This window comes from Halobacillus sp. ABR2_026 (assembly GCF_056158545.1).
Genome location: NZ_JBSWTM010000001.1, coordinates 1350330 through 1811702 on the forward strand (window position 1 = coordinate 1350330; position 461373 = coordinate 1811702).

481 protein-coding genes, 6 pseudogenes and 3 riboswitches (2 of these 490 running past the window's edge) are annotated in these 461373 nt (G+C 44.1%); of the genes and pseudogenes, 390 read left to right on the top strand and 97 right to left on the bottom strand.

Going from position 1 to position 461373, the window contains the following annotated elements:
• Together brnQ and ACXADE_RS06960 are read right to left on the bottom strand one after the other, a co-directional pair.
• On the bottom strand, positions 1 to 1055 hold the 5' portion of the coding sequence (brnQ, locus tag ACXADE_RS06955; RefSeq protein ID WP_474979754.1) for a branched-chain amino acid transport system II carrier protein. It extends 328 nt beyond the left edge of the window; 1055 of the gene's 1383 nt are visible here — the first part of the coding sequence; the start codon lies at positions 1053 to 1055; its stop codon lies beyond the left edge, outside the window.
• A gap of 212 nt (positions 1056 to 1267) precedes the next feature.
• Positions 1268 to 1447: a hypothetical protein gene (locus tag ACXADE_RS06960; protein WP_474979755.1), complete on the bottom strand. Its 180-nt coding sequence runs from the start codon at positions 1445 to 1447 to the stop codon at positions 1268 to 1270.
• Between the two features lie 606 nt (positions 1448 to 2053).
• Between ACXADE_RS06960 and ACXADE_RS06965 the strand changes: the two genes are divergently transcribed.
• The gene (locus tag ACXADE_RS06965; RefSeq protein WP_474979756.1) at positions 2054 to 2713 is read left to right on the top strand and encodes a hypothetical protein; all 660 of its coding nucleotides are present in this window, start codon (positions 2054 to 2056) and stop codon (positions 2711 to 2713) included.
• A gap of 142 nt (positions 2714 to 2855) precedes the next feature.
• Positions 2856 to 3233: a VOC family protein gene (locus ACXADE_RS06970; protein WP_474979757.1), complete on the top strand. Its 378-nt coding sequence runs from the start codon at positions 2856 to 2858 to the stop codon at positions 3231 to 3233.
• 419 nt (positions 3234 to 3652) lie between these two features.
• On the opposite strand, the gene ACXADE_RS06975 is transcribed toward ACXADE_RS06970, so the two are convergent.
• The gene (locus ACXADE_RS06975; protein ID WP_474979758.1) at positions 3653 to 4087 is read right to left on the bottom strand and encodes a hypothetical protein; all 435 of its coding nucleotides are present in this window, start codon (positions 4085 to 4087) and stop codon (positions 3653 to 3655) included.
• Positions 4088 to 4090: 3 nt separating this feature from the next.
• A complete protein-coding gene (locus ACXADE_RS06980; protein WP_474979759.1) occupies positions 4091 to 4285 on the bottom strand; it encodes a helix-turn-helix transcriptional regulator in 195 nt (64 codons plus the stop codon).
• A 466-nt stretch (positions 4286 to 4751) separates the two neighbouring features.
• Between ACXADE_RS06980 and ACXADE_RS06985 the strand changes: the two genes are divergently transcribed.
• From ACXADE_RS06985 to ACXADE_RS07035, 11 genes and pseudogenes are all read left to right on the top strand, one after another.
• Positions 4752 to 5102, top strand: a complete 351-nt coding sequence (locus ACXADE_RS06985; RefSeq protein WP_474979760.1) for a hypothetical protein — start codon at positions 4752 to 4754, stop codon at positions 5100 to 5102.
• A 73-nt stretch (positions 5103 to 5175) separates the two neighbouring features.
• Positions 5176 to 5445, top strand: coding sequence for a 30S ribosomal protein S14 (rpsN, locus tag ACXADE_RS06990; protein ID WP_224808511.1), 270 nt, complete (start codon positions 5176 to 5178; stop codon positions 5443 to 5445).
• A gap of 15 nt (positions 5446 to 5460) precedes the next feature.
• Positions 5461 to 6612, top strand: coding sequence for an FAD/NAD(P)-binding protein (locus tag ACXADE_RS06995; RefSeq protein WP_474979761.1), 1152 nt, complete (start codon positions 5461 to 5463; stop codon positions 6610 to 6612).
• 373 nt (positions 6613 to 6985) lie between these two features.
• Positions 6986 to 7477, top strand: coding sequence for a hypothetical protein (locus ACXADE_RS07000; protein WP_474979762.1), 492 nt, complete (start codon positions 6986 to 6988; stop codon positions 7475 to 7477).
• Positions 7478 to 7491: 14 nt separating this feature from the next.
• Entirely contained in the window at positions 7492 to 8079 is a 588-nt protein-coding gene (locus tag ACXADE_RS07005) for a hypothetical protein (RefSeq protein WP_474979763.1), read from the top strand.
• 19 nt (positions 8080 to 8098) lie between these two features.
• Complete coding sequence (locus tag ACXADE_RS07010) at positions 8099 to 8566, top strand: GNAT family N-acetyltransferase (protein ID WP_474979764.1); 468 nt, start codon at positions 8099 to 8101, stop codon at positions 8564 to 8566.
• Positions 8566 to 8940, top strand: a pseudogene (locus tag ACXADE_RS07015) (hotdog family protein). The gene ACXADE_RS07010 and the pseudogene ACXADE_RS07015 overlap by 1 nt, the downstream one beginning before the upstream one ends.
• Before the next feature lie 98 nt (positions 8941 to 9038).
• Positions 9039 to 9980: a lipase/acyltransferase domain-containing protein gene (locus tag ACXADE_RS07020; RefSeq protein WP_474979765.1), complete on the top strand. Its 942-nt coding sequence runs from the start codon at positions 9039 to 9041 to the stop codon at positions 9978 to 9980.
• 130 nt (positions 9981 to 10110) lie between these two features.
• The gene (locus ACXADE_RS07025; RefSeq protein WP_474979766.1) at positions 10111 to 10941 is read left to right on the top strand and encodes a DUF4037 domain-containing protein; all 831 of its coding nucleotides are present in this window, start codon (positions 10111 to 10113) and stop codon (positions 10939 to 10941) included.
• 119 nt (positions 10942 to 11060) lie between these two features.
• Positions 11061 to 14237, top strand: coding sequence for a hypothetical protein (locus ACXADE_RS07030; protein ID WP_474979767.1), 3177 nt, complete (start codon positions 11061 to 11063; stop codon positions 14235 to 14237).
• 950 nt (positions 14238 to 15187) lie between these two features.
• On the top strand, positions 15188 to 16129 hold the full coding sequence (locus ACXADE_RS07035; RefSeq protein ID WP_474979768.1) for an alpha/beta hydrolase: 942 nt from the start codon (positions 15188 to 15190) through the stop codon (positions 16127 to 16129).
• 60 nt (positions 16130 to 16189) lie between these two features.
• On the opposite strand, the gene ACXADE_RS07040 is transcribed toward ACXADE_RS07035, so the two are convergent.
• The 4 genes from ACXADE_RS07040 to ACXADE_RS07055 all read right to left on the bottom strand — a co-directional run bounded on the left by ACXADE_RS07040 (position 16190) and on the right by ACXADE_RS07055 (position 19911).
• A complete protein-coding gene (locus tag ACXADE_RS07040) occupies positions 16190 to 16762 on the bottom strand; it encodes a TetR/AcrR family transcriptional regulator (protein ID WP_474979769.1) in 573 nt (190 codons plus the stop codon).
• Between the two features lie 3 nt (positions 16763 to 16765).
• On the bottom strand, positions 16766 to 17677 hold the full coding sequence (locus ACXADE_RS07045; protein ID WP_474979770.1) for a DMT family transporter: 912 nt from the start codon (positions 17675 to 17677) through the stop codon (positions 16766 to 16768).
• Positions 17678 to 17875: 198 nt separating this feature from the next.
• Positions 17876 to 18880 (bottom strand): FecCD family ABC transporter permease, encoded by a 1005-nt coding sequence (locus tag ACXADE_RS07050; RefSeq protein WP_474979771.1) that lies wholly within the window; start codon positions 18878 to 18880, stop codon positions 17876 to 17878.
• Positions 18877 to 19911: a FecCD family ABC transporter permease gene (locus ACXADE_RS07055; protein ID WP_474979772.1), complete on the bottom strand. Its 1035-nt coding sequence runs from the start codon at positions 19909 to 19911 to the stop codon at positions 18877 to 18879. The genes ACXADE_RS07050 and ACXADE_RS07055 overlap by 4 nt, the downstream gene beginning before the upstream one ends.
• A 203-nt stretch (positions 19912 to 20114) precedes the next feature.
• On the opposite strand from ACXADE_RS07055, the gene ACXADE_RS07060 reads away from it, so the two are divergent.
• The gene (locus ACXADE_RS07060) at positions 20115 to 21104 is read left to right on the top strand and encodes an ABC transporter substrate-binding protein (protein WP_474979773.1); all 990 of its coding nucleotides are present in this window, start codon (positions 20115 to 20117) and stop codon (positions 21102 to 21104) included.
• Between the two features lie 1680 nt (positions 21105 to 22784).
• The gene (locus ACXADE_RS07065) at positions 22785 to 23069 is read left to right on the top strand and encodes a hypothetical protein (RefSeq protein WP_474979774.1); all 285 of its coding nucleotides are present in this window, start codon (positions 22785 to 22787) and stop codon (positions 23067 to 23069) included.
• Between the two features lie 1512 nt (positions 23070 to 24581).
• On the opposite strand, the gene ACXADE_RS07070 is transcribed toward ACXADE_RS07065, so the two are convergent.
• Complete coding sequence (locus ACXADE_RS07070) at positions 24582 to 25781, bottom strand: IS110 family RNA-guided transposase (protein WP_474979775.1); 1200 nt, start codon at positions 25779 to 25781, stop codon at positions 24582 to 24584.
• 443 nt (positions 25782 to 26224) lie between these two features.
• Between ACXADE_RS07070 and ACXADE_RS07075 the strand changes: the two genes are divergently transcribed.
• The 18 genes from ACXADE_RS07075 to ACXADE_RS07160 all read left to right on the top strand — a co-directional run bounded on the left by ACXADE_RS07075 (position 26225) and on the right by ACXADE_RS07160 (position 40175).
• Positions 26225 to 26698, top strand: a complete 474-nt coding sequence (locus ACXADE_RS07075; protein ID WP_474979776.1) for a hypothetical protein — start codon at positions 26225 to 26227, stop codon at positions 26696 to 26698.
• Positions 26699 to 26992: 294 nt separating this feature from the next.
• Entirely contained in the window at positions 26993 to 27097 is a 105-nt protein-coding gene (gene sinI / locus ACXADE_RS07080) for a DNA-binding anti-repressor SinI (RefSeq protein ID WP_474982208.1), read from the top strand.
• A 668-nt stretch (positions 27098 to 27765) separates the two neighbouring features.
• Positions 27766 to 28218, top strand: coding sequence for a YoqH family protein (locus ACXADE_RS07085; RefSeq protein WP_474979777.1), 453 nt, complete (start codon positions 27766 to 27768; stop codon positions 28216 to 28218).
• 912 nt (positions 28219 to 29130) lie between these two features.
• Positions 29131 to 29310 carry a hypothetical protein gene (locus ACXADE_RS07090; RefSeq protein ID WP_474979778.1) on the top strand — a complete coding sequence of 60 codons (180 nt, stop codon included), beginning with the start codon at positions 29131 to 29133 and terminating at the stop codon, positions 29308 to 29310.
• 233 nt (positions 29311 to 29543) lie between these two features.
• The gene (locus ACXADE_RS07095) at positions 29544 to 29867 is read left to right on the top strand and encodes a PadR family transcriptional regulator (RefSeq protein WP_474979779.1); all 324 of its coding nucleotides are present in this window, start codon (positions 29544 to 29546) and stop codon (positions 29865 to 29867) included.
• Positions 29864 to 30985 carry a DUF2812 domain-containing protein gene (locus tag ACXADE_RS07100; RefSeq protein WP_474979780.1) on the top strand — a complete coding sequence of 374 codons (1122 nt, stop codon included), beginning with the start codon at positions 29864 to 29866 and terminating at the stop codon, positions 30983 to 30985. The genes ACXADE_RS07095 and ACXADE_RS07100 overlap by 4 nt, the downstream gene beginning before the upstream one ends.
• A gap of 214 nt (positions 30986 to 31199) precedes the next feature.
• Complete coding sequence (locus ACXADE_RS07105) at positions 31200 to 31547, top strand: hypothetical protein (protein ID WP_474979781.1); 348 nt, start codon at positions 31200 to 31202, stop codon at positions 31545 to 31547.
• A 269-nt stretch (positions 31548 to 31816) separates the two neighbouring features.
• Entirely contained in the window at positions 31817 to 32737 is a 921-nt protein-coding gene (locus ACXADE_RS07110) for a helix-turn-helix domain-containing protein (RefSeq protein WP_474982209.1), read from the top strand.
• A gap of 388 nt (positions 32738 to 33125) precedes the next feature.
• Complete coding sequence (locus ACXADE_RS07115) at positions 33126 to 33344, top strand: hypothetical protein (RefSeq protein WP_474979782.1); 219 nt, start codon at positions 33126 to 33128, stop codon at positions 33342 to 33344.
• Positions 33345 to 34127: 783 nt separating this feature from the next.
• Positions 34128 to 34355: a DUF3953 domain-containing protein gene (locus ACXADE_RS07120; protein WP_474979783.1), complete on the top strand. Its 228-nt coding sequence runs from the start codon at positions 34128 to 34130 to the stop codon at positions 34353 to 34355.
• A gap of 416 nt (positions 34356 to 34771) precedes the next feature.
• Positions 34772 to 35257 (top strand): hypothetical protein, encoded by a 486-nt coding sequence (locus tag ACXADE_RS07125; RefSeq protein WP_474979784.1) that lies wholly within the window; start codon positions 34772 to 34774, stop codon positions 35255 to 35257.
• A 12-nt stretch (positions 35258 to 35269) separates the two neighbouring features.
• Entirely contained in the window at positions 35270 to 35710 is a 441-nt protein-coding gene (locus ACXADE_RS07130) for a hypothetical protein (protein WP_474979785.1), read from the top strand.
• 206 nt (positions 35711 to 35916) lie between these two features.
• Positions 35917 to 36135 (top strand): hypothetical protein, encoded by a 219-nt coding sequence (locus ACXADE_RS07135; protein WP_326316581.1) that lies wholly within the window; start codon positions 35917 to 35919, stop codon positions 36133 to 36135.
• A gap of 227 nt (positions 36136 to 36362) precedes the next feature.
• Positions 36363 to 37010: a LysE family translocator gene (locus tag ACXADE_RS07140; protein WP_474979786.1), complete on the top strand. Its 648-nt coding sequence runs from the start codon at positions 36363 to 36365 to the stop codon at positions 37008 to 37010.
• Positions 37011 to 37533: 523 nt separating this feature from the next.
• Positions 37534 to 37884, top strand: coding sequence for a VOC family protein (locus ACXADE_RS07145; RefSeq protein WP_474979787.1), 351 nt, complete (start codon positions 37534 to 37536; stop codon positions 37882 to 37884).
• Between the two features lie 168 nt (positions 37885 to 38052).
• Entirely contained in the window at positions 38053 to 38889 is an 837-nt protein-coding gene (locus ACXADE_RS07150) for an alpha/beta fold hydrolase (protein ID WP_474979788.1), read from the top strand.
• A 95-nt stretch (positions 38890 to 38984) separates the two neighbouring features.
• The gene (locus ACXADE_RS07155; protein ID WP_474979789.1) at positions 38985 to 39725 is read left to right on the top strand and encodes a GNAT family N-acetyltransferase; all 741 of its coding nucleotides are present in this window, start codon (positions 38985 to 38987) and stop codon (positions 39723 to 39725) included.
• A 138-nt stretch (positions 39726 to 39863) separates the two neighbouring features.
• On the top strand, positions 39864 to 40175 hold the full coding sequence (locus ACXADE_RS07160; RefSeq protein WP_474979790.1) for a hypothetical protein: 312 nt from the start codon (positions 39864 to 39866) through the stop codon (positions 40173 to 40175).
• Positions 40176 to 40280: 105 nt separating this feature from the next.
• On the opposite strand, the gene ACXADE_RS07165 is transcribed toward ACXADE_RS07160, so the two are convergent.
• Positions 40281 to 40472, bottom strand: coding sequence for a hypothetical protein (locus tag ACXADE_RS07165; RefSeq protein WP_474979791.1), 192 nt, complete (start codon positions 40470 to 40472; stop codon positions 40281 to 40283).
• A 323-nt stretch (positions 40473 to 40795) separates the two neighbouring features.
• Here ACXADE_RS07165 and ACXADE_RS07170 point away from each other — a divergent pair, with 323 nt between their 5' ends.
• From ACXADE_RS07170 to ACXADE_RS07310, 29 genes are all read left to right on the top strand, one after another.
• A complete protein-coding gene (locus tag ACXADE_RS07170) occupies positions 40796 to 42166 on the top strand; it encodes a hypothetical protein (RefSeq protein WP_474979792.1) in 1371 nt (456 codons plus the stop codon).
• A 186-nt stretch (positions 42167 to 42352) separates the two neighbouring features.
• Entirely contained in the window at positions 42353 to 42586 is a 234-nt protein-coding gene (locus ACXADE_RS07175) for a hypothetical protein (protein WP_474979793.1), read from the top strand.
• Positions 42587 to 42787: 201 nt separating this feature from the next.
• On the top strand, positions 42788 to 43084 hold the full coding sequence (locus ACXADE_RS07180) for a hypothetical protein (protein WP_474979794.1): 297 nt from the start codon (positions 42788 to 42790) through the stop codon (positions 43082 to 43084).
• A 355-nt stretch (positions 43085 to 43439) separates the two neighbouring features.
• Entirely contained in the window at positions 43440 to 43685 is a 246-nt protein-coding gene (locus ACXADE_RS07185; protein WP_474979795.1) for a hypothetical protein, read from the top strand.
• Between the two features lie 1346 nt (positions 43686 to 45031).
• Positions 45032 to 46285: an aminopeptidase gene (locus ACXADE_RS07190; RefSeq protein WP_474979796.1), complete on the top strand. Its 1254-nt coding sequence runs from the start codon at positions 45032 to 45034 to the stop codon at positions 46283 to 46285.
• Positions 46286 to 46367: 82 nt separating this feature from the next.
• Positions 46368 to 46613 (top strand): hypothetical protein, encoded by a 246-nt coding sequence (locus tag ACXADE_RS07195; RefSeq protein WP_474979797.1) that lies wholly within the window; start codon positions 46368 to 46370, stop codon positions 46611 to 46613.
• Between the two features lie 796 nt (positions 46614 to 47409).
• Positions 47410 to 47541 carry a hypothetical protein gene (locus ACXADE_RS07200; RefSeq protein WP_474979798.1) on the top strand — a complete coding sequence of 44 codons (132 nt, stop codon included), beginning with the start codon at positions 47410 to 47412 and terminating at the stop codon, positions 47539 to 47541.
• A 218-nt stretch (positions 47542 to 47759) separates the two neighbouring features.
• Entirely contained in the window at positions 47760 to 48083 is a 324-nt protein-coding gene (locus tag ACXADE_RS07205) for a PadR family transcriptional regulator (protein WP_474979799.1), read from the top strand.
• Positions 48083 to 48727: a permease prefix domain 1-containing protein gene (locus tag ACXADE_RS07210; RefSeq protein ID WP_474979800.1), complete on the top strand. Its 645-nt coding sequence runs from the start codon at positions 48083 to 48085 to the stop codon at positions 48725 to 48727. The genes ACXADE_RS07205 and ACXADE_RS07210 overlap by 1 nt, the downstream gene beginning before the upstream one ends.
• Before the next feature lie 238 nt (positions 48728 to 48965).
• Positions 48966 to 49271 (top strand): inner-membrane translocator, encoded by a 306-nt coding sequence (locus ACXADE_RS07215; RefSeq protein WP_474979801.1) that lies wholly within the window; start codon positions 48966 to 48968, stop codon positions 49269 to 49271.
• 361 nt (positions 49272 to 49632) lie between these two features.
• Entirely contained in the window at positions 49633 to 49815 is a 183-nt protein-coding gene (locus ACXADE_RS07220) for a hypothetical protein (RefSeq protein WP_474979802.1), read from the top strand.
• Positions 49816 to 50014: 199 nt separating this feature from the next.
• The gene (locus ACXADE_RS07225; protein WP_474979803.1) at positions 50015 to 50605 is read left to right on the top strand and encodes a putative immunity protein; all 591 of its coding nucleotides are present in this window, start codon (positions 50015 to 50017) and stop codon (positions 50603 to 50605) included.
• Positions 50606 to 50874: 269 nt separating this feature from the next.
• Complete coding sequence (locus tag ACXADE_RS07230; protein ID WP_474979804.1) at positions 50875 to 51630, top strand: metallophosphoesterase family protein; 756 nt, start codon at positions 50875 to 50877, stop codon at positions 51628 to 51630.
• A gap of 152 nt (positions 51631 to 51782) precedes the next feature.
• Positions 51783 to 52295 carry a GNAT family N-acetyltransferase gene (locus ACXADE_RS07235; protein WP_474979805.1) on the top strand — a complete coding sequence of 171 codons (513 nt, stop codon included), beginning with the start codon at positions 51783 to 51785 and terminating at the stop codon, positions 52293 to 52295.
• A gap of 126 nt (positions 52296 to 52421) precedes the next feature.
• Positions 52422 to 52889 (top strand): GNAT family N-acetyltransferase, encoded by a 468-nt coding sequence (locus ACXADE_RS07240; protein ID WP_474979806.1) that lies wholly within the window; start codon positions 52422 to 52424, stop codon positions 52887 to 52889.
• Positions 52890 to 53169: 280 nt separating this feature from the next.
• Positions 53170 to 53400 carry a PF20097 family protein gene (locus tag ACXADE_RS07245; RefSeq protein ID WP_474979807.1) on the top strand — a complete coding sequence of 77 codons (231 nt, stop codon included), beginning with the start codon at positions 53170 to 53172 and terminating at the stop codon, positions 53398 to 53400.
• Positions 53401 to 54558: 1158 nt separating this feature from the next.
• Positions 54559 to 54843, top strand: coding sequence for a hypothetical protein (locus tag ACXADE_RS07250; RefSeq protein WP_474979808.1), 285 nt, complete (start codon positions 54559 to 54561; stop codon positions 54841 to 54843).
• A 159-nt stretch (positions 54844 to 55002) separates the two neighbouring features.
• Entirely contained in the window at positions 55003 to 55413 is a 411-nt protein-coding gene (locus ACXADE_RS07255) for a VOC family protein (RefSeq protein WP_474979809.1), read from the top strand.
• An 18-nt stretch (positions 55414 to 55431) separates the two neighbouring features.
• Positions 55432 to 55974: an N-acetyltransferase family protein gene (locus ACXADE_RS07260; RefSeq protein ID WP_474979810.1), complete on the top strand. Its 543-nt coding sequence runs from the start codon at positions 55432 to 55434 to the stop codon at positions 55972 to 55974.
• A gap of 600 nt (positions 55975 to 56574) precedes the next feature.
• On the top strand, positions 56575 to 57114 hold the full coding sequence (locus ACXADE_RS07265) for a sigma-70 family RNA polymerase sigma factor (protein ID WP_474979811.1): 540 nt from the start codon (positions 56575 to 56577) through the stop codon (positions 57112 to 57114).
• Positions 57114 to 57527, top strand: a complete 414-nt coding sequence (locus tag ACXADE_RS07270; RefSeq protein ID WP_474979812.1) for a PadR family transcriptional regulator — start codon at positions 57114 to 57116, stop codon at positions 57525 to 57527. The genes ACXADE_RS07265 and ACXADE_RS07270 overlap by 1 nt, the downstream gene beginning before the upstream one ends.
• Positions 57524 to 58798: an FtsW/RodA/SpoVE family cell cycle protein gene (locus tag ACXADE_RS07275; RefSeq protein ID WP_474979813.1), complete on the top strand. Its 1275-nt coding sequence runs from the start codon at positions 57524 to 57526 to the stop codon at positions 58796 to 58798. The genes ACXADE_RS07270 and ACXADE_RS07275 overlap by 4 nt, the downstream gene beginning before the upstream one ends.
• 348 nt (positions 58799 to 59146) lie before the next feature.
• Positions 59147 to 61144 carry an ABC transporter permease subunit gene (locus ACXADE_RS07280; RefSeq protein ID WP_474979814.1) on the top strand — a complete coding sequence of 666 codons (1998 nt, stop codon included), beginning with the start codon at positions 59147 to 59149 and terminating at the stop codon, positions 61142 to 61144.
• A gap of 806 nt (positions 61145 to 61950) precedes the next feature.
• The gene (locus tag ACXADE_RS07285; RefSeq protein ID WP_474982210.1) at positions 61951 to 62133 is read left to right on the top strand and encodes a DUF6199 family natural product biosynthesis protein; all 183 of its coding nucleotides are present in this window, start codon (positions 61951 to 61953) and stop codon (positions 62131 to 62133) included.
• 417 nt (positions 62134 to 62550) lie between these two features.
• Positions 62551 to 64266, top strand: coding sequence for a M14 family metallopeptidase (locus tag ACXADE_RS07290; RefSeq protein WP_474979815.1), 1716 nt, complete (start codon positions 62551 to 62553; stop codon positions 64264 to 64266).
• 285 nt (positions 64267 to 64551) lie between these two features.
• Positions 64552 to 64869, top strand: a complete 318-nt coding sequence (locus tag ACXADE_RS07295) for an ArsR/SmtB family transcription factor (RefSeq protein ID WP_474979816.1) — start codon at positions 64552 to 64554, stop codon at positions 64867 to 64869.
• Between the two features lie 57 nt (positions 64870 to 64926).
• Entirely contained in the window at positions 64927 to 66192 is a 1266-nt protein-coding gene (locus tag ACXADE_RS07300; RefSeq protein WP_474979817.1) for an NAD(P)-binding domain-containing protein, read from the top strand.
• Between the two features lie 349 nt (positions 66193 to 66541).
• The gene (locus ACXADE_RS07305) at positions 66542 to 67000 is read left to right on the top strand and encodes a hypothetical protein (RefSeq protein WP_474979818.1); all 459 of its coding nucleotides are present in this window, start codon (positions 66542 to 66544) and stop codon (positions 66998 to 67000) included.
• A 142-nt stretch (positions 67001 to 67142) separates the two neighbouring features.
• Entirely contained in the window at positions 67143 to 67391 is a 249-nt protein-coding gene (locus tag ACXADE_RS07310) for a hypothetical protein (protein WP_474979819.1), read from the top strand.
• 151 nt (positions 67392 to 67542) lie between these two features.
• Here the strand turns inward: ACXADE_RS07310 and ACXADE_RS07315 are convergent, their stop codons facing one another.
• A complete protein-coding gene (locus ACXADE_RS07315) occupies positions 67543 to 67785 on the bottom strand; it encodes a hypothetical protein (RefSeq protein ID WP_474979820.1) in 243 nt (80 codons plus the stop codon).
• A gap of 86 nt (positions 67786 to 67871) precedes the next feature.
• Complete coding sequence (locus tag ACXADE_RS07320; RefSeq protein ID WP_474979821.1) at positions 67872 to 68504, bottom strand: HNH endonuclease family protein; 633 nt, start codon at positions 68502 to 68504, stop codon at positions 67872 to 67874.
• 552 nt (positions 68505 to 69056) lie between these two features.
• Here ACXADE_RS07320 and ACXADE_RS07325 point away from each other — a divergent pair.
• The 22 genes from ACXADE_RS07325 to ACXADE_RS07430 all read left to right on the top strand — a co-directional run bounded on the left by ACXADE_RS07325 (position 69057) and on the right by ACXADE_RS07430 (position 87765).
• On the top strand, positions 69057 to 69257 hold the full coding sequence (locus tag ACXADE_RS07325) for a hypothetical protein (protein ID WP_474979822.1): 201 nt from the start codon (positions 69057 to 69059) through the stop codon (positions 69255 to 69257).
• Positions 69258 to 69637: 380 nt separating this feature from the next.
• A complete protein-coding gene (locus ACXADE_RS07330; protein ID WP_474979823.1) occupies positions 69638 to 70237 on the top strand; it encodes a hypothetical protein in 600 nt (199 codons plus the stop codon).
• 1341 nt (positions 70238 to 71578) lie between these two features.
• Positions 71579 to 72373, top strand: a complete 795-nt coding sequence (locus tag ACXADE_RS07335; protein ID WP_474979824.1) for an SDR family oxidoreductase — start codon at positions 71579 to 71581, stop codon at positions 72371 to 72373.
• Between the two features lie 36 nt (positions 72374 to 72409).
• Positions 72410 to 73897 carry an FAD-binding oxidoreductase gene (locus ACXADE_RS07340; protein WP_474979825.1) on the top strand — a complete coding sequence of 496 codons (1488 nt, stop codon included), beginning with the start codon at positions 72410 to 72412 and terminating at the stop codon, positions 73895 to 73897.
• Positions 73898 to 74035: 138 nt separating this feature from the next.
• Positions 74036 to 75469: an FGGY-family carbohydrate kinase gene (locus tag ACXADE_RS07345; protein ID WP_474979826.1), complete on the top strand. Its 1434-nt coding sequence runs from the start codon at positions 74036 to 74038 to the stop codon at positions 75467 to 75469.
• Between the two features lie 127 nt (positions 75470 to 75596).
• Positions 75597 to 76316, top strand: coding sequence for a MurR/RpiR family transcriptional regulator (locus ACXADE_RS07350; RefSeq protein ID WP_474979827.1), 720 nt, complete (start codon positions 75597 to 75599; stop codon positions 76314 to 76316).
• Between the two features lie 239 nt (positions 76317 to 76555).
• Entirely contained in the window at positions 76556 to 76750 is a 195-nt protein-coding gene (locus tag ACXADE_RS07355; protein WP_474979828.1) for a hypothetical protein, read from the top strand.
• A 342-nt stretch (positions 76751 to 77092) separates the two neighbouring features.
• Positions 77093 to 77443 carry a PadR family transcriptional regulator gene (locus tag ACXADE_RS07360; protein ID WP_474979829.1) on the top strand — a complete coding sequence of 117 codons (351 nt, stop codon included), beginning with the start codon at positions 77093 to 77095 and terminating at the stop codon, positions 77441 to 77443.
• On the top strand, positions 77436 to 78056 hold the full coding sequence (locus ACXADE_RS07365; RefSeq protein ID WP_474979830.1) for a DUF1700 domain-containing protein: 621 nt from the start codon (positions 77436 to 77438) through the stop codon (positions 78054 to 78056). The genes ACXADE_RS07360 and ACXADE_RS07365 overlap by 8 nt, the downstream gene beginning before the upstream one ends.
• 286 nt (positions 78057 to 78342) lie before the next feature.
• Positions 78343 to 79113 carry a phosphotransferase gene (locus tag ACXADE_RS07370; protein WP_474982211.1) on the top strand — a complete coding sequence of 257 codons (771 nt, stop codon included), beginning with the start codon at positions 78343 to 78345 and terminating at the stop codon, positions 79111 to 79113.
• A gap of 41 nt (positions 79114 to 79154) precedes the next feature.
• On the top strand, positions 79155 to 79493 hold the full coding sequence (locus tag ACXADE_RS07375) for a hypothetical protein (RefSeq protein ID WP_474979831.1): 339 nt from the start codon (positions 79155 to 79157) through the stop codon (positions 79491 to 79493).
• A 151-nt stretch (positions 79494 to 79644) separates the two neighbouring features.
• Positions 79645 to 79950: a DUF5316 family protein gene (locus tag ACXADE_RS07380; RefSeq protein WP_474979832.1), complete on the top strand. Its 306-nt coding sequence runs from the start codon at positions 79645 to 79647 to the stop codon at positions 79948 to 79950.
• A gap of 56 nt (positions 79951 to 80006) precedes the next feature.
• On the top strand, positions 80007 to 80195 hold the full coding sequence (locus ACXADE_RS07385; RefSeq protein ID WP_474979833.1) for a hypothetical protein: 189 nt from the start codon (positions 80007 to 80009) through the stop codon (positions 80193 to 80195).
• A gap of 77 nt (positions 80196 to 80272) precedes the next feature.
• Positions 80273 to 80482, top strand: coding sequence for a hypothetical protein (locus ACXADE_RS07390; protein ID WP_474979834.1), 210 nt, complete (start codon positions 80273 to 80275; stop codon positions 80480 to 80482).
• Positions 80483 to 81452: 970 nt separating this feature from the next.
• Entirely contained in the window at positions 81453 to 81659 is a 207-nt protein-coding gene (locus tag ACXADE_RS07395) for a hypothetical protein (protein WP_474979835.1), read from the top strand.
• Positions 81660 to 81736: 77 nt separating this feature from the next.
• A complete protein-coding gene (locus ACXADE_RS07400) occupies positions 81737 to 82351 on the top strand; it encodes a hypothetical protein (RefSeq protein ID WP_474979836.1) in 615 nt (204 codons plus the stop codon).
• Positions 82352 to 82413: 62 nt separating this feature from the next.
• Positions 82414 to 82911: a tetratricopeptide repeat protein gene (locus tag ACXADE_RS07405; RefSeq protein WP_474979837.1), complete on the top strand. Its 498-nt coding sequence runs from the start codon at positions 82414 to 82416 to the stop codon at positions 82909 to 82911.
• Positions 82912 to 82939: 28 nt separating this feature from the next.
• Positions 82940 to 83839 carry a S66 peptidase family protein gene (locus ACXADE_RS07410; protein WP_474979838.1) on the top strand — a complete coding sequence of 300 codons (900 nt, stop codon included), beginning with the start codon at positions 82940 to 82942 and terminating at the stop codon, positions 83837 to 83839.
• Positions 83840 to 84969: 1130 nt separating this feature from the next.
• Positions 84970 to 85161: a hypothetical protein gene (locus tag ACXADE_RS07415; RefSeq protein WP_474979839.1), complete on the top strand. Its 192-nt coding sequence runs from the start codon at positions 84970 to 84972 to the stop codon at positions 85159 to 85161.
• A 677-nt stretch (positions 85162 to 85838) separates the two neighbouring features.
• Positions 85839 to 86474 (top strand): hypothetical protein, encoded by a 636-nt coding sequence (locus ACXADE_RS07420; protein WP_474979840.1) that lies wholly within the window; start codon positions 85839 to 85841, stop codon positions 86472 to 86474.
• A 145-nt stretch (positions 86475 to 86619) separates the two neighbouring features.
• Positions 86620 to 86823: a hypothetical protein gene (locus ACXADE_RS07425; protein ID WP_474979841.1), complete on the top strand. Its 204-nt coding sequence runs from the start codon at positions 86620 to 86622 to the stop codon at positions 86821 to 86823.
• Between the two features lie 51 nt (positions 86824 to 86874).
• Positions 86875 to 87765 carry an alpha/beta hydrolase family protein gene (locus tag ACXADE_RS07430; RefSeq protein ID WP_474979842.1) on the top strand — a complete coding sequence of 297 codons (891 nt, stop codon included), beginning with the start codon at positions 86875 to 86877 and terminating at the stop codon, positions 87763 to 87765.
• A gap of 158 nt (positions 87766 to 87923) precedes the next feature.
• Here ACXADE_RS07430 and arr read toward each other — a convergent pair whose 3' ends face one another.
• Positions 87924 to 88340 (bottom strand): NAD(+)--rifampin ADP-ribosyltransferase, encoded by a 417-nt coding sequence (gene arr, locus ACXADE_RS07435; RefSeq protein WP_474979843.1) that lies wholly within the window; start codon positions 88338 to 88340, stop codon positions 87924 to 87926.
• 326 nt (positions 88341 to 88666) lie between these two features.
• On the opposite strand from arr, the gene ACXADE_RS07440 reads away from it, so the two are divergent.
• The 5 genes from ACXADE_RS07440 (at position 88667) to ACXADE_RS07460 (ending at position 92489) form a co-directional block, all read left to right on the top strand.
• A complete protein-coding gene (locus ACXADE_RS07440; RefSeq protein ID WP_474979844.1) occupies positions 88667 to 89896 on the top strand; it encodes an S-layer homology domain-containing protein in 1230 nt (409 codons plus the stop codon).
• A 241-nt stretch (positions 89897 to 90137) separates the two neighbouring features.
• The gene (locus ACXADE_RS07445) at positions 90138 to 90470 is read left to right on the top strand and encodes a PadR family transcriptional regulator (protein WP_474979845.1); all 333 of its coding nucleotides are present in this window, start codon (positions 90138 to 90140) and stop codon (positions 90468 to 90470) included.
• Positions 90470 to 90808: a DUF1048 domain-containing protein gene (locus ACXADE_RS07450; RefSeq protein WP_474979846.1), complete on the top strand. Its 339-nt coding sequence runs from the start codon at positions 90470 to 90472 to the stop codon at positions 90806 to 90808. The genes ACXADE_RS07445 and ACXADE_RS07450 overlap by 1 nt, the downstream gene beginning before the upstream one ends.
• 182 nt (positions 90809 to 90990) lie before the next feature.
• The gene (locus ACXADE_RS07455; protein WP_474979847.1) at positions 90991 to 91899 is read left to right on the top strand and encodes a hypothetical protein; all 909 of its coding nucleotides are present in this window, start codon (positions 90991 to 90993) and stop codon (positions 91897 to 91899) included.
• Positions 91900 to 91964: 65 nt separating this feature from the next.
• Positions 91965 to 92489: a DinB family protein gene (locus ACXADE_RS07460; RefSeq protein WP_474979848.1), complete on the top strand. Its 525-nt coding sequence runs from the start codon at positions 91965 to 91967 to the stop codon at positions 92487 to 92489.
• Positions 92490 to 92628: 139 nt separating this feature from the next.
• On the opposite strand, the gene trxA is transcribed toward ACXADE_RS07460, so the two are convergent.
• Positions 92629 to 92943, bottom strand: a complete 315-nt coding sequence (trxA, locus tag ACXADE_RS07465) for a thioredoxin (protein ID WP_474979849.1) — start codon at positions 92941 to 92943, stop codon at positions 92629 to 92631.
• A gap of 109 nt (positions 92944 to 93052) precedes the next feature.
• Between trxA and ACXADE_RS07470 the strand changes: the two genes are divergently transcribed.
• Positions 93053 to 93613 carry a CGNR zinc finger domain-containing protein gene (locus ACXADE_RS07470; protein WP_474979850.1) on the top strand — a complete coding sequence of 187 codons (561 nt, stop codon included), beginning with the start codon at positions 93053 to 93055 and terminating at the stop codon, positions 93611 to 93613.
• A 79-nt stretch (positions 93614 to 93692) separates the two neighbouring features.
• Here ACXADE_RS07470 and ACXADE_RS07475 read toward each other — a convergent pair whose 3' ends face one another.
• The 3 genes from ACXADE_RS07475 to ACXADE_RS07485 all read right to left on the bottom strand — a co-directional run bounded on the left by ACXADE_RS07475 (position 93693) and on the right by ACXADE_RS07485 (position 96252).
• On the bottom strand, positions 93693 to 94160 hold the full coding sequence (locus tag ACXADE_RS07475; protein ID WP_474979851.1) for a FixH family protein: 468 nt from the start codon (positions 94158 to 94160) through the stop codon (positions 93693 to 93695).
• A gap of 151 nt (positions 94161 to 94311) precedes the next feature.
• Positions 94312 to 95664, bottom strand: a complete 1353-nt coding sequence (locus tag ACXADE_RS07480; RefSeq protein WP_474979852.1) for a PepSY-associated TM helix domain-containing protein — start codon at positions 95662 to 95664, stop codon at positions 94312 to 94314.
• Positions 95665 to 95676: 12 nt separating this feature from the next.
• On the bottom strand, positions 95677 to 96252 hold the full coding sequence (locus tag ACXADE_RS07485; protein ID WP_474979853.1) for a DeoR family transcriptional regulator: 576 nt from the start codon (positions 96250 to 96252) through the stop codon (positions 95677 to 95679).
• A 276-nt stretch (positions 96253 to 96528) separates the two neighbouring features.
• Between ACXADE_RS07485 and ACXADE_RS07490 the strand changes: the two genes are divergently transcribed.
• The 11 genes from ACXADE_RS07490 (at position 96529) to ACXADE_RS07540 (ending at position 101780) form a co-directional block, all read left to right on the top strand.
• The gene (locus ACXADE_RS07490) at positions 96529 to 96927 is read left to right on the top strand and encodes a VOC family protein (RefSeq protein WP_474979854.1); all 399 of its coding nucleotides are present in this window, start codon (positions 96529 to 96531) and stop codon (positions 96925 to 96927) included.
• Between the two features lie 186 nt (positions 96928 to 97113).
• Positions 97114 to 97389: a hypothetical protein gene (locus tag ACXADE_RS07495; protein ID WP_474979855.1), complete on the top strand. Its 276-nt coding sequence runs from the start codon at positions 97114 to 97116 to the stop codon at positions 97387 to 97389.
• A 37-nt stretch (positions 97390 to 97426) separates the two neighbouring features.
• Positions 97427 to 97876 (top strand): hypothetical protein, encoded by a 450-nt coding sequence (locus ACXADE_RS07500; RefSeq protein ID WP_474979856.1) that lies wholly within the window; start codon positions 97427 to 97429, stop codon positions 97874 to 97876.
• Between the two features lie 28 nt (positions 97877 to 97904).
• Positions 97905 to 98339: a GNAT family N-acetyltransferase gene (locus ACXADE_RS07505; protein ID WP_474979857.1), complete on the top strand. Its 435-nt coding sequence runs from the start codon at positions 97905 to 97907 to the stop codon at positions 98337 to 98339.
• A 19-nt stretch (positions 98340 to 98358) separates the two neighbouring features.
• The gene (locus tag ACXADE_RS07510) at positions 98359 to 99153 is read left to right on the top strand and encodes an SMI1/KNR4 family protein (RefSeq protein WP_474979858.1); all 795 of its coding nucleotides are present in this window, start codon (positions 98359 to 98361) and stop codon (positions 99151 to 99153) included.
• 130 nt (positions 99154 to 99283) lie between these two features.
• A complete protein-coding gene (locus ACXADE_RS07515; protein ID WP_474979859.1) occupies positions 99284 to 99583 on the top strand; it encodes a hypothetical protein in 300 nt (99 codons plus the stop codon).
• A gap of 25 nt (positions 99584 to 99608) precedes the next feature.
• Positions 99609 to 99968 carry a nuclear transport factor 2 family protein gene (locus tag ACXADE_RS07520; protein WP_474979860.1) on the top strand — a complete coding sequence of 120 codons (360 nt, stop codon included), beginning with the start codon at positions 99609 to 99611 and terminating at the stop codon, positions 99966 to 99968.
• Positions 99969 to 100067: 99 nt separating this feature from the next.
• Entirely contained in the window at positions 100068 to 100256 is a 189-nt protein-coding gene (locus tag ACXADE_RS07525) for a helix-turn-helix transcriptional regulator (protein ID WP_474979861.1), read from the top strand.
• A gap of 18 nt (positions 100257 to 100274) precedes the next feature.
• Complete coding sequence (locus tag ACXADE_RS07530) at positions 100275 to 100592, top strand: hypothetical protein (RefSeq protein WP_474979862.1); 318 nt, start codon at positions 100275 to 100277, stop codon at positions 100590 to 100592.
• Between the two features lie 33 nt (positions 100593 to 100625).
• A complete protein-coding gene (locus ACXADE_RS07535) occupies positions 100626 to 101612 on the top strand; it encodes a phosphotransferase family protein (protein ID WP_474979863.1) in 987 nt (328 codons plus the stop codon).
• 39 nt (positions 101613 to 101651) lie between these two features.
• Positions 101652 to 101780, top strand: a complete 129-nt coding sequence (locus ACXADE_RS07540) for a hypothetical protein (protein WP_474979864.1) — start codon at positions 101652 to 101654, stop codon at positions 101778 to 101780.
• A gap of 22 nt (positions 101781 to 101802) precedes the next feature.
• Here the strand turns inward: ACXADE_RS07540 and ACXADE_RS07545 are convergent, their stop codons facing one another.
• Complete coding sequence (locus ACXADE_RS07545; RefSeq protein WP_474979865.1) at positions 101803 to 102672, bottom strand: DMT family transporter; 870 nt, start codon at positions 102670 to 102672, stop codon at positions 101803 to 101805.
• A gap of 216 nt (positions 102673 to 102888) precedes the next feature.
• Here ACXADE_RS07545 and fosB point away from each other — a divergent pair, with 216 nt between their 5' ends.
• Positions 102889 to 103311 (top strand): metallothiol transferase FosB, encoded by a 423-nt coding sequence (gene fosB / locus ACXADE_RS07550; protein ID WP_474979866.1) that lies wholly within the window; start codon positions 102889 to 102891, stop codon positions 103309 to 103311.
• Positions 103312 to 103388: 77 nt separating this feature from the next.
• Here fosB and ACXADE_RS07555 read toward each other — a convergent pair whose 3' ends face one another.
• Both ACXADE_RS07555 and ACXADE_RS07560 read right to left on the bottom strand, forming a co-directional pair.
• Complete coding sequence (locus tag ACXADE_RS07555) at positions 103389 to 104102, bottom strand: GntR family transcriptional regulator (protein ID WP_474979867.1); 714 nt, start codon at positions 104100 to 104102, stop codon at positions 103389 to 103391.
• A gap of 85 nt (positions 104103 to 104187) precedes the next feature.
• Complete coding sequence (locus tag ACXADE_RS07560) at positions 104188 to 105282, bottom strand: tartrate dehydrogenase (protein ID WP_474979868.1); 1095 nt, start codon at positions 105280 to 105282, stop codon at positions 104188 to 104190.
• A gap of 195 nt (positions 105283 to 105477) precedes the next feature.
• Between ACXADE_RS07560 and ACXADE_RS07565 the strand changes: the two genes are divergently transcribed.
• On the top strand, positions 105478 to 107109 hold the full coding sequence (locus tag ACXADE_RS07565) for an SLC13 family permease (RefSeq protein WP_474979869.1): 1632 nt from the start codon (positions 105478 to 105480) through the stop codon (positions 107107 to 107109).
• A 312-nt stretch (positions 107110 to 107421) separates the two neighbouring features.
• Here ACXADE_RS07565 and ACXADE_RS07570 read toward each other — a convergent pair whose 3' ends face one another.
• Positions 107422 to 107649: a hypothetical protein gene (locus tag ACXADE_RS07570; RefSeq protein WP_474979870.1), complete on the bottom strand. Its 228-nt coding sequence runs from the start codon at positions 107647 to 107649 to the stop codon at positions 107422 to 107424.
• A gap of 228 nt (positions 107650 to 107877) precedes the next feature.
• On the opposite strand from ACXADE_RS07570, the gene ACXADE_RS07575 reads away from it, so the two are divergent.
• The 6 genes from ACXADE_RS07575 to ACXADE_RS07600 all read left to right on the top strand — a co-directional run bounded on the left by ACXADE_RS07575 (position 107878) and on the right by ACXADE_RS07600 (position 113939).
• Complete coding sequence (locus tag ACXADE_RS07575) at positions 107878 to 109242, top strand: DUF2254 domain-containing protein (protein ID WP_474979871.1); 1365 nt, start codon at positions 107878 to 107880, stop codon at positions 109240 to 109242.
• A gap of 437 nt (positions 109243 to 109679) precedes the next feature.
• Positions 109680 to 110948 carry an MFS transporter gene (locus ACXADE_RS07580; RefSeq protein ID WP_474979872.1) on the top strand — a complete coding sequence of 423 codons (1269 nt, stop codon included), beginning with the start codon at positions 109680 to 109682 and terminating at the stop codon, positions 110946 to 110948.
• A gap of 29 nt (positions 110949 to 110977) precedes the next feature.
• Positions 110978 to 111454 (top strand): VanZ family protein, encoded by a 477-nt coding sequence (locus ACXADE_RS07585; protein ID WP_474979873.1) that lies wholly within the window; start codon positions 110978 to 110980, stop codon positions 111452 to 111454.
• A gap of 1144 nt (positions 111455 to 112598) precedes the next feature.
• The gene (locus ACXADE_RS07590) at positions 112599 to 112781 is read left to right on the top strand and encodes a hypothetical protein (RefSeq protein ID WP_474979874.1); all 183 of its coding nucleotides are present in this window, start codon (positions 112599 to 112601) and stop codon (positions 112779 to 112781) included.
• A gap of 50 nt (positions 112782 to 112831) precedes the next feature.
• A complete protein-coding gene (locus tag ACXADE_RS07595; protein ID WP_474979875.1) occupies positions 112832 to 113020 on the top strand; it encodes a hypothetical protein in 189 nt (62 codons plus the stop codon).
• 376 nt (positions 113021 to 113396) lie between these two features.
• A complete protein-coding gene (locus ACXADE_RS07600; protein WP_474979876.1) occupies positions 113397 to 113939 on the top strand; it encodes a TetR/AcrR family transcriptional regulator in 543 nt (180 codons plus the stop codon).
• A 120-nt stretch (positions 113940 to 114059) separates the two neighbouring features.
• Here the strand turns inward: ACXADE_RS07600 and ACXADE_RS07605 are convergent, their stop codons facing one another.
• Entirely contained in the window at positions 114060 to 114464 is a 405-nt protein-coding gene (locus ACXADE_RS07605; RefSeq protein WP_474982212.1) for a carboxymuconolactone decarboxylase family protein, read from the bottom strand.
• A gap of 12 nt (positions 114465 to 114476) precedes the next feature.
• On the bottom strand, positions 114477 to 116021 hold the full coding sequence (locus tag ACXADE_RS07610; RefSeq protein ID WP_474979877.1) for a BCCT family transporter: 1545 nt from the start codon (positions 116019 to 116021) through the stop codon (positions 114477 to 114479).
• A 349-nt stretch (positions 116022 to 116370) separates the two neighbouring features.
• Here ACXADE_RS07610 and ACXADE_RS07615 point away from each other — a divergent pair, with 349 nt between their 5' ends.
• From ACXADE_RS07615 to ACXADE_RS07670, 12 genes are all read left to right on the top strand, one after another.
• Positions 116371 to 117267: a beta-keto acid cleavage family enzyme gene (locus tag ACXADE_RS07615; protein ID WP_474979878.1), complete on the top strand. Its 897-nt coding sequence runs from the start codon at positions 116371 to 116373 to the stop codon at positions 117265 to 117267.
• Positions 117264 to 118217: a 3-hydroxyacyl-CoA dehydrogenase NAD-binding domain-containing protein gene (locus tag ACXADE_RS07620; RefSeq protein WP_474979879.1), complete on the top strand. Its 954-nt coding sequence runs from the start codon at positions 117264 to 117266 to the stop codon at positions 118215 to 118217. Before ACXADE_RS07615 ends, ACXADE_RS07620 begins: the two co-directional genes overlap by 4 nt.
• Positions 118218 to 118231: 14 nt before the next feature.
• Positions 118232 to 118696 carry a thioesterase family protein gene (locus ACXADE_RS07625; protein ID WP_474979880.1) on the top strand — a complete coding sequence of 155 codons (465 nt, stop codon included), beginning with the start codon at positions 118232 to 118234 and terminating at the stop codon, positions 118694 to 118696.
• A gap of 144 nt (positions 118697 to 118840) precedes the next feature.
• Positions 118841 to 119260 (top strand): hypothetical protein, encoded by a 420-nt coding sequence (locus ACXADE_RS07630; protein ID WP_474979881.1) that lies wholly within the window; start codon positions 118841 to 118843, stop codon positions 119258 to 119260.
• 243 nt (positions 119261 to 119503) lie between these two features.
• Entirely contained in the window at positions 119504 to 120013 is a 510-nt protein-coding gene (locus ACXADE_RS07635) for a DUF4188 domain-containing protein (protein WP_474979882.1), read from the top strand.
• 428 nt (positions 120014 to 120441) lie between these two features.
• Positions 120442 to 120882, top strand: coding sequence for a GyrI-like domain-containing protein (locus ACXADE_RS07640; protein WP_474979883.1), 441 nt, complete (start codon positions 120442 to 120444; stop codon positions 120880 to 120882).
• A 100-nt stretch (positions 120883 to 120982) separates the two neighbouring features.
• Positions 120983 to 122017: a zinc-binding dehydrogenase gene (locus tag ACXADE_RS07645; protein ID WP_474979884.1), complete on the top strand. Its 1035-nt coding sequence runs from the start codon at positions 120983 to 120985 to the stop codon at positions 122015 to 122017.
• Positions 122018 to 122448: 431 nt separating this feature from the next.
• On the top strand, positions 122449 to 123396 hold the full coding sequence (gene qoxA / locus ACXADE_RS07650) for a cytochrome aa3 quinol oxidase subunit II (protein ID WP_474979885.1): 948 nt from the start codon (positions 122449 to 122451) through the stop codon (positions 123394 to 123396).
• 24 nt (positions 123397 to 123420) lie between these two features.
• Positions 123421 to 125364 (top strand): cytochrome aa3 quinol oxidase subunit I, encoded by a 1944-nt coding sequence (gene qoxB / locus ACXADE_RS07655; RefSeq protein WP_474979886.1) that lies wholly within the window; start codon positions 123421 to 123423, stop codon positions 125362 to 125364.
• Position 125365: 1 nt separating this feature from the next.
• On the top strand, positions 125366 to 125971 hold the full coding sequence (qoxC, locus tag ACXADE_RS07660; protein ID WP_474979887.1) for a cytochrome aa3 quinol oxidase subunit III: 606 nt from the start codon (positions 125366 to 125368) through the stop codon (positions 125969 to 125971).
• 1 nt (position 125972) lies between these two features.
• Positions 125973 to 126347 (top strand): cytochrome aa3 quinol oxidase subunit IV, encoded by a 375-nt coding sequence (gene qoxD / locus ACXADE_RS07665; RefSeq protein WP_474979888.1) that lies wholly within the window; start codon positions 125973 to 125975, stop codon positions 126345 to 126347.
• 18 nt (positions 126348 to 126365) lie between these two features.
• Positions 126366 to 126572 (top strand): cytochrome C oxidase subunit IV family protein, encoded by a 207-nt coding sequence (locus ACXADE_RS07670; protein WP_474979889.1) that lies wholly within the window; start codon positions 126366 to 126368, stop codon positions 126570 to 126572.
• Positions 126573 to 126597: 25 nt separating this feature from the next.
• Here ACXADE_RS07670 and ACXADE_RS07675 read toward each other — a convergent pair whose 3' ends face one another.
• On the bottom strand, positions 126598 to 126894 hold the full coding sequence (locus tag ACXADE_RS07675) for a hypothetical protein (protein ID WP_474979890.1): 297 nt from the start codon (positions 126892 to 126894) through the stop codon (positions 126598 to 126600).
• A 265-nt stretch (positions 126895 to 127159) separates the two neighbouring features.
• Here ACXADE_RS07675 and ACXADE_RS07680 point away from each other — a divergent pair, with 265 nt between their 5' ends.
• The 6 genes and pseudogenes from ACXADE_RS07680 (at position 127160) to ACXADE_RS07705 (ending at position 133105) form a co-directional block, all read left to right on the top strand.
• Positions 127160 to 127972 (top strand): helix-turn-helix transcriptional regulator, encoded by an 813-nt coding sequence (locus ACXADE_RS07680; RefSeq protein WP_474979891.1) that lies wholly within the window; start codon positions 127160 to 127162, stop codon positions 127970 to 127972.
• Between the two features lie 171 nt (positions 127973 to 128143).
• Positions 128144 to 129151: an ABC transporter substrate-binding protein gene (locus ACXADE_RS07685; RefSeq protein ID WP_474979892.1), complete on the top strand. Its 1008-nt coding sequence runs from the start codon at positions 128144 to 128146 to the stop codon at positions 129149 to 129151.
• A 14-nt stretch (positions 129152 to 129165) separates the two neighbouring features.
• Positions 129166 to 131189 (top strand): annotated as a pseudogene (locus ACXADE_RS07690) (iron ABC transporter permease).
• 75 nt (positions 131190 to 131264) lie between these two features.
• Positions 131265 to 132233 (top strand): diaminopimelate epimerase, encoded by a 969-nt coding sequence (gene dapF, locus ACXADE_RS07695; protein ID WP_474979893.1) that lies wholly within the window; start codon positions 131265 to 131267, stop codon positions 132231 to 132233.
• 5 nt (positions 132234 to 132238) lie between these two features.
• Positions 132239 to 132634 carry a secondary thiamine-phosphate synthase enzyme YjbQ gene (locus ACXADE_RS07700; RefSeq protein WP_474979894.1) on the top strand — a complete coding sequence of 132 codons (396 nt, stop codon included), beginning with the start codon at positions 132239 to 132241 and terminating at the stop codon, positions 132632 to 132634.
• A 399-nt stretch (positions 132635 to 133033) separates the two neighbouring features.
• Positions 133034 to 133105, top strand: a complete 72-nt coding sequence (locus ACXADE_RS07705; protein ID WP_370551098.1) for a putative holin-like toxin — start codon at positions 133034 to 133036, stop codon at positions 133103 to 133105.
• Between the two features lie 232 nt (positions 133106 to 133337).
• On the opposite strand, the gene ACXADE_RS07710 is transcribed toward ACXADE_RS07705, so the two are convergent.
• Positions 133338 to 134585, bottom strand: a complete 1248-nt coding sequence (locus tag ACXADE_RS07710; protein WP_474979895.1) for a YeeE/YedE family protein — start codon at positions 134583 to 134585, stop codon at positions 133338 to 133340.
• A gap of 578 nt (positions 134586 to 135163) precedes the next feature.
• Here ACXADE_RS07710 and ACXADE_RS07715 point away from each other — a divergent pair.
• Positions 135164 to 135400, top strand: coding sequence for a hypothetical protein (locus tag ACXADE_RS07715; RefSeq protein WP_474979896.1), 237 nt, complete (start codon positions 135164 to 135166; stop codon positions 135398 to 135400).
• A 44-nt stretch (positions 135401 to 135444) separates the two neighbouring features.
• Here ACXADE_RS07715 and ACXADE_RS07720 read toward each other — a convergent pair whose 3' ends face one another.
• Positions 135445 to 135939: a 3D domain-containing protein gene (locus ACXADE_RS07720; RefSeq protein WP_474979897.1), complete on the bottom strand. Its 495-nt coding sequence runs from the start codon at positions 135937 to 135939 to the stop codon at positions 135445 to 135447.
• Between the two features lie 439 nt (positions 135940 to 136378).
• On the opposite strand from ACXADE_RS07720, the gene ACXADE_RS07725 reads away from it, so the two are divergent.
• Positions 136379 to 137530: a zinc ribbon domain-containing protein gene (locus ACXADE_RS07725; protein WP_474979898.1), complete on the top strand. Its 1152-nt coding sequence runs from the start codon at positions 136379 to 136381 to the stop codon at positions 137528 to 137530.
• Positions 137531 to 137540: 10 nt separating this feature from the next.
• Positions 137541 to 138701 (top strand): S1C family serine protease, encoded by a 1161-nt coding sequence (locus ACXADE_RS07730; RefSeq protein ID WP_474979899.1) that lies wholly within the window; start codon positions 137541 to 137543, stop codon positions 138699 to 138701.
• A gap of 161 nt (positions 138702 to 138862) precedes the next feature.
• Here ACXADE_RS07730 and ACXADE_RS07735 read toward each other — a convergent pair whose 3' ends face one another.
• Positions 138863 to 140320 (bottom strand): flavin monoamine oxidase family protein, encoded by a 1458-nt coding sequence (locus ACXADE_RS07735; protein WP_474979900.1) that lies wholly within the window; start codon positions 140318 to 140320, stop codon positions 138863 to 138865.
• A 125-nt stretch (positions 140321 to 140445) separates the two neighbouring features.
• Between ACXADE_RS07735 and ACXADE_RS07740 the strand changes: the two genes are divergently transcribed.
• Together ACXADE_RS07740 and zupT are read left to right on the top strand one after the other, a co-directional pair.
• Positions 140446 to 141111: an SIMPL domain-containing protein gene (locus ACXADE_RS07740; protein ID WP_474979901.1), complete on the top strand. Its 666-nt coding sequence runs from the start codon at positions 140446 to 140448 to the stop codon at positions 141109 to 141111.
• Positions 141112 to 141324: 213 nt separating this feature from the next.
• The gene (gene zupT, locus ACXADE_RS07745) at positions 141325 to 142131 is read left to right on the top strand and encodes a zinc transporter ZupT (RefSeq protein WP_474979902.1); all 807 of its coding nucleotides are present in this window, start codon (positions 141325 to 141327) and stop codon (positions 142129 to 142131) included.
• Between the two features lie 1287 nt (positions 142132 to 143418).
• On the opposite strand, the gene ACXADE_RS07750 is transcribed toward zupT, so the two are convergent.
• Positions 143419 to 144000 carry a YgjP-like metallopeptidase domain-containing protein gene (locus ACXADE_RS07750; protein WP_474979903.1) on the bottom strand — a complete coding sequence of 194 codons (582 nt, stop codon included), beginning with the start codon at positions 143998 to 144000 and terminating at the stop codon, positions 143419 to 143421.
• Between the two features lie 21 nt (positions 144001 to 144021).
• Positions 144022 to 145146: a radical SAM/CxCxxxxC motif protein YfkAB gene (gene yfkAB / locus ACXADE_RS07755; RefSeq protein WP_474979904.1), complete on the bottom strand. Its 1125-nt coding sequence runs from the start codon at positions 145144 to 145146 to the stop codon at positions 144022 to 144024.
• Positions 145147 to 145353: 207 nt separating this feature from the next.
• Here yfkAB and ACXADE_RS07760 point away from each other — a divergent pair, with 207 nt between their 5' ends.
• From ACXADE_RS07760 to ACXADE_RS07775, 4 genes are all read left to right on the top strand, one after another.
• Complete coding sequence (locus tag ACXADE_RS07760; protein ID WP_474979905.1) at positions 145354 to 146259, top strand: SDR family oxidoreductase; 906 nt, start codon at positions 145354 to 145356, stop codon at positions 146257 to 146259.
• A complete protein-coding gene (locus ACXADE_RS07765; RefSeq protein WP_474979906.1) occupies positions 146210 to 146950 on the top strand; it encodes an alpha/beta hydrolase in 741 nt (246 codons plus the stop codon). Before ACXADE_RS07760 ends, ACXADE_RS07765 begins: the two co-directional genes overlap by 50 nt.
• A gap of 81 nt (positions 146951 to 147031) precedes the next feature.
• Positions 147032 to 147132, top strand: a riboswitch (TPP riboswitch).
• A gap of 89 nt (positions 147133 to 147221) precedes the next feature.
• A complete protein-coding gene (gene thiT, locus ACXADE_RS07770) occupies positions 147222 to 147788 on the top strand; it encodes an energy-coupled thiamine transporter ThiT (RefSeq protein ID WP_474979907.1) in 567 nt (188 codons plus the stop codon).
• Positions 147789 to 148034: 246 nt separating this feature from the next.
• The gene (locus ACXADE_RS07775; RefSeq protein WP_474979908.1) at positions 148035 to 149483 is read left to right on the top strand and encodes a phospholipase D family protein; all 1449 of its coding nucleotides are present in this window, start codon (positions 148035 to 148037) and stop codon (positions 149481 to 149483) included.
• A gap of 47 nt (positions 149484 to 149530) precedes the next feature.
• Here the strand turns inward: ACXADE_RS07775 and ACXADE_RS07780 are convergent, their stop codons facing one another.
• Complete coding sequence (locus ACXADE_RS07780; RefSeq protein WP_474979909.1) at positions 149531 to 149878, bottom strand: YflT domain-containing protein; 348 nt, start codon at positions 149876 to 149878, stop codon at positions 149531 to 149533.
• A gap of 168 nt (positions 149879 to 150046) precedes the next feature.
• Here ACXADE_RS07780 and ACXADE_RS07785 point away from each other — a divergent pair, with 168 nt between their 5' ends.
• From ACXADE_RS07785 to paiA, 13 genes are all read left to right on the top strand, one after another.
• The gene (locus ACXADE_RS07785) at positions 150047 to 150907 is read left to right on the top strand and encodes a DUF1028 domain-containing protein (protein ID WP_474979910.1); all 861 of its coding nucleotides are present in this window, start codon (positions 150047 to 150049) and stop codon (positions 150905 to 150907) included.
• Between the two features lie 140 nt (positions 150908 to 151047).
• Entirely contained in the window at positions 151048 to 151764 is a 717-nt protein-coding gene (locus ACXADE_RS07790; RefSeq protein ID WP_474979911.1) for a (Fe-S)-binding protein, read from the top strand.
• A 15-nt stretch (positions 151765 to 151779) separates the two neighbouring features.
• The gene (locus tag ACXADE_RS07795; protein WP_474979912.1) at positions 151780 to 153207 is read left to right on the top strand and encodes a LutB/LldF family L-lactate oxidation iron-sulfur protein; all 1428 of its coding nucleotides are present in this window, start codon (positions 151780 to 151782) and stop codon (positions 153205 to 153207) included.
• The gene (locus ACXADE_RS07800; protein WP_474979913.1) at positions 153204 to 153908 is read left to right on the top strand and encodes a LutC/YkgG family protein; all 705 of its coding nucleotides are present in this window, start codon (positions 153204 to 153206) and stop codon (positions 153906 to 153908) included. The genes ACXADE_RS07795 and ACXADE_RS07800 overlap by 4 nt, the downstream gene beginning before the upstream one ends.
• 188 nt (positions 153909 to 154096) lie before the next feature.
• Positions 154097 to 154687 (top strand): DUF2087 domain-containing protein, encoded by a 591-nt coding sequence (locus ACXADE_RS07805; RefSeq protein WP_474979914.1) that lies wholly within the window; start codon positions 154097 to 154099, stop codon positions 154685 to 154687.
• 60 nt (positions 154688 to 154747) lie between these two features.
• Positions 154748 to 155989, top strand: coding sequence for an MFS transporter (locus ACXADE_RS07810; protein ID WP_474979915.1), 1242 nt, complete (start codon positions 154748 to 154750; stop codon positions 155987 to 155989).
• A gap of 248 nt (positions 155990 to 156237) precedes the next feature.
• Entirely contained in the window at positions 156238 to 157041 is an 804-nt protein-coding gene (gene fdhD / locus ACXADE_RS07815) for a formate dehydrogenase accessory sulfurtransferase FdhD (RefSeq protein WP_474979916.1), read from the top strand.
• Positions 157034 to 159973, top strand: a complete 2940-nt coding sequence (gene fdhF, locus ACXADE_RS07820) for a formate dehydrogenase subunit alpha (RefSeq protein WP_474979917.1) — start codon at positions 157034 to 157036, stop codon at positions 159971 to 159973. The genes fdhD and fdhF overlap by 8 nt, the downstream gene beginning before the upstream one ends.
• A complete protein-coding gene (locus ACXADE_RS07825; protein ID WP_474979918.1) occupies positions 159973 to 160437 on the top strand; it encodes a helical membrane plugin domain-containing protein in 465 nt (154 codons plus the stop codon). The genes fdhF and ACXADE_RS07825 overlap by 1 nt, the downstream gene beginning before the upstream one ends.
• A 269-nt stretch (positions 160438 to 160706) precedes the next feature.
• A complete protein-coding gene (locus tag ACXADE_RS07830) occupies positions 160707 to 161420 on the top strand; it encodes an alpha/beta fold hydrolase (RefSeq protein WP_474979919.1) in 714 nt (237 codons plus the stop codon).
• A gap of 138 nt (positions 161421 to 161558) precedes the next feature.
• Positions 161559 to 162026 carry a DUF4367 domain-containing protein gene (locus ACXADE_RS07835; RefSeq protein WP_474979920.1) on the top strand — a complete coding sequence of 156 codons (468 nt, stop codon included), beginning with the start codon at positions 161559 to 161561 and terminating at the stop codon, positions 162024 to 162026.
• 216 nt (positions 162027 to 162242) lie between these two features.
• Positions 162243 to 162695, top strand: a complete 453-nt coding sequence (locus tag ACXADE_RS07840) for a MarR family winged helix-turn-helix transcriptional regulator (protein WP_474982213.1) — start codon at positions 162243 to 162245, stop codon at positions 162693 to 162695.
• A gap of 25 nt (positions 162696 to 162720) precedes the next feature.
• Entirely contained in the window at positions 162721 to 163242 is a 522-nt protein-coding gene (paiA, locus tag ACXADE_RS07845) for a spermidine/spermine N(1)-acetyltransferase (protein WP_474979921.1), read from the top strand.
• A 398-nt stretch (positions 163243 to 163640) separates the two neighbouring features.
• Here paiA and ACXADE_RS07850 read toward each other — a convergent pair whose 3' ends face one another.
• Together ACXADE_RS07850 and ACXADE_RS07855 are read right to left on the bottom strand one after the other, a co-directional pair.
• Positions 163641 to 164117, bottom strand: a complete 477-nt coding sequence (locus ACXADE_RS07850) for a DUF456 domain-containing protein (protein WP_474979922.1) — start codon at positions 164115 to 164117, stop codon at positions 163641 to 163643.
• Positions 164118 to 164264: 147 nt separating this feature from the next.
• Positions 164265 to 165269 carry an aldo/keto reductase gene (locus ACXADE_RS07855; RefSeq protein WP_474979923.1) on the bottom strand — a complete coding sequence of 335 codons (1005 nt, stop codon included), beginning with the start codon at positions 165267 to 165269 and terminating at the stop codon, positions 164265 to 164267.
• Positions 165270 to 165378: 109 nt separating this feature from the next.
• On the opposite strand from ACXADE_RS07855, the gene ACXADE_RS07860 reads away from it, so the two are divergent.
• The gene (locus tag ACXADE_RS07860) at positions 165379 to 167739 is read left to right on the top strand and encodes a penicillin acylase family protein (protein ID WP_474979924.1); all 2361 of its coding nucleotides are present in this window, start codon (positions 165379 to 165381) and stop codon (positions 167737 to 167739) included.
• A gap of 17 nt (positions 167740 to 167756) precedes the next feature.
• Here ACXADE_RS07860 and ACXADE_RS07865 read toward each other — a convergent pair whose 3' ends face one another.
• Positions 167757 to 168224, bottom strand: a complete 468-nt coding sequence (locus ACXADE_RS07865; RefSeq protein ID WP_474979925.1) for an SRPBCC family protein — start codon at positions 168222 to 168224, stop codon at positions 167757 to 167759.
• A 118-nt stretch (positions 168225 to 168342) separates the two neighbouring features.
• On the opposite strand from ACXADE_RS07865, the gene ACXADE_RS07870 reads away from it, so the two are divergent.
• From ACXADE_RS07870 to ACXADE_RS07885, 4 genes are all read left to right on the top strand, one after another.
• Entirely contained in the window at positions 168343 to 168561 is a 219-nt protein-coding gene (locus ACXADE_RS07870) for a hypothetical protein (protein WP_474979926.1), read from the top strand.
• 241 nt (positions 168562 to 168802) lie between these two features.
• Complete coding sequence (locus tag ACXADE_RS07875) at positions 168803 to 169840, top strand: DUF2332 domain-containing protein (protein ID WP_474979927.1); 1038 nt, start codon at positions 168803 to 168805, stop codon at positions 169838 to 169840.
• 25 nt (positions 169841 to 169865) lie between these two features.
• Positions 169866 to 170138: a hypothetical protein gene (locus ACXADE_RS07880; protein WP_474979928.1), complete on the top strand. Its 273-nt coding sequence runs from the start codon at positions 169866 to 169868 to the stop codon at positions 170136 to 170138.
• 198 nt (positions 170139 to 170336) lie between these two features.
• Positions 170337 to 170903, top strand: a complete 567-nt coding sequence (locus tag ACXADE_RS07885) for a DUF4256 domain-containing protein (protein ID WP_474979929.1) — start codon at positions 170337 to 170339, stop codon at positions 170901 to 170903.
• A 43-nt stretch (positions 170904 to 170946) separates the two neighbouring features.
• Here ACXADE_RS07885 and ACXADE_RS07890 read toward each other — a convergent pair whose 3' ends face one another.
• Positions 170947 to 171819 carry a VanW family protein gene (locus ACXADE_RS07890; protein WP_474979930.1) on the bottom strand — a complete coding sequence of 291 codons (873 nt, stop codon included), beginning with the start codon at positions 171817 to 171819 and terminating at the stop codon, positions 170947 to 170949.
• Positions 171820 to 171985: 166 nt separating this feature from the next.
• Between ACXADE_RS07890 and ACXADE_RS07895 the strand changes: the two genes are divergently transcribed.
• The 5 genes from ACXADE_RS07895 (at position 171986) to ACXADE_RS07915 (ending at position 175694) form a co-directional block, all read left to right on the top strand.
• Positions 171986 to 172582: a hypothetical protein gene (locus ACXADE_RS07895; protein ID WP_474979931.1), complete on the top strand. Its 597-nt coding sequence runs from the start codon at positions 171986 to 171988 to the stop codon at positions 172580 to 172582.
• Between the two features lie 109 nt (positions 172583 to 172691).
• Positions 172692 to 173381, top strand: a complete 690-nt coding sequence (locus ACXADE_RS07900) for a response regulator transcription factor (protein ID WP_474979932.1) — start codon at positions 172692 to 172694, stop codon at positions 173379 to 173381.
• Positions 173359 to 174768 (top strand): HAMP domain-containing sensor histidine kinase, encoded by a 1410-nt coding sequence (locus tag ACXADE_RS07905; protein ID WP_474979933.1) that lies wholly within the window; start codon positions 173359 to 173361, stop codon positions 174766 to 174768. The genes ACXADE_RS07900 and ACXADE_RS07905 overlap by 23 nt, the downstream gene beginning before the upstream one ends.
• A gap of 29 nt (positions 174769 to 174797) precedes the next feature.
• Entirely contained in the window at positions 174798 to 175076 is a 279-nt protein-coding gene (locus ACXADE_RS07910; protein ID WP_474979934.1) for an RNA polymerase alpha subunit C-terminal domain-containing protein, read from the top strand.
• A 165-nt stretch (positions 175077 to 175241) separates the two neighbouring features.
• Positions 175242 to 175694 (top strand): hypothetical protein, encoded by a 453-nt coding sequence (locus ACXADE_RS07915; RefSeq protein ID WP_474979935.1) that lies wholly within the window; start codon positions 175242 to 175244, stop codon positions 175692 to 175694.
• A gap of 804 nt (positions 175695 to 176498) precedes the next feature.
• On the opposite strand, the gene ACXADE_RS07920 is transcribed toward ACXADE_RS07915, so the two are convergent.
• Positions 176499 to 177218 carry a poly-gamma-glutamate hydrolase family protein gene (locus tag ACXADE_RS07920; protein WP_474982214.1) on the bottom strand — a complete coding sequence of 240 codons (720 nt, stop codon included), beginning with the start codon at positions 177216 to 177218 and terminating at the stop codon, positions 176499 to 176501.
• 185 nt (positions 177219 to 177403) lie between these two features.
• Between ACXADE_RS07920 and dacB the strand changes: the two are divergent.
• Together dacB and ACXADE_RS07930 are read left to right on the top strand one after the other, a co-directional pair.
• Positions 177404 to 178860 (top strand): annotated as a pseudogene (dacB, locus tag ACXADE_RS07925) (D-alanyl-D-alanine carboxypeptidase/D-alanyl-D-alanine endopeptidase).
• 87 nt (positions 178861 to 178947) lie between these two features.
• The gene (locus ACXADE_RS07930) at positions 178948 to 180159 is read left to right on the top strand and encodes a cation:proton antiporter (protein ID WP_474979936.1); all 1212 of its coding nucleotides are present in this window, start codon (positions 178948 to 178950) and stop codon (positions 180157 to 180159) included.
• Between the two features lie 71 nt (positions 180160 to 180230).
• Here ACXADE_RS07930 and ACXADE_RS07935 read toward each other — a convergent pair whose 3' ends face one another.
• The 3 genes from ACXADE_RS07935 to ACXADE_RS07945 are packed head-to-tail and all read right to left on the bottom strand — an operon-like array spanning position 180231 to position 182398.
• A complete protein-coding gene (locus tag ACXADE_RS07935; RefSeq protein WP_474979937.1) occupies positions 180231 to 180956 on the bottom strand; it encodes an NAD-dependent protein deacylase in 726 nt (241 codons plus the stop codon).
• Between the two features lie 14 nt (positions 180957 to 180970).
• Entirely contained in the window at positions 180971 to 181711 is a 741-nt protein-coding gene (nfsA, locus tag ACXADE_RS07940; protein ID WP_474979938.1) for an oxygen-insensitive NADPH nitroreductase, read from the bottom strand.
• A 12-nt stretch (positions 181712 to 181723) separates the two neighbouring features.
• Positions 181724 to 182398 carry a hypothetical protein gene (locus tag ACXADE_RS07945; protein ID WP_474979939.1) on the bottom strand — a complete coding sequence of 225 codons (675 nt, stop codon included), beginning with the start codon at positions 182396 to 182398 and terminating at the stop codon, positions 181724 to 181726.
• A gap of 160 nt (positions 182399 to 182558) precedes the next feature.
• Between ACXADE_RS07945 and ACXADE_RS07950 the strand changes: the two genes are divergently transcribed.
• Positions 182559 to 182909, top strand: a complete 351-nt coding sequence (locus ACXADE_RS07950) for a hypothetical protein (RefSeq protein ID WP_474979940.1) — start codon at positions 182559 to 182561, stop codon at positions 182907 to 182909.
• Positions 182910 to 182917: 8 nt separating this feature from the next.
• Here the strand turns inward: ACXADE_RS07950 and ACXADE_RS07955 are convergent, their stop codons facing one another.
• On the bottom strand, positions 182918 to 183169 hold the full coding sequence (locus tag ACXADE_RS07955; RefSeq protein WP_474979941.1) for a hypothetical protein: 252 nt from the start codon (positions 183167 to 183169) through the stop codon (positions 182918 to 182920).
• A 266-nt stretch (positions 183170 to 183435) separates the two neighbouring features.
• Between ACXADE_RS07955 and ACXADE_RS07960 the strand changes: the two genes are divergently transcribed.
• The 5 genes from ACXADE_RS07960 (at position 183436) to ACXADE_RS07980 (ending at position 188728) form a co-directional block, all read left to right on the top strand.
• On the top strand, positions 183436 to 184389 hold the full coding sequence (locus ACXADE_RS07960; RefSeq protein ID WP_474979942.1) for an ATP-binding cassette domain-containing protein: 954 nt from the start codon (positions 183436 to 183438) through the stop codon (positions 184387 to 184389).
• Between the two features lie 3 nt (positions 184390 to 184392).
• Positions 184393 to 185172 carry an ABC transporter permease gene (locus ACXADE_RS07965; protein WP_474979943.1) on the top strand — a complete coding sequence of 260 codons (780 nt, stop codon included), beginning with the start codon at positions 184393 to 184395 and terminating at the stop codon, positions 185170 to 185172.
• A 155-nt stretch (positions 185173 to 185327) separates the two neighbouring features.
• Positions 185328 to 186353 carry a ribosome small subunit-dependent GTPase A gene (gene rsgA, locus ACXADE_RS07970; protein ID WP_474979944.1) on the top strand — a complete coding sequence of 342 codons (1026 nt, stop codon included), beginning with the start codon at positions 185328 to 185330 and terminating at the stop codon, positions 186351 to 186353.
• Between the two features lie 63 nt (positions 186354 to 186416).
• Positions 186417 to 186935, top strand: a complete 519-nt coding sequence (locus tag ACXADE_RS07975) for an RDD family protein (protein WP_474979945.1) — start codon at positions 186417 to 186419, stop codon at positions 186933 to 186935.
• 17 nt (positions 186936 to 186952) lie between these two features.
• A complete protein-coding gene (locus ACXADE_RS07980; protein WP_474979946.1) occupies positions 186953 to 188728 on the top strand; it encodes a beta/alpha barrel domain-containing protein in 1776 nt (591 codons plus the stop codon).
• Positions 188729 to 189792: 1064 nt separating this feature from the next.
• Here ACXADE_RS07980 and ACXADE_RS07985 read toward each other — a convergent pair.
• Complete coding sequence (locus tag ACXADE_RS07985) at positions 189793 to 191103, bottom strand: glutamine synthetase family protein (protein WP_474979947.1); 1311 nt, start codon at positions 191101 to 191103, stop codon at positions 189793 to 189795.
• A 220-nt stretch (positions 191104 to 191323) separates the two neighbouring features.
• Between ACXADE_RS07985 and ACXADE_RS07990 the strand changes: the two genes are divergently transcribed.
• Together ACXADE_RS07990 and ACXADE_RS07995 are read left to right on the top strand one after the other, a co-directional pair.
• Positions 191324 to 191716, top strand: a complete 393-nt coding sequence (locus tag ACXADE_RS07990) for a hypothetical protein (protein WP_474979948.1) — start codon at positions 191324 to 191326, stop codon at positions 191714 to 191716.
• 115 nt (positions 191717 to 191831) lie between these two features.
• A complete protein-coding gene (locus ACXADE_RS07995; RefSeq protein WP_474979949.1) occupies positions 191832 to 192758 on the top strand; it encodes a manganese-dependent inorganic pyrophosphatase in 927 nt (308 codons plus the stop codon).
• 47 nt (positions 192759 to 192805) lie between these two features.
• Here the strand turns inward: ACXADE_RS07995 and ACXADE_RS08000 are convergent, their stop codons facing one another.
• Entirely contained in the window at positions 192806 to 193333 is a 528-nt protein-coding gene (locus ACXADE_RS08000; RefSeq protein WP_474979950.1) for a hypothetical protein, read from the bottom strand.
• Positions 193334 to 193535: 202 nt separating this feature from the next.
• Here ACXADE_RS08000 and ACXADE_RS08005 point away from each other — a divergent pair, with 202 nt between their 5' ends.
• The 3 genes from ACXADE_RS08005 to ACXADE_RS08015 all read left to right on the top strand — a co-directional run bounded on the left by ACXADE_RS08005 (position 193536) and on the right by ACXADE_RS08015 (position 195581).
• The gene (locus tag ACXADE_RS08005) at positions 193536 to 194081 is read left to right on the top strand and encodes a copper resistance CopC family protein (RefSeq protein WP_474979951.1); all 546 of its coding nucleotides are present in this window, start codon (positions 193536 to 193538) and stop codon (positions 194079 to 194081) included.
• A complete protein-coding gene (locus ACXADE_RS08010; RefSeq protein WP_474979952.1) occupies positions 194081 to 195160 on the top strand; it encodes a copper resistance D family protein in 1080 nt (359 codons plus the stop codon). The genes ACXADE_RS08005 and ACXADE_RS08010 overlap by 1 nt, the downstream gene beginning before the upstream one ends.
• 100 nt (positions 195161 to 195260) lie before the next feature.
• On the top strand, positions 195261 to 195581 hold the full coding sequence (locus tag ACXADE_RS08015) for a hypothetical protein (protein ID WP_474979953.1): 321 nt from the start codon (positions 195261 to 195263) through the stop codon (positions 195579 to 195581).
• A 128-nt stretch (positions 195582 to 195709) separates the two neighbouring features.
• On the opposite strand, the gene ACXADE_RS08020 is transcribed toward ACXADE_RS08015, so the two are convergent.
• Positions 195710 to 196291 carry a GNAT family N-acetyltransferase gene (locus tag ACXADE_RS08020; protein ID WP_474979954.1) on the bottom strand — a complete coding sequence of 194 codons (582 nt, stop codon included), beginning with the start codon at positions 196289 to 196291 and terminating at the stop codon, positions 195710 to 195712.
• 113 nt (positions 196292 to 196404) lie between these two features.
• Here ACXADE_RS08020 and corA point away from each other — a divergent pair, with 113 nt between their 5' ends.
• Positions 196405 to 197355 carry a magnesium/cobalt transporter CorA gene (gene corA / locus ACXADE_RS08025; RefSeq protein ID WP_474979955.1) on the top strand — a complete coding sequence of 317 codons (951 nt, stop codon included), beginning with the start codon at positions 196405 to 196407 and terminating at the stop codon, positions 197353 to 197355.
• 644 nt (positions 197356 to 197999) lie between these two features.
• Here the strand turns inward: corA and ACXADE_RS08030 are convergent.
• Positions 198000 to 198392: an SET domain-containing protein gene (locus ACXADE_RS08030; protein ID WP_474979956.1), complete on the bottom strand. Its 393-nt coding sequence runs from the start codon at positions 198390 to 198392 to the stop codon at positions 198000 to 198002.
• 268 nt (positions 198393 to 198660) lie between these two features.
• On the opposite strand from ACXADE_RS08030, the gene ACXADE_RS08035 reads away from it, so the two are divergent.
• Positions 198661 to 200184 (top strand): glycine betaine uptake BCCT transporter, encoded by a 1524-nt coding sequence (locus tag ACXADE_RS08035; RefSeq protein ID WP_474979957.1) that lies wholly within the window; start codon positions 198661 to 198663, stop codon positions 200182 to 200184.
• Positions 200185 to 200232: 48 nt separating this feature from the next.
• Here the strand turns inward: ACXADE_RS08035 and ACXADE_RS08040 are convergent, their stop codons facing one another.
• Positions 200233 to 200796 carry an FAD-dependent oxidoreductase gene (locus ACXADE_RS08040; protein ID WP_474979958.1) on the bottom strand — a complete coding sequence of 188 codons (564 nt, stop codon included), beginning with the start codon at positions 200794 to 200796 and terminating at the stop codon, positions 200233 to 200235.
• 722 nt (positions 200797 to 201518) lie between these two features.
• On the opposite strand from ACXADE_RS08040, the gene ACXADE_RS08045 reads away from it, so the two are divergent.
• Together ACXADE_RS08045 and ACXADE_RS08050 are read left to right on the top strand one after the other, a co-directional pair.
• Positions 201519 to 202709 carry an IS110 family RNA-guided transposase gene (locus tag ACXADE_RS08045; RefSeq protein ID WP_474979959.1) on the top strand — a complete coding sequence of 397 codons (1191 nt, stop codon included), beginning with the start codon at positions 201519 to 201521 and terminating at the stop codon, positions 202707 to 202709.
• A gap of 930 nt (positions 202710 to 203639) precedes the next feature.
• Positions 203640 to 205025: an MFS transporter gene (locus tag ACXADE_RS08050; RefSeq protein ID WP_474979960.1), complete on the top strand. Its 1386-nt coding sequence runs from the start codon at positions 203640 to 203642 to the stop codon at positions 205023 to 205025.
• Positions 205026 to 205061: 36 nt separating this feature from the next.
• On the opposite strand, the gene ACXADE_RS08055 is transcribed toward ACXADE_RS08050, so the two are convergent.
• Together ACXADE_RS08055 and ACXADE_RS08060 are read right to left on the bottom strand one after the other, a co-directional pair.
• On the bottom strand, positions 205062 to 205394 hold the full coding sequence (locus ACXADE_RS08055; RefSeq protein ID WP_474979961.1) for a hypothetical protein: 333 nt from the start codon (positions 205392 to 205394) through the stop codon (positions 205062 to 205064).
• A gap of 73 nt (positions 205395 to 205467) precedes the next feature.
• Positions 205468 to 206097 (bottom strand): SDR family oxidoreductase, encoded by a 630-nt coding sequence (locus ACXADE_RS08060; RefSeq protein ID WP_474979962.1) that lies wholly within the window; start codon positions 206095 to 206097, stop codon positions 205468 to 205470.
• Positions 206098 to 206313: 216 nt separating this feature from the next.
• On the opposite strand from ACXADE_RS08060, the gene ACXADE_RS08065 reads away from it, so the two are divergent.
• The 9 genes from ACXADE_RS08065 to ACXADE_RS08105 all read left to right on the top strand — a co-directional run bounded on the left by ACXADE_RS08065 (position 206314) and on the right by ACXADE_RS08105 (position 214353).
• Positions 206314 to 206847 (top strand): HD domain-containing protein, encoded by a 534-nt coding sequence (locus ACXADE_RS08065; RefSeq protein ID WP_474979963.1) that lies wholly within the window; start codon positions 206314 to 206316, stop codon positions 206845 to 206847.
• A gap of 433 nt (positions 206848 to 207280) precedes the next feature.
• Positions 207281 to 207418, top strand: a complete 138-nt coding sequence (locus tag ACXADE_RS08070; protein ID WP_474979964.1) for a hypothetical protein — start codon at positions 207281 to 207283, stop codon at positions 207416 to 207418.
• A gap of 120 nt (positions 207419 to 207538) precedes the next feature.
• The gene (locus ACXADE_RS08075) at positions 207539 to 207673 is read left to right on the top strand and encodes a hypothetical protein (RefSeq protein WP_474979965.1); all 135 of its coding nucleotides are present in this window, start codon (positions 207539 to 207541) and stop codon (positions 207671 to 207673) included.
• A gap of 68 nt (positions 207674 to 207741) precedes the next feature.
• Positions 207742 to 207870 (top strand): hypothetical protein, encoded by a 129-nt coding sequence (locus ACXADE_RS08080; protein WP_474979966.1) that lies wholly within the window; start codon positions 207742 to 207744, stop codon positions 207868 to 207870.
• 177 nt (positions 207871 to 208047) lie between these two features.
• Positions 208048 to 209319 (top strand): molybdopterin molybdotransferase MoeA, encoded by a 1272-nt coding sequence (locus tag ACXADE_RS08085; protein ID WP_474979967.1) that lies wholly within the window; start codon positions 208048 to 208050, stop codon positions 209317 to 209319.
• Positions 209291 to 210337, top strand: coding sequence for a GTP 3',8-cyclase MoaA (gene moaA, locus ACXADE_RS08090; protein WP_474979968.1), 1047 nt, complete (start codon positions 209291 to 209293; stop codon positions 210335 to 210337). Before ACXADE_RS08085 ends, moaA begins: the two co-directional genes overlap by 29 nt.
• A gap of 81 nt (positions 210338 to 210418) precedes the next feature.
• Positions 210419 to 210844 (top strand): YwpF-like family protein, encoded by a 426-nt coding sequence (locus tag ACXADE_RS08095; RefSeq protein WP_474979969.1) that lies wholly within the window; start codon positions 210419 to 210421, stop codon positions 210842 to 210844.
• A gap of 165 nt (positions 210845 to 211009) precedes the next feature.
• The gene (locus ACXADE_RS08100; RefSeq protein WP_474979970.1) at positions 211010 to 212371 is read left to right on the top strand and encodes a TrkH family potassium uptake protein; all 1362 of its coding nucleotides are present in this window, start codon (positions 211010 to 211012) and stop codon (positions 212369 to 212371) included.
• Between the two features lie 26 nt (positions 212372 to 212397).
• Positions 212398 to 214353 (top strand): EAL domain-containing protein, encoded by a 1956-nt coding sequence (locus tag ACXADE_RS08105; protein WP_474979971.1) that lies wholly within the window; start codon positions 212398 to 212400, stop codon positions 214351 to 214353.
• An 84-nt stretch (positions 214354 to 214437) separates the two neighbouring features.
• On the opposite strand, the gene ACXADE_RS08110 is transcribed toward ACXADE_RS08105, so the two are convergent.
• Together ACXADE_RS08110 and ACXADE_RS08115 are read right to left on the bottom strand one after the other, a co-directional pair.
• Entirely contained in the window at positions 214438 to 214566 is a 129-nt protein-coding gene (locus ACXADE_RS08110) for a YjcZ family sporulation protein (RefSeq protein ID WP_474979972.1), read from the bottom strand.
• Positions 214567 to 214641: 75 nt separating this feature from the next.
• Positions 214642 to 214845 (bottom strand): hypothetical protein, encoded by a 204-nt coding sequence (locus tag ACXADE_RS08115; RefSeq protein WP_474979973.1) that lies wholly within the window; start codon positions 214843 to 214845, stop codon positions 214642 to 214644.
• A 661-nt stretch (positions 214846 to 215506) separates the two neighbouring features.
• Between ACXADE_RS08115 and ACXADE_RS08120 the strand changes: the two genes are divergently transcribed.
• The 4 genes from ACXADE_RS08120 (at position 215507) to ACXADE_RS08135 (ending at position 219539) form a co-directional block, all read left to right on the top strand.
• Positions 215507 to 216991: a phytoene desaturase family protein gene (locus ACXADE_RS08120; RefSeq protein WP_474979974.1), complete on the top strand. Its 1485-nt coding sequence runs from the start codon at positions 215507 to 215509 to the stop codon at positions 216989 to 216991.
• Positions 216988 to 218463, top strand: coding sequence for a phytoene desaturase family protein (locus ACXADE_RS08125; protein WP_474979975.1), 1476 nt, complete (start codon positions 216988 to 216990; stop codon positions 218461 to 218463). The genes ACXADE_RS08120 and ACXADE_RS08125 overlap by 4 nt, the downstream gene beginning before the upstream one ends.
• A gap of 2 nt (positions 218464 to 218465) precedes the next feature.
• Positions 218466 to 219302: a phytoene/squalene synthase family protein gene (locus ACXADE_RS08130; RefSeq protein WP_474979976.1), complete on the top strand. Its 837-nt coding sequence runs from the start codon at positions 218466 to 218468 to the stop codon at positions 219300 to 219302.
• A gap of 90 nt (positions 219303 to 219392) precedes the next feature.
• Entirely contained in the window at positions 219393 to 219539 is a 147-nt protein-coding gene (locus tag ACXADE_RS08135) for a hypothetical protein (protein WP_474979977.1), read from the top strand.
• Positions 219540 to 219724: 185 nt separating this feature from the next.
• Here ACXADE_RS08135 and ACXADE_RS08140 read toward each other — a convergent pair whose 3' ends face one another.
• The 7 genes from ACXADE_RS08140 to ACXADE_RS08170 all read right to left on the bottom strand — a co-directional run bounded on the left by ACXADE_RS08140 (position 219725) and on the right by ACXADE_RS08170 (position 224543).
• Positions 219725 to 219880 carry a DUF4021 domain-containing protein gene (locus ACXADE_RS08140; protein ID WP_474979978.1) on the bottom strand — a complete coding sequence of 52 codons (156 nt, stop codon included), beginning with the start codon at positions 219878 to 219880 and terminating at the stop codon, positions 219725 to 219727.
• A gap of 51 nt (positions 219881 to 219931) precedes the next feature.
• On the bottom strand, positions 219932 to 221404 hold the full coding sequence (locus ACXADE_RS08145; protein ID WP_474979979.1) for a phytoene desaturase family protein: 1473 nt from the start codon (positions 221402 to 221404) through the stop codon (positions 219932 to 219934).
• Entirely contained in the window at positions 221401 to 221841 is a 441-nt protein-coding gene (locus ACXADE_RS08150; protein WP_474979980.1) for a glycosyltransferase family 2 protein, read from the bottom strand. Before ACXADE_RS08150 ends, ACXADE_RS08145 begins: the two co-directional genes overlap by 4 nt.
• Entirely contained in the window at positions 221808 to 222509 is a 702-nt protein-coding gene (locus ACXADE_RS08155) for a glycosyltransferase family 2 protein (RefSeq protein ID WP_474979981.1), read from the bottom strand. The genes ACXADE_RS08150 and ACXADE_RS08155 overlap by 34 nt, the downstream gene beginning before the upstream one ends.
• The gene (locus tag ACXADE_RS08160) at positions 222506 to 223189 is read right to left on the bottom strand and encodes a lysophospholipid acyltransferase family protein (RefSeq protein WP_474979982.1); all 684 of its coding nucleotides are present in this window, start codon (positions 223187 to 223189) and stop codon (positions 222506 to 222508) included. Before ACXADE_RS08160 ends, ACXADE_RS08155 begins: the two co-directional genes overlap by 4 nt.
• Positions 223170 to 223943, bottom strand: coding sequence for a carotenoid biosynthesis protein (locus ACXADE_RS08165; RefSeq protein WP_474979983.1), 774 nt, complete (start codon positions 223941 to 223943; stop codon positions 223170 to 223172). The genes ACXADE_RS08160 and ACXADE_RS08165 overlap by 20 nt, the downstream gene beginning before the upstream one ends.
• A gap of 96 nt (positions 223944 to 224039) precedes the next feature.
• Positions 224040 to 224543, bottom strand: a complete 504-nt coding sequence (locus ACXADE_RS08170; RefSeq protein ID WP_474979984.1) for a DoxX family membrane protein — start codon at positions 224541 to 224543, stop codon at positions 224040 to 224042.
• Positions 224544 to 225131: 588 nt separating this feature from the next.
• Between ACXADE_RS08170 and ACXADE_RS08175 the strand changes: the two genes are divergently transcribed.
• The 3 genes from ACXADE_RS08175 (at position 225132) to ACXADE_RS08185 (ending at position 225810) form a co-directional block, all read left to right on the top strand.
• On the top strand, positions 225132 to 225356 hold the full coding sequence (locus tag ACXADE_RS08175; protein ID WP_474979985.1) for a DUF1659 domain-containing protein: 225 nt from the start codon (positions 225132 to 225134) through the stop codon (positions 225354 to 225356).
• A gap of 24 nt (positions 225357 to 225380) precedes the next feature.
• The gene (locus ACXADE_RS08180) at positions 225381 to 225593 is read left to right on the top strand and encodes a DUF2922 domain-containing protein (RefSeq protein WP_474979986.1); all 213 of its coding nucleotides are present in this window, start codon (positions 225381 to 225383) and stop codon (positions 225591 to 225593) included.
• A gap of 73 nt (positions 225594 to 225666) precedes the next feature.
• Positions 225667 to 225810, top strand: coding sequence for a YvrJ family protein (locus tag ACXADE_RS08185; RefSeq protein ID WP_474982215.1), 144 nt, complete (start codon positions 225667 to 225669; stop codon positions 225808 to 225810).
• A gap of 149 nt (positions 225811 to 225959) precedes the next feature.
• On the opposite strand, the gene lepB (ACXADE_RS08190) is transcribed toward ACXADE_RS08185, so the two are convergent.
• Complete coding sequence (gene lepB / locus ACXADE_RS08190) at positions 225960 to 226481, bottom strand: signal peptidase I (RefSeq protein WP_474979987.1); 522 nt, start codon at positions 226479 to 226481, stop codon at positions 225960 to 225962.
• A gap of 402 nt (positions 226482 to 226883) precedes the next feature.
• Between lepB (ACXADE_RS08190) and ACXADE_RS08195 the strand changes: the two genes are divergently transcribed.
• Positions 226884 to 227048, top strand: a complete 165-nt coding sequence (locus ACXADE_RS08195; protein ID WP_474979988.1) for a Spo0E family sporulation regulatory protein-aspartic acid phosphatase — start codon at positions 226884 to 226886, stop codon at positions 227046 to 227048.
• Positions 227049 to 228058: 1010 nt separating this feature from the next.
• Here ACXADE_RS08195 and ACXADE_RS08200 read toward each other — a convergent pair.
• The gene (locus ACXADE_RS08200; RefSeq protein ID WP_474979989.1) at positions 228059 to 229240 is read right to left on the bottom strand and encodes an aminotransferase A; all 1182 of its coding nucleotides are present in this window, start codon (positions 229238 to 229240) and stop codon (positions 228059 to 228061) included.
• 99 nt (positions 229241 to 229339) lie between these two features.
• On the opposite strand from ACXADE_RS08200, the gene ACXADE_RS08205 reads away from it, so the two are divergent.
• The 6 genes from ACXADE_RS08205 to ACXADE_RS08230 all read left to right on the top strand — a co-directional run bounded on the left by ACXADE_RS08205 (position 229340) and on the right by ACXADE_RS08230 (position 233042).
• The gene (locus tag ACXADE_RS08205; RefSeq protein ID WP_474979990.1) at positions 229340 to 229489 is read left to right on the top strand and encodes an FbpB family small basic protein; all 150 of its coding nucleotides are present in this window, start codon (positions 229340 to 229342) and stop codon (positions 229487 to 229489) included.
• Positions 229490 to 229605: 116 nt separating this feature from the next.
• A complete protein-coding gene (locus ACXADE_RS08210; protein WP_474979991.1) occupies positions 229606 to 230463 on the top strand; it encodes a patatin-like phospholipase family protein in 858 nt (285 codons plus the stop codon).
• A 50-nt stretch (positions 230464 to 230513) separates the two neighbouring features.
• The gene (locus tag ACXADE_RS08215; protein WP_474979992.1) at positions 230514 to 231218 is read left to right on the top strand and encodes a DNA alkylation repair protein; all 705 of its coding nucleotides are present in this window, start codon (positions 230514 to 230516) and stop codon (positions 231216 to 231218) included.
• A gap of 60 nt (positions 231219 to 231278) precedes the next feature.
• Positions 231279 to 231686 carry a hypothetical protein gene (locus ACXADE_RS08220; RefSeq protein WP_474979993.1) on the top strand — a complete coding sequence of 136 codons (408 nt, stop codon included), beginning with the start codon at positions 231279 to 231281 and terminating at the stop codon, positions 231684 to 231686.
• A gap of 62 nt (positions 231687 to 231748) precedes the next feature.
• Entirely contained in the window at positions 231749 to 231949 is a 201-nt protein-coding gene (locus ACXADE_RS08225; RefSeq protein WP_474979994.1) for a PLDc N-terminal domain-containing protein, read from the top strand.
• A 187-nt stretch (positions 231950 to 232136) separates the two neighbouring features.
• Entirely contained in the window at positions 232137 to 233042 is a 906-nt protein-coding gene (locus ACXADE_RS08230) for a chemotaxis protein (protein ID WP_474979995.1), read from the top strand.
• An 890-nt stretch (positions 233043 to 233932) separates the two neighbouring features.
• Here ACXADE_RS08230 and ACXADE_RS08235 read toward each other — a convergent pair.
• The 4 genes from ACXADE_RS08235 to ACXADE_RS08250 all read right to left on the bottom strand — a co-directional run bounded on the left by ACXADE_RS08235 (position 233933) and on the right by ACXADE_RS08250 (position 236256).
• On the bottom strand, positions 233933 to 234145 hold the full coding sequence (locus ACXADE_RS08235) for a hypothetical protein (RefSeq protein WP_474979996.1): 213 nt from the start codon (positions 234143 to 234145) through the stop codon (positions 233933 to 233935).
• Between the two features lie 62 nt (positions 234146 to 234207).
• A complete protein-coding gene (locus tag ACXADE_RS08240; protein ID WP_474979997.1) occupies positions 234208 to 234678 on the bottom strand; it encodes a YkyB family protein in 471 nt (156 codons plus the stop codon).
• Positions 234679 to 234743: 65 nt separating this feature from the next.
• A complete protein-coding gene (locus tag ACXADE_RS08245) occupies positions 234744 to 235301 on the bottom strand; it encodes an SCO family protein (RefSeq protein ID WP_474979998.1) in 558 nt (185 codons plus the stop codon).
• A gap of 100 nt (positions 235302 to 235401) precedes the next feature.
• Positions 235402 to 236256: a metallophosphoesterase gene (locus ACXADE_RS08250; protein WP_474979999.1), complete on the bottom strand. Its 855-nt coding sequence runs from the start codon at positions 236254 to 236256 to the stop codon at positions 235402 to 235404.
• Between the two features lie 147 nt (positions 236257 to 236403).
• Here ACXADE_RS08250 and fadH point away from each other — a divergent pair, with 147 nt between their 5' ends.
• Entirely contained in the window at positions 236404 to 237171 is a 768-nt protein-coding gene (gene fadH, locus ACXADE_RS08255) for a 2,4-dienoyl-CoA reductase (protein ID WP_474980000.1), read from the top strand.
• A gap of 508 nt (positions 237172 to 237679) precedes the next feature.
• Here fadH and ACXADE_RS08260 read toward each other — a convergent pair.
• Together ACXADE_RS08260 and ACXADE_RS08265 are read right to left on the bottom strand one after the other, a co-directional pair.
• Entirely contained in the window at positions 237680 to 239143 is a 1464-nt protein-coding gene (locus ACXADE_RS08260; protein WP_474980001.1) for a flavin monoamine oxidase family protein, read from the bottom strand.
• Between the two features lie 142 nt (positions 239144 to 239285).
• Positions 239286 to 239942, bottom strand: coding sequence for a DUF4396 domain-containing protein (locus tag ACXADE_RS08265; protein ID WP_474980002.1), 657 nt, complete (start codon positions 239940 to 239942; stop codon positions 239286 to 239288).
• A 150-nt stretch (positions 239943 to 240092) separates the two neighbouring features.
• Here ACXADE_RS08265 and ACXADE_RS08270 point away from each other — a divergent pair, with 150 nt between their 5' ends.
• Genes ACXADE_RS08270 through ACXADE_RS08280 form a run of 3 tightly spaced genes read left to right on the top strand, consistent with a single transcriptional unit; the run spans position 240093 to position 243081 of the window.
• Positions 240093 to 240410 (top strand): metal-sensing transcriptional repressor, encoded by a 318-nt coding sequence (locus ACXADE_RS08270; RefSeq protein WP_474980003.1) that lies wholly within the window; start codon positions 240093 to 240095, stop codon positions 240408 to 240410.
• A gap of 12 nt (positions 240411 to 240422) precedes the next feature.
• Positions 240423 to 242825: a heavy metal translocating P-type ATPase gene (locus ACXADE_RS08275; RefSeq protein WP_474980004.1), complete on the top strand. Its 2403-nt coding sequence runs from the start codon at positions 240423 to 240425 to the stop codon at positions 242823 to 242825.
• A gap of 55 nt (positions 242826 to 242880) precedes the next feature.
• Positions 242881 to 243081 carry a copper ion binding protein gene (locus ACXADE_RS08280; RefSeq protein ID WP_474980005.1) on the top strand — a complete coding sequence of 67 codons (201 nt, stop codon included), beginning with the start codon at positions 242881 to 242883 and terminating at the stop codon, positions 243079 to 243081.
• A 134-nt stretch (positions 243082 to 243215) separates the two neighbouring features.
• On the opposite strand, the gene trhA is transcribed toward ACXADE_RS08280, so the two are convergent.
• Positions 243216 to 243854: a PAQR family membrane homeostasis protein TrhA gene (gene trhA / locus ACXADE_RS08285; RefSeq protein ID WP_474980006.1), complete on the bottom strand. Its 639-nt coding sequence runs from the start codon at positions 243852 to 243854 to the stop codon at positions 243216 to 243218.
• A gap of 252 nt (positions 243855 to 244106) precedes the next feature.
• On the opposite strand from trhA, the gene cbpB reads away from it, so the two are divergent.
• The 5 genes from cbpB to ACXADE_RS08310 all read left to right on the top strand — a co-directional run bounded on the left by cbpB (position 244107) and on the right by ACXADE_RS08310 (position 249518).
• The gene (gene cbpB, locus ACXADE_RS08290) at positions 244107 to 244574 is read left to right on the top strand and encodes a cyclic-di-AMP-binding protein CbpB (protein ID WP_474980007.1); all 468 of its coding nucleotides are present in this window, start codon (positions 244107 to 244109) and stop codon (positions 244572 to 244574) included.
• Positions 244575 to 244642: 68 nt separating this feature from the next.
• Positions 244643 to 246115 (top strand): MDR family MFS transporter, encoded by a 1473-nt coding sequence (locus tag ACXADE_RS08295; protein ID WP_474980008.1) that lies wholly within the window; start codon positions 244643 to 244645, stop codon positions 246113 to 246115.
• Between the two features lie 60 nt (positions 246116 to 246175).
• Entirely contained in the window at positions 246176 to 246895 is a 720-nt protein-coding gene (gene dapD, locus ACXADE_RS08300; RefSeq protein WP_474980009.1) for a 2,3,4,5-tetrahydropyridine-2,6-dicarboxylate N-acetyltransferase, read from the top strand.
• Between the two features lie 121 nt (positions 246896 to 247016).
• Positions 247017 to 248132 carry an N-acetyldiaminopimelate deacetylase gene (locus tag ACXADE_RS08305; RefSeq protein WP_474980010.1) on the top strand — a complete coding sequence of 372 codons (1116 nt, stop codon included), beginning with the start codon at positions 247017 to 247019 and terminating at the stop codon, positions 248130 to 248132.
• A gap of 93 nt (positions 248133 to 248225) precedes the next feature.
• Positions 248226 to 249518, top strand: coding sequence for a hemolysin family protein (locus ACXADE_RS08310; RefSeq protein ID WP_474980011.1), 1293 nt, complete (start codon positions 248226 to 248228; stop codon positions 249516 to 249518).
• 31 nt (positions 249519 to 249549) lie between these two features.
• Here ACXADE_RS08310 and ACXADE_RS08315 read toward each other — a convergent pair whose 3' ends face one another.
• The gene (locus ACXADE_RS08315) at positions 249550 to 250389 is read right to left on the bottom strand and encodes a mechanosensitive ion channel family protein (RefSeq protein ID WP_474980012.1); all 840 of its coding nucleotides are present in this window, start codon (positions 250387 to 250389) and stop codon (positions 249550 to 249552) included.
• 305 nt (positions 250390 to 250694) lie between these two features.
• Here ACXADE_RS08315 and ACXADE_RS08320 point away from each other — a divergent pair, with 305 nt between their 5' ends.
• Complete coding sequence (locus ACXADE_RS08320) at positions 250695 to 252452, top strand: ABC transporter ATP-binding protein (RefSeq protein ID WP_474980013.1); 1758 nt, start codon at positions 250695 to 250697, stop codon at positions 252450 to 252452.
• A gap of 14 nt (positions 252453 to 252466) precedes the next feature.
• Positions 252467 to 254299 carry an ABC transporter ATP-binding protein gene (locus ACXADE_RS08325; RefSeq protein WP_474980014.1) on the top strand — a complete coding sequence of 611 codons (1833 nt, stop codon included), beginning with the start codon at positions 252467 to 252469 and terminating at the stop codon, positions 254297 to 254299.
• A gap of 88 nt (positions 254300 to 254387) precedes the next feature.
• Here the strand turns inward: ACXADE_RS08325 and ACXADE_RS08330 are convergent, their stop codons facing one another.
• From ACXADE_RS08330 to ACXADE_RS08345, 4 genes are all read right to left on the bottom strand, one after another.
• Positions 254388 to 255257, bottom strand: a complete 870-nt coding sequence (locus tag ACXADE_RS08330; RefSeq protein ID WP_474980015.1) for a BMQ_0737 family morphogenetic spore coat protein — start codon at positions 255255 to 255257, stop codon at positions 254388 to 254390.
• A 34-nt stretch (positions 255258 to 255291) separates the two neighbouring features.
• Complete coding sequence (locus ACXADE_RS08335) at positions 255292 to 256368, bottom strand: choice-of-anchor L domain-containing protein (RefSeq protein WP_474980016.1); 1077 nt, start codon at positions 256366 to 256368, stop codon at positions 255292 to 255294.
• Positions 256369 to 256473: 105 nt separating this feature from the next.
• Complete coding sequence (locus tag ACXADE_RS08340) at positions 256474 to 256686, bottom strand: S-Ena type endospore appendage (protein WP_474980017.1); 213 nt, start codon at positions 256684 to 256686, stop codon at positions 256474 to 256476.
• Positions 256629 to 256850 carry an S-Ena type endospore appendage gene (locus ACXADE_RS08345; protein ID WP_474980018.1) on the bottom strand — a complete coding sequence of 74 codons (222 nt, stop codon included), beginning with the start codon at positions 256848 to 256850 and terminating at the stop codon, positions 256629 to 256631. Before ACXADE_RS08345 ends, ACXADE_RS08340 begins: the two co-directional genes overlap by 58 nt.
• Positions 256851 to 257244: 394 nt before the next feature.
• Between ACXADE_RS08345 and ACXADE_RS08350 the strand changes: the two genes are divergently transcribed.
• From ACXADE_RS08350 to ACXADE_RS08360, 3 genes are all read left to right on the top strand, one after another.
• Positions 257245 to 258606, top strand: a complete 1362-nt coding sequence (locus tag ACXADE_RS08350; RefSeq protein ID WP_474980019.1) for a cytochrome ubiquinol oxidase subunit I — start codon at positions 257245 to 257247, stop codon at positions 258604 to 258606.
• The gene (locus ACXADE_RS08355) at positions 258603 to 259616 is read left to right on the top strand and encodes a cytochrome d ubiquinol oxidase subunit II (protein WP_474980020.1); all 1014 of its coding nucleotides are present in this window, start codon (positions 258603 to 258605) and stop codon (positions 259614 to 259616) included. The genes ACXADE_RS08350 and ACXADE_RS08355 overlap by 4 nt, the downstream gene beginning before the upstream one ends.
• A 643-nt stretch (positions 259617 to 260259) precedes the next feature.
• Positions 260260 to 260925 (top strand): potassium channel family protein, encoded by a 666-nt coding sequence (locus tag ACXADE_RS08360; RefSeq protein ID WP_474980021.1) that lies wholly within the window; start codon positions 260260 to 260262, stop codon positions 260923 to 260925.
• Positions 260926 to 261366: 441 nt separating this feature from the next.
• Here ACXADE_RS08360 and ACXADE_RS08365 read toward each other — a convergent pair whose 3' ends face one another.
• On the bottom strand, positions 261367 to 261762 hold the full coding sequence (locus ACXADE_RS08365) for a M67 family metallopeptidase (protein WP_474980022.1): 396 nt from the start codon (positions 261760 to 261762) through the stop codon (positions 261367 to 261369).
• 2 nt (positions 261763 to 261764) lie between these two features.
• Positions 261765 to 262802, bottom strand: a complete 1038-nt coding sequence (locus ACXADE_RS08370; RefSeq protein WP_474980023.1) for a hypothetical protein — start codon at positions 262800 to 262802, stop codon at positions 261765 to 261767.
• A gap of 310 nt (positions 262803 to 263112) precedes the next feature.
• On the opposite strand from ACXADE_RS08370, the gene ACXADE_RS08375 reads away from it, so the two are divergent.
• The 5 genes from ACXADE_RS08375 to ACXADE_RS08395 all read left to right on the top strand — a co-directional run bounded on the left by ACXADE_RS08375 (position 263113) and on the right by ACXADE_RS08395 (position 267936).
• The gene (locus tag ACXADE_RS08375; protein WP_474980024.1) at positions 263113 to 263796 is read left to right on the top strand and encodes a BMQ_0737 family morphogenetic spore coat protein; all 684 of its coding nucleotides are present in this window, start codon (positions 263113 to 263115) and stop codon (positions 263794 to 263796) included.
• A gap of 119 nt (positions 263797 to 263915) precedes the next feature.
• Positions 263916 to 264473, top strand: a complete 558-nt coding sequence (locus ACXADE_RS08380) for a hypothetical protein (protein ID WP_474980025.1) — start codon at positions 263916 to 263918, stop codon at positions 264471 to 264473.
• A complete protein-coding gene (locus ACXADE_RS08385) occupies positions 264466 to 264738 on the top strand; it encodes a hypothetical protein (RefSeq protein ID WP_474980026.1) in 273 nt (90 codons plus the stop codon). The genes ACXADE_RS08380 and ACXADE_RS08385 overlap by 8 nt, the downstream gene beginning before the upstream one ends.
• A 20-nt stretch (positions 264739 to 264758) precedes the next feature.
• The gene (locus ACXADE_RS08390) at positions 264759 to 266078 is read left to right on the top strand and encodes a hypothetical protein (RefSeq protein ID WP_474980027.1); all 1320 of its coding nucleotides are present in this window, start codon (positions 264759 to 264761) and stop codon (positions 266076 to 266078) included.
• A gap of 136 nt (positions 266079 to 266214) precedes the next feature.
• On the top strand, positions 266215 to 267936 hold the full coding sequence (locus tag ACXADE_RS08395) for a pyruvate oxidase (protein WP_474980028.1): 1722 nt from the start codon (positions 266215 to 266217) through the stop codon (positions 267934 to 267936).
• 42 nt (positions 267937 to 267978) lie between these two features.
• On the opposite strand, the gene rnjA is transcribed toward ACXADE_RS08395, so the two are convergent.
• Together rnjA and ACXADE_RS08405 are read right to left on the bottom strand one after the other, a co-directional pair.
• Entirely contained in the window at positions 267979 to 269649 is a 1671-nt protein-coding gene (rnjA, locus tag ACXADE_RS08400) for a ribonuclease J1 (protein WP_474980029.1), read from the bottom strand.
• A 3-nt stretch (positions 269650 to 269652) separates the two neighbouring features.
• Positions 269653 to 269862 carry a DNA-dependent RNA polymerase subunit epsilon gene (locus ACXADE_RS08405; protein ID WP_474980030.1) on the bottom strand — a complete coding sequence of 70 codons (210 nt, stop codon included), beginning with the start codon at positions 269860 to 269862 and terminating at the stop codon, positions 269653 to 269655.
• Between the two features lie 437 nt (positions 269863 to 270299).
• Here ACXADE_RS08405 and ACXADE_RS08410 point away from each other — a divergent pair, with 437 nt between their 5' ends.
• Complete coding sequence (locus ACXADE_RS08410; protein ID WP_474980031.1) at positions 270300 to 271076, top strand: Cof-type HAD-IIB family hydrolase; 777 nt, start codon at positions 270300 to 270302, stop codon at positions 271074 to 271076.
• 1191 nt (positions 271077 to 272267) lie between these two features.
• Here the strand turns inward: ACXADE_RS08410 and def are convergent.
• Complete coding sequence (gene def / locus ACXADE_RS08415; RefSeq protein ID WP_474980032.1) at positions 272268 to 272822, bottom strand: peptide deformylase; 555 nt, start codon at positions 272820 to 272822, stop codon at positions 272268 to 272270.
• Between the two features lie 226 nt (positions 272823 to 273048).
• Between def and ACXADE_RS08420 the strand changes: the two genes are divergently transcribed.
• From ACXADE_RS08420 to lpdA, 5 genes are all read left to right on the top strand, one after another.
• Complete coding sequence (locus ACXADE_RS08420; RefSeq protein WP_474980033.1) at positions 273049 to 273735, top strand: YkyA family protein; 687 nt, start codon at positions 273049 to 273051, stop codon at positions 273733 to 273735.
• Between the two features lie 478 nt (positions 273736 to 274213).
• Positions 274214 to 275296, top strand: coding sequence for a pyruvate dehydrogenase (acetyl-transferring) E1 component subunit alpha (pdhA, locus tag ACXADE_RS08425; RefSeq protein ID WP_474982216.1), 1083 nt, complete (start codon positions 274214 to 274216; stop codon positions 275294 to 275296).
• 3 nt (positions 275297 to 275299) lie between these two features.
• Positions 275300 to 276277, top strand: a complete 978-nt coding sequence (locus ACXADE_RS08430) for an alpha-ketoacid dehydrogenase subunit beta (protein WP_474980034.1) — start codon at positions 275300 to 275302, stop codon at positions 276275 to 276277.
• Between the two features lie 28 nt (positions 276278 to 276305).
• Positions 276306 to 277604 carry a dihydrolipoamide acetyltransferase family protein gene (locus ACXADE_RS08435; protein ID WP_474980035.1) on the top strand — a complete coding sequence of 433 codons (1299 nt, stop codon included), beginning with the start codon at positions 276306 to 276308 and terminating at the stop codon, positions 277602 to 277604.
• 3 nt (positions 277605 to 277607) lie between these two features.
• Complete coding sequence (gene lpdA, locus ACXADE_RS08440; RefSeq protein ID WP_474980036.1) at positions 277608 to 279017, top strand: dihydrolipoyl dehydrogenase; 1410 nt, start codon at positions 277608 to 277610, stop codon at positions 279015 to 279017.
• A 137-nt stretch (positions 279018 to 279154) separates the two neighbouring features.
• Here lpdA and ACXADE_RS08445 read toward each other — a convergent pair whose 3' ends face one another.
• The 4 genes from ACXADE_RS08445 to ACXADE_RS08460 all read right to left on the bottom strand — a co-directional run bounded on the left by ACXADE_RS08445 (position 279155) and on the right by ACXADE_RS08460 (position 283687).
• A complete protein-coding gene (locus ACXADE_RS08445) occupies positions 279155 to 279529 on the bottom strand; it encodes a hypothetical protein (protein ID WP_474980037.1) in 375 nt (124 codons plus the stop codon).
• A 244-nt stretch (positions 279530 to 279773) separates the two neighbouring features.
• Positions 279774 to 280933 (bottom strand): IS3 family transposase gene (locus ACXADE_RS08450; RefSeq protein ID WP_474980038.1). Its coding sequence is split into 2 segments (ribosomal slippage): positions 279774 to 280654 and positions 280654 to 280933, totalling 1161 coding nucleotides; the frame shifts between segments, so codons are not numbered across the junction.
• A gap of 104 nt (positions 280934 to 281037) precedes the next feature.
• Positions 281038 to 282573, bottom strand: coding sequence for a glycine betaine uptake BCCT transporter (locus ACXADE_RS08455; protein WP_474980039.1), 1536 nt, complete (start codon positions 282571 to 282573; stop codon positions 281038 to 281040).
• A 37-nt stretch (positions 282574 to 282610) separates the two neighbouring features.
• The gene (locus ACXADE_RS08460) at positions 282611 to 283687 is read right to left on the bottom strand and encodes an FUSC family protein (RefSeq protein WP_474980040.1); all 1077 of its coding nucleotides are present in this window, start codon (positions 283685 to 283687) and stop codon (positions 282611 to 282613) included.
• 137 nt (positions 283688 to 283824) lie between these two features.
• Between ACXADE_RS08460 and ACXADE_RS08465 the strand changes: the two genes are divergently transcribed.
• A complete protein-coding gene (locus tag ACXADE_RS08465; protein ID WP_474980041.1) occupies positions 283825 to 284676 on the top strand; it encodes a polysaccharide deacetylase family protein in 852 nt (283 codons plus the stop codon).
• A 193-nt stretch (positions 284677 to 284869) separates the two neighbouring features.
• The gene (locus ACXADE_RS08470; protein WP_474980042.1) at positions 284870 to 284983 is read left to right on the top strand and encodes a GapA-binding peptide SR1P; all 114 of its coding nucleotides are present in this window, start codon (positions 284870 to 284872) and stop codon (positions 284981 to 284983) included.
• 173 nt (positions 284984 to 285156) lie between these two features.
• On the opposite strand, the gene ACXADE_RS08475 is transcribed toward ACXADE_RS08470, so the two are convergent.
• Positions 285157 to 286626 (bottom strand): aminotransferase class I/II-fold pyridoxal phosphate-dependent enzyme, encoded by a 1470-nt coding sequence (locus ACXADE_RS08475; RefSeq protein ID WP_474980043.1) that lies wholly within the window; start codon positions 286624 to 286626, stop codon positions 285157 to 285159.
• 124 nt (positions 286627 to 286750) lie between these two features.
• On the opposite strand from ACXADE_RS08475, the gene ACXADE_RS08480 reads away from it, so the two are divergent.
• On the top strand, positions 286751 to 287710 hold the full coding sequence (locus ACXADE_RS08480) for an NAD(P)H-dependent flavin oxidoreductase (protein ID WP_474980044.1): 960 nt from the start codon (positions 286751 to 286753) through the stop codon (positions 287708 to 287710).
• A 12-nt stretch (positions 287711 to 287722) separates the two neighbouring features.
• The gene (locus ACXADE_RS08485; RefSeq protein ID WP_474980045.1) at positions 287723 to 287995 is read left to right on the top strand and encodes a UPF0223 family protein; all 273 of its coding nucleotides are present in this window, start codon (positions 287723 to 287725) and stop codon (positions 287993 to 287995) included.
• 50 nt (positions 287996 to 288045) lie between these two features.
• Here ACXADE_RS08485 and ACXADE_RS08490 read toward each other — a convergent pair whose 3' ends face one another.
• On the bottom strand, positions 288046 to 288681 hold the full coding sequence (locus tag ACXADE_RS08490; protein ID WP_474980046.1) for a YktB family protein: 636 nt from the start codon (positions 288679 to 288681) through the stop codon (positions 288046 to 288048).
• Between the two features lie 180 nt (positions 288682 to 288861).
• Here ACXADE_RS08490 and ACXADE_RS08495 point away from each other — a divergent pair, with 180 nt between their 5' ends.
• On the top strand, positions 288862 to 289050 hold the full coding sequence (locus ACXADE_RS08495) for a hypothetical protein (protein WP_474980047.1): 189 nt from the start codon (positions 288862 to 288864) through the stop codon (positions 289048 to 289050).
• Between the two features lie 424 nt (positions 289051 to 289474).
• Complete coding sequence (locus tag ACXADE_RS08500; RefSeq protein ID WP_474980048.1) at positions 289475 to 290284, top strand: inositol monophosphatase family protein; 810 nt, start codon at positions 289475 to 289477, stop codon at positions 290282 to 290284.
• Positions 290285 to 290330: 46 nt separating this feature from the next.
• On the opposite strand, the gene ACXADE_RS08505 is transcribed toward ACXADE_RS08500, so the two are convergent.
• Positions 290331 to 290510: a DUF5325 family protein gene (locus tag ACXADE_RS08505; RefSeq protein WP_474980049.1), complete on the bottom strand. Its 180-nt coding sequence runs from the start codon at positions 290508 to 290510 to the stop codon at positions 290331 to 290333.
• A gap of 131 nt (positions 290511 to 290641) precedes the next feature.
• Between ACXADE_RS08505 and ACXADE_RS08510 the strand changes: the two genes are divergently transcribed.
• The 3 genes from ACXADE_RS08510 to ACXADE_RS08520 all read left to right on the top strand — a co-directional run bounded on the left by ACXADE_RS08510 (position 290642) and on the right by ACXADE_RS08520 (position 292825).
• The gene (locus ACXADE_RS08510; protein WP_474980050.1) at positions 290642 to 291022 is read left to right on the top strand and encodes a YlaH-like family protein; all 381 of its coding nucleotides are present in this window, start codon (positions 290642 to 290644) and stop codon (positions 291020 to 291022) included.
• A gap of 228 nt (positions 291023 to 291250) precedes the next feature.
• On the top strand, positions 291251 to 292480 hold the full coding sequence (locus ACXADE_RS08515) for a hypothetical protein (protein WP_474980051.1): 1230 nt from the start codon (positions 291251 to 291253) through the stop codon (positions 292478 to 292480).
• A 21-nt stretch (positions 292481 to 292501) separates the two neighbouring features.
• Complete coding sequence (locus ACXADE_RS08520) at positions 292502 to 292825, top strand: hypothetical protein (protein WP_474980052.1); 324 nt, start codon at positions 292502 to 292504, stop codon at positions 292823 to 292825.
• A gap of 111 nt (positions 292826 to 292936) precedes the next feature.
• Here the strand turns inward: ACXADE_RS08520 and ACXADE_RS08525 are convergent, their stop codons facing one another.
• Positions 292937 to 293140, bottom strand: a complete 204-nt coding sequence (locus tag ACXADE_RS08525; protein WP_474980053.1) for a YlaI family protein — start codon at positions 293138 to 293140, stop codon at positions 292937 to 292939.
• 136 nt (positions 293141 to 293276) lie between these two features.
• Between ACXADE_RS08525 and ACXADE_RS08530 the strand changes: the two genes are divergently transcribed.
• Complete coding sequence (locus ACXADE_RS08530; protein ID WP_474980054.1) at positions 293277 to 293561, top strand: hypothetical protein; 285 nt, start codon at positions 293277 to 293279, stop codon at positions 293559 to 293561.
• A gap of 33 nt (positions 293562 to 293594) precedes the next feature.
• On the opposite strand, the gene ACXADE_RS08535 is transcribed toward ACXADE_RS08530, so the two are convergent.
• A complete protein-coding gene (locus ACXADE_RS08535) occupies positions 293595 to 294173 on the bottom strand; it encodes a YhcN/YlaJ family sporulation lipoprotein (RefSeq protein ID WP_474980055.1) in 579 nt (192 codons plus the stop codon).
• An 85-nt stretch (positions 294174 to 294258) separates the two neighbouring features.
• On the bottom strand, positions 294259 to 294753 hold the full coding sequence (locus tag ACXADE_RS08540; protein WP_474980056.1) for a hypothetical protein: 495 nt from the start codon (positions 294751 to 294753) through the stop codon (positions 294259 to 294261).
• Positions 294754 to 294843: 90 nt separating this feature from the next.
• On the opposite strand from ACXADE_RS08540, the gene glsA reads away from it, so the two are divergent.
• The 11 genes and pseudogenes from glsA (at position 294844) to ACXADE_RS08595 (ending at position 307452) form a co-directional block, all read left to right on the top strand.
• On the top strand, positions 294844 to 295773 hold the full coding sequence (gene glsA, locus ACXADE_RS08545; RefSeq protein ID WP_474980057.1) for a glutaminase A: 930 nt from the start codon (positions 294844 to 294846) through the stop codon (positions 295771 to 295773).
• An 82-nt stretch (positions 295774 to 295855) separates the two neighbouring features.
• Positions 295856 to 296137, top strand: a complete 282-nt coding sequence (locus tag ACXADE_RS08550; protein WP_474980058.1) for an Fpa/YlaN family protein — start codon at positions 295856 to 295858, stop codon at positions 296135 to 296137.
• A gap of 204 nt (positions 296138 to 296341) precedes the next feature.
• Positions 296342 to 299785, top strand: a complete 3444-nt coding sequence (pyc, locus tag ACXADE_RS08555; protein WP_474980059.1) for a pyruvate carboxylase — start codon at positions 296342 to 296344, stop codon at positions 299783 to 299785.
• 511 nt (positions 299786 to 300296) lie between these two features.
• On the top strand, positions 300297 to 301232 hold the full coding sequence (gene cyoE / locus ACXADE_RS08560; RefSeq protein ID WP_474980060.1) for a heme o synthase: 936 nt from the start codon (positions 300297 to 300299) through the stop codon (positions 301230 to 301232).
• 72 nt (positions 301233 to 301304) lie between these two features.
• Entirely contained in the window at positions 301305 to 302369 is a 1065-nt protein-coding gene (gene coxB / locus ACXADE_RS08565) for a cytochrome c oxidase subunit II (protein WP_474980061.1), read from the top strand.
• Between the two features lie 38 nt (positions 302370 to 302407).
• A pseudogene (gene ctaD, locus ACXADE_RS08570) lies at positions 302408 to 304281 on the top strand (cytochrome c oxidase subunit I).
• Entirely contained in the window at positions 304278 to 304901 is a 624-nt protein-coding gene (locus tag ACXADE_RS08575; protein ID WP_474980062.1) for a cytochrome (ubi)quinol oxidase subunit III, read from the top strand. The pseudogene ctaD and the gene ACXADE_RS08575 overlap by 4 nt, the downstream one beginning before the upstream one ends.
• Before the next feature lie 3 nt (positions 304902 to 304904).
• On the top strand, positions 304905 to 305231 hold the full coding sequence (gene ctaF, locus ACXADE_RS08580; protein ID WP_474980063.1) for a cytochrome c oxidase subunit IVB: 327 nt from the start codon (positions 304905 to 304907) through the stop codon (positions 305229 to 305231).
• A 176-nt stretch (positions 305232 to 305407) separates the two neighbouring features.
• The gene (gene ctaG, locus ACXADE_RS08585; RefSeq protein ID WP_474980064.1) at positions 305408 to 306307 is read left to right on the top strand and encodes a cytochrome c oxidase assembly factor CtaG; all 900 of its coding nucleotides are present in this window, start codon (positions 305408 to 305410) and stop codon (positions 306305 to 306307) included.
• A gap of 31 nt (positions 306308 to 306338) precedes the next feature.
• A complete protein-coding gene (locus tag ACXADE_RS08590) occupies positions 306339 to 306794 on the top strand; it encodes a DUF420 domain-containing protein (protein WP_474980066.1) in 456 nt (151 codons plus the stop codon).
• Between the two features lie 118 nt (positions 306795 to 306912).
• A complete protein-coding gene (locus ACXADE_RS08595) occupies positions 306913 to 307452 on the top strand; it encodes a GNAT family N-acetyltransferase (protein WP_474980067.1) in 540 nt (179 codons plus the stop codon).
• 91 nt (positions 307453 to 307543) lie between these two features.
• On the opposite strand, the gene ytvI is transcribed toward ACXADE_RS08595, so the two are convergent.
• Positions 307544 to 308602 (bottom strand): sporulation integral membrane protein YtvI, encoded by a 1059-nt coding sequence (gene ytvI / locus ACXADE_RS08600; protein WP_474980068.1) that lies wholly within the window; start codon positions 308600 to 308602, stop codon positions 307544 to 307546.
• 131 nt (positions 308603 to 308733) lie between these two features.
• Positions 308734 to 309207, bottom strand: a complete 474-nt coding sequence (locus ACXADE_RS08605; protein ID WP_474980069.1) for a YugN family protein — start codon at positions 309205 to 309207, stop codon at positions 308734 to 308736.
• A 208-nt stretch (positions 309208 to 309415) separates the two neighbouring features.
• Between ACXADE_RS08605 and ACXADE_RS08610 the strand changes: the two genes are divergently transcribed.
• The 4 genes from ACXADE_RS08610 to ACXADE_RS08625 all read left to right on the top strand — a co-directional run bounded on the left by ACXADE_RS08610 (position 309416) and on the right by ACXADE_RS08625 (position 311940).
• Positions 309416 to 309844, top strand: a complete 429-nt coding sequence (locus tag ACXADE_RS08610; protein ID WP_474980070.1) for a CBS domain-containing protein — start codon at positions 309416 to 309418, stop codon at positions 309842 to 309844.
• Positions 309845 to 309973: 129 nt separating this feature from the next.
• Positions 309974 to 310990: a CAP domain-containing protein gene (locus tag ACXADE_RS08615; protein WP_474980071.1), complete on the top strand. Its 1017-nt coding sequence runs from the start codon at positions 309974 to 309976 to the stop codon at positions 310988 to 310990.
• A 58-nt stretch (positions 310991 to 311048) separates the two neighbouring features.
• Positions 311049 to 311414 carry a spore coat protein YlbD gene (ylbD, locus tag ACXADE_RS08620; protein ID WP_474980072.1) on the top strand — a complete coding sequence of 122 codons (366 nt, stop codon included), beginning with the start codon at positions 311049 to 311051 and terminating at the stop codon, positions 311412 to 311414.
• Between the two features lie 82 nt (positions 311415 to 311496).
• Positions 311497 to 311940, top strand: coding sequence for a YlbF/YmcA family competence regulator (locus ACXADE_RS08625; protein ID WP_474980073.1), 444 nt, complete (start codon positions 311497 to 311499; stop codon positions 311938 to 311940).
• Here ACXADE_RS08625 and ACXADE_RS08630 read toward each other — a convergent pair.
• Positions 311937 to 312266 (bottom strand): hypothetical protein, encoded by a 330-nt coding sequence (locus tag ACXADE_RS08630; protein ID WP_474980074.1) that lies wholly within the window; start codon positions 312264 to 312266, stop codon positions 311937 to 311939. The genes ACXADE_RS08625 and ACXADE_RS08630 overlap by 4 nt on opposite strands.
• 87 nt (positions 312267 to 312353) lie before the next feature.
• Here ACXADE_RS08630 and ACXADE_RS08635 point away from each other — a divergent pair, with 87 nt between their 5' ends.
• Positions 312354 to 312632 (top strand): YlbG family protein, encoded by a 279-nt coding sequence (locus ACXADE_RS08635; RefSeq protein WP_474980075.1) that lies wholly within the window; start codon positions 312354 to 312356, stop codon positions 312630 to 312632.
• Positions 312633 to 312685: 53 nt separating this feature from the next.
• On the opposite strand, the gene ACXADE_RS08640 is transcribed toward ACXADE_RS08635, so the two are convergent.
• Positions 312686 to 313075, bottom strand: coding sequence for a DUF7147 family protein (locus ACXADE_RS08640; protein ID WP_474980076.1), 390 nt, complete (start codon positions 313073 to 313075; stop codon positions 312686 to 312688).
• A gap of 85 nt (positions 313076 to 313160) precedes the next feature.
• On the opposite strand from ACXADE_RS08640, the gene ACXADE_RS08645 reads away from it, so the two are divergent.
• The 3 genes from ACXADE_RS08645 to coaD all read left to right on the top strand — a co-directional run bounded on the left by ACXADE_RS08645 (position 313161) and on the right by coaD (position 316047).
• Positions 313161 to 314510 (top strand): hypothetical protein, encoded by a 1350-nt coding sequence (locus tag ACXADE_RS08645; RefSeq protein WP_474980077.1) that lies wholly within the window; start codon positions 313161 to 313163, stop codon positions 314508 to 314510.
• A 475-nt stretch (positions 314511 to 314985) separates the two neighbouring features.
• Positions 314986 to 315558: a 16S rRNA (guanine(966)-N(2))-methyltransferase RsmD gene (rsmD, locus tag ACXADE_RS08650; RefSeq protein ID WP_474980078.1), complete on the top strand. Its 573-nt coding sequence runs from the start codon at positions 314986 to 314988 to the stop codon at positions 315556 to 315558.
• A 12-nt stretch (positions 315559 to 315570) separates the two neighbouring features.
• A complete protein-coding gene (coaD, locus tag ACXADE_RS08655; RefSeq protein ID WP_160913009.1) occupies positions 315571 to 316047 on the top strand; it encodes a pantetheine-phosphate adenylyltransferase in 477 nt (158 codons plus the stop codon).
• Between the two features lie 84 nt (positions 316048 to 316131).
• Here the strand turns inward: coaD and ylbJ are convergent, their stop codons facing one another.
• Positions 316132 to 317334: a sporulation integral membrane protein YlbJ gene (ylbJ, locus tag ACXADE_RS08660; protein ID WP_474980079.1), complete on the bottom strand. Its 1203-nt coding sequence runs from the start codon at positions 317332 to 317334 to the stop codon at positions 316132 to 316134.
• Positions 317335 to 317498: 164 nt separating this feature from the next.
• Between ylbJ and ACXADE_RS08665 the strand changes: the two genes are divergently transcribed.
• Both ACXADE_RS08665 and ACXADE_RS08670 read left to right on the top strand, forming a co-directional pair.
• Positions 317499 to 318296: a patatin-like phospholipase family protein gene (locus ACXADE_RS08665; RefSeq protein WP_474980080.1), complete on the top strand. Its 798-nt coding sequence runs from the start codon at positions 317499 to 317501 to the stop codon at positions 318294 to 318296.
• On the top strand, positions 318293 to 319324 hold the full coding sequence (locus tag ACXADE_RS08670; protein ID WP_474980081.1) for a SepM family pheromone-processing serine protease: 1032 nt from the start codon (positions 318293 to 318295) through the stop codon (positions 319322 to 319324). Before ACXADE_RS08665 ends, ACXADE_RS08670 begins: the two co-directional genes overlap by 4 nt.
• 34 nt (positions 319325 to 319358) lie before the next feature.
• On the opposite strand, the gene ACXADE_RS08675 is transcribed toward ACXADE_RS08670, so the two are convergent.
• Positions 319359 to 320573: a nucleotidyltransferase gene (locus ACXADE_RS08675; protein WP_474980082.1), complete on the bottom strand. Its 1215-nt coding sequence runs from the start codon at positions 320571 to 320573 to the stop codon at positions 319359 to 319361.
• Between the two features lie 194 nt (positions 320574 to 320767).
• Between ACXADE_RS08675 and ACXADE_RS08680 the strand changes: the two genes are divergently transcribed.
• The 4 genes from ACXADE_RS08680 to ACXADE_RS08695 all read left to right on the top strand — a co-directional run bounded on the left by ACXADE_RS08680 (position 320768) and on the right by ACXADE_RS08695 (position 323477).
• Positions 320768 to 321268, top strand: coding sequence for a YceD family protein (locus ACXADE_RS08680; RefSeq protein ID WP_474980083.1), 501 nt, complete (start codon positions 320768 to 320770; stop codon positions 321266 to 321268).
• A 66-nt stretch (positions 321269 to 321334) separates the two neighbouring features.
• Positions 321335 to 321508 carry a 50S ribosomal protein L32 gene (gene rpmF, locus ACXADE_RS08685; RefSeq protein WP_035505553.1) on the top strand — a complete coding sequence of 58 codons (174 nt, stop codon included), beginning with the start codon at positions 321335 to 321337 and terminating at the stop codon, positions 321506 to 321508.
• Positions 321509 to 322174: 666 nt separating this feature from the next.
• Positions 322175 to 322930 (top strand): enoyl-CoA hydratase/isomerase family protein, encoded by a 756-nt coding sequence (locus tag ACXADE_RS08690; RefSeq protein WP_474980084.1) that lies wholly within the window; start codon positions 322175 to 322177, stop codon positions 322928 to 322930.
• A gap of 64 nt (positions 322931 to 322994) precedes the next feature.
• A complete protein-coding gene (locus ACXADE_RS08695) occupies positions 322995 to 323477 on the top strand; it encodes an RsfA family transcriptional regulator (protein ID WP_474980085.1) in 483 nt (160 codons plus the stop codon).
• An 82-nt stretch (positions 323478 to 323559) separates the two neighbouring features.
• Here ACXADE_RS08695 and ACXADE_RS08700 read toward each other — a convergent pair whose 3' ends face one another.
• Positions 323560 to 324045, bottom strand: coding sequence for an N-acetyltransferase (locus ACXADE_RS08700; RefSeq protein WP_474980086.1), 486 nt, complete (start codon positions 324043 to 324045; stop codon positions 323560 to 323562).
• 160 nt (positions 324046 to 324205) lie between these two features.
• Between ACXADE_RS08700 and ACXADE_RS08705 the strand changes: the two genes are divergently transcribed.
• The 42 genes and pseudogenes from ACXADE_RS08705 to ACXADE_RS08910 all read left to right on the top strand — a co-directional run bounded on the left by ACXADE_RS08705 (position 324206) and on the right by ACXADE_RS08910 (position 369715).
• Complete coding sequence (locus tag ACXADE_RS08705; protein WP_474980087.1) at positions 324206 to 325090, top strand: 2-dehydropantoate 2-reductase; 885 nt, start codon at positions 324206 to 324208, stop codon at positions 325088 to 325090.
• Positions 325083 to 325466 carry a DUF3397 domain-containing protein gene (locus tag ACXADE_RS08710; protein ID WP_474980088.1) on the top strand — a complete coding sequence of 128 codons (384 nt, stop codon included), beginning with the start codon at positions 325083 to 325085 and terminating at the stop codon, positions 325464 to 325466. Before ACXADE_RS08705 ends, ACXADE_RS08710 begins: the two co-directional genes overlap by 8 nt.
• Before the next feature lie 192 nt (positions 325467 to 325658).
• Positions 325659 to 327350, top strand: coding sequence for a bacillithiol biosynthesis cysteine-adding enzyme BshC (gene bshC, locus ACXADE_RS08715; RefSeq protein ID WP_474980089.1), 1692 nt, complete (start codon positions 325659 to 325661; stop codon positions 327348 to 327350).
• Between the two features lie 162 nt (positions 327351 to 327512).
• On the top strand, positions 327513 to 327944 hold the full coding sequence (mraZ, locus tag ACXADE_RS08720; protein ID WP_474980090.1) for a division/cell wall cluster transcriptional repressor MraZ: 432 nt from the start codon (positions 327513 to 327515) through the stop codon (positions 327942 to 327944).
• A gap of 21 nt (positions 327945 to 327965) precedes the next feature.
• Positions 327966 to 328946: a 16S rRNA (cytosine(1402)-N(4))-methyltransferase RsmH gene (gene rsmH, locus ACXADE_RS08725; RefSeq protein ID WP_474980091.1), complete on the top strand. Its 981-nt coding sequence runs from the start codon at positions 327966 to 327968 to the stop codon at positions 328944 to 328946.
• Positions 328943 to 329311: a cell division protein FtsL gene (gene ftsL, locus ACXADE_RS08730; RefSeq protein WP_474980092.1), complete on the top strand. Its 369-nt coding sequence runs from the start codon at positions 328943 to 328945 to the stop codon at positions 329309 to 329311. Before rsmH ends, ftsL begins: the two co-directional genes overlap by 4 nt.
• A gap of 17 nt (positions 329312 to 329328) precedes the next feature.
• Positions 329329 to 331464: a penicillin-binding protein gene (locus tag ACXADE_RS08735; RefSeq protein WP_474980093.1), complete on the top strand. Its 2136-nt coding sequence runs from the start codon at positions 329329 to 329331 to the stop codon at positions 331462 to 331464.
• An 87-nt stretch (positions 331465 to 331551) separates the two neighbouring features.
• Entirely contained in the window at positions 331552 to 333474 is a 1923-nt protein-coding gene (locus tag ACXADE_RS08740; RefSeq protein ID WP_474980094.1) for a stage V sporulation protein D, read from the top strand.
• Positions 333475 to 333521: 47 nt separating this feature from the next.
• Positions 333522 to 334997: a UDP-N-acetylmuramoyl-L-alanyl-D-glutamate--2,6-diaminopimelate ligase gene (locus tag ACXADE_RS08745; RefSeq protein ID WP_474980095.1), complete on the top strand. Its 1476-nt coding sequence runs from the start codon at positions 333522 to 333524 to the stop codon at positions 334995 to 334997.
• Entirely contained in the window at positions 334994 to 336352 is a 1359-nt protein-coding gene (locus tag ACXADE_RS08750) for a UDP-N-acetylmuramoyl-tripeptide--D-alanyl-D-alanine ligase (protein ID WP_474980096.1), read from the top strand. Before ACXADE_RS08745 ends, ACXADE_RS08750 begins: the two co-directional genes overlap by 4 nt.
• A 39-nt stretch (positions 336353 to 336391) precedes the next feature.
• Entirely contained in the window at positions 336392 to 337378 is a 987-nt protein-coding gene (gene mraY / locus ACXADE_RS08755) for a phospho-N-acetylmuramoyl-pentapeptide-transferase (RefSeq protein WP_474980097.1), read from the top strand.
• The gene (gene murD, locus ACXADE_RS08760; RefSeq protein ID WP_474980098.1) at positions 337375 to 338718 is read left to right on the top strand and encodes a UDP-N-acetylmuramoyl-L-alanine--D-glutamate ligase; all 1344 of its coding nucleotides are present in this window, start codon (positions 337375 to 337377) and stop codon (positions 338716 to 338718) included. Before mraY ends, murD begins: the two co-directional genes overlap by 4 nt.
• A 63-nt stretch (positions 338719 to 338781) precedes the next feature.
• Positions 338782 to 339876 (top strand): stage V sporulation protein E, encoded by a 1095-nt coding sequence (gene spoVE, locus ACXADE_RS08765; protein ID WP_474980099.1) that lies wholly within the window; start codon positions 338782 to 338784, stop codon positions 339874 to 339876.
• A gap of 339 nt (positions 339877 to 340215) precedes the next feature.
• On the top strand, positions 340216 to 341046 hold the full coding sequence (locus ACXADE_RS08770) for a cell division protein FtsQ/DivIB (RefSeq protein ID WP_474980100.1): 831 nt from the start codon (positions 340216 to 340218) through the stop codon (positions 341044 to 341046).
• Positions 341033 to 341737 carry a DUF881 domain-containing protein gene (locus ACXADE_RS08775; protein WP_474980101.1) on the top strand — a complete coding sequence of 235 codons (705 nt, stop codon included), beginning with the start codon at positions 341033 to 341035 and terminating at the stop codon, positions 341735 to 341737. Before ACXADE_RS08770 ends, ACXADE_RS08775 begins: the two co-directional genes overlap by 14 nt.
• Positions 341738 to 341742: 5 nt before the next feature.
• Positions 341743 to 342447, top strand: a complete 705-nt coding sequence (locus ACXADE_RS08780) for a DUF881 domain-containing protein (RefSeq protein ID WP_474980102.1) — start codon at positions 341743 to 341745, stop codon at positions 342445 to 342447.
• A gap of 1 nt (position 342448) precedes the next feature.
• Positions 342449 to 342805 carry a small basic family protein gene (locus tag ACXADE_RS08785; RefSeq protein ID WP_474980103.1) on the top strand — a complete coding sequence of 119 codons (357 nt, stop codon included), beginning with the start codon at positions 342449 to 342451 and terminating at the stop codon, positions 342803 to 342805.
• 198 nt (positions 342806 to 343003) lie between these two features.
• The gene (gene ftsA, locus ACXADE_RS08790; protein ID WP_474980104.1) at positions 343004 to 344299 is read left to right on the top strand and encodes a cell division protein FtsA; all 1296 of its coding nucleotides are present in this window, start codon (positions 343004 to 343006) and stop codon (positions 344297 to 344299) included.
• Between the two features lie 75 nt (positions 344300 to 344374).
• A complete protein-coding gene (gene ftsZ, locus ACXADE_RS08795; RefSeq protein ID WP_474980105.1) occupies positions 344375 to 345538 on the top strand; it encodes a cell division protein FtsZ in 1164 nt (387 codons plus the stop codon).
• A gap of 780 nt (positions 345539 to 346318) precedes the next feature.
• On the top strand, positions 346319 to 347356 hold the full coding sequence (spoIIGA, locus tag ACXADE_RS08800; protein WP_474980106.1) for a sigma-E processing peptidase SpoIIGA: 1038 nt from the start codon (positions 346319 to 346321) through the stop codon (positions 347354 to 347356).
• Between the two features lie 17 nt (positions 347357 to 347373).
• Positions 347374 to 348093 carry an RNA polymerase sporulation sigma factor SigE gene (gene sigE, locus ACXADE_RS08805; RefSeq protein ID WP_089652821.1) on the top strand — a complete coding sequence of 240 codons (720 nt, stop codon included), beginning with the start codon at positions 347374 to 347376 and terminating at the stop codon, positions 348091 to 348093.
• An 82-nt stretch (positions 348094 to 348175) separates the two neighbouring features.
• The gene (gene sigG, locus ACXADE_RS08810; RefSeq protein ID WP_474980107.1) at positions 348176 to 348955 is read left to right on the top strand and encodes an RNA polymerase sporulation sigma factor SigG; all 780 of its coding nucleotides are present in this window, start codon (positions 348176 to 348178) and stop codon (positions 348953 to 348955) included.
• 213 nt (positions 348956 to 349168) lie between these two features.
• Positions 349169 to 349444 carry a YlmC/YmxH family sporulation protein gene (locus ACXADE_RS08815; RefSeq protein WP_474980108.1) on the top strand — a complete coding sequence of 92 codons (276 nt, stop codon included), beginning with the start codon at positions 349169 to 349171 and terminating at the stop codon, positions 349442 to 349444.
• Between the two features lie 57 nt (positions 349445 to 349501).
• Entirely contained in the window at positions 349502 to 350299 is a 798-nt protein-coding gene (pgeF, locus tag ACXADE_RS08820; protein ID WP_474980109.1) for a peptidoglycan editing factor PgeF, read from the top strand.
• A 21-nt stretch (positions 350300 to 350320) separates the two neighbouring features.
• On the top strand, positions 350321 to 350992 hold the full coding sequence (locus tag ACXADE_RS08825; RefSeq protein ID WP_474980110.1) for a YggS family pyridoxal phosphate-dependent enzyme: 672 nt from the start codon (positions 350321 to 350323) through the stop codon (positions 350990 to 350992).
• A gap of 22 nt (positions 350993 to 351014) precedes the next feature.
• On the top strand, positions 351015 to 351464 hold the full coding sequence (locus ACXADE_RS08830) for a cell division protein SepF (RefSeq protein WP_474980111.1): 450 nt from the start codon (positions 351015 to 351017) through the stop codon (positions 351462 to 351464).
• Positions 351465 to 351467: 3 nt separating this feature from the next.
• Positions 351468 to 351737, top strand: coding sequence for a YggT family protein (locus ACXADE_RS08835; RefSeq protein ID WP_474980112.1), 270 nt, complete (start codon positions 351468 to 351470; stop codon positions 351735 to 351737).
• A gap of 70 nt (positions 351738 to 351807) precedes the next feature.
• A complete protein-coding gene (locus ACXADE_RS08840; protein ID WP_474980113.1) occupies positions 351808 to 352581 on the top strand; it encodes a YlmH family RNA-binding protein in 774 nt (257 codons plus the stop codon).
• Between the two features lie 76 nt (positions 352582 to 352657).
• Entirely contained in the window at positions 352658 to 353182 is a 525-nt protein-coding gene (locus ACXADE_RS08845; protein ID WP_474980114.1) for a DivIVA domain-containing protein, read from the top strand.
• 433 nt (positions 353183 to 353615) lie between these two features.
• Entirely contained in the window at positions 353616 to 354089 is a 474-nt protein-coding gene (gene lspA / locus ACXADE_RS08850; RefSeq protein ID WP_474980115.1) for a signal peptidase II, read from the top strand.
• On the top strand, positions 354086 to 354997 hold the full coding sequence (locus ACXADE_RS08855; RefSeq protein ID WP_474980116.1) for an RluA family pseudouridine synthase: 912 nt from the start codon (positions 354086 to 354088) through the stop codon (positions 354995 to 354997). Before lspA ends, ACXADE_RS08855 begins: the two co-directional genes overlap by 4 nt.
• A gap of 184 nt (positions 354998 to 355181) precedes the next feature.
• Positions 355182 to 355723: pseudogene (pyrR, locus tag ACXADE_RS08860) on the top strand (bifunctional pyr operon transcriptional regulator/uracil phosphoribosyltransferase PyrR).
• 160 nt (positions 355724 to 355883) lie between these two features.
• Positions 355884 to 357272, top strand: coding sequence for a solute carrier family 23 protein (locus tag ACXADE_RS08865; RefSeq protein WP_474980117.1), 1389 nt, complete (start codon positions 355884 to 355886; stop codon positions 357270 to 357272).
• A 158-nt stretch (positions 357273 to 357430) separates the two neighbouring features.
• Positions 357431 to 358327 (top strand): aspartate carbamoyltransferase catalytic subunit, encoded by an 897-nt coding sequence (locus tag ACXADE_RS08870; protein WP_474980118.1) that lies wholly within the window; start codon positions 357431 to 357433, stop codon positions 358325 to 358327.
• Entirely contained in the window at positions 358328 to 359617 is a 1290-nt protein-coding gene (locus tag ACXADE_RS08875; protein WP_474980119.1) for a dihydroorotase, read from the top strand.
• Complete coding sequence (locus ACXADE_RS08880; protein WP_474980120.1) at positions 359598 to 360707, top strand: carbamoyl phosphate synthase small subunit; 1110 nt, start codon at positions 359598 to 359600, stop codon at positions 360705 to 360707. The genes ACXADE_RS08875 and ACXADE_RS08880 overlap by 20 nt, the downstream gene beginning before the upstream one ends.
• Positions 360686 to 363889 carry a carbamoyl-phosphate synthase large subunit gene (carB, locus tag ACXADE_RS08885; protein ID WP_474980121.1) on the top strand — a complete coding sequence of 1068 codons (3204 nt, stop codon included), beginning with the start codon at positions 360686 to 360688 and terminating at the stop codon, positions 363887 to 363889. The genes ACXADE_RS08880 and carB overlap by 22 nt, the downstream gene beginning before the upstream one ends.
• Positions 363886 to 364644, top strand: coding sequence for a dihydroorotate dehydrogenase electron transfer subunit (locus ACXADE_RS08890; RefSeq protein ID WP_474980122.1), 759 nt, complete (start codon positions 363886 to 363888; stop codon positions 364642 to 364644). The genes carB and ACXADE_RS08890 overlap by 4 nt, the downstream gene beginning before the upstream one ends.
• Positions 364641 to 365573 carry a dihydroorotate dehydrogenase gene (locus ACXADE_RS08895; RefSeq protein WP_474980123.1) on the top strand — a complete coding sequence of 311 codons (933 nt, stop codon included), beginning with the start codon at positions 364641 to 364643 and terminating at the stop codon, positions 365571 to 365573. The genes ACXADE_RS08890 and ACXADE_RS08895 overlap by 4 nt, the downstream gene beginning before the upstream one ends.
• Complete coding sequence (pyrF, locus tag ACXADE_RS08900; RefSeq protein WP_474980124.1) at positions 365539 to 366261, top strand: orotidine-5'-phosphate decarboxylase; 723 nt, start codon at positions 365539 to 365541, stop codon at positions 366259 to 366261. The genes ACXADE_RS08895 and pyrF overlap by 35 nt, the downstream gene beginning before the upstream one ends.
• Positions 366236 to 366862 carry an orotate phosphoribosyltransferase gene (pyrE, locus tag ACXADE_RS08905; protein WP_474980125.1) on the top strand — a complete coding sequence of 209 codons (627 nt, stop codon included), beginning with the start codon at positions 366236 to 366238 and terminating at the stop codon, positions 366860 to 366862. The genes pyrF and pyrE overlap by 26 nt, the downstream gene beginning before the upstream one ends.
• A gap of 678 nt (positions 366863 to 367540) precedes the next feature.
• The gene (locus ACXADE_RS08910; RefSeq protein WP_474980126.1) at positions 367541 to 369715 is read left to right on the top strand and encodes an FUSC family protein; all 2175 of its coding nucleotides are present in this window, start codon (positions 367541 to 367543) and stop codon (positions 369713 to 369715) included.
• Between the two features lie 36 nt (positions 369716 to 369751).
• Here ACXADE_RS08910 and ACXADE_RS08915 read toward each other — a convergent pair whose 3' ends face one another.
• Both ACXADE_RS08915 and ACXADE_RS08920 read right to left on the bottom strand, forming a co-directional pair.
• A complete protein-coding gene (locus ACXADE_RS08915; protein ID WP_474980127.1) occupies positions 369752 to 369877 on the bottom strand; it encodes a hypothetical protein in 126 nt (41 codons plus the stop codon).
• Positions 369878 to 369982: 105 nt separating this feature from the next.
• Positions 369983 to 371698 (bottom strand): Rqc2 family fibronectin-binding protein, encoded by a 1716-nt coding sequence (locus tag ACXADE_RS08920; RefSeq protein WP_474980128.1) that lies wholly within the window; start codon positions 371696 to 371698, stop codon positions 369983 to 369985.
• Between the two features lie 149 nt (positions 371699 to 371847).
• Here ACXADE_RS08920 and ACXADE_RS08925 point away from each other — a divergent pair, with 149 nt between their 5' ends.
• The 15 genes from ACXADE_RS08925 to spoVM all read left to right on the top strand — a co-directional run bounded on the left by ACXADE_RS08925 (position 371848) and on the right by spoVM (position 386597).
• Positions 371848 to 372729, top strand: a complete 882-nt coding sequence (locus ACXADE_RS08925; RefSeq protein ID WP_474980129.1) for a YicC/YloC family endoribonuclease — start codon at positions 371848 to 371850, stop codon at positions 372727 to 372729.
• Positions 372730 to 372814: 85 nt separating this feature from the next.
• On the top strand, positions 372815 to 373078 hold the full coding sequence (gene remA, locus ACXADE_RS08930) for an extracellular matrix/biofilm regulator RemA (protein ID WP_027954142.1): 264 nt from the start codon (positions 372815 to 372817) through the stop codon (positions 373076 to 373078).
• 14 nt (positions 373079 to 373092) lie between these two features.
• On the top strand, positions 373093 to 373707 hold the full coding sequence (gene gmk, locus ACXADE_RS08935; protein WP_474980130.1) for a guanylate kinase: 615 nt from the start codon (positions 373093 to 373095) through the stop codon (positions 373705 to 373707).
• A 2-nt stretch (positions 373708 to 373709) separates the two neighbouring features.
• Positions 373710 to 373937, top strand: a complete 228-nt coding sequence (rpoZ, locus tag ACXADE_RS08940; protein WP_474980131.1) for a DNA-directed RNA polymerase subunit omega — start codon at positions 373710 to 373712, stop codon at positions 373935 to 373937.
• A gap of 103 nt (positions 373938 to 374040) precedes the next feature.
• Positions 374041 to 375246 carry a bifunctional phosphopantothenoylcysteine decarboxylase/phosphopantothenate--cysteine ligase CoaBC gene (gene coaBC / locus ACXADE_RS08945; RefSeq protein ID WP_474980132.1) on the top strand — a complete coding sequence of 402 codons (1206 nt, stop codon included), beginning with the start codon at positions 374041 to 374043 and terminating at the stop codon, positions 375244 to 375246.
• Positions 375243 to 377651 carry a primosomal protein N' gene (gene priA, locus ACXADE_RS08950; protein WP_474980133.1) on the top strand — a complete coding sequence of 803 codons (2409 nt, stop codon included), beginning with the start codon at positions 375243 to 375245 and terminating at the stop codon, positions 377649 to 377651. The genes coaBC and priA overlap by 4 nt, the downstream gene beginning before the upstream one ends.
• Positions 377652 to 377673: 22 nt before the next feature.
• Positions 377674 to 378621, top strand: a complete 948-nt coding sequence (gene fmt, locus ACXADE_RS08955) for a methionyl-tRNA formyltransferase (protein WP_474980134.1) — start codon at positions 377674 to 377676, stop codon at positions 378619 to 378621.
• Positions 378614 to 379960 (top strand): 16S rRNA (cytosine(967)-C(5))-methyltransferase RsmB, encoded by a 1347-nt coding sequence (rsmB, locus tag ACXADE_RS08960; RefSeq protein WP_474980135.1) that lies wholly within the window; start codon positions 378614 to 378616, stop codon positions 379958 to 379960. The genes fmt and rsmB overlap by 8 nt, the downstream gene beginning before the upstream one ends.
• Positions 379961 to 380078: 118 nt before the next feature.
• Entirely contained in the window at positions 380079 to 380840 is a 762-nt protein-coding gene (locus ACXADE_RS08965; RefSeq protein WP_474980136.1) for a Stp1/IreP family PP2C-type Ser/Thr phosphatase, read from the top strand.
• A complete protein-coding gene (gene pknB / locus ACXADE_RS08970; RefSeq protein ID WP_474980137.1) occupies positions 380840 to 382867 on the top strand; it encodes a Stk1 family PASTA domain-containing Ser/Thr kinase in 2028 nt (675 codons plus the stop codon). Before ACXADE_RS08965 ends, pknB begins: the two co-directional genes overlap by 1 nt.
• 11 nt (positions 382868 to 382878) lie before the next feature.
• Entirely contained in the window at positions 382879 to 383760 is an 882-nt protein-coding gene (rsgA, locus tag ACXADE_RS08975) for a ribosome small subunit-dependent GTPase A (RefSeq protein ID WP_474980138.1), read from the top strand.
• A 2-nt stretch (positions 383761 to 383762) separates the two neighbouring features.
• Positions 383763 to 384416, top strand: a complete 654-nt coding sequence (rpe, locus tag ACXADE_RS08980; RefSeq protein WP_474980139.1) for a ribulose-phosphate 3-epimerase — start codon at positions 383763 to 383765, stop codon at positions 384414 to 384416.
• 100 nt (positions 384417 to 384516) lie between these two features.
• Positions 384517 to 385676 (top strand): IS3 family transposase gene (locus ACXADE_RS08985; RefSeq protein ID WP_474980140.1). Its coding sequence is split into 2 segments (ribosomal slippage): positions 384517 to 384796 and positions 384796 to 385676, totalling 1161 coding nucleotides; the frame shifts between segments, so codons are not numbered across the junction.
• Between the two features lie 141 nt (positions 385677 to 385817).
• The gene (locus tag ACXADE_RS08990) at positions 385818 to 386474 is read left to right on the top strand and encodes a thiamine diphosphokinase (protein WP_474980141.1); all 657 of its coding nucleotides are present in this window, start codon (positions 385818 to 385820) and stop codon (positions 386472 to 386474) included.
• Positions 386475 to 386516: 42 nt separating this feature from the next.
• The gene (gene spoVM, locus ACXADE_RS08995) at positions 386517 to 386597 is read left to right on the top strand and encodes a stage V sporulation protein SpoVM (RefSeq protein ID WP_035505439.1); all 81 of its coding nucleotides are present in this window, start codon (positions 386517 to 386519) and stop codon (positions 386595 to 386597) included.
• A gap of 158 nt (positions 386598 to 386755) precedes the next feature.
• Here spoVM and rpmB read toward each other — a convergent pair whose 3' ends face one another.
• Positions 386756 to 386944, bottom strand: a complete 189-nt coding sequence (gene rpmB / locus ACXADE_RS09000) for a 50S ribosomal protein L28 (protein WP_035505437.1) — start codon at positions 386942 to 386944, stop codon at positions 386756 to 386758.
• A 242-nt stretch (positions 386945 to 387186) separates the two neighbouring features.
• On the opposite strand from rpmB, the gene ACXADE_RS09005 reads away from it, so the two are divergent.
• Positions 387187 to 387549, top strand: a complete 363-nt coding sequence (locus ACXADE_RS09005; protein WP_474980142.1) for an Asp23/Gls24 family envelope stress response protein — start codon at positions 387187 to 387189, stop codon at positions 387547 to 387549.
• 31 nt (positions 387550 to 387580) lie between these two features.
• A complete protein-coding gene (locus tag ACXADE_RS09010) occupies positions 387581 to 389248 on the top strand; it encodes a DAK2 domain-containing protein (RefSeq protein WP_474980143.1) in 1668 nt (555 codons plus the stop codon).
• A gap of 41 nt (positions 389249 to 389289) precedes the next feature.
• Here the strand turns inward: ACXADE_RS09010 and ACXADE_RS09015 are convergent, their stop codons facing one another.
• A complete protein-coding gene (locus ACXADE_RS09015) occupies positions 389290 to 390174 on the bottom strand; it encodes a sulfite exporter TauE/SafE family protein (RefSeq protein WP_474980144.1) in 885 nt (294 codons plus the stop codon).
• A gap of 123 nt (positions 390175 to 390297) precedes the next feature.
• A riboswitch (SAM riboswitch) is annotated at positions 390298 to 390394 on the bottom strand.
• A 172-nt stretch (positions 390395 to 390566) separates the two neighbouring features.
• A riboswitch (SAM riboswitch) is annotated at positions 390567 to 390682 on the top strand.
• An 84-nt stretch (positions 390683 to 390766) separates the two neighbouring features.
• Here ACXADE_RS09015 and ACXADE_RS09020 point away from each other — a divergent pair.
• The 11 genes from ACXADE_RS09020 (at position 390767) to ACXADE_RS09070 (ending at position 400870) form a co-directional block, all read left to right on the top strand.
• On the top strand, positions 390767 to 391504 hold the full coding sequence (locus tag ACXADE_RS09020) for a phosphoadenylyl-sulfate reductase (protein WP_474980145.1): 738 nt from the start codon (positions 390767 to 390769) through the stop codon (positions 391502 to 391504).
• A gap of 14 nt (positions 391505 to 391518) precedes the next feature.
• The gene (gene sat / locus ACXADE_RS09025; protein WP_474980146.1) at positions 391519 to 392664 is read left to right on the top strand and encodes a sulfate adenylyltransferase; all 1146 of its coding nucleotides are present in this window, start codon (positions 391519 to 391521) and stop codon (positions 392662 to 392664) included.
• A gap of 5 nt (positions 392665 to 392669) precedes the next feature.
• Complete coding sequence (gene cysC / locus ACXADE_RS09030) at positions 392670 to 393272, top strand: adenylyl-sulfate kinase (RefSeq protein ID WP_474980147.1); 603 nt, start codon at positions 392670 to 392672, stop codon at positions 393270 to 393272.
• Positions 393273 to 393274: 2 nt separating this feature from the next.
• Complete coding sequence (cobA, locus tag ACXADE_RS09035; protein WP_474980148.1) at positions 393275 to 394051, top strand: uroporphyrinogen-III C-methyltransferase; 777 nt, start codon at positions 393275 to 393277, stop codon at positions 394049 to 394051.
• Between the two features lie 13 nt (positions 394052 to 394064).
• Complete coding sequence (locus ACXADE_RS09040; RefSeq protein ID WP_474980149.1) at positions 394065 to 394808, top strand: sirohydrochlorin chelatase; 744 nt, start codon at positions 394065 to 394067, stop codon at positions 394806 to 394808.
• A complete protein-coding gene (locus tag ACXADE_RS09045) occupies positions 394805 to 395458 on the top strand; it encodes an NAD(P)-binding protein (RefSeq protein WP_474980150.1) in 654 nt (217 codons plus the stop codon). The genes ACXADE_RS09040 and ACXADE_RS09045 overlap by 4 nt, the downstream gene beginning before the upstream one ends.
• On the top strand, positions 395418 to 396251 hold the full coding sequence (locus ACXADE_RS09050) for a uroporphyrinogen-III synthase (protein WP_474980151.1): 834 nt from the start codon (positions 395418 to 395420) through the stop codon (positions 396249 to 396251). Before ACXADE_RS09045 ends, ACXADE_RS09050 begins: the two co-directional genes overlap by 41 nt.
• The gene (locus ACXADE_RS09055) at positions 396241 to 398025 is read left to right on the top strand and encodes an assimilatory sulfite reductase (NADPH) flavoprotein subunit (protein ID WP_474980152.1); all 1785 of its coding nucleotides are present in this window, start codon (positions 396241 to 396243) and stop codon (positions 398023 to 398025) included. Before ACXADE_RS09050 ends, ACXADE_RS09055 begins: the two co-directional genes overlap by 11 nt.
• Positions 398026 to 398046: 21 nt before the next feature.
• Positions 398047 to 399759 (top strand): assimilatory sulfite reductase (NADPH) hemoprotein subunit, encoded by a 1713-nt coding sequence (cysI, locus tag ACXADE_RS09060; RefSeq protein ID WP_474980153.1) that lies wholly within the window; start codon positions 398047 to 398049, stop codon positions 399757 to 399759.
• 68 nt (positions 399760 to 399827) lie between these two features.
• A complete protein-coding gene (locus tag ACXADE_RS09065) occupies positions 399828 to 400277 on the top strand; it encodes an Hsp20/alpha crystallin family protein (protein WP_474980154.1) in 450 nt (149 codons plus the stop codon).
• 188 nt (positions 400278 to 400465) lie between these two features.
• Positions 400466 to 400870, top strand: coding sequence for a YuzC family spore coat inner layer protein (locus tag ACXADE_RS09070; RefSeq protein WP_474980155.1), 405 nt, complete (start codon positions 400466 to 400468; stop codon positions 400868 to 400870).
• Between the two features lie 62 nt (positions 400871 to 400932).
• Here ACXADE_RS09070 and ACXADE_RS09075 read toward each other — a convergent pair whose 3' ends face one another.
• Positions 400933 to 402201, bottom strand: a complete 1269-nt coding sequence (locus ACXADE_RS09075; protein ID WP_474980156.1) for an NCS2 family permease — start codon at positions 402199 to 402201, stop codon at positions 400933 to 400935.
• A 221-nt stretch (positions 402202 to 402422) separates the two neighbouring features.
• On the opposite strand from ACXADE_RS09075, the gene sdaAB reads away from it, so the two are divergent.
• The 9 genes from sdaAB to rnc all read left to right on the top strand — a co-directional run bounded on the left by sdaAB (position 402423) and on the right by rnc (position 410732).
• Entirely contained in the window at positions 402423 to 403085 is a 663-nt protein-coding gene (gene sdaAB / locus ACXADE_RS09080; protein WP_474980157.1) for an L-serine ammonia-lyase, iron-sulfur-dependent subunit beta, read from the top strand.
• Positions 403086 to 403103: 18 nt separating this feature from the next.
• On the top strand, positions 403104 to 403988 hold the full coding sequence (sdaAA, locus tag ACXADE_RS09085; protein WP_474980158.1) for an L-serine ammonia-lyase, iron-sulfur-dependent, subunit alpha: 885 nt from the start codon (positions 403104 to 403106) through the stop codon (positions 403986 to 403988).
• 5 nt (positions 403989 to 403993) lie between these two features.
• Complete coding sequence (gene recG, locus ACXADE_RS09090; protein ID WP_474980159.1) at positions 403994 to 406030, top strand: ATP-dependent DNA helicase RecG; 2037 nt, start codon at positions 403994 to 403996, stop codon at positions 406028 to 406030.
• Positions 406031 to 406315: 285 nt separating this feature from the next.
• Positions 406316 to 406897 carry a transcription factor FapR gene (gene fapR / locus ACXADE_RS09095; RefSeq protein ID WP_474980160.1) on the top strand — a complete coding sequence of 194 codons (582 nt, stop codon included), beginning with the start codon at positions 406316 to 406318 and terminating at the stop codon, positions 406895 to 406897.
• Positions 406894 to 407898, top strand: a complete 1005-nt coding sequence (plsX, locus tag ACXADE_RS09100) for a phosphate acyltransferase PlsX (RefSeq protein ID WP_474980161.1) — start codon at positions 406894 to 406896, stop codon at positions 407896 to 407898. The genes fapR and plsX overlap by 4 nt, the downstream gene beginning before the upstream one ends.
• The gene (gene fabD, locus ACXADE_RS09105; RefSeq protein ID WP_474980162.1) at positions 407895 to 408836 is read left to right on the top strand and encodes an ACP S-malonyltransferase; all 942 of its coding nucleotides are present in this window, start codon (positions 407895 to 407897) and stop codon (positions 408834 to 408836) included. The genes plsX and fabD overlap by 4 nt, the downstream gene beginning before the upstream one ends.
• Entirely contained in the window at positions 408836 to 409576 is a 741-nt protein-coding gene (gene fabG, locus ACXADE_RS09110; protein ID WP_474980163.1) for a 3-oxoacyl-[acyl-carrier-protein] reductase, read from the top strand. The genes fabD and fabG overlap by 1 nt, the downstream gene beginning before the upstream one ends.
• A gap of 152 nt (positions 409577 to 409728) precedes the next feature.
• Complete coding sequence (gene acpP / locus ACXADE_RS09115; RefSeq protein WP_474962615.1) at positions 409729 to 409962, top strand: acyl carrier protein; 234 nt, start codon at positions 409729 to 409731, stop codon at positions 409960 to 409962.
• 77 nt (positions 409963 to 410039) lie between these two features.
• Positions 410040 to 410732 (top strand): ribonuclease III, encoded by a 693-nt coding sequence (gene rnc / locus ACXADE_RS09120; RefSeq protein WP_474980164.1) that lies wholly within the window; start codon positions 410040 to 410042, stop codon positions 410730 to 410732.
• Positions 410733 to 410808: 76 nt separating this feature from the next.
• Here the strand turns inward: rnc and ACXADE_RS09125 are convergent, their stop codons facing one another.
• Entirely contained in the window at positions 410809 to 411030 is a 222-nt protein-coding gene (locus ACXADE_RS09125; RefSeq protein ID WP_474980165.1) for a DUF1128 domain-containing protein, read from the bottom strand.
• Positions 411031 to 411743: 713 nt separating this feature from the next.
• Between ACXADE_RS09125 and smc the strand changes: the two genes are divergently transcribed.
• The 52 genes and pseudogenes from smc to ACXADE_RS09385 form a co-directional block, all read left to right on the top strand.
• Entirely contained in the window at positions 411744 to 415304 is a 3561-nt protein-coding gene (smc, locus tag ACXADE_RS09130) for a chromosome segregation protein SMC (RefSeq protein ID WP_474980166.1), read from the top strand.
• A 13-nt stretch (positions 415305 to 415317) separates the two neighbouring features.
• The gene (gene ftsY, locus ACXADE_RS09135; RefSeq protein ID WP_474980167.1) at positions 415318 to 416595 is read left to right on the top strand and encodes a signal recognition particle-docking protein FtsY; all 1278 of its coding nucleotides are present in this window, start codon (positions 415318 to 415320) and stop codon (positions 416593 to 416595) included.
• Between the two features lie 75 nt (positions 416596 to 416670).
• Positions 416671 to 417000 (top strand): putative DNA-binding protein, encoded by a 330-nt coding sequence (locus ACXADE_RS09140; protein WP_474980168.1) that lies wholly within the window; start codon positions 416671 to 416673, stop codon positions 416998 to 417000.
• 13 nt (positions 417001 to 417013) lie between these two features.
• A complete protein-coding gene (ffh, locus tag ACXADE_RS09145) occupies positions 417014 to 418354 on the top strand; it encodes a signal recognition particle protein (protein WP_474980169.1) in 1341 nt (446 codons plus the stop codon).
• 84 nt (positions 418355 to 418438) lie between these two features.
• The gene (gene rpsP, locus ACXADE_RS09150; protein ID WP_474980170.1) at positions 418439 to 418708 is read left to right on the top strand and encodes a 30S ribosomal protein S16; all 270 of its coding nucleotides are present in this window, start codon (positions 418439 to 418441) and stop codon (positions 418706 to 418708) included.
• Between the two features lie 22 nt (positions 418709 to 418730).
• Positions 418731 to 418958, top strand: coding sequence for a KH domain-containing protein (locus ACXADE_RS09155; protein WP_474980171.1), 228 nt, complete (start codon positions 418731 to 418733; stop codon positions 418956 to 418958).
• A gap of 92 nt (positions 418959 to 419050) precedes the next feature.
• Positions 419051 to 419437 carry a YlqD family protein gene (locus tag ACXADE_RS09160; RefSeq protein WP_474980172.1) on the top strand — a complete coding sequence of 129 codons (387 nt, stop codon included), beginning with the start codon at positions 419051 to 419053 and terminating at the stop codon, positions 419435 to 419437.
• Between the two features lie 8 nt (positions 419438 to 419445).
• Positions 419446 to 419961, top strand: coding sequence for a ribosome maturation factor RimM (gene rimM, locus ACXADE_RS09165; protein ID WP_474980173.1), 516 nt, complete (start codon positions 419446 to 419448; stop codon positions 419959 to 419961).
• Positions 419961 to 420692, top strand: a complete 732-nt coding sequence (gene trmD, locus ACXADE_RS09170; protein WP_474980174.1) for a tRNA (guanosine(37)-N1)-methyltransferase TrmD — start codon at positions 419961 to 419963, stop codon at positions 420690 to 420692. Before rimM ends, trmD begins: the two co-directional genes overlap by 1 nt.
• Before the next feature lie 129 nt (positions 420693 to 420821).
• Positions 420822 to 421166: a 50S ribosomal protein L19 gene (gene rplS, locus ACXADE_RS09175; RefSeq protein WP_160912444.1), complete on the top strand. Its 345-nt coding sequence runs from the start codon at positions 420822 to 420824 to the stop codon at positions 421164 to 421166.
• A 433-nt stretch (positions 421167 to 421599) separates the two neighbouring features.
• The gene (gene lepB, locus ACXADE_RS09180; RefSeq protein WP_474980175.1) at positions 421600 to 422148 is read left to right on the top strand and encodes a signal peptidase I; all 549 of its coding nucleotides are present in this window, start codon (positions 421600 to 421602) and stop codon (positions 422146 to 422148) included.
• Positions 422149 to 422158: 10 nt separating this feature from the next.
• A complete protein-coding gene (gene ylqF / locus ACXADE_RS09185; RefSeq protein WP_474980176.1) occupies positions 422159 to 423004 on the top strand; it encodes a ribosome biogenesis GTPase YlqF in 846 nt (281 codons plus the stop codon).
• A gap of 154 nt (positions 423005 to 423158) precedes the next feature.
• Complete coding sequence (locus ACXADE_RS09190; RefSeq protein ID WP_474980177.1) at positions 423159 to 423923, top strand: ribonuclease HII; 765 nt, start codon at positions 423159 to 423161, stop codon at positions 423921 to 423923.
• Positions 423924 to 423942: 19 nt separating this feature from the next.
• Positions 423943 to 425793, top strand: coding sequence for a hypothetical protein (locus ACXADE_RS09195; RefSeq protein WP_474980178.1), 1851 nt, complete (start codon positions 423943 to 423945; stop codon positions 425791 to 425793).
• Positions 425790 to 426062 (top strand): EscU/YscU/HrcU family type III secretion system export apparatus switch protein, encoded by a 273-nt coding sequence (locus tag ACXADE_RS09200; protein WP_474980179.1) that lies wholly within the window; start codon positions 425790 to 425792, stop codon positions 426060 to 426062. The genes ACXADE_RS09195 and ACXADE_RS09200 overlap by 4 nt, the downstream gene beginning before the upstream one ends.
• 292 nt (positions 426063 to 426354) lie before the next feature.
• On the top strand, positions 426355 to 427515 hold the full coding sequence (gene sucC, locus ACXADE_RS09205; RefSeq protein WP_474980180.1) for an ADP-forming succinate--CoA ligase subunit beta: 1161 nt from the start codon (positions 426355 to 426357) through the stop codon (positions 427513 to 427515).
• Positions 427516 to 427532: 17 nt separating this feature from the next.
• Complete coding sequence (sucD, locus tag ACXADE_RS09210; protein ID WP_474980181.1) at positions 427533 to 428435, top strand: succinate--CoA ligase subunit alpha; 903 nt, start codon at positions 427533 to 427535, stop codon at positions 428433 to 428435.
• Positions 428436 to 428698: 263 nt separating this feature from the next.
• Entirely contained in the window at positions 428699 to 429382 is a 684-nt protein-coding gene (gene dprA, locus ACXADE_RS09215; RefSeq protein ID WP_474980182.1) for a DNA-processing protein DprA, read from the top strand.
• A gap of 295 nt (positions 429383 to 429677) precedes the next feature.
• Positions 429678 to 431753 (top strand): type I DNA topoisomerase, encoded by a 2076-nt coding sequence (topA, locus tag ACXADE_RS09220; protein WP_474980183.1) that lies wholly within the window; start codon positions 429678 to 429680, stop codon positions 431751 to 431753.
• 1522 nt (positions 431754 to 433275) lie between these two features.
• Complete coding sequence (gene xerC / locus ACXADE_RS09225; RefSeq protein ID WP_474980184.1) at positions 433276 to 434175, top strand: tyrosine recombinase XerC; 900 nt, start codon at positions 433276 to 433278, stop codon at positions 434173 to 434175.
• Between the two features lie 6 nt (positions 434176 to 434181).
• Positions 434182 to 434727 carry an ATP-dependent protease subunit HslV gene (gene hslV / locus ACXADE_RS09230; RefSeq protein ID WP_474980185.1) on the top strand — a complete coding sequence of 182 codons (546 nt, stop codon included), beginning with the start codon at positions 434182 to 434184 and terminating at the stop codon, positions 434725 to 434727.
• A gap of 12 nt (positions 434728 to 434739) precedes the next feature.
• Positions 434740 to 436137 (top strand): HslU--HslV peptidase ATPase subunit, encoded by a 1398-nt coding sequence (gene hslU / locus ACXADE_RS09235; protein ID WP_474980186.1) that lies wholly within the window; start codon positions 434740 to 434742, stop codon positions 436135 to 436137.
• Between the two features lie 25 nt (positions 436138 to 436162).
• Positions 436163 to 436942: a GTP-sensing pleiotropic transcriptional regulator CodY gene (gene codY, locus ACXADE_RS09240; protein WP_474980187.1), complete on the top strand. Its 780-nt coding sequence runs from the start codon at positions 436163 to 436165 to the stop codon at positions 436940 to 436942.
• 811 nt (positions 436943 to 437753) lie between these two features.
• A complete protein-coding gene (gene flgB / locus ACXADE_RS09245) occupies positions 437754 to 438146 on the top strand; it encodes a flagellar basal body rod protein FlgB (protein ID WP_474980188.1) in 393 nt (130 codons plus the stop codon).
• A 3-nt stretch (positions 438147 to 438149) separates the two neighbouring features.
• Complete coding sequence (gene flgC, locus ACXADE_RS09250; protein WP_474980189.1) at positions 438150 to 438602, top strand: flagellar basal body rod protein FlgC; 453 nt, start codon at positions 438150 to 438152, stop codon at positions 438600 to 438602.
• A gap of 17 nt (positions 438603 to 438619) precedes the next feature.
• Positions 438620 to 438925: a flagellar hook-basal body complex protein FliE gene (fliE, locus tag ACXADE_RS09255; RefSeq protein ID WP_474980190.1), complete on the top strand. Its 306-nt coding sequence runs from the start codon at positions 438620 to 438622 to the stop codon at positions 438923 to 438925.
• Between the two features lie 62 nt (positions 438926 to 438987).
• A complete protein-coding gene (gene fliF / locus ACXADE_RS09260; RefSeq protein WP_474980191.1) occupies positions 438988 to 440592 on the top strand; it encodes a flagellar basal-body MS-ring/collar protein FliF in 1605 nt (534 codons plus the stop codon).
• A 12-nt stretch (positions 440593 to 440604) separates the two neighbouring features.
• Positions 440605 to 441618: a flagellar motor switch protein FliG gene (gene fliG / locus ACXADE_RS09265; RefSeq protein ID WP_474980192.1), complete on the top strand. Its 1014-nt coding sequence runs from the start codon at positions 440605 to 440607 to the stop codon at positions 441616 to 441618.
• Positions 441611 to 442363 carry a flagellar assembly protein FliH gene (fliH, locus tag ACXADE_RS09270; protein ID WP_474980193.1) on the top strand — a complete coding sequence of 251 codons (753 nt, stop codon included), beginning with the start codon at positions 441611 to 441613 and terminating at the stop codon, positions 442361 to 442363. Before fliG ends, fliH begins: the two co-directional genes overlap by 8 nt.
• Positions 442356 to 443660, top strand: a complete 1305-nt coding sequence (fliI, locus tag ACXADE_RS09275) for a flagellar protein export ATPase FliI (RefSeq protein ID WP_474980194.1) — start codon at positions 442356 to 442358, stop codon at positions 443658 to 443660. Before fliH ends, fliI begins: the two co-directional genes overlap by 8 nt.
• 14 nt (positions 443661 to 443674) lie before the next feature.
• Positions 443675 to 444124: a flagellar export protein FliJ gene (fliJ, locus tag ACXADE_RS09280; RefSeq protein ID WP_474980195.1), complete on the top strand. Its 450-nt coding sequence runs from the start codon at positions 443675 to 443677 to the stop codon at positions 444122 to 444124.
• Positions 444125 to 444128: 4 nt separating this feature from the next.
• The gene (locus ACXADE_RS09285; protein WP_474980196.1) at positions 444129 to 444704 is read left to right on the top strand and encodes a MotE family protein; all 576 of its coding nucleotides are present in this window, start codon (positions 444129 to 444131) and stop codon (positions 444702 to 444704) included.
• Positions 444705 to 444733: 29 nt separating this feature from the next.
• Entirely contained in the window at positions 444734 to 445045 is a 312-nt protein-coding gene (locus ACXADE_RS09290; protein ID WP_474980197.1) for a hypothetical protein, read from the top strand.
• The gene (locus ACXADE_RS09295) at positions 445042 to 446148 is read left to right on the top strand and encodes a flagellar hook-length control protein FliK (RefSeq protein WP_474980198.1); all 1107 of its coding nucleotides are present in this window, start codon (positions 445042 to 445044) and stop codon (positions 446146 to 446148) included. The genes ACXADE_RS09290 and ACXADE_RS09295 overlap by 4 nt, the downstream gene beginning before the upstream one ends.
• Before the next feature lie 8 nt (positions 446149 to 446156).
• On the top strand, positions 446157 to 446624 hold the full coding sequence (gene flgD, locus ACXADE_RS09300; protein ID WP_474980199.1) for a flagellar hook assembly protein FlgD: 468 nt from the start codon (positions 446157 to 446159) through the stop codon (positions 446622 to 446624).
• 1 nt (position 446625) lies between these two features.
• Positions 446626 to 446991: a TIGR02530 family flagellar biosynthesis protein gene (locus ACXADE_RS09305; RefSeq protein ID WP_474980200.1), complete on the top strand. Its 366-nt coding sequence runs from the start codon at positions 446626 to 446628 to the stop codon at positions 446989 to 446991.
• 79 nt (positions 446992 to 447070) lie between these two features.
• Positions 447071 to 447985, top strand: a complete 915-nt coding sequence (gene flgG / locus ACXADE_RS09310; protein WP_474980201.1) for a flagellar basal body rod protein FlgG — start codon at positions 447071 to 447073, stop codon at positions 447983 to 447985.
• Positions 447986 to 448025: 40 nt separating this feature from the next.
• Positions 448026 to 448241 carry a flagellar FlbD family protein gene (locus tag ACXADE_RS09315; RefSeq protein ID WP_474980202.1) on the top strand — a complete coding sequence of 72 codons (216 nt, stop codon included), beginning with the start codon at positions 448026 to 448028 and terminating at the stop codon, positions 448239 to 448241.
• Positions 448242 to 448255: 14 nt separating this feature from the next.
• Positions 448256 to 448654 (top strand): flagellar basal body-associated protein FliL, encoded by a 399-nt coding sequence (gene fliL / locus ACXADE_RS09320; protein ID WP_474980203.1) that lies wholly within the window; start codon positions 448256 to 448258, stop codon positions 448652 to 448654.
• Between the two features lie 32 nt (positions 448655 to 448686).
• Positions 448687 to 449688: a flagellar motor switch protein FliM gene (gene fliM / locus ACXADE_RS09325; RefSeq protein WP_474980204.1), complete on the top strand. Its 1002-nt coding sequence runs from the start codon at positions 448687 to 448689 to the stop codon at positions 449686 to 449688.
• The gene (gene fliY, locus ACXADE_RS09330) at positions 449681 to 450877 is read left to right on the top strand and encodes a flagellar motor switch phosphatase FliY (protein ID WP_474980205.1); all 1197 of its coding nucleotides are present in this window, start codon (positions 449681 to 449683) and stop codon (positions 450875 to 450877) included. The genes fliM and fliY overlap by 8 nt, the downstream gene beginning before the upstream one ends.
• A 28-nt stretch (positions 450878 to 450905) precedes the next feature.
• Positions 450906 to 451268: a response regulator gene (locus ACXADE_RS09335; protein ID WP_474980206.1), complete on the top strand. Its 363-nt coding sequence runs from the start codon at positions 450906 to 450908 to the stop codon at positions 451266 to 451268.
• Positions 451269 to 451282: 14 nt separating this feature from the next.
• Entirely contained in the window at positions 451283 to 451945 is a 663-nt protein-coding gene (locus ACXADE_RS09340) for a flagellar biosynthetic protein FliO (RefSeq protein ID WP_474980207.1), read from the top strand.
• Positions 451938 to 452602: pseudogene (fliP, locus tag ACXADE_RS09345) on the top strand (flagellar type III secretion system pore protein FliP). Before ACXADE_RS09340 ends, fliP begins: the two are co-directional and overlap by 8 nt.
• A 15-nt stretch (positions 452603 to 452617) precedes the next feature.
• On the top strand, positions 452618 to 452887 hold the full coding sequence (gene fliQ, locus ACXADE_RS09350) for a flagellar biosynthesis protein FliQ (protein WP_474980208.1): 270 nt from the start codon (positions 452618 to 452620) through the stop codon (positions 452885 to 452887).
• Between the two features lies 1 nt (position 452888).
• Positions 452889 to 453665: a flagellar biosynthetic protein FliR gene (gene fliR, locus ACXADE_RS09355; RefSeq protein ID WP_474980209.1), complete on the top strand. Its 777-nt coding sequence runs from the start codon at positions 452889 to 452891 to the stop codon at positions 453663 to 453665.
• A 5-nt stretch (positions 453666 to 453670) separates the two neighbouring features.
• Positions 453671 to 454756 (top strand): flagellar biosynthesis protein FlhB, encoded by a 1086-nt coding sequence (gene flhB / locus ACXADE_RS09360; protein ID WP_474980210.1) that lies wholly within the window; start codon positions 453671 to 453673, stop codon positions 454754 to 454756.
• Between the two features lie 18 nt (positions 454757 to 454774).
• Positions 454775 to 456808: a flagellar biosynthesis protein FlhA gene (flhA, locus tag ACXADE_RS09365; protein WP_474980211.1), complete on the top strand. Its 2034-nt coding sequence runs from the start codon at positions 454775 to 454777 to the stop codon at positions 456806 to 456808.
• The gene (flhF, locus tag ACXADE_RS09370) at positions 456805 to 457905 is read left to right on the top strand and encodes a flagellar biosynthesis protein FlhF (protein WP_474980212.1); all 1101 of its coding nucleotides are present in this window, start codon (positions 456805 to 456807) and stop codon (positions 457903 to 457905) included. Before flhA ends, flhF begins: the two co-directional genes overlap by 4 nt.
• Entirely contained in the window at positions 457898 to 458758 is an 861-nt protein-coding gene (locus ACXADE_RS09375; protein ID WP_474980213.1) for a MinD/ParA family protein, read from the top strand. Before flhF ends, ACXADE_RS09375 begins: the two co-directional genes overlap by 8 nt.
• Positions 458759 to 458762: 4 nt before the next feature.
• Positions 458763 to 459818: a protein-glutamate methylesterase/protein-glutamine glutaminase gene (locus tag ACXADE_RS09380; RefSeq protein WP_474980214.1), complete on the top strand. Its 1056-nt coding sequence runs from the start codon at positions 458763 to 458765 to the stop codon at positions 459816 to 459818.
• A 4-nt stretch (positions 459819 to 459822) separates the two neighbouring features.
• A protein-coding gene (locus ACXADE_RS09385) for a chemotaxis protein CheW (protein WP_474980215.1) crosses the window boundary here: on the top strand, positions 459823 to 461373 show its 5' portion. Its footprint extends 456 nt past the window's final position; the window shows 1551 of its 2007 coding nt (coding positions 1-1551); the start codon lies at positions 459823 to 459825; its stop codon lies beyond the right edge, outside the window.

The following is a 461373-nucleotide window of genomic DNA, read 5'->3' on the forward strand; positions in this document are numbered from 1 at the left end:
TATAAAAACATCAAAACGGGGATGGCATATTGGATGATGTTCGTCAAACCGAAGTTCGCGATGAGGAAAGACAACATGGACAATAGCAACACATACGTTTTGTAAGAGATTTTCGCATAGATCGTATGGAAAAACTCACTGCAGGCAATGATCAACCCGATGCTTGTTTTTAAGCAGGCGAGAATGATGATGACCGCAAGCAGGACGGCCCCGTACGGTCCAAAATAATGTTCAGCAACCGCGGCAAACGTCAGACCGCCATTCTCAAGCTGTCCCACAACAGCCACACTGGAGGCCCCCATGTAGGCGATGAGTCCGTAGATGAGCATCATGAGAAACATGGCGAAAATCCCTGACTTCCATGTCGTCTGGGCGATTGTTTTTGTGTCCGTGATTCCCATACTTCGGATCGCTGTTATGACGACAATTCCAAGAGCCAGTCCGCCGAGCGCATCCATCGTATTATATCCTTCCGTAAATCCGGTCATGAATGGAACGGATGCATAATCACCGCTGGGGGCACTGAATCCGCCCATTGGTTTCATGATCGCCGTGATGATTAATATCGATAAAAACAGTAAGAAGGACGGCGTCAAATACTTTCCGATAATATCCATGATTTTTGCCGAATTCAAAGAAAAATAATAGACAAGGGCAAAAAACACAAAGCTGAAGATGGAGAGCCATACACTACTTTGTTCGGGCTGGAGATAAGGCTCAAAACCGACAACGAACGGTACAGTGGCTGTCCTTGGAATGGCGAAAAAAGGACCGATCGTTAAGTAAAGAAGAATGGAAAAGCTCAGCCCGAACATCGGATGGACGCGGGCAGCCAAGTCGTTCAGTCCTTTACTGCCGGACAAAACAATAGCGAGTATTCCCATAAGGGGCAGAGCGATGGCAGTCACTAGAAATCCGATCAACGCCGGCCAAAAGGATGTCCCAGCTAACTGTCCAAGCTGAATGGGGAAGATTAAATTACCGGCACCGAAGAAGAGACCGAAAAGCATCGTCCCGATGACGGCATACGTAGAGAATGATTGTTTCTGGTTCATAGACTCGTTCCTTTCCTGGTGTGTTGGTTACTCTTTAGAGGAATAAAGACTATCCTATCAAGAATACTAGGAAGGAACAATAGGATTCTGAGAATTCGTACAAACTTTATCCATGACACCGTTATCATTCAAAACATGCATAAAAAAGGACTTCCCAACTGAGGAAGTCCTTGGAAATAACGGCTGGTTTCAACAATGATTGAATCAGCTTTTTAATGGTCTGCGGTCGCCAGCTGGTGGTCATTCGATCCGCATTCCGGGCACTGTGTCCATACGACATAGGCCACTTTATCTTCGAATTCTTTAGGAACCACTTTAATCACGGTGAGATCATGATGGAAACAGCTTGTGCAGCGTTCCTGGATGGATTCTCCGACTTTAATTTCAGACATTTTATCACTCCTGAAAACTTATTCAAATGAGTACCGAAGTCTCAAGAGTTATTCTAGTATAACGTCTGAGAGGTAGAGCGTCAAAATTACTGTTTCCCCATCTTTTGTAATCAAATTGAAAGAACTGTAATGAATGGGAAAACGGATGACGCTTACTCTTTTTTGGTGTTCGTTGCTGTGTTCGGCTTGATCGGTTGGTGGAAACGGCTGGTCATGTATATCAGTGTAATCCTGCATTATATCACTTTATTGTAGAGATTAGTGAGCTTCTTCGGACTACCTACCGCCCTGAGGATTCTCGCTAATTTCTTTCTCCCACCGAAGTCTCGCGTCTTCACAACGCCCCCCATTAATTATAGTAGAGAATTGAAACGATATCTTAGCTCATTCGTATATCTATTCAGAATGCATATTAAAAATTATAGTAAATTATCTTCGAGCTTTGATTGTGTAATTGTTTCTTTTCATGGGCAGGGGTTATTAGTAAGAATATCGAAGTCAATGAACAGAAGGTTTACTTTGTAACTCTCTACAAAATGTATCAATTGATATTATGGTAGTGACTAAAAAATCCATTATTTAATTATGGAGATAGTAGGTGAAGGATTGAGAAAAAATAAAATATACGCACTATTAGCTCTCGTTTCTTTCGTAAGCATTATATTTTTTGGCGTCTCTCAAAAGGTTGAAAACAATAAATATGAAGCATACATCTCTCATGAAATAAAAAACGGGGTTTCGAAATTCGCAACTGGAGTTACAATAAATAAGTCTGAAATTAATGATGTTTTAAAAATGAATGAAATCTCAAAAAGTCAGATAGAAGAACTGGAGCTTTACAACGAGGATATAATGGAAAGTGGTTTCACTGTAATTGAGCTTTCTACAACATGGATGAATAGGTTAGACGTATCCCACTATAATAATAGTCCTTACCCAATTCATATGGTTCTGGAATTTAGTAATTACCTAAATAGACTTAAAAAAGAAGAACTCGTTGAAAAAGACACTTACTTATTAACAGAAAAAGATACAAAGAAACTCACTTTAATGAAAAGTGTCTTTTCAAGTTGGGAGAAAATCTTGGCACAAAACATTTCTGGGATTGATAACACAAATAACAATGAATCTGGGATCATAGTTACGGATCAGTATTCTAATAGTTATGGTAATGATTTAATAAATAAGAAAGATTGGATAGAATTAATTGATGAAATTCAAACAAAGTCACAAACCTTTGAAAAAGAAATCAACCTTAGATTTTAGGGGTATCTTGATTTCATTTCTTAACTATATGAAAAATATTGATCTGTATAGTGCTCGTGTCTAACCCTAATGGTATGAACGAGAAGGTATATGAGAAGAAAAGTAGAAATACTATGTAAGCGAATCATAAGGAGGAGAAGTTATGGAATTAGGAGCATTTTCCGTTAGTTTAAATGTACAAGACATTCATCGATCAAAAGAATTTTATGAGAAACTGGGGTTTGAAGTCACTGGAGGGAATATCGATCAGAATTGGCTGATCATGAAAAATGACGATAAGGTGATCGGGCTGTTTCAGGGGATGTTTGAGAAAAATATTCTGACGTTCAACCCAGGGTGGAATAATAATGCTGAAGAGCTGGAAGGTTTTACAGATATCCGTGATTTGCAAAAAGAACTAAAACAAAAAGGGGTAGAACTAATTCAGGAAACGGATGAATCTAAAGAAGGACCTGCCCATATTACATTAGAAGACCCGGATGGCAACCCGATTTTAATCGATCAACACCGCTCATCATAAGGGCTATGGTAAAGGAAGATTTATGCTAAGAATGGGTAACCCAAAATGGAAAGGTCTTATAGGGTTACATACATATCAATCGAAACAAAAATTTATATTAGCGGCGGATTCTGCTGCCGCATCCTTTTCATTTATAAGGAAGCATCCCTGCTATGTGGAACGTGCAGTCCTAGATTCGTCCCGCTACGGAAGCGACCTGCTTCAACCTTCCTGAGAAAAACTGTAAGGAAATGATTAGATCTGCTAGACGCAAAACTTGAAACTCTAAATACCTCGAATTCGTGTCTTCTCAAAAGGAGGCATTGATGGAAAAGCTAAGGGAACCCATTTTTAATGAGGTTCCCTTTTTATAACTTCCATTCAATTTGTTGAGAAAGAATAACTGGAGACGAAGAGTTTGTAACATTTAGTAAGTCTTTTCACGTTTCTTTCATGATATGGCGAAACATGAATGGAGCGAATAAAGAGAATAGAAGGACAGATAACGTGATCCACCATCCGATGGATTGAAAGGTGTGTTCGGGAATGATGAATGTGCATCCTAAATAGGATAAGAACAAAATCCCTTGAAGTACCTTCAATGTTTTCGCATCAGCTTCATTTTTTTCGGCTACAAGTCTCTCATCCGTCTCGGAAACAATCGTTTTAGGGTTCTTGTTTAGTTTCATAAGTTTAAGGAAGGAAGCTAGTGCTGCACTGAAAGGAATAAGCGATAAGGCTAAGAAGGCTTTGCTGTTAGTGAAAGAAATGTCCATCGTTTCGAAAACAATCCAGGTGGCAAAAAGGGCTAAGCTGGCAAATAACGATACACCTATTGTCCATTTCGTTTCCTTAACTAACTTGTCAGCATTCATTGATCATTCCTCCCAGAATAAATCATCTAAAGTTTTATTTAAAGCTTTACAGATGGCCGTACACAATTTCAGACTCGGGTTATAGTTACCAGCTTCAATTAAATTAATGGTTTGTCTTGTAACACCGACAATGTCTGCTAATTCTTCCTGAGAAACATCTGATTCAGCACGGGCGATCTTCATTTTTTTGTTCTTCAAAAAAATTCCTCTCCTCCTCTTACTATTATATTATTCAGTACATTACAAAATGTCAATTATAATTGACATTTTGTAATGTGGTTTAATGGAAGTTTCAATCGAAATCCCATTTTGGACCTCATTTTGGATACAGAGAATCTGTTGTTTGCATACAAAAAGAATAAAGCATTGGAAAGCGCTTGTTCATGTGTGGCCAGTTGTTTTCGTCTTAAAAGATGAAACATGACCCTTCGGGCGAAGGGGAAGTGATATTCTCCGAATCCACTGAAAAAATGGCCGTAGTACCAGGTGCGGCGGTCCACTGTAAAGTGTGTACTCCCGTCCGACTTCAATGGTCACAGGTATGTCTGCAAAAGTGGAGGTTGCATTTTAATCGAAAGGATGATAAAGTGATTTTCGACTCATTAAAAAGTAATGATTACGATTTAACTGTTGGGAATTGGAAGGGGTCAGGGGGAATGAATATATGTGGGAACATATTACAAGGTGCATCATCCAGTCTTTACCTGAACAAAAGCAGAGGCTCTATAATCATGTTGTGGACGCAGAGGACCTTCTGGCGGATAGGGTCGAGACTGCCGGTGAATTTATGTCCCTTCTGGAAACGGAGCGGACATATCAGAATATTGCCGACCATTTCGGGATGACGTGGTTGGAACTATTGCAATCCTTGAAAGACATCGAAGAGCACATAGCAGATAGCTTAGAACGCATGGTGAATGAGATTAGCTGGGTCGACTGTACCCATTTGATCAATGGAGAGGCCAAACAATTGTTGTACCTGGATTTGCCACGCCTAAATTATCCGACAAGGTAGGAGCCACCAAAGGCTTAAAAATTTTTGAATGATTTAAATCGTAATAAATACGAATTAGAAAGGGGGTTTCAACATGGCGAAGAAATCTAAAGTAGTGAAAGAGAAAAAAAGACAGGAAATGGTGGCGAAGTATGCTGATTTGAGAAGGGAACTGAAGGCGAAAGGGGATTATGAAGCCTTGAGGAAGCTCCCTAGAGATTCCTCACCGACTCGCCTGACGGGGAGGTGTGAAGTGACTGGCCGCCCGAGGGGTTATATGAGGAAGTTCAAGATGTCCCGGATTGCTCTTCGGGAGTATGCCCATAAAGGGCAGGTTCCCGGCGTGAAGAAAGCCAGTTGGTAGGGGAGGAGGTCATTCATGTACGCTTGGGTTGTGATTGGGGGTGGTGTACAAGGTACCTGTACAGCCACCCGATTGCTTGAGAAATTGGTAAAGAGAGAAGAACTGCTCATCATCGACCCTCACGCACAGCCGATGCATGTGTGGCGGTCATTGACAGAAAAAACCGGGATGTCATATTTGAGATCGCCGTCTGTGCATCATTTGGCAGATGACCCTTACAGTTTGAAAAAGTATGCCCGCTCGAATGATTATACATCTCCTTTTAAAGGGGAGTACGGGAGACCGCGTTTGGATATGTTTAATCAGCATACCTTTGATGAAATGACAAGGGCAGGCGTTCAAGATTGTTGGAAGCAGGGAGTAGTGAATGGATTAAGCAAAACGGATAAAGGCTGGAAGGTTGAGGTTTCAGGGGAAATCATCGAGGCGGAGCGTGTAGTTTTGGCTATCGGTGTGAATCATGTTCCTCACCATCCATTATGGTCCAAAGAGGTGTCGGGATATTCTTGCGTCTCGCATCTGTTCGACTTCAATCAATCCCTGCCGGCACAAGGGGAGGTCCTCGTTGTGGGGGGAGGGATGACAGCGGCTCATACCGCCAACACCCTGGCTGCTTTCGACAGGATTGAGCAGGTGACCATCGTGAAACGCCACCCCTTTCGCGTCCACGATTTTGACAGTGATCCCGGGTGGCTCGGCCCTAAATTCCTGAACGGTTATCGGGAAGTGAGCGGGTACATAGAGAGGCGTCGTATCATACAAGAAGCAAGGCATAGAGGCTCTATTACAAGAGAACTCCGAGTCAAACTCCAAAGGCAAGCCAAGAAGGGGAAGTTGAAAATCTGTACAGGAGACATCCTGCGTGCTGACATTGCGGATGACCGCATCCAGATCAGTATGAGCAACCAAACAGCCATAACGGGCGACTCTCTCGTATTGGCCACTGGTGCTGAGCCTAGCCTGCCCGGTATAGATTGGCTCAAATCGACAATTGATACACTCGGTCTGCCATGTGCGGCGTGTGGGTTTCCAATCGTCAAACCAAACCTGGAATGGTCACAAGGGCTTTATGTTGCAGGAGCTCTTGCAGAATTGGAAATTGGGCCAGTTTCCCGGAATATATCCGGTGCTAGAAAAGCAGCTGAACGCATCACAGCATCGGTCTGATCGATCCTCTTTCAATGAAGAGAAAGGAAGAGATTACACCTGGTATAAGAAGGCGTTTCGTAAGTGAATTCGTTAAATAAGAGCCATAGGACAGAGGAACTTCAATAACTTTTGAAGTTCCTTTTTTACTGCAGATGATGATGGATTTGGCATGGCGGGATTATGGACCGCTCTTTTTCAAAAAGGTTATACGAGCATGACATAAACCGTTGTTTCTACAACAGTAAGGAGAGACAGGGTGTTCTTTTATTCAGACAGTTCGGAAATTTGTGTTAAACTATGGAAAGTTCTGTATGTAATGTACTCTCCGGATACTTCAACAGTCTTATACGTGCCGGAAAGATTATCGAGGGTTTGAAAAGGATGTGGACAAGTGGAATTTTTAACAAAGCCTGAGGGTTCTGTTCGGGGGCAGATTAACCGTGCTCTTGAAAACGAAGGGCTTCCCGCACTCTCAAAAAAGGAAGACATTCATTCTTTAGGGGAAGGGTCCTGGCATTATGCCTACTTCATTCAGCAGGAGCAGCTCGTCCTGCGGATTCCAAAAAAGGTGGCATATGAAGAGGAGCTCTCCTTTAATCGGGATTTGCTGATAGCAGAATATCGGGCGACGGAAGCTTTTTACGAAACCGCGAATCGAGCTAAGGAAGGTATGTGCCCGGGATTCTTCCGTTCATTCGTTGAGGAAGATCTCACCTATACGCTCGAAACTTTCATGGCCGTTCTTCTGGGTTGGAAGGACAAACGCTTGAAGATGGAAACAAGCACGGAAGAGAGCTGGGTGAGTTTTTTATCGCACTGGAAGAAATTCAGCCTTCTATTGACGGCATCGGGTACTTGGAACTCGGACCTGAAGGGGAGCTGAGAGGAGGGCTGGACATGGACCTCTTTACCTGTATCAAGGAAGAGCGGGAGGAATATGCAGAAGAGTTTGAGACGCTGCTGCCGCTTCTTCCATCTCGTGTAAGAAGCGAGGTCGCAGCCGCTGGAAAAGCGTGGCTGGCCGATCGTTCAGTCGATCGAGAGAAGAGAATCCTTACCAATCAGGATACTTCTCCAGAGAACTTAATTTTTACTACAGACGGTGTGAAAATGATCGATCCCGTTCCAATTTTGTATACAGGTACGTCCATCGCCGCCAATCATGTTTTCAACTATCAGACGTTTTTCCATAGTGCCTCGGATACGAAAAGGTACGGAAAAGGAAGGTACCAGCAGCACATCCCCGTACTGAATGCCCACGCGTCAGGGTTTGTGGAAGCGTATGTCCAGCATGACCCGCAAAAACATAAAGACTTACAGATCGAGGTGTTTTTGAAGCTCCTCACGATGGCCTATTCTCATTTGGAACTTTTACAGAAAGAATCGCTCTCCAGAAAAGAATTCATCCGGTTCGGCTCCAAAAACCAAATTCAAAAACGTCTGGATCTTTACATCAACGAAATCAGCCAGCTTCATCTAGGCTGATGTTTAAGGAGGAGAGCCCTTGATTCAACTGGAATTTTCCCCGGTACACGAAGGGAATCAGCAGGAAGCCAAAGACTTAATCTTAGAAGGGTTCAAGGAAAGGTTCGGATTTATCGACTCGTCTTTGAATCCGGATTTAAATGATGTGATCAGGACTTATCGTCAGGATGGCTATTTGTTCCTGACTGCTCTTTTCGAGGGGGAGTTAATTGCGACTGGTGCAGTCATCTACGAGGAGGAGGGAGTAGGTAGAATTCAGCGGATGTCCGTAAAGAACACCTGCAGAAGACAGGGAGTGGCAAAAGCGATGCTCGGGAAGCTGGAAGAAGCTGCCCGGCAGTTCGGTTACAAAACGCTCGTTTTAGAGACGAACCATAAATGGAACAATGCGATCCGTTTATACACATCCTACCATTATCAGCTCGTGGCGGATGACGGACAACGATGTCATTTTGAGAAAAAAATAGAAAAGCGAGGGAGCGTATGATGAAAACAGGAGATGTCTATACTCACGAACGGACGTTTAACAAGGAGGAAGTTTTGGAGTTCGGACGGATTTCTGGTGATCAGGGGTGACATCATATGGAGCCGGATGAAGAAGGCCGGTTGATGGTCCAGGGGCTTTTGACAGCGAGCATTGCCACAAAAATCGGGGGCGACCTTCACTATATTGCAAGGAATATGGTCAGCGAGTTTGTTCGTCCGGTGTTCACAGGTGATCTTATTACGTGTGAAGTCATCCTTGAGAAAGTGCAGCAGGATGAAGGGCACAAAAAAGTGGCGATGAGAACGGTATATCGGAATCAACATGACAAAGAAGTATTGGTCGGCTCGAGCTACGGCATCATCAGGGACCACTGAATACGTTGCGCCAGGCGCTTCTCTGTCAGGCTCAAGAATCGTAAATGAGGCCGAGCCTTTCGTTCATATATTGTACAAAAGGGTAGAGGAGGAGGAGAATGGCTGACGATCGCCCGCCTTTAGTCGTTATCCCTGGGTTGTTCGGGTCAATGAGTGACACCATCATTCCTGGCACGGGGGGATGGAGCTTTGGACTTGCCGGGATGGTTTATGAACCGTTCGTCCTGATGCTGGAAGCCATGGGATATAAACGGAAGAAGGACTTGTTTATCTGTTTTTATGATTGGAGCGGAAAGGTTGAACATTCCGCCCATCATTATCTGAAGAAAACGATCGACCATGCCAAACAACAGACCGGTGCCGGCCGGGTGAACCTGGTCAGCCACAGTATGGGGGGATTAGTCGCACGCGCGTATGGGCAGGGATCTAATTATCATAATGATGTGGATCAGTTGATTCAGCTTTGTACCCCAAATGCTGGCTCAGCTCCGAATTACAGCTACTGGGCAGGTGGCGAACTGCCGATAAAGGAAAAAGGGAAGCTTAATTTCGTCCACTTTTATATGAGGTGGTACTTGGATTACCTGCATCATCATTACAAAGGAAACAAACTTGACGTCATTCATAAGCACTTCCCCGGTCTGCACGATATCGTTCCCGGACAGGATTATCAAAACTATTTGATCATGAGCGGCTGTGAGCGCCAGCTTCTCCCTTATGCCCATATGAAGACTGTCAATCCATTTCTTGATTCATTGAATGCTGACCGCAGGATCCTCATGGAGAGGAACATAGATGTGACGGTTATAGCAGGCACAGAGCAAGAATCCATCAAATACCTGGAAGTCATCCCGCCGTCTTCCCCTTATGAATGGGTGGATGGTGAAGTGACAGCTGCCGCCTTTACCAATGAGGGCGATGGAGACGCCATTGAAGAGAGCGTGTTCCTCTTAGAAGGCGATCATTATACAGTCCCAGGCACTCACATAGAAGTCCTCTACAAGGCGAAAGATATTTTGAAACAAAAAATCGGAAAATGAATCAGGTAATAAAGGCCCTGGTTTAAATATCAGGCCTTTATTTTTGCTCTGAGATGAAAAAACAGGGGCATACTCTGTCCGAGGTTTTGTCCTACATAAATAAGAAAGGATACAAAGGAGTGGAAAAAGGATGGATTTAAAACAGACAGCATGGGAAATGGCAGCCCTTTACAATAATAGCAGCAAAGTAGATGCCGTTTTGCTGGCGGGATCCGTGGCCAGGAACCTGCACGATGAGCATTCGGATATCGAACTGCATATATTTTGGTCCAGTCCACCGACGGACCTGGAGCGAATCACACCGATCAAGGAAATCGATGGGAAGATTTTGGCTTATCACCCTTACGAGGATGAAGAATGGTCCGAGTCTTATGTGAATCCGAAAGGGATGAAGTTTGAAATTTCTAGCTTTTTAACAGAAACCATCGAACGTTTCGTTTCTGATGTCGTAGAACGGTGGGAGACGGATGTAGATAAACAGTGTCTGGTCGCTTCTGTAGAAGATGGAACCCCGCTCTTCGGACAGGAAAAGATCAGGCAGATCAAACAAAAAATCCATTATCCCGTTTCATTAAGTGAGCGGATGGTCCGTGAAAACTTGTGGCTCGGCAATCGGTGGCAGAACCGTAAAGCATTATTGGAACGGGAAGACTGGATCATGCTCTCCCGCGTTCTTTCCGACGTGCAAATGAATATGATGGGGGCTTTATTCGGATTGAACCGTCTTTTTGTTCATCATCCACTTTTTAAATGGATGAAAGTGAACATCGAAAAGATGGAGATCAAGCCAGAACAATTACACACGAGGATGGCTTTTATTTCCTCCGCTTGTCCGGAAGAAGGCGTTGAAGCTATGGAAGCACTCCTGACAGAAACCATTGAGCTGATCGCAGAGCACTACCCGGATTTGTCTCTGGAAGGTCAGTTGGAACAGGCAGCATTCATTAAAGGGGTTCGATAAGGAAGAGGGGCGGAAGCCTTAATTCTTCTCAGGACTGGAGGAAAGGATATTCAACCTCCCCATCATCCATTATAATAAACATACATTCTATTAAATGATCGAACATGGAGGGGGATTCTATGAAAAAAAATCTGATGATTGCTGGAGGCATCCTTTTATTGTTGGGACTTCCTTTTCTTATTTGGCTGTTTACACCCTCACACTCGATGAATGTGATTATATTTGACAAAACAGTGCCTGATGAGAGTGCCCGGGAACATAAAAGTCTGACATGGATGTTAAATCATCATAAATATACGAATCAGGATGGAGAAGCTTATGAAGCGATGGACCATTATGGCCTCTATCCGAACATAGATGAACAAACGATGGAAGAAAAGCCTTTACCTGACTCTCTGGACCACACGGACCTTTTTTATGTCGCCGATACATATGGAGTATATGAGGAAGATGTTCCATGGTCAGAAGAGACTCCGGGAGCCGATGCTCCTGAATTGATTCATGGAGGTCTTTCCATGGAGGAGTGGCAGCAGATCAAGCAGCAGGTAGAGTCTAACGGAAAGGATCTCGTTATGGAGTTTAACAGTTTTTCCTCTCCCACGAGTGAAGCCGTCCGTACAGACGTGACCGACTTCTTGAAAGTGGACTGGGACGGCTGGATCGGCCGTTCTTTTAAAGACCTGGGCGATGAGGAAGAAGTGCCCGGCTGGATTCTCACCCGTTACGGGGATGACCAGGAAACGTGGGACTTTTCAGGGGAAGGGCTCGTACTGATCCACGAATTCACTGGAGAGGTCGTCGTATTATCGGAAGAAGAAGGTGAGTTGGAGGATGCCAGCATACTGGCCTCGTTTACGGAAAAAGGGGAAGACCATTTCAACCTACAGAAAAGCACCCCATACCTTTACTGGTTTGATATTCTTAAGCCTGAAGACGGAGCGGATGTGCTTGCGGAATATGAAATCCAGACGAATGAAGAGGGAAAGAAAAAGCTTTCAGATCATGGGATTCCAACTCGGTTTCCTGCTGTCCTGCATCATGAGGAAGCTGGGTCAGACCGGTACTATTTTTCAGGAGATTATGCCGATCTGTCTGATGTCCCTTCCATTTATCAATATGAGGGATTTGCGAAAGTGAGAGAATGGGTCGCCCAATTTCAGCCTCGATCGGAAGAAAGCTTTTTCTGGAGTACGTATCATCCAATGATGAAAACGATCCTCGCTGAAGCTTCTGAAGAAGAGCCTGAGAAGGAAGAGGTTGTCGAGCAGGCGGTAACAGAAGAGGTGAAACATCCGGCTCGGATTCATGAGAACAAGATCGAAACCTATCAAAATAGCGAGTGGCAGTCTATGACTGTGAAAGGTGTCAACATCGGAATGGGCAAGCCTGGCTATTTTCCTGGTGAGGCTGCCATTGAAAAAGAAGAGTATGCCCGTTGGTTTGAACAGATTGGGGAATTGAACGCCAATGCTATCCGTGTCTACACCCTTCACCCTCCTGCTTTTTATGAGGCATTAGCTGAATATAATGAAAAAGCCGATCAGCCTTTGTATGTATTTCATGGCGTTTGGGTTGATGAAGATCGAATGGAAGAGACGGAAGATGCTTTTGATGAAGACATTACCGCTGCCTTCCAGGAGGAAATGAAAAAAATCGTGGACGTCATTCATGGAGATGCGAAAGTTCCTGCTGAAAAGGGACATGCTTCAGGTCTTTACACGCAGGACATTTCCCCTTACGTGGCAGGGTGGATCATCGGGATCGAATGGTATCCATACATGGTCGCTCAAATGGAGGAAGATTATCCGGACCTTGGAGACTATGAGGGTACCTATACGAAAACCGAAGGGGCAAACCCGATGGAACACTGGCTTGCTCAGCAGATGGATGTGCTCACTTCCTATGAAGTGGAGGAGTACGACAGCATGCGTCCATTAAGCTTCACGAACTGGGTGACCACCGATAATCTGGATCAGCCGGCGGAACCTTTGGAACAGGAAGACATGGCCAGCATCGATCCTAATCACATTCAGCCTAAAGGCAAGGCAGAAGCAGCCGGCATGTTCGCTTCCTATCACGTTTACCCTTATTATCCCGACTTTCTGAACCTCGAGGAGTCCTATACGGAATATGAAGATCACCGCGGGGAGAAGAACAATTATGCCGGCTATTTAAAGGATCTTCACGAATCTCATGATCTTCCGATACTAATTGCCGAGTTCGGAATCCCAGCCTCCAGAGGGAAAACTCATGAGAATCCATTCGGCTGGAATCAGGGATTCATCTCGGAAATAGAGCAGGGGGAGATTGTGAAGAGACTCTATGAAGACATCCTCCATGAAGAACTTATGGGAGGACTCGTGTTCAGCTGGCAGGATGAGTGGTTCAAGCGGACGTGGAATACGATGGATTATGACAATCCTGACCGCCGGCCATACTGGTCAAATGCTCAGACGAACGAGCAGCAGTTCGGACTTTTGAGCTTCGATCGTCTCAAAGTGAAAGTCGATGGAAAAGACGATTGGAAAGAGGGAGAAGAGCTTTATAACAAAGAGGATGGTGTATTACAGTCGTTCATGGTGGACCACGATGAACGTTACCTCTACTTGAAAGCAGAGCTTGACGAACTTAACGAAGACTTCTGGAAAGAAAATAAGGTACAGGTTCATATCAGTGTGCGCCCGGACAAAGGGATAAGCAGTGAGGAACAGGATCTGCTGTCTGATTTCCGTGTGACGATCCCCGGGAAAGAAGATGCGCGGATCGAAGTCGCGAAAGGGTATGATGTCTTCCACTATGACTATGTCCAGAAGCTGAAGATGACCGATGATCCATACGCAGGAGAAGACTATCATCCCATCCGTCTGGCTCTTAATAAAGGGCTGGTGCGTCCGGATACCGGAGAAAAAATTCCGTTTGATTCTTATGAAACAGGAACACTTCGGTACGGCGTCGGAAACCCTGAAGCGAAAGACTATGATTCACTGGCCGATTATTACTATTCGGAAGAAACGAATCTGCTGGAAATCCGTCTGCCATGGATGCTGTTGAATGCTAAAGATCCGAGTCAGAAGGAGTTTATCGGAGATTTGCAAGGGGATGGTCTTGACTCTTCCGTCACCATCGAAGGATTGGACATTTCCGCCTCCGTTACGAATAACGGGGGGATTGAGGATGCCTTTGGATATGATTCACCGGCCCAATATACATGGGAGGATTGGGACCTTCCTCTTTATGAAGAACGTCTGAAGAAATCCTACCCGATCATTCAGGATATTTTTTCTGAAGTAGAATAAGACCATAGCAAGGTAGTACTGCAGGAAGAGGCATTAGTAAGCAAAGGAGGGCTATAATGGGGCTAACGATAGATGCATGGTTTTATATCTTTTTAACGGGAATCTTTGGAATCAGCTTTCTTGCATTCTTGCAGGACATTTAGTCAAAAAAACGACCAGATCCACCCCATACAGTTTTTGGATGACATTCGTCCTGAGCGTTGTTTTGCTGTATTTTCTCTTCCGCTGGTTCCAGTCCGCAGCCTTGGAGGTATTCATGGGGACGCTTCCCTGGCTCATGAACCAGGCCTTTGCTCTCCTCATTTATCTCGTGTTTCTGACAGTGTCTCTGGTCATCTTCAAAAAAAGAAGGCTCTGTTAAAGCTTAGTGTTGATATTACTTTTTTTATATTTGGCTTATTCAACGAAAGCTCCCTTTTCTTGAAGACTCAGCTGCGAGATGTTTGTGTGGGAGTTAGGGGCTGCGGGGGATGGGAAGCTGGGAGCCTCCCGTGGGAGAAAGGAGATCGGCGATAAGCCCGAGGAAGCTCGGCACTCCCCCACAGGAAAGCGAGTAGCTTCCCAGCCACCCCTGGCACTCAACACAATAACGAACCCCGAACCCTCTCGAAACGGAGTCTTCAACAATATTCAATGGTTACATCGTGAAAGGAGATCATCTAAAGGTTTCGACACTTGGAAATAAATTCTCTTTTACCATCCTATCATTCATGGTCACTTCCATCCGTTGATGCAAACATCAACACTGAACTTTAACAGAGCCAAAAAGAAAAAGAGCAACTCCATGACTGGAGTTGCTCTTTTAATGTCCATGACTAGTAAATATACCTCTTATATAAGTTCACACTAAAAAGATAGAGTGGATGGGATAATTTTGAAATAAAGAAGGGTTTTCATAACTTCCCTAGAATTAATGAGGGTTAGGAAAGAAGACGTGGAGGGATTGGGTCATGAGTCAAGAGTTTCAAACGTTCGTCAATGTGCAGAAACAAGCGGTCCAACTAGTAGGAGAAGAACAGATCGGAGAGGCTTTGGCCGTACTCGAAGAAGCGAAGGGGAACTTCCCTGGTCGTCTTGATCGTCTTTGTCATTGGAAGGCTGGCATATTCATGCTGGAAGGAAAAAGTGATGGTGCTCTTGCAGAACTGGAGGAAGGATTGTCCCGGGGCTTTTGGTGGAACCCTGAGATTCTGCTGAACGATGAAGAATTGCAGCCACTGAAGGATACACGCCCCTTTCATGAAATCATCGAGTGTTGCAGGGAACAGTATGCGTTGGAAAAAGGGACGTCCACTGCAAAGCTTCTAGTGGAGGGGAACAAGGATGCGGAGACCGCCATTCTTTCCCTGCACTGGAAAGGATCGAATGCGGCGGATTTTGCTTCTCAGTGGAGGGATTCTGGGGTTTTCTCCGATTATCTCATCGGCTTTCCGCAATCTTCTCAACTGTTCAGCTGCAATAGTTATACATGGGACGAGCGGAAAGTTATGGAAGAGGATGTTCAGCATAGCTTCCAAACATTCCAGGATCATTACCTGTCGGAAGAAAAGAATGTGGTCATTTCCGGAGCCTCTCAAGGCGGAAAAGCAGCTGTCGAACTGGCTTTGAAAAATCAAGGGGGTTTTTCCGGATTTATCGCTTTTGTTCCATCGTTCACGGATGTCCGGGAAATGGAAGCCCTTTTAGAAGGCGGTTTCAATAAGAGGGGAAGAGGCTACATCGTTACCGGGAAGGAAGACCCTTTTTATGAGGCGACTGTAAAGATGGTCCATGTGTTGAATGAATCGGGCATACCATGCAAACTAGTCGTCCATGCAGGAATGGGGCACCAGCTGCCGGAGGATTTTGCAGAACAGTTGAGACAGGGCGTTGCATTTATTCAGGACCTATAATGGTTACAGTACAAAAAAAGGTCCGTGGTCAATTTCCTGGCCACGGACTTTTTATGAGGTTTATCCGTTCATCATTTCGGCTGCAGACTGTTTGATCGTAGTGATTCCATGGGTAGCAAGACCCATCGAAAACGTCACCGTATAGCCTTCATGTAACATCAGCAGCTTTTCTCCGATTTCATCCGGTTGGGAGATCTCCATTTTTTCTAAATACCGGATGAATAACTCCTTCAGCCATCTTTTCTCTTCAATGATGACTTCTCTTCCTGGATGCGATTCTTCCGGCAGTTCTGCCAGGGCATTGACGAAAGCGCACCCCCGGCGATTTTTTGTTTCAAGCCAGCTTTCCAAAGCGTCAAAGATGCTCTGAATTTTTTCAAAAGGCTTTTCCTCCGGTACGTTGTCTAAATATCCATCGAGGTGGTTCCGCCATAAACGATCGCGTTCTTTCAAATAAGCAACGATTAATTGATCTTTAGAACCGAAGCGGTCATACAATGTTTTTTTCGTCACTCCCGCTTCGCTGGCAATCGTCTCCACACCGATGGAATGGATGCCTTTCCAATAAAAAAGCTGGGAGGCTGTATCGAGTATTTTGACAGCGGCCGGCGTCCGCTTGGTGTTTTGATCCATTTTCTACACACCCTTTACCCTGCATTCTTCATATTGAGTACTCGTCGGGCCCATGCGTATGACCCCTACACCTACTAAACATATTACCATTCCCACAACCGTTAGAAAACCAATGCTTTCTCCAAACATAAAGTAAGCCCACACCATTGTGACAGGAGGAGTTAAATAAAGCAGACTGCTGACTCTTGTCACACTTCCCCATTTCAAGTTCAGCCAGTAAAAGCCGTAGCCACCGATTGTGGACAGGCCGGCCACCCATGCAACCGCGAACCAGAAGTCTGTCGTTGCAGGAGGAACTGCATGATCGGTGCTCACTCCTATGACCGTGAAGAATAGGGCACTGATGACAGTCTGGATGGGAAGTGTATCAGCAAGGCCGAGGGAGTGCTCCACAGTCTTTTCATAAAGGGTCGCACCGACCAAACTGATCATGGCAAAGAAAGACAGTCCATATGCCCAGATGGGAACGTCAGCACCGGCCCCCAAATCCTCATAGACGACGAACAAGACGCCGATGATCCCAAGCCATAGTCCTGACCATTGTTTGATCGAAGTTTTTTCTTTGAGAAGGGGACCGGCTAAAGCCGCCGCAGCAATCGGCTGAAGGGTTGTAATCAAATTGGAGGTACTGGCTGAAACTCCTTGTTCAACGGATAAAAAGACACAATAGAGATATCCAGCCTGTGCGAATAGGCCTATCAAAGATTGTGAAAGTACGGCCTTTAACGATAATTTTTTTCTCTTTTTCCATAACCACCATCCTCCTAATAAGGCGGCTGCAACGATGAACCGCCACATCAAGACGGTCATGGAGCTTGCTTCTGCCGTCCCAAGTCTTGCACCGATAAAGCCCGAACTCCACATCATCACAAAACCAACAGCAGCTATCAAGTTCCATTGTTTATGAGAAATCATTCCTTATCCCTCCCAAAAAATAAACCGATCGGTATAATTACAAGACTAATGTAACCATACCGGTCGGTATACTGTCAAGTGGAGAAAGGGTAATAAAAAGGGGCGGGTTGAAATGATGGATCAAAGAGGTGGATGCTTACGAAAGCTTTCGATAAAAAAAGCTACCGGTTGATTCCAGCAGCTTCGCAGGTGATTTGGTTATGATTTCATTAACAAGTAAATAAAGTAGGTCCCTCCAACGACGGAGACGACGAGACCGACCGGTATTTCTGAAGGGGCGAGCAGGTTCCTTCCAATCGTATCCGCAAGGAGAAGGAGCAGGGCACCCATCAGCATGGTAATCGGCAACAACGCTCCATGCATAGGTCCGACCAACCTCCTGGCCAGGTGAGGAACGACGAGTCCGATAAAAGCGATTCCTCCGCCTACGGAAACGCTGGCACCGGCAAGCGCGACAGCAATGAAAAGGAGGGTGCGGCGTTCTTTTTCCACATTCGTGCCAAGACCAGCCGCCATAGAATCCCCTAAATGAAGGGAATTCAAAGTCCCTGCTTTCATCATGACGATTGGAAGAAGGATCACAAGCCATGGAAGAAGAGCGAGAACGTATGTCCAGTCCGTGCCTGAGATATTTCCTGACAGCCAAACGGTTGCACGCATGAAATCGTTCGGATCCATCTTTAATTGAAAGACGATGATCAAGGCTGAAAAGGCACTGTTTATGCCGATACCGACAAGGACGAGGCGCATCGGTGAAATTCCGTCCCGCCAGGAAATGGTATAAATTAAAATCGCTGCCACTGATGAGCCCACGAGCGAAGCAAGCGGCATGAGAAAGACGGAAAAGTCAGAGACTGCACCAGCACTCCCCTGGAAAAGGAAGATGTACAACACGATAGAAAATCCAGCTCCAGCATTAATTCCAATAATGCCCGGATCAGCGAGGTCATTTTGAGTGACACTCTGAAGGATAGCACCTGAAACGGCCATACCGGCTCCGATCAATAGCGCGATGACCATACGTGGCAGCCGGAAGGAAAACAAGACAAGTTCATTTTGACTGTCTCCATTCCCTAGGAGCGTGCGGATGACTTCCCCGGGAGAGATATTCATGACGCCTAAGTTCAAACTGGTGACCAAGGTTGAAAGGATGGCGAGCAGGAGAATTCCTGCTAACATCCAATTTTTCTTGTACGTATTCATAGTCCACTCCTCCCATCATGTCTAGCCAGATAAAGGAAAAATGGGACGCCGATCAAGGCGGTCACCGTTCCGACCGGCGTTTCAAAAGGCGGATTGATCATCCGTGATGCGGTGTCGGCTACTACCAGGAGGACGCCACCGAGAATCGCAGAGCAAGGGAGAATGACGCGGTAGTCGGACCCGACGAGAAAACGGGTGATGTGGGGGATGACCAGACCGATGAAGCCGATCGTTCCAGCCACAGATACGGCCGCTCCCGTCAGCATGAGAACGACAAGCGTCCCGATTAATTTTGTGATCCATGTTTTCTGGCCGAGCCCTGTGGCCACATCTTCGCCAAGACTCAAGGTTGAGATCGACCGGCTCAAGATCAAGGCAAGGATGATGCCGATGATCGTGACCGGAGCGAGCAGCTGGACGTGGACCCATTGAATACTTGAAAGTCCACCGGCATACCAGAAACTAATATCCTTTGCGATGTTGAAATGAATCGTGATCGCAGAAGATATAGACGTGAATAGAGCAGTCACGGCTGTACCTGCCAAAGCAAGTTTCACAGGGGTTAGCCCAGTTTTAGAAATCGATCCGATAAAAAAGACGATCAATGTTCCAAGGCCAGCTCCGCCAAAAGCCCACAGCATCATCGTGACATTTGAGGCAGAGGGCATGATGGCAATCGCAATCGCCATCGTAAACATCGCACCTGCAGTCACACCCATAATGGAAGGAGAGGCGAGGGCATTCCTTGTCATCCCCTGCATGATTGCTCCTGATATAGCAAGGCCGGCACCGATCAAGGCGGCCGCCAGAGCTCTTGGAATTCGTAGATTCGCAATGATTTGATGGGAAGAAATGGATCCATCATAGTCGGTTAAACTCTTCCAAATGGTAGGGAGATCGATATTTGCGGCTCCATACATGATGGAAAAGATCATGGTTACGACCAAAACGAGTAGGCCGAAGGTTAAAATACCACCTGCCATCAATGTCCTTTTTTTCATGAGGGACGCTATTGTTGATCCGGGTGCCATCGCAGTCCCCTCCTTTTATTTGTGAAATAGTAGAAACGTAGGTTCATAGCTATAAATGAAAAACATTACCATTGTATTATACATCCGTCTATTCAGCAATGTAGTGGGAATTTCGAATATTTTCAATTGGAATGAAAAAACAGTTGCCATCGATAATGATAATTGTTATCATTTAAATGATAAAAGATCATAGGAGGAGTAGCATGAAAGGATTTAAATGGTTTTACATAGCGATTGCTGTATCAGCTCTATTGTTTACAGCTGCATGCGGCAACAGCGATGAAAATACAGAGGCAGAGAACGAAGATCAAACTGAAGAAACCGAGAATGATAGTTCCAGTGAAGAAAGTGGCGAACGTACGCTGACCGATGCGATGGGAAATGAAGTGACGATTCCGGAAAATCCAGAAAAAGTGATCGCTTCTTATCTAGAAGACTATCTGGTTGCCCTCGATATCGAGCCTGTCGCACAGTGGTCGGTCAGTGACGGAGCATCTGTTCAAGGGTATCTTCAGGACTCATTGAAAGACGTACCGACACTGCCTCACGATCTACCTCTAGAGACGGTGGCAAGCTTTGAGCCGGATTTATTGTTGATGGATTCAGCCGGCATGGTTGAAGGGAACAAATATGAGCAATACTCCAAAATCGCTCCAACCTATGTCGTAGGTGAAGCGGATAATAATGACTGGAGAGAAGAGCTGAAGCGTGTCGGTGAAGTCTTCGGAAAAGAAGAGGAAGCTGCACAAGTGTTGGAAGACTACGAAACAAAAGTGGAAGAAACGAAAGGGCAGGTCCAGGAATCCATCGGTGACGATTCCGTAGCGGCGATCTGGCTGGTAGCGAATACTTTCTACGTAGTGAATGATCAACTGTCTGCAGGAGACGTGCTTTACAACGACTTGGAAATGACCAAACCGAATGTTGTGAAGGAAATCGCCGATGAATCTACGGCTAACTGGTCTGAAATTTCTCTTGAAAAACTGGCAGAACTGGATGCTGATCACATCTTCCTCATTAACAGTGATGGAGAAGGAGCAGAAAAATTACAGGATGATATCTGGCAGAACATCCCTGCTGTCCAGGAAGGGAACATCTATGAATACAAAGCAGATGACACCAGCTGGTTGTACACAGGACCAGTAGCGAACACGAAAATGCTCGAAGATATCAATGAACAGTTGGTAAAGTAAGAGCTATGGGTAATACGTAAAGCATAGAGAAAGGGAATGGCTTCTGCCATTCCCTTTTTTCTATGGAATGATAAAGAGGAAGTTGTGGAATAAAGGAGGAACGAAAACAAACTCTGGAAGCTGCTAAATAGTTTCTAGTGGTGAAATATGAAAGAAAGAACACTAGTGGTGACCTCCCAAGAACCAAAATATATCAATATTTTCATCTTATTATTTACAAATAATATAAAATGGGTGGTGAGTGTGATTATCTCGAAACTGAGTCTTAAAGAAACGGGCAGGTTAGTTGAAGACTCAGTTTCGAGATAATTGCTTCACTTCATTATTGGAAATGGTTGGATTGCCAATGGTATGGTAGTAATATCTACAAAATTAAAGAAGGTAAGTCGGGTGTTTTCATGACTTTATTAAATGAAGTCATTCTATGTTAATGAAATGATAATTAGTGTGGTGAATATGGACAAACGAATAGGAGGATTGTTGATGAGGTCATTTTTCTTAGGGATAGCATTATTAGTCAATCTGTTTTATATTGCAATCACCCTTTTTGGTCTAGACAATTATTTAGGTATAAGGGTAGGCAATTTTAATGCTGCATTTGGAGTTTTGCTATCTATCAGTTTAATTTTTTCTTTGTTTATCTTTTTTAAGGGCAAACGATATCATTTAGATTCTGTTAAAATCTTCTCTTTGATAACGGTTTCTCTTAGTATTGGAACGTTTAGTTGGTTTATCTTTCTGAATATTTTAGGTTTATTTATTAACATGTAACTAATTGAATTATATGTTGTGTTAGTTGATATTGAGTCTTACAGAAATGGGGGCAAATCGTTAACTAGTAGGTTTTCCTATGAGGGTACATGAGGTACCCGAAATCGCTACAAGAGCTCGTAATAAATGACAATCCGAACAAAATATTAAAAAAGATGGTGATCTTAAATCTCACAAAAAATGATGAAAATTCTAATAGGGTTTATCTCTTGGCATTATTATTTTTCTGGATCCTATCAACAATTGACACTTTCTATATAAAAGCAGAATGGTTTGACTACGTATTTTATATCCTAATTTTAGCTGGGGTTACATTATTTGCTCTGGACAATTTCAAGAAGCATAAAGTTATAGTGTCAGTTATTGGATTTCTATTGTTCTTAGCATATGCCTATGAATTAGTCCATTTTCCACTTCCGTAGTTTAAGTTCCAAAGAAGTAAAATTATTTGAAGGAAGGGAATATCTTGGAATCAAGTCTACATGAACTGGGGGTGATTGCTCAATAGAGTACCCGCCTTTACTACATAAGTACAGGAAATCAAGGCGAGGTTTAGCTGTTTAAATTGACTTAGCGTAGTCAAAATATGGAGGGATAAGATGTTACAAAATTATAACTTGTCAGGAATAATTATATTAATCATTGCTATCATTCTTGTCGTTGTTGCCTTAAGGAGATTATTTAGAAAGAAGTTAAATAGGTGAAGTAACAAGAGCTTTAGTAGAGATATGCTTCAATTATCTCGAAATCAAGTCTTATAAAAACGTGGGCAATTGTTCAATAGAGCATTAGCCCTTTAATACATAAGCATAAGTAATATCAGTTGATAACCTATTTAACTGAAGGAGCAGTATACTTTAGTAAGTGAAATGGGTAATCATTTAAATATCAATATGTGGGGGTGTAGAAATGTGGTTAATATGTGGTGTTATTGCCATAGTAGTAACTGTAATAAATCTTTTTTTGTATGCAGCAGGAAAGGATTATAAGCTTGCTATGGCGATGGCATTATCATTTACAGCATTAACTAATAGTGCAAATTACAGTAATCTAACTCGGTGGGTGAAAGTGGAAGATTGGGCAGCTATAATAGATGTAGTACCTGGTATGGCAAAGGTATTTTGGTTTTTGACAATTGTTTCTATCTTACTAAATATATCACCTATATTCTTAGAACGAATACGTAAGAAATAATGACTAAATATCACATCATTTATTTCATATTCAACTACTGTGAAAGTTTTAATGTATAACTAAAGGGGTTTAAAGTAGAACTGTGAGAGATATCTCGAATTCAAGTCTTACATAAACGGGGGCAATCCTGCAGTAATACAATTGCCCTCTTCTTAATGTTTTGTACAGGATTGTGAAAGGCACAGTTTCGATGTAATAGGAGAAAATTGAAACATTTGTAAGGAATAATCGTACATATAGATAACCATATTGCAGTCTTAATAAAATTATTTTTGAAGGGTGATATTATGGATTTTGCTCTTTTGTTCGGTGTCCTGTTAACCTTATTCCCTTTAATTACTATTAACAAGCTTAAGGAAGAATCAACTTTTCAAAGGGTCATTCACATTGGCTGTTTACTTGTGGGGCTAATTTTATTAGTGGGTTTTTCAATTCAATTTAGTACGTTTATTGACAAATACTGATTTTGATCATTACTAAAATCAAGTCAACAAAATAAAAGCGTGTGGGTAGGGGAATTGCTTAAATATCTTGACTTCAAGTCTTCCTGTAACGGGGGCTTTAGTTGAATAAACCCAATATAAAAATGATAAGATTCAATGAAATTGGAAGTTTATTTGAGAGTAATATCAAAACCAGATTCTTTATAGAAGTATCTATGATGACTTACTAAATCCCAGGTAAAGAAATAATGGGAAGAGAAACGCAAGAAAAGAGAAAAGCGCGGAGGGGATAAATGTTTAGATGTAAGCGGAGCTCCTTCAGTTGATTCTGGTGATACAGCCGGGATCCATAGCGCTCCTAAAAAACCTTGGATGAAATTATCTAATACTTATAGCTTTGAAGGCGTTTAATAAAAGAGGTGATTAATATGGATTTATTTGATGTATTTATGCTTGTTATTATTGGTGTAATAGTAGTGAGCATAGGAATGATGATTTACAGTACGATAAAAAAATAATTAAAGGATATAAAAATCTCTAAAGGCGTTTTTAATGCTTTTAGGGATTTTGTATGTAAAAATCCGTGACTCGTGCATACCGTCATATAGAGAAATTCAGTGGGTTTTCACATATATTCGTTACTAAGGGTAAATCTCGAAATCAAGTTTTAAACAAACGGGGGAGATAACAATTAAAGATAAATTAAAGTATATTTCTTATTACATAGTTAGTCTGTATATTATCCAATTAGTTTTAAGTTTATGGACAGAGAAAGAGATAGATTGGGCAACTTTTACTGGATTGAGCATTGGTGGGGGTATTGGGGTAATAACTCTAGAAAAACTCAAGAAAATCTTTGGAAAAGACAAACATTAATATCGTGAAGTGTTTAATCCTGTTATTAAACATATCTCGAAATCAAGTATTCCAGTATACCAGCTAATAGAAGGTCAATAGGTAAGGGTAAAAAAGATGAATCAGACATGGTACAATAAAAATGAACATACTAAATAAACTTCAACAGTATCGATTTGAAGCATTTTCTATATAAGTAATTTATTGGTTTTTTCTAAATCACATAAGCCTTTTTACTTTTTAAGATGGCATAGATCCAATGAATGAGCTTGTTTGCACAAGCAATAATCGCCACTTTATGGGGCTTACCTTCTTCGCGTTTCTTATCGTAATAAGCTCTTAGTTTTGGATTGCGATTCTTGGTTATTCCGCATTGGACTGCGTTATATAGACTCTTGCGAAGGCTAGACGATCCGCGCTTTGTAATTCGGTTAATGGTTGCTTTAAACTGTCCCGATTCATGGACACTTGGGTCAATCCCCGCGTAGGCAACAAGCTTCTTAGGGTGGTTAAACTGATCAATATCCCCAATCTCGGATAGGATTGTTGCCGCAATCTTTCCACCAATACCGGGAATTGATCGGATAATTTTATATTCATCAAATTCTTCAGCCAGGGCATCTATCTCTTTCAGTAGCTTCGATAGGTGCCTTTGGTATTGGAGGAGAAGTTGAATGAACATCGTTAAACTCACCACATGACTCGAGTATAGATTCCGCTTGAAAGGATCTCGTCCTGCTGCCTCTTTGAGTTGGTGAGCTTTATCTAGTGCCCATCCATAAGAGCGTTTAACTCCTTGGTGGAGGATGACTTCAGCGATCTTTTCCTTCGTTTCCTCCCGAACACCTTGAGGTGTTTGATAGTGGAGTAACGTTCGTAAGGAGGTCGGTGAATAAAGAGATCCAAAGACCGTCTTATATTCCGGAAACACTTGATCCAATACCGTTTGGAACTGAAGTTTAATTTGTACATAAGTGCCCGTTAGAGCGTCATGTTGACGGGTTAGATTCCTCAAATTCATGATTTTGACAGCCTTCTTTTTGAAAGGTTGAAGGTCATCATATAGATAATACAATTCCCCTAAACGAAAGGCATCAATGGCGTCCGTCTTTACTTTCCTTAGGCTCATTTTTTTAGCTTCATGAGATAGAACCGGATTCACCAAGTAATAGACAATTTGATGCTCTTCTAAGAACTGTAAAACGGGTTCATGGTAATGACCGGTAGATTCAAAAACGACGACCGGAGGTCGCCCTGTGATTTCTTCCACCTCTAACCAAAAGCGATGAAAATCATGTAACCCTAAAACATTATGCTCGAAAACAAAGCTCTTCTTGTAAGGATCTTTCTTCTGTAAAAAGGCTTGTACTTGGCTTTTTCCCTTCGCAATATCCAGGCCAATGACTGGATCCATGTTTTATCACGTCCTTTTGTTAGATTCACCGGCAGCCCCTAACCTAGCTTGTAGTGTCATAGCTTCGCTTGTTATACGGGATCTAAGTCCCAACCAGCCTCAAACATGTTTCTACAAGTAGGGGGTGGACAGTATACTAGACGGGATCAGAGTCCTACGGGGGCGAACGTCCTACCCGGCTACTTAAAGAATAACCCATAAAAAATAGGTCAACCAGATAAACTGGTTAACCTTATAATACGAAAGGGGGCGATTCTATAAGAGAGAATTGCCTCCTTTTTTTGGTTTGGGTATGATACTTGAAGATTTAGGTTCGCGGTAATAATATTTGAAACTTTAATAATTCTAAATCGTATGTGAAATATGAGACCTTTTGCATGTATATGCTGTAGACTACACTTTTAACATGCAATCAACAACATGTTCTTAGAAGGGGAGATAGTATGAAAAAATTATTACTAATGATAACTTTACCATTGATTTTAGTGGCGTGTAGTTCGACAAGTGCATTACATAAATTCAATAATGATGAGCTGAGCAAGAAAACGGAAGATTTGGCTTTTAACCCCCAACTTCCGACAGAACTTCCATTTGAAGTAGAACGAGCTGACTTTAGTCATCCTCCTAAGGTGCAGCAACCATATAAAACTTTAACTTTTGATTTCTATGGAGAAAATAAGGAGCACCTTAGTTTATTAACTGTAAACGGAGGTGACGTTTCTTCTACTTCTCAAGAAGAATATCAAGATGTACAAGTAGGGGATAAATCTGGAAAATATTTTGTCGATAGTTCAGGAAATAAGACTTTGAGATGGGCAGAAGGAAAGATTCATTATGTTTTAAAATATTTTGCTGAACAGTCGGAAACTAAAGTTGAAAAAAATGATTTAATTGAGGCAGCAGAGTCTTTTCAATAATATCAAGAAGGAAATTATTTTACCTTGGCCTACAAATTATATCTTAAAAAATTAATTCTTGAAGAATTGGGGGCGATTGCTTAATAAGAGCAATCGCTTTTCTACTAGTGGGTAGTTATCTAAAGGGCGAAACACACGTGTTGAATCAATTAATCAATAGTCAATTTAAATTAAGTGATATATTTGACAATAAATAACAGTAATTGCAGAACTTCAATGATATTATGATACAAAATTCCAAATTTATAGAGGGGTATTCTGTTGAGTACTAAATTAAAAATTTATTTGATCACATTGAATACAGAGTGGATAAGATTAATAAAAGAAGCGAGGGACATAGGCTTATCTATTAATGAAGTCCAGTCTTATCTAGACAAAAATGAAGAAGATGAAGTTTGATGGGGAACTGACAATACTAGTTCCTAATGATCCAAGGACAATCAAGCAGGCGGGGAAGGGGGGAGAAGTAAGTTAAATGGAGGCTTTCAGTAGAAAGTAATCATTATGCGTAATAAGATAAGTACCAGTATTTTCGTGTAATCGAATGATGGGTGTAGTGAAAAACCAATGACAATGAGTTGTTCTTCTTGGAATTATAAATCTTAAATCCTTTTTCTAACGCAGCATTTTCCAAGAGGTTAGTTTCTTGGGTCATCATTTTAGATAATTCTTGGTTGTGAATCCTTTCTATTAAGAAAGAATAAAGTTGAAAAATTTGTTTAATATTCCATTCGCAATAAGGATTCATAGTGCACCTCCAAAACAAATTTTTTTACGGATTATCTGGTTTCTATACAAATTTTCTCACATATCATAGTAGTTTTAAATAAATCTGTTTTAACATAACGGAAACGAAGGGGCGGTTCTAGCACTTCTGATATAGGCATAGGAACCACCCCTGGCTTTGATTATCTTGAATTCGAGTCTTACATAAACGGGGGCGATTACTTAATATGAGTGATCGCTCTTTCTTTATTTATGAAATAAACAGTTAAAGTGGGTAAACAAAATAATTAATGACTTTAAAATAGGGGATACTAGCCAAAACAAATTGGTTGAGGTGTTTTATGAAACGATTTATTTTGGTTCCAATGATTATTTTTTTACTTGTTATTTCTCCAAGTCAAGTAAATGCAGTGTCTATGCCCTGCAGTATGGTTTTAGAACCTGTTGATCAAAATTTAATAAATGCAAAGGGAACGGCATTATTATATAAAGTCCAGCTATTCCCGCCAAGTTTTGCTCGCACTAATATCAGCATTCTTGCTGTGTATCTTCCAGAACCCTCAAATTATGGGGATTTTGATAGCTACGAAGGATTTGCCTATATTCCCGACGAAATAAGTTGGAGATTTAGACTATTTCCTACTCCTGAAGAAATTAGTCCAACATGGGCAGGAAGATTTGATTTAATTACAGCGGATATGAAAAACGTAGAGGTACAAGTGAGACTCTCAAATACCAAAACCAAAAAGTTAGGTCCAGTTGTACTTAAAAGTAATATCGATCAGTGCAAATAGGGTAATTAGAGTTATATAACGTTTCAAGAATATCTTGATATCAAGTCTTACGTTAACGGGGGCGATTGTTCAATAAGAGCAATCGCTTTTCTACTAGTGGGAAGGATTTTGTAAGACTCAGCTTCAAAATACTCACTGCCTTGAAACTAAGAAGGCCTAATTACGTATGTAAGATACAAGGCGACATTATTGAGGTATTATTGTGTGCTATATTAACGTTTATTATTATTTAAAGAAAGTTGTGTTTCTGAATGAGGATTTTACAAAAACAGTGGGTAAGAACCTTAGCTTTAGTAGTCGTGCTGTCATTTTTATTAATCTGGGAACAAATGCTTTTATTTATCATAGGGGTGTTAATATTGATTTTACTAGAGGTATTTGTGTATAAGAAAAATAAGAAGAATATTTAGCATGCTAAAGGATCTTACTTAAATTCGATCTTTGATTTGGAGATCAAACCAGGGGATTTATTTGTCTCGAAATCAAGTCTTAAAGACATGGGGGCGATTATTCAATATAATGCTTGCTTTCAACATTAATGATGTTTAATAAAATCGAAGCTAAGATAAAGGGGAATCGTTTTGGAAAGGAAAACTATGAACTTCGTAAAACTTTTATTAGGGGTAGTAGTAGGAATTGCAATTTATGAAGTGGTAAAAGGGTTATTTTTTTAAGTGATATCTATGGTGTGTAGTTAAATAATAGGTGTGTTACTTATAGTGTGTTTCAATTTACCTCGAATTCGTGTCTTACGTTAACGGGGGCGCTTCTCTAACGAGGGACCCCCCTTATAAAGTTGTCAAATTAGTTAATGTAAATAAGCTTTTGAAGATATTATAGCTAAGAAGAATAAATTCATTGTCCACGCTATTTTAATAATTTTAAACGAAACTAGTGAATTGGAGGGAGATTATGAATAAATATCAAAAGCTCGCAGTCGTTTTTGCTATGCTTGGGGCTGCTTTTATTGCAGGTGGTTTAGGTTTTAAGCAATATTTTGAGTACTCAATACTAGTTGGATGGATGTGTGGACTTGTATCCCAACTGTTTGCCTTAGGTTTTGCTTTAAGATGGCAGAAAGATAAAAGATAACGATCGATAAAACCTTTATTTTATCTCGAATTCAAGTCTTCCTGTAACGGGGGCTTTATTTTAATAAACCTATTAAAAGGAGGAACTTCCGCGAAATGGAAGAACCTCTTTTTTTTGAAACTTAGAAGGTTAGATAACTTTTAAGTTTATTTCTAAAATTTTTCGCGCTTTATGTCACAGTGTGATATAGTCGTAGTGTGACATACTTAAAAATGGAAAAAGGGGCTAGATTAATGAAAAAGCCTGAAAAAACATACATACCTATGACCGAAACGGCTTTCTACATCTTGCTAGCATTAACTGAACCCCGCCACGGTTACGGCATCATTAAACACGTTGAGAATCTGACAAAAGGAAGAATAAATTTAGGTTCGGGGACCGTTTATGGCACATTGACGAAGATGCAACGCGATGGTTTGATCGTTAAATACGCGGATGGTGAGCGGAAAAAAGTATATGAAGTTACAGAAGACGGTAAAAGAATTATGAGAATTGAGATAGAAAGATTGAATGAACTTTATAATAATGCGATTCGATATAGGGAGGAGTTTTTATGACCACATCGATTTTTCGACCCTTTTGGAGTTACGACCCGATTAAAACGGAACAATGGCTAGAAAAGAAAGCAAGCGAAGGGCTTTTTTTGACTGGATTCAATCGGTGGTCAAGAAAGTTCCATTTTAAAAGAGAGGATCCTAAAACCTGTGTCTATAGACTTCAATATGAGAAGTTTGACCACTTCCCACAAGCTTTAGTTGAGGCAGGCTGGAAATCGATCACGAAAGAAGGTCGTTGGAGAATGATTCGCCATGAAGGTGCTGCGAACAAGGAGCCTCTAAGGGATAACATGGCCTCAAGAAACAAAGTTCATTTCTATACTTTCATGGCGGTCTTCATTTATATGCTTGTCGTTGCCGGCATAGTTGGAATGTTGACTCTCACAGTACTTTTAGATGGTGGATCGGCGACGTTCGTTCCCAGTCCTTATTGGGCAATAACCATTACTGTAGGACTGACGCTTTGGACTGTAGTTCCTTATTCAACACTGACGTTACATAAAGGATTAAAAAAACTGAAAGTAGATCCATCATTTTCTGCAGAACGGAACTCAAGCCTCATCAAGTTTACGAAATGGCGGTTAGCCTGGGCGTTTGCACCTGACCGTTTAGAAAAATGGTTGGAGTGTATGGAACAAAAAGGATATCGCTTAGAAAAAGTCAGCAGATGGGGACTTAGTTTTTCCTTCAGTGAAGGAGAACCGAGAAAGGTAAGCTATGCGGCCGATTTTCAAAAAACGGTTGAGTCAGACTATTTTTATATGCATAGCGATCGAGGATGGAGTCAATTGTTTCATTCTTCTTCTCTGTTCATGTCTTGGACATTATGGGCGAAAACGTACACTAATGATGAGGAAAAACCTCAGCTGTACAGTGACCCACATCACAAGTTAAAGCATGCCAAACGTGTTACTCTATGGCAGGGGGGCATATTTCTGCCTTTGGTGATTTTATATATATGGTTAATCACAATGAATATCAAAAGTATTGTTCAGGGAGAAATTCTTGATTCTACCTTTTGGGTGGTAGTTGTGCAAACCATCCTCGTCATCGAATTCGGTTATTTTTCTGTTCGTTCCTTGTTGTATTATAGGCGAGTAAGAAAGACGATACGGTGAATGGACAGAATAGCTCTGATCCGCCGCATTAATAAGGCTGGGGTGGCTTGAATACTAGATTGTTATGTTTTATTAAATCTTGATTTATCTTGAATTCAAGTCTTACATAAACGGGGGCGATTCTTCAATAGAGGGAATCGCCTTTGACTCGTAAAAGGCTGGGGAGATATCATTCAATTATATAATGACCGAGAGAGCAAGGGGGGATGATTCTGTGGTAAAAAGCAAGATTTTTTCTATAAACGTAGCTTTAGCCATTCTACTAATAGGTTGCAATTCTTATACAGGAATGGCTGTTGGAGGAGAAATAAAAGAAATCAATGAGGAAAGCGGGGATATGAAAATCGAGACAGCTTATTGGACAACAGTTAACGAACAAGAATCCTCAATAGAGTCATCTGAATTTAAAGAGGAGTTAAAATCAGAAGCGATTATGATACAGGTGTCCAAGCCAGAGAAATATGATGTAGGGCAAGAGGTAGAGGTGAAAGTGATCAAAAATTATGAGGAAGATGTATGGGATATGAATCGATTAGTGTTTGAAGTAACAGAGAAAGATTAAGTGTAGGACCCTATAGGATTGTTTTTAGAATAGGAGTAAGATATTTCGAATTCAAGTCTTCAACTAACGGGGGCTTTTCTGAAGTTAGCTATTATCTTAGAACCATTTCATTTAAGAAATTATATCCTCTGTCTTTAGAAGATGTTCCGCATTCAATCACTACTTGAGTTCGTAGGTACCACTTCTTCAAGAAATAGTTGATAGGGTTAAATCTATCTGCAAGTTACACTATAGATAAATAAACGAAAGAGGTGGTAAGGTTGTTTGATATGAGAAATGTAGGAAAACGAATCGCTAGTGTGAGAAAGGAAAATAATATTACACAGATGGCTCTGGCAGATATTCTAGGGGTGAGTTTCCAAGCGGTTAGTAACTGGGAGCGTGGACATACAATGCCAGATATATCTAAACTGCCGGAACTATCGAAGGAATTCGGTGTCAGTATCGACTACATCTTAGGAGAAAGTAAAGGGACAAGAGTGGTCAATCAATTAATCGAGAACGAGTCTCTGGAAGGAGAAGATTCTATTGAGAAAGAAGAACTTATTCACGCTGCACCTATAATAACTACTACCCAAGCAGAGGTGGTATTTCAAAACATCGATAGTGAATTAACACCAGAAGAAATATCCATAATTTCACCTTATATTAGTCAAGAATTGCTCGATGAATTGGCAAAGAAGGAATTTAATAAGAGCGGGTTAAGAAGGTTGCCTTTATTTGCATCCTATATCAGCCAAGATGTGATGGATGAAATTACAAAAGAGGAATTTGAACGTAATGGACTTGAATCTTTTCCAACTGTAGCCCCATTTATTAGTCAAGACCTTATAGATTATAGTGCTAGAGAAGAGTACCACTTAAATGGACTTGAAGGTTTTTCATCTATGGCTCCTTTTATAAGCAAAGAGGTTGTTGAAGAATGCTTAAATAAAGAGTATGAAAAGAACGGATTAAATGGATTATCGTCAATAGCCCCTTTTGTTAGTGAACAAACATTAAATGCTTGTGTTAAAGATAGCTACAATAAAAAAGGTATTTCTTCCCTTGTCTCCATAGTTCCATTTGTAAAAAAAGAGTTATTAAACGAACTTGCCTTAGATGCTATTTCAAAGGGTGGGATTAGTTCAGTCACTTCTATTCTTCCCTATATTGATAGGAACTTGGTTCAGGATATGATGAACAAGTAATATATGCTCCTTTGTTCTCACAATTACAATTAGCGGCGTTTGTTTGATTTACTTTTACATTTTCAATTGGTTACCAAAACAAATCTTTAATTACTTATTGGTTGGAGTTGCTCTTTTAGGTGCTATAAGAGGACCAATAAACATCATGGTATTAAGATCCACACCTTCAAAGATATTCATAGAATTTTCCTTTCAATGTTTGTTTGGTTAAATTTTACTACTAATCTTTAATTTTCACTAGTCATTTGAAAGTCTCGACGTTTCTCGGTATATATCTCGAATTCGAGTCTTCGCGTAACGGGGGCGATAGCTGCATAGTGGCTTATTGTACTAATGCGCAGTTTAACGAAATAATGTCATTAAATTTCCTAATGGGGGGTATGGGGATATGAGCAAAACGATGGTAAAAGGTACTATAAGTTTAACAATAGGAGCGATAATATTTTTTTGCTTGTTTTTTATAAATGAAACTAAAGACTTTATTGATATGGTGATATGGGGAGTGGTGTCTTCCGTTTTAGGATATATATTTATATCTTCCTTTATAATGTCTGAGAAAGAAACCAAGGATTTTGAAAAGAAGATTGATGACACTATTTTCAAGTAATAAAAGTCCAATCTAAGGGAATATTAGTGAATATTTGCTTCAATATCTCGAAATCAAATTTTCAGTTATCGGGGGCAATCCTGCAGTAATACAATTGCCCTCTTCTTAATGTTTTGGACAGGATTGTGAAAGGCACAGTTTCGATGTAATAGGAGAAAATTGAAACATTTGTAAGGAATAATCGTACATATAGATAACCATATTGCAGTCTTAATACAATTTTTTTTGAAGGGTGATATTATGGATTTTGCTCTTTTGTTCGGTGTCCTGTTAACCTTATTCCCTTTAATTACTATTAACAAGCTTAAGGAAGAATCAACTTTTCAAAGGGTCATTCACATTGGCTGTTTACTTGTGGGGCTAATTTTATTAGTGGGTTTTTCAATTCAATTTAGTACGTTTATTGACAAATACTGATTTTGATCATTCCTAAAATCAAGTCAACAAAATAAAAGCGTGTGGGTAGGGGAATTGCTTAAATATCTTGATTTCAAGTCTTCCTGTAACGGGGGCAATTGTTCAATAGAAACATTGGTTTTTTCACTAATTAGAGAGGGGGGCTATTTTGGGTTATAAATTAAGTAGGGGTATTGGATTGTTGTGTTTAGGTTATTTCTTCATAGTTTTATTCTTTGAAGTAAATATCCAGGGCTGGATTACTGCATTGGTTGGACTGTTATCATGGTCATTGTATTTTTTTGTTACATACATAGATAAAAGCAGAACAAGAAACCATTAGTAACATCTATTATATTAATAGTTATAAGAGGAAGGAGGGTCCTGATGAAAGCAATTAGAATTGTAGCAGCCTTTATAGCTATTTTCTTAATAGTTCTTAGCGTTATAACTGATAACAAACAAATCTTATACTATACTCAGTTTTTTATTGGGGCCATGCTTTTAATTTACAGTATTTCAGAGTTCCAAAATAAACGGAAAGCTCGTGCAGTGTATTTATTGTTTCTAGCTGGAATTATTGTTTTAATTGGGGCATTATCTCTCTCAATTTGATTAGGATGCCTGGTTCGAGTAATGCGAGAAGATAGTAAATCACATAAAATATCTCGAAATCAAGTCTTACGAAAACGGGGGCCGATTGTTCAATAGCAGCAATAGTTTTTTCTACGGGAACGATTGTTAAAGAAATGTTTTATAAACTACACAACTTGAATGGGATATAACTTCTCCTCATTTATAGGAGAGAGAATTTTGTGTGAAAATGAAAATTGGGAATGTTTATTACAAAATTATGATTTAAAGAGCTAATTTAGATCAATATTTCCCAATTGAAAATGTGTTTATATATAATATTACTAGTGGTAAAATATGTATAAACAAGATACTGGAATTTTAGAGGATAAAAATCTAAGGAGGAAAAAGAGGCTATCTTCAGTACCTTGAATAAATTGTTTGGAGGAACAAACATTATGAAAAAGTTGATTTTTCTTGTTCTTTTGCTTTTGTTGGCTTCAACAACTCTCTTTTTTGGTGCTAAAAACGTAAATGCAATGTGTTATGGTGGGTGGAGTATTGATGACCCTGTACTTATGGGTGACATAACCAGGGATAGTAATAGCATGTCAGATGAGCTCTCATCTTTACAGGGAGGACCTATTATAGAATGTGCAGGGGGTTATCCCAAAGGTTGGAGCACTGTAAAATCAGGCAGTACATATAGCCATACAACAAGTAAAGGCACAAAAATATATAATAGATCAGGTGGAGCATCACGAGCAAATAGCGATTTTTGGAATACTGTTTCTCCGGGTGCTAGTTATAAAAAATATGTAAAGTATGATGGTTCTACTACGTTTGTGAAATTCCCGAAAGAAGGTAATGTTAGGTATTACAAGAGTCACAGTGGACAGGAACCTTCATTATGGTTTGGCAAAGAAAAGATTAGATACAAATAGAGAGGGATGTTAATGATTACAAACACTGATATGGAAGTTTGGAACCCTAAGAACTACATACATGGTGCTTATCTAGAAAAAGTAGAATTTAGGGAAACAAACGACGGTCTAGTAATTGTGGTTGAAAACGAGAATTGTATTTTACATTTTAATTATGACAAGTATGAGTTTGGTAACTTTGTCCTGGCCTTTCGTTTTACTGATGAGATGAAGAGTAGCTCATTATTAGAATTAGCTTCTAAAGCACGAACTAATTATTTCGGGAAAGATGATGAGAGTTGGTATTTATATAAGATGACCAATTCTAAATTTCTGGACTGGTATGATAATCAGCCAGGACCTGGTAGAGATCTTTTTGATATTCAACATCATGTTATTTCAACCTCAGAAACTACCTTTGAAATTTTGTGCAAATATGATCCAAGGATCAATATTGTAGAAAAAAATATTTAATTTATTTTGTTATGGGTCCTCACTTCTACTTCGTAGGGTGGGGTTTTATTCTTTCTGGTTTTAAGAGTGAAGTAGGGTAGAAGTGTAAGTTGTCTCGAAATCAAGTCTTATAGAAACGGGGGCGATAGCTGCATAGTGGCTTATTGTACTAATGCGCAGTTTAACGAAATAATGTCATTAAATTTCCTAATGGGGGGTATGGGGATATGAGCAAAACGATGATAAAAGGTACTATAAGTTTAACAATAGGAGCGATAATATTTTTTTGCTTGTTTTTTATAAATGAAACTAAAGACTTTATTGATATGGTGATATGGGGAGTGGTGTCTTCCGTTTTAGGATATATATTTATATCTTCCTTTATAATGTCTGAGAAAGAAACCAAGGATTTTGAAAAGAAGATTGATGACACTATTTTCAAGTAATAAAAGTCCAATCTAAGGGAATATTAGTGAATATTTGCTTCAATATCTCGAAATCAAATTTTCAGTTATCGGGGGCTTTTCTCCAATAAGCTTCCCTGTAATTAATTTTGGAATAAAGGGTAGGAGGAGATTTTATTAAAAGGGAATACATCTATGTATCAACTTTTATATTGCTGCTTACATTGTCTGTAGTTATTCTGAATAATTTAAACCTCGGATTAAACGATATGGTTCTTGGTGTTCAGTGGGCTTCTCTTATACCTGCAGCCTTTCTAATGGCTTCCGTACCTGGTGCGAATCAGATCCTTTCTTTGAGGAACGGACTAAGAAAAGGAGCCAAAATAGCTATAATAGCGGTCACAGGAAGGTTCACGGCTTTTACATTAATGGTTATTGCCGTTTCTTTAGGACTAAATGCCATTCTACAAACGTCCACTCTTGTCTTTAACATTATTAAATGGATTGGCGTCATTTACTTAGGCTGGCTTGGGATAAAAACGATCTTATCAAGTAATAAAGAGTACGAGGATGAGCAATTAAATGGGAGTGAATCACATGGAGATTCTTTAAGTGCATGGCATTATGCGAAGCAAGAGTTTATGGTGGCAGCAGCCAATCCTAAGGCATTATTATTGTTTACTGTCTTCCTTCCTCAATTTATTTCTTCAGGTACAGGTGAGGTTGGGGGACAAATCCTGGTCGTAGGCGCGGTATATATATTAATTGAATTCATTTGTGCCACTGTATATGCAGCAGTTGGAGGACAACTAAAGAGTATTGGATTGAGTGGAAGAGTCAAAAAGAATTTAGATCGTATAACTGGTGGCATAATGATAGCCTTAGCCGCGTGGTTATCTACAGAAAAAAGTAAATAAGGAAATAAACTTATAAATTATCTTGAAATCAAGTCTTAATGTAAAGGGGGCTTATTCGTAATTTCATACTTAGCTTTTCGGGTGAGAAAGCAGAGGTGTGCAAATGTTATTAAAGCTATTTTTTATTTTATCTTCCTTATCTATTCCTGTTTCTATCTTGTTAAACCAAGAAGCTGCTGGAATACTAACGGCATTGCTGTTTATGCTTTTGGGTGCATATTTTAGTAAGCCAAGGTTTAAAAAATCAAAAAAGTTCTAATGAATGAAAGTATCTCGAAACTGAGTCTTACTGTATCGAGGGCAATTCTTTACCAGAAGAATTGTCCCCTTCTTAATGTTTTGGGCAGGTTTGTGGAAGACTCAGTTTCGAAATATTGATCTAATTATTGGATCATTTCCTTGTATCTTTTTTGCTGAATTTTATGAAGGTTTCTAGAGCAGTAATCCTGAAGTTATTCTATATAAGGATAAGTTTGTGGGTTAACTTGAAAACTAAAATTCAAAATACCATGGAGGTGTAGAATTGAGAGTCAAGCGAATTGTTGCAAATATTGAAACGCAGGACACTTCCAAAGCAAAACACTTTTACAAAAAAATACTAGGGCTTGAGCAATTAATGGATCTGGGATTCATTACAACCTATGGCTCTAATGAGAAAATGGCTACTCAAATAAATTTTTTATCTGAGGGAGGATCTGGCACACCAGTACCTGATTTGTCAATTGAAGTTGATGATTTAGAAGAAGTTCTCACACGCATAAAAGATGCTGGAGTTCCATTTGTATATGGACCCACTACAGAACCGTGGGGTGTTCGACGTTTTTATGTTAGAGATCCGTTCGGTAAACTAGTCAATATTTTAACTCATTTATAAATTAATCAGTCATAAAAGCGAGGGACGGTTCCAGCGCTTTCGAATAGAGGCATAAAAGTCATCTCTGGCTTTGATTATCTTGAATTCGAGTTTTATAAAAACGGGGGCTATACTTCAATAAGAATTTATTATGTTTTATGGAAATTGTGGAACATTGGGGGGATGACATTGGAAAGGTACTTTATCAATGATGGAGAAATTAATGTCCATGTAACAGAATGGGGCAAAAAAAGAGGTCCTGTAATTTTTTGCTTACATGGCTTGGGTAGTACCAGTCTAAGTTTTATTGAAATCGCTGAAGTGTTAAAGAGCAAATTTAGAATAATAAGCATAGATGCACCTGGTCATGGGAAGACAGATCCATTTAACAATAGTGAAAAGTACGCTACGCCAGTTTTGGCAAATTGGGTCGACCAAGTAATTGAAATATTGGAAATTAGAGAGTTTTACTTTCTCTCACACTCATGGGGGAGTTTTGTTGCCTTATATTACTTGTTAGATCATTCAGAAAAAGTGATGGATACAATCCTTATCGATGGTGGGTATCAAACGAAGAGAAGAAGGGCTAGCACAGTGGAAGAAGAAGTAAAGTATTATGAGAAAGATTTTGAAGAGCATGTAGAAACCTGGGAAGAATTCCTAGAAGTTGCTGTTTATGGAGATTCCAGAAGAACATCCTTATTAGATCTTGCTGCACAGGATTTAGCACTTGAAAAGAACAATAGATACTATTGGCATGCAAGAGGTGAAACGGCAGGCAATATTATCAAAGGCATGCACAAGTATGAAACCGAGGATATCTATGAAAAACTTCCACATAACCTTAAGATTTTATTACTTAGAGCTACTCTACCAAAATCAGAGGATGATTATAGGGACTTAACTATGAGCATATTTCAGCAAAAAATTGGTGCAGATACAAAGAAAATCCCTAATACTTCTCACATGTTACATTGGGACAATCCAGATGCTGTAGTAAAGGAAATAAAGAGAAGGTGGCAGTAGCTTTACATGGATAATAAGATACTAAACTAAAAATACCTTGAAACTGAGTCTTCAACTAAAGGGGGCTTTTCTGGAAGAATGTCAGGAGGTTACTTATGAATTATAAAACTGTCACCTTAAAGGAACGTCCAGATTTAAAAGAATCCTTGAATGATTTACATAGTAGTGGATGGCCAGATTTTATGAGAGAGGACACCACTGGAGTTAAATATTGGGAGGACCTCGTCTCCTTGTACTCAGAATTTCAATTTTTACTTTTAAACGAATTGGAGGAACCTATTGCCTGTGGTAATTCAATACCATTCTACTGGGGTGGTAGCCGAAAACAATTACCAGCTGGATGGGCTGATGTATTAGAAAGAGGAATACTAGAACATAAAGCTAAAAGTACATTAAATACATTGTCTGCTTTAGCAATAGTCATTCATCCTTCATACAGAGGTAAAAGAATTAGTGAACGGATGGTAAGAGAAATGAAGCAACTGGCAAATAATCTTTCAATGAAGCATTTGATCGCTCCAGTTCGACCATCATTTAAATCTCATTACCCTCTGATTCCAATGAAAGAATATATGTATTGGGAGAGAAGCGATGGAGAACCTTTTGATCCTTGGATAAGAACCCATTGGAAAAGCGGAGCGAGAATAATTAAAGTGGCTAACAAGTCTATGGATATTCGTAGTTCAATTCAGCAATGGGAAGAATGGACAGGATTAAAGTTATTCTCTTCCGGAAGCTATGTTATAAAAGAGGGGATCGTGCCATTAGAAGTAAATAGGGAGCAGGATGAAGGGAAATACATTGAACCGAATGTTTGGATGGAGCACTCGATTTAGTGTAACCGTTCCCTCTAGATATCTCAGTTTCGAGTCTTAATGTAAAGGGGGCGATTGTTCAATAAATCATTAGCCCTTTAATACATAAGCATAAGTAATATCAGTAGTTAAACCTATTTAACTGATGGAGCAGGTTAGTTGAATACTCAGTACTTGCAGGGAGGGATAAAGATTTTATTATTTTTGACAACTCTATTGTTAATAGTCGGATCTTGGATTTGGTTTAATTATAATCTTAAAAAGGGTATTTCGCAGTTTTTATTAGTTATAACTTCAATCGGCGCTCCGTTTTTGTTTTTTTACGGAGGTATTAACTACGCTGCTTATATTAGTAGCCAAGGAGCGGCATTTGGTTCTGCTATCCTTCTGTATGTTTTATTAGCAAATAGTATTATTTTATTGATTTCTATTGCAATTATCGCTATTAGGAAAAATGGAAGAAATGAATAATAAAATTCTGTGATTAATCGAAAGATAGTTTAGGAAACAACATTGAGGTATCTTGAACTCAAGTCTTATAAAAACGGGGGCGATTGCTTAATAAAGGCGATCGTCCTATATCCTTAGAATTAATTGACTTAGTATAAACATTACAAGTAATATGCCAATTCCTAACACGCTATATCCAAGATGTTTACGTTCTGACAAGTACTCCCCTTTAATAGCTTTCCAATCTGGATAGAAAAAGCTAATCACTCGGACAGCTATTATGCCAATCATAACTAAAACGACAGCTAATACTTCCATTAGTATAACTCCTTTTACATATCTAGTATCCTTTTCCTTTCTGTGTAAAACTAAGAGGAGTAAGTTTGTTGTCGTTTATAAATTTATCTTGAAAATGAGTCTTATAAAAACGGGGGCGATTGTTCAGGAGTTTTTACTTTAAAAATTGAATAAGATGGTTTGTTTTACAAATAAATCAATGGGACATGGGAGGGATACAAATTCTAAAACGTATTAGCTTAATGGTGTTGAGTTCGTTATGCTTCATAACAATTTATTTTGTTTTTTCCTTGTGGTTAAGTGCTAAACAAAGTGTGATCGCTTCGTTGGTAATAGGTTTGTTTATGTTGGGCTTTATTACTGGTGGAATTATAAGTCTAATCAAACCAATGAAATACTTGCCCAAAAAACTCTCAACAAATCTAACATTAATCATATTATCTGTCCTCGTTTCTATATCCACAGTGATCATCACCTTATTTAATTATGGGTTTGAAAAGGCAGCTTTAGATCATGAGAGCATAGATTCTTTTAAACCAAGTGATAAAATAAGTTTTTATCAAAAAATGGTACTAGAAACTTCGTCAGCTAAAGAAGATACTGACAGTTTTGACTCTAAACAAGTAGGGACATTCACCTTTTATTATGAGGGACAAGACAAAAAGTGGATGGATTCTTCAGTTAAGGCCATTGAGGAAAAGGAAAAATTGTTTTCCAGTCTCTTTAATTTTAATGAGAATCCTCCTGCAGAGATTATATTGTACAACAATCTTCCAACCCCTGAAGGTGCCCCCATACCTTCTGAAGGTAGTATTGGAGGGTATTACGATGCAAGTGAACAAATCATACATATTCAAATTCCATCGGGAGATAAGGAAGAAAAGGACTTTCAAAGAAGAATTGTTCACGAATACACACATCACTTATTTAACACTTTAATTAAAAAACATGACCTATCATTCGCTGATTTTCCAATGTGGTTTCATGAAGGATTGGCGACGTATGTTGGCAGTATCAATGTTGGAGTAGAAAATCACTACATAAAAAAAGTGGAATATCTGAGCTTTAATCAAATCAAAACTCCTGCTCAAATAAATGACTATATCAGAAGTCCCTATGATCCTTATTTTCAAAGTATGTGGTTTATGAATTACCTTCTAAATGACGTAGGAAATGACCTCATTACCAAAATAATTAAAGAGAAAAAGAACAATGGATTTGACCAGTCCTTTAAAAATGTTACGGGTATGGGCTTAGAAACATATTCGAATGAATTTCTTCAAAGGTTGAGGAATGTTTCTTCAGACTTAATAGCAGCAAGAAAAGAATCCAATTCAAAAATAGCATTAGAAAAAGCCCTGGAAGTAAACGCTATTGTTCCCAATCTGTATCAATCAAATATTCAACTGGAAAAAATCTATATGAAGCTAGGGAACTTTAATAAATCAAAGGAGTATGCTCAAAGGTTGGTAGACCAAAACCCTGAAGAACCATCTCCCTATCATGGATTATCTACTCAAGTTGTAGTGGAAGACTTGGAAAGAGCTATACAGTTATCGAAACTATCTGTTAAGCATGCAAATGAAGATGAATTTAGCTTTTATCAAGGGAAGTTAGAAAATTTGACGTCGGTACAGCAGGAAGTTGAAGAAGGGGGGCCACTTTTGGGGTACCTGAAATATTCAGAAATGATTATGTGCAGTCGGATATTTTAAGAGAACAACTTATAAAAGAATTACTGAATAAGTATCCAAATGTAGAGTCAGGAAGAAAGGAAATGGTTTCTTTATTTGAAAGTTGAAGGGGGAGGGTTCAGTAAATTATAGCGATTATCTCGATACTGAGTCTTCAAGTAACGGGGGCTTTTCTATATTAATTAATGTCCTCGGAGGTGACTATGTATGGAGAGTCAAAGGTTATCAAAAAGGTTATCAAAATTAGATAGATGGCGAGAAAAATATGGAGAATTAGTAATTGCTTTAGCTTGTCTTTATAGTGCAATTAGCAGTTGGGGGCAAAATTGGATTCTTACGGGTGTTTTAGTTTTCGGCACATTTGTCTGTGGAACGTTTGGTTTCTTTGATATAAAGAGAGCTTTTATGGAAAAAAGGTTCAAGGTAATAATTTGTCGCTAATGTGATCAATATCATTCCAATGTAACCCTTATTGTTAAAGAAAGATGGGTTGATATTACTTTGAAATCGAGTCTTACGTAAACGGGGGGCGATTGTTCAATATAGACGATTGCCCTTCTTAACTAACAGAGCAACTTACTTTAATATATGGAGATGGGAAACAATATGAGATGTCTATGTATTCAACAAGAAACAAATGAATTGAAAATTGAGGGAGATGTAGGTGCAGACCCTCTTTGGTGTAATCGCTGTAATTGCAACCTTGACATAGAAGAGATTCCCATTGAACTCGATTTGAAGCTGGAGTTAATGAAATGGATTGGGAAGTATGGTGAATGGATTGATTGGGATAAAGATGGAATAGTTCCTAATGGTGTTGAACTTGAAGCAGAACATAATAAAGAGGGATTGAAAATAACAGAAAAAGTTCAGAAAGAACTTGAAGGTAAATACAAAGTTTCCTTTTCACCATCTACATTTGCAAAGGCATATAAATAGAGTACATTCATCCTTCTCGTCTTAAGGCGTGCGTTAGTTAAAGATTGCTTCAATATCTTGAATTCAAGTCTTCCGAAAAAGGGGGCGTTTGCTTAAAAATTAACCTAGTACGAAGAGGTGAGAGTTTGAGGAATAAACAAGTTATTTTCTGGACTATAATAGCTGTCACGCTAGTATTAATATGGCTCTTTTTAAAATAAAACATATTATATAGAGATTTATAAGTGAAGGAAGATATCTCGAAATCAAATCTTCCTGTAACGGGGGCAATAGCTTAAAGGAAACTTGACCTTATTACATAACGTTTTCGTTCTAAAGGATATGATGGAAGGAAGTCTTTAGGAGGGAGTAAGTATTGAAAGTACTTAAACTAGTGAATTTAATCTTAGCTATCATTGCTATGATGCTGGGGTTTTCTCATCTATTTGTTAGTAATGTTCGAATACTATCTGTTTTATTTATCCCCTTTTTGTTCATCTTCTTTTTACTAATGGGAGTTGAACAGGTAATGGCTAAGCAAAAGAAGAGAGGATATTTATATATTGTTGCAGCTATCTTTTTCATTTTTCCAGTGATAAAAGTATTAACGGCCCATTTATAAACGATCAAATGCATATGTAATTACATAAGTTATTTCGAAGTACATCTTGAATTCGAGTCTTCCGTAAACGGGGGCAATTGCTTAATAGGAATACTCATCTTTTTCGCTAGCGAGCAGAATTGTTGATACTTTCCTATTCGTACAAGAATACAATTAAAAGTCAAAATTTGAATTGGAGGTATGTAAGTTGAAAGTTGAGGTTCTTATATTTGCAATAAGCATACTGTTAATGCCTTATTTTTTGTTCCAACTTATTAATAAGATTAGCGAACAAGCAGGAGTCATATCACTAATCTCACCAATTTTTATGTTGGTATTGTTAATTTTCTCAGCAAGCCTTATTGTCATTCACTGGAAAGAGAAAAAAGAGACGGTAAATTAAACTAAAAGAAAATAAATATTATTAAAATATTGGGTGTGTTAGTTGAAGAACAACTCCATATTATCTCGGATTCGAGTGTTCATGAAACGGGGGATTTAGTTGAATAAACCCAATATAAAAATGATAAGATTCAATGAAATTGGAACTTTATTTGAGAGTAATATCAAAACCAGATTCTTTATAGAAGTATCTATGATGACTTACTAAATCCCAGGTAAAGAAATAATGGGAAGAGAAACGCAAGCAAAGAGAAAAGCGCGGAGGGGATAAATGTTTAGATGTAAGCGGAGCTCCTTCAGTTGATTCTGGTGATACAGCCGGGATCCATAGCGCTCCTAAAAAACCTTGGATGAAATTATCTAATACTTATAGCTTTGAAGGCGTTTAATAAAAGAGGTGATTAATATGGATTTATTTGATGTATTTATGCTTGTTATTATTGGTGTAATAGTAGTGAGCATAGGAATGATGATTTACAGTACGATAAAAAAATAATTAAAGGATATAAAAATCTCTAAAGGCGTTTTTAATGCTTTTAGGGATTTTGTATGTAAAAATCCGTGACTCGTGCATACCGTCATAGAGATGAATTCAGTGGGTTTTCACATATATTCGTTACTAAGGGTAAATCTCGAAATCAAGTTTTAAACAAACGGGGGAGATAACAATTAAAGATAAATTAAAGTATATTTCTTATTACATAGTTAGTCTGTATATTATCCAATTAGTTTTAAGTTTATGGACAGAGAAAGAGATAGATTGGGCAACTTTTACTGGATTGAGCATTGGTGGGGGTATTGGGGTAATAACTCTAGAAAAACTCAAGAAAATCTTTGGAAAAGACAAACATTAATATCGTGAAGTGTTTAATCCTGTTATTAAACATATCTCGAAACCTAGTATTCCAGTAAAGGGGGCAATTCTTGAATAAGCATATACAAGAGCATCACAGAGGTGATATTAAGTGATTAAAGGAATTTATGAATTGATAAGTGAAGCACAGTTAAAAAAGTATGCAGAACTTGCTGTACGGGCTGGCGTAAATCTGCAAAAAAATCAATTATTGATTATTCATAGTGATATACAAAACGCTACGTTCGCACGCCTCATCCAAACGGTAGCCTACGAGGCAGGAGCTTCCAATGTATTTATAGACTGGAAAGATGAACAGTCTACCAAAGAATTTTATTTAAAAGCAGCAGATCGTGTTATCAATCACTTTCCTGATTGGCAAGCTGCCCGTTTTAAGGAGTGGGAAGAAGCTAGTGCTGCTTACATCCATATTATTTCTGAAAACTTAGATGTCTTTAAAGAGGTTTCCCCAGAACGGATCAGTCGCTTTCAAAAGGCCTCCCGCAGTAAGTTGAAAAGTTATTATGCTAAGATTATGTCCCACGAGATACGCTGGTGTCTTCTAGTTGTTCCGGCTTTCGCATGGGCCACGAAAGTATTTCCTCACGTGAGTGAGGAAGAAGCCGTGCAATCGTTATGGCAAGCCATTTTACGTGGAGCGCGAGCAGATGGAACAAATCCGATTAAAGACTGGGAAAATCATGACTCCGCCTTCGAATCCAGGAAAATGTTTCTAAACGATTGGCAGTTTGACACTCTGCATTTTACCAATAATCGAGGAACGGATTTAGTCGTCGGTATGCCTAACAACCACATCTTTATCGGTGGTGGCGTCAGAGATGAAAGTGGAACGCCCTTCTTTCCTAACATTCCGACGGAAGAAATATTTACTGCTCCACATAGAAATAAGGTGAATGGAAAATTGGTAGGTACTAAACCTATTATCTATGGGGGAAGTGTCGTGGATGAATTCTATCTGATTTTTAAAGATGGACGGATTACCGACTATTATGCCGCGAAGGGACAAGAAGCGTTACAAAATATCATTGAAACAGATGAAGGTTCACATTATCTAGGTGAAATTGCCTTGGTCTCTAACAAATCCCCTCTTGCTCAGGAAGATACTCTTTTTTACAATACATTGTTTGATGAAAATACGTCCTGTCATATTGGAATCGGAAATGCATCTCCTTCCAATATTCAAAATGGGAATGGCCAATCTGAAGAAGAGTTGAAGGAATTGGGGCTAAATACTTCCCTTTTATCAGTCAACGTCACCTTTGGTACTGAAGATATGAAAGTACTGGGCATTAAAGAAGATGGAACTGAAGAACTGCTAATGAAGGATGGGGATTTCCAATTCTAAATCGTCTACAACTTAAAAACAGAGAAAACAAATAACAGCTGATATACTTTGAATTCGAGTGTTCCAGTAAAGGGGGCAATGGTTGCAAAGTGGGTATGGCTTACAAATGGCATATCAACAACTTGAGAGGATGGTTCTATTGGATAGAAATTATAAAGACGGCAGATCTTTATTTTTTATTGGTACAATTGCTCTTGCGATTGGGATAACGTTTGAGTTTGTTGAAAATGCCCCTGTGCCTTACTCTTCATTCTCCATACTATTAATGATTACCGGATGGATTTTACTAACTGTATCTAGGTTTTTTAAGTTAAGCAGGAATAAATGATTTTTGTTTTAAAGTTCAATTATAGAGCTTGAATGGATAAAACGCTTTAGATTTTAATATCTCTCGAAATCAAGTCATCAACTAACGGGGGCACAAACTGAAAAAAAAGACAAAAGTCAGCATTGTATGCTGGCTTTTTAATAAGCTTAAGAGTGGTGTTAAAGATGTGAATTGTTAGGCATATGGAATCTTATGTTCAATAATTTATCAAACTGCCCTCTTTGATAGACCTACCGTCGGAGTGAAAAAATATGATAATGTAATTGGTGGTCACAGGGAGGGAGTTTATGGTCAATAATCCATCAGGTCTTATTTTCCTTATTGTAATGTATTTATTAGTATCTGTAGTAGGATTAGTGTCATCCATTATTGTAGAAGACTCTATTATTACGAACAGGAAGAATAAGTATTTGTTTTTTTGTTTCAATTTGATAAATAGTTTCATCTTTCCAACAATTATAATTAGCTCATTTCTTTATTTGGATGTTTCCAGCACATTTTATCGCTTAGGTAATTTATGCTCTCTTGTAGCTTTTATTCAATATCAAATGCTTGTTTACAGGTTTTTAAATACTGTTGAGGAAGAGTAGTTATTGATTATGTGTGAGATGACGGTCACCGTGGGAGTAAAGTTAGTCAGCTTTAATGCTGACTTTGTATTATGCTCAAACGTGTGGGGTGTAAAGCTAATTATTATGGATCCGAAACCTGATACATAACATATCTCGAATTCAAGTTTTCAACTAATGGGGCTTTTCTGAAATAAGATAAAATATTGTACCGGAGGGAAAATCAGTTGGATTGGTTAATATCTTGGTTTGCATTTGCAGTGGCAGTAGGGGCTTATATAGAAGTTTCTGTTAGAAACAAGAAGTTAGAGAAAAGGGTTCGAGTTTTAGAAAAATACTATGAAAAAGAGAATGAGTAAAAGTTATCTTTTCAAAAATAATCTTGATATCGAATTATAAATAAACGGAGGCATTCGATCAATAAAGGGAAAAATCTACTTTGGTTAAAAAGTATTCTATTATTGAGTCCACCTATACAGGGGTAGGGCTCTTTTTTTGGAATAATTTAGGTTAAATTACCTTGTTATACGATGTAAGTAGTTATACAATGTAATTACTACTACTTGGAGGTAACGCAATGGACAAAGAGTTGATGAAGGGGAGCATTGAAATCTTGTTGCTTTCGATCCTGGGGCAAGCAGACTGCTATGGGTACGAAATGACTAAGAAGCTCAGGGCACTGAGTGAGGGTGCTTACCACATGAATGAGGGGACCCTTTACCCGGCTTTGAAGAGGCTTGAGAAAAAGGAATGTGTGACGTCGTATTGGAGTACGGAATCCGCTGGGGGGCGGAGGAAGTATTATTCTATTACCGAAACAGGACGGACTGTATTAGCGAGAAAACTTAAGGATTGGAAGCAGATCAATTCATTAATAGAAAATACTGCGGGGGATTTTTGATGAAGGAGGTTGAGCAGTATGTAGAGGAAATCACCAAGAACCTGCCTGAAGAGGAGAAGGAAGAGTTGAGAGAAGAGATGTTCGGACACCTCCAGGAACATATGAAAGAGCTTCTCATCCAAGGGCATTCAGAAGAGGAAGCTGTGCTTCTGGCAATTGAGTCATTTGGCGATGAGGGCAAGCTGAACCAAGAGTTCAAGAGGTCCTTTTTTCCAACCTATAAGCTGGTTCGTTTCGCGTGGTCTGTCGTGTTGACCGTGGCAGGTCTCCGTTTGATTTCTTACTTTTCTATGGAGTACTATCACCCTGAGTTTGATAATGGGATTGCCTTGTATAGCGTTTGGATGGCAATGTTTTATATTGCCTCTCTCGCTGGGGCTGGTGAAGTGATGCATAGTTCTTTGGAAGGTGAAATCAAGTGGAAGTGGATAGTAAACCCTTGGGTGTTTTTTATGGTCCCGTCGTTGATGATAAGTGGGCTTCAAACATCGATGCTGTTTACCCAGCCTGAACGTTATCAGGATGGGCTATGGTTGGATTTATACGCTGTTGCGATTGGGGCCTTGGTGTATGTTTCGGCAAGGCAGCTATTTAATGGTCTTTTTGTGGGGGATAACAAAGCGAAAAGAAATGTAGTCAAATAAGGATCCTGTGGAATCTATTGAAAAATACGGTGGACTGGATGTTGCTGAATGTGTTAGCTGTTGTGATGGTTGCGGGCAGCTGTTACTGGATGGTCTAAAACATCAAAAAAGGAGAATCGAGTATCCTTCTGTTTTTAGAAATGATTGTTTTGCCTCTTGCCTTCTTTACCATGGGTCTTAGTTATGGTAATTCTGATTAGCTTATATTAGACTTAGAGACATTTTAAGGAGGAATTGTATGGATTTTTTAATGTATTTATTTCTTGGGGCATTGTTAATCCCAGCGAACATATTCATAGTAAAATGGCAAAAGAGTGAACAGTTCCCCCTCTGGTGTTCTGGGATTCTTTTAGCAGTTCTGGGCGTTGGTTTTGGCTTTGCTGTTGGCGCCATTCTGGTGGGTTTCGGTAATGTCGGACAAGGAGGAGCCATAATGTCAGCTTTTGTCGGTCTTGTAATCGTAGCTAATGGATTAATATATGTTTTTATAGGTCTTTTATTAGTAATCGGAAAACTATTTACTAAAAAGAATACTCCAGTATAAGAAAAAACCAAGTCACACAGATGTAACACGAGACTTGGAAGTTAATTTTGAATAAGGGTGAAGTGATGTCAATCACTTACACCACTAAAAGGTCCGTTAGTTAATAATTCCGGCAAAATATCTTGAAATCAAGCCTTCCTTTAACGGGGGTGTTTATTCAATAAGATGAGTGGCTTTTGAAACTTCAATAAGCTCTGAACGTAATAAATATAATAAGGTCTATATACAAGAATATCTAATTCATCAAAACATAACCTACTTTCAGATAATACTCTCTTATACAGATCGATAGTTGAGTTAGATATTATTTGTGTACTGTTATTTACTAGCAGATCAAATTAGGTTTTAGGAGGTCTATGTTATGAAGAGAAAATGCCCGGAATGCGGGGCAGAAGAATTTGAAAAGGGTACTGATCATATGCCCATCAGACCAATGAACAAGAAATTTTCAATGAAGGCGTTACAAAAGGTTTATATTTTTTGCTTGGGGTGTGGTGAGGTAGTTTCTACAAAGGTGGAGAACCCGACTAAACTTCATAATTAAAATCCTTTATCCAAATAGGGGTTTATTATGATTAATGAAAAGGTAATAGCTGGGCTTTCTTAAAATATTTTATCTTCAAGTCTTCCTGTATTGGGGGCTATTCTTTAGGAATTTTTCTATAAGTGCTAAGGATGATGGTGAAGTTACTCGTTTTAAGAAGGGACAAATAAAACCAATTAGTAATAGAGGGGGATACCTTTTGTTTTCAGATGTGAAAATTAAAATGAAGAAAAAGAATAAATTACTGTTTTCTCGCGATAGCCTTTGTTTGCAAGAATTAAAAGAACTTATTCAACTACAAAATCATAGAACCCTTGTCATGTGGGCGTTAGATTGCGCAGCAATACCATTAGAAAAATTTGAAGGAAAATACCCTGAAGAGAAGAGACCCAGAAATTGTCTAGAGCTCTGCGAGGATTGGTCAAGAGGTGAAATTAAAATGCCCGTAGCAAAGAAGGCTATCTTAAATTCACATGCTGTTGCAAAAGAAATTGAAGATATAGAATATGGAACTTTATGCCAAGCTATCGGTCATGCTGGGGCTACTGTACATGTGGAAACACATGCTTTAGGGTTGCCTATTTATGAATTGACGTCAATAGCCAATAAATACGGTAAAGATGACTTCCAAGATCCAGTAACTGAAAAGATAGAATACTACTATAACCGCCTTTTGCATTGGCAAGAAAATATCGATAATCTAGGTCTAAAATGGGCTGATTTTTTAATGGATGATACTAAACCTAATAAAGAAAGATTATTGAGTGAGAAAAGGGATGAAAATCAATAAGTTTCAGTTTTAAGTTACTAGCGGGGGCAATTCCATAACAGACGAATTGCCCCCTCTTAATGTATTGGGCAGGATTATGGAAGGCTCAGTTTCGAGATATCTATGAAAAACACCCTTTATAGTAAAGGAATACTCTGTATTAATGTCGAAACATGGAAAAGTATGGTTAATTTAAAACTCAAAGGATTTATAGTGAGCTTGTCATAAAAAATTTTAGTATATAATCTCTAGATTACCCTTAAAAACAGGTGGAGAAAAGGAGTTTAAAGATGCGTATTGCTTTTATATCAGATATACACGGTAATGCCATAGCTTTTGAAGAGGTAGTTAAAGATCTCAGAGATCAATCTCCAGATGCAATTGTGTGTTTAGGAGATATTGTAATGAAAGGCCCTCAACCAAAGGAATGCATTGATATATTAAATTCATTAGAACCTATTTCGATTATTAGAGGAAATCATGAGCATCTGTACACTAGATATAATGGAGAAAGTAATTCCAGTTCTTTTAAGGAAATTTTGACATATGAATCGATCAATTACGATCAACAATATTTGACTATAAAAGAACAGGAGTGGTTATCTAATCTTCCTGAAAAAGACACTCTTTTGTTTGAGGATAGAAAAGTTGACCTTTTTCATGCTTCACCGAAATCACTAAATGAAGTGATATTCCCTTGGGCTCCTATTGAAGACTTAGACAAATTATTTGTAGACCCTGAATCAGATTTTAGTTTCTATGGGCATGTTCATCATTCATTTGTTAGGAAGTGCACATCTAGAACGATTGTGAATACTGGGAGTATTGGCTTATCTTTCGACAACGATAACAGGGCATCCTATGCTATATTAGATCTTGGAACAAACGGTAGTTCTGTTCAATTAAGAAGAGTTCAGTACAATATTGAGAAGGCTATTAAAATTGCTTATGATCGAAAAATGCCTTTTGCGCATATGTTTGAATATGCATTGAGGAGAGCTAAATATCCCTACATAGAACAATTTTATAGTCCCACTACTAATTAGTAGTGGGACTATAAAGTTCAAAAAATCACATTATATCTTTTATCTTGGTACTGAGTTTTCAGATAAATGGGATATTCCTTATATAAGAGTACCCTCTTCTAAGCTGAGGAATGATAAGTGAGGCATTTAGATGATTGAGACTTGGGAGGAGGGTGCATAGAAAAGTGTTATATGAGACCAGAAGGTTAAAGTTTCGTAAGTACGATGATGAAGATTTCGATTACTTATTCTCTTTACTATCAGATCCAGAAATGGTGAGGTATATAGGTGATGGAAATACAAAAGACGCGAAAAGCACCAATAACTTTTTAAAGTGGATTTATAGTACATATAATATTGGTCCTGATATGGGTTTAATGGTACTAGAAAATAAGGAAGATAATACTCAAATAGGGCATGCAGGTCTAGTACCACAAACAGTTGACGGAGCTGAAGAAATTGAAATAGGCTATTGGGTTTCTCGAAAACATTGGGGAAAAGGTTACGCTACAGAAGCAGCCAAAGCTTTGAAGGAACACGGACTTATTGTTTTAGGTGAATATAGGCTTGTTTCTTTAATTCAACCTACTAATATGGCTTCAAGAAAGGTGGCTAATAAAATAGGGATGAATTTTGATAAGGAAATTGTACTTGGAGATCAAAAAATTCATGTTTATTCAACTTAATCTGAGAATTATCTCGAAATCAAGTCTTACGGAAAAGGGGGCTTATCTTTAAGAAGGAGCTCTTTTATTATTAAGTAAAGAAGAAAATCAGTGAAACAATTTAATATGTATTGAGGTGCAAATAGGATGTCAAACGTAGAATTAAAAATGATTACTTCTGACAATTGGAAAGAAGCTCTTGAATTATCCGTTTACGAAGAACAACAGAAATTTGTTGCTTCAGTTAATCCTCCAGTTGCTATTGCACTTGCTAAAGCATATGTGAGACCTGGTGGAAAAAAGGTTGAGCCATATGGAATTTATGATAATAAAAAGATGGTAGGATTTTTCAATTTGCACTATAGGGCTAGTAGTACAGACGATTATTGGATTTTTCATTTTTTTATAGATAAAAGATTTCAACGAAACGGATTAGGTTCAAAAGCATTTCGAGAATTGATGATACAGATTAAACAAAATCATCCTGCCTGTTGCTGTATACGTTTAACGGTTCATCCAGAAAATGAAGCAGGGAAAAAGTTTTATTTAAAAGTTGGATTTTCGGAAGACAATACTTTGACATTTGACGAGCCTACCTATTCAATATTTATATAACAAATTTCCGGAGAATATTTCTATATTCTTATTAAACTAACGGTGATATCTCGAAATCAAGTTATACAGTATCGGGGCAATTCTATAACAGAAGAATTGCCTTCTTCTTAATGTTTTCGGCAGGTTGGTTGAAGACTTAGTTTTGAGAAAATAGTCAGTGTTGAAACTAAATTGGATTGGTATCGTATGTGTAATAAAAGAAATGAGTTATGGTGCGATTAAGTGGGAATGAGAAAGAAGCTTCTAGAAAGTGGAAAAATAGAAGGTGGTGTAACTAACAATGGACGATGTTGTAAGGTGTCCTGAATGTGGTCACGAGTTGAAGCAAGGATATATTTTCTCTCCTCGAAGAATTTGCTGGTCAGACTCGCCTGATTCCATCTTTGCGGATTTTGGAAGTGAAACATTAATAGGTGATGCATGGTTAAAAGTCAAAAAAGTTCCAGCGTTAAGGTGTGAAGAGTGTAGTATAGTTATTTTCAATCATAAGGAAAACAACGATATAAAATAACAGTAATTTTGAACTTATCTAACAAACGGGTGCTTTAGTGAAATAAGTAAGATAGTGAGACAGCATCTATTGCTGGCTTTTTTATTATTAGTGTGTATTATCTAATTGGTTAATTATGTTAAAATTGCCACAATAATGCGATAGCTCCTAGGGAGTATAGAGGTGGTAAAGTGTTAAGTTATTTTAAGTTCTTCTTATTTTTAGGTGTCGGCCTTTCACTATGGCAGGTACTGTTTTCATCTTTCAACTTTGTAGAGGTAATTGTTTTCTCTTTATTTACTACTTTTTTCAGATGGCTGTATGAGGTTACTTGGGGCAAGAAATGAAGATGATCCCTTTAAACTTGGACTCGAGTCTTCCACTAAAGGTGGCGATTCTTCAATATTAGGGATCGCTTTTACACTAACGAAGCGGGTTTACTAAAGATAAACAAAAAAATTCAAATAAAAAAGGAAGAGGTTTTTTGTTAAACAGAAAAATACTTTCTATAGTTGTTGGAGTTTTTACTACGCTTTTTGTTAGTTTTTGCTTTAATTACGCAAAATGATTATCTATTATTATTACCGTTCATTCAACTTATTTTAGGTCTAGTCATAGCGAAGGTGTTGGTGACTGGAATATCTGCGTTTCATAGAAAAAGTAAAGGGTTAGGATTGTTTATTACTTTCATTACATTATTTTTGCTTAGTATTATAATTTTACATAACACTGTGACAATTGAAGGATTCATTTCAGTTATAACCCTATATATTGTATTTGGAGTTCCGATTGTTATTATTGCGATGTTAGTCCAACGAATAAATACGAGAGAATTGGAACTGTGAGTGAATGATCAAAGAGTATTAGCTATTCGGCTTATTCGAGTAAAGGCTGCTTTAGTCGAATATTAACTCGAAAGTATCTGGGGTTTGAGTTTTACACAAATGGGGGCGATTGTTTGATAGAGCATTAGCCCTTTGTTACATATGCACAAGTAATATCAATGGTTTAACCTATTAAATTGCCGGGTCAGATTTGTTCAATGAGAAATCATAATAGGAAGAACACTTACTGCAAAACAAGATTAGAGTATGAATTTCTGATATAAAAATGCGAAAAATTGAGGCGAAGTACATTAGTATGTTTGCACGGTATAATAAAATATATGGAGGTATAGTTATGTGGGTAATATTTGGGGGGATTGCAATAGTATTAACTGTTATAAATCTTTCTTTGTATGGAGCAAGAAAGGATTACAAGCTTGCGATGGCGCTGGCATTATCATTTACAGCATTAACCATTTGTGCAGATTACAGCTATCTAAATCACTGGGTAAAAGCAGAAGATTGGGCAGCTTTATCGGATGTGATACCTGGTATGGCAAGGGCATTTTGGTTTTTGACAATTGTTTCTATCTTGCTAAATATAGCACCTATATTTTTAGAACGGATAGGTAAGAAATAATGAGTGATGCAATTATTGTGTAAGCCTTCTCTATAACTAACGGGGCGATTGTTCAATAGAGCATTAGTCCTTTATTACATATGTACAAGTAATATCAGTGGTTTAACCTATTTAACTGAAGGAGCAGTTTAATTCATGAATTGGGAGGGGTTTTATAAAGTGAGAGACAAACTATTGAGGGTTGGAACTACTTATATCCCAGTTTCAAATGTAGAGCTTTCATCTGAATGGTATGTCAATAAATTAGGTGCAGAGTTATCTTATAAAGATGAAGACAAAGCGATTTTAAACCTTGCAAACCAAAGCATTTTTCTTGTGAAGGCTAATGAAAGTCAAAGTTCGAATTTTATGGATGTCTATGGGGCAGAACGTTTCTCTTTAACATTTGAAGTAAATGGATTGGATGCTTTGAAGGCACTTCATAAAGATTTTATAGCAAACGAAATAAGAGTTGGAACTATTGTAGACAGAGGGCATTCAGGAAGAAATTTTGTTTTTTACGATTTGGATGGTAATAAATTTGATGTATGGAGTGAACTTAGTCCTATTTTCAAAGAGAAATATATTTAATCGAAGAGGGGGAGTAATATGATAGTAAACTCAAAACAATATAAAGTTCCTAATCTCCATTACAAAGTAAAATATGCACAATTCAAAGACGCGCAAGCTTTATCTGAATTAAGGTTACAGATAGATGGTGAAACTGAAAATTTGGATAGAGTTAAAGGAGAAGCATACATAAACAAAGAAGGATTTAAGGATATTATCAAAAGTGACTCAGAAAGTTTGAACAATATTTTCTTGGTAGCTGAAGTAAATGGAACCCTTGTTGGTTTCTCTAGATGTGAAGGAAATGTATATAAAAGAAGTTCTCATAAGGTAGAGTTTGGTGTAGGAGTATTGAGGGATTATTGGGGATATGGAATAGGAAAGAACTTGTTAAAAGAAAGTATTAGTTGGGCAGATGCAAATAACATAAAGAAAATCACTTTGAATGTCCTGGAAACAAACGAGATTGCAATAGCTCTTTATAAAAATTATGGTTTTAAGATTGAAGGTGTATTACAGAAAGACAAGTTATTATCTGATGATAATTACTACAATACGTTATTGATGGGTAGGTTAAATTAGTTATATTCGTAATTTTCTTGATATCGAGTCTTACAGAAACGGGGGGAGGGGTTAGGTGGAGTTCGTAGTGTTCTTAATCGTATTAATTGCCTTGATGTTTGTGACAGAAAAAATTACAACTAAAATACTTAGAGTTGAAAAGGTAAGTTTATCCGAAACATCCGGTAAAAACCTTGACCGCTGGGGGAGAGGTACAATTCTGTTAGTCTTTATAATCACACTATAGTTTGTAATTGATTTAAACTCAGACGCTTTAATTAAATATTATTTAATGACCTACTTAGCAATAATATTAGGATTTCAGGCGTTTTTGGAATTCACCTTTATTAAGGATTCAAAGCAATATATCAGCACAATGATAATACTTTTAATGAGTCTTATTATTATGTATAACGTCGATAATCTCCCTTTTTTAGAAAAGATGTTGTGACATAGTGTACGAATATTATAGTTGTTGTATTGGTTATTTCTTAATCGAGGATATCTCAGTTTCAATCCTTAAAGGAAAGAGAACGATTATTCAATAAGAATAGTCGTTCTTTTTAATTTCCTAAAACTAATCCACGTTTAGATTCGTTATATAAAGCAGGAGGGTTTAAATTGGAAGAGTCGATTGAGAAGTATATGGAAATGCAAGATAAAGAGCGAGCCATTCAAGAAGTCATGGATACATATGGGCAATCTGTTCTCCAACTGGTGTATTCATATGTGAAGAACCAAGCGATTGCAGAGGATCTAACCCAGGAAATTTTCATGAAGTGTTATAGGAACTTACATAAGTATAATGGCAAGTCAAAAATTAGAACGTGGATATGGAGCATTGCGATAAATCATAGTAAGGATTATCTGAGAAGCTGGTATAACCGTAAAGTGGTGGTTTCTGAAGAAAAGGTAATGCACGCTGAACAAAGACACTTAAGTACAGAGGATGAAGTTATTCAAGATTACGTGGACAAAGAACTGGTGACTACCATTATGGAGTTACCTGCGAAATATCGAGAGGTGATCTACCTGTACTATTACGAAGAAGTGACGACAAAAGAGATGGCTAAGGTCTTGAAAAAGAATGAAAACACCATAAAAACACGGTTGAAAAGGGCGAAAGTAATTTTAAAAGAACAATTAGGAGGGAGTCTGTAATGGAAAAGAGGTTGAAGAAGTTAAAGAATTCCCTAGACAAGCTTGAATTTCACAACCTTCAATTTAACGGAAGGCTCAGGGAAGGAATTGAGAAAAAACTTGAGTATGAGAATGAGGGAGAAGAAGGTGTCCTGTTGGCTATTTTCCAGTTATTGGTGCAGGAGAAAACGGGCTTTACTTTGTCTAAGCATTTGAGATCCAGGGGGGTTGTGAGGTTTGAAGATCATGAGGGGCATTTGTATACAATCCTTCATAGGTTGGAACAGAAAGGATATACCCGTTCAGGATGGGAAGAGGATGGGGGAAAGTATTATGTCCTGACGAAGAAAGGTAAAAAGCTCTTAAATAAATATGAACGAACCCCTGAAAATCTGGCTGCTTTTCGCTCTATAACTGAGGGGCTGGAATTATGAAAATGGATAAAAGTCATTATATTGAGTATGTAAAGAAGTTTATAAAGAATAAAGAAGCGAAACAAGTGGTCTCTGAAGAACTGACCTACCATATCGAACAGGAGAAACTAAGGATGACTAAAGATGGTTCCCAATCTGAGGAAGGTGTGGAGGAAGAAGCAGTCAAACGGATGGGGAACCCCATTGAATTAGGAAAAAGCTTTAATCAGCTGTACCGTGACAAAACAGACTGGTGGATGGTGGTTCTATTATTGATGAGTGTGGGGATTAGTTTTCTCCCGGTCCTTGTTTTCAATCAGGACTTTGGTTATCTCCTGGAAAGTAAATTTGTGTACACTTTTATGGGAATTGGAATAGCTACAGTCCTCTTCTTCTTTGATTATCGAAAGTTACAGAAGTGGGGGTGGATGTTTTATGGGGCAGGACTGTTGGGACTGTTTTACCTCATCTATGGTCCCGTATCATACGTGGTTGGACAACCAGTCGTGGAAGTTGGACCGTTTTCTATCAAAGGGATTTACTTCATCCCCCTTTTCATTCTTGGATTTGCCTCTTTACTTTCTAGTCCTAAAGCAAAGCTATGGAAAGCTTTGATCGTGTTATCCATTCCGCTTTATCTTTATTTAAATACTTCGGATCTTATTTCGACGGGGATTCTTCTCCTCCTGTTTTTTTCCATGGCCTGGTTTATTAACTTAAACCGAAAAGCACTAACAGGAATCGTTTTTGGAAGTAGTAGTGCTATTGCTTTATATTTATGGTTAGCCCCAATTAAAGATTATCAGCTTGTTAGGCTTTTATCTTTCTTAAACCCTGAAGACTATTCTGATTCACAAGGGTATGTCTATCTCCGGGTTCAAGAAATGCTTTCTAATACGCAATGGTTTGGTCGAGGTGGAAACCTTGAAAATCTTCCCTCAGGACATACAGACTTTGTATTGGTTAGTTTAACGTACAACTACGGTTGGATAATATCCTTTATGACTATTCTTGTACTCCTATTATTGATGGTGCGGCTGTTTGTTGTGAATCTGAAGATAATCGATAAGTTTGGGAAAATGCTCATTACTGGGGGACTGGCATTTTATTCGGTTCCTTTTCTCTATCACCTTCTAATGTCCTTTGGGTTGCTGCCATTTATGGCGTTTTCTCTCCCATTCTTAAGTTACGGTTTTCATCCTATGGTTTTACATGCAGTGGTGTTTGGACTGATCTTAAGCGTGTACAGAAAAAAAGCTATCGTTGGAGCGATGTTATCTCACTATTCATAACACCGAGGAGTATGTGCCTTAGCTGTCCTATTAACCAAGCATTTATAATACCGGTACCTGACCTGAACTCTTAAAGGGAAATAGAGGGTTCAAGCACTATAACTGTTAATATTTTTAAATCAATTCTCCAGTATCGGGAGCGGTTGTTCAATAAGAGCAATCGCTTTTTTATTATCGTTCCTAGTAGTTGAAGACTCAGTTTCGGAATAATTTAGGAAGGGGTTGTGAGATCTGCCATATCTCTCTATTCACGTATTAAGGTATACATATCTTAAATGATTTACAAAAAATTGAAACTTTGCCCCTAAATTATCGTATAGAATTTCAAGGTGGAAATGGGGGATTCGTTTGAAGGTCGCTAAATTTTTCATTAACTATTTTTTTGGTGTCATAGGCATAATTTTAATTAGTTGTATATCAGTTATGTTCTCTAATGGATTTAATTGGAAGTTATCTTTTTATTTTCAAAGCGTGGCCCATGTAATAAATCAGATATTAACTCCCTCAGAATGGGTTTTCCAACATCGTCTTAATTATCAATACATAGAAAAGCCTCTCTTCTCTTATATATCAGATAACTACCTGTATTCTATGACCATTTTATTTTCCGCGCTAGCCATTGCCATTGTAGTGGGACTTGTATTAGCTATATCGACCTTTGGGTTACCTGGAAAGATCAGTGGGACCATACATACTGTTTTAAATAGTTTAGAAGCATTGCCAGATATTCTGTTCCTATTCTTATTACAAATGTTCGTGGTGTGGTTTTTTAAGTCGTTTGATCTTTTACTTTTTCGATTTGTCTATTTGGGTGAAGAAAAAATCTACCTTTCTCCTATTTTGTCATTATGTATTTTACCAACTGTGCTATTTTACAGGACTTGTCTTTTACTACTTGAAGAAGAATGGCGAAAAGACTATGTTACATTAGCTAAAAGTAAAGGACTAAGAAACACGACTATTCTTGTAAAGCATTGTTTAAGTAATATGAAAAGAAACCTAATCATACAATCAAAGCCGATTCTGTGGCTTACGCTGTCGAGTTTATTAGTCATCGAGTATTTACATAACTTCTATGGAATTGTGCGGTTAATCTTTTTTGATACAAGACCTTTCATCATGGCGGTATCATTGATTCTAATATTCACTCCATTTTATATCATGTATTCTTTATTGGATTGGCTGATTGGGGAAGAAACGAAAACGGGCACCTTATCTGCGCCTTCTATGCTGAAAAATGCTGAAGTTCTTCACCTCCAAAAATTTTCGCTTAAAGGGTTAATGGAAAGAATGATTTCCGTGTGGAGTGCACTTGTTAAACAACTTTTGCTACTACTTAAAAGTCCAAAGTTTCTTGTGGGTCTAGGGTATATTATTTTGATGCTGGGCATCAGCGTATTGTATAACGCACCCGTTGAAAATGCCGGGTTAGTGGAAGACGCAAAAGGAAACATTCAAGCTCCTCCTCATTCCTGGGGCGAAGATGAGTTGATTTTTGGCTCCAATTTAAATGGATATCCTGTTTTACAAATGTTGATTGTCGGTGCGAAGTACACGATCTTGTTCACCCTCTTGGTTGCTCTTGCCAGAGTAGTTATTGGTTATATGCTCAGCATCCCTTATATTTTCTGGTTAGGATCCCGGTCAAAGAAAGTCATTAATGGATTAGCTGATGGCATGCAGTTTTTGCCTATAACATTAATTGCCTATGTCTTACTTGTGGGCAACGTGATTTTTGAGGAACATCAAAGACAACTTGCTGAATCGCTGATGGTTCCTAATCTAGTATTAGTATTGATTATTTTGATTGTTTTCGCCCTCCCAGTCTTGTTGAATGTGATCGGCCAGGAATCCGATGAAATCCTGAAAAAAGAGTACATTCAAGCTGCTATGCTGCTCGGAGCAAGTAAGGGGAGGATTTTCTTTAAACACATGACTCCTCATTTGGTACCGAGGTTATTTTTATTACTTGGACAACAAATGATTCTAGTTCTACAGGTTCTCCTGCACCTTGGTGTGCTTTCCATATTCTTAGGAGGGACGATACGAGGAAATAGAGAGGGGGCTTCTCAATCTTTGATCTATGAATGGACATCGCTCTTTGAGACGATGAGAATTGGAATAATGACAGAGAGGTATTGGTTAATTATTCCTGTTTTAGTATTATACATTCTTCTTATCTTGTCCATTCAGGCTGTCGTGAAAAGTCTTATTGAGAATCAGCAACGTAAGATAGGGATTCATTCAAAACCAAAAGTGAAGAAATCAATGGAATTTAAGGAAAAGGGTAAATCACATAAAGATAAGGAAATGTTCTCCTTCGTTAAAGAGGGAAAGTATATTTGAGTAATTGATCTCGAATTCGAGTCTTCAACGAACGCGGGCCAATTTTGAAACAGAAGAATTCCTTTTCTTAACGTTTGGGACAGGTTAGTTGAAGGTTTAGGGAGGGTTTTTATGCCTAAATCAGTCTTAGTAAAGTTATGCTTGTTAATGTTGGGCATATTTTTCATCCAGGTTGTATTGTTTGTGAGAATGATGTCTATTAACTTTTTCGGAGCTATGGTTCAATACATTGAATTCACTCCATATACAAGCATAGTTGGCATCATCCTTGGGCTAACGAGTTTAAATAAAGAAAGGGGAAAGAGAATAGTACCTATTATTACACTTATCATCAGTATAATATTTCTTCTCCTATTTCTTCTCTTCTTATTCAATTTTTCCTTTGGTGGGTAATTATTAATCAGGGCTAAACACAAAGGATTATCTTGATTTTGAGTCTTCTGGATTTAATTATATTATGACTATCGCAAATTTATCTTAAATGGTAGCGGAGGGGGGATTTTATGAGCTTTTGGACTTGGTTAGCAATCACGATTGCTTTGATTAGTGGAATCGTATTCTCGAACTCTTCTAAGAAAAAGACGGAAAGAAAACATATAGTTGCACTTATTTGGTTTATAATCGCAGTAATTTTATTTTTTGCTTGGTGGTTTACACGATGAATTCATATAGTTTTATATGGGGGCACCTTGAACCTGAGGCTTCTTTTTACCCGGGCAATTATTAAATAAGAGTGTTCATCTGTAAAGGCTCGGGTAGTTCGTGGAGAAGACAAAAAGAAGAGGTGATCGTTTATATTTATTGCCATTTTCTTCTTATTCATAGGTGTTTGGGGGATTTCTTCACCAAATTCATGGTGGTTAATCGGAGAAAGTTGGAAATCGAAGGGTGCCGATGGACCTTCTACACTTTTTATCTGGTCTACAAGAATCACCGGGGTGTTCTTTATACTCATAGGAATTAGCGGAATTGCAGCTACCCTAATTTAACCTAACTGTTGAATTAAGTAATAGGATTCCTTTGATTTACCTTGCTCTCAAAATAGGTCAATTAGGAAAAATGGTTGATCTTAAAATACGATAGGTGGCGATTGTTCAATTAGAGCAATCGCTTTATTATGTTCTGCTCATTTAGTTGCAATGTCACTAGATCAATAGCATTATTTCTAACTATTTTGGTTGAAAATAGAAAAAATGAGTAAATATGTACATTTTATATTATTTCACCACTTTTAATGACCATTTGACTCTGTGATATAGAGCGTTATTATACGATAAATGACATTATTCAACATTAAAAATACTTTTTTCAAGTAACAAATTTACTATTTATCTAAAAATTTAGAATATTTTACAATATAAAGGATTACATTGTACACTTTGGGAACAAATATTTTAGGGAGGAGAATGATAGTAGTGGAAAAACACAAATTTAGTTTTTGGGGATTAGCGATTCCTTTACTTTTTGTAGTCTCTCTATGGGCTACACCTGTATTGGCTTCTGAAGAATCTCCTTATTATGGAAAAGAGTATAATCAACCTCAACAGGTTTTGGACCTTTACCCCACCCCAGATATTGACTTGGACACCCCAGCATTCACCAAAGAAGGAAAAGCCTTTACCACACAAGAAGAAATGCTCGAGTTTGTCAAAGAACTTGAAAAAGAGAATGAGAACGTTTACTTAAAAGAAATTGGTTCATCTATTGAAGGAAGATCAATCCCAGCCCTGTTCTATGCAGAAAATGGTCATTATGATAATAGAAAGCCAACAGTTTGGCTGCAAGGACAAATCCACGGAAATGAACCTGCAGCCGGAGAAAGTGTTCTTGCTACAGCTCAACGATTAGCGGGTAACTATGGGGACGAAGTGCTTAAAGAAGTAAATGTTATTGTCGTACCTCGCATTAACCCGGACGGATCTTATGCTTTTGATCGTCATGCAGCAAATGGGCTGGACGCTAACCGGGACCATATTAAATTTGATTTACCGGAAGTTCAAGCCATTCATAAGCTCCATAGCAAATATAAACCAGAAGTAACCATTGATGCCCATGAATATAGTGTAGGCAACAAGTTATTTGAAGACTTTGGTCAAGAAGGATACTTAAAGTATCATGACATCACGTTGCTATCTGGTAAAAACCTAAACATACCTGAAGAGATTCGCTCCGTTTCCAATCAATTATTTGTAGAAAATGCTCAAGACGATCTGACAGAAGAAGGTTACTCCAGTAGAGAGTATTATATTGCTTCAAGTGAAGATGAGGAAGCGGTCATTAAAGAAGGCGGTACAGACCCAAGGATTGGTCGGAATGCTTTTGGTTTGACTCCTTCGATCTCTTTTCTTGTAGAATCACGCGGGATTGGGATTGGAAGAGAAAACTTTGAACGACGTGTAGCCTCCCAGGTGGAAACCCATATGAGCTTGATACATAGTACTGCTGACAACGCTGATCGTATTAAGCGTCTGGTTTGGAAAGCACGTAAAGATGTAGTTAAGAAAGGATTCCTTTCGAATGACGATGATCAGATTGTCATAGAGGATAAACGGAAAGAAATCACGGGCCAATCCTTAGAGGTTGTAGATATCGCTGAAGGTTCTACTAAAAACATTCCAGTTCAATACTTCAGTTCTACCGAGTCTATTCCAACCTTAACGAGAGAAAGACCACAAGCTTATTTCATCCAGGAAGGAAATGAAGAAGTCATAGAAAAACTTAGATTCAGTGGTGTTAAAGTTCTTCAGCTTCCTTGGGATATTAGTGTAGATGTGGAGGCATATCAAGTGACTTCTGTAGAAGATGGTGGATTATATGAAGGGTATGATCGTACGAATGTACAAACGAAACTTCTAGAGGAAGAAACAACGTTTGAAAAAGGCACCTATGTGGTCCCTACCGCACAAGTGTCCGCCAATCTGGCAGCCGTTGCTTTAGAGCCTGAGTCAAATGATAGTTTTGTTACTTTCAACTTTATCTCAGCTCAGGAGGGGGAGACACTGCCAGTCTATCGTTATCATAGAAATGGCCTCATCGATAAATCAAGGGAAAACAAATTTAACACTCAACGAAATGGTGAGAAGGAAAACAAACAGTTCTCTAACTGGCTAAAACAACAGTGAGACAGGAACTAAGGTGGAGAAATCCCCGGGATTCTAAATGAATTCCCGGGGATTTTTTAATCCGTGTAGTTTGTTCCGGTTTTCTCGAAAAGCTTAGAGGAGATGAACCAGGAAATTCGCTGTGTAGGGGTAGATTACTGGATCAATAAAATCATTTGAAAGAGCAAGAGAGCTTTAATGTCTTCTTTTAATCAATTATTTTTGATTAATCCATTGACTTGAAAAAGGGGAGGGTTTATCATTTAATTCATCAATGTTTTTTGATGAAATGAGGGGAGGAGAGGTATGGAAAAAGATAGCATCGTACCTGTTGACTACAATGTCAATTATTCAAAATATGTGCAGCAGTTTAAAGCTTTAGGGGATGAGAAACGACTGCAGATCATGAATGTGCTCACCCGTAATGGGAGAACGTGTGTCTGTGACTTGGTGGAAGAATTGAATCTTCCTCAATCCAAACTGTCGTATCATTTGAAGTTGCTTTGGAACGCAGGTTTCCTGCACAAAGAGACAAAAGGTACATGGAGTTATTACTGGATCAATGAAACCGTTGTAAATGCGGTTTTATCAGAGGAACTTTGTTGTTTATTCAGACCGAATTAAGGCGTCTGGTTTAGACTGTTCATCAATTTTTTTTGATATAAAAGGAGGATGACGAATATGAAAAGAAAATTACCGGTGGCTATCATTGGTGGAGGCCCGATCGGTTTGGCCGCTGCGTCTCAGTTAGCTATGAAAAAGGAATCTTTTATTCTATTTGAAGCTGGAGAAAAGGTAGGAACGAATTTTCTTGATTATGGTCACGTCCGTCTCTTCTCGCCATGGAAATACAACATGGATGAAGCTGCTAAGTCGCTTCTTTCTCGTCATCATATGACATTGCCTGAAATGGAGAAGCTCCCCTTTGGTAAGGAAATCGTAGAGGATTACCTTCAGCCATTAGCCAGCCTGCCAGAATTGAAGAATGCGATTCACTTAAAAAGTGACGTCCGTTCTATTTCCCGCAAAGGGTTCGATAAAATGAAAACTCATGGACGGGAAACCGCACCTTTCATTTTGAACATTATCGAAAATGGTGAACCGAAATACTATGAAGCAAGTGCAGTCATTGATGCTTCAGGCACATGGCAGCACCCGAACCCGTTGGGATCGAATGGAATTCACGTTGGCGGTGAGGAGGACTATTCCGAACAGATTCGATATGGTATTCCTGATGTTCTGGGCAAGGAAAAAGAGCGTTATGAAGGGAAGAAGATTTTAGTGGTCGGCAGTGGACATTCGGCGATCAATGCATTGCTTGATTTATCCGATTTGGAGGATACAACACTGCATTGGAGTCTTCGTAAACAAAAGGTTGAGCATACGTATGGAGGGATGGAAGATGACGCCTTACCAGGAAGAGGGGCACTTGGTTCACGGATTAAAGATTTGATTGAAAGTGGTCGTGTTCATGTACATACCCCTTTTCATATTTCGAAACTGATTTCTAAGAATGGAAAGATTGATGTATCAGGCGAGAAAGCAGCGCAGGAAGAAGTGATTGAAGGTATCGATGAGATTATTGCAGTCACAGGTTCTCGTCCGCAGTTCGATTTCCTCAGCGAACTCCGTTATACCTTCGATGCTGCGGTTGAGTCGGTTCCAGCCTTAGCGGAGCTAATCGATCCTAATCTACATAGTTGTGGTACTGTGCGTGCTCATGGTGAAAAAGAGTTAAAACAGCCTGAACCGCATTTCTATATCGTCGGCGCAAAAAGCTATGGACGTGCGCCTACATTCCTTCTGGCGACAGGATATGAGCAAGTGCGTTCTGTAGTTTCTTACTTAACGGGAGATTTTAAAGGCGCGAAAGAAGTTCATTTGAATCTCCCTGAAACAGGCGTCTGCCAGGCAGACCTTAATGGGAAAGAAAGGAGCTGTTGCTAATGATGAAGACCGAAGTGAAGTTTATACTATAATTACCATGAGAAAAGCAGGCATCTGGAAAGAGTGCCTGCTTTTTCATTTTACCTCATCACCTATAGGGGGGATGATATTTCATTTATAGACAAAAATTCAACTATATAAAAGCAATTGAGTTCTTATTTTATTTTTGAAATAATTGGAATGGTAAGGGGTGGAAAGGCTAAGAGTTCAAAAGAGAACGGAAACTGTTATGGTTGATTGTCCTATTCTCACTTATCGTTACGGTCTGGAATGACTTGTCCGTCCACCTAATGACTTCACCATCAACAATTGGTGATTTAACCATAAGCATTTTTCTGGAGGTGATGGGATGAAGCAGGTCGTACATACATGGGTTCCACATGAAGCATGTACCCATTACATTTCGTTAGATACATGCACGCTGCTGCCTTACTGGATAGAATTGACGTTCACTTTGCTTATCCAACATGATGACGGTTGGATTTGTGATTCGGGGAAAAAGGTCACCTTTACGTTCGAATCCCCCGTGGCTGTAAGGTACTCGGAAGAGGCAGAACGAGTAGACTTAATGAATGCAGATTTTGTTGATGAGTATTCTGTAGCTAAAGGGCGCGTGTGGCCTTATTTCAAAGTGGAAAATTCAGAATTTCTACAATGGCAACTTGATCTGGATGCAGCTATTAGGGATCTGGATGAACTGACGTGCTTTGGTTTTACCGAAGAGCAATATTTATTTGAAATTTTGAGTGGTAAGGATCCTGTTGTGAAAGTGGATGGACTCAGGCAATTGGAGAGAGAACAATTATGAAACCAAACAAATAGGATATTTTCGAAATTCTTTTCGGTTTATAGAAAGATATCCCGTTTAGTCAAGGGACTTGTCCGGAGGAACTTTTCTTTTATTGTCTAGCACCCTATCTCTACTACTCGAAATGAATGGAGGAGTCCTAATGCAAAAAGTAGCAAAGTTCATCAGTAATAGTTTGTTCGTATTCGCAGGTCTATTGTTTTTGGTGAGTCTATCTGTAGAAATTGCCTTTTCATCGTTGTACATAATGCTGTTATTAGCTCCATCTCTCATAATCCATGAGCTCCTACAGATGCCTGTAAAGGGGAAAAGAAGAATATATTCTATGATTTACGTCAGTATTGCTATCTTAATGTTTGGAATCGCAGGGTTAGGATTAATCATGAGCTGAATGAAGCAATTAAAAAGAAATAATAAGAGAAGAATGAATAACTATAAAAAATGAGCCGCTTCCAAAAGGAGAGTCGGCTCATTTTTTTCATTCATATAATATTCGTCCATTATTAATTAAGGGATTAGGGTTTTTATTTGATTACACGTTATTAAGGGCGTTTCAACACGGTTGCCAGTAGTCGGTGAACGACGGTGTGGTCCCTTGAATCATGTAAGCGGTAGTCTTCTCCCGGGAGCGTATACCACTCTTCAGCACCAACATAAGTAATGGCTAACTTGAGTGTACCATTGTCATCACAAAGAGTGCGTAGTTCAAGCTCTCCGCTGATGACTCCGACTTCATTGGTCATTACACCGTGGCTTGCTGTGAAAATGGTTGACTTTTCTTCCATTCGAAAGACTCCCTTCTTGTTGGTTGAATGAACGCCATGCACGTTCATTCGATCCATTTTATGTTTTCTGTGTACGCGCTACAAGTTTAGTAGTGACAAGTATTAAGCATGCTTTGGAGCGAATCCTTCTCCGATGATTGCAAGGATAGATCCCAGTTATACTTCGTGTTGATCCACCATTTTGCATACCCGCAGTGGGAACTGTAGCGTGACGGTTGCCATGTCGAAGGATCCTGGTCTCCTTTGGACCTATTGGAGCTGTAGGATACTGCAATGAGCTGGGGGCCGGAGAGGTCATTGGCAAAATCCTCGCGCTTTTGTGTGGTCCATTCGTTGGCTCCTGAACGCCATGCTTCAGCTAGAGGAACGACGTGATCGATGTCCAGGTCGGAAGGGTCATCCACGGTAACACCATCATAGTAACTGTACCATTCACCTGACGTCACAGGGCAGTCTCCGGAATAGTAATCGGCATCCCGTTGGAGTACCAATTGCCGCGTGTCACAATCATTGCCTTTATAATCCCAATGGGGAAACTTATCACGGGAATAGCCGCTCATAGAGTCCTCGGGCATTACAGGCAGCGCATCCAACTGATCTTGTGCTGTAGCCTTTGAAGGTGTGTTCGGCGGAAACGCAGAAACCGTTGGCATGTGGGATGGAAAGCCAGTCAAAAATAGAGCGATAGCAAAAACGAACATCAGTGATCTTTTAAGCATAGAAGTTCCTCCTAATATGTATTTTATATCAATATCTCAGTTCTTTTTTATGCCTGAGATATGAATACCGGGTTAAATTTACAGCCGATTTGGAGAGGCGTTTATTCTGGCGTTTCCATTTGCAATGGTAGCATGGAATTTAAATGAATAGAGTAAATTAAGTGTAAACAATCTATAGATTTCAATGATAGGTAATCGTGAGGGGTACTTTCGACATGATAGTTAAAAGTGAATGATAAATTAGATTTCGAGTTTTAACCTACCCGTTTTAGATTTTGTGTGATTATGAACCAAGGGGTAAAATAGGAAAGAAGAATACAGAAGCCATTTGTTGTTGAACCTCACCTTTATGACCAAGGGTGAGGTTTTCATTTATTGTTATATGTTGAGGGGGAATCTCTCAATATCACTCCTTGAGGAAGGGGGTACTTCCTTGTTTTTGTCTATTTTGAAACGAAAATGAATAGGAATCGTATAGAAAAGAAAAGGAATCTTAATGAAGGAGACCATGGAATAGTATGGAACTTCTTTATTGGAGGTGTTGAATCGCAAATGCATAAAGGAAATCAACATAAGCCATTCAATGATGTTATCGCTCATAAGCAGGAAGTCGAAGGCTATCCAAAGACCCGAGGAGGGAGACTGCCATTGCCGATTAAGTTGATCGGGTACTTTCTTTTCGGAAGCTTCATCCTCATGGTAGTGATTGGTTTGGTAGGGAATTTCCTCTTGAACTCATGTGTTTTTTTATAGTTTGTAATTGAATCCGACTATGAAAGAGTATTAGAGGAGGGAAATCTGTGTATGTTCGGCTTTATATTTCATACAGAAAATGTATATTCTGCTACCAACCACGCGGAGTATTTTAGAATAGCCCAAGCATTCAAAAGTGAGGGATTGAAATTTAAAGTGAAAAAACAATCATCAGGCAGCCCACTAGGACAACCATTTCGTAGTGTTGCGTTTAATCAGCCTGAAATATACGATTTTTTCGTTCATAAAAGGGACCGGCACCTTGCCCGAAAGTTGCTTTCCACCATGAAAAGATTCTAATGGTTTTTGAGTATCAAACGAAAATGTAGGTTATAAACTTTTATTCCTGGTTATCGTCCATCTGATAAGGAGGAAGATCTGTGATACGAAAAATATGGAATTTAAAAACGTTATATATCCTTTTGGCAATCATCGCCATCGGATTTCTGCTAGTCCCGCGAATAATCATGGGCATCCAACTACATTTAGAAGGCATAAGCTATATAGCCAGTAACACAGAACAGTATTATCAGAAGACGTTCCCTGTGGAAGGTACATATACCGTGGAAATTGATATGAGTGATCTGGAAAGTAATGAAGGGAAAGTTCTTTTCGAAGATGGTCAAAATGAAATTTATGTATCGAAAGTAACGCGTACGGATTCAGAATACAAGATCGTTTTCAGGTCAAAAGGTAGTTATGAAACAGGTGGTGCGATGTTAATTTCCGGTTTGGAACATGTACGCAATAACTCTGGTTTATCCAGTGATTTCGTAGCGGAAGCAGTAGCAGAATATAAAGATGAATCCTATCCGTTATCTCCTTCTGGCTCATCGAATTTAAAGTATCCTGATGGTGACCAATTTGGATTTGCTACATCCACTCCAATCGAAGGTCTTGATGTGAAAGAGGCCTCCGAACTAAAAGTAACGATTACTCATTTACAAGTGAACTTATGGGCGGAGAAGCCGGATATGTAATCTAGGATAGTACAACGCACATTATCATTGGCTCTGTTAAAGTTTAATGTTGCTATTACTGCAAAAAAAGGAACTTCCAATTTTATGGAAGTTCCTTTTTTATATTTGCCTTATTCAACGAAAGCTTCCTTTTCTTGAAGACTTTATTTCGAGATGTTCCAGGGATTCATTGCCTGGTTGAGCGTCAGAGGTGGCAGGGAAGCCACTCGCTTTCCTGTGGGGGAGTGGCGAGCTTCCTCGGGCTACTCCTTCCGGGGTCTCACCTGTCCCGCACGTCCCATAGGAGTCTCACCGTTTCTCTCCGCCCCTTTACCATGTAAGTGTCTCGAAACTACTTACGGGACCATCTGATTTATCTACAACACCAAGGTAGGATATTCACTTCCATAATGGCTAATCTAAATACTGAAGTATGGGATAAGGCATTAGTCCTTCAACACAGAGTTAGAGGAAAACACTCTTCCCTCCTAAGAAGGCATCTAGTTTTATGTTCTGGATGTCTGCTTGAGAGGGGGAATAAATATCATCCACTTTCCCTAATCATGCAAGCATTATTCCAGAAGTGATTTCGAAAGTCTCCTATAGCAAGGGGGAGAAGGGGAATGGCGAGACTCCTATCTTAAGTGTGCAGGCGCCTCGTTCAGCGGCGTATGGACTGGACTGAGCTGGAGGAGATAAAGGAAACACGAAGAACGAAGGGATTCGATGTTGACTTATCGTACAGAAGCGAGGGAAGTCTCACTAGCCGCTAGGCGCAGAAACCGGATATCTACGAGGAAGAGAGTGCTTGGGGAGACCCCGCAGGACGTAGTCCGAGGAGGCTCACCGCGCTCCCGCGGAAAGCGAGTCATTCCCCGCAGCCCCTATTCAACACACAGAAGGCTCGAAATCAAGTCTTCAATCATCTAAAGGTTTCGACACTTGGAAATAAATTCCCTTTTACCATCCTATCAATCATTGTCCTTTCCATCCGTTGATGCAAATATCAACACTGAACTTTAACAGAACCTTATCATTAAAAAATGTTTTAACAACCAAAAACATAATGGAAGAAAGAAGTTACAAAGCATGACTCCTTTATATACGGGTCATGCTTTATTTATTTGACATGCGCTGAATTTATAACGAGTGAAAATGGATGAGTCGAAAACTTCGTTGTTGGCAGTACAGGATAAAGAGGGGCAATAGTGCAGGTGAAGAATGCAACAGCGAATCTAATAAAATTTTCCTTTATTATCGGTTTTATGTTATATAAAAGAAAATTTCTCTTAAAATCCTTGTTTTCGTTTATCATTCGTATTACCATAACCATAGGAATTTACATCAAAGGAGTTGAAACCAATGAGCAGTGAGGGGTGCCAGATTACTGATTTCAGTATGGACTTCTTCAGTCTGAGAGGAAAAGTAGCCATGATTACGGGCGGAAACTCCGGGTTAGGCCAAGGATTTGCGCTTGCACTTGCGAAGGCAGGGGCGGATATATTTGTGGTCAGCATGGAAGATGATGGTGGCCAGACGAAAGAATTAATTGAAGCGGAAGGTGTCACGTATCACCTGGAAATTGCGAATATCACGAATGATGGTGTATGTAAGCAGATGGTCAATCAATGTATACATACCTTTGGCAAAATAGATATTCTTCTGAATAATGCCGGAATCGGCATCAATGATCCCGATGTGACCAAGTACACGCGGGTGCAGTGGGATCAAATGGTAGCGGTCAATTTGACGGCTCCTTTTGAGTTGGCCAGTGAAGTAGCCAAACATATGATTCCTCAGGAGAGCGGGAAAATCATTAATACTTGTTCCTTGTTTTCTTTCCTTGGGGGCCAGTGGTCGCCTGCTTATGCAGCGACTAAGCATGGGCTGGCTGGATTCACGAAAGCTTATTGTGATGAATTAGCCCGATACAACATTCAAGTCAATGGAATTGCGCCGGGTTATTTTGCTACAGACGTTACGAAGTCGACGAGAGACAATTCTGAAACCAATCAGCGGGTCCTTGATCATATTCCTGCCAACCGATGGGGGAACATTGTGGACTTGATGGGGACGATTGTCTATTTAGCTTCTGATGCTTCGAATTATGTGAATGGAACATTAGTAACTGTTGATGGAGGTTACCTGGTAAGGTGAAGCGCCATAAATCTTTGATAAAAGGAGAATGTTTGTATGAATAATAAAACCAATGAAACTACGATTGAAGAATTGAAGTCTTTGCTTTCGGAAGAGCAAATTGTGACAGAGACGGAAGAATTATATGATGCCTCGGCGGATCGTTATAAAAAATATGCCAAAGTGAAGAATGTACTGGATGTACCGATGCCGTTGGCCATCCTTTATCCTCATTCAACGGAGGAAGTGAAATCTCTGATTTCTTACTGCCATGACCATGAGATCAATGTGATTCCAAGGAGTGGAAAGACCGCTACTGAAGGCGGTTTGGAAAACTGGAAAGAAAAAACGGTGGTCATCGATGGCTCCAGAATGGATGACATTATTAAAATAGATCCATATAACATGCAGGCTACTGTTCAATCAGGGGTGAAGCTGCAAACGTTGGAAGATGAGCTGCGTAAACAAGGGTATACGACTGGACATTCCCCACAGTCCAAGCCTGTTGCGCAAATGGGCGGTTTAGTGGCGACGAGAAGTATCGGGCAGTTTTCGACGCTATATGGAGCGATTGAAGATATGGTCGTTGGCCTGGAATGTGTCTTTCCGGAAGGACAAGTTTCTAAAATCAAAAATGTTCCCCGCCGTTCCGGCGGTCCGGATATTCGTCACGTAGCCATTGGAAATGAAGGTGCCCTTTGTTATATCACGGAAGTAACGGTGAAAATTTTTAAATTTTATCCTGAAAATAACACGTATTTCGGCTATCTCGTTGAAAATATGGACGAAGGTTTGAAAGTGTTAAGAGAAGTGATGGTTAACGGATTCAAACCATCTGTGGCTCGATTGTATTCGGAAGAGGATGCTAGACAGCATTTCAGTCATTTCTATAAAGATAGATGTGTCCTGATTTTCATGACAGAAGGACCGCAGGGGATCGTGAAAGCGACCAATGACGCAATTGAAGAAGCTGCTGAGAAGTTCAGCTCTCACATCGTCGAGCAGGTAGACTCTTCTCATATTGAAAACTGGTTCCTGAATCTGAACTGGGATCAAAGCCGTATTGAGGACGAAATCAATGATATGAAAGACCATAACTCTCATGATGGGTTTACGACTGAAGTCTCTGCCGATTGGGGGAATGTCATCAAAATATATAACAACGTAATGCATCGCATTCGAAATGAGTTCGACCGGGCGGATGAATTAACGATGCTCGGGGGTCACTCTTCCCATAGTTATTTAAATGGGACAAACATGTACTTCGTCTATAATTACACGATTAATTGTGCGCCGGAAGATGAAATGCAAGTCTATCACCACCCGATCCACCAAATCATTATTGAAGAAACCTTGAAATGCGGAGGGTCCATGTGTCATCACCACGGCATTGGAAAGTATCGTTCAGAATGGACGAGAGAAGAACATGGCTCTGCCTATTACATGCTGGAAAAAATGAAAGAAGCGTTTGATCCTAAAGGGATCATGAATTACGGAACGATTTTCCCGCAGGAAAGTGAAATCAAGAAATACATTCGCTCGTAATGACAAAGCGAGTGTATCATTGAAAATCAGGTCGTCCTAAGAACCCCTCCTTGGTGAAGAACAACCCCTTGCTTCGTGCAACTGGATCCTTCTTGTCTAAGGAGGGGTTCTCATTCCGTTACGAAAGGCATGGTTATGATGAGCACAGATCGATATGTATTGGGCATAGACAATGGTTCACAAAGTACGAAAGTTATTCTGTTTGATGTAGTGGGAAACGAAATTTCCTTTGGATCCTGTGAGTTGAGGGATCCATTGACTCCGGAACCGGGAGTGGTCGTGCACCCGGATGATGACTTGTGGGACAGTGTGTATCATGCGATTCAAGACTGCTTGGATCACTTCACAGGAGACCGCCAGGCTATTGAAGGGATCGGTCTTTGTACAATTCGGAGCTGTCGTGTCCTGCTTAAAGAAGATGGTTCCCTCGCGTATCCTGTCATGAGCTGGATGGATGAACGATTAGCACACCCGTATCAACATGAAGATGATGAAGTGCAATTTGTCACATCCACCTCCGGCCACCTCGGATTTAAACTGACCGGAGAATTCAATGATACGGCCGGAAACTATGAAATGAACTGGCCGATAGATCGTGAAACTCTGGATTGGTCTCGGGATGAGGAGGTAATGAGGGCGAACGGTTTAAACCGGGAGATGCTCTTCAATCTTGTAAAGCCTGGGGAGAAGTTAGGTTCCCTTCGAAAAGATTTAGCAGCAGCGTTTGGTTTAGCTGAGGGGATCCCTGTTGTGGCGACATCCAATGATAAAGCGGTGGAAACGCTTGGGTCTGGTATAAAAGATGACCATTCCATCATGATATCATTAGGAACTTTTATATCTGCCAGGCTGTTGAGAGACAGCGATTATGAAAATGCGGAAAACTTTTTTCCTACGCTGGCCGCGATTCCCTATAAATTTGACTATGAGTCCAATGGGATCCGCCGTGGCATGTGGACCGTCACCTGGTTTAAGAAACTGATTGGAGAAGAGTTAGTCTCAGACGCCTCCAGTCTTGGTTTGACCGAGGAAGAATTTTTAAATCAAAAAGCTGAAGAATTGCCAGCTGGAAGTGATGGACTAATCACAATCCTCGATTGGTTGAGCAGCCCGGCGTATCCTTATCGGAAAGGGTTGATGATTGGGTTTGATGAGCGTCATACCCGGTATCATATTTACCGTTCGATCTTGGAAGCCATTGCGTTTAATATCAAAAACAACATTGATGACATGCTGGCAGAAATCGAATCGGAAATCCATGAAATCGTTGTAACCGGGGGAGGAGCAAAAAGTGATGTCATGATGCAGATAATCTCTGACCTGTTCGGACTGCCAGTCTACCGAAGATCCGGGAAAAGCAGTGCATGTTTAGGTGCTGCCATCAGTACATGCTGTCATTTAGGGGAGTATGAGGATTTCTCCGAAGCGATGGACGAGATGATTACGAATGATCAATCGTTCACTCCGCAAGCGGACAATCATGCACTCTACAATAAAGTGAATGAGACGGTTGTGAAAAACGTACGGACGTATACAGATGAAGTATTAAAGCTTGCGCATTCTATTAAATAGAAGCTCTCTACAGAAGTGTGGCCAAGTCTTTTCGAATGAAATGAACGATCTATGCTCGGGAGAAAAGAGGATGTACTGCTGATCGCTGCACGTTTGATATGAATAATTGATGAGGAGTTCGTGTGACATGTTAAACCTAAGGACAGAAAAATTAACTCCATTAGAGAAAAAGATACACCACACATTGTCAGAGACCGTGACTTCAGACACCACACTGAAAATCGTGGAGGCGGCTGATCTGTGTGAAGTATCTCCCTCAAAAATATCCAAGCTTGTCAGGAAATTAGGGTTCGATAATTTCAAACAATACAAACGTTACTTTAGTGGAGAAGACTCTGCCATTCGAGTAAACAAGAAGTCGAATGAAGTGGAGCGGTTGGTGCAGTTTCTCCAAGATTACGACGGAAAAATTGTGGATGACTTCTTGTCTGTCTTTACACAATTTGATAAGGTGATCCTCTATGGTTTAGGTCCTTCTCATATTTGTGCCGAGTATTTCGCATATAAACTTGGAACATTAACGGAAAAAAAGGTTTTTGTAACCCAGCATGAGGACTATGCTGGACGTTTAGCGGATGAGGATACCCTGCTTATCGTGTTTTCCGTTACGGGAACTTTCTCATCGTTTGAAAACTTGTTTACGTTGATGCGGAATCAAGGAAGCCAGATTATGCTTATCCTGGAGGAGTACATCAATACGCGTGATTTTGATGCGGACTATATATTCCATTTATCAAAGTTTTCTCAGGACGATGAGTTAATGGCCTTTGAGAAAACGAGAACACTCTTTTTTATCTTTATCGAAGAAATTATCTTTAAATTGAGGCAGGAATTGAAAGAGGGGTAGTGTATTTCTAACGGGAGTGGGGCGCGCATTCTGAATCTCCGGAGCATGATTGGAGCCCGTGTGGTGGCGTGAACGGTGAGGAGTCTCATAGTCCATGAGATATAGAACGAACACTAGAAGGATTCGCCCTCCTATCCTTGCGGAGTACATTTATCCCAATTTTGTGGATGGCCCTTGTTTAGCAGATAACTCTATATTAGGATGGGCAAAGAACTTTAGAGGAAGGGGGAAGAGAGCAGATGAAGAAAATATTGATGACACTATTGTTAACAGGACTATTCTTAGTAAGTGCAACCTCTACCGTATCTGCAAATGATTTTAAAACAGGTAAAGCAGGATACGATCTGGGCTGTAATATTTGGAATGAAACACATGAAGAAGATATTTGTGTTGGAGACGACAAGTCCTGGTGGGAAAATATCCTTGGAATTTAAGCGAAGGCTTTTGAAGAGCATATGTATTCACTACGATCTCAGAAGCATTGAACAATGTACATAGCAATGCTGGCCATTTATCAATGTTCGCTCATGACGAAAAATTAATGGTCTTTAAGAAAACAAGAACGCTTTTTCTTATCTTTAGCGAAAAAGTGTTCGTTAAGTTGATGTAGGGATTGGGAGAGTCATAGGCTCTCGATTACAGGAAGAACGTGAAAAATGAACCTTGTAATAAAGTGGAAGTTAATGAAAATCCCTGGACGGAACTGTTGGTCCAGGGATTTTTCAGGTTCTATATGTGTCATTGACACATATGTATCACTGATATACCATAGAGGCATGGATACAAAAAATGACAAATGGCATACGCAGCTAAGAAAAGGGACGTTTGAGTTAGCCATACTTTTACTGCTGAAAAACCGTGCGATGTATGGCTACCAAATCACTAAGAAATTGCAGGAGGGTACTAGTTTTCCGATTGCAGACGGTTCGATTTATCCGATTTTAAGAAGAATGAGTACGAATCAATGGGTTGCTTCTTTTAAAGAGGAACACGAAGGGAGAAGTCGAAAATATTATTATTTAACCGATAACGGAAAGGAAGTATTAGAATCTCGGTGGAATGAGTTTGTGAACATCTATTCATTTTTAAATACCCTGAACGGTGGAGGAGGAGAGGGAAGTGAGTGAAAATCAAACGGTGAAAGATTACATAAGAGAGTTGGAATATCAATTACGCGATCTTCCAGCAGATGAAAGGCGGGGACATTTAGATGAAATTAACGACCACCTCCGGGAGTTAATGGCAGAAGAAGGGAAAACAGAACAACAGATTGTAGAAGCCTTCATTGCTCCGCAGCAACTAAGCAAAGACATTCTTTCTGAATATAAGGCCAGTAAACAAAAAACAGCGTTCGAAATTCCGGATTACTGGTTTGGTGTTACTATCATTTCCGTATTCGCTCCATTCGGGGCGCTGGCTTTACCCCTTATGATGGACACTATAGATATCGGCTTGTATTTACCATTCCTGCTACAGTTTATAGTAGGAACGTGCGTATTGTTTGGTTATTATAAAAACAAGCTGACGAACAAAAGAGCGGATATGCTGCGTAAAGTTGGCAGAGCAATGATTCCTCTCCTGGCGATTCCCTTTGCTTTGTTTTCGATTCGTATGATGCAGACGGGAGAATGGAGTATGTTTAATATGGCTTACCTTTCCTGCTATGTACTTGTTTGGTTGTTTACCTATTTTTCTATACGTCATTTATTTCAACGAAATATTGAAACATCGATCGTTTAAGGTGCTTTCATTTCCGTAGAAGGAATTCGTTGGCGTACGTTATAGGGCTCATAAAAAACGAACTTCCACACGTATGGAAGTTCGTTTTTTAGGGTATCGATATTTCCTGAAGAAGCTTGTTTGCACGAAGAGAGCCCAGGACGAAAATCAAAAAGGTCCCAGCAGTTGAAAGTGAAAACTTAGATCGGTCTACAATAACGGTTTCAGGGAAGGTATTAAACCCATAGAATGCAGGTCATTGGTAGAAGAGGAGGGAGACGAAGTGTCAAGGTGCAAGGATGAAGAGATGCTGACGGGTGGGAATGTATCCAACGTTTATAAAATAAAGGATACGGTTCGCCGATGTCTCAAACCAGATGCTTCCAAAAAACATCAATTGCTACAGCATTTAGAAAGCCGAGGATTCATGAATGCCCCGAAATTTTTAGGGATTGATGAACAAAATCGAGAGGTCCTATCTTTTATTGAGGGAGAAGCGGGAAACTATCCATTGAAAAAGTATATGAGGTCGAATGAGGTATTGAAAGAAATCGCTCACATGCTTCGTTCTTACCATGACGCAGCAAATGATGTTCCATTTCCGGAGGACTGGGCGCCAATGGATAATACTCCTGATTACCCGGAGGTTATTTGTCATAATGATTTTGCCATTTACAATATTATTTTTAACCATGGAAAGCCAGTAGGCATTATCGATTTTGATGTTGCTGCACCTGGTCCGAGACTTTGGGATATTGCTTATACTCTATACACATGTGTTCCTTTGAGTAGAAAGAGTCATACAGAATCAGGCGAGACTGTATATTATGATCCTACAGTCGATGCAAAACGAAGAAAAGAAAGAGTACAGTTGTTTTTTGATTCTTATGGGATGGAAGGAATCGAAAAAGACTATGTAGACATGGTCGTGTTACGCTTAGAAGGTTTATGTTCATATATGAAGAAAAAGGCTGCTGAAGGTGACGCTCCCTTTCAACAGATGATTGACGAAGGACACCTTGAACATTACGAGAAGGATATTACGTTCATCCGTCAGCACGGGAAAGAATGGGAGTAGGTTTAAAGATATGGATTTTATCATTGGAGGCTGGGGAAATCATGAGGTGTGTATGTGAAAGTCAACGAACAAATAAACTCCTAGTAATGGCAGATGTAGGGGCAGACCCCATTTGGTGTCAGCGTTGTATTTGTAACCTTGATTTAGAAATGATCCCATTAGAGACTGATCTGAAGGCAGAGTTGGTCAAGTGGATCGCAGGGTACGGTGTATGGATAAATTGGGAGGAAGGTCGTATAGTTTCTAATGGAGTGGCGCTTGAAGAAGCGCATAATAATATAGGAAAGAAGTTAGCCTGTAAAGTACAGGAAGCTCTTTCAGGGACTTATGAAGTTTCCTTTTCCCCTTCGACTTATGCGAAGGAATATGAAAATCTATAGTAAACAACAAAGGATCAGAATTAAAAAGGCTATACATTTAGAGATCGTCCAAACGGTAACAGAGCTTTTTATTAAGCAAAAAATATAATTATTAATCTCTTCAGGGAACGTATGACGGCCTTACATCGTACAAGGATGAGGAGGGGATGAGGTGAAGCTTAAGAGTTTCGGTTTTGGATCATTGATTCCTTTGGCGATTCTCATTTATGGGTTCTTGAGCAAGGATTGGGAAACATCTGTGAAAGTTATCGCTTTTAGTGGGTTGATTCCAATGATAATTGCTGGCATATTATCAGGTGCTTTCGTTAGTAGAGATGGACATACCACCACTTACAAGACGGGAGTAAAGGAAGAGGAGGCATCTAAAAGCAGGTGGTCTATCGCCTTCCTTATGTTCAGCTTGCCGAATGCTGTTACATTGATCATAATTGTTCTTCTCGCCATGATGACTGGTTGATCTGTAAGAGTGTGGGGCGGAGAAGGACAACGAACTATTTTTAAAGGGGGTTACTTATGAAGAAAAAAGCCCGCATCCTTCAACTTTCATCGGTCGCTTTATTAATCATTGCTTTGATCCTGAATGGGAGCGGTATGAGGGAAACGGCCTACTTTACATGGACAATGATCCTGGCGGTAGGGGTTGCTGTGTATTGGTCGGTTATCAAACTGAAAACCAATAAACGCGATTCGAACAATTCATAGTAAATACATAGAAACATTGGAAGTGCATAACCCATAGAATGGTAGCGTTTCTTACTTGCAAGGAGGATAACTTTCCAATGAATTTGAACCAAATGTTGAGATATGGAAGGATTGCCCTGATCCTATTAGTGGGTTTATCGACGATGTCCCTGTCTATTATTCATTTTGTGTACCCTGATCCTGGGTATGAAGGAACCTTGAGGTTGCTTACTTGGAGCTGTGTTGGAATAGTTACGTATTTCTATATTGAAGGCAGAATCAAAAGCAGGCATAATAACAGAAAGTGAAGTTTTCGTTTTGTTTTATATACGAAAGTAGAGTATTGTTCAGTGGTCCATTACATCATTGGTATTATATGTATATGAAGTTATGAATGATTGAGTAGAAGAGAGGGGACCCTATAGGGCTTTAAATAGCTTTCCGTATTGTCGCTTTAGCAGTCGTCTTGGATTTTTACTGGTTTGATATGGAACAGAAACGCTGGTGATGGATGAAAAATTGGACAAGGTTCCGGATAGGTATATTTTTTTCCGGCTTTGCGATTGTATCGGTAGTGATTTACTTCGGTCTGGGACTTGATTTACTATTATTCTTTCGATGATGGAGCTTATCTTTTCAGAGGGATAAGCTTTTTTTAGGGGGGCGTGGTGTTAGTATTTCTTAAAAGTATTTACAGAATACTTTTTTAACAAAAGGCTCTGTAAAGATTGGTGTTGATATTTGCAGCAACGGATGGAAGTGACAATTTAGAATCTTGTTGGATTATGATTTCGAAACGGAGTCTTTAGCTAAATGACAGGATTGTTGAAGACTTGATTTCGAGACTTCTGTGTGGTGAATAGGGGCTGCGGGGAATGACTCGCTCACCGCCCGCCCCATGGAAAGCGAACCTTTTCCCGGAGCCCCTAGAATCACACAAACATCTCGAAGCTGAGTCTTCAAGAAAAGGGAGCTTTCGTTGAATAAGCCAAATATAAAAATAAAATGGGAAGTTCCTTTTTTGCAGTAATATCAACACTTAACTTTAACAGAGCCTAACAGAAAGAAGGTGGTCTTATCCCTGTCTTTGTCGAACTACTCTCCAGTTTTTGCTTTGTTATCGGCTGGTTCGTCATCCTCATTACCATAGGATACCTCATTCCAGCCTTATTCCTGGGTGGGATGTTTCTCGTTATATCTGTCTTGGCTCTCTTAACTGGGCTTTTTCTTGTGTGGGTTTCGAAACGATGGTAGCAGAAGAGGGGGAGGGGAACAGTTATGAAAGAATGGAAGCAACCGGCTTGGTTTTGGTGGTTGATAGGAATCTTCTGCCTGGCTGAAATCGCCTTGTATCCGTTACTAGTCTTCCTTGGTCAGAGTCCTAAAGAAATTCTTCATGCATCCTTGTGGGTTGGACTTCTAGCATATCCAGTATTTGTCGTTTCCCCTGATTTCATTAGGCAGCTTACTGATTCTATCTTTTAGAAGGTCCAACGCTTCTCTGATTGGGAAGCGGCCTCTATGTGTAACTTGTTTGAGGAGGCTTGAAAGGAGAGAGCAGGATGCATAAAGTTTACTTGTCGGTTATTGGTTTTCTTCTTTTGGTTTTAGTTTTTATTTGGACTTTATCGCCGGGAGTTCCTTCTCCAGGAGTATATGATCAGGGAACTGGACAGGAACAAGCATCCGAACCCTTATCCGTCACTTTTGAAGCGTATTTCAAAGGGGTTACTCCGAAAAAGGGGCTGTTTGAAGGTCGCGAGGGTGCTGTGCTGAACTTGGAAGAAGTTCCTGATGAGGAACGTAAATCCTATGCCGCGGGTTTATTACTGGAAGCGCGAAAGTCTCTTAATGTTGAAAAAGAAATAGGGATACCGGCATTAAATCACATGGATTCATTCTTTACGCCGACAGACTCCCAATTAAAAGCCCTCCATGAAGACGATGGGTCTCAACTGGAGACTCGTATATTAAATAGTTCTCTTCAACTGAAGCAGGCTGGTGACCTTATCAGTCAACAGTTGTTAAGTGAACGTTTAGAACATCTTAGTGAGGAATATATGAGTATTGAACCATATGAACAAGAGTCTCTCTTTGCATTTAGTTTAGCCTTTAACGAGTATCGGAGAGTCGTAGAACAATTGATAACCATTACAGATTCCTCAATTACAGACTGATGCGCATAGATCTAGATTTGTTGGTCTCACATAGGTAGGAAAGACAGGTTGTAAGGAAAAGTTTGGACATAGAAGGAGTGGACCCTAAGAAAGAAATTTTGAAACAAATCGAAGAAAAAGACTTCCAAACAGCACGGGAAATACTGCTCCCTCTGATGGAAGAAGGTATCGATGATGCAGAATTGAACTATTACTGTGCAGTCTGCCACGATGCTCTGGGGATGGAGAGGGGAGCCATTCCTTTTTATGAGTCTGCGCTTCATTATGGGATTCACGGGGAAATACGCGAACGTACATACATACAATTAGGGAGTAGTTTGAGGTCCCTTGGTGAATATCAAGAGAATAAGGAAATATTAGAAGAAGGGACCGCCCAATATCCGGAAAACAGGGCGATGAAAACCTTCTACGCGATGGTCATGTACAACTTGAAAAGGGATGAGGAATCCTTCACCCATTTATTGGAGCTGTTGATTGAAACTTCGCAAGATCCTTGGATCAATAGTTACCAGAAGGCCCTTAAGTTCTATTCAGATAAGCTAGATCAGACGTGGTCATGATGATACAGGAAAGAAAGGAAGGAAATTTATGAATAAGCCACGCGCTTTACAAAAAGGGGATAAGGTAGCGATTGTTGCACCCGCCGGCCCGCCAGATCGGGAGAACCTCTCCCAGGGGGTGGAGGTTTTGGGGAAATTAGGGCTTGAGGTCGTTATAGGAAGACATGTTTTTGAGACACAGGAAGATTTTGTTCAAGAACGTTTGTCGGATTTACATGAGGCGTTTCGTGACTCTGAAGTCCGTGCGGTGTTTTGCGCTAATGGAGGGTATGGCACAGCTAAGCTGGCTCCTGACATTGATTACAAATTGATCCGGGAGCATCCGAAAATATTCTGGGGTTATAGTGATATTACGTTCCTGCTTACGGCCATTCAAAAATCGAGTGATCTTGTGACGTTTCACGGGCCGATGATCGCTTCTGATTATAATGACGTAATAAGAATGAAAGAAACCGTGTCCTCACTAGACCAACTGTTCTCAAAAGAAAGTATGACCTATGATTCGCAATCATCAACTCTTCGTACATTAGTTCACGGGACAGGCGAAGGACATATAACTGGAGGAAACTTAACTCTGCTCACAAGTGGGTTGGGGACCCCTTATCAAGTGGAGGGTAAAGGGGCGATCTTACTTATTGAGGAAGTAGAAGAGCCTGCGTTCCTTGTGGATTTGAAGCTTCATCACCTCAAACAGGCAGGGGTGTTTGAGGAGGTTGAAGGAGTCATCCTTGGTTACTTCCGGGGAGGAGCAGATGAAGGGTGGAAAATAAAAAATGTGCTGCGGGAATTTTTCGCCGACGCTTCTTTCCCTGTCGTTGAGAATTTTCCATTTGGTCATGATCAGCCGAATTATGGTGTACCGTTGGGAGTGAAAGCAACGCTCACGACATCCCCGGCCAGACTCGTCGTGGATTCAGGAGTGGAGTGAAATTTGTCTCTTTTACAATGTCTCTGTTAAAGTTCAGTGTTGATATTTGCATCAACGGATGGAAATGACAATGAATGATAGGATGTTAAAATGGAATTTATTTCCGAGTGTAGAAACCTTTAGATGATCTCCTTTCACGATGTGACCATTAGAATCTTGTTGGATTATGATTTCGAAACGGAGTCTTAAGCTAAATGGCAGGATTCTTGAAGACTTGATTTCGAGATGTTTTTTGAGTGGATGGGGCTGCGCGGAATAGCTCGCTTTCCGCGGGAGCGCGGTGAGCCTCCTCGGACTACGTCCTGCGGGGTCTCACCCTGCACTTTTTTCCTCGTAGATATCCGGTTTCTGCGCCTAGCGGCTAGTGAGACTTCCCTCGCTTCTGTACGATAAGTCAACATCGAATCTCTTCGTTCTTCGTGTTTCCTTTATCTCCTCCAGCTCAGTCCAGTCCATACGCCGCTGAACGAGGCGCCTGCACACTTAAGATAGGAGTCTCGCCATTCCCCTCCGCCCCTTTGCCATATAAGTGTCTCGAAACCACTACTTGAAAAATCAGCTTGTATGGGTAAGAGAAGGGAATGATATCATCTCTACCCCATGAACGTTTAGCAAACGCTTGATACTACGCACGATGTGCCCGCCTAGGGGAGAAGAATGGGAAACTTACGAATCCATAAAGATGTTCGAACCTCAACCATTCAAGTTCACCCTTTTTAAAGTGGCTTCGAGACACATATAAGGGAAAGGGGAGGAGGGAAACGGTGAGACTCCTATGGGACGTGTGGGACAGGTGAGACCCCGGAAGGCGTAGCCTGAGGAGGCTCACCGCCCGCCCCATGGAAAGCGAACCTTTTCCCGGAGCCCCTAGAATCACACAAACATCTCGAAGCTGAGTCTTCAAGCGAAGGGGCTTTCGTTGAATAAGCCAACTATAAAAATGAGGAACTTCCATAAAATTAGAAGTTCCTTTTTTGCAGTAATATCAACACTAAACTTTAACAGAGCCTTTAAAATAGGAGGATCAGGTGGGCGCTCCTCTTGAATTTAACTGGAATAGGAACAAGGATTACCCACCAGGCCTGAATCAACGCTGGAAACATAGTAATTGAAAAGGGGGACTTACGCCAATGAGGAAAATTCTTTTTCTAGTAAATGTAGCCGCTAACTTTGCTTTATTTTACCACTTATTTAAACGGCCGTTTCAACTATTTTTTGAGGGAGGTCTTGGCTCACAACTTTTGTGGATCGGAGTTATGCTGACGGCAACGTTTGGAACTTCAATCTATACGTTTCATTATCTTAAAGAGAAGAATGCCTAAGGAAGCATAAAGCTGTATCGCTTTTGAGGAGAATTGATGAGATGTCTGATTTATTGAAGGACCGGTTCAGAGAGTTTGTGTTTTTTTGGAGAGATGTTTAAAACCAATTCAGGTGGATTGGTTTCTTCGTCGACGTTCCATTTCGTCTCGTTATTTGGGGTGTTACACTATTCCTATGAATATTCTAAGAGGAATTCTTTTAACAGGAGTTATTTGTGTCGTCAGTTATTTCGTTTTGGGCCGCCCGGACAATTTGATCCCTTTATTGATAGAGGCAATTACAGGATTGGGGTTAGTAAAAGGAATGAGAGGAATATGGACATCTAAACAGAGGGATAGCCATTGAATATAGAATAGATATCGAAAAGTTTTGGAGGAAACCATGGGTGTGTTTTTTATAATTGTCTTCATTGTATTAGTCTTGTACTGTATGTTCACTCTCAGCTACATAGAGAAATTGGTGAAAAAGCAGCAGGCGGATCAAGAAGAAATAAAATCATTACTTAAAGTTATCATTAAAGAGAGAAATAGAAGTTGAGCAGGGAGACGGTTTTAAAAAATCGTCTCCTTTCTTTATGGTGAACACCTGCTTAGATTGAATGGACTTTGTTCTCCCTTATTATGGTAAAATTAACATAAACCGAAGCGTACCGGTAGCAAAGGGAGGATGGTCGTCTGTGAATAAAGTTGTGAAATGGATCTTGATCACCTTTGGAAGTGTAGTAGGGATCCTTGGGGTATTGGTTATTGTCTTCATTGTCGAAATGACTCCCAGTGAAAGCAAGGAAGTTGAGACGAAGGAACAAGCCCGTATTTATTTGGACGCTCATTACTCCGGCGAAATGGAAATATACGATACGTTGTACGATAATATGGGGAATTTTGGATTTGATTACGCCGCCAAAGTAAGGAACACGAGAGATGGTGTCGAGTTCCTCGTGTACGAAGAAACGGGAACAGGTGAAATGGTTGATACTTACAAGGTCAACTATTATGAGAAGAAGTTATATGATCGAATCGTAGATGATATAGAAAATCGGTTCAGTGATGCAGAAATGATCATCACCAGTTATACAACAAAAATGGATAAAGTGGAGGCTACAACCGGGGAACTCCCCGATCTAACAGAATTGGATGTAGCCCCTAAAATATCCATCTGGCTGCAGCGAAGCAGGAAAGGTGGAGATGAGGAAAAAGTCACAGAGTTGATCGATATTCTGAAAGATGAAGTGAAGCTCCCTCATGCGAGTATAAAGGTTGAATATGAAAGTAACGAGAAGAAGAAAAGTCAAGTGCTGGTGCGGGATTACTAAGAGATAAAGTATAGACCAATTAAGAATTCGCCACAGACCGGCTTGGAAAGAAAGGAATGTGATTAATGATGCCGGGCTTCGCTACTATTTGGCTGGTGGGAGTCCACAGTCAGTCTGATAGGAAATAGAGAAAGGGGAGAGTGTTTTGAAAGGGTATTCGGGTGTTGGCAGGGTTCTGTATTTACTGGGAACGTTTATGACAGCAACGGGCATAGCCTTCCTGTTAGTGGAGGATGCACCGAAATGGTTCTCTAGGATGTCCGTTCCATTGATTGTTCTTGGAGGGATGGTATTATTAGCTGCCGGGATTTATAGATGGACAAGAAACCGGAACCGGCCTAACGTATAAGAATTACATCCTTAGTTACCAAAGAATACATAACTGAGAAGGTGATTGTTTATGAATAGAAATATAGAACGAGAAACGTTTGCCGGCTATACGAACGTTGAAGTAATGGATGATTTTCTCGGCGTATCATTTCCTATGATCATCATGTATCCTTCTGAAACTCATGAACTTGAAGAAAAATTGGGTCCCTACAGTGTCATGGTTGCAAAAGGGGCAAAACTGAAGAAAGGTGTTTTTCCACTCGTTATCCTTTCTCATGGGACGGGTGGGACGCCGCTTGTTTACCGGACACTTTCCCGGTACTTGGCCCGTCATGGGTTTATCGTAGCAATGCCCGAGCATCCTTATAATAATATTCATGACAATCGTTTGGAACAATCGGTGGCGCTGTTGGAAAGCAGACCGAAAAATATTACACAAGTGATTGACTGGTTTGAACAGGATGAAAGCTTTAAAGACTCTGTTGATTTTGACGAACTATCCATCATCGGCCACTCCATGGGTGGCTACACAGCCATTGCTGCGACAGGAGGAGTACCTACCACTCTTCCATGGGATACGGGGAGTGAAGAGCCCAGAGTGGTTTCTGTAACTCGTGATGAGAGAATCAGAAAAATCGTTTTATTCGCACCAGCTCTTGGATGGTTCAGAGAGGAGGGGGCACTGGATCAGGTGGAGGTGCCCATTTTCATGGTCACTGGTGCTGAGGATGACATTACCCCCTCCTTTCATGCGGACATCTTGAAGAATGGAACAAGCCGACCTGCGAGAATCGAACATAAGGTCATCGAGCATGGTGGGCATTTTTCTTTTCTGAGTCCCTTTCCTGAACGAATGAAAAACCCATCGTTTCCTCCGTCCCAGGACCCTGATGGGTTTGACCGGGAGGCCTTCCATGAAGAGTTGAATGCTGATGTATTACGTTATTTGAGGAGCGAATAAGAGGAAGCATGTCTGTTGTTAGGTAAAAGTTTTTTATACAGAAGGTTAATCAAAATTTAGTGCATGAATCTCTATCATAAATTATTTAACATCAATGCCTATGTTAAATGGAAGGGATAACATAGACATTGATTGGGAGGGCGTTTTAGGATCAAAACTTAATCAAAGATCATATCTCTTCCCTCTTCCCGGAGTTTTTGCAAAGCATCCAGCATTTGCTTGATTTCTTCATCGGTATGCCTCTCCCACTTTCCTAATTCAGCAATGATTTTCAAAGGAGCTTTAGACCTGTAGGAACGGGTCGGGTTGCCGGAAAACTTTTGATCTGTCAAGTTAGGGTCATTCTCAAATTCTCCCATAGGTTCTACGATGTAGATTCTTTCTTTGAGTCCACTTTTAGCTAATTCTGCTCCCCATTTAGCAGCTTCCAATGTCGCCGTGAAATAAATGTAGTTAGATTTTTTGTTTTGATAGTTGGACAAGTGCTGGGCTTCCAATTGTTCACCAAGTTTCAATGCCGCTTTTGTGCCATGGAAAAACGGGCCGCGATCCAGGACTTTGTTATCTTCCTTCATTTCTATGCACCCCTTTGGCAGTTTCGTATGAATAAAGTATAGAGGAGCAAAGGTAGAAAGAGTAGTCTATAAATGTAGCTGCCATCATTGTATAATAAAAGTAGAAAGAGGAAGAGATGCTTTATGAAGAGACAATCTTCTGCTTAGAGGATGGAAAAGACTTATCTTGGTTTAGGTAAGTCTTTTTTTATATGCTTATTAGGTCATTAGTCGTTAGTCTTTAGACTCATTGGCGGCTTCGTTGATATAAATTGGGAATATTTAGACATTTGCTGCTTTTCATATAGTACACTGAAATTGATGATTTTTTAAGGAGGAGTGTGTACATGAAAAGAATCCTATCATTCTCGTTTTCGCTGCTGTTCGTATGTTCTATGTTTGCTACTAGTGTCAGTGCGGCTGACTCTTTCCCGGATCTCGATCAAGTCAGCTGGGCGAAGGATGAAATCAATTATCTTCATAAAGAAGGCATCATTCATGGGATGCCTGATGGCACGTTCGCTCCTAAGGAGGACGTGACAAGGGCTCAGGTCGTGGTTATGCTTGTCAATGACCTTTATCCTGAGGAAGAAGCGGACAGTGAGCCCCCTTTTGATGATTTGACGAAGAGCGCTTATTACTATGATGAAATGGCAGTGGCTTACGACAAAGGCATTATTAAGGGATACGACGGAAAAGTGAGACCTAAAGATTCTGTAAGCCGTGCGGAAGCTGTCGCTCTGGTCGATCGGGCTTATGATGTTGAACGAGACGGAGAGGCAAGAGATTTTCCTGATGTGGAAGAGGATCATTGGGCAGCAGAGAATATAAAGGACCTATCTTCTCAACATATCATTAACGGGATGCCGGATGGGACATTCGCACCTAATCAAAGTATGACGCGCGCGGCCTTCTCGAAAGTACTCGCAGCAACCATCGAACCTTCTTTCAGAAAAGATGCCGATGAGTTAAGCGAGAGTGAAATCAAAGAGGAATCTGAACAGTTGCAAGAGAATATTCATACGACATTGTATGAGGATTTGAAAAAATATGAAGGAAAAGATCAAGCCCGCGATTATGACAGAATTCAAGATGAGGTCAGGAAGTATGCCACGGATTCCTTCAGTGAAGAAGTGAGGGACACTTACTATAATGCGTGCTTGAACTGTGACACGGTCTACTATGATTATCATTTCGCATGGGATATCCATATGAATGTGATGGAGAACAATCATGGGAAAGTCGTCGTAGAGACTGCGCAGCTGGAAGCTTTCACGTATACGGGTTCTTTTGAAACCATCACGCTTAAAAAAGAAGAAGGCGATTGGAAGTTGGACGCGATTGAAGGAGAACCTTTCGATGCTGAGCGTCATCTTAGCCTGTCTACGGAAGAAGCTAAGCAGCGTGTAGAAGAAGTGTTACCAGAACGTGAGGAAATAAGTTACGTAAGAACGGATGAAAAAACGGTGGAAGATAGAAATGGTGTATCTTATGAAACGAATTTCCACGTATTCAATGACAAAGATGGATCAGAAATTGAAGTGGACGCATCTACAGGCGGCGTTCAAAACCCATAACTTAAAAGGGGAAGAGGAATCTGTTGGTGCAGATTCCTCTTTTTTTATGGGACGTATCCATTTGTAGGAGACTTCGTTTCAAAATGAGAAAGATCATAATATCAACAGAGTTTTTTTCGGATAGGGAGGACCTTGACAACAACAGTATTAAGTAATACTATATAGTGGTACTAAGTAATACTTATTACTGTGGTCATAAAAAAACCAAAGGTCACGAATCAGAGGCAAACAGGAGGTACACATGGAAAATTTCAGAGAAATGATGAAGGGAGTGCTCGAGGGTTGTGTGCTTGAAATCATCAGCCGCGGCGAGACGTATGGATATGAGATCACCCAGCAGCTGCGGGAGCTTGGGTTTACCGAGGTGGTGGAAGGTACCGTTTATACAATCACCATGCGACTTGAGAAAAACAAGCTAGTGGATATCGAGAAAAAGCCATCAACCAAAGGTCCGCCAAGGAAATTTTATACGTTGAATGAAGCCGGTGAAGAGCATCTTCGATTGTTTTGGAGAAAATGGGGGTACCTTTCAAGCACCATCCAGGCACTGAAAAGGGAGAGAGGGGATCAATGATGAATATTTTTGAAAGATTAGTGGGAAGTCTTGAAGATAAGCGGGAATGGAGAGCGATGGAAGCCCGTGCCAAAAATCTACCCAAGGATTATCGTACCGCTTACCAGGCGATCCAAAAATATATGTGGACGACGGGAGGACCTTCAGACTGGGCGGGGACCAGCCGCATCTTTAATGGAATCCTCGACCTTTTTGAAGAAGGGGCAGCAGAAGGGAAACATGTGACCGACCTCATTGGAGAAGATGCGGCGGCTTTTTGCGACGATCTTTTGAAAGATGAGAAAACATGGGAGGATAAGTATCGGAAGAAGTTGAACGACACGATCAGCCGAGGCTGAAAATGCTCTATTCTGTTCAACTATCATGGGTGCGATAAATATATACGAATGTCTCATGGCTTATCCTATATAGGATGGGCTTTTTTTATGACGTATTATTGAGAAAGATCGTGTCATTTGAAATAATTGGAATGTTGATGACGATTTAGCGATGAAGCATAAGAATAAAGGCTGGGATTAATATGAAGAAGTGGTTGATTGGCATTGGCATTTTGGTAATAGTTGCTATGATCTCCGCATGTCAGGTGGAAAAACCTTTGACCTCCGAAGGAACCGATGCACTTGAAGAAAAGCCGAAAGTGCTGCTGGAACATGATGGTGAAGGAGATCTCCCGGTAAAATCGGTAAAGGAATGCTGGGAGGAAAATTGTTCAGAAGAAACGGCGAACAGGAATGATGGGTCTATAAAAGAAAAAACGGAAGGATTGAATCCAGTAACGATCCAGAGTGACTCGGAAATCCAAGTCATCGTTGAAGGGAAGCAGCCCGATCGAATGAGTTATCAAAAGCTGGAAGAGAATAGTTCAACAGTGGAAAATGTAACAGGCCCTATTGATATCCATGGCGATGGCAGGCAATACTTTTTATTGACGGCCGAATGGCGTACAGAAGAAGGTGCCTTTCAAGGATCGAAGACGGTTGGTTTCATTCTTGATGTAGAAGGAAAAGAGGAATTGGTGCAGAAGAAGGAATTAAGCGAAACTTCTTTTATCTTTCAAGGGGAAACGTATCCCGCCGATTACCATGTTATCTGTATGAATGAGACGTCATGTGAAGCTTCTCCGACGAACGTAACCGAACCGTTCGAGGAATGGAAAGACGATGTAGAACCTGCTGAAATCGGGGCCAGCATTGGGGACGAAGTGACGATTAACTTCGCTGATTCCCTCTCTCCTCCTGACAGTCTCTACATACGCAAGCAACAGGGGGCGACGGGCACGGCTGAGAGGGTCGAAAATACCTCTATAGAAATCATGGGCGAAGAAGGACCATCAATCAGATATATTATTCACGCGAAATGGGAGGAAGATGGACAAACGGTGGCCCACGTACAATTTGTCTTTTTTGTTCCGAATCCGACGCTTTCATGATTGGAAAAGAGAAGAGAGGTAAAGACGAAGCAAGCCAATGATTTCAAACATGGAGGTTGAATGCTATGAATTTTAAACAGGAGGAAGCACTTGAAATCCTGGAAAGGACACCGGAAACGCTCGGACGATTTCTTACCGGTTTATCAGAAGGATGGCTGAATAGCAGGGAAGGGGAGGACACGTGGAGTCCTGCTCAAGTGGTGGATCATCTCATTGAATGTGAAAGAAGCAACTGGATCCCAAGATTGAAGTCGATCGTAGATGAGGCTGCGGATCATCATTTTCCTCCTTTTGATCGGGAAGCTCATTTGAAAAATCCGGTAGAACCGACCATGCCCGAAAAAATCCATCGGTTCCAAACGCTTCGCTTACAAAATTGCAAGGTCGTTTCAACATTGGTTCAATCAGACGAACAATTGGAATGGACGGGAATTCATCCGGCATTTGGTGAAGTGAAACTTAGAGAATTGCTTTCGACCTGGGTCGTGCATGATTTGACTCACCTTTCACAAATTGTAAGAGTTATGGCGGAAAGATACAGAGATGACGTGGGTCCATGGGAAGAATACTTAGGAGTACTGAAAAATTGAAAGATGACGGAACCTGTCCCTCTCATCTATTTAAGGACAATGAAAAAGACCGTGGGCGTGGAATAAGAACCTCGCACACGGTCTTTTTTTGGGGAAGAACTTATTTGAATGAACGAATGCCTTTTCAGTATTAGTTAAATCAGGCGTGCTGTTTAGCCGTCGAGATGATTTCTTCTTTAGGCTTGACTCCGACAGATTGATCCACGACTTCACCATCTTTGAAGAATAGGAGCGTCGGTACACTCATCACGCCGAATTTCTGAGCCGTTTCCGGGCTTTCATCGACATTCAGTTTGACAATTTTAAGCTCTTCTTTCATTTCACTGTCAATCTCTTCTAATATAGGATCGATGATTTTACAAGGACCACACCAAGGGGCTCCGAGGTCCGCAATAACAAGGCCGTTTTTCGTTTCTTGATCGAATGTTTCATCTGTAACTTTTTGGATCGCCATACGATTGCTCCTTTATAATAAAATATAACCACTAAAAATAAATTTAGTAGTTAGAATAATATCTTATGTTATAATTGGCGTCAACAATTAAGTTTAAGGTAGGTTGAATATGAGTCTAGAAACGAGATATTCCCATTTTTCGGATGTGCTGTTTATCAACTTTCTCAATACGATGAATAACGAAAATAACAAACCGACGGATTTTTTGATGGAAGAGGGGATGGTCGACCGTTTTTTGTCTTTGATGGAAGACAAACACCTCCTCCATCCGCTGCAGGTGAGGCGAATGAAGGAAGAGGAGATCAGCGTTCCTGAACTTCAAACCTTCCGAGAAGAATCCCGTGAATTCTTCCTCAATAATGATGCTTCCCTAACTCCTTTCCTGGAAATGCTTCAAGAGAAAACGGAGCAGGCCCCACTTTCGTTTTTGGCCGCTGAAGGTTCCCTTGTGGCTCTTCCGAAACAGGGTGGGACAGACGGTCTACTTTCTGTGTTTGCCTATACAATGCTTGAAGCATACGAGGGTGGTCTTTTCCAGAAGATGAAAAAATGTGAGAATCCTCATTGCGTTTCGTTGTTCCTTGATAAAAAAGGAAAACGGAAATGGTGTTCCATGAGCCTGTGTGGGAACCGGGCAAAGGCTCGTAAGCATTATCAAAAAACAAAATAAAAAGTTTGTCCGTTCCACCCCCTTGAAAATAGGAAAACCCCGGAGGTTTCAGGCCCCCGGGGTTTTTGTGTTCCAATCCTCAATGGTGGGAATTCTGCATAGGCTGCTGCTTTGGGGCGTGGGCCTTTAAATAGTCCCAATCACTTTCTGTTAATTCTCCAACGACGAACTGCTTTTCAGGAAGAATGGCTGACCCCTCATTTTCTGCATGGAGTCTAGCAAAATACAGGCCTTCTGTTTTGAAAAACGCAGGGATGGTGTAGATGCCTTCTTCATTGATCGTGGATGGTTCAAGCTGTTCTGTATACGTGCCGTCCTGTTTTCTGATGACCAACTGAATTTTTTCTGCTTCCTTGATTCTTTTTCCGTTTTGAGTAAGGATGACTTGAATCACTTCCTGTTGATTCGTTTGATAAGAATCCTGTGTGATCATTTCTGCATGGAGCGGTTCTTCTTTTTTATAGAGGTCGGCTGCGTCCTCCTTTAAGGAGCAGCCCGTCATGACCAGGAGGCTCAACGTAATGACGACCCAAATTTTTGTTTTCATGTCTTTCACCACCTTTGTAGTCGATATGTTTTTCCCACCCAGACGGAGCAATAAATGACAGGTTTGGAATTATTGAAGGTTTCGTTCCTGGATGTTTCAGTTAGGAACAGCAGGAAAAAGGGTCCTTTTCAAGAGGCTCACCGCACTGGATTTAAGCGTTCAAGTATTTTTTTAGCTTCGGTATCCTTTGAATGAGAAGCGTGTCAATGAGCCAGACGATCATCAGGGATGCACCTACCAATGGGAACAGGATTGCAAGCAGGAGGATGACCGTAAGAAAAACTTTTTTATTGATTATAGGTGCTGCTTTTGGTGCACCAGAATTTTGCAGGGGCTTTCGTTTCCACCATAGATAGAAACCAGAAACCGCCGTCAGGATAATTCCTAAACAAATGAGAAGGTTAATAATTTGGTTGATAAAGCCGAATTGGGTGCCTTGGTGCAAGGTGATTCCCCAGGCAACCGCTTTGGCTATCGGGCCGTACTGCTCATATTGATAGTCGGCCAGTACGGCGCCTGAATATTGATCGATATGGACGGTAGCTTCATCCTGAGCTTTCGGTGGGAATGCGGACAGGGTGTAGACGCCTTCTTTGTCGCTGGGAATGTAAATGGTGTAACTCGGATGAACCTCCTGTTTTTCGGCAATATCTACGACATCATTGATCGACAGAGAGTTGTAGCCTTGTAAATCAGACACAGGTACATCCATGTTTTCAGCGGCCCAGGGAACTTCTGCAATATCTTTCGTCTGGACATTTGATGTAGGGGCGCTTCCGGTCCAAATGGAAGGAGGATATCCTTCTCCAGTATTTGTTGCGATGTTCTGAAAATTCGTTCCCCAAAAGCCGGACCATGGAAGGCCGGTCATAATGAGAAAAAGCAAGCCTCCTGTGATCCAGAAAGCGGGGACCGCATGCAAGTCTCGCCTGAGAATCCTTTTCTTCTTTTTCCTTGGATAGAGCACTCCGCCGAGCCCTTGTTTTTTCTTTTTCGGAAACCATAAAAAGACACCTGTCACAATCAGAACGATGGCCCAGCAGGCGGCGAGCTCGACAATCCGGTCACCGGTTGTTCCGATCATCAGTTCCCCGTGGAATTCGAGAATTTTATCCATGATCCTGTCATCACTAGCAAGTGTTCCTGTAGATTCTCCAGTATAAGGGTCAATAAAGATAGTCATGGATCCACTCTCGGTCGAAACACCGAATTCACTGGAACGTGTAGCGCTTTCTCCTGGGCGGTAGGAAGTAATCGAAGCGCCGGGGTACATTTCTTTGACGGTTTCCATCTGCTCAGCAGGTGTGATCTTGTTTCCCTCAGCCGTCACTTCATAATACTCCTCATAGAGGACTTGTTCGATCTGTGGCTTGAACAAATAGATGGAGCCGGTAACCGCCAGAATGATTAGAAAGGGAGCAAAGATGATGCCGGCATAGAAATGCCAGCGCCAGACGGTTGGATAAAGGCCGGCTTTATCTCTTTTCTTTTTGGAAGGTTCCATAATCGTTCTCCTTTATTGGTCACAGGAGCAGCTGCTCCCGTTCATTTCAGTGTGGATTTTATTCATCGCCTCGTTAAAATTGAAAATGTCTCCTTCAAATCCTTTTTGGAAACGTTCGGCATTCTCTTTTGAGGCAAAGACAATGGGCTGAGGTGCGCAGCAGTTTAAGTCGATTTCCGCATCGATTAAATAGGTGGCAACTTTTAAACTGATCGTTGTGTCTGTCAGGAAATCCTGTCCGATCAGTTGAACGACCTCTTCTTTAATATCCTGATATCGAAGCAGGGCACAATGAGCACAGCAGGCGTTTTCCACTTGTTGATCGTTCTTGATGATTTGAACCGAAAGCCGGCCTTTGGCAGGTTTCAGGCAGTAGACACAGCTTCCTGGTGGTGTACGTTCAGCTATATCGCCTTTAGCGATCCCGTTAGCTGTCTTTTTAATTTTATTCTCTGCGAGAAGTGGCTTGATATCACGGTAAACGGTCATTTCTGATACATGGAGCCGTAAGCTGATGGTCGAAACCCGCAGCGATTCTTCTTTTTCAAGCCATGTTAAAATTTGTTTTTGTCTGTCAATCGGTAACATCGGTAACCTCCTTGATGGAATGAGCAGTAGGTGGCGTACATTTTGTAATGCCCTTTTATTAGAGTAATAGAAGGCGGATGTTGGAACAATACAATCTGTGTTGAAAAATGTTGGTATTTGTTAAATTGTAACAAGATAGTCATCGATTCCTCACAAATTGTTCAAAGAAGCGGTGATCTAGTTATGCATAGATTTCGTAAGTGTCTCCTGCCTCATAGAATTCTAAGATATAATTAAATAGAATCCTTGGATTGATTAGGTGAAGGAGGAAGGGTCATGAGTGAAGGTCTACTGCATCATGTTGAACTGTACACAGCTGATCTAAAGAAGAGCCTGTCTTTTTGGGACTGGTTTTTGGAAGAACTGGGGTATAGCTCCTATCAAAAGTGGGAGGGCGGACAAAGTTTCAAAAAAGGAGAGACCTACTTGGTTTTTGTCCAGGCGGAAGGTCGTTTTCTGGATGTCCCTTATCACAGGTGCCGTCCTGGCTTGAACCATCTCGCCTTTCATGCGGCATCCCGCGAGCGTGTGGATGAAATGACAACTATGCTCAAGGATCGAGGCGTTCCTATTTTATATGAAGAACTCCATCCTTTCGCTGGCGGGGAAGATTATTATGCTGTGTATTTTGAGGGTCCTGAGAGGATGAAGGTGGAATTTGTTGCACCTTTGTGACGAAGTTATGATAGAAATGCCCGTACGTAAACCATTCCGTACGGGCATTCGTGTATCGTTGAGCATCCTGGATTGTACCTTCGGGAAAATATTGTTGTCTGGGTTTTCTTATACTGCCAGGAATTGAGTTCTGGGAGGATGTTTGAAATAATTGGAATACTATGAATGTTTTAAGGGGGAGCTATCATGAAAAAAATCCTGCTGATGTCCGCTCTATTTGTCCATGCATTTTATTGGATGGATGTGCTGATCGGGTTCAACCTCAGGCTGCCTTTATATGTTCAGGCAGGGTTGGGAGCCGTCTTCTTAGGGAGTATGATGATGGCGGTCATTTTTTTGAGACGGTCATTCAAAAGTTCTGGGTACCACCCATATCTTTCCGTGACCCTTCTTTCGTTGGGGCTCGCCTCTTTAGGCTGGTTTTTATTTACCGGGTCATTGGCTCTGATTATGGGTGTTTAGCGTGTCATTTTCTGAAATTGAAGGGAGAGATTCATGGATGAACCGCCCCAAATGGGTGCCTGGAATCGGGTTGTTCTTATGTTTGCTTGCGGCAGGGTGTGCAGAGAATACCTGGGAGGAAAGTGAACGGTTCGAATCGGGCGCTTATACGATGATTGGAGAGGTCGATCAATTAGGATTTATCTATGATGGGAGCGATGTCGTCAAGTTTCACCCTGGTCAAACCCAGAAATATATGTGGCATTTCTGGGGGGAGGAAGAAGAACTAGCAGGCGAATTAAAGGTAGTCGCTACCCATGAGAAAGCGAATGAAGTTGTTACTGTCCTTGATGATGTTGATGTGGTGGTTGGCAAACATAACGGGGCGGATGCTTCGACTCCTTCGCAAATGTCTCTTCCTGAAAGTGGAATGTGGAAGCTGGATGCTTTCATTGATGATCGTCTGCATGGATCGGTTTACGTTCAGGTACACGAGAAAGAAACCTGATGGTGAAAAATTTTTTAGGAGGAGTCAGATGGATGTGCAAAGGATTACACCGGAACAGACCTACTCGCTCCGTCACAAAATCTTAAGACCGCACCAACCTTATGAAGCCTGTCAATATGAGACCGACCACAATCGTACGAGCTTTCATTTGGGAGTGGTGGAAAAGGGTGAAATCGTCAGTGTCGCTTCCTTTTATCAGGAGTCATTCTCCGGGCTTTCCTCCCGTAAACCCTACCGTTTACGAGCGATGGCGACGGTTGAGACCTACAGGTATCGAGGAGCAGGAAGAAGAATAGTAGCTGAAGGGGAGCAGGTGATAAAGTCAGAGAGTGGAGACCTTCTCTGGTGTAAAGGGAGAACAACTGTCCTGCGTTATTATGAAAAGCTGGGGTTCGAAACGTTCGGGGAAATCTTTGATTACCCGCCGATCGGTCCTCATATCATCCTTTATAAAGAGTTGTGATCCGGAAGGGGGCATTTGTATGTATGGTGTCTGGTTGAAACACACAGGAGAAGATCCATATCAGTTAAATCAGCTAGATATGGATACGATCAATGATGTTGAAAACAAGCTTAAATGGAAGCTGCCTCAGGCGTATAAAGATTTGATCCTGGAACAGAACGGTGGTCTCATCAACTATCACTCGGTTTATACCGAAGAGTCAGGGAAAGAGGATGTCTTAGGGATCGATCATATCTATGGTATCGGCAGCCCCGGGATACTAGACAGCTCTTATTTCATCAAGGAGTGGGATCTCCCTGCGCATCTTTTGATTTTCAGTGGCGATGGGAATGTATGGTTCGCCCTGGATTATTCCACTCCCACGCCCTCTGTTATTCATATCGAAACTGACGCAGGGAAAGTGACGAAAATAGCATCAAGCTTCGGCGAATTTCTGAACAGCTTGACGGATAAGGAAGTCTCCCTTGAAGCGGAACGTGACGACTGGACGCAGGAAGAAGCGGAAGCCATTTTTTCTGGTGGGAACGATGTGCAGATTGAAGAAGCTTTACTCAGTATGGCGTATACGAATGATGTCGGCTGGTATGTTCAGCAGCTGCACCGTTTTTCTGACCATCGTACCCTCTTCATCAGAGAAGCGGTTGTGAATATCTTACATGATCATGCCCGGTACTGGTTGATGGAGATGGACGAAAGGATACATCCCGCTGTAGAGGAAGGATTGAAGGATCTGCTTGTTACGTTGAGCCGTGATGAGAATGAAGGGATTCGTTCAGAGATTGAGGACATAAAAGCTAACCTGGAGGTGGGATGAAGGAAGAAAACTTCAGAACGGAAGGCGATTTTTGAAGGGTTTTTTCAAAAAGGTTTCTCGTCTATGATTCTCCTTTTTATGAAACCATCAGCTCCTGAAAATCGTATGGGAGGAAAAGGGGGGATAATCGATGTGGCTCTTGATCTTTCTCGCGATGATTATCGTTCCGATGGCTGTTACTGGATACGGGGCTTATAAATCTTCAGGTTATCAAAAGGGAAGTATCGTCCTGCATCTGGATGAATGGTATAAAGATCATTCCAAATATGTAAAAGCGATTGAAGCTGAGCTGCACCAGCAGGGGAGAGACGCTCAACATCACGGAGGGTTTAAGTTCATAATTGATGAAAAACCCTACACCCTTCATCCGCGAATCGTCACCCAAGCACGTGTTCCGATGCAGCGAACGATTTTATTACCGGATGAATAACTGAACCATTGAGAGGAGTGATGCATTGGTTGCTTTAGGAGATCAGATCCAGCATTTAGAACAGACACTGCTTCAAGCAGACGTCAGAAAATCACCGGAAAAGCTTAAGGAGTTGCTGTCCGATGATTTTCTAGAATATGCGAGTACAGGGGAAATTTATGATAAAGACCATGTGTTGAACCGTCTGCCTCAGGAAGAGGATCCGCAAATCGTGATGAAAAACTTCCAATGCCGATCCTTATCAAGGACCTCTGTTTTAACGACCTTCCACATTCACGTGAAGAAGCGTGGAACCTATTCGTTGCGGAGTTCGGTGTGGAAATTGAATGATGGGAAGTGGCAGATGACGTTCCATCAAGGAACGCCCACAAAGATGGAAATATAGTTCAGGGTGTCAAAAGTATTTGACACCCTGTTTTTTTATGATTACTATAAAGGTGTAAAATACTTTTGACAATCATGAAGGGCAAAGGGCGGGGGTATATTGAGGAATAAAATAAAAAGGTTAAGGGAAGAAATCGGGGTCTCCCAAGGGAAGCTGGCCGGCCGTTGTGATGTGAGCCGGCAGACGATCAATGCCATTGAGAACAATAAGTATGACCCCAGCCTTCAGTTGGCTTTTGACATTGCGAAGCATTTGGGAACAACGGTGGATGACGTGTTTAAACCTTAAAGATGAAGGAGTAAAAAAATGAGTGTATTTTTAACAAATATAATCGTGCCGATCATTTGGCTGCTTGTGGTCGGGTGGTTATCCGGAGGACATGGTCTGATCTTCAAACCGAAAGAGGATGAACGAAAAGAATGGATTAAACAGAAAGCGGTCATTCAGAGCTGGTCGACTCTGATTCTATTTATGCTGACCAATCTTCTTTTTGATGTGTTCCACGTGGGTGATCCCCGGCTGGACGGGATTAGGTTACAATATCCAGAGCTGTTTTACTTAGTCATCCTGTTGATCAGTTATTGTGTTTTTTATGTCATGAATGATCGGAAAGTAACGGCATAGCTAGGGCACATGAAATCTGAAAGGAGAGGGACGATGAAAACAGGCTGGGAACGATCCAATGGAGAGTTGCGTCCTGAGTTAAGTACCATACAACGCCTACTAGGAACGTTTTTGGATGGAGATATCGTAACAAGTTATGAGTGGATGAGCGGAGGATTGAATCATTCACATTTCAAAATGACAACATCTTCAAGGGAAGTTTTTGTGCTCCGCATCTACCAGTCGGATCATGAGACGATGGAAAAGGAAAAACAGCTCCTTCAACTTCTGAAAGGCTCAGTCCCCGTGCCGGACGTTTATGATTATGGATCCAGTGATTGTGTGCTCGGTCATCCTTATATCCTCTTAAGTATGATTGACGGCGGGCAGTTATCGGAAGGAATGGTCGGTAAACATGACGGAGAGATCCTTGACATCATCCGTGAGGTTGGGAAGATCCTGGCCCATATCCACCGGATTGAATTTCCCGGTTCAGGACTTTTAAATGAATCTCTACATATTAAAGAAAGGGTGGTATTGAACGGGGAACGGTTTCTTAGTTTTATAGAAGAAAGTCTGAGTGATGGATTCGGGCACCTTCACATAAAAGAAGAACTCTGTGCGAGGGTTTTGATGTTTGCCAGGACCCATGCGCATCTAATGGACGATCTCAGTAAACAGACGTCATTGGTTCACGGAGATTTCAACCCGTTGAATATCCTGGTGAAAGGGAGTTCAGTTGTTGGAATCATAGATTGGGGGTATTCCCTCAGTGGTTCAGGCTTGATGGATATTGGTAATCTGCTCAGGTATGAAGATGTAAGGAATCCGCAGATTCTTGGTCCTTTCATATATAGCTACAGGAAACATGGCGGCCATTTGCCAGATCAATGGCTCGAAAAAGCCAAACTGATTGATTTGATCGCTTTGTGTGATTTGCTGAATCGAAAAGAATGTGGAGAAACGAGGCGAAGAGATTTGGTCCGGTTGATGGAGAAAACGATGGAGGACTGGCCGCTGTTAAAAGAGAAGCAAACGTGATGCGCCGTGTGGCAATTGAAGAGTAGGGAGGTTGGAAAAATGGGTTTGGTGTATATCGGTATCTTTTTTGCGGGGATGGGCGTCTTTTTTGCAGGGACGGCCAGCCTATGGGCCGTTTCTGTGTACGCTAAGAAAAGCAATCAGCTCCAAAAGAAGTCAGAATCATGACTTCCCCGGAGCTGGTTGAGTTTCAGTCTGCTTGTTTAACACTCAGGAAGGTGATCGTGAACAAAATCAGGACCATTCCAAGGACCTGAATGAACGACAACGTATCTCCGAGCACGAGCAGCCCGAACAGGGAGGCTGTCACTGGTTCGATCATGGCGACCATGGAAGCGGTGGAGGGTTTTGTATGACGTATTCCGATTACATAAATGATGAAGGAAACCCCCGCGCCGATCAGTCCGAGAAGTATGAACCAGCCGAGGTCACTGGAAGTCAGCACGCGGATGGCTTCTGATTTGTCCGTGACAAAGAATAGGATCGCGCAGAAAGCGAGAAAGGCGATCGTCAATGTCGTTTGCGGCGTTCCATACGAGGCGGCATTTTTAAAACCAAAAATGAACAGGGCATAGGATATTCCTGCGCCGAGCCCCGCTGCGGCGCCAAGGAAACTGACAGAAACTGATGCAGGATTATAGGCTCCCGTAAGCAGGACGATGCCAAGGAGCACCCCGGCAATGCAGCTCCATTTCAACCAGGACGAACGCTCCATTCCAAAAAGGAACGAAAAGAGCAGGACGAAAATCGGTGCGGTGTACATCAACGTGGCAGCAACGGCCACACTGGAAGCCTCGATTCCGAGGAAATAAAAGGTGAAGTTCCCCGCAACACCGATCCCTGCTAACGCTGCCCACAAATAAACGCGAGACGAATAGCTGTAGCTCTGTTTAAATCGGAGAAGAAACCAAAGGGCAAAGCAGACCAAACCTACCGCACCGCGGTAGAAGGAGATGACGATCGGGTCCCATCCTTTATCCATCAATATGTCCGCAATCCCTCCGCTCAGGCCCCAGCAAATAGCGGCGAGCATGACGAGCCCTACACTTGCATATCTCATGTTGTACCTCCTTCTCGAAACTATTGATCCTGGTATTGAAAAATCGAATACAAAGGTATTGTTCAAAGCATTGTAATCATTTCCCTTTGTTTTCTTTTGCTTAAACCTGAGATTTATGAGGAGGGGCTTGGTGGGAAGTGAGGGCAGTAGGGTGGGGCTTTTTTAAGGATTTTGCAGTCCGTATTATATATATCCCCCGTTGATAGAGGTGATTTTATGAACATTAAAGGCGTAAGCCATTTCCTTTTTTCCGTATCTGATTTGGAAAGAGCCATTGAATTTTATCACCGGGTACTAGAAGCGAAACTTCTTGTGAAAGGAAAGACCACGGCTTATTTCGATCTGAACGGTCTTTGGATTGCCTTGAATGAAGAAAAGAATATCCCGCGTAACGACATTCACCGGTCGTATACGCATATCGCTTTTTTTATAGAGGAAAAGGATTTTGAAAAAGCTTGTCAAAGACTGGAGGATCTCGGTGTGAACATTCTGTCCGGACGGGAGCGGGACAGCCGAGATAAGCGTTCGGTTTATTTTACGGATCCCGACGGACATAAGTTTGAGCTGCACACTGGGACTCTGCAGGACAGGATCGACTATTACAAAGAAACAAAACCTCATATGAATTTTTTCGATTAAGATGCACGTTTCCGATCAAAAAAGCGCCAGAATCACGTCCCATCAGGGGAGGGTCCTGGCGCTTTCATGCACAATCATTATATAGCATGAAGGATTTCATTCTTCGCTCTTTTTCGATGGGATTGCATGGAAAGTTCTGCGGCAAGTCCATCTTTTGCCCGCATGCAGGCAAGGATGGCACGGTGTTCGATGATGGATTGGTACGGAAGGGGCCGTTTGTTGATTGTAATCAGGCGGGCCCGATATAGTTGATCCGCATAAACTTCGATAATGTTCGAGAGTCTTTCATTTTCAGATAGAGCAATGATTTTGAAGTGAAAAAGGTTGTCGAGTTTCGCCCATTCCTCCAAATCCTGTTCATGAATGGCTTTCTCCTGCTGTTCAATGAGACCCTCAAGTCCTGTCAGTTCTTCATCGCTGATTGTATACGTACAAAGCTTTGAAGCGAGTCCTTCGAGGGTTTCAATAACTTCATAGATCTCCTGTAAGTCTTTGGCCTCGATCGGTTCGACTTCAAATCCTTTCCTCGGGATGAGGTTCACAACGCCCTCTGTCTCAAGGCGGATGAGCGCTTCGCGGACAGGCGTCCGGCTCATGCCGAGCACTTCTGCAATTTCCCGCTCGAGAATCGTCTTTCCAGGAAGAAGTTTCAGATTCCTGATGGCGAGCCTTAGGATTTGATAGGCCCGTTGAGGCAGCTTTCTTTCCGTTACGCTTATGACGATCGGTTCGAGTTCCTGCTGGACATGCTGAATATCAATGGATGATCCTTTTGTCTGTTGATCTTTCATAGTTCACCACTTCACCTTTTGTCTTTGTTTCTATTATAACAAGAAGCCAAAATAAAAAAGAGGGGAGGCCCTCTTTTTTAAATCGTTACACGTTCGTATACATTTTTGATATGTGGGAGAGGATTTGATCGGTCACTTCTTTTGTCGAGCTGTTCCCTCCGATGTCAGCCGTCATGACGCCATCTTTAGTTGTGGCCCGGATGGCTTCGTTGATCAATTGCGCTTCTTCCTGCAAACCTAAATGCTCTAACATCAGAGCTGCGCTTCCGATGGTTCCGATTGGGTTGGCAATTCCTTGGCCAGCGATATCTGGTGCGGAACCATGAACAGATTCGAACATGCTTGGGAAACGGCCGTCGAGGTGAAGGTTCGCACTTGGGGCAATACCAAGACTTCCGGCCATCGCACTGCCGAGGTCGGAGAGGATATCCGCATGCAGGTTACTGGCAACGACGACTTCCAATTCTTCCGGATGCAGGACGAACCGTGCCGCCATCGCATCGACAAGCCATTGGTCGGTTTCAACTTCCGGGTATTCCTTGCTCACTCTTTCGAATACTTCATCCCATAATACCATTCCATACTGCTGGGCATTACTTTTCGTTACGCTCGTCACTTTTTTCCTTTTACGAGTAAGGGCAAGGTTGAAAGCGTGGCGGATGACTCGCTCACATCCTTCCTCAGTAAAGACAGAAGATTGGACCGCGACTTCTTTTCCAGGGCCCCGGCCTGTGAAATTGCGTCCACCGACTCCGGAATATTCGCCTTCTGTATTTTCCCGGACGAGTACCCAGTTCAATTCTTCTTTGTTCGGGTGGTTCAACTTCCCTTCAACTCCTGGTAGAAATTCGACGGGGCGGATGTTCGCCCACTGATCGAAGCCTTGACAGATGGCTAGTCGCAGTCCCCAAAGGCTGATGTGATCGGGCACTGTCGGGTATCCGACCGCTCCAAAATAAATCGCATCATGGTCTTTGATCCGCTCTAATCCGTCTTCATCCATCATTTTCCCATGTTCCAGGTAATACTCGCATCCCCACGGGAAGAAATCGCTTTCAAAAGTAAACTTATTGGAAGTTTTTGAAAGATGCTCTATTACGCGTAGTCCTTCACTGATGACTTCTTCACCGATCCCGTCTCCAGGAATGACCGCCAGACGAAAATGCTTTTTATTTTGCATGTAAGATTCCTCCTAAGAAATTGAATATGTTTGACTATTTCAAATATTAAATAATGTATACGTAAATGTCAAGTTTAGTTAGAAAAATACTATTTTTAAATTATTCTGAAGATTATATTGACTTTAATGTATACGTAACGTATGATTCGTGTATGAAAGCGTTAACAAATATCGTTGAAAGGAAGGGATATTCGAATGTATTTTCATTCTGTATGGGAGCAATTATGGCGGTGGGACCATAAACTCAGGAAAGACATTAAGGATGCGGGTAATTTTTTATTCGCAAAATCTTCAGCTAATGCTGCTGTAAGGGAGGAGGTTGACCCTTCGGCGCAGGAGAGTGAAGAAAAGCCTCCAAAGCCAGGGAACTATACGACGGCTCAAAAAATCGGATTGTTCCTGGGTCCGTTACTGTATGCATTGATCACTTTCCTTGTACAACCGGAAGGGATGAGTCCGGAAGCGGTGCAAATGCTTGGACTGATCAGCTGGATCGCTACGTGGTGGGTAACGGAAGCCCTCCCGATTCCAATCACTTCATTACTTCCGCTCCTGTTGTTTCCGATTACGGGCGTGATGGAAACCGGAGAAGTGTCTTCTTCCTACGGCGATCCTCTAATCTTTCTATTCGCAGGAAGCTTCATGATTGCGCTGACGATGGAAAAATGGAACTTGCACAGACGGATCGCTCTTGCGATTATTGCTTTCATTGGCAGCAGTCCGAATATGATCATTTTGGGTTTTATGGTGGCGACCGGATTTTTGTCCATGTGGATATCAAATACAGCGAGTACGATGATGATGGTCCCTATCAGTCTGGCAGTTACGAAGCATGTCGCAGATTCATTGAAAAATAGTGGGGCAGACGTTACGCCAGGTAACTTCCCATTTGGGACGGCGATCATGTTAGGGACAGCATATGCCGCTACTGTCGGGGGATTCGGGACGTTGATTGGAGCTCCTGCGAATACGATTTTGGCAGCTACGGTGAACAATTTGTACGGAATCGACATTTCCTTTGCACGGTGGATGTTATTCGGTGTTCCGATGGTCGTTCTAATTATTCCTCTAGTCTGGTTTTACTTAGTGAAGATCGCTTATCCAATGGATATCAAGCATATTCCAGGTGGAAGGAAGATTATTAAAGCGGAATTGAAGGAACTAGGGAAGATGAGTTATGAAGAAAAAGTCGTCTTAACGGTGTTTTCATTGACAGCGCTTGCATGGATTACAAGAAGTTTGATTCTTGAAACCTTCATCCCTGGCATTGATGATACATTGATCGCCTTATTCGGGGCGTTCGTCCTGTTTTTGATTCCTTCAAAAAATAAAAGTGGCAGCATCCTGGACTGGGATACTGTCCTCAAGCTGCCGTGGGGAATCTTGTGGCTGTTTGGTGGCGGTCTTGCGCTAGCTGCCGGGATCGTCAGTTCAGGTCTGGATACGTGGATCGGAAATCAGCTTGTCAATTTCAGTGATATTCCATTCTTTATTATGGTTGGACTGATCATTGCTGTCATTACAATGCTTACAGAATTCACATCTAATACGGCGACATCCACGATGGTTTATCCAATCGTTGCGGCAGGTGCGGCAGCATTAGGTACGGATCCGATTATTTTGATGGTAGCCGCTTGTATGGGCGCAACGTTCGCCTTCATGTTTCCTGTGGCAGCCCCGCCGAATGCGATCGTTTTTGCTACGGGTTATATTAAAATGAGCCGCATGGCATCGACAGGTGTTTGGCTGAACTTATGCAGCATCGTGTTTTCTGTTCTGATCGTCTACTTTTTCGTCCCTGTCATTTTTGGAGGGTTATTGAATTGAAGACCATTGAATAATAAGGCTCTTATCAATTTCGGAATTCGTAAACTCAGCAAAAGAAGAGGAACGTCCATGTATTTTTGGACGTTCCTCTTCTTTTGCTGAGTTATTCTTGGTTGCTACCGTTTGGGGAGATCATGAATTGAGATGTAGGTGTGTACTTAAAGGCTAGAGGTAATGATTCGCTTCCAAAAGAACGGGTGTACATGAAAAGGGGCAGTCTTATGGGGGTGATTTGCATCTATTGTTTTATAGAGGGGGAGGCTAGGAAGAATCAGTAGGCATGAATCCTCCTAGTGGGTATGGGACATAGGTTCAAGTCAAAAGGAAATAAGTATTCGTTTGCCCTGCATCATAACAGATGAGGTGTGGCCTTATGTCCATAGGGAAATACTTGATTCCTGTCGGCTGCATCTTCATAAAAAGCAAAAGCTCGTCATTGGAAGTGAAATCGGCCAGCTCACCAAACGTGTACTGGTTATGTTCATTGCTGAAACTTATCCTTGTATACCTTTCCTCCATCAGGAATTGAAGCAGTTCCATTTAACATTCCCCCTCACGTTATGCCTTCCCGTCACACATGCAGTCAAACGTCTGTTTGGGTTATTATTTATATATTAAAATAATATCTCATCAAAGGTAATTTTTTCAGAGGGTTGTATTTACTTAGATTTACCCGGTCTAATTCAGGGTAGACATTAGGGTACCTTATACTATGAAGAGAATGGTGATCATATGGGATTCTTCTATTACATACGGAAATATTTTAAAATGTCTCGTCGTCAGCGAAAAAGTGAGCTGAAATCAACGTTATGGTTCATGCCGTTCTGGTATATTCTGGGCGCGGTTGGTCTATCTGCTTTCACTTTTTATTTGGACTATGTCGTGGATATCAGCTTGTATCTGCCGGCGGCCATCGGATTCAGCGGTCAGACGCTGCAAGTGTTGCTGAGTGCGCTTGTCGGAGGGGTGCTGACATTGAGCGCTTTCACGATTAACTCCCTCCTCGTCGCCCTGACGACGTTCAGCGGTCAGTTCTCGTCGAAAATGCTCGTGAATTTCGTCAGCGACAGAGCGACTCAGCATGTGCTTGGGATTTTCAACGGAAGTTTTATTTATGTTCTTTTGAACTTCTTGTATGTAACCCATGAAGAAGAGGAATATATCGCTGCGACTCCGGTATTATCGATCCTTACAGCGATCACAGCAGCGGTAACGTTCATTTATTTCATTAATCATACGACCACTTGGATGCAGGTTCATAATATTAGTTTCAATATGAACGCCAAATCCAAGTCCGTCCATGCTTCTCTTGAAAAAGAACTCGGCCCTTTTCATCTGGATAAAGAAGTAACGCAAGATGAACTCCCCGGTGAAGCAGAAGGAAAAGTCATGACCGCTCGTCAGTCCGGCTATTTACAGGTTGCTGATTTTTCGCGGTTGGTTAAACAAGCGTGTAAGGATGATGTTCTCCTGAGGTTTGACGTCAGGATCGGTGAATTCGTGATTGAAGGGACGCCGCTCCTCACCTATTGGGAAAAAGCACACCCCGTTGATCCGGGTCGTTATTACAAATCGTTGGAAATCGGAGTCAAACAAACCGAAATTCAGGACTTGGAATACGGCCTCATCAAGCTGGCTGAAGTGGCGATCAAGGCACTCGGGCATAATGATCCTTTAACGGTCAGAAATACGCTGCATCAGATTGCCGATTTGCTGAAACGGATTGGAGCGACTACGAATTTTTCCCCTTACCTTTTCGATGAAAATCAGCAGCTGCGTATCATTTTGAACCGGAAGGATTTCCGTTATTACCTGCACCAGGGGTTTGCATCCATCCGGGAATATGCAGATCAGAATTCGAGCGTCATGTCAGAGTTGATCACCATGGTCGCCCTGCTCAGTAAGACGCTCGAGGAGAAGTTTCATGAGGATCTGTGGGAATTCGCTCGCCAGACGATCTTAGGTTTTGATCATAACAGTCTTTATGAAAATGACTGCCTGTATATCCTGGAACAACTTTCTGTGCTTGCGAAGCAAACCGGTCATCAGAAGGATTACCTGTTCCTGCTGGAATATATGCTTCAGCAGGTCAGCTCCAAGAGATGCTGCGCAGGGACTGGCAGGCAACAGTGAAGAATGATCAGCAAAGAGTGAGTCAAGATCGGAAGGGCGAAAAGAGAAGGCTAGAATTGTTCCTTGAGAAAAAATTCCATTCCCTCTTTACAAATGGGATCAGCTATTGCATAGTATAGTGAAATGAAGAACCGGCGATGAAGAGAAGAGTAGATAAGCAGAAGGCTGAACAGAGAGCTCCGTCAGCTGAAAAGGAGTGAGTCTTCCCTTATCCAAGCAAGCCTCTGAGCTTCTCATGGGACCTTTACGTGCGATCATGAGACGGGATCTCCCGTTATAGAGACAGGGTATATGTTGTACCTGATGAGCCTGAGGGTGGTGACGCACTCGGGAAAACTGGGGTGGCACCGCGACTGAAAACCGATCCTCGCCCCCAAGATGAATTCTTGGGGGTGGGGTTTTTTTATTTTTGAAAAAGGTCTCGGGGGAGGGTGCTTATGAAAATGAATAACAAGTGTCAATCAGGGACAGTCCCGGTTCTTCTGCTGTCGGCGATCGGGTTATCGAACATCGGGGACTGGATTTATTTGATTGCCCTGAATTTAATCGTACTTGATGATACAGGATCTCCGTTTGCGGTCGCTATTCTCTATTTATTGAAACCGGCGGCCGCTATCGTGACGAATGGATGGGCGGGGTCTTTTGTCGATCGTCTGAACCAGCGGAATGTAATGATCGGTCTTGATACGGCAAGGGCTTTTCTGCTCTTTGCCCTTCCTTTTGTTCCATCGCTCACGATTATGTATGGTCTTGTACTGTTTATTAACATGGCTGGAGCTGTTTTTGAACCGGCGTCGATGACGTACATGACGAAACTGATTCCAAGCGAAGATCGGAAACAGTTCAATGCTTGGAGAAGTCTGGTGGACTCCGGCGGATTTCTTATCGGGCCCGCGATCGCTGGCCTCCTGTTTATAGTCGGGGCTCCGGAATGGGCGATTTACTTTAATGCCGCTACGTTTTTGATTTCCGGATGGATGACGGCAGGACTGCCGAGTATAAAGGGGGAAGTGGTGGAAGAGCATGAAGAGTGGACGTTTGCTGTTTTGAAAAAAGACTGGTCGATCGTCCACCGGTTTACAAAGGACCATGCGCGGGTGATGATGATCTATTTCTTGTTCGGGACGATGATGGTCATGGCTGCTGCTTTGGATTCTTTGGAAGCCGCTTTTTCAAAAGAAGTGCTCGGGATGTCGGATACGTCCTATGGTTTTCTCGTCAGTATCGCAGGGGCTGGGATCGCTCTTGGGGCTGTTGTTCTCGCATGGATTGGCCGTCATATAACGGTGACGGCTCTTCTTTCCGGAGGCTCCTGCTTTGTAGCCTTGGGTTATTTGATTTATGCCATAGCGGACAGTTTCACGGGTGCGGCGTCCGGCTTTCTTCTGTTGTCGTTCGCGCTCGCTTTTGCTAACACTGGGTTTCACACCTTTTATCAAGAGCACATTCCTGTAAAAGTTATGGGGCGCGTCATGAGTGTTTTTGGTTTGTTGGAAAGTCTGCTCATCATCCTTGCCACGACAGGGATCGCAGCTGTGGCTGAGTGGATAACCATCAGGACGGCCGTCCTAGGTGGAGCGATGCTGATGCTGGTGATCACCTTGGTCCTCGGTTTCTGTACCGTGCACAGGGAGGGAACGAAAGCCCCGAGCAGAAGGCCGGATGATTTTTCCGGTGGGTTTCGTCCTCCAATAGAGAGGGGATAAGAGGATGAAAGAGAAGGTTGGAGGTTCTTATGTCAAAGACTATGAAAAGCTTGCTGTGGATCGGTTTTATCAGTTATGTTATTTTTCTCATCATTTTCATGTTTTTTCGACTTCGCGGTGGGGAATCGATGGATCTCCCTTGGCAGGAATATATGAAAAGTCATACGAATCTCATTCCGTTCAAGACGATCTCTGATTTCATTTCAGGAGTGGAAAACGGATCGATGGGGCGCTGGCCGGCGGTGAAAAATCTGCTCGGAAATATACTCGTCTTTATGCCAATGGGTATTTTCCTACCTTCATTATTTCACAAGCTCACCCGGCTCCGTAGGTTTCTGCTCGTGTTCATTCTTATCATTATGACAGCAGAAGCAGCTCAGCTGTTAACGAAAAGAGGAAGTTTCGATATTGATGATTTCATCTTGAATGTTATGGGTGCCTGGCTAGGGTTCTTGGTCTGGAAGACACAGGTGATCAGAAGACGTCTGGAGGGAGGGGATGACTAGATTCGTAGTGATGACTGAAGGCATGACTCATAGTGGGAAGTCCACATTTGCACGGCACTCCTCGCTTTTTTTAAAGGCTTTGTAAAAGTTGCTATTACTGCATAAAAAGGAAATTCCAATTTTATGGAAATTCCTTTTTTGTATTTGGCTTATTCAACGAAAGCTCCCGTTTGTGGAAGACTCAGTTTCGAGATGTTTGTGTGATTCTAGGGGCTCCGGGAAAAGGTTCGCTTTCCATGGGGCGGGCGGTGAGCCTCCTCAGGCTACGCCTTCCGGGGTCTCACCTGTCCCACACGTCCCATAGGAGTCTCACCGTTTCCCTCCGCCCCTTTCCCTTATAAGTGTCTCGAAGCCACTTTAAAAAGGGTGAGCTTGAATGGTTGAGGTTCGAACATCTTTATGGATTCGTAAGTTTCCCATTCTTCTCCCCCAGGCGGGCACATCGTGCGTAGTATCAAGTATTTGCGTATGCTAAACGTTCATGGGGTAGAGATGATATCATTCCCTTCTCTTACTCATACAAGCTGATTTGTTAAGTAGTGGTTTCGAGACACTTATATGGCAAAGGGGCGGAGGGGAATGGCGAGACTCCTATCTTAAGTGTGGAGGCGCCTCGTTCAGCGGCGTATGGACTGGACTGAGCTGGAGGAGATAAAGGAAACACGAAGAACGAAGAGATTCGATGTTGACTTATCGTACAGAAGCGAGGGAAGTCTCACTAGCCGCTAGGCGCAGAAACCGGATATCTACGAGGAAAAAAGTGCTTGGTGAGACCCCGCAGGACGTAGTCCGAGGAGGCTCATCGCGCTCCCGCGGAAAGCGAGTCATTCCCCGCAGCCCTATCCACAACACAGAAGTCTCGAAATCAAGTCTTCAACAATCCTGCCATTTAGCTAAAAACTCCGTTCCGAAATCATAATCAACAAGACTCAATGGTTACATCGTGAAAGGAGATCATCTAAAGGTTTCGATACTTGGAATGAATTCTCTTTTACCATCCTATCATTTATGGTCACTACCATCCGTTGATGCAAATATCAACATTGAACTTTAACAGAGCCTATTCAAAAAGAGCGGCTTTTCTACGATTCTTGTAAGCTTTGACCTTCCAAAAGCCTTATCGCTATCAGGAGTAGCGAGAAGAGTGAAGGATCCGTCGGTCTTAAGGTCCGCCTCTTCTTTTGAAGAAGTGCTGAAGCGCCAGATGGAAAAGGATATTCATGATCAATCTCCTTTTGGAAAGGAAGCGGATCATTTGTTCAAAGTGGAAGGAGAAAAGGAAGTGGATGAGGTAACAACGGCGATTCTTCAGGTTTTTTCCTCTTAGTATAAGAATCTAAGATTCTGGCTATGCTGATCATAGAAAGGGTGATGAGCATGCATTACATGGAAAAGACGAATCAGGTAATGGCTGATCTGGCTACAGGTAAACGCCGTAGTTTCGGCAATTATTCCTATCATCAACAAACGTTTTCCGATGGTGTGCAGGAGGTTCCGGAATGGGAAGTCCGTCAGTTTGTGCTCAATTATTTCATGGCTTTGGAAAATGTGAAAAGTCACGCGTGAATCAATCTGGGAGAGGGTGGGCCATTGTGTCTGCCTTTTTTTGTTGATCAATATTACCTGGGTACGGATTCTTTTGTCAGGGCATGTGATGATTGACGGATACAATGGAGAAGTTTGTGAAACGGAGGGGCTTCGGGCAATGACTCCCTTAACGCTGCGGGTCTTACCGGCTTGCCCATGGAAAGCAATCTCCTCCTATACAACCTATATGCATGCAAATCTCGCTGTTAAGTCCTTTTCTGGAAAGTTCACCAGCAAACGTTAATAATGCCTGTGATAGAAGGGTAGATTCCGGGAGCGGGAGGCTGCCGACAAATTGAAAACCCTTTAGAATACTGATATTATGAAAGCAAATGAACGTAAATGAGGGAAGTACATGCCAAGAGTATCCAAACGGCAAAAGATTTTAGAAGCCGCCGCACTCATCGTCCAGGAGCGGGGAAGCGATGCCCTGACGCTTGACGCTGTAGCGAAACGGGCGGAAGTGAGCAAAGGTGGATTGTTGTATCATTTCTCAACGAAAGAAGCGCTCGTTGAAGGTCTCGTACAACATATGAATGATGTCTACCGTGAGAATGTGGAAGAACTGGTCGAGAATGATGAAGTAGAAACCGGCAAATGGGCCCGATCATTCATCAACGTCATGCATGACAAAAGTACGGAAAACCGTTCGCTCAGTTCGGGGATGCTGGCCGCACAGGGAATCAACCCGGCATTGATGAAGCCGCTTCAGAATACATATGCTGACTGGCAGAATCATATAGAACATGATGGTCTCGATCCGGTCGATGCAACGATTACGCGTCTCGCGATCGACGGGTTATGGTTGTCAGAAATTTTCGGTCTGGGAACCCTTCCCCCAACGCTTAGGAAACAGGTGTTGGAGCGACTGAATGAACTCACGTATAAATCAAAGTGAAAAACCAGCTCATGAGAGCTGGTTTTTTTAATGGATTTCGGGATGGTGTGTTTTTTGAGTCCAAAATAAAGAAGAGGAACTTCCAAACAGGTGAAGTTCCTCTTCTTTTACTTGAAAGGATTAGGCATACGCATGTTCCGTTCGTTCCTGAAACACCTTGCGTGCTTGTGTGAGCGCGTTGATGACGGATGGAAATCCGACATACGGAATGAGCTGCATCATCGCTTCGATGATCTCTTTTTCTGAAAGTCCGGCATTCAGCGCGGTATTAATATGCAGTTCAAGCTGAGGCAGGCTGCCGGCCCCCTGCGTAATTAAGCAGGAAAGGACGGTCAGTGCCCGGGATGATTTATCCAGATGATCGCGATTGTAGATATCGCCATAAGCGAATTCGATGATGTATGTTCCAAGATCCGGTGCAATATCTTCCAGTGCTTTCATCAGTTCAAAATGATTGGTTCCTTTTTCTTCGTTTGTATAGGAGCGAAGAATCTCCAGTCCTTTTTCATAGCGTGTACTCATGATGAGTCTCCTTTCTTACGATGCTTTTCGGTCTTCTTGTTCCTCTTCCTTCTTGTCTTCATTGACCATCCGAATGAACGACCAACCTAGAATTGGAAGGATGATGAGCAGTGGAAAGCCCCCTACGATGCTGATCGTTTGAAGGGTCGTCAGTCCACCCATGTTCATGAAAATCATAGGCAGAATGGATAGAGCCAGAGCCCAGAATAGGCGGTTCCATTTCAGGGGCTCTCCTTCCACGTGTTTTTGTACAACTGATGCGATGACATACGAACCAGAATCATAGGTGGTCGATAGGAAGATCGTCGCAAGCAGGATGAATACGATGATAGCCAGGGTTGCGAGCGGAAGTTCCGTCAATGTTCCGATAATGGCAGCCGGCGCTCCTTGCTGGTTCAATGTTTCAATGACCGGATACTGGCCGCTCAACTCCAAGTACATGGAGTAGTTGCCTAAAATCCCGAAGAAAAGGATGGTGCCGAGACTTCCGAAAAGAACCGTACCGAAAACGACTTGACGTATCGTCCGTCCTTTGGAAATCCGTGCGATGAATAAACCGACGAATGGAGCATAGACAATCCACCATGCCCAGTAAAAGACGGTCCAGCCTTCAGGAAAACCGGTCCGTGTGAAGGTGGCCAGGTCGTTGAAAGGCTCGGACCAGAGACTCATTAGGAAAAAGTTATCCATCATCCGCCCCAGGGCTGAAGTTGTTGACTCTGTAATGAAAGTCGTTGGACCGACCGTAAAGATGAAAATCAGCAGGATGAAAGCGAGCCACAAATTAATGTCACTTAACACACGGATTCCTTTCTGCAGCCCGGAATAAGCACTGAGGCCGAAAATAAGGGTGCAGAAGAGCAAGATGATCGATTTTGTCGTCATCGTATCCGGCAGGCCGACAAGGTTATTCAGACCAGCAGAGATGATGGGAGCTGAAAGCGCGAGTCCTGTCCCACCACCGCCTAATAGGCCGAACATGAACAGGATGTCGATTAAACGTCCGATCCATCCGTCTGTATACTTTCCAAGAACGGGCCGGCAGGCTTCACTAATTTTGAAAACGTCTGTCTTTTTGACAAAAAACATATAGCCGATCGGAAGAGCAGGGATGGCGAACATTGCCCATGCGATCGGACCCCAGTGGAAGAATCCATAGGTAGAGGCCCACTGAATCGCTTCACTCGACCCTGGTTCTACACCGAACGGAGGTCCTTCATAATAGTACGCCCATTCAATGACGCCCCAATAGAGGATTCCTGTACCGATTCCGCTTGTAAAAAGCATGGCAGCCCAGGAACTCGTTTTGAACTCCGCTTTCGTGTCCGCGTCTCCAAGCTTGATATCTCCATACCGGCTTACCCCGACAAATAGAAGAAAAAGGAGCATGATGAGTCCGACGGATAAAAATAGAAATCCTAACCGTTGAGTGACGACTTCGTTTGCCGCCAATACAACTTCTTTTCCTTGTTCAGGGAAAATGAGCAGAGGCAAGGATACAAAAAGCAATAAAGCCAAGGCGCCTCCGAACGTTTTCCAATCCATGAGATGTTTCTGCATGGGTATTCCTCCTTTATTAAAATGCGTTGTTCGTTTTTGACGTTTTAAACTGTACAATCTGGACGGTTTTGTTTCAAAGAACAGACAAGGGAGCAAATGGAAGCATATCGAGGATTATTGGAGCAGTAGAGGGTTTTTTTCTTAAATGTGACCAATTATGCATAACTGTGTATGCAAGGAGGAGGAAGGTTGCTTATTATTTTTTTCAAAGCACCAAAAGGCCTTTATATAAGGGGAGCGAGTAGCTGTCCCATAAAAAAGTTAAAAAATACATTTGAAACTAAACAGTCTGGATGGTATAGTTTTAGCTGGTTGATCAAACAAACAAATTCAAAGGAGGACCTTTGGAATGAAAAATAAAGTATTGCTGACATCTGCCGTGACAGGAGCGGGAGATACCATTAAGAAAAATCCTCATGTACCTGTGACACCTAAAGAGATTGCGGATTCTGCCATCGAATCGGCAAAAGCGGGAGCGACTGTCGCTCACGTCCACGCCCGTGATCCTAAAACAGGCGGAATCAGTCATGATGTGGAGCATTATCGGGAAATCGTCGATCGCATCCGTGAATCTGAAACCGATGTGATTATCAACATAACCTCAGGAGGAGGCGGAGATTTCATCCCTAGTCTGAATACGCCTGCTGCTGGAGGGGACGGAACAGATATCCAAACGCCGGCGGAGCGTCATGAGCCGGTAGGAGAATTGCTTCCTGAAATGTGTACACTTGATTGTGGAAGCACAAACTTCGGCAACATGATTTACATGAGCCCGACGGACTGGCTCCGTGATCAGGCAAAATTGATTCAGGAAAGTGGTGTGAAGCCTGAGCTGGAATGCTTTGACACGGGTCACATCCGTTTTGCCAATCAATTGGTGAAGGAAGGATTGATTGACGGCGATCCTATGTATCAGTTCTGTCTCGGTATTCCATGGGGCGCAGCTGCTGATGCGGAGACGATGCTTTATATGAAAAATCGCATCCCCGAACAGGCACACTGGTCGGCTTTCGGAATCGGCCGTATGCAAATGCCGATGGCGTCCCAGACCGCGATGCTCGGTGGAAACGTCCGCGTCGGTCTGGAAGATAATATTTATTTATCTAAAGGCGTTATGGCGAAAAATGAGCAGCTTGTCGATAAAGCCGTTGGTATGCTGAAAGGGTTGGATTTGGAACCTATGACTCCGCAGGAAGCGCGTGAATACTTCAATCTTAGAAATCCGTACGGAGGGAAATCATCATGAATATACAAAAAGCAGCCGTTGTCGGCACAGGAGTCATTGGAAATGGCTGGATCATCCGTATGTTGGCCCGGGGCTACGATGTAGTCGCGACAGATCCAGCAGAAGGGGCAGAGGAGCGTATGCGCCGGGCGGTCGATCAAGCATGGCCGTATGTCGAAGCTCTTGGGCTTGCGGAAGGGGCTTCTAAAGAACGTCTGACGTTTGAAACTGAACTGGCTGATGCTGTAAGAGATGCGGATTTCATTCAGGAAAATGTACCGGAAATAGAAGAGTTGAAGCAGTCTGTTTTAAAGAACATTGACCAACATGCTAAACCGGACGCATTAATCGGCTCCAGCACATCCGGCATCATGCCTTCAGAGCTGCAGGCGGATCTTAAGAACCCCGAACGCTTCGTCGTTGCTCACCCGTTCCACCCGGTGTATATTCTCCCACTAGTAGAAGTGGTGGCAGGAATACAGACAACCATGGAGAACATTGAAAAGGCGAAAGGTTTTTATGAAAACTTGAATATGAGTGTTCTGCTTGTGCGTCATGAAATCGAAGGTCATATTGCTGATCGCCTGATTGAAGCCATTTGGAGAGAATCTCTTCATATCGTAAATGAAGGCATAGCTACAACCGAGGAAGTGGACAAAGCGTTCACTCACGGTGCAGGTCTCCGGTATGCACAATATGGCCCGTTTCTGACGTTCCATCTGGCCGGGGGAGAAGGCGGTATGCGCCATATGCTTAAACAATTCGGCCCGGCATTGAAGAAACCATGGACGAAACTTGAAGCTCCGGAACTGACGGATGAACTGTATGACAAGGTCGTATCCGGATGTGAAGCGCAGTCCAATGGAATGAGTATGTCAGAACTTGATCAGAATCGTAACGAATTTTTGATCCGTCTGTTTGATCTCGTCCAGGAGTACTGGCCGCAGGAGACGGAAAAACAATCCGTGTAAGGAGGGTCTAAGGAATGTCCTTTTCCTATAAGCAAACTGTTCAGAGTGAATGGGTCGATTACAACGGGCACATGAACGATGCTGAATACAACCGGGCGTTCAGCCTGGCGACAGATGCGTTCATCGACCATATCGGGCTGGATGAAAAAGGCCGTGAGCAGTTTCAGTACACAATTTTTACATTGGAGACGCATACGTGTTACTTGAAAGAGATGCATGCAGGTGACTCCTTGGATGTGACTGCCCGCATACTGGATTATGACGCGAAGCGCATTCATTTGTTTTTGGAAATGCACAATGTCGATGGGGAAGTCGTCGCAACCCTTGAAGAGATGCTGATGGGCATGGACCAGAACGAAGGACGTCCTGCACCATTTCCTGATAAAGTAGCTGGGATAGTGTTAGCAGAGCACAATAAGACATCTGGTCAAGAACCACCCAAGCAAGTCGGCCGTACGATCGGCATTCGTAAGAAGTAAATTGGTATATGGTACAATTTGTAAGACCTGGTCACCCAAGAATTGGGTGACCAGGTCTTACTTTTATTGGAAATGAAGTGCCGATGGTTCACATCTTTTGATATAATTGGTCATGATTTTTGGATGAGAGGTAGGCTTTTATTTATGATACGAAGTATGTTTACGAGTGTTTTATTAGTCTTATGTTTCTTTGTCGCAGCAGTCGCTATCTTATATCAATGGTTGATCACTTCAGATATTCCTGTGTCATTTACTGCTGCAGAAGCTTTGACCACCCATGTGATCTTCGCCTTATCCACTGTTTTGATCCTGATCGCCTCCGTGGTGTTTAACGAAAGAAAGGGTAATCTCCTGTTAGGGTTCATATTCTCCGCGATTTTCATCGCCAATATGGCCATCTTTAGGCATCATATAGGAGCAGAATATTACAATCCTTCTTTTGCTCAGCTGCAGGGAGTCAGCGTGTTGTGCTCTGGTATTGTGATGGTATTCAATTTATCTTTAGTTGCGTTAAAATTCAGGGGCAAAACGCAATCTTCTCAGCGTGTAAAAGTTAGTGAGTAGAAAATGGCTATCTACCATCCCGAATGGAAGGTTGGTCATTTTGATGATGGGATAATGTGTAGGACCAGGTCACCTAAATTTTGGGTGACCTGGTCTTACTTTTTCTTCCATGCAATACCACTTCAGAAATCATGCTATAATAAAGGGAATATTTAGAATTCTGTGACTTCGGTAGGGTGTGGGGAGTTGATAGAGGTTATTTTTCCATGATGCTGAGGACATGTTACATAAAAGGAAGAACTCATGGCAGCTTCAGTATTCCCGGGTCGTTATACAGCAGAAGCTGAGGATGATGTGATTGTGTTTTTAATTGGTATGAGAGTGAACAAGTGGCTGGCCATCCATAAATGGCTTCCGGTTTTCCTTGCGATGCCCTCCCCCCCGATGGTCCAGGAACTCTATACACAGAAAGGCAATGGTTTCTTCTCGATGGAAAATTTCTTCAATTTCCATACGACATTGATGATTCAATATTGGCGTTCAGAGCAAGAACTGTATGCTTATATCAGAGCTCCGAAGCATTTGAAGGCGTGGAGAAACTTCAGCCGAAAAGTGAAGGATAACCCGGCCGTAGGGATTTCCCATGAGACATACAAAGTGAAGGATGGAGAGCATGAAGTCATTTACGGGAATATGCCCTTATTTGGTCTTGCAAAAGTCTACCAGCATACTCCCGTCCTATCAAGCATGTATTCAGCGAAACAAAGATTAAGGAAAAAGGAAGAGGAGCAGGTTGTGGCTTCCCGTAAATAAAGAAGTAAAGACTTTTACTCTTGGAACATTCGCAGAAAGCATATTATTATGGAAGAAAATCGCCAAAAGTGAATCAGAGGATGGAGAAATGGTGGAACTAAATATATCGAGCCAACATCAGAGGGATAAAAGATCCAAACTAGAACAAACAATTGTACGAATCTTACTTGAAGCCTTTTCCCGAACACGTGGGAGGTCGGTAGTAGGAAGTCCGGTTTACGTAAACGGAAGCAGAATGAATCGCAAGAAGAAGGGAGTGCGATTTTATCAAAGTTGACACCCTAGTTTTCGGGGGTTGGTTTTTACAACAATCATGGGTATCACGAGTATGGCTGCTAGATCATGTCGGAGGGGCTTTTACGCACCACTATATAAAGAAGGAGCTCTAGGCGACTGCAAACGGCTTCTTCAGAACGGAGAGTTTGACTATGCAAACAATCACTCATACCTTTCGCATTGTCGGCATCAAGGGTCATGGTGCTTTTGAAAATTTTGCAACCGAAGTTCCTGAATTTGCAAGACAGCTTCTGCATCGGACAAGAGAAATCGAACATCATACCAATGTAGAAATCGCTCTTTTTGAGCCGAAGATGGGAGAAGGTCACGTCAAAGGTCACTATTATGTAGGGGTCCTGGTTAAAGATAAGCCAAGCTATGTACCTAAAGGGATGGAGTATCTGGAAGTTTTCGGCACATATGTTTCAGCAAGAGGGCCCATCGATCGCGTTGACCTCCTTTATAAAGAAGCATGCCAATGGAAAGCTGACTTGAAACTCACGCGGGACTGGCTCTCCTATATTGTAGAAACCTATCACCCAACAGAAAATGGAGAAGATGTCGAGGTGTTTCTGCCCATCACTAGTTCCTGAATAGATCCTGTGAGCCGATTACTTGATTGATGCAATGTATAGCCTTATGATGTATTTCGCATATTAGTTGAGAAAAGCGAATCGGAAAGAGGTGCGTCTTATGAAAGCAGTTCAAGTAACAGGTTATGGAGATGTCGATCAGTTGAAGCTGACGGACGTCCCGACGCCTGAACCAAAAGGAAATGAAGTGCTTGTTCAGGTGAAGGCCTGTGCAATCAATAATACAGAGATCTGGATGCGTGAGGGAGCTTACGGTCAGGGAGGGAAGTCCGGCTGGCGTCCTGAAGGCGTCCAATTTCCACGTACGCCAGGGTCGGACATTACCGGAAAAGTTGTGAAAATCGGTGGTGAAGTGGATGCATCGATGATGGACAAAGATGTGGTTCTTTTCCCATTCACATCAAGTGGACCTGAAGGACAGGAGCATATTTCTGAAGACATGTCGTTCATTGGTTCGGAGTATGATGGCGGTTATGCAGAGTATGTCGTGTGGCCGGCAGAGCTTTGCTTCGATATGCCGCTTGAGGATTATACAGATAGCTGTGTATTCTCTGTCAGTGGCATGACGGCCTGGCATATGGTTGAACAAGTGCAGCCGAAACCAGGTGAAACGGTCATGGTGACCGGGGCTAATGGAGGCGTGGGATCACTGAACGTGCAGATTGCTTCCCAAGTGTTCGGGGCAGACGTCATTGCCCTCGTCGGTGATCTTAGCATGGAACAGCAGATGAAGGATCTTGGCGCGACCCACGTCCTGTCCTACAAATCGGACAGCCTTGCCGAAGACATCCTGGAGGCGAACGGTGGTCCGATTGATACCGTTCTGGATGTAGTTGGGGATGCATTGTTCCAGACAGCCCTCACCGTTCTTAAAAAAGGCGGGAAATTTTGCACGTCCGGTTCATCGGGCGGGCAGAAAACAGAACTTGACTTCCGCACACTATATTTGAAACACATCACGATGTTCGGATCGGTATTAGGCACACGAGAAGAATTCAGAAGGATGTTACAAGCCATTTCTGAACAGAAAATAAAACCTGTGATCGACCGTACATTTTCGCTGGAGGAAGCGAAAGAAGCGCAGCAATATTTCAAAGAATCTGGAAAAAAAGGAAAAATCGTCCTAATTCCATAAAACTGTTTCATCAAAAAAGAAGCACCTGTTTCACTTTCATAGTGAAACAGGTGCTTCTTTTTATTTTACCCAGCCGGGAATTTGAACAGCCTTTATATCTGTTGAAAGGGGTTTTACACCGGTGGGGAAGAGGGAAAGAAACAGGGTGCCGGCTCCTGAATGTTTTCTTCGTAAAATCCCTTGATTGCTTATATTCTCTTTTCGCAGTTTTCATTCTAATTTTTTATCAAATTGTTAGTAATTTCCTTGAAAGCGTCCATCATGTGGCGGATTTATTAAAAGTTCGTGAACGATGTATGACAAAGTTGTGAACTTGTGCTTCAAATTCCGCAAAATCTGATATAATCAGTCAAGCCCTGATACGTATAACAGCTCTATGTTACCGAGTTTTATACTTATAAAATTACAGATTGATAGGAGGGGTAAGATTCATGAAACCTAAACGTCTCCGAAATAGATGGTTTGGTTTACTGCCGCTCGGCTTGATTCTTTTCTTAAGCGGGTGCGGACAGTTGGAAATGACTGTGCTCGATCCAAAAGGGCCGGTCGCTGAAAGTCAATATGACCTGATTGTTTACTCTCTATGGTTCATGCTTGGAATCATTGTTGTCGTGTTCGCACTGTTTGCTTACATGCTCATCAAGTATCGTGAAAACCGCCCGGGACGTAAAGAAAGTGACTATGACCCGAATTTGCATGGGAATACGACGATTGAAGTCATTTGGACGGTCATTCCGTTCATCATTGTCATTCTTTTATCCATCCCAACGGTTACGACGCTGTTCGACCTGGAGAAAGCTCCTGAACCTGACGCTGGGGAAGAGGAGAAGGAACCATTGGTCGTATACGCAACAACGGCGGACTGGAAATGGTTCTTCAGTTATCCAGAACAGGATATTGAAACGGTGAACTACTTACACATCCCGACCGACCGTCCGATTGAATTTAGATTGTCATCCGCAGATTCCATGTCAGCTTTATGGATCCCGGCCCTTGGCGGTCAAAAGTATAACATGGCCGGTATGATGACGACATTGTATCTGGAAGCAGATGAAGAAGGGGTTTACGATGGACGGAACTCGAACTTCAATGGAGAAGGATTCGCTGCTCAAACGTTCAAGGTCTATGCCGAGAGCGAAGAAGAATTCAATACATGGGCAGATGAAATCAAAAATGAAGCACCAGAGCTGACAGCAGAACGTTATGATGAGCTGCTGGCCCCTGGAATGACCGACGTACAGTCCTATTCCAACACTCACTTGGATTATGTGAAGCACCATACGAAAGAAGGTATGGGCTACGTCGTTGAAAAGTACCGTGAACAATTCAAAGAGAAGCTTCATTTATATGAAATTGACAAACAAGAAAGCTTCCAATAGAACGTAAAGAAAGCAGGTGAAGACATGCACATTACAGATATTCTCGTCACCGGTGAACCGATCATCTATGGTGCCATGGTATCGATGGCCTTAGTTGGAATCGCCCTCCTTTTCATTTTGACGTATTTCAAAAAATGGAAATGGCTTTGGAGCGAATGGTTGACGACCGTTGACCACAAGAAAATCGGTGTCATGTATATTTTAAGTGCCCTTCTCATGTTATTCCGTGGTGGCGTGGACGCCATGATGATGAGGGTGCAGCTGGCATTTCCTGATTTGGGATTCTTAAACTCCCAGCACTATAACGAAATTTTCACAACGCACGGAACGATTATGATCATTTTCATGGCGATGCCGTTCTTGATCGGACTCATGAACATCATCGTTCCATTGCAAATCGGAGCGCGTGACTTCGCGTTTCCATATTTGAACGCCTTAAGTTTCTGGTCTTTCTTCTTCGGAATGGCGCTCTTCAACATTTCCTTCGTTATCGGAGGATCTCCGGATGCCGGGTGGACAAGTTATACCCCGCTTTCCGGTGCGGCGATGAGCCCGGGACCTGGACAAAACTTCTACCTTATGGGACTGCAGCTATCAGGAATTGGTACTCTTGCTACAGGGATCAACTTGATGGTCACGATTTTGAAAATGCGTGCCCCTGGCATGAAGCTTTTCCATATGCCGATCTTCACATGGTCGACATTGGTGACCTGCTTCATCATCGTATTCGCGTTCCCGATTTTGACGGTTGCTCTTGCACTACTTACTATTGACCGTGTATTCGGTGCCCAATTCTTTACTTTGACAGGGGAAGGCCTGCCGATGATGTGGGCGAACCTGTTCTGGATGTGGGGACACCCGGAAGTGTACATCGTTATTCTTCCTGCCTTCGGTATCTTCTCTGAAGTCATCGCCACATTCGCGAAAAAACGTCTGTTCGGCTACAATGTGATGGTCTGGTCGATGATCGTCATTGCATTGCTTAGTTTCTTAGTATGGGTCCACCACTTCTTCACGATGGGTGCAGGCGCATTCGTCAACTCCGTCTTCTCTGTATCGACGATGTTGATCGCCGTACCGACAGGTGTGAAGATCTTCAACTGGCTTGCGACCTTGTATAAATCGAAAATCGAGTTCACTGTGCCGATGCTTTGGTCCCTGGCCTTCATTCCAAGTTTCATTCTTGGTGGTGTCACAGGTGTCATGCTTGGTATGGCAGCAGCGGACTATCAGTTCCACAACTCGTACTTCCTGATCGCACACTTCCACTATGTGCTGATCGCAGGTACTGTATTTGCCTGCTTCGCAGGTCTTGTGTTCTGGTATCCGAAAATGTTCGGTCACAAGATGAACGAGCGTTTGGGTAAATGGGCATTCTGGTTGTTCTTCTTCGGCTTCCATGTGTGCTTCTTCCCGCAATACTTCCTAGGCCTTGACGGCATGCCGCGTCGATTGTTCATCACGAACGTTGCCGAGTGGCTTCCATTGAACGTCATTTCAACCGTCGGTGCTTTCGGAATGGGACTTGGTTTCATCGTATTCGTTTACAACGTATACTACAGCTTCCGTTACAGTGAGCGCGAAACAACAGGCGACTCCTGGAATGGAAACGGTCGTACGCTTGAATGGGCGACCACGACACCAGTGCCTTACTACAACTTTGCAACAGTTCCATATGTGGATGAAATCGATCCATATATTCGTATGAAAGAAGAAGGCAAGACAACGTTTGAAGAAGACAAAGTGAAGCCGATCCACATGCCGAGTTACACAGGGCAGCCGTTCATCATGATGGCGCTCCTTGGACTTGCCAGTTTCGGTCTCGTTTTCGAGTGGATGTATGTCGCGGTCTTCGGATTAATCGGTGCCGTGTTCATGATGATCCGCCGCTCGTTCGATTACGATGACGGATATTATGTACCGGTAGAAGAGATTAAGGAAACAGAGAAAAAACGGAGGGGGTTATGATATGGCTGCGGAAGAACTGAAAACGGGTCCTTTAGAATATCGCACCCAAGAAGGTCAGATGGGCATCATGGGCTTTTGGATTTTCCTCGGTGCCGAAGTTGTCCTTTTCGCAACACTGTTCGCAACGTATGCAGTATTGTTCGGGCGTACGGCTGATGCTCCGCATCCGGGCGAATTGTTCGAGCCGGGCATCGTCCTTATCATGACCTTCCTGCTTCTGACGAGTAGTTTTACTTGTGGTCTCGCCATTCACGAAATGAGAAGAGGATCGGTCAAAGGGCTGATTCTCTGGATGGTCATCACGCTGGCTCTTGGTCTTGGCTTCCTGGGCTTTGAGATTTTTGAATTTGTTCACTACACGCACGAAGGAGCGACGATCCAGTCCAGTGCTTTCTGGTCAGCGTTCTTTATCCTTGCCGGAACGCACGGGCTGCACGTCACGCTGGGGATCGGCTGGGCGATTCTGCTCCTGATTCAAATCAAGCAGCGGGGACTGACGAATGTTACCAGCCGTAAGTTCTTTATTATCAGCTTGTACTGGCACTTCCTTGACGTCATTTGGATCTTCATCTTCACGAGTGTTTATTTGATTGGGATGGTGGTTTAATATGGCAGATTCTAAAAAACGCGTACCAATGAATCACGTGATTGGGTTTGTCCTATCCCTTGTCATGACGCTAGTCGCTGCATGGGCGGCGATTCAATCCGACCTGCCTGTCACATGGGTTATTATCGGTATCATGATCTTGGCGCTTCTTCAGGCCGGTGTGCAGTTGTTCATGTTTATGCACGTTACAGAGGCCTCAAGTGGGAATGGCCACGTGCCATGGAACATGATGTTCCACGGATTCGCCTTAGCTGGAATACTTGTCGCGGGTTCTCTTTTCGTTATGTCCTTTGGGCATGACCATGGAGATCACGGGGATATGGGTGACCAAGAGCAGCACGAAATGGAAGAACAGCAAGACCACAGCGGTCATTAATTACTGGAGGTTATCAGGATGGAACAAAAACGCAACATGCCGATAGAGGCTGGATGGCCATGGAAAGATTTAGTAGGCTTCATGCTTTGTATTTTGCTGACGGCTTTTTCTTTAGGCGGAGCGCTTTATTCCTCCTATGACCCGAAATTTATATTATATATCCTCACCGGTTTCAGTTTTGTACAGGCGATGATTCAGTTGTACAAACTGCAGCCAAAGGGATAAAAAAGAAACGCTTCTTTCCTGAAGATCAGGAAAGGAGCGTTTCTTTATCTTTCGTTAAGCTTTCTTGATATGCGGGACTTGTTTTAACCGTCGCTACGATGAACGTGACCCAAGCGACGTGCGCGCCGATCAATCCGAGGTAGAACATGGACCATGTGATGGAGAATACGCCGGGATCAGTGTACATCGTCACCTGGAAGAAATACAGCCACATACCGATCAGCAATATGGATTGTGCGACGGCGAAGGCCATCTTTTTCGCTTGTAAGAAAAGAAATGGAGCTACTGTAGCCAGGATTAAAAACATTACGATTGCACCCATGAAAATCATCTCCTTATTGGTGGTTCCTTGTTGAAAACGTTTTCTATAATCCTATTGTAACAAAATATTCTCACTTTGGACACAAAATGTTCATAAATTAGGCGTGCCTTTTTATCATTCACTGTTTTTCCTGATTTTAAACCGATGATTCCGGCTCCGACGGACAAATAAAACAGATAAAAATTTTTTGGACTTTCATTTTTTAGACACCTGCCACTCCTTTCCTTCGATTATAGAGTGAGACCTTTTATGGGAGTGGTAGTCAATGGATTGGAAAATGATCAGGGAACACCAGCATTTCAAAAATAAGCAAGAATTGGATCGCCATGTACGCAGTTTTCTATATAAACTAAAACCCGCCTTATCTGAAGGCACTCTCAACGTATTGACGTTCATCTGGAGACATGCCGTCAAATTCCCGGGGGTTGCCTTTCCGAAACGGGAAACGATTGTAAAAGGAACTGGATGGAGTGAAAGTACGGTCGTCCGCGCATTAAGACGCCTTGAGGACGAAAAGCTGATTGAAAAAGTTGCAACGACAAAACCAAATGGCCGGCAAGGGGGAAACCTCCTCGTCTTCCTTCCTCAGGAAGACCTTTATTTACCCTCAGATGACACCCTTCGTGACACCCCTCATGAATCCCCTCAAAAACAGGAAACACCTCGTCAGGAAAGCATTCAACAAGCAAAATCCACAGGTGAAACAGAGGAAAAACAGCGAATAGCTTCTTTTAGTAAACTTGTACCATTTGATAAGACATTTCTTCCTTCTTTCATCCCCTCTTCATTCATTGAAACCTCTCAGTCCTTCGTCGGTGTCGATCATGTACTTTCCGCTTGGAGGACTGTAGAAAGTGCATATAAACAATGGAAGATGAAAGAAACGGTCGAGTATTATATAGACGAAATTAATGGGACGTTCAAACAGGCAGTCTATGCGTATAAAAAGGGGATGGTCCGCACCGAACTGCTTCGGTATTTCTATGGCGGTTTAATGGAGATGTTCCGGCAGAAAGTGCGAAAGGAAGGGTTTGAGGCTGGAGACCGTCTTGTTTTCTATGATTGGTTGAATGGATAACGTATAGGCGTCTCCATTTTCGTTGACAGGGATTTGAGTCTGAGGTAGGATGAAGAATGTAATGATAATGAGAATCTTTATCAGTCATTGGACATTTCTATATGAGGGTATAAAGGTGAACACACTGATGAAGGATTCTACATAAATGAAACGCGTGAAAGGATGTATCGGATGAAGAAGGTTTGGTTGTTTGCGCTTATGTTTGGCCTTATCATTCTCGCTGCCTGTGGCGGTGGATCTGATGAGAGTTCAGAAGGAGAAGACTCAGAAAATCAAGAAGGCACGACTGAAGAAGAAACGCGAACTGTAACGATTGAAGATGCCAACGGAGAACAGACCATTGAAGGCACACCTGAACGAGTCGTCGTTCTTGAATGGACATATGCAGAAAACCTTCAGGCTCTGGATATGGAACCTGTCGGTGTGGCGGGACTTGATCAATACGGAGACTGGGTGAACGTCGGCATTCCATTCAGTGAAGACGTGGAAGATATAGGTACGCGTCAGGAACCGAACTTAGAAGCGATTTCCCGACTGGAACCTGATTTGATCATCGGAGTCGATTTCCGTCACAATGCGATCAAAGAAGATTTAGAAAGCATAGCTCCAACCGTCATGTTTGCCCCTTATTCAGAAGAAGCGGCTCAGGATCAGTTCCAGAACATGAAAGATGAGTTCAATACGATGGCTGAAATTGTGGATAAAAAGGACAAGGCTGAACAGGTTCTTTCCGATATGGAGGATACATTCTCTGAGCAGCAGACCCGCCTGGAAGAGGCCGGTCAAGATGGTATGAATTACGTGATCACTCAGGCATTCACCATGCAGGATACACCAACGCTCCGTTTGTTCACGGATAATTCCATGGTCGCTCAGATTATGAACAGCATGGGAATGAAAAATGATTATGAATCGGAGCAGCTGGAAATCTACGGCTATACGGAAACCACCGTTGAAGCTCTTCAAAACTACCAGGACTCCAACTTCTTCTATATCGTCCAGGAAGAAGACAACATTTTTGAAAACCAGCTGGCTGATAACCCGGTATGGGAAAACCTTGCGTTCGTAAAAGAAGGCCGGACTTATCAAATGCCGGGAGATGCCTGGACCTTCGGTGGCCCGCTTTCGGCAGAGGTTCTCGCTGAACAGGTTGTCAACGCAGCGCTTGAAGAAAAATAAAGCGAGTGGATGTTATGAATTCGACACTTAAGACCACAATGATAGCGGTTCTCACCTTTGGAGGTGGGACCGCGTTGTTGTGTCTTTTAACCTTTATACATATCAACCAGGGGAACGTACAAATCCCGCTCGGGGTCGTGGTTGAATCCATCGTGAACCCTCAGGATACCCTGCAGCATCATACGGTACGTACCTTACGTCTTCCGAGGGCTGTGATGGGAATCATCGCCGGAGGGGCCTTAGCCGTTTCAGGGGTGATTCTGCAGACAGTCACGAAGAACCCGTTATCGTCAGCAAGTACACTCGGGATTCATTCGGGCACCTATTTTGCTGTCGTTGTCACGACGATTTTCCTCCCGGCTGCTATGGTGGGGAATGGAATCCTGACCGCTTTTCTAGGGGGATCCTGACGTTCCTGTTCGTTTACGTCTTATCTGGAGGATCTGATGCAACCCCCGTACGGATGGTGCTTGCCGGTATGATCGTCACGTTCCTGTTCTCTGCCTTAACGTCCGTCCTGCAGATTTTTTATGAAAATGAAACCCAAGGGCTGTTTCTCTGGGGATCAGGAACGCTCATTCAAAACGATTGGGGGGGCGTAAACTTTTCGTTCCCTGTGATTGTCGCTGGTGTAGCAGCGGCTCTCATCTATTCGAGTAAGCTCGACACTCTCACTCTTGGGGATGATGTCGCGACTGCGCTCGGTCAAAATGTCCGTAGTGTGAAAGTGGTGACGATTATCGCTGCGGTCCTTTTGACGAGTGTGACGGTAAGTATCGTCGGTCCGATCGGATTCGTCGGCCTTGTCGCGCCCCACTTGATCAAACTGATCGGTTTTCGTTCACATCTGCCACTCATTCTCGGCTCTTTTTTATGGGGGGGTAATGTCCTGCTATTTGCCGATGTGCTTGCCCGTATCATTGATCCGTCCTTTAATGAACTGCCGGTGGGTGCAATTACAGCTCTTGTCGGTGCACCATGGCTGATCTGGCTGGTCATGCGTATGAAGCGGACAGGAAGTCAGGACAGTGGAGCCATCATGGCCGGGAAGAATTCGGCTACTCTCTCTATGAAAAAACTGCTGCCTGTATTGTTGACGCTCATCACCGTGACGATGCTCGTCAGCCTTGCTTCGGGTAACTATGGCTTTGAACCATTGATCACTTTCCAGGCTTTCTTTGGGGAAGCGAACGTCTTTCTGCAAGGGTTGATTTTGGACTTGAGGCTGCCGCGTGCCCTTGTCGCGTTGTTCAGCGGTGCCATTTTAGCCGTCAGTGGCCTTATCTTCCAAGGGGTCTTGCGGAATCCGCTGGCTGATCCTTCTGTGATCGGTATTACCTCAGGGGCCGGTGTGGGTGCCTTGATGACCATGTACTGGTTCAGCGTCTCTGCCGTCTGGATCCCGGTGGGTGCCATGGCAGGTGCGTTGCTTTTCTTCTTCGTCGTGATGATTCTTGGAGCGAAAGCGGAATTCCAGCCGACCGTGCTCGCGTTACTGGGAATCGGAATGTCGGCCTTCGGATCGGCCTTGATTCAGATCATGGTCGTCCAGGCCGATATCGGAGTAGCTTCTGCCTTGACGTGGCTCTCCGGTACGACCTATGCGAAAGGGTGGAGTGAATTACTCCAGTACTTGGTATGGCCGGTTCTCTTGTTCATTCCGCTCCTTGCCTTTTACATCAAGACATTGGACGTCCTGTCCCTCGGTGATGATACAGCCAAAGGGCTCGGACTGAGTGTTGTGAACGTGCGGTTCCAAATGGCTTTGATCGCCACCTTGCTTGCTGCATGCAGTGTGGCTGCTGTAGGTTCGATTGGTTTTGTCGGACTCATCGCCCCGCACCTTGCCCGTCTTCTCGTCGGAAGTGTCAACCAGAAGCTGCTGCCGGTCACGATGCTCATCGGTGGAGCGCTCCTTGTAGTCGCTGATTTGTTCAGCCGGACGCTCCTTGCACCGAATGAAATTCCATCAGGGATCCTTGTCGCTCTAATCGGGGCCCCTTACTTTTTATGGTTAATGAAAAAGCGTGCGGCTTAACAGTCACACGCTTCTTTTTTTACGCGTATGTATGCTATGATAATGAAAAAATGAACGCCAGGGGAGAGTTTTACTATGAGGATTCCATACATTAAATGCCACGGATCGGGAAATGATTTCATCCTGATTGACGAGATCGAACATGACTTCAAATTTTCAGAAAAAGAGCGTGAAGAGCTTTCCTTATTACTATGTGACCGTGACAAGGGCATCGGTTCAGATGGTATTTTGTTCGTAATGCCTAGTGAAAAAGCAGAAGGTCGCATGCGGATGTTCAACTCAGACGGCACGGAAGCGGAGATGTGCGGCAACGGCCTGCGCTGTGTCGCTCGCCATATGATTGAAAAATTAGGCTCAGAGGAGATTGCGATTGAAACAGAAGAAGCGGTTCTTCCAGTCTCTAAAGTCGCGGAAATCTTCCCTGAAATCGATACGTTTTCAGTCATGATCGAGCCTGTAAGTTTTGACGTAGATTCTTTGCCCATGGTCTTTAGCGGAAAAGAAGCTCTCGACGTCAAGATTCCGGAATTGTCAGCATCACGTACGTTCACAGCATTGAGTGTACCAAATCCACACATCGTTTCCATCGTCAATTCCGTGGACGAGGAGGAGCTCTTCATTATTGGGGAAAAGGCAAACGCGCTGCCGGAAGTTTTTCCGAACGGTGTGAATGTAAGCTACGTCCAGGTGCTTGAGAAAAATAAAATCTTCGTGCGCACCTATGAACGCGGGGTTGGTTTGACAAATGCCTGTGGGACAGCGATGAGCGCTTCTTCTTTAGTATCAACGATTTTAGGACCTAATGAATGGAAGACACCGATTGTTGTTATGAACAAAGGCGGGCTCGTCAACTGCGTCGTGGAGAAAGAGGAAGGACGTTTCTCCATTCAGCTGCGCGGGAATGGGACCAATGTCTATCAATCGTCCGTAAACGTCGATTGGGAAACACATACATTCGAGTCATCGGAAAAGTACTATTTCAAAGAAGAGAATGCCAGATACGAAAAACTCGAAGCGTTTGCCGCTTCAGAAATCGGAGGATGATTTCCATGTTGAAAACATTCCATGTGAAAACGAATCATCATGATCAAATGATTGATGTGACCAGCGAGGTCCAGGACTGGGTCCGTGAAGAAGGGGTGCGGGACGGTGTCATCGTCGTCCAGTCGATGCATACGACTGCAGGGCTGACAGTGAATGAGAACGCCGATCCTGATGTGAAGACCGATATGCTCCGCCGTTTCCGGGAAGTGTATCCGTGGGATCACCCGGAGGATCGTCATGCCGAAGGAAACACCGCCGCTCACATGAAAACGAGTACGGTCGGACATGCTCAGACTTTGATTGTGGAAGATGGAAAGCTGGTTCTGGGAACATGGCAGGGGCTTTATTTCTGTGAATTCGATGGACCACGTAACCGTAAGTTTGTTGCGAAGTTATTATAAGTAAAGCTCTGTTAAAGGTTATAGTTAATAGTTATAAACCGGATTCAGAGCCTTTCACATGAGGACATCATTTACAAAAGAAGCTGTGTCGAACGATTTCATATAAAGGGTGAGGTAAAAGTTGAGCCCCGTTAGGCGTAGCCTGAGGCGGATCAGCGCCTGTCTCATGGGAAGCAATCCTCTCCCCCGAGCCTCCACCTATCGGAACAACGGAAGGAAATGGTTTACAATCAGCCAGCGATTGTGGAAAGGGGATAGTCCAAAAAGACTGTCTGTAAACATGGCAGGACATGCTATAATTGGAAGTGGATGATGCGTTCGAGCCAATTGAATAGGGTGTCGGCTAACCCCACAGCAAAGGGGGTGATGCCTCTGAGTATGTATGAATCGTTGATGGTGATGATCGCGTTCAGTTCGTTCATCGTATCCGTTCTCGGCTTAGTAGTCGCGATTTTACGCATAAAAAAATAGACTCCCTATTCTGACATGAATGCGGGTGAGTCTATTTTAACAGGCTGCGCCCTTTGACTCGAGCGCTGATATCCGGGAGGACCGCAGTGCCAGCTGTGGTCCTTTTCTTATATTTATCCTTTATCTGCTTTTATCATACCACATTTTCAAAAAATAAACAGCGGACGAATGTCTATTTTCCACATTCAATCCGGAAAAAAAGCCCTCCAGCTGCATGCTGGAGGGCTTTCATTCAACAGATGGAGTCTTTAGGGTCCGGGTTTTTCATACCGAACATCGGGCGAAGAAATAAAGCGAGATAGGTCCCTGCCAGCGCCATGATCATCCACACCCAGCCATGTAGGCTGAAGGAGGCGATGCCCCCGAAATAGGCACCAATGTTACAGCCGAATGCGAGACGGGCCCCATATCCCATCAGGACACCGCCGATGATGGAAGCGGCACCGATGCCTGGTTTGATTTTTCCAGGTTTGAAGTTCCCTTGGAAACTTGCCGCTATAAAGGCACCGAGAATGATGCCAAAGTTCATGACACTCGTGGAGTCGGCAAGCACGGTTTGATGAAGCGGGGCTGGATCGTTGGACCAATACGTCCAACCTGCAACATCGACACCGAACATTTGAATGAATTTGGATCCCCATAAGGCAAAGGCGGATGTGATGCCCCAAGGGTTTCCGCGTACCGCTAGCGTAATGGCATTCAATACCCCGAGGATAACAGCTGCAAGAAGAAGCGGCCACGCTCCGCGCCACAGCTTTTTCAAGCCTGTGGTCGTCTTTAAAGGAGCCATTTTTGGTGGATTCTTTTTCTTAGCCACTTTTACGGTAATCCCGTAAATGCCGAGGAAGATCGCAAGTTGCAGGAGCCATCCTCCGAAATAGCCGAATCCTGTAGATTCTGCTAATGAGATCGCAGGGAGGGTTGGTGTTTCACGCCAGAAACCGATGTGATAAGCACCAAGAACAGAGCCGCCGATAAAACCAAGTAATGTGAGAATCATCGATGACTTACCTCCGCCTACGGTGTAAAGGGTACCTGATGCGCACCCGGAGCCGAGCTGCATGCCCATTCCGAAGATAAAGGAACCGAAAACGACACTGATTCCGACTGGGAAAACGTACCCTTGAGGAGCATTCCCTGTGAAACTGAATCCTGTGGCTAAAATGATAGCAAACAAGGTCGTCGCAACAGCGAGCATCAGCATGTGAGCCTGCAGCCCCTGCACGTTCCCGACGGACAAAAGCCGTCTAAATGCTGAAGTGAATCCAAAGCGGGCGTGCAGAAGCACAAGCCCGAAGGCAAGGCCGATCAAAAAAAGGACGCCTTGAGTAATCGTTGTAACAGATACAATGGTTATAAATAAAAGCAGAGAAGCGATCGCACCGATCCATACGAAAGGTTTCTGAACCGGATCCAACGGAGCAAGGACCGTCGAACGGTTGGTTTCCGCGGTCGGCTGCTGAACGGTTTGTTGCTGCATTCTTTCATTCCTCCTAAATCCGATTTGTTTACTTTGTATTTTGAACTTTTGCTATTGTACAAGAGACTCTTCTATTTGTAAATCTTTCTGCATACAATGGTTGTACAAAGAGAATAACGCTCAGTCTTTACGTAGAATTAACACGATTCAACGTGGACAAGTGGTAAAATAGCAGTGTAGACAGGACAATCTATAAAATTTATTGGAGGGATGTCTTATACCTGTCGTTCGCTCATATGTCACTCGCTGGTTTTTCTTTGTTTGTGGGAAAGCAAATCGAAGAACTTCTTGGCGTACATCTGGCGCACCTCCCCCTACATAAAGACTGATCGAAAGCGACGCTTATGCGTGGCTTTTTTGTTGGTGTTCTGAGAGAATCCGACCGATGAATGTCCGGTTTACAACTTTAATGGACAGGATTAATAAACCAATGGCATGAACCAATCGATTTCTTAAAACCTTCCTTTACATCCCAAGTTGGAACGTAAAGTCTATGTATGAGTTCTGATTTTGTGATTAAACTAAAAAGCAGCGGGGTAAGGTATAGTAACTTACATAAGGAAAAGGAGTGGATCGGAATGACGAAGAAGAAAGAATGGCATGTGATTTTCCTGCTGGACAGCAAAAGGGTCGTCACCCATGATCTCGAGTTGAGTGAAGAGATGGATGAGCGTGAAACATCTGAATTCATTATCAAACAGCTCGACAGAGGAACATGGTGGTTCCTGGAAGACGGTGTGGCTCTCCATACAAGTGGTGTGGAAAGTTTTTATTTGGATAAGTGTGCGAAAAAGACACGCTTCAGCAGAGATTAAAAAAAGCGCCGTTTCCTGGTAAGGAAACGGCGCTTTTATAGGCTTTAATTTAAAATTTCAACTTCTATTTGACGACGTCCATAATCGAAAGCATCCTTTTCCTGTGCCATAAATAAATCGATACGGTTTCCTTCGATGTCCCCACCGATATCTCCGGCAACAGCTGTACCATATCCAGGTACACGGACGGTAGAACCGAGCGGGATGATGTCAGGATCGACAGCAATCACTTTTTTATTCGGGTTGGCACGCAGGTCGATGCCTGTATACGTTGTGCCGCTGCATCCGTCACAAAAAGCGGTATAAGCAGTCGCTTCAACGGAAACGGTGCGTTTGACATCACTTTTTGCTGTAGAAGCCTGTACGGCTTCTTTTTCTTCTTCTGGAAAACGGTCGTGCTCTTTCTTCTTCTTATCGAGTGCTACAGATTTCGTTTCAATATTTTGAGCGGGCTTGTCCATTTCATCAGCAGCTGCTGGGAAGGTAAGTCCGAAGATGATCATAGGCAGTAGGAACAGGGAAAAAAGACGTTTTTTCATTAGGCATATCCCCTTTCAATCATTCACTTCGCCCATTGTAACAACCACCTTCCTGACATACAAAGACAATATACCTACAAAATGATTACATTCCTGTGACAAACGTCACCTTGTTGAAAAGAGCCGCATACTACTGGCGGCTCCTCCTATTTTTAACGTGACGTTCCTTTACGTTTGCGTCCGCAGCACGGTTTTGAGGGTTTTCTGTTCGGCTTGCTTTGTTCGGGTCTGTTCGACATAGGGACCCTCCTCTCGGGTTAAAGATATAACATTTTATGCGGACAAATGGGAACGGGCCGTGCGCTTATCCTGAGTGGCGGGAAATTTTTATGAAAACGGGACCTATAGGGTTTTATTAACCCTTCTTAGACATGCTATAATAGATGAGGATTCTAAGAGATTCCAGAATTATGAAGTGATAGAAAAGGGGGACGGGAACATGACCGAATGTCCTCATTGTAAACATATGGTGGATGATGGTGCCCGTTACTGCTCACAATGTGGCAGGAGCTTAGGTCGGACACTCGAAAATAATAGCACGGCTGTACGATCGTGGTTGCCGGTCATTACGCCTTTCGTCATGTTGGCCGTAATGGGGGTAGCCCTTTATTTTGTTTATGATTATCAAAAAGATGTGAACACGGAAGTTTTGGCCATGAAAGAAGAAGCGGAGAAAGTAGCACTCGACGGAGATTACCGGGAAGCAGAGCAATTGCTGGTTGGAGCGATCGACAGACGGCCGGAAGAGGAAGCTCTCCAAGAAGAACTCAGCTCTGTCCAGGAAGCCTTGTCCTGGCAGAAGGAGCTCGATACGGTGGGCGAGTGGATCGAAGAAGGATCATTAAAAAAAGCAGATGAAAAGTTGACGGCGATTCAGGAGTCCCTAAGGAAAGAGAACAGCCGCCTCCTTATCACGCTTTTTCCGATAATGAATGAAATGGATTCCAAACTGAAATTGAAAGAAGTCAATCAGGAACTTTCCAAAATTACCGATGTGGATGAGCTCGCCTCTAAGCTGAATACATTATCCGGGCTCAACCTTGAGGAAGCATCCAAAGTTCGGGACAAAATTTTTGAAAAAATTGTCAACCAGTCGACGAAGAAGGCAGAAACGGCCGCTGGTGAAAAACGTTATGCTGATGCCATTGCCCTCATTGATCAAGGATTGCAGTATGTTTCCAATGATGATCAGTTGATACAGTTGAAAGAGCGGATTCAAGAAGAGAAAACCGCCTTTGAACAAGCGGAGCAGCAACGGTTGGAAAATGCGATGCAGCAAGCAGCCAAAGATGAACTGCGCAATCAGACACAGGCACTTGAAGTCGAGGATTTGTCCATTACGAAAGATGAATTTGGTGATTATAAAGTGACAGGGTCACTGAAAAGTGTAGCGACACAAATCATTAGTACGGTGACTGTGAAGTACGAAATTCTCGATGATAATGGAGAAGCCGTCCGTACAGAATCAGTGAAAGTGTTTCCGAACTATATGAACCCCGGGGATCAGGGGACCTTTGAAAAAGTACATTATGAATTAGAAGAAGGAAATTACTCCGTCGAAATGACTGAGATGGAGTGGCTGGTAGAATAGGGGGATACAGATGAGACGTTCTTGGATCGTCAGTCTTCTCGCCACTCTTCTCATTCTCGGAGGGGGAACGGCAGGTTTGTTTTATATGATTGATGAAGTCGAAAGTGATTTCACGGTCTCTGCTGTTCTAGACGAGCCGCCTGATGAGAATGAAGATGAAGGAGAAGTGCCGAAAGAAACACAGGAAATCATATATGAATCCCAGAAACTGGTCGTCCAGATCGAGCTGGACGACGGCTCAGTGGGTTCCGGCTTTTTGTATAATGATCAAGGGGATATCATAACGAATGCTCATGTGGTGGCGAATACAGAGAGTGTCAACGTCATCACCTCTGATGGTAAAAAACTGCCGGGTGATGTGATCGGCGTCAGCAGGGATATCGATGTAGCCGTCGTTCGGGTGCCTGGATTGAAAGGAAAGGATCCACTTCCGATACGTGAAGAAGATTCAGCCGAACTTCTGGATGAAGTGCTTGCCCTTGGGAGCCCTCTCGGCCTGCAGAACACCGTGACCCGCGGTGAAATCAGCGGCTTGGAACGAACGCTCGACATCGAACCGTTCCATTATAAAAACTTGTATCAAATATCAGCCCCCATTTCCCCGGGCAACAGCGGAGGGCCGCTCCTGGACAGAGAAACAGGGGAAGTGATCGGTATCAATTCCGCTAAGATGGATGATGAGTCGATCGGCTTCAGCATCCCGGTTGCAGATGTCCTCCCGATGGTCCGCCGGTGGAGTGAGTCACCAATGCGGTCATTGCCGGAGTTCCCGGAGCTTACAGGTGAAGTTTATTCCCCGGTGACAGGGACGGATGCAGAGCAGGCAAGCTACATGGTGCAGTATTTCTATGACAGCATCAACCAGGGAGACTTCGTTACCGCCTATTCCCTGTTGAGCAGCAGCTGGCAGGAGGACATTTCCTTTGAAAAGTTCCGGTCTGGCTATAATAATACGCTCAGCGTGAAAGTCGATAACCTTGTAGCAGACCCTCAAGGAGATCATGTTGAAGTGACGGCTTTCCTTACGGCCGAAGAAACGGTGGACGGGGAAGTGCAGATGAAGAAATACAAAGTCGTCTATCCGATCAAGAAAGAGAATCAGTCCGTTAAGATTTGGAGCGGATCCGGTGAAGAACTTAGCACCGAACAGGAAGACGAAGCGCAAGAATGAGAAACCCCTATCTACGACGCTCACGTAGATAGGGGTTTTTCGTAGAGGTATTGTGAGATGGATCACAGCAAACCTGGTCCATGGACTGCTCCTTTTGGTACCAGGTACCGACAGTCGATTTCCGGTACCTGGTACCTAATGCCATGGACAAACCTTCCTATTTACCGATCATTCAGCTCTACAGCAGCCCGGATTCCGGATTCTACGGCACCTTCGATCCAGCCGTGATAGGACGAAGTCTGTTCGCCGGCAAAGTGGATCCGCCCTTCCGGCAGCGGCATGACCTCTTCAAGGTCACGGCTCTGGCCAGGGGTGAAGAGCGTGAAACAACCCGCGGAGTATGGATTCTGACTCCAGTTGAAAACGACACTCTGTTTGTATTGTTCATAGACGATGTTTCCATAGACAAGGGCGAGGTCTTCCAGGACTTGTTTGGTTGCTTCCTGATCATCCAGACTATTGAATAACAGGGCGTTCTGCCCCCATGTATAGCTTGCAAGCAGTACACCAGGTCCCTCGGTGCCTTTGTGGTGGCTTTCCTGATAAGCAAAACGGATGGGGAAATCGGTCACGATGTTGACGACCCGGTATTTTTCCCAAAAACGTGTCTTGAATTCGATTCCGATTTTTACAGCGGGAACGTTGATCACTTCCCGGATGGCCTGCCATTTTCGTGGAGAAATGCAGCCGTATGGATAGACGTGAATGAACTGAAAAGCACTGAAGGGGATGGTGGTGAGAATGTAATCCCCACTCCATTCAGAAATTTTGTTAAAACGCTGGTCTTCTGTATAAACGGTCATCCGGTCATGGTTGTGAACGATTTTTATGACTTTCTGATCGAAGTACAGGTTATCGATCAACTCCGGGAGGAAAGCTTGAGGCAGCCGGTCATTGCCCCCCTGGATTTCCACGAATTCAGTGTCCCCGTTGAAAATGGGAAATGTAATATCAGTCAGAATATCGAGAAAGGAGAATTCAGGGAAACCCTCGATTCCCAGGACGACTTTGATCATCCGGACCGCATTGTTGGACATTGATGGTCCATAGGGATTGTTTCGGAGGTACTCTCCCATCGAATAGTTGGAAAAGCGTTCCTTCAATTCTTTCTTTTCCTGCTTGTTACTATTATTGTATAAGTCAAGAAACGGTTGGACAGCGTCCAGGAACAATTGCTTGGCTGTTTTTCCTCTTTCTTCTGGAAGGAGGTTGAATCCTAACAGATCAGGATCTTTTTCGTATTGGGCACGAAATATTTTCTGGCCATTGATCATTAACAGATCATCCGGGGTCGAGTTGATGAAACGATTGGTGGACAAGCCGAATTTTCGAATGTACGTCTGGACATATTCATGGTTTTTGGGGATTCTCATTGCGCCCACGTCTATGTAATTCTCGTTTGAAAAAGGCTCTCGGATGGTGTGGACCCTTCCTCCGATGCGGTCATTTCCTTCCAGAATAATGACTTCATGCCCCGCCTCTTTCAAAAGGGAACCAGCTACAAGGCCGGCCATCCCCGCGCCCAGGATAAGAATCTTCTTCTTCGGTCCTTTTTTTGGCAAGCCATGCTCAATGTAGGATTGGTAGTCTTTCAAATATTCTTCATAGGATCGATACACATCCGTCACCCCCTCTTAGTATGTATTCAATAAATGGAAAAAAAAGTATGAGTCCTTCTCCTTATCCTGAGGGAGGACATATTTCAGATTTCTATCTCATTAAATAAAAAAGGAGGGGATGTGTGATGTACTACCCGTACCAAAGGCAGCAGGGCCGCGAAGGGGAGAGTAGACTTCTGAAAGTGAATGGTGTGGGGAAAGTCCAGGTGCGGCCGGATGTTGCCAATGTGAGCATCGGCGTTGTCACCCAGGACGAGAATTTGGAAAAGGCGCAGCAGGAAAATGCCCGCATCATGGAGGACGTCCGAAATCAACTGATGGCAGCCGGCATCCCGGAGGAAAAGATGCAGACGTCGGATTATTTCATTTACCCTGAGTATGATTATGTAGACGGAAAACAGGAGTTTCGCGGCTATCAGGTCACCCATACGCTGACAGTGATCATCGATGATATTGCAAAGACCGGTTATATCATGGATACAGCTGTTGCAAATGGAGCGAATAGAATATCGAACATATCATTCAGTGACAGTGATCCGTATCAGCAGTATCAGGAAGCTTTGAAAATAGCTCTGGCACAGGCTTCGGCAAATGCCCGGACGATAGCAGACGCTATGGGGCTCGCCCTTGATGAGAAACCGGTTCGCATCATGGAGCTTGGGACGACACCTTCAGTTCCTGTCCAAAGCTATCAGAAAGCTGAGGTGTTAGGAGCAGCATCAACGCCTGTTGAACCGGGCATGCTTGAGACGACGGCGAGAATCGAAGCACACTTTCAATATCTTCCGTAAACCGCCACTTTCCGTTCAGGAAGGTGGTTTTTTTATGGGCAAAAAAGGATAGATTATGCACGGGAGCCCATAAAAATGAATATATCATTGGTGAAGGTGTCGGCCGTATTTTATGGGCTCATAAAACATAACTGAAACTAAAAAAGTTGCTCCAAGGAAAAACCTCCGTTACAATGTGCTTAGAGAATTTGTTCGAATTGAAGGAGAGGTACAATGGAAAACTTGTTATTGGCTTTCGGCCTGACTTTATTAGCTGGATTAGCCACCGGTGTCGGAAGTTTGATCGCATTTTTTGCAAAAACAACCAATACGAAGTTTTTATCCCTTGCATTGGGATTCTCAGCGGGTGTGATGATTTATGTATCCATGATTGAAATCTTCTTTAAAGCACAAGAATCCTTAGTGGATGCCATGGGGAACGAAGCTGGGCATTGGGCGACGGTCGGTGCTTTTTTCGGCGGGATGCTCGTCATTGCTCTCATTGATAAGTTCATACCGAAATCAGGAAATCCTCATGAAGTGAAAAAAGTAGAGGATATGTCAAAGCGGCAGACGGCCGTGCAAGATCCCGACCTTTTGAAAATGGGAACGTTCACAGCGCTTGCCATCGCGATTCACAATTTCCCGGAAGGAATCGCCACATTCACGGCGGCGCTGAATGATCCCGGGCTCGGAATCGCGATAGCAGCAGCCATCGCGATCCATAACATCCCGGAAGGAATCGCGGTTTCTGTTCCAGTGTATTATGCAACGGGGGATAAGAAGAAGGCGTTCAAGCTTTCTTTCCTAAGCGGTTTATCCGAGCCTGTGGGAGCGATCCTGGCCTATCTGTTATTGATGCCGTTTCTGAATGATATGATGTTCGGAATCTTATTTGCAGGGGTGGCAGGGATTATGGTTTTCATCTCCTTAGATGAATTGCTGCCTGCCTCCAGGCGCTATGGAGAAGCACACTTGTCCATTTACGGGGTCGTTGCCGGAATGGCGGTTATGGCTTTGAGTCTATTATTATTCATATGAGAAAATCCCGGCAGGAGTGGTTCCTGCCGGGATTTTTTTGAAGGCTCTGTTAAAGTTCAGTGTTGATATTTGCATCAACGGAAATGGCAGGATTGTTGAAGACTTGATTTCGAGAGGGTTCAGGGTTCGTTATTGTGTTGAGTGCCAGGGGTGGCTGGGAAGCTGCTCGCTTTCCTGTGGGGGAGTGCCGAGCTTCCTCGGGCTTATCGCCCTGCGGGATCTCGCCGATCTCCTTTCTCCCACGGGAGTCTCGCAGCTTCCCAACCACCCCATTCGATCATGCGAGAAACGAACCCCTTAACCAACGTTGGATGGTCTTCCATTACCCCGGTTGTAGTAAGCATAAAACGCTATGTATCAAGCTTTCCGGGTTCGAGCCCCTCGGTTTGGGCGTATGATCCTTATCCTCTCACCCACTAGAATAGCTGATGATTCATGATGGGGGTTTCGAGACCCTGATCTAGCCAAGGGGCTGCGGGGGATGACTCGCTTTCCGCGGGAGCGCGGTGAGCCTCCTCGGACTATGTCCTGCGGGGTCTCACCAAGCACTCTCTTCCTCGTAGATATCCGGTTTCTGCGCCTAGCGGCTAGTGAGACTTCCCTCGCTTCTGTACGATAAGTCAACATCGAATCCCTTCGTTCTTCGTGTTTCCTTTATCTCCTCCAGCTCAGTCCAGTCCATACGCCGCTGAACGAGGCGCCCGCACACTTAAGATAGGAGTCTCGCCATTCCCCTCCGCCCCTTTGCCATATAAGTGTCTCGAAACCACTACTTAAAAAATCAGCTTGTATGGTTAAGAGAAGGGAATGATATCATCTCTACCCCATGAACGTTTAGCATACGCAAATGCTTGATACTACGTATGATCTGCCCGCCTAGGAGAGAAGAATTGGAAACTTACGAATCCATACAGATGTTCGAACCTCAACCATTCAAGCTCACCCTTTTTAAAGTGGCTTCGAGACACTTATAAGGGAAGGGGGCGGAGGGAAACGGTGAGACTCCTATGGGACGTGTGGGACAGGTGAGACCCCGGAAGGCGTAGCCTGAGGAGGCTCACCGCCCGCCCCATGGAAAGCGAACCTTTTCCCGGAGCCCCCTAGAATCACACAAACATCTCGAAGCTGAGTCTTCCACAAACGGGAGCTTTAGTAGAAGAAGCCAAATATAAAAAAGGAACTTCCATAAAATTGGAGGTTCCTTATTTGCAGTAATAGCAACACTAAATTTTAACAGAGCCTTTTTGAAAATGGAGAGTTTATAAATGACGTGCGAGACCCTCCTGTTTAAAAGGTGTACTCCAAATGAAGATGTTCAAGGGTCTCTTTTAATTTTGCTTTCGGTCTTTGAATGAGCCTCCAATTGAGTTGGATGGCCTCTGCTTCCTTGAATCCGAGGCGGCAATTGTCTTCTTCGACCTTAACCGTTCCTTCTGATAGGGTAGGGAACTTCTCGCGCGCTTTGTTATAGAGCCAACGAGCGGCTTCCTTTCGTAGCACTTCTGCCGTTTCCTCTTCCGTCCAATCACTGGGGAAGCTGAAGCGGAAGGTCCCTTGTTGAAAGGCGAAAGAAGGCGCATCAGCCTTTTCAACTTTCAAACGATAGGAACGTCCAAGGTACGTAATTTTCTCTTGCTTTGATGGTGAAAGGTGGTCGATTCCATATAAATCATCATGGGTCGCTTGCCATCGTTCAAAAATCCAATCTGCCTTTTTTTCAACGAACGCATGGACTTTCGCTGCTTCCTTTTGAGGGGAAGCGGTCACGACGATTCCATTTAAATCATCGATATAGATTTTGATGAAAGCGACGTCCTGATGGATCACCTTGTAGATGATCGTTCCATCTGAATGGTTTACAGTCGGCATTGCAACGGCATCCTTTCTGACTTACAACGTAATGTTCGTTTTTCGTTCCTGAAAATCCACACCCTCGTAGTACGTGTTCTTCACGAGTACGTTAGGGCCAAGGCATTTGACGGCCGGACAGTGACAGTTCAAACTTTTAGCCGTATCCGTAGCCATCCAGTTCTTATAGGCATCTTCCAAGTTCGTGTTCTGGATATTGCCGAGCCCTGGTTCGTCGCCGAAGTCAGTGACGATGATATCTCCAGAGAAAATGTTGACGTTCAAACGGGAACGTCCGTCCGGGTCGTTTCTTACCGTCACATTTTTTTCACGATAGAGACGCTCCAGCATGTTAAGGTCGTCCTGTGAGGAACTGCAAGGATAGTACGGCAGGGTACCGAACAGCATCCACATATCCTCATCCCGATGATCGAGCAGACGGTTGATTCCATCACGCATTTGTTCCAGGCTGAGGGTTTCCAGACTGCTGGCAAAATCCACGGGGTACATCGGGTGAATCTCATGTCGGGCACATTTCATTTCTTTGACGTGATCATGGATCGATTCAAGGTATGGGAACGTCCGTCTATTCAACATTGTCTCTGCCGATACCATCACACCCTCATCGGACAACCGCTGAGAGTTCTCCACCATCCGGTCGAAGAATTTTTTCCGGTTTTCCTCTGAAGGTTTGCGTTCCATACGCGCAAAACCGGTATGGATGAATTCCTCGATCGTTCCCCAGTTGTGGGAAATATGTAAGACATCCAAATAAGGAATGATCGGAATGTACCGCTCGTATGGAAGCGTCAAATTCGAGTTGATTTGGGTACGGACCCCACGTTCATGGGCATATTTCAATAAAGGCAGGACATAGTTTTCCACCGATTTTTTAGACATCATGGGCTCTCCACCTGTAATGCTGAGCGTCCGCAAGTGGGGAATCTCGTCCAACCGCTTTCTGATCAGGTCCATGGGGAGAGCTTCCGGGTCCTTGGCTCCTAAGGTATAGCCGACAGCACAATGTTCACATCGCATATTGCAAAGTGTCGTCGTCGTAAATTCAATATTGGATAACGTCATTTTTCCGTGTTCTTCCACATCCATATACGCTTCCCAAGGGTCATAGGACGGGGTAAGCGCCTGAAGCTTCATGTTCGTACTCATAAAATATGAAACTTCCTTTCTATAAAAAATTTGTTTCGGTCGATAACCTTTACCATTCTAACATTAATATGACAAAAACCATACATTATGTATCTTCATCAAAGGGGGGAAGGGACACGGATGCTGTCCGAAAGCAAGGATGGAGGATAATGCGGGTGTCATATCGAATGATATGGGGTAACGAATAGCACAAGGGGGATTCAAAACATGGAACAAACGGTACTTATAACAGGAGCATCAAGCGGTTTTGGCTTTCATACCGCTTTGAAGTGTGCAGAGAAAGGTTTTCATGTCATTGCAACGATGAGAAATGTGAATAAAGCTGTTGCTTTTGACAACCTGGAAGAGACTGTACGCGGCAGGATCGATGTCTGGCAGTTGGATGTGACTGATTCTGAGTCATTAACAAGTTTTTCGGAAAAGGTGAATGAACTCGAACGCTTGGATGTGCTTGTCAACAATGCAGGGTACGCCGTCGGAGGGTTCCTGGAACAAGTGCCTCTTGACACGTATCGCCATCAATTTGAGACGAATGTGTTCGGCGTCATTGCTGTTACGCAGGCCGTGCTCCCGGTGATGCGCAAACAAAGGAGCGGAAAGATCATGAATGTAAGCAGCGTCAGCGGTCTGATCGGTTTCCCTGGGCTGTCAGCCTATGTAGCCTCGAAGCATGCCTTGGAAGGATTATCAGAAAGTCTCCGTTTCGAAGTGAAGCCATTCGGCATCGACGTTGTCTTGATTGAACCCGGCTCCTATCAGACGAATATCTGGTCGACTGGACTCGAGATCCCGGAAACATTACATGACCCCGGATCTCCATACGCTGCTTACATAAAAGGGTTGTGGGATGCTCTAAACAAAGAAACACCCGGTGATCCTCAGGATGTATCCGATTTGATGGCAGGATTAATGGATAAAGAAGAACTGGTCAAACTGCGTTATCCAATCGGACCAGGGGTACGCACCAATGTATGGTTTAAACGTTTAGTGCCATGGAAGTGGCTGGAGAAGACCGTCTTGCAGAAAATTCTTGGGAAATCAGAAGCGAAAGGGGAGCGGTACAATGGTACAAGTGATGGATGGAGCAGAGGAGATGCGCTTCGAGGGGAATGAGGTAGGAATTCTTGTATGTCATGGTTTTACTGGCACGACACAGAGCATGAAACCTCTGGCAGAGACGTATGCGAGGGCTGGCTATACTGTCCATTGTCCCCGCCTTAAAGGCCACGGGACAACAGCGGAGGATATGGAATCGACCACCCATGATGACTGGGTCCAGTCGGTCGAAGCAGGATATGACTGGTTGAAGGAAAGGTGTTCGAAAATATTCGTCGTCGGTCTTTCTATGGGAGGAACCCTTGCTTTATATATGGCGAGTGAATACCGTGATGTAGCGGGAGTCATCCCGATCAACGCTGCCATCGATATTCCAGCACTGGAAAGCAGTTCAGAGTCAGAAGAGCGGTTTATCGAAGCGATCGGGTCAGATATCAAAGACCCTGAAACGGTGGAACTGGCTTATGAGCGGACACCTGTTCAGTCAATCGGTGAACTTGTTCAATTGATGGAAAAGGTGAAACCGCGATTGGATGAAGTCCATTGTCCGATCATGATTTTCGTATCTGACGAAGACCATGTCGTACCGCCTAACAACTCAGAAGTCATTTTTGAATCGGTCTTTTCTGAACACAAGGAAATCATCCATCTTGAAAACAGCTACCATGTCGCTACCCTCGATCATGATAAAGACATGATTCTGGAACGGACGATGGAGTTCTTTCAAATGTACACCAATACGAAATGATTGCCCGGGAAATAGAAAAGACTTTGTAATCTTATAGAAAATTTATTATAATAGATACAAATCAGGAAAAGTAAACGGTTTAAAGCCTTCAAGGGGAGCCTTCCGGCTGAGAGTGAATGTCATGTTCAGACCCTTCGAACCTGTCAGTTAATACTGGCGTAGGGATGGCGGCTTTTTTGATGGTGCAATGCGAAATTGGGACTCCTCCATCAGGAAGCTTCCCTCTTTGGCGTTGCTTTTTTTGTGTCTTTTTATAAGGAGGAATGTTGAAATGAGAAATCGCCGGGTATTGTTCCTCGTCGAGGTCGCGATCTTTTCAGCACTCGCGTTATTGTTGGATATTATTCCATTTTTATCATTCAAACTATGGGCGCAGGGAGGTTCTGTTTCCTTCGCAATGGTCCCCGTGTTCATCATGGCTTTCCGCTGGGGATTAAAAGGCGGTGTTACGACCGGATTGCTGCTGGGCCTTTATCAACTATTGACAGGCGCCTACATCATGACACCCGTCCAGGCTTTTCTTGACTATGTGGTAGCTTTTGCTGTCATCGGGACAGCTGGATTAGTGGCTGCACCATTATGGAAGGCGATTCAATCGAAAGAGTCCCGTCGGTTGGTCGGATGGATCGTCGTTGGATGTCTGATCGGAAGTGTTCTGCGCTTTTTCGGACACTTCTTCGCAGGAATCGTCTTCTACGGAGAATTTGCTCCGGAAGGTCAGCCCGTCTGGTTGTATTCCCTCGTTTACAACGGCGGGTATATGCTGCCAGCGTTCATCCTTAGCAGCATCATCGTAAGTCTTCTTTTTGTAAAGCGTCCCAAACTAATCACCCATTAATGATGAACAACCCCTGTCCGATCCTCGCGATCGCATAGGGGATTTTTTTATTCTGGGGGGGTTGTAGGAGTGAAGGTTCGATAGGAAAAGGGAGACGGACGAAATTGGTTATACAGGGATATGTTCAATATCGACCCTCGCATTTGATTAAATGGTGGAATCCTAATCATGTTTTTGTCGAATCGGGGTTTGAAACCTGCCATAGAAGTGAAAATAAGAGGAGCACTCTAGTTTAGGAGGCCTCTTATGAAGCGTTTAAAACGATTAGGTAAACGAAAGTGGTTTTGGATCGTTGTCTTTATTCTTATTGTTCTTAGTCTAACGATTGCCTACCACACCTCATGGAAGACCCTGCCTGATGGGATTGCCTATGAAGGCGAAGAGCACCAGATGGAAGATATTGAATTTTATCGGGATCTTACTTATGAAAATGAAGCCGGTGAAACGGTCCATGATCTTCAAATATTTGAAGAGATCAACCAGACGATTGCAGAAGCAGATGAATTCATCGTTGCGGACATGTTTTTATTTAATGGATATACCAATGGAAAAGTGGAGTTTCCTCCGATTTCAAGTGAATTGGTGGATGCTGTGTTAGAGAGGAAAGAAGAGGTCCCTGATTTGAAGGTCGTTTTCATAACCGATCAGATCAATACGGTTTACGGATCATATGAGTCGGAAACCATTAAACGTCTGGAAGAAGGCGGTGTGGAAGTTGTGTTGACGGATTTGAACCGGTTGAGAGATTCAAATCCCTTGTATTCAAGCGTATGGCGGTTGTTGTTTTCCTGGATGGGAACAGGTGATGACGGCTGGATTAGCAACCCTCTTGCAAAAGAAGCACCAAAAGTGACCCTTCGTTCCTACATGAAATTGTTGAATATTAAAGCGAACCACCGGAAATTGTTGGCCACAGAAAAAGCGGCTATCGTTTCGACGGCAAATCCTCATGATGCAAGCGGTTATCACGAGAATGTGGCCTTCAAGATGACGGGGCCGATCATCAAAGATATCCTGGAAGCGGAGGAAGCCGTCGTCCGCTATTCCGGAGGAGATGAATTCCCAGATTATGAAGATATCGAATGGGAAGAGAAGGAAGGGCCATTATCCACCCGGTTCGTCACGGAAGGAAAGATCTATCAGTCGATACTTGATGGACTATCTGACGCAGGAGAGGACGATAGGGTCTGGCTCGGCATGTATTACCTGGCTGACAAGAAAATTATGAACAGCATAGACGAAGCCGCTAACCGGGGGGCTACGGTGAATATCATCATGGATCCGAACAAGACAGCATTCGGTCATGAGAAAACCGGTATTCCGAATTTGCCTGTGGCTGCCGAATTACAGAGACTTGGAAATGAGAACATCAACTTGCGCTGGTACGATACGGATATGGAGCAGTACCATACGAAAATGCTATACATCGATCACCCGGAAGACGATCTCATAATCGCCGGTTCCGCCAATTATACACGACGAAATCTGGCCAACTTGAACCTGGAAGCGGATGTGGTCATTAAAGGAAACGGGGAAGAAGAGGTGTTCCAAGAAGTGGATGACTATTTCCAGCGGATCTGGAACAACGAAGATGGACATTATACTGCAGAGTACAACAAGTATCAGGACAATTTAACATTTATTCGTTATGCCACGTATTATCTGCAGAAATGGACATGGTTTACGACTTATTGATATGAAAAAAGGAGCACACCGTCCGGTGTGCTCCTTTTTTGTTTCTCTTATAATAATGTTTCTGCTTTCGATGGGTTCGTGACAATCAGCAGGACTTTCCCTTCATCCATATCTTCTTCGTATTCTTCAGCTTCATCTTCAGAAAGCCCAATTTCCTGAAGTTTAGTACGTAGTTCATCGCCCTGTTTACTGAAAATATTGCTGATGACATTTTTTAAATCCTGTTCGGAAAGTCCGATTGTATTCGCATTAACGTTCTTAGCGATTCGGTCGGTACGGTCATCGTCATGGGACAGGATATAGATTTCTTTGTGGTCGATACCTTCGTCCTTCAATCGTTTAACGTCTTCCATAAGCTTTTCGTCATTGGTGTATTCACGGACAGTCGGTTTCATCTAATCTCTCTCCCTTTCTCTTTATTTAATAGCTGCTACGGTATGAAATTTACCCGGACAGGCAAAGTTTAAACTATAAATTGTTCGTCTATAGAGCATCGATCGTCCAGTGGGGTGAAGGATATTGTCTCTTTTTCCCGAAATCTATGTAGACAGGGAGGGAATGAAATGAAGTCAAAAACCATTGCGACATTTTCTATTTGTGCTCATGATCCTGAAACAGGAGAATGGGGGGTCGCCGTCCAGTCGAAGTTCTTAGGTGTGGGGGCGATCGTTCCATGGGCGAAAGCGGGAGTCGGTGCCATTGCTACACAGGCCATGGGGAATCCTCAGTATGGTCCCGAGGGTTTGCGATTGCTTGAGGAAGGTTTTTCAGCAGATGAGGTGATCCGTCTGTTGACGAAAGACGATCCCCAAAAAGAAGATCGGCAAGTCGGCATCGTCGATCATCAAGGAAAAGGTGCAACGTTCACTGGAACGGACTGTTATCAGTGGGCGGGCGGTGAGGCAGGAATGTCTTACGCAGTCCAAGGCAACATTTTAGTAAATGAAGAAACTGTCACTGATATGAGGAATGCGTATGAAACAGCAGATGGCCCTCTGGCTGATCGTTTGTTGGAAGCCATAAAAGCTGCTCAGCGTGCAGGTGGCGACAGTCGTGGGAAACAATCGGCCGCCCTGCTAGTCGTCAAAGACAAAGCGGGTTACGGAGGCCTCAGTGATGTAGCGGTCGATCTCCGTGTGGATGACCACCCTGAGCCGATTGAAGAGCTCGAACGTATCTACCACCTGCATCAATTGTATTTCGCCGCATCCCATCCAGGTCAGGTCGTGAAATTGGAAGGAAAAGTGAAGCAAGAGGTGGCCACCCACTTGCTGCGCCTGGGGTATGTGCAATCGGAGGATGTGTCTGATGATGTATTTTATGAAGCTTTTACAACGTATCTCCATACAGAGAATTTTGAAAACCGGGAGCAGTCACACGGTCTTATCGATTTGGCCGTTCTTGAGTACATGAAGAATCAATGAGAACAGAGCCGGATAAACGGCACGATCTTTGTTTGACTTACGAAGATTGCGGTGAACGTTTTTTAAAAGAATTGGAGAGATCGGGTTTCTAAAACACCCGGTCTTTTTTAAGTAATTCAATAAGGAGGACAGACACAATCATGAAAGTTTCCTTATTTATCACTTGCCTGTGTGATACGTTCACCCCGGACGTCGGGAAAGATGCGGTCCAACTGCTCGAGCGTTTCGGGTGTGACGTGGATTTTCCTGAAAATCAAACCTGCTGCGGGCAACCGGCTTTCAATAGCGGGTATAAACAAGAATCCATCCGAGCCATGAAACAAATGATTAAAACCTTTGAAGCCTCCGCTTATGTTGTCGGTCCTTCCGGGTCCTGTGTGCAAATGATCAAAGAGTATCCTCATGCACTGAAAGACGAACCCGAGTGGAGAGAACGGGCAGAGACTGTGGCTGGAAAGACGTATGAACTGACCCAGTTTTTAGTAGACGTTCTACATGTGGAAGATGTGAAATCAACGTTTCAAGGGACGGCTACCTATCATCCGTCCTGTCATATGACACGTTTGTTAGGAGTGAAAGATGCCCCGAGAATTTTGCTGGAAAATGTGGAAGGTCTGGAGCTGATTGAGCTGCCGCTGAAAGAGGACTGCTGTGGATTCGGAGGAACGTTCGCGGTGAAAAATGCCGCCGTGAGTGGACAGATGGTAAAAGAAAAAGCGGAGCATGTCGAAGAGACCGGGGCGGATTACCTGATCGGCGGAGACATGGGCTGCCTGATGAACATGGGAGGCTGTATGCGCCGCAACAAACAAGACGTAACAGTGCTTCATATTGCTCAAGTGTTGAACAGCCAATAAGGAAGGGGAGGTCACATGGGAATTAAGATTGGCGATAAGCCGTATGCTGATAGGATTCAGGCCGGAATCGAAAACAATTTTATGAGGCAAGCCGTATCTTCAGCGCAGGGGCGCTTTCGAAGTGGGCGTCTGAAAGCGGCCGAAGAACTCGGGGACTGGGAAGATTGGCGGACGCTCGGGGAAGAAATCCGCCATCACACCTTGGAGAATCTGGACTATTATTTGCACCAGCTCAGCGTACAAGTCGAAAAACGCGGGGGAACCGTATTTTTTGCGGAAACGGCTGAGGAAGCGAACGCTTACGTTCAGCAAGTCGCCAAAAAAAAGCAGGCGCGCAAAGTGGTGAAATCGAAGTCAATGGTCACGGAAGAGATCGGCTTGAATGAAGCATTGGAAAAAAGCGGGTGTGAAGTCGTAGAGTCGGACTTAGGGGAGTGGATTCTGCAGCTTGATGAGGATCCCCCGTCCCATATCGTCACCCCCGCTCTTCATAAAAATAAAGAACAGATTCGGGAAACATTCGCCAATAAAAAAGGGTATACGAAAACGGATCAGCCCGAGGAGCTAGCTGCCTTTGCCCGTGAACAGCTTCGGAAAGATTTTCTGGAAGCGGATGTCGGGGTCACAGGCTGTAATTTCGCGGTCGCTGAATCCGGTGCCGTCACGCTTGTAACGAATGAAGGAAACGCCCGCATGGTAACCGCTCTTCCTGAGACCCATATTGCTGTCATGGGGATGGAGCGTGTCGTTCCTACGTGGGAAGAGCTGGAAGTTATGGTGAGTTTACTTACGAGAGCCGCTGTTGGACAGAAATTGACGAGCTACATCACGGCGCTCACAGGAACTCGTTTAGAGGGCGAAACGGATGGGCCGGAGGATTTCCATCTCGTCATTGTCGATAACGGTCGTTCAAAAATATTGGGCACAGAATTTCAGTCGACGCTGCATTGTATCCGTTGTGCCGCCTGTATCAATGCCTGCCCTGTGTATCGTCACGTCGGAGGCCACTCTTATGGTTCCATTTATCCAGGTCCGATTGGAGCCGTCTTGACCCCGCTCCTGGATGGGTATGAAGACCATAAAGATCTTCCTTACGCATCTTCCTTGTGTGCGGCGTGTACAGAGGCATGTCCTGTGAAAATTCCGCTCCATGAACACTTGATCAGACACCGTGAAATCATCGTTGAGCAGGAACAAATGGGGGCGAAGTCAGAAGAATGGATGATGAGAGGGTTTGCCCAATGGGCGTCGACGCCTGCTGCCTACAAGATGAGTACAAAAATGGCCAGGACTGCAATGAAACCGTGGACGAAAGGTGAACAGATCGAAAGGGGTCCAGGTCCGTTGAAAGGGTGGACCGACAGCAGGGATTTTCCTGCCCCCGCACGCAAGAACTTCCGGGAATGGTACAAACAGCGGGAAAAAAGGAGAGAAGAAGGATGACGATTTATAACCGGACATCCTTTTTGGATCGGGTCGCCGAAAACCTCGGCCGGGAAAGGCGTACAACCGTGGAGGCCGCTACGTATTCCGTTCAACCGCAGGACCGTGTTTTTCAAGGAGCGAGTCAGGAAGAGCTCATCGAAAAGTTGGAAGCCCAATGTGATGTGATCCATACTCACGTTGAACGGACAACAAAAGCAGATCTTGGAACCGCCTTACAAAACGTACTCGAATCCTTTAATGGTTCCAGGAAAGTCATCAGCTCCGGTGGACCCCGGTTGAAAGAATATGATTTACTCAACAATTATAAGGAACTGGGGAAGCAAGGCTATGAAATTCGTATTTGGAATGAACAGGAGGGGGATGTCAACTTTGCCGAGGAGGCCGGCGTCGGGGTCGTTTTCAGTGATATCACTCTGGCGGAATCTGGAACTGTGACCCTTTTCAATGACAAACAGAACGGAAGATCGATCAGCCTTCTTCCGGAAACCTTTATCGCCATCGTTCCGAAAAGTACGCTTGTGCCAAGAATGACACAGGTGGCGCGCGTTATTCATGAACAGGAACAGTCAGGGAATCCTGTCTCATCATGCGTAAGCTTCATTACAGGACCGAGCAATAGTGCGGATATTGAAATGAATTTGGTTGTCGGTGTACATGGGCCGGTGAATGCGACTTATATTGTAGTGGAAGATGCATAGATTGGGAAAGTAAAACAGGACTCTCACGAAAGGGGAGTCCTGTTTTCAATTTATACAAGTCTACGATATCAAATCGAGCAAATTAGACCTCCACCTTGTGATGGAATGCCGAAAAAAACACCGTTGACAACTTCATATAATTAGATTAATATTTAATTAGATAATCATTTAATTAGAGAGGTGAATGTATGCAATTAGAAAAAATGGTAGCTTTCCATAAAGCAGTCGGAGATCCGACGAGGCTTAGAATTATCGCTCTCCTTCGTCAAGGCCCTCTGCATGGGCAGGCAATTGCAGGGAAATTAGGGTTGCGTCCTCCAACGATCACCCATCATTTGAAGAAGTTGAAGGATACAGGGGCGGTCTATTCCAGAAGAGATAAAAATACGATTTACTTTTATTTGAATGAGCAGAAGTTGGAATTCATGACAACAGCTATATTACGGATAGGAGATGATGAACGAGTGGTTGCCGAAGAGTTGAAAGTTGATAGCAGAGAGCAGGCCAAAATCATTAAAAATTTCGTTACAGTTGAAGGAAAACTGAAACAGATGCCGAGCCAATTGAAAAAGAAAAATGTCATCCTTTCTTATTTTGTCCAATGGTTTGAACATGGAAAAACTTATGAGGAGAAAGAAGTCAATGAATATATCCAAACCTTCTTTGATGATTTTGCGACGGTTCGGAGGGAATGGATCATGCAGCAGTTCATGTACAGGGAAAATAACCAATATGAGCTTAACCCCGTGGAAATGTGGCCGGTTGTCGTCCGAAGGTGACGACATGGCCCTTTATTTTGCTCAGCTAATTAGATGCATATCTAATGTTAGGCGGTCGGTATGAAGATCCACAACTCCTACCGATTTCTTTTTTACTCAGGCATCGTGAATGGCATCGGGGATCGGTTCAGTCAAGTAGCGGTGCTTACCCTGCTGCTCGAATTAACCGGTTCTGGAATGGCTGTTGGAGCTGTCCTTGGGATCAGAATTATTCCCTATCTTGTTTTGTCCCCGCTTGGGGGAAGGCTTGCTGATTATTCTTCCAAAAAGGGACTTCTCATTCTGACAGATCTTTTGAGAATACCTTTTGCATGGAGTTTTCTGTTCGTGGATGCTGAAGAAGACGTTTGGATCATCTTCTTATCCATGTTTATCCTCGCTTGTGGAGAGGCTTTCTATCAGCCCGTCCGCAAGAGCTATATCGGGACCGTGACAAAACCTGAACACCTTATGAAAGTGAACGGTCTGGAACAGCTTATGACGGGAGTTGTTTTGATTGGTGGATCGATTACAGGAGGGATTGTTGCCTATGTCGCTGGACCTTCGTTTGCTTTTTGGTTGAATGGTTTTTCTTTCTTAACAGCAGCTTTTCTTCTTTTGCCTTTGCCATCGTCGCGAGACAAAGAAGTTGTGGAAAAGAAAGAGCATCGAAACCCGATGAAATGGCCGGGGTGGGTTTTCTTCATCTTGGTGATCCAGCTTGCAGGAGCAGGAATGGACGGCGTATTCAATGTTCTGATCAGCGTATACGGGGTGGAAACTTTCGCTTTGAATGAACTGGGGGTCGGATTTTTGTACGGGGCATTAGGGAGCGGGCTTGTAACAAGCTTCTTCTTTTCCAGCAAGATTAAAAATGGTTCGCTATCACTGGTCCTGATTTTGCTCATGGTGGAAGGTATTCTCCACATCATGGCCAGCCATATGCCTTCTTTTCCAGGCCTGGTAGCGACCTTTGTATGCATTGCTTTGCTCAGTGGTGTATGGGGAGCATTGCTGGACACCTTTTTAATGAGACATCTGCCAAAAAGTGATCAGGGGCGGGTGTTCGGCTGGATGGAGTCGCTTGCCAATGTTCACCTCGGAATAGTGATGTTCGGATCTGGTTGGTTATTAGACACCTTCTCCCCGCGCACGCTTGGATTGTGGGGCGGCTTGTCCGGGGTAGTGGGCGGTCTCGGATTATTTATCGGTCTGCTGGCTTATAGAAATCGGCTTTTACAGTCACTGGAACAAGGAAGAAACGAGAGAGCCGGCACCGGCAAACAGTCCGAAGAGAAGGATGAAAATAAAGACGACCCATAAAATGAACCCGCGTATTTTCTTAATGATATGAATAATGGTATTGAAAACATCCATGGCTTTGCCTCCTTTTTATTTACATTTCCTGTAAAACAATTAAGGGAACATCCTCATTAAAAAAATACCAGAGTAACCCTGAAATTCTCATATTATTTCACCCAAACACCTCCTTCATTATTCCTATGAGGGGGTGTTTGTTATGTCGAAAGAACGGGAATACCATAGGGAAGGAATGGTAAGGGGGTAAAAAATTGGGGACGAGGTCGTGGCAAATTCATAGATATCGAGAACATGAGTGGGCCTCCGTAGAAGACGAAGTAGCTGTCGAGTATCCATTGACGGTGACAGTCAACGGGGAAGAATTCGCGACAATGGTCTGTACTCCCACAGATAAAGAAGAAATGATTCTTGGTTTCCTCGCATCGGAAGGGCTCATTCGTAGTAGGAAGGAAATCAAAGATTTGACGCTGGATGATGATCGTGGGTTCGCCTATGTGGAAACGGCCGTGAGTCTTCCAAAGATGGAGAGCGGTCAAAAAAGGTGGCTCGGGTCGTGCTGTGGGAAGAGCCGGGCGTTTTATTTTCAAAGCGATGCGGCAACCGCTCGTACAGCTCTGGATGAAACGACTTTCCAACCGGAAGCCTGTTTCAGACTGATGGAGGAATTCCAGGCTCAGGCGGGTTTGTTCCAACGGACGGGCGGCGTGCACCAGGCAGCGATTGCTACTGAGAATGGAATAGTGAAAGCATATGCGGATATCGGCCGTCATAACGCCCTTGATAAATTATATGGGTTTTTGCTGAAAGAGAACGTGAGCAGAAAAGGGAAAATCGTTTTATTTACAGGCAGGATATCTTCGGAAGTCCTTCTGAAAATATCGAAGATGGGATTCGGTATCCTGTTGTCCAAGTCGGCGCCGACAGATTTAGCCCTGCAGCTTGCGGATGATTTGAACATAACGGCTGTTGGTTTCTTACGGGGGGAGCGGATGAATGTGTATACTCATCCGAGACGTATCACTGCAGCTAGTGGAGGAGGAGTAACGATTGAATGAACATACAGTAGTGACGATCAATGGAAAGGAATTTCTGGCGGAACCGGGTCAGAATTTATTGCAGCTGATGAACGAAGCGGAGGAACAGGTACCGCAAATCTGCTATAACGAATCACTTGGTCCGATCCAGACGTGTGATACGTGTATCGTACAGGTTGATGGTGAATTGACGCGGGCATGTGGGACAAGTGTGAAAGCAGGAATGAAAGTCCAAACGAAACTTCCTCATGTACATAAAGCGCAGAAGGAGTCGTTGGACCGTATCTTGGAAAAACATGAACTGTACTGTACGGTTTGTGATTACAATAATGGTTCTTGTGAAATTCACAATACGATGGCAGAATTCGGTTTGGAGCATCAGTCCCGCCCTTTTCAGCCGACGAGTTATGAGAAGGATGATTCCGGCTCTTTTTACCGCTATGATCCGGATCAGTGTATCCTCTGCGGCCGCTGTGTCGAAGTCTGTCAGGATGTTCAGGTAAATGAAACACTGACCATCGATTGGGATCGCAAAGAACCGCGTGTCATTTGGGACAATGATGTCCCAATCGACGAATCCTCCTGTGTCAATTGCGGGCAGTGTTCTACGGTCTGCCCATGTAATGCGATGATGGAAAAGGGAATGGAAGGGGACGCCGGCTTTTTGACCGATACGGAGCCAGGCCTTTTGAAGTCGATGATCAATTTGACGAAGAAAGTGGAGACAGGGTATGGTCCGCTCTTCGCTGTTTCTGATACGGAAGCGGCCATGCGCGAAGAAGTCATTCAAAAAGAAAAAACCGTCTGCACGTATTGCGGAGTCGGCTGTTCGTTCGATGTGTGGACAAAAGGAAGAGAAATCCTGAAAGTTGAACCGAGTGCGGAATCTCCGGCAAACGGCATTTCTACATGTGTGAAAGGAAAATTCGGCTGGGATTACGTTAATAGTGATGAACGTCTCCAAAAGCCGCTCGTACGTCGTGGTGAACATTTCGAGGAAGTCGACTGGGACGAGGCGATCTCATATGTTGCTGAACGTATGACCCAGATCAAGGCTGAAAAAGGGGCCGATCATCTGGCATTCATCTCTTCTTCCAAAGCCACGAATGAAGAATCCTATGTCATGCAGAAGCTGGCCCGCCAGGTCATCGGGACGAACAATATCGACAACTGCTCGCGTTACTGTCAGGCCCCAGCGACAAAAGGATTGTTCCGTACGGTCGGTTATGGAGGTGACTCCGGTTCGATTGACGATATCGCAGCGAGCAAGCTCGTTCTGACGATTGGATCAAATACAGCGGAATCCCACCCTGTGCTTGCCTCACGCGTAAAACGGTCGCAGAAGTTGTTCGGACAAAAACTGTTCGTTTTCGATTTGAGAAAACATGAGATGGCAAAACGTGCCGACCGTTTTTATCAACCGAAGTCAGGAACCGATCTCGTTTGGCTCTCAGCAGTTGCGAAGTACATTCTCGACCAGGGGTGGGAGGATCAGAACTTCCTGAAAGACTGGGTCAATGGTTTTGATGAATATCGTGAGAGTCTTGAACCATTCACGATGGAATATGCCTCTGAATTGACGGGGATACCTGAACAGGAATTGAAGGATGTGGCTAAAGAAGTCGCTTCTTCTGAATCTGTCGCCGTATGCTGGGCGATGGGCGTGACGCAGCATATGCTCGGAAGTGATACAAGTACGGCCATCAGTAACCTGCTGTTGATTACAGGGAACTACGGAAAGCCTGGAACCGGTGCTTATCCGCTCCGTGGTCACAACAACGTCCAAGGCTGCAGTGATTTCGGCAGCATGCCGAATTTCTTCCCGGGATATGAAGAAACATCCGATGATGAAGTGCGCGCCCGTTATGAAAAAGCATGGGAGGCTACGATTCCGAAAGAACAGGGAATGGACAACCATGAAATGATTGAAGCAATCCATAATGATGAACTATCGATGATGTATGTGATGGGGGAAGATACAGGAATCGTTGATGCCAACATCAATTATGTGACGGCAGCGCTTGAAAAACTCGACTTTTTCATTGTTCAGGACTTGTTCTTAACGAAGACCGCAGAATACGCGGACGTCGTTCTGCCGGCATCACCGAGCCTTGAAAAAGAAGGGACGTTTACGAATACGGAGCGTCGCATCCAGCGCCTCTATCAAAGTTTTGATCCGCTGGAAGGTACAAAACCGGATTGGGAAATCATCCAACTGATTGCTAAAGAACTTGGACGCGACTGGAATTATCAGCATCCGTCTGAAATCATGCATGAAGCTGCAGGTCTGGCACCGTTGTTTGCAGGTGTCCATTACGATCGTTTAGAAGGATACAAATCTCTGCAGTGGCCGGTCGCAGAAGATGGGACGGATCAGCCGCTCTTATTTACAGACGGGTTCCCTTTTGAAGATAAAAAGGCGAAGCTGTATCCACTGAGTTACGAACTGATGTATGATACGGATGAAGAATACGACCTCCACGTCAACAATGGCCGGTTACTTGAGCATTTCCATGAAGGAAATATGACGTATAAATCGGAAGGGATCCGACGGAAAACGCCGAATGCCTTTATAGAAGTTTCCCACGACCTGGCGAAGGAACGCGGGATCGAGGAAGGTGCCGAAGTGAAGCTGATCTCTGAATCAGGAGAAGCTACGGGTGTCGTCACGGTCACGGACCGGGTCAGCGGCAACGAAATCTTCCTGCCTCTGAACGATAACGGCAAGTCTGCGATCAACTTCCTGACGGATAACCGCGTGGATAAAGATACGGATACACCCGCTTATAAAGAAATTGCAGTAAAAATGAAAGTATTGAAGAAAAAAGGGAAATCGCCGATTCCCCATAACAACCACCGCCGAGGAAACCCTGTTCCACAGAAAGGTGTTAAAGTACAGGAAAAATGGAAGCGTGAGGACTATGTATTCCCAGGCAGTCAGGGGGGACGATAATGGCAAAAGCGATTACGAATATCAAACGATACAAAATTCCCCGTGAAGAGCAAATCGACCGGGACGTCCGGGAAGTCAAGGAAGCGGTCGCCGACAACAAGGAATCCATCCTCAAAGGCCTGGATTTGTTGAAAGCTCTCGATGAAGGCGAAACGCTTGATTCAGTGACCGCATTCGTCAAAGCAAAGGATGAAGCCTTGGCGAACGTCGTAAAGGAAATCGATAAGGATCAGTATGAGCCGCTGCTTCGTAATCTCCCGGAACTCGTATTTCTTTTGGGAGAAATCAATGTTTCCGGCATCCGTGAATTAAGTTCACGCTTGAATCACGGATTAGAAGCTATGGAAGGGGAAGGGACGACTGACAAGACGTCGTTCCTGGACCTTGCCAAAGCACTGAAAGATCCGGAAATCAATCGCAGCATCACGATGCTCCTCCACTTTTTGAAAGGGATGGGCCGTTAAATATACAAGGAGCAAGGAACCTGCCTGGTTCCTTGCTCCTTGTTTTCTATTGAATTGCCGTTGTTATCGTATGGTTTTGACATGTGTGATCTCGAAGCTGAGTCTTGAAGAATAGGGCAAGTTAGTGGAAGATACAGTTCCGAGATCATTGAAAAAATGGAGGATTATGAAACTTTAAAGTGGGCTGTTCGTAATATGTAAAGTAAGTTGGATAGTGAAAGAAGTGAAATGAATCCTTTGCAAAAATTAAATCAGAGAGAAGGGATTAAATGATTTTACATACTGAAGTTCTTGGGGATGGAGAACCCATTGTATTTCTTCATACTGGATTACAAACTGGTTTAACTGATTTTGAAAATCAGAGAGAATACTTCAAAGATAAATTTAAAGTTATTCTGCCTGATTTACGTGGGCATGGAAAATCAGTAGCCGATGACCTTACGAATTTCTTTGAAGATTCAGTAGAGGATTTACAAGAAACGCTTAATGATTTAGAAGTTGATTCTGCTCATATTGTTGGATGTTCTTTAGGGGCTTTAGTGGGATTGTCATTTGCAAAAAAATATAATGAAAAAATGAAGAGTCTGACTATATCTGGTGTGATGTCCGAAAAACCAAAGGATTGGTTAGAACTACACAAGCAGTCTATGGAACATCAAGAGCAGTTAATGATGAATGATGAAATTGTTGGTTACTTTGATCATTTACATAAATCAGATTGGAAGCAATCCCTTGAGATTGCAAAGGATGAAGAGTGGTATCCATTCGAAATTACAAAAGACTTGGAAGGCATTTCTTCACCTATTCTATATATGGTTGGCGAGGGGAATGAATCTGAAACCAAAGGTGCATTATATTACCCTTCAATAAAAGATAATGTTCACGTTTCTATCATTCCTTTCGCCTCACACTTAGTTCATGCTGAACAATCAGATATATATACGATATTATTAGAAAAGTTCATTAGCAGGTGTGATAGGTAAAATCTGTTGTTGAACAAAAAAGGGGGGGTAGTTCAAGGTAAACTCGAAGGTATCTCCCCTTGAAGACTTCAATTGAAGGGGGCTTTAGATGAATAAATCATTATTACATCGTTTACCTAAAAAGATAGGAGTATTTTCTTGAAGAAGCATGTTTTATCCCTCATTACAATAATCCTGATGTTGAGTGGATGCAGTAATGACTTGAAAAGCGGATTAGTTGAATATGAAAAAACAAAATTGAATACCGCCTTGGTGGAGGTGTCTTTCAACCCGGAGATTCCAGAGAGGCTTCCTTATAAACCCACAAAAATAAATGTGGATACAGCAAGTATAGCTGGTGAGCAGAAAAACCTTTTGTTTGTTACTTTTGTTATTCAAAATAAAGGCAAGATAACTCTTAGCGCTAAGAATAGGGAAAATGCATTTAATTCTACAGAAGAAACAGTGAAGATCAATGACAACTCTGAAGGCAGCTATGGTCAGGAGGAAGATTCCAAGATACTAATTTGGAAGAAAGGCAAGATTCATTACGAACTAGTTACAGATATAAAGGCTATTTCCAAAGAAGAATTAATCCAAGTGGCTGATAGTTTTAATGGTAAATAATGCATTCATGAAGGGGTTTCGAGACCCTGATCTAGTCAAGGGGCGGAGGGGATGGATGACGAGGGTTAATAGTAAGATTGCTATTATGAAACGGAAAAGGTTTACCTGAATTCACCTCTTCATTAACTTATTTATGTTGCAAATACAACAAAAATAAGTTAGGGTAAGTTTACAGTGATAAATGTTGCACTTGCAACAAAAACAATGGAGGTCAATATGAAGGAAATCCTACGTGAAATTGGAATGATCGCGAGGGCATTAGATTCAATAAGTAATATAGAATTCAAAGAATATGACCTCACGAGGGGACAGTATCTATATCTTGTGAGAATTTGTGAGAGTCCGGGCATTATTCAAGAGAAAGTAGCTGAGCTGATAAAAGTAGATCGTACCACGGCAGCTCGCTCAATAAAGAAGCTTGAAATGAATGGCTTTATAGTGAAAAAAGAAGACGATTATAACAAAAAGATTAAAAAGCTTTATCCAACTGATAAAGGAAGGAGGATTTTTCCTTTTATAAAAAGAGAAAATGATCATTCCAACACCGTTGCTTTGGAAGGGTTATCCGAAGAAGAAATAGAAAACCTTTTCGACCTTCTTCAAATAGTGAGGAGAAATATAGAAAAAGACTGGGAATTTGTTAAAAAGGGAAACAAGAGAAGCTATTGAATGGAGAGAGGGGTGACAGGTTTAAATGAATATTAAAATGACCAGATGTACAGTGGGCGATTCACGAATTCTTCAGGAAATCGGCTGCGAAACCTTTAAGGAGACGTTTGAGGATCAAAATTCTCCAGAAAATATGAAGGCTTATTTGGAAGCAGCTTTTAACTTACAAAAAATAGAAGAGGAGGTATCTAATCCTTTATCGCATTTCTATATTGTTTCTATTCATGATGAAGTTGCTGGATATTTAAAGGTGAATACAGGGAAGGCCCAGTCTGAAGAAATGGATGATGACTCCCTGGAAATCGAACGGATTTATATTATTCATAAATTTCAAAAGCTTGGACTTGGTAAATACCTGTTCAATAAAGCTATGGATGTTGCTATGGAACAGAATAAAAAGAAAATCTGGCTGGGCGTTTGGGAAAAAAATGAAAATGACATTTCTTTCTATAAGAAATTGGGTTTTGTTCAAACGGGAGCGCACTCTTTTTATATGGGGGACGAAGAACAAACGGACTTCATAATGGTTAAACGACTTCAATACTAATAGAAGTGAATGACCATGTATATTCCAAAGCCTATGAAAGTGACAGACCTCGTTGAAATCGAAGACTTCATTCAGAGAAAGTCTTTTGGAGCATATAAATGGACGGCTTGCTAATTCCATGTAAGACTCATACCACGGCGATGAAAGAGGAGCATGAGAACCTTGATCCATCATAAGAACAGGCTCATCGCCGAAAGTTTTCCACTGTGGATACGCATTAGCAAAATACGAAGTGATTTATTCTATATATTCTTTATAAAAGGTATTTTCATCTTGAATTCAAATCTTAAATAAACAGGGGTTTTCTGCAATAAAATTGTGTGCTTCTTTAAACAGGCTAAAACTACGTTGATCAAACAAAAACCTCAAGGTTTATACCCTGAGGTTTTATATCTGCTTTATATGTCAAAGAAAAACCAGATGATAAGGATTGCTTGAATAATGATCTTGGCGACGGTTCCACTTAGAAATCCGAACAAAGAGCCGATCGCTGCTTTGAACGCCTCTTCTGACGAGCGTTTCTGCACAAGTTCCACGACGATGACAAGAATAAAGGGCACGAGGAGGATGCCAAGCGGCGGGATAATGAATGAACCGATGATGACTCCTATGGCTGCTGAACGTTCCCCCCATTTACTCCCTCCATATTTTTTTACGAAGTAACTGTTCGCGATAATATCCGAGACGACAAGAAGAACGGTGAGCACAACAGCCCCGATCCAGAAAAACACCGACAACCCGCTGCCATCGATAAAGAAGGCGTAGGCGAGAAAACCGATCCATAGTACGAGTGGTGCGGGGATGAGTGGGAAAATGATACTGGCGAAACTGGCGATGAAGCAGGCGATGATGATGGCCCATATGAGAATATCCATGTAATGTGTACCTCCTGATTGACGGTTTATTTCTTTAATACGATTGACGAGAATAAAAGTTTCTAAACTTTTTAGGCTTTTGTAGGGGGATAATGATCCAGACATAAGAAAAGCGGACCCTGAAAGGATCGGGTCCGCCTGTGTTTTTTATTTTAGTCCCAGTTCCTGGCGATCAGGTGGGGCCATGAATTCAGGACCTACAGGATCATTGACGTGCTTCAACAAGATTTCATCAATATCTTTCATCGTTTCTTCATCAATGGTGAAGCTGTCGACTTCATCGACCGGGTTCAGCTGGTCGGGGCGGCGTCCTCCCATCAGAGCGATGCCGGATCCCGGCTGGTCCAGCACCCAGCGGATGGCAAGCTGCAGAACATTTTTTCCGAATCGGTCTTCCGCAAGCTTTTCCAGCTCGTTGACGGCGTTCAAGTACTGCTTGAATCGCGGCTGCTGGAATTTCGGGTCGTTGTTCCGGAGGTCGTCTCCTTCAAATTCACGGTTGGTGGACATTTTGCCGGAAAGCAGTCCACGACAGAGAGATCCGTAAGAAATGGTCGTGAGGTTATGGTCCTCAACATATGGCAGCGTTTTCGATTCGATGTCCCTCTCGAATAAGTTATAAGGGGGCTGCAATGTATGCAGGGGTGCGGCCTCCCGGAACGTATCCATTTGTTCAGGGGAGAAGTTGCTGACCCCGATCGCACGAATTTTCCCTTGTTTATAAAGATAGGACAGAGCTTCTGCTGTTTCATGAATCGGAGTGACCGGATCCGGCCAGTGCACTTGGTAGATATCAATGTAATCGGTTTTTAATCGCTTCAAAGAATCTTCGACTTCTTTATGGATGCGTTCCTTACTGGCGTTACGAAAAACAGCGTCATCGTTCCAGTCGATGCCGACTTTGGTCGCGAGTACCAGATCCTCGCGCCGTCCGTACTGTTCGACTGCCTTCCCGATGATTTCCTCTGATCGTCCGAATCCATAGGCGGGAGCAGTGTCGATCAGATTAATGCCTTTGTCCAGAGCCGAGTGGATGGTTTTGATGGACTGCTGTTCATCTGTACCTCCCCACATCCAGCCGCCGATCGCCCATGTTCCAAGGCCGATACGGCTCGCTTCCATAGTGGTATCGCTTATTTTGATTTTTTCCACTTTAACACCTCCAAAATCAAGCACATTCCATCCATACCCGTTTCAAAAATTTCTTAATCTATTTTCTCGAAAATGAGATATAATAGAGAAAAGTTCTGGAGGTGGGGGAATGGAGACAGCTAGGAAGCTGGATTCAGATAAAAAGACGAGGCCCCGGTGGAAGAAAGCCGCCTGGCTGACGCTAGGCAGTGTAGTATTATTCATCCTTGTGGTTGTTATTTTTGTAAACGCTTACACGTTGAGGAGTCTTCCCGACACAGAAGGGGAAAACGTCCTTTCCGGTTTGGAAGCATCCGTGACGGTTACCAGAGACGCAGAAGGTGTGCCGCACATCAAAGCAGAGAGTGAAATGGATGTGTTCCGGGCCCAAGGCTACGTACAGGCCCAGGACCGCTTATTTCAAATGGAACTTGCCCGCAGGCAGGCGTCCGGCCGGTTGAGTGCAGTCGTTGGACAGGCGACGGTCGATCAGGATCGTTACTTCCGGACACTCGGTCTGCGGAGAGCCGCTGAGAAATCTTTAGCCGTGTACTCAGAGGAAGCAGTCCAGCGGTTAGAGGCGTTTGCCGATGGTGTCAATGCGTTTATGGATCATGAGGCGTTACCACCTGAATTCACGATGATGAACATCGATCCTGAACCTTGGACGCCTGTGGATTCGTTGACGATCGGGAAATATATGGCCTTTGACCTCGGAGGACATTGGGAGCGTCAAGCCTTCAATTACTATCTTCTGCAAAACTTTTCAGAGGAAGAAGCCTATGAGCTTTTTCCGACGTATCCCGAAGAGGCCCCGACGGTTCTTGCTGAAGCTGGAGAAATCGATATCGATATGGAACAAAGCTTTTCCAATGTTTACATCCCCAATGAATTCAATGGGAGCAACAACTGGGTGGTAAGTGGAGAACGGACGGCATCCGGATCACCGATGCTCGCTGATGATCCCCATCTTGGGATGGCGACTCCGTCCATCTGGTATCAAATGCATTTGGAAGCGCCCGATTACAACGTATCGGGGGTGATCTTCGCAGGCATCCCGGGAATTATTCTCGGACATAACGACGACATCGCCTGGGGCGTCACGAATGTAGGTCCTGATGTCCAGCAGCTGTACTTGGAAAAACGGAACCCGGAGGATCCTCATCAATTTCTTTACGAAGATGAATGGGAAGAAGCGGATGTCTTTACGGAAACCATTGATGTAAAAGACGGGGATCCTGTAGATCTCGAGGTTGTCGAGACCCGGCACGGGCCGGTGATCAGTGAATATGCGGGCGACTCTGGAAAAGATGCCCTGCTTTCGTTACGATGGACAGCTTTAGATGCCACAACTGAACTGGAAGCGGTTCTGGAGATGAACAGGGCCAATGATTGGGAATCGTTTGAACGTGGCCTGGAAAAATTTCTCGCGCCTGCGCAAAATTTCGTGTTTGCAAGCAAGGATGGAACAATCGCGTATAAAGCGAATGGCCAGGTGCCCATCTACAACCAACCGGAGGATGCTCTGCTTCCGATGCGTGGATGGGAAGCAGAAGACGAATGGCAGGGGTTCATCCCGTTCGATGAACTTCCATCAGTGGTCAATCCGGAAGAAGGTTTCATTGCGACCGCCAACAACAAAATCACATCGGAGGATTATCCATACCATATCAGCCACAATTGGGCACAGCCCTATCGGTATGCAAGGATCAGCGAAATGCTGGCAGGGGAAAAAGAATTGATCCCCGACGATTTTAAAGCGATGCAGATGGATGTGAAGAATTTGCAGGCGGAAGAATTTCTTCCCCTCATGATGGAAAAGGTGGAAGCGGGGACAGCAGAGGAGAAGGAAAGGCTCGCTTTGTTGGACGAATGGAACAGGGAAGATGACCGTGAGTTAGCCCAACCGCTCATTTTTCACCGTTGGATGGCGAATATTGAAGATGAATTATACAATGTAGACCTTTCTTCTGCTATACAAAAGTTCTTTGAAGGATCAGGACAGACGACGGATGAATTATTGCGAATGGGAGACGAATCCCGGTGGGTCCAGAAAGCAGGGGGAATGGATACGATGATCACCCGTGCCTTTCAAGCAACAATGAATGAGCTTGAAGATGAGTTCGGTGAGGATGCATCCGAGTGGAAGTGGGGAGACGGCCATGCAGTTGAATTCACCCATCCCCTATCAAGTATCGGATTTTTAGAGCGATTCCTGAACCCGGGAGATCCCCATCCTGTCAGCGGGAGCCGTGTCACGGTTCGAGCGGCTGGATTCAACGGGGAAGGAATCGTCAATCACGGGGCTTCATGGCGGTTTGTGATCGATATGGAAGACCCGACGGAAGCGTATCATGTGGTCGGACCAGGCCAATCCGGGCATTTCAGAAGTGATTGGTATCATAACCAATTGGATGATTGGGTGGAGGGGGAGTATCACCTGACGTCCACGGATGAAGCCGAGGGAGATATTTTGACCCTTACCCCTTAAATGTGAACGGCCGGAAGTCAACTTCCGGCTGTTTCTCTGTTTTCTGCGAGCTTTTTCAGTTCTTCCGCACGATGCTCAATGAAGCGGCGCATGTACTTTTCCAGGAATAAACGATCCGCCACTGTGCCGAGTGGACCGAGGGGGGAGCGGTAATCAAATGTATCGACCATAACAGTTCCTTTTTGTTTTTCAAAAAATTCGTGGGTATGTGTGAACGAGTGGAAAGCTCCATCGATCATGACATCTACGAAACGGAACGGTTTGTCCATTTCCGTGATTTTCGCAGTCAGATGCTGACGGATACCTAAATGCTTCGCTTCCCATGTCACGATATCGCCTTCTTCCATACATCCGGTCTTTACACCAGCAACGGCCTTTTCCTTCGTTTTCTCCGTGGTCATCGTGTGGACGTCAACATTCCTTGCAAGATCGAAGCATACGGATGCAGGAGCCTGGATGAATGTGTGGTGAATAATCTTAGGCATATCCACTTCTCCTTTCCTGATTCATCATATCAGAAGGAATCTTCCTGTGCTTTTCAAACGAGAGCATGAGAATACAAACAGGTTTTTCGTGCCACCCTATAGCAAAGGAGTGGGTGTGATGACGGAAGATCAAATGAGAGAGGTTTTTGCAGATTTCGGGTATGACAAGATGTTTACACGGTTCCAAACGCCCCTGTATGTTTCAGGTCTGCTTGATGAAGTGGACGAAAATGTATTGGAAGATTTCTTTGCCAATATCGAGTTGAATCCTGACTTGTTCTTTGATGAATTCCGTTTCTGGTTTCAGTACTTTTCTGTCTCCCAACAGCACCCTTAGAACGAGCGTAAAAAGTCCTCCTCTGAGGGCTTTTTTTTTGGACTCGGCAAGGGGGGGCATTCGGAGATGTTTTGTAGGGACGAGGATGCTGGGAAATACCGGTATAAAGTTCGCTATTCGATCGATCCATGTCTTCTCCTCTCATCAAAGCTATCCCTTTCAAGAGGGGGGAGGTTGTGTTACGTTAGTTTCACATGGAATTTCCATAAAAAGGATGGGGAATGTGAAGGGGGAAAAGAGAGTGGAGTATAAAGAGTTGTCTTCGCAATTCAAGGGTTTTGCAGAAAGGGAATGTTCAGGATCTAGTGAACTATATGAGAGGTTGGCACGGAAGGTCGCTGAAGATGAGGAAATTTTGCAGTTGTGTCTTTCGGCAAAAACAGGACAGCCTGTGCCGAACCTGCTTTTTGCTTCGGTTCACTCCCTTCTCCTGGAAGGGTCTGATCACGAACTGGCACACTTCTACCCAAGCGTCACTAACAATCCGGAAAAGGGAGGGGACCCTTTTCCGGCGTTTCAAGATTTCGTTAACGAATATAAACCGATCATCACTAAACTTTTACAGACGAAACGTGTGCAGACGAATGAAGTTCGGCGGTGTGCTTATCTTTATCCTGTTTTTACTCTCATTCATCAACATACGCATAAGCCTCTTTCTCTGATTGAAATCGGAACGAGTGCAGGATTGCAGCTTCTGTTTGATCAGTACAGCTATTCTTATGGAGGGAAAGTATATGGGAATCCCGATTCCCATCTTCGTCTTGAGTCTTACGTAAGGAATGGGGAAGTTCCCGAGGGTATTCTGACTGTAAATCCCCCAGTCAAAAGCAGAATCGGCCTTGATTTACATATTAGTGATTTATCAAATGAAGCGGATGTCCAATGGCTGAAAGCCCTTTTATGGCCGGAGCATGAAGAGCGTAGAAAACACTTCGATGCCGCTGTCGAGCAATGGAGGCATCACCCGCCGTTATTAATAGAAGGGGATGGCGTCCACCTTTTACCAGAAGTTTCTAAAGATACCCCTCAGGATACGACGTTGTGTATCTTCCATACACATGTAGCGAATCAAATGCCTGAGAATTTGAAAGCAGATCTGCTGGAGAAGGTGGAGGAAATCGGTCAGGAGCGCGACGTTTTTCATGTTTACAACAATATGAAGGATGGAAAGTTGCATATCGATTCTTATAAGGAGGGAGCTTTCAATACGAAGGTCATTGGTCAAACGGACGGACACGGGCGCTGGTTCGATTGGGAAATCGGGAATTCTGTGCGTTGATTTTAGAACAGTGGAGTCTGACCATTTGGAAAGTAGACAGGAAAGGCGGGAAATTGCCATGCATAAAACCATGAATGTTATTGGAGTCAGTGTCATGGCAGCATCAGCAGTTGGTTTTATCCTCGACTTCTTCATTGACCAAAGCCTTCTCCTTTATTGGGGGACGGGTTTGCTGATCTATCAATTCACAGCAGGATACAGGGATTATTTTGTGGAAAACCGAAAAGTTTCAGGTGGCTTGATGATGGGAATGATCGTCATTGCTTTTCTGGTCATTGCTTTACTTCGAATCGGTTGAACGGTCAGGAAAGGTTGGTTTATAGAAGAGTGCCTGTGTTGATCCACCACGCTTATCTAAAGACCTTATGATTTTCCCAAGGTTGTGAACAAGGGCAAGCTTGAAAAATAGGGGTGGAGATTTTATTTGAGGCAGGAAAGCACCATCGAATTATAGTAGACTAAGGAATAGTGGAGAATTAAAAGAGGAGGTTGAGAGATGTCGGCAAACCAAAAGGAACTGACTGCACAGGAAAAAGAAGAGCTCATATCCCTGTTGGAGGATCGCTTCGAGAAGAACAGTCACCGCCATGAAGGGTTGACTTGGGCGGACGTCGTGTCGAAGCTTGAGAAATCTCCGGAAAAACTTTGGTCGCTTTATGAAATGGAGCGGACGGGCGGGGAACCGGATGTCGTTGGCTATGAGAAGGATCGTGATGCGTTCGTCTTTTATGATTGTTGTAAGGAAAGTCCAAAAGGGCGGAGGAGTGTCTGCTACGACAAGGCGGCTTTGGAATCACGGAAAAAATATAAGCCTGAGACGAGTGCTGCTGATCTGGCTTTATCCATGGGTGTGGACATGCTTGATGAGCACCAGTACCGTAGGCTTCAGGAGATTGAACCGGTGGACCAAAAGACGTCGAGCTGGGTGCGTACTCCGGAAGATATCCGTTCTTTAGGCGGCGCCTTATTTTGTGATCGCCGTTTCGGACACGTCTTCCTGTATCATAACGGTGCGGAATCGTATTACGCTGCCCGCGGATTCAGAAGCTTTTTGAAAGTTTAATGAGAATTATAAAAAGGCCTGGTAGAAACCAGGCCTTTTTGTTTTAGCTGTCTTTTTCTTCTTGAGGGTGTTTGATGATGTCTGAAGAATAGATGCTAACCTTCATTTGTCCCCCATATACTCTTGATCGAATCAAAAGAGGTTGTTGATAAGGGTTTTTGAACGTGAAATCAGGCCCGTACCAGCTGACCGTTGCATCCCGTCCTTCAGGGACATAAGGAACGCGTTTACTGTGCGAATACCGTTGCAGGATTTCTACACCGGCCTTGTCTACAGAATTAAACAAGGTCGAGGACACTTGGCAGATGCCTCCCCCGATTCCTTCTGACACTTCCCCTTTTACAATCACGGGGGCTTTCTTATACCCCTTTTCAACCGTCCGTTTTCCGACAACCTGATTAAAAGAAAACACCTCTCCTGGAAAGACGACGTGGCTGTCCAGGGCTTCTGAAGCCAAACGTATATTGTGTGTACGTTCAGCATTGTTCTTGTTGAAGTAGGTGATGTACTGGCCGATCTGCTTCGTGCGGATCGTTGTCAACAGTTCGCTGTCGACCTTTGAATGGACAGGAAGTTCAGGTAATTGTATGGTAGCCTCTCCTGTGCCATGGAGGTAGCGGTGAAACTGCTCGGTGAAGGTATGACGGTCAAGTTTAGCTCCGGGCTCTCCCGGGATGATTTGTTCGTTCTCTCCGATTTTAGCCGGGATGGGTTTTTCATTGATGCTTGATTCCAAGGTGATCATGAGCTGTTCAGTCTTTTCATTATCAATAAACGGACGCCCGAAAAACTCAGCTTTGTAATCATTTCGATTTACAGTGAGAAGTTTCTCTCCATCATGAGTAATCAAGAGGTCATCCTGTTGGATCAAAGGGCCGGCGACTAGGAGACATAGCGACATCAGTACTATTTTCATTCCGATTTCCTCCTGTGGTTAGTATGGGTCGGAGGCAGACGAATCATGTGAGTCACTTTTTAGCAGGGACCCTGCCTAGAAATTTTTTGCTTTGACATTTTCCTGACTTATTTCTTCTTTAGGATATAGTTGTACCACAAAAAAACACCCACAGGAGGGTCTATTCATGAAAAATGTACTATCTAAAAAAGCAATAGCAGGAGCGATGGCGCTGGCTATAGCCATTCCAGGGATCTCCTATGCCTCAAGTACCACCGACACAGAAGGGGAGACCGTAGCGAAGCAGGAAATGGTGGAATCCAAAGAGACAGAAATCCGCAGTCTCCTGCAGTCTTATAAAAATGGCGAGCTGACCGAAGATGAAGTGATGGAGAAGCTGAGAGAGGAGAGAGGTTCTTTCTCACGACATGGCGGACATCCTTTCAAGGAAATCGATGAAGAGACGAAGCAGCAGCTTGATGAAATCAAAGAACAAGTAGAAGCTGGGGAATTGACGAAGGAAGAAGCTCGTGACCAAATGGAAGAACTAGGCCTTCCCCCGCACCCTGGCAAAGGGTTCAAAAACAAGAGGATGGATGACTTGACAGATGAACAAAAAGCCGCACTTGAAGATATTCATGAACAAGTGGAAAACGGAGAATTGTCGAGAGAAGAAGCGAAAGATCAAATGGAAGAGCTGGGTTTGGATTTCTTCAAAGGACCTCGTCATGAAGGGGCAGAAGACTCCTCCGATGACGTAGAATCGGAAGATACGGCTGTATAACGAGTAAACAGAAGGGGGGCTTTTCCTTGGGAGAAGCCTTCTTTTTTCATGATTCTTTTTCTTTTGCCTCTTCAAACCTTTATAATGAAATTCAAAGGAGACGGACGTTATGAACCGAATATTAATTGTTGAGGACGAACCGACGATTTCACGAGTCCTTAAAGCATATTTAGAAAAAAATGACTGTCAGGTGGACCAGGTATTCTCAGGAGGGGAGGCGTTGGAAGCTTTCACGAAAACCCGACCGGATCTTGTACTGCTTGATGTCATGCTTCCAGACGTGGACGGCTGGTCGATCCTGGAGGATATCCGGAAGAAAAGCTCCTGTCCTGTGATCATGTTGACCGCCCTCGGTGAAATCGACCATCGATTAAAGGGCTTTGACGGGGGAGCAGATGATTACATAACGAAACCGTTTGTAGGCGAAGAAGTGGTCGCCCGGGTCAAAGCAGTGCTCCGCCGGCCGGTTCCAACCGTTGAGGATCGCACGATGCAATTGGGGGCTTTACGGATTGATCCGGCCGCACATACGGTGGCAAAAGAGGGCAGAGAGGTGGAGATGTCGCCCAAAGACCGCTCCCTTTTTCTATTTCTCGTCCAACATCCGAACCAGACGTTCTCAAGGGATCAGCTGCTTGATCAAATTTGGGGATTCGATTATGACGGCAGTGACCGGGCGGTGGACTTATCAATCAAAAGGATCCGCAAAGCGCTGAAGCTTTCCAAAAACGATCCATTTGAAATCAAAACTCTCCGGGGAGTGGGGTATCAGTGGCGTGTACAATCCAAAGAACCGTAAAACGATCTTCTATTACTGGTCAAGAAGGTATTTGACAACCCTTTTGGTCGGCCTCGTGATCATCGCCATCCTATCCGTCGTATGGATTCGGCAGACGACAGTGGACAACCGCCTCAATTTGATGCACATTGTCGCCCAGGAAATTGCCGACCGAGTCGTCAGTACAAATGGGCGAATCCTGGCCGGACCACTGTTTGAGGAAATCCTTGCGAAACGATCAGGGGAGCTTCAAGTCGACGAGCCGCCTACAGGAATCGTCGTATCGGCAGAAGGCGAAATCCTGCTTACGAATACCCGTGGCGGGACATTCAACAACCGTGGCGACTTTTTATCCGAATCGCTATACACTGAGAGGCAGTCGACCATCACTTTGCAAGGGAACGAAGAGGCTTATGTGGTCAGTGAACCAATCGAGAACGAATCTGAAACCTTGGGTTATATCGTTCTTGTGAACAAGAAATCGGTGCTCGGCAGTCTCAATCAGGAATATCGGCTGCTCGCTGCGATGCTTGGGGGGTTGGGTATTCTTGGCTGGGTGGTCATCTACTATTTGACGAAAAAAGTATCCAAGCCTCTCATAGAGACAGCTGCAGCTGCTAAACAGGTCAGTGAAGGGGACTACAGGGTACGATTATCCGGCCTGCCAAAAGAAAAAGAGTTGGCCGATCTCGTGGATTCCTTTTCGGATATGGCCGAAAAGCTGGAAAAGCTTGAACGGATGAGGAATGAGTTATTAGCAGGCGTGACCCATGATTTGAAAACACCCGTAACATCGATCAGCGGCCTGATCCAGGCAGTGAGGGATGATATCGTAGAAGGGGAAGAAGCGGACGAGTATTTGGATTTATCCTTAAAAGAAATTGAACGTCTGCAAATGATGATCCAGGATCTTCTCCGTTTCAACCGGTACGCCTCCGGGTCATTCTCCATCCATAAAGAAGAACAAAGTTTGACCGCTGTTCTTAACGAATTTAAAAAACAATGGGACTCGCATCCATCCCATACACAGCTTCAAATGAAGCCATTGGAAAAAGACGTACGGTTCCATTTCGATGCCCACCGCCTGAAGCAGATTCTCATGAACATCGTACAAAATGCAGATCATGCGGTGACATCCTCCCGGGGGACGGTCGCTCTGGCTGTTTTTGAAGAAGGGGACCGGATCGTCATCGATATTTCTGATACTGGGACGGGAATTCCGGTCGAAGAGCAAACCCTCATTTTTGAACGGTTTTACAGGGGGGAAGCGAAGAAATTGAAAGAACGCGGGCTCGGCCTGGGGCTCCCGCTCAGCCGGATGCTTGCCAGAGCACATGGAGGCGACCTCCATCTCCATCACAGTTCCAGGGAGGGAACGACATTCCGATTATTCCTGCCAGTCGAGTAAACGTTAGTAAAGTATAGAGGAGGGGACTCATGAGCTTGAGAACATGCGATCAAGGTCATTCATTCCATAAGACAAGTGATTGTCCGACCTGCCCGGTTTGCGAACAAAAGCGAAAGCCGAAAAGCGGGTTTCTTTCCACTCTTGCAGCGCCCGCAAGGAGGGCGTTAGAGAACGAAGGTATCCATTCATTAGAAATCCTTTCTACTTATAATGAAGAAGAGATTTTGAAGCTGCACGGAATTGGGAAAACATCTCTGCCCAAACTTAGGAAAGCGCTTGATCATGCAGGGCTTACATTCAAGAAATAAAAGTAGGGATAACGCTCCATCACTAATCCTTCTTTTCTATATGAAAAGGGGGATTTTTTTGTCATCGAAAAGGATGTATGAAACAAATCCGACTCTCTTTCGTATGGAAAGGCAGTACGTCCATAGTAAACCATATCTTAAAGAATAAGGCTTAGGAGGACAATCATGAGTGAAGAAAAGCTGAAAAAATTGAGAAAAGGTCTTTTATATATAGCCTTTGTATTAACAGCATTTCTTTTGTCGTATATTCTTGCATATCTTCTCGGGTATTCACCGCTGGGATATGAGGTTAAAAAGACAGACGGCCAAACGGTTTACGTTCAATCCTACAATTCATGGGGGATGACGGAAGAATCTATTCTCTACGAACCTCCGGAAGACGAGCCATGGCAGGCAGAGGCGCTCGTGGATAAAACAGATAGACTACCCATGGAATATCACCTTTTTTTTGCATCTATTATGGTGGCTGTGTTCTGGGTGGCTGTCAATAAACGGAAAGGGATTCCGTTAAGACGGGCCCTGGTCACAGGGAGTGTCATGGTTTTTTTCGCCGGGTTATCTCTCAGCGAGCAGTTAAGCGATATTCAGGAGATTTTAGAAGGTACCTATTTGATGTGAGACGATCCCATAAGCAAGAGCTTTTCTATTTTGAATGGTGATTTTATCTTTTTTCTTAGCTCTGTTAAAGTTCAGTGTTGATATTTGCAGCAACGGATGGAAGGGATAATGAATGATAGGATGGTAAAAGGGGATTTATTCCAAGTGTCGAAACCTTTAGATCATCTCCTTTCACGATGTGACCATTGAATCTTGTTGGATTATGATTTCGAAACGGAGCCTTTCGCAAAAGAGCAGGATTGTTGAAGACTTAATTTCGAGAGGGTTCGGGGTTCGTTATCGTGTTGAGGGTCAGGGGTGGCTGGGAAGCTGCTCGCTTTCCTGTGGGGGAGTGCCGAGCTTCCTCGGGCTACGCCCTGCGGGATCTCGCCGATCTCCTTTCTCCCACGGGAGTCTCCCAGCTTCCCAACCCCCCCATTCCAAGAGGGGGTAAACGAACCCCTTTACCAACGTTGGATAGTCTTACACTATCCTGGTTGTGTAGGCATAAAACGCTATGTATCAAGATTTCCGGGTTCAAGCACCTTGGCTTGGGCGTATGATCTGTCTCATTCTTTCTTTTTTCTGAGCTCCCGGTCGTACCCACTTGGCGATTCCTCCAAAAGCTGTGCCTCCAAGACCTTGTGAAGCGCCGGGGGAGAAAAGGAGCGGAGCACGATAGGCGCAAGTTTCAGGTACAAAGGTTAAAATCATCACGGTGACAGCTGTGGTTATCTTATGGGAGAGAAAGACACCAAGAAGAGTGGGGACATTTTTGCACATGCTACCATTTCAAGCAAGATCGAAAACCCTCGTCCTTGTTCGCTATCTTTCCGCTCGTTCGTGCTTTTCCATGGCTGTCTTTATGGCCTGGATATACTTACTGAACGCAGTTGTCTGATTCGCAGGGTCTTTCCGTGATGAATAACTTATATCCCCACCTTTATAAAAAGCTTTCCGCTGGCCACGGGTGATTTCCAGTTGAACACCCTCCCCTGAAATTGTCCGGTTTGTAAAGTTATCAGGATGATCCCCGTCCAGATGCTCCGGAGCCTTCTCTACGGTAAATCCTTGCCGCTCCAATTCATGTATTATCTTTTCTCCAAGCGCCTGGTCCCTGCCGCCAATCAGTGTTTTCTGTTTGTCTCCAGCTGCTCCATGAATGGCGATATGATTGTGTGCTTTCTCAACCATTTGGAGCGCATTTGGTTCATCGAAATGTGTAGAAGTAATGTGCAGGTTTCGGAAATTGTCAGAAGCCAGCCGTCCTTTGAAGGTGTAGAACGGATAAGACGTTCCGGCTATCGCCTCCACAAGGTTTGAGGTCGTTTCTTCGATCCCACCTCCATGAATCGCGCTCACAAGCCAACGATCGTCCCCTTTTTCACTTGTGACCACTTCCCAGTCTTCCCCTTCCTGATATACTTCCTTCAGTTCCTGAAAGGAACAAAAGCGATCGTCGGAGCAGCCTTCCGTTTTTTCGTCCTGTTGACTCCATAACAAAAACAGTCCCCCTGTAACGATTAATAAAATGAGTACGATCATTTTTCCCACGCAGCAACACCTCTTTCCTCTGTACTTTACCAGGGATGAAAGATTCTCTCTACGAAAACGTTTGAAAGTCTTTGAAATGATTGGAAACATGCAACCTTGGATGAAGGCTCGCCTGCTAGGGAACCAATAATAGGAAAGTAGTGCAGAGGAGGGCTTGTTTAATGAAGACAAAGCGAATGCTGGTGTGTCTGGCTTCCTTGATCGTCCTGTTCGGGGCATTTGTCTTACATAAGGAGGGGCGGGCGACAAACACGGCCACGTTCCAAGAAAAGATAGAGCAGGTGCTGAGGGATGAACGTCTGAAAGGTGCGATTACCGGCATCAGTATTCGGCATGGGGACTCAGGGGAAGTGGTGTATGAAAAAAATGCCGACCTTCGTCTTGTTCCCGCATCCAATACAAAATTGTTTACGGGTGCCGCTGCTCTCGGTGTTCTGGGGCCTGAGTATACATTTGCCACCGAGGTGTGGGTGGACGGAAACTTGAATCAGGGGCGTTTGAACGGCCACCTATATTTGAAGGGAAAAGGAGATCCTACATTACGGACAGAGGACCTCGATGAAATCGCCTGGAAGCTTAAAAAAGCTGGCGTTCATGATGTGAGCGGTGGCTTGAAGGTGGATGATACGTGGTACGATGATGTCCGTTTGTCCGAAGGCGTTCAATGGGCGGATGAATCTGCTTATTACGGTGCCCAAATCTCTGCCCTTACATTATCTCCAGATAAAGATTTCGATGCAGGAACTGTTATCGTCAAAGTATCTCCTGGCAAAGAAGTTGGTGCGTCTCCTCATATCACGATGATCCCGGAAAACACTTATGTTCAAATCACCAATGAAGCGACTTCCACATCGGGAAGCGAAGGAACGGATCTCCATATCGAGCGGAAGCACGGGACGAACGAAGTGGTCGTAAAGGGGGGATCGCTGTGGATGATCCTTTTGATCATACGTGGGTCGCGATTTCAGAGCCGGCGGGACTCGTGGCCGAACTTTTTCAACAATCTCTGGAAAAGTATGGCATTCACATGAAGCAGGAGGGGTATGCAAGGAAGGGAACACCTGAAAAGGCCGAACGGCTCGTCGTCCACCATTCGATGACGCTTGATGATCTTTTTCAACCCTTCATGAAGTTCAGCAACAACGGACATGCTGAGGTACTCGTCAAGGAGATGGGAAGAATCGTTCACGGAGAGGGAAGCTGGGAGCAAGGACTTCAAGTGGTAGAGGATGAACTGCTAAACCTGGACATAAAGGTAGATGCGATGCAGATGAGAGATGGATCAGGTCTTTCGCGGTCCAATTTAATCCCCCCTCATCAATTGACGCAGTTGATGTACAGGGTGCAGGAGGAGGAATGGTTTCCGGAATTCTTCCAATCCCTGCCGACAGCGGGCCATACCGACCGGATGACTGGCGGGACGCTCCGGTCAAGGATGAAGGGGACGGCAGCGGAAGGCAAGGTCCATGCCAAAACCGGTACGCTTGCCGATGTATCTTCATTGACGGGCTATGTAACGACAGCTGATGAAAAAACGTTGATCTTTTCCATTGTGATCAACCACGCCCTTGCTGACGATGTCAAAGAAATTGAGGACAGGATCGCCGTGCTGCTGTCCGAGCATCGATTTTAAACCCATGACTTCTTCTAAGAATGAAGGGTAGACGGACGGATTTAAGGGTAAAACTAACAAGAAGTTTCCATTTCAGGGAGGGTTTTCATGCACGGATTTCATGAAGTATTCATCCAAATATTATTGCTGCTTGCTATATCAGTTACCGTGATCGCGATTGCTAAATTATTGAAGGAACCCGATTCTGTGGCACTCGTCCTTGTGGGACTCGTTCTCGGACTGACTCAGCTGCCTTTTATCGAAGAAGCGGAGAGTTATATTACTCAATCAGAAGTTTTCCAGGCCACCGTCATATCACTGTTCCTTCCAATTCTGCTCGGGGACGCAACTTTGAAATTACCGTTCCATCATCTTTTCTCACAAAAGAGGACCGTTATGGGACTCGCTTTTTTAGGGACATTCCTATCGTCCCTCAGTATCGGCGCAGCTACCTATTTTTTACTGGATCTGCCGCTCGCTGTCGCTTTCACATTCGCCGCACTCATGAGTGCGACGGATCCCATCAGCGTCCTGTCCATTTTCAAGTCGCTCGGGGTGAAACAGAAAATGTCGACGGTCATGGAAGGGGAATCGCTTTTCAATGACGGGATCGCGGTCGTGCTTTTCAAGATTGCGAGTATCTATCTGCTGACCTATATTGAGATGGGATGGGCCGGTCTTGGCAGCGGAATTTTCATGTTCCTGAAATTCGCTGTCGGCGGAGCTTTGATCGGATTGCTGCTCGGGTACATTTTTTCACAAGTGATTCGAATTTACGACGATTATCCATTGGAAGTCGCGTTCAGTGCCTTATTATTTTTCGGCAGCTACTTCATTGCTGAACATTTTCACACATCCGGGGTCATTGCAGTTGTCGTCGGTGGATTCGTCTTTGGTGATTATGGGGCGAAGGTCGGGATGTCCAAACAGACAAAGACCAACATCAATACATTTTGGGACAGTATCACATTGATCGCCAATGCCCTGATCTTTCTTATGGTCGGTCTTGAAATCCGCAACATCGATTTTTCCGGCAACTGGGGCTATATTATCGGTGCGATTGCCATTGTGCTCATCGGACGGACGATTGCCGTTTATATCGGTACCGGCTGGGTGAAGGAAATCTCATCGAAAGAAAGAATCCTGATCAACTGGGGTGGTTTAAGAGGGAGCCTTTCCATCGCGCTTGCCTTAAGTCTGCCGATGGAATTCGAAGGAAGGGAACAAGTGCTTTTGCTCACTTTCTCCGTCGTTCTCTTTTCCCTGATCGTTCAAGGCCTCACCCTGAAACCACTCATCAAAAAACTCGGGCTTGCATAATTTCCAGTTACTGGTGTACCAGGTCATACAGAAAATGGAAAAACGCCTCCTTCACGAAAGGAGGCGTTTTTTTATAGGTTTTCTTTTAGTTTAGTCAGGAACGTCGTCAAGTCTTCGTGAACCACATAGTCGAAGAGATGATCTTTTTCGGTCGCTTCATTATTGATCATAATCGATGTCGTGTTCTCCTGCTCAAAGGCAAGATACGGCAGCAAGTTGAAAGGGGTCACAAAAAGGGAGGTCCCCATTACAATCACAAGGTCGGACTCCTGAATTATCTTTTCTGCTTCCTCATGTGCCGTAATCATGTCACCGAACAACAGGACATCCGGCTTGAGCACGGACCCACAGTCATCACAAATCGGTACGGGCACTTTCATAACATCATCCAGAGAATAGGATGTGCCGCATTGTGGGCAGCTGGAACGGTTCAAGGTCCCGTGGTATTCAAGAACATTTGAACTTCCAGCCAGGGAATGGAGCCCATCGACGTTCTGGGTGATGATGGATACGTCCCGGTCCTCTGTTTCCAAATCCTTGATGAATTGGTGAACCGGATTCGGCTGATAATCTTTCAACAGTTTCATCCGGAAGATCGCTTTGTACTTTTTCCAGAAATCCTCAGGATTGTAGAAGAAATAATCGGTGGACATGTAAAACTCACGGTCATGGTCTTCCGTCCACAGGCCTTCACTGGAACGGAAATCCGGAATGCCGCTAGCCGTCGATACACCAGCGCCGGTCAACACTGTAATCCGGCGGGCGCTTTTAATATGAAGGGCGATCGTTTCATGCATATAGAGTCCCTCGCTTACTGTTTATTGAAGCCTTTTTTCTTCACGACACTCGTCACATCCATCCGCATCGGATTGGTGAAGCGCCGAAGCATCTGGTCCGTCCATGAATCGTTTCTTGTGTTGGTCTTGCGCGCTTTGTAGTAGGCGGCGATTTTTTCATCGAACGCTTCCAGTTCCTGTTTGTGTTCTCGGTTGTATTCATTTTCGAAATAAACCGCCGGCTTCGGAAGCCTTGGTTTGCGTTCCGGCTCATGATCGGGCTCACCAAGTACCATGCCGAAAAGGGGGAGGACGTGCTTCGGAAGTCCGAGTATTTCATCCACTTTGTCCAGCTGGTTGCGGATACTTCCGATGTAGCAGATGCCAAGCCCCATTGACTCCGCAGCAATGGCAGCATTTTGAGCAGCAAGTGCCGCATCGATAGCCGAGACGAGAAAGTGTTCACTGTTTTCCAAATTGGCGAGCATTTTTTCATAATCTTCGGAGGAAGCATGGAGCGTATGACGGTGCAGGTCGGCACAGAAAATTAACAAGTGGCCATTATCTTTCACATAAGCCTGACCTGAGATCTCAGATAGCTGTGCTTTCTTTTGTTCATCGGTGACGCCGATAATCGTATAAGCCATCATATAGCTTGAGGTTGAAGCCTGCTGCGCGGCAGAAAGGATCGTGTCCAGCTGCTCCTCGGTAATGGGTTTGTTTTTGAATTTACGGATCGAACGATGGTTCAATATCGTTTCTATCGTCTCGTTCATGAATCGGCCCTCCTATTTATAGATCCATTGTGTACGGACAAGCTCTTTGCTTTCGATGTCCGTTGGATCGTCACTGGTGATTTGAATTCGTTCTCCATCCATAAAAGTAACAGAATGAATGCCATATTGATATTGATTCGGTTTTGCAAGCAGGTGTTCTCCGCCTGGTTCAAGCTCTGCCGGTTCTAGTGTATCAAGGTTCATGACTACGAGCTGATGTTTGGAAGCTCCTTCATAGTTCCGCTCGAAAAGGAAGGCGGTGTACTGCCGGTCGGGAGACATCTGTTGCCCCACGAGTTCACTAAGATCGCTCATGAGGAACGAATGTTTTTGTTCGAAATCAATCATCAAGTGGGAACATCTTTTTTTATGGCAGGCGAACTCCACCAAGTATTGGTGTTCGTTTATTTTTGAAAAAGGAAGAGCATTCAACAGCTTCTCCGGTTGTTGATCACTTTGTATGTAACGGGAGAGGATCGGGTAATCCTTGGTTGTAAACGGGTAGGAGGCGCCGGTAAGCGTCAGCTGCATATCGTCCGTTTGTTTCTCTTCTTTATCCCCTTTCGTGAACAGCCCGGCTTCCTCCACAACGTCCGCCTCGGCAGTATCTTCAGCGCCAGCTTGGGAGCTGCACCCTGCAGCAGCCAGCAGCAGAAGGATCATCCACCTATTGGTTATCTTCATCATGTCGTTATCTCTCCCTTGATCTCCTCTTTTCTAAAGGATACCATAACAGTTTCCTATCTATGAGCATAAAAAAGTTTTACAAAGTTTATCCTTGTTTTTGAAGGATTAACGATTCCGTGAAAAGAAATATAAATTTATAGAAAAAAGTGAGGTGGGGGTAATGGGAGAAGTCTACAGCTTCAAAGGTTTTCAAGAAAAGAAAACGAATGGGAAAAATAAAGAGGACGCCCAAAGGACCGTAGCGATCTACCGCAGCGTTGTTTATTATGTCCATCACTTTATGGAAGGGACGTATGACCATCCAATGGAGCATTTAACGACCAATTGTGAATTGGCTGTTGTGTTTGAAGGGAACCGGACGAAATTCCTGGAAGCATATGCGGCTCTCCTTCAGCATTGGGGAATTGCGGATACGTCGGATCAGGAATGGGTGAGACACAGGGAACTGGAGAAATTCACGACGTTGGGAGATTTGTGTATGTATATTGAAAAAAGGGTGAAGAGCCTGTAAGACAATGATCACTCATGTCTCACGGCTTTCACCCTTTTCATGTTAACGATTCCTACATATAGTTGGGTTAACCCGAGTCCGAACAATAGAGGAGCAACACTTGTTACAAGCATCGTACTGATACATGTCTGTACGATTCCGATAGCCATTAACATCAAATACTTTTCTGTTTTGAAGCTTACATAAGAGCCGATAAGTGTGCCGATACTGATGATCAGAAGGGCAGGCATCAACCAGGGATACAACTGCGTAAGTTCCATGGGATTCACCTCCTGTTTATATTCTGAAAATTCTTATTTTAATGATCTTATCATGCTGGGAAAGCATGAATCAACCGTGAAAACCGTCTAGTTTTGACTGGTTTTCTGTGGGGGCAAAGTGAAAGATACCCCGTGTGTAATACTTTGAAACCTTTCTGCCAAAGAAATTAGGATTAGAAATTTTGTTCGCCTGATTGCTTTTCCCATGACCTCGTGAGATGAAGAGGGTCAGGATATAGTAAAGGTATGAGACTGGAGGAATGTTCATGAATGGAAAAATTGTGGTGGATCAACTATCCAAAACGTTTAAAAAAGGGCATGTCGAAGCTGTGAAGAATGTTTCATTCCAAGTAGAGGAAGGAGAGTTCTTCGCTTTTCTCGGACCGAACGGTGCTGGGAAATCGACGACTGTGCAAATTCTGACCACTCTCATAAATGCGACAGGTGGGAAGGCGGAAGTAGCCGGTCATGACGTTTGCAAAAATCCTGAAAAAGTCAGACGTCACATAGGGGTGGCTCTCCAGGAAACAGGAGTTGATCCTGACCTTACGGGAAGAGAGATGCTTGAACTGCAAGCTTTCATTTTTGGCTTTCGAAAGGAAGAAGGCAAAAAACGTGCGCAGCAGCTTTTGGAGATTGTCCAGCTGACCGAAGCAGCAGGTCGCCGCATTGGCAATTATTCAGGAGGGATGCGCAGACGTCTCGATCTAGCATTGACACTCGTCAATGAACCGAAAATTCTTTTCCTGGATGAACCGACGACAGGACTCGACCCTTCTAACCGGATGGCCATTTGGGAAGAGCTGCGGCGACTGAATGAAGAAGTGGGGACAACGATTTTCTTGACGACTCAGTATTTGGAGGAAGCAGATGCCCTCGCGCATCGAATCAGCATCATCAATGATGGAGAAATCGTAGCGACCGGGACCCCGAAAGAATTGAAAGCACAAATCGGCAGTGACTTGATCACCCTGACCTTGAAAGAATCTGACAGACTGGACGAAGCTTTGGGTCTATTGCGTTCGACCATGAATGACGTCGATGTGATCAGCCGTCAGGAGAAAGTGCTCATCTACGTGGAAGAAGGAACAAAGCAGCTGCTTGAAGTCATCCGTCTTTTCGATCAGGAAGCTATTGGAATTGAGGATATCCAACTCTCATCCCCGACATTGGATGATATATTCCTTAAAATAACGAGTGAAAAGAAAGGAGGGGAATGAACGATGGGAAACCCTCTATGGAAAGATACGTGGATTATGACGGTAAGAAACATTAAAACAACTGTAAGGAACCCCTTTTCGTTCATCCCCAATTTGATTATATCGGCTTTCTTTCTCCTCGTTTATGAAGGTGGGTTAAGCGGAATTTCCCAGCTTCCGACTTTTGAAGGTGCGAATTACCTGGCTTTCATCCTGCCGGTTTCCATCGTATCTGCAGCGATCGGCGGGGCCGGTGGAGCGGGACAGAGTATCGTCAAGGATATTGAAAATGGCTTTTTCTCACGACTGCTGCTGACGCCGGCTTCGAGGCTCGCGATCGTACTCGGACCGATTATTGCCGGCATGCTGCAGCTGGTCGTGCAGACGCTTTTGATCATTGGCATAGCCTTTTTACTCGGTCTGGAAGTGGTGACCGGGGTTGGTGGTCTCTTGTTTGTGCTGCTCATTGCTGTCGGATGGGGACTTGCATTCGCCGGTTACTCGGCAGGCGTCGCGCTCCGAACAGGCAATGCCCAGGCCGCTCAGGCGGGGACGTTCATCTTTTTTCCGCTCATTTTTCTCAGTACGACGTTCGTGCCGTATGAGCTGATCGATGCGCAGTGGTTGAAGATCGCAGCTACTATCAATCCTACGACCTATATTTTTGAAAGTATGCGGACAGCTCTCATCGATGGCTGGTTATTCTGGGATTTGATGCAAGGGGTATTCGCCATCCTCATCGTATGTACCATTACTATAACTTTTGCTGCCGTTTCTGCGAAAAAAGCGGTTTCCCGCGGATAAATATGAGTCAAAAGTGGGGTTTTCTGATATAATAGGTACCATCAAAAAGTTAGGAGTGATGTTTTATGGCAAATGTAACGAACCAATCTTACAAGCAACCCATCAATCACGGAGGACATCACTCGTAACGTCCTCCCAAAATCAGGAGGAATTTAATGAAACGGAACGATTTATCAGATTTTTTCAAACAGCAGTTGAATGAAGAAGAACAGGTCGGGAGAGTGACACGTCTGACCCACGGACTTTATACTGTCGTCGGTGACGATCAGGAGCGGAACGGAGAAGTTTCGGGCAAATTTCACCACCACGTTCAGCGAGACGCAGACTATCCGGCCGTCGGGGACTGGGTCGTATTTGAACCTTATGATGCAGGTGAGCGTGCGAAAATCCATCGCGTGCTCAATCGGCGGACAGCTCTGTCCCGAAAAAAAGCGGGAGGGAGTCACCAGGAGCAGATCATTGCGGCGAACGTCGATCGCGTGTTTATCGTCACCGCCTTGACCCAGGAATTCAATGTGCGACGAATCGAGCGGTATGTACAACAGATTTATGAGAGCGGGGCAAGTCCTGTCGTTGTATTAACCAAAAGGGACTTGTGCGAAACGGTGGATGAACAAACAGCTGAAGTTGAAAGTGTTGCCCCAGGTGTTCCCATTTATGCTGTCGATAGTTTGACAGGCGCAGGTATTGATGAACTTTCAACTGAACTCCGAGTGGACGAGACGATCTCCCTCGTCGGCTCTTCAGGTGTCGGAAAGTCAACACTCATCAATCATCTCCTGGGTATGGAGAAACAATCCACCCAAGGCGTACGCGAAGAAGACCAGCGCGGACGCCATACGACGACACATAGAGAACTGTTTGAACTGCCGAACGGAACATATATGATTGACACGCCAGGCATGCGTGAATTGCAGCTTTGGGGTGGCGCTCTAGAAGAAGTCGACCAGACGTTTGCGGATATCGACAGGTTGAGTGCTTCCTGTAAGTTCAGAGACTGCAAGCATGAGCAAGAGCCGGGATGTGCGGTGAAGCAAGCCATCGAAGAAGGCGGGCTCGAGGACGGTCGGCTGAAAAGCTACAATAAGTTGAAACGGGAGCTGAAGCGTCTTGAGTTGAAAGACCGGTACGGGACGCATCGCACAAACCGGATGCTGCACGGACCGAATGCGATCAAGTAGGAAAAAGAGGGGCCGGTTTCGGTTCCTCTTTTTTTTCTATATTCTCTCAATGGGGGGGATGGCATGTTGTATGCACCTTTTACACGGCGGATGTATGCTTTTCTTTTGGATTACCTTCTCATCCTTGCCTATGGCGTGTTCGGCGTAGGTACTCTTGCCTTCGTTTTTCAACCTTATGTTTTTCCACTGTTTACGAGTCATCCATTCATCGCTGAATCCACAGGTTTTTTAATGATGACCCTACCTGTATCCCTCTATTTTATTCTCTGTGAACAATCTAAATGGCAGGGAACTTGGGGAAAGAAGAAAGCGGGACTACTTGTAGTGGACGATCGCGGGAATCCCATAAGCATCTTTCGTTCCACCTGCCGTACAGGAATGAAGTTTCTTCCTTGGGAGGTGGCTCATTTTTCCATATGGCAGGTGAGGATGCCTGGCTACGTATCAGAGGTGGTTCTATATGTGCTGTTCATCCTTGTTAATCTAACCATTTTAATTTTTTTAACGTATCCATTTCTAAACACTGAGAAGAAAAATGTGTATGACCGCTTGGCAGGTACAGGCGTAGTCCGAAGATTATAGAAGCAAAGGAAGATTGTATGCCAGATTGGTCTTATCATGTTATGTTCAAGCCTTGGCTTTCAAAAATATCCCCTGTAACTTCAAGGGAATTTATCCATAAAACTATGAACCGGATCGCTACTTTTCCGGGGGGAAGTAAACTCATTCATCTTCTGGGAAGGGAAGAGTTTTCGGAAAAACTCGTAACTTCTATAGGCGGCGAGTCTTTCCCCGGTCCCGTCGGATTGTCCGGGAAAATTGATCCAAGGTTAACCGGTACAAAAGCATTCAGTAATCTGGGCTTCAGCATGATTGAAGTGGGACCTGTAACAATGGAACCACAGCATACAGCTGTTCCTGAAAGGAAAGAAGGGTGTCTTTTTATTCCTGACCACGGAGAAGCGATCGGTCTCGAGGCAACGGTTCGCCGTCTGAAAAAGATGGATGCATCCATCCCTTATCTCTTTCATTTGCATGGATCCGGTGAGGAAATCATAAAAATGGCACAGACTCTTCAGCCTTTTCATGGGATGTTCAGTGTTTCCTATCATGATTGGGACATTCAGCTCGTAGATTCCCTTTCTAAATGGAAACCGGTTTTTATTAGAGTGCCCAGTAGCCACGTCTCTGAAATCGAACATGTTCAAGGGGCTGCAGGAATTGTATTAGAAGAATCCGGGAAGGGCCGAGATCAGGATCTGCATCTCCATAAAGAGGCATTGAACCTGCTGCAGGACGATGATGTCATCACAGTCGGTGGAGTGGAGGAACCTGACGATGCGCTTGCTTTGTACGAGTCGGGAGCAAAGATGGTGCTGCTATCTTCTGGTTACGTGGAAGCAGGGCCGGGCTTGCCGAAACGGATCCACGAAGCCCTGCTTGATGAAGGGTCCGAAGAACACGAAGGAGAAACAGGATGGATGTGGTATTTCCTGTTCGGGCTCGCGGTTTTTCTGGGAGGTTTCCTTGCTTTGCTGTTCAGCTTGACCTCAGTGATTCTCCCTTACGATGAAGCCTTTCTCGGTATATCCAGGCAGGAGTTGCTGCTGTTCAATGAACGTATTCTCTGGTTTATGGCCCACGATCGCATGACCTTGGCGGGGACCATGATTTCCGGCGGACTGCTTTACATGTGGCTGGCTAGGTTTGCTGTTTCAAAGGGAGAGAGATGGGGGAAGCAGGCCATTGATTTTGCCGCCATCGCAGGATTTTTAGGCATTCTCTTTTTTATCGGATACGGCTATTTCGACTGGCTGCATCTGTTATTCTGGATCATCCTACTGCCTCTTTATATCACAGGGTGGGTCAAATCCCGTGGCTTGTCTGGAAAGCCCTCATCGACTAACCGGAAAAATGATCGTACATGGCTTCTCGGCGTCTATGGCCAATTTTGTTTCGTTGCCCTTGGTTTTTCCTTCGTGCTTGGCGGTATAATCATATCCTATATTGGAGTCACAGGGGTCTTTATTCCGACGGATGTCGAGTATTTGTGCATGCCGCCTGAATTGATTGAACGCTTCAATGACCGATTGATTCCTGTCATCGCTCACGATCGCGCTGGGTTCGGAAGCGCCCTATTCAGTGTCGGTTCGCTGGTCCTAATGAGCGCGTTGTGGGGATATCATCAGGGAAAGCGCTGGTTTTGGTGGATGTTTCTCATTGGTGGAATCCCCGCCTTCGCCGCTGGGATTTTTGTTCATATCATGATCGGCTATACAACATTCATTCACCTGCTGCCCGCTTATATTGCCCTGTTCTTTTATATCGCAGGCTTGATTCTTTCCTATCGTTATCTTATGAGAAGGCTCAGTTAAAGTTTAGTGTTGATATTACTGAAAAAAAGGAACTTCCAATTTTATGGAACTTCCTCGTTTTATAGTTGGCTTATTCAACTAAAGCTCCCTTTTCTTGAAGACTCAGCTTCGAGATGTTTGTGTGGGAGTTAGGGGGCTGCGGGGGATGACTCGCTTTCCGCGGGAGCGCGGTGAGCCTCCTCAGGCTTACGCCTTGCGGGGTCTGACCCAGCACTCTTTTCCTTATAGATATCCGGTTTCTGCGCCTAGCGGCTAGTGAGACTTCCCTCGCTTCTGTACGATAAGTCAACATCGAATCCCTTCGTTCTTCGTGTTTCCTTTATCTCCTCCAGCTCAGTCCATACGCCGCTGAACGAGGCGCCTGGACACTTAAGATAGGAGTCTCGCCATCCCCCTCCGCCCCTTGGCTAGATCAGGGTCTCGAAACCCTTTCATGAATCATCAGCTATTCTATTTGGTGAGATACTAAGGATCATACGCCCAAGCCAAGGTGCTTGAACCCGGAAATCTTGATACATAGCGTTTTATGCCTACAAACCAGGATAGTGTAAGACTATCCAACGTTGGTAAAGGGCTTCGTTTCTCGCATGATCGAATGGGGTGGGTGGGAAGCTGCGAGACTCCCGTGGGAGAAAGGAGATCGGCGAGATCCCGCAGGGCGTAGCCCGAGGAAGCTCGGCACTCCCCCACCGGAAAGCGAGTAGCTTCCCAGCCGCCCCTGGCACTCAACACGATAACGAACCCCGAACCCTCTCGAAACGGAGTCTTCAACAATCCTGCCATTTAGCGAAAGGCTCCGTTTCGAAATAATAATCCAACAAGAGGAGAGTATCTAAAGGTTTCAACGCTTGGAAATGAATTCCTTTTTATTATCCTATCATTCATTGTCACTTCCATCCGTTGCTGCAAATATTAACACTGAACTTTAACAGAGCCTATGAAAAAATAAAAAAGGTCGTCCTCATGCAGGGTGACCTTTTGGGTGGAAAAGAGAGACTCGCGCCAGAACGACAGACGCACAAAAAAGCAGCGCCCCTTAATGGAGCGCTGCTTTTTTTTCATTCTTACTTGTTCATATATTTATCGATTTCCCACTTGCTGACTTGCAAGGAGTACTGAGTCCACTCATCTTCTTTGTCTTCGATATACGCATTGGCTGTGTGGTCGCCAAGTGCATTCAGAAGAACTTCGTCTTTCTTAAGAGCAGAAAGAGCTTCTTTCAGGTTTGTAGGAAGTGTTGGTACACTGTCGTCCTCAACTTCGTACAAGTTACGGCTCTCAGCTTCACCAGCATCATAGCCGTTACGGATACCTTCAAGACCAGCCTGGATCAATACCGCAAGTGTCAGGTAAGGGTTCGCTGTCGGGTCCGGGTTACGGACTTCGAAACGAGTACCTTGACCACGTGTTGTTGGTACACGGACCATACAGCTACGGTTGGAGTGAGACCATGCGATACTTACAGGTGCTTCATAACCAGGAACGAGGCGCTTATAAGAGTTCACGTTCGGGTTCGTGATCGCTGCAATCGCGCGAGCGTGGTGAAGGATTCCTGCGATGAACTGTTTCATTGTTTTAGAAACGCCATCTGCGGCATCTTCATCGTAGAATGCACTGTCGCCATCTTTGAATAAAGAAAGGTGCGCGTGCATGCCGGATCCGTTTTCGCCTGCGATCGGTTTCGGCATGAATGTTGCATGGTAGTCATGGTTGGTTGCAATATCCTTCACGACATTTTTGAATGTTTGGATATTATCTGCTGTTTTCAGCATGTTATCGAAACGGAAGTTGATTTCGTGCTGCCCCATTGCAACTTCGTGGTGGGAAGCTTCCATTTCGAATCCGAATTTTTTCAGTGTACGTACGATGTCACGACGTACTTTATCACCTTTGTCCTTAGGTGAAGCGTCGAAGTATCCGCCGCGGTCGTTCATTTCGCGAATCGGGTACCCATCTTTGTCCAGTTTAAATAGGAAGAATTCTGGTTCTGGACCTACGTTTACGGTATAGCCCATGTCTTCTGCTTCTTTCATTGCACGTTTCAGGATGTAACGAGGGTCTCCTTCGAATGGAGTGCCATCCGGCTTGTAGATATCACAAATGAAGCGCGCGCTGCGATCTTCATCGACCAAAGAAGGAAGTAGTAGGAATGTATCTAAGTCTGGGAAGAGATACATATCACTTTCTTGGATATCAGAGAAACCGGAGATGGAAGAACTGTCGAACATCGCCTCATTTTCAAGGACCATATCCAATTCTTCAGCCGGTAGTTCTACATTTTTCGTATCTCCATACATATCAGTGAATTCTAGTAGTAGGAATTCTACATTATTTTGTTCAACTTCCTGCTTAATTTGCTCTTTTGTGTAAGTCATACATTACCCTCTCTTTAACTATTTTTTATGAGATTTGTATCCGGAATCTTGCTTGGATATGTACCTCACTTTTTCTTATGTAAGGAATTCTAACACATAGTGTAGACAAATCTCAAATGTCTTTTAAATAATTTCCCTGATTTTTAATACGTAAACCTCCAATTCTGCAAAAATATCAGTTTCCTTACATAAGGTAGAAGAGAGGGGAGGCGTTCGCTTAATGTTTGAGAAAAAACTAGCATTCATGCAGGCTGGAGCCATATTCGGCTATTTGATACTTCTATCATTTGTTACCGTCAAGGTGCAGGCAAATCTCTATGTGACGGAAAATTTTTATTTTTATATTATTTTCTCACAATTCGCTTATGTTCCAGTTGGATTGTGTCTTTCGTTTCCAGGCTTCTTCAGTAATCGGCGTAATGAAGGGACCTGGAAGTGGAAGAAGCGGTATTTCTTCTTATTCCTGATTCCTTCTTTCTATATCCTTTCGGTGCCTTACCTTATCCCATTGGGGTCGCTGTTTCCTTATCCGATGATTACCAATCCATCCGTAAGTGCGGTCCTCCAGGTGATCTTTGGATACTACTTGTTAAAAGGGTTTGAAAAAGGATAATTTCTTTTCCATATGAAGGGAATGGCAGGAGAAGATGGACTCTGACTGCAATCTATTTTATAATCGAGACGGATAAGAGATCCTACATACCCTTGATAAAGAAAGGAAGATTTTTGTGAGCAAAACATTGATTTTCGGGCACAAGAACCCGGATACGGATACGATTACTTCTGCTCTTGTTTATGCAGACTTGAAGAAGGCCCTCGGTGAGGAAGTAGAGGCTGTCCGCCTTGGAGAGGTGAATGGGGAAACGCAATTTGCATTGGATCATTTTAATGTCGATGCCCCTCGCCTAGTGGAACGCGTATCGGATGAAGTGGAACAAGTCATCCTCGTCGACCATAACGAACGCCAGCAGAGTGCGGAAGATATTGATGAGGTACAAGTGCTAGAGGTCATCGACCACCACCGCATTGCCAACTTCGAAACGAAGGGACCTCTTTACTACCGTGCGGAGCCGGTAGGATGTACAGCTACGATCTTAAATAAATTGTATAAGGAAAAAGGACAGAGCATTTCCAAGCCGATGGCGGGGTTGATGCTGTCCGCAATCATTTCTGATTCCTTGTTGTTCAAATCCCCGACATGCACGGATGAAGATCGTCAAGCAGCAGAAGAGTTGGCTGAAATTGCAGGGATAGACGCTCAAGAGTATGGATTGAACATGTTGAAGGCTGGCGCTGACATTAGTGACAAGACGGCAGAAGAATTGATTACGCTTGATGCGAAAGGCTTTAATATGGGAGATAAGAAAGTAGAGATCGCTCAGGTGAACACGGTCGATACGGATGATGTACTTTCCCGCAAGGCTGAGCTTGAATCTGCGATTGAAAAAACGGTGGCTGAAAAAGATTTGGATTTGTTCCTTCTTGTCGTTACAGACATTCTGGAAAGTGACTCCACTGTTGTTGCGGTAGGTAACGATACAGCAGCGGTTGCGGAAGCCTTTGAAACAGACCTTGATGGGAATCAGGCTGTTCTAAAGGGTGTTGTTTCCCGTAAGAAACAAATCGTCCCGCCATTGAACACGTATTTTGCATAAAAGAAAAGCGAACCCTCATGAGGGTTCGCTTTTTTATGTGTTCAATTTTAGGAAAGGTATTTCTTGTTGAAGTTGGAGAGGGCCTTTGTCAAAGCACGCATCTTTTGTTGGTCAGCGACTGAAAAAGACTCGTGATCTACAATGGATCGTACGTTTGCCTTTAATTTTTTCAATTCAGCAGCCATTTCCTCCGGCGGGACCGGTCCTTCGTTCTCAAAAGAAGTCTCTGTCAAAATCGAGCGGAGTGTGAACAATTCGTTCGTGTAATCACGGAACCAGCCTTTTTCCAGTTCACTAGATCGTTCAGCTGCGTGCAGCAGACGCTGATTGCCCGTCAACTGTTGAAGACTGCGTGTGAGAAGGCGCGGGGTGTATTTGTTCTCAGCTTCTGATTCTATATGGAAGGATTCGAAAGACAGGGTCACATCTTCGAGGCGAAAGGGAAGTTCAGCTACAGCAGAGGTGGCGGCTTTCGTCGTGAATGTGTCAATCTCCGTTGTCCTGGAAGCTTCATACCAAAGGGAAGCGAAGAAAAGGCTGGTCAGAAGTAGGACGCTTGTCAATATTTTGTACATGGCGAGATCTCCTTTTCTACATATCTTTGAAAATATCGTAACAGATGGATCAAGAAGAAGGACAGGAGTTTTCCGGTCGTTCACTGAATTGTCCTCTTTACCGTCTGGCATTCACCCGCGGCCTCTGCTATAAATGAAAGGGGGAGTGAACCATTACTCCTTTGCATTCGTAAACATAGTAAATAGGAAAAGGAGTCGAGCAATGAAATATATAAGCATGTTCTGTTTGCTAATCGTACTGGGGCTGCCATTTTCGGTAGAGGCCCACACCCATCTTGAGGGTTCACAACCGGAAGCAGGTAGTGAATTGACATCCGAAAATCCTGAAGTCACGCTTACGTTTGATTCAAACGTGCAGGAGCCTACTGCACTAACGGTAACAGGCGAAAATGGTGAAGAATTTTCCGTCGAAGAATATACCCATTCTCCTGAAAATGTTATAGCGTTCAGTATCCCTGAAGCAGTGGAAAGCGGTCGTATTGAAGTCTTTTACAGCATCATCGGTGAAGATGGTCACATGATGGAAAATGAATGGACATACGACTATCAAGTCATGGGAAAAGCAGAGGACACCCCGGAAGAAACGGAAACAAATTCAGATCAAAACGAGAACAACGATGAACCAGAAAAAGAAAAAACGGCAGATACGAAGAATTCAACATCAAGTGTCTGGATTGTCCCAGTTCTTGGCTTCGGAATTTTAGTAACAGCAGGGCTTGTGTTTATGGGGATTAGGAAAAAATCATGATGGATGCTGTGACGAATGGAGGGCTCTATGCTTGTCTCTCTATTCTAATCGGAGCAAACCTGTTAGGGTTTATTAATAAAAGACAACCTGAAAAGCTTGGTCCGCGTAAAGGAACAGGGGTGCTGATCACCCTTTGCATCCCTGCTTTAGCGCTCGTTCCCATCCTGGAACTGGTACAAATGCTCCAGCCTTACCGAGAAGGAGGCTTTTTATCGACGTTCCTTCATGTACTGACCCGCTTAAATGGGGGACAGGCTTGGTCGCTCTTGTTTTTGCTGGCGGTGCTTCATACCGTAATTGTACGCATGACGAAGAAAACCAAAGCCATGTACGCCGTTCGCTTCCTTTTGGTCGTCGGGATGATTTTAACGCAAAGCCTGACCGGGCATTCTGCAGGAGCAGAATCGTTTGAAGGCGCCCTGTTTCACACCATCCACTTTCTAGCGGTCGGGGTATGGTCAGGGGTTCTCCTGGTCGTGAGCTTTTCATCGATCTATGAGCAGCGATGGGACACATTTGTCTCCTGGTTTACAAAATTAGCGATCGGCTGTATGGTTTGGATCACGATCACCGGAGTGGCTATGAGTCTTACTCTGACGGAACGACTGGTAGACTCCTGGATGCTTCCTTATGGCCAGGCTCTTCTCGTCAAACATCTTCTGTTCATTTTGCTGCTCTTATTCGCTTTCGTCAATGGTTTCCTCGTGAAGCGTCTCGTTGCAGAAAATGCCAGTTTCTCTCCTCGACGATGGTGGAGAGCCGAGAGTCTCTTGGTTCTTTTCATCTATACAATTACAGGTTATATGACCGAACAGGAAACCCCTCAGAATATCAGCCGGACGCTTGAGGAACAGGAGCCTGCTGCGCTGTTTCGTATATTTACAACGGTGGATGGAATTGGTCCGCTATCTCTTGCGCCAAACGTCATCAGTTTTACTTCTTTCGCGCTGGCACTCGTCTTTTTATTATTCGCTGGAATGATGATCGCTCGTAACTCTCTCTCCGGTGCATTTTTCATCAGTATTTTAGTAGTCTGGAGTTTGTATTTGGGACTTATGAGCAGTGTCGCTATCAGCTGATGTGTTTAGGGATTATAAAAGTCATCGGGTTTTAAAAGCTTCCCGTTTGGTGTATTATTACACCAAACGGGAAGCTTTTTATTGTGAATGGGGGGGTTGTATGGAATGGATATCCATGCCGCCTTGGTTTTGGGTGGGCTATTATTTGTTTTTATTAATGACGCTTGGGCTTTCGGTATCTAATCTGCGAAAAAACGACTATATGGGGATGAGTTTGATAGCGATAGGAATGTCATTCGTCGTTCCGTTCTGTCATTTCATAAATAGTATGGGAAGATCTGTGGGTGTGAATGAATTTGAACATTTGTTTTTGGAATGTCAGCAAGGCGCCCTTTGGGCTGTTTTTGCTAGTTTAGGTTATCTGTTTTTAGTCGTTTGGTGGGTTTTCTTCCTATACAAAAGGAGAAGGGGCAACGAGTGACTTTCTTCAAATACAAGCCGTATTAGGGCGGCTACATTAATTTTGCATGTCTCCATAGAAAAACGCACAGCTATTCGTAGGATGCTGTGCGTTTTTCTATGGAGATCGCCCTCGATGCGATGGTCATATCAGGCACGTTTCATCCATTCCTCCCGGAGCACGCCCATCCTGATGGAATCGTAGTACTGTCCTTCATAGATGCGGCATTTTCTCAATCTGCCCTCGATCTTCATGCCCAGTTTATGGCCCACTCGCATCATTCGCTCATTTTTGGACCAGGTCGTCAAACCGACTCTTGCGAGAGGGAGAGTCCGGAACAGATAATCCACCCATATCTCTAACGCTTCTGATCCGTAGCCACCATTCCAATAGGAAGGATCGTAAATGCCGATGCCGACTTCGAGCCAGAGAGAGGCTTTATGTTCCCAGTAGTACGTCACCGTCCCGATAATACGGCCATCAACCTCAATGATAAGCCTTGAGTCGGGTTCGTTGGGCCCGAGTCTATCTCTTCGAGCCGTTTCATGGCTGTGATAGCTTTCAAGTGTATGGGGCTCGAGTGTGTAATAAGGGGCATCCCATTTCTTCCATTCCGGATCATTTCCATTGTAGATCAATCGGTATAAAACGGGAATGTCCTCGTCGGTGATGACTCTCAAAATCACTCGTTGTCCTTTCAGCTGTTGGTCATTCTTTAGTCGCTGCAGCATCTGCCTGCCCCCGATCCCTCTTTTCTTTCATCGTACCATAAGATAGAATGGTTGTTTGAATAAATTCTATTAAGGTTATAAAAGAATAAGACATACATAGGCAGGTGATATGAATGATTGAAGTTTTGGCTTACAGTAAAGAAACCGGTCTCCAGGAGAATCTGTCGATCGATGAACTTTCCAGCGGTCAATGGGACTGGTACTGGGTCGATTTCAACGAACCGTCGGAAGGGGAAGTGACCCTTTTGGAAAAGACGTTCGAATTCCACCCGCTCGCAGTTGAAGACTGTCTGCACGGTCTCCAGCGTCCAAAGCTCGACTATTATGATGATCACAGTTTCATTGTTGTTCATTCTGTGAATCCAGACACGTTGGAGCGGGAGGAGATCAACGTTTTCCTCGGAGAGTGTTCGATCGTCACTTTTCATAAACAAAGGAATGAACCGTTGGAACAGGCGAAAAAAATCGTCAAGCATAATAAAAAGCACACCGATGTAGATGAGTATTATGTATTCCATCAGATTTTGGATAAAGTGGTCGATCATTATTTTCCGATTATTTATAAAATTGAGGACCACATCAATGACATAGAAGATAACACGAGGGACTTGTCGATGGAAAAGCTGCTGGAGGAATTGTTTGACCGGCGGAGTGAGCTTCTGACATTGAGGCAGACGGTCCACCCGATGAGGGATCTGTTGTATCGGATTTTGAATACGAGGCACTTGGATGGCGTGTTCGAACGGAAGGAGTACTTTGCTGATATTCATGACCACTTGATCAAGGTGGCGGATATGGTTGCTTCGAACCGGGAGATGACCCAGGATATCCGGGACAGCTACCTTTCCTTGAACTCGCATGAAACGAACCGGACGATGCAGGTGCTGACGGTAATTAGCGTTATCTTCATGCCATTGACATTCATTGTCGGCGTCTACGGCATGAACTTCGCGAACATGCCGGAATTGCAGACGGAACATGGCTACTTCGTGGTTTGGGCGGTCATGATTGCAGTTGCTGTCGCTATGTTTATCTGGTTCAAAAATAAAGGTTGGTTCGATTGATGAACGAAAAGGAGGACGGAAGCTGGCCGTGTGGTCGACTTCCGTCTTTTTTCAGTCCCGGGGAGGAGGCAGGGTCACTCTTTGGGACGTTAGAAAGAGAATGGAGGCGGTATATACTTGAGGTATCCATAGAGCAAAGGAGATGATCGTAATGGTCAACATCTTTGAACTTTCTATCGATATCCAGGATCGCCGTACAAAATGAAGGAAAAATAATCAGTGCTCGTGACTTCGGTCACGGGCGTTTTTTTGGAAGCAAGGAAATCAGAGTATAAGGTTAAGCATGTTCAGCCGTTTATTAGCGAATTTAATACTTTTATTAGCGACTATTGATCGTATATGTGCAGCTTTTGCAATTATATTCGCACTTTTCCTTATTAAATTAGCATTTTGCCCTCCTGCTGATGAGATGAAACAGAAGAGGAGGGAGGTGGCGCCTCCGTCTTTTATCAGTCTCAGGGAGGATAGGAAATCACTTCGTCGGCCGTTAGAAAGAAAAGGAGAGCGCTCTATACTTAAGATAACAACGAAACGAAGGAGATGATCGGAATGATCAACATCTTGGAAATTTCCATCGATATCCTCGATCGCCGACCGCGCTAAATAAAAACGCTCGTGACATTAGTCACGAGCGTTTTTGATCGTTATTTAGATTCCTCTTCCTCCTGGTCGAACCAAAGAAGTTCCTGCTCATCAACAAAACCATTGTAGTTGATGTACACTTCCTCATCCGCCTTGATGTCTCTGTAGGCGTAAAAGTCAAAGGTATGGGTTTCGAAATTGATCACATAGTTGGCATTAGGCTCGTAGGAATGGTTGAACATCATGCCATACCCAAGGACAAAAGCCGTGTGATTTTCCCCGTATTCAAAGGCATAGTCAGCCAGCCGGGTTTTTTCAATATGAACATGCTCTGCATTCGGATATGGAATCACAGGTGCCTGGTGAATCAGTTCGTTTTTGGCGATATCCCGTTGAGCAAAAATGCCTCGGTTTAATTCTTCATTTTCAAGTGTAGACGTGCGTACTTCAATCATGTCGTCACCTCCGTATTTTTATCAGCTTTGGAAAAGTTTGATAGGAATGATGGTACTTTATAGGATCGTTTCCAATGGAGTCAGCTTTTAAATTTTCATAAAGAACAGAGTCTTTGTGCGGTTCTTTAGTCACTTAACCTATTCAAGTCTGACAGGTATAAGGAAGGAAAGCAACTTTCTTACTTTTCAGTTTTTCTCATAAAGAATAGGAAAATGGGTTGGAAAGATACTATTCCTACTACTCATTTTGGGAAGGGATCATGTACTGATGAAGAAATTCAACACCGTATTCAAAATGTCTGCTGGAATAATGCTTGTTCTCGTCCTGATCGGTGTCATCTGGCCGGATGGGTTGGAGCAGGTGACGACCAACGTCAAAAATTTCATCGCCAATAAACTTGGCTGGTATTATCTGATTGTCGTTACGCTTTTTACACTCGTCTGCCTCACATTTCTGTTCACACCGCTCGGCAGGATCAAGTTGGGGAAAAGAGGCGAGAAACCTGAATTTTCCCGTCCGACATGGATTGCTATGCTCTTTAGTGCCGGGATGGGGATCGGACTTGTATTCTGGGGGACTGCTGAACCGATCGGTCATTATGCCCTCAGCTCACCGACAGGAGAAACAGGTACAGATCAAGCGATCAAAGATGCCATGCGCTACACGTTTTTCCACTGGGGCATCCATGCCTGGGCGATCTATGGCATCGTGGCCCTCGTTCTCGCTTATTTTAATTTTCGTCACGGCCAGGCAGGGTTGATCAGTGCTACGTTGAAACCGTTAATCGGAGAAAAGGCAGCAGAAGGATCAATTGGAAAAGTCATCGATATTCTTGCTGTGATCGCAACGGTCATCGGGGTCGCGACCACATTAGGCTTTGGCGCCGTCCAAATCAATGGCGGGCTTTCGTACCTATTCGATATTCCGACCGGTATCGTCGTCCAATTTATCATCGTCGCGGTCGTCACGGTTTTATTCATGATATCTGCCTGGTCCGGATTAGGGAAAGGGATCAAAATTTTAAGTAATGTCAATATGGCACTTGCTGCCTTTCTTTTTCTGCTCGCATTCATCGTTGGACCGACGATGTTCATTCTCAACTTATTCACGAGTTCGATCGGTGCTTATTTGCAGTATTTGCCTACCATGAGCTTCCGGATTGCACCATTTGATCAGGACACAAGGGACTGGATTAATGCTTGGACCATCTTTTACTGGGCATGGTGGATTGCCTGGTCTCCGTTTGTCGGTGTTTTTATTGCCCGTGTATCCAGAGGGAGGAGCATTCGTGAATTTGTGTTCACGGTGCTTGTCGTTCCTTCCATTATCGGATTTCTATGGTTTTCTGTTTTTGGCGGAACGGCGATTCACCTCGAGCGTAATGCCATTGATGCCATTTCTTCGCTCGCTACTGAGGAATCGTTATTCGGCGTATTCTCAAATGTTCCTCTCGGATGGATCGCCTCCATTACTGCGATGACGCTGATTGCCACGTTTTTCATCACTTCTGCGGACTCAGGTACCTTTGTGCTTGGGATGATGACGACCGGCGGTTCGGAAACCCCAGGGTCATTTATAAAATTGACGTGGGGAGGCCTGCTTGCTGCAACGGCTTTGGCCCTTCTTTACACGGGAGGGCTGCAGGCCCTGCAAAATACGATGATCATTGCGGCTCTGCCGTTTTCCATCATCATGTTGATGATGGTGATCAGTTTTGTGAAGGCGATTTATAAAGAGGGGAAAGAGCTTGGCATAGGGAAAATTCAGCCGCCAAAAGAGGATAAATCATAAAACAATCCCCCGGTCCATTAGACCGGGGGATTGTTGTGGGGAGCGGAGTTATTTCCCCAGGACATCGTGATCGACATATCGTTTCCCGTCCAATTCACTAATTACATTAATCGCAACTTTCGCACCGTCACCGGAAGTGACGATCGTATGGACGCTGACTCCGGCTACCGTACCTGCTGCCCACACTTTCGGCTTCGACGTACGGCCATGTGGGTCGGTTTGGATGATTTTTGCTACTCTTGGCTCGGTACCCTCGGTAGTCTCCAAACCGAAAACTTCAGCAGCTTTTACAGACATCCCGGTAGCGAAAATGATGTGGGAGGCTTCAAAAAGTCCATCAGCCGTCTGAATGACGTATAGCCCGCCTTTTTCTTCAAAAGATACGACTTCGTCTTTGACGATTTCAGCACCGAAACTCTCTGCCTGTTTCTGACCTTGTTCAAGCAGCTTTGGACCTTCAATGGGGTCAACACCGTAGTGGTTTTCGACCCAGGCTTTTGAGGTGATGCTTTTTCCGCTATCAAAGATTACTGTCTTTTTCCCGGCTTTAGCAGTGAAAAGTCCTGCGCTTGCACCGGCTGGTCCTGCTCCGATAATGGCAACATCGTACATCCAATCACTCCTTTTGAAGTTTCACTTTTATTATATCTGAATTTTCTGTCCGTTTAAAATTTGGTGGCTACCTCGGAAGTTTCCTGGAAATCCTTGAAGCTTCAGAAAGTGGAGGGGCTGTTATGAGAGTTCCAATCATTCGACTTCTAAAATGAATGAAGCGGGGACAGAAATAGGAAGCTCAAGCAAAGGTTTTTATTTTAGGCTTTGTTAAGTTCAGTGTTGATATTTGCACCAACGGATGGAAGGGACTATAAATGATAGGGTGGTAAAAGAGGATTTATTTCCAAGTGTCGAAACCTTTAGATGATCTTCTTTCACGATGTAACCATTGAATCTTGTCGGATTATGATTTCGAAACGGAGCCTTTCGCTAAATGGCAGGATTGTTGAAGACTCCGTTTCGAGAGGGTTCGGGGTTCGTTATCGTATTGAGTGCCAGGGATGGCTGGGAAACTACTCGCTCGTATAATATAGTTACCAGATCATTTTTGGTGGACCTCACTACCTTCTTCCGAGGTATAATGAGGGCAATCAGATGGAGGTGTCGACGCCTCGCTTGAAGCCATGTCTTCGTAGGAAAGAATGACACCTCCCTCTTTACAGGATAATCCGTATAAGCTGGATGACACGTCGTTGTCGTATATCTAACGAGCCTGGATACTTGTAAAGATTCGGAGGAACCCTCCCATCTGGTAATTATTACAGGGCAGGTGGATTTTTTTGTATTATCTCGGCATTGATATTGGGAAACAGAACCATGAGGCTGGTTTAATTGATGAACATGGCCAACCGATAGGTAAAACCGTACGTTTCTCTAATTCCAAATCAGGGAGCGACAAACTTCTAAATTTTTTAAATCAACACGAGATTACACCAGATAATTGCGCATGTGGACTTGAGGCCACAGGTCATTACTGGCTATCCGTCTTTTCATTTCTACATAAGCTTGGATTTAAAGTAACCTCGTTCAATCCTCTACAATCCGATGCCTTACGGAATTTTTATATTCGTAAGACGAAAACAGATGAACGAGATGCGTACCTCATCGCTCAGGTTATCCGGATTGATAACCCGGAGGCTACCCCATTTATTGAAGATGACCTCCTTCAGTTAAAGAACTTGGAGCGACTTCGCTATTCTTTAGTGGACCAAAGTTCAGATATCAAACGAAAGATTATTTCTCTTCTCGATCAAGTGTTTCCGGAATATGAACGTTTGTTTTCCGATACTTTTGGTGTATCTTCTACCGAAGTTCTCCTTCATTATCCTTTGCCTGAAGACCTTCTATCTATTGATACAAAAAAACTGGCTGAGCTCCTAAATCAAGCTAGTAAAGGGAGATACGGCGAGCGGCGTGCTCAGGAAAAGGCAGATCAATTGAAAGAAAAAGCACAGGAAAGCTTCGGCATATCCATAGGAGGAGAAGCATTTCGGGTGCAGATTCACATTCTCCTTGAACAACTATCCCTCTTGGACCGACAAATTAGCGAGATAGAAGCATCGCTCATAGAGCTTTCAAATCGCCAGGAGCACTACTTAACTACAATTATCGGTATTAGCGATGTTCTTGCGGCAGCCATATTAGGGGAGATCGGTTCCATCGACCGTTTTGAACGTCCTGAACAACTCGTTGCCTTCGCAGGATTAGATGCTTCTGTACACCAATCAGGCAACTTCCAAGGAAACAGGATGAAGATGTCGAAGAGAGGGTCTCCTTACCTCCGTCGTGCCATATGGCAAGCCGCTTTTGTCGCTAGCTTTCAAGATCCAGCTTTGTCTCAGCACTATAAAAAGCTAAGAAAACGAGGGAAAGCCCACGGAACAGCCGTGGGAGCTGTAGCCCGTAAGCTGACCCACATTACCTTTGCGATATTAAGGGATAAGAAGCCTTACGAGTCTCGCCCGAAATAAAGTCATAACAGAATTAAGCTAAAAGCTTTTAAATGCCTCTTCCAAGAGGTTTATTTGGCATGGAGACAAAAATGCTTCATAAAGGATAATGAAATTTCACTTTACAACCTTGACTTTTTATAGCTGGTCTTTCCTGTGGGGGAGTGCCGAGCTTCCTCGGGCTTATCGCCCTGCGGGATCTCACCGATCTCCTTTCTCCCACGGGAGACTCGCAGCTTCCCAGCCACCCCATTCGATCATGCGAGAAACGAACCCCTTTACCAACGTTGGATGGTCTTCCATTACCCCGGTTGTTGTAAGCATAAAACGCTAGGTATCAAGCTTTCCGGGTTCGAGCATCTCGGTTTGGGAATATGATCCTTATCCTCTCACCAACTAGAATAGCTGATGATTCATGAAGGGGGTTCGAGACCCTGATCTAGCCAAGGGGCGGAGGGGGATGGCGAGACTCCTATCTTAAGTGTGCAGGCGCCTCGTTCAGCGGCGTATGGACTGGACTGAGCTGGAGGAGATAAAGGAAACACGAAGAACGAAGGGATTCGATGTTGACTTATCGTACAGAAGCGAGGGAAGTCTCACTAGCCGCTAGGCGCAGAAACCGGATATCTACGAGGAAAAGAGTGCTGGGTGAGACCCCGCAAGGCGTAAGCCTGAGGAGGCTCACCGCGCTCCCGCGGAAAGCGAGTCATCCCCCGCAGCCCCTAACTCCCACACAAACATCTCGAAGCTGAGTCTTCCACAAACGGGAGCTTTCGTTTAATAATCCTAAGATAAAAATGAGGAACTTCCATGAAATTGGAAGTTCCTCATTTGCAGTCATATCAACACTAAACTTTAACAGAGCCTTATTTTAAGATTTGATCGTTGCTTTATTCGTAGAGGTCATGTAGAATCATTTCGGGTAACGAAATATTAAAGGGGAGATTCTGCATGAATGAAGAACAGCAAGTCCGTAACCCTAAGGGATTATTAATCTCCCTTTGTGCCGTTATGATGATGTCAGTGATGAATGGAACGATGTTCAACATCGCTGTCCCTGATATAGCAAAAACATATGATTTAATGCCTTCAGAAGTGAGCTGGGTCATGACCGGTTATATAATGGTCTACGCTATAGGAGCCCTCACTTATGGAAAGCTTGCAGATTATTATCCGTACCGAACCTTAATCACCTTCGGGCTGACCATTTTCAGTATCGGTTCATTGTTCGGATTTTTCGCGCAAAACTATGGGATGGTTCTCCTTGCCCGGGTCATCCAGGCCGTCGGAGGAGCGATGATTCCAGCCTTGGTCTTTTTAGCTCCGATCCGTTATTTTCCCAATGAACGAGGGAAAGTTCTTGGTATCGTTTCCTCAGTCATGGCGTTCGCCTCCGGGATTGGACCGATTGCCGGAGGATTCATCGCAGGCTTTTTGGATTGGCGCTATTTGTTTTTAACCTCTGCCTTGATCATTATCACCCTTCCATTTTTACGTAAAAACTTACCGCAGGAAGCGGCGAAGAAGGGTTACATTGATTATGTAGGGGCGGCTCTTATAGCTGGGGTGATTGCTACACTTATGCTCGGCATCACGTTAGGCGTGACATGGCTGTTCATTTTGACCGTTCTGTTTTTCGGCCTCAATCTGTGGCGGATGAAGACGGTCGATGAACCGTTTATTCCGTCCCATCTATTCAAAGATCATCAGTACAGAGCGACGATAATTACCAGTTTTCTCGGAGTTGTCTGTTTGTTCGGAATGATGTTCATGCTTCCGATCATGTTCCGCGATGCTTATGGTCTTGGAACCATGATGATCGGCCTCGTCCTATTCCCGGGCGCGCTGAGTGCAGCCTTGATGGGGCAGAAAGGCGGGACCCTCGTCGATTCCAGGGGGAACACGTTCGTGCTCAATTTGGCGCTTGTCCTGCTTGGGTCCGGTTTCATTGTCCTTTCCACTCTCGTAGGCGCGCATCCGTACGTCGTCAGTGCAGCCATCATCCTTGCTTATATGAGTTTTCCTCTTGTCCAGGCGTCATCGGCTGACATTCTTGCGAATATTCTGCACAAAAATGAGACGGGTGTCGGGATGGGTGTGTTCAATCTGCTCAATTTTGTCTCAGGCGCACTAAGTGGGGCGTTCATCGGTAAAGCCTTGGATGTTTTCGACCCGGACCAGCCGCTCAATTGGTTTGGAGTGCAAGGATCGACAGCTGTATACAGCAACATCTTCCTCGCATTCGCCTTGATCATCGCTTTAGGGTTTGTTCAGTTCCGGATCAATTTCTATAAAAAAGACGAGGCTTATGCACGAAAAAAACCCGCTTCCTTGTAGTAGGAGCGGGTTTTCTCGTACGTATGGATACAAAACTTATACCGATATGGAGGTTTCACTCTCCACCATGGCTTCGCTGTATTTTCTGCGACAGGCACTCTCTGCAATCTGCTCGTTCCATTCGCCCTCAATTTCCTGATAGACATCATCTACACATTCTCCGTCGAGGATCATGACAAACGGTTGGTCCATATCCATGAAAAGAAAGAAAGATAATAATTTCGGAAGATGACCGGCATCGGCAATCAGTTGGTTTTGATGTAAGTATAAATCGCACTCATTTTTCGCTATCGCTTTGTACACCTTCATAATCTGGTTCGTTTTTAACGGGCGGTCTAGTGTAATCTGGTAAGAAGACAGCTCATTCACTGTCGTCACCTCCGTAATGATTTGTTGCTATATCCCTACCCGTACAAAACTTTCACTAAACATTTCTACATGTTTAATGCTCATAAATCATCTTTCGACTCATTCCCCCATCGATGACGAGATTTTCTCCATTAACAAAAGTATTCGCCTCATCCGTCAGATAAAAACATGCGTTAGCAACATCATGGACGCTTCCGACCCGATTGGATAGATGTTGGCGATGGTCGATGGGCCTTAATTTTTCCGGGTGGCCTGTATGGATCCACCCGGGGCTAATACTGTTCACTCGGATGTTGAAGGGTGACAAAGAAGCCGCCATCGCATGCGTAAGAGCGACGATGCCGCCTTTACTGGCCGCGTAAGCTTCGGAATCAGGCTCAGACATAAAAGCTCTTGTCGAAGCTAAATGGACGATGCGTCCAGCCGTTTTTTCATGTTTCCACCTTTCAGCTGCGTATTTGGAAAAAAGGAAGCAGCTTCTTAAGTTGGTGTTGATGATGTCATCCCATTCCTCCACTTCCATTTCAAACATGGACTTGAAGCGGCTGACACCGGCATTATTGATCAGGATGGAGAACATTGTATCGAGGCCCTCGAATAATTCGCGGATCTCACCTGGCTTTTTCACATCACAAGGGATGAAGCGGCCGTTGATCTCTTCCATTACCTTCCGTCCTTTTTCTTGAACATCACACCCGATCACTTCGTACCCTCTCTCGGCATATGCTGTCCGATACCTTCTGCTATACCGGTGATCAACACGGTCTCTTTTTTTCGTTCCATGATCGTTCCTCCTTCTTTCGTTTCCACTCTTTATTATAGCGGATTGTTCGGATGCCAAGCACGAGTACGACTAGGTGTAGATTGTCCGTAGATGTTAAACATGGTATGATTTGTTTTAAAAATCGGAGGTGATCGTATGAATAGAGTGACACTCGTTGATGTATTCAAACATAGAATTACTCAGAAATACTTACAGCGTTCAGGCATCCACCACGCGGTCACCGTTGCTGGATATGCATATGAAATGGCGTTGAAGTGGGGCGTGGATCCGGATCTCGCCACCAAATCAGCGCTGCTTCATGATATGGGCCATTATGAATGGTATCGCGATGGGAAGTGGGACTATGATGAATATCGGAAGTCGGATATCCATGCCATCAAAGGAGCGGAGCGTGCCCATAAGCTTTTGATCCGCCTTGGAGAGGAGCGTCTTGTCGCGAAGGAAGTATCTGTGGCCGTCCTCCTCCACACAGATAGTTATCTTCCGTTCGGTCTTGAAGAGAAAAGAACGCCGCTTCAACATGTGGTCGCTAAAGCCGATGAAAAGGATGAGCAGCCAATGGGACTCCATCATTATAAACAGATGGATCGCAGTGAAGCGTTGAAGCTGCTGCATGCGCTGGATTTGAAAATCGAAAAATATTTAGAAGAAGATGATGAACTCGCATAAAGGCATGTTTAAGAACATACAATGATTCATTAGCAGGGGCGTCTCAAACCTGGGGTGGGAAATCGAATTTCCTGCCCTTTTGGAAAAAGTCAAGAATATTTTGAATTCGGGGTTTACTTTCCGTGAAACGTTCTATATAATTTCCAGTGTAAGAAAAAATTCTCAGAAAGCGAGGTCGAAAAAATGAAAACAATGTGGACTCTAAAACTAAACAACTTCATACGTTCGACCTGCGCAGAACGAAGATTCTGAGACTCCCGACTATTTTAAACAAAAGCACTCATATGAGCCGCAGGTGATGCATATTGTATTCCTGTGGCTTTTTTAATGGATTTTTCTAAGCCGCAGTTCATCTCCTGCGGCTTTTTCTTGTGTTATCAAAGGGTATTATTACTCTTTAGATATAAAATTACATGATAAGGAGGTGGTATTCATGACCATTCAATTCTTCATTTTTACAATCACCGTATCTAAAAAACCTGCGAACCGCTGCCAGCCGTTACCCGGTTACCGTCCAACCGCTGAAGATCAGTGGCTTGACCGGAAGTCTGCATTCAGTCGATTTATGTAAGGTTCTAAAAAATTCGAAGGAGGAGAGGACAATGGAAAAACTCGTAAGGATGGCATTCATGGATTGGTTGAACGTGGAGAAAGATACAGCTTAGCTAAAATGTGAAAAGGAGGTATTCCAATGAGAATCCATATGATTCTTTTCACCATCTTGATTGTACGGCCGGACGTTGTGGAGATTGAAAAATCGAAACGCCGCAGCCGGCAGATCCAAGAAAAAATCAAGGATGGGAAAAGCAGATATTCATTCCTATAACCTTGAGGGCATCTGTGTTATAAAACCTTTCTTCTACGGGATAATAAGAAGGAGGGGAGGGAATACACATGGCCTCAGGCAATAAGAAAATTACAAAACGTAATGAAAAGAAACAGGCACGTAGAGATAAGAAGCGTGGCAGCAAGCAGGAGGAAACCGCCCTCAACCATGTCGTCAACGTTTACGACCCTATTTAATGGAATCCAGATCCCGGAGCTCTAACTCCGGGATTTTTTATGTCTTCCCGACATATTTCGTGTTTATTTTCTGTCATAATCGGGAATATGGAACTATTACCCAATAGACAATCTTTGAAATGATTCGACGATTCCTATATGTTCAAAAGGAAGACGATTGCAGAAGGAAGGATGACCATGAACTTACATAGAAAACCGATCCCTGTCACAGAGGCAATGGACAGGGTCATGAACGATACAAAAAAGGGAAGGATCGAGAAGGTACCCCTGGAATCATGTGATGGACGAAGTCTGGCGGAAGACCTTCTGGCTACCCACCCTGTGCCTCCTTTTCATAAATCCCCCTACGATGGTTTTGCTCTGAGGTCCGAAGATACGAAGGAGCTCTCGAGCGAAAAACCGGGGCGGTTCCGGGTGACTGAAACGATCGGTGCTGGGCAGCTGGCGTCGAAACCATTGGAAAAAGGGGAAGCTGTCAGAATTATGACAGGCGCTGAAATTCCCGCAGGTGCAGACTGTGTGGCCATGTTTGAGATTTGCCAGACCTTTGAGGCAGAAGGTGTTTCTTACATGACCTTAAAACGAAGGATGAACAGGGATCAGAATATTATCCAAATGGGATCCGAGACTGCTGAAGGAACGGTGCTCGTCCAGGCAGGGACCAGGATCAATCCGGGGATTAAAGCTCTTCTTGCTACGTTTGGTTATCCGAAAGTTTCTGTCTACGAAAAACCTAGAATCGGTGTCTTTGCTACAGGGACAGAGCTCCTGGAAGTTGATGAACCATTGCAACCCGGCAAAATCCGCAATTCCAATGCTCCGATGATTCTCTCTCAAATACAACGAGCGGGGGCAGAAGGTCATTGGCTCGGTAAACTTGACGATGATTTTGACGCCTGCTATCACGCCATATCCACAGCTTTGGAAGAGTTCGATCTTCTGATTACGACGGGAGGCGTATCTGTCGGGGATTTCGATTTAATGCCGGATATTTATGAAAAACTTGACGCCTCCGTGCTTTTCAATAAAGTCGCGATGAGACCGGGGAGTGTCACGACTGTGGCAGAACGATCCGGCCAAATGCTTTATGGGTTGAGTGGGAACCCTTCGGCCTGCTATGTAGGTTTTGAATTGTTCGTCTTTCCGGTCATCCAGGAACTGCTCGGCAATCCCTTGCCCTTCCATAAGCGGATTCAGGCCAGCCTTGGTGAAGATTTCGGAAAGCCGAATCCTTTTACGCGCTTCGTACGGGGGAAGATTCTTTATGAAGAAGGGTACGTGCGCGTGTCCCCGGCAGGGATGGATAAGTCCAATGTTGTAACCTCACTTGCCGGCACGGATGCATTCATTATACTCCCTGGGGGCACCAGAGGGTATGAGCAAGGGGATACGGTCGAAGCGATTCTTTTAGAATCTAATGATGGACAACACTATTTTGAGAAGGGGTGATCTTATCGACTCACACATCAAGGATCAACTGGGTCGTCCCATCAAAGACTTAAGAATATCAGTGATTGATCAGTGTAATTTTCGTTGTACGTACTGTATGCCAGCCGAAATATTCGGTCCGGATTACGCGTTTCTTCCGAAAGAGGAATTGTTGAGCTTTGAGGAGATCATCAGACTGACGAAGATTTTCGCACAATTCGGAGTGGAGAAGATACGTTTGACTGGTGGAGAACCGCTTTTACGCAAAGATTTAGCAGAACTCGTCCGTCATTTGAAGGAAATTGAGGGCATCAAAGATATAGCTGTAACGACGAATGCGGTGTTTCTCGTCCGTCAGGCGCAGAAACTGAAGGACGCAGGTCTGGATCGGGTGAACATCAGTCTGGACGCGATTGAAGATCACGTATTTCAGGAAACGAACGGCCGGGGGATTAAAACCAAACCTGTACTCAAAGGAATTGAAGCTGCCCGAAAAGCAGGCTTGAAAATCAAAATCAACATGGTCGTCAAAAAAGGGATGAATGAAGATCAGATTCTGCCGATGGCCCGTTACTTCAAAGAAACGGGGGACACCTTAAGGTTTATCGAATTTATGGAAGTCGGAAACCATAATGGCTGGAATATGGATGCTGTCGTTTCAAAGAAATGGATCATTGAACAGATCAATAAAGAGATGCCGCTTGTACCGGTGGAACCGAATTATTATGGAGAGGTTGCCTCCCGCTACGGCTATGAGGATGGGGCAGGAGAAATCGGTGTTATTTCATCGGTAACGGAAGCCTTTTGCTCCAGTTGTACGAGAGCACGCTTATCAGCGGATGGGAGCTTGTTCACCTGTCTGTTCGCTTCCTCGGGTTACGATTTAAAAACAAAGCTCCGTAGTGGCCAAACGGATGCTGAACTTACGGATTATCTGCTCGCCGTCTGGACGGGAAGAACGGACCAATATTCTGTAGACCGGGCGCAAGGAAAGCCGATGAAAGAGAATAAAATTGAAATGTCGTACATCGGTGGATAAAAAAAGGTCGAAATCAGTCTTTGCTCGAGTCCTATCTGTGTTCTATAATGGAGATAATTATCATTCCCGGAGGTCATTCGAATGAAAACCTTTAAATTGATTTCATTGGATATCGTAGAGGAGAAACACGATGATATCACACAGAGACGGATTAAGCTCGAAGATGGTTTGATCATCAACAGGGAAGACGACCACGGCCGTTGGGTGATTGAAGCCTATGTTGATGAAAGCTATCGGGACTTTTTTGAAACGATGAAAGAGAACGAAGACGAAATCATTATTCAAGTTAAGATTACGAAGAAAAGCAACCGTCCGGCTACATTCCTTGTTCAGCCGATTGATGTCAATATGATCGGTGACCGGATGAATGTCATTTTTATGGGTACGATTATTGACCGTCAGCAGGAACAAGTGGAGCGGGTATTGAAACAATTGATGGATGAAGGTTTTCAAGGGGAAGACCTTTTGGAAGAATTTAAAAAACGTGGCCAGGAATCAAAAGCATAAAAAAGGCTAATGGAGGCGTCTGATATTCAGACGCCTCCGACGTGTGTATTAGTTCAAATGTCTTATATTTTTTCAAAATAACAAGTAAATTGTCGATAATCCTGCTATACTATTAGTGGTGATAGACATCGATTCTACCTGGATACATCAAAGGAGTTTTACTATATGTGGGTGAGAAGAAAGAGCCTGCGATGGCTGAATGACTTATCGCCATTCCAACTTATCGCACTATACTATATGGTTGCCGTAACCATATCATCAATACTGATTGCATTACCTGTCGCTCATCGGGAAGGAACAGATCTTGCATTCATCGATATTCTATTTACCGCGGTCAGTGCGGTCAGCGTCACAGGTTTGACGACTTTACCTACGGCTGAAACTTTCAGTACGACAGGGTATTTTATCCTGGCCATTGTCCTTCAATTCGGAGGGATTGGAGTCATGACCCTGGGGACACTGGTCTGGTTGATGCTCGGTAAGAAAATCGGGCTTAAAGAACGCCGGTTGATTATGACGGACCAAAACCAGACATCGTTCTCCGGTATGGTCCGGTTGGTCAAACAAATTGTCCTCGTGGTATTAATGATCGAATTGATCGGTTTTCTTGTGCTTGGCACCTATTTTTTACAGTATTACGAACCGGGAGAAGCTTATCTCCAAGGGTTCTTTGGGACGATCAGTGCCATGACCAACGGTGGATTCGATATCACCGGGCAGTCTCTGATTCCTTTTCGCGATGATTATTTTGTGCAGTTCATCAATATCATCCTGATCATTGCTGGAGCGATCGGGTTTCCGGTGCTCATCGAGGTTAAGCAGTATTTGATGCAGAATCAGGAAGAGAAGACGATCCGTTTTTCTCTTTTCGCCAAATTGACGACCTTCACATTCTTTGCTCTTGTCGTACTTGGCACCATTATGATTATCATCCTTGAGAGTGGTCACTTCTTTTCGGATAAATCCTGGCATGAGATTTTCTTCTATGCTCTATTTCAATCCGTTACAACGAGAAGCGGCGGTTTATCAACGATGGATATCAATCAGTTTACCGAACAAACGCAGTTGTTCATGTCTTCGCTTATGTTCATTGGTGCCTCTCCAAGTAGTGTAGGAGGAGGAATCCGAACCACGACATTCGCTCTTGTGGTCATCTTCGTACTGACATTCGCAAGGGGTGGGAACAACATCCGCCTTTTCCGCAGAGAAGTACACCCTGAGGATTTAAACAAAGCGGTTGTTGTCACAATCGTCGCTCTTTTCGTCTGTTTCAGTGCCGTTGTGACTCTTACTGTCACGGAGCCATTTACCATGAACGAAATTGTATTTGAAGTCTGTTCAGCGTTCGGAACCGTTGGTTTGTCGCTCGGGATCACGCCGGGGCTGTCTTCTTTCGGTAAAGTCGTACTCATGCTTCTCATGTTTTTAGGTCGAATCGGCCTGTTGACGTTTCTATTCTCTTTCAAGAAGCATGATAAAGCTCAAGGTAAGTTCCATTATCCTAGAGAGAGAATCATTATTGGTTAGAACTTTGCTGTGCAGGGGGTACTCATATGTCGGATTCGTTGCGGGAGATTGCCATACCTTTGGATCATTGGTTTCTGGAACAGATGAGCGATGCACTTCTTATTTTGGACGCTGATGAGAATCTGCTTACATTCACTCCAAGAGTGGAGGAACTGTTCGGTCCAGATGTCCAATCTCTGGTCTCTTTCCTTGATTTTAACCAGTTGAAAAAAATAGACTCAGCGACCCTTGTGGATCTTCCTCCCGGGGAAGGGCGCCTGTATAAAGTCCGGTGCCGCCCTCTGGATACACACGAGGGCGTTTACGCTGTTTTTCTTTATCCGGTCTCGATGATCGATCAAACGACTGTTGTGGAGCAGAAGATGAATCAGCTGCTCGCCGTTCCATCTGAAGGGATGGTCATCCATGAAGATGGGAATTTTATTGAATGTAACGACACACTCGCAGCCATGTTCGGCTATGAGAAAGAGGAGATCCTGAAACAGGATGCTTTTCAACTTACGGAAGAAGAAGAACATGACAAGCTGAAACGATTGTTCCTGGCTTATCCGGAACAGCCCTATGTATTGAAAGCCCTCAAAAAGGATGGCAGCCTTTTTTATATTGAAGTCCTCGCTCACCCTTACCCACGGGAAGGTCGTATTCTAAGGGTGGCGATTGTTCGGGATATTACCGATCAAATACATAACGAGAAGAAAATTGAATTTATGTCCTATTATGATGAAATGACGGATTTGCCCAACCGTTATTACTTCATGAATATGGTGAAAGAAGCTGCAAAGGAAGAGGAAGGACTTGCCGTCCATTTTCTGGACCTTGATTATTTCAAGCAGATCAATGATACACTCGGCTATTCTTTCGGAGACGAACTCTTGAAGGCGTGTGCCGACCGGTTGAAATCATTTCAGAATCCGGATACGTTCATTGCTAGAATGGGAGGCGATGAGTTCCTTGTGCTTCAGAGACATGTCCATCAAAAGGAAGAGGCCGAACGTCTTGCGAAACGAATGATTGAGGCTTTTCGGAAACCTGTGGTCATCGATGGGTATGAACTTTATACTTCAGTGAGTATCGGAATCAGCCTCTATCCGGAACACGGAAAAACCGCCGGCGATTTGATCAAGCAGGCAGACAGCGCCATGTATACGGTTAAAGAAAAGCAACGCAACGACTATCTTTGTTATAACCGATCCATCAGTGCTGAATTTGAAAAGATGCTTTCCTTAGATTCAGAATTACGGAAAGCTTTGAAATTAAATCAATTGGAACTCCATTATCAACCACAGAAAAGTATGGGGACCGGGAAGATTGTTGGGTTGGAAGCTTTGATTCGCTGGAACCATCCAGAGAAAGGCAGCATATCACCTGCGACTTTTATCCCGATTGCAGAGAAGAACGGCTTGATCTTTGAAATCGGAGACTGGGTCATAAAAGAAGCCTGCCGCCAAAATAAACAATGGCAAGAGGAAGGGTACCCACCAGTGATCGTCGGCGTCAACTTGTCCGCCCTTCAATTTTTGCAAAAAGACCTGGTTCAGCGTGTGAAACAGATCCTAGAGGAAACAGGACTGGATCCGATGTATTTGGAGCTTGAGATTACAGAATCAATGGCGATGACGAATGAAGAATACATCATCCAAATGTTGAATGATTTGAGGGATCTTGGCGTCCATGTCTCCATTGATGATTTCGGAACCGGCTATTCTTCGTTGAAGTATTTAAGCCGCTTCCCGGTCAGTAAACTGAAAATCGATAAAGTATTTATCAGTGAGAATCAGGAACAGAATAAAAAAATCGTCAAATCCATCATCCATATGTCTCACTCGCTGAATATGAAAGTCATTGCTGAAGGCGTAGAAACTGCTGAACAATGGGATTTTCTGAAGAATGAAAAATGTGATGAAATCCAAGGATATTACTATAGCAAACCCCTCCCGCCCGAGCAATTGAATCAAATATTCGGAAGTAAATGGGTCCATTAAAAGACACAGCCTGATCAGGCTGTGTCTTTTTGGATAAAGGTATCAAGATGAGTCTGCCGGAGCGCGACTCTTCTTATTTCATAATCAGCAGTAGAATGTAGCACCAACGATGATCAATAGGATGAACAATACGACGATCAAGGCGAAGTTGTTTCCATAACCGCGTCGTGGTCGGTAGCACTGTCTACCTCCGTAAGGATAGCCTCCGTACATAAGCTCACCTCCTGTTATTACATTCGTAGCCTATGCACGAAGGTACAGCTCTGTATAGTCATACACCCAGCTCCATTAATTCATGAATGTTGGGGGCTGGAGTTTCGAGATTTTGCTTTTTTGGTGCATATTGTCCGCCTGCTGTTCTTGATGATGGTCACACTGATCCAGCTCTTCACACCAATGGTTCAACTGTTCGTTGCTATATTGGTTGTGGGGGGGATGCTGGGTTGAATGGGAAGGGTAATAAGGTCCGGAAATCCGTTGGTTTGAATACATATCCATGCCTCCTTCGCCCATATTATCCCCTCATCTGCCTGAATTATCCTTTCCATCTGCCGCGAAAAAAAGGCTCTGTTAAAGTTTAGTGTTGATATTACTGCAAAAAAGGAACTTCCAATTTTATGGAAGTTCCTTTTTTATATTTGGCTTATTCAACTAAATCTCCCTTTTCTTAAAGACTCAGCTTCGAGATGTTTGTGTGATTCTAGGGGCTCCGGGAAAAGGTTCGCTTTCCATGGGGCGGGCGGTGAGCCTCCTCAGGCTACGCCTTCCGGGGTCTCACCGCGCTCACGTGGAAAGCGAGTCATTCCCCGCAGCCCCATCCACTCAACAAAAGTCTCGAAATCAAGCATTCAACAATCTTGCCCTTTAGCTAAAGACTCCGTTTCAAAATATTAATCCAACAAGATTCAATGGTTGGATCGTGAAAGTAAACCATTTAAAGGAGCCAAAAAATAAAAGGAGAATAATAAGTGGGGGGCGAAATGGTTCCTTTAGAATGGTAAAGGGTTATAACATTCACCAGAAGGGTACATCATGAGTATAAAGGAATAGAGAAGAAGTCAGAGCACATTGATGAATACCCATGAATGGCTGGCTTTGTACATATTTTGTATAATGATTGCACAAGAGTAGTTTGGAGAGTAGGTGGATGGTTATGAAAAAAATAGCGATTATCGGAGCAGGGCCAGGAGGCTTGGCATCCGCGATGATTCTTGCGTCCAAAGGTTTTGATGTCCATGTGTATGAAAAACAATCCTATGTAGGTGGAAGAAATGGTCATTTTAAACTGGGAGATTATACATTCGATATCGGTCCCACATTTTTGAGCATGCCTCAAATCATGGAAGAGATCTTTGAAATGTCTGGCAGGAATGTCCATGATTACATGGATATGAAGGAGCTTTCTCCCATGTATGAGCTTCAGTTTGATGGGAAGAGAGTGCCTATGTACCGTGAACGGGAGCGAATGCTTGATGTGATCTCCGAGCATTTCCCGGGTAATGAAAGAGGCTACGATGGCTTTATGAAAGATACACGCGAAAAAATGCGGGCCCTTATGCCTCTTTTACAAACGAGACATAACAAGCTGAGCGATTATATGAGCAAACGTGCATTAAAAGCCCTGCCTAAACTTTCCCTCGGGAAATCCGTGTATGATGTCCTATCCGATTACTTTACGGACGAACGTTTGAAAATAGCTTTCACGTTCCAGGCGAAATATTTAGGAATGTCCCCATGGGAATGCCCAGGCGCATTCTCCATCCTTTCCTATATGGAGCACGAATGGGGAGTGTTCCATCCCATCGGTGGAGTCAATCAGTTGTCAAAAGCGATGGCGAAAGTGACAGAAGAGCACGGAGGCGCGATTCATTTAAATCAGGGGATCCAAAAAATCAATGTGTCAGGCACTGAGGTGACCGGCCTTGTTCTGGACTCCGGAGAAACGGTGACAGCGGATGAATATATTATCAACGCGGACTTTGCTGAAGCGATGACGCGACTCGTTGACGATGGTGTATTGCGCCGTCATTCTAAAGAAAAGCTTGAGAAGAAAAAATTCTCCTGCTCAACGTTTATGATTTATGTAGGTCTGGATAAAATTTATGATATGCCTCATCACACCATCCTCTTTGCCGACGATTATAAGAAGAACGTTGAGGAGATGACGAAGGACCTCGTGTTATCTGAAGAGCCGTCCATTTATATCCATAATGCCAGTGTGACCGATCCGACGCTTGCCCCTGAAGGTCATTCCGCTGTATACATTCTGGCACCCGTCCCAAATAATTATTCTGAGGTCGATTGGGATGACAAACAGTCCTCATTCAAATCCTTGATCTATGATGAAATCGAGAAGAAGACAGGTTTTACAGATATCAGACAGCACGTTGTGGAAGAGAAGGTCCTTACACCGAAACAGTGGCAGACCGATCATTTTGTTCATCAGGGGGCTACGTTTAGCCTTGGTCATCAACTCTCGCAAATGATGTACTTCCGGCCCCATAACCGTTTCCAGGAACTTGATCGCTGCTGGCTCGTCGGGGGAGGCACACATCCAGGGAGTGGCCTGCCGACGATCCTTGAATCGGCGAGAATTACAACTGGATGGATCTTGGAAGAGGAGGTGCAGCCGATATGAAAAAGACTGCCATTGTCGGTGGGGGGATCGGCGGGCTTGTTACAGCCCTCCTCCTGTCGAGAGACCCGGAACAAAACGTCACCATCTATGAAAAGAAGAACAGCCTTGGCGGGCGGCTTACTTACGAACGTCACGGCGAGTTTAAAATCGATCAGGGTCCGACCATTGTGCTTCTTCCGGATATGCTCCTCAGTATTTTGGAAGAAGGCGGCCTTTCAAAAGAACGTATCCCGTTAATTCCCTGTGATCCCCTTTACACCATCCATTTTCCGGATGGGAAGAGTTTCAGCAAGTACTCTGACACCGATCAACAGAAAAAGGAGCTGGAAAAGAAGTTTCCGGGTAATGAAAAGCATTTTGACCGGTTCCTGAAAGATATGCGCACCCGGTTTTTACAAGGGAAAGCGCAATTTCTTGAAAAATCGTTCGTTGAGAAGCGCACGTTCTTTTCGCGGAAAAATCTAAAGACGCTCATGCATTTGAAAGCTTATCAAAATGTCAAAAAGATGATGCGGAGTTATTTCGATGATGAACGGCTGGTCGAGGCATATACTCTACAAACATTGTACATCGGTGGTCATCCCGAGCAGTCCCCGGCTATGTACTCTCTCGTGTCCTACAGTGAGCATGAACACGGGATTTGGTATTTGCAAGGAGGATATGCTCATCTTGTCGAAATCATCGAAGAGGAACTAAGAAACCGAGGGGTTGAGATTTATACAGGGACCCCTGTCGATCACGTTCGAACCAAAGCGGGGCGGGCAACCTCTATGGTAGCCGGGGGAGAGTCGGTTGTTTTTGATGATCTGGTGCTGAACGGTGATTTTCCCCTTATGGATAAAATCATGCCCGAAGATCACAAACTGAAGCGGAAATATACGCCATCATCAGGTTGCCTTCTTCTTTACATGGGGCTTGACCGCAAATATGACAACGATGCTATCCATCAGTTTTTTATGTCACGGGATTTTGACCGTCATATGAGACAGGTGTTTGCAGAAAAACAGCTGCCTGAGGATCCATCATTTTACACCTTCCACCCTTCTCTTGTTGATGAATCGCTCGCCCCTGAAGGGAAAAGTGTCCTTTATACACTGATTCCAGTCCCGGCTGGAGAAGACGTGGATTGGAGTGGAAAAGATCATTTGGTGTCATCCGTCATGGATGAAATGGAAGCTCGTGGATTCCCTGACTTGCGAAAGCACATTGAATGGATGCATGTACGGACTCCGGAAGATGCTGCTCAGGAAGGATTGTATGCAGGGGGTAGCTTTGGAATCGCCCCGACGCTTTTCCAGTCCGGTGTCTTCCGACCACAGCTTCAGCCTTATTCAATAGAGAATGTGTATGCAGTCGGTGCTTCTATCCATCCCGGAGGCGGAGTTCCAATCGTCATGCAGGGAGCGAAACTCTTGGCCGATTATTTGCAATTTGATACGAAAGCAAGGCATAATTACAAGCGAGGTGTTTAGTGATGACGGACTTGAACCAAGCATACGATCATTGTCGCAAAATAATCGAGCAACATTCGAAAACGTTCTCTAAAGCATTCGCTATGCTTCCCAAACAACAGAAACGGGCGGTTTGGGCCATTTATGCTTTTTGCCGGCGTGTCGATGATATCGTAGATGAAGGAATGAACCCAAAAGCAGAATTGGAAATTTTCTCACATGATTTCGACCGGTTCATGGAAGGGAAGCTTGAACTCGAAGACCCCTGCTGGGTCGCGCTTGATGATGTATTCAGGAATTTTTCCATCGATTCAACACCTTACTATGACATGATTAAAGGTCAGCGAATGGACCTTTACCCGACAATCATTCGAACGAAAGAAGATTTACTGGATTATTGCTATCATGTAGCAAGTACCGTTGGGCTGATGCTGCTGCCTGTCATCGCACCTGGCAAAGTTGGCGCTCTCAGGCAAGGGGCGATTGAACTCGGATATGCTATGCAGCTTACGAACATTCTGAGGGATGTTGGAGAAGATATGGAGATCGATCGTATTTACTTACCACAGGAAGTGATGGTGGACCACAGCTATTCATATTCAGATCTGAAAGAGAAGCGGGTCAATCAGGCGTTCATTGAGATGTGGGAGGATCTGGCTGCCGATGCCGAGCGTTATTATGACCGTGCGATGGCAACGCTGCCGGATTATCCTTTGTATTCGCGTTTGCCCGTAGGAGGTGCTGCAAAAATGTACCGCGCCATCCTTCCTGCTGTCAGGAAGAATCAATACCAGGTGTTCACTCATCGAAATTATGTAACCGACCAGGAAAAGAAGCAGATCATTGCAGAGATGCAGTGAGGCTGCTTTTTTTCCGTGTAAGAGTCGTGTATATTCTTATGAAAATACGTAGATACTTGTACATATCAATGAAAAGAGAGGTCCAGAAGAATGGCGGAAAAATATTTAATATACTATCAGGCCAAGTCAGGTGTGGTGAAACAAGTGCCTGTCTATGCTTCTCACAAAGAAAAGGCCAGAGAAAGTCATCTGAAAGATAACCCGCAGGCGAAAATCACCCATATACGACTCTTGTGAGAGGATTCCTATCCAAACCAAAGGCAGCGACCATCCGGTCGCTGCCTTTTCATGATCCTGTCTCTCGTTTCGTAAGGAGGGATGAACTCTTTTTATAAACGGAAAACGCAGAGACTGAGAAAATCTCTGCCTGGAAAGAAACCAGAAGAGGAAAGCATAGAGACGACTATGCTTTCCTCTTCTTATTACCGGTCGTGAAGTCGGTCTTCCTCTTCTGTTTCCAGCATGCCGTAATCACCGTTCATCGCCTGTTCGTCCTGGTCCACACCGAGATCAGGGGCTTCAACCAACGTTGGGCGCTGCTGTCCTTTGCGTGGAACAGGTCGTTTTTTCTTATCCATTCTGAACACCTCCATGTTTAGCTTGGCTGAATAATGGAGGTGTATACAGATTCATTCGATATGGACGATTCTCCCGAGTATTTCGTTAGCTACGTTTTGACCGCTCAGGACGACGAGGGGGGAGCCTCCGCCAGGATGCGTGCTTCCTCCGCAGAACCAGAGGCCGGCTAGGTCCTGTGATTTATTGAATGGCCTCATGAATGCTTGAGCACGGCTGTTTGAAGAAGGACCATACAAAGACCCCCGGTAAGCTCCGAACTCATCTTCAATGTCCTCAGGGTCCCAGACGCGCTCGAACTGAATGTGTTCTCTGATTGGAATACCTGCTTCCTGAAGCCGGTCGTAAATATGAGCTTTATATGCAAGTTTATTATAGGAGCCCTTTCCATGGAGGGGAGGGGCATTGACGAGGATGAAACAATTATCCCCGTGCATGGAAACAGATGGATCCGATTTGGAGGACGTACAAATGTAGATCGTCGGATCATCGGCATATTTTCCATTCTTTAAGGCGTTGAATTCTTTTTTATAGTCCTTCGAGAAAAATAAATGATGATGCTTAAGCCGGTTGATTTTTGTATCAAGTCCCGCCGTAATGACAAAAGCAGAAATGGATGGATCATAGCCTGCGATTTTTTTATTGGAAAGAGAGGGCCTCGCCTCAGGCTCAATCAAATCCGGAACTGCTTGGAGCAGGTCTCCGTTCACGATAATATGGTCCGCTTCAAAATGGTCCCCTTCATCTGTTTCAACACCGGTCACCTGTTGATTTTGATGCGTGATTTTTGTTACTTTCGTTCCGCTGTACAACCTTACACCTACATTCTCGGCCGCTTTTACGAAACGGTCGGCGATTGTTGTATTGCCGCCCCTTACGAAATAAACTCCATCGTTCCATTCGAGGTGGGCGATCATACTGAATGTCGCCGGAGCGCGGTATGGATCGGACCCGATATACGTGGAATAACGGCTTAATGCCTGAAGAATGTTCGGGTTGGAAAAATATTTACGGAAAAAATGATCCATGGATTCCAAGGGACGGACTTGGACGATGTTTTTGCCCAATGAGGGAGATAGATAATCTCTCCAGCTTTTAAACGTCCTATGTAAAAAATGTTTGTGGGATAAACGGTAGAGCCGTTCAATTTCCATCAGGAAATCCCGGTACATGACGTGCCCTTTAGGATCGAGCTTCCCGAGCTGCTGCTTCATTTTTTCCTGATCGGTAGAAAAATCAAACGTCGTTCCATCTTTGAATTCGTTTCTCGTATGAGTGGTAATTTTTGCAAATGGCAGTTCTTCACGGGGATTGAGCCCACCCTGCCTGATGACATCCTGGAAGACTTCAGGCATCGTGATCGTATTCGGGCCAAAATCAAAATGGAAACCTGCTTCATCGACGCTCATCATTTTACCGCCGAAATGATTGTTTTTTTCAAAAAGCCGGACATCGGCTCCGTGCTTCGCAAGGGTAATAGCCGCTGATAAACCACCAAGCCCTCCGCCGATTATCGCAATCTTCATTGATAGGACCTTCCTTTCCATTGATATTTTTCTCCTCGTTTATGGACGGACCGGGAAGCCCATAAAATGGCGATCAGACATAGCACAGAAACGGGCAGAAGGAAGGACAGCCAGAGGGGATGACCGGTCCTTGTGTCTACATACATTTTGAAAGCGACTGTCAACAGGTAGGGAAGGAACAGCGCATAACTACCTGAAAATAACCCGGCGACTGCGTATCCTGCTGGAACGACAAACAAGAGTATGTAAAAAAGCGTCAGGAACACGACCATACCCGTAGAACGGCCGATGCCTGTATAGGTATTCTTTTTAAAGCCTTCCCACGTTTCTCTGCTGCTGTTATACATGTAGGAAACAACAGATTCCGTAATGTTTGCGAGAATCATTCGGTAGCCATGTTTCTTCACTTCCCTGGCAAGGTGAACGTCTTCCACCAATATTCTTGAACAGCTGCGTGACCGCCTATTTTCTCGTAGACATTTTTTTCAATCATGATGAAAATCCCACAAGCTGCCGTGAACATCGGTTTTGTGGTCCGGTTCGCAATGAATAAAGGCAAGTGGAGAAGGACAACCATATGCTGCAGAGGCACGAGCATATGACTGAGAAAGTTTGAATTCGGATAGTTCGGAAATCCACTGAGCATGTCGGCCTTTTTTTGCTGCATCGTTCCCAAGGTTTGCTGGACGATTCCGGGAGCGACACGGGCGTCAGCATCCAGAAACAGGAGATACTCTCCGCTTGCTTCCTGCGAAAGTTGATGGCAGGCGTGGACTTTTCCGTTCCAGCCTTCAGGCAGTTCTTTTCCTCGCAGCATAGTGAAACGGCCGTCGTCAGCCGTCTCCGTCAAAAGCCTGTCCCACGTGTAATCTTCTGAATGATCATCCAGCAAGATTACCTCAAGTTCAGGGTATGTAAGGGCGCGCAGGGAAGTAACCAATTCTTTAACATTTCCCTGCTCGTTCCTTAAAGGCACGAGCAGGGAAACAGAGGGGGGATCTTCCTGATGGCTCTTCCTTGTCAATGGGTAGAGGAATAGACTGTTGAACATGGTCCATCCATTCAAAAAAATAACCATGATCAGAAGGATGAAGAACATCATCATAACCGCTCTCCCTTTCGCTTTAAATTCTTAAACTCTTGATGGTTCTCATCGATGACATCCCTGCGTAATTGATCAAGCTGCAGGGTGGCTTCCTGTTCAAAGTACCGGGTCATTTCCTTCCGGTTAAAGGAACGGTAATGGTGAGGTGGAAGTGGTGAGCCGATTTTTATGTAGGCGTTGGGCTTTTTTTTATGCTCCAATGCATAATACAAAGACACTGGTACCACATGGGCATCCGGGCACTGTTCAGCAAGATAACCGATGCCGGAAAAGAATCCGAGCGGACGCTTTTCCAGGGGTTGTTCATCACCTTGAGGGAAAATCCATACGGTATTCCCTTCATGAAGCAGATCTCTGCTGTAGTGTAAGGACTGGATCAAATGCCGCCGGTCATGCTTGTTCACGGAAAAGGCACCGATCCTACGGAAAAAAGGAAACCGGCGGATTCCGTCTTCATGCATCATCCCATAACCGTCTGAACCTACTACCTGATCATTGATGTAAAAGATTAGGAGCGGATCCCACCATGTGGAATGATTGATAAGGAATAAAGTCTTTCCAGCAGGCAGCTCCTCAGGCAGTTGAATCATGATGTTATGAAAATGGTGGTGCAAAAAGGATCGGTTGAAGCGGGTGAATCCCCATTCGATCCACGAAGTTTTACGTGCGGGCAGAAACATAGGATCTCCTCCAAAAATATAAGCCATACCATAAAATGGTCAAGGCACTGACGAATAAAACCGCTCCATACAACTTGCCGGTGAATGCGATGCAAAGAAATAAAAAGATGATCAAACCGAACATGAGGGCCATCCGGTTCGGCCATGGGTGAAGACCTTTTCTCGTTCTTTGAGGTTCCATCAATAGGAAAATCAAATGGAAAAGCGCAGCAAGGACGAACCATCCGAAAAAGTTTGAAAAGGGAATATCGTAATAAAAGCCACTGTCTTCCCAAATCCAATATTCTTTTACCTTATAGGAGACGGGATCGAGGATGAGGTCCATCGTAACAGCAGCCCATGCACCTGTCAGGATAAATAAAATGTTCTTCGTCCATTTCTTTAAACCATGGGTCAACACACGGGCCAGTTCATGGGAACAGCCGATGACCAGCAGCCACGCAAAACCGATCGTAATTGGAGTGTCTGCTATTTTAAGACCGAAGTTTTCGGTATAATGATACGCTCCGAATAAAAAGTTATGGCTGACGCCCAAGTGTTCCACATAAATACTCACCACGATAATAATGAGACTGTAGCCGATCCCACGTGCCCATCCGTACATCTTGATGAAATATACACCGGCCACTCCTCCGGCCGTCAGGAGAAAGACGCTGTTCGCCCACTCCAGCCATGGCGGCAGTAGATCGAAGGTGACTAAAACCACGCCGCATATGTACCAGAAAATAAAAAATCTGTAAAAATAAGTGGACATAAAGCACCTCAAATAATATTGTATAAAATCATCATACCTCATCAGGAAGTAAAATAAACGAAAAAAGCCCTATGCGATAACATAGGGCTGAACGGGTTAGGGATGTACGAGCTTTCCGATCGGGCGTTTGTTTACCTGCTTTCTGAGAAGTGGCAGCACCCATCGATCCAGTCCGTATCGTCCGGCATTTGCGCCTGCAACAAGGATGAAGAAGGTGAGCAGAACCATCTGTGGATTCGTGCTGGTGGTGCCGCTGAACAAAAAGGCGAAGTTCATGAGAATGGCTCCCCATGCCGCTACATGAGTGAATAATCCTAATAGAAGAGCAAGCCCGGCAAAAACTTCCCCCCACATCACAAGAAAGGCGAACCATCCATGGTTCGGGAGGGCGACTTGTTCAAGGAAGACCGCCCACCACGTTTGGACCGCCGGGTGCGCTCCTTCCGCTTTAGCAATCGCCCCGTTCAGAAAACCGCTGACATCAAAGCCCCCGGTGATTTTTCCGAAACCTGCGCTCAACCACGCATATCCTAAGTATACTCGGAAAACAGTCAAGATCACAGCCGCCGTTTTGTTGTTACGTAACGTTTCAAATAACATGGTATTTCCTCCTTTTTTATTGTTCAGTATTTCACAAGATGGATTAATCCTTTCTTTCAATTCAAGTATAGCCGGGGAGTTCACAAAAAAATATTGTTTGTGCATTAATTCACAAAGTAGCCATACCTGTATGGCAGAATTGTGAAAAATATCGATTGGGAGTTTCTTTTTCAGGGAAGGATAAAAATAGTAAAGAATTTGGAAAGGCAAAGCGGAAGTTTCGAATTTTTGCTATGATAGAAGGGAAAGAGGGGTGGAACAAAGATGGAGATGGTCATGTTTTTTATCAGCATCATCGTCATGCTGGGACTTATAGGGTTAACAATATTTGATAATGGTTGATACTTACTTAACGTAAGCGTCCGGGAAAGGTGCCTCATCAGCACCTTTCCCGGACGCTTTTTTTCTATCAGCTTTTGCTCTTACCCTTTATCGTTTGGATTATGTTCGATTTCTTACATAATAAACGTTGCCTTAAAAGAGAAGGCAGACCGATCTTTTCACTGTTTCCATAAAATTAAAAAAACGACCGGTGTGACACTTTTTCTGCTGATCCTTCGATTATAGAAGGGAGAGGAGGTGAAGCCAATGGCCGTGAACACATTGAAAGTAGACAGTCGTTTGCAGCTTGTCTTTTCAACAGGGACCGATGAGGATGGGGATATGATTCTGAAACGTAAATCATTCAATTCCATCAAAACCGATGCAACAGACGAACAGCTCCATGAAGTTTCCGTTGCGTTATCTCCATTGCAACAGCATATCCTGATCGATATCGCCCGTGACGATCGTTCTGTATTGACTGAATCTTAATAAATGAAAAAGGAGGAGAATGAATTGAAAAAGTTAGAACTTAAGTTCCTGAATGAAGAAGGGAAAACAGTAACGCTCAGTCTGGATGACCCTGTAGAGCCAGTCGATCCGGTCCAAGTGGATGCAGCTATGGATGCGATTCTTACTCAAGGATGTTTCTATTCCACAGGCGGTGACCTTGTGGAGAAGAAGGAAGCAAGAATCGTCGAGCGCAATATTTATGATATTGAGTTTTAATTGAAAGAAGGGCCGCTAGCCATGGTTAGCGGCCTTTTTTTAGAACAGAAAAGAAAGAGGTGAAAGAATGGGGATGGAGGCATGGATTTCAATTTTAGCGGATGTTGGATTCCCGGTGGCGGTGACGTTTTATTTGCTTCATCGTGTCGAGGGGAAACTTGATCAACTGATTGAAACTCTTCATGAGCTGCCCGATAAGGTTTCCACCACAAAATAATGGACGGGAAAAGAGCAACAGAGGTTTAAGAAATGTGCTGGAGGACCCAACACTCTTCGAGGGAAGTTGTTCAGATTTAATTGAAACTTGGTCCCCCTTGAAAGAGATCATGAAAAACGACCCGTTTGTCGACGGGTCGTTTTTCATGGCTATTTTGTCAGGCCCCACTCGTTGAAGGGGTAGATGATTAATTCGGTCCGTCCGATGATTTCTTCTTCTTTAACGAAGCCGAGGCCGTTACGGCTGTCTTTACTTATAGAGCGGTTATCGCCCATGACGAAGTATTTGCCTTCAGGAACTTCAACAGGACCGAAATCTCTTGTGGCAGAGGCTGCCTCTTCTGTCAGATATTCTTGAGTTTGCTGTTCGCCGTTCACGTACAGCTCATGATCCCGGATTTCAATCGTATCTCCGGGTTGACCGATGACTCGTTTTACGTAGCTTTTTACTGGCCTTTCGATGATGACGATATCTCCCCGGTCCGGTTCATCGACATAATATATAATCTTATTAAACATGACTCTTTCCCCGTTTTTAAGCGTCGGGTCCATGCTGGCCCCTTCGACGATGGAAGTGGCAAAGAAAAAGGTTCGTAATATAAATGCGAGGGTAATAGCTACGGCAATGGCTTTCAACCATTCCAGCCATTCTTTTTTGGATTGCTCAGACAATCTCATCTTCCTTTCTAGATGAACATATAATCTTTCACCCTTGATTTTACCATATCAGACCGGAAAGAAAAGACAGGCCGGTCGAGTTTTACGAAATTGTAAACTGTGAGGCTCCAATTCGGGCGAGGATGTCGAAATATTAGAACCTTTACCGATTTCCTTTACAAAGGTATAGAAAATTGAGATAATTTTTCTCGTGCAAGACCGGTATACGAACACACATTCTTTCAAGATGAATGAACATGTGTTTCCACCTTAACTAAATCCGCCCTCGACATCCAGGTTTCAGGAAAAGAGGAGAGGAATCAGTCCTAAGGTTTTTTATAACTCTGATTCACACAGAGTCTTACAATATATCGGGCCATGAATAGAAAGATGATCAAGTCAGGAGGTAGTCGATCCATGCAAGTAGCCGGCAGAGATCCTCGCATCGCAGAAGTGGAATCGTTACGTAATAAGATGACGAAAGTAGCCCTTGAGAAAGGACTGTCCAGCAAAGAATGTGTAGAAATCAGTCAGCAGCTCGATGCGCTATTGAATGAAGTACAAAAGAATAAAAGCAATTAAAAGAACTCATGGACATTGAACCATGAGTTCTTTTTGTTTCTTGTTATTTTTCTTTTTGGATCTGTTGAAGTTTAGTGTTGATATGACTGCAAAAAGGAAATTCCAATTTTATATTTGGCTTATTCAACTTAAGCTCCCTTTTCTTGAAGACTCAGCTTCGAGATGTTTGTGTGATTCTAGGGGCTCCGGGAAAAGGTTCGCTTTCCATGGGGCGGGCGGTGAGCCTCCTCAGGCTACGCCTTCCGGGGTCTCACCTGTCCCACACGTCCCATAGGAGTCTCACCGTTTCCCTCCGCCCCCTTTCCCTTATAAGTGTCTCGAAGCCACTTTAAAAAGGGTGAGCTTGAATGGTTGAGGTTCGAACATCTGTATGGATTCGTAAGTTTCCAATTCTTCTCCCCTAGACGGGCAGATCATACGTAGTATCAAGCATTTGCGTATGCAAACGTTCATGGGGTAGAGATGATATCATTCCCTTCTCTTACCCATACAAGCTGATTTTTCAAGTAGTGGTTCCGAGACACTTATATGGCAAAGGGGCGGAGGGGAATGGCGAGACTCCAATCTTAAGTGTGCAGGCGCCTCGTTCAGCGGCGTATGGATTGGACTGAGCTGGAGGAGACAAAGGAAACACGAAGAACGAAGGGATTCGATGTTGACTTATCGTACAGAAGCGAGGGAAGTCTCACTAGCCGCTAGGCGCAGAAACCGGATATCTATGAGGAAGAGAGTGCTTGGTGAGACCCCGCAGGACGTAGTCCGAGGAGTCTCACCGCGCTCCCGCGGAAAGCGAGCTATTCCCCATAGCCCCCATCCACTCAACAAAAGTCTCGAAATCAAGTCTTCTACAATCCTGCCGTTTAGCGGAAGACTCCGTTTCGAGATAATAATCTAACAAGATTCAATGGTTACATCGTGAAAGAAGATCATCTAAAGGTTTCGACACTTGGAAATTAATTCTCGTTTACCATCCTGTCATTCATTGTCCCTTCCATCCGTTGCTGCCAATATCAACCCTGACCTTTAACAGAGCTTTTTTTTTCAGCGGAGAGGAAATTTTCCAGACGGTCCAGTCCTTTTTTCAGTGTCTCCATGCTGTAGGCATAGGAAAGACGCATATAGCCTTCCCCATGGGTCGAAAAGGCATCCCCTGGAACGAGAGCGACACCTGCTTCGTCTACAAGTTGAACAGCGCGGTCAAACGTTGTACGGCCATTCAAAGGGAACTTTATGAATACGTAAAAGGCTCCATCAGGTTCTGCGAAGGAAAGCCCTATGTCTCTAAGACGGCGTACCACGAACGTTCTTCTCTCTTTATAAGCTTCCCGCATCTTCAATGCAGCCTCTCTCTCATGAGTCAGTGCCTGTTGGGCGGCATGCTGACTGATCGATGTTGCACACGATACATTATATTGATGCACTTTTAGTAAGTGCCGGCATAACCAGGCCGGGGCTAGAAGGTATCCGATTCTCCAGCCGGTCATGCTGTGGGATTTTGAAACCCCGTTGATGACGATCACCTGATTACGGACGTCAGGGAAGCTCGCAATCGATGTATGTGGGCGGTCATAAACCAATTCACTGTAAATTTCATCAGCCACAAGGAACAACTTGTGTTTTTTTATAACTTTTGCAAGTTCACTTAGCTCTTCTTCTGACAACGATACACCGGTCGGATTGGACGGGTAGGGAAGGATGACGGACTTCGTTTTTGAAGTCACTTTGTCTTCGATTAAGTCACCCGTCAATTTGAATCCATGGTGCCTCGTATCGATGAACACCGGGGTGGCCCCGGCCAGGCGGATCAATGGTTCATAACCAGGATAGACCGGGCCCGGGAGAAGCACTTCATCTCCAGGCTGTAGTATTGTACGTAATGTAATATCCAGCGCCTGCGAGGCACCGACCGTAACGATGATTTCGTCCTCTGCTTCATAATGGAGGCCGTATGTATGGGCGGCATGCTGCTGGATGGCTTTTCTTACGGAAAGCATCCCTGCATTATGGGTGTAGTTGGTCTGGTCGTTTCGGATGGCCTGTATCCCTGCTTCCTTCACCCGGGGAGGAGTGGGGAAATCAGGCTGGCCGATCGTCAAAGAGACAACATCTTCATAGTGGGAAACCATATTGAAAAATCGACGGATCCCTGAGATTTCTATTTGCTTTACGAGGGGGTTAATGTTTTGTTCCAATGGACCTTCACCTTCTTTTCATAAAGTTAACAAAATGTTCAAACAATTATCGTGCGAATTTTGTTATCATTCAGATAAGCCTGAGAAAGGAGTTGTAAAATGAGAAGTCAAAAACGAATTTCCTTTGAAGACTTAGTCGATCGTAACAAGCAGCAGCTGTTGAACGATCAGGAAGCAATCGAAAAAATAGAACGTCAAATAGATGAAAAACACACAGGTAAAAATGATTCCGATGCTTATGTAAGCTGATGATATCACACCAAAAAGCAACCGCATAGAAGGGGTTGCTTTTTTTACTTTTTCCACAGAACATGGCAGTATAGAAATAGAGAAACCATTTGGGAAAAGGAAGGTGTTCCGGACTTATGGATGATGTCGGTTTGGTTCTGGAAGGTGGAGGAATGAGAGGAGCCTATACGGCCGGTGTCCTGGATTTCTTCCTTGATGAGGAAATTCATATCCCTTATGTCGTCGGTGCTTCAGCAGGAGCATGCAATGGCAGTTCATATGTAGCCAGACAGCGGGGAAGGAATTATGAAGTGATCGTCGAATATGGGGCTCACCCTGAATACATATCGTACAAACGGATGATCACAAAACGGCAGTTGTTCGGAATGGATTTCATTTTCGATAAACTCCCGAATCAGCTTGTTCCCTTTGATTATGAAGCGTTCCGAAGACAGAAGACTCGTTTCGTCGTAGGAACGACAGACATGAACACAGGAAATCCTGTCTTTTATGATCGATTTCCGGACAGGGAAAGCCTTTTGAAGGTCATCCGTGCTTCAAGTTCCCTTCCAATGGTAGCTCCAAGCATCCGTTATGATGGCAGGGAATTGATGGATGGAGGGATTGCTGATCCTATTCCGCTGGCTGCCTCGGAAAAGGACGGAAACCGTAAACATATCGTCGTCCTTACACGGAATGATGGGTATATCAAAGGCAGGATGAAAGGCGGCTGGTATTTCAATAGGAAGTACAAGCAGTTCCCTTTATTTGCTAAAGCTCTGCTTGAGAGGCACTTGCGTTATAACGAGCAGCTTCAGAAGGTGAAAGCGGCGGAAGACAGAGGCGAAGCGTTCGTCATTCGCCCATTAAGACCTTTGAAGGTAAGTCGGATTGAGCGAAACCGGGACCGCCTGCACAATTTGTATGCCCAAGGTTACGAAGAAGCGGAAGCACACGCCGGGCGTATGGAAAAGTTTCTTCAACAGAATGGGTGATAGAGGGCTTGCCCTGCATCCCCCTTTCTCTAAGTAAAGGAGGAATAGTCATGAGCCGGGCTATGGAAATATGTGAAGAAGTGACGGCTGCTTTAGAATCCCATCGAAATGATGAACAGCGGGTAGCCATGGAAAATTATATGAAAAATCATTTCCCTTTTTTCGGGATCAAAAGTCCTGAACGGAAACGGATTCTTGCTCCATTGATGAAAACGTACAAGTCGATTTCTGAGGATGTGCGTTTGGAAGCAGCGGTTCTCCTGTTCGATCAGCCTGAGAGAGAGTGCCATTATGCAGGGCTTGCCCTGCTTGAAAAAGGAATGAAAAAAGCACCCCGCGACAGTATCCGTACATACAAACAACTATTAATGACAAAATCATGGTGGGATACGGTCGATATGATCGCTTCTCAGCTTTGCGGTCGTTATCTCCTCCGCTTCGAAGAAGAGCTGCGGCCGATTACAGAAAACTGGCGGGAGTCCGACAACTTGTGGGTCCGGCGGTCGAGTGTCCTTCATCAACTGAAGTACAAAGAAAAAACGGACGCCCCTTTGCTCTTCGATACGGTCGATGTTTTGAAACACGAAAAAGAGTTTTTTATTGAAAAAGCGATTGGCTGGGCGCTTCGAGAATATAGTAAAACCGATCCAGACGCTGTGATCTCATACCTTGAGCGTGGGCAAGTGCGTCCATTGAGTTACAGGGAAGGGTTGAAGTGGTTAAAAAACAAGCATCCTGAATGGATAAAAGCGTAAAGTTTATCTTCCCCTTTCCTTGCCCATAATGGAAGAAAAGGGGAAGAGGAGCGGTAGAAGATGAATATTTTTCAATGGTTCGATCCTGCATTCTTAGAAGAGACGATCCAATGGCTGGATGATGATTTACTTGAAGTATTCGGTCTCAAGTCCGAATACGTACAATTCGGGCTCGTTTTTCTGTTTATGACAGCTCTTATGTGGGTAGTAAGACCAGTGATCGAATGGATGATTTTGAACGATTGGAAGACCTTGTCAAGCTATGTGACCAGCGCACTTCTTGCTATTGTGTTTTTACAGCTGGTCGACAGGTATGCGATGTCAGATGAAGCTTCTACGCTGCCTGCCTCCTACTGGTCGATGTGTTTGCTCGCGATCAGCAGTTATGGGCTTGCTTATGTGACGGTCCTATGGATGAAGAAGCTGTTAAACAAAATATCGAAGCGGAGCAAAAGAAAAGCTGCCTGATCTGAAACCTTCTTCCTTTCTTATCCGTAAAACGAGTAGAGAGAAGAAAAAGGGGGAAGTTCATGGAAGTCGGCATTTTTTTTCTAACCCTCCTGTTTTTCGGGGTGGGGTTGCTGGTTTTGAATATTGTTACGAGTGTTTGGGCCTACAGAGATTCCATCCGCAAAGGGAAAAGCTCCGCTTATAGTCTCATCGTTCTGATCGGGACGCTGTTTTTTCCGCTGGTTGGACTGATAGTCTATTTCATTATAAGAAACGATTGAAAGAGCGATTGATTTCGCTCTTTTTTTGATGGATAAAACAATAAGATATCCTATTTCATCATCATTAAATTCTGTGACTTTATCTGGTCCAGCATATTTCTTCTCCCTATCATCGTTCCAACCTTCACATTCCTGTGTGGACAGACGATATAAAGAGTGGATTCTATCATAGGAAGGACGATGCTTCATGAAGCAAGATCAAGGCATATTACTGGAAAGTGGAACAAACGAACTGGAAATCGTGGAATTCGGAATCGGAATCAACCGTTTCGGCATCAATGTCATCAAAGTGAAGGAGATTCTGAACCCTCACCCTGTTACGAAAATTCCTCATTCCCATCCATCAGTGGAGGGCATCATTGAAATTCGCGGGGAAGTCGTTCCAGTGGTGGATGTCGCTCATGCTCTTGGGTTTTCACCATCAGAAAATCCGAAGCAGGATAAATTCATTCTGTCGGAATTCAATCAAACGAAAATTGTGTTCCATGTACATACCGTTACACAGATCCACAGGATATCCTGGGAACAGATTGAAAAGCCGAATAAGATGTACCAGGGCCTGGAGACGCAGATCACAGGAGTTATAAAAATGGAAGAAGAGATGCTCCTGCTTCTTGATTTTGAAAAAGTCGTCGCAGATATTAATCCTGAATCGAGCATCCACTCAGAACAGCTTCGGGAGCTTGGAGAAAGGGATCGTTCTCAAAAGAAAATCCTGATTGCCGAAGATTCCGGAATGCTCCGCGCGATGCTACAGGAAACGCTGAGTGAAGCAGGCTATGAAAATACGGTCAGCTTTGAAGATGGTAAAGAAGCCTATGAGCATTTGGAGGAATTGTTAACGGAAGGCAAAGTGATCGAAGAAGAATATCAGCTGGTCATAACAGATATCGAAATGCCACGTATGGATGGTCATCATTTCACACGGTTATTGAAAGAGCATAATGATTTGAATCAGCTGCCTGTCGTCATTTTCTCATCTCTCATTACGGATGACCTTCGTCATAAAGGAGAAATGGTAGGAGCGGACGCCCAGGTATCCAAGCCGGAGATCGTCGAGCTTGTGAAAATCATCGATCATCATATTCTATAGTTAGGCTCTGTTAAAGCTCAGGGTTGATATTTGCATCAACGGATGGAAGGGACAATGAATGATAGGATGGCAAAAGGGGATTTATTCCAAATGCCGAAACCTTTAGATAATCTACTTTCACGATCCAACCATTGAATCTTGTTGGATTATGATTTCGAAACGGAGCCTTAAGCTAAATGGCAGGATTGTTGAAGACTTGATTTCGAGACTTCTGTGTAGTGGATAGGGGCGGAGGGGAATGACTCGCTTTCCGCGGGAGCGCGGTGAGCCTCCTCAGGCTAACGCCTTGCGGGGTCTCACCCTGCACTTTTTTCCCGCAGGAGTCTCGCCATTCCCCTCCGCCCCTTTGCCATGGCAGATTCTCTAAATCACTACTGGAACAAACAGCTTGAATGACTGAGGAAAGTAGATCATATAACCTCTCCACAGCAGGCATTCAAAATTTATAAGCTTGATACAGAGCACTTTATGCCTGCCTAAATATGGGGATGAGGGAACAATTCCTCTAGGTATAGGGGGCGTTTCTCCTTACTATGAAAGGGGTGGTTGGGAAGCTGCGAGACTCCCGCGGGAATGGATGGGCTGGCGAGACCCCACAGGACGAAGTCCGAGGAGGCTTGCCGCCATCCCCGCAGGAAAGCGAGTGGCTTCCCAGCCGCCCCTAACGCTCAACCAGGCAATGAACCCCCCGGAACATCTCGAAGCTGAGTCTTCAAGAAAAGGGAGCTTTCGTTGAATAAGCTAAATATAAAAAAAGGAACTTTCGTAAAATGGAAGTTCCTTTTTTGCAGTCATATCAACACTAAACTTTAACAGAGCCTATAGTTAAAGCCGCGCGCCCACAAGAAGAAGTGCAGGCAGTAAAAAAATCCGCCCTTGAGCGGATTTTTTTATATTTCATCCTTTAATCGTTCAAATAATTCATCATGCCACTCGTAGGCATGTTTGGATAACGTCTCAGGACCTTGTTTCGTTGGTGATGCATCTAACACAATTTTCTTATGGTGTTCGGAAAGGTGTTCATAACTTGCGCGCATTTCAGTGGTGTATTCCATGTGCTTTTTCAAATGATACAAAAAGTCTTGAACTTCACTCGCTGGCATTCTATCATCCTCCTCTAAGGTTCCATTCCTTAATTGAACAAGTATGAAACCTCAAAAAAGGTTTACGGACGCTTTCGTCTGCGTTGGTTCCACGGAGTGCCCGTTGGCTGACCGAGCATGCTCGGCTGTGAAGTGGTTTGAAAGGAATAGGCAGGCTTTTTCGGCTGCTTCCAATTCAAATAGTGGTATAACGTTCGTTTGGCTCTCGACAGGGACAATTTGGGTTTGGGGTTCCGGTAGGTCTGGTCGACTTTTCCTAAATGCTCCAACTTTTGAAAGTCCTGCTTCGTTGCTGGAACGTGGAAATAGTAACCACCAATTTCAATGAGGAGGGTCGAGTGCTGCTGGCTGAATTTCGGATGGTCGGAAAAATGGAGTCCGACCTTTTTGGCGCGGTTTTCATTCAGAAGTTTGTCGATCGTATGCTTTTTAAGATCATAAAGGTGTCTCGGCTCAGGTGCAGTTTTTGCATGCCGGTTGACGATGAATAAGGATTCGGCTAGTTCACGATTGGATATTTGATTGTCTTTCATCTATGATCTCCTTTCCATCCAAGTATAGCTCTCTTTCTATTATTTTACAACATTTTACAATCCGATCATCCGTTTCTATATTCTTTTAAATCCTGGATGATGTTTTGGACGGATTCTGCTTTCGTCCCACTGTATTTTTCGACAATATTCCCATTAGGATCAACAAGGTAAAAACTTGTGCCATGAGCCATTTGATCGGAACCTTCCATTTTTTTGACCGGGGACTGGAAGGACTTGATTGACCATTCTTTCACTTCCTGGAATGAGTAACCGGTAAGGAAATCCCAATGCTCATAGTCTGGTTGATAGTTCTCTGAGAAGGAGAGCAGCTTCTCCTTTGTATCATTTTCAGGATCGACACTGACTGAGACGAGTTGAAGATCGATTTCTTCGTTCTGCAATTGCTGCTGCAGCCTGGACATGTTCCCGGTCATCGGTGGGCACACCGTTTCGCAGTTGGTAAAGATGAAATCCGCAATCCAATAATCACCGGAATAGGCTTCAGGAACGGATATTTCTTCACCATGCTGATTCACAGCAGATAACTCATTCACGTCTTTAGAACTACAGGCTACTGTAAAGGTCAGGATTAATAGGATGCTGAACAAATTTCTTAACTTCATGAGATCCTCCAACTTTCTAAATTATCTTTAGTGTACCACTACGAGAGTGAACGAGTAGACGTATCCATCATCTGTCACAAAAATGTAAGAGAGTAAACCATCAATTCGACTTCATTGTGAAGACGGAAAACTCCGGACGGCAGAGGAAGCGGTAAGGCAGCCGTGTGGTGCCAAGGCCCCGGCTGACAAACAGTTGGCTTTCGTTCTCCAGCAGATAATGACCTTCGATGAAATGTTCAGCGAATGGTGGTGTGACCATGGGACCGAACAATGGCAGCTGGATCTGGCCCCCATGGCTGTGTCCGGATAGCTGGACATCAATCGGATGGTATTGGTACTCAAGGGCCACATCTGGTTCATGGACCATCACTAAAGTAAAAACCTCTTCAGGGATGTTTGCAAGCGTACGATCGATGTCCGGTTTTCCGAGCATCACATCATCGACACCAGCAAGTGCGAAGGAGGCAGAGCCGTTTTTAACCAACGTATGTTCATTCTGCAACAGTTGGAAGCCGCTCCTGTCCATCACTTTCCGGATTTTTTCAGTCCCATACCCCCCATGGTCGTGATTGCCATAAATCCAATACTTTCCGAGTGGAGCTTCTAATTGTTTGAGCAAATCTATCAGACGATCAGGGAAGGAGTAAAGGTGTGGCTCGTCCACTAAATCTCCTGTGAACAACAGCAGGTCGGCTTTTTCATCATTGATTCTTTCCACGAGCTCCTCCAGGTCTTCCATATCATAATGGAAACCGATGTGAGTGTCGGAAAACTGAAGCACTTTGAAGTTGTGGAACTGTCGCGGAATCTTACGGTTTGCTATATCGTAACGCCGTACATCGAGCATGTAGGGTTCTATGAAACGGGCATACGAATACCCGAACACATGGAGTCCGGCCAGGGCGGCTGCACTTATTAATGTTCGTTTGATGAACGTTCTCCTCGTCATTTTCATAGCGTCTCTCCTCTGAATTCTTTCGCCATTATAACATGGGTCGATCGAAGATCTCGTCGAAATTTTATACTATATTTAAAAATGAACAGGTATTCAGTCCATGCTTGTTGAAATAGAAACATAGATAGGAAGAGGAGGGTATGATTTATGAAAAATGAAGTTGTGATTGTAACAGGTGGTTCCAGTGGAATGGGACTGCACATGGCCGAAAGATTTGTGAAGGAAGGGGCGCAGGTAGCTATCACCGGACGTAATGAAGAACGTCTGGAGGAAGCGAAGAAACAGATTGCCGGGGGCAGAGAAGAACAAGTGCTCACGATCCAAATGGATGTCCGTAAAGTAGAGGATGCGAAACGTATGGTCGAGGAAACTGTCGAGGCTTTCGGAAAGGTCGACCACCTCGTGAATAATGCAGCTGGTAATTTCATCGCCCCTGCCGAAGAGCTTTCTCCGAATGGGTGGAACTCTGTCATTGATATCGTTTTGAATGGAACATTCTATTGCAGTCAGGCCGTCGGTAAGTATTGGATTGAAAATGGCATCAAAGGATCCATATTAAATATTGTAGCCACCTATGCTTGGAATGCGGGAGCAGGAGTGATCCATTCCGCATCTGCTAAGTCAGGCGTACTTACGATGACTCGGACGCTTGCTGTGGAATGGGGGACGAAATATGGCATTCGTGCAAACGCCATCGCTCCGGGACCGATCGAACGTACGGGAGGGGCGGAAAAATTGTTCCAATCTGAAAAAGCGGCACAGCGGACACTCGCCTCTGTGCCTCTGGGTCGTCTCGGTACTCCGGAGGAGATTGCAGGTCTTGCCCGTTTCATTCTTTCAGAAGACGGGGCTTATATGAATGGGGAAGTCGTTACTCTGGATGGCGGGCAATGGCTGAACAAGTTTCCTTTCTAAGAGAGGAGGGATTGAGATGAAGAAAGCTTGTTTTTTTTGTAAAAAATTTTACACCTTAGACCGCTCGGATCCTCAATACATGAAAATCTCAAAAAATCCGCAAGCCTCTTATGTCTGTTCGTCCTGTAACCGGTCCATGCAAAAAGACGCCCAGACGAGTACGGGGCTCCATCCCGATATGATCGATGGGCATGAGAAGTTCCTCCGGTAGAAAGGTAATCGTATACGTCCATCAATAGGGATTGCTAAAGCCATTTGCTAACATGTTCTTCACTGGGGGCGTTCGTTTGTTATAGGAGAAAAAGGGTGGGGGATGGCGCGAATCCTGTGAATCCAGGTCCATTGTGAGGCGCCGGAAGCAGATCTAATGGAGACACACGGTTCCCCAAGGAAAGCGTGGGATTCCCCACCCGCCTTATACAAAATGGTGATGATAGCCATAGAAGATTAACAAGCCAAACTGTAAAAACCTGCCCAGTCAATAAGTATTCTAGGGGACTGGGAAGAGTTATGATTTTTTGTTTACTTCATTTGCTGCCCGGACGGCAGACTCGATAGCACCTTCTACCCAGCCATGGAAAGTGGAGGTGTGTTCGCCTGCGAAGTGGATGCGGCCTTCCGGTAAATAAAGCCGGTCTGAAAAGTCACTCGCCTGGTTCGGGGCAAACAAAGTGAAGCATCCAGCGGAAAACTCATTTTGACTCCAGCTATAAGAAGCCCCCGTTGTGAATTCCTCGTACACTTTCCTTCCAAATATCTTCGACAACCCATAAAGCGCTTCATTGATCCGCTCATTCTCCGGAAGACTGTTCCATAAATTCGCGTTTGATCCCCAGCTGTAACTTCCCAGCATTACCTTACGTCCAGGACTTGGAGTATACGTATAGCGCAGAGGAATGTCCGTCAAAACGTTACCAATTTTGAACTCTTCCCAGAAACGGGATTTGAATTCAAGTCCGATTTTCACAGAAGATACATAGGTCAGCTCTTTGATGGCTTTCCATTTTTCAAAGGAGACAGAATTGTAGGGGAAAATATCAACAAACTGCATGACAGAGTAGGGAATCGTCATGATGACATAATCGCCCTTGAACGTTTCATATTCGTAAGTCTCGCGGTTGATGGCGACGACTCTTACTCCATCGTCATCCTGAAAGACTTGCTGGACTTTTCTTTTAAACAGTATGTTCGACTCCAATTGAGGCAGAAAGGAAAGAGGAAGTTGGTCATTTCCCCCCTTAATTTCATAAAACTTTAAATCTGGATTGAAAACAGTTCGGACGATATCGAGAAGAATATCGACAAAAGACAGTTCCGGGAATCCCTCTATGCCGAGAAGGACCTTCACCGCTCGGATCGCTCCTTCGGATAAGGAAACCCCCAGAGGGTTATAACGGAGAAAACCTTCAAAAGAATAACGGTCGAATTTCCTCCTAAGCCGCTCCTGCTCTTCAGGTGAGGCATTTTCATATAAGTCCAGATAAGGCTGGACAGCAAGGGAGAGCAGTTGTTTAGCTGTCTTCCCTTCTTCTTCAGGGCGCAGAGGGAAATTCAAAACGTTAGGGTTTTCTGTATATTGAGAATAGGTGGTTTGGACACCATTTACGAAATACACATCATTCGTATTATTGAACAGGTTGAGCGGTAAATCGAATTTGCGGAGGTAGGCAAACGTTAACTTATGGATATTCGGAAACCGCATCGCTCCGACATCCAAGTATTGCCCTTCTGAAAAGGGCTCTCTTAATGTATACACTCTTCCTCCGACCCGGTCACTCCCCTCTATGATTTTTACAGAGTGGCCAGCATTCTTCAGTAAGGAAGCTGATACCAGCCCGGCCATCCCCGCTCCGATGATGATCACATTTTTAGATGGGCCATTCAAAACAGGTAATCCGTTCTTTACGATGGAAAGCATGTCTGTCGGATAACTCAACTCTCCGTAACTATGAAGATCGACTCGAAGACTCATCAAACCTCCCCCTTATCGTAATAACATACGAAACTTTATCCAATTCAATGCCAATAGAACGGATTCCGACGAGGAGGATAAGAAAAAGGGTACAAACGGATGAGACATGAAACATGCATCCGTTTGTACCCTTTTTTGTTTCTCACATTTCCTCTTTAATCCCTTTTCTCACCAATAACCAGTTCGCAGGATAACTGGTGAGAAAACCAAGGAACATGGCAATCTGCATCATGAACCAATAGACTGGGTCGGCAGGCTTCGGTGGTTCCTGGAAGAGGATAAAATGAACGATAGCCATCCAACCGAACATACCAACTTCAAATGCGATTAGTGATAGAGAGTCTGCTTTAATGGCGGCCCAGACCGCCTTTTTTTTGCCAAGTTCCTGGTTCATCGGATAAATGGCATAATACTGGAAGAGGATCCCGAAAGCATACGCCAAAAGGAATTCCACGATATAGTGAGTGAATAATACGGATCCTGCAATCGTCACCCCTGTGAATGCTACGATGGGGACCCCGACAGCATCACCTACTGTACATCCTGCAGAGCAGTGACTTGTGGAAACGAAAACCTTCGCAGGTCTTCCGCGTTTGTCTTCTTTTTCATTATCCATGCTTTTTAAACGGCCCCATTTGAAATAGGTCCATAAAGCGAGAGGCCCCATGAACCAGCCGTTGATCGGCCATACGATGTTCATGATTTTCATCATTTGCGGATGCCTTATTACGTCTAAAGTAATAATAAGAGAACTTATCAGCCCACCCCCAAGGGCAAAGATTGAAACGGTTGCCAGCATCTTTAACACCTCTTTAATTATTTCGTTATTTTCCTTTATACCCTAGGGTGGTAAAAATATAAACAACTAAAAATATGTTGATTTACAGTTTTATAATTTGACTATTATACCTATACCGGGTATATAATGAAAGAAAAGGAGGCGGTTGGTATGTCGGAATGCCATCTTCCGGAGAATAGCGGGAAAGAACCGGTGAAACCGAGGTCTGATGAAGAAAAAGCAGCGGTTTTGAATCGTTTGAAGCGGATTGAAGGACAAGTGAGGGGCATCCAGAAAATGGTGGAAGCCGATCGATACTGCGTGGACATCCTTGTCCAAATTTCAGCGATCAACAACGCATTGAATAAAGTCGGCTACAATTTGCTCGAGCGTCACACTCATCATTGTGTGACAGACGCGATCCAAAACGGAAATGGTGAGGAAGCGATCGATGAATTGATGAAAGTCGTCCAGCAGTTCTCCAAATAAGGAGGGTAACGTATGACTGAGAAAAAGCAAATGAACGTAGGCATAACCGGGATGACGTGTTCGGCCTGCTCCTCCAGGATTGAAAAAGTCCTGAACAAAATGGATGGGGTTGACGCGAACGTCAACCTTGCGATGGAAAGTGCAAGGATTACTTATGACGGGAATCAGGCCCAACCCGAGGATATCCAGGCGAAAATCGAAAAACTTGGATACGGAGTGAAAAAAGACCGTGTAGAACTTGATATTCAGGGAATGACATGCTCGGCCTGTTCATCACGAATACAAAAAGTGTTATCAAAAACGGATGGAGTTAGTGATGCGAACATCAATTTAGCTACGGAAGCGGGAGTTGTTGAATATGACCCAGGGGTGATGAGTGTTGAAGATATCATTACCCGCATAGAAAAGCTTGGGTACCATGCCGTTACGAAGCAGAGCCGGGAACACCAGAGAGAACAGAAGGAAGAGGAAATCCGTGAAAAGAAACGGAAACTGTGGATCTCTGCTTTGCTATCTTTTCCTCTTCTTTATACGATGGTTGGTCATTTGCCATGGGACATGGGTCTGCCGGTGCCAGGGTGGCTGATGAACCCGTGGTTCCAATTCCTACTCGCAACACCTGTTCAGTTTTTCATTGGAGCGTCGTTTTATAAAGGAGCTTACCGTGCTCTATCGAACAAGAGCGCAAATATGGATGTTCTTGTCGCCCTGGGGACATCAGCCGCCTATTTTTACAGCCTTTTCGAAGCGGTGCGATGGCAACTAAATACTGACATCACCCCCGAACTATATTTTGAAACGAGTGCTGTTCTGATCACCCTCATCCTCGTAGGGAAGCTTATTGAAGCGTTAGCGAAGGGCCGGACGACCCAGGCTTTAACCAAGCTGTTGAACCTGCAGGCAAAAGAAGCAACGGTCCTTCACGGAGAGAAAGAAGAGAAAGTACCGGTCGATGAAGTGACGGTCGGGGATGAACTCCTTGTGAAACCAGGAGAAAAAATACCCGTGGACGGAACGGTTCTAAGTGGATTCACTTCTGTGGATGAATCCATGATTACGGGTGAATCGATTCCTGTAGATAAACAAGCGGGGGAACCAGTGATTGGTTCGACGATCAATAACAATGGCACCATTCGTATGAAAGCAGAAAAAGTGGGACGGGATACAGCCTTAGCTGGAATCGTTAAAATTGTGGAAGAGGCCCAAGGGTCGAAGGCACCGATTCAAAGAACGGCAGATCGGATTTCCGGAATTTTCGTACCGATTGTCGTAGGTATTGCTTTAGTAACATTTCTTGTCTGGTTTATTTTTGTAGTACCCGGAGAGTGGCCGCCTGCTTTGGAAGCATCCATAGCGGTACTCGTCATCGCCTGTCCTTGTGCACTCGGTCTTGCCACTCCGACATCCATCATGGTCGGTACAGGGAAAGGAGCCGAGCAGGGCATCCTTTTCAAAGGTGGGGAGTACTTGGAGAGTACGCAGCACTTAACGACTCTTCTGTTGGATAAAACAGGTACAGTTACGAAAGGGAAGCCTGAAGTGACGGATTTTGTACGGGTTGACAATGAAGAGGAGCTTCTTTCACTCGTGGTCGCTGCTGAAAAAGCTTCTGAACATCCCCTGGCAGAAGCCGTTGTTCGTTATGGGAAAGCGGAAGGGGTACAGCCGTCAGCTGCCGAGCAATTTTCAGCGATACCGGGGCATGGGATCCATGCGAGTGTCGCTGGGAAGGACGTCTCCATCGGTACAAGGAAATTGATGGAGCGTGACAATATTTCCTATACGTCTTATGAAAAAGAGTTGACCGTTTTGGAAGCACAGGGAAAAACCGCCATGTTCATAGCGGTCGAAGGAGAGTTGAAAGGGTATATGGCGGTCGCTGATACCGTCAAAGAATCTTCCAAACAAGCCATTGCCGATTTGACTGCCATGGGACTACAAGTCCATATGGTTACTGGCGATAATGAAAGAACGGCGCTTGCAATCGCTGAAGAGGTCGGGATTCAGGAAGTTTATGCAGAAGTACTGCCGGAAGAAAAAGCAGACATAGTCAAAGAACTGCAGCAGCAGGGAGAAAGAGTCGGTATGGTGGGAGATGGAATCAACGATGCGCCATCTCTTGCGACTGCTGATATCGGCATCGCAATTGGAACAGGGTCCGATGTAGCAATTGAAACAGCTGACATTACGCTGGTCGGTGGAGATCTCACCCATTTAAGCCAGGCGATCCGGTTGAGTGGGAAAACGATGCGAAATATCCGTCAAAACCTGTTTTGGGCGCTCGCCTATAATTCCGCAGGTATCCCGGTTGCAGCCATAGGTCTGCTCGCTCCCTGGGTAGCAGGGGCTGCCATGGCGTTCAGTTCAGTAAGCGTCGTGACGAATGCCTTGCGTTTGAAACGCATTAACTTGTAGTCAATGCAGCAAGGATCCACCATTTGTTATACTCATATTGGAAAGGATGATGACGATGATCACAACATTAAATGTAGAAGGTATGACATGCGCGCACTGTAAAAAAGCAGTAGAAGGTGCCCTTCAGGAAGTCAACGGTGTACAACATGTTGACGTCGATCTGGATACAGGGAAAGTGAAAGTAACCCACACCGAAGAAGCTGCAAAGTCTCAAATGAACGAAGCGGTTGAAGACCAAGGGTACGACATCGTCTAACCCAAAAACTCCCCAGGGAATCTTCTTCAGGGTGATTTATTGGCTGAATGATAGCTCTATGGCTTCCTAGGTTACAAATCTATTATGGTTAGAATGAACTAAACCCCGCAGCGAACAGCTGCGGGGTGATTTGTTTAACCGATAATATAAAAGAAAATCGAGAAAAAGTGGAGGATGGACCCACCGAGAACGAACAAATGCCAGACCATATGGTGGTATTTGAAACTCCGCCAGACGTAAAAGATCGATCCGATCGAATACATGACGCCTCCGACAACAAGGTAAGTGATCCCTGCAGCAGGTACTTCAGCCGTGAGTGGCCCCCAGGCAAGGACAATCAGCCATCCCATCAATACGTAGAAAATCGTGGACAGGACGACGAATCTTTTTACAAAAAACACTTTGAAAATGACACCGAGCACAGCCATTCCCCAGACGATTCCGAACAATGTCCATCCAAGAGTGCTTCTTAACGGAACGAGCATAATCGGCGTGTAGGTGCCGGCGATGAACAGATAGATAGCGGAATGGTCAAAGATTTCAAAAAGATCTTTAGCTTTGCCGGGCGGAAAACTGTGAACGAGTGTCGATGAGACATATAACAGGAGCATGGTAATTCCATAAATCGTCACACTCGTAATGTGCCAGGCATTTCCTCCAAAGCTTGCGAACACAATCAATAGGACGAGCATCGCGATACTTAAAATAACACCGATGCCGTGTGTGATGGCATTGGCAATCTCTTCACGTTTCGTAAAAGTATGGGTGACCACATGTTTCAACTCCAATATAATGTACTGTCTTCATTATACGCACGATTCCCCGATTAATAAAGAATGGAGTATTTTACAGGTTTAACCATCTTAAAAAAAGGGGTAAATGGTAGTCGGAGATAAGCAAGAGAGAGAGAATGTCGGAAATTGCGTTCGTGATTAGGAAGAAACTGTGTTAGAATATGTAGTGGTCTTAAGAGCGTCTCTTTCTGCTCCTTCAATGTTCATGAGAAAAGAGGAGTGAATAAGAACATGGTAAGTTTAGAAAAAGAAGCATTGAGAATCCCGCTCGTTTCAGAACTTATGATTTCTTCTGAGAAAGTAGCCCATGTACAAATCGGGAACCCGTTAGAGCATGCCCTGCTTGTGTTAGTGAAATCAGGTTATTCGGCAGTTCCTGTACTGGATCCTACCTATAAGTTTCAAGGAGTTATCAGTAAAACGAAAATTTTAGAAGAAACGCTGGGGATTGAAGAATTTGAATTGAACCACCTGTCTGAAATGATGGTCAGTGAAGTGATGGATGATGAAGTCCCTTGTCTTGAGCTCGATGACAACATGATCGACGCCCTGCATAAACTCATCGATTATCCTTTTGTCTGTGTCACCAATAAAGAAGGGGAATTTGACGGGATTGTCACACGAAGGACGATTCTTAAGCAGTTCAGCAAGCATTATCATGAAACGTTTAAACATACAATGATAGAAGCAAGTGAATAAAGAGATTATGATAGAATAGATGGCATCGATGATGTCATCTATTTTTTGTATTGAAGGTGAAATTACATATGAAGAAAATGCAGCAAAAACGGGGGCTTGTGCTGGCTTCCATCATGCTTGCCATGTTTTTGGCAGCTATTGAAGCGACAATTGTGTCTACGGCAATGCCGAGCATCGTCGCAGACCTCGGAGGTTTCAGCTTGTACAGCTGGGTGTTCTCAGCTTATCTCCTGACCAATGCAGCGACGGTTCTTCTCTTTGGACGGTTGTCTGATGTGTTCGGAAGGAAACCGATCTTCATGTTCGGCATCAGCTTTTTCTTGATCGGTGCGATCCTATGCGCTCTGGCACCGTCGATGAACGTCTTGATCGGTGCGAGACTGGTGCAGGGACTTGGTGCCGGTGCTCTGATGCCGATTGCAACGACGATTGTCGGGGATATTTATACAAAAGAAGAGCGGGCTAAAATTCAAGGGTACTTGGCCAGCGTCTGGGGAATTTCTGCGGTTACCGGTCCTGCGCTGGGTGGTTTTTTCGTTGATCTTCTTTCCTGGCCGTATGTGTTCTGGATGAATGTACCTCTTGGTCTGCTTGCTCTGCTCGGCATCCTTTTATTCTTCAATGAGGATGTATCCAAGGAAGAAAGGAAAGTGGACGTAGCAGGATCCGTCTGGGTCGTCCTTACGATCACTACGGTGATGATTATTCTTGTGGAAGGCGGGGTGGGAATAGCATGGAAATCCTGGCCGATGGCAGTCATGATCGGATTTGCGTTGAGCAGCGGAGCGGCTTTTTTCTTTCATGAACGACAAACGGCCGAGCCGATGATGCCGATGGATTTATGGCACATCCGTTCCATTCGCTATGCAAATCTAACTTCGCTCACCACGGGGATGATCCTTATTGGCGTAAGCAGTTATCTGCCCGCTTTCGTTCAGGGGGTCATGGAGCAATCGGCAACGGTCGCCGGGTTTACCTTGACGACGATGTCAATCGGGTGGCCGATAGCTTCGACGGCAGCAGGGCGCCTGATTCTCAAAATCGGTTTCCGACCGACGTCCATGTTAGGCGGTTTATCGCTCATGGTGGGAGGCATCCTCTTCTTTATGTTAAGTCCTGACAAAGGTCCATGGTTTGCAGCGATGGGCTCATTATTTATTGGAATCGGGATGGGGTTATCTTCGACTTCCTTCATCGTATCGATTCAAAACAGTGTGAATTGGCAGAAGCGGGGCATAGCCACTGCGACCAATATGTTCATGCGCACGATCGGGAGCGCTATAGGAGCCGCTCTGCTCGGGGGGATTTTGAACAGCAGGGTGGCCGCAGCCATTGAGCGTTCGGATCTCCCAGCTTCCTTTACCGTTGATTCTGCAAACGCTCTGCTCAGGAAAGAAACGAGGGAGGGGTTAAGTCCAGCGTCTCTCACTGTCCTGCAAGATGGATTGACCTCTGGTTTGCACCTTGTGTATTTAGGATTATTGATTCTCGCAGTCGTCAGTTTTCTACTAATTCTGCGAATTCCAAAAAAAGAAGATTGAAAAAGTTATGGTCACTTTGATAAAGTAAAGGATGAAAGATACATAAAGGAGGACGTTGCAATGAAACAAATGGACGCAAATGAAATCATTTCATTTATATCAAATAGTGAAAAATCCACTCCTGTGAAGGTTTACTTGAAAGGTGAGAATTTAGAAACCATCGACTTCGGGGAGCGGGTACAGGATTTTATCACCGGCAGCACTGGAGTCATCTTCGGGGAATGGAAAGTCATCCAGCCCCTTCTTCAGAAGCATGAACAGGATATCGAGGATTATGTGCTGGAGAACGACCGCCGCAACTCTGCGATCCCTCTTCTTGATTTGAAAAAAGTGAACGCACGCATCGAGCCAGGCGCTGTCATCCGCGATCAGGTGGAAATCGGTGATGGTGCCGTCATCATGCTTGGCGCCATGATCAATATCGGTTCTGTCGTCGGTGAAGGCACGATGATCGATATGAATGTCGTCCTCGGTGGCCGTGCGACAGTCGGGAAGAACTGCCACATCGGAGCAGGAGCCGTTCTTGCTGGAGTCATCGAGCCTCCATCTGCAAAACCGGTGGTCATTGAAGATGGTGTTGTCATCGGTGCCAACGCCGTTGTCCTTGAAGGTGTAACGGTAGGAGAAGGAGCTGTCGTAGCAGCGGGCGCCATTGTAACCGAAGACGTACCAGCGAATACACTGGTTGCAGGTACACCAGCAAAAGTGATAAAAAACATTGATGACCAGACAAAATCCAAAACTGAGATCATGCAGGCACTTCGTAAGCTGGACAATTAATCATTCCATTTCCGGTTGGATCAAGCAACCCGGAAATGCGAGTGAGCATAAACATCGCGTATTCAATTATGGAAAGGCCTTGCTGGAAAAGCAGGGCCTTTCGTGCAGGGAGGAACCTTACGTGGAACTAGAACAACTCATTCATATAAGAAGAGATCTTCATCAAATCCCTGAACTTGGTTTCCAGGAGTTTAAAACACAGCAGTATTTATTGGATTATATTCAGACGCTCCCTCAGCAGTCATTGACGGTGGAAACGTGGCGAACGGGTCTCATCGTCCGTGTCAGAGGGACGGAGGGTAAGAAAGCCATCGGCTACCGTGCCGACATCGATGGCCTGCCATTACCAGAAGAAACAGACTATGACTTCCGGTCAATACATGAAGAACGAATGCATGCCTGCGGCCATGATTTTCATATGACGATTGCGCTTGGGGCTCTGACAAGACTTGCCCACAAGCCTTCTGCGGAAGATGCCGTTTTCATTTTCCAGCCGGCAGAAGAAGGACCGGGGGGAGCTGAGCCTATGCTGCAGTCGGAGGTCATGCAGAAACACAGGCCCGATATGATTTTTGGACTGCACGTGGCTCCTGAGCTTCCGGTAGGAACCGTCGCTTCGAAACCTGGTTTGTTGTTTGCCAACACGAGCGAATTATTTATCGATTTCCAAGGTGTCGGCGGACATGCCGCTTTTCCTCATTTGACCCATGACATGGTCGTCGCAGCAAGTGGCTTTGTCGGACATCTGCAGCAGATCGTTGCCCGCAGGGTGGATCCACTGGACAGTGCCGTAATTACCATCGGAAAAATAAATGCTGGCACCGTGCAGAATATAATCGCTCAAGCAGCTCGGCTGGAAGGGACGATCCGAACATTATCACCGGAGGCTATGGACAAAGTGAAAGCCGAAATCGAGAAGGTCGCCCGGGGATATGAAATAGCCAATGACTGCACCATCCAGATCGATTACGGGTCCAATTATCATCAAGTGTATAATGATGCTGAACAGGTCCAACGGTTTGAACAGATCGTGAAAAAGACGGACGTTACGTATCAGGAAGCAAAAATGGCGATGACGGGCGAAGATTTCGGGTATATGATAAAAGAGATCCCAGGATTTATGTTCTGGTTGGGTGTTGACTCTGACGCAGGTCTTCACCAGTCGACCTTGAAGCCGAAGGAAGAGGCGCTGTCTGTAGGCGTCGATCTCGTGGAACAGACGCTGCGCGAATGGTGATTAGCGCATAGGTTGCCAACGGCAGGTAAACAATAGAAGGTAGTGAAGAGAAGGAGGTGACCCCCTCCTTCTCTTTTTAAAAGGAGGGCCTTGATGGAAGCAACGATTAAATTGACAGCTGTAGCGGTATTGATCTTACTTACAGCTTTTTTTGTCGCGAGTGAATTTTCCATAGTGAAGGTTAGAAAAACAAGGTTGGAATCAAAAGCAGCCGAAGGAGATAAAAAAGCGGAGAACGCATTGCGTGTGGTTCAGGATCTTGATTATTACCTCAGCGCCTGTCAATTAGGGATTACGATTACCGCACTCGGACTTGGCTGGCTGGGGGAACCGACGCTTGAAATTTTGTTGAGGCCGCTTTTCGACCAAATCGCCCTTCCAGAAGGGGTGACCCATACGCTTTCGTTTGCTATCGCTTTTTTTGTAATCACCTTCTTACATGTCGTTCTCGGAGAGCTTGCTCCAAAGACAATGGCGATCCAAAAAGCGGAAAGTATCACATTGTGGCTTTCCCGGCCACTCATTTTGTACAGTAAACTTATGTATCCGCTCATTTGGCTTCTGAACGGTTCTGCAAATGTCATCGTGCGAATGCTTGGATTTCATACAGCAGGGGAATCGGACGAAGTGCATTCAGAGGAAGAACTGCGGCATATTTTGACGAAAAGCTATCAAAAAGGGGAAATCAACCGATCGGAATATACGTACGTGGACCGGATCTTTGAATTCGATAACCGGACGGCAAAAGAAATCATGATTCCGAGAACAGAAATGGCGGTTCTTGATGTCCGCCAGTCCGTGAAAAACGCAGTCCGGGAAGTGAAACATAACCGGTATACCCGTTACCCGGTCATTGAGGGAAACAAAGATGAAGTAATCGGGATTATTCATATGAAGGAACTCCTCTATGATGACGCGGAAAACCAGACGACTCTCCGTCCGTTCCTTCGTCCAGTCATGAAAGTGTTTGAAAATATACCGATCCATGATCTGCTCGTGAAAATGCAGAAAGACCATACACACATGGCCGTGCTTATCGATGAGTACGGAGGAACGGCAGGAATTGTGACGGTCGAAGATATTCTCGAAGAAATCGTCGGGGAAATCCGTGATGAATTTGATGCCGAGGAAGAGCGGGATATCAAAAGGTTGAAAAACGGCCACTTTTTACTAGAGGGCAAGACTGCTATCCAGGATATCAACGATTTCTTTGACATCCAGCTGGACCACAGGGATGTGGACACCATCTCCGGTTGGATATACACGGAAGACTTTGAAGCAAAAGAAGGAACGATCGTAGAAGGGGAAGGCTATCGATTTAAAATTGTGGATTTAGTGAAAGGGCAGATCAAAAAAGTGGAAATGTGGAAAGAAGATACAAAATAACCCGGCCTGGAGCAGGCCGGGTTGTTTTTCATTACGCTTCTTTTTGAACGTATACTTGGTGAGGGAATGGAATTTCGATATCCGCTGCATCCAAGGCTTCTTTCATAGCTTTTCTCAAGTCGCGTTCAACGCCCCATTGTTCCATGTTCGCTGTCTTCCCTAGGATGCGGATGACGACATCTGAAGAACCTAGGCTTTGGACGCCAAGGACATTCGGTCCATCAACAAAACGCTCGTCCTCCTGGAACTGATCAGCGACTTTCTGCAGGACAGCCATCGCTTCATCGATGTTCTCATCATAACCGATGCCGATATCCACAAGCGCACGCATGTTACCGCGGGAGTGATTGGCGACGCCTACGATATTCCGGTTTGGAACAAAGTTCAAGGTTCCGTCAAAGCTGCGAATTTTTGTTGTGCGGATACCCACTTCTTCAACGATTCCGTCATATCCACCGGCGGTTACATAATCATCGACTTCAATTTGACGCTCAATCAATAAGAAGAATCCGGTAACGATATCAGAAACAAGACCCTGAGCTCCAAATCCGATGGCAAGACCAATGATACCTGCACCTGCAAGCAACGGCCCGATCTGGATGTTAACAGCACTCAATAGCATCATAATGAGGACAAATAGCAAAACATAGGAAAACAAATTCACAGAAACTTTCTGCAACGTTTGGTTTCTTCCTTCAGAAATGTTTCGCTGCTGGCTCATACGATTGATGGAAGATTCAATCGCTTTCGTACCTAAAGGTTTGATGATCGCAAAGGCGATCAAAATGACAACTATTTTCAGTCCTCCGGTAATCATCCATTCAAGAAGGACATCAAAGTTGAAACTTAATCCATCTTCAAATAAATTCATCAAGAAACTCCTTTCCATCTTACGTTCTCCTTTATTAGAATAGCGGAATTCGACAGGAAAATTCAATGTTTAGACTCAAAAGAATGAATTTTTTGGATGAAGGGTACCTAAAGGCCCATCGTTTTTACAATCAAGATCCTTAAAAATAGGACAGCCATCGTATCCAATTTCATCTACAACTTTTGGATGAGAGTCGTTCGTTCTCTAGATCGAAAATTTGAAAAATTATAGCAAATGGGTAGATATTTATTTCGATACCCGATATATTTAGTATTACGTTAAAAAGTTAGAAGGAGGGGAATCAATTGGAGACGTTTAAAAAATTGAAGCAGTTTTACTGGCCATTTCGCAAGTTTTTTTATTGGTCTATTCTATCCTTATTATTCGTGACGCTCATTACGGTCGTCTATCCCATCGTACTGAAAGTGACGATCGATGATGTCGTCTTAGCTGAGCAATACAATCTTATTCCTTATTTATGTACCGGATTTATCGGGCTTATGATCCTTAAGGGCTTCGCTACATATTTTCACCAGTATTTAGGGGACTTCTTCGGGATCCGCTCTGTTTATACGCTGCGTGACGCTTTGTATAAGAAGCTGCAGCGGCTGCCATTCCGCTATTACGATAACGCCAAAACGGGAGATTTGATGTCAAGACTGACAGCGGATGTTGAAGGCTTCCGTTTTTTCCTTTCCGTCGGATTTTCGGAACTGATCCGGATCGTGCTGCTGATTGTCATCAGCTTGAGCGTTATGTTTTATTTTTCTGTGCCTCTAGCGCTTGTCACCATGGCTGCTATGCCGTTTCTTGGCCTCGTCGTCTACCGGTTCGACCGTAAAGTCCACCCTGCCTTCCGTAAAATCCGTAAATCCTTCGGTAAGCTGAATACACGGGTTCAGGAGAACATCAGCGGGATGAATACAGTTAAGTCCCTTTCCAGGGAAAACTTCGAAATCGGACGTTTTTCTGACAGGAGCGATGATTACAGGACAAAGTTCATTACAACCTCCAATATTTGGTCCAAATATTTTCCGCTGATGGAGTTTATCGGCAACGTATCTGTGGTTGCTCTCTTAGCCTACGGCGGGTATATGGTCGTAAATGGCGGGATGCAGCTTGGGGAATTGGTCGCCTTTTTCAGCCTTGTCTGGTACATTCTCGGGCCGTTGATGAACCTCGGCTTCGTCATTAACCTTTTCTCCCAGGCGAAAGCTTCTGGAGAGCGACTGCTCGAAATCTTAGAAGCGCCCGAAGAAATCACGGAAGAAGAAGGGGCTGTCCATCCGGATCGTCTGAAAGGACATGTGACGTTTAACGATGTCACTCTCACATACGTGGAAGATGACGACTCGGCTCTTAAAAACATAAGTTTCGACGCACCTCCAGGCAAGACCATCGGACTGATTGGTGCGACTGGGTCCGGAAAGACGAGTATCACACAATTAATCACCCGTTTTTATGAGCCTGAAAAAGGGGAGGTGCTTGTGGATGGACGTCCCGTTCAGGCCTACGGTTTGAAGAGCCTGCGGAAGAATATTGGCTTTGTTTTACAAGAATCGTTTCTATTTTCGACGACCATTAAAGAAAATATTGCTTATGGAAATCCGGATGCATCCCTTGAAGATGTAATCGCTGCCGCCAAACGCGCCCAGGCCCATGATTTTATCGTGGATATGCCGGATGGTTACGACACCCTACTAGGAGAGCGTGGGATGGGGCTGTCCGGTGGTCAGAAACAGCGGATTGCCATTGCCCGTTCCATTCTCATCGATCCAGCCATTCTCGTGTTGGATGATGCCACGTCTGCGGTGGATATGGAAACGGAATTCAAGATCCAAAAAGCGCTGCAGGAAGTAATGAAAGGAAGAACCACGTTCATTATCGCCCATCGAATTTCTTCATTGAAACATGCGGATGAAATCATCGTGCTCGAAGATGGTGCTGTCAAAGAGCGTGGTGTGCATGAAGAGCTCCTTACGAACGGCGGCCCTTATCAACGAATTTATGATATTCAATATCAGGATAAAGAAAAAATAGTAAAAGCATCTGGAATTTCATAAAAAGGAGGGAGAACATGGCACCTAAACCTAAACATACATCGGAAACCAGTACGCATTTAAACCGTTTCAAATATTCTCAGGACCAGGCGATTGAAAAGCCGTTCAACTGGGCACAAATGTGGCGGCTCCTTAAGTATTTGAAGCCTTATGCCAAAACATTACTTCCTGTAGCGATCATCGCTATGCTCGTTTCTACCATTGTCAGGCTCGTCGTACCGATTCTGATTGGTAAAGTGGCGATCAATGTGGCCATTGCTGACGGAGATACCAATCTCTTGACCCAACTTGTCGTCGGAATCGCAATAATGTATCTGCTCAGTTATATCGGGAACGCCCTCCGGATCAAATATGTCAACATCCTTGGACAGAATGTGATTTATGATTTACGACAACATTTGTTTTCACACGTCCAAAGGCTTTCACATAAGTTTTTTGACTCGCGGTCGGCTGGATCCATCCTGGTTAGGATCATGAATGATATCAACTCGCTTCAGGAACTGTTTACGAACGGAATCATCAATTTGTTGATGGATGTCGTCATGTTGACAGGTATCGTGGTCATTCTGCTGGTCTTCAGCCCGAAATTAGCACTCGCGATCCTTGTGATCATGCCCCTTATGTTCTACATTTCAACGAAGCTCAGACGCAACATCCGCCGTTCGTGGCAGGATGTCCGCATCCAGCAGTCCAAATTGAACTCCCACTTAAATGAGAGTCTTCAAGGTATACGGATCACACAATCTTTTTCACAAGAGAAAGAAAACACGGAATACTTTGATGGTGTAAATACGGATAACTTCCAAGCGTGGAACAAAGCTTCAAGAAAAAGTGCGATGTTCCGTCCTTTTGTAGAGATGAGCAATGCTGGTGGTACGGTCATCCTTATCGCGTATGGTTCGTTTCTGATTTTGAACGGAAGTATCGAAATTGGGGACTTTGTTACATTTGCTTTCTTCCTCGGTATGTTCTGGGAACCGATTTCCCGTCTTGGAATGATGTATAACCAACTTCTGATGGCCATGGCAGCTTCTGAGAGAATCTTTGAATTTCTCGATGAGGAACCGAATGTGGAAGAGAAGGATGATGCCGTGGAACTTACCGATATGCGTGGGCATATCGCCTTTGAAAATGTTCAATTTGCGTACGATTCCAAAAGAATCGCGCTGCATAATATTAACCTCGAAATGAAAGAAGGGGAAACCGTCGCGCTTGTCGGTCATACCGGATCAGGAAAATCGACGATCGCAAACTTAATCAGCCGCTTCTACGATCCGACCGAGGGCTCTGTCAAAATCGATGGGGTGGACCTTCAGGAGGCAACGATCGACAGCGTCCGTCAGCAAATCAGTGTCGTCCTTCAGGATACGTTCATCTTTTCAGGGACAATCATGGAAAATATCCGCTTTGGACGCCCGGATGCCAATGATGAAGAAGTCATCGAAGCTGCAAAGGTCGTCGGGGCCGATGATTTTATCCAGCGGTTGAACAACGGCTACGAAACGGAAGTGGAGGAACGGGGAAATATTCTTTCTGCAGGGGAACGCCAGCTGCTATCATTTGCTCGTGCTCTACTTGCTAATCCAAGAATCCTCATCTTAGATGAAGCGACAGCAAGTATTGATACAGAGACGGAATTGAAGATTCAAAAGGCACTACAGACGCTTCTGAAAGGGCGTACAGCGATCATGATCGCTCACAGGCTGTCTACAATCCGTGAGGCTGACAACATATTCGTTCTCGAACATGGACGAATCCTTGAACAAGGATCACATGATGAGTTGATGGATCAGGAGGGCGAGTACTACGACCTCGTTAAAGCCCAGTTCCAGATGCTCGATGCGATATAAACAAAGCGAAAGACACCGGATGCTGGTGTCTTTTTTATTGAAACTTTTAATGGAACGTCATACTTACGATTTCGAGTTGAAAATACCTTTAAAGTTTATCAACACTCTCTACTTGACAGGTAGTCATTTCGATGGGTACCCGTGGATGACATTCCTCACCATCTATGGATACGGTCACTTTATAAATCGACTGGATGTTCTGGCAGATCGTAAGGTCAAACTTCAAACACCAGCAATTCTCGAATTGTTGAATGGAACAAAATCTGCAGTCGAAATCCTGGGCTGAACATGTAATTGAAGTCCCTGGAGGAGCACATAGTAAAACCTTTTCAATTTTTTTGAAAGCGATCACGCAGATACACTTCCGGCCTTTTAACTGAATACCCAGGAACCCTTTTTTTAAGATCGTCAGTTGATAGAGGTCAATCCAGTTCCCATCGGGGAGCTGAACAGGCACTAGCCTCCGTTCACCTGCTTCTTCACAAATCAACGACTCCAAAGGGACTTCATTACCGTAACAGTCGGATAAAAAACATCTTTCTACTTCAGGTTTTTCCACTTCCTGTTTGCGCATGTAATTCAACGTTAAACAAAATCTCCCTTTCAGCGTTGATGGACCTGAAAGGCTCCGTATCTCCAATGAGTAGAGTTCATCAAATGTACCTGTGTATGTTTTACGATCCGTTCCTATATTGATGGGGGCGCCATTCACTGCAATTTCCAAGTCATCAAGTGAACCTTCTGTCATGCAGACAGTGACCGTGCCTTTTAGATTTACAGATAGCCGGGATTGCCAGAGTTTATCAAAAGTGCTGGTCGGGTTTGAGAAGCAACCGCATACTTCTTCACGAACAGGCCGGCTTTCTATCGGAATGGAAGCAGCTACGGAAAAAGTTTGACCGAAGGAGATCCAATCGTAAACTTTATCCGTCTTAATACAATAAGGGGGGGATGGCATAGTCTGGCATCTCCTTTCTTTTCAGGATATCCGTTTATACATTGTAATGAAAAACTAGTGAATAAACACCCTGGCATACGTCTGCTCCTGGTCCGGGGCATTCAACGGACAACTCTACGATATCTGTAATAGTCAAGTTATAGCTGTTGCCTGGATTGATATTGATGGTTTCCGTCACACCACTAGAGTCCTCAAGGTTCAGGGTCAGGAAAGCAGAGCACCCGGTTTCATAATAGATTCCGAACGTTCCATCTACCGGTAAGGACGATTCATAGAGGACGAAAGTGTCCCCGCAATCCACTGTGAAACTTTCAAGAGCATCATCATTCGCCAATAACGTTTCATCTTTCCCACAGCAAAAATTTTTCGGAGTCGCATGGCTGGAACTGGATTGACTGGTTTGTTCACAACCGGTGATCCGGAGGTTGTCGAGAAACGCTGCACTGTTATAAAAGCGGTCGAATACATCGGCCACTCTGATTTGTAAGGTCACAATTTCACAACCGAGACAGGAGAGATCATATTCAGCCGTATAAATTTCAGTCGTTACAGCATTATATGTCACATCGTTCGGAGTGGGATACGGAGGTAAAGGGGCGATGGAAGTTCCTAAAGGTGCATTGGAAAAAGGAGCGGCATTCGCAACAGTTACAGGAGTTCCATCCGGGAGGAGCGCAATGTTTTCAGAGCCCTGAGATGTGATAATGTCTGCACGGAAATAATCGGCGACCTGCAGGATGAACTCAGGATTTTCTTCTGTTCCGAATTTCCAGTCAAAAGTTAATATGCCAGGGTTCTTTGGTAACAGGAAATCCAATTGGACGGTCACCACATCAAACGAGGCATCCCCATCCGGAGAACCGAAAGGATCTCCGGCTGGTAGAGTGGGACCTGCTGTATCATTGGATACGAAAGTCGGAGCAACCCCTGGAGTGAGGGAAGCATCTCCATTACTCAATACGACATAATCTGGACCTGCTGTAGGGAATCCTTGCAGGGGAGTCGATAAAATTTCACTCTGCACACCTGGTCCCGTCATAACAGCATCTACTAAACATAATTTTGTCAACGGGGTTACCAGAGCATCTACAACCTCATCAATCGTCGCCATTCACCATTCTCCTTTCTTTAATAAGAGTTTTCGTTTGTGAATCACCACCTTGGTTTCCATGCGTTATGTAAATAAAGAATGGAAAATCCATTCTTTATCCACCACTTACAAGAAGTAATTTGCAGAAATACAATATTTTCCTCTACAAGTTCCTGTTCCTTCTCCAGTACAGTTGATGACAACTGTATCGAAGTTCTGAACAGTAATAGATCGTGTATTCCCGTTTGGTCCACTTGTAGCAAGGGGTACATCAAATGAATCTACCAATGTACCTCCAGCACCTCCAGTGAAAATAGAAACTGTAAGGGAATCGCACACCCCGTATCGTAGAATACACTGATCGTTCCAGCATCGATTGTAAAGTTTGATTCCCAGACTGTTGCATCCGTACCAGGGTCTGCAGCACAGTCAATTGTAAAATTCCCGCAGAACTCATCACTTACAAAGCTTGCCGACGAATCAGGACAACAGCAATTTGCCATACCATTTCCTCCTATTTGTTTATTACATTACATCCTATGTATGAGAAGAAGATTGGACTAGGTCTATGTCCAACTTCCGCATAGATTTATAGTAATTGGGCAGGACGTATACTTTCTGACGGCCGTAGTTTTTTCAATGAAAGTATATAAATGGGTGGAAAGAACCGTGGGAAAAAAGAGTATAAAGTATAGGTAGCGACGATTTCTCAGTTATTGTTGCTCTAAAATAGGGAATAAGGTAGATCAGCACTCACATTCGTTTCTCTTATTATTTAGAAGAAAGTTGAATTTGTGAAGGATGTCACAAAATCGTCAACAACCATCTGACCATGAACGGTTTATACGTTTTATACTAGCGATAGATAGGTTACAGATTAGTTAGGGGGAACTTGAGATGTTCGGATTTGAAACTGTTGAAGTGAGCCGGGCCCTGACAGCTATGACGCTGCTCTTCCATGCGATCTTTGCGACGCTTGGTGTAGGTGTGCCCGTCCTTGTTTCGACCGCCGAGTTCATCGGTATTAAGAAAAAAGATCCACACTATACACTGCTTGCCCGCCGCTGGACGCGGGGGTACACCATTACGGTTGCTGTAGGCGTTGTGACTGGTACGGCGATCGGCCTGCAGTTGTCATTGATTTGGCCAAGCTTCATGCAGCTTGCCGGAAATGTCATTGCCCTGCCACTCTTTATGGAAACGTTCGCGTTTTTCTTTGAAGCGATTTTTCTGGGTATTTATTTATATACATGGGACCGGTTCAAGAAGCCGATTTACCACTGGCTTTTATCCATACCGGTCGTTATCGGAGGCACGCTATCAGCCTTCTTTATTACAACCGTCAACTCATTTATGAACACACCTCAGGGATTTGAGATGGAAGAGGGACGCTTCACAGCTGTCGATCCGCTGGCAGCGATGTTCAACCCTGCTACACCGACAAAAGTTTTTCACGTCATTTCCTCATCGTATTTGACGGCTGCCGCTGTACTGGCTGGAATCGCCGCCTTTATCATTCTAATGAAGAAAGGGTCGCTTTATCATAAGAAGGCCTTGAAATTGACCGTGGTGATGACGTTCCTTTTTGCAATCTTAACTGCTCTTGCCGGGGATTTATCAGCTAAGTTTCTTGCTGAACATCAGCCAGAAAAACTAGCAGCTGGGGAATGGCATTTTGAAACAGAAGAGGGAGCGGACCTCGTCGTCTTTGGAAGTTTAAATGAAAACAATGAAGTGGAAAACGCCATCCGTATCCCAAACGCGCTGAGTTTTCTTGCTCACGGCGACTTTAATGCAGAAGTGGAAGGGTTGGAAGAAACACCGGAGGATGAACGTCCCCCGTTATGGATCCACTATATGTTCGATCTCATGGTCAGCATCGGTTTCTATACGTTGGGTATCTCCCTCTTATTTATGGTTTTCTGGAAAATGAAAAAATGGAACGAATTTCATCCGCTTCTATTGTGGGGGATAGCGGCTTCTGGACCATTGACGATGCTTGCTATCGAATTTGGCTGGATTTATGCCGAGGTCGGCCGTCAGCCATGGATTCTGCGTGGATTTATGACAGTCGCCGAAGGTTCCACAACATCCCCTTATGTATTTTCAATGTTCATCCTGTTCGCAGCGGTGTATCTCGTACTTGGCATTGGCTGTCTCCTTACCTTAAGGAAAATCTTCAAAGGAAAGCCGGCCGAGCTGGAACTGGAACATCTTTATCCGCACACAGCCGCTGCAAGTAAGGAGGGGGACGCATGAGTTATGAATACATCGGGATTTCCGTACTGTGGATTTTTCTATATGGCTACTTGATCGTCGCCAGCGTAGACTTCGGGGCTGGTTTTTTCGCCTATTACGCCAGGATGACAAAAAAGGATCATCTGATCAATCAACTGATTTCGCGGTATCTATCACCCGTATGGGAAGTCACGAACGTATTTTTCGTTTTCTTCTTCGTAGGACTTGTAGGATTCTTCCCGGATATGGCTTACTATTTCGGACAAACCCTGCTTATTCCAGGAAGCATAGCCATTGTTTTGATTGCGATCAGGGGGTCTTTCTATGCGTTTGAGAATTATGGATCGAAAGACAATTCCCTGTATATGTTCTTATATGGAGCAACCGGTCTTTTGATTCCGGCATCGCTATCAACGGCTTTGACGATCTCAGAAGGAGGATATATTGAAGAAACGGCTGATGGAGTCCAGTTGTTATACGGAAAATTACTTTCAAGTCCGTACTCCTGGAGTGTCGTGTTCCTGGCGATCGTCAGCGTGCTTTATATCAGTGCTATGTTCCTTACGTATTATGCGCACAGGGCGGGGGACCAGCCGGCTCTTGAGATTGTCAGGAAATACGCCTTGTTTTGGAGCTCACCGACAATCATCGCAAGCTTGACGACATTCATCGCGCTCAGCCAACAGAACCTGGCTCACTATGAGAGAGCGATTGACCTCTGGTGGGTCTTTGGTATTTCGGTCGGGTTCTTTATGATCGCTGTCTTCCTTGTCTATCAAGGTAAGTATTACGGCTGGGCTTTCATAGCGGTCATGATCCAGTTTTTCATTGCCTTTTTCGGTTATGGGGCTTCCCATCTGCCGTACCTGCTCCACCCTTATGTGACAATTACAAGCGGTGTGACCAATGAATCGATGGCGATCGCGCTCGTGATCGTTTTCATCGCAGGTCTTCTGCTGTTGATCCCGTCGCTTATTCTATTGATGCGTCTCTTCTTATTTGACGCAGATTATGTGAAAGGCAAAAAATAAAGGTACAACAGGAAGCATAGGGTCCCAGGCTCTATGCTTCCTTTTCCTTTTCCGTCCCTGTTCTCCCTATAATCTAGCTCTGTTAAATTTCAATGTTGATATTTGCATCAACGGATGGAAGTGACAATGTGAATGATAGAACGGTAAAAAGGAATTCATTCCCAAGCGTCTAACCCTTTAGATGATCTACTTTCACGATTCAACCATTGAACCTTGTTGGATTATTATTTCGAAACGGAGTCTTTAACTAAATGGCAGGATTGTTGAAGACTTGATTTCGAGACTTCTGTGTTGTGAATAGGGGCTTCGGGGAATGACTCGCTTTCCGCGGGAGCGCGGTGAGCCTCCTCGGACTACGTCCTGCGGGGTCTCACCAAGCACTCTCTTCCCGCAGGAGTCTTGCCATTCCCCGGAGCCCCTAGAATCACACAAACATCTCGAAGCTGAGTCTTCAAGAAAAGGGAGCTTTCGTTGAATAAGCCAAATATAATAATGAGTAACTTTTATAAAATTGGAAGTTCCTTTTTGCAGTAATATCAACACTAGACTTTAACAGAGCCATAATCTGAGAATACAATAGGTAATGAAGGGTGTTCTATGATAGAATAAGCATAGATTTTTCGAGACACATGGGGGTAGACGTATGAAAAAAGAATTCGCAGTCATCGGTCTCGGCCGTTTCGGTGGCAGTATCTGCCGTGAATTGAGCCGTGAGGGGATGGAGGTACTCGCTCTGGACCTTGATGAGGACAAAGTAAATGAATACAGGGATATTGCCTCACATGCCGTCATCGCTGATTCGACGGATGAAAATGTGCTGAAAGAGCTCGGCTTCCGGAACATCGATCATGTCATCGTTGCGATTGGTGACAATATCCAGGCAAGTATGCTGACGACCTTGATTCTGAAAGAAATGGGCATCAAGATGATTACCGTCAAAGCTCAAAATGATTATCACGAAAAGATTTTAAACAAAATCGGAGCGGACCAGGTTGTCCACCCTGAACGTGACATGGGAAAGCGGATTGCTCACAACATCATTTCGAACAACATCCTGGACTATATCGAACTATCGGATGACCATAGTGTCGTAGAAGTGAAGGCCGGCAGTAAAATGGGCGGTCAGACGCTTGTCGATCTTGATATCCGTGCAGAATATGGGTGTAACGTTGTCGCCATTAAACGCGAAAAAGATGTCATCGTTTCTCCGATGGCTACAGAAGAAATCAGAGAAAGTGATGTATTGATCGTCATTGGAGCGGATAAAGACATTAGCCGGTTTGAGAAAAATCTCGTCCTGGAGGATTAAAAGAATCCACGGTCACTTACATTCATGATCACGATAAAAAGGAAGAAGACTCCTGCGCGCCGGAGTCTTCTTCTTTTTTATTATTTCTATCTGTTATATATGAAGAAAGGTCAACAGACCATTTTGTTATTGAACATATGATCGAATCAAGGGTAGTAAAAAAAGAGTCGTTTCAGATGAAAACCATAGACGATAAGAACGCACATTTCTCTCATTCGGAGGTGAGTGAATCAGGTTCTCTTTTTACCACAACAGCCGCCCCGTCTGACTGGACGTGGACTGTTACTTGACGTTGTGTTGATGACGATGGGCTGGCTGGAAGGCTTGAAATTCTGTTGGTATTGAACTTGTCTTTTCACATTTCTAGCTTTCACTTTTACCTCTCCTTATCCTTGATATTGTATTATAGTCAGAATTCCAGAAAAGGACAGGGCACATGCATTATTCTATGAAAAAAGGGTGTTCGTCATAAGTATGCGAAGAAACGGTATAACATTTAACAGATGGAGGGGTTGATTTGAAGGAAATGATGATCATCTTGACCTCATCGTCCGCATGATTAGCGAGATCATAAGAAGAAGGGATCGGTGCTGTGGTTGGGTGAGAGTGATAGATACCCAGCACCTTGTGATCCATGAGAGAAATATTTTTTAATGCCTCGGAGACTACCTTTTTGCTGACGAAAAACTTTCGGGGGGATTGCCATTCATTCTTTAATGGCCATAGGCGCTGAATGGAATGGTTATCGCTCCCAGTGACAAATCCACAAGCCTCATAGGGAAGTGCCTCAGCTGCAAACCGAACGAGTTGCTCATAAAGAGCTCTTGTTATTTTCATGTTCAGCTGTACCACCTTTGAAACATAGAAAGGAGGGAACGATCTTTTTTATCTCTCATCTCTTTATTATGATCAGCTTGTGGAAGTGAAGCATTCGTAACCTGCTCCGATTGATGGGGAGCTTTCGAATCTGATGGTCTCTTTTTATGCTTTATTTCTTTCTCTGCGTGTTGAACGGATAACTCGCCGGATTCGGGTCTCTTCAACTGAAAACGAGGGCCTTTCTCGGCTGTGTTTTCCTTATTTTTCATATTCTCTTGGGCGGTTTTTTCAACGTTTTTTTTTGAATTCTGGTGAACAGTCGCTTGCTGGTTGAAATCGAATTGAGGATTTACATACGTTTTCGATCTTCCAGCTTTTGCTCTTGCTGTTTTAGGCATCGGATGTTGAGGTAGAGACGGATAACCTTGCATTTGTTGTTCAGGATAATAATGTTGGTACGCGGAGTACGGTTGCTGTTGCCCCATTGGTGGAAGTTGATCATTTCGTTGTGGTGTAATCCTTGTCGATTGTAGCATGTTTTGAAGTTTGCGGTATTCAGAAGTGCGGACCTTATTCTGCGTAGGTGATGATTCAGCAGGTGTTTCTGCTATTGGTTGCTGTGTTTGCTTCATTTCCTGTCTTAATTGTTGAATTTCTTGATTCAAACGGTCGACTTCGTTTTTCTTATCCAATTTCTCCGTACTATGTTGCTGATCCATGAATCTATTCATTTTTTCCATCAGTTCATGGACCTGTATCCGATCCATCTTCTCTTTGATAGCCTCCATATCTCGCTTCAGTCCGTTAACGGTTTCCGTCACGGATTGTAATTGAGCAGCAAGCTGGTGAGCTCTTTGCTCGGCACTGTAATGATATTCTTCCATTTTTTTCATAACTCCTTCAGTCTTTTTCTTTGAATCATGTGATTCTTGTTTTAAAAGAAGGTAGTCATCGGTGACATTTGTTTGTTTCATGGAATGAAGTAAAATTTTGTAAAATGTTAACTTTTCGATTTTGGATTCAAGTTCTGCTGAGGCATTCGAACGTTTTTGATCCATCACTCATCACCCTTTTCAAGCACAGTAATATACTATTTTTGTGTTGCCAATACGTGACATATGTTCCGATTATTTCAAGGGAATCGACCTTCTATTCTTATATTACTCATTGTATGCCTTGGAAATTGAATTATTTAGAGATTTTATCGCAGGAATTCATTCACACATGCGGCTGTCCCTGAATGTACTATAGGTGTTCGCACAAAATGCCAAATCGGACGAAATCTCAGCTATTGTACTAGACCCAACGGTACATCTGTTCATATGCTACGAATGAAAGAAAAATCTTATTCGGAGGTGTTTGCAGATTATGCAAGCAAAAAATCTAACTGGGGGCCAGGAGCTCCTATGTATCAACACGGAAAAAGTTTATGACTGGATTCTGAATGAAGGGACGTTCAATCTTGGCGTGGATGGACTTGAACTGCCACTTGGGCCGGATGGAACTCAATTGTCATGTGACGATATTGTTCTAGATACCGTAACATGTGCAGTAGAACCAATTGATGTTGAGGTTTTGGGAAGAGTAGATCAAGAGCTAGTAGTAGATGGAACTTTGTTGACGCTTCAACTAGTGAATATCCGTAAAATTTTTGGTGTAAGGGTGTTTGTTGACCTTTCTCCAGAATTGGGCGGAGGGACCATTGAAGTTGGCGATCCAACGAGCCCTGTAGAATTCACTCGATGTGAGCAGTTCCTTCTCTGTGCCCCAGAAGGTACAGATATTGAAGTCGATTATAATGACTTGAACTGTTTCGTATGTACAGCATCATGTGTAGAAAATGGTACAGAAGTCGATGAACTTGATGTAGATGTAACTGTCCGTTTATGTCAGAGCATTCAATCCACATATGACGTAACTCTTGAGATTATTGCTGAATTTTGTCAACCGCGTGATATTATTTCTATCCCGCCTTGCCCGACACCAACTTTACCTCCACAATGCCCTGTTCTATTCCCGAATGTAGCCGATGACAACGGTGATGATGCTTAAGAAGTCCGCATATATTGTAAGAGAGGATATTTACTCCTCTCTTTTTGTTTTGGTTTGATTTTGAAATGAAGGAGAGATGAATGTAGGCGGTGGAACTTGAGTTGTAGGAGGTGATGGAAATGAATGAGGAAATGGTTGCATGGAAGAAAAAATATGAACAGTATACCCAGGAAATAAAAAGTAAAATCGAGAAAATGATGCAGTTTAAGACCTCCAATGTTTATAGCTATTTTACATACTCCATGCATTTCTCTCACAATCCAGCAATGGAAAGCATGATTATTGGAAATTATCATTTGGAAAACATGGGAAAGGAACCATTCCATAATCCCTATATCTGTTTAAAAATGAAGGGAAATTCGATTCTTCACTTTTCTGGAAAGTACCTCTACAAGGACCCATCAAGAAAAATCAATAGACCCGGCGCCTGGGAAAGGTTGAATGAAAGTACGGTAAAGGATGAATTTTGGCTGAGACCAGTAGGAACAACGGTCCTGGAGCCAGGGCAATCGATGTCTTTTTCGAATTTTCAATTAAAGTGGTCGCCGCAAAAGGATTATGCAGAGACGTTCAAGGGGTTCACCTATGGCGATGGTTTTGAAACAGGCATCCCTTCCTTAAATCAGATCAGTTTTAGCGGAATGAATATAGCCGGGGAGGAGGACCAAGGTGGCTGATCAAGAACTTCAAATCCTAATGAAAAAGTATATCAAACAATGGATGGAGCGGCAGTTGGCAGGGACGAAAGCAGGGAAAGACACTCAAAGTTTCGTATGTTTAGAAGGGGACACTTTGCAAATGTTACTGATGATCCTGCTCATGCATAAAGATGAATCTGGAAGATCGGCAGCAGATGTTCAAACGGATGATGAAGACTGGAAAGCTTTAATGGAGGACCATGAAAGAGAGATGAAGGAAATCCTTGATTTGCTGGGGAACTAGAACAGATGGGAGGAATGAATATGGAGAAAGATACAATTGTTCTTCAACAAAAAATCATTCATTTTAAGTCTGAACTTGCTAAGTATAAAGAGAAGGTAAAGGACTATCAGGAGAATTACCACTATGCCTTACTCACTAAATTAAAAAAAGAGAACGCCGAGCTTTTAGAAGAAAAAGAGGAATTGATGAAAGGGAAAGGAGCAGCGACAGAAGAAGCCCACCGAAGGGTCCAGGGGTTGGAAACACAGCTGACGAGCAGCCGGAAGCGTCAGGAAGCTCTTCAGGAAGAAGCCGCGGTGTGGAAGGAGAAAGCCGAACGCTATCAAATGAATGTGAGTGATCTGACTCAGCATCTTGCTTCCGCAAAAAAAGAAGGGGCGAATGCTGAATACCGGCTTCAGAAAAAGGAGAAGGAATGCAATGACTTGAAGATCCAGTTTAATTCTTCTGTCCAGGATTACGAGGAAAAGGCCTCAGCGAATGCTGCCCGTATTGCAGATTTATCCAACCAAAATGATGTACTCATAAAGGAAAGACAACAAATGAGAAGTGAGAGGGACGATTGGAAACGGAAATTTGAGGAAGCCGATGCCTTGCGGTCGAAAAAAGAAAAGGAATGCGGGACTTATATAGAGTCGTTGGAACAAGCTGAACAAACATGCCGGGAGTTAAAGAGTCAGCAAGAGGATGGGGAACAAAAAGTCCGCGCCCTGGAGCAGCTTTTAAATGAAAAAGAAAGAGAAGAAAATAAACTTCGTTCTAAAAATGAATCCCAGGCTTCTCGTTTAAAGAACTCGCTTGGGGAAAAAGCTCAGCTGCAAAAAGAAATGAAATGTATGAAGGAAGAGTTGGAAAAACGAACAGCCACAAGCGTTGAAATGGGAGAAAAATTGCCGGTTCTCCAGGAAACCGTCCAAAAATTGCAGGCTGAGAAAAGCAGACTGGTCGAGCAGGAAAAAGCAAACGTGCAGATGCTTACCCGATTGAAAGCTGAAAAAGAACAGGTCCTTGCAAACATTAAGGCTTATGAACAGGAACACGAACGATGGCAGACCCTAAAGACCGATTGGGAAGAACAAAAGAAGAAGTTGGAGAGTGAAAAAGCAGCTTTGGTGAAGCAAAATGCGAAGTACAAGGAAGCATTTTCTGAAGAGTCAGAAGGTTCCTCCCGCGACATGTCAGTCCTTCTCGATGAACAAATGAAGAACATCCTTGGCCAGACGTTTGAATATGAAGAGGAGCTCGATTCAAAGATTGTTTTCATGAAATCCCTTGAACAGAAAATAGAACAATTAGGTAACGAAATCCTCGACTTGGAAGCTAAACAAGAGGATGAATGATACAGAAAGCCTTTCGATATTCCGTCGGAGGGCTTTTTCTGTTTTTCTTCCTTTGATGGGTTGTTTAAGAAAAGCCTTAAAAGGAAATAAGAAAGGTTATAGACGATCATTTAAGCAGCACGAAAGGATGAGGAAGATGTTCAGTAAACGAACAGGAGAGGTTATGACACAACAATTGATTCAATGGGGTGTCGATCACATATACGGAATGCCGGGAGATTCAATCAACGAATTCATTGATGATCTGAGAAAACGGCAGGAAGAGATTGAATTCGTTCAAGTCCGCCATGAGGAAACCGGCGCGCTATCAGCAGCAGCTTACGCGAAATTGACAGGGAAAATCGGTGTAACGACAGCGATTGCCGGGCCGGGAGCCGTGCATTTATTGAACGGATTGTATGATGCGAAAGCAGACAGCGCCCCAGTACTTGCGATTGTAGGACAAGTGCATAGTGAAGAAGTGGGAACGGGGGCTTTCCAGGAAATCAACTTGGAAAGAATGTTCGATGATGTCTCGGTTTTCAACCGGCGGGCAGAGTCTGCAGCGCAGCTTCCTGATCTTCTTGATCAAGCCATCAAAGAGGCGTACGCCCATAAAGGGGTCTCCGTCTTGATCGTACCTGATGATTTATTTGCAACGAAACAGACGGATGACATCCGGCTGACATCAGGAGATTATTACAGGCCGGAAATATTCCCTTCGCAGGATCAATTGAATAAAGCAAGACAGCTGATTGAGAAAGCTGAGAAGCCGATCATTCTTGCCGGACAGGGAACGAGAAATGCCCCGAATGAACTGATCGATTTTGCAGAGGCGATTAAAGCTCCGATCATTTTAAGTCTGCTTGCAAAAGGGGTCATTCCGGATAACCATCCGTATTGCCTTGGACAGCATGGTCAAATCGGAACGAAGCCTGCTTACCATGCGATGAAGGAAACGGATCTATTGATTTTAGTAGGAACCCAGTTTCCATACCGTGATTTCCTACCTGAAGATGTTGTCGCCATTCAAATCGACAATAAACCTGAAAACCTTGGCAAGTATTATCCTATTGAAGTCGGACTGGCTGGGGATAGTAAAGAGACGCTTGCCGCTTTGACGAAGCTCACTGCTCCGGTCGAAAAGCGAGAGTACCTTGAGTATTATCAGGAAAAAATGAATGACTGGAGAATTGCTCTGCAGGAAGAGAAACGATCTGCGGAGAATCCGTTACACGCACCACAAGTGATGTATGAACTTGAAAAACATATGGAGCCAGGAGCCATTATTTCTGGAGATGTGGGGAACGTAACCGTCTGGCTTTCCCGCTTTTTACACCTGGTGAACCAGAAGTTTGTTTTATCCGGGTGGCTTGCAACAATGGGAAGTGGCCTGCCTGGTGCGATTGCAGCGAAAAAAGCATATCCGGATCAACAAGTCATTGGAGTTTCAGGGGACGGTGGATTCTCCATGGTGATGCATGATTTTGTGACCGCCGTCAAAAATGACCTGCCTATCAAGATGATAGTGCTGAACAATAGTAAAATCGGAATGATTAAGTACGAACAAGAACAGATGGGGCATTTGAATTATGCTACGAACTTAGGGGAAGTGGACTTCGCTAAGTTTGCGGAAGCTTGTGGAGGAGAAGGTTATCGTATAGAGTCGTATGAGGAACTCTCTACAAAAATGAAACAGGCCTTTGTTTCTGAAAAACCTGTGTTGATTGATGTCGTCATTGAAGATCAGGCGCCACTCCCTGGGAAAATTGATTATCAGTCTGCTGTGAATTTTTCCAAGTATATCGTGAAAGAATTTTTCGAGTCAGGAAACCTGGACTTACCTGACATGAAAAAAGCATTGAAACGACTGACATAAAAAAGAAATCCCCGCTGGAATTCCAGCGGGGATTATTTATGCTCACACTTCCATAATGATTGGCAAAATCATCGGACGACGTTTTGTCTTTTCAAACAAGAATGGAGCAATGGTATCTGTAATTTCATTTTTGATCTCAGACCATTGAGTTGTTCGACGCTCCATCACTTTTTCAACGTGGGAGCTGACGAGATTTTGAGCTTCTTTGATCAAGTCTTCAGATTCTCTCATATAAACGAAACCGCGGGAGATGATATCTGGACCTGATGCGATTTTGAATTCTTTCATGTTGATGCTTACGACGACGATGACTAGACCTTCTTCGGAAAGAATACGACGATCGCGAAGCACGATGTTTCCGATATCTCCGATTCCACTTCCGTCCACATAGACAGAACCTGAAGGGATTTTGCCGGCAACGCTTGCCTCGTCCTTGCCAAGAGCCAATACGTCGCCATTATCCATGACGAAGCAGTTCTCAGGTTCGACGCCACAATCATGGCTTAGCTTCGTATGCTCTTTCAGCATACGGTATTCCCCGTGAATCGGCATGAAGAATTTCGGCTGGATTAAACGAAGCATCAGCTTCATTTCTTCCTGGCTACCGTGTCCAGATGTGTGGATGTCATTCAATGGGCCGTGGATGACATCGGCACCGGCGCGGTAGAGTTTATTAATGGTACGGCTGACACTGATTGTGTTTCCAGGGATTGGGGAAGAAGAGAACACGACGGTGTCGCCTGGTTGAATTTGGATTTGACGGTGAGTACCGTTGGCAATACGTGACAGGGCAGCCATAGGTTCACCTTGTGATCCCGTACAAAGGATGACGACTTCATTAGCTGGAAGTCGATTGATTTGCTGGGCATCAATGAACGTATCCTTAGGGGCACGGATATATCCAAGTTCCTGACCGATTCGAATGGAAGATTCCATACTGCGGCCGAATACAGCCACTTTACGACCGTTCTTAACAGCAGATTCCACCACTTGTTGAAGCCGGTGAATGTTAGAGGCGAACGTAGCAAAGATCAATCGACCATCATCCATACGCGTGAAGATGTCATCGATGCTTTGTCCTACGACACGTTCTGATTTCGTGAAACCAGGAACTTCCGCATTCGTACTATCAGATAAAAGGGCAAGTACACCTTCTTTACCGATTTCAGCCATTTTAGCAAGATCAGCTGGCTCTCCTACAGGGGTAAAGTCGAATTTGAAGTCCCCTGTATGTACGACATTACCTGGAGGAGTCTTAACGACGACTCCGTAGGAATCAGGGATACTGTGTGTCGTACGGAAGAAGGATACAGATGTTTTACGGAACTTGATTACATCGTCCTCCTGAATCGGGTTCAGTTTCGCATTCCGCAGAAGGCCGTGCTCATCCAACTTGTTACGGATGAGGCCGAGCGCCAATTTACCCGCATAAATCGGAATGTTGATTTCACGCAGCAGGTATGGGATGCCTCCGATGTGGTCTTCGTGGCCGTGCGTAATGAACAGGCCTTTGATTTTGTCTTGATTTTGGACGAGGTACGTATAATCCGGAATAACATAGTCGATACCGAGCAGCTCGTCTTCCGGGAATTTGATACCAGCGTCAATGAGGATGATTTCGTCTTGGAATTGTACTCCGTACGTGTTTTTACCGATTTCACCGAGTCCGCCCAGGGCGAATACGGCTGTCTGGTCATTTTTCACGAATTTCATCGGTTAAAAATTCTCCACGTTGAAATCTTCGGATTGCTTTTCATATTCCAGATGATCCTCATCAAGCACCTGGATATATTCAATGTTGAATCCTTCATTTTTTAATTTTTCACGAACTTGTCGTTCTGTCTCCGCTTCCACGTACATGCTGTCTGTACGTTCACGGACAGGAACTTCACTCGCAAGTTCCTGATAAAGTACTTTAAATATCATTACTCTATCGCTCCTAACTAGATATAATTTCCACATTCTTGTCCTGTCATCATCATAGCACGTTTGTTTCATGTATGGGAATGATAATGGTGGTGCGGGTGCTCGGTACACCCATTAAACAATGGTTTACGCGTATGTTTTTCGTTTCATGAAATCTTTCCAACGTTTTCTAAGCTTCCTTCGTAGACGCTTCATCATGTGCATCTATCCCCTTTCGTACTGATGAAGAAAACATAAAAACGTTAAACCGCCCAATCCCTGTTATCTCTAGTATAATACGGTTTGTGGAAGAATGAAACATTTACATATTAGATTTTGTATATATCGTGTGTTTTTCTTCTCAAACCTATCCACTCATGCTACAGTATAGCCAAAGAATAGGGTAAGATATGATACATAATGAAAATTGGACGATCATGCCGAGGAGGATCAGTACTATGACTAAGAAAATAGCCTTTTTTGATATTGATGGAACACTGTTGGATCACGATAAGAATCTCCCCGAACCAACGAAAGCCGTCATAAAGAAACTTCAGGAGGAAGGTGTCTATTGTGCAATTGCTACGGGACGCGCACCTTTTATGTATAAGAAATTGAGAGAAGAGCTTGGAATCGATTCCTTTGTCAGTTTCAACGGTCAGTATGTTGTTTTTGAAGGAGAGGAGATTTACACGAATCCTTTATCTGAACCGGATTTAGAACGACTACACAAACACGCAGAACAGAATAATCATCCTATGGTTTTCATGAATCATGAAGAAATGAAAGCTTCAGTTCCTGATCATGATCACATCGAGGAAAGCCTCGGCACTCTCTATATCGATCACCCGAGAGCAGATGCCTCCTTTTTCAAGGGAAGGAAAATTTATCAGTCGCTGCTTTTCTGTGAAGGAGATGAAATCGAAGAATATCGGGAAGGTTACGATTCTTTCGATTACATCCGCTGGCACCCGGTTTCATGCGATGTTCTTCCTAAAGGAGGTTCAAAAGCAGAGGGGATCAAGAAATTAATCGAAGCTGCCGGTTTAAAAATGGAAGATACGTATGCGTTTGGTGATGGGTTGAACGATATTGAGATGATTAGGGAAGTAGGCACAGGAGTGGCTATGGGCAATGCTGTTCCTGAAACAAAGGCAGTCAGTGATTTCGTAACCAAAGATGTAGGTGAAGACGGCCTCTCCCATGCGGTTTATGAACTTGGCTTGTTGAAGTAATAGGAAGGATAGTACAATGGTGATTTCAAGTGGTTGCGATGAATGTGTCGGAACTGCTTGAAATGACCTGCTTTCCGTGGGAGCGGGGGGAGCCAGCTCAAACTTACGCCCTCTGAGGTCACGTCACTCGCTGACGTTTTGATCCTTTATCTCTTACGATTTGGCTCTGTTAAAGTTTAGTGTTGATATCACTGCAAATAAGAAACTTCCATTTTAAGGAAGTTTCTTATTTTATAGTTGGCTCATTCAACGAAAACTTCCTTTTCTTGAAGACTCAGCTTCGAGATGTTTGTGTGGGAGTTAGGGGCTGCGGGGGATGACTCGCTTTCCGGGGAGCGCGGTGAGTCTCCTCAGGCTTACGCCTTGCGGGGTCTCACCCAGCACTCTTTTCCTCGTAGATATCCGGTTTCTGCGCCTAGCGGCTAGTGAGACTTCTCTCGCTTCTGTACGATAAGTCAACATCGAATCCCTTCGTTCTTCGTGTTTCCTTTATCTCCTCCAGCTCAGTCCAGTCCATACGCCGCTGAACGAGGCGCCTGCACACTTTAGATAGGAGTCTCGCCATCCCCCTCCGCCCCTTAAGTCTCAAACCCCTTCATGAATCATCAGCTATTCTAGTTGGTGAGATAATAAGGATCATACGCCCAATCCGAGGGGCTTGAACCCGGAAAACTTGATACATAGCGTTTTATGCTTACAACAACCGGGGGAATGGAAGACCATCCAACGTTGGTAAAGGGGTTCGTTTCTCGCATGATCGAATGGGGTGGTTGGGAAGCTGGGAGACTCCCGTGGGAGAAAGGAGATCGGCGAGATCCCGCAGGGCGTAGCCCGAGGAAGCTCGGCACTCCCCCACCGGAAAGCGAGTAGCTTCCCAGCCACCCCTGGCACTCAACACGATAACGAACCCCGAACCATCTCGAAACGGAGCCTTCAACAATCCTGCCATTCAGATTAAGACTCCGTTTCGAAATCATAATCCAACAAGATTCAATGGTTGGATCCTGAAAGTAGATCATTTAAAGGTTTCGACACTTGGAAATAAATTCCCTTTTACCATCCTATCATTCATGGTCCCTTCCATCCGTTGATGCAAATATCAACTCTGAACTTTAACAGAGCCTACGATTTAAAAACTTCGTCTAATTAAAAAAGCTCCACCGTTTGATGACGGTGGAGCTTTTTTGGGTTTTATCGGTCGGCAGGGGTGGCGTTTTCAGGTTCTTTGAAAGGATTCTCCTGGTCGATATGATCATAAAACATGACCCCGTTAAGGTGATCAATTTCATGTTGGAAGACAATAGCCGCATAGTCACGCAGGCGCAGTTTCACCTCATTGCCTTCGAGATCGGTCCCTTTTACTGTTATACGACGATAACGCGGAACATAGCCCGGCACTTCGCGATCTACAGACAGGCAGCCTTCGCCTGTCGTAAGATAAGTCTTTTCTACAGAATGGCTGACGATCCGGGGATTGAACAACCCATAACTGTACAACTTATCCTTCATATCCGTGAAATGTACAGCCAGCATCCGCTTGTTAACGTTGATCTGCGGTGCAGCCAAACCTACGCCCGGACGAAGTCCATAACGATTGCACACCAGTTCATCCTGGCTGTTCTTCAAATACTGCACCATCGCTTCTAAGGTCTCTTTGTCTTCCTTAGAAGGGGGAAGAGAGACTTCCTCTGTCACTTCACGTAAGGCGGGGTGGCCTTCGCGAACAATATCTTCCATTGTAATCATAAAAAACAACATCCTTTCAGACTATACATTTTCAAAATAAGCTCTATTCATTATAGGTTTGTTTTTATAAAAATACGGTAAAAGAGCTCTATCATCCGGGATCTTACCGGCTGTGTTTATGGTAACATATGTGAAAAAGAACCTTTCAATTTGATACCATTTATTATACTATTGTAGATACGTTTAGATTACAATAAGGTTTCAAGGAATTCGAGGGGGAAAAGGTGTGCGAGTACATAAGCTAATAGTGCTCCTGGCCGTCGCAGTATTTTTGTCTGCCTGCACAGGTCAGTCAGCAGAAGAACAGATTTATGATCATCTTGAAAAAGCGGTCACATTAGAAGATGCTTTCCGTGAACAACAGCAGCCGATGGTGGATCTTGAGACAGAGGAACAAAAACTATATGAAGAAATCATCAACTTGAACATGGATCAATTCGATGAAATCAAAGAAAAATCCCAGCAGGCGGCTTCTATTGTAGAAGATCGCAGAGAAAAGCTCGAACTTGAAAAAGAGAGCATTGATGCAGCGAAAGAAGAGTTCGATAAGGTTGAGCCATTAGTAGAAGATCTTGATGAAGAAAATGCGGATGCTGCCGAAAAAGCTGGCCAATTGATCGAGACTATGAACGCTCGTTACGATACGTATCAGAATTTGTACAAAGCTTACGATGAAGCTTTGACGCTCGATGCGGAATTGTATGAAATGATGCAGAACGAGGATTTGACGGAAGAACAACTTCAAGAACAAATTGATCAGATTAATGAAAAATATAATGAAGTGATCGAACATAATGATACGTTCAATAAACATACGGAAGAATACAACGCGTTAAAGAAAGAACTTTACGAGGCGTTGGAACTTGATGTGACTTACGAGGAACAATCAGAATCCTCCACATCAGAAGAATAAAGGAAAAGCCGCGGGCGATGATTACGCCGCGGCTTTTTTATATGAAAACGATGAGGCATGTGTGGACAATGGAAGGTTGTGAAGTCTGTCCAGGTGCAATCCATTCATTTGATTGTTAAGCCGAAAAAACGTAAAATTAATACAGGCTTAATTTTGTAATGATACAGTGTTGGGCTTGCGAATGACAAAATAAGTCATTTTTCGACTGCTGCCAGAAGCCTCTATGACTATGTGTAGATATTATGTAGCGAAGTGATTGACGAATGATGACGATTTGAGCTAAACTACATAATGGATTGACATTGTACCATTGAATCTTGTTTTGAGAATGTAACAGTTTCTATACAAGCCCTTGAATGATTAATCCAGAAGTGTTCAGGGTAAAACGTAAAGAGCAAATCGGTACAGTTTTTTTTCATAATTGGGAAAGCTACTCACAGCATCCATTTTAAAATACGAAAGGAAAGGGTGAATGACTTTGAAACGAACTCTTGAGAACATTGAAAATCAGTTCGAAACGTTTCAAATCCTTAACGAAGAAGGCGAAATCGTAAACGAAGATTTTATGCCTGACCTATCTGATGAAGATCTTAAAGAAATTATGCGCCGTATGGTTTATACGCGTATTCTTGACCAGCGTTCCATCGCGCTTAACCGCCAGGGACGTCTTGGTTTCTACGCTCCAACTGCAGGACAGGAAGCATCTCAGCTTGGAAGCCAATTTGCATTGGAGAAAGCTGACTTTATTCTTCCGGGATACCGTGATGTACCACAGTTGATCTGGCACGGTCTTCCACTTTACCAAGCATTCCTGTTCTCCCGTGGACACCATAAAGGAAACCAAATGCCTGAAGGTGTTAACGCAGTGAGCCCACAAATCATCATCGGTGCGCAGATCACGCAAACAGCCGGTGTTGGTCTTGGATATAAAAAACGCGGTGAAAATGCTGTAGCCATCACATACACTGGTGACGGCGGAGCATCCCAAGGTGACTTCTACGAAGGAATTAACTTTGCTGGTGCATTCGGCGCACAAGCGATTTTCGTTGTACAAAACAACCGTTTTGCGATTTCTGTACCTGTAGAAAAGCAGTCTGCAGCGCAAACCATCGCTCAAAAAGCAGTAGCTGCCGGAATTGAAGGCATCCAGGTTGATGGTATGGACGTTCTAGCTGTTTACGCGGCAACAAAAGATGCACGTGAGCGCGCCGTAAGCGGTGAAGGTCCGACATTGATCGAGACACTTACTTATCGTTATGGCCCACACACAATGGCCGGAGACGATCCGACTCGTTACCGTACGGAAGATGAAGACAACGAGTGGGAGAAAAAAGATCCGATCGTTCGTTTCCGTAAGTTCCTTGAAGCGAAAGGGCTTTGGTCTGAAGAGGAAGAAAACGAATTGATCGAAAAAACAAAAGAAGAAATTAAAGCAGCAGTGAAAGAAGCTGACAATACTCCAAAACAAAGTGTTACTGATCTGATCGGTATCATGCATGAGGAACTTCCTTCTAACTTGAAAGAGCAGATGGAAGAATACAAGGAAAAGGAGTCGAAGTAAATCATGGCACAAATGACAATGATCCAAGCCATCACAGACGCGATGCGCACAGAACTTAAAAATGATGAAAACGTGCTGGTATTTGGTGAAGACGTTGGTCAGAACGGCGGAGTTTTCCGTGCGACTGAAGGTCTTCAAAAAGAATTCGGCGAAGATCGTGTTTTCGATACACCACTAGCTGAATCCGGAATCGGCGGAATGTCCATCGGACTTGCCCTTACAGGATTCCGCCCAGTACCAGAAATCCAGTTCTTCGGTTTCGTATACGAAGTTATGGACGCCATCAGTGGCCAAATGGCTCGTTACCGTTACCGTTCAGGTGGTACCCGTCCGATGCCGATTACTGTTCGTTCTCCATTCGGTGGCGGTGTCCACACACCAGAACTTCACGCGGACAGCCTTGAAGGTCTAATGGCTCAACAGCCTGGTCTTCGTGTCGTCATTCCATCTAACCCATATGATGCGAAAGGTCTATTGATCTCTTCCATCCGTAATAATGATCCTGTTATTTTCCTTGAACACATGAAGCTTTACCGTTCATTCCGTGACGAAGTGCCTGAAGAGGAATATACTGTGGATCTTGATAAAGCAGCTGTTAAGCGTGAAGGTACAGATGTAACCCTAATCGCTTATGGTGCAATGGTACATTCTTCTCTTAAAGCTGCAGAAGAGCTTGAAAAAGACGGAATCAGTGCTGAAGTCATCGACCTTCGTACTGTATCTCCAGTCGATTATGAAACCATTCTTGAATCCGTTAAGAAAACAAACCGTGCGGTCGTAGTCCAGGAAGCTCAAAAGCAGGCTGGGATTGCAGCGAACGTTGTTTCTGAAATTCAAGAAAAAGCCATCCTTCACCTTGAAGCACCAGTATTGCGTGTAAATGCACCTGACACGGTCTATGCATTCACTCAAGCAGAAGAAGTATGGTTGCCAAATCACAACACGATCGTTGAAAAAGTCAACGACGTTATGAACTTTTAATCATCTCTAATACTAGGAGGGAATAACCGTGGCATTCGAATTTAAATTGCCTGATATCGGTGAAGGTATCCACGAAGGTGAAATTGCGAAGTGGTTCGTCAAGCCTGGCGACGAAGTTAAAGAAGACGATGTACTTTGTGAAGTGCAAAACGATAAAGCTGTAGTAGAAATCCCTTCCCAAGTGGATGGAACGGTCAAAGACATCCACGTAGATGAAGGTGAAACGACGACAGTAGGTACCGTCATTATCACCATTGATGATGGATCTGAAGATGCTCCTGCTTCTGAAGAGCCGAAAGAAGAGCCGAAAGAAGAAAAAGAGGAAGCACCTAAAGAAGAAAGTAAAGAAGAAAAAGCTGAACAACCTGCTGCATCTGCAAACGATGGTGACGTTGACGAAGACCGCCGTGTTGTAGCGATGCCTTCTGTGCGTAAATTCGCTCGTGATAACGATGTCGACATCCGTAAAGTTCAAGGATCCGGTAAAAACGGCCGTGTTCTTAAAGAAGATATTGAAAGCTTCATGAACGGCGGACAAGCGGAAGCAGCGACAGAAGCTCCGGCTGAAGAGAAGCAGGAGGAAGCAGCTTCTACACAACAGGCAGCTCCAGCTGCAGGTGAAGCTTACCCAGAAACTCGTGAGAAGATGAGCGGAATCCGTAAAGCGATCTCCAAAGCTATGGTGAACTCCAAACACACAGCTCCTCACGTAACGTTGATGGACGAAGTGGATGTATCTGAACTAGTGGCTCACCGTAAGAAGTTCAAAGCTGTTGCAGCTGAGCAGGACATCAAGTTGACTTACCTTCCATATGTTGTGAAGTCTCTTGTATCTACTCTGAAGAAATATCCTGTTCTTAATACGTCAATTGACGACAATACGGATGAAATTATTCAGAAACACTATTATAATATTGGTATCGCTGCTGATACTGAGAAAGGCCTAATGGTTCCAGTCGTTAAAGACGCAGACCGCAAGTCTGTCTTCTCAATCTCAAGCGAAATCAACGAACTAGCTGTGAAAGCTCGTGACGGTAAACTATCATCTGAAGAAATGAAAGGTGCTTCCACTACAATTACGAATATCGGATCTGCTGGTGGCCAGTGGTTCACACCGGTCATCAACCACCCAGAAGTGGCGATCCTTGGTATCGGACGTATTGCAGATAAGCCAATCGTACGCGATGGTGAAGTTGTAGTAGCTCCAGTTCTAGCGATTTCCCTAAGCTTCGACCACCGTATTATCGACGGTGCAACAGCTCAGCATGCAATGAACAACATCAAGCGTTTACTGAACGATCCACAACTAATCATGATGGAGGCGTAAAGTATGGTAGTAGGAGATTTCCCAATTGAACTAGATACGTTAGTTGTCGGTGCGGGTCCTGGCGGTTATGTTGCCGCCATCCGTGCTGCACAATCCGGTCAAAATGTAACCATTGTCGACAAAGGCAACCTTGGTGGCGTTTGTTTGAACGTCGGCTGTGTTCCTTCCAAAGCATTAATCCAGGCAGGTCACCGTTACGAACACGCTCAAGGCGCTGAAGACATGGGAATCAAGTCAGAAAACACAACCGTCGACTTTTCTAAAGTACAAGAGTGGAAAGGCGGCGTCGTCAACAAACTGACTGGCGGTGTTGAAGGTCTTCTTAAAGGAAACAAAGTAGACATCGTCAAAGGCGAAGTTTACTTCGTAGATAAAAACACAGTCCGTGTCATGGATGAGAAAAACTCTCAAACATACACGTTCAACAACTGTATCATAGCTACAGGTTCCCGTCCGATTGAGATTCCATCCTTCAAATTCTCTGATCGTGTTCTTGACTCCACAGGAGCCCTGAACCTAGAGGAGATTCCTGAAAAAATGGTTGTCATCGGTGGCGGTTACATTGGAACTGAACTTGGTACAGCCTATGCTAACTTCGGAACAGAAGTAACGATTCTTGAAGGAACAAAAGACATTCTTGGCGGCTTTGAGAAGCAAATGTCTTCCATCGTTAAGAAGCGTCTGAAGAAAAAAGGCGTTGAGATCGTAACAGAAGCAATGGCACAAGGTGTTGAAGAGACAGAAAATGGCGTTACCGTTAAGTATGAATCAAAAGGTGAAGAGAAATCCATCGATGCTGATTACGTACTAGTAACGGTTGGTCGTCGTCCGAACACTGACGAACTTGGCCTTGAAGATCTAGGAATCAAGATGACAGATAAAGGAATCATCGAAATTGATAAACAGTGCCGTACAAGCATTGATAACATTTATGCAATCGGTGATATCGTCGAAGGACCTCCACTTGCTCACAAAGCTTCTTATGAAGGTAAAATCGCTGCTGAAGCGATTTCTGGTGAGAAATCTGAGATCGACTATCTAGGAATTCCAGCTGTAGTCTTCTCTGATCCAGAATTAGCCTCTGTCGGTTACACAGAGCAGGAAGCAAAAGATGCTGGTTATGATGTGAAAGCTTCTAAATTCCCGTTTGCAGCAAACGGCCGTGCGCTTTCCCTTAACGAAAACGAAGGCTTCCTGAAACTTGTGACACGTAAAGAAGACGGACTGGTGATTGGTGCCCAGATCGCTGGTGCAAATGCTAGTGACATGATCGCTGAGCTAGGCTTGGCTATCGAGTCCGGCATGACAGCGGAGGACTTGGCGCTTACCATCCACGCTCACCCTACACTTGGTGAGATTACAATGGAAGCAGCTGAAGTTGCTATTGATCAACCTATCCACATTGTTAAGTAAACGAATGAAAAAGCCTGACAGTCTCTTAGAGAGTCTGTCAGGCTTTTTTTATCTTCTATCTATATCATGGGTTCTTTTGTATAAGGGGAGCTTTCAAAAGGCATAAAAACCTCCCGTGATAGGAAAGGGAAATCCTATTATTTTGCCATGGCGATGTTATTTTCAAGGGTTAGCAATATTTTCTCTTGTGGGTTATCTCCTGATATGGTGGTAACTGTTCTTCCTTTTTCCTTTACAACTAGGACGGGGAGTTCTTCCTCAGGAAGATTGAGTTCGCTTATGTCTTTTTCAGTTTGCTCGAATTGCAATTCCGCACCGTCATGGTGGTTTAATTTCCAATCAAGTAATGCACTGAGGTAATCCTGTGCCGATGATTCCTGATCGGCTTCAGAGTATAAGTATAAATCATAATCTGCAGGTGAAGCTGTGAGAACTTGGATGGTTTCACCTTTTTGAATACACCCTGCAAGGAGGATGATGGCGAAGAAAGGTAGGATGTTACGAGTTAACATGATCAGGCCCACTCCCTTGTGTATTTATCCTTTTTCAGTGTATCAGGGAATAGATGACCGTTTGCAGATGTTATCGTTTTGTCATTGAAATGATAGGCTAGTGTTGTATTGTGTTATTTTGTGTAAAACAGCTCAGGGAGAGTGTAAATAGAGGAGAAAGACCAACGTTCCTTAACTTCATACCGTGATAAAAAGCCCCCAGCGTGTTTGGAGTGACACAGTTAAATAAGACTCAATAAAACACCTAGGCTGCCATTACTCTGAATTCAATTGGAGTTTGGCAGTTTAGTTTTTTAAATGGTCGACAATAATTGTAGTAATACATGTACGTTTCTACTTTTTCACGTACTGTATGGTTATCTAACTTCCCTCGATCTAGAGGGTTGAATTCTTCCGATTTTAATATGGAGTGGAAGGATTCGATGACGGCATTATCAAAGCAGTTTCCCCGCCGGGACATGCTTGTGATAATGCCTCTTTTTTTAGTCTCTTCCTGAAATTCATAAGACGTGTACTGTGACCCTTGATCACTATTAAGGATCACTTCATACACATCACGTCCTTCGCAAGCTTTCTTCAACGTATCCAATACTAATGATTTCTCTTGATTGTCACTAATGGAATAAGCGAGAATTTCATTATTGTACAAGTCCATAATCGTTGATAAATATAACATCTTCTCTCCATAAGGAAGGTAGGTAATATCTGTCACCCACTTTTCATTAGGTTTAGTAGCATCAAAATTTCGTTCTAAATAATTGGGTACAACAATCTTGCTTTCCCCGGCAATATAAGACTGTCTCTTCGGTTTCACACGACATTGAACATGATATTTCTGCATAATTCTTTGAACCGTGTTTCGATTCACCTTTATTTGATGTTCTTTACGTAAAAGATCTCGGACCATACGGTGACCTATTCGAAACTTTAAACCTTCACAAGTCTCAATGATCTTTTTCTCTAACACCGTTGGTCCCCATTCCTTTCCCCGCCAACGATAATAGGTGGCTTTAGCTACACCGAAACACTCGCAAATAGCTTTGATCTTGTACTTATGCTTAAAAGCTTCTACGACTTGGATGAATACTTCTGGAACCACTTCCTTTCGATTTCCTGATATTTTCCCAACAATTCCTCTCTCATTTCATAATAAGCAACTTTCTTCTTCAACAACGTAACTTCATTCTCATCTTTCGGACCTAACCCATTCGAATATTGTTTTCCTATAGGTTGAGCGAAACGGTGGTTCTCCCCGTTTCTAAACCATTTCATCCAAGTTTTAATTTGAGACTTATTCTTAATTCCAAACATATCCATCAACTCCTGGTTTGAATGGTTTCCCTCTAACTTTAATTGAACAACTTTCTTCTTAACTTCTTTTGGATAATGAATTTTTTTACCCATAAGAAAAACACCTCCAAGTGTAAGTAGTATTACAACTTTGAAGGTGTTTTATTAAGTCTCATTTTATTAGGTCACTCTAGTTTGCTGGGGGCTTTTAACGTTCATTATTTCGATTTCTTCTTCAAATCAACTTTTTTGGCTTCATCCTGGAAGGTCTTTAACAAGGAGAAGCAGATCAGAATCATGATAAAGGTGAACGGGAAAGCAGCAATAATGGCTGCTGTCTGAAGGGCACCTAAACCACCCTGCCACAATAATACAGCGGCAGCACCGGCTTGGATGATCCCCCATGTGAATTTCACCTGGTTTCTAGGATTCAAGCTGCCGTTTGTCGTCTGCATACCTAGAACGAATGTAGCCGAATCGGCAGATGTTACGAAGAACGTACTGATCAGTAGCAGTCCGATGACAGACATGATCGCACCCATCGGGATGTTTTCCATCATGGAGAACAAGGCTACTTCTGTTCCTAATTCACTGACATCAGAATAAATGTCAACACCGTCGAAATACTCAAGAGATATGGCAGTTCCACCGAACACGGAGAACCATAGGGCACCGAATATAGTCGGCACGAGAAGGACACCGAGAATAAACTCACGGATTGTACGGCCACGGGAGACGCGGGCGATAAATGTCCCTACGAATGGAGCCCAGGAAATCCACCATGCCCAGTAGAAAATCGTCCATCCCTGTACCCAGGAATTGTCTTCAGCAAATGGTGTCAGACGGAAGCTCATGTAAGGAAGATCACGTACATAAGACCCGAATGTCGTTGTGAAATAATCCATGATGAAGTTGGTTGGACCGGCAAACAGCATGAATACCATCAAAACGATCGCAAGAACTACGTTCGTATTACTCAAATATTTGATTCCCTTGTTCAGTCCAGTCATTGCTGAAACCATAAACAACACGGTTACGACCGCAATAATTACTAATTGCAGCGTGAATGTATCTTCCAACCCGTCTATAGTGAAAGCAAGTCCACTAGAGATTTGCAGGGCACCAAGACCAAGGGAAGTGGCAACACCGAAAATCGTTGCAAAGACAGCGATGAAATCGATCAGCGTACCTAGAGGGCCTTTGACCCTTTTCTCACCAAGTACAGGCGTAAGAGCGGCACTGATGACCCCTGGTGCATCTTTTCTGAACTTGAAGTAAGCAAGTGCAAGAGCCAACACAGCGTAGATCGCCCACGGGTGAAGACCCCAGTGGAAGAACGTATACTTCATAGCTGACTGAGCGGCTTCCTCACTCATGGATTCCTGACCTGGAATTGGCGGCGTGTGGAAGTGGGACAATGGTTCTGCTGCGCCCCAGAAGACAAGTCCGATTCCCATACCTGCACTGAAGAGCATAGCAAACCAAGTGATGTAAGGGTACTCCGGTTCGTCATCCGGTTTCCCGAGCTTCAATTTTCCATATTTAGAGAAAACCAAGAAGATAGCAAAAATTAAGAATCCAGTAGCTGACAATAAGTAGAACCATCCGAATTTATCGGTTAGGAAACCTTGAATGGTTGAAGTTACATTAGATAAGTTCCAAGTTGGTAATGTCGATTCAGGGATGATTCCCCATGCAATGAATAAAAGTGCAACGACAACTGAAATGTAGAATACTTTCGTTACTTGTTTCATTACTGACTTCCCTCCTAAGTATGATTTTGTTTTACCGCTAACACTGATCGGGCAAATAGCATTTTTTCACCAGCTGCTCCTGTTTTTTTGACAAATTTTGCAATTCTTCCAACACGTCGTGAAAACATAGCAACTCATAGATCAGGATCGTCTGCGGCGGTAGATGGTGCCTGTAACCGGTCTGCTTAATGACATGGTCCTCTTTCCATTTCCAAAAGGCATCATCCAGTTTATTCACCATCTCAAATTGAGTTTCATTGATGGTATGCGTAGGGTCACTCAATACATTGGAGAATTCCTCTGTTAGGGCCAGCAGAAGCTCTTTTTCCTCATCCGTATAATCTGAGGATTTCGTCTGGACATACTGCAGGTTCCCGAGATGATAGGCGATTTGTTGGAAAGCTGCCAGTTTCCGCTGGGAAAGCTGGAAAGCGACCATCTCTTCCTGCGAGTGGCGATGGTACTTCCACTCTTCCCGTTGATATTGAGAGAGTTGATGCGTTTTTTCAAGATGTGCTGTCAATTGCCGGTAAGACCTCTGAATAGCACGAGTTTTCTCTTTAGAATCTGCCATACCCTCAAGAATTATTCGTTTTAAAAGCAGACCAGCATGATTATACAAACCGTTAATGTTTTTGTAAATCATAGGCGAATAATTCGGTGGCAAAAGGAAAAAATTCACAAAAGTTGAGATGATGATCCCAATGGAGGTTGTACCCAACCTCGTGAGAAATGAAACCACATATTGATCTTGGAAATCTGGAATCATGGCTGTAGCCGTTATGGTAGCGACCAGAATTCCATCATCCAGTTTCAACTTATGACAAACGGCGATCGTCACCATGGCTACGAGTGCAAAGGTCAAAGCTCCTTTGCCCAACAGCCCATAGAACGTTGTAGCAAGCAAAGCCCCGATGGCTGAAGCTGGGAAACGGACGGCTGCTTTTTTTATCGAATCTGCAGCCGTGTGTTCAATCGTAACGATGGCTGTGATGACCGCAAAAATGATGGGTAAATTAAAAAAACCGCAAATCAATGCAGTCAAAAAGACAGAAATCCCCGTTTTTAGAGTCCGGCCACCTAAAAATTTGAATTTTTTCAAAGAATGTAGCATTTTAATCACCCATATGTAGAAAGTCATGAGACCACGATAAAACATTATATAATATTTTACCCGAAAACGATAGATAAAATGTAGAATAATCTTTTATAATGAAGAAAGTGGAAATACATAACAGTGGAGGGGTCATCTTGAAAAAATGGACATTTCTATGGATTATTCTCATTGGTCTGCTTTCAGCTTGCGGAGGAGCAGACAGTGAAGAAGTAGAGAACAATAACGCAGAAGAGGTCGAGAGTGAGCAGACAGACGATGTGAAGGATGAGCAGGACAAAGAAGGAGAGGATGTTGAGGAACAGGAAAAAACAGAGACTGTAACACCTGAAGAATCAGAAGAGGCAGCAAAAAATTTGGATCCTCAATATGAATTAACGGCTAATTGGTCTTTCCAGCCAATTGCAGATGCGAATCCAAAAGTCGCGCTCATTACGATTGACGATGCTCCAGATCAGCATGGAGTGGAAATGGCAAAAACCTTAAAAGAAAAAGAAGCACCAGCCATCTTTTTTGTTAATGCCCATTTTATTGATACGCCGGAGGAACAAGAACGTTTGAAAGAAATTCATGATATGGGCTTTCCCATCGGGAATCATACACAGTCACATGCAGATTTAACAAGTATCAGTGAAGATGAGCAGCGAGAAGAAATCGTAGGATTAAATGATAAGATCGAAGAAATTATTGGTGAACGCCCCGTCTTCTTCCGAGCACCATTCGGACAAAACACCGACTATTCCAGGCAGCTGGCTGAAGAAGAAGGGATGCTCGTTATGAATTGGACTTACGGCTATGATTGGGAAAGTGATTATCAGAATGCTGACGCATTGGCAGATATAATGGTAAACACACCCTTATTAAATAACGGGGCGAACTTACTTATGCATGATCGCGAATGGACCAATGATGCATTGGGTTCGATTGTCGATGGGCTGCGAGATAAAGGGTATGAACTATTGGACCCAGCTTTGATTCAAACGCCCTGACATAAAAAATCACTCCTTAAAGGGGTGATTTTTTTGTACTGAAAAAGAAAAGAAGGTCATACCCTAGTAGGAAGGTAATTTATTAGTATGACATAATTTTAAAAAAGTTATACTTTTGGGCTTGATTTTTGGATTGTGCCATATTAGAATAAAATTACGTTGAAAACGATTACAAAACAGGGAGTGGATGTAGATGGGTACAATCGTATGTCAAGACTGTCAAAAGGTAATTGAGCACTACGAAAATGAGAAGGTTTCTACTCTTTACAGCACGTGTCCTACATGCAATAAACCGAAAGATAAATAAATAGAACGCTCTGTTAAACGGGGGCATCCTTCCTGTGAAGGAAGCATAAAGAAAAAGAACCAGGTCAATGACCTGGTTCTTTTTTTTGGGGTGAGGATTTCCGGTCCGAGGAAATCCTCACGCGCCAATAGAGGAGAGACTCGCAAAAAATGAAGCCCGGACAAGGCTTCTTTTTATTTGAATGCACGTTGTTCACGTATGACTTGAATCGTTTCTAGTGTATCATCTTCCGGGCCCTGAACAGGGAGACCGGCTTCGACGTTATCGTGTATATAATCAATGTTTTCCTGTGTGATGATCTCTCCTGGTATGAAAATAGGGATGCCAGGAGGATATACCATCACGAATTCGGCGCTGATCCTTCCGACCGCTTCATTCAGCATAATCGTTTCTGTCGATGAGTAGAAGGCTTCTCTCGGAGAAAGAGCGAGTACCGGAATATCGGGAACCTTTACTCGAATGTTTGCTTTTTCTTGTCTGTCTGTGTGCTCTTCGGAAAGTTTCTCTAAAGCTGTGATCAGCTTATCGATATCTTCTTCCCGATCGCCAGGGGTGACGATACATAAAATGTTATACAAATCAGATAGTTCCACTTCGATGTTTGCTTGTTCTCTTAACCAAACTTCCACGTCATATCCGGACAAACCCAGTTTTTTAACGGAAATGATCAATTTTGTCGGGTCGAAATCCACAGTGGCATCACTCGTTAAGATTTCGCTTCCGGGGCAGTAGATGCAAGGAACGTCATTCAATCTTCGTCTGGCCTGGTCGGCAAGAAGGAGCGTTCTTTCCATTAATTCTCTACCATGGATGGCCAGATGCCTGCGTGCAGCATCCAGACTAGCTAACAGAAGGTAGGAGGTGGATGTTGTGTGAAGCATAGATAATATTGCCTGAACCCTCTCATGGGAAACGAGACCTTCGCGTAAATTCAGAACGGAGCTTTGGGTCAGGGACCCTCCCAGTTTATGGACACTTGTAGCAGCCAAGTCGGCACCTGCTTCCATCGCGGAGATAGGCAGGCGCTCATGGAAATGGATATGAACTCCATGGGCTTCGTCAACGAGAACAGGAATCTCGTAGCTGTGTGCAATGTCTACGATTTTTTTCAAGTCGGCTGAAACACCAAAATAGGTTGGATTGATGACGAGCAACCCTTTGGCATCGGGATGAGCATCGCAAGCTTTTTGGACGGCATCTGATGTTATGCCGTGGGAAATGCCGAACCGGTCATCCAGCTCCGGATGGATGAACACAGGTTTCGCTCCGGAAAAAATAATCGCTGTCGTAACGGATTTATGGACATTTCTTGGTACGATGATTTTATCTCCTGGATGGCAGACACTCATGATCATCGTCATGATTGCCCCTGAAGTACCCTGTACGGAGAAAAAAGTATAATCAGCCCCAAATGCTTCTGCTGCTAAGTCCTGTGCCTGTTTGATCATCCCTTGTGGATGATGCAGGTCATCCAATGGCTCAATATTGATCAAATCGATGGAAAGGGCCTGCTCACCTATGAAGGAACGAAATTCTTCATCCATCCCTTTCCCGCCTTTATGTCCTGGAATATGGAATTGGGTCGGTTTACGGTTTCTATGTTTTTTTAACCCTGTAAACAGGGGAGTTTCTTGTTGATTCATTATGTGTTTCCACCTCTTTATTTTAGAAAAGCAAATGAATTATAGCAGGTTCACCGCTCGCTTTCTAGTCTTTTGTGTATCCTTTTTCCAATCATGCTAAAATGAAACATAGGGAGGGATTCAAGTGGAATGGAAAACTCGGATTACAGAAGCACTGGATATTACATACCCGATTATTCAAGGAGGACTTGCCCACCTCGCTTATTCAGATTTGGCAGCCGCAGTTTCTGAAGCGGGAGGTCTTGGGCAATTGACGGCCATGAGTATGGAAAACGCCGAGGAATTGAAAGAAGAGATTAGAAAAGTAAGGAGTCGGACCGCCCGCCCGTTTGGTGTGAACTTCGCGATCGGCCAGCACGGCAGACCATTTAGAGATATGGTTCAGGTGGCCGTGAATGAACAAGTCCCTGTAGTATCCGTTACAGGAGGCAACCCCGCTCCAGTCTTGGAACAATTGAAAGGGAGCGGCATTAAAACACTCGTCCTTGTTGCTGCACGGAGGCAGGCAGTGAAAGCGGAACAGCTGGGAGCTGACGCTGTTATGGTCGTTGGTCATGAAGGGGGCGGCCATCTCGGCCGGGATGACGTCGGGACCTTCGTGCTTACTCCTCAGGTCGTTGATGCTGTCAATATTCCTGTCATAGCTTCCGGAGGGATCGGCGACGGTCGAGGTTTGATGGCTGCTCTTGCTTTAGGAGCGGAAGGCGTGGAAATGGGGACACGCTTTATAGCGACGAAAGAGTGTGTCCATGCCCATCCTGCTTATTTACAAGCATTGATTCAGGCAGACGAAACTTCAACGACAGTCATAAAGAGGAGCCTGAAAGCCCCTGCGCGTGCCTTGAAAAACGATTGGACAACGCGTATTTTGGAATTGGAAGAAGCTCAAGTCGGTTATGAAGGGTTGAAAGACTATATTAATGGGCATGCGAATAAAACGTTCATTTATGAAGGACAACAGAAAAGCGGATTCGGGTGGGCTGGTCAAGTCGCATCCAGAATTACAGATGTTCCAACCGTTGACGGATTATTCAAGCGAATGATTTCTGAGGCAGAAGCCATACGCAACCGGTGGAAAGGATAAGGAGGAAAACAAATGAGTTATACGTACCCGATCGATGAAATTTATTGGTCCAAAGAAGAGATCATCGACGTCGTGAATTTTTACAGTCTGGTAGAACAGGCTTATGAAAAAGGGGTCAATCAAGATGAATTAATGCTTGCTTATACTCGATTCAAACAGATTGTGCCTTCTAAGAGTGAAGAGAAGACCCTTTGTGGACAATTTGAAAAAGAATCCGGCTATTCATGCTATCGAACAATTAAACAAGCGAAAAGCCTCAGTAAAGGTGACAAAGTGAAGATGTAAGAGCTTCACTTTCTGACACATAGGAAAGGCGCCTCTAAAGGCGCCTTTTTTTAATCTAACTGTTTAGTGAGACGGTAGAGGGGTTCTAATGTTTGGTAAGTCTCCAAGCACAGGTTCAGGAAGGCTTCGGGATCCTTCAGACGCTTGTCACCACGCTCGATGTTTCTGCCGCACAGGATTTCAGCTTTTTTTACAGTTTTTAGTCTCTCAGTCATACTGAGGAATTTGTCTTCATCGACATCGGACTGAGGAATACTGTCCGGTTTTGTATGATCAACTGACCATACATATTCATCTGGAATCTGTTTGAGAATATCATCTTTGTTCTGTTCAAGCTTATAGGCAAAGTCCTGCTTGATCGGACTTTCATAAATGACAGCGAACCAGATAAACACGTGAGATTCCCACAGACCGATTTGGAAGTGGGGGAGCTTTTTGTACCCTCGTTTATTAGAAGCGAGTGCTGCCCACGTATCGTTCGGTGGATTTGTTTTCCGACGGGCGTGTCTAGCAACGTGTACGAACATCTCATCGCCGGTCATCGCTGTAACGTCTGTTGCCAATTCTGTAGCAATGGCTTCAAGTTTGGGGGAAACCCGTTCTTTCAAAGCTTCCATTCTATTCTCTAATCCAGGAATGGAAAAAACGTCAAAGTCTTCTTGTTTGAATCCATTAAATGTAGTCATTCGATCAACTCCTCCAATTACTCGCCCCTTATTTTACCACAAGCGTTCAACCATACTAAGTGATGTGTTCGGCTGGTTTGAATCCTGTAAAAATGGGTTACATATAAGTAATCTAATTGAAACTTCTGTCGTCAAAGTCACATATATATAAAGTAAGGATTTGAAAGGGAGGGGTTAGCAGTGAAACATGTCATGGAAGCATTGCGTAAAAGAGAAGCTGAAGAGAAGCTCCCGGTAATCCGTATGGAGATTGATTACGAATTGGTGACATTGCATGACGCCATGGTCGCCGGGGATGTCGATCAGATGACTAAAACAAAAAGAAGACTCTCTGAACTTCGTAAGCAATTGATTGAATGGTCCCTATAAGAGCGAGCAACACTAAAGTTGCTCGTCTTTTTTATTTCTTTAAATGATCTAAGCTCTATTGAAGATAATGGCAGGATTGTTGAAGGCTCCGTTTCGAGAAGGTTCGGGGTTCGTTATCGTGTTGAGTGCCAGGGGTGGCTGGGAAGCTACTCACTTTCTTGTGAGGGAGTGCCGAGCTTCCTCGGGCTACGCCCTGCGGGAAAAGAGGGCTTGGTGAGACCACGCAAGGCGTAAGCCTGAGGAGGCTCACCGCGCTCCCGCGGAAAGCGAGTCATCCCCCGCAGCCCCTAACTACCACACAAGCATCTCGAGACTGAATCTTCAGGAAAAGGGAGCTTTAGTTGGACAGGGGGGCAGATTTGATGCAATGTTTGGTTGGATTTGGTACGATAAAGGTTGATACTTATAAAAGGGGTACGATGTTATGGATCAACAGAAAAAGAACGAGATTTTTGAATATGCAAAAGCTTGGGTCTTGGAAGCTGGAGAAAGAATCAGATCTAATATTGATTCACCTCGATCCATTGAAACAAAATCCAACCCAAACGACCTTGTCACAGAGATGGACCAGCAAACGGAACAATTTTTTGCCAGGAAAATCAACGAGACGTATCCAGACCACTATCTTTTGGGAGAAGAAGGGTTCGGGGATGAAATCGAAGACCTCGGGGGGACCGTCTGGATTGTCGATCCTATTGATGGGACGATGAATTTCGTCCACCAAAAGCGGAACTTCGCGATTTCAGTTGGCGTTTACTATGAAGGAGTCGGGGAAATCGGTTTAATTTACAACGTCATGGACGATGTTCTTTATTCAGCGATGCGTAACGAAGGGGCTTTTAAGAATGAGGCCAGGCTTCCTCAACTGAACGATCATCGCCCACTGGATCAATCGATTCTTGCTCTCAATACATCGTGGTTGATTCCAGAGAACCCTCATGTTGAGCACAAAGGGATGGAGGCGCTTGTGAAAAAATTGCGCAGCACCAGATCTTACGGTTCTGCAGCTTTGGAATTCGCATTCGTAGCTGAAGGAATCCTGGATGGCTATTTAACGATGACCCTCATGCCGTGGGATTATGCAGCGGGAAATGTAATTGTAAGAGAAGTGGGTGGAATCGTTACCCGTGCAGACAAAGAGGATCTCGACATGTTGAACAAAACGACAGTTCTTGCCTCCAGACCTAATATCCATGATGAAATATCTTCAGATTTTGTACAATTGAAGAAATAAAAAAAGCGGCCTTGAAAAAGGCCGCTTTCTGCATGAGTAACGAATTTCATGAGGTCTGCTGCTGTTTTCTTTTTCTTCTAAGACCCACACTCATCAATGCGAAACCTGAGAAGAAAAGGAGTCCAGCAAGCCAGAAAATCTCTTGTCCAATAGCAAATCCTACGGCAACGAAGGATAGAATGACAAGGAAGGCTAGCAGTGCTGTGTTCAAATGAAAGTTTTTCAATGGGCTCACCTCTATTCAATGTCTATTATATAGGATTTGCTGACATAATGAAAATGGTTTCACGGGTGGTAAATGCCAGGTCTTTCTAGTATGATAGAGAACAGAATAGGGTTTCCATGAGGAGGAACATCATGAAGGATATGTCCACGCTCCCTGTCCCGACGGATCTTTGGCCTGTAGCCGATTTCTTTTTCAGAGGGTTCGGGAATGAAGTGAACTTAAATGATGAAAGCGAAGTGAGCATGCTCTTTCGTTCTTTCATGCTACTATATTTGACGACGGTCATTCTTGCTATTATTACCTTTAAACTGGGGTTTGCAAGGAAGCTGCCGTTGATGAAGACCATCGTCGTTTATTCCGTACTTATCATCGGGACGTTCATATTAACATTGATCCTTGGTTTGAATTTACCGCTGCCTGAGAGTTTGGTTGTAGCAGCATTAATCTTAGGGATTTACCGGCTCAGGCTTCACCGCGAGCGCGGTTCCCGACAGCAGAATGAATCTTCTTAAAAAAACATCCCCGTCCAAGGGGATGTTTTTTTGTTGCGTTTGATTCTATAGGAGAGCAATAAATATAGACCTACCAGCCCTTTTCTATCAATATAAATAGAATATAGACAAGGACACACTCGCTAAAAGCAAGGAACTAATAGAATATTACATGCTTGATAATAGATGAGCATGGTTTGTAACCACCACTTGTCTATGGACAGGTGAATCAGGAAGGAGGAAATACTTTTGTCATCCTATGGAAAACCATGTGAAGGGTGCAATGAGTACCCTTGTAAGCACTATTCTCCGTTCTTTAAAGAAAAGTGCAGCAAAGCGAAACAAAAAGGGCCTAAGTTTGATCAGGAGTTGGAACAGCATAGTATCCAAGAAGGATCAAAACAAGGAACCGACCAAGAGCAGCTGGCTGTACAAGTGCCAATTTCAGAAGGTCCTGAACTTGACAGCAGTCAGGATCAAAGCGGCAATATCATGGGCCCGGAACAATCGAATGAACAAGAGCAGTTCACCGGTCAAATCCCAATCCAGGATGGATCAGAAATCGATAACGACCAAGAGCAGATCGTTGCTCAGGTTCCGATTCAAGAAGGTTCTACTTTGGATAACTCGCAGAATACGAGTCAAATGCCATCCCAGGAGGGTCCCGATTTATCGCAGACCCAAATGCAGGAGCAGAATCAGGAAGATGATCAGTTTCAGATCATGGGGGATCAATCCCAGGATCAGGGCAGGCAGGAGATTGAAGGCCACACCAATATGTCTCCGCTTGATAATAATCAGATGATTGATACGTCCGTAAGTGGCGTTACGGTCAATAATACGACGAATGTTAAATGCGGGTGCTCCATTGATAAGGACAAACATCATGACCGTCATAAAGGAAGATGCAATGAAGACTGCTGTGTAAAAGACATGGCGTCTCTTCTGAATAAAGTTCGTATCGCACAAAGTGGCATTGAAGATCCAACAGATCAGGGAGTAGAGATCTATCACGATGGGAACCTTCCGTTACCGAACCCGATACCAGGTCAAGTAATTACAGTAGTCAGCGATTGCGACACTGTAACTTTCCGCCCGGCGGATCCGCCAACTTCCCCAACTACTACCCTTCGCATAGAAAATATAACAGGAATCGGAGCGACGGATGACCCAGATACTGAAGAGGACATCTTTGACTTTTTACTAACCCTTGGTACTACTTGTTCTCTAGATGATGCTGATTGTAAGAAGAAGCTTTGTTGTGAAGGGGATATTTTGAATAACCTTAGAGCAGCTCAAACGTTTGGATTGGAAATTGATCTGTTTGTATCTGGTCTGGATACGGAGATCCCTGGTGTGTTCGTGTATAACATTTGTGACTGCATCGGTTATTTCGTCAATGATTTAGTTGAGCCTGGAACGATTTATGCTTTTTCAATCTGTGACATCAGCGGGTACACCTTATCTACGCCAGAATAAATAGGAAAAGGAGGAGGAATGTTGGAAAAACAAAACAATAATCATTCATACACGTACTCTTCGAACGTGTCCAATAATAATTCCGAAAAAAATGTGACCGTTAATAATGAAGAGCTGAATGAAGAAGTATCAGAAGCGGTAAAAGCGTCTATGGATGAATTGAAAGGTCAATTGATCCAGCAAAAAGAAGACTTGAAAGCGTTGTTGAAGCAAAGTATGTTAAACCAGAAAGAAATGATTAAAAAAGCTTCAAAGACGATGAGTGAGTCGATTGAACAAGCGAATATTGAAGTGAATCAGAAAATCGAGGAATCCCGTGAGGAACGGGAAGAAAATCCGGAGTGATATAAATTCCATCAGATTGACATAGAGGGGAGCAGGTGTTTCTGCTTCTTTCTATTTTTTGAAAATCTCTTCTCAAATGAAATGAGAGAGGCGGAACCTCTCTCATGTGAATTAACTCAAATGCTTCTCTTTTTTGCGTTCCCTGTTAAAACGAAAATTGCCTGTATCGAGACGCTTTTTTGTATTTTTTTCTATACGATCGTGGCAGGATTGACACATGTACGTGTGAATCCGGCGATTTCTAAGGCGCTTTGCCTGCAGGCAATAGCTGTCAATCTTTTCAATCTCATCGCAAATGACGCATTGTACACGCATCTTTTTCACCTCTATTTTCCATTCGATTACATATAGTTTAACATAGGATGAATTTTATAAATAGATGAGATTTCCATGTTTGACATCTCCAAACTCTGGGAATTGTAAAATTAGAAGTTGAGGAAAGGATGATTTTGTGAGAAAGCGTTGGATTTTTACAGCAATCGGAGCAACACTTGGAGGGACACTGGCCTATTTTCTGAAAGATGAAGACAAACGCCAGCAGGTCAAAGATAAAGCCAGATCCATTCAGGGTAGCTTAGGAAAAACGGAAGATCTGCCAGTAGAAGAAGCAGGTAAACCGGAAACAGCATCTTTAGATAATGCGGATATGGTAGCAGAAGGATCTCAGTTCGGTGTCCAATACTATAATGAATTGACAGAAAAAGAAAGAGAAATCCTTGAGAAAAGCAACAGCTAAATCCCACGAGGATTTAGCTGTTTTTCTTTGCACCTATTCTTGTTTGGATTGTTCCTTTTCTATTTTATCCAGTTCTTTTTTGTCTTTTTCCGGTACGGAATCCTGATTGGAATTCGACTGTGGTTGATCTTCCACAGACCCACTTGGCATATAGCGTCCGACAATTTGACTCAGTTCATCCGTCACTGCTTCAATGGGGTGTCCTTCCGACATCTTCTGTCCAAGGCCACGCAAACGCTCAACACCATCGGCATCGGCTATTACTGCCGCCTGTTTTCCGTAGGGATCATGCTTTAAAGCTTCAGCTACAGAATACTTTATGACACCTACACGGGAACGATCCAAGTCTTTGTCAACATCGATTCCCACGACTACATAGTTCCCGAGGACAAGGGCGGTGGCATCATGGACATCAGGAACTTGGACAGCTAATTTAGCCAGATGTCTGGCTGCTTCCTGGCTGTTCATATTTTCCTTTTCCACCGGGTCGGAATCGGTGACATATTTCAATTCAGGGTCATTCTGCCGTTCTTGAAGCAGGGACTCTTCGCCTCCGTTCTGCTGACAGGCGGCCAGGGCGATAAGTGCGGTTAACCAGATTAATCTCTTCAAAAGGAATCACCACTTTTTTTATTTATAGCCTGTGTCAGCAAGCAGATAATATACAAAAAGGACAGCTTAGTAGCTGTCCCTGCATTTATTGTAATATGATTTTTTTAATTCCTTTGATTGGTTCCGCACGGTTGGAACCGTCTTGGAAGTAGAGGTGGACAGGTCCTTTTTCTTTCAGCGGCTTACCTTCTTCTGCGAAAAGTAACAGCGAGTCTGCCAAAACATCGGCATCGATGATTTCCTCTCCGTCATCCGTAACGAGAGCCGCCGATTTAACATCAGTGGCTGGTTCGCTCGTATGTAGGAAAGGTTTCAGGGGCATGAGGAAGGTCCCTTTCAAAATCCGCTGCTTTTCATATCGGTTGATGCTTTTATTCACCGGCGGATTGATCTTCTGTTGATAAACTTCCCGGTCAAACCGGGTGGATTGACGTTTAAGTTCGTCTTCTTTTGTAGGTTCTTCAGGCGCTTCTTCGCCTTCGAATACTTCCGGGAACGTTTTTTTACGATCGTCGAAAATCCATACGGTAGGATCTAGTGTAATTGGATATTTAACATTGCCTGCTATTTGAACAATCATGGCTGTGGCCACCTTTCGATTAATAAAAAATCATCCACCCCAAATCATAGCAAAAAATGAATTCGATTTCATTAAAGGAGGCAGGAAACAATGATGAAAGATATTACAGAAAGCGTACTGGAAGACTGGCTGGATAATGTAAGGCCTTATGCATACGATGGGCAGGTCGCGAATTACATCCCGGCTTTATCGAGAAGCAACCCGGAAGACCTGGCTGTGGCGATCCATTTTCTTGATGGCCACGCGGTTGAAGCGGGTGAAACAGAAGTAAGGTTCACCCTGCAGAGTATTTCAAAAGTCATCTCTCTTGCGCTTGCCTTGATGGATAACGGGGAAACATATGTTTTTGACCGTGTGGGCATGGAGCCGACCGGAGACCCTTTCCATTCGATCTACCGGCTGGAGCAGATCCCGTCCAAGCCGCTGAATCCAATGATCAATGCCGGAGCGCTTGCTGTGACCAACATGATTCACGGCGACACCCCTGATGAGAAGGTGGGGCGTTTGTTAAGTTTTATTCACGAGTTGACGGATGATCATTCTATTGGATACAACCAAGAGGTAGCGAGCTCAGAATTTGAGTCTGCCTTTCTAAACAGATCCCTGCTTTTCTACATGAAACAACATCAGATCGTCACGGGAAGTGTGGAGGAGACGCTTGATGCGTATACGAAGCAATGTGCCATAGAAGTGAATGTCTGTCAGCTTGCCCGGATTGGAGCTTTATTTGCAAATGGAGGAAAAGACATTCAATCGGGACGGCGGATCATTCCGAAGCACCTTGCAAGAATCTGTAAAACGTTTATGGTCACATGCGGCATGTATGACGCCTCAGGGTCTTTCGCTATTAAAGTAGGAATTCCGGCGAAAAGTGGGGTTTCCGGTTCTGTAGTGGCCTCACTGAATACCTTCGGCGGGATTGCTGTCTATGGCCCGAGTCTTGATGAAAAGGGGAACAGTGTCGTCGGTTTGAAGCTATTGGAAATTCTGTCCAATCGCTATGATCTCTCCATATTCTAATTCTTCATTCCTATCTTGCAATTTATCCTGTTAAACGATAAGATGATTAGAAGAAAGACATGTACATTGGAGGGGATTTTTGATGTTGTCTGATGTGGCTGTGGATCATCGTGAAAAAGCCTATGCCCTTCTAAAAGCTGACGCTGATAAGATACTAAGGTTGATAAAGGTACAGATGGACAACTTGACGATGCCTCAGTGTCCACTTTACGAAGAGGTTTTAGATACACAGATGTTTGGATTATCCCGCGAAATTCATTTTGCGGTCCGTTTGAATTTGATCACCAATGAAGAAGGTAAAGCCTTACTGGATAACCTTGAGAAACAGCTGAACGTATTGCATGAGGCTGCTCAGAAGTCATAAATAGAAACTCAAATTGCGACAGGAAATGTTGTGATTTGAGTTTTTTTGTTCTCAAATAAGCTCCCTTCCTGCCAGATAATAAGTTGCGCGGGTGTGTTTTCGGACGAAAATTGTCTGATTTGAAGGAATATTCAAACGTTAAGTAGAATGCTAATAGACAGAACGTTCAAATTCCTATAACAAAGACAAACAGGGAGTGGAATCATGGCTAATACGAACAAAATTAATAAGGTTTTAGTCGCAAATCGTGGCGAAATTGCCATTAGGGTTTTTCGTGCATGTACAGAATTAAACATCCGTACGGTGGCCGTTTATTCTCAGGAGGATACAGGGTCCTACCACCGTTACAAGGCTGATGAAGCCTATTTGGTCGGAGAAGGAAAAAAACCGATTGATGCGTATTTGGACATCGAAGGAATTATTGAAATTGCTAAAAGCGTCGATGTTGACGCCATCCACCCGGGGTACGGATTTTTATCAGAAAATATTGAGTTCGCCAGAAGGTGTGAGGAAGAAGGACTCATCTTTATCGGTCCGACAAGTGAACACTTGAATATGTTCGGAGACAAGGTAAAAGCGAGAGATCAGGCGGTTCAAGCAGATATTCCGGTCATCCCCGGGAGTGATGGACCGGTTAGTGGCCTGAGTGAAATCCAGGATTTCGGGGAGAAACATGGCTATCCATTGATGATAAAAGCTGCCATGGGCGGAGGCGGACGCGGCATGCGTGTCGTTAGAAGTGCAGCTACACTTGAGGAATCTTACGATAGAGCACGGTCGGAAGCACGTGCTGCTTTCGGCAGTGATGAAGTTTATGTGGAGAAGCTGATTGAGGAACCGAAGCATATTGAAGTACAGATCATTGGAGATCGTGATGGAAATATCGTTCACCTGTACGAAAGGGATTGTTCCGTGCAAAGGAGGCACCAGAAAGTCGTGGAGATCGCCCCTAGTGTTTCTTTAAAAGAGGGGGTGCGGGAGGCAATCTGTGAAGCAGCGGTCAAGCTCATGGATAATGTGAAATACATCAATGCTGGTACCGTAGAATTTCTGGTGACTGGGGAGGAATTTTATTTCATAGAAGTGAATCCGCGTGTTCAGGTGGAGCACACGATCACCGAAATGATCACAGGCGTGGATATTGTCCAAACGCAGATCCTGGTCGCAGAAGGGTATGGTTTACATAGTGATCGGATTTCCATACCGAAGCAGGAAGACATCCGCACCCATGGCTATGCCATACAATCCCGTGTTACGACAGAAGATCCTTTAAACAACTTTATGCCTGATACAGGAAAAATCATGGCCTATCGATCCGGTGGAGGATTCGGGGTAAGGCTGGATGCTGGTAACGGGTTTCAAGGAGCAGTCATTTCCCCCTATTACGACTCATTGCTTGTGAAATTATCGACCTGGGCCCTCAGTTTTGATCAGGCGGCCCATAAAATGGTCCGAAATTTGAAGGAGTTCCGAATCCGCGGCATTAAAACCAACATTCCGTTTTTAGAAAATGTCGTTCAGCATAAGCAGTTTCTCTCAGGCGAATATGATACGACATTTATTGACCGCTCTCCTGAACTGTTCGTCTTCCCTAAACGAAGAGACCGGGGGACGAAAATGCTCTCCTATATCGCTGACCGGACGATCAACGGTTTTGAAGGGTATGGAAACCGTAAGAAACCCAGCTATTCCAGGCCGAGAGTACCGGTCGTCAAACATTCCTCACCGATGCCGGAGGGAACGAAGCAGATCCTTGACCAGAAGGGCCCGGAGGGTTTGGCAGCATGGCTTATGGAAAGGAAAGAAGTCCTTCTCACAGATACGACGTTCAGGGATGCCCACCAGTCGCTTTTGGCTACACGGGTGCGTACGAGAGACCTTGAAAATATTGCCGAACCTACAGCAAGGCTTCTTCCAGACTTGTTCTCTATGGAAATGTGGGGGGGAGCTACGTTTGATGTTTCCTACCGCTTTTTGAATGAGGACCCATGGGAACGTTTGCTGAAGCTGAGGGCGAAAGCTCCAAATGTCCTTTTCCAAATGCTATTAAGAGCTTCCAACGCTGTCGGTTACAAAAACTATCCAGATAACCTGATCCGGGAATTCGTTGATAAAAGTGCCAGTGCCGGTATAGATGTCTTCCGAATTTTCGACAGTTTGAACTGGGTGGAAGGAATGAAGCTTGCGATCGATTCTGTCCGGGAAAGCGGGAAAGTGGCTGAGGCGGCTATGTGTTATACCGGTGATATTTTGGACAGCAGCCGTCCGAAATATGATCTAGCTTATTATAAAAAGTTAGCCTTGGAACTTCAGGATTCCGGCGCACACATTCTTGGGATTAAAGATATGGCCGGACTTATGAAACCCGAAGCGGCTTATCAATTGATCAGCACTTTAAAAGAAACCCTCGACATTCCGATTCACCTGCATACGCATGATACAAGTGGAAATGGTTTGTTCACCTATGCTAAAGCGATCGAAGCCGGTGTGGATGTTGTGGATGTTGCCACAGGTTCAATGGCAGGGTTGACATCCCAGCCTAGTGCCAACAGCCTTTATTATGCATTAGAAGGCAGTGCACGAAAGCCGAATGTCGATATTACCGCCTATGAGGAATTGGGGCATTTTTGGGAGGATACGAGAAAATACTATCAGGACTTTGAAAGTGGAATGGTGTCCCCACATACAGAAGTATACGAACATGAAATGCCTGGAGGTCAGTACAGTAACCTTAAACAGCAGGCTAAGGCCGTTGGTCTCGGACACCGATGGGATGAAGTCAAAACGATGTACCGCCGGGTGAATGATATGTTCGGGGATATCGTCAAAGTTACACCATCTTCAAAAATTGTCGGGGATATGGCTTTATATATGGTGCAGAATGATTTGAATGAAGACGATGTCTACGAAAAAGGGGAGACGCTCGATTTCCCAGACAGTGTGGTTGAATTTTTCCAAGGCTATTTAGGACAGCCATATGGAGGGTTCCCTGCAGAACTGCAGCGCATTATATTGAAAGGCCGCGAACCGATTACTGTAAGACCGGGAGAATTGTTGGAGCCTGTAGACTTCAATAATCTAAAAGAGACGTTGTACCATTCTCTGGACCGGCAGGTGACAAGCTTCGACATGATAAGTTATGCCCTCTATCCGAAAGTATTCATGGATCACCATAAATTCAGAGAACAATATGGAGATATGTCAGTCCTTGACACCCCGACCTTCTTCTATGGGATGAGACTTGGGGAAGAAATTGAAGTTGATATTGAACAAGGGAAAACCTTGATTGTTAAATTGGTTTCTGTCGGGGAGCCCCAAATTGATGGAACCCGGACGGTGTACTTCGAATTGAATGGCCAGCCACGAGAAGTAGTTGTGAAGGATGAGAACGTGAAGGCAGCTGTTCAACAACGACCGAAAGCAGATAAATCTGATCCGAAACATATCGGTGCCAGTATGCCGGGCACGGTGATAAAAGTATTGTCCAATAAAGGGGAAGAAGTGAAAAAAGGCGACCATTTGATGATTACGGAAGCAATGAAAATGGAGACGACGGTTCAGGCACCTTTTGACGGTGTTATCAAGGATATTTACGTCGATAACAATGAAGCGATTCACGTCGGTGACCTACTTATAGAGTTTGAATAAGAGAGAGCGGGAGCCAATGAGGTTCCCGCTTTTTTTGAGCAGAATGGAAGACCAATGATCCGCACCACAGCATAGGTGATGAAAACTTTTCCCCTTTCATGCTTACATACAATTTTGGGTTTTAGTAGTACATATAGGGAATAACCACTAAACACAATGGTTGTATGGTCAAAAAATGCGAAAAAACTTGCAAAGTTTGACAGGGTTTGCTAGAAATATAAAGGTATGCTTTTTGAAACATTTATGACTTTCACTCGAGGAACCCCGAGGGGTTGCGTTAAAATCTTGAAGAATGGTAGATAATAAGAGGGAGTGCCGTTTCACAAAGTTGTCACAAATAAATAAAATTCTCTTGTTTAAATAGATAGAACTTTAATTACATGATACAATTATTTTGATGTTTCTTGTCATCCTTTAGGATGCAGGACGGGAATTAGCCCTCGTCGAATCTGCCTATGAACAAGGGGAACAAGGTTCGAGCAGAGGTGGGTAGAAGGAGGAAGATAATACGATGGACAATCCAAGAACAGTCGAGTCTGCTTCTACAGAAATGATCCAAACGAAGACCAATGACCAATCTTTGTTAGCTGATATAAAGAGCTTGATCAAAGTCGGTATCATTAACTCAAATTTGATTACTACATTCGCAGGATTTTGGCTGGCTCTCCATTATACAGGAACGTCCTTTTTTGATCAGTGGGGCACTTTCCTGCTGACGATGCTCGGAACCGCTTTCGTTATTGCAGGCGGTTGTATTATTAACAATTGGTATGACAGGGACATTGACCCGATCATGTCGCGGACGAGCAACCGTCCGACCGTGACAGGAACGATGTCTTTATCATTTATAAAAACATTGGGGATCAGCGTATCCATCCTCGGATTCGTCACACTGCTCCTCACCACTTGGCAGGCAGCCCTGTGGGGGGCCTTCGGGTGGTTCGTCTACGTCGTTCTTTACACGATGTGGTCGAAAAGGAAATATACGATCAACACTGTAATCGGAAGCTTCTCAGGAGCCGTTCCGCCGTTGATCGGCTGGGCTGCTATTGATCCAGGTCTTCAGCTTGAAGCGCTGATCCTGTTTCTTATTATGTTTATTTGGCAGACCCCTCACTTCCTGGCCTTAGCCATGAAGAAAAAGGATGAGTACAAAGCGGCTGGAATACCAATGCTGCCTGTTGTGCATGGGTTCCAGATGACAAAGCGTCAAATCGTAGTATATGTCGCTTGTCTGCTCCCATTACCGATTTATTTAGCTTCTCTCGGCACCGTCTTCTTAATTACAGCATACGTGCTCTCGATCGGCTGGCTGGCCCTTGGGATCGCAGGCTTCTTTATGAAAGACGACTATAAGTGGGCGACATGGATGTTCATTTTTTCTTTGAACTATCTGACAGTCATGTTCTTCATGATGGTCATCGTCACGTTGCCATTCCCATTTTAAAGGACTGACCTCCTTTCTGGAGGTCAGTTTCTAAATAAAAAATGCACTATAAGAGAAAGAGAGGTATGACGCATGAGAGGTTGGATGGGAAAATTTCGTTCCCTATTCTTATTTGGTGCTTTGACCATGCTCCTTACCGGCTGCGGTATTGAAAACATCAGTGCACTGAAACCAAAAGGATATGGCTCGGAATTATTATTTGATCTTATGTTGATCAGTATTGCGATAATGATTTTCGTTTTCGTAATCGTTATGGCCATTTATGCTTTTGTCCTTCTCCGTTATCGTGAGAAAAAGGGACAGGAACACATCGTTCCGAAACAAACAGAAGGGAATAAAGCATTGGAAGTGATTTGGACAGTCATTCCGATTATTTTGCTTTTGGTATTAGCCATCCCTACTGTACAGGCGACTTTCGATCTAGCCGACCAATCGACGCAAGGAGATGAAGGCGTTTTAACGATCGATGTCACAGGAAATCAATACTGGTGGCAATTTGACTACGCAGATCAAGAGGTCTCAACGAGTCAAGAAATCTACATCCCTACAAATGAAAGGGTATACTTAAACATGAAATCCAGTGATGTCATCCACTCCTTCTGGGTACCTGCTATTTCAGGTAAGATGGATACCAACCCTGGTGAGAACATGAACACTATGTACTTAGAAGCTTATGAAGAAGGGGTATACGAAGGTTTTTGTGCTGAACTTTGTGGACCTTCCCACTCCTTGATGTACTTCAAAGTAGTCGCTGTAAGCCCTGATAAGTTTGATCAATGGGTGGAAGATATGCAGAACATCGATCCTGAAGCGACTCCTGAGACTGAAACAGCTCAGACAGGACAAGAGTTGTTCAGCGAAAACTGCATGAGTTGTCACGCAATTGGTGGCGCGTCAGCTGGTGTAGGACCGAACCTTGGTAATTTCGGTAACCGTGAGAAGATTGCGGGAATTTTACAGCCGACGAAAGAAAATCTCGTCGATTGGATCGTCCACCCGGATGAAATCAAACCGGGTAACCAGATGCCGGCTGGAATTGTGGAAGAACCTGAAGCTGAGAAGATCGCTGAATATCTTCTACAGTTGCAGCATTCTGATATTGGACAAGATCTTCCGACCCATAGCGTCGAAGAGTAAGCATTACTAGAAAGAGGTTGAAAAAGGGAGGTTAAAGCGTGAGTACTGCAGTAGCACAAAAACGTGGGCTCGGCGCTGTGATCTGGGATTATTTGACAACCGTTGACCATAAGAAGATCGCTCATCTTTATTTGGTCTCCGGCGGGTTGTTTTTCCTGATCGGTGGGCTCGAAGCCATGATAATTCGTATCCAGTTGATGAAGCCTGACAATGATTTCATCTCGGCTGGATTGTACAATGAAATGATTACGATGCACGGTACTACGATGATTTTCTTAGCGGCTATGCCGCTTATCTTCGCCATTATGAACGCCGTTGTCCCCTTACAGATGGGGCAAGGGACGTAGCTTTTCCATTCTTGAACTCCTTAGGTTTCTGGTTGTTCTTGTTTGGAGGACTTATGTTGAACGTATCCTGGTTTACCGGGGGAGCACCGGATGCAGGATGGACGAACTATGCTCCGTTATCGACCACCTCGCCGGGTCATGGAGTGGACTACTATGTAATGGGTCTGCAGATTTCCGGGGCCGGGACATTAATCGGTGGTATTAACTTCCTCGTCACGATCGTGAATATGAGGGCACCTGGTATGACATACATGCGAATGCCTTTGTTTACATGGTCTGTATTCGTTACGAGTACATTGATTTTATTTGCGTTTCCAGCGTTGACTGTAGGACTTTTCCTTATGATGTTTGACCGTATGTTCGGCTCCGCATTCTTTGATGTAGGTCTCGGCGGTAATGCTATCATCTGGGAGCACTTGTTCTGGATTTTCGGTCACCCTGAAGTTTACATACTGATTCTCCCGCTGTTCGGAGCTTTCAGTGATATCTTTTCTACATTCTCCAAGAAACGACTATTCGGTTATTCTGCCATGGTATTTGCAACCGTTTTAATCGGTTTCTTAGGATTTATGGTATGGGCCCACCACATGTTCACGGTTGGTATGGGGCCAATTGCTAACTCGATTTTCGCTGTTGCGACTATGGCGATTGCCGTACCAACAGGGATCAAAATTTTCAACTGGCTGTTCACGATGTGGGGAGGCCAGATCAGAATGACGGCCGCGATGCTTTGGTCGATCGCCTTTATTCCTTCCTTTACCATCGGTGGAATGACAGGGGTCATGCTTGCAGCAGCTGCAGCGGACTACCAGTACCATGATACGTATTTCGTAGTCGGGCACTTCCACTACGTCATTGTCGGCGGGGTAGCTTTTGGATTATTCGCATCCCTTCATTACTGGTGGCCGAAGATGTTCGGTAAAATTCTTAACGAAAAACTTGGTAAATTGGCGTTTTGGCCGTTCTTTATCGGATTCCACTTGACGTTCTTCATCCAGCATTTCCTCGGTCTTATGGGAATGCCGCGTCGTTACTGGGTTTTCATGGAAGGACAAGGACTTGCTACTGGAAACATGATCAGTACAATTGGAGCCTTCTTAATGGCTGTGGGTACGATTATCTTCTTGATTAACGTCGTTTATACGGCTGCCAAAGGGAAGAAAGTAAGTGGAGACGCTTGGGAGAATGGGCGTACACTGGAATGGTCCATTCCTTCTCCGCCGCCACATTACAACTTTGTTCAAACTCCATTAGTACGTGGGCTGGATCCATTGTGGGTAGAAAAAATGGATGGGAAAGAAGGTATGACCCCTGCGGAACCACTGGGTGATATTCACATGCCGAATGCTTCCATTCTTCCTTTCACCATTTCCCTTGGAACGTTCATCGCTGGTTTCGGATTCATCTACCAAAGCGATGACCCGATCTGGCTGATCGCCGTATTTGCGGGTATGGGAATTACACTAGGGTCTATGTTGACTCGATCCTTGAAAGATGATTTGGGTCACCATATTCATAAAGAAGAGTTAGAAGAAGATATTAAGAAGGGGGTTGGCAAATCATGAGTTCAGAAGATGTACTGAATCCGAAGCGAATGCCGCATGATCCGGAAAAAGCCACCCTTGAAGGTAGAAATAAATTTCTAGGCTTCTGGTTTTTCCTTGGCGGAGAAACCGTACTGTTTGCAAGTCTATTTGGTACGTACCTTGCATTGAATGGCTCAACGCAAGGAGAAAACACACCGGAGCACTTGTTCGGTTTGGAGCTTGTCTTCATAATGACGATGCTTCTTCTGACAAGCTCGTTGACGAGTGTATATGCGATGTACCATATGAAGAACCATGATTTCCAAAAAATGCAGAGATGGCTCGCTGTTACCGTAGTGTTAGGGCTGGGTTTCCTGGGAATGGAGCTGTATGAGTTTTACCACTATATCCATGAATATGGATTTACATTCCGTTCCTCTGCATTTGGATCAGCGTTCTATACGCTTGTCGGTTTCCACGGGGGGCACGTATTGTTCGGTCTAAGCTGGATCGTAGCTCTCATGATTCGTAACCAGAAGCGTGGATTGAACTTGTACAACGCTCCGAAGTTTTATATTGCAAGTCTTTACTGGCACTTCATTGACGTTGTATGGGTATTCATCTTTACAGTTGTTTATCTTATGGGAAAGGTGGGTTAATTCATGGCAGATCAATCGCAATCGAAACCCATTCACCACCAGGAATATGAGAAAAAGCAGCACCGTGAAGAAATGAAGCAGCAGGTGCTGACCTTCGCGATGATGATCCTGTTCACCTTGATCGCCTTCGGTATGGTTATTATGGAAGTGAATTCCTACTTTATCATTCCGACGCTGATCATTTTGGCTGTCGTTCAGGTCGCTTTTCAGCTCTATTATTTCATGCACATGAAGAACAAAGGCCATGACATGGTCGCTCTTATGATGTATGGGGGAGCAGCAGTGGCAGGTTTGACGATCATTACGTTTACATCCATCATCTGGTGGTAAGCCTATACGCTTCACTCTTTAGAAAAAGACCGGATCCCCCGGTCTTTTTCTTTATTTCGGAGAGAGATATGACCAAATTATGAACAATCCAAGAATTCCTTATGTCGCCTCGTTTTTTTGGTGATAATTAGGTAAAATGGAGAGGTACAAGTAAAACAATCTGAGGTGAGACACCAATGTGGTTAGAACTTCAAATATTTGGCTTCCGCGCTTTGTGGAGTCCCTATTATTTCTTATTCGTTTTGTTATTATCCGGTCTTTATTTTTACCTGACAGGACCTGGTCGGAAGAAGGGAACCGAACGTCCGAGTGCATCTCAACAGCTCATGTTCTATTCCGGAATGCTGTTATTGTATATCGTCAAAGGTTCTCCAGTAGATTTGCTTGGGCATATTATGTTCACTGCTCACATGACGCAGATGGCGATCTATTATCTTTTATTCCCGATTTTAGTCATCAAGGGTCTTCCGGTATGGATATGGGAAAAAGTTTTTGGAACAAAAGGAGTGAAATCCGTTCTTCATCTTCTCACAAGACCGTTGATCTCCCTGCTGCTTTTCAATGGTTTGTTTTCCATGTACCATATGCCGGTCATCTTCGATTATGCTAAATCGAGTGAGACAGCCCACGCTGTTATTACCACCATCATCTTGTTCGTCGCGTTTTGTATGTGGATATCCGTGTTCCCACCTTTGGAGCGTTTGGACAGGTTAAGCCCAATATTGAAAATCGGCTTTATATTCGCCAACGGTGTTTTGATTACACCAGCCTGTGGTTTGATTATTTTTGCAGGAGCACCGCTTTATGATACTTATTCAGAAGCTGGAGCATGGATGCAGGCGATGAGTCTTTGTGTACCCGCTGATGTCCTGAACGGCCTTGCTTCTAACTTTAACGGCCCGAGTTACTTCACACCGATGCCTTTGATTGAAGATCAGCAGCTGGGCGGCATCATTATGAAAATTACACAGGAAGTTATCTTCGGAGCTATTATCGCTTATATTTTCTTCAGCTGGTTTAACAAGGAAAGGGATACCATTGATCCGATCCCTAACCATATACAGACAGAATCTTAGAAAGTTGCTATAGAGGGGAAGAGGTGGAAGTATGCCGTTACTGCCGACTTTGAGCACATTTTTCATTGTTTTGAGCGCTGTGCTCGTCGCGATCGGTTGGATACTGATTGTTAAGAATAAAAGAGACGCTCATCGCAAAGTTATGATTGCCGCTGCCATCAGCGCGTTAACTTTTTTCATCATTTATTTGAGCCGGACCATATTTGTCGGCAACACGAGTTTCGGAGGCCCGGATGATGTGAAAATCTATTATACCATTTTCCTGATTTTTCACATTTTACTTGCTACAGTCGGAGCCGTTTTTGGGATCGTTACCTTGACGTTTGCTTATAAACGTAAAATTAAGAAACACCGCAAAATTGGGCCGGTTACCAGTATTATTTGGTTTTGTACAGCGATCACGGGCGTAGCTGTCTACATGCTGTTATACATCATTTATGATGGGGGAACGACTACGAGTATGATCAAAGCCATTTTAGGAACATAAAGAAAAACAACGAACCGAACAGGGTTCGTTGTTTTTTTGGTTTAGGGCAGGGTGGTAGAGGGAATGAGTGTACGGATGCATATATTTCCATATACATAAAGGAAAGGGATGACCTAGAATGGAATTGAAGACAGAGAGGCTGCAGCTATTTCCAATCACATTGGATCTTGCTCAGACACTCATGAAGAACTCGCTCGCCTTTTATTACAAATTTCAGCTTCCCTGGAACAAGAATTGGCCGCATGACGGACTGAAAGCTCTACTGCCGATGTATGCGGAACGGCTGGAAAACGATTCGGATGAGCTTGGATTCGGGCCATGGGTGATCATCGACTCTTCTGGTGAGCATGTGATCGGAGATATCGGTTTCAAAGGAAAGCCTGATGATGAAGGTATCATAGAAATTGGGTATCATGTCGTAGCGTCGGAACGAAATTTCGGTTATGCTTCAGAAGCTGTCCAAACGTTGTGTGAATGGGCGTTTACACAAGCGGGGGTCGAGGGAGTCGAAGCCCAGTGTGATAAAGATAACATTCCTTCTCAAAAAGTTTTGATCAACAATGGATTCAATCATACAGATAGAAGTATGGATATTCTCGTCTTTAAAAAAGAGAAGAAAATCCATCAAAGTAAAAATACGATGAATGAGGAATTATAAAAACCTGAAGCGCTGCTTCAGGTTTTTCTCATGGGAAGGGAGAACAAAAGTTCATTCTCCCATTCTCATCAAATGTTTGGTGGTAGCTGACTTATAACTTGTAATTCCAACGGATGATGCCAGCTTCCTTAGCGGAATTGAAGGCAATCACTACGAGCGGGCCAAGGATGAAACCGAGAAGTCCGATCAACTGCAGTCCAAGGTACATAGCAATCAACGTGGCCAGCGGAGACAATCCGATATGGCGTCCCATCACTTTCGGTTCTACGGTTCGGCGGATGGCCAGCAGGACGATTGCAAGGAGGCCGAGTTTCGTTCCCATTGCGATATCACCTATGATCAGCATATAGATGGACCATGGTCCGAGGATGACGATGGAGCCGATGATCGGTACGAAATCGATCGCCCATATAATGAGGGACATGATCAACGCTACGTCTGGAGCGATCCATAATAAACCAATCAGCGACACGACAAAAATGATAATGCTCACAAGAAATTGAGCTTTTAGGAACCCGAAGACGACATAGGATAAGCGGGCATTCATGAACTTCACTTTTTCTGATGTCGCTTCAGTGAATTGATCATGCATCTTATCTCTCAGACGAGGAAGTTCAAGCATGAACAAAAATAAAGCAATCAAATAGACGAGAAAACTGACGAGCAGCTCGGGAATTTTAGCGGCTGCCGCGGCAATGTTGGACAGTTGAAGTTTCTCAGTGATGGCTGTCGTTGTCCGGTCGATGGCGTTCATCATTTCGGATGTGACTTTATCGACGAACTCCTTTGGCATAGTCTGAGAGAAACTAGCCATATGATCTTCCCAGTCCAAAAGGACGTTATTGATTTGGTTGATGTACTGAGGCGCATTATCCGCAAGCTGTACGATTTGAGTGACAGCTCTTGTCACCGCGAAGGTTCCAAGCAGTCCAAGGAATACAAGGAACAGTAAAAAGACGATCGTAACAGACATCTTCCGGTTAATCCGGAACTTGAACTGAATCAGCCTGACAGCGGGATTCAGGAACAAGGCTGTAACGAAAGCCAGGATCAATGGAATAGAGACAGGTAATATGAAATAGCCTGCGATGATGAGTAGAGCGGATATCAATAAAAGGATCCACTGCTTTTTTGTTAGATATCGGAACAATTTATGTAAGAGTCTCCTTTCCTCCCGTAAACCGGACGAGTGTCCAATCTTTACTTCCTTTTAAAAAAGTCGCTCACCATACAATGATGTGCGACTGTGATTCACCCTGACTAAAGGGTGAACGAATATATTCAGCGGTCGGAGTCCGTAGATAATTCTTCGACTTTTCTCAAGACTTCCTCGTTTTCGTTCTCTTCCGCCCATTTTTTCAGTTTGTCCAATACCACATGCTCAGGAACCTGGCTGTGATACTTCTTAGCAGGTGTTTGAACCTTTGAAACCAATGACTTGGCTTTTGAAATGATGCTGTCCGTAAATCCTTCCTGGTGGCCGTATTCCACACCATGAGGATAATAATGACGACCAAGAAGCGGCTTCATCAGACGGACGACGGCATCTCCTTTATCGACATCACCTTCAAGGGCGAATCCTTGGATGCGAATGTAGTACGTGATGTTTTTTTCTGGAGCCGGTAGTTTGTAATCGTAAGTAACACGCTCATAATCCCAGGACCCACCGAGGATGAATCCATTACTTTCCATGATTTCTGTCAATGGTTTGTAGTCAACGACGAGACCTTCAATCCCAGTGCCTTCTAATTTCATTTGTTCCACCTCGCAATAGTTATGTATCTTACCTTATTTTAGTATGAAAAGGTAATGGTTGCAATTTTGGCACGATGTTGTCGTGCCGATACGTTTAATATCTGTGATTCCTATCTCATTATACTATAAAAGGAAAGCGGATGCATGTAATAAATTTGGTGAAAAGGGGACAATAAACAGTGATCTTGATTAATGAGGAGGATCTTTCATGAAAACCGTAAAAGATATCATGACCAGCGATGTCTCCATCTGTCATACCAATGACCAGTTGAGTGACGCAGCTTCTATGATGAAAGAAAAGAACGTCGGAGCTATTCCTGTATGCGATGACCAAGGGAACGTCATGGGTATGGTTACTGACCGTGACCTTGTTATTCGTGGGTATGCAGCGAAGAAGCCGGATACAACACCTATCCAACAAGTGATGAGTGACAGAATGTACAGCTGTACCCCTGATTGCTCACTGGAAGAAGCAAGCAGGATTATGGCCGAACATCAAGTTCGTCGTCTGCCTGTCGTTGAGAGCGGGAAACTTTCCGGCATCCTCTCGTTGGGCGACTTATCCACAGAAGAAATGTCTGATCATGCCGCAGGGGTTGCCTTGCAGGATATTTCTGAACGTCCTGAGCTTCACTAATCACCGAGCCTGCTTTTTGAAGCAGGCTCTTTTCTTTGACCTGTAGACGTTCATCTCTTCCTAATCATAGCCGCCTGTGGTAAAGCTTATACATAGTATAAACGGGTCATTGATGAAGGGATGATCTTTATGAAGAAAACGATGATATTATATACAGTCCTTTTTTGTTGTATAGGTGTTGTCCTGTGGATTGTATATTCTCCTGAAGAACCGATAGTGGATCAAAAATCGTCCTTCCCTGCTATGGAAGCGAGTGGGGAAAAGCAAGAGGAACAGGCGAGAGAATTTTTTTCTTTTCGTGAGATGTCTGCTGCAGAATTGGTGGAGACCCTCGGAGCCCCGGTGAGGAAAGACCCTAGTGAGTACGGATATGAATGGTGGGTCTATGGTTCAGGAGAAGGTGTTGACAAACAGTTCGGAATTATGGATGGGCTGGTGGTCACAGGGGTTTTATTCCAGGAAGAAGAAGGGATGATCCGCATTCATGATTCTTATGATCAGGTAGAAGATGATTTTGCATTTCAATCCTCTTACCGTCTCGATAGTGAAGGAGCTTACACATTGAAACTCAGTGAAAAAGACATCACTGAACGACCGGTCATTTCCATAGATGAAAGATGGTCCGCCCAGCTGTATTTTGATAACGTGGATCAAGAAATTTTCGCTGTCCGAATGTTGAGGAACGACATCCTTCTCAAGCACCAACCCTATAAAGTGATCTACCGTGGTTCGCTCCCTTTAAAAGAAAATTGGAAAGAAACGGCGTGGAGGGAAATTGAAGATGGGATGGAAGCTCAGGTTTTTTCAATAACCAATGAAGTCCGGAAACTACATTTCAAAGGTTCACTTTCGGAACATGAAGGTGCGGCTCTAGTTGCTTATGACCACAGCCGGGACATGGACCAAAACAATTATTTTTCCCACTATTCCCGGAATGGAGACGGGTTAAAAGAGCGTCTGGGTAGCCTTACATATGTAAGAGCTGGTGAAAATATAGCGACACAATATGTTGATGCAACTGCAGCTGTTCACGGGTGGTTGAACAGCCCGGGACATCGAAAAGCTCTTCTGGATCCCCACTATACACATCTTGGAGTCGGTGTATACCACCGGTACTATACCCAGAATTTCCTTACGGTACCATGAACGCCTACCCTCCTTCTGCATAGGCTATATTGTAGTTCTTACAGTGAGGTGTAAAGGTATGAGTACAAATGAATTGCACCCGAGCGTCCAGCAGTTCAAAGCCTTTGTCCAAAAACACCCGAAAGTGAAGGGGCAGTTGAGAAAGAATCATAAGTTGATTCAAAGCTATTACGAGAAATACATGATTCTCGGAGAAGACGATCCTTTTTGGGATTCCCTTCCATCGGTGAAAAAAGACAGTTCGCAAGCGAAGATGGACTGGATCAAGCAACTGGGTGTCATGATGGAGGATATCAACTGGGAAGAAGTTTCAAGGCAGATTGATGAACTGAACGGCGCCATCGGTCAATTTCAACAACTGATCTCAAACGCCAGGAAAGATTCCGGGAAAAATCAAAAGGAAATGGAATACCCTTATTATTAAGGAATGTGGCAGGTGGAAAAGATCCCTCATTTCCATCTGCTTTCCTATTTGATATGATAGAGGTTGGAGGTGGACATGTACTATGCTAGCTACAATGGAAATTGTCGATCTGCTGGACAGTTCTGAGTCAATCGGTCAAATGGTTATGCAGTCCGAGACTATGCGAGATTATCGAGAGGCTAAAGAAGCTCTTGAAAATGATAAAGAGGCGCAAAGACTCATTAAAAGCTTTGCAGATATAAAAGAGCATTATGAAGATGTTCAGAGGTTCGGCCGCTATCACCCGGATTATAATACCATCATGAAGAAAGTCCGCTCCGTAAAAAGAGAGATGGATATGCATGAAACGGTAGCTCAGTTCAAGAAAGCAGAACGGAGCATTCAGAATCTTCTGGATGAGATTAGTGAAAGTGTCGCATTCAGTGTAAGTGAACAAATCAAAGTGCCGAAAAATGGTATGGCCCTCACCGATACGGGGTGCAGTGGCGGTTGCGGCAGTGGAGGAAGCTGTGGTTGTGCTTCTTAAGGTTCAGTAAACCGGATACAGTCGTCGCACAAGTTCCCACAGCAGAACATTTTCCGCTGTGGAACGAGAAAGCGGACACGATAGACATAGATCGCCTGATTCCTGCGGACAAAACTCATCGCAAGGGTCAGGCGTTTTCCTTTCATAGCTTTTGATGCACACCATTTCAATGTATCCTCGACTTCACTTTTCGTCGTTTCTTTTTCAAGATGTAAATAGACAAATGGGATACCGGCGATCTTTTTAAAGTGGACGTGCCGGATCTTATCTGATTTTTGCAGGAGTTCTTCGAATATAAGGTTGGCGCGTTCGTGATCTGTGAACATACAGCCTCAGCCTCCTCATTGCCGTGGACAAAGATCTTTGGTAAACTGACGGTAATCTATAATGTTCGACGGGGAGTAGTGGAAACAATGATGCGAACAAAAAGACAAGGAATGATCGTCTATTTTCAACATATGAAAAATATAAGACAAATTAAAAAGCACGGTCATTTGATTCACGCTTCGAAAAAAATGAAATACGCCTTAGTATATGTCAATGTGGAAGAACTCGAGCATAAAATGGAGAAACTCGAGCGTTTACCTTTCGTTTCCCGTGTCGTCCCCTCTTATAAACCTGAGGTACGGACAGAGTACGAAGGAACGAAGCCTGATAAAGCTAAACAGTATGACTATAAAATGGGAATATAAGTGTACGAAAAAAAGCGTCCGTTTAAAGAGCGGACGCTTTTTTCTGACGTGATTCAGCTTAAGGGGGCAATGAATTTATTCATACGGAGAATGCCGATCAAATGCTGATAAAACAGTTCTGTTTCTGGAAACAGTTGGGAAGGCTTGATTGTGAATTCTGCGACTTCTTTTCCTGCCTGTTCGACCATTTTTTGGAACATATCAAAACGTTGATTCGGTTTTTCGTGCGGGTTCGGTATTCCTTCTCTGCAAATATAGATCGGTTGGAATTTATCATGGTGAGCTGGCTTCATCACTAACGCAAGGGAGGTGACGGGCTCCCCGTTTTTTTCACAATAAAAGGCGATGGCATGCTGGATCCGGTCAGGCATACGGGCCCCAAGATCGACCAGCTCATAAATATCCGCATACCCTTCGCCAAGTTCGATAAATTTTTGTATCATAGTTGTGTACGCCCTTTCTATTAAACAATCATGATAAACGTAGCACGAAACCTCATGCATGTAAATTGGGAAAGGAGGGGGCTTTGTGAGCCGATTATGGATCCCACTCTTTTTGCTTGCCAGTATATCGACGCTGATCCTCCTGTACCAATGGGATCAAGCGGAACAAGCGCAAAAGAACGGAAGTCCGTCTTCCCGGTTGGATGTAACGATGACGGTAAAAGAAGAAGAGTTGAAGTTTGAATATACATATGAAGAATTGAACGCAGGAATATATGTCATAAAAGCCCCAGATCAGGCAGATAATTTTGAATGTACTATAAAGGATCGACCGTGCCGCGTGGTACAAAAAGACACCCCTGAAATGATTTTGGAGCAGGGGGGAGAGGTGCTTGTTGAATATACAATACCTGCTTTACCTGGGGGAGCTAACCTCACCGATTGGATGATGGAACTGAAAAAGGAGGCATGGATCGATCAGACACCTTTCTCCCTAACGATTAAGGATTACGCCACTATGGAAGATCCTTGGTTGGTTCCCACAGCCAAGTCTGATGATATCCGACTGGACAATCTACGTTATTACAAATTCCCATCATTGGAGCGTTCACTTCCACTAGTTCGAAAAGGAGAAAGTTCTATCTGGGCAAAGGGAGAGAGCGTGATCACTTACATGGGAGCAGAAGAGCTCTCCGACGGAGTTAAACAGGCAATCAGTCGTCTTCTAAACGACACTGGTCCTGTCATGATCCGTCTTGATCAGTCCGAAACGTCCGTAAACGGAAAGCTCCTGCAAGCGGAAGGAAGAAATGTTAAAGAACTTCAAGGCGCGTATGTACTGAAGCATTTAAAAAAAGTTACAAAAGAAGAACAGCCTTGGGAGTACCGGATTATAAAAGACATATGGACCGGTCCAGAAACGACGATGGGACAAGAGGTAACGGCCGCTTTAACTGCTGATGAATTGGAGAAGTGGAAGGAATACCTGCTCCAGGCCGATCGTATTGAAGATTTAGGGAGGTTCCTGGATGATAAGCTGGCTTTGGTGTATGGAATGAACACTGTCTATTTTCAAAACCATGAAAAAGCGACCAGCGCTAAGCTTTACTTCCGTGAAGAGAAAACAGTTTCGCTGGAAGACAGGGGCGTAACCGATCACGTCATCTCTTATCAAAGGTCTTCTTATTTATCATTAAAAGACATTAGCCGGATCATGAAGTATGAACTTGAAACGATAGAGGAGGGCGTTTCCTATCGTGTAGGAATCCCTGGAAAAGACTATCGCTTCTATATCAGCGAGCCAACTTTTATCGTTGATCAAGAACAGTTCGGGATCGGGGATGGCTTGTTGATCATGGTCAAAGATACCCCATATATTCGGATCCAGGATTTACGGGACTTATTTGAAGTTTCAATCACCGTGGAAGAAACGTAATGTCATAGCGCTGTCAAATGTAGGTCTTGATATGTCAGCTGACATATCAAGACCTTTCATTTTTTTATGCTGGTATTATCCGACCGATGCTGTAGAGAGATAAAACTTCAGTCCAGGTACGTTTGTAGTGGGGGCAGAAATACAAAGATATCCTAATCGCAAAAGTTTTACACCTGCCCAGCAGCACAAAAAATAGGGCCGTCCATTACGGGCGGCCCCGCTTTTTTGGATCATCCGAGATGAAACAAAAAAGTAAAGGGAGAGGAGAAACCGGAGGAAGAGCTTATGGGGATGTAAGCCTTCTCCGTTTTCAGAAGCAGTATCATCCGCTTCAAATGCTAGTATGGTCTTTGCTCCTCGTGATTATTCACAGATTCAGAAAATATTTAGCCGGAGAACCTCATTTATGATCTAAGGGAGTCACATTTCTCCGATACTTCCCTGACGCGTCTGTTTTATGGTAGGATTATGGGGAATGCTGACAAGTGAGGTGTACACGATGCGAGTGATTGCTGGTGAATATAAGGGACGAGCGTTGAAATCTGTCCCTACACATAAAACCAGACCGACGACAGACAAGGTCAAAGAAGCCGTTTTTCATGGAATTGGTCCTTTCTTCGAAGGAGGAAATGCACTGGATCTTTTCGCTGGAAGCGGGGGTCTCGGAATTGAATCTCTGAGCCGCGGCGTTGATTCTTGTGTCTTCGTTGATCAACAACAAAAAGCGATACAGACTATTCATGAAAATATTAAACTGCTCGAACTTGAAGAACGGACGGAAGTTTTCAAGACGGATGCTCTCCGCGCAATCAAAGCAGCAGGGAAGCGGGGCTTGAAGTTCCACTATATCTTTCTTGATCCTCCCTATAAAAAGTTTTCCTATAATGACTTGATGGAAGCGCTTTTAGAGCATGATTTGGTAGCCGAGAACGCCATCATCGTCTGCGAACATGATGCTTCAGAGAAAATACCTGAAGAGGTCGGGCCATTGAAACGAGTAAAAACCGATCTTTATGGGAGTAATATCGGTGTATCGATTTTTGAGTAAGGAGAGAAGGGTATGACACGTATAGCAATTTGTCCGGGAAGTTTTGATCCGGTTACATATGGTCATCTGGATATCATCCGGAGGGGAGCTAAAGTCTTTGATCATGTGATTGTAGCGGTTTTCAATAATCAAAGCAAAGCTCCTTTGTTCGATGTCAATGAACGTACGAAACTGCTGGAGGAAGTGACGAAAGACATGGACAATGTCTCCGTTGATGCCTGCAGCGGACTACTAATGGATTATGCTGAAGAAAAAGGGGCTCATGCCATCATTCGCGGGTTGAGAGCCGTCAGTGATTTCGAATATGAAATGCAGATCACTTCGATGAACCGTAAGCTGAACGAAGATATTGAAACGTTTTTTGTCATGACGAACAACCAATATTCATTCTTAAGTTCGAGTATTGTCAAAGAAGTAGCAAAATACCGGGCGAATATCAGCGATTTAGTACCACCGCCGGTAGAAAAAGCACTGTCCGAAAAATTTTAACAGATAAAAAAACGATTCCTGGTTATCCAGGAATCGTTTTTTTATGCTTTCTTATGACTTTTAAAGTCTTTGAATGATTACAGGTTATCTAGTCCAGGGGGACTCCGCCTTCGTTCTTTGCCGTTCACTGTTCCACTTAACGGCAATCATCAGCATGATCATGACCAGCGTGATTGGGGGACCGTATACATTGAAAAATTCGAGGATGGGCAAGGTGAAACTTTCATTCGGATTCCAAATCGGCATACTCTGCTGTTGAAAAGGCCGGTAGACGTAATATAGCAGGTACATGAGAGCGGCTGCGATAATCCCATGCGCAATCCTTGCGACTGCATAAGGTTTGAAGCGGATGTCCGTTTCTGCAAGAATACTTGCGATCTGAGCTTGGATCGAGAACCCGTGAAAACCCAAGATGAAGCTGACCACCAGCAATTGGGCAAGCAAAGGCTCGTGGGTTTCGGTAATCGCGCCGATCCCTGTCGTTAATTCCAGCATACCTGCCGTTAAAGGGACGTGGAAGCTGTTTGGTAAGCCTGTATACGATAATATATGCGAAAAGATGTGAATCGCACCCGTTTGTTTCAAAAGCTCAGTGAGTACAGAAAAGAGCATGATGAAGCCTCCAACCATGAGGAGGGTGTCCACAGATTTTGTTACGGCATCACCCATTAGCTTTCCCATCGTGCGGCCGTCCTCCAGGCGTGAATGATGCATTTTTAAGAAGGCATCCTTCCAGGAAGCAGATGCTCTATCCATCGTCGCCTCCTGATCATTCTTTTTATAGTAACGCATCCCGATCCCTACGAGGAAATTCCCGCCATAGTGGGAAATAGCTATAAGGATTCCGAGGCTGGGATCGTGAAAGAACCCTACAGCGATCGCTCCGAAAATGAACAGAGGACTGGAAGCATTCGTAAAAGCCACAAGCCTCTCCGCCTCCACCCTAGTGACTTGTCCTTTTTTTCTTAAATCAGCGGTCCATTTTGCACCAGAAGGATACCCGCTGGCCATTCCCATCATCCATACGAATCCACCGCAGCCGGGAACATTGAACAGTGGTCTCATGAAGCGCTCGCTGAGCGATCCGAGACCATGGACGACGCCGAACCCGATCAAAAATTCAGCCGTAATGAAGAAAGGTAGAAGGGAAGGGAATACAATTTCCCACCATAGATCAAGTCCTCGTAAACTGGCGGATAGAGCATCCCGGGGATAGAGGATCAAGGAAACCGCAAGCGCTGATGCGAGCAGCGTCAATACGGCTGTTTTCAATTTTGAAATGTACAACGCCCCCTTACAAATGGCTGTTTTCTGTACTTCTCATTATGGGAATAGTAGAATAGGGATAGATTTCGACGCGTGCTCAAAGGTTGTCTCTATTCCATGTGTACGCTCATAAGGGAACGGTTTATTCCATAAAATAAACCACATGGATGAAGGAGGGATGACAAGTGGGCAGACCGAAAATCGGGTTGGCATTAGGTTCTGGCGGGGCACGAGGCTTTGCGCACTTGGGGGTTCTGAAGGTCCTTCGCGAACATGATATTCCCGTCGATTTCATTGCTGGAAGCAGTATGGGAGCGCTCGTCGGCGCTTTTTTTGCTGCCGGACAGAGAATCGAAGATATGTATAAACTCGCCTTTACATTCAAGCGTAAATATTATTTGGACTTCACCGTTCCTAAGATGGGGTTTGTACAAGGGAAGAGGATCAAGGAATATATCCGCCTCTTTACGTTTGGAAAAAATATCGAGGACTTTCAAACACCGATGTCCATAGTGGCCACAGATTTATATGCAGGTGAGAAAAAAATCTTCACGTCAGGATCAGCAAGCGAAGCTGTCAGGGCTAGTATCGCTATCCCTGGAATATTCGTTCCTGAGAAAATTGGTGACCGGCTCTACATAGACGGAGGAGTCATTGATCGTGTGCCTGTTTCTGTCGTGAAAGAGATGGGCGCTGCGTTTATCATTGCCGTTGATTGCGCTCATTTCGATTCCGATCCAAACATCAATTCCATTTATGATGTCATTACCCAAAGCATCGACATTATGCAGGATGAACTTGTAACAGCCATCGGTGTCTCCTCCGATACGGACGTGATGATCAAACCTGATGTTTCAAAGTACAGCTCACGTGCATTTACAAACATACAGGAAATTGTAGGGGCGGGGGAGAAAGCAGCGGAAGAAGCAATCCAAGAGATCAAGAGAAAACTCGCTGCGTGGAAGGAGTCAATGGACGAATGAAAGCAAATCGAAGACTGATTATTACTGGAATTATTACCGTACTTATTGTGGCATTTCTGGGGGCATTCCGCCTTCCCTATTATATTTATAAGCCAGGAACAGCTGATGCATTGAATGATATTGTGCAAGTGGATGGTGGGTTTGCAAGTGATGGAGATATGCATCTTGTGACCGTACGTGGAGGACAAGCGACGCCTATTCAATGGCTGCTGGCAAAAATCCGTCCTTTCCATCAGATTTACCCGCTTGAAGATATCCGGCCGGAAGGGGTTACCGAAGAAGAGTATTTCCATGCTCAGCTGCAAATGATGGAATCCTCTCAGGAAGCTTCCAAAGTCGTATCTTATCAAGCGGCAGGCAAGGACATTACGATTAATTATGAAGGGGTCTATGTCATGAATGTAATGGAAGGCATGCCCGCTGAAAAACTATTAAAAACCGGTGATCAAATTGTAAAAGTGGATGGTAAGGAAATTAATGAAACGAGCGATTTGATTGACTATGTAAGTGATAAAAGTGATGGGGAATCCGTAACCCTTACCCTCACCAGGGATGAAGAGACGATTCAAAGGGACGTGGAGCTCGCTCCTTTTCCTGACAATCCTGATAAAGTGGGGGTAGGCATCTCGCTCGTTACAGACCGGACGGTTGATGTAAGTCCGGAAGTGAAGGTGAAAAGCGGTGAGATCGGCGGTCCGAGTGCCGGGCTAATGTTCTCCCTTGAAATTTACGATCAATTAACAGAACCAGATCTTACTAGAGGTTATGATATTGCCGGTACGGGCGAAATCAACTATGAAGGTCAGGTAGGCAGAATCGGTGGTATCGATAAAAAAGTGGTGGCTGCCTCTGACCACGGCGCTGATGTTTTCTTTGCTCCAAATGAAGAAGGAAGGGACGGTTCGAATTACCAGGTGGCAAAAGAGACCGCAGAAGAAATCGAAACGGATATGAAAATCGTTCCGGTCGACACGTTCCAGGATGCGCTCGAATATTTGGAGAACCTTGAACCAAAGCAGGAATCATAATAGAAAAGCCGCTCCTAATGGGAAGCGGCTTTTTTTATGTCAGAATGATCGGTGGGCCGTATTCCCTTTTTAACAACTCTACCCTCTTTTCCGGACTGAGTACACTGTAATAGGCAGCAGCGGCTCTTGCTTCCATGTCCAACATTTCATGTGTCAGCTGCTGGGGCTGTGTGATGAGAGGAATGGCTGCCGTTTTTTTGAGGGATCGCAAATATGTTTTTCCCGCGGCGGACATCCCTAGAATACGGGCATATGGAGGCGGCGTTTCCCTTAGAAGGATGCGAGCTTCCTGTTTATCCGTACCCGCAAGGATGTGCGTAAGTGTCCGCTGAAGCCGTGTCCACGTATATCTCTTCGTTTTTAAGGTTGAAAGGAATTGATGGAAGCTTGTAGCTTTCTTCATGGTCCGTTTTAATCGATATTCCAGTCCTTCATCCACTCCATGAAAACAACGGAGCGTGCTTTCCTCCATCGTCAATATTTTGTACTGGAGCAGATGGAAGTAAGCCTCCCAGTTGTGCCAAAGCCCGATATGGTCTTTATACTTCTCAAGGATTTCGACGGTGGATGAAGGAAGGGAGTCTTTGGATTTTCTGGTCATGTCACCTATATGGAACAATTCCTTGCGGATACTTGTTGCACTGGCGATCGTTCCATTGATCTCTTCATCATGGTAGTGATTATTCTTTCTTAGCACCGTCAGAGGTTCGACATCAGGAGCATAGGTTAGAAGCTGCTTCACATAACTGTACCCAAGGATGTTATTCGGCTGAGTGAGGTCGATGGATCCTGAAGGAAGAGCGACAGATTCGTACCCCAGTCGTGAAGCTTCTGGGAAAGAATATCCCTCGTTCAGATACTTCTTCACCGTCTGGTCATATTCTTCCTGGTGTTTGTTCATATGGTCAAAGGCACGAGTGAATGCCTGGATATCCCCGCTCTCACTACCGAAGCATAGGCTGTCCATGCCGAGTTCAGCTAACGTTTGGACGGCTCCCTGGCTGAAGTAATCGCTATGTTGGACTGCATAGAGGAAGGGAAGCTCTATTACGAGGTCCGCTCCTCCGTGCAGAGCCGCTTCCGTCCTATGCCATTTATCAATGAGAGCAGGTTCCCCACGCTGTAAAAAATTCCCGCTCATAATGGCGATCATGCAATCAGCTTGTGCATGTTTTTTTGATTCCTCCAAATGATAAAGATGTCCATTGTGAAAAGGGTTATATTCCACGACGATCCCACACGATTTCAATTGAAATCCTCCTATCTCATTCTTATCTATTGAACAAGTGTTTGGTTTATTTTATCATGATACTATGGAAAATTCGCTTTCCTTACCACAAATATTATGAACGGCATGAGAATAAGGTTGAGCTGTAAAGAAAAAATATTGACAAATCGGCAAAATCCTTTTACAATAACTCTTGTTGCCATGAGGTGATAACTATGAAATTTCCTCTACAAAAACTCAAACAGACAGGCGATGAGCCGTTCTATTTTGAGGATGACGTAGATATTCGCGAATTAGAACAACTGAACAATGACATTCGCAGGATTTCCCCTGTTCATGTCAAAGGTCAAGCAATGACTCGAGGAAATGATATAACGGTAACTTTTTCGATTGATGGAGAAATGGTGTTGCCTTGTGCCCGAACGTTAGTTGATGTGACTTATCCATTTCACATTGATGCTCTGGAGGCATTTAATCTGTCACCTTACCATACAGAAGAAGATGACTCTGAAGTTCATACCGTGAATGGAGAAGTGCTTGACTTAACGCCTTATATCAAGGAAAATGTACAGTTGGAGATTCCGACTCGCGTTTTTTCCAATGATGATGAGGCTCATGAAGCAGCCCCCCAGGAAGGGAAAGGCTGGCAGGTGGTTACAGAGGAACCAGAGGAAAAGAAAGTGATGCTCGAATGGCTAAACTGCAATCATTATTAAATGAAAAAGAGAACGAGTAAACATTTCGTTATGGTTCTCAGAAATCCCTTAAAGGAGGTGTACAACATGGCAGTACCTAAGCGTAAAACGTCTAAAAAAGTCAAAAACCAACGTCGTACTCACAAGAAACTTCACGCACCAGGAATGGTTCAGTGTGATAACTGTGGCGAGTACTCCAAACCACACCATGTTTGCAAATCTTGTGGACAATATAATGGAAAACAAGTGGTGAACGACTAAGTTCATTAAAGAAAGGCCTGACATCCGTCAGGTCTTTTTTTATGTTCACAAACTCTTCCACTAAAGCTCCCTATACTTGAAGACTCAGTTTCGAGACTTTTGTTGAGTAGATGGGGCTGCGGGGAATAGCTCGCTTTCCGCGGGAGCGCGGTGAGCCTCCTCGGACTTCGTCCTGTGGGGTCTCACCCTGCACTTTTTTCCCGCAGGAGTCTCCCCATTCCCCTCCGCCCTTCGCCATATAAGTATCTCGAAACCACTTATGGAATAAGCTGCTTTTGCACGTTGTCATTCGAACGGAATGGACTTCTAAGGACGCTATCCAGCATACTGTAAGCTTGTGATAGAGCGCTTTATACTAATCACACCAGGATAGTGGGAGACCTTTCAACTTGGTGCAGGGGTTCGTTTCTCACTTACATCGAAAGGGGTGGTAGGGAAGCTGCGAGACTCCCGCGGGAATGGATGGACTGGCAAGACCCCACAGTGCGAAGCACGAGGAGGCTTGCCGTCATCCCCGCAGGAAAGCGAGTAGCTTCCCAGCCCCCCTGGCACTCAACACGATAACGAACCCCGAACCATCTCGAAACTGAGTTTTCAACATCCTGCCATATAGTTGAACAAATTTTATAGATTTCTGGTACATTAATATAGGAAGGGGTGAAGGTAGTGTCACAACTAATTTTAGTAGAGAAAAAAGAAGGGTATGCGGTTTTAACCTTAAACCGGCCGGGAAAGATGAATGCCATTTCTAAACAAATGACGAAAGAATTTTATCAAGCAATTATAGAGTTGAAGAAAGCAAACCTGAAGTTCCTTGTCGTCACGGGTGCTGGTGATCGTGCTTTTTGTGCAGGGGGAGACTTGCATGAACTTCACGGGGAGATGAGTGCAGACCAAGCGTTCGCCAAGCTGCAACCGATGAAAGAAGTTCTGTATGAATTGGCTACTTTTCCTGTCCCGACGATTGCTGTATTAAACGGACAGGCAAGGGGAGGTGGTTGTGAAATTGCTACGGCCTGTGATTTCAGATATGGAACCGAGAACGCTTCCTTTGGGTTCGTCCAGGCGAATTTAGGTATAATCCCGGGCTGGGGAGGAGGCACTCTTTTATATCAGCGGGTAAGAAGTGACGTAGCTGCCCACTGGTTAATGGATGCTGACATGTACACTGCAGACCAAGTCTATCGAATCGGGTGGTTACATAAGATGATTACAGTAAACTGGGGAAAAGAAATTTTCTTATCCTTTCTTAACAAAACTCCTGAACAAATGAAAATTTTTAAGCGGCAGTATTTGGATCACTTGAATCTTGATTCGCTTTCGGAACGCATGGAGCGCGAAGTCAGGCAATGTTCCCTGTTATGGGAATCAAACGAGCATAAAGAGGCAGTTCGAAACTTTGAAGAGTCAAGAAAAAGATAAGAAATACGATTCTATCAATCCTCCCTCCCGCATAACTATAAGCAAACGATAGAGGAGGGATGCTATGGATGCCCCGAGACAAGACGCCTGGAAGGAAGAGGAAGATCTTCTGCTCGCTACAACTGTTTTGAAGCACATCCGTGAAGGGAAAACTCAGTTGGAAGCCTTCCAGGAAGTGGCTGAACAATTGCACAGAACTCCGGCGGCCTGCGGTTTCCGGTGGAACGCGACCGTTCGGAAAGAATACCAGAAAGAGATCCAGGAAGCGAAAAACAGCCGTAAAGCCACACGGACGATATATTCACCCTCTAAGTCTTCTGATGATCCACCGATGTCTTTGGATGCGGCCATCTCGTTTCTTAAAGAAATGAGATCGAAGCAGTTCGAAGAACAGGGGAAAGAATATTTAGAGACCCAGTTAAAAAAACTGAATGAGGATAATGAAAAGTTGAGACAGGAATTGAAGCAATGGGAACAAGCGTGGAACGAGATGGATAAACTGGTCCATTGGGTGAAAGAAAAACGAAAAAGTGAGAGTGGTGTTTGAGCGATCGTTTCCTCTGCCATTCATATCATTTTCCATTATAAAAAAAGGCCCCTACAACTTTGTGTAGCGGCCTCATTCATATTTAAGCGTTTATTTCTCTTTCCTCGACACCTGTTGGCATCCAAATCAATGGGTTTTCCCCAAGATCCCTCGCGACATCGTAGTGGGCTTTCTGAAAGCCCATTTTCTCCCAAAAGCCATGAGAATTGATTCTAGGGTTCGTTTTGATGGGCAGTTCAAAGCTCTTGGCGAATTCCACCAACGCTTTTCCATACCCAAGTCCCCGGTAGTCCGGGAGTACTTCCAGTTTCCACAACTCAAGATAGTCCTGTGCAGGGTCGAAATAGTGATCGTACTTGGCTTTTACCCGGTAAAGGCTCATACGTGCAACTAAAGCGCTTCCATAATACACTCCGTAAAAAGGAGACTCGCTATCGTTTTCAACGATATTGCTTTCCAAATCCTCAAGCATCGTAAGCTCCTGATTTCCGTACTCTTTAAACCTTTTAAACTCCTCGAGCGTCTTATAATTGACCAATAAAGGTTGAACTCTTGTTTTCGTCATCATTAAAAGAATCCCCTTTCAAGTATCTGTCTATATTCTCATTATAATATAAAAATATTCAGAATGAAATGAATAATAATGCATCGGACAAATATCGACTGCAATATTGCAAGTGAATCTGCTACAATAGGGAGGCAGATTAGTACGAAATGAGGAGAGCTTAATGAAAATCGGGATCATCGGGGCAGGGGCTATAGGATTATTGACAGGGGCCTATTTAGGGAGAACCCATGAAGTTCATATGTTTGTGAAAAAAGAAGATCAAAGGAAGGTTCTCTCCGATGAGGGAATCTTTTGCGAACCTCTCGCAGGTCCGGTGGCTGTCCATGCGCATTTAGTGACAGATATGTGCGAAGGGTTTGATTTATGGATCGTGGCGGTTAAGCAGCTGGCTATGGACGCATTTTTAGAAAGGCACCTTCCATCTGACGCTCCTTACCTATTTATCCAGAATGGTATGGGGCACCTGGAGAAAGTAGCGTCGACAGCACTCAATAGCTGTGTAGGTGTGATGGAACACGGGGCCATCGCGAAGGGTGCGAACATAGTGGAACATAGAGGAAAAGGAAATATGCAAATGGCTGCCTTTGAAGGGATTGAAGATGACCGTGTAGAATATCTCTCCAGGGCGTTACATACAACAGATTTTCCGGTCATCTTCCAATCACATTATGAAGCCATGCTAAAGAAAAAACTGATCATCAATGCAGTGATCAATCCTCTCACGGCACTATTCTCTCAGCCGAATCATTCCATCGTAACAAATCCATCCATTAATGAACTTGCCCGAGCTTTATGCAGAGAGGCCTGCTTTGCTTTAGAGCTTGATTTCGAAGAAGAATGGGAGCGAGTGAAGGTCATTGCGGATCGGACGGGTGAAAATCACTCCTCTATGTTGAAGGACCTTTCGGAAGGTAAAAAGACAGAAGTGGACAGCATCAATGGCTACATCCTTAGAAGTTTCCAACAATCGCTTCCCTATCATCACTTCGTAATGAATGCCATTCGCGCACTTGAGTACGAGAGGGGGATTGGAAAAAATGAGTGATGTGATTGTCTACACGGTGGCTTTTCTTATTACCTTGCCTCTCCCTTTTTTAGTGATTTTCTATTTGTTCGCAAGAAAATGGAGCCGTCATAAATTGAAGGCTCTTCATCGGACGGCGAACTATACAGCCCCGGTTTTTATTTTGTCGGTACACGTCCTTTTGATTGTTTTGTTCGAACGCAGTTTCCTGCCGTTTATCATCGTTTTTTTATTGTTCCTGCTCGGTTTATCGATGGTCGCCCAATATAAAATAAACGATGAAGTTCGCCTTTTCCGGGCACTCAAGGGGTTTTGGCGGGTCAGTTTCCTTTTGTTTATTCTATTTTACATGGGACTTAGCACTTATGGACTTGTCGCCCGGGTGTTTTTTATATAAGTATTAGAGGAACTTTACTACGAGGTTTGGCATGATATTTTGACCCTGACATAAGATAATGAAAGACGAGCACAGCCTCACGAAGGCTGTGCTTTTCCATCGAATAAAAGTCATTTATGGCAGGTCCTGCTCCCTTGAGGCAAATGTTTCGTAAATCTTTCAAACAGATAATGTGAACTATGGAGCGGTTTTTTGTACAATACAATAGGATACATACTAAAACATGTAACTTTTGCCTATAAAGGAGTCGTAAAAGATATGCGTATCGATCCGATGGAACTACAACCGAAGCAGACGCTGTTTCGTGATTATAAAAATGATTATAAAAAAATAGCAGACCGGTTTAACTACGCCCCATTCGAAGATTCAACCTGGGAGCGCCGGTTATCAGAATTGAAGAACCATACCTATCAGCGGATAGAACTTTCGAATATCCTCAGCAGGATGAACAGACGGTGGGGAGCACCGGAGGGTACGCTTGATAACATTGAAAGATTGAAAGAGGAAGATAGTGTCGTAGTCATTGCCGGTCAGCAGGCGGGATTGCTTACAGGCCCGCTATATTCTGTCCATAAAATTATTTCCGTCCTGCAGCTTGCGAAAAATAAAGAAAAAGAACTCGGCCGGCCTGTGATTCCGGTCTTCTGGATTGCAGGAGAAGATCATGATTTTGATGAGATCCATCACATCCTGATGAAAAAGGGAAATGGCATGGAAAAACTGACCATCGATCATACTCCTGAAACTAAAGCTTCTGTATCGGATATTACGATCGATCAAAATAAGGCTTCCAATTGGCTGAAGGAAGTATTCAGTGCCGTCAAAGAAACAGAGCATACCCGGGACTTTTATAAGTCGATGGACACCCTCTTGAAAGAGTCCGTGACTTACAGCGACTTTTTTGCGAAAGTCGTTCACCATCTGTTTCCCGAAGAAGGTCTGGTCATGATTGATGCTCATGACCCGGAAGTACGCCGGCTTGAGACTCCGTATTTCAGGACGATGATTGATAAAAACAAGGAAATCGCAAGTGGAGTGTATGCGGTCTTACAGAAAAACCGTCAGGAAGGGTATGAAACCTTACTGGATAGTGAGATAGAGGATGCGCATCTTTTCTATAATATGGGAGGAGAAAGGGTGCTTCTGGTCCGGGATGAAGAAGGAAATTTCAGAGGGAAAAACAATGAGGTGGCTATGTCTGAGGAAGAATTGTTGAGAGTTAGTATGGAGACGCCTGAACGGCTCAGCAATAATGTAGTCACACGCCCTCTTATGCAGGAAGCCCTTTTTCCTGTACTCGGATTTATCGGAGGCCCCGGGGAAATCAATTACTGGTCTGTATTGAAACCTGCATTCGAGGCCGCTGGTCTGGATATGCCTCCTGTGCTGCCGCGCTTATCGTTCACGATGGTCGATCGTAAGACACGCCAGGAACTGAATAAATTCCAAATCACAGCTGAGGATGCTGTCCAGTCCGGTGTGCGCAAGAAAAAGATGAATTGGATCGCCTCTCAAAGTACACCCAAGATCCAGCAATTGGCGCAGCACGTGAAAAAAGAAATCGACAGCGTCCATGCTCCTTTGCGTGAAAAGTCAAGGGAGCTGGGTGCGGACCTCGGGCAACTTGCCGACAAGAACTTGGCCTATATAATGGAAAACATCGACTTTTTAGAAAAGCGTCTTCAACATTCCATAGAAATACGTCATCAACATGAAATGGAACAGTTTGAAAACATGGAATGGACTTTGCATCCTGGTGGTGGATTGCAGGAAAGAATGTGGAGCATCGTCCCATGGATCAATGAGTACGGAACAACAGTCTTTCAGCAGATGAACAGACACCATATGAGCTTTAACAACGATCATTATGTCGTATATTTGTAGGGAAGTTCCTCCACCATCCCCCACCACATAAAATTCAGGAAAAACCCATTAAAATCTTGCCTTCAGGGGCAGGATTTTTTTCTTGGAAAGAGAATGATAAAAAAGTAAGTGGAGAAAAGTGGGGCGATGTGGTAAGGTGAAATTAGAAGGTGGGGGAACTCTATGTTCATGGGTGAATTTCAGCACAACATTGATACAAAAGGACGGATCATCGTACCCTCGAAATTCCGCCCGGACCTCGGGGACACTTTTGTGCTCACGAGAGGTTTAGATCAGTGTCTGTTTGCTTATCCTATGGACGAATGGAAACTCCTTGAAGAGAAACTGAAAAAACTTCCCCTTACTAAGAAAGATGCAAGGGCCTTCACCCGCTTTTTCTTCTCTGGTGCTGTCGAGTGTGAAGTAGACAAGCAGGGAAGGATCAACATTCCGCAGCCGTTGAGAAAATATGCTGCGCTTGAAAAAGAATGTGTCGTCATCGGTGTGTCCAACAGGATTGAGTTTTGGAGTCATGACGAGTGGGAGAACTATTTTGAAGCTTCGGAAGAATCCTTCTCTGAGATTGCAGAAAATATGTTAGATTTTGATATCTGATGGATAGAAACGAGTGAAACCATGTTTGAGCATTACAGCGTATTAAAAAATGAAACCATACAACAATTAGATTTAGACCCGGAAGGTACCTATGTCGACTGTACATTGGGCGGCGGAGGGCATTCGGAAGCGATTGCTAGAGCCCTGAAGGGAAAAGGACGATTGATTTCCTTCGACCAGGATGAGACGGCTCTCCAGGCGGCGAAAGAGCGTCTGAAGGACTATGAGCACCGAATTACTTTCGTTAAGGCGAACTTCCGTCAATTGGAAGAGAAATTGTCAGAGCTTCAGGTAACGGATGTCGATGGTGTGATTTATGATCTGGGTGTATCCAGTCCACAATTAGATGTGGAAGAACGAGGGTTCAGTTATCACCAGGATGCTCCTTTGGATATGCGCATGAACCAGGACGCTGCACTTAGTGCCAAGGAAGTCGTCAATGAATGGCCGTACCAGGATCTTGTACGCATCTTCTTCAAATATGGAGAGGAGAAATTCTCCAAGCAAATTGCCAGGAAAATTGAAGCAGCAAGACAAGAAAAGCCTATTGAAACGACGGGGGAATTAGTAGAGTTGATTAAAGAAGGAATTCCTGCTCCAGCAAGAAGGAAGGGAGGACACCCGGGGAAAAGGGTGTTCCAAGCGATCCGTATAGCTGTCAATGATGAGCTTGGTGCCTTTCAGGACAGTCTGCATCAGGCCGCGCGAGTCGTCGGAATTGGTGGACGTATCGCCGTTATTACTTTCCACTCTCTAGAAGACCGTCTATGTAAGCAGGCGTTCAAAAAGTGGAGCTCCAACCCTCCGTTGCCGAAGAATATCCCGGTCATTCCGGAGGACAAACAGCCACCTTTTCGATTGGTCAGCCGAAAGCCTATTGTAGCCGATGAGTCGGAACTTGAGGAAAATCGCCGTTCACGTTCTGCTAAGTTGAGGATTATCGAGAAAGTCAAACCTTGGAATAAGGAATTTGAATTTAATGAAGGGTGGAAACAAACATGAGTGCTGAACAGATAAGAAAACAGCAGCCTTTACAGCAGCCTGACAGACAGAAACAGGTTAAAGTAAAGGTACATAAAAAGAAATGGATCAGTACAGGGGAGAAGTTCCTCTATTCGTTTGCTACGGCCGCCGTCCTTGCAGCATCTGTGTTTTTAGTACAGACTTCTGCCCAGACGGATGAGATCAACCGCGATATCCGTGGGTTGGAACAGGACATCCTGCAGAAGCAGTCGCAAAATGAAAATCTTGCTTATCAAGTAAAAGAACTCAGCAATCCTGACCGGATTTTGAGTATCGCTAAAGAGAATGGATTGAATATCCAAAATGCACAAGTGAAGCAAGCCGGTAAAATCAATAACGAGTAACGGCTGGTGATTTCATCATGAAAAGTCGAAATAATAAGAGCTCCGCATTTTTGATGATCGCTTTTGCGATTGTATTCTTCATCATTGCGGGGCGTTTCATTTACATTGAGACGGCCGACACGGTCGAAGGGGTCGATTTGAAAGAATGGGCGGAGGATATCCGTACCACCTCTTATGAAATCGATGCAGACAGAGGAAAAATTTATGACAAAAATGGCATGGTCCTTGCCTATGATCGACCAACCTATAGAATTTATGCGATTGTAGACCCTGACTATTCTGCTAATCTTGATCCACCGAGACACGTGGACGAACCAGCTGAAACAGCTCAAAAACTTGCGCCCATTTTGGATATGGAAGCAAGTGAGATCCGTGAAACGATTGAAGAGGGGCAGGAAGATGGGCGTTTTCAAGTAGAATTCGGTTCCAAAGGACGTTCCATTACACAAGAGAAGAGGGACGAAATTGAAAAACTCGAACTGAATGGAATCGAGTTCAAACAGGAATCGAAACGATACTATCCGAACGGAAAGTTCGCCTCTCATGTCATCGGCTTCGCACGCAGCCAGGATGGAAACATCAATGGTGTGACAGGAGTCGAGAAACAGATGGAAGAACATCTTCAGGAGGAAAAAGGGAAAATAAGTTATGAACGGGATAAGTACGGGACAAAACTGCTTGATCCGAATGAAGTCATGACAGAACCGGAGAATGGAAATGATGTACATTTGACCATCGACCAGAAAATACAGACGTTCCTGGAAGACGCCCTCACACAAGTGGATGACCAATACAGCCCTGAGAAAATTATGGCGGCTGTCATGGATCCGGATACTGGGGAAATCCTAGCGATGAGCAATCGTCCCAGTTATAATCCGAACGATATTGGTGATGTTGAGAACTGGTACAATGACATTGTCTCCCATACGTTTGAACCTGGGTCGACTATGAAAATTTTCACATGGGCAGCAGCGATTGAAGAAGGCGTCTATAATGGAAGTGATATGTTCAAATCTGGGACCTATAAAGTTCCGGGCCACACAATTGGAGATCATAACAATGGCCAGGGATGGGGACCGATTTCCTATAATGAAGGGTTTCAGCGTTCTTCGAATGTCGCTTCATCCAAAATTGCCCTTGAAGTTTTAGGACCTTCGAAACTACGGGAATATTTGACCGATTTTCGCTTTGATGAAAAGACAGGGATCGACCTTCCTAATGAAAAGAATGGGCGTTTCGTCTTCAATAAGCCGTCCGAACAGGCGACTACATCATTCGGTCAGGGTTCTACTTTCACGGCCATCCAGTTGATGACAGCGGCGACATCAGTCGCTAACGATGGGAAAATGATGCGTCCATATATGCTTTCGCAAATCACCTCGAGTGAGACAGGAGAAGTGCTAAAGGAAAACAGTCCAGAAGAAATCGGGCAGCCCATCTCGAAAAGCACAGCGGATCAGGTCCGCGAGCTCATGGGGACGGTCATCACTTCCGAGCAGGGGACAGGACAATCCTTCAAATTGGACGATTATACGCTGGCCGGCAAAACTGGAACCGCTCAAATGATTGAGAACGGCAGTTATTTGACGGGACGGAATAACTACGTATTCTCGTTTATGGGGATGGCACCGAAAGAAGATCCGGAACTTCTCATTTATGTAGCCGTCCAGCAGCCAGATCTTGAAGTAACAGAGCTTGGTTCTGAACCTGTTTCCTATATCACACGGACAGTGCTTGAGAACAGTCTGCATTATATGGACGTGCAGCCTGATAAGGAAGTGGATCAGTCCGTTTCTCCAATTACCATTCCGGATGTAGTTGGGAAGCGTACGTCCGAGGCTGAAGAAGAGCTGAAAGAAACGTTTGCTAATGTGGAAGTCCTGGGGAAAGGCGGGAAAGTGACGGCCATCCTTCCGCAACCGGGGGAAGAAGTCGTTAAGAATCAGCGAATCATGGTCGTTACCGATAAACCGACGATGCCGGATCTGACTGGCTATTCCGCTCGTGACGTACACAGGATCGTAAAGCATTTCCAATTGAACCTTGAGACGATGGGGAACGGGTTTGTTGAGAAACAAAGCATCCCCGCAGGATCAGCGATTAAAGAAGATGGCTATTTAGTAGTAGAATTGGCTCCTCCAGCTGAGGAGTAACACCATTCCAGGCAGTGTTCTAATCGTTTCCAGATTGCATATAGTGATACAAGCTGACTCTATTGACTTCAAAAAGGAGTTATTAAGATGAGACGAGTATCACAAGTAATCGTAAAGAAACGGTTAGTCGCTGTCTTTCTTGTTGGAATGGTTATTTTTTTTGTCATTGCAGGCAGGCTCGGGTATGTACAGTTTTTCCTAAGCGATTTCCTCATTGCAAAAGCGGAGGAATCGTGGAGCAGAGACATTACCTTCGAGCCGGAACGTGGGAAGATTCTTGATACGAATGGAGAAATCCTCGTAGGAAACCAATCGGCTCCAACGGTCATGGTTGTACCTAGGCAGGTGAAGGACGCCGAAGGGACGGCTCAAAACCTTGCCAAAATTTTGGATATGAGTGTGGATAAAGCTTACTCTCACGTGACGAAAGTGACCTCCATCGAGCGTATTCACCCGGAAGGGCGTAAGATCAGTGAAGAGCAGGCCGAAGCGATCCAGTCTCTTCAAATGCCAGGGGTTTACATAGCGGAAGATTCTGAAAGGTACTATCCTCATGGATCTTTCCTTTCTCATGTGCTCGGTTTCAGCGGAATCGATAATCAGGGACTGCTCGGTCTGGAAGCCTATTATGATGAAGAATTGAAAGGGGAAAAAGGGGCCTTGTCCTTTTTTTCTGATGCCAAAGGGAAGCGAATGCCGGATATGGCCGATATTTACGATCCACCCGTCGACGGAAAAGATTTGCAATTAACGATTGATTATAAAGTTCAGTCCATTATGGAACGTGAACTTGATATTGCTCAGGCAAAATATAACCCGGATGGAGCCGTGGCTCTTGCCGTTGACCCAGACACTGGAAAAGTGGTTGGAATGGCGACGCGTCCTAATTTCGATCCCGCCAATTATCAAGAAGTAGAACCGGAAGTCTATAACAGGAATTTACCGGTATGGAGTACGTACGAGCCTGGTTCCACGTTCAAAATTATTACGCTCGCAGCGGCACTGGAAGAAGATCTCGTCGATCTGGATGATGAACACTTCCATGACTCGGGTGCAATCAAAGTGGATGGAGCGACCCTCCATTGCTGGAAACGGGGCGGTCATGGGGATCAGACTTTTTTAGAAGTGGTCCAGAATTCCTGCAACCCCGGATTTGTCACTCTCGGACAGAGGCTTGGAAAGGAAAAGCTGTTCGAATATATTGATCGGTTCGGGTTCGGGGAGAAAACGGGGATCGACCTTGAAGGGGAAGGGAAAGGAATTCTATTCAAACCTGAGAACGTAGGGCCGGTCGAACAGGCGACCACTGCTTTCGGCCAGGGGGTTTCGGTAACTCCGATCCAGCAGGTTATGGCAGTTGCCGCAGCAGTGAATGGCGGTTATTATTATGAACCGTATATTCAGGAAGCCTGGCTAGATCCTATCACCGGAGAAACCGTAGAGAAAAATGAACCTAAATTAAAAGAAAGAGTTATATCAGAAGAGACATCTGCGGAAATTCGTCGCGCCCTTGAAAGTGTCGTTGCCAAAGGGACAGGAAGAGGGGCTTATGTGGAAGGGTACCGTGTCGGAGGTAAAACCGGAACGGCTCAAAAAGTCGGCCCTGATGGACGTTACATGGAAAATAACCACATCGTATCCTTTATCGGGTTCGCTCCTGCGGATGACCCTGAACTCGTTGTATACCTTGCTATTGACAATCCGAAGAACACCGTCCAGTTCGGAGGGGTCGTAGCCGCTCCAATCGTAGGAAATATTATGGGGGACAGCCTGAGAGCGTTGGGGGTGGAAGCTCGGAAAGATGGTCTGGAAAAGGAATATTCCTGGCCTGATGAACCCCTTGTCGAAGTCCCGGATGTGACAGGTATGGAGAAAAAGGAATTGAGTCAAATGCTTCTGAATTTAGAAGTTGAAGTCAGTGGAAGCGGGTCCAAAGTGGTGACGCAGGCGCCTGAAGCCGGAGTGAAAGTGCCAAGCGGATCGACCATCCGAGTGTATTTAGGGAACTGACCATCTGTTTGGTATAATAAAACTGTAAACAGGTAAGGGTGACATTAATGAAAATGAAGAAACTCTTGCGGTATATCCCTTTTTATAAAGTGACGTCTTGTGTGTCTGACCTTCAGATCACCGGCCTATCCATGGACTCAAGGACGACAGAGCCAGGGGATGTCTTCGTCTGCATTCGTGGAGTTGATGTGGATGGTCATCGGTTTGCTAAGGCTGCAGTTGAGAAGGGGGCAGCAGCTATCATCGCAGAGGAAAAGGTGGATGTGTCAGTCCCCGTCGTTCTCGTAAATGATACTGCAAGAGCCCTTGCCATGACAGCTGCCGCCTTCTACTACTGTCCTTCAGAATCACTTCATGTTATCGGTGTGACAGGGACCAACGGCAAAACATCCATCACCTATTTACTGGATGAAATTTTTCAACATCACAAAAAAACGACCGGTATCATCGGAACCATCCAAGTCAACATTGCTGGGGAGACGTTCCCGGTGAAAAACACCACGCCTGATGCTTTAACCTTACAGCGCTATTTCCATAAAATGCGCAAAGCGGACATCGATCAGGCCATCATGGAAGTATCATCCCATGCGCTCGATCAAGGTAGAGTTTATGGATGCGATTTCGATATTGCCATCTTTACGAATTTAACGCAGGACCATTTAGATTATCATGAAAATTTTGATGATTATCTTCGTGCAAAGTCCCTATTGTTCGCACAATTAGGGAATGGGTATAATAAAGAACGTGAGAAATTCGCTGTTGTGAATTTGGATTCTCCACTTGCGAAAAAAATCATCCGTTCCACCTCTCAAGGTTTAATGACTTATGGAATCCATGAACATGCCGATGTGAGAGCGGATGAGTATAATCTGTCTGAAACGGGTACGTCATTCCTGATGACCACACCGATTGGAACGATTACCATAACCAGCCCCCTAATGGGTTTATTCAGCATTTATAACATGCTGGCAGCTGCTTGTGCCGCCATCTTAGCGGGAGTGCCCCTGAAGACGATTCAGCACTCTTTTCAACAGACTCGCGGAGTCAAGGGGCGGTTTGAACCTGTAAGGGAAGGGCAGGGATTTGGAGTTGTCGTGGATTATGCCCATACACCTGATTCTTTGAAAAACGTATTAGAGACTCTGCGTGAAATTAGCAAGGGAGCAATCACCCTCGTGGTCGGATGCGGCGGGGATCGGGACCGCAGCAAACGCCCGCTCATGGCAAAAGTCAGTGCCGATTATGCTGACCGTGTGATTTTCACGAATGACAACCCGCGTACGGAAGATCCGAAGCAGATCTTCAGAGACATGACCGCCCATGTGAAAGGGCGTTACCATTTAATCGAAGATCGTAAAGAAGCTATTCGATATGCACTTGAAAAGGCGGAGTCAGGAGATGTCGTCCTGATTGCCGGCAAAGGTCATGAAACCTATCAGGAAATTCAAGGGACCCGTCATCATTTTGATGACTGTGAGGTGGCCCGTACGATATTAAGAGAAATGAAGGAGCATCCATCATGATTTTAGAAGTAAATGAACTTTCGCAAATCTTTCCGAATAAAAAAGGAGCGGCAACGGATCAGATTCGTTTGAAATCTGTCATGACCGACACTCGGAAGACGGCCAAGCAAAGTTTGTTCGTCCCGATTGTTGGGGAGAACTTTAATGCACACGATTTCCTGAGCGAAGCGATCAAGCAGGGGGCAGTCGCTGCTTTGTGGCAGGAAGACCAACCTCTTCCGAAACTCGTACCGACAGATTTTCCTGTCTTTTTCGTGAAAGACACAACGGAAGCCCTCCAACAGCTGGCCGCTTATTATCTTCAAAAAGTCGATCCGATCATTGTCGGGGTTACGGGATCCAATGGTAAGACGACGACTAAAGATTTAACGGCAGCTGTCCTGCAAGTGAAATATAAAACACACAAAACTGCCGGCAATTTTAATAACCACATCGGTCTCCCTCTCACTGTGCTTTCCATGGATCCAGAGACAGAAGCTGTCGTCCTGGAGATGGGAATGGATCGTGCGGGGGAAATTTCCGTTTTATCAAAGCTTGCTAAACCCGACTATGCCATCATTACGAATATCGGAGAATCCCATATCGAAAATTTTGGTTCCAGGGAAGGGATTGCAAACGCAAAGCTTGAAATTACAGAAGGTCTTTCTGGACAGGGGGCGTTGATCCTCGATGGAGACGAATCACTGCTTGAAGATAAAAAGAAAGAGAAGTGGACGGTAAGTTGTGGTTTTGGCAGTGGCCTTGATTATCGCGCTGAAAATCTTCAGTTGACAGATGAAACCAGCCGGTTTACAGTCAGTGGGCGGTCTTTTGAATTGCCTATGGCCGGGAAACATAATGTGAAAAATGCCACATATGTCATCGCACTTGCCGACCTTCTTGAGATCAGCGATGAAGATATCCAAGCAGGCTTTCAGCACATCGAAATGTCAGGTATGCGTTTTGAGAAGCATTCAGGACCGAATGGCTCTCTGATTATCAATGATGCCTACAATGCTTCTCCGACATCAATGAAAGCCATTATTGAAGTTGTCAGTCAATTGACATCAAAAAGCAGGAAAGTGTTAATATTAGGTGATATGTTCGAACTTGGTGATCAATCAGAAGCTCTTCATGCAAGCGTAGCTGAAGTCATTGCTGATAACATCCACGCTGTTTTTACGATCGGAGATCATTCCAGAAACATATCGGACGCCGCAGGAAAATTACATCCACACATGGAAACTATGCATTTTCAAGATAAACAATTGTTAAGTCATCATGTCCGTCAAACATTAACAGCGGACACCGTCGTACTCATTAAAGCTTCCAGAGGTATGAAGTTAGAAAGTATTCTCGATCATCTCATGGATTGATCGGATGGCGATGATGATGGATAAGGAGGAAAACAACACATGAACGACTACATACTACTAATCACTATGGCAGTATCATTTGCAATCACTGTTGCAATCTCGCCCCTGATCATCCCTTTTTTGAGAAGGTTGAAATTCGGCCAGGCGATCAGGGATGAAGGCCCAGAATCCCATCAGAAAAAATCCGGAACTCCCACCATGGGAGGCGTAATGATCATCCTGGCTGTGGTCATCACAACACTCCTCGCATCCTATTGGTTCACACCTGACTCGGGAAATACACAGATGTTCTTAGTACTGTTTGTCCTTATAGGATACGGACTATTAGGTTTTTTGGATGATTATATTAAAGTCGCGTTGAAGAGGAACCTTGGCCTAACATCTAAGCAAAAAATGCTTGGACAAGTCGTCATTGCCCTTGTCGTTTATTTCATTTTAAGAAATTCTGACTTCCCGACGTACATCAGTATTCCTGGGACGTCGTTGGAGTTTGACCTTGGCTGGGGCTATGCGCTCCTCATTCTGTTCATGCTTGTTGGTGCGTCGAATGCCGTTAATTTGACGGATGGATTGGATGGCCTACTTGCTGGTACTGCTGCCATCGCCTTTGGAGCCTTTGCTATTCTAGCCTGGACAGGCCAAATGAATGTGGAAATTACGATCTTTTCTTTAGCCATTGTTGGAGCGCTGCTCGGTTTCCTTGTCTTCAACGCTCATCCGGCTAAAGTTTTCATGGGTGATACCGGCTCACTCGCTCTGGGCGGGGCGATTGCCATTATCGCTATACTGACAAAGCTAGAACTGGTTCTCGTTGTAATCGGTGGGGTATTCGTCCTGGAAACGTTATCTGTTATTATTCAGGTCATTTCTTTTAAAACGACAGGTAAACGGGTGTTCAAGATGAGTCCCCTTCATCACCATTATGAATTGAAAGGCTGGTCCGAATGGCGTGTCGTAACGACTTTTTGGGCTGTAGGACTCATTTTCGCAGTAATCGGCATCTATATTGAGGTGATGTTCGGATGAGAAATTTAATGCATTTTCCATATCAGCACGTATTAGTCCTAGGTCTTGCCAAGAGTGGAACAGCAGCGGCGGAATTGCTGCTCGACAGCGGTGTTCAAGTGAGGATCAATGACCTGAAAGCCGACCAGAAAAATCCATCCGTACAAAAGCTCACGTTAAAAGGGGCGGAGGTCATTACAGGGGGGCACCCATTGTCTGTGCTGGATGATGTAGATTACGTCGTGAAGAATCCAGGCATTCCTTATGAAAACCCTGTGATCTCAGAAGCGGTGAAGCGGAACATTCCAGTGGTTACTGAAGTTGAATTAGCGAGCCTGCTCCATGAAGGACCTCTCGTAGCGGTAACCGGGTCAAACGGGAAGACTACAACGACCACGTTGATTCATGAAATGGTCCGTGCTGATCAACAGAAAGTATCACTTGCTGGAAACATCGGACATGTTTCGTGTGAGGTTGCAAGAAAAACAGATGCTGATGAAACGATGGTTACGGAGCTTTCTTCTTTCCAACTGCTCGGGACGGATGCTTTCCATCCCGAGATTGCTGTTTGGCTTAATCTGTACGAGGCGCACCTGGATTATCATCACACGCTTGAGAACTATCATGAGGCGAAAGCTAAAATCACGGCGAACCAAACGGCTGCTGATACACTGGTCTATAATGCAGATGATCAACAAATAGCTCGCTTTCTACCACGAGTCAAAGCCAAACTTGTCCCTTTTTCCATTAAAGAAAAAGGGAAAGGGGCTTGGGCGGATGATACGTTCATTTATTTCGAAGACGAACCCCTCATGAAGAAAGAAGACATCCTGTTGGTAGGGGAGCAGAACCTGCAGAACATTCTTGCCGCTGTGGCTGCTGTTAAGGTGAATGGCATTCGCAATGAGGCGATCATTCAAGTTCTGACGACTTTTGCAGGGGTGGAACATCGGTTGCAATTTGTAACGAATAAAAACGGACGGCTGTTTTATAATGATTCCAAAGCCACGAACATCCTTGCGACCTCTTATGCCTTGAAGTCATTTGAAAATCCAGTGATTCTTCTTGCGGGGGGACTTGACCGTGGCACAAACTTTGACCCTCTCATCCCTCACATGTCCGGTGTGAAAGCCATGGTCGTATTCGGAGAAACCGCTGATCTCCTTGCTGAAACCGCACATAAAGCCGGGATTGAAGAAGTGATGAAAGTGGAAAAGATGAAGGATGCGGTTGATAAGGCTTATCGTTTATCAGAAGAAGAGGACGTCATACTGCTTTCTCCTGCGTGTGCGAGCTGGGATCAGTATCGTACGTTTGAAGAAAGAGGCAACATGTTTATCCAAGCTGTGCATAAGCTCTAATAAGGGCTTATGGTGACAAGCTTAAGCCCTGGTTTCCACATAGATGGGAGGTAGGGCTTTTTTATGGAAGAAAAAAAGCCGGATTTGTGGTTGGTCGCTGCTATTCTAGGGATTTTAATCATTGGAATCGTCATGGTCTACAGTTCGTCCAGCATCTGGTCAGAGTATAAATTCGATGACCCGTGGTTTTACGCCAAACGGCAGATTCTCTTCGCGACAGCCGGATTGATTGCCATGGTCGTTTTATCAAGAATTCCGTACTATGTATGGCATGCGCATTCAAAGATGATCATGATTATATGCCTTGTTTTTCTTGCCCTTGTATTAGTGCCAGGGGTAGGAATGGTGCGTGGAGGAGCAAGGAGTTGGATTGGGGTAGGGATGTTCAGCATACAGCCATCCGAATTTATGAAACTCGGACTCATTCTATTTTTGGCCAGATTTCTATCCGAACGTCAGAAACGTATGAATTCCTTCCAACAAGGGTTTTTACCTGCCCTTGCTTTAATATTGTTTCCTTTTGCTATCATTATGTTACAGCCTGATTTAGGGACTGGTGTCGTTATGGTCGGGACTTGTCTTGTGATGATGTTCACCGCTGGTGCGAGAATCAGCCATTTTATGTGGATTGCGGGTGCAGGTGCAGCTGGCATGGTGGGACTGATTGCATCCGCGCCTTATCGGATCAAACGAATCACAGCCTTCCTCCACCCATGGGAAGATCCTCTTGGTGCAGGCTTCCAAATTATCCAGTCCTTGTACGCAATCGGACCCGGCGGCCTGATGGGGTTGGGTCTTGGGAACAGTATGCAGAAATTCTTCTATCTGCCGGAACCGCAGACCGATTTCATATTCGCTGTCCTTGCAGAAGAACTTGGTTTCCTTGGAGGACTACTCGTTCTCAGTCTTTTTTTCATTTTGTTATGGCGGGGGATCCGGGCAAGTTTACTTGCCCCTGACTTATTCGGTTCTCTCCTTGCTCTTGGCATCGTTGGGATGATCAGTATCCAGGTGATGATAAATATCAGTGTGGTAACCGGATTGATCCCAGTCACTGGGATCACCCTCCCTCTCGTCAGTTACGGCGGTTCCTCTTTGACCCTTACGCTTGCATCGCTTGGGCTTCTTCTAAGTGTCAGTCGTTTTTCTACCAGATAAAAGGCCGGGATCTTCCCGGTCTTTTTTGTTTTCGCTTCTTTCTTACGTATGGCGGGTGGGGATTTCAGGTAAATTATATGTATAAGTTTAATGGACCTGGAGAATGGGTAAACGATTTTAGCGAAATCACATGAGCCCCCTCGAAATGCGGTTTTTCCTGTAAGAAAATTGATGAGAAACTAGTAAAAGTCTATCAATCTATCCGTCTATATTTGTGGTATAATGGGAAACGTATAGATGCAGAGTACAGCTCGTCATCTTTTAGAGGAACATTATTCTTTCAAACAGCTAGAACGAACAGCGAAAAGGGTGTCTAGCAAGTAAGGAGAAATGCCCGTTATGGAAGAGAGAAAAGTGGTTTCCATAGAAGATCGCATTCCAAAATTGAAACAGACGAGACGCAAAAAAGCGAATCGTCGCTTGATTCTGTATTTGACTATTCTATTTTTGCTGATTGCGACGGTCATCTATCTCCAATCGCCGCTCAGTAATGTTCGTCATATAGTTGTAGAAGGGGAGTACCACGTTTCGGAAGAGGAAATTGTGGAACTTGCCGGAATCACGACATCTACGAATTATTGGAGAGTCGATGAAGAGGAGATGAAGCAACAGATCGAGTCGCATCAAGAAGTCACCTTTGCTTCCATCGACAGGTCCTTCCCGAATAAAGTTCAAATTGAAGTGACGGAAGCGGAACGAATCGGGTACGTCAAGCAGGATGGCGCTTTTCATGCCATCCTTGAAGATGGCTCCCGTCTGGAGGGGCAGACGGCCTTGCCGGGTGGAGACGCCCCGACACTTGTTGGTTTTACGAAGGAAACGTATTTGAAGGAAATTTCCCAAGAGTTGAAAGAGCTTCCGGCAAGTGTAGGAAGCCTTATTTCAGAGATTCATTGGGACCCCAGGGACGGCAATCCGTATCAAATTCTTCTGTACATGAATGACGGGTATCAGGTACAGGCTTCCATCCGAAGCTTCGCCGAAAAGATGCCGGCATACCCTTCCATCGTTGCCCAGCTCGATGAAGGAGCTGAAGGGATTATACATATCGATGTAGGGGCCTATTTTGAGGAATACCCGGAGTCAGAGGCAGAAGGGGAAACAGACGAAGCGGCATCAGAGGAGCCAGGGACTGAAGAGGAAGAGGAGAGTACGGATGAAGAAGCTTAAAGGGAAATCCATCATCCTGTCCCTGGTCCTTCTTGTCTCTGGTTTTCTCGTGAGTTACAGTTATCAATTGACGAAAAGCTCCCCGGAGATGGTTCAACTGAACGATTCCCAGTGGGAGAAAGAATACTTTTATCAGCAACAGCTCCTGGACATGGAGAAAAAGAACAAGAACTTACGCGCCGAGCTGAAAGAAAAACGCCAGAAAGTCCAGGATTTTGAAAATGATATGGCTGATCGTGAACAAATCGTCGCAGACTTCGTGCATAGGAAAAAGAAGCTTCAGATGTTGAATGGAGAAGTTCCAATCAAGGGAGAAGGGGTTCAAGTCGTCCTGCGCGATGCAGAATATATACCGGATGAGGATCAAGTCAATCAGTATATTGTCCATGAAAGTCATGTCCACAGCGTAATTAACGAACTTCTCAGCGCTGGAGCGAAGGCTGTCGCCATCAACGGGCAGCGATTTATGAAAGACAGCTATATCGCTTGTACAGGACCGGTCATTACGGTGGACGGCATCCAACATCCTGCACCATTCGTTATTACGGCAATCGGGGATTCTGAAGTGCTTTATTCGAGCCTTCATTTAACCCGAGGGGTCGTCGATCAGCTTCTTAATGAAAATGTCGACGTGCAAATGACGAAAGAGAGTCATTTGGAAATGAAAGCCAGGCTGTCTGCTGAAGGGTGATCAACATGAAGAAAAGAACACAATGGCTTCTATCCATCGTATTTTTATTGATTGGATTCATGGTGGCGGTCCAGTTCCAAACGACATCCCATGAAACAGTGATCAGAGATTCCAGGGATGTGTGGGAAGTACGCGAGGATCTGAAAAATCAACAGGATCATCAGCAGGATCTTTTAGAGAAAATTGCGGTCGTCGATCAAATGATCGACGATTATGAGCAACAATCTTCCAGGCAACAGGTAGAGACGCTGAAAGAATCGATCGAAGTACTGGAGAAGAAGATCGGGCTCCAGAAAAAAGAGGGGACAGGTCTTCTCCTGATGATTCGTCCGATTTTCAATGAGGACGCTGGAGGTCAGTCATTTCCTGTTGTATCTCCACATCTTCTCAGTAGACTGGTCAATGAATTGAACACCTATGGGGCTGATGATATAAGTATAGGGAGTGAACGGTTTACCAACCTTTCTCCCATCAGAGATGTGAATGGATCGACCTATGTGAATAACCGTCCCATCGGTTCGCTGCCATTGGAGATTAAAGTTCTGACAGATGATCCCGGGAAGCTTGAGGATCATATGAGAGCCAGTTCCACTCAGGACATTTTTAATATCGACAATATGGAAATTACTTTTGAAGAGCAGAAAAGCCTAACGCTTCCAAAGTATGAGGATCCTCTTCATTTAGAAAAATTAGAAGAAGCTGGTGGTTAATTTGTGGTTACCCCTACTATTCCTTATTATCGGTGTGACCCTCGGCATTTTGACGGATATCCGTATCCCCGATGCCTATTCCGATTATTTATCCATTGCTGTACTGGCCGCTTTCGATACGATTCTTGGCGGGGTCCGGGCACAGCTTGAGAAATCTTTTGATGACACGGTCTTCCTGACAGGTTTCTTTTTCAACGTCACGCTCGCTGCATTATTGGCTTTCCTAGGGGTCCAATTAGGTGTGGATCTCTATCTGGCCGCTGTGTTTGCGTTCGGTGTCCGGTTGTTCCGAAACCTTGCGATCATAAGAAGGCTGGTCATTGACCAAAAATTGCTAACGAAATTTCGAAAAAAATAAACGTAAATAAGAGGAAATTAACGAAACCCTGTGGAAAACAAACATAGGAGCGTGTTTTTTTCTCGCTTTTCGAGAAGGGGGCTACCCCGACACAATATATCAATTCATTTACGTTTGTATTTCAAAGATTGTATTTTAAGCGTGAATTCGATATGCTTTGAACTACTTATATGGCTTGCTACAGGAGGTGCGTCACTGGTGAATCAAAATGAAATATTAGTAAGTTTAGATATAGGAACAAGTAGAATTAAGGTGATCATTGGAGAAATCATGAATGATAGCCTCAATATAATTGGCGTAGGTACCGCCAAATCAAATGGTATGAAAAAAGGTGCCATTGTAGATATTGATCAAACGGTACACTCTATTCGATCCGCGGTCGAACAGGCAGAACGTATGGTGGATATGAAAATTGACCGGGTGGTTGTAGGTGTCAATGGTAATCATATTCAACTGCAGCCATGTCATGGAGTGGTAGCTGTCTCAAGCGAAAGCAGAGAAATAGGCAACGAAGATATTACGAGAGTGATCGATGCTGCCCAAGTCGTATCTGTACCCCCTGAAAGAGAAATCATTGATGTGATTCCACGGCAGTTCATCGTTGACGGACAGGATGAAATTACAGATCCACGCGGTATGATCGGCGTTCGTCTTGAAATGGAAGGGATGATCATTACCTGTGCGAAAACCGTTTTACATAATACTCTAAAATGTGTAGAACGAGCAGGATTGGAAGTATTGGATGTTTGCTTACAGCCGTTAGCTTCTGGCACTGTCTCGTTATCCGGTGATGAAACCAATCTAGGCGTTGCTCTTATCGATGTCGGTGGTGGTTCTACAACCATTTCCGTATTTGAAGAAGGACACCTTAAAGGAACCAGCATGATTCCTTTCGGAGGGGACAATCTTACAAAAGACTTATCGATCGGGTTGAGAACGTCTACAGAAGAAGCGGAGCAGATCAAACTCGAACATGGACATGCATTTTTTGATGATGCCAACGAAGAGGAAAGTTTTTCTGTAACGATTATCGGAAGTAATCGTCAACAGGCATTCAATCAATTGCAAATCTCTGATATGATTGAAGCTAGACTAGAAGAAATTTTTGTCTTTGCTGCCCAGGAAATCCAACGCATGGGCGTACGTGAACTTCCCGGTGGGTTTGTACTCACTGGAGGCACGATGAACATGCCGGGCGTCCTTGAGTTAGCGCAGGATGTTTTCCATGCTAATGTAAGACTTGCCATTCCGGATTATATTGGTGTAAGAGAACCACAGTTTACAAGCGGAGTCGGTATCTTGCAATTCGCCTATCGTAATGCGAAAATACAAGGAAAAGAGATTTTCCCATCTGTGACTGAGGATTTTCAGGAAAAACCTCAACCGAAAAAACAAAAACGAGCAACAAAGCAGCAGCCGAAAGAGGAAAAAGAGAAACCAGAGAAGAAAAAAGAATCAGGCTTCAGTAATCTCTTGAAGTATTTCTTTGATTAATGAACAAGTTTGAGTCGGTCAAGGGACGGACGAACCAATAAATCTTGTAATCTCGTGTATTAGGAGGAACGTAGGATGTTAGATTTTGATACAAGCATGGACCAACTGGCAACGATTAAAGTAATCGGAGTAGGTGGCGGTGGTAGTAACGCCGTAAACCGTATGATTGAGCACGGAGTCCAAGGCGTTGAATTCATCGCTGTAAATACGGATGCCCAGGCTCTTAACCTTTCAAAAGCAGAAGTGAAAATGCAGATCGGTGGAAAATTGACTCGTGGACTTGGAGCAGGTGCAAATCCGGAAGTCGGTCGTAAAGCGGCAGAAGAAAGCAAAGAACAGATCGAAGAAGCTCTCCAAGGTGCCGACATGGTCTTTGTTACAGCTGGTATGGGAGGCGGAACCGGTACAGGTGCTGCCCCTGTCATCGCTCAGGTAGCAAAAGAACTTGGAGCATTGACGGTTGGTGTCGTTACACGTCCATTTACGTTTGAAGGCCGTAAGCGTTCTACACAAGCGAGTGGCGGTACAGAAAGCCTTAAAGGCGCGGTTGACACATTGATTGTCATTCCTAACGACCGTTTGCTTGAAATTGTAGATAAAAATACACCAATGCTTGAAGCGTTCCGCGAAGCGGATAACGTCCTTCGTCAAGGTGTACAAGGTATTTCCGATTTGATTGCCGTACCAGGATTGATTAACGTCGACTTTGCCGATGTGAAAACGATCATGGTCGACAAAGGATCCGCCCTAATGGGAATTGGTATTGCTACAGGAGAAAGTCGCGCAGCTGAAGCAGCTAAGAAAGCGATCTCCTCACCATTACTAGAAACGTCCATCGACGGTGCACACGGTGTCCTTATGAACATCAGTGGAGGTGCGAACTTAAGCCTTTATGAAGTTCAAGAAGCGGCTGATATCGTAACTTCTGCAGCAGATCAGGAAGTAAACGTCATTTTCGGTTCTGTGATTAACGAAAACCTGAAAGACGAAATTGTTGTTACTGTCATAGCAACAGGTTTCGATGAAGCGCAAATTGCCCAAGGTCAACAGAAGAAGCGCCCAACTATGAACCCTGTAAACCAGCAAAAGCAGGTAGAACAGCAACAGCCGGAGCGTAACGTACGAGAAGAACAACCTCCTCGTCGTCAAACGCCGCCACAACCACAAAACAAACCGAATCAAGAAGAAGATACTCTTGATATCCCGACGTTCCTGCGTAACCGCAACCGTCGCCGATAATAACTATCCAAAACCGTCACACATTCCCGTGTGGCGGTTTTTTTATTTCCTTTCAACATCAACCACCTAATAAACATTATGGCAGGAATGTTTAAGACTCAGTTTCGAGATGTTTCGGGGCTCGTTATCATGTTGAGATCCAGGGGGGGGGGAAGCTACTCGCTTTCCTGTGGGACAGTGCCGGGCTTCCTCGGGCTACGCCCTGCGGGATCTCGCCGATCTCCTATCTCCCACGGGAGCCTCCCAGCTTCCACCCCATTTCAAGAAGGGGTAAACGAACCCCTTTACCAACGTTGGAAGGTCTTCCACTATCGCGATTGTTGTAGGCATAAAACGCTAGGTATCAAGCTTTTCGTGTTAAAGTACCTCAGCTTGGGAATATGATCCCCTAATCATCTCATCAACTAGAATAGCTGATGATTTATGAAGGGGTGCTAGACCCTGATCTAGCCAAGGGGCGGAGGGGAATGGCGAGACTCCTACTTAAGTGTGCAGGCGCCTCGTTCAGTGGCGTATGGACTGGACTGAGCTGGAGGAGATAAAGGAAAAACGGAGAACGAAGGGATTCGATGTTGACTTATCGTACAGAAGCGAGGGAAGTCTCACTAGCCGCTAGGCGCAGAAACCGGATATCTACGAGGAAAGAGGGCTTGGTGAGTCCCCGCAAGGCGTAAGCCTGAGGAGGCTCACCAAGCTCCCGCGGAGAGCGAGTCATCCCTCGCAGCCCCTAGCTACCACACAAACATTACGAAACAGAGCTTTCAAGAGAAGGGAACGTTTATGGATGAAGTAAGTCTTTCCACCCTTCTACAAAACTTGCTAGCGAGTGAATCAGATTGTGACAGACTTTTCAACGGGACGGGCTTATACTTTTCATTACAGCAGATAAAAAGGAGGGGAGAGAGGATTATTTATCTTGATGCTGTCTGGCTGCTCAACCTTTTGATGGATGGTATGATTTTATCGCTTACGCAGGGGGTCACGAGAGCGAAATCATCGAGGGTACGAATAATGACCGGAGCTTTTATCGCCTCGACGATTGTACCGATCACTATTTACATGCCGGACTTCTTTCTGGTTGGCAGTTTCGGGAAAATCATTTTTTCACTGTTCATCATTTCCGTGACTTTTTCCTATACCTCTCTCCGTGCGTTTTTCGTCCAGTGGATCAGTTTTTATTTTATTACTTTTGCCATCGGTGGAAGCATGATGGGAGTCCACTACTTCCTGGCAACTGAAGTCAGTATCCAGGGAGGTTCTGTCGTCACGTTCAGTGGGGGGTATGGTGATCCGGTCAGTTGGCTGTTCGTCGTCATCGGCTTTCCTTGTTCCTTTGTTTTTACGAAATGGCGTTTGAACCAGGTCAGTGTTCATCGAATGAAGCTTGAAGATATTTACGATGTTACGGTGGAGTGGAATGGGAAGTCCGTACAATGTAAAGGTTTGGTGGATAGTGGCAACCAGCTTGTGGATCCCATCAGCCGGAAGATGGTTTTTCTTGCCGACTCCTTTTTGTGGGAACAGTTCTTTTCCAAGGACCAACTTCTGCAGCTGGAAGTGGATCATGTCGTGTCAGCGTTGCATGAATTGCCCGATGATATTCAATCAGCCGTCCGCCTCGTCCCTTATCAAGCGGCAGGTGTCTCAGGCAAATTGCTGGTGACGCTGATGGTAGATAAGATAATCGTGCATACAGAGGCGGGAAATTTGGAAATGAAAGCCCCATTGCTTGGGGTCCAGCAGAAAGATTTAACACACGACCGGCTTTATCAGATGCTCATCCATCCACATCTAATGGTCAAAGGGAAATCCGCGTGAATCAGGAGGGGGATTATATGTTTAAATGGTTCTTTAAGGCACGACTATGGTATTATCGATTACTTATGAAGCTCGGAATTAAACAAGATGAAATTTATTATATTGGTGGAAGTGAAGCTCTTCCTCCACCGTTATCAAGAGAAGAAGAGAGAGAACTGCTGGAACTGCTTCCAAAAGGGGATAAAGCTGCGCGCGCGATGCTCATCGAGCGTAATTTGCGTCTCGTCGTTTATATCGCCAGGAAGTTCGAAAACACGGGGTTGAACATAGAGGATTTAATCAGTATCGGGACGATCGGATTGATCAAAGCGGTCAACACGTTCGATCCTGAAAAGAAAATAAAACTGGCAACCTATGCGTCGCGGTGTATAGAAAATGAAATTCTCATGCACCTCAGAAAAAGCAACAAGCTGAAAACTGAAGTGTCCTTTGACGAGCCATTGAATGTCGATTGGGATGGGAATGAGCTTCTCTTATCAGATATTTTAGGGACAGATGAAGATCTGATTACGAAAGGCATCGAAAAGAAAATTGATAAGAAACTTCTCAAATCAGCACTCGAGCAGCTGAATGACAGGGAAAAACAAATCATGGAACTCAGGTTCGGTTTGATTGGAAAAAAAGAAAAAACACAAAAAGATGTGGCGGACATGATGGGCATCTCACAGTCTTACATATCAAGGCTTGAGAAGAAGATCATCCGCCGGTTACAGCGTGAGTTCGACAAGATGGTGTAAATGATTGCGACCCTCTGATGCATAATTTTCCCACCCAGGGAGATACTGAGAACTGATTACAGCTTCCTGGGAGGGTCTTACATTGACACGACATAAAGTAGAGATATGCGGCGTAGATACATCAAAACTTCCGGTACTGAAAAATGCAGAAATGCGAGACCTGTTTGAACGCTTGCAAAGTGGAGAGATTGAGGCCAGGGAACAGCTGGTGAATGGAAACCTCCGTTTAGTCTTATCCGTCATCCAGCGTTTTAACAATCGTGGAGAGTATGGCGATGATTTGTTCCAAGTCGGTTGCATCGGCCTTATGAAGTCCATCGATAATTTTGATTTAAGTCACAATGTTAAATTTTCTACTTACGCTGTACCTATGATCATTGGAGAAATTCGCAGGTATCTGAGAGATAACAACCCGATCCGAGTTTCAAGATCGTTAAGAGACACGGCATACAAGGCTTTGCAGATGCGGGAGAAAATGATTGGTGAAACGAGTAAAGATCCAGCTCCTCATGAAATTGCAGAAAGAATGGGAGTCCCTCATGAAGATGTGGTTTTCGCGATGGATGCCATCCAGGATCCCGTTTCCCTTTTTGAACCGATATACAATGATGGGGGCGACCCAATTTTCGTCGTTGATCAACTCAAAGATGACCGTGAGAAAGATTCCGTCTGGTTGGATGAATTATCCCTTAGAGAAGGGATGAAAAAATTGAACGACAGGGAAAAGATGATTCTCACCAAACGCTTCTTCCAAGGAAAAACCCAAATGGAAGTAGCTGAGGAAATCGGGATTTCTCAAGCACAGGTATCACGTTTGGAAAAAGCGGCCATTAAAGAAATGAACTCTTCCATGTTCCAATGATCGAAGAAGCTTCTCCCTCTAAAGGGAAGAAGCTTTTTTATGTGCTTGATTTGTCAGGATAGGATCGAAGCTCAGCAGTCCAGTCCTTCCATCAGTGATTCGCGCTATCTGCAGGTTACACCCCTTGAAATAAGACAGTCCCAGTCATCCCTTTCTCTGTTTTCTATTTTATTGCTTCTATGCATATAGTGGGAATAAGGAGTGTGAGGAGAAATGAAAATCACAGAGCTGCAAATGAAGGATGTTATTGCAATGGAAACTGGAGAGCGGCTGGGTTATATCAGTGACCTTGATATTGATACACAAAGGGGTCGCCTTAAGGGGCTGGTGCTTACACTGAAGGGGAAAGCGATGGGGCTTTTCGGCAAAGAAGAAGAACTCACCATCCCATGGGATCAAATCGTCAACATCGGTGCAGATGTTATCCTAGTGAAAAAAAATGCATACAAAAGTATTTCCAGTGTGCAAAAGACAGAATCAGACGAATAAGAGAAGAAATTGGATGAATAATGTGTTAAAATGGAATGAAATTGAGGTGGTATTCAAATGGAACCTTTCCAATCGCATTCCATAAGACAGTTGAAGTGTTTTCACTCCTACGCGAATGTGACAGCAGGACTGACGACACGCAAGGGCGGACACAGTGCAGCCCCTTTCGATTCACTCAACATGGGGCTCCATGTTTCCGATGAAAAGGAGACAGTACTTGCTAATAGAGAGTCTCTCGCAGAGGAAATCGGTCTCCCACTATCAGAATGGGTGATTGGGGAACAGGTGCACGGCACCAGGGTCGCTGTTGTAGATAAGAGTCATGCGGGAAATGGCGCAAATTCCTTACAATCAGCCGTCCGTGGAGTAGATGGATTAATAACGAATGAACAAAATCTGGTTCTCGGAGCTTTTTATGCGGATTGTGTGCCATTATATTTCCTCGATCCTGTATCAGAATGGGTGGGCATTGCTCATGCCGGATGGAAGGGTACCGTAAAAGGGATGGCCCGTGAGATGATACAAGCTCTTCAAACACAAGGATGTCAGCTTGAAAACATACAAGCTGTGATCGGCCCATCCATCAGTAAAAAACATTACGAAGTCGATGACTATGTGATCAGCCATATCCCTGAAGCTTATAAAAATGAATGTATGACCCATAAAGGAAAAGGGAAATATCAGTTGGATCTGAAAGCTCTTCACCGGAAACTGATGGTGGAGGAAGGTTTGAAGACAGGGAACATTACAATGACAGATTATTGTACATACGAGGAAGAAGAGAAGTTTTATTCCCACCGGCGCGATCAGGGAAGTACGGGGCGTATGCTCGGTTTCATCACGCTTCGAACTTGATGAGCGGGAAGGAGTTCTACCATGTCTGTAGAAGACAACTTAGCCAAAATAGAGAAAAATATACACCATGCATGTAAAAACAGCGGAAGGGATGCAAATGAAATCACCCTGATTGCTGTAACGAAATACGTATCTGTTAAACGTGCCAAAGAGGCGCTGGAAGCCGGCATTCGGCATCTTGGTGAAAACCGTAAAGAAGGACTTCTGGAGAAGTATGAAGAAATCGGAGAAGAAGCGGCGTGGCATTTCATCGGTACCCTGCAGTCCAGAAAAGTGAAGGAAGTCATTGGACAAGTGTCGATGATCCATTCTCTTGACCGGAAGTCTTTAGCAAAAGAAATTAATAAACGCGCAGACCGCCCGGTTCCGTGTTTTATTCAAGTCAATATAAGTGAAGAAGAAAGTAAGCATGGCCTAAAAGCATCTGAAGTGGAATCATTCGTTAACGGGTTAAACTCATTCGAAAATGTTAAAGTGGTCGGCCTGATGACGATGGCTCCCCATACAGAAGATGAAGAAAAGCTGCGCGGTGTTTTTCGGCAGTTAAGAGCACTGAGGGATCGGATCAGGGACAAAGGGTATCCACATGCACCGTGTGAATACTTATCGATGGGAATGAGCAATGATTATGCTCTGGCGATTGAAGAAGGAGCCACCCATATCCGTTTAGGCTCGAGCCTTGTAGGTGAATAAATAATAATCAGAGGTGATGAAAATGAGCATGAAAAATAAATTCCGTTCGTTTTTCACGTTGGATGATGAATATGAGTACATTGAAGAAGAAATGGACGACGAGTATGAGGAGGAGCCTTCCCAGCGACAACGTTCCTCTAAAAAACAAGAGCCTGGGAATGTCGTTAGTTTAAAGAGTGCGAAAAGTTCATCCAAAATGGTGTTGAGTGAGCCGAGCAGTTATAATGAAGCACAGGATATCGCTGATCAGCTCGTTAATCGCCGAGCGGTTGTTATCAATCTTCAGCGCGTTGACCATCATCAGGCGAAAAGGATTGTAGATTTTTTAAGTGGAACCGTTTATGCTATAGGTGGAGATATTCAAAAGCTTGGGACTCAAACATTTCTCTGCACCCCTGATAACGTTGAAATCTCAGGTTCTATTTCAGAAATGATTGCTCAAGAAGACGACGATATGAACAGAAGGTGGTAAGACATGGCGTTTTTGTTTCAGATCTTAATGACAGCACTACAAATTTACAGTTGGATTCTCATTATCTACATTCTGATGTCCTGGTTCCCAGGAGCCCGGGAATCCAGTTTCGGAGAAATCCTTTCCCGATTGGCTGAACCATTCCTGGAGCCTTTCCGTAAAATCATTCCGCCGCTTGGTATGATTGATATTTCGCCGATTGTGGCTATTTTAGTTCTTAACTTTGCTCGTGCCGGGTTAAGAGAGTTGTATTTTATGATAATGGGATTATAAGCGGAGGAACAGAGCAGAGAACCTATTCGTTCTCCCATCTGTTCCTTTTAGTAGTTATGGAGGTATATAGGTGGAGATCTATCAGCATTTTCGTAAGGAAGAAAAACCATTCATCGATCAAGTCCTTTCCTTTCGTGAAGACGTTGCTCTCAAATATCAAAGGAAGCTGATGGATTTCCTCGATCCGAGAGAGCAATCGATCTTGAAAGCAATTATGGGAAATGATGCAGATCTTATCTATGGCATGGAAGGCGGTGCAGACGGTAGCGAACGGAAGCGGGCTATCATAGCTCCCGACTATGAAGGGATCGATAAGGAAGACTTTCAGCTGACTTTATTAGAAGCGTCCTATCCTCAAAAGTTTGTTACACTTGAGCATCGGGATGTGCTGGGTGCTTTTATGTCACTTGGAATCCGGCGGGAGAAGATGGGGGATCTTGTCGTCCAGGAAGGTATTATACAAATCACTGTGGCTTCTGAAATCAGCGATTATATTAAAATGAATCTTACTGGTATTAAACGCTCGAGTGTACAATTCGAGGAAAAGCCTCTAGCGTCCCGGATCAAAAGCAACGAGAAGTGGACTGAAAAACAGTCGACCGTTTCTTCACTGAGACTGGATGTCATGGTGAAAGAGATCTATGGGATGTCCAGGAAAAAAGCATCCATGTTTATTGAAGCGGGTCAGGTGAAAGTCAATTATCGTATAGTCGAAGACTCTTCTTTTTCGTTGGAAGAAGGCGATCTTATTTCACTGAGAGGTAAAGGGAGAAGCCGTCTTGACGAAATTCTCGGGGAAACGAAAAAGGACAAGTATAAAGTGATGACAGCAAAATTAAATTAATCTATCAGTAAAGAAGGTTTACGTAATTTCCTGTCGAATAAATAAATCATATAGACGTTTATGGGAGGTGGATGGTGTGCCTTTAACACCACTTGATATTCATAATAAAGAATTTACGCGCGGTTTCAGAGGTTACGATGAAGATGAAGTCAATGAATTCCTTGACCAGGTCATCAAAGATTATGAAATCGTCATACGTCAGAAGAAAGAGCTTGAACGCGAAGTCAGTCAGCTGAACGAACGTCTTGGCCATTTCAACGATATTGAAACAACTCTCAATAAATCCATTCTGGTAGCGCAGGAAACGGCAGAAGACGTAAAGAGCAGTGCAAACAAAGAGTCGAAGTTAATCATTAAAGAAGCGGAGAAAAACGCAGATCGAATTATTAATGAAGCTCTGGAAAAATCACGCCGTATTAATATCGAGGTCGAAGATATGAAAAAGCAGGCGAAAGTATTTAAGACGAGGCTCCGGATGCTTGTAGAAGCACAAATCGATATGATCGATAATAATGATTGGGACCATTTGTTTGATACGGAGCTTGATGATGAAAAAGAGGTTGAGCGCAAGATGGAAGAAGAATACAGCTCCCATCCATAATATCTACCCGTACATACGGAAATCATTCTCTCATACAAACCAAGGTGCCGTTCTTAAAGAACGGCACCTTTTTTCTACTTTTCTTAATCAATCGAAACGTAGATTTCGAAATGGCTGCGGGCAATTGAAATAAAAGTAGATAACGACCTGACTGTCCTATAGCCATCTTTTTTATTGTCAGAGTTCTACCAGGAAATTAAAAGATACACTCTTTCATCTGCACGTTGATGGAAAATCTCTTCCCTTTTTTTAAGATGGTTCGAGAGGATTGTATTGAAAGATGCAGTAGGGACTTCCACAGAAACGAGTCATCCCCACTGCATCCTATGCTTGTGAAGCTTAGTTTCGATTTGATGCGGGTAGTAGAAGATGTTCTTTGCAGAGGGGTTTTTGTGGTACAATATGCTAGGAATAAGAAACTTGGAGGAAGCTTATGTTTTTGTATTATATTATTGCTGTTGGTCTCATCATTCTTGACCAATGGACGAAGTGGCTTGTCGTCACTAAAATGGATATCGGTCAGAGTATACCGGTCATCGATAACTTTTTTTATTTGACCTCCCACAGGAATCAGGGGGCTGCCTGGGGAATCCTGCAGGGCCAGATGTGGTTCTTTTACATCATAACGGTGGTCGTCATTGGATTTGTCATTTATTATTTACATCAGTTCGGGAAAGAAAGTCGCTTTGTTGGAATTGCACTTGCCTTCATTCTTGCTGGTGCGATCGGCAATTTTATTGACCGCATCTTCCGGAAAGAAGTCGTCGACTTTGCGAATACTTACATCTTCACTTACAACTTTCCGATATTCAACGTGGCGGACTCTGCGCTTGTTGTCGGAGTGATTTTGGTTATGATCGCGACCTTCGTAGATGAACGTAGAAAGAAAGGAAGTTTGAAATCTTGAGTGAACAATATAAAGTAACAGAACAAGATCAATCCAAACGTATTGATAAATTATTAACAGAAGTCATCGAGGATGCTTCCAGGTCTCAAATTCAAGGCTGGCTCAAGGACGATGTCGTCCTTGTAGACGGTAAAGACGTAAAAAGCAATTATAAAGTACAGGAAGGGGAGGTTATCACCTGGGAGGTCCCTGAACCGGAACCCATGGATATTCTGCCTGAAAATATACCGATCGACATTGTGTATGAAGATGAAGATGTCATTGTTGTGAATAAACCGTCGGGGATGGTCATCCACCCGTCAGCTGGGCATTCTTCTGGTACACTCGTCAATGCCCTCCTGTATCATGTGAAGGATTTGTCAGGAATTAATGGAGTAGAGAGACCGGGAATTGTCCATCGAATTGATAAAGACACGAGTGGACTTCTTATGGTGGCTAAGAACGATCGTGCCCATCAATCGCTAGCAGAGCAGTTGTCCAAAAAAACGGTAGAACGTAAATATGAAGCGATCGTCCACGGAGAGATTCCGCATGAATATGGAACGATTGATGCGCCGATCGGTCGTGATACGAAAGACCGTCAAAAAATGGCGGTCGTCGATGGTGGCAGAGATGCGGTCACTCACTTCCGCGTCCTGCGTCATTTTACCGACTTTACACTGGTGGAGTGTAAACTGGAAACGGGGAGGACTCACCAGATCCGCGTTCATATGCGTTACATCGATCATCCGCTTGCCGGTGACCCGAAGTATGGTCCTCGTAAAACACTGGACCTTGACGGCCAAGCGCTGCATGCTAAATCCCTAGGTTTCGAACATCCACGTACCGGTGAATGGAAGAAGTTCGAAGTTGAACCTCCTGAGGATTTCAATGAGACGCTGAAGTACTTGGAGACTAAAGAGGTTTGATTTCCTGTTGACAAACGTGATGGGGAGTGTCATACTTCCATATAGAATATAAAGACCTTTAATAACAGTCCCGTGAGGCTGGAAAGGTGACGGTTATACACAGGATACGTGTATCGAGACCCCTTTTCTGCCTCCATGCGGATAAGGGGTTTTTTGTAAGCATTGGAACGAGGAGGACGCTTTCATGAATGCCAAAGCTACTGTACTGGATGATGCCGCTATCCGCCGGGCGTTAACCCGAATCTCTCATGAAATCATTGAAAAGAACAAAGGGATTGAAGACCTGGTTCTTGTCGGGATTAAAACCCGTGGAGTACCGATTGCTCAACGGATCAAGGAAAAAATCCAGGAAATCGAGGGTGCGGATTGCCTGATGGAGAATTGGATATCACCCTTTATCGTGACGACTTAACTCCTCAAGGGAACGCGGCTGAACCGCAATTGAAAGAAACGAATATAAAGGCTGATATTGATGGGAAAAAGGTCATTCTTGTCGATGATGTCCTGTATACTGGACGAACAGTGCGTGCCGCAATGGATGCGCTGATTGACCACGGAAGACCGCAGGAAATTCAGTTGGCGGTTTTAGTTGACCGGGGGCACCGTGAACTTCCGATCCGGGCGGATTATGTCGGAAAGAATGTTCCGACTTCCCAGGAAGAAATCATTACCGTCACTTTATCCGAAACGGACGAAGCAGATGAAGTGAAAATTTATGAAAAATGAATGAAGGAAAACCTTTAAAGGAAGTCCTGAGAGGCTTAAAAGGTTCGTAAGGATACGTGTAAGTGTACACGTCTACCTCTTTGCGTGCTTTTTGAGCGCAAAGAGGTTTTTTTATGGGAAATTATCCTTTCATACTTTGGAAATCGAGGAGGAATACACAATGAAGCAACATCAGGCAGCACTTGACATCAACGAAGTACCACCCATGAATAAATGGCTCGTTTTAAGTCTTCAACATCTATTCGCCATGTTCGGAGCAACGATCCTCGTTCCGTTCCTAACCGGCCTGCCTCCATCTGTCGCCCTGGTTTCAAGCGGGTTTGGGACCCTCGCATATCTCCTGATTACACGGGGGAAGGTACCTGCTTATCTTGGTTCCAGTTTTGCCTTTATAGCGCCGATTATTGAAGTGTCCAAATCAAGTGGAGTGGCTGGCGCAATGGTCGGCAGCTTTCTCGCAGGTCTTGTGTACGGACTTGTAGCCCTCCTAATTTCCATATTTGGGATCAAATGGCTTATGAACCTTCTCCCTCCGATTGTTGTTGGACCGGTGATCATAGTCATCGGCCTTGGACTTGCGTCAACGGCTGTTGAAATGGCCATGTATGTACCCGGCCAGGAAGAAAATATCTACAGCGGGACACATTTTATGGTTGCCCTTGTAACGCTCGCCATCACGATCATTGCTTCCATCTATTTCAAAGGATTCTTTTCGCTGCTTCCCATCCTGTTTGGGATCGTTGGCGGATACCTTTTCGGACTGAGCCAAGGGATCGTGGATACGAGCGGGATTCAGGAAGAGTGGACGGCAATCACATCGGCGGGTTCCTTTACCGGAGTTCTATCCGCTCTCATTCAAGTTCCGGACTTTGTCGTACCATTTGTGGACTTTTCCCCGCTGAAAGTCATCAGCTGGGAAATCGCCTTTTTGATGGTCCCATTCGCACTAGTTACCATTACCGAACACACCGGAGATCAGATGGTGTTATCAAAAGTTGTAGGGAGAAACTTTTTGAAAAATCCCGGGCTAGATAAGTCCATACTTGGTGATGGGGTAGCAACTTTCATTGCCTCCTGTCTAGGCGGGCCTCCGAATACGACTTACGGGGAAAACATCGGAGTTCTGGCCATCACCCGGGTTTACAGTGTATTTGTCATCGGAGGAGCCGCTGTGATCGCCATCTGTTTCGGCTTCATTGGAATGGTAACGGCTGTCATCGGATCGATTCCGAGTGCTGTCATGGGTGGAGTATCCATTCTACTTTTCGGTATCATCGCCTCAAGCGGACTACGTATGCTGATCGATAATCAAATCGATTTCGGTGAGAAAAGAAACCTTATCATCGCGTCGGTCATTCTTGTGATCGGGGTGGGTGGCGCATTCGTTCAACTCACAGAAGAAGTACAAATCGCAGGAATGGCACTGGCCGCCATCATCGGGATTGCTCTCAATCTCATTCTCCCAGGAAAGGAAGTCGGGCAGGGCAATGGTCAGATGTTTGAAGCACCTGATTCAGATCAAATGGAAGACAAGCATCACGTAGCATAACCACTACTAGCTTCACGTTTTAATCGAGTCCAGAGAGGCTCGGAAAGGTGTACTAGGGAAGGGCTCGTTTGTCGTGCAACGAGTTCAGCACCCCCAGACACCTGGGGGTGCTTTTTTTCTCCTTAGTCCCGATTATAAACAGGAATGGAGAGATGAACATGACAACGATCCATACGAAAAGAAATTTACTCTCGATCCAACAAATGAGCAACGAAAGGATTTTAAACCTCCTTCACTCCGCAAAGAAGTTGGAAAATAAGGAAGCCCGACCGTCTTATTCCGGTCAGTACGCGGCAAACCTTTTTGTAGAACCCAGCACAAGGACGAGAACAAGTTTTCACATCGCTGAAAGGAATTTAGGGTTTGATGTCGTTGAATTGTCCGGTATGGAAACGAGTTTAACGAAAGGAGAAACCTTATACGATACGCTAAAGACGCTTGAGGCGCTGGGGGTGGATCTTGCTGTCGTACGCCAATCCGAGGTCGGAGGCCTTGGTAAATGTACAGAGGGGTTGGAAATGAATGTGATTAACGCTGGAGATGGATGTGGAGAACATCCGACGCAAACTCTACTGGACTTGTATACGATCCATGAACATTTTCATAGTTTCAAAGGATTGCATGTCTGTATAGCGGGTGATTTGAAGCACAGTCGTGTAGCAAGATCCAACGCCTACGCGCTTAAGCAGCTTGGAGCCAAAGTTTCCTTTGTCAGTAAACGAGAATGGCAGGACTCAACGATGGGAGATGAGTATATGACCATGGATGAAGCTGTCCGGGTCTGCGATGTATTGATGCTCCTCAGGATACAGCATGAACGCCATGCAGAGTCCGGGGACTCCGTGGGTTATCTAGAACAGTATGGATTGACGGTTGAAAGAGAGGCAAACATGATGAACAGCAGTATTGTTCTTCACCCTGCTCCGGTTAACAGAGGTGTAGAGATTGATGGGAATCTCGTAGAGGGTGAAAAATCACGGATCTTCAGACAAATGTCTAACGGCGTAACGATTCGGATGGCTATTATTGATGCACTTATGAAAGGGGATCTGTAAATGAGGAAGAAAATCGTCAACGGTCAGGTTTATACCAATGGAAGCTTTGCAGCCCACGAAATAATGGTTCAGGATGGGAAGGTTATCGAAATAGCTTCTTCTGTAGGAGAAGCGGATGAGGTGATTGATGCAGGAGGAGGACTCGTTCTTCCAGGATTGGTCGATGTTCATATCCACTTGCGTGAACCTGGAGGTGAAGAGAAAGAAACGATCCGGACAGGAACACAAGCAGCCGCGCGGGGGGGATTCACCACTGTGAGTGCAATGCCTAATACCAACCCCGTACCTGATTCTCTGGATCAGATGACCCGTTTACAAACGAAAATTGAACAGGATGCAGTTGTCAGGGTCCTGCCTTATGCCTCGATCACGACACGCCAGCTTGGAAAAGAACTTGTAGACATGCAGAGCTTAACAGAAGCAGGAGCGTTTGCGTTTACCGATGACGGTGTAGGTGTACAATCCGCGGGGATCATGTTTAAAGCCATGAAAGTGGCCGGTCGACTCAGAAAGGCGATTGTGGCCCACTGTGAGGACAATTCATTAGCAGGGCGGGGAGTCGCTCATGAAGGAGAAGTCAGTGAAAGGCTCACTCTTCCTGGAATACCGAACATAGCGGAATCAGTGCAAATAGCCAGAGACGTACTGCTCGCAGAAGCAGCCGGCTGTCACTATCATGTATGTCATGTTTCTACAAAGGAGTCGGTGCGTGTCATCCGAGATGCGAAGCGAGCCGGGATTCAAGTGACAGCTGAAGTAACGCCACATCACCTGTTGTTGAACGAGACGGACATTCCACGGGATGATGCATGTTTCAAAATGAACCCTCCTCTCCGCTCGAAGGAAGATCAAAGCGCCCTGATTGAAGGCTTGCTGGATGGAACGATTGATTTCATAGCGACGGACCATGCTCCGCATACAGACGAAGATAAAAAAGGTGGTTTTTTGGACGCTCCATTCGGCATCACGGGTTTGGAAACAGCTTTTCCACTCTTGTTCAGTCATTTCATCACCCGTCATGAACTTGCCTTGGAACGTCTCATTGAGTGGTTGACTTCAAAGCCAGCTGAGGTGTTTGGCCTTCCTTCCGGGCATCTTGCACCAGGTGGACCGGCAGATCTGACGATTGTCGACATAAAACAGGAGCAGGTGATCAACCGAAATCAATTTGCTTCCAAGGGTAAGAATACCCCATTTGATGGATGGCGTGCGAAAGGTTGGCCGACACTTACTATGGTTTCTGGAAATATCGTATGGGAGGGCAAATCACATGAAACAACTCGTACTTGAAGACGGTACCGTATTTATCGGAGAAGGTTTTGGTAGTGATCGCGATTCGGTCGGAGAAGTGGTTTTTAATACAGGGATGAGCGGCTACCAGGAAGTAATCACAGACCCTTCCTATTATGGTCAGATGATTACTTTCACTTATCCTCTCATAGGGAATTATGGAATGAACCGGGATGATTTTGAAACCGTAAATCCAGGAGCTTTCGGTGTCATTGTTAAAGAACACTGTGATTATCCATCTAATTTCAGGAATGAAGAGAGCCTTGATGAATTTCTGAGAGTGAAAAATATCCCTGGGATCAGTGGGATCGACACGAGAAAGCTGACCAAGATCATCCGGAAGCACGGAACGATGAAGGCTTTGCTCACGTCATCAGAGCGTTCACTGACAGAAGCGCTCCGCATCCTTGAAACGACCCCGTTATTAAAGAACCAGGTCAAACAGGTCTCTACAGTGAAACCTTATGTCGTTCCTGGCCGAAAAGAACGGATTGTTCTTGTGGATTTTGGAATGAAGCACGGGATACTGCGAGAGTTCACGAAACGGCATTGTCATGTCACAGTCGTCCCTTACCATACTTCTGCAGAAGAAATCTTAAGAATGAAGCCGGATGGAGTGATGTTGTCCAACGGTCCTGGGGATCCGAAAGATGTACCAGAATCAATCCAGACAATCCGGGGACTAATCGGAAAAGTGCCGATGTTCGGCATTTGTCTTGGCCACCAGCTCATCGCCCTTGCATCAGGAGCTGACACGTCCAAGATGAAGTTCGGTCACCGGGGGATCAATCAGCCAGTGAAAGATTTGGATAACGAAAGGACATATATCACCTCTCAGAATCATGGCTATGCCGTCGACGCACATTCGCTTGGGAGAACTGACCTGCGATTATCCCAAATCTCGTTAAATGACCATACCGTTGAAGGGTTGAAACATACCCTGCATCCCGTCTTCTCGGTCCAATACCACCCCGAAAGTTCACCAGGACCAGAGGATACCGCTCACTTGTTCGATGAATTTCTGGAAATGATCAAGCGCTCCCAACAAACCATGAAGGAGGACTCTACATGCCAAAGCGTACAGATTTAAAGAAAATTCTCGTCATCGGATCAGGTCCGATCGTAATCGGGCAGGCCGCAGAATTCGATTATTCCGGGACACAAGCGTGTCAATCGTTGAAAGAGGAAGGGTATGAAGTCATCTTGGCGAATTCCAACCCTGCAACGATTATGACGGACCATACGTTTGCTGATCAAGTATATATGGAGCCGTTGACGCTTGAATTTATGCAGAAAATCATCCGCAAAGAAACTCCGGATGCGATTCTTCCTACGCTTGGAGGACAGACTGGATTGAACATGGCCGTGGAGCTGAGTGATTCCGGAATCTTAGAGGAATTTGAAGTGGAATTGTTAGGGACACCGCTGGATGCCATCCAACGAGCCGAAGACCGGGAGAAGTTCCGAGCGCTCATGCATGAAATGAACCAGCCGGTACCTGAAAGCGAAATCGTCAGCACCGTTGATGAAGCGTTGAACTTTGCAGAAAAGATCGGATATCCAGTCATCGTACGACCTGCTTATACTATGGGCGGGGCAGGCGGTGGAATGTGTGATGACCCTGCACAGCTGAGAGAGACGGCAAGAAACGGACTGTCCGCTTCACCGGTCAGCCAGTGTTTAATCGAAAAGAACATCGCCGGTTTTAAAGAGGTGGAGTACGAAGTAATGCGTGACGGCGCTGATAATAAAATTGTTGTCTGTAACATGGAAAATTTTGATCCCGTCGGTATTCATACCGGCGATTCCATAGTCGTAGCACCCTCTCAAACCCTTAGTGATCGAGAATATCAAATGTTGAGAAATGCATCTCTTGAGATTATCCAGGCGCTAAAGATTGAAGGAGGGTGTAATGTCCAGCTCGCTCTTGATCCTGACAGTTTTCAATATTACATCATCGAGGTAAATCCGCGAGTTAGCCGTTCGTCAGCACTCGCTTCCAAGGCGACTGGCTATCCAATTGCCAAGCTTGCCGCTAAAATTGCCATAGGTATGACATTGGATGAAATTAAGAATCCGATTACAGGTACGACATATGCTTGCTTTGAGCCAGCCCTGGATTATGTTGTAACGAAGATCCCTCGCTGGCCGTTCGATAAATTCGCAAAAGGGAACCGTGTCCTCGGCACGCAAATGAAAGCTACAGGTGAAGTCATGAGTATCGGCAGGAGTTTTGAAGAATCCCTGTTAAAAGGAGTCCGTTCACTGGAAGGTGATACAGGAGAGCTTTATCTTACTTACGCAGAGAAACTGAATGAAGAAGAGCTGACAAAAAGGTTGAAGAAAGCAGATGACGAACGGATCTTCTTAATTGCGGAAGCATTAAGGAGGGGCTATACCATCGAGCATCTCCATGATATCACCGGTGGTATTGATCTGTTTTTCCTATATAAAATTCAACGAATTATCGAACTCGAAAAAGTCTTAACAAAACAGGAACTGGATTCCTTTATGCTGGAAAAAGTGAAGAAGATCGGGTTTTCAGACCAGCAGATTGCTCGGCTGACCGAACGGGAGGAAAGTGAAATACGGGAATGGAGAAGAAGTCACGGTATCCGTCCGGTTTATAAAATGGTGGACACGTGCGCGGGAGAATTCGAGTCGGAAACTCCTTATTTCTACAGCAGTTATGAAGATGAGAATGAAGCCATTCCGAGTGGGAAAAAGAAAGTCCTTGTCATCGGTTCTGGACCGATCAGGATCGGTCAGGGCGTGGAATTTGATTATGCTACCGTTCATTCTGTGCTCGCGCTAAAAGATATGGGCTATGAAGCAATCATTATGAACAACAACCCGGAAACAGTTTCCACAGATTTCAGTGTGTCAGACAAATTGTATTTTGAACCATTGTCGCTTGAGGATGTGATGAATGTCATTGATCTGGAGCAGCCGGAAGGTGTCATAGTTCAATTCGGCGGGCAGACAGCCATCAACCTTGTGGATGGATTGACAAAGGAAGGGGTTCAGATCCTGGGGACAACGATGGAGTCCATCAATAAGACGGAGGATCGAGACCTTTTTGAACAGCTTCTCAACGACTTGAACATTTCGAAGCCCGGTGGAGTAAGTGTAACCAGCCCGGGGGAGGCGTTTCACGCCGCTGAACAAATAGGGTATCCGTTAGTGGTCAGGCCTTCCTATGTGTTGGGAGGCCGCGCTATGGCAATCGTCTATTCATCCGAGGAACTGGAATCTTACTTGGAATCCAATGCAGGTGCTTACAATGGTCATCCGATATTAATCGATAAATATATGACAGGAATGGAAATTGAAGTGGACGCCATATCTGATGGAGAGGATGTCTTCATTCCAGGCATTATGGAACATATAGAGCGGGCAGGAGTCCATTCAGGAGACTCCATGGCGGTTTATCCGACACAGAGACTGACGCATCAACTGGAGCAACAGTGTATCGATGCAACGGTTAAAATCGCAAGGGAATTGAATATGAAAGGGTTGATCAATATTCAATTCGTCGTTTATAAAGGCACGGCCTATGTTCTTGAAGTCAACCCGCGGGCCAGTCGGACGGTGCCTTTCTTGAGTAAGATTACAGGTGTTCCGATGGCGAGGCTTGCCACGAAGGTTCTGCTGGGAAGAACCTTGAAAGAGGAAGGCTATTCTACCGGTGTCGCTGCAAAGCCGAAGGGAGTATATGTGAAAGTTCCTGTGTTCTCTTTCGAAAAATTACGGAGCGTCGATACGACCCTTGGTCCAGAGATGAAGTCGACAGGGGAAGTAATCGGGTATGACCAAACGCTGGAAAAAGCTTTATATAAAGGAATGACATCCGCAGGGTTAAAGATTCCGACTCAGGGATCTGTTTTATTGACAGTAGCTGATAAAGATAAAAAAGAAATGCTGCAGATTGCCCGGACATTTTTCGAACTCGGGTTCCGCCTCTTCGCAACGGAAGGGACAGCTTCTGTCATAGAAGAAGCCGACCTCCCAGTTGAAGCAGTCGGAAAGGTCGGATCTGAACAACGGGATGTTATTGATTTGATTCAGCAGGGAGAAGTCCAATTCGTTATAAATACTCTCAATAAGGGGATGAGAGCAAGGTCCGATGGCTTTAGAATCCGCAGAGAAGCAGTCGAACATGGACTTGCTTGCTTAACAAGCCTGGATACGGCAAAAACAATCGTGGACGTCATCAATGCGATGTCCTTCTCCGCACGAGCGATTACGCCTATGGAAGGGGTAGAAGGATGAAAAAAGAAAGGATGAAGATCGTCAAACACGAGCAAGTTGCGTTAGACACCCATCTTCTCGTGCTCGAGGGAAAACTTGTACACGATATCGCCGACCCCGGTCAATTCCTCCACCTTAAAATCGAGGGCTTTTACCTACGTCGACCGATTTCTATCGCTGATTTCAATAAGGAAGATGAGACGATCACTGTCATATATAAAGTGATGGGGGACGGCACGAAAGCGTTGACGAAGCAGAGGGTCGGCGAGATCCTGGATGTACTCGGTCCCGGGGGACAAGGTTTTCCGGTAGAAGATATCCATGGGGATCATGCTCTTGTCATCGGTGGTGGAATTGGTGTACCTCCTTTGTACTGTACAGCGAAGTGGCTGAAAGAGAAAGGAATGTCCGTCACGAGCATACTTGGTTTCAGGTCTAAAGAGGATGCCTTTCTAATGGGAGAATTCCAAGAGATTGGAGACGTACTCATTACGACGGAAGATGGGTCCCTGGGAATGGAAGGACGAGTCACGGACGCTTTAGCTCACGTGAACAAAGCTTACCAAGTCTATTTATCCTGTGGTCCCTCCGTCATGTTAAAAGCAGTTGAAGAACGGTTGCCGGACACGAAAGGATACTTGTCTATGGAAGAACGCATGGGTTGTGGCATTGGGGCTTGTTTTGCCTGTGTGATCAAATCTAATGATGAAAAAGGATATAAAAGAATTTGTTGTGATGGCCCTGTATTTAAGTCAGGGGAGGTTGTCTTGTCATGAAATTATCAGTGAAACTTCCAGGACTTGAAATGAGAAATCCAGTGATGCCAGCTTCAGGATGCTTTGCTTTCGGGAAGGAATTTGCTCAATTGTATGATCTGTCCATACTGGGAGCTGTGATTATGAAAGCGGCAACGAAAGAAAGCCGTTTTGGGAACGGAACCCCTCGAGTAGCGGAAACGACAGGGGGGATGCTGAATGCGATCGGTTTGCAAAATCCCGGGGTGGAGAGCATTGTTTCGAATGAAATTCCATTTTTACAAACTCAATCTGTCCCAATCATAGCGAATGTAGCAGGCAGCACAGTAGAGGAATATGGAGAAGTTACAGAACAGATTTCTCCTCATGTCGATGCCATTGAATTGAACATTTCCTGTCCGAATGTGAAAGAAGGAGGTGTGCAATTCGGTACAGACCCTGAGTCAGCTAAAGAAGTGACGGCTCATGTCGTAAAACGGAGCAAGGTCCCGGTTTATGTAAAGCTATCACCGAATGTAACAGATATCACACAAATAGCCAAAGCAGCAGAAGAAGCGGGTGCTTCCGGCCTATCTATGATTAACACACTTACGGGTATGCGGATCGATCCCGGAACCCGACGGCCTGTGATTGCCAATGGAACCGGAGGACTGTCCGGTGCAGCTATTAAACCTGTCAGCATCCGGATGGTCCATCAAGTATATCAAGTTGTAGACATTCCCATCATCGGGATGGGGGGGATTGAATCGGCAGAGGATGTGCTGGAATATTTATTAGCAGGGGCCAGCGCTGCGGCGATCGGAAGTGCGAATTTCAAAAACCCTTATATTTGTGAAGAAATCATTAAAGATTTACCACGCATTCTTTCACGCTACGGGTTCTCCAGTGTGGAGGAGGCGATCGGAGGTGCTCATCATGAAAAAGTTAAAACCCCTATACTTCGCTCTTGATTTTCCGACGGGGGAATCAGCATTCGATTTCCTCGAGAAGAATGAGCTGACAGGGATACCTGTGAAAGTGGGCATGGAACTGTTCTACAAAGAAGGATCATCCATCATCAGCCGCTTAAAAGAGAAAGGGCACGATATTTTTCTCGATTTGAAGCTCCATGATATTCCGGAAACGGTCCGGCGAACCATGCGAAACCTCGCTTCTATGGACGTAGATGTCGTGAATGTCCATGCTCAAGGAGGGAGTAAAATGATGCGGATGGCTAAAACGGGGTTGCAGGAGGGAGCACCTGGAGAGGTTCCTGTTCTTCTTGCTGTAACGATTCTCACGTCGTCTGATCAACAAATGTTGAAAGATGAGATGATGGTCTCCCCAACGTTAACAGAAGCTGTCGGTCATCTTGCTGGTCTTGCTGACAAAAGTGGCCTTGATGGAGTCGTTTGTTCCGTTGAAGAAGCTGATAGCATTAAGCGGAGAACTTCTCTTGCCGTCCTTACACCGGGTATTCGTCTTCAGGGAGAAGACCATCATGATCAGATACGTGTGGCTACTCCGGAAACGGCACGGATTAAAGGTTCAGACGCCATTGTCGTAGGACGGGCAATTCGAGAGGCATCCAATCCAAAAAGCACCTATCTAAAAATAATGGAGGTTTTCCACAATGAGTCAACTCACACTTGTTCGTGATCTGCTTGAAATAGGCGCGGTCAAAATTGAGACCGAAAATCTTTTTACATGGACGTCAGGCCTGAAGTCTCCGATTTATTGTGACAACCGGCTGACGTTGTCTTATCCCCGTTTACGCAAAAGAATCGCTGAAGCATTCGTAAGTAAAATCGACAGTTATAGCACGGTCGATGTGATTGCTGGATGTGCAACGGCAGGGATTCCTCATGCAGCATGGGTGGCGGACCTGATGGATCTTCCTATGGTTTATGTAAGGTCTTCAGCAAAGAAACATGGGAAGGGAAATCAAATTGAAGGGAAAATTTCACCTGGCCAAAAAGCTATCGTCATTGAAGATTTAATTTCCACAGGAAAATCATCGATTCAAGCGGCACAGGCCCTTCAAAATGAAGGGGTGGAAGTAATCGGAGTTCTGTCCATTTTCACGTATGATCTTATGATTGCTAAGGAAGCGTTTCGTGAACAAACATACCACTGCCAGGCGCTTACAAGCTATGATGAGCTCATTCAATTGTTGGTAGATGAGAATCAAATCGATTCGTCTCAGGAAGAACTGTTGCGAATGTGGAAACAGGAGCCGCAAATTTTTACGAATTCTTAAACAACCGAACAGTTGCTATTTCTCTACTCTCCTAGTACGATGATATCATCAAAGCGTATTGGTGATGGAAATGAAATCAAAAAAACATTCGTTCTTCATACTCATGAATGCCTCCCTCGGTTTATTGACTTGTTTTGTCTATTTATATACGTGGGTTGCCTTTGCATTTATGGAGTCTATGTGGTCGCTTGAACCTGTATTGAGTTTATTCGCTTCTCTGTCCTTATTTCTATTATGGAATGTTTATATGTTGAAGCGTGAAAGCAAAAGGTACTGGGCCCAAGCTATTTTTTCTTATTTAGCATCCATAGCGGTATTCGCTTATTTTCTGACCTGAAACCACGATTTAAATCGTGGTTTTTTCATTTTTTCAATAGCCTCTGTTAATGGTGGCTGTTTAAGACGGATGACGGAATCTTCATGAACAGGACACCCTGTTGAACGTTTTATTTCGATATGTCTGTTGAACATCTTTCTTGGGGACTATTAAAAAGATGAATGATAATCTTTTCGGTTGTGGAAGAAGACCTGCCTTTTGACAGATGTTGGAGGGGACCCTATAATTTATTTTTATACTCATAGGATCTTACATGAAATCCAGACACGATTTTGGAGCAGGTATGGCTGGGAGGCGTGCTGGATTATAGGAAGAGGAAACACAGGAAAGGAGGGATGGAAATGGTAGAGATCGGACGACGTTCGTATTGGTTCAAGCGGATGCTTGCATCAGATCCGGGTCATAAACGATTGCAGCAGGCAGGGAAAGCGACACTCAGTGTCATTTCTGCTGTATTTACAACGTTGTTCATTTTGGAACTTCTCGGTCATGAACCTCTTCTGCCATCGATCATATCCGGCGTATGTGGATTGCTTGGAATTATGGCAGTGATGGATGAAACAAAAGCTGAAAAAAAAGTGACGACGACCCTGCTTCCTTTAACAGCTATTATTGGTGTAACCTGCGGATCACTGTTATCTTTTAGCGCTGTACTCGTATCTGCATTGATGATTACAGCGATTTTCTGCAGTTTCTATTTTTCCAAATTCGGAACTCGTTACTTTTCATTAGGTATGATCGGTTTTATTACGGTTTATTTCTCCTCATTTTTGAAGCTTCCTCCCGTCCAATTTCCGTGGTTTTACGGGGCAATTTGTATAGGCATCGGGTACGCTTACCTTTATAACTTCATTATATTTAGAGATAATGCCCAGCAACTCAAACGAAGTGTTCAGTCCTTTCATCGACAGGCGAATCTTACGCTTGAGATGCTCGCTGAAGTCATCCAGGATCCTTTATTAAACACCGGTCGTTCAAAGCAACTGAGAGCGAATTCAAAAAAGCTTAGGGACTATGCCAACCACGTCTCAACAGATTTAAATGCGCAAAACATCAGAGAAATTTGGCCGAAAGTCCGCACAGATCAAATGAGGTTGTATGTATTTGATACGGCCATGTTTGTGATGACCTTATCAGAAAGTTTGGAGAAGTTGAAAGAGAAGGGGGCCTTCGAGTCAGACGAGCTTCGGTTCCTTCTCCTGCAGCTACTGCGAACTTTGCAAAAAGCGGATGTTCTCAAGGTGCAACAGACAGAGGACCATCTCGCTGAAGCTGAACGGGTGGTAGGAGCGTTACGAAAGATGATTGATAGGGAGTTTGGTGATCATGAAACGAAACCTCAAGGGTGGATGTACTTGCTTCGGAGAATTGAAGCGATGGCTACACATGTTACAGAAGGTGCCCTCTCGATAAAATACAGTACGGGCCATTTGGATGAGGAGAGAGAAGAGGCTGAAAACGATTCTGAGCCTGAAGAGGCGGAGTCTAATGACATGGAACCTACAACAAAAAAAGCCATCCAGTCTTTAATTGCCGGAACGGCTGCTGTCTTTGCAGGTCACTTATTTTCACCAATTCAGCCCTACTGGGTTCTGTTGACCGTTTTTATCGTTCTGCTTGGGACGCCTACTGTCGGTCGGACCTATTTGAAAGGCGTTGAAAGGTCGATTGGAACAGTGGCGGGGGCAGTGATTGGGTTCTTCCTTGCAAAAGCCGTATCCGGCCAATCGGAGGTTGAAGTGACGTTGATTTTTGTCGTCATTTTTTTGGCTTTTTATATTCTGCCGGTTTCCTATACGATCATGAGTCTATTTATCACAATGCTTATTGCTTTCATGTACGATCTTATTTTAGGTGGAATCAGTTATCCGCTGCTTCTTGCACGAGTGATTGACACCATAGTAGGGGCAGCGATAGCCTTCACAGCTGCTGCCTTCATCTATCCTACTCCTACATTAGGCAAAGTGAAGGAACAGGCTGTTGATTATTTGGAGCATCTGCAGGGATATGTTCTTTTGTATTTACAAAATATTCGTCGTTCAGAAAGTATGAAGGGTCTCGCCGATAAGGCCTTCGAACTGGATGGGATGATCCAGGGAATGGAGGAGGAAACGAAACCAGCGCTGCAACGCCCGGGTGCAAATAGGTACTCTGGTATACCTCGGCTGCTGATGTCCTTTACGGCCATCAACTTCTATGCAAAGCAGCTGGTCGCTTCTACTTATCAAAAGGATTTTAAACCTTCAAGCGAAATCATAAGTTCGCTCGACAGGGTTGAAAAAATCGTTCACCATAACATTCGCGTTTTAATGGATTCTCTTACAGAGGAACACTATGCTGCCCCGTTACACAGCTTGAAGAACGAGCGGGAGATTATTGAGAGGCATGCCCCTGCGCACCATTCGGAAGAAGGAGACCTCATCCACCACCTTTATTACGTGTGGAAAATCAATCAGGCGCTGCTTCTTATCGGAGAGAGGATGGGGCTTGAATCCTCGGAAACGTGGGAAGAGTAAAAAGGAGCAGATGCGACTTCGCATCTGCTTTTTCTATTATCGGTTTCTGAATTCAGATTGATCCTGTGCTTTAGCAATCGTGATTCGATCTTCGCCGGTAGCCGGTTGAACCGCGTCTCTGCTTTTTTTCGGATTTCTTTTTGACTTTGAATTCTTCGGCAAGACAATAACCTCCTCAATGTAAGGGAACTGCTTTTTTATTGTTCCTCTACCGCAGTTGGTTATGTTAAAAAAACCCCCCATCCATTTTAAGGATAGGGGGTTTCGTCAATCTTCCTTTTTTAAACGCTTGATGAAGCTTGCATCAGGGGTAACGAATAACGTCTGTTGTTGGTCGTATGTGACAAATCCAGGCTTTGCTCCGGAAGGCTTTTTCACATGACGAATACGAGTATAGTCGACAGGGACCGAAGAGGACTTGCTCGACTTGCTGAAGTTTGCAGCAAGCTGTGCTGCTTCAAACAGAGTATCCTCACTTGGCTCTTCATCCCGGATGACTACGTGTGATCCGGGTATATCCTTCGCGTGCAGCCAAATATCCATTTTATTAGCCATACGGTTGGTTAAATACTCATTCTGTTTATTGTTTCTTCCTACGTAGATCAACGTTCCATCAGAAGATTGGAAACTCTCGGGCTTTGGTTTTTGGGGTTTGTTTTTGCGGTTCCCTTTGGAAGCGGGTTTCTTTTTCAGATACCCTTGTTCGCGCAGTTCTTCCCGGATTTCTTCAATATCTTCTTCTCTGGCCGTCTCGACTTGTTGAAGGAGACGGTCAAAATAAAGGATTTCGTCTTCTGCTTTTTTGATTTCTTTTTGGACGACTTCTTTCGATTTTTTCAACTTGCCGTACGTTTGGAAATAACTTTGGGCATTTTCACTCGGCGTCTTTTGAGGGTTGAGTTCAATCGTCATTTCTGCCTGATCGGGATCATAGTAATCGATGACGGTCACGGATTCATCGCCGGTTTTAACCATATGCATGTGGGCTGTCAAAAGCTCGCCGAGTTTTTGATACTCATCGGCTGACTCCGATTTTTTCATCGTCATTTCGTGCTTTTTAATTTTTCTGATGTTTTTATCCCGCTCGTTTTTTAGAAAGCGGTGGAGGTCACCGGCCTGTTGTTTGACCCGGTCCCGTTCGGCCTTACCGGAGTAGTAGTCATCCAGCATAGCACTTACGCTCGGGAAGCTTTCTACATCACCGGAGAATGCATGCAGTGGTATGACATAAAACTGTTCTTTTTCCGACCGGTGGATTTGAGGGTTGTATTGATGATTCAAAATGAGTTCACGGATCGTGCGGTAGGCTTCTTTAAGACCTTCTGCACCACCTAGACCTGCTCTGTGAACGATTTCCTTTGTCATCATTGGTGAAAAACCCATCACAATATTCAATATCTGTTTATCCATCTTACCGGCGTTAAAGTCCAGCTTTTTTATAAACGATTCCGGATCAAGATCGACTGGATTTATTTTTCCTTGTTCCGGTGGCAGTTTGTAGGGCTGTCCAGGCATGATTGTACGGTGACGATTCTGGGAAGGTGGCAGGTGTTTAATACTGTCGAGCATATGGCCCTCTTCCTCATCGACGAGAAGAATATTGGAGTGTTTTCCCATAACTTCGATGATCAAAGTCTTCATGGTTTCATCACCGACTTCGTTTCGGGTGCGGATATGGAACTTTACAATCCGTTCCATATCCACCTGTTCTACCCTTTCAATAAAACCACCGATCAAATGTTTTCTTAACAGCATACAAAGCATTGGAGGTTCTTTAGGGTTATGATATTGGTCGTCCGTCAGGTGGAATCTTGCATAGCTCGGATGGGCGGACAACAATAGCGTATGTTTAATCCGATTGGAGCGCACGGTAAATACCAGTTCTGTTTCTGTTGGTTGATAAATTTTCATAATTCGGCCGGACTGGATCGTTTCATTCAGTTCATTCGTGATCGCCCGGGTTACAATTCCGTCAAAAGACATCGTCTTCACCTCTCTACTCTAAAAAGTATAGCATGAGTAAAGGTTGATATTCTAAGATTTTTCATCTCCTGCTGGCAAAGATTCGCCTTATCGTTCCCCTTTTTGCTAAAATGGATGTTGAATTTATTTTACATACAGGTGATGATGCCATGATGAAAAGTATGACGGGATATGGGAAACAAACCATTAACTTTGACGACACGGTCATTCATGTAGAAGTCCGATCTGTGAACCATCGATTTCTTGACCTATCCACGAAGATTCCAGGGAATCTGCTGTTTTTGGAAGAGGAGATAAAAAATGTGGTGAAAGACCGATTGGATAGGGGCCGCGTCGATCTTTTTGTAACAATCGAAGGGGAGGAACTTTCAGCCAAGGAAATTGATGTGAATTGGGGAATTGTCGATCAATACATGACCCGCCTTCGTGATATTAAAAGCCGTTACCATTTGACTGGGGAAATTTCTATTGATATGGTAACCAGGTTAGACCATGTTTTTTCAGAGAAAGAAACGAAAAACGAGTCGGATGAAGTGAAAACGTCTCTCGTGAAAGCTGTGAATGAGGCTGTCGACCAGCTGACTGAGATGCGGCTGAATGAAGGAAGGAAATTGTACGAGGACCTTATGAAGCGCGTAGGGAATATTCGTACATGGCTCGATAGCCTTGAAGACCGAAGGCCCATCGTGGTTGAGGAATATAAAGAACGGGTCAAGGCCCGGGTGGAGGAGTATACGAAAACTCACATCCAACCCGATGAGAGCAGAATTCTTCAGGAAGTTGCTCTGCTTGCAGAAAAAGGGGACGTAACGGAGGAATTGACCCGTCTAGAGTCCCATACCGATCAATTTAAGAGAACATTGACCATGAATGAACCTATAGGCAGAAAACTCGATTTCATTATTCAGGAAATGCACCGTGAAGTGAACACCATCGGTTCAAAATCCACCGACGGACAAATGACAGAGATGGTTGTCCATGTGAAAAGCGAGATTGAAAAGGTTAAAGAACAAGTACAAAATATCGAATAACAATTGTGTTTATGCTTAGTTTTTTCATATAATAGAGATAGTCATAGTCATGGAAGTGATTGGTCAGAAGAAGGAGGAGTCAGTTTTGAGCTTGAAATTAATCAATATCGGTTTTGGAAACGTTGTATCAGCGAATCGCATCATATCCATTGTTTCGCCTGAATCCGCTCCGATCAAACGTATCATCACGGTTGCCCGTGACAATAATAAATTAGTAGATGCTACATATGGCCGCCGTACGCGTGCGGTCATTATTACAGATAGTGATCATGTCGTCCTTTCTGCCGTCCAGCCGGAAACGGTCGGCCAGCGTGTAATCAGTAACGACGAGATATCAGATGAAAATTAGGAGGACGTTTTGCAGTGATTGATCAGAAAGGTATTTTATTTATCCTATCCGGCCCTTCAGGTGTCGGTAAGGGAACGGTACGTAAAGCATTGTTTGAACAATCGACGGATTTGCGCTACTCCATATCGATGACTACACGTGATCCTCGTGAAGGTGAAGTGGATGGAATCGATTATTTCTTCAAGTCAAGAGATGAATTTGAGAAATTGATCAGCGAAGGTCAATTGATTGAACATGCTGAATATGTGGGAAACTATTATGGAACGCCCCGCCAATACGTTGAAAAGACGTTGAACGAAGGCAAGGATGTCTTTTTGGAAATTGAAGTGCAGGGAGCACTTAAAGTGAGGGAAAACTTTCCTGAAGGTGTTTTCGTATTCTTAATCCCACCATCCCTGGAAGAGTTGAAAGACAGAATTGTAAACCGCGGGACGGAGACGGAAGAAAAAGTCAAGAACCGCCTGAAAGCAGCAAAAGAAGAAATAGATATGATGGATGCGTATGATTATGTCGTCGTGAACGATCAGATTGACAACGCTGTAACGAAAGTGAAATCAATCGTTGCCAGTGAACACTGTAAACGTGAACGTGTCGCCCATCAATACAAAAAAGCATTGGAGGATGAATAATCATGATGTTAGAACCGTCCATTGATTCCCTACAGAAACAAATCAAATCCAAGTACACTCTTGTTACGCTATCTGCGCGAAGAGCGCGTGAATTAAAACAGGGGAGTGCACCGATGATCGATCACCCGACATCCCATCAACAAGTCGGCGTGGCGCTTGAGGAAATCCGTGATGGGAAATTGAATTTCATTGAAGCAGATGAAATCCAGGAACGAACAGAAACCACATAAAAGTACCAAAACGACGTAGGAAAAGCCGCGCTTCTTCATTGAATCAGCGCGGCTTTTCCTACGTGTTTTAGGGACAACATTTTTCAGTAAAGGGGTCTCTCAGATGTTGAATGGAAAAAAGATTGTCTTAGGAGTATCAGGTGGAATCGCCGCCTATAAAGCAGCGGCCTTGACCAGTAAGCTTGTGCAGGCAGGAGCTGTTGTGAAAGTCATCATGACAGAGAGTGCTCAACAATTCGTAGCACCAACGACCTTTCAGGCTTTGTCCAGACAGCCTGTTTATACCGATACCTTTGATGAACAAGATGCCACCCAAATTCAGCACATCGATGTTGCTGACTGGGCGGATCTCTTCTTAATTGCCCCAGCAACTGCTAATGTAATTGGAAAACTGGCAAATGGGCTGGCTGATGATATGCTTTCGACGACTTTACTTGCGACCGAAGCGCCTGTGTACATTGCACCGGCCATGAATGTCCATATGTACAGCCATCCTGCTGTTATGAAAAATTTAAAGCAGCTTGACGCCTGGGGGTTCCGTTTTATTGAACCTGGAGAAGGCTACCTTGCCTGTGGGTATGTAGGAAAAGGCCGTCTGGAGGAACCTGAATCCATAGTTGAAGTCCTTCGAAATGATAATCAGCGTCCACAACCGCTTAAGGGGAAAAATGTTCTCATAACGGCAGGCCCGACACGTGAGCAGATCGATCCTGTCCGATATTTCACAAATCCTTCGACCGGGAAAATGGGATATGCTTTAGCTGAAAAAGCTAAACAATTGGGAGCTAAGGTCACACTCATCTCAGGCCGGGTAGCTCTCGATCCTCCATCTGGAGTGACTGTCATATCCATTACGACGGCCCAGGAGATGTATGACGAGGTTCTGAAACTATATTCTGAACAGGACCTGGTTATCAAGTCTGCGGCAGTCGCTGATTATCGTCCGAAGATTACGTACCATCAAAAAATGAAGAAGAAGCCAGGGGACTATGTCGTGGAGATGGAGCGGACGGAAGATATCCTTATGGAGCTTGGAGAACGGAAAGAACATCAATACTTAGTTGGTTTTGCTGCAGAAACGACCGATGTGGAACGGTATGGCAGGCAGAAGCTGAACAAAAAGAATCTTGATGCCATCGTCATCAACAATGTATCCGAAGAAGGATCAGGATTCGGAACGGATACGAACGCTTCTCTCTTTATAACTAGAAAAGGGAAAGAAGTGACGTATCCTCTGATGGGCAAAGACGAGCTTGCTGAAAACATTCTCATGGAGGCCAGTAGTGAGATGGAGAGTGAATTCTCTTGATAGCAAACGTTATTGTCGATGTACCCTCCCAAAATACGAATCGTCCTTTCGATTATGAAATACCTGAAAAATTCGAAGGAATCGTTCAGCCCGGGGTCCGTGTCATTGTTCCGTTCGGCCCACGCAAAATCCTAGGGTATGTCGTTGCTCTATCAGAAACTAGTTCGTTTAGTTCCGTCAAAAAAATCACAGATGTTCTGGATGTGATACCGACATTGACTGAAGAACTGCTGCAGTTAGGGAAATGGTTATCGAAAAATACCTTGAGCTATTATATATCCTGTCTCCAAGTCATGTTGCCGCAAGTGATGAAGGCAAAATACCGGAAAGAACTGTGGAAGCTGACGGACGAACCCGTGAATCCTGAGCTTGATCGATTGTTCGATGGGCGAGCGGTCGTAGACTTTGAAGAATTCGAACAGTCAGGGATTGGCTATCATACATTGAGAAAGCACATGGATGATGGAGAAGTGGATGTCCATTATGAAGTGAAGAGTCGGGAAACGAAGAAAACGAGAGCGATGATCGCACCATCTTTAACTCCGATCGAGCTCGAAGAAAAGCTCGAAGACCTTTCTCCTCAAGCAAAAAAACAGAAGACCATCATCGAATTTTTTTTGGAGCAGCCGGAACCGGTGGAGAAAAAGAGACTTTTGGCAGCATTATCGACGACAGCCGCTTCTTTGAAGCCGCTTCTTGATCAGGGATTACTCCGTGAATTCAAACAGGAGGTGTTCCGGGATCCATACGGCGACAGGGACTTCGAACGGACACAACCATTTCCGTTGACGGAAGAACAGGATACAGCCATCCGGCCGATTTTAAAAACGATTGAAGGTAAAGCCCATGAGGTGTTCCTTCTTCATGGCGTGACTGGAAGCGGGAAGACGGAAGTCTATCTGCAATCCATCCAGGAAGTGATTGGAAAAGGTGAAGAAGCTATTATGCTCGTGCCGGAAATCGCGCTGACACCTCAAATGGTCGAGAGGTTCAAAGGAAGGTTCGGTTCAAAAGTGGCTGTCCTGCACAGTGCTTTATCCGCTGGGGAAAAATATGATGAGTGGAGAAAAATCCAACGCCGGGAAGTCCAAGTTGTTGTAGGGGCAAGGTCGGCGATTTTTGCCCCGTTTACCAATATCGGTTTAATCATCATTGATGAAGAACATGAGACGAGCTATAAACAAGAAGACCGGACACGTTACCATGCAAGGGATGTGGCCATTGAACGTGGGAAGACCCATCAATGCCCGGTCGTTTTAGGCAGTGCGACCCCGGCTCTTGAGAGTTATGCACGGGCAGTCAAGGGCAATTATCATTTGTTGACCATGAAAAAACGAATGAATGAATCGGTGATGCCGGCTGTTGACTTGATTGATATGCGGGATGAACTTCACAGTGGAAACCGTTCGATGTTCTCGATTGCGTTGAAAGAAAAAATAGAAGAGCGCATATCCCGGGGAGAGCAGGTTGTTCTATTCCTGAACAGGAGAGGATATTCGACCTTTGTCATGTGCAGGGACTGCGGTCATGTCAGCGAGTGTCCGCATTGTGACATTGCCCTTACGTATCATAAAAAGCAGAATCGTTTGAAGTGTCATTACTGTTCTCACGAAGAGCCTATGCCAGCGGAGTGTCCAGAGTGTGAAAGCAAGACGATCCGGTATTTCGGGACAGGCACTCAAAAAGTAGAAGAAGCACTTCAGGACTTGATCCCTGAAGCAAGGGTCATTCGTATGGACGTCGATACGACAAGAAGAAAAGGCGCCCATGAACGGTTGCTAAAAAAATTCGGGGACGGGCAGGCGGATATCTTATTAGGGACACAGATGATTGCCAAAGGATTGGATTTTGGTAATGTAACGCTCGTTGGGGTGCTGGCGGCAGACGCCTTATTGAATCTTCCGGATTTCCGTGCTTCTGAAAAAACGTTCCAATTGCTCACCCAAGTAAGTGGCCGAGCCGGACGGCACGAAAAAGAAGGAGAAGTTGTCGTTCAAACGTATACACCGGAGCATTATAGCATCGAGCTTGCCAGCCAGTACGATTACGAGCAGTTTTTCCAGGAGGAAATGAAGTTGAGGAAAGCGTTCCGCTATCCTCCTTATTTCTTTTTGACCTTATTTACCATTTCCCATCCGAACCAGCTGAAAGTTCAGGAAGTGACTCAGAAAATTACGATGTTCATGGAGCAGAAGCTCTCGGAGCAATCCTATGTTCTTGGTCCTACTCCTTCTGCGCTCACCAGGATCAATAATAGATATCGGTATCAATGCATGATAAAATACAAGAAGGAACCTGAGCAGCGAAAGTTCGTTGAGCGGATATTGCATTATTATGAAGATGAAATGAAACAAGAAAATGGTTTGCAGATTACGGTGGATTTCCAACCGTATCAGTTGATGTAAGCAAGAAGGGAGCAACAAAGTCATGACACGAATCGCATTTATGGGGACACCGGATTTCGCCGTACCTGTCCTTGACCGCATCATTGAAGAGGGGTATGAGGTGGTCCTCGTGATCACACAACCGGACCGTCCGAAAGGGAGAAAGAAAACGATGACGGCTCCCCCTGTTAAAGTAGCGGCGGAAAAACACGGGATTCCAGTATTCCAACCAGAAAAAATCAAAGAACAATATGAGGAAGTCCTTGCTTACGAACCTGATTTGATTATCACAGCTGCTTTTGGGCAGATTTTACCAGAATCTCTCCTGAAGGTCCCGGAACATGGATGTATTAATGTCCATGCCTCCTTACTGCCCGAGTACCGAGGCGGGGCACCGATTCACTATAGCATCCTTGATGGAAAGAAAGAAACAGGAGTAACCATCATGTACATGGTCAAACGACTAGACGCGGGAGATATGCTTTCAAAAGTTACCGTCCCGATCGAAGACAGCGATCATGTGGGGACCCTCCACGATAAACTATCCGTGGCCGGAGCGGATCTGCTCGCAGACACTCTTCCTAAATTATTGAAGGGAGAAATCAATCCTGAAGAGCAGGATGAATCTAAAGTCACGTTCGCTTCAAACATCAAACGGGAACAAGAGCTGATCGAATGGACCAGGGATCAGCAGACCGTTTACAATCACGTGCGCGGTCTACATCCATGGCCTGTGGCTTATACTTACTGGAAAGGGAAGCCGATGAAAATCTGGTGGATTGAGAAAGTGGATGCGACATTTGAAGAAACAGCTGGAACCGTCGTCCAACTGGATGAAGACGGGTTTCTTGTCACGACAGGTGATCAAAAAGCGGTTAAGGTCGTTTCCCTTCAACCATCTGGTAAGAAGAAAATGGACGGGCAGGCGTTCATTAATGGCGCTGGTCAATCTCTCAAAGTCGGCGATCGTCTAGGTGAAAACCATGAGTAAATATGTTTTAAGGGAGACCGCCCTTGATCTTCTCACCCGGATCGGGGAACAGGGCGGGTTCAGCCATGTCTTATTAGACAGGGAAATATCAAAACAAACCCTTTCCCGTCAGGATGGGGCACTTCTTACGGAAATCGTTTATGGAACTCTTCAACGCCGAGACTATATTCACTATTCGATAGAGCCTTACATTGCAAAGCAAAAGAAAATAAAGCCATGGGTACGGTGGCTGTTGTATATGTCTGTGTATCAAATGATTTTTCTTGAGCGGGTACCGGATCATGCGATCATTCATGAAGCAGTGGAAATATCGAAGAAACGCGGGCACAAAGGAATTTCATCCTTCATGAACGGTGTGCTGCGAAATGTCCAGCGCAAAGGAGTACAGAGTCTGGACAAGATTGAAGTCCCTGTAGATAAACTTGCCATCGAAACAAGCCATCCACGGTGGCTGGTCAATCGCTGGGTCGACCAGTATGGGGTTGAAACAACCAGAGCGATGTGTACAGCAAATAACCAGCATCTTCCAATGTCTTTGCGTGTCCAGCCGATCAGGATATCACGAATGGAAGCCATGGAAGAGCTTCGGCAGGATGGTTTCAAAGTGGAGGAAAGTATCTTCTCTCCACAGGGTTTTATCGTGCTTGAAGGCGCCATCCTTTCCCACCGACTATTTACAGAGGGGTACGTAACGGTCCAGGACCAGAGTTCCATGCTCGTAGCGGAAATGATGGATCTTGAAAAAGGGTTTACTGTCTTAGACGCCTGCAGTGCCCCGGGAGGAAAAACGACGCATATTGCCGAGAAGATGGAAGACCAGGGTGACATCATTGCATACGATCTGCATGAGAAAAAAGCCAAGCTTGTAAGCAGGAAGGCTGAGCAGTTGAAGCTTACATCAATATCAGCGTTTCAGGCAGATTCACGGGATTTAGGAGAAAAGCATACCCCGGGAACTTTTGACCGTATTCTCTTGGATGCTCCATGTTCAGGTCTAGGAGTATTGAGAGGCAAACCGGATATTAAATATCATAAAAACGAAGCTGATATTTATTCCCTGCGAAAAATCCAGGATGACCTTTTGAAAGAGGTTGCTCCATTATTAAAACCAGGTGGAAAGCTTGTTTATAGTACGTGTACGGTCGACCGCCATGAGAATGAGGAAGCCGTCCAACAGTTTTTAGTAGAAAATCCGGACTTTGAAGTGGACGCTGAGTTTTTTGAAGAACTGCCGGAGCATCTTCAAAACTCCAGGGGTAACTCAGAAACAGGCCTCCAGATTTTCCCGCAGGAATGGGATACAGATGGATTTTTCTTAACGCGTTTGAAGAAAAAATAAAGAGTGTCGGCTAAATAAAGAGTGAGGCAGGGATCAAAAGACTCTTGATTCCTGCAGGCATTCTTTGACATACAAACCCAAGTATGGACTATGGGATAACGATGAGGCAGGTGAGACCATGATAGGTTATTTTGAGACAGATCAGGGGAAAGTCAGGATCCATAATGAAGATTCCGGAGGGGTTTTCAGAAACGAATCAGGCCAGTTACTCGCCATCGTCGCCGACGGAATGGGAGGTCATCAGGCAGGAGATGTAGCCAGTCAGATGACCACTTCCCATTTACATAAAAAGTGGACCGAATCCAAGTTTATCGAGACGCCTGATGAAGCAGAAAAATGGATCAAAGAAGCCGTTCGGTCAGCGAATGATGAAATCAAAACCTATTCCAATGAACATGAAGAATGTGCAGGGATGGGGACGACAGTCGTTGTTGCACTCTGTACAGAGGAATTTGCAAGCATCGGTCATATTGGAGACAGTCGCTGCTATTTCGCAAACTCTTACGGGTTCAAAGTTGTCACGGAAGATCATTCTCTCGTCAACGAACTCGTACGCTCTGGACAGATTACGGAAGAACAGGCCGAACATCATCCACGGAAAAATGTATTGTTGAAAGCTCTCGGTACAGAATTTGATTTGACGGCTGATGTTAAGACGATGGAGTTTGAAGAAAATGACCGCCTTCTTCTTTGTACAGATGGTTTAACCAATAAAATCAATGATGAAGAATTGAGCGAGCTGGAATCGTTTGATGGAGAGTGGTCTTCTTTTGCTAAACAGATGATTGCTCTTGCCAATGAACGCGGAGGGGAAGATAATATCACCCTGGCCATTGTGCATCATCGTCCTTCTTCTAATGAGAAAGAAGGTGCGGAATAATGTTGAATAACCGTCTCCTTAATGACCGTTATCGTGTACAAGAGATGATCGGCGGTGGCGGTATGGCGAATGTTTATCTGGCTCATGACACGATTCTGGACAGAGACGTCGCCATTAAGGTTCTGCGGCTGGAACATGGAAATGATGAAGAATTCATTGCCAGATTCCATAGGGAAGCTCAATCGGCAACCAGCCTGTCCCACCCCAATATCGTAAATATTTACGATGTTGGAGAAGAGGAAGAGATTTATTTTATGGTCATGGAATACGTTGATGGCATGACCTTGAAGCAGTATATTCAACAGCACAGTCCCATCGATGTATCTGAAGCCGTGGATATCATGAAGCAGGTCGCCTCGGCCATAGCCCATGCCCATGATAATGGAATCGTCCATAGAGATATTAAACCGCAAAATATTTTGATCGATCATTATGGTCACGTGAAAGTGACTGATTTCGGGATTGCTATGGCGCTTAGTGCGACCGCCTTAACCCAGACGAATTCTGTCCTTGGTTCTGTTCATTACTTATCTCCCGAGCAAGCCCGCGGCGGGATGGCTACTAAGAAATCTGATGTTTATTCTCTGGGGATCGTTTTTTTCGAGTTACTTACAGGCAGACTCCCTTTTTCTGGGGAATCTCCGGTTTCGATAGCTTTGAAACATCTCCAGCATGACACACCCTCTTTGAAGAGATGGAACGCTGACCTCCCTCAAAGTGTAGAAAATATCGTATTGAAGTCAACAGCAAAAGATCCGTTTCATCGATACGAATCCGTATTGGAAATGGAGCAGGATATTGAAACTTCGCTGGAACCTTATCGTGCGGATGAACCGGCTTTCACTTTGCCTGATGATGGTGATGATGAAAAAACAAAAGCGATTCCTGTCATCACCAATGATGCGTATGGCGATTCTCCGAATGAAGATACGATCATTAATACGAGTGACCATAAACCTGTAAACACAATCCCTGCTTCTTCAACAAAAGAAGTGACCACCCCGGAAGAAGGGGTAAAGGCGGAGAAGAAAAAAACGAAGAAAAAACGAAAGAAATGGCCGTGGATTCTCACCATCCTTCTTCTATTATTAATTGGAGCGGCTGTTGCCCTGTTTACGATTCCTGGCATTATCCAGCCGGCAGATGTGGAAATCCCTGATCTTGCTGGTGAAGAGTATGAAACAGCCTATAGTGAACTCAGTGATTTGAACCTTGCAGTAAAAAGAGAAACACGTTTCTCTGAGGACGTGGAAGAAGGTGATGTCATTGAAACGGATCCTGAAGCTGGTATGACGGTTAAAGAAGAATCAGAAGTAACCGTCTATATAAGCAATGGTAAAGAACGGATGGATTTTCCGGATTATACAGGTCAGGATTTTGAACGTGTTCAGAAGGAATTGGAAAGTAAAGGGTATAGTGAGGTTGATTCGATCACCCAGACAAGTGAAGAGCACCCTGAAGGGGAGATCATCGCTCATGTCAGCCCAAGTCCGGGTACAAGTGTGATTCCCGATGAAACGACCGTCACCTTTCGTGTCAGTTCCGGCGTCCCTACTGTCGATTTGGCTAGTCTCGTCGATGCGAGTGAAGAATTTGCCGTGACCTACCTCGAGAGAAACAATTTGAACGTTGAAGTGGCCCGTCAACATTCGGAGGATGTAAGAGAAGGCTATGTGATCAGTCAGGACCCTGATTCTTCAACAGAAGTCGAACAGGGATCCACGGTGAATTTAATCATTTCCGAAGGACCAGAGCCAAAGCCTCCAAGGGATGAATCAATTCAGGTTGAGGTGCCGTATGAGCCATCGGAAGAAAGTGGCGAAGGCGAGGAACAGGCACCCGAAGGGCAAGAGGTATTAATTTTTGTGAGTGATGCCAACCGGGATGGAAATACCCCGGTCATCAGTGAAACGATTACGGAGACGAAGACTTATGATCTTACTCTCACCATTGAGCCTGGAGAGACAGCTACGTATAGGGTGCAAAGGGCCGGTGAAATTATTGATGAAGGTGAAGTATCGTATTAAGAGGTGAAAAAATGGCAGTAGGAAAAATAATTAAATCATTGAGCGGCTTTTATTACGTTCTTTGTGATGGAGAGGTTTATCAGTGCCGGGGACGGGGAAACTTCCGGAAGAAGAAAGTGACCCCTCTGGTGGGTGATATTGTAGAATTCAAAGCTGAAAATAAAGATGAAGGCTACATTTTATCCATTGATAACAGGAAAAATGAATTGGTCAGACCGCCGATTGCCAATGTTGATCAGGCATTAATCGTAACCTCTGCCGTTCATCCGGATTTTAATGCTTTATTGCTGGATCGTTTCCTCGTCCTCGTGGAAGAAAAGCGAATTGAGCCTTTCATCGTCATTTCCAAGGTTGATCAATTGGACGAAGAACAAATGAAGGTGATGGAGAGTTACAAGACATTATATGAGAAGATAGGCTATCCAGTTATTCTTTCTGCTGTCGATGATACAGAATCCATGGATCAAATCCAATCCCACCTTGCCGGCCGTACAACAGTAATCGCCGGCCAATCCGGGGTTGGTAAGTCATCCCTGTTGAATTCCATCGATCCACGACTCGCGATCGATACCGATGAAATCAGTGAGAGTCTGGGCAGAGGCAAACATACAACCCGACACGTTGAACTTTACGAAATCGCAAACGGTCTGGTTGCTGATACTCCGGGCTTCAGTTCACTAGAGTTCGGAGAATTGGAACTTGATCAACTGCCTGAATGTTTTCCTGAGTTCGTAGACGTACAAAATGGATGCAAATTCAGAGGTTGTCTACACAATAAAGAACCTAAATGTGCCGTTAAATCAGCGGTTGATGCTGGAGAAATATCCAGCAAGCGTCATGAACATTACTTGCAGTTCTTACAAGAAATACAGAATAGAAAGCCGAGGTATTAGTTATGACTAAAATTGCACCATCCATACTAGCTTCCGATTTCTCTAAATTAGGAGAAGAGATCAAGGATGTAGAACGTGGAGGAGCGGACTATATTCATGTCGATGTTATGGACGGTCATTTTGTCCCTAACCTTACAATCGGTCCCTTGATCGTCGACCATATCCGTCCCGTGACGGAACTAACGCTGGACGTTCATTTGATGATTGAAAACCCGGACCAGTATATAGAAGCCTTTGCAAAAGCGGGTGCCGATATTATTACTGTCCATCAGGAAGCTTGTCCTCATCTCCACCGGACGATTCAGTTGATCAAAAGCCATGGTGTGAAAGCTGGTGTTGTAATCAACCCCGCTACGCCTGCTTCAACAATTCGCCCCATTCTTCAGGATATCGACCTTGTTTTGTTAATGACGGTAAACCCAGGTTTCGGTGGTCAGTCATTTATTCAATCTGTCGTCCCTAAAATAGAGCAGATCTCCCAATGGCGGGAGGAAGAAGGATTGTCCTTTGAAATTGAGATTGATGGAGGGGTGAATACGGAAACGGGACCAATCTGTACGGCAGCAGGAGCGGATGTCCTCGTAGCCGGAAGTGCCGTCTTCGGTCAAGAAGACCGGAAAAAAGCTATTGAAGCCATTAGACATTCATCATCATGAGAAAAAGCTCAAAGGATTTCTTAGAGTGACCTAATAAAATGAGACTTAATAAAACACCTTCAAAGTTGTAATACTACTTACACTTGGAGGTGTTTTTCTTATGGGTAAAAAAATTCATTATCCAAAAGAAGTTAAGAAGAAAGTTGTTCAATTAAAGTTAGAGGGAAACCATTCAAACCAGGAGTTGATGGATATGTTTGGAATTAAGAATAAGTCTCAAATTAAAACTTGGATGAAATGGTTTAGAAACGGGGAGAACCACCGTTTCGCTCAACCTATAGGAAAACAATATTCGAATGGGTTAGGTCCGAAAGATGAGAATGAAGTTACGTTGTTGAAGAAGAAAGTTGCTTATTATGAAATGAGAGAGGAATTGTTGGGAAAATATCAGGAAATCGAAAGGAAGTGGTTCCAGAAGTATTCATCCAAGTCGTAGAAGCTTTTAAGCATAAGTACAAGATCAAAGCTATTTGCGAGTGTTTCGGTGTAGCTAAAGCCACCTATTATCGTTGGCGGGGAAAGGAATGGGGACCAACGGTGTTAGAGAAAAAGATCATTGAGACTTGTGAAGGTTTAAAGTTTCGAATAGGTCACCGTATGGTCCGAGATCTTTTACGTAAAGAACATCAAATAAAGGTGAATCGAAACACGGTTCAAAGAATTATGCAGAAATATCATGTTCAATGTCGTGTGAAACCGAAGAGACAGTCTTATATTGCCGGGGAAAGCAAGATTGTTGTACCCAATTATTTAGAACGAAATTTTGATGCTACTAAACCTAATGAAAAGTGGGTGACAGATATTACCTACCTTCCTTATGGAGAGAAGATGTTATATTTATCAACGATTATGGACTTGTACAATAATGAAATTCTCGCTTATTCCATTAGTGACAATCAAGAGAAATCATTAGTATTGGATACGTTGAAGAAAGCTTGCGAAGGACGTGATGTGTATGAAGTGATCCTTCATAGTGATCAAGGGTCACAGTACACGTCTTATGAATTTCAGGAAGAGACTAAAAAAAGAGGCATTATCACAAGCATGTCCCGGCGGGGAAACTGCTTTGATAATGCCGTCATCGAATCCTTCCACTCCATATTAAAATCGGAAGAATTCAACCCTCTAGATCGAGGGAAGTTAGATAACCATACAGTACGTGAAAAAGTAGAAACGTACATGTATTACTACAATTATTGTCGACCATTTAAAAAACTAAACTGCCAAACTCCAATTGAATTCAGAGTAATGGCAGCCTAGGTGTTTTATTGAGTCTTATTTAACTGTGTCACTCCATTCTATTCCTTTGAGCTTTTTTTGCATGGGTTGAGTTTACGATAGAACATAAAGCTAAGTACATTGCATCATGTAAAGCGTGACAAAAGGAAGGGTGTGGTATTAATGAGGAAAGTGATTGTGGTCGGCGGCGGGCCGAAAGAGTATATTCCGGATTTAAAGGCATATGCGGGTAAAGAGTGCCTTTGGATTGGAGCGGATCAAGGCGCGGAAATCCTCATCGAGCATGGTTTGAGTCCGGATCTGGCTGTAGGAGATTTTGATTCTGTGTCTGAACAGTCTCTCTCTGAAATCAAAAAAATGTCCAGACACGTAAAGGTTTATCCGGATGAGAAGGATGAGACTGACTTGGAGTTAGCTATCAATGAAGCACTGCTTTTGAATCCGGAGCATATCCTATTGTTCGGTGTGACAGGCGGACGGATAGATCATTCTCAGGCGAACATGCAGCTTTTGTATCCACTAATGCATAAAAACGTAAAAAGTACGATCATCGATCGACAGAATCAGGTGGAATTAGTAACTGCTGGTCATCATAAGATGGAGAGAGATGAACACTATCCTTATATTTCTTTTCTGCCTGTAACGCTTGAAGTGAAGGAATTGACGCTGAATGGATTTTATTATCCATTGGACCATGCCTATCTTCCTTTCGGTTCCACCTTGTGCATATCGAACCGACTGATTGAAGATACCGGTACTTTTTCATTTGAGTCAGGCATACTCTTAGTAATAAGAAGTACAGACTTGCCTAATGGGTGAAAAGGGAGTTCGCATTAGTTCATATAGGAGGAGGGGGCTCTTTTGAAATTTTATACGATCAAACTCCCACGGTTCGTCGGGGGTTTAGTGCGCGCAGTCATAAGTACTTTTAAAAAAGATTAGGACTGAAACGGAATGGCTCCGGGGTATACATGGGCTGAGCTCCGGAGAGGGAAGCATAAAACGCCCGTTTACTTATTGGACCACGTAGGACGAATCAAATAAAAAAAAGCACCCCTCAAGGGTGCTTTTTTTGTGAGCTGTTCAGCTCTCTTTAGCAATTATACACGTTGTACTTTGCCGGACTTAAGCTCACGTGCTGTCACGTAAACTTTTTGAGGTTTGCCATCCACAAGGATACGAACTTTTTGTACATTTGCTTTAAATTTACGTTTATTAGCGTTCATCGCGTGTGAACGGTGGTTACCTGAACGTGTACCTTTACCAGATAGAACACTTCTGCGTGCCATGAAAATCCCTCCTGTTACATACATAAATCATCAGATACTTAGTAACTTTATCATATAGAAAAAATGTTTGCAATAATCTCGTGGCAATTATATCAAGAATTTTTTCTTGACAGAACGAATGAATTGTTACACAGTATAATAGGGATATCCAGGTCATTTTCTTCCTATTGAACAGAAATTCATTTCCCGCTTTTGTGTTATAATAGGGGAGGATTGATGAGGATTAAAAAGGAGGATCTATTATGTCTGTTGATTTAAATAACCAATATGGTCATATTACTATTAGCAATGAAGTCATTTCAACGATTGCTGGGGGAGCTGCTGTCGAGTGCTACGGAATCGTCGGCATGGCCTCTAAAAATCAAATCCGCGACGGCTTATCGGAAATGCTCCGAAAAGAGAACTTTTCCAGAGGAGTCGTTGTCAGACAGGATGAAGATCGCCTCCATATCGACATGTACATTATCGTGAGCTACGGGACGAAGATTTCTGAAGTCGCTCACAATGTTCAATCACAAGTAAAATATACACTAAACAAAACAGTTGGTTTGTCCGTGGATAACGTGAATATTTTCATTCAAGGTGTCCGCGTGACAACTGAATAGATTGCAGTTGTAGTCAAAGGAGGAAGTAAGTGTGACGTTACAAAAGTTAGATGGCAAAACGCTTGCCGAAATGATCTTGCAAGGGGCGCATCATTTGAAGCAGAAGTCTCAAATGATTGATGCTTTGAACGTTTTCCCTGTGCCGGATGGAGATACGGGGACGAATATGAATCTGTCCATGACTTCAGGAGCTGAAGAAGTGCGTAATGTGGACCAGAATCATGCCGGAGCAGTCGCTCAGTCCTTATCCAAGGGTCTGTTAATGGGGGCGCGTGGTAACTCTGGAGTAATTCTTTCTCAAATTTTCCGTGGCTTTTCAAAAGCAGTGGAAGATAAAGAAGTCATTACGACTAAAGACTTTTCGGACGCTTTGCAGGGCGGTGTGACGACGGCTTATAAAGCGGTTATGAAACCTGTGGAAGGAACGATTCTTACAGTGGCGAGAGAAGCTGCTGAAGCATCTGTAGGAATTGCTGAAAAAGAAGAAGAGTTCATTCCTTTCATCGAGGAAGTCGTTCAAGCAGCGAAAAAATCGTTAAAGCGGACGCCTGAGCTGCTTCCGGTTTTAAAAGAAGTGGGAGTCGTAGATAGTGGGGGCCAAGGGTTGGTCACGATTTATGAGGGTTTTCTTGCCAACTTGAAAGGCGAGGAGCTTCCTGACATAGAGGAGACCGTCTCTATGGATGATATGGTAAACGCTGAACACCATAAACTGAATCAGGATTTTATGAACACGGAGGATATTGAATTTGGTTACTGCACAGAATTCATGGTCAAATTCGAGGAAGACAAGCTTGCGGAACATCCCTATGATGAGGAAACTTTCCGCAATGAACTGAGTGAGATGGGTGACTCCCTGCTTGTCGTTTCTGATGAAGAGTTGATCAAAGTCCATGTCCACGTAGAGTACCCTGGTGAAGCGATGACACTCGGACAAAGATACGGGAGTCTCGTGAATATGAAGATTGAGAATATGCGTGAACAGCATACCTCGATCGTTGGTGACAAAAAGCCTGCCAAACCTAAGACAGAGGAAAAAGCAGAGTACGGAATCGTGACGGTCAGCATGGGAGACGGCATTAAGAAGCTTTTTGAAAGTCTGGGAGCTACTGTTGTGATCCAGGGCGGCCAAACGATGAATCCAAGTACCCAGGATCTTTCGGAAGCGATCAAAGAAGCACATGCGAAGCGTGTGATTCTTCTGCCGAACAACAAAAATATCGTCATGGCTGCTGAACAAGCTGCTGAATTGGCGGACATTGAAGTGGCCGTCATTCCTTCCAAGACGATCCCTCAAGGGATGAGCGCGTTGTTAGGTTTCAATCCTGAGGCAGACCTTGAGAGCAATAAAGAAGAAATGATCAGCCTTATGGCAGAGGTGAAAACAGGTCAAATTACGTATGCTGTCAGGGATACACAAATCGATGGGCTTAATATATCCAAAGACCATTTCATGGGAATAGCGGATGGCAAGATTTCAGCAACGGATGCTGATGCTCTTATAACCGCTAAAACATTGTTGAATCAAATGATTGATGAAGATGAAGATGAGATTTTGACGATCCTTACTGGTGAGGAAGTTGATGAGAAAGACGTGGCTGAACTTGAATCCTTTATTGAAGAAACCTATGAGGATTTAGAAGTGGAAGTACACAAAGGCGGCCAGCCGATTTACTCTTATATTTTTTCAATTGAATAAAAGCAGGACAAGCACGCAGCCCCGCAGAGGGCTGCTTTTTTTTATGCTTGTTCCTGGATCATCTTAACTTTAAGATGGTTTCTAATGGAATAGATCACAAGGTACAGGTAGCCGCAGACAAGGGATATGTAGATGATGGACATCGTAACGTTGCTCATTTGGATTGGAGTGAGCAACGTTCTCAAATTCGTTAAGATGATGAAGCCTCCAGCCATTACCCCGAGTATCGTGGAGGGAAGATTTTTTACGAGCCAGGCAGCTAAAGGGGCTGCGATTACTCCACCAACGATGAAGGCAAGGACAAGCATCCAACTGAAATGTTTACCACCCAAGAAGATTAAAAAACCAGCTGTAGCTGATATCGTTACCAGAAATTCACTCGTATCTACCGTACCTATGACTTTTCTCGGGACAATCCCTGAACGAGTCAGAAGAACTGGAGTATTGACAGGTCCCCATCCTCCTCCGCCTACACTATCGAGGAAACCACCGACGAAACCGAGCGGAAAGAGGAAGCGTTTATTTAAGGGTGTTTGGGAGGGTTTCTTTGGTTCTTTATGACTAAGGAAAAGAAAACGGATGACGATATAAATTCCTAAAGCGAGAAGCAAGAATGATAAGTACGGACGCACATGCTCACCTGAAATATACGTTAACGCCGCCGCACCGAGAAAGGCACTTACTGCACCTGGAACAGCGATTGTGAGCACAAGGGACCTGTCGATATTACCGAATTTATAATGCGAAAACCCTGAGGCGGCCGTTGTGGCAATTTGTGACATATGGATCGATGCTGATGCGACGGCAGGAGCCAGCCCGTATGAAAGTAGAATAGTCGATGAGCTGAGGCCGAAGCCCATCCCCAATGCCCCATCCATCAATTGAGCAAAGAATCCAATCAATGAGAACGCGGTTAATTTTTGCAAGCGAGTCACTCCTTTATTTTTACACAAAACTTGTTTCACTAACTATAGGTACTTATGCTTATCTGATTACTTGGTTTTAGGCAAAAAAAGAAAACCCCTTCCCAAAGAAGAGGTTTTGTCCTCTCCTTATCTTTCAGGCCCATGCCTGTTGGATTGAGCACCTTTACCAGGTTGCTGCGGGATCATGAGACCAAATTCCTCCCCCGACTCTTCATAAGGATATCGTTTATCGTTTTCAGAATACTTACAAAAGTAACGGACGTATTTTTGTTTGTCAATAGATCTTGAATAAATAAACTGAAAAATAATAATTTTTTAAAAAGGCATTGACATAGAATGAAAAGGAGCATAAGATTTGTATCAACTTGTTTTTCAAAAAACTTCATAATTTTCTCTTATCTAGAGAGGTGGAGGGACTGGCCCTTTGAAGCCTCGGCAACGGGTCTGGACATTTGTTCAGACGCTGTGCCAACTCCAGCGGGTGTATGAACACTTGAAAAGATAAGAAGAGTGGTGCTTATTTCATTATGGATGCCTTTCTTCTTGTCGAGAAGAACAGGCATTTTTTGTTTTGGTTGGAAAGGAGGAAAAGATGAAAGATTATAACGTGACGTATGAACATTTCTCAGGCGATCCTTTTTTTTCAGACATACAGCCTCGTGATGAGCAGAAAGGAGCTTTGGAGGTTATTCAATGGGCTTATGACCAATTTGAAAATATTGTCTATGCATGCAGTCTGGGTGCAGAAGGAGTTGTTCTCCTTGATTTAATTTCCAAAGTTAAAGGGGATGCTGAAATCGTCTTTCTGGATACGGGTCTTCATTTCCAAGAAACATATGAACTGCTTGGCAAGGTGAGGGAGAGGTACCCAGAGATGAAGATTAGGGCCAAAACTCCAGAACTCGATGTAGAAGAGCAGTCCGAACAGTACGGACCTGCTTTGTGGAATCGAAATCCTGACCAATGCTGCTATATCAGAAAAATCAAACCATTGGAAGAAGCATTAGATGGAAAAGAGGCTTGGTTGTCCGGGTTAAGACGAGAGCAGTCCCCAAGCAGGAGCCGTACGAATTTCGTCAACAAAGATGAACGTTTTAAAAACATTAAAGTATGTCCCTTAATTCATTGGACATGGGAAGACATATGGCATTATATCCGAGTAAATAGCTTGGATTACAATGAATTGCATGATCGGAATTATCCAAGTGTCGGCTGTATTCCGTGTACCTCCAAGGCAGCAGGTGATGGAAGATCAGGAAGGTGGCAAGGGTTTAACAAGACGGAGTGTGGCTTACATACCACAGCTCCTGAGCATAAAGATCAATCGTAGAGGAGGAATTATGCATGTCTATTATATCTCCGCATGGAGGAGAGCTTGTAAACAGGTGGAGCAGAAAACCAGATGAACTTCCACAGGATAAGATTGAACTGGATGCCATGGCATTAAGTGACATAGGATTGATTGCGAATGGTGCCTACAGTCCTTTGAAGGGATTTATGAACAAAGAGGATTATGAAGCGGTCCTCGAGCGGATGAGGCTGAATGATGGGACTCCTTGGAGCATTCCAATTACTCTCCCTGTTCCGGAAGAGCAGGCTGCAACGCTCGGGGATTCAGCGCAGCTCGTGTATAACCAAACTGTATACGGAACCATTGCAATATCAGAAGTTTATAAACCTCATAAAATCCAGGAGGCTGAAGCCGTATACTTAACAACAGAGGAAGCTCATCCTGGGGTCAAAAAATTATTGGACCGACCGTCCTGGTACGTGGCAGGTGAGATTGAAGTATACCAAAAGCCCCCATATGAACATGGACGACAGTTTTACTTAGATCCAGCCGAGTCTAGAGAGCTGTTTCAACAACTTGGCTGGCAGAAGGTTGTTGGTTTTCAAACACGCAATCCGGTCCACCGGGCTCATGAATATATTCAAAAAGCGGCTTTGGAGACGGTAGACGGTTTGTTTTTGAATCCGCTTGTCGGAGAAACGAAGAGTGATGATATTCCGAGTGATGTTCGGATGAAGAGTTATCAAGTCCTTTTGGAAAATTATTATCCGGAAAACCGGGTGACTCTAGCTGTATTTAATGCTGCCATGCGGTATGCGGGCCCGCGTGAGGCGGTCTTTCATGCCATTGCCCGGAAAAACTTCGGTTGTTCTCACTTCATCGTTGGTAGAGATCATGCGGGGGTTGGTGATTATTATGGGACTTATGATGCCCAAAAGATTTTCAGCCATTTTGGAAAAGAAGAGCTTGGAATCACCCCGCTCTTTTTCGAGCACAGTTTTTATTGCCGGGCGTGTGAAGCCATGGCTTCCAGTAAAACTTGTCCACACGGAAAAGAACATCATATGATTTTATCCGGAACGAAGGTCAGGGAGCTCCTTAGGAAAGGCGAAAAGCCCCCTAGAACATTTAGCCGACCTGAGGTGGTGGACATTCTAATCGACGGAATGAAAGAGAAAAGTTTTCAAGGGAAAGGGTGATAGAGATGTCCAATATTACATGGCATGAAACGAGCATCGGACTAGAAGATTACCGCAGGAAAAATGGGCACCACAGCGGGGTGGTTTGGCTGACAGGATTGTCCGGTTCCGGTAAATCCAGCATCGTCAATCAATTGAATGAAAAGCTGTTTGCTGAAGGGTTCCAATCATATGTGCTGGATGGTGACAACATCAGGCATGGGCTCAACGCAGATCTTGGATTTTCTGAATCGGATCGTACAGAGAATATAAGGCGGATTGGAGAAGTCGCCAAATTGTTCGCTCAAAGTGGAACGATTGTTCTGACGGCTTTCATCTCCCCCTACCAGGCGGACCGTGACCGGATCAAGGAAACATTACCGGATGGGGATTTTCTTGAAATTCATGTCGATTGCCCATTGGAAGAATGTGAGGCCCGTGACCCGAAAGGTCTGTACAAGAAAGCGCGGAAAGGTGAAATCAAAGGTTTCACAGGTGTCGATGCTCCTTATGAGCGCCCGGTACAACCTGCGCTTGTCCTGAATACGCAAAGGACTAGCGTAAAGGAAGCAGCAGAACAAGTGTATAAACTCTTGTTATCTGAAAAATGGTTCCATAAAGGAGAATGAACATGTCTTATGTATATATCGTTGGTGCCGGTCCGGGTGACCTGGAATTGATTACAGTGAAAGGGTTGAAAGCGATTAGGAGAGCAGATGTCATTCTTTATGACCGTTTGATTAATCAGGAACTTCTGGACGAAGCAGGGGAAAATGCCGAGCTTGTCTATTGTGGGAAGCGTCCGGATCATCATGCGCTCAGCCAGACGACCATCAATCAGCTTCTTTGTAAATATGCCCTTCAAGGGAAGGTGGTCGTCCGGTTGAAGGGCGGTGATCCTTTCGTATTTGGACGTGGTGGAGAAGAAGCTGAAGCCCTTGCGAGGCGGAAGGTCCCGTTTGAGATTGTGCCTGGGATCACTTCCGGAATCGCTGCACCTGCATATGCCGGGATCCCTGTCACTCATCGGGAATACAGTTCGTCTGTTGCATTTATATCCGGAGTGAGTAAGCAAGGGGAGGATGATGAAGCCTATTGGGAAAAAGTCATAAGAAGTATGGACACCCTATGTATTTATATGGGAGTTAGAAAACTTCCTGAAATTTGTGAGCGGCTTCATAAGTATGGAAAACCTCTCACAACCCCTATTGCTCTCGTACAATGGGGAACGACAAGCGATCAGAAGACGGTGACGGGGACAATAGAGAACATAGTAGAAAAGTCAAAAATGGTAGAGAATCCAGCGATGATCGTAGTTGGTGAAGTGGTTCACTTAAGTGAACAGCTCCAATGGTTTGAACAAATGCAAGGTGATGAATGGAAGCCATTAGCTTCAAGTGCTGGATGAGGGAGGTGCCCAGATGAAAGGTGTGCTCTATGTCAGCCATGGAAGTAGAAGGAAGAAAACGAAACAAGAAGCGATTGCTTTTTTAAATCGAGTACAAAGACAGGTGCAATTGGATGCATTTGAAATATGCTTTTTGGAACTTTCCGACCCCGACGTATTGGAAGGAATTCGTCTTCTTATAAAACAGGGGGTCGATAAAATTATCATCCAGCCAGTACTGCTTCTTGGAGCGGGGCATTTCTTCAAGGATATACCGGGTGAAATTGATAAAGCGAAACGTCTTTATCCAAGGGTATCTTTCTATTATAGCAAGCCTTTAGGTGTACAGGAAAGATTGACAGATGTCCTGGTGGATCGTTTAGAGGAACAGTGCATAGTAGCTGAGAAGGAGACAGACTTTTTACTCGTTGGGAGAGGGAGCAAGTATCCCGAAATAAAAAAAGAAATCGAAACCATTGCCGAACAACTGAGAGGAAGAGGAATCCATCATGTGACCACCTGTTATTTGGCAGCTCTCTCCCCTACTTTCGAGGAAGCGTTCGAAACTTCCCTCTGTAACGGCCGGCAGACAGTCGTTATCCCGTATTTATGGTTTTACGGGCGCTTGTTTGAAACGCTGCACGATCGTGTGTGTTCAGCTTTTGAAAAGGGTCATGAAGTCATTCTTTCTTCTTATATGCACGATCATCCCAATATGGTTCTCGCTTTAGCTGATAGAGTTCATGAAGTTCAGATGGACGAGGAGGAAGCATTGTGATCTCATTATCTATTGATCTGGCAGAGAAGAGCGTGACGATTATCGGTGGTGGGGAAGTCGCTGCAAGAAGAGTGGAAGTCTTAGTGAAAGAAAAAGCTCGGATAACAATCATCAGTCCCTTTATAACAGAAGAATTGAACGAGTTGGTCGAAAGGGGTGAAGTTCACTGGAAGGCACGGAACTTTATCCCTAATGATATAGAACAGTCCGATTTATTAGTGGCTGCTACAAACAATGTCAGTGTGAACGATCATATTGTAAGCCATTCCAGGCATGTTCCATTAGTGAATCGAGTGGACGGCGGGAGTGGAGGAAATATTCATTTTCCAGCCCAGCTTTCGAGAGGGAAAATGATGTTGTCGGTCACCACCCAAGGAGCAAGCCCGAAATTAGCTGCACGAATACGTGAAGAGTGGAAAGAAAAATTCCCGCCTTCTTTTGAGAACTATATCAATTTTCTAGATGAGTGCAGACAATATCTTAAGGGGTCCGTCCTAAGAGACAAGGAGAAGAAGATTTACCTGGATCGAATGTTGGATTCTGAATTCCTTGAGGAAGTGAACCAGCAGAGCATTATGGAGGAGATACATAAAAAGGAGGAACAAGCGATTGGATGCACTATTCGAAAGAAAGATTGGGATTGCGGCTGACCGCAGGTCTGATGCCATTGCAGCCTTGGTCCATAACATGGGCGGTCATCCATTCCCTTTTCCATTACAGGGGAAACAGCAGCTGAATGATGAAGCAGCGATCACCCATGTCGAAAAATATCTTGCATCACCTTTTTCCTGGGTCATCCTGACGACCGGGATAGGTGCCCGGACCCTTGCAGGAGCAGCAGAGGGAAATGGACTCATCGCCCCTTTTCTCCACAAAATCCATTCAGAATCACTCGCTATCCGAGGTTCTAAAACGATGGATTGGGTAAAAGAGAAGGGACTGTATCCTCAGATTACCGCTGAGGACGGGACGATGGAGAGCTTGCTTAATGACATTCCTGAGGCTGATCCAAAGGAAAACAGTTCCGTATTATTGCAAACGTATAACGAGGATGAAAAGCGTTTGATCCACGTATTGGAAACAAAAGGTTATGCCGTATATAAAGCAAATCCTTATACATTCCTGCCCCCGGATCCGTTTACCATCCAGGAATTGAGCCTGAAGACGATGGAAGGAAAATTGGATGCCGTTGTATTTACAAGTAAAACGCAAGTGAAGAATCTATTGGAGGAGAATGAAAGGAGCTTGGAAGTGATTGCTGCTTTTAATCGGCACGTGCAAGCTGTGGCGGTGGGCAAAGTGACCGCTCGAGCCCTTCACTCCTACGGAATAGAGAAAGTCGTCCAACCAAAACGACCGAAAATCGGAGCGATGGTGGTTGAACTTGGCCGCTTCTTTCAACAAGAAGGATTGAGAAAAGGGGGGGTAAGCTATGAAGCTTGAGGTAGAGAACAGCCCTTTTAATAAAGAGCAGGTGGAGCTGCTGAACCGTCTTCTACCCACCTTGGACGAACGTCAGCTGGTATGGTTGAGCGGTTATATAACAGGTGCTCAGACGCAAACTTCAGAGAGTGTGCCTAATACAAGCACCGCACCTGGTCGTAAAGTCACCCTCTTATATGGCTCTCATACAGGGAATTGTCAGAGTCTTGCAGAGGATTTTGAAAATCGTTTGAAAGAGAAGGGGTTCGCAGCGCAGTGTCTGGATATGGACGAATACAAACCGAAGAAATTGAAGGAAGAGGAGGATCTTCTTCTCCTGACAAGCACACACGGAGATGGGGATCCACCTGATAACGCCCTTTCTTTTTATGAATTTCTGTACAGTAAGCGTGCGCCAAAATTGGATGGACTGCGGTTTGCTGTTCTTTCGCTCGGGGACAGCTCGTATGAGTTCTTCTGTCAAACAGGGAAGGATTTCGACAAGAAACTGGAGGATCTAGGAGCGCAGCGTCTCCACCCGCGTGTGGACTGTGATTTGGATTACGAAGAAGATGCAGAAAAGTGGTGGAGCGGTGTCCTTGCACAATTGGGTGATGGACAACAGAAGGGGGGTTCTTCCTCAGAGCAGGAGCCATCTGTTGAAAAGGTACCTGTCTATTCAAAAAAACATCCGTTCAGGGCCGAAGTATTGGAAAATATTAATCTTAATGGGAGAGGTTCCAATAAAGAAACGCGTCATGTAGAGATTGATTTGGAAGGCTCAAATCTGGATTACGAACCTGGGGACAGTCTAGGGATCTATCCGGAAAATGATGAGCGGCTGGTCGATGAGTTGATTGAATATATGGAATGGGATCCAGAGTATGTTCTTGCTGATCATCCAGACGGGAAGAAGTGTACAGTAAGGGAATCGCTTCGAACTGATTTTGAGATTACGGCATTGACGGGACCTTTAATGAAGAGTTTGGCTTTACACACCTCAGATCGAGAGCTTGAGAAAATCGTGGATTCCAAGGAAAACCTTCAATTATATATGTATGGAAAGGATCTGCTTGATGTTGTCAGGGATTTTGGTCCCTGGGAAGTCGGAGTAGATGAATTTGTAGGAATGCTAAGGAAAATACCACCTAGGCTCTATTCCATCGCCAGCAGTTCAAAAGCGAATCCTGATGAAGTCCACTTGACCATTGCTACCGTCCGTTACGATTCAAATAACCGTAAGCGCACCGGTGTATGTTCAGGACAATGCGCAGAGCGTACAGAAGCAGGAGATTATTTGCCTGTGTACGTACAAAAAAACAAAAATTTCAATCTACCTGAAAATCCAGAAACACCGATTATTATGATCGGTGCTGGGACGGGGGCTGCACCTTACCGAGCGTTTCTCGAAGAAAGAGAAGAGGAGGGGCACTCTGGCCAATCCTGGCTTTTCTTCGGTGATCAACATTTTGTCACTGACTTTTTATATCAAGTCGAATGGCAGCGGTGGCTGAAAGAGGGTGTATTGACGAAGATGGATGTTGCCTTTTCGAGAGATGCTTCTGAAAAGATTTATGTCCAACACCGTCTTTACGAAAAGAGGAAGGAAATTTATCAGTGGCTGGAGGAAGGAGCTCACATATATGTGTGTGGCGATGAGAAACAAATGGCGAAAGATGTTCATGCCACAATCCAACAAATTTTGTTAGAGGAAGGAGGGACGACGGAAGAGGAAGCGGAAGATTATTTGAAGGAAATGAGAAAAAACAAACGATACCAAAGAGATGTGTATTGAGTGGGAAGGGAGCGAATAATATTGTCTGATGAGCATTTAACAAACGTTTCGGGGCCCCCGGACGAGATGGAAAGGATCAAAGAAAAAAGCCGTTTCTTACGGGGCTCGATCGAAGAGAGCTTTCAGGAAACCATCAGTGCGTCGATTCCTGAAGAGGATACTAAAATACTAAAATTCCATGGGAGTTATATGCAGGATGACCGGGACCTTCGGCATGAACGGAAAAAACAGAAGTTGGAGCCTGCTTATCAATTTATGATCCGTGTCCGTCTTCCGGGTGGCATTGCGACACCAGATCAATGGCTCACAATGGATGAGTTGGCGGATACCTACGGTAATCATACGATGAAACTTACAACGAGGCAGACGTTCCAGCTGCACGGACTGTTGAAGTGGAATATGAAACCTACAATAAAAAAGATGGATGAAGTTTTATTGGATTCCATCGCCGCTTGTGGAGATGTCAATCGTAATGTGATGGCTAATGTGAATCCAGACCAATCATCCTTCCACGAGGATGTATATACCTTTGCCAGCCACGTTAGTGAACACTTGCTTCCTAAAACAAAAGCCTACCATGAGATATGGTTGGATGAAGAAAAAGTCATTGATGGGAAAAACGAAGAAGAACCTATTTATGGGAGTCACTACCTGCCTCGAAAGTTTAAAATAGGCGTTGCTGTTCCCCCTTCCAATGATGTAGATGTGTTCTCCCAGGATCTTGGATTTATTGCGATTGAAAAACATGGTGAGTTAATAGGTTTTAACATTGTGGTCGGTGGCGGTATGGGAATGACTCATGGGGAGGAGAACACATATCCTCAGCTCGGCCGCGTCCTCGGATTTTGTTTCCCGGAACAGGGAGCAGAAGTTGCAGAAAAGATCGTAACGATTCAAAGGGACTACGGGAATCGTTCCAATCGGAAAAACGCCCGGTTCAAGTATACGGTTGACAGACTTGGTCTGGACACAATCCGTGAAGAATTGGAACGAAGACTAGGGTGGCAGATTGGAGAAGCGGCCCCTTATCAATTCAATCATAACGGTGATCACTATGGTTGGGTACAAGATGAAGGTGGAGATTGGCATCATACCTTCTTCATTCAAAACGGTCGAATAAAGAATGATGACTCCTATCTATTAAAAGAAGGCTTGCGCAAAATTGCGGAGCTTAGGCATGGAGAATTCAGGTTGACTCCCAATCAAAACGTGACGATCGCAAAGGTGAATGACCAGTATAAACAGGAAATTGAAGAAATCATTGAATCGTATGGTTTAAATGACGGGAAATGGAATTCTGCTTTGAGAAGAAATTCCATGGCTTGTGTGGCCATGCCGACGTGCGGTCTCGCCATGGCTGAATCAGAAAGGTACCTGCCTTACTTGATAGATCGGATCGAGGAGATGTTGGATGAAGCGGGCTTGAGGGATGAAGAAATTGTCATTCGTATGTCGGGGTGTCCAAATGGGTGTTCACGTCCAGCCCTCGGTGAAATCGGTTTTATTGGTAAAGCTCCGGGAAAATACAATCTATATTTAGGTGCGGGTTTTGCGGGGGATCGTTTGAATAAATTGTATCGTGAAAATATAGGAGAAGATGAAATACTACAAGAATTGAGGCCAATCATAAAGGCTTACGCCAAAGAGCGCATGGAAAATGAAAGGTTCGGAGATTTTGTTATACGCAAGGACTATGTTAAAGCCGTGAAGTCCGGCCAAGACTTCCACACTTGATTGTGTCACCAATCCAGGCCCAATGCATAAGGTGTAGTGGAGACTTTATGCTAAAGAGGTGCAGAACCATGGATGATAAACATAAACAATTGCCGGATTTATTTGACAAAAGCTTCAGGGATATTGTGAAAGCCTTTGATTCATTTTTTGATGAATCCATCAAACATGTTCATGATTTTTTCCAACAGTCCACCATTCCAGTAGAAGTTTTTGAAACCGAACGTGATGTAACCATTGAAGCCTACCTGCCGAATGTTTCGAGAGATCGGATCCGGATCGATCGATCGGGCAGCCAACTGAGGATACGGGTGGATGAGCAGAAGATCAGGGAAGTGATCGATGAAGATTCAGCTTACCTCAACCGGACACATGCATTCAGTCAAAAGGAAAGGATCGTAACGCTGCCTTTTGAAGTGGCGGATGCTGCCAGCCGTGCATCTTTTAAGAACCATGTGCTTACTATTGTATTTCCAAAACAGAATTCTACGATCAAAGTCATAGATGTGGATGCTGAATAAGAAGGTCAAAAAACGCCCGGTGTTCCCGGGCGTTTTTTTGTGATCTTTTAAGGGGTGCTTTCGCAAGCGTGGGCTTGTATCCTATAACGTTCGCTGAAAAAGTTATCAGGATCTCTATTGAGGTCTTCTGATTTAAGGAGGAGTACATATATTAAATAAGGATTCATAAAAGATGGGAAATTCAGGATATGTCGGGGAGGTTATTGTATGTATGTCATATGGGTTCCCTGTTATGTGCCAGTTGTTTATCCATTTTCCCCCCTCCTTATCATCCATCTGTCAGGGATCTCCGCTTGTTTCCTGAAGTCGATGAAGGACTTTTTGTTAAATCCGCTTCTACGATGGAAAGATTGATGGCAGATGCAGAAAAGGTCGTAAGCAAAATCAGTGAATCTCGTGATTTTGCCAACGAGGTCATGGGTGCCGCTCAGGAGTCTGACCAATCCAAAGTGGATACTTTGATCCGTGGTACTGGGGTCGATGCACCCTTCCGTGCCGAATACAATCCTGACCAGCTGAAGATCAATCTTTCAGGGAAGAACCAGCAGGTCGAATGCTGTAAATTGACCCTTGTCTTAAGATGGCGAGCATAATAAAAACCGGGCAGCTAGAGCTGTCCGGTTTTTGTATAGGCTCTGCATTGATCTGTGATGCTTTAATGACCAAGCGAGCGCATGATAAATTCAATGAGAAAGACCATGGCGATGAGTACGACAGGCGTTGAAAGTTCTCGTTGTTTTCCTATGGCGAACTTGACAATCGGATAGGCAATGAAACCAAAGGCCATTCCGTCCGCAATGGAGTAAGTGAATGGGATCATAACAATGATCAGGAAAGCTGGCATGGCTTCTGACAATTGATCCAGTGGAATTTCCTTAATGTTTTGTACCATCAGGGCCCCGACGATAATTAGAATCGGTGCCACAGCTGTGGATGGTACCATTGAAATCCAAGGGATCAAAAAGATGGTGCCGATAAATAAAACAGCCATCGTCAAAGCCGCCCGCCCTGACTTTCCTCCCGATGCGATGACAGCTGCGCTTTCCGCTGAAGAAACCGTCGGTGATGTTCCGAGGAATCCTGTACTTAGAGCTGAAAAAGCTGTCGCCTGATAAGAGCGTTTGAATTTGCTCTGTTGATCAAGCATACCCAACTGTCCGTGGATCAGTCCCATGTTCTCGAAAATGAGAACGATGGCCAGCGGGAATACCGCCATCCAAAATCCGAAGTCCGTCATACTGGAGAAATCAGGCATGAAAATCCAGGATTGTTCACTGAGGGCGAGGGCTTCCCCGCGTTCTCCCAATACTCCCGTAAAGTGGGCAATGACCGTACCTGCAATCATCGTTACCAGGAAGTTACCTGGAACATTTCTTGTGAACAGAAAGATCCCGATAAACAATGTCAGAATACTGGTAATGACGATGGCGGAGGAGGGGTTACCTAGTGTAATCAAAGAGTGTTCCCCTTTGACTACGAGCCCCCCTTTTTCAAGCCCTATCAAGGTCAAAAACAATCCAAGACCAACAGTAATCGCATGCTTCAGTGAAGATGGGATCGCATGTTTTAACCAATCTCCGAGTTTCGTGAAAGCTGTAATCAGGAACAAAAAAGAGGCAACAGCTACGACAGCTAAGCCTTCTTGAAAGTCCATTCCTGAACCTTCGACGATGGAGTAGGCGAAAAGTGCGTTAACACCCATCCCTGGAATGAGAACCATAGGTGCATTGGCGTACATGGCCATGATCAAACAGCCTAGTGCACTGGCAAGAATTGTCGCAATCATGCCGCTTTCCAGCGGAAGTCCTGCGCTGTTAAGGATTTGACTATTGACCGCTACGATGTAGACAGTGGTGAAATAACCGATCAATCCGGCCAGTCCTTCCTTCTTCCAGCTCACTTCTTGATGATGCTGATTGAGCATGTGTATCTCCTCTATGAAATTTATCCCTCTCCCGCCCGGTTACCGAGTAACCCACAAACGTTTATTTTACTCGCAAATTCGTAATCTAGCAACCAAATATGTTCTTTTTTTGTAAACGATGAGGTGTAGAACAACAGTTTGTGTTAAGATGTAAAAGGATTATAATGTAGTAGAAAGCGTTTTCTTTGTTGATATATAGATGAAAAAGGGAAGGTGATCTTATGAAATATCGTTCCGTATTCGATATTATCGGTCCTGTCATGATCGGACCATCCAGCTCACATACAGCAGGAGCTGCCAGAATCGGTCGTGCAGCACGCCACCTGTTCGGAAGGGAACCGAAGTTTGCACATATTCATTTGTATGGATCTTTTGCTAAGACTTATAAAGGTCATGGAACAGACGTAGCCATCATCGGGGGACTTCTCGATTACGACACATATGATGAGCGAATCAGCCAGTCGCTCGTCACCGCTCGAAAGAATGGAATGAAGATTAGATTTCATGAAGAAGATGCCCATACAGATCATCCGAATACAGCCAAAGTAAAAATCGGAGATGATGATGGAGAACTCGAATTGGTCGGAATCTCCATTGGGGGAGGAAAAGCAGAAATCACGGAATTGAATGGCTTTGAACTCCGATTATCAGGAAGCCATCCGGCAATTCTGCTTATCCATAATGACCGTTATGGAGCCATCGCGTCTGCAACGACCATATTAGCGAAGAACCAGATCAATATTGGACGTATGGAAGTTTCTCGTAAAGCCCAAGGGGAGCAGGCATTGATGGTCATTGAAGTCGATCAGAACATTGATGATGCAGTTCTTGATGAACTCGAAAGGGCCGATCACATCACCCAAGTGGCTAAGATATCAGATTAATACGAAAGGAGAGGTCACATGTTTCGAAATGTAGCTGAACTCGTAGAACTGGCAGAAAGTGAAAATATCCAGATTTCTGAAGTGATGATTCGTCAGGAGATGGAAGTGAAACAACTATCGAGAGAGCAAGTGTTCTCTCAAATGGAACGAAACCTCGATGTTATGGAAAAAGCAATCGAAGATGGATTAAAAGGGGTCAAGTCCCATAGTGGATTAACCGGGGGAGACGCTGTGCTCATCCAAAACTATATGAAAAACCATACGCCTTTATCCGGGCATCTGTTGATGGACGCCGTCAGTAAAGCTGTAGCGACGAACGAAGTGAACGCAGCTATGGGGACGATATGTGCGACACCTACAGCTGGGAGTGCCGGTTGTGTACCGGGAACGCTTTTTGCTGTGAAGAATCAATTGAACCCGACGCGTGAGCAGATGGTACGTTATTTGTTCACCTCAGGAGCGTTCGGTTTTGTAGTAGCCAATAATGCATCGATTTCAGGTGCAGCAGGTGGATGTCAGGCGGAAGTTGGATCCGCTGCAGGAATGGCGTCTGCTGCGATTGTAGAAATGGCAGGGGGCAGTCCTTCGCAATCTGCGGAAGCTATGGCCATCACACTGAAAAATATGCTGGGCCTTATATGCGATCCTGTGGCAGGTCTTGTGGAAGTTCCGTGTGTAAAACGAAACGCGATGGGGTCCTCCAACGCAGTCGTAGCTGCGGATATGGCTCTTGCAGGTGTGACCAGCCGGATTCCATGTGATGAAGTGATCGACGCGATGTATAAAGTAGGACAGCGCATGCCTTCAGCATTTCGCGAAACGGCTCAAGGCGGACTCGCAGCCACCCCGACCGGTCGTGAACTTGAAGCTAAAGTATATGGAATTTCTTTGAAGAAAGAGTGAATGATTTGTTGCAGCAATCGATCAGTGAAATCAAAGGAGTCGGAGATAAATTACAAACCCAATTAAATGAGCTTGGGCTCTTTACGGTGGAAGATCTATTGTTCTACTTCCCTCACCGATATGATTCCTATGAAGTAAAGCCACTTACCGAACTGACGCATAATGAAAAAGCGACCATTGAAGGGGAGATCGTTTCTGAGCCTGCCTTGAGTTATTTTGGGAGAAAGAAGTCCAGGCTGACGTTCACTCTCCAGGTGGAGCAATTTGCAGTCAAAGCGGTCATGTTTAACAGGGCGTTTGCTAAAAAGCAGCTGAATCAGGGGGACACCGTGACAGTCACCGGGAAATGGGATCAGCAAAGGCTCCAGATCACTGTCAGTCAGTTCAAGAAGGGTGAGTCCAAGAGTCAGGAACCGATCCAGCCTGTCTATACGTTGAAGGATGGGGTGAATTTGACCACTTTAAAGAAGGTGATCAAAAACGCCCTGGATGAGTATCGTGCAGATATACCTGAGATTCTCCCAAAAGATATAGCGCTTGCTTATAAGCTCCCGGACCGGACTTCAGCCCTCCAACAAATGCATTATCCTGAAACAAGGGTAGCGCTGAAACACGCAAAACGACGTTTCATTTATGAAGAGTTTCTGATTTTTCAACTGAAGATGCAGTTGTTACGGAAGCACAATAGGGAAGCGACCAGCGGAAAGGAGCAGACGTATGACAATGAGCGGTTGACTTCATTCGTACAGTCTCTTCCCTTTGAGCTCACTTCTGCTCAAAAGAAGTCTCTCGCGGAAATTTTAAATGATATGAAAAGTCCTCACCGAATGAACCGTCTTCTACAAGGGGATGTCGGTTCAGGGAAAACAGCCGTTGCTGCAATCGCTCTTTATGCCTCTATTACAGCCGGCCACCAGGGAGCTTTAATGGTTCCGACTGAAATTCTTGCCGAACAACATTTCCATTCCCTAAAGAAAATGTTTGAGGGGCGGGCAAACGTTGCTTTACTTACAGGTTCCATAAAAGGTAAACGAAGGAGAGAAATTCTCGAATCTGTTGAAAACGAAAAAATTGATATCCTGGTCGGAACTCATGCATTGATCCAGGATGAAGTGGTTTTCAAAAACCTCGGTTTCGTTATCGTGGATGAGCAGCATCGTTTTGGAGTAGAACAGCGTCGGTCATTAAGAGATAAGGGGCTGGCTCCGGATGTGCTGTTCATGACAGCAACCCCGATTCCAAGAACTCTTGCCATCACAGCTTTTGGAGATATGGATGTCAGTGTCATTGACGAAATGCCAGCAGGCAGGAAACCGGTGGATACGTATTGGGTCAAGGGTGAAATGACCAACCGTGTGCTGAGTTTCATCAAGAAGGAAATTGATCAAGGGCATCAAGCGTATGTGATTTGTCCTTTAATAGAGGAATCCGATCAGTTAGACATCCAGAATGCCATAGAACTCTATGATCAATTAAGTTCAGTTTTTGAGCCGGATATATCTGTGGGGCTGATGCATGGGCGTCTCCATAACGAAGAAAAAGAGAGTGTCATGCAGCAATTCGCCTCGAATGACATGAATATTCTCGTTTCCACAACAGTGGTTGAGGTAGGGGTGAACGTACCGAATGCCACAGTCATGGTCATATACGATGCTCAAAGATTCGGCTTGTCCCAGCTGCACCAGCTCAGAGGGCGTGTAGGTAGAGGTGCTGACCAGAGTTATTGTATCCTACTCGCGGATCCTAAGGGAGACGTTGGAAAAGAACGGATGAGAATCATGACAGAGACAAATGATGGATTTGAATTGTCCGAGCAGGATTTGAAATTGAGGGGACCTGGTGATTTCTTCGGGAAGAAACAGAGTGGTCTTCCTGAATTTAAAGTCGGCGACATGGTCCACGATTACCGCGCGCTTGAAACTGCAAGAAAAGACGCGGCAGAAATGATCATGGAAAACCGTCTGGATGAAGATGAAGCGTATGAGGTGTTAAGAGAAAACGTTTATAGTGACCGGCATTTGCTCGGAAATGTCCTGGACTAACAAACACTCGGCTCAGCAGCCGGGTGTTTTTAATTTCTGAAATGAATTATTCGTTTGATTTATAGGGGGAAAGGGAAGGCGATGAAGAGTGTTTCCAAGGAATTTGCTCCCCAAAAAAACACGCGTCCATTTCTCTCCGGTTTCGAATCGATGGTCGTGACATACTATGAGCAGAGAAAAGGAATCATCATCAAATCCTTGCGAAATTGAACGTGGTATTATATATTACTATTAGTACCTAGTCATAAAGGATTGAAATATGACTAAATGAACGGTGGCATCAGTATGAAGAAGTCTAAAAAAGTACGTCAGGAAGAATTGAAAAGTAAAATAGACCATACCCCCTTCATTACAGACGATGAATTGGCGAAGACGTTCGGAGTCAGTATTCAGACCATCAGGTTGGACCGGATGGAACTGGGTATACCGGAACTGAGAGAACGTATAAAATCCGTCGCCACCCATGAATGGAACGAAACAGTAAGGGCGCTTCCAGTGGAAGAGATCATTGGTGAAGTGATAGATCTGGAATTGGACGATCGTGCTTTGTCGATATTGGATATCCGTCCGGATCATGTTTTTTCAAGAAACCATATTGCAAGAGGACACCATTTATTTGCACAGGCTAACTCATTAGCGGTCGCTCTTATCAATGACGAATTGGCCTTGACGGCCCATTCGGAGATTTCGTTTACCCGGCCTGTAAAACTAGGTGAACGAGTCGTTGCTAAAGCGACGGTTAAAGGAGCGGATGAAAAGGGCCGTACCCTTATTAACGTGCATAGTTATGTCGGAAACGAAGAAGTTTTTGCAGGAACGTTCGAAATGTTTCGTTCGAACCAGCAGAAGGAGATGGATCAAGAATGAAGCTAGCCATTGATGCTATGGGCGGTGACAATGCTCCGGAAGCAATCGTTAAAGGAGCGGTACAGGCCGCAGAAACAATCGAAGGTTTGGATATCACTCTTGTCGGTGATGAATCACAGATCAAGCCCCATCTGTCAGGGCAGTCGAATGTTTCCATTATACATACGACAGAAATGATTACGTCAGAAGATGAACCGGTAAGGGCCGTCAGGAAGAAGAAACAGGCCTCTATGGTATTAGCGGCTACAGAGGTTAAAGAAGGCCGGGCTGATGGATGTATATCTGCAGGGAACACAGGTGCTCTGATGAGTGCCGGGTTGTTTGTGGTTGGCCGGATGAAAGGTGTGGACAGGCCAGCGCTTAGCCCTACACTGCCGACATCTGATGGTAAAGGTTTTCTCATGCTTGATGTTGGGGCCAACGTTGATGCAAAACCCGACCATTTATTGCAATACGCAGTAATCGGAAGCATTTATGCTGAGAATGTAAGAAACATCAAACAGCCACGAGTAGGACTTTTGAATGTTGGAACAGAAGATGGCAAAGGCAGTGAATTGACGAAAAAAGCTTTTAACCTGCTCAAAGATGCACCGATCCATTTTGTCGGTAACGTAGAAGCGCGTGACCTATTGGAAGGTGTTGCTGATGTAGTAGTAACCGACGGCTTCACAGGAAACGTGACCTTGAAGACGATAGAAGGAACAGCTATGACGATGTTTACCATGATGAAACAGACGTTTATGAGCAATTTCAAAACGAAAATTGCGGCTGGCCTTGCTAAGAACGATCTCCGCAAATTAAAGTCACAGCTGGACTATAGTGAATATGGTGGTGCCGGATTGTTTGGTCTTGCAGCTCCGGTTATCAAGGCTCATGGGTCTTCCAATGACCGTGCTGTCCTCAATGCGATTCGCCAGGCCTGTCAGATGGTTGAACTTGATGTAACCAACACTATATCGGCAACACTTGCTGAAATGAATAAAGAGGAGGAAGATTCATGAAGCGATTGGCTTTTGTATTCCCTGGGCAAGGGTCTCAGGAAATTGGAATGGGAAAAGCGATGTATGATGCTTATCCTGTTGTAAAAGAATTATTTGATCAGGCTGATGAAGCCTTGGGCTATTCTCTCACTCAATTAATGTTTGAAGGGCCCTCCGATGAGTTGACGAAAACGGAAAACGCGCAGCCTGCGTTGTTGTTGAACAGTATGGCGATTCAAAAAGTCCTTCATCAGGAAGGCGTTGTACCTGCTATGACAGCCGGGCACAGTCTCGGTGAATATAGTGCATTAGTAGCAGCAGGCGCACTAGAGCCGATGGAAGCCTTGAAACTGGTCCATGTCCGTGGGAAGTTGATGGAAGAAGCTTATCCGACAGGGATGGGCACGATGGCAGCTGTTCTCGGCCTTTCCCAAGAGCAGATTGAGGAAGTCCTCCGTGAATTTGACGGAGATACGGCTGTGGATTTCGCGAACATTAACTGTCCTGGTCAAATTGTCATTTCGGGTACGAAAGCTGGTGTCGAGCAAGCTTCTGAGCAGCTGTCTGAAGCTGGAGCGAAGCGTGTGCTTCCATTGAATGTCAGCGGACCTTTCCATTCCCGTCTTATGAAGCCGGCCAGTGATGACTTCGCTGATTACCTGGCAGATACCACCATTCACGATGCGGAAGTACCTGTTTTTGCAAATGTAACTGCATCTCCTGTAACGAGTGCAGAAGAGATTGAGAAACTTCTCGTTGAACAACTTTACTCGCCAGTGAAGTTCCAGCAGATTCTTGAAGCATTTGTCGAAGAAGATGTAGATGCGATCATAGAAGTTGGACAGGGGAAAGTGTTAAGTGGACTTGTCCGTAAAGTGAAACGCCGGATGAAGACATTCAGCGTACAGGACCCGGAAACGCTCGAGACATTCTTGGATTGGTATAAGGAGGAATCATAATGCTACAGGATCAAGTGGCTCTTGTTACAGGAGCTTCCCGAGGAATTGGAAGAGCTATTGCCCTTGAACTCGCTTCTCAAGGGGCAAAAGTCGCTGTGAATTACGCCGGAAGCGAAGATAAAGCACAGGCAGTCGTCCAGGAAATTCAGGATCAGGGTGGAGTGGCTGTGAAAATCCAGGCAAATGTCTCTGACGATGACGACGTTAAACGGATGGTGAAAACGGTCGTGGATGAGTTCGGACGATTGGACATTCTGGTGAACAATGCAGGAATTACGAAAGATAATCTTCTGATGAGAATGAAAGAGGAAGAGTTTGATTCTGTCATCGATACGAATCTGAAAGGTGTATTCCTTTGTACAAAAGGAGTTACGCGTCAAATGATGAAACAGAAATATGGCCGCATCATTAATGTAGCATCAATTGTAGGTGTATCCGGTAACCCTGGACAGGCGAACTATGTGGCTGCTAAAGCAGGTGTCATTGGAATGACCAAATCGAATGCCAAAGAATTAGCCGCTCGGAATATTCAGGTGAATGCCGTTGCGCCAGGGTACATTGCAACGGATATGACAGATGCGCTGACAGACGATCAGCGGGAACAGATGTTGAACTTGATTCCGCTTAAGCGTCTTGGAGAAGGGAAAGATGTAGCGCGTGTTGTGCGCTTCCTTGCTTCAGAGGATGCTGCTTACATGACTGGTCAAACCCTCCATGTGGATGGCGGCATGGTCATGTAGCTTGAATCAGGGTGGAAGATTCATGGTGCCATCTATCTTGTTGGCGCATGATGAATCAGACTTTTATTGAGGAGTCGAAGATTTCTATCTGACAATCCTCTTGCGCTTTTCATAACACATTACTATAATTACTGAAGGGAGGTGAGGTTCCAATGGCAGAAACATTTGATCGTGTAAAACAAATCATCATTGATCGTCTTGATGTTGATGAGTCTAAAGTGACTATGGAAGCTTCCTTCAAAGAAGATCTAGAAGCAGACTCTCTTGATGTCGTTGAGCTTGTAATGGAGCTTGAAGACGAGTTTGATATGGAAATTTCTGATGAAGAAGCTGAGAAAATCAATACAGTCGGCGACGCTGTGAATTACATAAGCAGCCAGTCGTAAAAAGGATCGCTGTCCGTACCCTACGGGCAGCCTTTCCTGTATTTAAAAGAATTTCATAGCAAAGGACAAGGTGATTTATGGATGATTTCTCCAGTTTCCAGAAAAAGATAAACATACAATTTGATAATATCTCGTTACTGGAACAGGCTTTTACACATTCATCATATGTGAATGAGCATCGGAAAACCGATCGAGAGGATAATGAACGACTGGAATTCCTGGGGGATGCAGTTCTTGAGCTGGGAGTTTCTCAGTATTTGTACCGTGAGTTTCCGGATATGGCTGAAGGGGAGCTTACAAAGTTCAGAGCCTCGATTGTGTGTGAAGTCTCATTAGTAGAATTTGCGAATGAGTTGAACTTCCAGGACCTTATATTGCTTGGTAAAGGAGAAGAGCTCACAGGAGGTCGCAATAGACCTGCCCTGCTTGCCGATGTTTTTGAAGCATTCATCGGTGCTCTATACTTAGATCAGGGATACGAATCAGTCATACAGTTCCTGAGAACGTATGTATATCCGAAAGTGAAAAAAGGTGCTTTTTCTCATGCGATGGATTTCAAAAGTCAGTTACAAGAGTTCATTCAACGGGATAAAAACAGTAAGATTGAATACGAAATTGTTGAAGAACGTGGCCCTGCACACAGCAGAGAGTTCATAGCCCATGTCCGAATTCAGGATGACATCGGCGGTATTGGTGTAGGCCGTACGAAGAAGGAAGCTGAACAAAAGGCAGCTCAACAAGCGTTGGAAAATCAGGGTGCCCATTCTTGATGTTCCTTCTTTTATGGAAAAGAGAGACCGTTTCCCGGCAGATGTATCGGGGAAACGGTCTCTTTTTTGTGAAACTTTATTTTCTATACTGGCCAAGCTCCTGCACGAAAGCCTGGATTTCTGATACACTCAATTGCCCTTTCATTTCGATGATATCATGAAGGGATTTGATTTCCTCATATTTGTCGAGGTCGTAATCTTCCGGGTCCATAAGGGAACGGTTCACGACCTGTAGTTTTTTTGCCATGTCGTTGATGATGACTTCTAAGTTTTCTTGGTTCGGTTCTTGTAAACTCAAAAATGAATCCTCCTTAAAGGCTCGTAATATAGGCTATTACATATGATAAAGGACTTTAACTAATTTTGAAACCCTTCATTACTATTATGACTCATGAAAGTAAATGGCTGGATTGTTGAAGACTCAGTCTCGAGATTTTTACGGGTTCGTTATCGTGTTGGGGGCCAGGGGTGGCTGGGAAGCTACTCGCTTTCCTGTGGGGAGTGCCGAGCTTCTTCGGGCTACGCCCTGCGGGATCTCGCCGATCTCCTATCTCCCACGGGAGTCTCCCAGCTTCCCAACCCCCCCTATTCCAAGAGGGGGTGAACGAACCCCTTTACTAACGTTGGGCCTTCCACTATCCCGGGTTTGAAGGCATAAACGCTATGCAGGCTTACCGGGTACAAGCACCTCGGCTTGGAATATGATCCTTATCATCTCATCAAAGAGAATAGCTGATGATTCATGAAGGGGTTTCGAGACACTGATATAGCCAAGGGACAGAGGGGAATGTGTACCACTCGCCCGCGAAAGCGAGTCCTCCCCCGCAGCCCCAAACTACCGCGCAAACATTTCGAAACTGATTATTGAAGAAAAGGGAGCGTATGCTGAGCGATGTGGTTTTACCAAGGTGGGATAAAAGAAGCTTTAGGTTCCTACCGTAGGGAAGTGCTTTATGATAAAATATATAAGTTGAGTGAATGAAAGATTTGTGAAAAAACAGGAGGATGAATATGTTCCTCAAACAATTGGATACGATAGGATTTAAATCATTTGCCGACCGGGTGACGGTCGATTTTGTATCAGGCGTCACATCAGTCGTCGGCCCGAATGGTAGTGGCAAAAGTAATATTACGGATGCAATCCGCTGGGTTTTAGGTGAACAGTCTGCCCGATCGCTCCGGGGAAGTAAAATGGAAGATATCATCTTTGCAGGTAGTGAAAGCAGGTCTCCTCTAAACAGGGCAGAAGTGACGCTGACCCTTGATAATACCGATCAGACCCTACCGTTGGATTATCAGGAAGTAAGCGTCACAAGACGGGTCTACCGATCTGGAGAAAGTGAATTTTATATAAACAATCAGACGTGCAGGCTGAAAGATATCGTAGATTTATTTATGGATTCCGGACTTGGGAGGGAAGCATTCTCCATCATCAGCCAGGGAAAAGTCGAAGAAATCTTGAGTTCGAAAGCAGAAGACCGCCGGTCCATATTCGAAGAAGCAGCAGGCGTCCTCAAGTATAAGCAGCGTAAGAAAAAAGCAGAGTACAAGCTATCGGAAACACAGGAGAATCTGAACCGTGTGGAAGATATCATATATGAAATTGATGGTCAGCTTGAACCATTGAAGGAACAGGCGGCTGTTGCCAAAGATTACTTAGAGAAAAAAGATGAATTGAAAAATGTAGAAATCTCACTGCTTATCACCCAAATCGAAAAGGTGCATGGAGAGTGGGAGAAGCTTCTAAATGAATTGGAAGAGGTCAAAGGTCAGGAAACGGAGCTCAGGGGGAAAATTGAGGCGAATGAATCCACTCTTGCTGAGCAACGAAACCAAATTGAAACATTGGATGCCTCCATCGAGACTATGCAGTCAAAGCTGCTGGAACTTACGAGGAGTCTCGAAAATTTAGAAGGTAAGAAGCAGTTGATGAAAGAACGTCACAAGCATTTTGAAGAAAACAAAACCAAATTGGAAGAAGCTTATCAAGATCTTTCGGATAAACTTGTGAATGTGAAAGCGATAGCCGAAGAGGAAACGGAAAAGTTCCAGGCGACTAAACAGAAGAAAGAGCAGACGAAGCATTCGTTGAATGAGACAACAAATGCTTTGAATCAGGATCTTCATATCATCGAAGAAGAAATCGAGGATTTGAAAAGTGAATATATCGAATTATTAAACAAACAGGCAGCTAAACGTAATGAGAAACAGCTGTTGGAGAAACAGCTCGACCAAATCCATTCCAAAAAAGGCCATCAAATTGATAAATTCAAAGATTTGAGAGGGGAACGGAAGGAGCTGGAAGGTCAACTTCACGCATTATCTCAGCAATTGTCCGATCTTTCGACGAAGCGAAAAGACACAGAGGCCAAAGTGCAGCAGTTGAATGAAGCTTACGAAAAGAATAAACAGACGTACCAGGAGTGGCAGGAAAAGCTATACAAAGGGTACCAATATTTAGAGAAAATGCGTTCGAAGAAGGAAATGCTGGAAGAGCTGAAAGAAGACTTTTCAGGATATTTCCATGGCGTACGTGAAGTGCTGAAAGCATCGCAAAAAGGGCAGGTGAAAGGTATCCATGGAGCTGTTCTGGAATTGATTGATATCCCTTCCCATCTCCTGACAGCGATTGAAACAGCACTCGGCGCCCAAGCTCAGCACATTGTCGTCAATGACGAACAGACAGGGAGGCAGGCTATACAGTGGTTGAAGGCAAACAATAAAGGGAGAGCAACCTTCCTTCCACTTACCTCCATACAGCCTCGATCCGTACATGGAAGTGCATCTCTTTCAGATCAGGAAGGTTTTGTTGGTGTTGCGGCCGATCTTATTCAATATGATGTGGCTCACGCCAAACCGATCCAGCACCTGCTCGGGCATATTGTCATTGCGGAACGGCTGGAACATGCCAACCATATTGCAAGAGTGTTGAACCGTAAATACAGAATTGTAACGCTCGATGGTGATGTGGTGAATCCAGGCGGTTCGATGTCCGGTGGGGCGAAGAAACAATCGAAGCAATCCTTATTTACGAGAGAAAAGGAACTGCAGGAATTGAGTGAAAAGATTGTCTCTTATGATGCAAAAGCTTTGGATGTAGAAAACAAAGTGAAACAGTTGAAAGAGACATTAACGCAACAGGAGCAGGAGAAAGAACAGTGGAGCCATGAACTATCCGAATTAAGAAATGCAGAATATGAAATGCAATCTGATCATCGAGAAGTTCAGGTTAAGCTTGATCATTTGAATGGACAGCTTCAGTTATTCGACCAGGATCAGGCACAATACGACCAGGACTCCCATTCTGCCGACAATCAACTGAAAGAACTGGATGAAACGTTACGCTCCCTCGAAGGGCAGCTTGCATCTATTAACGAAAAGATTGAAGAACTTACGAACACGAAAGATCGGCAAAAAGAAGATGAAGCCAATCTTCAGGAGCGAAAGCAGCACCTCCAAATTCAACTGGCGGAGCAGGAATCCGCAGTTCAGAATCAAAAAGAAAAAGCGGACCGCTACAAACAGGAAAAAGAAATGATCGAACAGGAACTTCGTGGAAATCGCGCTTCCTATGAACAACTGATGGAAGTGAAGGACTCCAATCAGACAGAGGATGAAATTCAGGCTCAAATTGAAAGTACACGAGCAGATAAAGAGAATACCACTTTGTCTATTGAAGATAGGAGAAAAGAGCGTCAGACCGTAGCAGCTGCGATTCAAAAATATGAACAGATGCTAAAAGAAATGAAACGAAGACATCAAAACTTTTTACAAGATTTGCAGCAAAAGGAAGTCAAAGCGAACCGCCTTGATGTAGAGCTAGAAAATATGCTGCAATACTTGCAGGAAGAATATGTGATGACATTCGAAAAGGCAAAAAGGGATTATCCTGGTGTGGAGAATATTGACGAAGCATCCACACGTGTGAAGCTCATCAAACGATCCATTGATGAACTGGGCACCGTCAATTTAGGAGCCATTGAAGAGTACGATCGAATCAAGGAACGATATGAGTTTCTAAAAGGTCAGCAGGATGATCTGCTGGAAGCCAAGCAAACCCTTCATACAGTTATCAATGAAATGGATGGAGAAATGAAACGGAAATTTGAAGATACATTTACCAAGATTCAGGCTGAATTCAGCGAAGTTTTCCGTACCTTGTTTGGTGGAGGAAAGGCAGACTTGCAGCTGACCGATCCGGAAGATATGCTGGAAACGGGAGTGGAGATTGTCGCTCAGCCTCCCGGCAAGAAACTGCAAAATATGAGTCTCCTTTCCGGGGGAGAAAGAGCATTGACGGCTATTGCTCTCTTATTCTCCATTCTCCGGGTCCGCCCGGTCCCATTCTGTGTACTGGATGAAGTAGAGGCTGCCCTTGATGAAGCGAACGTGGATCGCTTTGCGAGGTTCTTAAAAGAGTTCAGTGAGAAAACGCAGTTTATCGTTATAACCCACAGAAAAGGTACGATGGAAGAGTCTGATGTCCTTTACGGGGTCACGATGCAGGAATCAGGAGTCTCTAAACTGGTTTCTGTCAGACTAGAAGAAACACCGGAATTAATGGAAGCATAGGAGTGAAGAGTCGATGAGTTTTTTCAAGAAACTTAAAGAGAAATTTGTAAAAGATGAGGCGGAAGAAGAAAAGCAGGAGCGAACGGTGGAGGATTCTGAAGCAAACGATGAGGAAGAATCCCGCCATGAAGTGGATCCTGCCCATCAAGAAGAATCTGTTGAAACTGAGCTTGACGGCGAAACGGAAGCACCTGATGTGGAAAACGAAGGTGTGGAAGAAGAGGACGAGGAAGCCTCCCAGGTGTCTTCTGAGGAGAACATTGACACTGATCCTGTTGAGCCGCTTGCAGAAGAAGAATCAGAGAATGTGGAAGAAGATGACAAAGTGTCCATTGCTTCTAAGTTTAAGATGGGACTTGCTAAAACGAGAAACTCCTTCTCCAGCAAAATCAATGACTTAGTCGCCCGTTACCGTACGGTGGATGAGGACTTTTTTGAAGAGTTGGAAGAGGTCTTGATTTCTGCCGATGTCGGCGTCACGACTGTGATGGAAATGATTGAAGAGCTCGAAATGGAAGTGAAGCGCCGAAATGTTCAGGATACTCAAAAGGTCAAAGAAATCATCTCAGAAAAACTCGTAGAGATTTATTACGGGGATGATGATGCGGATGAAATTGAAGGGTTGAATGAGAACCCGGATGGTCTCACGATTTATTTGTTCGTCGGTGTCAATGGGGTAGGAAAAACGACCACCATTGGTAAACTGGCTCACCGTCTCAAAGGGGAAGGTAAAAATGTGACACTTGCTGCGGGAGACACCTTCAGGGCTGGAGCTATTGAACAACTGGAAGAATGGGGGAAACGTGTAGGGGTGAATGTAACTAAACATAGTGAAGGTAGTGACCCTGCAGCCGTGATTTACGATGGTATTCAATCCGCTAAATCCAAGAATGCTGATGTACTGATTTGTGATACGGCTGGACGTCTTCAAAATAAAGTGAACCTGATGAATGAACTTTCCAAAGTGAAAAGAGTAATTGAACGTGAAGTTCCGGGAGCTCCTCATGAAGTGCTGCTTGTCCTTGATGCCACAACAGGGCAAAATGCAATGAGCCAGGCCAAGACATTCGCAGAATCTACAGACGTGTCAGGAATTGTCCTGTCCAAACTTGACGGAACAGCTAAAGGAGGGATCGTTCTTGCCATTCGTAATGAATTGGACATCCCGGTAAAACTCGTTGGACTTGGAGAAAAAATGACGGACCTTGAGACATTCGATGCCCACGCTTTCGTTTACGGATTGTTTGCAGATATGATCGATGAATACGAAGATGAAGAAGAGCTTTCGTAAGCCTTGACATGGAGGTACATGTTCCTTTAGTATTTATGTGTAAAGGCATTTCACTTAACAAGGAGTGCTTCAAGCATGCTTGAAAAAACGACACGGATTAATTATCTATTTGATTTCTATCAATCGTTGTTGACTCCAAAGCAAAGAAATTATATGGAGTTGTATTATCTCGAAGATTACTCTCTCGGTGAAATATCCGAAACCTTTGACGTCTCACGGCAAGCGGTTTATGATAATATCCGCCGAACAGAGAAAATGCTTGAAGAATATGAGAAAAAGCTTCATTTATATGAGAAGTTTCAAAAACGTCAGCAAGTGATCAGGGATATGGAAGAAGCATGTAAGAAAGATGACCTTCCATCATCTTATGAATCCTGGCTGCATGAATTGCAAGAATTAGAATAGGAGGGGATCTTCGATGGCATTTGAGGGTTTATCCGACCGTTTGCAGGAAACGATCAAGAAAATCAAAGGCAAAGGGAAGGTAAACGAACAAGACGTAAAAGAGATGACCAGGGAGGTCCGTCTCGCCCTCCTCGAGGCCGATGTAAACTTTAAAGTCGTAAAAGATTTTGTGAAGCGTGTGCGCGAACGCGCCGTCGGTCAGGAGGTCATGGAAAGCCTAACCCCAGGACAGCAAGTCATCAAAGTGGTTAAAGAAGAGCTTACGGAATTGATGGGTGGCGATGAAAGTAAAATCGCTGTTGCCAAGCGTCCACCAACAGTCATCATGATGGTCGGTCTGCAGGGTGCAGGTAAAACGACGACCACCGGGAAGCTTGCCAATCTGCTCCGTAAAAGTTACAACAGAAAACCTTTACTTGTTGGAGCCGATGTTTACCGTCCTGCAGCCATTCAGCAGCTGCAGACTCTCGGGAAACAGCTGGACATGCCTGTTCATGAGGAAGGGACGGAAGCAAGCCCTGTAGATATCGCCAAAAATGCGATCGAAAAAGCGAAAGAAGAGCACCATGATTATGTGCTGATCGATACCGCCGGTCGATTGCATATCGATGGCGATCTCATGGGAGAGTTGCAGGAAATCAAGGAAGCCGTCAATCCGGATGAAATCTTCCTTGTTGTGGATGCTATGACAGGTCAGGATGCCGTGAATGTTGCAGAGAGTTTTGATGAGCAGCTCGACGTCTCAGGAGTTCTTCTCACCAAGCTTGATGGTGATACACGCGGTGGTGCGGCATTATCCATCAAAGCTGTAACTGGTAAACCGATCAAATTCGCGGGTACAGGTGAAAAACTTGACCAATTGGAAACGTTCCACCCTGAGCGTATGGCATCACGAATTCTCGGTATGGGCGACATGCTCACATTAATTGAAAAAGCGCAAACTCAAGTCGATGAAAAGCAGGCGAAAGAGCTGGAGTCGAAAATGCGCAATGCTTCCTTTACTTTCGAGGATTTTCTTGATCAAATGGAGCAAGTGAAGAGCATGGGGCCACTGGATGAAATCCTGAACATGATTCCAGGGGCGAACAAAATGAAAGGTCTTCAAAATGTGTCATTTGATGATAAACAGATCGTTCATGTGGAGGCTATCATTCAATCGATGACTAAACATGAACGTCAGGATCCTTCTTTGATGAATGCAAGCCGTAAAAAACGGATTGCCAAGGGGTCAGGGACTTCTGTATCAGAAGTCAACAGGCTGTTAAAACAGTTTGAAGAAATGAAGAAAATGATGAAACAAATGAGCAATACTAAAGGGAAAAAAGGTAAAGGAATGAAATTTCCGTTTATGTAATGGAAAAAACCTTTACACACTCTTGAAGTTCTGCTAAAATCTAAATCTGTGTGAAACATTAAAGAAATTTGGAGGTTGTTAAAAATGGCAGTAAAAATTCGCCTAAAACGTATGGGATCTAAGCGTAACCCATTTTATCGTGTAGTAGTTGCTGATTCTCGTTCTCCACGTGATGGACGTATCATCGAGCAAATCGGAACATATAACCCAGTTGCTAACCCTGTAGAGGTTAAGCTTGATGCTGAAAAAGCTATGGATTGGATGGCTAACGGTGCGAAGCCGAGCGACACTGTCCGTAACCTTTTCTCTAACGAAGGCATCATGAAGCAGTTCCACGATAAGAAAAACCAATAAATTATAAAGTAGTGGTGATCTCATGAAAACCTTAATCGAAACGATCGTGACTCCGCTTGTCGATCATCCTGATGACATCGCGGTGGAGGAGAAAGAGGAAGATCACAAAGTGGTTTATCATCTCACTGTCCATCCGGATGACGTAGGGAAAGTGATCGGGAAGAACGGGCGGATAGCGAAAGCGATTCGGACTGTCGTTTATGCGGCAGGTTCAGATTCTGAGAAACGAATCTATTTGGATATCATGTAAGAGAACTAATTTTATTGGTGCAAGAAGGGAGAAGGGAAACCTTTTCCCTTTTTTACTATTCATATGGAATGATGCAGAGGGGCGGGCGAAAGATGCAGATCATCCGTACAGTTCCAGTCAAACAGGTCTTGACAGAGAAAAGTCGTTCAGATATTAAAAAGAAGTTCGATGAACGCTCTCAACGTCTGGACCGGGAATGCAGACAGCTTTCATTTGAACAGAAGAAATTAGAACGTAAGCCAGGTGTCTCCAGGCAAGAAGTGGAGCAACGGTTTTCCAAAGAAATTGGGCGTCGCAAAGATCAATTGAAATGGTTGGAATACCAATCCAGACAATTGGATATCCTGCCTGATGGTAGTGAACTTGAAACCGATGAGGTACAGGCGCTGATTGAAGTGAATGAAGGCGATCAGTGGGACGATGTGATAAGGGATCGTCAAATCATCGTGGAAGACGGAAAAGTCATACGAGCGAGGTAATTGCACTCATGAATAAACAATTATTTAACGTTGGAAAAATTATAAATACTCATGGCATTAAAGGGGAAGTTAAAGTTCATCGCGTCACAGACTTTGAAGAACGCTTTGAACCAGGTCGGCTTTTGTATTGGGTGAATGATAAAAATGAATCAAAGCCGCTTGTGATTCGAACACACCGTGTGCATAAAGGATTTGATCTACTGAGTTTTGAAGATCACTCTTCAATCAACGATGTGGAAGGTTATAAAAACGGAAAACTGATGGTTTCAGAAGAGGATCAGGAAGAGCTGGAAGATCACGAATTTTATTTTCATGAAATTATCGGGTGTAAGGTATTTCTGCAATCAGGTGAAGAGTTAGGTGAGGTTAAAGAAATCCTGACGCCTGGTGCGAATGACGTATGGGTGGTTAAACGGAAACAAGAGCCGGATGCCCTCATTCCGTATATCGAGCCTGTGGTCAAAGAGATAGACACGAATCAGAAGACGATCATCATCGATCCAATAGAGGGGCTGCTAGACTGATGCATATTGATATTTTGACGCTTTTCCCGGAAATGTTCGAAGGTGTCCTAAACCATTCCATTATGAAGCGCGGTCGGGAGCAAGGAGCTTTTTCCTACCAGTATATCAATTTCAGGGACTTTACAGAGAGCAAGCACAATAAAGTGGATGATTATCCTTACGGGGGAGGGGCAGGTCTTGTCCTTTCTCCTCAGCCGATTTTCGACAGCATTCAATCCATCAAAGAAAACACAGAGAAGTGTCCTCGTGTCGTGCTTCTTTGTCCGCAAGGGGAGCCCTATAACCAGCAAAAAGCGGAAGAACTCTCTGAAGAGGAGCACCTTGTCTTCATCTGTGGACATTATGAAGGGTATGATGAGCGGATCCGACAAGAGTTGGTGACGGATGAAATATCCATTGGGGATTATGTCCTCACAGGTGGAGAGTTAGGGGCAATGGTCGTCATTGATTCCGTTGTGCGCCTCCTTCCTGGAGTTCTTGGGAACGAGCAGTCGGCCCCAATGGATTCTTTCTCCAACGGGTTACTGGAGCATCCGCATTACACGAGACCCGCCGATTACCGTGGTCATAAAGTTCCTGATGTCCTGTTGTCAGGCAACCATGCAAAAATCGATGAGTGGAGGCATTACCAGTCTCTGAAGCGTACCTTCGAAAGACGACCGGATCTTTTAGAAGGCCGGGAGTTGTCCACTAAAGAACAAGCTTGGATCGAAGAGTGGAAAAATAGCTGACCACCTGTTGATGTTTATTAGCAGATATGGTATATTAATCTTTGTGCTTAAACGTTCGGTTTAAGCTGAAAACGATGTTCCGCTGCCTCTTAGAAGATATGAGCATTAGTTAAAAAGGAGTGAAAAATCATGCAACAATTGATTCATGACATTACAAAAGAACAACTTCGTTCGGATCACCCTGATTTCCGTCCTGGTGATACTGTAAAAGTACACGTGAAAGTTGTCGAAGGCACACGTGAGCGTATCCAGGTATTCGAAGGTGTTGTTATCAAGCGTCAGAACGGCGGAATCAGCGAAACTTTCACTGTTCGTAAGATTACTTACGGTACAGGCGTTGAGCGTACATTCCCAGTTCATTCTCCACGAATCGCCAAGATTGAGCGTACTCGTCGTGGTAAAGTACGTCGTGCGAAACTTTACTATCTGCGTAACCTTCGCGGAAAAGCTGCACGTATTAAAGAAATCATCTAATTTCAGTGGAAAGGAGCTTGCAATGTCAAGCTCCTTTTTTCTACTTAAAGATAGGTTTATTTAAGATCATTCATGCAGAAATGATGGAAATATTCTGCCTTGTAAGATTTGCTTGCAGAGTGTTTGTATGGGATAAGAGTGTCCGGTCGAGGGTACCTTTCCGAGGGTTGAGGCTGAACCTCTCTGCGGAGCTGCTCTTCCACTTCCGCAACGATCTAACTTATACAAAGACTCGAAAAGTTGCCTCCTGCATCGGATCCTTCCTTTAAAAGCATTCGAAATAATGCATGTTATGATATGATTTGTATGAGATTATAGTGAAAAAAGTGAGCCGTTCAGCAGCAACCATGTATGATGGGGTGGGTAGGACTACAGCCTGCATATGATGGCTTTGCCGCTTCAGACTCCTTCAGTCAAGGAAGAAGGGATATTGATGAAACAACAGTGGTTGGACTGGTTGAAAGCATTCTTGATTGCAGGTTTGTTAGCAGTGATTGTCAGGGTTTTCTTATTTGCGCCAGTCGTGGTTGAAGGTCCTTCCATGCTGACAACCTTACATAGCGGAGATCATTTGATCGTAAGCAAACTCAATTATAAAATGGGGAGTCCCGAACGTTTTGATGTCGTTGTATTTCACGCTACAGAACGCAAAGACTACATCAAACGGGTCATCGGTCTTCCAGGTGATCACGTAGCTTATGAGGATGATCAATTGTACGTTAATGGAGAACCGGTGAACGAACCATTCCTGGAGGGACGAAAACAACAGTTATCTGGAAACAGGCCTTTGACCGAAGATTTTACAATGGAGAACTTGCCAGGAGAATATGAAGTTGTACCGGAAGGGCAATTGTTCGTCCTCGGGGATAATCGAAACAACTCGACAGACAGCCGGATGCTCGGCATGATTGATCAAGATCAGATGGTGGGAGAAGCAGTTGTTTCCTACTGGCCGTTAAATCGCATCCAGCTTGTAAACTAGGAGGATTGACATGACCATACAATGGTTCCCCGGCCACATGGCCAAAGCGAAAAGGGAAGTAGCTGAGAAACTAAAACTCGTGGATTTTGTTATTGAGCTTGTAGATGCACGTGCACCTCTTTCTTCCCAAAACCCTATGCTTCATAATATTTTACAAGAAAAACCCAAAATGGTCGTCATGATGAAGAAGGACCTGGCCGATCCGGAGATAACAAGCCAGTGGGTGGAACACTTCAAAAAGATGGGCATTAAAGCGGTAGCTATTGAAGCGAATCAAAAACAGGATATCCAAAAAGTTATTCATCTCGCTAAAGAAGTCGGTAAAGAAAAAATAGAAAAACTCAAAGCCAAAGGTATCCGCCCACGAGCGTCCCGGGCAATGATCATTGGTATTCCGAACGTAGGGAAATCGACATTGATCAACCGTCTAGTCAATAAAAAAATGGCGAAAACAGGGGATAAACCTGGAGTGACGACCAAACAGCAGTGGATTAAAGTGAAGAAGGAGTTTGAATTGCTGGATACTCCTGGTATCCTGTGGCCGAAGTTTGAGGAAGAAGAAGTAGGCTACCGGTTAGCTTCTATAGGGACGATTAAAGATCAAATTCTCCCTAAGGAAGATGTAGCCGCCTATGTCCTTCAAAAATTGGCCGGGTATTATCCTGAACTTCTAGAAGCAAGGTTCGGACTTGAAGAAGTGGAGGATATGATGGAAGTGTTTGAACATATCGGCAAAAAACGCGGGTGTTTGGAAAGTGGGGGACATATCAATTTTGAAAAAGTATCCGATATTATCTTACAGGACTTGAGATCAGGTAAAATCGGAAGAATCACCCTCGAGAGCCCGGACACGTAAACAAGAGCGCAAAGCGGCCTTTTAGCCCCTTGCGCTTTCTTTATGCGGTCAGGAACTAGAGATCGGCATCTTTGCGTTGTTTTCCTGTCGCTTGAAAAAGAAATTATAAATGATCGAACGAGATCCGATATAAAAGAATGGAGCGTACAATTTTATGACCCGGTTAACAATAGCCCAAATAAGGAACAGATTGAATGAATGTCACATAAGTACGGAGGAGCTGGCGACTTTTAAAGAGGATGAACGAAAAGGTGTCCAGCAGCTTATGAAGCGCTACGATAAGGAAAAGAAGAAAGCTGAAGAATTGAAGAGGAAGTATAAAGAAATGCAGGTGTTTGAAGAAGATCTTTATAATAACAGCATCACACAAATTGCAGGTATAGATGAAGCGGGACGAGGACCTATTGCAGGCCCGGTAGTTGCAGGAGCTGTTGTATTGCCCCATGGTTATATCTTGGAGGGATTGGATGATTCTAAGCAGCTTCCTTTAAAGAAGCGGGAAGAATTTTTTGAACAGATCAGACAAGATGCAGATTGTGGAGTGGGAATCGTTACAAATGAGGAAATCGATGAGTTTAATATCTATCAGGCTACTAAGCTGGCGATGAAACGAGCGGTACAAGACCTCACGAACCACCCGGATCATTTACTTATCGATGCTATGGAATTAAACAGTGTTACCATTCCACAGACGAAACTCATCAAAGGGGATGAGCGAAGTGTTTCCATTGCTGCAGCCAGTGTCATCGCTAAAGTCACTAGGGATCGGATGATGGCGGAATTAGATGAACAGTACCCAATGTACGGTTTTCGCAGCAACCAAGGATATGGTACGAAACCTCACATAGAAGCATTGCGTATACATGGGACTTCCCCTGTCCATAGAAAAACGTTTGCTCCGGTGAAAAACATGCTTTAGAGAAAGGGATGGAAAATAGATGGACCATTTGATCAATAGTCTTACTCGCTTATCTACGAACAACACACGCACTAATAATCCAGTGCCGGGGCAGCTGTTCCGAGCGAAAGTCCTTCAAATTCTGCCTGAACAAAGGGTTCTCATCAAAGTTGGACAGAAAAAAATGGAGGTAAACGTTAATCAATCATTGATCAAAGGGTCCTCATACCTTTTCCAGGTTGAACAAGCCAACCCATCCGTAAAGGTGAAAGTCCTTTCGCAACAAACCTCTCTTCCGGATCGAATGAACCTTGGCGCATTGTTAGAGCAATTCGGGGGAGAGCAGAACAAAGAAAATCGTGCATGGTTGAAAGCCATCATGGATTTAAAAGCTCCCCTACATAAAAAAGACCTTGTTCAAGCGTTCAATCTGATCAAGGAGTCAACTCATAAAAATCTTGCACGGGATGTCTTGATGCAAATGTTCAATCGAAAAATGCCGGTACGCTCCTCCATATTTTCTGCACTCACCTCAAAATACACGACCGAGTACTCGCAAACTCTTGCCGAGGTGCAAAATCAATTAGGTGACAAACCGTTAAGTGCTACGGACGATAAAATAAAAACGATGATCCGGACCATCCAGGGCAACCACACTTCAGAGGGAGAAACCTCGTTTATTAGGAAATTGAGCGTCGATATTGCCAACAGAGAAAAGACGGTAACAGATCTGTTAAAAAAAGCAGGGATCAGTGATGGAAAGCAGTCCCTTTCCACACCAATAAGAAATAGTCAGGGAGAGAGCGTAACCCTTACCCCTGCAGGGAAAGAACACTTGGCATCGTCTCTACGCGGACTGATGCAAGAGCAGATCTCATTGTCCTCTTCCGAAAAGCAAATCATATCCAAGTGGCTCTACACATCAGAGAAATTTCTCAACCAGATGAATGTCCAGGGGGCTCTTACAGATGACTCCATAGTGCTCAATTCAAAGGAGAAACAATGGCAGGAAGTATTGGCAAAATTGCTGGATTCTAAACTTTTAGACAAGATATCCCCACATATACAAAAATCCTCCGTAGAATTTTTGGCACAACTTGATGCTCAAGCCAATTCAGGCAGAGGAGCTGAGTCATTCATAAAGAAGTCTGATTTTAAAGCGCTTTTCACGGATATACAAAGATTAATGGGGCGACAAGTTACAACCGAGCAACAACAACTGCTCGTCCAAACTCTTCATACGCTGGGTAGAACCACCGGAGAATCCAATAAAGATCAAATGTGGCTGCAACTGAAAGCCATGATGAACGGGATGGGGTTTGAGGATGAGCAACTTCTTGCGAAAGCGGTAAAGGGGGAGGGGGAGCGAATGCCAGTGGGAAATTCTCTTAAATCGCTTCTCTTAAGAGGATTGCAGGAAGGGTCGGATATAAAAGCAGAGACAGCAAACCGCCTGATTCATCTGATCAATGGGACACAGCTTGCTGCCTATGCGGATCATTCTCAAACCCTACAACTTTCCCTCCAATTCCCGGGGAACTTTCTCGGAGCCCTGAACGATGTGCACTTGAACATGGAAGGACGGAAAAAAGAAGAAGGGAAAATCGATTCCGACTATTGTCATATGATGTTTTATTTGCATCTTTCGCAACTTGAGGAGACTATTATAGATTTAAATATTGTCGAACGTCGGGTTTCTGTGGTCGTGTATAATGAGAACCCGCACATGGAAAAGCTTTTCAAACCTTATATAAGTAGTATTGAGGAAGGATTGGAGAAGGCAGGCTATCAATTATTATCCCTTAAAGGAAGAGTCACAAGCGACGTTCAACCAGAACCTGGACCTATAACATGGAAGATTTCAGAAGAAGGAGTGGATTTTAAAATATGAAGGATAAACGAAAAGAAGCCATAGCCTTATCCTATCAATCCGAAAAAGTCTCTGCTCCGGAAGTGGTCGCAAAGGGGAAGGGAATCATTGCAGAGAATATATTAAAAGCAGCTGAGGACCATCAAATACCTGTCCAGGAAGATTCTTCACTCGTAGAACTGCTTTCTGAATTGAATATTAATGAGCAGATTCCCGAGGATTTGTATCATGTGGTGGCTGAAGTATTTGCATTTATTTACAATGTGGATCAGCAGCAAAGAAAATCATAGGACAGCAAAGTTTTTCTTAACCATATTCTGACACTCAAGTAGTATGGTTTAGGGTGAGAATACCAGTTATTCCAAGTTTTGCGTCTGATGCCGAAAGGGTCTCAAAACCCTATGGATACACTGGAATGCTGTTTATCGATTGGTCAGAAGTCTGTCTGATACGAACTTGTTTACATAATAATATACCTGTGAATCTATTGAATTTTTCGACAGAAATCTAGCTTAGTATGGACAATTGATAGCGTTTTTTTATACAATGTACATGCAGTGAAATTTGATGGGAGGATGAAACATGAACATTCACGAGTATCAAGGAAAAGAAATCATGCGTGATTTTGGCGTATCTGTGCCAAATGGACACGTCGCATATACCGTAGAAGAAGCTGTTGAAGCAGCTGAGAAACTAGATAGCGGTGTAACAGTTGTCAAAGCTCATATCCACGCAGGTGGCCGCGGGAAAGCAGGCGGTGTCAAAATTGCAAAGAATCTTGACGAAGTGCGTACATACGCTGACGAAATACTAGGAAAAACACTTGTAACCCATCAGACTGGACCAGAAGGCAAAGAAGTAAAGCGCTTACTTATCGAGGAAGGCTGCGATATTAAAAGCGAATATTATGTAGGTCTGGTTCTAGATCGCGCAACTAGCCGTGTGACAATGATGGCGTCAGAAGAAGGCGGTACGGAAATCGAGGAAGTTGCAGAGAAGACTCCTGAGAAGATTTTTAAAGAAGTCATTGATCCAGTTACAGGTCTGACACCATTCCAGGCGCGTCGACTTGCATTCAACATCAATATTCCAAAAGAATCATTAGGTAAAGCTGTTAAATTCATGCTTGGCCTTTATGACGTTTTTGTACAAAAGGACTGCTCTGTAGCAGAAATCAATCCACTCGTTACTACTGGAGATGGAGAAGTCTTGGCTCTTGACTCCAAATTGAACTTTGATGATAATGCTCTATTCCGTCAAAAAGACATTGGAGAGCTTCGTGATCTTGAGGAAGAAGATCCAAAAGAAGTGGAAGCATCCAAGTATGACCTCAGCTATATTGCTCTTGATGGAAACATCGGCTGTATGGTTAATGGAGCAGGTCTTGCGATGGCAACAATGGATACGATCAAACACTATAATGGCGATCCGGCCAACTTCCTTGATGTAGGGGGCGGCGCTACTACTGAAAAAGTTACAGAAGCTTTCAAAATCATCCTGTCTGATGAGAATGTAAAGGGGATTTTCGTCAATATTTTCGGTGGAATCATGAAATGTGATGTAATTGCTGAAGGTGTTGTGGAAGCGACTAAACAAATCGGACTTACACTTCCGCTTGTCGTACGTTTGGAAGGAACGAACGTTGATGACGGGAAGAAGATTCTGGATGAGTCAGGCTTGAACATCACTTCTGCAGATTCCATGGCAGAAGGTGCACAAAAAATTGTTGAGCTAGTCAAGTAAGAAAGGCGGGGAATCAGATGAGTGTATATATTGATAAGAACACAAAAGTTATTGTTCAAGGTATAACAGGTTCGACAGCACTTTTCCATACAAAACAAATGGTTGAGTATGGTACACAGATCGTTGGCGGTGTAACGCCTGGTAAAGGCGGTACAGAAGTAGAAGGCATTCCCGTTTTCAATACAGTTTCGGAAGCAGTTGAGAAGACAGGCGCAAATGCTTCTGTCATTTATGTTCCTGCACCATTTGCAGCAGATGCGATTATGGAAGCGACGGATGCTGACATGGATCTTGCTATCTGTATCACAGAACACATTCCTGTTCTTGATATGATTAAAGTGAAACGTTACATGGAAGGGAAGAAAACACGCCTTGTTGGTCCGAACTGCCCAGGTGTCATCACTCCTGATGAATGTAAAATCGGTATCATGCCAGGATATATTCATAAAAAAGGTCACGTAGGTGTCGTTTCACGTTCTGGTACTTTGACATATGAAGCTGTTCACCAGTTGTCAGAAGCTGGACTTGGTCAGTCTACAGCGGTAGGAATCGGGGGAGATCCTGTAAATGGGACCGATTTCATCGATGTACTGAAGGCTTTTAATGAAGACCCAGATACTGAAGCAGTCATTATGATCGGTGAAATCGGAGGAACAGCTGAAGAGGAAGCCGCTGAGTGGGTGAAAGCCAATATGAGCAAACCTGTGGTAGGCTTTATCGGTGGGCGTACAGCCCCTCCTGGGAAGCGCATGGGTCATGCTGGAGCTATCATTTCAGGTGGTAAAGGTACGGCAGATGAAAAAATCCGTGTCATGAATGAGTGTGGCATTCAAGTGGCAGAAACGCCTTCTGTCATGGGAGAAACGCTTATTCAGGTTCTTAGAGACCAAAATCTATTTGAAAAATGTAAAACCCATTAATGGATAGATCATTAGAGGCCGTATCGAACGAGATACGGCCTCTGAATTATGAAATGAGGTGCCTGATGGAAGACCGTAGAAAACGTTTAATCCTTCTTCACCATTCTCCCCAAATAACTAGACCTCAGATAATGAAACTACTGAAAATCGACCCTTCCCTGTCCCATGCTTTTACCTGCACCCCGGCACAACTTTCGACAGACTTATCAATCCCCAAATCCAGAGCATTCTTAATCATCCGTCACATTAAGGACCATAATATAATGAAGAAACTCGACAAATATGGTCAGAAATATTCAATTTTAACGATATTCGACCGTGATTTCCCCGCCCAACTTAAAGAAATTCCCGACCCGCCTTTCGTCCTTTATACAATTGGTGATTCCTCTCTTTTGAACGCCCCTTTATCCATGAGCGTCATCGGGACAAGAAACCCTTCACCCTACGCCTATCCAGCCATGAAAACCATACTTGTTCCATTAATCAAGTCCGGTTTCATCATAGTAAGCGGCATGGCCCGGGGGATTGATCAATATGCCCACACCCTCGCTAGTGGCTATCACGGAAAAACCATCGCAGTTCTTGGTTCTGGTTTTGAGCATATTTATCCTAAAAACAATCCTGATTTATATCACACATTGGCAAAGAACCATGTGGTTGTAAGTGAGTATCCTCCTGAATGTCCACCAAGAAGATATCAATTTCCTGAGCGTAATCGAGTGATTGCAGGTTTGACATCATCCACCTTTGTCATAGAGGCACGCTTGAAGAGCGGAACGATGATTACAGTAGATCAGGCCCTGGAGCAGGGGAAGGATGTATACGCCCTCCCAGGGCCGGCAGGTAAAGAGACTAGTGAAGGTTGCCATAAACTTATTAATGATGGTGCAAAATTGGTTCATTCCTATCACGACATCCTCGAAGATTGGTTAGAAAAATTTGAATAATACGTTACAAAGGTGTTACATTCTAGGGTAAGATTGGGTAGATTTGAGACTTTTTTGAAAAATATATGTTTGACAAACGGTTTCATTGTATTTAATAATAGGGAAGATTTATTTTATAAAAAGGCTGACGGGGATCATGTGATCATTGAAAACATCCAATTGTACAGAAGGAGAACGCCTGACGACTCCTAATGATGCCCCTCACACATTCCAGCTAAGAGATAAATCCTATACGAATGAATAAAAAAGAGCGTATGACACGTAAAGAGAAAACACCTCTATGGGAGGAACATATATGGCAGATTATCTGGTAATTGTAGAATCACCCGCAAAAGCAAAAACCATCGAACGTTATCTTGGAAAAAAATACAAGGTGAAAGCTTCACTGGGCCACATCCGTGACTTGCCAAAAAGTCAAATGGGTGTGGATGTGGATAATGAATTCAACCCAAAATATATAACGATTCGTGGGAAAGGACCCGTTTTAAAAGAATTGAAAACTGCGGCGAAAAAAGCAAAGAAAGTCTATCTTGCTGCCGACCCCGACCGTGAAGGGGAGGCCATTGCCTGGCATTTGGCCCACAGTTTGGATATAGATGACACCTCTGATTGCCGGGTCGTATTCAATGAAATCACGAAAGAAGCGATCAAAGACTCTTTCAAACAACCAAGGTCCATCGATTCAGATTTGGTGGATGCCCAACAGGCACGGCGAATTCTTGACCGTCTCGTCGGGTATAATATCAGCCCGATTCTTTGGAAGAAAGTCAAGAAAGGGTTGAGCGCGGGCCGAGTCCAATCCGTAGCTGTTAAAATCATCATTGATCGTGAAAACGAAATCAAAAATTTCGAACCAGAAGAATACTGGACGATCGAAGGGGATTTTCTGAAAGATAAAGAAAGCTTTGAAGGGTCATTTTACGGAGTGGATGGGAAGAAGAAGGATTTGAAAACGCAGGAAGATGTAGATCAAATTCAGAAGAGAATGAAAGGGAAGGACTTCTCTGTTGATAAAGTAAACAAACGAGAAAGAAAGAGAAATCCGTCCCTTCCATTTACAACTTCTTCCTTACAACAGGAAGCTGCACGTAAATTGAACTTCAGAGCAAAGAAAACGATGATGATTGCTCAGCAATTATATGAAGGAATAGACCTTGGAGGTAAACAGGGAACAACTGGTCTGATTACCTATATGCGTACAGATTCTACGAGACTCTCCAATTCCGCCAAAGAGGACGCAAAGCAATACATCGAAGGTAATTTCGGTAAGGAGTACCTCAGAAACAGTAAAGGATCCAAAAAGCAGGAAGGTGCTCAGGATGCTCACGAAGCTATTAGGCCTACGGGAGCAGACAGGGACCCTAAAGCCATGAAGAGCATTTTATCTAGAGATCAGTATCGTCTTTATAAGCTGATTTGGGACCGTTTCATCTCCAGTCAAATGGCTCCAGCCATTCTCGATACCATGACCGTCCACCTCTATAATGAAGGGGTAGAATTCAGAGCCACTGGTTCAGAAGTGAAGTTCAAAGGTTTCATGAAAGTCTATATCGAAGGCCGTGATGATAACAAGAAGGAAAAAGACAAACTACTTCCTCACCTGGAAGAAGGAATGACAGTGAAAGCGGAGGAAATTAAACCCAACCAGCATTTCACTCAGCCTCCCCCAAGATATACAGAGGCGCGTCTTGTGAAGACGCTGGAAGAACTCGGGATCGGGCGTCCTTCAACTTACGCTCCTACTCTTGATACCATCCAGCGACGTGGTTATGTAGCCTTGGATAATAAGCGGTTTGTCCCTACAGAGCTAGGGGAAATCGTTCTCGAACAATTGAGAGATTACTTCCCGGAAATTATTGATGTCGATTTTACAAAAGGTATGGAAGATGACCTTGATGCGATTGAAGCTGGTAAAGAAGACTGGGTAAGTATCATTAGTCAATTTTATCAAGGTTTTCAGCCCCGCTTGGAAAAAGCTGAAAAAGAAATGGAAGAAATTGAAATCAAAGATGAACCTGCCGGCATCGATTGCGAGAAATGTGGGCATGAAATGGTTTATAAAATGGGAAGATACGGTAAGTTTTTAGCCTGCTCCAATTTCCCGGAATGCAGAAATACAAAACCGATCCTTAAGAAAGTCGGTGTCACATGTCCGAAATGTAAGGATGGGGAAGTCGTAGAACGAAAAAGTAAGAAAAACCGTAAATTCTTCGGTTGTGAAAACTATCCTGAATGTGATTTCATTTCCTGGGATAAACCGATCAGCCGGCCATGTCCAAAGTGCGAATCCTTATTGGTCGAGAAAAAATCGAAAAAAGGAACGCAAATACAATGTACGGAATGTGATTATAAAGAAGAGCCGCAATCTTGATCAGGTTATAAATAAAGGAGTCTATGACTATGCTTTTAGTTATAGACTCTTTTTGTATGATGGCAAGTTTCCCGCTTAAGGGGTTACGAAAATAGTCTTTACATTTCCCATATTCTTCATTTAAAGGGTCAGTGGGTGGCGTGGGGGAAGAGTCCCATTACTTTTTTTATTCTTAGGGCTCTGTTAAAGTTTAGTGTTGATATTACTGCAAAAAAGGAACTCCCAAGTTTATAGAGGTTCCTCATTTTTATATTTGGCTTACTCAACTCAGGCTCCCCTTCCTTGAAGACTCTATTTCGAGATGTTACGGGGGGTTCATTGCCTGGTTGAGCGTCAGGGGTGGGCTGGGAAGCCACTCGCTTTCTTGTGGGGGAGTGGCGAGCTTCCTCGGGCTACCGCCCTGCGGGATCTCGCCGATCTCCTTTCTCCCACGGGAGTCTCGCAGCTTCCCAACCACCCCATTCGATCATGCGAGAAATGAACCCCTACACCAAGAAGGAGCACCTTCCACTATTACTACCTATAGTAAGAAAGTGCTCTATGACAAGCGGTTATGAGCTCCTTCCATACGATAGAGATAAGTAATACAGCTCTCTATTCATATAGTGAGCGCCTACTTCTGAAAGTGGTTTCGAGTCACTTATATGGCAAAGGGGCGGAGGGGAATGGCGAGACTCCTATCTTAAGTGTGCAGGCGCCTCGTTCAGCGGCGTATGGACTGGACTGAGCTGGAGGAGATAAAGGAAAAACGGAGAACGATGAGATTCGATGTTGACATATCGTACAGAAGCGAGGGAAGTCTCACTAGCCGCTAGGCGCAGAAACCGGATATCTATGAGGAAGAGAGTGCTTGGTGAGACCCCGCAGGACGGAGTCCGAGGAGGCTCACCGCGCTCCCGCGGAAAGCGAGTCATTCCCCGCAGCCCCTATCCACTCAACAAAAGTCTCGAAACGGAGTCTTCCACAATCCTGCCGTTTAGTGAAAGGCTCCGTTTCGAAATAATAATACAACAAGGTTCAATGGTTACATCGTGAAAGAGCGTCATCTAAAGGTTTCGACACTTGGGAATAAGTTCCTTTTTACCATTCTACCATTCACATTGTCACTTCTATCCGTTGATGCAAATAACAACACTGAACTCTAACAGAGCCTATGCTTAAATAAACCAGTGAAACTTCCATGTGAAGATGGGAAGGACTATATACATGGGATAGAGGAGATTCAGTCGTCCTCTACTTAAAAAGTCATTGGACAGCACCTCATGGGACGGTGGTTGACATAGTTGGAGGATATTGGAATGACCCTTGATTTTTTTAATTGACAGGCTAGTTTCAGAACGCTATAATTACGCTTTGGTAAGTCTACATACTTGACACACTATAAGGCAAATGTAGGAAATTTGATGTGTAAAAATGATTTCAGTTGGAAACAATTCAGAATTTTGTTACATTTTTATTAAATCCATTGTTATAATTAAGAATGTTGTGATAGAATTTAGACGCCTTTGAGAGGTGGGGAATCATGATGCCATACAAAGAGCTCTTTATGGAATACCTCCAGATTGAAAAAAACGCTTCTCCTCTTACCTTGAAACATTATGGAAGGGACTTGGATGAGTTCTTTTCATTTCTGGATTCAGAGGGTTTGACGATCAAGGAGTGTGAGTATCCTGCCATACGCATTTTTTTGTCAAGACAATATGAGGCGGAATACTCCAGAAGGACGGTTTCCAGGAAGATTTCAAGCTTGAGAAGCTTCTTCCGTTTCCTGGAAAGGGAAGGAATCGTAGATAAAAACCCGTTTTTGAATGTGGTATTGCCAAAGCAGGAAAAACCGATCCCCAACTTTTTTTATGGGGAAGAGATTGAGAAACTTTTCACAGTGAGCGATTTGCAGACACCCTTGGGTCAGCGAAACCAAGCCATTATCGAACTTCTTTACGGAACCGGCATGCGTGTCAATGAATGTGTCCGCATGAAAACCGACGATCTCGACTTTTCTTTGAATACAGCTCTAGTACATGGAAAAGGTAGCAAGGATCGGTATGTTCCGTATGGACAGTTTGCTTCTAAAGCTCTTCAGGTCTATATCAATGATGGCAGGAACCAACTGGCTTCAAAGAAGGCTGAGAAAAGCAGACAATTGTTTTTGAATGCCAAAGGTGGACCGCTTACCGCTGATGGAATCAGACTCATTCTAAAGAAAATGGTAGAGAAGGCAGCATTGACCGTGGATATACACCCGCACAAACTACGCCATTCATTTGCCACTCATCTATTGGATGAAGGTGCTGATGTTCGTGCGGTTCAAGAATTACTGGGCCATGAAAGGCTCTCATCTACTCAAATTTATACTCATGTTTCGAAAGATCGATTGAAAAATGTATATATGAACAGCCATCCCCGAGCGAATAAGAGGTGAATTTAGATGGATCAGCAATTTCATGCAACAACAATCTTCGCCGTCCAGCACAATGGTGAGTGCGCCATGAGTGGAGACGGGCAAGTCACGCTTGGTAATCAAGTCGTTATGAAACATAAAGCAAAGAAGGTAAGAAGGCTTTTCAACGATCAAGTACTCGCAGGTTTCGCAGGTTCTGTAGCCGATGCGTTCACTCTTTTTGAAAAGTTCGAAGGTAAACTGGAGAGTTATGACGGTAATTTAGCCAGAGCTTCCGTAGAACTTGCTAAAGAATGGCGCAGTGACCGTGTGTTAAGGAAATTGGAAGCTATGTTAATTGTAATGGACAAAGAAAATATGTTTCTTGTTTCAGGTACCGGGGAAGTAATAGAACCGGATGATGGTATTCTCGCCATCGGTTCAGGCGGAAATTTTGCCCTCAGTGCAGGAAGAGCCTTGAAAAGATATTCACCGGAGCAGTCGGCTTCGCAAATAGCTAAAGCAGCCCTTGAAATTGCTGGTGAGATCTGCGTCTTCACGAACGATCAAATAATTTTGGAAGTTCTCGATTAAGGGGGACCTTGAATGTCAATGAATTTGACGCCAAGACAAATAGTTGAAAAACTTGATCAATATATTATCGGTCAGGAGAGTGCGAAACGTTCCGTGGCTATCGCTCTTCGCAACAGGTACCGGCGCATGCAATTGAATGATGATATAAAAGATGAGATTGTACCGAAAAATATTTTGATGATGGGACCGACAGGCGTAGGGAAAACTGAAATCGCGCGCAGACTTGCGAAGCTGGTAGGCGCACCTTTTGTTAAGGTGGAGGCAACGAAGTTCACAGAAGTAGGGTACGTAGGACGCGATGTCGAATCAATGGTCCGTGACTTAGTAGAAATGGCTGTACGCATGGTGAAAGAGGAAAAAATGGAGGCTGTCAAAGATCGAGCAGAAGAGCAGGCCAATAAACGGCTGGTCAAACTGCTGGTGCCTTCTAAGAAAAAGCAGAGCAATAACTTTAAGAACCCATTTGAAATGATTTTTAACCAAGGGGACCAGCAAGAACAAGATTCACAGGAGAAGGACGAAGAAGCAGAAATTGAAACAAAAAGAAGCCGCATTCGTCACCAGTTGGATCTTGGGGAGTTGGAAGACCGGATGGTCACTATTGAAGTAGAAGAATCACAGTCGTCAATGTTTGATATGCTCCAAGGGTCCGGCATGGAACAGATGGGAATGAACATGCAGGATGCTTTCAGCCAATTTATGCCGAAAAAGAAAAAGAAGCGAAAGCTCCCGGTGTCAGAAGCACGTAAAGTTCTGACGCAGGAAGAGGCGGGCAAATTGGTGGATATGGATGAGGTTGGACAAGAAGCTGTGTCCAAAGTGGAGCAGGCGGGGATGATCTTTATTGATGAGATCGATAAAGTGGCGGCGAAGGGTGACAACCAGGCGAATGTTTCCCGTGAAGGTGTACAAAGAGATATCCTTCCAATCGTCGAAGGCTCTACGGTCGTCACTAAATACGGACCTGTAGCTACAGATCATATTCTATTTGTTGCAGCTGGAGCGTTTCATATGGCAAAGCCTTCCGATTTGATTCCAGAACTGCAAGGTAGGTTTCCGATTCGTGTTGAGCTGAATAAATTGAGTGTCTCTGACTTCAAGAATATTTTGACCGAACCTTCCAATGCACTTTTGAAACAATATAAAGCATTACTTGAAATTGAAGGTATAAAGGTTGAATTTTCTGACGATGCTATTACTAGACTCGCAGAAATCGCTCATGAAGTGAATCAGGAAACAGATAACATCGGAGCGCGGAGGTTGCATACGATTTTAGAAAAACTGCTTGAGGATTTATCATTTGAAGCTCCAGACGTAACGATGGAAACGATTGAAATCACACCACAGTATGTAGACAGTAAACTATCATCGATTGTAAAAAACAAAGATTTAAGTCGATTCATTTTATAGGGTGAACAACAAGGAGGAAATGAACATGAAACTATTAGACCGTGCACGTAAAATTAACGCAATGCTGCAAAAAACAACAGGGAAATCCGTGGACTTCAATGATATGTCCGCAACGCTCAGAGACGTAATCGAAGCGAACACATTCGTTCTAAGTCGTCGTGGGAAATTGTTAGGATTCGCCATCAACCAGGAGATTGAAAACGAGCGTATGAAAGCGATGCTCTCCGAGCGTCAATTCCCGCAGGAATATACGCAGAACCTCTTCAACATCGAAGAAACGACTCCGGATATTGATATCAATAGTGAATATACGGCTTTTCCTGTAGAAAACCGTGAACTGTTTGAAAATGGTTTGACAACGATCGTTCCTATTATTGGCGGTGGTCAGCGTCTAGGAACACTTATCCTGAGCCGACTGAACAGTAATTTTAATGAAGATGATCTACTCCTTGCTGAGTACGGAGCAACCGTAGTAGGAATGGAGATTCTTCACGAGAAGACAGAAGAAATTGAACAGGAAGCACGCAGCAAAGCCGTCGTTCAAATGGCGATCAGCTCCCTTTCCTATAGTGAATTGGAAGCCATTGAACACATTTTCGAAGAGCTTGAAGGAAATGAAGGATTACTCGTAGCCAGTAAGATTGCGGATCGTGTCGGAATTACCAGATCCGTTATTGTAAATGCGCTTAGAAAATTGGAAAGTGCTGGTGTTATCGAGTCTCGTTCTCTTGGTATGAAAGGGACATACATCAAAGTGTTGAACAATAACTTCCTGTTAGAACTTCAAAAACTACGTACGAACTAAAAGTTATTCCCTGAGAATGGATAAACAAAAGGCCGCCACGACTCGTGGGGGCCTTTTTCCATTTCTATTCATAAGGAACCGCAAAAACTTTGTAATGAATAAAACTGGATACGCCTTCATATTAGAACTTAATTGTTGAAAGTTTTATTTCTGAGTTTGTTTTGGGAAAGGGGATTATTCGTGTTCCGCGGGTCGCGCATGAAGGGGTTGTTCGATGTTTGGGAAAGCCTGGGAGGATCTAATCGATCCTCCCAGGCCTTCTTCTTGTGGGGGTATAACGAGCATTCTGTTCTCGCAGGAGTCTCGCGATCCACTCCGCCCTTTTGCCATATATACCCCCGAAATTCGATGCTATCCAGAGGAAAGATTAAAAAGACCTCTTTATTAAAAGGAGAGATTTCTAACATAAGAAGTCGTTGCGTGACACTGATTATGCGAAGGGCGTTTAGAATCATTGTGAAGACAGAACAAGGAGGAGCTCTTCAAATTGCTCTTGCAGCTAAATAGAGTCATTCATAAAGGAGGCCTTTATTTTTAACAGAATTAACCTATTTTCACTATCTTAAGTCGTGTTTTGAAAATCTTTCTGATATCTTTACTATTCGACAAAAAGTTATGTAATAATGTTCATTATGGGAAAGATTTCGACAGATGGAAAGAAGAACCAAAAAGTGAGGAAATTGTCCCTGGGGCTTTCGGTCTGTTTGTAAGGGTCACGTAAAAATGTGGGTTTTTGTATAGACATGGATACGTGAATTTTTTTACAATTGTTTTTGTTAGTATGGAAAAATGTCGAATAGAGGTGTAGGTTATGACTCTTTTCAATAGTACTTTTACTAGTTTGGAGAATGCACTGGATGTTTCCTCTGCGAAAAATAGAGCGATTTCTAATAACATTGCCAATGTGGACACACCTGGATATAAAGCGAAGGGTGTAGCTTTTAAAGATGTTTTACGTGAAGAGCGGTCGTTCCTCCAAGCGAAGAGAACAGATCAGCGTCATATGAATTTCAGTACGGACAGTAATGAGGTTTATCGTACGTTTACGAAAACAGGGACGACTTATAATCATAATGGAAACAATGTGGATATTGATAAAGAGATGAATGATCTCGCTCAGAATCAGATCCAGTATCAGGCACTGGTCGATCGGATGAGTGGGAAGTTCCGTAGTCTTGAATCCGTCATTAGAGGAGGAAATTAATCGATGAGTATATTTCATGCTATGAACAATAGCGCGAGTGCGTTGACCGCTCAACGATTGAGGATGGATGTGGCTTCTTCGAATATGGCAAACGCTAATACGACGAGAGCAACCATGGATGAAAATGGTGATTGGCAGCCGTATCGCAGGAAAATGGTGGTTTTTGAACCGAGTGAAAATAATTTTAAAAGCTTTTTACATCAAGCATCTGCCGACACTTCTCAAGGCAGTGGAGTAAAAGCTACTGAAATTGCAGAAGACGAAGAACCATTCAAACTTGTATTTAATCCGAACCATCCGGATGCCAATGAAGAAGGTTATGTACAATTACCTAATGTAGACCCATTAAAGGAAATGGTAGATATGATGGGGGCCACTCGCTCTTATGAAGCCAATGTTACAGCCGTCAATGCCTCTAAAAGTATGTTAATGAAAGCTTTGGAAATCGGAAGATAAGGTAAGGTGAATACAATATGTCAACCCATATCATAAACACAATCCCCTCCAGCCAACCTTCTCAAACTCAATGGAAAAAAAACATTTCTCCAGGTGAAGCTCAGGCAACATTCGCCAATCAATTGAAACAAGCGATTTCAGGGGTCAATGAAGCACAAGTGGAGTCCAATGCTAAAACAAAAGCTTTGGCAAAGGGAGAAATTAATGATCTGCATGATGTGATGATTTCTTCTCAGAAAGCAAGTATTACAATGAAAACGGCTGTAGAAATGCAAAGCAAAGTCGTAGAAGCATATAAAGAAGTCATGCGTATGCAGGTGTGACTCTACTATACTTATTTCGCACTAAACCATTCGCTTAGGTTGTGCTTTTTTTGGGGGCAACTATGAAAGAAATAATAAAAAAATATCAAGAGAGACTGACAACCTTTTGGAAGGGAAGAAAAAAATCGCAAAAAGGATGGATGATAGGCGGTGCCGTTGCCTTTCTGTTCATTCTTATTCTGACAAGCGTCTTCGCTTCCAGTACTAAGATGGTGCCGTTGTATAGAGACTTAACGCTTCAGGAAATCGGGCAGATCAAAACGGAATTGGATACACGAGGAGTCGCTTATGAATTGGACCAAGGTGGATCTACGATTCTCGTTCCTGACACAGAAGCAGAAGGGCTGCTTGTAGACCTGGCAGCTGCGGGTCTGCCCAATAGTGGGTCGATCGATTACGGTTTCTTCAGTGGGAATACATCCTGGGGAATGACAGACAACGAATTTGATGTCATCAAGTTGGATGCCATGCAGACAGAACTGGCTAATTTAATGAAAGGTATAACGGGTATACAGGATGCTCAAGTGATGATCAACATGCCGGAGGAACAGGTGTTTGTTTCGGAATCCGCACAGCCGGCATCCGCTTCCATCGTTCTTAACATCCAACCGGGACATCAAATAGAAAACGGGCAAATCGAAGCTTTATACAATTTGGCTTCCAAGTCTGTGCCCAACCTGTCTAAAGATAATATCGTCATCATGGATCAGAATTTCAACTATTTTGACACAAAGAATTCACAAATGGCCGGATCTGAAAATGCTTATACATATCAGCAAAGCGTAAAGCAGGATATAGAAAAGGACATAAAGCAACGGCTTCAGCGAATGCTCGGAATGATGATTGGACAGCAAAAAGTGATGGCAACGGTCACAGCAGACATTGATTTCACAAAGGAAAACCGTGTCGAGGAATTAGTAGAACCGGTGGATCCTGAAACGATGGAAGGGCTGCCTGTCAGCGTGGAAAGAATCGAAGAGACATACGAAGGTGGCGTACCTGAAGGAGGTATCCCTGGGACTGAGGAAGGCGATGTACCTAATTATCCTGCCGGCACGGAGGGTGCGGGTGGCGATTACGAAATGAATCGTGAAACCATCAATAATGAATTCAATCGCATTAAAAAAAATATAGAAGAAAGCCCATATAAAGTCAGGAATTTAGGTGTTCAAGTTGCTATTGATAACACGAAAGGTGTAGGCGCCGAAGGTGAAGTGGAATATTTGACCGCTGCGGAACAGCAGACGGTTGAAGAAAGTGTCCAATCCATCGTTGATTCCATAATTACGACATCCATTAATGGAGAGTATGGGGAAGTTGATACCGAGGATAAGGTTTCGATTGTATTTCAGGAATTTAATGGTCAACCAGACGTCCCTGAGCCGGGACAAGGAATTCCGCTTTGGGCTTACATTGTTGGAGGGTTGCTCATCTTTACAATCATTGTACTGCTCTTCGTGTTAATTCGTAAGAAGCAATCGAAGAATGAAGAAGAAGAGTATATGTTCTTCGAAGAGGAAGTCCAGGAACCCTATCCACAAGAAGTGCCGCCTATCGAAGAAAGAGAAGATGAGAGCACACAAAAACGTAAGCAGTTGGAAAAGATGGCTAAAGAAAAACCAGAAGAATTTGCGAAATTATTGCGATCATGGATTGCGGAAGATTAAGGGGGTCTTTTTATGGCCTTTAGAAAATCGGATTTAACAGGAAAGCAGAAAGCTGCGGCCCTGTTGATTTCCCTTGGGCCTGATGTAGCCGCTCAAGTTTATCAACATTTAGACGAAGAAGAAATTGAACAATTGACGTTGGAAATTTCTTCTGTACAAAAAGTGGACAGCAAAGAAAAAGAGGATATCCTTGAACAGTTTCATCAGATTGCACTGGCTCAGGACTACATTTCTCAAGGAGGTATTGGATATGCAAAAACCATCCTTGAAAAAGCACTCGGAGCGGAAGAAGCATCGAATATTATTGGTCGGCTCACTTCTTCTCTACAAGTGAAGCCGTTCGATTTTGCCAGAAAAGCAGATGCGCACCAAATACTCAATTTCATCCAAAACGAACATCCTCAAACGATGGCCCTGGTTCTGTCTTATCTAGAACCGGAACAATCCGGACAGATTTTGTCCTCGCTCCCACAGGAATTGCAGGCAGATGTAGCTAGAAGAATCGCCACGATGGAATCGACTTCTCCTGAGGTGATCAATCAGGTTGAGCAAATCCTTGAGAAAAAACTTTCCACAACAGTAACACAGGATTATACAGAGACGGGCGGCATCCAAGCTGTTGTAGAAGTGTTAAATGGGGTAGATCGCAGTACAGAACGGACGATTCTGGACTCTCTGGAAATTCAAGATCCTGAACTTGCAGAAGAGATCAAAAAACGGATGTTTGTCTTCGAAGATATCGTGGCATTGGATAACCGTGCTATTCAGAGAATCATCCGGGATGTCGATAATGATGACCTGCAACTGTCGCTTAAGGTGTCCAGTGAAGAGGTGAAAGATATCGTTTTCTCTAATATGTCCGAGCGGATGGCGGCGACGTTCAAGGACGAGATGGAATTTATGGGTCCTGTACGATTGCGAGACGTAGAAGAGGCTCAAACAAGAGTGGTATCGACAATTCGTCGTCTGGAAGATGTAGGTGAAATCGTCATAGCAAGAGGTGGAGGAGATGACATCATTGTCTAAGAGCAACCTTTCATCGAATGGCAGAGTCATCGGCATAAGACCGGTCCAGGTTCAAGCGCCGACAGGTCAGGAAAATGACTACGAACAAAAAGCGGTGCAAGTAAAGAAAGAGATGGAACAGGCGAAATTGGATCTAGAAGCTGCAAAACATGAAAAAGAAAACCTTCTTCGCTCGACAGAAGAAGAAATCGCAGCGATGAGATCCACTTGGGAAGAGGAAAGAAAAGTTATTGAGAATGAAGCTTATCAAAAAGGAATGGATCTTGGCTTTCAACAAGGGCGGAGAGAAGGATTTGAGGCTTTACGAAGCAAAATGGAAGAAGCCAATGAAATGACAAAACTGGCTAAATCTTCTCATGACAAGAGAGTGACAAGCAGTGAAAAGACAATTGTAGAAGTAGCTATGAAAACCGCTGAAAAGATTCTGGACACTAAAATCAATGAGGATCCTTCTTTATTTCTGCCTGTTGTCCGGAAAGTGATTCAAGAAGTCAAAGGACAACCTGAAGTTGCCTTGTATGTCCATCCGGATAAGTATGTATTCGTTCATAAACAGGCGGAAGAATTGGAACGACTGGTCACCCCCGCCTCGCATTTAAGCATTTATGCAGAAGAGGAACTATCTCCTGATGCTTGTATCGTAGAGTCACAATTCGGAAGGCTCGACGGCAGTATCGATACACAATTGTCAGAACTGCGACAACATCTCCTTTCCGTCGCACATGAGGAGATGGGCCATGAATAGTCAACGATATTTAGAGGCGATCTCAAATACGGATGCTATGAAAAGGTATGGAAAAATCCACAGGGTGGTCGGACTCATGATTGAATCCAAAGGTCCGGAAGCGTCTGTCGGAGACTTGTGTTACATCCACACAGGGGATCGCAAAGGGAAAATTGCTGCCGAGGTTGTCGGTTTTAATCATGAAAATATTCTCCTGATGCCGTTTCGTGAGGTTAAAGAAGTGCGCCCAGGCAGCATTGTAGAAGCTACCGGGGAACCTATGCGGATAAAAGTCGGGATGGGGCTCATCGGCAAGGTGCTTGATGCGACTGGCACCCCTTTGGACGGTGCAGCGATGCCGCTTGGTCTGAAAGGGTATCCGACAGATCAGGGTCCTCCTAACCCTTTATTGAGACCTCCTATCCATGAACCGATCCAGGTCGGTGTTCGTGCTGTCGACACGATGTTGACAGTAGGAAAGGGTCAAAGAGTCGGTATTTTTGCAGGGAGCGGGGTTGGCAAGAGTACATTGATGGGGATGATTGCCAGAAACAGTTCGGCAGATTTGAATGTGATCGCTTTAATAGGAGAAAGAGGTCGTGAGGTAAGGGAATTCATAGAGAATGATCTTGGTGAAGAAGGATTGCAGAACTCAATCATCATTGTCGCTACTTCAGACCAACCAGCCCTCATGAGGGTGAAGGGAGCCTATACGGCGACAGCCATCAGCGAGTATTTCCGCGACCAAGGGTACAATGTCAACTTAATGATGGATTCTGTTACCCGGTTCGCCATGGCTCAACGAGAAATCGGACTCGCTACGGGTGAGCCGCCTACGACGAAAGGTTATACGCCTTCCGTATTCGCCCTGCTACCGAAGCTGCTTGAAAGAACGGGCACGAGTGCAACGGGAACGATTACAGCCTTTTATACGGTGCTTGTAGATGGAGATGACTTCAATGAACCGATCTCGGATACAGTAAGAGGGATTCTTGACGGACATTTTGTTCTCGATCGTAAATTGGCAGAGCAGGGACACTTTCCAGCGATTAATGTTCTAAAGTCGATCAGCAGAGTGATGAAACAAATCGCTTCCACTCACCATAAAACATCAGCGGACAGGCTGAGGTCATTATTGGCTACTTATGAAGAGAACAGCGAACTGATTCAGATTGGCGCTTATAAGAAAGGTTCCAGCAAGGAGATCGATCAAGCTATTTCCTACCATTCATCCATTGTCCAATTTTTAAAGCAGGGCATTCATGAACCATCCAGTTTTGAAAAGTCAGAGGAAGATTTGAGAAGTCTGTTTGATTAGGAGGATCGAGGCCTATGGCGGATATCCAAACATTCCAGAGAATCAGGGATTTAAGGGATCGGGAAAAACAAGAGACGCAGCGAATTTATCAGGAAGCTGTCCATCATTTTGAAAAGCAGGCCCAGGAACTTTACGAATCTCTTAAAAAAAAGGAAGCTGCAGAAGAAAGCTTCCATGAAGAAATGAAAACATCAAGAGTTAAAGTCGATGAAATCGTTAGGCATCAACGATACATTCAACGATTGGAGCAGACGATTGCTTCTCTCCAGCCTGCTGTGCAACAAGCCCGTCTGAATATGCATCAAAAACAATCCAAACTTTCTGCTGCCCATGTGGAAGTGAAAAAGTTCGAAAAAATAGTAGAGCAGAAGCGTGAGGAAGAATGGAGCTTCATGAAAAGTGAAGAGAAAAAAAGAATGGACGAGCTTTCGATGCAACAGTATTTAAACTATCAGAATAGGTGATGGAATGGCAAAAAGTGGACCAAAGCAAACCAACAAGAAATCATGGTCAAAAATTCTGGCTGCCATCTTCGTACCTCTAATCTTTATTCTTACCCTATCATTGATCGTTCTAACATTAAGTGGCATCAATGTTTTTGAACAAGCTGAAAAATTGACCTCACGTATCCCTGGTCTTTCAGACACCGCTTCATCAGAATCCGGGGAGCCGGCGGATGAGGATATGGACCGAATACAAGCGGTTCTTGCAAATAAAGAAGCTGAGATCCAGGAATTGCAGGCTGAAGCGAGCAGTAAACAAGAAGCAATCACTCAGATGGAGCAGCAAATTTTGCAATTGGAAGCAGATTTGGAGGACGCCCGCGCAGAAGAAGAGGGTGACGAAGGTGAGAAATCGAAGGAAATGGCAATGGCATTCCAGGAAATGGATGCAGAACAGGCGGCTCCCATCCTTGAGAACATGGACCAGGTTTTAGCTGTTCAAGTTCTAAACAAGGTCGCCAGTAAAGAAAGAGGCGAAATACTGGGAGAGATGAACCCTGAAACTGCAGCCAGTATGGCAAGTCTCCTTGTACAAGAGTAGCATTCACATGGAAAGGGGGTGTATGAACAATGAACGCAGCTTTAACAGGTTTTTTGGGAACCACTCAAAAAATGACGCATATAAGCGGTAAGCCGCAGAATGTTCCGGAAGAGACAGGAGTGTTTTTTGGCACCCTTCTTTCAAACATACAAGGTGGATCTTTACTTCAAACAAGTGAAAAAGTAGAAACGGAGAAAGCGCATGACAAGCTGATGGAACTGCTTGGTAAGCTCGAATCTTTACTTTCCGGACTTTTAGAAGAAGGGGGGATCGTGCGGAGCATTCCTGGCACTTGCCTCTGGAGGAAGCAAAAGGCGCAGTATCTGATGGGCGCTTCATGAAACTTGCGGCTACCTTAAAAAAAATAGAACAGCTCATGAGCACAGAAGAATCCATAACCTTATCTGCTTCACAACGGCAAGATGTGAACGAATGGTTTCATGAGATGTCATCATTGATCCAGGCCACCCACTTGCAAGATAACCATCCAAATCATATTGGAACCGGGTTGGTGCCATCTGTTATCGACAGTAATGTCACGCTGTCTGCACCTACATCTAAAGACTTACATAAAGTATGGCAGGATATTAGCGTTCTTTTACAAACATTCAAAAGGGATCACACATCCGAACAAACTCTTCAAAAAGCTGGGAAAGATTTAAGAGAAGGCATGCAAAAATTCATGCAAATTCTTCAATCGGTATCCGGCGGGGATAAAGATCAGTGGAAAGCAATTCTTGATCGGGTTCTGAAAGATGCGACATCAAACGAAAAACAGGCGTTCCAGAAGCTAACCCAGGTATTTCAAAACCGTATGGATGTCCCGAAGTCCTATCACCAACAAGCACAGGTGACAGGTAAGGAAATGGTCAAATGGGTACAGCAAGCGATGGGAGGAGAAAAGAAAGACTTGCTCTCCCAGCCTTCTGTAAGCCAGGGGGTATCCCATGGGGCGGCGATGCCGATGACTAAAGTGGAGCAGCATGTGATTCATTTGAGTCAATCACAAGATCCTTCATCGCATCAAAAACAGTTGATTCAGGAGTTTGAGAGAATTATTCATTCCAGCCGTATGTTCACGAACCCTAAAGGCAACATGGAGATGTTGATTCGGTTGAAACCAGGAAATCTTGGAGACCTCACGGTGAAATTTGCCCAGCTTAATGGCGAAATGGCCGTGAAAATACTGGTAACAAGCCAGGCCGCTAAAGAAATGCTGGAAGGAAATAGAAGCCAACTGAGGCATATGTTCTCTCCTCAGCAAGTGATGATTGAAAAAGTGGAAGCTTCAGCCGTTCAGCAGCACATGCAGGGACAGCTGGATAATAGTGACAAAGATAGAGAGCAACAGCAGCCACGGCAGGAGTTCGAACTGGAACGAGAGGATGCTCAAGATGACGAAGACCTCTCTTTTCATGAAATATTAATGAATGAGAAAGTATAGGTGATGGTATGACAAGTATTGATTCGTCTCTTTATCTGACAAGTACACATACTCGTCGTTCTGGTGACAGTACCCTTGGCAAAGATGATTTTTTAAGAATTCTCATGGCTCAAATACAAAACCAAAACCCTTTGGACCCCATGAAGGATAAAGAGTTTATATCACAGATGACGCAATTTTCAAGCTTGGAACAGATGACCAATATGTCCCAGTCTTTTCAAAGATTCATGGACACCCAGAGTCTCCCGCCGCTTATTCAGTACAGTGGATTGATAGGGAAGGAAGTCTCCTACCCCGTTTACGATCAGGAAACAGGTTTGCTGGACAGGACTGAGACTGATGTTGTTCAGGCTGTAAACCAAAGAGGAGGCCAAACTTATTTGGAACTGACATCGGGTGATGAAATTTCAGTAGGAGCGATTACTAAAGTAAGTGAATGGGCCGAAGCAGCAGAAGCCGGATCAGAAGAGGAATAATATGGACCCTCGAATCCAACCTTTGCACAGGCCGTTGACCCCTTCGCCTAACCGCACCGTAAATAAACAGACAGGCTCCGCTTTTGAACAGTACCTGCAGGAAGCAAAAGAACTGAAATTGAGTAAACATGCTGTCCAGCGTCTCCATGAACGCAAAATAGAAATCAGTGATAAGACCTGGCTGAAAATCGGGGACAAGATGGCTGAAGCAGACAAGAAAGGGGTCGACCAATCCTTGGTTGTATTGAATGAAGCCACGCTTGTCGTCAGCTCAAAAAATCGAACAGTCGTAACGGCTATGGACCGTAAAGAAACAAATGCTCATATTTTTACGAATATCAATGGAACGATCTTTATTAACGAATAGGCTGGACCCGGAAAGGGAGGCCTTGCCATCCGCTGAATGAAGGATGCGGATGAATCTACTGGAGAAGGGAAAATCGACTATGCTACGTTCAATGTATTCAGGGATTTCTGGTATGAAAGGTTTTCAAACGAAACTTGATACGATTGGGAACAATATTGCAAACGTCAATACGTATGGTTACAAAAAGGGAAGGGTCACATTTCAGGACATGATGAGCCAGACGATGTCCAATGCACAGGGACCGATTGCAGGTGCCGGTGGAAACGTGCGAGGTGGACTGAACCCATCCCAGGTCGGTCTTGGGTCTCAGGTTGGTTCTATCGATACGATCCATACACAGGGAAATCGGCAAACGACGAATCGTCCGCTTGACCTTTCTCTTGAAGGAGACGGGATGTTCGTACTTGCCGAAGCAGGAACGGATTTGATTGATACAAATGCAAAAACGATTGACCTAGGTAATGTGAATACAACTTTCTCTCGTGCCGGCAACTTTTATCTTGATTCTGATGGCGCAATTGTCAGTAATGATGGGAAATATTTAGTTGGACAACCGTATAATGCCGGTCAACCCATTACAGATGGTAGTGGAAGTAATGCACCGGGAATCATCACCATACCTGATACAGCCCAAAGTTTCAGCATACAAACAGATGGGACTGTCAATTATGTCGATGAAGACGGTAACCCGCAAATAGCAGGACAAGTCATGCTGGCCAATTTCTCCAACCCAAGTGGGTTAGAAAAGGTCGGTGGAAATTCCTTCCGCTACACTGAAAATGCCGGAACACCTATTACGGGAATCAACAACCTCCTCGTCGCAGGTCAGGATGGCACGGGGCAGATGGTATCAGGGGCACTTGAGATGTCAAATGTGGACCTTGCCGAATCCTTCACTGAAATGATCACGGCCCAGCGCGGGTTCCAGGCGAATACGAGAATCATTACGACATCTGATGAAATCCTTCAAGAACTCGTCAATCTGAAACGATAAGAGGGGGTGGAGGGGCGGATGGTCGCCCCTCCCTGCTATTATGATTACTTTAACTAAATGGAATGGCCAGACGTTCACGTTCAATGCCATTTATATTGAGCAGATCCAATCAAACCCTGATACGACAGTGATGACGACGAGGGGACGAACCTTTCTGGTTAAGGAGAGTGAAGAGGAAGTAGTGGAGAAAATCACTCGCTTTTACAAAGAAATCGGGCTGGCCCGTGCGTCAAATAAGGATGGTGAAAATCATTGAAGGGATTCAGAGTGATGGTGATAACGTTGAGTACTCTGACGGTCATCGGTGTCATCGCCCTGGTCTTCGTGATGAACTTAAACAGTGAAAGTGAAGCGAGCGGGGAACGATCAATAGACGAAATTCGGGAAGCTTCCATACTGACAGAAGAAATTACTACAGACCTGCAAAATGGAGATTATGTGAGGATCAGTTTCCGGATCGTAACGGATGGTAAAGATTCGGTTGAAGAACTTGAGAAACGAGACTTCCAGATGCAGAATGTGCTCATCAAAGAATTATCCAACATGGATTCCGAGACTTTCAAATCAGGATTGTCAGACCTTGAATCCAAGGTCAAATTAAAACTAAACGAGTTCATGTCAGAAGGTGAAGTGACAGAAGTCTATACTGTCAATAAAGTTCTGCAGTAAACAAAAAAGTAGTAAGAAAGGGGGATGAGGTTTTGGCAGAAGACGTTCTCTCGCAGAATGAGATCGACTCTCTGCTTTCAGCCCTCTCAACGGGAGAAATGAATGCAGAAGAGCTGAAGAATGAAAAGAAGGAAAAAAAGGTAAGAGTCTATGATTTTAAACGGGCGCTCCGTTTTTCCAAAGATCAGATAAGAAGTTTAACGAGGATCCATGAGAATTTTTCCAGGTTGTTGACCACATATTTTTCTGCACAGCTGAGGACGTATGTAAACATCGAAGTCGCATCTGTAGATCAACTGCCTTATGAAGAGTTCATTCGATCAATTCCTACGATGACGATCCTGAACATTTTCAGCGTACCTCCCCTTGAAGGCCGGATACTATTGGAGGCTAACCCCAATGTATCATATGCCATGATGGACCGTGTATTGGGAGGAAGAGGGAGCGGTGTCAATAAGGTGGAGAATCTGACGGAAATTGAAACGACAATCATGTCCCACCTATTTGAGCGATCCTTGGAAAATTATCAGGAAGCCTGGGGGTCTATTGTCGATATCGATCCCCTTTTGGAAGAATTTGAAGTGAATCCACAATTTCTGCAGATGGTTTCACCAAATGAGACGGTAGTTGTAGTTTCGTTGAATACGACGATCGGGGAGACAAGCGGAATGATAAATATCTGCATTCCGCACGTAGTCCTTGAACCGATTATTCCGAGATTATCCGTGCATTACTGGATGCAGAAAGAGAAACCGAAAGAGCGAGACCCTGATGAATATCAGGCGATCAGCCACACAATCAAAGAGGCGGAGTTAGATGTTAGGGCACTGCTTGGTGAAGCTGATATCAGTATCGAACAATTCCTCGGTTTGGACGAGAACGATGTTATTCGTTTGGATCAATCCATCGAGGAACCGTTGAAGATGAAAGTGGATGACGAAGTGAAGTTTTATATACAGCCAGGCAAATCTAAAAATAAACTGGCCGTTCAAGTTTTAGAGGAATATGAAGGGGGTGCCGGAGAAAATGAGTGATGATATGTTATCCCAGGATGAAATTGACGCACTATTGAACGGTGGGGGTGACAGCGACAACGATGACGGGCCCTCCGCATCGACAGAAGAAGATTTATCTTCTCTAGAAGAGGATGCTTTAGGTGAAATCGGAAACATTTCATTTGGAAGTTCGGCAACAGCATTGTCGTCATTATTGAACCAAAAGGTTGATATTACGACTCCACAAATTTCAGTGCTGGAAAGAAAAGATCTACCGAATGAATTTCCAAAGCCTCATGTAGCGATAGGTGTTACATATACTCATGGTTTTTCAGGTGAGAATGTACTCGTCATTCGTACGATGGATGCGGCGATTATCGCTGATTTAATGCTCGGTGGGGACGGTTCGGATCCAGACGAGCAGTTGAATGAGATTGCATTAAGTGCGGTACAGGAAGCGATGAACCAGATGATGGGGTCAGCCGCCACGAGTATGTCGACGATTTTCAATAAAAAGGTGGATATCTCCCCACCGGCCATCGATGTGCTCGACTTAGAAGAAGAAGCAGGGAAGAGCACAATTCCGGACGAGGGTGTCCTTGTAAAGGTATCCTTCCAGCTTCGAATCGGAGAATTGATCGATTCTAACATCATGCAGCTCATCCCGGTGAGTTTCGCTAAAGAACTTGTCGAGGAATTAATGAACCCTCCTCAGGAAAGTGGAGAAGAAAGTGAACCTCCAAAAGCAGAAACGTCACAACAGGAGACTCAGAATTCTGCTCTTCCTCAGGATGAAACCTCCGTGAGGAAGAAAGAGGGAGCGGATCCTCAAACGCCCCCTTCCAAGAGCACTGAGTCCCGCTCTCCGCAATACGTAGGTGGACCTGCTGGTCAGTCCGCTGATGATGCCGATGTCCAGACCGCAGAATTTCAAAGTTTCAGCCCCATCCAATTGAATGGGACAGAACAAAAAAATCTGGATATGTTGATGGACATCCCTTTGAAAGTGACCGTAGAACTTGGACGGACAAAGCGTTCCGTCAAAGAAATATTGGAAATTTCATCAGGTTCCGTGCTTGAACTGGATAAGCTTGCTGGAGAACCTGTAGATATCCATGTCAATGAAAAATTGATGGCGAAGGGTGAAGTAGTTGTCATCGATGAAAACTTTGGGGTACGCGTGACGGATATATTGAGTCCCAAAGAACGTTTGACCAAATTAAGATAAATTTAAGTGTAAATAGGGAGGAATTAAAATGGCAGAAAGAATATTAATTGTAGATGACGCGGCATTCATGAGAATGATGGTGAAAGACATTTTGACTAAAAATGGTTATGAAATTGCAGGGGAAGCAGAAGACGGGAGAAAAGCGGTAGAACTTTATAAAGAGGAAAAACCGGACTTGGTTACGATGGATATTACAATGCCTGAGATGGATGGAATTACAGCTTTGAAAGAAATCAAGGCTGAGTATCCGGACGCTAAAGTTATTATGTGTTCGGCTATGGGACAGCAGGCTATGGTAGTAGATGCCATTCAAGCGGGAGCTAAAGATTTCATCGTTAAACCATTCCAGGCTGACCGAGTAATCGAGGCTATCCAAAAAGCGTTAAGTTAAAGCAGGGGATGTTTATGTCTTCAACAACAAGAGTGACAATTGCGGCCGTGATGTTCTTAATAATGGTCAGTTTTTACCCTTCGGAAACATTTGCACAGCCTTCTGCCTATGAATGTTTGGAGAACCCTCAGCTCGAGGGTTGTCCTTCACCTGAAGGTGAAGGCAGTAATGAAGAACAGCCGACAGAGAACACTACGGTTGAAATGAATGCAGGGGGAAGCCTCATATGGAATGTCGTCAAACTCGTATTCGCTTTAATTTTTGTGGTGGCTCTGATCTATGGTCTGTTGAAGTTTTTCAATCAAAGAAATAAATTGTTTCATCAGAATCGAACGATGGAAAACCTGGGAGGGATGAATCTCGGTCCCAGCCGCTCTATACAAGCTGTCCGGATCGGAGAGCAGGTATTCATCCTGGGTGTTGGTGAAAATGTACAGATTATTACAGAAATTACAGAAGAAAAAACGAAAGAAACATTTATGAATCAAGAAACGAAGTCAGGACAGACTCCATCTTTTGATTTGAAAAAATGGACGGGAAAGTGGAATGAAAAGCAGAAAAGGGAGAGTCAATCCTCTGTTCAATTTCAACAGTTATTTGAAAATCAATTGAAAGATATGAAAGAAAAACGGAAGAAAGTGATGGATGAGAAGAGGAGGGATTCGGGGCATGAATGAATTCATTGATATCTTCTCAAGTTCCGACCCGGAAAGTGTAGCGACTTCTGTCAAATTATTATTGTTACTCACGGTCCTTTCGCTAGCCCCGGGAATTTTAATTCTGATGACGAGTTTTACAAGGATATTGATTGTTTTGTCCTTTGTAAGGACTTCACTGGCTACTCAACAGATGCCGCCTAACCAGGTGCTCGTTGGTATTGCGTTATTCCTTACATTTTTTATCATGGCTCCTACTTTTCAAGAAGTGAACGAACAAGCATTAACCCCGTTGTTTAATGAAGAAATCACGCTTGATGAAGCTTATGATGAAGCCAGTGAGCCGATGAAAGAGTTCATGGGGAAACATACCAGACAGAAAATCTGGCTTTATTTATGAATTATTCAGGAATGGAAGCCCCCAGCAGTATTCAGGATGTGCCATTAACGACTCTGGTCCCTGCATTTGCCATAAGTGAATTGAAAACGGCCTTTCAAATGGGATTCATGATTTTTGTCCCATTTCTCGTCATCGATATGGCTGTTGCCAGCGTTCTTATGTCGATGGGGATGATGATGCTGCCGCCTGTCATGATTTCTCTGCCTTTTAAAATTCTTTTATTTGTATTAGTAGATGGCTGGTATTTAATTTCAAAATCTTTATTAGAAGGCTTTTAGATCGGAGGTTAGAGCATGAACAGTAATATGGTCATATCGTTTGCCAAAGAAGGTATTTATACCGTCCTCCTTATATCTGGCCCGTTATTGATTTTGGCCCTGGCGATTGGTTTACTCGTCAGCATATTCCAGGCGACGACTCAAATTCAGGAACAGACACTTGCTTTCATACCGAAAATTGTGGCGGTAATGATCGGCTTAATTGTTTTCGGACCTTGGATGCTGACGCACATGGTCGAATTCACCGCTAATATCTTTAACAATCTGAATATACTGGTGGGATAACATGCTGGACACTATAAACCTGGCTAACCTACCAGCGTTTCTCCTGATATTTGTCAGGGTGACTTCCTTTTTCGTAACGCTGCCTTTGTTTTCATATCGGACAGTTCCAACCAAACATAAAGTTGCCTTTAGTTTTTTTCTGGCAGCAATCATGTACTTTACAGTCTCTAAGCCGGAATTGATCATTGATGCCGAGTATTTTCTACTTTTATTCAAGGAGATGGCTGTCGGAATCGGGGTTGGACTATTAGCCTATATCATTCTTGCAGCGATTCAAATAGCCGGGGGGTTCATTGATTTTCAGATGGGGTTTGCCATTGCCAATGTCATTGATCCTCAGACAGGGGCGCAAAGTCCGTTGATTGGACAATACCTCTATATTATTACGCTGCTATTCATATTAGCAGTTGATGGACATCATTTGATGATCGACGGTATCTTTTACAGTTATGAAATGATCGCCATGGACCAGTTCCTCCCTTTAAAAGAAGAAGGCTGGATTCTTTATGTCATACAGTCGTTTAATCAGATGTTCGTCATTGCTTTTTTAATGGCGACCCCAATAGTCGGGTGTTTATTCTTAGTGGATATTGCGCTTGGTATTATTGCGAGAACCGTCCCTCAACTGAACGTATTTGTTGTCGGCCTTCCATTGAAAATTTTTGTAGCGCTTTCTGTACTTGTGATCGCCATGACATTCTATGTGATGTTGATCGGGAATCTGTTTGACACGATGCTCCACACGATGCGGGGACTTATGCAGGTATTCGGAGGTTGAGAACTATGGTGATGTTAAAACTTAATCTTCAGTATTTTGCAGCAGATGAAAAAACGGAGAAAGCTACACCGAAAAAGCGTGAGGATACAAGGAAGAAAGGGCAGGTGCCGAAAAGCCAGGATGTAAACACTGGATTCCTCTTAATTCTCATCTTCGGCATGCTCTTCATATTTGGAGGAAACATGGGGGAAACAATGACAGGGATGTATGAAGTTGCCTTCAATGAGTATATACATAAAGATTTATCACAGGAACAGACCCATTCCCTGTTTGTAGAGATGACAGTTGAGATCTCCAAAGTCATCGCTCCGATCATGGGTGTCGCTATTGTTGCTGGAATTGCCTCCAACCTCATGCAGGTGGGCGTTATGTTTACGGGAGAGCCTTTGAAAATGGATTTAAAAAAACTGGATCCCATCAAAGGTGCTAAGCGGATATTCGCTGCTCGTGCATTAGTAGAACTTCTGAAGTCTCTATTGAAAATCAGTATGGTGGGTGTGATTACGTTCAGCATCATCTGGGTGAACAAAGACCAAATGATGATGATGTCGCAAAAATCAGTAGAAGATGCTCTGGCTTTCTTCGGGACAATTACGACAATCATGGGTCTCGCTTCTGCTTTGGCTTTGTTGCTATTATCTGTTCTGGATTATACATATCAGAAATACGACCATGAGAAAAACATCCGCATGTCTAAAAAGGATATTAAGGATGAACACAAAAACATGGAGGGGGATCCCCAAATAAAAGCCAAAATCAAAGAAAAGCAGCGACAAATGTCTGCGGCTAGAATGATGAGTGAGGTGCCGGATGCCGATGTCGTCATTACCAACCCTACCCATTATGCGATTGCAATAAAATATGACGATGCAAAGTCCGATGCTCCCTATGTTGTTGCCATGGGCGTCGACTTCATCGCTTTGAAGATCAAGGAAGTGGCCAAGTCAAACGATGTGGTTACTGTGGAAAACCGTCCGCTTGCAAGGGCTTTATACCAGCATTCTGAAGTCGACCAGCCGATTGATGAGCAGTTTTATAAAGCGGTCGCTGAAGTGCTGGCTTATGTTTATCAACTGGAAAGAAAAATGTAAGAAAGGAGTATAACCCATATGTCAGCAAGAGATTTATCTGTACTCATCGGCGTGATCCTCATAATAGTCATGCTTGTTATACCATTGCCGGGGTGGCTCCTTAGTTTTTTTATACTCGTGAACATTACCCTCGCCCTGATCGTCATTCTTGTGTCCATGAATATGGACGAAGCTCTCCAGTTCGCCGTCTTTCCGACATTGCTATTATTGCTTACTTTATTCCGGCTCGGGTTGAATGTCTCAACCACCCGTTCCATTCTTTCTGAAGCGGAAGCTGGGGGAGTCATTGCGACATTTGGAACATTTGTTATCGGTGGTAATCCGCTCGTCGGGTTTGTCGTATTCGTAATCTTGGTTATTATCCAATTCCTTGTCATAACGAAAGGGGCAGAAAGAGTATCTGAAGTGGCAGCACGTTTCACTTTGGATGCGATGCCCGGAAAACAGATGAGTATCGACGCTGACTTGAATGCTGGAATGATCAACGAGCATCAGGCGAAAGAACGAAGAGAAAAAATTGAAAATGAATCGGACTTTTATGGGGCGATGGATGGTGCGAGTAAATTTGTGAAAGGAGATGCCATTGCAGGGATCATCATTGTATTGATCAACATCATCTTTGGATTGATTATTGGTATGGTTCAAATGGGCATGTCATTCACAGAAGCGATCGACACATACATGCGTCTGACAGTAGGGGACGGGCTCGTCAGCCAAATTCCTGCCCTTCTCATATCGACCGCTACAGGTATTGTCGTCACCAGAGTTGCTTCAGAAGGGAATTTGAGTACGGATGTTACGAGTCAGCTGCTCCGATACCCGAAACTTCTTTACATCGCAGCAGCGACCATTTTCCTTCTTGGGCTTACGCCGATCCCGATTTTTCTCACCAGTTTGATTGCAGGTGTTCTTGCCTTCGGGGGATATTGGCTATCCAGGCAGGAAGCAGAACCGGAATATGATGAACCTGAAGAACTGGACGAGGCAGAGAGTGATCAAATGAAGTCGCCGGAAAGTGTAGTGAATCTAATCAGTATGGATCCTATTGAGTTTGAATTTGGATACGCGCTCATCCCGATTGCCGATACGAACCAGGGAGGCGATCTCCTTGACCGTATAGTCATGATTAGAAGGCAGCTGGCGATTGAACTCGGAATCGTCATCCCTGTTGTTAGAATCAGAGACAACATCCAGCTCAACCCAAACGAATATCGACTGAAAGTGAAAGGGAACGTCGTAGCTGGAGGAGAACTTTTACTGGATCACTATTTAGCAATGAGCCCTGGGGATGATGATGATGGAATCGATGGAATCGATACACAGGAACCCGCCTTTGGACTTCCTGCGAAGTGGATTTCAGAGGAAATGAAAGATGAAGCGGAGTTGTCCGGGTATACGGTCGTTGATCCACCATCTGTCGTGTCCACTCATATAACAGAGGTCATCAAACAACAGGCTCATTCGCTGCTTGGAAGGCAGGAGACTCAGCAGTTGATAGACCACTTGAAAGAATCTTATCCGATTCTGGTCGAAGAAGTTACTCCTGACCCGCTGCGCATTGGGGATGTCCAAAAAGTCCTCGCTAAGCTTTTACGGGAAAATGTATCTGTAAAAAACCTGCCAGTCATTTTCGAAACTTTGGCTGACTTTGCCAAAATGACAAACGATACAGAACTTCTCGCCGAATATGCGAGACAGTCTCTGGCTTCTCAAATAACAAACCAGTATAAGAAAGAGGAACAGCTGATTCGTGTCATAACCGTCTCGGGAAAAGTCGAGAAAATCATCGCCGATCATATTCAACAAACGGAACATGGCAGCTATTTGGCCCTTGATCCCGAAAGTCAGCAAAGTATCATCACAGCAGTAGCTGAACAAGTAGAGCAGGTTTCTTTGCAGGAAGAGACAGCGATCTTGCTCTGTTCACCAGCTGTCAGAATGTATATCAAACAACTGTTGGATCGTTTTCTTCCGCAGGTCGTGGTTTTATCCTTTAATGAGTTGGATCCGACGGTCGAAGTACAGAGTGTAGGGGTGGTGAATGTAGCATGAGAGTGAAGAAGTTCCAGGCTCCTACAATGCCTGAAGCTATGAAAAAAGTGAGAAGCGAGTGGGGCAAAGACGCCGTAATTTTAAATTCAAAAGTGAAGAAATCAGGTGGTTTCCTCGGGATGTTTAAAAAAGAGGTCACAGAAGTCATTGCAGCCATGGATCCTGAGGATGAGCACCCACTCGGAAATGATAAATTTGAACCTGGGAAGGCGGATGGAACTGAAGTTTCCAATGATTCGAACCGCGAAATTATGGATGAGCTGAAACAATTGAGGTCTTTGATCGAGGATCATAATCATAGGGAAATCTTACCTGAACCCCTCGAGAAGGCTTACCAGTTTTTAATAGATCAAGAGGTCACAGAGGATGTGGCTAAGGAACTGATGGAAAGTGTGATGGCTGAGGCAGGGAATGATTCATCCCTTTCGTATATTGCCGACCGTCTTAAAATGCTAATCTATGACTCTTTGAAAGAAAAGAAATTTGGTGCTCCAACTTTCGAAAAAAAATTCATTCATCTAGTAGGACCTACAGGGGTGGGGAAGACGACGACACTGGCAAAGCTGGCTGCCGATGCGGCGTTGAACCATCAGCTTAAAGTAGGATTCATCACAACCGATACCTATCGGATTGCAGCAATCGATCAGTTGAAAACTTATGCGAAAATCTTGGATGTTCCTTTAGAAGTGGCTTACACGCTGGAAGATTATAAGAAGGCGAAAGAACGCTTCGTTGATTTTGATCTGGTTCTTGTGGATACGGCGGGTAGGAATTTCAGGGATGCTGCTTTCATCCGTGAACTGCAAAAAATGGTTGATTTTGACGAGGATTCGAAGAATTTCTTAGTCCTGGCGCTTACCAGTAAATACCCGGATATGACCGAGATTTTTAAACAATTTCAAGCGATCCCCATCCATCAATTGATTTTTACGAAGACCGACGAAACCTCCCGAAAAGGGAACGCTCTCAATATGGTTCTCGACCATGACATTGGTGTTGCTTTCATGACGGATGGTCAGGATGTCCCTGATGATATTAGAGAGGCATCGGCTATGGGTCTTGCCCGGGAAGTTATGGAGGGATTCATAGATGACTGATCAGGCTGAAATTCTTCGACGCCGGGTGACCGGGCAGAGAAAACCTTCTCAAGCAAGGACCATTGCTGTAGCCAGTGGAAAAGGTGGGGTCGGAAAGTCCAATTTCTGTATCAACTTTGCTATAAAACTTCAGCAATGTGGAAAAAAAGTTTTGATTTTTGACTTGGATATAGGAATGGGAAATATCGATATTCTATTGGGGATCTCCCCAAAACGTACGTTTGTCGACTTGTTCCAAGAAGATGCTTCTGTCCATGACATCATTGAACAAGGACCGGGCTCCCTGTCTGTTATAGCAGGAGGGTCAGGACTCTCAAAAATATTCAAACTTGATCGTGGTAAATTTTCTTATTTCCAAAAAGAATTCGAAAAGTTAACTCATCACTTTGACTATATCCTGTTTGATATGGGAGCGGGAGCAACTGAGGACAGCCTTCGCTTCATCCGCTCGGCTGATGAAGCGATTGTTGTAACGACCCCGGAACCGACGTCTATTACGGATGGTTACGCAATGATTAAGCATCTTATTCAGAAAGATAAAACCCTTCCTGTAAAAGTGCTTATCAACCGATCACTCCATGAGAAGTATGGGAAATCTACGTTTGATCGCCTGGCGCATGTTGTCAAAAGATTTCTTCAGTCTGAGGTTCATCTGCTCGGCATTCTTCCTGATGACCGATCTGTTCTTGAAGCTGTGAACCATCAGAATCCTTTTGTTTTGGAGCACCCTAAAAGTAAGGTGAGCCGTGCTCTTGAACAGGTGGTGCGTGAATACCTGAATGAAGATATTTTTCAGCAGACCGATACTGGGACCTTTGTAGATAAATTGAAAAGATTCGTTTTTGAGAGGTAGAAAAATGAAGAAAATCAGAGTGTTAATCGTCGATGATTCGGCTTTTATGAGGCGTATTTTAACAGATATATTAACAAAAGATCCGCGGATACATGTAGTAGGAACAGCAAGAAATGGCAAGGATTGTATGAAAAAACTGGGTACCCTCCAACCTGATGTGGTGACGATGGATATTGAAATGCCCATGATGGATGGATTGGAAGCATTAAAAGAAATCATGCAGATTTCCCCTCTGCCTGTAGTGATGGTGTCGAGCCTGACGAAGCAAGGTGCTGAAAGTACGATGAAAGCGATCAGTCTCGGGGCTGTTGACTTCATTCAAAAGCCTTCCGGTTCCATCTCATTGGACATGGAGGTTGTTGAAAAGGAAGTCATCCGTAAAGTTCTTATTGCTGGGGATGCCAGCGTAAAGGGGCCATTTGAACATAAGAGGGAACGTATTCAAGTCCCTGAAAAAGAGAAGGTACGGAAAGATCATTTGATTGCCATCGGTACCTCGACAGGTGGTCCGAGGGCGTTGCAGGAAGTCTTAACTTCTTTGCCTGCTCAACTGCCCGCACCCGTCTTGATTGTTCAACACATGCCCAAAGGATTTACAAAGTCATTAGCTGCACGACTTGACCGTCTTTCAGAAATTAATGTGAAAGAAGCGGAGCATCTGGAGGAAATACATAACGGGACCGCTTACATTGCCCCGGGTGGTGTTCACATGATCGTGACAGAACAGAATGGACGTCTGGTTATTGAACTGGATGAATCGAGTCCTGTGAATAGTCACAGACCTTCTGTCAATGTCATGCTTTCGTCCGTGGCAAACCTTTCGTCTGTTTCTGTTACCTCTGTCATTATGACTGGGATGGGAGCCGACGGTCTGGAGGGTGTACTTGCATTGAAGGAACAATTAGGGACCAACAATTTTACCATCGCAGAAGATGAAAGCAGTTGCATCATATACGGCATGCCTAAAGCCATTATTAAATCAGGGCTGGCCGATGATGTAAAAGCATTGAACGAAATCAGTAAAGGTATCGTTGAATCTCTGCAAATTACAAGGAGGTAGTTCTATGGAAACCAATCAGTACTTGGAAGTGTTTATCGATGAGAGTAAAGAGCATTTGCAATCCATCAACGACCAACTGTTACATTTGGAAAAGAATCCTCAGGATCTAACCATAGTCAATGAAATATTCAGGTCTGCCCACACATTGAAAGGGATGTCAGCTACGATGGGGTACCAGGATCTTTCCAATTTGACGCATAAAATGGAAAATGTCCTGGATGCCGTCCGAAACGAAAAGGTGAAGGTGGATGAAGGGATTCTCGATATCGTATTCGATTCTGTGGATGACCTGGAAGCAATGGTCATCGATATCGCAGAGGGCGGGTCTGGGGAGAGAAACGTCGATCGAGTAGTACAACTTCTAAAAACGATTGAAGAAGGCGGTGGCATAGCGGATGCTGCTGTGAAAGAGAATACTTATGATAAATCCCAAACGGACTACTTTCTGACAGTCGATGAATACACAAAAACAGCCTTGCAACAATCTATGGAACTTGGAAAAAACAATTTCCAAATTGAAGTTGTATTAAGAGAAGATTGTCTTCTGAAAGCTGCCCGTGTTTATATGGTTTTTGAAATTTTGGAACAGTCCGGCGATGTCGTTAAATCCTCTCCTCCTGTAGAAGAATTGGAAAATGAAGAATTTGAACAATCCTTTCATGTTCTTCTCATTTCAGAAGACTCTCCGGAAGACTTGGAAAATAAAATCAAAAAAGTTTCTGAGATTGAAGAAGTCTACGTACAAACGTATGAGTTACCTGAAGACGTGCAGGAAGAACAAGTACCTGCACCGACCAGGGGAGAAGCAGACGCTGAAGAAAAAAAACCAGAGCCAAAAGCGGACAAAGACGGTAAGCAGGTTGGGAATAAGACGATAAGGATCAATATTGACCGGTTGGACGCTCTTATGAACTTGTTTGAAGAGCTTGTCATCGACCGCGGACGTCTAGAACAAATCTCTAACGACATGAAACACACTGAACTCCAGGAAACCGTTGAACGGATGACCAGAATTTCCGGAGATCTCCAAAGTATCATCCTGAATATGCGCATGGTCCCTGTTGAACAAGTGTTTAATCGATTCCCGCGGATGGTTCGTCAACTCTCCAAGGATTTGAACAAAAAAATCGATCTGAATGTCGTTGGTGCGGAAACAGAATTGGACCGGACAGTCATCGATGAAATTGGAGACCCGCTTGTCCATCTGATTCGGAATGCGATTGACCATGGGATCGAGGGACCGGCAGAAAGAAAAGCCAAAGGGAAGTCTTCGACAGGGAAATTAGAGCTGAAAGCTTACCATAGTGGAAACCACGTTTTCATAGAAATATCAGATGACGGTGGAGGAATTAATCGGGATAAAGTGGTTCGAAAAGCTGTGAAAAATCGAGTGGTCACTGAAGATCAGGCGTCCACTATGACGAATTCTCAAGTCTTCGACTTGATCATGGAAAGCGGCTTTTCTACGGCAGACACCATATCAGATGTATCGGGACGAGGGGTAGGGCTTGATGTTGTGAAAAACACAATTGAGTCCCTTGGGGGAAGCATTTCC

Coding starts and splice junctions, on each gene's coding strand:
- ACXADE_RS08070 (WP_474979964.1), top strand. CDS start 207,281: ATGACCATTCAATTCTTCATTTTTACAATCACCGTATCTAAAAAACCT.
- rsmH (WP_474980091.1), top strand. CDS start 327,966: ATGTTTGAGCATTACAGCGTATTAAAAAATGAAACCATACAACAATTA.
- ACXADE_RS08735 (WP_474980093.1), top strand. CDS start 329,329: ATGAAAAGTCGAAATAATAAGAGCTCCGCATTTTTGATGATCGCTTTT.
- ACXADE_RS07055 (WP_474979772.1), bottom strand. CDS start 19,911: ATGGCACCCGGATCAACAATAGCGTCCCTCATGAAAAAAAGGACATTG.
- ACXADE_RS07575 (WP_474979871.1), top strand. CDS start 107,878: ATGTCTCGTCGTCAGCGAAAAAGTGAGCTGAAATCAACGTTATGGTTC.
- cobA (WP_474980148.1), top strand. CDS start 393,275: ATGTCTTATGTATATATCGTTGGTGCCGGTCCGGGTGACCTGGAATTG.
- cbpB (WP_474980007.1), top strand. CDS start 244,107: ATGGTAAGTTTAGAAAAAGAAGCATTGAGAATCCCGCTCGTTTCAGAA.
- ACXADE_RS08315 (WP_474980012.1), bottom strand. CDS start 250,389: ATGAATTTATTTGAAGATGGATTAAGTTTCAACTTTGATGTCCTTCTT.
- ACXADE_RS08325 (WP_474980014.1), top strand. CDS start 252,467: ATGGCACCTAAACCTAAACATACATCGGAAACCAGTACGCATTTAAAC.
- ACXADE_RS08610 (WP_474980070.1), top strand. CDS start 309,416: ATGAAAACCGTAAAAGATATCATGACCAGCGATGTCTCCATCTGTCAT.
- ACXADE_RS07075 (WP_474979776.1), top strand. CDS start 26,225: ATGAAAAAATTATTACTAATGATAACTTTACCATTGATTTTAGTGGCG.
- rplS (WP_160912444.1), top strand. CDS start 420,822: ATGCAACAATTGATTCATGACATTACAAAAGAACAACTTCGTTCGGAT.
- ACXADE_RS07740 (WP_474979901.1), top strand. CDS start 140,446: ATGTACTACCCGTACCAAAGGCAGCAGGGCCGCGAAGGGGAGAGTAGA.
- ACXADE_RS08335 (WP_474980016.1), bottom strand. CDS start 256,368: ATGGCGACGATTGATGAGGTTGTAGATGCTCTGGTAACCCCGTTGACA.
- fmt (WP_474980134.1), top strand. CDS start 377,674: ATGACACGAATCGCATTTATGGGGACACCGGATTTCGCCGTACCTGTC.
- ACXADE_RS07985 (WP_474979947.1), bottom strand. CDS start 191,103: ATGACTTACACAAAAGAGCAAATTAAGCAGGAAGTTGAACAAAATAAT.
- acpP (WP_474962615.1), top strand. CDS start 409,729: ATGGCAGAAACATTTGATCGTGTAAAACAAATCATCATTGATCGTCTT.
- ACXADE_RS08635 (WP_474980075.1), top strand. CDS start 312,354: ATGATGCGAACAAAAAGACAAGGAATGATCGTCTATTTTCAACATATG.
- ACXADE_RS08310 (WP_474980011.1), top strand. CDS start 248,226: ATGGAAGCAACGATTAAATTGACAGCTGTAGCGGTATTGATCTTACTT.
- ACXADE_RS08270 (WP_474980003.1), top strand. CDS start 240,093: ATGTCGGAATGCCATCTTCCGGAGAATAGCGGGAAAGAACCGGTGAAA.
- ACXADE_RS08410 (WP_474980031.1), top strand. CDS start 270,300: ATGACTAAGAAAATAGCCTTTTTTGATATTGATGGAACACTGTTGGAT.
- ACXADE_RS08605 (WP_474980069.1), bottom strand. CDS start 309,207: ATGAAATTAGAAGGCACTGGGATTGAAGGTCTCGTCGTTGACTACAAA.
- ACXADE_RS07210 (WP_474979800.1), top strand. CDS start 48,083: ATGAAGGAGGTTGAGCAGTATGTAGAGGAAATCACCAAGAACCTGCCT.
- ACXADE_RS06970 (WP_474979757.1), top strand. CDS start 2,856: ATGGAATTAGGAGCATTTTCCGTTAGTTTAAATGTACAAGACATTCAT.
- ACXADE_RS07840 (WP_474982213.1), top strand. CDS start 162,243: ATGAAGGAAATCCTACGTGAAATTGGAATGATCGCGAGGGCATTAGAT.
- fapR (WP_474980160.1), top strand. CDS start 406,316: ATGAAGAAGTCTAAAAAAGTACGTCAGGAAGAATTGAAAAGTAAAATA.
- ACXADE_RS07230 (WP_474979804.1), top strand. CDS start 50,875: ATGCGTATTGCTTTTATATCAGATATACACGGTAATGCCATAGCTTTT.
- ACXADE_RS08165 (WP_474979983.1), bottom strand. CDS start 223,943: ATGTCCACTTATTTTTACAGATTTTTTATTTTCTGGTACATATGCGGC.
- ACXADE_RS07045 (WP_474979770.1), bottom strand. CDS start 17,677: ATGATTTCTCATAAACAATGGAACTTGATAGCTGCTGTTGGTTTTGTG.
- ACXADE_RS07715 (WP_474979896.1), top strand. CDS start 135,164: ATGACGAAGAAGAAAGAATGGCATGTGATTTTCCTGCTGGACAGCAAA.
- ACXADE_RS07340 (WP_474979825.1), top strand. CDS start 72,410: ATGAATAATAAAACCAATGAAACTACGATTGAAGAATTGAAGTCTTTG.
- ACXADE_RS08230 (WP_474979995.1), top strand. CDS start 232,137: ATGAAGCAAGATCAAGGCATATTACTGGAAAGTGGAACAAACGAACTG.
- ACXADE_RS07540 (WP_474979864.1), top strand. CDS start 101,652: ATGGGTTTGGTGTATATCGGTATCTTTTTTGCGGGGATGGGCGTCTTT.
- ACXADE_RS08740 (WP_474980094.1), top strand. CDS start 331,552: ATGAGACGAGTATCACAAGTAATCGTAAAGAAACGGTTAGTCGCTGTC.
- sucD (WP_474980181.1), top strand. CDS start 427,533: ATGAGTGTATATATTGATAAGAACACAAAAGTTATTGTTCAAGGTATA.
- flgC (WP_474980189.1), top strand. CDS start 438,150: ATGAGTATATTTCATGCTATGAACAATAGCGCGAGTGCGTTGACCGCT.
- ACXADE_RS07760 (WP_474979905.1), top strand. CDS start 145,354: ATGGAACAAACGGTACTTATAACAGGAGCATCAAGCGGTTTTGGCTTT.
- qoxD (WP_474979888.1), top strand. CDS start 125,973: ATGGCAGATTCTAAAAAACGCGTACCAATGAATCACGTGATTGGGTTT.
- ACXADE_RS07025 (WP_474979766.1), top strand. CDS start 10,111: ATGGATTTAAAACAGACAGCATGGGAAATGGCAGCCCTTTACAATAAT.
- ACXADE_RS07725 (WP_474979898.1), top strand. CDS start 136,379: ATGACCGAATGTCCTCATTGTAAACATATGGTGGATGATGGTGCCCGT.
- ACXADE_RS08700 (WP_474980086.1), bottom strand. CDS start 324,045: ATGATGACGAAAACAAGAGTTCAACCTTTATTGGTCAATTATAAGACG.
- ACXADE_RS09190 (WP_474980177.1), top strand. CDS start 423,159: ATGACCCGGTTAACAATAGCCCAAATAAGGAACAGATTGAATGAATGT.
- ACXADE_RS08065 (WP_474979963.1), top strand. CDS start 206,314: ATGAATAGAGTGACACTCGTTGATGTATTCAAACATAGAATTACTCAG.
- ACXADE_RS08205 (WP_474979990.1), top strand. CDS start 229,340: ATGAGAAGTCAAAAACGAATTTCCTTTGAAGACTTAGTCGATCGTAAC.
- ACXADE_RS08215 (WP_474979992.1), top strand. CDS start 230,514: ATGAGCCGGGCTATGGAAATATGTGAAGAAGTGACGGCTGCTTTAGAA.
- ACXADE_RS07480 (WP_474979852.1), bottom strand. CDS start 95,664: ATGGAACCTTCCAAAAAGAAAAGAGATAAAGCCGGCCTTTATCCAACC.
- qoxB (WP_474979886.1), top strand. CDS start 123,421: ATGCACATTACAGATATTCTCGTCACCGGTGAACCGATCATCTATGGT.
- ACXADE_RS08160 (WP_474979982.1), bottom strand. CDS start 223,189: ATGTTTCTGCCCGCACGTAAAACTTCGTGGATCGAATGGGGATTCACC.
- ACXADE_RS07860 (WP_474979924.1), top strand. CDS start 165,379: ATGGAGACAGCTAGGAAGCTGGATTCAGATAAAAAGACGAGGCCCCGG.
- ACXADE_RS07475 (WP_474979851.1), bottom strand. CDS start 94,160: ATGAAAACAAAAATTTGGGTCGTCATTACGTTGAGCCTCCTGGTCATG.
- ACXADE_RS07240 (WP_474979806.1), top strand. CDS start 52,422: ATGTCAAACGTAGAATTAAAAATGATTACTTCTGACAATTGGAAAGAA.
- ACXADE_RS08925 (WP_474980129.1), top strand. CDS start 371,848: ATGATGAAAAGTATGACGGGATATGGGAAACAAACCATTAACTTTGAC.
- ACXADE_RS07560 (WP_474979868.1), bottom strand. CDS start 105,282: ATGCAAAATAAAAAGCATTTTCGTCTGGCGGTCATTCCTGGAGACGGG.
- ACXADE_RS07765 (WP_474979906.1), top strand. CDS start 146,210: ATGGTACAAGTGATGGATGGAGCAGAGGAGATGCGCTTCGAGGGGAAT.
- ACXADE_RS07530 (WP_474979862.1), top strand. CDS start 100,275: ATGAGTGTATTTTTAACAAATATAATCGTGCCGATCATTTGGCTGCTT.
- ACXADE_RS07545 (WP_474979865.1), bottom strand. CDS start 102,672: ATGAGATATGCAAGTGTAGGGCTCGTCATGCTCGCCGCTATTTGCTGG.
- ftsZ (WP_474980105.1), top strand. CDS start 344,375: ATGTTAGATTTTGATACAAGCATGGACCAACTGGCAACGATTAAAGTA.
- ACXADE_RS07115 (WP_474979782.1), top strand. CDS start 33,126: ATGAGCAAAACGATGGTAAAAGGTACTATAAGTTTAACAATAGGAGCG.
- ACXADE_RS07275 (WP_474979813.1), top strand. CDS start 57,524: ATGAAAATGGATAAAAGTCATTATATTGAGTATGTAAAGAAGTTTATA.
- ACXADE_RS08120 (WP_474979974.1), top strand. CDS start 215,507: ATGAAAAAAATAGCGATTATCGGAGCAGGGCCAGGAGGCTTGGCATCC.
- ACXADE_RS08695 (WP_474980085.1), top strand. CDS start 322,995: ATGGATGCCCCGAGACAAGACGCCTGGAAGGAAGAGGAAGATCTTCTG.
- ACXADE_RS08080 (WP_474979966.1), top strand. CDS start 207,742: ATGGCCTCAGGCAATAAGAAAATTACAAAACGTAATGAAAAGAAACAG.
- ACXADE_RS07040 (WP_474979769.1), bottom strand. CDS start 16,762: ATGGATCAAAACACCAAGCGGACGCCGGCCGCTGTCAAAATACTCGAT.
- lpdA (WP_474980036.1), top strand. CDS start 277,608: ATGGTAGTAGGAGATTTCCCAATTGAACTAGATACGTTAGTTGTCGGT.
- ACXADE_RS07515 (WP_474979859.1), top strand. CDS start 99,284: ATGTGGCTCTTGATCTTTCTCGCGATGATTATCGTTCCGATGGCTGTT.
- murD (WP_474980098.1), top strand. CDS start 337,375: ATGAGAAATTTAATGCATTTTCCATATCAGCACGTATTAGTCCTAGGT.
- ACXADE_RS07125 (WP_474979784.1), top strand. CDS start 34,772: ATGAAAAAGTTGATTTTTCTTGTTCTTTTGCTTTTGTTGGCTTCAACA.
- ACXADE_RS07850 (WP_474979922.1), bottom strand. CDS start 164,117: ATGGATATTCTCATATGGGCCATCATCATCGCCTGCTTCATCGCCAGT.
- ACXADE_RS07360 (WP_474979829.1), top strand. CDS start 77,093: ATGGATACAAAAAATGACAAATGGCATACGCAGCTAAGAAAAGGGACG.
- fosB (WP_474979866.1), top strand. CDS start 102,889: ATGAACATTAAAGGCGTAAGCCATTTCCTTTTTTCCGTATCTGATTTG.
- ACXADE_RS07430 (WP_474979842.1), top strand. CDS start 86,875: ATGAATAGAAATATAGAACGAGAAACGTTTGCCGGCTATACGAACGTT.
- ACXADE_RS08670 (WP_474980081.1), top strand. CDS start 318,293: ATGAAAGCAAATCGAAGACTGATTATTACTGGAATTATTACCGTACTT.
- ACXADE_RS07305 (WP_474979818.1), top strand. CDS start 66,542: ATGAAGCAGGTCGTACATACATGGGTTCCACATGAAGCATGTACCCAT.
- rnc (WP_474980164.1), top strand. CDS start 410,040: ATGGATGATTTCTCCAGTTTCCAGAAAAAGATAAACATACAATTTGAT.
- ACXADE_RS07020 (WP_474979765.1), top strand. CDS start 9,039: ATGGCTGACGATCGCCCGCCTTTAGTCGTTATCCCTGGGTTGTTCGGG.
- dprA (WP_474980182.1), top strand. CDS start 428,699: ATGAAGAAACTCGACAAATATGGTCAGAAATATTCAATTTTAACGATA.
- ACXADE_RS08745 (WP_474980095.1), top strand. CDS start 333,522: ATGAAAATGAAGAAACTCTTGCGGTATATCCCTTTTTATAAAGTGACG.
- ACXADE_RS08265 (WP_474980002.1), bottom strand. CDS start 239,942: ATGCTGGCAACCGTTTCAATCTTTGCCCTTGGGGGTGGGCTGATAAGT.
- pyrE (WP_474980125.1), top strand. CDS start 366,236: ATGAGTCAACTCACACTTGTTCGTGATCTGCTTGAAATAGGCGCGGTC.
- ACXADE_RS07680 (WP_474979891.1), top strand. CDS start 127,160: ATGGATTGGAAAATGATCAGGGAACACCAGCATTTCAAAAATAAGCAA.
- ACXADE_RS07250 (WP_474979808.1), top strand. CDS start 54,559: ATGTGGGTAATATTTGGGGGGATTGCAATAGTATTAACTGTTATAAAT.
- ACXADE_RS07385 (WP_474979833.1), top strand. CDS start 80,007: ATGAAGAAAAAAGCCCGCATCCTTCAACTTTCATCGGTCGCTTTATTA.
- cysC (WP_474980147.1), top strand. CDS start 392,670: ATGTCCAATATTACATGGCATGAAACGAGCATCGGACTAGAAGATTAC.
- ACXADE_RS07600 (WP_474979876.1), top strand. CDS start 113,397: ATGCCAAGAGTATCCAAACGGCAAAAGATTTTAGAAGCCGCCGCACTC.
- ACXADE_RS07990 (WP_474979948.1), top strand. CDS start 191,324: ATGTTTGAGAAAAAACTAGCATTCATGCAGGCTGGAGCCATATTCGGC.
- ACXADE_RS07175 (WP_474979793.1), top strand. CDS start 42,353: ATGGAGAGTCAAAGGTTATCAAAAAGGTTATCAAAATTAGATAGATGG.
- fliL (WP_474980203.1), top strand. CDS start 448,256: ATGGTGATAACGTTGAGTACTCTGACGGTCATCGGTGTCATCGCCCTG.
- ACXADE_RS07485 (WP_474979853.1), bottom strand. CDS start 96,252: ATGTTACCGATTGACAGACAAAAACAAATTTTAACATGGCTTGAAAAA.
- ACXADE_RS07065 (WP_474979774.1), top strand. CDS start 22,785: ATGTGGTTAATATGTGGTGTTATTGCCATAGTAGTAACTGTAATAAAT.
- flhF (WP_474980212.1), top strand. CDS start 456,805: ATGAGAGTGAAGAAGTTCCAGGCTCCTACAATGCCTGAAGCTATGAAA.
- yfkAB (WP_474979904.1), bottom strand. CDS start 145,146: ATGAGTACGAACATGAAGCTTCAGGCGCTTACCCCGTCCTATGACCCT.
- ACXADE_RS08830 (WP_474980111.1), top strand. CDS start 351,015: ATGAGCATGAAAAATAAATTCCGTTCGTTTTTCACGTTGGATGATGAA.
- ACXADE_RS07775 (WP_474979908.1), top strand. CDS start 148,035: ATGAAGCGTTTAAAACGATTAGGTAAACGAAAGTGGTTTTGGATCGTT.
- ACXADE_RS07205 (WP_474979799.1), top strand. CDS start 47,760: ATGGACAAAGAGTTGATGAAGGGGAGCATTGAAATCTTGTTGCTTTCG.
- ylqF (WP_474980176.1), top strand. CDS start 422,159: ATGACCATACAATGGTTCCCCGGCCACATGGCCAAAGCGAAAAGGGAA.
- ACXADE_RS07005 (WP_474979763.1), top strand. CDS start 7,492: ATGGACCTCTTTACCTGTATCAAGGAAGAGCGGGAGGAATATGCAGAA.
- rpsN (WP_224808511.1), top strand. CDS start 5,176: ATGGCGAAGAAATCTAAAGTAGTGAAAGAGAAAAAAAGACAGGAAATG.
- nfsA (WP_474979938.1), bottom strand. CDS start 181,711: ATGAACGAGACGATAGAAACGATATTGAACCATCGTTCGATCCGTAAA.
- ACXADE_RS07830 (WP_474979919.1), top strand. CDS start 160,707: ATGATTTTACATACTGAAGTTCTTGGGGATGGAGAACCCATTGTATTT.
- ACXADE_RS09380 (WP_474980214.1), top strand. CDS start 458,763: ATGAAGAAAATCAGAGTGTTAATCGTCGATGATTCGGCTTTTATGAGG.
- ACXADE_RS07215 (WP_474979801.1), top strand. CDS start 48,966: ATGGATTTTTTAATGTATTTATTTCTTGGGGCATTGTTAATCCCAGCG.
- ACXADE_RS08475 (WP_474980043.1), bottom strand. CDS start 286,626: ATGAATCAACAAGAAACTCCCCTGTTTACAGGGTTAAAAAAACATAGA.
- fadH (WP_474980000.1), top strand. CDS start 236,404: ATGAAAAATGAAGTTGTGATTGTAACAGGTGGTTCCAGTGGAATGGGA.
- ACXADE_RS08705 (WP_474980087.1), top strand. CDS start 324,206: ATGAAAATCGGGATCATCGGGGCAGGGGCTATAGGATTATTGACAGGG.
- ACXADE_RS09340 (WP_474980207.1), top strand. CDS start 451,283: ATGTCTTCAACAACAAGAGTGACAATTGCGGCCGTGATGTTCTTAATA.
- ACXADE_RS09040 (WP_474980149.1), top strand. CDS start 394,065: ATGAAAGGTGTGCTCTATGTCAGCCATGGAAGTAGAAGGAAGAAAACG.
- ACXADE_RS07300 (WP_474979817.1), top strand. CDS start 64,927: ATGAAAAGAAAATTACCGGTGGCTATCATTGGTGGAGGCCCGATCGGT.
- ACXADE_RS08890 (WP_474980122.1), top strand. CDS start 363,886: ATGAAAAAAGAAAGGATGAAGATCGTCAAACACGAGCAAGTTGCGTTA.
- ACXADE_RS07120 (WP_474979783.1), top strand. CDS start 34,128: ATGAAAGCAATTAGAATTGTAGCAGCCTTTATAGCTATTTTCTTAATA.
- ACXADE_RS08370 (WP_474980023.1), bottom strand. CDS start 262,802: ATGGATCAAAAACGTTCGAATGCCTCAGCAGAACTTGAATCCAAAATC.
- ACXADE_RS08130 (WP_474979976.1), top strand. CDS start 218,466: ATGACGGACTTGAACCAAGCATACGATCATTGTCGCAAAATAATCGAG.
- hslV (WP_474980185.1), top strand. CDS start 434,182: ATGGATCAGCAATTTCATGCAACAACAATCTTCGCCGTCCAGCACAAT.
- ACXADE_RS08295 (WP_474980008.1), top strand. CDS start 244,643: ATGAAGAAAATGCAGCAAAAACGGGGGCTTGTGCTGGCTTCCATCATG.
- ACXADE_RS08330 (WP_474980015.1), bottom strand. CDS start 255,257: ATGCCATCCCCCCCTTATTGTATTAAGACGGATAAAGTTTACGATTGG.
- rpe (WP_474980139.1), top strand. CDS start 383,763: ATGACTAAAATTGCACCATCCATACTAGCTTCCGATTTCTCTAAATTA.
- ACXADE_RS08595 (WP_474980067.1), top strand. CDS start 306,913: ATGGAATTGAAGACAGAGAGGCTGCAGCTATTTCCAATCACATTGGAT.
- ACXADE_RS07785 (WP_474979910.1), top strand. CDS start 150,047: ATGAAGTCAAAAACCATTGCGACATTTTCTATTTGTGCTCATGATCCT.
- ACXADE_RS08865 (WP_474980117.1), top strand. CDS start 355,884: ATGAAGCAACATCAGGCAGCACTTGACATCAACGAAGTACCACCCATG.
- ACXADE_RS07410 (WP_474979838.1), top strand. CDS start 82,940: ATGAATAAGCCACGCGCTTTACAAAAAGGGGATAAGGTAGCGATTGTT.
- moaA (WP_474979968.1), top strand. CDS start 209,291: ATGGACAACACTATTTTGAGAAGGGGTGATCTTATCGACTCACACATC.
- ACXADE_RS07885 (WP_474979929.1), top strand. CDS start 170,337: ATGTCGGCAAACCAAAAGGAACTGACTGCACAGGAAAAAGAAGAGCTC.
- ACXADE_RS07570 (WP_474979870.1), bottom strand. CDS start 107,649: ATGGAACTGCTTCAATTCCTGATGGAGGAAAGGTATACAAGGATAAGT.
- ACXADE_RS07565 (WP_474979869.1), top strand. CDS start 105,478: ATGTATTTTCATTCTGTATGGGAGCAATTATGGCGGTGGGACCATAAA.
- ACXADE_RS07535 (WP_474979863.1), top strand. CDS start 100,626: ATGAAAACAGGCTGGGAACGATCCAATGGAGAGTTGCGTCCTGAGTTA.
- ACXADE_RS07610 (WP_474979877.1), bottom strand. CDS start 116,021: ATGCAGAAACATCTCATGGATTGGAAAACGTTCGGAGGCGCCTTGGCT.
- ACXADE_RS08470 (WP_474980042.1), top strand. CDS start 284,870: ATGGGTACAATCGTATGTCAAGACTGTCAAAAGGTAATTGAGCACTAC.
- ACXADE_RS07870 (WP_474979926.1), top strand. CDS start 168,343: ATGACGGAAGATCAAATGAGAGAGGTTTTTGCAGATTTCGGGTATGAC.
- ACXADE_RS08895 (WP_474980123.1), top strand. CDS start 364,641: ATGAAATTATCAGTGAAACTTCCAGGACTTGAAATGAGAAATCCAGTG.
- ACXADE_RS07050 (WP_474979771.1), bottom strand. CDS start 18,880: ATGAATACGTACAAGAAAAATTGGATGTTAGCAGGAATTCTCCTGCTC.
- dapF (WP_474979893.1), top strand. CDS start 131,265: ATGAGGATTCCATACATTAAATGCCACGGATCGGGAAATGATTTCATC.
- fliI (WP_474980194.1), top strand. CDS start 442,356: ATGAATAGTCAACGATATTTAGAGGCGATCTCAAATACGGATGCTATG.
- flhA (WP_474980211.1), top strand. CDS start 454,775: ATGTCAGCAAGAGATTTATCTGTACTCATCGGCGTGATCCTCATAATA.
- ACXADE_RS08590 (WP_474980066.1), top strand. CDS start 306,339: ATGCCGTTACTGCCGACTTTGAGCACATTTTTCATTGTTTTGAGCGCT.
- ACXADE_RS07270 (WP_474979812.1), top strand. CDS start 57,114: ATGGAAAAGAGGTTGAAGAAGTTAAAGAATTCCCTAGACAAGCTTGAA.
- ACXADE_RS08390 (WP_474980027.1), top strand. CDS start 264,759: ATGGAGAAAGATACAATTGTTCTTCAACAAAAAATCATTCATTTTAAG.
- ACXADE_RS07035 (WP_474979768.1), top strand. CDS start 15,188: ATGAGTCAAGAGTTTCAAACGTTCGTCAATGTGCAGAAACAAGCGGTC.
- coaBC (WP_474980132.1), top strand. CDS start 374,041: ATGTTGAATGGAAAAAAGATTGTCTTAGGAGTATCAGGTGGAATCGCC.
- lepB (WP_474980175.1), top strand. CDS start 421,600: ATGAAACAACAGTGGTTGGACTGGTTGAAAGCATTCTTGATTGCAGGT.
- pknB (WP_474980137.1), top strand. CDS start 380,840: ATGTTGAATAACCGTCTCCTTAATGACCGTTATCGTGTACAAGAGATG.
- ACXADE_RS07345 (WP_474979826.1), top strand. CDS start 74,036: ATGAGCACAGATCGATATGTATTGGGCATAGACAATGGTTCACAAAGT.
- ACXADE_RS07640 (WP_474979883.1), top strand. CDS start 120,442: ATGCAAACAATCACTCATACCTTTCGCATTGTCGGCATCAAGGGTCAT.
- ACXADE_RS08010 (WP_474979952.1), top strand. CDS start 194,081: ATGGATGCTGTGACGAATGGAGGGCTCTATGCTTGTCTCTCTATTCTA.
- ACXADE_RS08125 (WP_474979975.1), top strand. CDS start 216,988: ATGAAAAAGACTGCCATTGTCGGTGGGGGGATCGGCGGGCTTGTTACA.
- ACXADE_RS08835 (WP_474980112.1), top strand. CDS start 351,468: ATGGCGTTTTTGTTTCAGATCTTAATGACAGCACTACAAATTTACAGT.
- fliE (WP_474980190.1), top strand. CDS start 438,620: ATGTCAACCCATATCATAAACACAATCCCCTCCAGCCAACCTTCTCAA.
- ACXADE_RS08075 (WP_474979965.1), top strand. CDS start 207,539: ATGAGAATCCATATGATTCTTTTCACCATCTTGATTGTACGGCCGGAC.
- ACXADE_RS07490 (WP_474979854.1), top strand. CDS start 96,529: ATGAGTGAAGGTCTACTGCATCATGTTGAACTGTACACAGCTGATCTA.
- rsmB (WP_474980135.1), top strand. CDS start 378,614: ATGAGTAAATATGTTTTAAGGGAGACCGCCCTTGATCTTCTCACCCGG.
- ACXADE_RS08140 (WP_474979978.1), bottom strand. CDS start 219,880: ATGGATAAGAAAAAACGACCTGTTCCACGCAAAGGACAGCAGCGCCCA.
- ACXADE_RS07685 (WP_474979892.1), top strand. CDS start 128,144: ATGAAGAAGGTTTGGTTGTTTGCGCTTATGTTTGGCCTTATCATTCTC.
- coaD (WP_160913009.1), top strand. CDS start 315,571: ATGACACGTATAGCAATTTGTCCGGGAAGTTTTGATCCGGTTACATAT.
- fliJ (WP_474980195.1), top strand. CDS start 443,675: ATGGCGGATATCCAAACATTCCAGAGAATCAGGGATTTAAGGGATCGG.
- ACXADE_RS07890 (WP_474979930.1), bottom strand. CDS start 171,819: ATGAAAATAGTACTGATGTCGCTATGTCTCCTAGTCGCCGGCCCTTTG.
- rpsP (WP_474980170.1), top strand. CDS start 418,439: ATGGCAGTAAAAATTCGCCTAAAACGTATGGGATCTAAGCGTAACCCA.
- flgD (WP_474980199.1), top strand. CDS start 446,157: ATGACAAGTATTGATTCGTCTCTTTATCTGACAAGTACACATACTCGT.
- fliG (WP_474980192.1), top strand. CDS start 440,605: ATGGCCTTTAGAAAATCGGATTTAACAGGAAAGCAGAAAGCTGCGGCC.
- ACXADE_RS09290 (WP_474980197.1), top strand. CDS start 444,734: ATGAACGCAGCTTTAACAGGTTTTTTGGGAACCACTCAAAAAATGACG.
- ACXADE_RS09055 (WP_474980152.1), top strand. CDS start 396,241: ATGAAGCTTGAGGTAGAGAACAGCCCTTTTAATAAAGAGCAGGTGGAG.
- ACXADE_RS07415 (WP_474979839.1), top strand. CDS start 84,970: ATGAGGAAAATTCTTTTTCTAGTAAATGTAGCCGCTAACTTTGCTTTA.
- rpmF (WP_035505553.1), top strand. CDS start 321,335: ATGGCAGTACCTAAGCGTAAAACGTCTAAAAAAGTCAAAAACCAACGT.
- ACXADE_RS08015 (WP_474979953.1), top strand. CDS start 195,261: ATGGAATGGATATCCATGCCGCCTTGGTTTTGGGTGGGCTATTATTTG.
- ACXADE_RS08460 (WP_474980040.1), bottom strand. CDS start 283,687: ATGCTACATTCTTTGAAAAAATTCAAATTTTTAGGTGGCCGGACTCTA.
- ACXADE_RS07895 (WP_474979931.1), top strand. CDS start 171,986: ATGAAAAATGTACTATCTAAAAAAGCAATAGCAGGAGCGATGGCGCTG.
- ACXADE_RS07810 (WP_474979915.1), top strand. CDS start 154,748: ATGAAGATCCACAACTCCTACCGATTTCTTTTTTACTCAGGCATCGTG.
- ACXADE_RS08825 (WP_474980110.1), top strand. CDS start 350,321: ATGTCTGTAGAAGACAACTTAGCCAAAATAGAGAAAAATATACACCAT.
- ACXADE_RS07955 (WP_474979941.1), bottom strand. CDS start 183,169: ATGGAACTTACGCAGTTGTATCCCTGGTTGATGCCTGCCCTTCTGATC.
- trxA (WP_474979849.1), bottom strand. CDS start 92,943: ATGGCGATCCAAAAAGTTACAGATGAAACATTCGATCAAGAAACGAAA.
- ACXADE_RS07585 (WP_474979873.1), top strand. CDS start 110,978: ATGTCAAAGACTATGAAAAGCTTGCTGTGGATCGGTTTTATCAGTTAT.
- qoxC (WP_474979887.1), top strand. CDS start 125,366: ATGGCTGCGGAAGAACTGAAAACGGGTCCTTTAGAATATCGCACCCAA.
- ACXADE_RS08035 (WP_474979957.1), top strand. CDS start 198,661: ATGAAGAAATTCAACACCGTATTCAAAATGTCTGCTGGAATAATGCTT.
- ACXADE_RS08920 (WP_474980128.1), bottom strand. CDS start 371,698: ATGTCTTTTGACGGAATTGTAACCCGGGCGATCACGAATGAACTGAAT.
- ACXADE_RS08550 (WP_474980058.1), top strand. CDS start 295,856: ATGTTGTCTGATGTGGCTGTGGATCATCGTGAAAAAGCCTATGCCCTT.
- ACXADE_RS07090 (WP_474979778.1), top strand. CDS start 29,131: ATGAATAAATATCAAAAGCTCGCAGTCGTTTTTGCTATGCTTGGGGCT.
- ACXADE_RS08365 (WP_474980022.1), bottom strand. CDS start 261,762: ATGAAAATAACAAGAGCTCTTTATGAGCAACTCGTTCGGTTTGCAGCT.
- ffh (WP_474980169.1), top strand. CDS start 417,014: ATGGCATTTGAGGGTTTATCCGACCGTTTGCAGGAAACGATCAAGAAA.
- ACXADE_RS06985 (WP_474979760.1), top strand. CDS start 4,752: ATGTGGGAACATATTACAAGGTGCATCATCCAGTCTTTACCTGAACAA.
- ACXADE_RS07865 (WP_474979925.1), bottom strand. CDS start 168,224: ATGCCTAAGATTATTCACCACACATTCATCCAGGCTCCTGCATCCGTA.
- ACXADE_RS07620 (WP_474979879.1), top strand. CDS start 117,264: ATGAATATACAAAAAGCAGCCGTTGTCGGCACAGGAGTCATTGGAAAT.
- ACXADE_RS09005 (WP_474980142.1), top strand. CDS start 387,187: ATGTCTGTTGATTTAAATAACCAATATGGTCATATTACTATTAGCAAT.
- ACXADE_RS07720 (WP_474979897.1), bottom strand. CDS start 135,939: ATGAAAAAACGTCTTTTTTCCCTGTTCCTACTGCCTATGATCATCTTC.
- mraZ (WP_474980090.1), top strand. CDS start 327,513: ATGTTCATGGGTGAATTTCAGCACAACATTGATACAAAAGGACGGATC.
- ACXADE_RS07085 (WP_474979777.1), top strand. CDS start 27,766: ATGAAACGATTTATTTTGGTTCCAATGATTATTTTTTTACTTGTTATT.
- ACXADE_RS08220 (WP_474979993.1), top strand. CDS start 231,279: ATGAATATTTTTCAATGGTTCGATCCTGCATTCTTAGAAGAGACGATC.
- ACXADE_RS08175 (WP_474979985.1), top strand. CDS start 225,132: ATGGCCGTGAACACATTGAAAGTAGACAGTCGTTTGCAGCTTGTCTTT.
- ACXADE_RS06995 (WP_474979761.1), top strand. CDS start 5,461: ATGTACGCTTGGGTTGTGATTGGGGGTGGTGTACAAGGTACCTGTACA.
- lspA (WP_474980115.1), top strand. CDS start 353,616: ATGTTTTTGTATTATATTATTGCTGTTGGTCTCATCATTCTTGACCAA.
- ACXADE_RS07445 (WP_474979845.1), top strand. CDS start 90,138: ATGGAAAATTTCAGAGAAATGATGAAGGGAGTGCTCGAGGGTTGTGTG.
- ACXADE_RS07500 (WP_474979856.1), top strand. CDS start 97,427: ATGAACCGCCCCAAATGGGTGCCTGGAATCGGGTTGTTCTTATGTTTG.
- ACXADE_RS07370 (WP_474982211.1), top strand. CDS start 78,343: ATGCTGACGGGTGGGAATGTATCCAACGTTTATAAAATAAAGGATACG.
- ACXADE_RS07980 (WP_474979946.1), top strand. CDS start 186,953: ATGCCAGATTGGTCTTATCATGTTATGTTCAAGCCTTGGCTTTCAAAA.
- cyoE (WP_474980060.1), top strand. CDS start 300,297: ATGGACAATCCAAGAACAGTCGAGTCTGCTTCTACAGAAATGATCCAA.
- ACXADE_RS08430 (WP_474980034.1), top strand. CDS start 275,300: ATGGCACAAATGACAATGATCCAAGCCATCACAGACGCGATGCGCACA.
- ACXADE_RS07450 (WP_474979846.1), top strand. CDS start 90,470: ATGAATATTTTTGAAAGATTAGTGGGAAGTCTTGAAGATAAGCGGGAA.
- ACXADE_RS07290 (WP_474979815.1), top strand. CDS start 62,551: ATGATAGTAGTGGAAAAACACAAATTTAGTTTTTGGGGATTAGCGATT.
- hslU (WP_474980186.1), top strand. CDS start 434,740: ATGTCAATGAATTTGACGCCAAGACAAATAGTTGAAAAACTTGATCAA.
- def (WP_474980032.1), bottom strand. CDS start 272,822: ATGATTACAATGGAAGATATTGTTCGCGAAGGCCACCCCGCCTTACGT.
- ACXADE_RS07915 (WP_474979935.1), top strand. CDS start 175,242: ATGAGTGAAGAAAAGCTGAAAAAATTGAGAAAAGGTCTTTTATATATA.
- pyc (WP_474980059.1), top strand. CDS start 296,342: ATGGCTAATACGAACAAAATTAATAAGGTTTTAGTCGCAAATCGTGGC.
- ACXADE_RS07170 (WP_474979792.1), top strand. CDS start 40,796: ATGTTGGGCTTTATTACTGGTGGAATTATAAGTCTAATCAAACCAATG.
- ACXADE_RS08445 (WP_474980037.1), bottom strand. CDS start 279,529: ATGTTAACTCGTAACATCCTACCTTTCTTCGCCATCATCCTCCTTGCA.
- ACXADE_RS09195 (WP_474980178.1), top strand. CDS start 423,943: ATGGACCATTTGATCAATAGTCTTACTCGCTTATCTACGAACAACACA.
- fabD (WP_474980162.1), top strand. CDS start 407,895: ATGAAGCGATTGGCTTTTGTATTCCCTGGGCAAGGGTCTCAGGAAATT.
- ACXADE_RS07730 (WP_474979899.1), top strand. CDS start 137,541: ATGAGACGTTCTTGGATCGTCAGTCTTCTCGCCACTCTTCTCATTCTC.
- pyrF (WP_474980124.1), top strand. CDS start 365,539: ATGAAAAAGTTAAAACCCCTATACTTCGCTCTTGATTTTCCGACGGGG.
- ACXADE_RS07700 (WP_474979894.1), top strand. CDS start 132,239: ATGTTGAAAACATTCCATGTGAAAACGAATCATCATGATCAAATGATT.
- ACXADE_RS09305 (WP_474980200.1), top strand. CDS start 446,626: ATGGACCCTCGAATCCAACCTTTGCACAGGCCGTTGACCCCTTCGCCT.
- ACXADE_RS07555 (WP_474979867.1), bottom strand. CDS start 104,102: ATGAAAGATCAACAGACAAAAGGATCATCCATTGATATTCAGCATGTC.
- qoxA (WP_474979885.1), top strand. CDS start 122,449: ATGAAACCTAAACGTCTCCGAAATAGATGGTTTGGTTTACTGCCGCTC.
- ACXADE_RS07625 (WP_474979880.1), top strand. CDS start 118,232: ATGTCCTTTTCCTATAAGCAAACTGTTCAGAGTGAATGGGTCGATTAC.
- ACXADE_RS08455 (WP_474980039.1), bottom strand. CDS start 282,573: ATGAAACAAGTAACGAAAGTATTCTACATTTCAGTTGTCGTTGCACTT.
- ACXADE_RS07350 (WP_474979827.1), top strand. CDS start 75,597: ATGTTAAACCTAAGGACAGAAAAATTAACTCCATTAGAGAAAAAGATA.
- ACXADE_RS07155 (WP_474979789.1), top strand. CDS start 38,985: ATGAATTATAAAACTGTCACCTTAAAGGAACGTCCAGATTTAAAAGAA.
- ACXADE_RS08525 (WP_474980053.1), bottom strand. CDS start 293,140: ATGCGTGTACAATGCGTCATTTGCGATGAGATTGAAAAGATTGACAGC.
- ACXADE_RS08815 (WP_474980108.1), top strand. CDS start 349,169: ATGAAAATCACAGAGCTGCAAATGAAGGATGTTATTGCAATGGAAACT.
- ACXADE_RS07400 (WP_474979836.1), top strand. CDS start 81,737: ATGCATAAAGTTTACTTGTCGGTTATTGGTTTTCTTCTTTTGGTTTTA.
- ACXADE_RS07630 (WP_474979881.1), top strand. CDS start 118,841: ATGATACGAAGTATGTTTACGAGTGTTTTATTAGTCTTATGTTTCTTT.
- ACXADE_RS07335 (WP_474979824.1), top strand. CDS start 71,579: ATGAGCAGTGAGGGGTGCCAGATTACTGATTTCAGTATGGACTTCTTC.
- ACXADE_RS08750 (WP_474980096.1), top strand. CDS start 334,994: ATGATTTTAGAAGTAAATGAACTTTCGCAAATCTTTCCGAATAAAAAA.
- ACXADE_RS09315 (WP_474980202.1), top strand. CDS start 448,026: ATGATTACTTTAACTAAATGGAATGGCCAGACGTTCACGTTCAATGCC.
- ACXADE_RS07710 (WP_474979895.1), bottom strand. CDS start 134,585: ATGCAGCAACAAACCGTTCAGCAGCCGACCGCGGAAACCAACCGTTCG.
- ACXADE_RS08870 (WP_474980118.1), top strand. CDS start 357,431: ATGACAACGATCCATACGAAAAGAAATTTACTCTCGATCCAACAAATG.
- corA (WP_474979955.1), top strand. CDS start 196,405: ATGATTGAAGTTTTGGCTTACAGTAAAGAAACCGGTCTCCAGGAGAAT.
- ACXADE_RS07950 (WP_474979940.1), top strand. CDS start 182,559: ATGGGAGAAGTCTACAGCTTCAAAGGTTTTCAAGAAAAGAAAACGAAT.
- ACXADE_RS07825 (WP_474979918.1), top strand. CDS start 159,973: ATGGCAAAAGCGATTACGAATATCAAACGATACAAAATTCCCCGTGAA.
- ACXADE_RS08275 (WP_474980004.1), top strand. CDS start 240,423: ATGACTGAGAAAAAGCAAATGAACGTAGGCATAACCGGGATGACGTGT.
- ylbD (WP_474980072.1), top strand. CDS start 311,049: ATGAGTACAAATGAATTGCACCCGAGCGTCCAGCAGTTCAAAGCCTTT.
- ACXADE_RS07315 (WP_474979820.1), bottom strand. CDS start 67,785: ATGGAAGAAAAGTCAACCATTTTCACAGCAAGCCACGGTGTAATGACC.
- carB (WP_474980121.1), top strand. CDS start 360,686: ATGCCAAAGCGTACAGATTTAAAGAAAATTCTCGTCATCGGATCAGGT.
- flgG (WP_474980201.1), top strand. CDS start 447,071: ATGCTACGTTCAATGTATTCAGGGATTTCTGGTATGAAAGGTTTTCAA.
- ACXADE_RS07460 (WP_474979848.1), top strand. CDS start 91,965: ATGAATTTTAAACAGGAGGAAGCACTTGAAATCCTGGAAAGGACACCG.
- ACXADE_RS08680 (WP_474980083.1), top strand. CDS start 320,768: ATGAAATTTCCTCTACAAAAACTCAAACAGACAGGCGATGAGCCGTTC.
- rpoZ (WP_474980131.1), top strand. CDS start 373,710: ATGATGTTAGAACCGTCCATTGATTCCCTACAGAAACAAATCAAATCC.
- ACXADE_RS09070 (WP_474980155.1), top strand. CDS start 400,466: ATGTCGGGGAGGTTATTGTATGTATGTCATATGGGTTCCCTGTTATGT.
- ACXADE_RS09020 (WP_474980145.1), top strand. CDS start 390,767: ATGAAAGATTATAACGTGACGTATGAACATTTCTCAGGCGATCCTTTT.
- ACXADE_RS08250 (WP_474979999.1), bottom strand. CDS start 236,256: ATGAAAATGACGAGGAGAACGTTCATCAAACGAACATTAATAAGTGCA.
- ACXADE_RS08965 (WP_474980136.1), top strand. CDS start 380,079: ATGATAGGTTATTTTGAGACAGATCAGGGGAAAGTCAGGATCCATAAT.
- ACXADE_RS07900 (WP_474979932.1), top strand. CDS start 172,692: ATGAACCGAATATTAATTGTTGAGGACGAACCGACGATTTCACGAGTC.
- rsgA (WP_474980138.1), top strand. CDS start 382,879: ATGGCAGTAGGAAAAATAATTAAATCATTGAGCGGCTTTTATTACGTT.
- ACXADE_RS08510 (WP_474980050.1), top strand. CDS start 290,642: ATGAAGGATATGTCCACGCTCCCTGTCCCGACGGATCTTTGGCCTGTA.
- ACXADE_RS07495 (WP_474979855.1), top strand. CDS start 97,114: ATGAAAAAAATCCTGCTGATGTCCGCTCTATTTGTCCATGCATTTTAT.
- flhB (WP_474980210.1), top strand. CDS start 453,671: ATGGTGATGTTAAAACTTAATCTTCAGTATTTTGCAGCAGATGAAAAA.
- ACXADE_RS07100 (WP_474979780.1), top strand. CDS start 29,864: ATGACCACATCGATTTTTCGACCCTTTTGGAGTTACGACCCGATTAAA.
- ACXADE_RS08030 (WP_474979956.1), bottom strand. CDS start 198,392: ATGATTGAAGTACGCACGTCTACACTTGAAAATGAAGAATTAAACCGA.
- ACXADE_RS07965 (WP_474979943.1), top strand. CDS start 184,393: ATGGGAAACCCTCTATGGAAAGATACGTGGATTATGACGGTAAGAAAC.
- ACXADE_RS08780 (WP_474980102.1), top strand. CDS start 341,743: ATGAAGAAAAGAACACAATGGCTTCTATCCATCGTATTTTTATTGATT.
- dapD (WP_474980009.1), top strand. CDS start 246,176: ATGAAACAAATGGACGCAAATGAAATCATTTCATTTATATCAAATAGT.
- thiT (WP_474979907.1), top strand. CDS start 147,222: ATGAGAAATCGCCGGGTATTGTTCCTCGTCGAGGTCGCGATCTTTTCA.
- glsA (WP_474980057.1), top strand. CDS start 294,844: ATGATGAAAGATATTACAGAAAGCGTACTGGAAGACTGGCTGGATAAT.
- ACXADE_RS08040 (WP_474979958.1), bottom strand. CDS start 200,796: ATGTACGATGTTGCCATTATCGGAGCAGGACCAGCCGGTGCAAGCGCA.
- ACXADE_RS07910 (WP_474979934.1), top strand. CDS start 174,798: ATGAGCTTGAGAACATGCGATCAAGGTCATTCATTCCATAAGACAAGT.
- ACXADE_RS07960 (WP_474979942.1), top strand. CDS start 183,436: ATGAATGGAAAAATTGTGGTGGATCAACTATCCAAAACGTTTAAAAAA.
- ACXADE_RS08990 (WP_474980141.1), top strand. CDS start 385,818: ATGAGGAAAGTGATTGTGGTCGGCGGCGGGCCGAAAGAGTATATTCCG.
- fliQ (WP_474980208.1), top strand. CDS start 452,618: ATGAACAGTAATATGGTCATATCGTTTGCCAAAGAAGGTATTTATACC.
- ACXADE_RS07580 (WP_474979872.1), top strand. CDS start 109,680: ATGAAAATGAATAACAAGTGTCAATCAGGGACAGTCCCGGTTCTTCTG.
- ACXADE_RS07260 (WP_474979810.1), top strand. CDS start 55,432: ATGATAGTAAACTCAAAACAATATAAAGTTCCTAATCTCCATTACAAA.
- paiA (WP_474979921.1), top strand. CDS start 162,721: ATGAATATTAAAATGACCAGATGTACAGTGGGCGATTCACGAATTCTT.
- ACXADE_RS08005 (WP_474979951.1), top strand. CDS start 193,536: ATGAAATATATAAGCATGTTCTGTTTGCTAATCGTACTGGGGCTGCCA.
- fliY (WP_474980205.1), top strand. CDS start 449,681: ATGAGTGATGATATGTTATCCCAGGATGAAATTGACGCACTATTGAAC.
- ACXADE_RS07320 (WP_474979821.1), bottom strand. CDS start 68,504: ATGCTTAAAAGATCACTGATGTTCGTTTTTGCTATCGCTCTATTTTTG.
- ACXADE_RS07395 (WP_474979835.1), top strand. CDS start 81,453: ATGAAAGAATGGAAGCAACCGGCTTGGTTTTGGTGGTTGATAGGAATC.
- ACXADE_RS07505 (WP_474979857.1), top strand. CDS start 97,905: ATGGATGTGCAAAGGATTACACCGGAACAGACCTACTCGCTCCGTCAC.
- sigE (WP_089652821.1), top strand. CDS start 347,374: ATGTTTAAATGGTTCTTTAAGGCACGACTATGGTATTATCGATTACTT.
- ACXADE_RS07675 (WP_474979890.1), bottom strand. CDS start 126,894: ATGGGTGCAATCGTAATGTTTTTAATCCTGGCTACAGTAGCTCCATTT.
- ACXADE_RS08630 (WP_474980074.1), bottom strand. CDS start 312,266: ATGTTCACAGATCACGAACGCGCCAACCTTATATTCGAAGAACTCCTG.
- ACXADE_RS07645 (WP_474979884.1), top strand. CDS start 120,983: ATGAAAGCAGTTCAAGTAACAGGTTATGGAGATGTCGATCAGTTGAAG.
- rnjA (WP_474980029.1), bottom strand. CDS start 269,649: ATGAAATTCGTGAAAAATGACCAGACAGCCGTATTCGCCCTGGGCGGA.
- ACXADE_RS09140 (WP_474980168.1), top strand. CDS start 416,671: ATGCTTGAAAAAACGACACGGATTAATTATCTATTTGATTTCTATCAA.
- ACXADE_RS09075 (WP_474980156.1), bottom strand. CDS start 402,201: ATGCTCAATCAGCATCATCAAGAAGTGAGCTGGAAGAAGGAAGGACTG.
- trmD (WP_474980174.1), top strand. CDS start 419,961: ATGCATATTGATATTTTGACGCTTTTCCCGGAAATGTTCGAAGGTGTC.
- ACXADE_RS08625 (WP_474980073.1), top strand. CDS start 311,497: ATGCTAGCTACAATGGAAATTGTCGATCTGCTGGACAGTTCTGAGTCA.
- ACXADE_RS08775 (WP_474980101.1), top strand. CDS start 341,033: ATGAAGAAGCTTAAAGGGAAATCCATCATCCTGTCCCTGGTCCTTCTT.
- ACXADE_RS08000 (WP_474979950.1), bottom strand. CDS start 193,333: ATGTACAAAATATTGACAAGCGTCCTACTTCTGACCAGCCTTTTCTTC.
- ACXADE_RS07595 (WP_474979875.1), top strand. CDS start 112,832: ATGCATTACATGGAAAAGACGAATCAGGTAATGGCTGATCTGGCTACA.
- fliF (WP_474980191.1), top strand. CDS start 438,988: ATGAAAGAAATAATAAAAAAATATCAAGAGAGACTGACAACCTTTTGG.
- ACXADE_RS07140 (WP_474979786.1), top strand. CDS start 36,363: ATGGTTCTTGGTGTTCAGTGGGCTTCTCTTATACCTGCAGCCTTTCTA.
- zupT (WP_474979902.1), top strand. CDS start 141,325: ATGGAAAACTTGTTATTGGCTTTCGGCCTGACTTTATTAGCTGGATTA.
- ACXADE_RS09335 (WP_474980206.1), top strand. CDS start 450,906: ATGGCAGAAAGAATATTAATTGTAGATGACGCGGCATTCATGAGAATG.
- rsmD (WP_474980078.1), top strand. CDS start 314,986: ATGCTGACAAGTGAGGTGTACACGATGCGAGTGATTGCTGGTGAATAT.
- ACXADE_RS09160 (WP_474980172.1), top strand. CDS start 419,051: ATGCAGATCATCCGTACAGTTCCAGTCAAACAGGTCTTGACAGAGAAA.
- sat (WP_474980146.1), top strand. CDS start 391,519: ATGTCTATTATATCTCCGCATGGAGGAGAGCTTGTAAACAGGTGGAGC.
- ACXADE_RS07095 (WP_474979779.1), top strand. CDS start 29,544: ATGAAAAAGCCTGAAAAAACATACATACCTATGACCGAAACGGCTTTC.
- ACXADE_RS07615 (WP_474979878.1), top strand. CDS start 116,371: ATGAAAAATAAAGTATTGCTGACATCTGCCGTGACAGGAGCGGGAGAT.
- ACXADE_RS08050 (WP_474979960.1), top strand. CDS start 203,640: ATGAATGAAGAACAGCAAGTCCGTAACCCTAAGGGATTATTAATCTCC.
- ACXADE_RS08100 (WP_474979970.1), top strand. CDS start 211,010: ATGTGGGTGAGAAGAAAGAGCCTGCGATGGCTGAATGACTTATCGCCA.
- ACXADE_RS09295 (WP_474980198.1), top strand. CDS start 445,042: ATGAAACTTGCGGCTACCTTAAAAAAAATAGAACAGCTCATGAGCACA.
- ctaG (WP_474980064.1), top strand. CDS start 305,408: ATGTGGTTAGAACTTCAAATATTTGGCTTCCGCGCTTTGTGGAGTCCC.
- ACXADE_RS07355 (WP_474979828.1), top strand. CDS start 76,556: ATGAAGAAAATATTGATGACACTATTGTTAACAGGACTATTCTTAGTA.
- ACXADE_RS08110 (WP_474979972.1), bottom strand. CDS start 214,566: ATGTACGGAGGCTATCCTTACGGAGGTAGACAGTGCTACCGACCACGA.
- ACXADE_RS08185 (WP_474982215.1), top strand. CDS start 225,667: ATGGAGGCATGGATTTCAATTTTAGCGGATGTTGGATTCCCGGTGGCG.
- ACXADE_RS07070 (WP_474979775.1), bottom strand. CDS start 25,781: ATGGATCCAGTCATTGGCCTGGATATTGCGAAGGGAAAAAGCCAAGTA.
- ACXADE_RS08135 (WP_474979977.1), top strand. CDS start 219,393: ATGGCGGAAAAATATTTAATATACTATCAGGCCAAGTCAGGTGTGGTG.
- ACXADE_RS07635 (WP_474979882.1), top strand. CDS start 119,504: ATGGCAGCTTCAGTATTCCCGGGTCGTTATACAGCAGAAGCTGAGGAT.
- ACXADE_RS08085 (WP_474979967.1), top strand. CDS start 208,048: ATGAACTTACATAGAAAACCGATCCCTGTCACAGAGGCAATGGACAGG.
- ACXADE_RS08640 (WP_474980076.1), bottom strand. CDS start 313,075: ATGATACAAAAATTTATCGAACTTGGCGAAGGGTATGCGGATATTTAT.
- mraY (WP_474980097.1), top strand. CDS start 336,392: ATGAACGACTACATACTACTAATCACTATGGCAGTATCATTTGCAATC.
- ACXADE_RS09285 (WP_474980196.1), top strand. CDS start 444,129: ATGGCAAAAAGTGGACCAAAGCAAACCAACAAGAAATCATGGTCAAAA.
- ACXADE_RS07670 (WP_474979889.1), top strand. CDS start 126,366: ATGGAACAAAAACGCAACATGCCGATAGAGGCTGGATGGCCATGGAAA.
- ACXADE_RS07060 (WP_474979773.1), top strand. CDS start 20,115: ATGAAAGGATTTAAATGGTTTTACATAGCGATTGCTGTATCAGCTCTA.
- ACXADE_RS08615 (WP_474980071.1), top strand. CDS start 309,974: ATGAAGAAAACGATGATATTATATACAGTCCTTTTTTGTTGTATAGGT.
- ftsL (WP_474980092.1), top strand. CDS start 328,943: ATGAGTGCTGAACAGATAAGAAAACAGCAGCCTTTACAGCAGCCTGAC.
- ACXADE_RS08345 (WP_474980018.1), bottom strand. CDS start 256,850: ATGGCAAATTGCTGTTGTCCTGATTCGTCGGCAAGCTTTGTAAGTGAT.
- ACXADE_RS08350 (WP_474980019.1), top strand. CDS start 257,245: ATGTTCGGATTTGAAACTGTTGAAGTGAGCCGGGCCCTGACAGCTATG.
- ACXADE_RS08260 (WP_474980001.1), bottom strand. CDS start 239,143: ATGAGTCTTCGAGTCGATCTTCATAGTTACGGAGAGTTGAGTTATCCG.
- ACXADE_RS08405 (WP_474980030.1), bottom strand. CDS start 269,862: ATGATATTTAAAGTACTTTATCAGGAACTTGCGAGTGAAGTTCCTGTC.
- smc (WP_474980166.1), top strand. CDS start 411,744: ATGTTCCTCAAACAATTGGATACGATAGGATTTAAATCATTTGCCGAC.
- ACXADE_RS08540 (WP_474980056.1), bottom strand. CDS start 294,753: ATGATTGTTCAAATAGCAGGCAATGTTAAATATCCAATTACACTAGAT.
- ACXADE_RS07325 (WP_474979822.1), top strand. CDS start 69,057: ATGCATAAAGGAAATCAACATAAGCCATTCAATGATGTTATCGCTCAT.
- ACXADE_RS08020 (WP_474979954.1), bottom strand. CDS start 196,291: ATGCTGCAGCGACTAAAGAATGACCAACAGCTGAAAGGACAACGAGTG.
- ACXADE_RS07310 (WP_474979819.1), top strand. CDS start 67,143: ATGCAAAAAGTAGCAAAGTTCATCAGTAATAGTTTGTTCGTATTCGCA.
- rimM (WP_474980173.1), top strand. CDS start 419,446: ATGAATAAACAATTATTTAACGTTGGAAAAATTATAAATACTCATGGC.
- ACXADE_RS07510 (WP_474979858.1), top strand. CDS start 98,359: ATGTATGGTGTCTGGTTGAAACACACAGGAGAAGATCCATATCAGTTA.
- ACXADE_RS07295 (WP_474979816.1), top strand. CDS start 64,552: ATGGAAAAAGATAGCATCGTACCTGTTGACTACAATGTCAATTATTCA.
- ACXADE_RS07975 (WP_474979945.1), top strand. CDS start 186,417: ATGTTGTATGCACCTTTTACACGGCGGATGTATGCTTTTCTTTTGGAT.
- ACXADE_RS09155 (WP_474980171.1), top strand. CDS start 418,731: ATGAAAACCTTAATCGAAACGATCGTGACTCCGCTTGTCGATCATCCT.
- ACXADE_RS08500 (WP_474980048.1), top strand. CDS start 289,475: ATGGATCAACAGAAAAAGAACGAGATTTTTGAATATGCAAAAGCTTGG.
- ACXADE_RS08115 (WP_474979973.1), bottom strand. CDS start 214,845: ATGTATTCAAACCAACGGATTTCCGGACCTTATTACCCTTCCCATTCA.
- rpmB (WP_035505437.1), bottom strand. CDS start 386,944: ATGGCACGCAGAAGTGTTCTATCTGGTAAAGGTACACGTTCAGGTAAC.
- spoIIGA (WP_474980106.1), top strand. CDS start 346,319: ATGGATGAAGTAAGTCTTTCCACCCTTCTACAAAACTTGCTAGCGAGT.
- ACXADE_RS08355 (WP_474980020.1), top strand. CDS start 258,603: ATGAGTTATGAATACATCGGGATTTCCGTACTGTGGATTTTTCTATAT.
- ACXADE_RS07795 (WP_474979912.1), top strand. CDS start 151,780: ATGGGAATTAAGATTGGCGATAAGCCGTATGCTGATAGGATTCAGGCC.
- coxB (WP_474980061.1), top strand. CDS start 301,305: ATGAGAGGTTGGATGGGAAAATTTCGTTCCCTATTCTTATTTGGTGCT.
- ACXADE_RS07220 (WP_474979802.1), top strand. CDS start 49,633: ATGAAGAGAAAATGCCCGGAATGCGGGGCAGAAGAATTTGAAAAGGGT.
- codY (WP_474980187.1), top strand. CDS start 436,163: ATGAAACTATTAGACCGTGCACGTAAAATTAACGCAATGCTGCAAAAA.
- ACXADE_RS08880 (WP_474980120.1), top strand. CDS start 359,598: ATGAAACAACTCGTACTTGAAGACGGTACCGTATTTATCGGAGAAGGT.
- ACXADE_RS08195 (WP_474979988.1), top strand. CDS start 226,884: ATGCAAGTAGCCGGCAGAGATCCTCGCATCGCAGAAGTGGAATCGTTA.
- ACXADE_RS06975 (WP_474979758.1), bottom strand. CDS start 4,087: ATGAATGCTGACAAGTTAGTTAAGGAAACGAAATGGACAATAGGTGTA.
- ACXADE_RS08710 (WP_474980088.1), top strand. CDS start 325,083: ATGAGTGATGTGATTGTCTACACGGTGGCTTTTCTTATTACCTTGCCT.
- sdaAB (WP_474980157.1), top strand. CDS start 402,423: ATGAAATATCGTTCCGTATTCGATATTATCGGTCCTGTCATGATCGGA.
- ftsY (WP_474980167.1), top strand. CDS start 415,318: ATGAGTTTTTTCAAGAAACTTAAAGAGAAATTTGTAAAAGATGAGGCG.
- ACXADE_RS08155 (WP_474979981.1), bottom strand. CDS start 222,509: ATGATGATGTTCTTCATCCTTCTGATCATGGTTATTTTTTTGAATGGA.
- ACXADE_RS09065 (WP_474980154.1), top strand. CDS start 399,828: ATGGATGATAAACATAAACAATTGCCGGATTTATTTGACAAAAGCTTC.
- ACXADE_RS07935 (WP_474979937.1), bottom strand. CDS start 180,956: ATGCATGAAACGATCGCCCTTCATATTAAAAGCGCCCGCCGGATTACA.
- ACXADE_RS07440 (WP_474979844.1), top strand. CDS start 88,667: ATGAAAAGAATCCTATCATTCTCGTTTTCGCTGCTGTTCGTATGTTCT.
- spoVE (WP_474980099.1), top strand. CDS start 338,782: ATGGAAGAAAAAAAGCCGGATTTGTGGTTGGTCGCTGCTATTCTAGGG.
- ACXADE_RS08380 (WP_474980025.1), top strand. CDS start 263,916: ATGAATGAGGAAATGGTTGCATGGAAGAAAAAATATGAACAGTATACC.
- ACXADE_RS07030 (WP_474979767.1), top strand. CDS start 11,061: ATGAAAAAAAATCTGATGATTGCTGGAGGCATCCTTTTATTGTTGGGA.
- pgeF (WP_474980109.1), top strand. CDS start 349,502: ATGGAACCTTTCCAATCGCATTCCATAAGACAGTTGAAGTGTTTTCAC.
- ACXADE_RS08770 (WP_474980100.1), top strand. CDS start 340,216: ATGGAAGAGAGAAAAGTGGTTTCCATAGAAGATCGCATTCCAAAATTG.
- ACXADE_RS07390 (WP_474979834.1), top strand. CDS start 80,273: ATGAATTTGAACCAAATGTTGAGATATGGAAGGATTGCCCTGATCCTA.
- ACXADE_RS08225 (WP_474979994.1), top strand. CDS start 231,749: ATGGAAGTCGGCATTTTTTTTCTAACCCTCCTGTTTTTCGGGGTGGGG.
- ACXADE_RS08095 (WP_474979969.1), top strand. CDS start 210,419: ATGAAAACCTTTAAATTGATTTCATTGGATATCGTAGAGGAGAAACAC.
- flgB (WP_474980188.1), top strand. CDS start 437,754: ATGACTCTTTTCAATAGTACTTTTACTAGTTTGGAGAATGCACTGGAT.
- rsgA (WP_474979944.1), top strand. CDS start 185,328: ATGAAACGGAACGATTTATCAGATTTTTTCAAACAGCAGTTGAATGAA.
- ACXADE_RS07790 (WP_474979911.1), top strand. CDS start 151,048: ATGAAAGTTTCCTTATTTATCACTTGCCTGTGTGATACGTTCACCCCG.
- ACXADE_RS07930 (WP_474979936.1), top strand. CDS start 178,948: ATGCACGGATTTCATGAAGTATTCATCCAAATATTATTGCTGCTTGCT.
- ACXADE_RS07800 (WP_474979913.1), top strand. CDS start 153,204: ATGACGATTTATAACCGGACATCCTTTTTGGATCGGGTCGCCGAAAAC.
- ACXADE_RS07920 (WP_474982214.1), bottom strand. CDS start 177,218: ATGATCGTACTCATTTTATTAATCGTTACAGGGGGACTGTTTTTGTTA.
- ACXADE_RS08235 (WP_474979996.1), bottom strand. CDS start 234,145: ATGCCAGCGAGTGAAGTTCAAGACTTTTTGTATCATTTGAAAAAGCAC.
- ACXADE_RS08575 (WP_474980062.1), top strand. CDS start 304,278: ATGAGTTCAGAAGATGTACTGAATCCGAAGCGAATGCCGCATGATCCG.
- ACXADE_RS07805 (WP_474979914.1), top strand. CDS start 154,097: ATGCAATTAGAAAAAATGGTAGCTTTCCATAAAGCAGTCGGAGATCCG.
- ACXADE_RS08210 (WP_474979991.1), top strand. CDS start 229,606: ATGGATGATGTCGGTTTGGTTCTGGAAGGTGGAGGAATGAGAGGAGCC.
- ACXADE_RS08170 (WP_474979984.1), bottom strand. CDS start 224,543: ATGTTATTTGAAACGTTACGTAACAACAAAACGGCGGCTGTGATCTTG.
- ACXADE_RS06960 (WP_474979755.1), bottom strand. CDS start 1,447: ATGTCTGAAATTAAAGTCGGAGAATCCATCCAGGAACGCTGCACAAGC.
- ACXADE_RS08145 (WP_474979979.1), bottom strand. CDS start 221,404: ATGAAGATTGCGATAATCGGCGGAGGGCTTGGTGGTTTATCAGCGGCT.
- ACXADE_RS07130 (WP_474979785.1), top strand. CDS start 35,270: ATGATTACAAACACTGATATGGAAGTTTGGAACCCTAAGAACTACATA.
- arr (WP_474979843.1), bottom strand. CDS start 88,340: ATGAAGGAAGATAACAAAGTCCTGGATCGCGGCCCGTTTTTCCATGGC.
- fliR (WP_474980209.1), top strand. CDS start 452,889: ATGCTGGACACTATAAACCTGGCTAACCTACCAGCGTTTCTCCTGATA.
- ACXADE_RS09200 (WP_474980179.1), top strand. CDS start 425,790: ATGAAGGATAAACGAAAAGAAGCCATAGCCTTATCCTATCAATCCGAA.
- ACXADE_RS08395 (WP_474980028.1), top strand. CDS start 266,215: ATGTTCAGTAAACGAACAGGAGAGGTTATGACACAACAATTGATTCAA.
- xerC (WP_474980184.1), top strand. CDS start 433,276: ATGATGCCATACAAAGAGCTCTTTATGGAATACCTCCAGATTGAAAAA.
- ACXADE_RS08105 (WP_474979971.1), top strand. CDS start 212,398: ATGTCGGATTCGTTGCGGGAGATTGCCATACCTTTGGATCATTGGTTT.
- ACXADE_RS08485 (WP_474980045.1), top strand. CDS start 287,723: ATGAGTTATACGTACCCGATCGATGAAATTTATTGGTCCAAAGAAGAG.
- ACXADE_RS07945 (WP_474979939.1), bottom strand. CDS start 182,398: ATGATGAAGATAACCAATAGGTGGATGATCCTTCTGCTGCTGGCTGCT.
- sucC (WP_474980180.1), top strand. CDS start 426,355: ATGAACATTCACGAGTATCAAGGAAAAGAAATCATGCGTGATTTTGGC.
- ACXADE_RS08360 (WP_474980021.1), top strand. CDS start 260,260: ATGAAAAAAGAATTCGCAGTCATCGGTCTCGGCCGTTTCGGTGGCAGT.
- ACXADE_RS07245 (WP_474979807.1), top strand. CDS start 53,170: ATGGACGATGTTGTAAGGTGTCCTGAATGTGGTCACGAGTTGAAGCAA.
- ACXADE_RS08280 (WP_474980005.1), top strand. CDS start 242,881: ATGATCACAACATTAAATGTAGAAGGTATGACATGCGCGCACTGTAAA.
- ACXADE_RS07110 (WP_474982209.1), top strand. CDS start 31,817: ATGAGAAATGTAGGAAAACGAATCGCTAGTGTGAGAAAGGAAAATAAT.
- fabG (WP_474980163.1), top strand. CDS start 408,836: ATGCTACAGGATCAAGTGGCTCTTGTTACAGGAGCTTCCCGAGGAATT.
- ACXADE_RS07455 (WP_474979847.1), top strand. CDS start 90,991: ATGAAGAAGTGGTTGATTGGCATTGGCATTTTGGTAATAGTTGCTATG.
- ACXADE_RS07470 (WP_474979850.1), top strand. CDS start 93,053: ATGAGTCTAGAAACGAGATATTCCCATTTTTCGGATGTGCTGTTTATC.
- ACXADE_RS08375 (WP_474980024.1), top strand. CDS start 263,113: ATGCAAGCAAAAAATCTAACTGGGGGCCAGGAGCTCCTATGTATCAAC.
- ACXADE_RS07375 (WP_474979831.1), top strand. CDS start 79,155: ATGAGGTGTGTATGTGAAAGTCAACGAACAAATAAACTCCTAGTAATG.
- ACXADE_RS07780 (WP_474979909.1), bottom strand. CDS start 149,878: ATGAAACCGACTGTCCGTGAATACACCAATGACGAAAAGCTTATGGAA.
- ACXADE_RS08875 (WP_474980119.1), top strand. CDS start 358,328: ATGAGGAAGAAAATCGTCAACGGTCAGGTTTATACCAATGGAAGCTTT.
- topA (WP_474980183.1), top strand. CDS start 429,678: ATGGCAGATTATCTGGTAATTGTAGAATCACCCGCAAAAGCAAAAACC.
- ctaF (WP_474980063.1), top strand. CDS start 304,905: ATGGCAGATCAATCGCAATCGAAACCCATTCACCACCAGGAATATGAG.
- ACXADE_RS08910 (WP_474980126.1), top strand. CDS start 367,541: ATGGTAGAGATCGGACGACGTTCGTATTGGTTCAAGCGGATGCTTGCA.
- ACXADE_RS08245 (WP_474979998.1), bottom strand. CDS start 235,301: ATGAAGTTAAGAAATTTGTTCAGCATCCTATTAATCCTGACCTTTACA.
- ACXADE_RS08490 (WP_474980046.1), bottom strand. CDS start 288,681: ATGACTACATTTAATGGATTCAAACAAGAAGACTTTGACGTTTTTTCC.
- ACXADE_RS07135 (WP_326316581.1), top strand. CDS start 35,917: ATGAGCAAAACGATGATAAAAGGTACTATAAGTTTAACAATAGGAGCG.
- ACXADE_RS07750 (WP_474979903.1), bottom strand. CDS start 144,000: ATGCCGACTGTAAACCATTCAGATGGAACGATCATCTACAAGGTGATC.
- ACXADE_RS09375 (WP_474980213.1), top strand. CDS start 457,898: ATGACTGATCAGGCTGAAATTCTTCGACGCCGGGTGACCGGGCAGAGA.
- ACXADE_RS08240 (WP_474979997.1), bottom strand. CDS start 234,678: ATGAAAGACAATCAAATATCCAATCGTGAACTAGCCGAATCCTTATTC.
- plsX (WP_474980161.1), top strand. CDS start 406,894: ATGAAGCTAGCCATTGATGCTATGGGCGGTGACAATGCTCCGGAAGCA.
- ACXADE_RS07165 (WP_474979791.1), bottom strand. CDS start 40,472: ATGGAAGTATTAGCTGTCGTTTTAGTTATGATTGGCATAATAGCTGTC.
- sdaAA (WP_474980158.1), top strand. CDS start 403,104: ATGTTTCGAAATGTAGCTGAACTCGTAGAACTGGCAGAAAGTGAAAAT.